Genomic DNA, 360,977 nt, shown 5'->3' with positions numbered 1-360,977 from the left:
TCGCACCCCACTTTGCTAAGGGGGAGTATATCCATTCGCTACGCTTTGATTCGTAAGGTGCTACATAAATCCATTTGTCATGCTGAGGCGGCTGCAAGCCGGGACTCGAAGTATCAGACAAATGAGCATATCTTTTTCACTTTCCAGCTCGCCATGTCATGTTGAGCTTGTCGAAACATAGACATTCTGTGAACCCATTCATAAAAACGTTTGAATTACTAATTGTCGTTTCCCTTCGACAGGCTCAGGGTGACAATTAATAATTTTTGTCATGCTCACTCCTTGTCACCTTGAGTTAATCGAAAGGTGAACAACACCCTGTTCCACACCATATAAAATATCCCCCTCCCACCTCACATTCCTTCGCACCCCACTTTGCTAAGGGGGAGTATATCCATTCGCTACGCTTTGATTCGTAAGGTGCTACATAAATCCATTTGTCATGCTGAGGCGGCTGCAAGCCGGGACTCGAAGCATCAGACAAATGAGCGAGTCATTTTCACATATGGTGTAACCAATAATTGTCGTTACCCTTCGACAGGCTCAGGATGACAATTAGTTTTGATTTATGAGTGAGTTGGTTAAAACATCCCCCTCCAACCTCACATTCCTTCGCACCCCCCTTTGCTAAGGGGGAATATATCCACCAGAATGTTCACCCACCGGTCATTGGCGGTTCGCCGCTGCGGTTCTCATCCGTGTAAAGACATAAAAAAACCCACTCGTTTGAGTGGGTTTGTGGAGCCCCCAGTCGGATTATTCATACCCACAACCATGCGCGCAAGCCCCTCATGAATCTCCCGCTGGTCGATTTATCTCATACGCGCTACCATGCCGCAATTCCCCTCGTGAATTCGACCTCATACTTCGCATTTATCTCATACCCGCAAGCCATGCCGCACTTCCTCTCGTGAACCGCAAAGCGGTTTCGAACCGGAATGTTCTATTGCACAGGTCGTTGGTTCGAACTCACAACTCCTTAAAACAAAAAACCCCGACCTAATGGTCGGGGTTTGTGTTTTAGAGCCCCCAGTCGGATTATTCGTACCCACAACCATACCGCACTTCCCCTCATGAATCTCCCGCTGGTCGATTTCGATCCGGAATATTCACCCAATGGTCGTTGGTTCTCATCCAGATCAAGACATAAAAAAACCCACTCGTTTGAGTGGGTTTGTGGAGCCCCCAGTCGGATTCGAACCAACGACCTACTGATTACAAGTCAGTTGCTCTGGCCAGCTGAGCTATGGAGGCAATTTTTTTCTCCTTTCAGACCTACTGATTCTATGTCAGTTGCTCTGGCCTCCCGATAAATATCGGGAGAGCTATGGAGGCAATATTTTTATTAAAACTACACCTCTCGTTTGAGGTGGTGGATTCCAAGTCAGTTGCTCTGGTCGAAACGTCGAACCGCAGCTGAGCTATGGAGGCAATTTTTTTCTCCTTTCAGACCTACTGATTCTATGTCAGTTGCTCTGGCCTCCCGATAAATATCGGGAGAGCTATGGAGGCAATATCTTCTAAAAATGTACACCTCTCGTTTGAGGTGAGGATTCCAAGTCAGTTGCTCTGGCCTCCCGATAAATATCGGGAGAGCTATGGAGGCAATTTTTCTTTTCTTATTTAACTCCCCACTTTCGGGGCGTTCAAAACGGTTTGCAAAAATAGCAGGGTCCGGCTATTTCACAAATCTATTTTTCAATTTTGTGCAGAAATTGCTGCGAGTTGTGATTTAAGATCTTCTAACTCGCTCTCCGCCTTATCTATCTTCTCCTGCATCTCTGCTTTCAGCTTATCTGCTGTGGCTGAATCGGCAAAGAATTCCATGTTTGTATTCCAGGTAGAAATGTCGTTTTCAATACTGGAAATCTTTCGTTTGATGGAATGCTCCTTCCGGTGAAGCTTACGCTCTCCCCCTGGAGTATTCTTTAACCGTCCCATCTGGATATGATTTCTCAGATCTGTCCGGTCATCCTCATGAATATTTTCATTAGAAAGGATCTTCTCCTTCACCGAATCAAATCGATTTCTAATCTTCTTGATCGCATTTTTTGGCACAAATCCGATAGAAGTATAATTATCGATTAAATCATACAGCGTGTCCAGATCAGGACTTTCCTTCGTTCCCTCCTGCTCCAACTGATCACATACCTGCTGCTTTAGCTTCAGGTTATCCTCAAAGGCTTTGAACTGCTCCTGGTTTTGCTCTCTTCTACGGTTAAAGAAATGATCACAGGCAGCTTTGAATTTCTTATACGTCTCATTTCTTACCTTCTCAGGGACAGGACCAACATCCTTCCACACTGTCTGCAGGTGCTTCAGTTTATCTGCTGTTGAATTCCAATCGTCGCTATCCTTAAGAGCTTCTGCCTTTTCAATCAGCTCCTGCTTCTTCTGAAGATTTTCTTCTCGCTTCGATTCAAGCTCTTTGAAGAATTGATTCTTATTAGCAAAGAATCCCTTGAAGGAACCCCAGAAAGCTTTGTTAATCGCTTTTGCTTTTTCTCTTGGTACGCCACCTATGGCCTCCCACCTTTTCTGAATATCCAGGATTTCCTTGGTTTTGCCATTCCACTCAGTGATACGATCGGAGGTGAATTTGGTAAAAGCTTCTACCTCATTAATCAACTCCTGCTTTTTCACCAGATTATTTTCAAACTCCTCTTTCAGGTGTTCAAAATGCTCCTTTCGTTTTGCATAAATGGAGTCAGAAGCAGCCTTGAACCTTTGCCATAGCGGTTCCTGATTTTCCTTAGGTACGGGCCCAATGTGTTTATACTCTTCATGAAGGTCATTTAGCTGTATGATGGCCGTTTTCAAATCTTCCATCGATGCAAGGGCCTCAGCCTTTTCACAAAGCTCCTCTTTAAGCTTCATGTTCTTCTTTCGATCCAGATCCTTCAGCTCAAAGTAGATACTTCTGTTGTCATAGTATCTATCAAGTAAAGCATTGTAATTTGCCCAAAGCGTTTTATTCATTGCTCCAGGAACAGGACCAACCTTCTTCCACTCGGACTGCAGCTCTCGAACTCCATTGATACTCTCAGCAGATTCTTCACCATCTACTATTTCGCGAAGCTGCTCAAGGATTCTCTCTTTTTTCTTTAGGTTGTCTTCTTTCTGATTCTCAAGGTCTTTATAATGCTTATTTCGCTTGCTCTTTAGTTGACCATATAGGGTAATGAATTCCTTGTCCAATTCATCACCATGGTATTCAAAAGCATCTGCCTCATTTCCATCAGTAACAAACTTCTGAAGTGCCTCATTCTTCGAGACTTCATATAGCTCATCAAATCGCGGTTTGATGGCTTTCAGCACTCGATCAAGCGACCGGATATTCTCTTCATTTTTGATTTCACGGATTTTAGCCACCAGCTCCTCTTTGTCGGCGTGCTCAAAATCCAATTCCTCTTCCTCTTCCTCATCACCCTCCTCATTATGAGGATCATCTTCTTCAGATTCTATGGCTGAGTCTTCTTCCTTTTTTTCTTCCTCCACGGGCTTTTCTTCCACCTGATTTTCCTCAGCACTTGCCTCTTCTTGTGGCTGATCTTCTTTTACTTCTTCCTGAGGTTGCTCAGCTGCTACGTCACCATCCGTTTTCTCATCTTCTACTTCAGGTTGATTCTCATCTCGTAATTCAGCTTGATTCTGAACTTCCTCAGGCGTTTCGTTTTTGGTTTCGTTTGAAACGTCCTGCAATTTCTCGTTATCCATTATTGGAACCAGTTACTATTTCTCTTATGACACAAAGCTAACCAAATACCCTAATTCAGTCGGGGATCTTTTGGATAGTTAGATATGAGACGGAATTTTCCACCCATGGTTTGTAGACACGCTTTCCATAGGTCTTGGTTGTCCCAGTCAAAAATCATTTCAGGCGTGGTGTTTTTGAGCACGATCCATGATTTGGCTCGCATTTCGTCCATAAGCTGACCTGCTGCCCATCCGGAATACCCTATAAAAAAGCGAACATCCTCAGTCTGGATGGCTCGGGTGTTTGTCATTTCTGTTAGTTTATTGAAGTCTCCCCCCCAATAAACGCCTTTTACTACCTCTCTTGAAGACTCAATGAGGTTGGGTTCACGATGAATAAAATGAAGGGTGTCTTTTTCAACAGGGCCTCCAATAAAAACCTTTCCTGGGTAGTTTCCCACTTCATCCACAAGCTCGTTTAAAGCAATATTTGCTGCTTTGTTCAATACAAACCCAAATGTCCCATTTTCATCGTGCTCACAAAGAAATACTACCGTCCGATCAAAATTTGGATCAGGCAAGTAAGGCTCAGAGATCAACAAATCTCCTCTTTCCGGTTCAATTATTTTATCAGATGAAAAAAAATCCATTAATGTAATGCTGGTCTTATTGGGAGTTCATTTAAAATCACTCCTTCTTGTTGTTTCATTTCCTCCAATCTATTGTAAACGGCCTCCTCATCAAAATAATTGAGTGCCATTCTTACAAACACTTCTCCATGTCTTGCTTCAGATGCCCATAATCGATGATAGAATTGTTTGAGATCTCCTTCTTCCAACGCTTCATATACCAGTCGAAAACGTTCTGCTCCTCTTGTCTCTACCAATGAAGCTAATAAAAGCCTGTCCATGAAACGCTCTTCTCTTCCATCCCTGCATATCTTCAACAGCTTCTGAATGTACATGTCCTTCGGTATTTCATGATTAAGCTGAATACCTCGCCTTTGCATGATCTCATATACATCCCGAAAATGTTCCAACTCTTCCACAGATGTATCGATCAATTCAGGAATAATTTCGGTACGGTTAGGGTACTTGGCCACCAGGCTCAATGCCATGCCCGAAGCTTTTCGTTCACAATCTGCATGATCTTGCAGAAAGGTATCAAAATCATTCAATACAGCTTCCACCCATTCTTTTTTTGAGTCTACTGTCAAGTCAATTCTAAACTTCATCGCATTTTGGTTTTAACCTTTTTACCTTCGCTACTGTTGAGTTTCAAAAGTAAAAGGAAACCGGAACATGAGAGAAGATATTGCCTCTATCCGCAAAGAGTATACCCAGGCAAAACTGGATGAAGACACCATTCTTAAAGACCCTTTTAAACAATTTGAAAAATGGTTTAATGAGGCATTGAAAAGTGAAATCGTTGAACCAACTGCCATGGTGCTTTCCACCGTAGACCCAGAAGGGAGACCTTTTCAGCGAACTGTTCTTATGAAAATGTTCGGTGAGGATGGATTTGTATTCTACACCAATTATGAAAGCAGGAAATCCAGGCAAATCAACGAAAACCCTCAGGTTTCTGTCTTATTTCCATGGTATTCACTGGAGCGACAGGTGGCCATAACGGGCAGTATTGAAAAAGTGTCAACCAAACAGTCATTGAAATACTTTCTCTCTCGACCTAAAGGGAGCCAGCTGGGAGCATGGGTGTCTAATCAAAGTGAAGTGATATCTTCTCGAAGTGTGTTGGAGGTCAAATTGGAGCAGATGAAGAAGAAATTTAAAGAAGGAAAAATCCCCTTGCCTGATAATTGGGGTGGATATCGAATCATTCCCAACACCTTCGAATTTTGGCAGGGACGAAAAAGCCGCCTGCATGATCGTTTCTACTTCGAGCAGGATGAAAATGGATCCTGGAAATCAAACCGATTGGCCCCCTGATGTCAACCTACCTGGAGCGATACGCCTGGCCGCATGAATGTTTCCCTGATTATCAGCCACCAAAGGCACTTTCTTTGATTGTGGTCATTCCGTGTTTCAAAGAACCAGACTTAACAGGTGCGCTTGAATCCCTCAGCGGCTGCAACTACCCACCGGGCAAATCACTGGTTATTGTAGTGCTGAATGAGCCAGAAGAAGCATCCAAAGAAATCAGAAAAGCCAATGAGCAGACTATGCGGGATCTTCAGGCATTTCAATGTGATTACCCGGTATTGGTGACGCAAAAGAAACTGCCACAGAAAAAAGCAGGTGTGGGTCTGGCCCGAAAGATTGGTATGGATGAGGCAGTGCGCCTATATAAAAAAGCAGGAAAGGATGGTCCGATTGTTTGCTATGACGCAGACTGCAGATGTGATGCCAATTACCTTGAAGAAATTGAAAAGACTTATCAAAATAAGGAAACTCAATCCGGCATTGTGTTTTACGAGCACAGCCTCCATCGCGATAATCACAAAGCCATCGTTGACTATGAGCTTTACCTTCGATACTACATTGATGCATTACGATTTGCCCGGTTCCCTTATGCACATCAGACATTAGGTTCCTGTATCACCGTCCGATCGTCCATGTATGAAAAAGTGGGTGGCATGAACACACGTAAGGCTGGAGAGGATTTCTATTTTCTTAACAAAACCATTCCTCATGGTGGATTTGTTGAGATCAACACAACCACTATTCGTCCCTCTGATCGGGTATCCGATCGCGTTCCATTTGGAACCGGTAAAGCGATAAATGATATCCTTCAGGAAGATGATAAATACCACGTCTATCATCCCAATACATTCGAAGACCTGAAACTATTTTTTGATAAAGTGGATGACTTTTGGAGCCAGGAAGAATGGAAGCTGCCAATGACGATTCAGACGTTCCTTGGTGGTGATTGGATAGAACAGATAATAGATCTTAAGAATCATGTAAGTTCGCTTGAGCAGTTTCGAAAACGATTTTTTCATTGGTTTGATGCATTTAAAATTCTAAAGTTTGTTCATTTCTGCAGAGATGAGTTTTACCAGAATGTGGAGTTGGAAGAGGCGCTGGAGTGGCTCAGACAAAAACATTTTTTCCTGAAAGGAACAAAGGAATCTCTACTAATCCAGCTGAGGTATTTGGATCGTCAATACGAAAATGAAAGCTGAGCCAGCAAAGCAAATGAAAGCGCGTTATCCAGTTCTGGTCGAGTTGATGGATTAATCACATACTGCACGTCAGGCTGAAGGAGCAACCAGGACGTAAAAGGTAAAGAATAGGTGAATTCGATGACTGTTTCAGTCGTTTCTGAACTGTTTTGCAGTTCCTGAAATGCTGATCCGTTGAACCCCGATGAAAATGCTAACCCAAAATTGTCATCCATCGTTGTGATTGGATTACTCGCTAACAAGCCACCGGACAGTGCAGCTCCAAACCGATTATACTTGTCATTGGCTATCCCATACCTGGCGAACAGGGCAATGTAATTTTCATTACCTCCTATGGGAAAGTACTTTTGCCCCCCTAAATAGAGTCCAAAATTTCCCCGTGATGATCCCTGACTATTGATCTCCTCAAATTCATTGGTATAATACCATCCTCCAATGTTGATCTTGTCCTTTTTATAAACATCATGCTCCCGCCCAACCTTCCTTCGGCGAGTGACATATGATCGCTCGATGTTTCTATTGTTATTCGCAAAATCTGTCCCGATATAAATGGATATTTCTCCCGCTACAAGTGCACCTTCTTCCGACCTTAATTGAATTTGATTGCTTTCCAGTCTGGCAGGATCACCTGGTACGGCATCCAAAATAGCCAATCTGATTCGTGTCCTGCTTCCAACAAAAGTGGCAACACGAACTCCAAAAGAGGAGATCGGGAAAATTGACGGACCATTCAAGCCACTTTGAGCATATTCAGCCCCTATCCCAAAAGAGCTATTGATAAATAAAGTACCGGGTCTCAAAACATCAAATTCGGAGTTTAAATCATATAGCCCAACCAGAACTGAAATTCGATCATCTATGAAGTTTTGCTGGATCCAAAACTCAAACAACCTCCACGTTTTGGGGGCTTCAATATTGCTGGCTATTTGGAAGTCTCCCATGAGCTCTGATGCCATGTCTCCATGATTGCCAAGTCCATACACAAAGAGTGATAGGTTATCATTTAACCCAAATACCTGATCGAAATTGATTTTAGCAGTAACATCCGCATTGTCCATGTAGACAAACCCTGTCTCCAATCCTCCACTGGCATTGTACCAGGGAAGTGCTGAGTAGACTGCTTCCAATTCAAGCCAGGATTTTTCAGTTTGTGCTACACTGATTCCGGATGCTAAAAAAAGCACCAAATAAGAAAGAGATACAAAACGATTCACGTGTGATGGGTTGCATTAAAGAAAGTTAATTTTATCCAACTAACACCGTGAAATTCTAAATGTTTTTTGATTAATAAATACAAGGATTATTGTTCATACAATGGTTGGAGATAATCGAAACAAGCTCTAATTTCAAGCTGTATCTTATTAAACCATCAATTATGATCAAGCGAATATCTTACATCGTTTCTTGTGTACTTTTCTCTTTTGGTGCCTCTTCTCAAGCTCCCAAAATAGATGTCGAATTGCTTAAAGGGGATCAACCTAAATTCTTAAAATCATTTGCTAGTTCACCAGCTGCACGAGAAACGCTAAATGGAACCGACCTAAATATCGGAACTCTCATAGGAGGATGGCATGCACAAGCTGTGGCTCAATACAAAGATTATATCTATGTGGCATTTAGTACCGGTGATCGGACGGGAGGAAAAATCCCTTCATCCAAGGCCGGCACGCACCCTTCCAAGCTTTGGATCTACAACACCAAAACCAAGCAAGGGAAGATTAAGGAATTAGAAAAGGGGTATGCTCACCCTTGCTCTATACAGATCACGGGCAAGTATCTAACCATCGCCATTGAAGCAGAATATGGATTAAGTCAGGCCGCCTTAGGCACCAAAAGGGAATCGAAATCAATGGCGTTGATTTTTGATTTGGAAAAGGACCCAAACTGCTCTTTTGAGGTAGCCCGAATACAGCAAGATAATGTAAACTCCGGGGGTGCAGGGCTTACATACAGCGATCAGATGAAATGCTGGTACCTACTAATGGATCAGGATTCTGAAAATGGAAAAGTAGTCATCTACAAAACCAAAGATCAGAACATTAGCTCTTGGATAAAGGAACCGATAGCAAAATACAATCGATTTGGATCAGGAGCTGGTCTTAACCTGATCACTGCCTCAGATAACTCTATCTGGGGATTATATTATGATGTAACCGAGAGCCTTCCAAACCTCTCAAAATGGGAGATTTCTGGCGATGAGATTTATTTATTCAAACTGATTGAACCGAATGGAACTCCTGTAACTCAACGGATGATTTACAGTCAGGTGGTAGAAATTGGTGCACCTAGAATAAAACAGGCAGGCGAACTCCTAGCAAACAGACCCGGCATGAGATTTGGCGCTAGCCTGAGAAACGAAAACGGAAAACTTGAAATCCTGATGTGTCAAAGAAACATGGACGATAAGTTTTTTATTAGTCGTACTCCACTGCTAATGAAGGAACAGACGAAAGTTGCGTTTGTCAATTTCGCAAGAACTAAAGGAGAAATAAAATGCTCCTCTGTAACAAACAAATCTCAAAACTATAGCTCACAACATCTTCAAATGGAATCCTGGAATAAAATACTGGATGCCCCGGTAAAATGCGATGTAAACTACTTACCTGTAAGTGTCGCTGGCCTAAAAAGTCTAAATGTACCCAAATGGCAGGACGTTGCAGAGTATGAGTCAAAAGCTCCTTTGGCACTTATTTACTTAGAAGGAACAGACAAAATAACAGGTCAAATCCGGGAATTCTACCCAACTAAGAAAACCGATAAAATACTGAAATAGATGCAGCCTACTTGAGATTTAAAGCAGATCAAAAAGGCTTTTAACACCCAAAAAGTGCTTTACTTTAAACCCTTCAGCATACTCTACACCTATGCGTTGGCCCCATTCCCGGGCACGTGATTCCAGCATGGTCATAAATCCTTTAGAGCTTATAAAAGTTTCGGGTTCCTTACTATTGGGATCATGAAACTGAGACTTAAATGCATTAATGGCGGCCCTTCTTTCTTCCATTACATCAGATACATCTACGAGAATATCCGGTTCGTGTGCAGTGCTTTGTATCGAAAAATAGAGTTTCTCCGGACGGTAAAAGTCTTGCTTCACTCCCTCCCATTCCGTTTCCACAGCTTTCAAACCAGCTATGAAGCAAGCAGTCTCTACGAGCTGAGCCCCTCTGGTATGATCAGGATGACGATCATAAATAGAATTTGTGATTACAATTCGTGGTTGAAAACGCCTGATTTGCTCAGCAATTTTGATTTGATTCTCCTTATTATTCTCAAAAAACCCATCAGCCAATCCCAGATTTTGCCGAACGGAGAGATTCAATATATCCGCCGCATCTTTTGCCTCCTGTGCCCTGATTTCAGGGGTCCCTCTGGTTCCCAATTCCCCTTTTGTCAAATCCAGAATTCCAGTTTTAAACCCTTGCTTTTGGTGAGTAAGTAGCGTGCCTCCAAAAGAAAGCTCTACATCGTCAGGGTGGGCAACTATGGCAAGTATATCTAGTTTCATTATCAATCAATTTTCCGTATGCGACAAAGAAACACCATTCGTATAATATTGGTTTTCACTGATCAATAATTTCCTAACTTCAATCCTCATTTCAAACCTAAAGTAATAACCTATGCAAAAATGTGACAGCCTTGTCAGGTCTGCATGTATGCTATTTCTGATTGGGGTAATGCCATTGATTGGATTAGCACAAGACAGTGATCTGAAGCCTGTAACCAATAAGTATGTAATTAAAAACGCAACTATTGTACAGGCACCAGGAAAAACCATACAGAATGGTACGGTGCTAATTGAAAACGGAATCATTAAAGCAGTAGGATCAAGTGTAGCTATCCCGGCAGATGCCTGGGTTGTAGATGCTGATTCGATGTTTGTTTATGCCGGATTTATAAGCGGACTTTCAAATATAGGAGTTGAAAAACCCAAGGAAGAGGAACAGAAAGATGACCGGAAACTAACCGGGAGCCCTACTTATGAGCGAGCCGGCATCACTCCGGGCAATTCTGCGAGAGAGATGCTTAAACCCGATGATAAATCAGTTGAGAATTTTAGAAAGCTTGGATTTACTGCCGCTCACAGTGTACCTCACAATGGAATGCTACCGGGAACAGGAACGATCATTCTTCTTGGGGCAAAAGACGGTGAAAGTATGGTTGTGAAAGATCAGACTTCCATGTTCTCTCAACTAATGGATGCAGACGGTGTTTATCCAAACACGGTAATTGGTGTGATGGCCAAGTACCGTGATCTGTACCGCAAGGCAAGCCAGGCGCGTGATTATGAGAATAGGTACAACAGTAACCCAAATGGCTTGGAGCGTCCGAAAACAGATGCAGTGCTTCAAGCGCTTTATCCAGTTGTATCGAAACAGATGACGGTGGCTTTTAAAGCCGAAGGAGTCAAAGACATCATGCGGGTAATTGCCCTTCAAAAAGATCTTGGGTTCAGGATGATGCTTGCCGAAGTGAAACAAGGTTGGGATGCAATTCCTATGATCAAATCCACTGGCGCTCCGGTGTTTCTCTCCTTAGATCTCCCTGAATGGAAAGAGGAAGAAGAAAAGAAAAAAGAAGACAAAGAAGAAGATGGTGAGGAGAAATCAGACGAAAAAGAACCGACCGAATCAGAGTTAGAGGAAAAGGCATTAAAGGAAAGACAAAATGCCACGATCAAAAACTATTACACACAGGCGGGTAAATTCCGAAGCAATGGAATCAAGTTTGGTTTTTCCACTATAGAGGTAAAGTCAAAGGATTTTAAAACCAATCTTTTGAAGGTGATTGAAAGCGGTCTTTCAGAGGACCATGCTCTTGCTGCTCTTACAACAGAGCCTGCAAGTATTCTTGGCGTTTCCAACCAAATGGGGACCATTGAGGCTGGGAAAATGGCCAACCTGATCGTTTCAGATACTGCCTACTTCACAAAAGACGCCAATGTACGCTTCGTATTCGTAGATGGAGTAAAATACGAATACAAGGGAAAAAAGAAGAAAAAGAAAAAAAGCAATACAGGTGAGGCAGTTGATGCTGCTGGCGTCTGGAACTATACGACAGAAACACCTCAAGGAGACGGGAGTGGTGTTATCACCATTAAAGGTACTCCCGGAAATTACAACGGAACCATTTCAATAAGCTTCAATGAAAGCACCAATGAAATTGAAAATATTGAGGTAGAGGGCAACAAGGTAACTTTCTCATTTAAACTGAATATGGGAGAAGAAATTACGGTTGAAATAACCATGGATATAGATGGCGATAATTTTGAAGGATCGCTAACGGTAGCCCAGTTTGGAAGTTTCCCGATGGAAGGATCACGTGAACCAAATAAATAAAATTGGACATGAAAAAACTGAATTTATATATAGCAATACTTTTGGCAATCACTTGTGTGATAGCCCAGGAAAAAGGAAGTGTGCTGATCAAAAACGGTACTGTTTTGACCGTAACGAATGGCACACTCGAGAATACGGATGTCCTTATTAGAGACGGTAAAATTTCTAAGATAGGAGAAGGACTCAGTGCTCCCAGTGGCTCCAGGACCATAGATGCAGACGGCATGTTTGTAATGCCCGGCATTATTGATGCACACTCACATCTGGCACTGGATGCAGTGAATGAGGCGACTAATCCTGTTACTGCTGAAGTATGGGTTGGTGATGCATTAGACCCCCTTGATGTAGGCATTTACCAGGCACTTGCTGGTGGAGTAACCACCGCCCATGCTATGCACGGTTCTGCCAATGCAATCGGTGGACAGTGTGAAACCGTGAAGTTTCGATATGGGGAGATTGATCCTGATAAAATGCGAATGGCAGGAGCTCCGCGTACCATCAAATTTGCACTCGGTGAAAACCCGACACGTGTGCATGGAGCTGGAAATGGCATCCTACCACGTACCCGAATGGGAGTTGAGCATGTCATTCGAAGCTCCTTCCAGGAAGCAAAAGAATACATGGAGGCCTGGGATGAGTACAACAAGAACAAAAACAACAAGCGCTTCAAAGGAAAGGCCCCTCAGTATGACCTGAGACTGGAAACACTTGCTGATATTCTGAAAGGCAATATCATCATCCACTGCCACTCCTATCGTGCGGATGAGATTTATATGCTCATGCAGGTCTGCAAAGATTTTGGAGTGGATAAGTTAGTCTTCCAGCATGTAAATGAAGGATTCAAAGTAGCGCCTGAACTAGCCAAGTTCGGAGCTGGCGCCTCGGTTTTTGCTGATTGGTGGGCTTATAAGTTTGAAGTGTACTACAGCACGGCTTACAATGCAGCCATTCTAACTAAGAATGGTGTCACTACTTCCATCAATTCAGATTCTGGAGAACTGATTCGTCACCTTTACCACGAGGCAGCCAAGTCACAGAAGTATGGTGGGCTAAATGACGATGAAGCACTTTCATTGATTACGATCAATCCTGCCAAACAACTCGGCATTGATCATAGAGTTGGATCTTTAGAGGAAGGAAAAGAAGGTGATGTAGCGATTTTCAAAAATCATCCCCTATCTATTTATGCGGTTCCTATGATGACTATTGTAGATGGTATCGTAAGATTCGATCGTGAAAATGATCCTGCAGATATGCGGATCTATCCTGATCCGGAAGAAAAGATCGATGTGACGCTTTGGGAAAAAGAGGATCACGATCGATGCATGCAGAACACCGAATTTTTATTCAATAAATAGTTTCGAGAAATAAGTTACGAGGTTCGAGCATGAAGAATTTTAAACAATTAATGATCTGGCAAAAGGGATTGGAGATGATCATGAGTTTCAAAAAGAAAATTGAAACCAACTCGTAACTCACGACTCAAGACTTAAAACTTTGAAAATTATGAAGAAAATTAAATATACATTCACATTGCTTCTGCTCATGACGGCTTGCCTGGCTTTTGCCCAGATTCCAAGTGCTGAGACAGGGACATTCGCATTAACTAACGCGAAAATTGAAACGGTAACTAATGGAACCATCGAGAATGGAACATTAGTAATTGCCGATGGAATGATAACCGATATTGGAACAAGTGTTTCTATTCCGCAAGGTGCGAAAACCATCGATTGTACCGGAATGACTATTTATCCGGGAATGATCGACGGAGGAACACAAATAGGACTAATTGAGATTAGTGCTGTGGATAGAACCAGAGATAATAACGAGATTGGAGATGTCATCCCTCACATCCAGGCATTGACAGCTGTAAACCCAAGCTCAGTTATTCATCCAGTGACAAGGGTGAGTGGAGTCACCACTGCACTTACCCTGCCTTCCGGAGGACTCTTCCCAGGAACAGCTGCGTTAATAAATCTGCATGGCTACACGCCAGACCAGATGTATGCAGGGTTTAAAGGAGTAGTTCTAAACTTCCCGGCAACAGGAAGAAGAGGAAGATGGGACCGAAGATCGGATGAGGATATCAAGAAAGCTGCTGAAAAGGCGCTCAAGCAACTCAATGAAGTCTGGGAGAAAGCTGTTCAGTATCATAAAATTGATTCGGCATCAGGAGGCAAAGACCAACCATACTATCCTGAGATGGAAGCAATGCTTCCCGTAGTACGAGGAGAAATGAAACTTCTCGTCAATGTAAATTCTTCTAAGGACATCATAGCTGCCCTGGAGTGGATAGAGGAAAAAGGAGCAAATGCAATCCTTTGTGGTGTAGCAGAAGGATGGAGAGTGGCTGATAAGATTGCCGAAGCTGGTGTACCAGTTATTACCGGACCTGTTCTAAGCAATCCTACCCGAAGCTATGACCGATATGATCGACCATATGCCAATGCCGGAGCAATGCAGAAAGCAGGTGTGAAGGTAGCCATCCGAACCAATGAGGTGGAGAATGTAAGAAACCTCCCCTACCATGCTGGATTTGCTGCTACCTATGGCATGGGTAAAGAGGAAGCACTAAAAGCAATCACGATCGTTCCGGCCGAGATATTTGGGGTAGCGGATAAATATGGCTCCCTGGAAAAGGGGAAAGTAGCCAATCTCTTTGTAGCTACAGGTGATCCTTTCGAGACCAAAACACAAATCAAGTATGTTTTTATAGACGGCTGGAATATCCCGATGATTAGCAGACACACGCAGCTATATGAGGAATACCTGAATAGAGCTCCGGGAGTCGAAAAATAATTAATTAGTTAAATAAACCTGAAAGGCATCTCAAATATGAGGTGCCTTTTTTGTTAGATCTAACTAATTTAGACATATGTCTAAATCAGAAAAGAAATATGATATCGGTATTGCATTGGGAGGAGGCGGAGCTAGAGGGTTTGCTCATCTGGGCATTTTGCAAGCTTTGGATGAAAAAGGGATCAAACCAGATGTGATTTCAGGCGTTAGTGCTGGAGCCATAGCAGGAGCATTCATTGCTTCAGGTCATTCTCCAAAGGAAGCATTCGATATCATTAAGGAATATCGGTTTACAGCTATTTCTGAGCTCAACATCCCAAAGACAGGATTACTTAGTTCAGCAAAGATGAAATCCCGTATGCTCAAAAAAATTCCGATTGAAAAATTGGAAGATCTGGAAACCCCTTTGATTATTTGTGTGAGCAACATGCTGGAAGGCAAACCAGAATATATCACCGAGGGACCTTTGGCAGATATCATTCAGGCTTCAGCTTCTATCCCCGTTCTTTTTAGCCCGGTTGAATTCAATGGCAAGCTGTATTCTGATGGTGGAATATTTGATAACGTACCTGTTAAACCACTCAAAGACATTTGTAAGAAAACAATCGGTGTTAGCATCAGCCCAATACAGGAAATTGACGAACTAACTAATCTCATTCAGGTAGCTACCCGTATGTTTCAGCTTGCTGTCAACCCAAGCAATGGCGAACTTAAAAAACAATGTGACGTGTTTATAGAACCTCCTGAGTTGTGTAATTATGATATCATGGATACCAAACATGCCCAAGAGATTTTTGATATCGGCTATGATTATGTAAAAAAAATGGATATTGATATTTGATTATGAGTACGGCGCTGCTTATTTCCAATCTGGCCATTGGACCACTTCTTTTGATTTTAAGTTTAATCTTCAAGGCCTTCCCACCCAAAAACAGAAACTGGCTGTACGGATACAGAACTGTTCGTTCTATGAAGTCTCAAGAGGCTTGGGATGCTTCTAATAAATATTCAATGGATTTGATGGTTTGGATTGCTATTATCACCATTATCCTTCAAATCGTATTGTATTTTGTTTTTGATCCGGCCACCGCACTCATTACAGCATGCAGTGTGATGTGCATCCTTTTAGTGGGAACTCTCTTTATTATTGAAAGGTACCTCAAGGAAAATTTTGATTCAGAGGGAAAACCAAAGAAGTAGCTCACTGCTCAATTGATATAGCATCAAACATCAATAGCTCCCCTCCTTCTATTTCGCATTGTATTCGTATAGGATTGCAACAGACTTCACAGTCTTCTACATAATCCTGCTTTGTTACTGATGGATCAATCAGCATGCTTATCTCTGCGCCGCAATACGGGCAATGAAAGAAATGTTCGATCATACTTCCTTGAGCTTTGAGCCAAAAAGTATGGCTATAATCATCAATAACATCAATGATGCAATCATCACTTTTACACCAAAAAAGCCTGCAACCATACTCAGCACTCCGGAAAATAAGGTCATCACTCCCATAAAAGTATTGGCTACAGATACATAAAGTGGTCGCTCATCAGCAGGAGCATAATCCACCAGGTAAGTCTTCCTTGCCATCCTAGCACCACCATAAGCCATGATGATCAAGAAAAAGACCGGACCAAAAAAGTAGATGTTTTGAATATCAGATGGAAGGTTGTCAAACAATAGGACATAAAAACATATGATTGCTGCGAATGCCGAACTTACCATCATCACCTTTTTGCTGCTCTGATCAGAAAACTTCCCCCAAAATGGACTGCTAATGGTATTGGATATTCCTGCAGCAATCACAAAAAGACCCAGTCCCGATAGCTCCACATCCATATTTTCCGTGGCATACAAAACGAAAAATGGCTGCACCAATGGAATGGCTAGCAGCAAAGCCCGAGTGATCAGAAATTGCCTAAAGTTGGTATCCGCTTTTATCAGCGACCAACCGTTTTTTATTTCATCAATAGGTGACCGACCTCCGGAGGTTGCTCCGGGCTTCTCCTTAATAAAGGCAAATAGTATAGCTGAAGTAATCCAAAGGATTCCAGCAAAGACAAAAAGCCAGATAAACGAATCAATAGAACGACTACCATCTACGATGAAATAAAGGGCAAAACCTGCAAGGATGGTCAGAACTCCTCCACCTGTTGCTCTGAAAGACAGCAGTCGGCCTCTTTTACCTTTTGGAATGGTTTTTCCCATCACATCTTTAAAGGAAATTGAACCTACTCCGCTTGCCATACTAAAAAGCAAAAGCAATAAAATCACAAGAATCCCTGCTGTTCCAGCCTCATACCTAAAGCAGACGAGCGCCATCAAAAGCAGCATTAGTCCCTGAAAAAATCCTGCAGCTACCCAGAAATATTTTCGGATTTTAAAGGCCCTGATTTTGGCAGATACGATCAGCTGCGGAAGTAACGAACCCGTATTCTTAATTGGAACCAATAGTCCTGAATAAAAGGCGGGCGCACCCAGAAGCGAGAATATATATGGAATAATCAAGCCTGGACTAGCTATTTGCTCTGCCAGTTTGGTACAAAACCCATTCAGCCCATTGAGTAGAAAATTTCCAGGAGCTTCCTTACATGAATCCTCGGAGATTGCATCGCATGCTCGCTCCTCACCCGATTCTGCAACATATTCATATACCCGTTCGCTGATTGGTTCTTTAGACATACCCTAATAACCTTCACTTGAAGTGAGTGTTTTTGAAATTTAAAATTGCTAAAAAGATCGACAATGCTCGTCTAGTTAAAAAAATATAAATTTCCATTTAAGCCAATGAACTTTCAATGAACTTCTCTGAGCAAGACTTTGAAGCACTCTTCAAAGAGCACTACCCCTTCTTGTGCTCCTTTGCAAGAAAGTACATTCAGGATGTGGATGATTGCAAAGACATAGTTCACAATGCTTTTTTAAAACTGTGGCAAAAACAGGATGAGATTGATTTGACTAAACCACTAAAGCCTTATCTCTTCAAATCGGTGCACAATTTGTGTCTCAATTACATCCGAGATAGAAAGAAAATTGTGCAACATGACTTACAAACAGACACTGAGGCCATTCCGGCCTACGTTGAATCCAGAGATTACCTAGAGGAGTCTGAATTACAAACCAGGATTGTGCAAGCCATTGAAAACCTTCCTGACAAGACCAAACGCATTTTTTCTTTGAGTAGGTTTGAAGGCAAGAAGTACAGAGAAATTGCCGAAATAGAGAACATTTCTGTGAAAACCGTAGAAGATCAAATATCCAAAGCATTGCGTTTATTACGTGAAAAACTGAAGGATTATCTGATTATTTACATTTTTATTCAATTTATAACAGGGTTATGACGCTCTCATGTGTGATAAATAAAAGCTGTGAAAGAAAACGCTGAAAACCATAACGAAATCATAGAACTGGCGTCTCGGAAGTTTGCCGGAGAAGCTACCGCTCAGGAAGAAAGCAGGCTGAGTGCTTTACTTGCTGAAAGTGAAGCAAACAGGCAATACTATGCTGAGCTGGTCAAGGTGTGGGATGGCACAGAAAGAGCAGCAGGAATCACTAGAGAAGAGATCAATGAAGAGTGGATTCGACTGAGAGGAGAAATCCGAAAGTCACAGAAAAAATCGTTCTCTTTCATGAAAATTGCAGCTTCCATCGCACTACTTGCGGCTGTTGGTATCGCCTTTTTCTGGCTTCAGAATGACAAGATGGAGCACCTTGTTGCAGGTCAAATGCAGGAGCAGATACTTCAGGATGGATCCATTGTTACACTTAAAGCAGCGAGTGTATTGAGCTATCCAAAAGCATTTTCGGGTGAAGATAGAGCGGTCGAACTCAAAGGTGAGGCGTTCTTTGAGGTGGAAAAAAATCCTGAAAAGCCTTTCATTATTAAAACACCTACCGTCGAAGTAGAAGTACTGGGGACCTCATTCACTGTTAGGTCCAGAGAAGGCGAGCCAACATCTACGGTAATCGTGGCTTCCGGTTCCGTAGCTGTCAAATATGGAAGCAATCGCCTGGAGTTGAAACCCAATGAAAAAGCTATCCTGGATCGTACATCCGGTCAATTATCCAAGCTTACCAACGATGACCCCAACTATCTTTCATGGAAGACGAAACAATTTGTTTTTGACGATACTTCACTCGAAAAGGTGGTGGCAAATCTTTCCAGTGCCTATCAGGTAAACATTCAATTGAGGTCTGAAAATATCAGTAAGTGCCCTGTTACCGTGTCATTTGATAATCAGCCTTTGGAGTCAATTCTGGAGATATTGAAGGCCACCCTGGATCTTTCCATTGAAAAAACCAGCAAAGGATTTGAAATAAGTGGCCAAGGTTGCTGATCTTCATATCCTCATGTCTGCTTACCGATTTTTGCTAATCTCGATTTGGTTTCTCCTGATAGTACCACAAGCTGTCGGTCAGGATGTGCTGAACAAGCAGCTGACCCTTCAATTAAAAAATGTGACATTGGAAGAGGTATTGGATGCCATCACCTCTGAAACAGATATTTCCTTTTCCTATAGTACTCGCAGTATTCCAATCGATCACAAGGTCAGCATAGATGTGAGAGATCAAAAGCTGAGTGAAGTGCTGGATCAATTATTTCTTGATTTGCGAATAGAATATGTCTGGCTGGAAAATAAGCTGATCCTTCGTAAGTCAAAAAATGAGGCAGTTGAACAGAAATACACCATTAGTGGATATGTGCTGGACCTAAATGATGGTGAGACGCTGATAGGTGCCACTATCCTGGTGGAAGAATTGGGTATTGGCACCATTGCCAATGCGTATGGTTTCTATTCAATTACCCTGCCGACTGGTAATTACACGCTGAAGTTTTCGTACATCGGGTATGAGAACCAATCCAAGACGATAACGCTCCAAAGTAATCTGAATGTCAATGTCAATCTCGAATTCAGTTCGTCTCTCCTACAAGAAGTAGTTGTCACAGTGGATGATTCCGTTCAAACGGTTGATCGTGTGCATTCAAACGTCACTCAACTATCCAATACCACGATACTGCAAAAGCCATCGGTTTTAGGCGAACCGGATGTCATCAAGTCCCTGGACATCCTACCGGGCATCCAGCTCTTTAATGATGGATCTACTTTCTTCAATGTACGCGGAGGCAATCGGGATCAGAATCAAATTTTGGTTGATGAGGCGCCAATCTACAACCCCGCCCACTTGCTTGGGTTGTTCAGCTCGTTTACACCGGAAGCTATCAAAGACATCAAAATATACAAAGGCAATGCCGGGGCAGATTTTGGAGGTCGAATTTCATCTGTGATGGATATTCACACGAAAGATGGCAATATGAAAAACTTTCACATGAATGGCCGAATAGGCCTGGTCACCACACAGCTTTCATTGGAAGGTCCAATCGCAAAAGATAAGAGCTCATTTTTTCTCTCTGGTCGAAGGTCATACATAGATGCCTTTTTAAGTAATGATGATTTTGATCAGTTTTACTTCGCTGATATCACCGGTAAAATAAACCTGAAGCTGAACGACAATAACAGACTTTTTCTATCTGTTTTCTCCAGCAACGATGAGTATATAAACAATGAAGGTCTAGCCTGGAAAAATATTGCCGGAACGATACGCTGGAATCACACCTTCAATGATCGTCTTTTTGCCAATACCACGTTCTACTCCAGTAAATATGAATACAAGCTAATCTCAGCACCCGGTCAGGTTTGGTCCAACCACATAGCAAACGCCAGCTTAAAAACTGATTTTTCATTCTATCGAAATCCTCAAAGCACCCACAAATTTGGGTTCAAGCTCAGCGGACATAACTTTAACCCCGGTAATTTGGAGGGTAATGATGATGCCCCGTTTGTGCCGAAGCGTAATGCAACGGAATTCTCTTTATACTACAGCAATGAACGTCAGCTATCGTCCAGGTGGTTATTAACCTATGGCGTTCGTTTAAGTACATGGACCAATTTTGGTAGGACTATTGAATATACCATTGATGAGGACTTCCTGGTTACAGACACGACGACTTATGAAGATCGCAGCAGCTACAATGATTACGCTAACCTCGAACCAAGGATCAAGCTTACTCACATTTTAAATGACCGGAATTTTCTGACCTTAAATTATTCGCGATCCGCCCAATATATCAATCTGATTAGTAACTCCATTAGCCCATTCAATAATCTGGAAGTTTGGTTGCCAGCGAGCATAAACATAAAGCCTCAAAAAGCAGATCAAATCTCTCTTGGTTGGACACATAAACGAATGAAATGGCAATTGAACCTGGAGGGCTATTATAAGGCCATGCAGAATCAAATTGATTATGCCAACCAGGCCGAGTTGTTACTAAATCCTCACTTTGAAGCGGAGATCAGATCCGGAAATGGAACGGCATACGGGCTTGAAGCGATTTTTACGAAACAGACGGGGAAACTAACAGGAAGCATATCTTATGTACTCTCAAGATCAACTAGAAAGATTCAGGGTATCAATGATGGGAAATCATATGTCGCATTATCAGATCGTCCCATACAATTTTCCATAAACGCTACTTACAAAAAATCACAACGGTCAAGTTTCTCAGGTACCCTTATGATTCTCTCCGGCTCCCCTGTCACCACACCTACCTCCTTTTACCAGTATGCAGGACGAACAGTGCCCATCTATGCAGAAAAGAATAATGATCGATTGCCTACCTATCATCGACTGGATTTTGGGTGGTCATACCGCCTCAACAAGGTGGAGCGAAAATTCAATCACTTCCTGACCATCTCATTTTTCAATTTTTACGGACAGAAAAATTCAGTACTTCGCAGTTTCAATAAGATCATTTTGGAAGACGATACGATTGTTGTCCCGACCGAAATCAATAACCAGGAAGCTCTTCAGGCTACCCATCGATTTGTTTATCAGGTTGTTCCATCCGTTTCTTACTCCTTCAGACTATGAAAAAGGTATTGATCATATTGATGGTTTTGCTGAGTTGGCAATGTGAAGAGATTTCCGACCAGGAATTAGCGATTAACAAAGAAGTTTTTTTGGTAGTCGATGGCGGTATCACCAATGAAATAGGTACCCAGGAAATCAAGCTATCGCTGACATTTGATGAACTTGGTCAGGAACCACCACCTGTAACAGATGCCCTCGTTCTTATCAATGAGGGAGAAAACAATTACCTATTTACTCATGATGAAAGTAGACCCGGAACCTATACAAATAATTCGTTGGTAGCGCTCTTTGGAAAGGTATACATCCTGTATATCCAGTATAATGGTGAAGAGTATTATGCTTTTGCCACATCAGATGTAGGCACCAAATTGCCCCCATTGGTGATTCAAGAAACGGAGACAGGAGAAATGGAATATATGCACAACGAAACCATCCCTTCAATGACTAATGTAGTAGCAGAATGGAATGTGGATGGTTCTACACTAACCAAGGAAGCATTTTATTATACATTGGACGTAGTAGACATCACCAAAACGTTTGCTCCTGACAAGGAGCCATTTACCTTCCCGAAAGGCGCCACCTTGTATCGAAAAAAATATTCGCTCACCCCGGATCATCAAAACTTCCTTCGATCATTTCTTGCGGAAGTAGACTGGCGAGGTGGTGGATTTGATGCAGCTCCAGGCAATGTACTGACTAACCTTTCGGAGGGAGCTGTTGGGTACTTTTATGTATCGATGGTTGATTCTGACTCAACTATTGTTAATTAATTGTCGCTGATTATCAATTAGTTATGATTTTACTATTAAAAATTTTAAAATTTATCCAGGGTACATCCTGAATACTGTGTGATCAATACAAATCACAAATTATTTTCAATCATGAAAACGAAAGAAACTATGAAAAAGATAAATCTATTGACCCTGATATCGCTGGTAGCACTATTACTATTTGCTGCGTCATGCGATGATTCGATTGACTCACCTCCTGCACAAGAAGATATTCTTCCTGAGCGTTTCTCAATCGATGTACCTGATCCACTTGCTAACCCTGCAGCCGCAAACGGAAGAACGAATGGACGTGCTGAAGAAGGTGAGTTGAACGGAAATGAAATATATGAGTTGCTTTCGTTGTTCATTGCCATTGGTGATGGCGCTGGTGAACTTACTGAAGCTATATTAGGTGGAGTATCACAATTTGATGTTAATGGCGAATTTTTCTTCAGCTATGAAAGTGACGATGATCTACGCATTAAGAACCTTTCTGTAACTTCTGACGCTACATACGAAGGGGTTGATTATCAGTATTCGCTTACAATCACAGATGCTGCATCAGAAGGAAATGATGATGGAGGAAAAGCTATGCAAGTATTTTGGAATAAGGATGTCATTAAAGGAGTGGCAATCTTAAAACCATACAATATTGATCGTATTAAGGACGCAGATGCTGGCGATGCGATTTTCAAAATAGAATATTCTGAGGAAAGCGCTAACTATGATGCACATATGATTGTGACGATAGACAATTTGCCACTCGAAGATCCGTCTGTAGACCCTTACTCCATCAGTACACTCAAGATGTTTGTTGGTAAAACTGGAGAAGTGATCGATGTTTACGGAAACTCATATCATCCAAATGCTACTTTCTTCACTGACGATCAAGGATTTAACTGGGCGTTTGTAGCATCAGGTATTCATAAAGGAAGCATCGGTGTAGCTGAAGTCGGCCTTCCTGGAGGTAGTCTGGATTCAGATGATAGAGAAGTATTGCTGGTAGAGAATTCATTGAAAAATGTATTCACTGCACAAATCCAAGCTGCATTCCCCGGTTTGCCTCAGGAACAAATAGATGCCTATCTTCAAAATACGGAAGCACCTGGCTATTTCAACTCTGATGGCTTCATCCAGGGAGGTGAGTCTCCAGATCCACTGTTTGATCAGTTTGCTGATCGACTTCAGAATCTAACTCCGTACAATCCTGCAATAATTGCAGCACTGGAAGTGAATTTTGAATAAGAAAGCTTAAAAACAAAAAATGCCTTGCGAATATCGCAAGGCATTTTTTATACATTATGTTGCTAAACTTAAGCTTCCTGCATCTCCACTTCTTTCTCTGCAATCCACTTCTCAGCATCCAGCGCTCCCATACATCCGGTTCCGGCAGCAGTCACTGCCTGACGATAGATTTTATCTTGCGCATCACCTGTAGCAAATACACCCGGAATGTTAGTTTTTGATGTGCCTGGAATGGTTTTTATATACCCTTGCTCATCCATATCCAACCAACTTTTGAAAATATCTGTATTTGGCTTGTGTCCAATCGCCACAAAGAATCCTTGTGCTTCAATCAATCGCTCTTCTCCGGTTTGATTATTTACAACTTTCACACCACTCACTTCTTCATCTCCCAATACTTCTTTGGTTTCTGTATTCCAAAGGATCTCAATATTAGGCGCATTTTTCACTCGCTGCTGCATAATTTTAGAAGCTCGCATTTCATCTCTTCGAACAAGCATGTACACTTTATTTACAATCTTGGAAAGGTAGCTAGCTTCCTCTGCTGCGGTATCTCCAGCCCCAACGATCACTACATCCTGACCTCTAAAGAAGAAACCATCACACACCGCGCAGGCAGAAACACCTTTTCCGTTGAGTCGCTGTTCACTTTCTAGTCCAAGCCATTTTGCAGATGCTCCGGTTGAAATAATCACCGCTTCAGCTTCGATTTCAGTCTTTTCATCAACAGTAACTTTGTGTGGCCACCCACTAAAATCAACTGCCGTCACCATTCCGCTTCGAACATCTGTTCCAAAACGCTCAGCCTGCTTCTGAAAATCCACCATCATCTGAGGACCCATCACTCCGTCAGGGTAACCCGGGTAATTTTCAACATCATTGGTGATTGTAAGCTGGCCTCCGGGCTGACCGCCCTGATATAGAACTGGCTTCAATCCTGCTCTTGCAGCATAAACTGCAGCAGTAAATCCTGCTGGGCCTGATCCTATGATTAATACTTTTACTCGTTCTGTTGACATCTTTATTTATCTAATCTTATTATAAAAAAATGGTGTTCCGAATCAGAACACCATCTTATTAGCTTTTGTGCCACTTGGGCATATAAAAAATTCAAAAGTGTCCTGAAGCTTACCCTTCAGCTTTCTCTTCCTGCTTCTCTGGTTTTGGAGGACGAGGAAGTAATACTTTTCTGGAAAGCTTAAACTTGCCTGTCTTCTTATCTATATCAATCAACTTCACTTTTATCTCTTCTCCCTCTTCCATCACATCAGACACGTTTTCTACGCGCTCCCACTTGATTTCAGAGATATGAAGCAATCCATCTTTTCCAGGAAGGAATTCAACGAACGCACCAAATGGCATGATTGATTTCACTTTACCATCGTACACCTCGCCTACCTCAGGTTGCTGAACGATGGCTTTAATTCGTGCCAAAGCGTTGTTCAATGAATCGCCATCTACAGCGAAGATGCTCACTTTACCACCTTTTTCATCTTCTTCGATGTTTACTGTAGCACCAGACTCTTTTTGAATCTCCTGAATGATCTTTCCACCAGGCCCAATTACTGCACCAATCAACTCTCGATCAATTCGTAGTTGCTCCATTCGTGGTGCATGAGACTTAAGCTCAGTTCTTGGCTCTGTAATGGTCTTCGCCATTTCACCAAGGATATGTAACCTTCCCTTTTTCGCCTGGTCTAAGGCTTCAGCAAGCACATCGTATGAAAGACCATCTACCTTGATGTCCATCTGACATGCAGTGATACCTTCTGTGGTTCCTGTTACTTTGAAGTCCATGTCACCCAAGTGATCTTCATCTCCAAGGATATCAGAAAGAATGGCGTACTTACCTGTTTCGGAATCAGAGATCATACCCATTGCAATACCAGAAACCGGACGCTTCAATTTTATACCTGCATCCATTAGTGCCATTGTACCTGCACACACAGTTGCCATTGATGATGAGCCATTGGACTCAAGGATATCCGATACCACTCTCAACGTGTAAGGGTTACCTTCTTCTTCGGTTGGGATCATCGGCTTCAATGCTCTCATAGCAAGGTTACCGTGTCCTACTTCCCTACGTCCAGGACCTCTGTTTGGTCTTACTTCTCCGGTTGAGAAACCAGGGAAGTTGTAGTGAAGGATGAATTTGTTGTATCCGGAGATCATTGCTCCATCAATCATCTGCTCATCCAGCTTAGTACCTAGTGTTACTGAGGTTAATGACTGAGTCTCACCCCTGGTGAATACCGCTGATCCGTGTGCTGAAGGCAAGTAATCCACCTCTGACCAGATAGGTCTGATCTCATCCGGCTGACGTCCGTCAATTCTTTCTTTGGAGTCAAGCACAAAGTTCCGAACAGCTTCTTTTTCAATATCATGGAAATATTTTCCAAGTAGGAAATCATCCATTTCTTCAAGCTGCTCTTCAGTAAATTGCGCTATGTATTCTTCGTATACCGCTTTGAAAGCCTCTTTTCTCTCAGCTTTATTAGGGTTCTTCTTAGCAGCTACGTCGTACAGCTTTTGATAAACTGCTTTGTGCATAGATGCTTTAAGCTCCTCGTCTTTTGGTTCGTGATCGTATTCACGCTTTTCAGTCGTTCCAGCTTCTTTGGCCAGTTCTTCCTGTGCAGCACACTGAACCTTGATTTCTTCGTGAGCCTTCTTGATGCCTTCCAGCATTTCAGACTCATCTACTTCTTTAGACTCACCCTCCACCATCATGATGTTATCGGCAGTACCGGCAACAATTAGGTCAAGCGTGGCTTTCTCCATCTCCTCCGGAGTTGGATTTACTTTATACTCTCCATCTACTTTTACCACTCGTACCTCAGAGATTGGGCCTCCAAATGGAATGTCAGACACAGAGATTGCAGCTGATGCAGCCAATGCAGCTAGTGCATCCGGCATTACATCTTTGTCAGCTGAAATCAGCTGAATAAACACTTGTGTGTCAGAATGATAGTCAGATGGAAATAATGGTCGAAGTGCACGGTCTACCAATCGGCAGATCAGTACTTCATAGTCAGATAGTTTTCCTTCTCGTTTCAAAAAGCCGCCTGGAATCTTTCCGGCAGCCGCAAATTTTTCCTGATAATCAACAGAGAGTGGCAAAAAGTCCACTCCTTCTTTGGCTTCTTTCGAAGAAACCACAGTTGCCAAGAGCTTGGCATTTCCCATTGTCACTACGACAGATCCATCCGCTTGTTTCGCAAGTTTTCCTGTTTCGATGGATACTTCCCTGCCGTCTGATAGTTGGAAGGTTTTAGTAATTACATTCATAATAAATTAATAAAAGGGACACGTTTTGCCCCTGGGTGTTTACAATCAAAAAAGGGAATCAGAAATTTGATCCCCCTTAATTTTTTATTTTCTGATGTTAAGCTTAGCAATAATGCTACGATATCGCTCGATATCATTTTTGTGTAAGTAATCAAGAAGTCTTCTTCTCTTACCTACTAGCTTTAAAAGACCTAATCGTGATGCATGGTCTTTTTTCTGAGTTTTTAAATGGTCAGTCAGGTGGTTGATTCGATGAGTGAACAATGCGATTTGACCTTCAGCAGACCCTGTGTCTGTAGCTGACTTACCGTGCTCTTTAAAAATTTCTTCCTTTTTTTCTTTTGCTAGATACATTCTAAAAATCTTCTACCTCTTTTTATTGAAGCGCAAATTTACGCTTTGTTCTTATTCCGAGCAAATCTACGCCTAAGCTTTTCTATACCTACCCGATAAGCATCAACTTCAAATAATCGTGCATCTACCCGTGCCTGCTTCAAAAAGTATAGACCAAAAGGCAAAAGGATCATATCAGACATCCATGAAGCAAGATATGGATCCATCACTCCAGACTTAGCTTGCTTCTCTCCAATGCTGGTAAATGCGTAGTAAATAATGAAAAAGAAAATGGCCAGAATGGTCGGAACCCCCAATCCACCTTTCTTTATGATTGCTCCAAGAGGAGCGCCTATCAAAAACATCAATATACAAGCCAAAGCCTGTGCATACTTCTTCTGCATCTCAATCGTATATAAATTCACATCTCGCTGATATTGATAAAGCCTTGTTTTGGTTGAATTTATATTGACCTTGATATTTCTGGCTTTATTAAGAGCCTCAGAATAGATTGGTTTTCTATTTCTCAATTTATCATCCAGGTAGTTATCTACATGGCTCCACTGAAGTGTATCAATCTTTGACGCTTCCAATTGGAACGGTTTAGGACTATTATTGACTCTTTTTTTCCTTGAATCGGTAAGTTTTCTTTCTGACTTTAGCAACTCTTCACTTATCTCCTTAATAACAGTATCCGGCTCAGCAATTAGCTGTGGTTTCCGTTTGTGTTCTTTAGGTTTAATTTTTTGTTTTTGCTGAGTTAGCAGAGAAATGGGAAAAATAGAAGCACGAACCGGACTGTTCATGATAGAGTCCCTTCTCTTCATGTCTGCACTATCCAATTCAATGGTTCCTTTTTTATCGATTAACTTTTTATTCAGCATGTGATACTCAAAATGCCGTCTGGTGGTTTGTATGAAGTTCGCTTTTTGTCTAACCACCTGGTTTTTAAACGAGTCAACATCGTGAGACAACTCGGAAATATTCTTCATCTGACGGTTGTTCTGAAACAGCTCCTCTTTTCTACGCTTTAGATCAAAAGAAGCCAGACTAAATACCATGTCCATCCGATCATATTCAGTACGATAAAACCGATCGATCTCACTCTGTGATTTTGATTCTTCTGAATAGTAGTGACCGTTGTACATCTCGAGTTTGAGATAACGGTCGTCCATAAACGTATACATCAAACTGGAGTCTGCAAGAATCACCGTCTTATTTCCCCTTCCTGAAGAATGATCGTAGATGATTACATCGAGCAGTGTTTTCCCGTCTGGGAGTTTATCTTTCGCTTTTATGCTGTAGTTGGGAATTCCATTATAAAATGTCCCTGATTTAATATCCAAAGCAGGTTTGGTATGCTTGATGTCGTAAAGAAGACTGTAAGCCTTCAGGTTAGCTGCCGGAATGGTGAAGTTGTTGAAAAAATATGCCCCGACTGATAATACTATCACAAAAAGGAAGATAGGCCTTAGCGTTCGCAGGAGTGATATTCCAGAGCTTTTGATTGCCGTCAACTCAAACTGCTCTCCAAGATTACCAAAGGTCATGAGAGAAGCGAGCAATACACCCAATGGCAATGCCACTTGAAGCATATTAAGTGAAAAGTAAAATATCAATTCAGCAAAAACAGAAAAGCCCAGATTTTTTCCTACGAAATCATCGAAGTACTTGAGCATGTACTGTAAGAGCAGAATGAAGTTGGCTACTGCAGTAGTAAGTAAAAAAGGTCCAATGAAGGACTTCAGCATCAAGACATCCAACTTTCTCATTCTCATAGGTGTGCAAAATTAGAGAATAGGATGCTAGCAAGAAAGGTACCAGATTTCAGCCTGAAAATCAGCCGCCTACAATCTCTTTCAGGTCATGAATCAATGTTTCCCATAATTCACTCGCCTCCTCTTCATCCATATCAGAGTAGTCAGTGATTCGAACGTAAACAGACTGGGTGAGCTCATTCACATCGATTTTGAATTCGAAGTAATTGTTATCATCGTCTTCTTCGTCAACTACATCAAACCGTACATGGTGATTAGTTCTGTTTGACGTCAGCTTGGCTTTTGTTTCATCTCCATCCCAGATAAAAGTATACACTTTATCCTCATTGTTGATGTTCACATCGTCGGCAAACCATTGGGCTAAGCCAGATGCTGTACTGAAATATGGATAAAGCATCTTCTTCGATGCGTTGAATTCAAACTCCCCTACATATTTATACTTTGCCATACCGGTGAAATTTTTGATAAGGTAAAAAAAAAATCTATTTCAACAAGCCCATGGCAGAAAAGAAATCTTTTATAGATTTGCGTTCCTTTTTGAGGGGTGCATCAGATTTCTGATTGAATTAACACCCCAAAATTCATGGCGAGGTAGCTCAGATGGTTAGAGCGTCGGATTCATAACCCGGAGGTCGGCAGTTCGATTCTGCTCCTCGCTACTACACAAAAGCAGCTTTTAGGGCTGCTTTTTTTATTTCCAGCCTTACTTATAAACCGGAGGTCGGCAGGTGGAGCGCCACCCCGGTCGATGCTGACCCTCGCTACTACACAAAAGCAGCTTTTAGGGCTGCTTTTTTTATTTCCAGATTTACTTATAACCCGGAGATCGGCAGGTGGAGCGCCACCCCGGTCGATGCTGACCCTCGCTACTACACAAAAGCAGCTTTTAGGGCTGCTTTTTTTATTTCCAGCCTTACTCATAACCCGGAGATCGGCAGGTGGGGCGCCACCCCGGTCGATGCTGATCCTCGCTACTACACAAAAGCAGCTTTTAGAGCTGCTTTTTTTATTTCCAGCCTTACTCATAACCCGGAGATCGGCAGGTGGAGCGCCACCCCGGTCGATGCTGATCCTCGCTACTTAATCATTCGATCATCCTATCCGAATGTTTTCCCGCTGACAACCTTTTTATTAAAAGAATCCGTTCTTACAAAGTACATGAGAGTTTTGATACCAATCATACTATTTGGGTTACTCCACCATTTATCCGCACAAATTTCTGGAGTTGTTTTAGACGCTTCAGACCGTTCTCCCATTGCTTATGCCTCCATACAATTAGTGAATTCAAATCAGGGTACTATTACTAATGAAGAAGGAAAGTTTAGTTTCGAATCTTCAGGAAATACTCAACCCCTGATATTGATCACACATGTTTCCTACGAGGATAGGTTAGCAGAGGTGAATTCATCCAATACGACGATCTTTTTAAAAGAAAGGGTAACCAGCCTCGAAGATATTTCAGTACAAACCAAACCTGACCGGTTTTGGAAAAAGAGTCACAATAAATTTAAAGATGAACTATTCGGTGTTTCCCGAATTGTTAGACAAATCGAAATTACCAACCCCTGGGTCATAAACTATGAAAGGAAAGCCGGAGCATTAGTAGCAAGTGCCAGTGATCCTTTGAAAATCGTGAATGATTACACCGGTTACGAAATCAATTTTATCCTGGAATCATTTGTCAACAAGGGTCTTCTTTCAACATACCAGGGAAAACCTTTCTTCACAAGTCTTGAGGGGAATTATGTTAGCAACAGAGAAAAAGCATTTTTTGGATCCAAGAGGCATTTTCTATTCTCACTGGTACATAAAATCACCCGTTCTGAAGGCTTTAGGGTCTATATAACAACATATGACCGTCAAACTAATTCATTTATCACGGTCAAAGCGATGAACCCTAATAAGCTGGTTAATCACGTAAATGGAGAATGGTGGCTTGATTTTGAAGGGTATATCAAAGTGGTTTATTTGAAAGAAAAAGATCCCACGAAAATGCATCACACCTCTCCAGTACATGAGTCAGGGCAGGTTTCTTATTTATTATGCAATCAAAAAATTCAAATTGATGAGCAGGGAAATGCGCAGAATCCCGGGCTACAAGACTTTGGGTATTGGGCAAATGTTGAGAGAGTTGGACACTGGCTGCCACACGACTACCTGCCGACTCGTCTCAAAAAACGAAAATCAGGTGAGCCTGAAAACACAATGCCTCCGCCTGACACCTTAAAAGGATTTGTATTATCCAATCTGATCATTCCAAAAGATGAGATCATGGATGGAGGTGTTCCGCGAGATGGAATCCGTTCCTTGAATTTACCTTCAGTCTCAAAAAAGGATGTAAGCCAGCCTGCTAATAAAGAAGTTTTAGGTGTTAAGCAAAATGGTCAGTCGCGGGCCTACCCTATTAAAGTGCTCAACTTTCATGAGGCCATCAATGATACGCTTGGCAAAATGCCAGTTGTGGTTACGTTCTGCCCTTTGTGTGGTAGTGGCGCATCATTCGCCAGCCAGATCGAAGAGGAGTTGCTGACATTTGGCATCTCAGGGTTGCTTTACAATTCGGATGTACTCTTGTATGATCATCAAACCGAATCGCTATGGTCTCAACTGATGGGTAAGGCTGTTTCGGGACCATTTTCCGGAAAAGAGCTGGAGCAAATTTCCACTGATCGAATGACCTGGGGGCAATGGAAAAACCTAAATCCGAATACTACGTTGGGAGCTCAAGAAACAGGCTTTTCTTTTGATTATGAAAAAGATTTATACAGTGACTATTTGAATAGTGAACAACTGATGTTCCCGGTTATAAAGCAAAATGACAAAATCAACAACAAGGAATTGGTAATTGGAATTACTCACCAGGGTTCATATAAGGCTTACCCTTTTTCTGAATTAAAGAAATCCAGTGGTAAAGTCAGCGATACTATTGCCGGGGAACCAATAACGATCTACTTCAGCAAAGAGACAAACAGAGCTTGGTTATCAGCTGACGATTGGAATAAAGGTGTTAAGTCCACGGTATTGTTCTGGTTTGCATGGTATGCATTTCATCCCGAGACAGCTGTATATAAAGATTGAATTAATCTTCTTTTTTAAACGCCTGATCATCTACTTTTTTCAGATGATACGGATCCACATCTGCAATCGCTCTTTCATTCAATTTCTGAAATAAGTGATATTTCTCAATCACCTCAATCAATTCTTTGTTTTTGGAAACCAGAATGATATAATAGAAATGCACCTGCACCTCTTGTTCAGTGAAATGTGACTTTACTATGTTGTAGTAAAAAGATGGATCGTGGCTTTTACTCTTTATAAATAAAAGAAGGGCCTTGTAATTTTCCAGGTAATGCTGAAAGGTATTTTTATAGCCCTCAAAAACAGCAATAAAAGTATTCTCAAACGACTCATCAGACGGGCTCAACCCACCAGCATCAGTCTTTCTTCTTTTCTTAAGTTTATCTGTTTCCCGCTTAAAATCCATATATAATTCATCGAAAGCGTTTTGTGATTTTGCCTTCGCGTTGATCTTGGTGTTGCGGATGTGGTTTGCCGCATTGATGTGAAAATTCAGAAGCTGAAAGAATGTATTTTCAAATTGCTGAATGGCAATAGTTTGCGATTGATCTTCCATAATCTTTCTGCTCTCTTGAAGCTCCATCCGCTGAAGTACAAGTTCCCGCTTTTGATAAATAAGTGCCAAAAAGAAAAGGATCACACCTGCCAATGCCCAAATAGGTCCGACGGTTCCTCCAAGAAATTCTCCAGCCATCCCCAGAAGCGTGCGGTCCTGCCAGATCTCCTCACTAAAGCCATTCATTTTTATGATGAAAATGTAGCATAGCCATAGTCCCAGGCCGATAGCGGCAAATGCGCAAAGCGCAAGAAGATTAGCGAATATATCTCCCCAGTTTAGGTTAGGTTTTTTGAGTTTCATGCTAGCTGATTAGGATTTACGGGTTAAAGCTAAATGTTATCCTTCAAATTCAATCTTTTTGTGCGATCCATCACAGTAGGGTTTGTTGGATGAGGCTCCACACCTGCAAAATGCGGTAACCCGATGTTTGGATGTTTCGGATCCATCATGATGTTTTACTTTAATATTCCCGTAAACCATCAAAGGCCCGCTCTTCACCACTTCTACTATTTGCTCCTCCTCAATCGAATCATCTGATTGAGCATCATGCTTGAGCTTGTAGGACAATGCACCGGATGGACACCTATCAATCTGCTCTTTAATTCGTTGATCGTTCTCTCCTTTAACATTTACCCACGGTCTGGCATTCGGATCAAATACATCCGGAAGTCCTTTAAAGCAAACTTCTGAATGGATGCACTTCTCCGGCTTCCATACTACCGTTAGTTCCTCACTTTCGTATTCTTTTATTTTTTCAGCCATACCTACAATTTAGCACCTTCTGCCAATAAATGCTCATAATCTGAACGGTGATTTTTAATGAAGGACTTCACAAAAGGGCACAAGGGAATAATCTTTAAATCATCCTTTTCAATCATATCCAGTGACTCCCTGACCAGTTTATGGCCCATACCCTGGCCTTCCAGTTCATCGGGCACTTCTGTATGAATGAGATACACCGCTCCCCTTTTCCCAATTTTGTAATCGATAAAGGCTGCTGAGTCTTCAAACTGCAGCATGAAGCGTTGCTCCTCAGTATTGTTTTCGGTTTTAAGACTTGCCAGATCCATCAATTAGTTGCTTTATATATTCTGGTAATTCGCGTTCATTCCCAATCTGATCATCAACCATCGGTGCTCCATACCTGTACTCCATAGGGATTACACCACACCAAGGACTTTCGTTATCCAGCTTCATATTTACATCACCCGTTCGCACTTTAGCTGCCGCATTTTTTAGAGATAGTCTTGCTATTTTCGTAATAGCTACTTGCTCTGGTGATGGCTCTCCTATATCTGCTATTCGACCAGGAATGTATCGGTCAGTGAAATTATTAAAGAACTTTAGCTTTTTATCTGGATCAGTGATCTCTTCCACCCGGGAAAAGCCAATAACGGAACGATAATTAAAAGAGTGATCAAATGCAGTGGGTGACAGGATAAGTGCATCTAGGTGAGTAATTGAAAAGCTCACCACCTGATCAATAATACTTTCCATGAATCCACTCTTTGCAGATGCATGAATATATAAATGATCATCGACTCTGGTAAATCCAGTAGGGATCTGGTGAGGCACTCCCTCTCGATTGAAAGCAATGGTACAAAAAAGACCTTCATCAATGATCTGATATAAGGCATCTTTGTCTTGAATACCTCTACTCGGGTACCGTGATGGTATTGTATTTACCATTATTTAGGTAAGCAAAATCAACAGCAATAAAATGATGATGATGGCACCAATAGAGATAGATACTTTGCTATCTAGCCCATGCTCTTTCAATTCTTTTTTTATTTCTTTCACCTCTTTCCTCAGTGCAGTCTTTTGCTCCTTATCCATGTCTGAGAAATCCATTTCCCATATTTGATGAACCCTGTTTTCCAGCTGCTCTACTTTTTCTTGTGGATCTGTTGTTTTTGGATCAGTTTCAGTGGCTGTTGCCGTTAATGTTGACAACCCAATAAGACCGATAAATGCTAAGTATTTAATCTTTTTCATAAGTTTTACTTTAGTTGATTGAATTGAATTTAAAAGTAAATAATTCCATGATTCTGTATTTCATAATTGATACAGAAATGATGTCGAAAAAAAGAAGATCTATTTTCTTTAAAAAAAATCATCGTGATGCTTAAAAATAAAAATTGAATTTCTACATTTGCGTTCCGTTTTCGGAACGGGCATCCATCTTATGATGGATTTTTAATGTTCGGGGTGTAGCACAGTCCGGTTAGTGTACCTGGTTTGGGACCAGGGGGTCGCAGGTTCGAATCCTGCCACCCCGACAAGATTAAGGGAGCAAATTGCTCCCTTTTTTTATTTTTAAATATTTCTAATAGACTATTTTAGCCTTCTTATGGGCATTGGCTCAGTTGGTTTAATACAATACATTCAGGGAAGTTAGCTCAGTTGGTTTAGAGCACCGCCTTGACAGGGCGGGGGTCGCTGGTTCGAATCCAGTACTTCCCACCATAGCCAGACATATGTCTGGCTTTATACTTTAGAAATTGGATGAGAACCAGTTAGTTCGAAAGCGAAGCTTCATGAAGGAGCGTGCGGCATGCTGTGCGCGTATGAATAATTCAGTTCATGGCCTACACTAATCCTCCTTCTGCGCCAGTTCTTTTACATACATTACCACACTCCAAATTTCTTCGTCTGTCAGCATGGTTTTGAATGGCTGCATCAATCCTCGTCCTTCTGAAAGTTTCCAGAAAATAGCTCCATCTGTTTGTTTCATGAAGTCTTCTTTCGTGAAGTTTTTAGGCTTCTGCTCCATCGTTTTGGATATATCTGTCTCTGCGTTTCCATACTTTCCATGGCAAACGACACATTCAGCTGTATATATTTTCTCACCCAGCTTTAAGGCAGACTCTTTGTCTTTTAAGGGATTTGATAACTCATCAGCTTCCGGTGGTGCTACCCATGGCGTTTGTGCTTCCTGAGCACTAACTGTGAATGAAAATAGCATTAATAAAATCATCAGAATTGATGAAAATGAAGAAATACTGGAATGATTCATGGCATCCAAAGTTTGATTATTCCAAGCAAGTTCTGCCATTAGCAAGAAGGGAGCAATGACAAACGCTAGATCACCTATTGATGTAAATCATTATTGATGTTGAAACCTGAGTGCTCTATTTAATAACTTGACTGGTCTCATCTAGCTACTGACCCTCTGGTCTCCAAGAAGATTGAACTGTGTTTAACGAGTATGTATTTCACCCTAAAAAAATAAATACCAACCACACGCCTCCCAGAAAATGCCAGAATATAAAGACATTGTAGGCGTATTGACGAGATTTAGAATGTACCCTGTACTCCCTGATTTTTCGAAAAACAGAAGCCAGTAATATCATTCCTACCATTACATGAATGAAATGAATAAGTGCAAATGGGAATAGTATATTCCTGAATGACAAATTGGAGCTGAGCAATTCCTGCCACCCAATTACCTGAAGGACTGAAAACAGCAATCCGAAGAACAAACCCAAGCCTGTGAAACGAAAAGCTTTTTCTATTTCATCTTCCCTGATCTTCAGCTGACTCATCACAATCAATGCGCTACTGACTAATATAAACCAGGTGGCTACTTCATAGATAGTTGGAATAATAAGATCCGGAAGCTTTTGTAACACCCATACAATAAGGAGGGTTATGAAAATGAGTGAACTGGTGACAATGAATAGTTTGGTCATGTACTTGCTCGCATTGACCATCCGCTGCTTCTCCTGCAGGCGTTCTTGAACTATTTCTTTTTCGCTCATAGCTTTGATAGCTATAACTGGCTTTTCAAAAACAATGTTTCAAACGAAAGAGCCAACTATTCAACTTTTCTTTTTTCTAAAGCAATCGGCTAATTTGGTGGTATGAGAAAAAAGCTGAAAAAAATCAAGCCTATTGATTTGGTGAGACCTGATAAACTTCTGTTGACAGGTTTAAAGACGCTAACAGAGCTTACACTGACACCTGTGAACATGTACGCCGATCTAAAAGCAAAATCTAAAGGAAAAGCCGAGATCACTTTTATTGGTGAAAAGAAACTGGAAGAAGTCAAGGTACAGCTTTTCACTTTCAATGAAAATGAAATTCAGGAATTACAGGAAAAAGATTTCAGCCCAATGGCCAACATCGGGGATTCACACATCTATTGGCTGAATATTCACGGCTTGCATGAAGTAGACCTGATCCAGGAACTTGCCGACTTAATGAGAATGGATCGTCTCTCTGTAAGGCATTTGCTGGATACCACACAGCGACCAAAGGTTGAGGAGTTTGATGATTATCTTTTTTTTAACATCCGGTCTATTTTGCTGGATGAGGAAGATCAACTGGATGTTGAACAGCTCTCCTTTGTTTTAGGCAAAAACTATGTGATCTCTTTTCAGGAAAAAGAAAGTGATCATTTTGATGATATCAGGTATAAAATCCGTGAAGGTGTTGGTTTTGTGAGAAAACGGTCATCCGATTACCTTCTCATCCAACTATTGGATGCTATTCTGGATAACTATTTTGAGACTATTGAAGACATTAATGAAGATATTGCTCAACTTGAAAAGGATGTCTATCAAAACCCAAAGCAAGAAACTTTATTTGAACTGGAAAGAAGTAAGAAAAGAGCTGACCTGATTAAAAAATCTTTAAATCCATTTTTCGAATCCATCAACTACATACTCAATAATCGCACATCATTTTTCCAAAAAAGCAATGTTAAGTACATCAACGATTTGAAAATGAGTTGCGCAAACGCACTAGAGGAAGTTGACTCAACAACACGGTCACTGGAAAGCTTAACCAATATATACTATGCTTCTCTGAGTCAGAAGATGAATGAAACAATGAAAGTGCTAACGACGGTGGCCACTATTTTCATTCCACTCACATTCATTGCAGGAATCTACGGGATGAATTTCGAGTATATGCCTGAGTTAGAGTACAGAAACGGCTATTTCATCGTGTGGGGTGTGATGGTTTTCATCTTTATAGGCATGATCATTTACTTCAAACGCAAGGATTGGCTATAGGCTAATCTTTGATATTTAGGGTATTGTCTACAAACCATCTTGCTTCAACGAACAAAATTGCAGTTGGTCCTTGAATTAGCTTATTTCATATTCACAAACTAACAATTACCCCCATGGCTTTACTTCAATTAACCAAGGAACAAAAAGGATTCATCAATAAGAGCTTTGTGATATGCACCGTCGGTTTAGCTCTTGCACTAGTAGTAGTAAATATCCTCTTAGGCTAAACCAAAAAGTTTACCACTGTCAAACATTTAATTTCTGCTTTCAAAAAGGCTACTCATTTTGGGTAGTCTTTTTTTATTTTAATCATAAGGTAATTCTGCTTCCTTCAATGCTAACTTTACTTTATGGATCAACTCACAACTCTTATTGACAAGCTAGAAACCAATAATTTAGTACAGCTTGCTATTACTCTTGTCATCTTCATTTTATTTCTGGCATCCAGGTTGATAATCAAAAAAAGCCTGAGGAGACTTGCTACTAAATTCTCCTACGATCCAAATCGTACCGCGGCAACTAAGCGAATAATCATGGGGGCCCTTTACACTTTTGTGATCTTGCTTCTCGTAATTATCTGGGGAGGAGACCTTAATAATCTGTGGGTTTCTATTGGGAGTATCCTTGGTGTGATCGCCATTGGGTTCTTTGCCATCTGGAGTATCCTCAGCAACATAGTTGCGGGAATCATCATTTATACCATAAACCCTTTCAAAATCACAGATACATTGGTACTCGTAGAAAAAGAAGTGACAGGGAAAGTAATTGATATCGGTATGATTTATACCAAGCTTCAGGATAAAGACGGCATTTTCACTGTTCCCAATAATGTATTTTTCCAGCAAATTGTGAAGGTGAAAAAACCGAAATAGTGGTATCCAAACCTCTTCTTGTTAGAACAATAAATCTTCAATGAAGGGCTGGATAAAATCTCACACTTCCGACAAATACCTGATTCCAATTCGGGAGCAAATGATAAATATGCTGGATCCGGAGGATCGTGTGATTGATCTGGGTTGTGGTTCAGGAGACTTCCTTATACGAGCAAATACAAAGATTGAACTTGGCCTGGGTGTGGATGGCTCAAAAACGCTCATCAAGTATGCTCATAATCGAACGAAGGATTTGAACATCGCTAATCTATCATTCGAACACCTGATGATCGATCAGCATTTTAAACCAAAAGCGCATTTCACACATGCTACCGCATGCCTCTTCTTTCATGTACTTCCTCAAGAGCTTGCAGCTCAAATCCTGAAGTCAACAACCACTTATTCCGACCGATTGATCATCTGCGCTTTTGCGCCTCCTCAAAATCGAAAACAGCAATTTTTGATGTGGCTGGACCAGCGATTTACATCCCATTATCGTAACTATCGAGAGTATTGCCAAAATGGCTACATGGAAGGACTGATAAAAAAATGTCAGCTACATATTGATGATATAGCTGACACGTTTGATCCAACCATTAAGATCTACTCGATAAAATTATAATTACTCTGTTCTCAACGATTCTACCGGATTGATTCGTGTAGCTCTCATCGTATGATAACTGATGACCAAAAAGGCAATCAATAATGCAACAATACTGCTAAGAACAAACAGCCATGCTCCTATCGATGTACGATAGGCAAAATTATCTAACCACTTATTCATCATATATATAGTGATCGGAATAGAAAGTACAATTGCAATCAATAGCTGAATAGAAAATCCCTTTGCTAATAACCGAAAGATTGAGGTAGGTGAAGCTCCCATTACTTTTCTTATTCCAATCTCTTTCACCTTGCTATTTACTACAAGCATTGAAAGACCTAATAAACCTAAACTTGCTATGACAATGGATAAAACTGTAGCGATGGTAACAAGCTTATTCATTCTGGTTTCGCTTGCATACTGAGCTGCAATTTGCTCATCTATGAAATTAAAATTCCAGCTTTCATTTGGAAAGAGTGCTTCCCACTCTTTTTTTAGGATATCCGTTCCATCGGATAAATTGGAGCCATTGTAGCTAAACACTAATTTAGGTATTGGTGAATCAAGGAAATCGCCATCTGAGACTCCCATTAATATGGGCATTGGATTCATCACAATAACCAATGGCTCTACTTCGGAATGTAAGGAGGAATAATGAAAATCATCAGTCACTCCAATGATCTGATGATCGCCAAATTCATCGCCAGGCAATTTTGCCCCAAGTGGGTTTTTCAATCCAAAATGCTCAACTGCTGATTTGTTTAGAATAACAGATTGCCTCATGTCCAGTCCGTTCCCCTCCTCAAAGCCACGACCCTCAAGGATATCGATATCAAAGGTTTTAAGATAATTGGCGTCCACACAAAGCAACCTAAACCACCGAAAGACACCCTTATCGTCAGTATAAGCCAGATGAGCCCACCCACTTGTTCCAAATACATGGGTCCCCATTGCTACCTCTGAAATCTCCGGATATTTTTCCAACCTGGCTTGTAGCAACTGCCCATTTTCAAATCCGGAAGTAATCCTTTCTGATAAACGCTGGGCGGAAGGGCTGGCTTGCAGCTGAGTGGAGATGACGGCTTCATAATTTATTCCTAAATCCTTTTCCTGCAGATAATTGATCTGCTTCCTCATAATAAGTGTGGTTGTAATCAGAAACACAGTAATCAGAAATTGAAAAACAACCATTCCTTTTTTAGCTGTCATCTTTCCTCCAGATTGACTGCCACCACGAAGGATGTTTATGGTCTTAAAGCCTGAAAGAATCAATGCTGGGTAAGATCCCGCAATGGCCCCTATGATTAAGGCAAGGAGTGCATAAATTCCAGCATGCCACCATTCGAATTGAAGGTAAATCTCTGTACCCGTAAGTCTGTTGAATGTTGGGATCAATAAATAGGAAATCGTTGCTCCAATAAGCATCGCGATGATCGTTAACAAGATGCTCTCACTGAGGTACTGATAAACCAACGTCTTTTTATATGCGCCCAATACTTTTCTAATTCCCACTTCTTTCGACCTTCTGAGTGACTGACCAGTGGACAAAGTGGTATAGTTGATACATGCGATTATGAGAACCAACAATCCGATTGTACCTAAGATGAAGACGTATTGTGGATTTGCTACCGGAGCATTTCCTAGAGGGATGTCCGGATTAAGGTGGATGTCTGTTAGGGGCTGCATTCCTATGTTGTATTGATCTCGTTGCATTGCCTCATCTCCATAACCCACATCTCCCATTTGGCTGAGCACAACATCCTGCATTTTATTATTCACATTTTCAATACTGGCTCCTTCTTTTAATAACACATAGGTTTCTGCAACCACATTAAACCATGCATTCATTGCTCGTTCACTAAATAGTGTTCGATTGTTTTCCGTTGATATAGCTAAATCGAAATTGATACTAGATTCGTACCGGATGTCTTTAAAAATGCCAGAGACATTAAAGTCTTTGATGTCCTTTCCAATCTGTAATGACAATGTTTTACCCATTGGGTCATTATCGCCGAAGTATTTTCTGGCGTACTCCTGAGAAATAATGATATCGTTGAGCGTAGGTAACGGTCTTTCCTTATCGCCTTCGATTAATTGAAAATCAAATACTTCAAAGAAGTCAGGACTGATGATAGCTACAGATTCGTTGATCCTGTTTTCTCCTCGTCCTACCAGGAAATTTGACAAAATGTATTGAACTGAACTTTCTACTTCCGGAAAGTTATCTTCAAAAAGCGATTCAAACCGCAGTGGAGTATGTGAGTTAAAAAAGATCTGACCTTCACCATAATCTTCCTTTAACCAGCTTCTGTAGATACGATCCTTTTTAGCATGAAACTGATCAAAACTAACCTCCTGTTTTACATAAAAGCCAAGTAGCAGGAAGCAGGTAATCCCAATCATTAGCCCTAAAAGATTCAACGAGGAATTGAATTTATCCCTCCATAGCACACGCAGCGCTATTTTAAAGTTATTCTTAGTCATAGTCATAAATGAGTTATTGAGTTTTTGATTCCTTTTCAATGCAGATAATCGAAATGAGCGGAGAACCCACCATACATATAAGATATTAGCCAGAAGCTTTCCGCTTTGGGCTCGACGTTTTATATAAAGCTCATACAAGTCTCCCTGTAAATCTTCAATCAGCCTATCGTCACAAAACCATGCAAGAAACCGATCAGCCCACTTTGGAGGATTGTATGTCATGGCAAAACAGCAAATGTGAGTTTGGGCATTTTCTGATACAAAGCCAGTCGAAGTTCCATGGTCTCATCCAGCACTCTTCTACCGGCTTTGGTAAGAGTGAAAAAGCGCTTGCGCCTTCCTCCTCTGTCACTTGTAGCACCTCCCATCTCGGAAGTTACAAAGCCCTTCTTCTCCAGCCTTCTCAATACAGAATGAACAGCAGTTACATCCATTTTACGATTCGTGTTATTTACAATCTCGTCCAGTATAGCCACGGCATAAGCCTCGGTTGTCAATGAACCTACAGTAAGTAAAATCAGCTCTTCCAATTCGCCTAAGTGTTCTCCTCTCATAAGTGTTAGTTTGATTTTGGATATATAGGTTTAAGCGAGTCAAATGATCCTTGCGTCGAATCAATCGTAAATCCGGCGATTCTATATGGTCTTTCACCTTCGAAATAGAATCCCATTTCCATCCATTCATTTGATTTAGTACCCTTGACAATCATCTTGTATTCGGTCATATTCTTGCGATCTGCCTGATACATAATTAATATACCATCGTTCATTTTTATATTATCAAAAGCACCCATTAACTGATCAGCTCCCATTTTCTCAATGAGCTTTGGAGAAAAATATTTTTCAATCGATTCATCTGAGATACCTCCGGATTTAACAGCATCAAAAAACCAGATAATCTTCGACCCAGCCGGGCTTTCTTTCAGTTGAGCAAGTGATTGTTTGCCGGTTTGTTGGGCAGAGGCTGATATCGTAGCTCCTAATAGTAGTGAATAAAATAATGCCTTCATTTTGAGTTTGATTTGTTGTACAAACGCACAAGTTAAAAATTTGGTTGTGTATTTGTACAAGAAATATGTTAAAGCATGTTAATGAAACAATAGCTTAACAAATTTTGTAATTTGATTACATGGATGCAGTGATTCACATTAAAAATATGGTTTGTCCCCGATGTATCGAGGCAGTGAAGAGAGCGCTAAATGATGCCAATGTAGGGTTTGAACGTGTATCGTTGGGTGAAGCTATTATTAAAAGACCACTAGATAAAACCCAAAAATCGAACCTTGAACCACTTCTAAAAGAAAAAGGATTTGAATTACTTGAAGACAAAACCTCAGCGATCATAAGCAATATCAAAGGGCTGATCATCGAACAGATCCATTACTCGAATGAACCTCTTAAGGTAAATTTCTCCACCTTCCTATCAGGCAAATTAGGAAAAGATTATTCAACATTGAGCAAGCTTTTTTCCTCCGTTGAAAGTATTACAATCGAGAAGTTCATCACCAAACAAAAGATCGAACGGGTGAAGGAGTTGATCATCTACGATCAGCTTAACCTTTCGCAAATCGCTTACCAGATGAACTACAGCTCAGTCGCACACCTATCCGCTCAATTTAAAAAAGAGACTGGTCTCACTCCTACTCAATTCAAGAGGCAACAAAAGCCACAAAGGCAATCATTAGACAAGTTGTAATTATCACAATGATATAAGGGACTACCAAAATACTGTAACATCCATTATAGTTTAGTTTACATTTTTGTATCCATATTGTTGGACTATGAAGAAAACCTATACGATTTCAGGGATGTCTTGTGAGGGATGTAAGAGTCACGTAGCAACTGCTTTACTCTCAAATAATAAGGTGGAAGTAGCAGAAGTAGACCTGGCTGCTGGTAAAGCTTTGCTTACCCTAAAAGAGCACATATCCATCGATGACCTGAAGCAGACGCTCCAGTCACATGGTGATCGTTATGATATACATCCGGAGGATCATCACCATTCCCATGATCACAAAAAAGCAAACGAGAAGAAGACTGATAATGGTGGCAAATATTATTGCCCAATGCTGTGTGAAGGTGATAAAAAATACGACGAGCCGGGAGACTGTCCTAAGTGTGGGATGGATTTAGAACAAGAACAATCCGCTTCTTCATCAACCAAAACCATTTATACCTGTCCCATGCATCCTGAAGTGGAACAGGACGAACCGGGTAGCTGTCCAAAATGTGGGATGGATCTGGAGCCCAGGAATGTTAGTGCTGAAGAAGATTCCAGTGAAAAGAAAGCGTTTCAAAATATGCTCAGAAAATTTATCTGGTCTGTTGCCTTCACCCTACCCGTATTTTTTATTGCAATGGGTGAAATGGTGGGGATTTCCATTAACTCATTGATCAATAAAACTATGCAGGGATGGGTGCAATTTGTACTTACAACTCCTATCATTTTCTATTCTACCCGTGAGTTTTTTGTGAGAGGATTTAAATCCGTCATTAATCGTTCTCCCAACATGTGGACACTGATTTCGCTCGGTGCTGGTGCCGCATACTTGTTCAGTATTGTTGCACTTATATTCCCTGATATATTTCCCGAGCAGTTCAAAACTGAATCAGGGAATGTTCACTTATATTTTGAATCGGCTGCCGTTATTTTGACTCTCATCTTATTGGGTCAGGTGCTGGAATTAAAAGCCAGAAGTCAAACAAACTCAGCAATCAAAGAATTGCTCAACCTGGTTCCACAGAAAGTAATCGTTATCCGAGATGGCAATGAACAAACCATCCCCCTTGAAGAAGTCCAAATTGATGATATTATTAAGATAAAACCTGGTGAAAAGATACCTGTCGATGGAGAAATCACCGAAGGAAAAACTTCCATTGATGAATCGATGATTACCGGTGAAGCTAATCCGATAGAAAAAAAAGAGGGTAATGAAGTGATTGGAGGGACGATAAACGGAACCAATACCTTCCTGATGAAAGTAACAAAGGTTGGAAGTGATACGCTACTCTCTCAGATCATTGAGATGGTGAATAAGGCCAGCCGTACCAAAGCTCCGATTCAAAATTTGGCAGATAAAATTTCGGCGTATTTCGTACCGACAGTGGTGGCTATTGCGATTCTGTCATTTGCCATCTGGTCCATTTGGGGGCCCGATCCCCGGTTGGTTTATGCATTTACAAGCGCTGTTACTGTACTTATCATTGCATGCCCATGTGCATTAGGTCTGGCCACACCTATGTCTATCATGGTAGGAACCGGCAAGGGGGCCAAGCAAGGTGTGTTAATTAAAGATGCACGTGCACTGGAAGAAATGCATAAAGTGACAACTTTAGTAATTGACAAAACCGGAACGATCACCGAAGGCAAACCTACCCTACAGCATGTCCAGTCTTTTTCAGATACAAATGAAAATGAACTCTTACAATGGGTTGCTTCCCTCGAAAACAGTAGCGAACACCCCTTAGCGGATGCCATCGTAGAAGCTTCCAAAGCCAAAAAACTAGAATTGTTAGAGGTAAAAGACTTTGATTCCATAACGGGTAAAGGAGTGAAAGGAAAAATCAATGATCAGGAAATAGCGATTGGCAACAAAAAACTACTGGAGGATTTTAATATCTCTTTGAATGAGGTCCAAAGTACCGAAATAGCTGAAAGGCAATCAACAGGCGAAACAGTAATGATGATCGTAATTGATGGGAAGCTAAATGGATATATCAGTGTGGCAGACGCGATAAAAGAAACATCTGCTGAAGCTATTAAAACGCTCCAAGAGCATAACATTGAAGTTATCATGCTAACAGGCGACAACAAAAACACAGCTAAAGGAGTAGCAGAAAAACTTGGCCTTGATGGGTTTGAAGCAGAGTTGCTTCCTGAAGAAAAGCATGCATATGTGGAGAAGCTACAGAAAGAAGGTAAGGTTGTAGCTATGGCCGGTGATGGGATCAATGACGCTCCAGCACTGGCTCAGGCCAATGTAGGCATTGCTATGGGAACAGGGACCGATGTTGCCATTGAAAGTGCCGGCATTACACTGGTGAAAGGTGAGCTGGATGGAATTGTGCGAGCGCGAAAACTCAGTGAAGATGTCATGCGGAATATTAAGCAAAATCTGGTCTTTGCGTTCGGGTATAATATGTTGGGAGTTCCTATTGCTGCCGGCCTATTATTTCCCTGGTTTGGCATTTTACTTAGTCCAATGTTGGCTGCCTTAGCCATGAGTCTTAGTTCCGTTTCTGTGATAGGAAATAGTTTGAGATTGAGGTAAAATACACCTCGAGGGTTTTGAAAACCCTCGAGGTTCTATTTAATTTAACACATGGCTCAACCATTAATTCCTCTTGAACCAGAACGTATTTATCACATTTGGACACATGCGAATGGATCTGCTTACACCAAAGCCTACAATAAAATGTACGATCGAAAAGGGTCTCTTTTCATCCCAAAATTCAGAAGGAAGTTGATTGATAACGACTCCTACTTCACTAGACTAATCGCATATATTCACAATAACCCAATACATCATCAATTTGTAAAAGACTTGAATGATTGGCCACATTGTAGCTATCATTCATATCTCATAAACAAACCCACCAAAATTGAGAGGGATTCCGGAATTGCATGGTTTGGGGGAAGAAGTGAATTTCTTAAAGTGCATAAAGAGCTAGAGGCAAAAGATGTCATGTTGGAATTTGAATAATAGAAACCATGGAGGTTTTGAAAACCTCCAAGGTTTAATTACGTATCTTTGCAGCAGTGAGAATCACTAAAAACATATTAAACAGCTTTCTTGCAGTTGTATTATTAATAGCCACTACAGGCATTACCCTTAACAAGCACTATTGTATGGGTAGACTCAAGTCTGTGGCAGTTAATGAGCATGCTCAACATTGTTTCGATGGTGAAGAAGAACAAATGCCTTGCTGTAAAGATGTAAGCGAGGAGCTTAAAATTGAGGAGATTACTACAGTAGCCTTTGATTTTGATGCAAATCCAGACTTATTCGAACTAGCGATCATCAATCACATCCTTCTCAAGGATATATCCTTTACACTGGAGCAGGAAAAGCCAGAACACCTATTCTATGATCCTCCTCTCCCCGATCGAGACATCCCAGTTTTGATCCAGTCATTCCTGATATAATACCGGATTGTGTTTATAGACGATATCGATCGTCATTTCAGTTCATTTTTTGACTAAAAAATACAATCATGGTAAAACATATATTTACACTTATAACATCAATTTTATTAGCCTTATCAATTGAGGCACAGACAGTGAGAGGAATGGTTGGCAATGGTGCCGAACACGAGCCGCTCATTGGAGCAACCGTTCAGGAGCTTGGAACCCAAAATGGTGTCATCACCGATGTGAATGGTCAATTCACCCTGAAGCTAATAAATAGAGAAGCTAAACTTGTTGTTTCCTATTCAGGATTCATTGCCGATACAGTCAATGTAGATCTATCCGGAATGATGCACATCATGCTTGAAGAAAGCGCTTCTGAATTAGAAGAAGTAGTTGTTCAAGCAAGCAGCACTTTCCTCGACGACCGTGAATCCAAGCACATTGAAGTGATTACGGAGGCAGAACTTACCAAGGCAGCCTGTTGTAATCTATCTGAGAGTTTTGAAACAAACGCATCGGTAGATGTCTCATTTACAGATGCTGTCAGTGGAGCAAAAACCATTCGAATGCTAGGCCTTGATGGACGCTATGTTCAGATCAATCGTGAAAACATCCCAAATGTGAGAGGTTTAGCCGGTAGGTATGGTCTCAATTACATACCCGGTACCTGGATTCAATCCATTGATGTTGGTAAGGGTGCGGGTACCATCGTCAATGGCTATGAGTCGATGACTGGTCAAATCAACGTAGAATTAAAGAAGCCGGAAAATAGCGAGAAGCTTTACTTGAATGGTTATGCGAATTCTATGGGGCGTGTTGAATTTAACGCTAATCATGCCAGAGACATCAATGATCAGTGGAGCACGGCCCTACTATTACATACCAATTACTTCAATAATGAGGTAGATCAGAATGATGATGGCTTCATGGATATTCCGAAAGGCAGACAGATCAATGTAATGAACCGGTACAAGTACCAGGGAGAAAAGATGGTTTCCCAGATCGGGCTGACGGTTATGAGAGATGAGAAAGCGGGAGGTCAGCTGGGATATGGTTTTGGTGATGACTTTAGAACATCATCGCAATATGGATTTCAAAACAATACTACACGTGCTGAAGTGTTTGGTAAGACCGGTCTCTTATTTCCACATAAACCATATAAGGGCTGGGGCTTTATTTATTCAGCTTCTTATCTAGATATAGATGGTGGTTTCGGTAGAGATAACTATCTCGGTACAGAAAAAACGCTTTATGGTAACGTCATCTTCCAAAACATCATAGGGAATTCATTTCACCAGTACAAAACAGGCGTAAGCATGCTTTACGATGAGTTTGATGAGGTGTATGCAGACTCTACTTTTAGCAGACAAGAAGTAGTCCCTGGATTATATTATGAATACACATATACGCCTGGAGATAGATTCACCTTGCTGTTGGGTGCTCGAACTGATTTTCATAATCTGTATGGTAACTACTTTACTCCAAGACTCCATTCAAGATATCAAATTTCAGAAAATACGACGATCCGAGCTGCAATTGGTCGCGGATATCGAACACCTAACACCATAGTTGAAAACAGTAATATTTTGGTTTCATCCAGGCAATTAATCATTGAAGAAAACCCTGAACCCGAGGTATCCTGGAACATGGGTGGTAGTTTGGTAACAGCGGTTAACATTGGAGATAAAAAGTTAAACCTCATTGCTGATTATTTCTATACGAACTTTGAGAATCAACTCATCTACGATATGGATGCCAATTCCAGTGAATTGAGGGTATATAACCTCAGAGGTAAATCTTACGCTCATAGTTTTCAATTGGAAGGAAACTATCAGTTTTCGGATCGTTTGAGTGCGAAAGCAGCATATAAATTTTATGATGTTCGAACTACTATCAACGATGAGTTCATAGAAGTGCCTTTCAATGCTCGTAATCGATTCTTTCTGAACACCTCCTATGCGACACGATTTGATAAGTGGGAAGCAGATGCCACACTTCAATGGTTTGGAAGCAAACGACTCCCTGACACGTCTGATAAGCCGGCTGAATTTCAGAGAGGATCATCCTCCCCTGACTTCTTCTTACTCAATGCGCAAGTTAGTCGAGGTTTCAGATGGGGAAATATTTACATAGGCTCTGAAAACCTGCTTGGATTTACGCAAGATGATCCAATTATTGACGCAGAAAATCCATTTGGCAATAATTTTGATGCTTCGCTCGTATGGGCCCCCATTGTGGGAAGAATGGTATATGCTGGATTTAGGTATAAGATTAAAAGATAATTAGACATAAGACACTGTTGACATGAAACAAATAATATCAATAATTACGTTTTTGGTAACTGTTATGGCCTCTGGACAGCAGGAGCCTATTGAAGTAGACGGAGGTTTCAAAATTGAGATCAAAACATCAGGCATCTGCGAGATGTGTCAATACACATTAGAAAAGGATCTGGCATTTGAGAAGGGCGTTAAGGAAGCAACGTTTAATCTTAACAATAAGATCATGACGGTCCTATATAATCCAAAGAAAACGGATGCTCAGACTATCAGAAAGCGGATTACCATGGTAGGCTATCACGCAGATACGTTAGCGAGGGATTCTGCTGCTTACGAAAAACTGCCCATGTGTTGCAAGGACGGATCACATGGCACACCTATTCCACAGGTGCCTTTGGCACCAAAGGATGATAATTAATATAATGTTCCTAATCGAATAAAGAATTTATCCTTATATGAGGAGGGAGGTGCATGGAGCCTCCCTTACCTTGATTTTTCATAGTGTTTAACGGCAATGCAATAATCAAGAAATGACCTGTTTAGTTGCTGATCATTCATTTTACAAACGTAGCTTGCAACAGACTCTCCATTATCCGTAAGTTGTTCATCAAAATCGACTGTAGATTGATATAAATCATCAACAAGCCTTTTAACAGACCTTCTTAATTCCGTCACATGAGACGGAGATTTGGTTTGCAACATATTGGGTTAGGTTAGGTTAATGCACGGTTAAATAAGTAAAATATTTTAACAATTACTACAATATTTGAGCATTAGCATGAACATAATTTACCATAGGCAAAGTCATATTCCTTAATCGCTTATAACTCCTGGCTGAGATATTCGTTAACCTTGCCTTTTAAAGAACGATACATTGAGCATCTACCAGCAAAAAATCGAACAGTTAAGGGTGATTTCCACCAAACTAGCAATTAGTGATAGGAGAATAAGCATTGCTCGCTTACTAGCTATATCTGCGACTTTATTCTTATTCTATGAATATTATAAGACTAACAACTCATACTTGTTGTTAGCAGGAATTATCACCACACTGTCATTCTTTCTTCTAATTAAAAGGCATAAATCCATCAGGTGGGAAAAGGATTTGGCTAAAGCTAAAATCGGCATCAATCGAGATGAAAAGGATTTCTTAGCAAAAGGCAAGCTCAATTTTGACAATGGTGATGAGTTTATCCAACATGATCATCCCTATTCCTACGACCTTGATTTCTTCGGTAAAAACTCATTGTATCAAACATTGAATCGAACGGCTACCTCGTATGGAAAACAAACGCTGGCTGAAAAACTTCTTCACATTGTATCAATAGAAGAAATACTTCAAACGCAACAAGCAATTCAAGAACTAACACCTAACATTGAATGGAGACAGCAGATACTAGCTTTAGGCAGACTAAAACCTGACAGCCCTGAAAGCATCAAAGACTTGCTTAAATGGGGATGTAAAAAGCCCAGGAAATATTATCCGATTTTTCGGTGGCTCACTTATATCCTTCCACTTCTCACGATCATAGCCTTTTGCCTTTACTTGATTTATTCAGAAGGCATATTTGGAAATATTGGAGGCTTCCTTTTCCTGATCAATCTAGGGTTTCTTGGCTCACAAATGCTATGGATAAAAGAGGAATTGATTACCACAACGAAAATTGAGGAGATTCTAAGGCAACAATCGATTCTTTTACATGAAATTGAAAATCATACCTTTCAATCAAATAAACTTAAGGAGCTACAAGAGAAACTTACCTCCCACCATACCAAAGCCAGTGAGGCGATCCATCACCTATCTCTATTATTTGGAAGGCTGGAACATGTCACCAATGTCTTTGCCAGTCCTCTTTTAAACGGAACCCTACAGTATCACCTGCATGTATTACATGGTTTATCAAATTGGCGAGAAAAGCACGCTTCCCATCTTGAGGATTGGTTAAAAGTTATTGGTGAAGTTGAAGCGATCAGTAGTCTCGCAAATTTCGCTTACAATAACCCTGACTTTGTTTTCCCTTCCATCAACCATGAAAAGCACATACTTTTCGCAAACCTGGGTCATCCGCTTATTGCAAAAGACCAAAACGTGACCAACTCAATTGACTTCAATTCGCAAAGTTTTTTTATTCTCACAGGCTCCAATATGTCAGGAAAAAGCACATTCCTGCGAACCATTGGTGTGAATATGGTCCTGGCAGGAATCGGAGCGCCTGTGCATGCCACTCGTGCTAATGTGCATGTGATGCCAGTGTTCGTTTCTATGCGATTATCAGATTCATTGAGTGATAGTGAATCTTATTTCTATGCAGAAGTGAAGCGATTGAAATATATCATGGAGCAGCTTGACAATGGAGATGGTTTTGTACTGCTTGATGAAATTTTGCGAGGCACAAACTCTGATGACAAACGAAACGGTACCATAGAGGTTATTCGGAAAATGGTGGAGAAAACTGCTTTTGGCGGTATTGCTACACACGACCTGGAGGTATGTAATACCACTCAGGAATACCCTGAAACACTAACCAATAAACGGTTCGAGGTGGAGATCGTCAATGGTGAGTTGGTATTTGACTATAAGCTACGTGATGGTGTCTGTGAAAACAAAAGCGCCAGCTTTATCATGAAAAAGATGGGGGTTATTTAGCATATCCTTTCGTATCTTTAACTATGCGCTTCCTTATCACCACCACACTCCTATCGGTTGCCATTTTCACCAATGCACAAACCAGCCAAACAACCACTGAACTGGTTATGTCCATGTCACAACGGTCGCTGGTAATGCCCGGTTATCAGACGGAACTTAAGGCATTAATAGCAAGACAGGCCTATGAGTTCTGGAAAGTGGGAAATGTGGAGCCTTATGTCTCCCACTTAAATGTTTATCAAGCACTGTACGAGGCAAACAAGTACCTGGGCTATGACTCTGTGCGTAACATGGCCTACAATCAGGTGGGTATGCACGCTAATACAGTTACCTCCGTGGTATTTGGCAATGAAGCGAACCATTATTACTCCTCATCTACAGATGGGAAAATCTTAAAATGGAACCTGTCCAACCCACGTACCATCCCGGAAACAGTCTATGAATCGGATAAGATTATTCAATCCATAGAAATGTCTAATGATGGCAAAGTGCTAATGGCGATATTCTACCAGGAGGGTTTGGCATTGATCCCTACTGAGAAGAACCCACATGATGATATTCAGGTATTAGAGGACCCTCAGCCGGTTCAAACAGCCACTTTCATACCTGGTGAACGCAAATACCTTATGGTTGCAAAAACCGGCGAATTGATACTAAAGGGATTTAATGCAAAATCAGAGCAGGTTGGAAAAACTGCTCTAAAAGTGAACCAGCTAAAGGTGGACGAACAAGACGGCACTATCTATGCCGGTACCGAACAGGGTGTTCTAGAGGCATGGGAAAAGCCGTACGAGGTGAAAGAAAGCCCGATTGATGACATAATGAAAAACTGGCGTAAACAATCCTATTTTGGTTACGAGCTCGGTTCATTTGCCATCAACTGCCTGGACATAAGCCCAGAGGGAAATACGTTGGCTATCGGTAGGGATCGCGGAGATGTAATACTTTGGGATATTCCGAATAAAAACCTTATCCGAATTATCTCAGGACATCAAAGCACCGTAACAGATATCCAATTCAATCCAAAAGGAGACTTGCTCCTTACTACCAGTCGTGATGGAACTGCACGAATCTGGGACCTCACAGATTCAAGAAAGCTCCCCATCATTCTGGATGATCATGATGATTGGGTATTTACCGGGAGTTTCAACCCCTCTGGAACACAGGTGATCACCGGCGGAGGAGATGAGTACATCCGAACCTGGCCAGTTGATCCCGCATACTTCGCATTCCGCATTTGCGCCATGATTGATCGTCCACTTACCCCAGACGAATGGTATGAATTCGTGGGAAAAGATATCCCCTACGCTCTTACATGTTCGAAATAAAAAAATCGCACCGGACATTCAACCCGATGCGCTCACAATACAACCTAACCTATGATGTTTTCTTAACTCAAACGTACAAACCTGCTTCGTTTAACAGCGCGTGAAGTAATGCAATTCAAGAGATCAATACAGAACTGGGTGAAAAAGGGTCTTTTTACTTTCATAAGGATAATATTTAGTTCTTAATGATGATTCAAAGTTGAACATTCGAAGTGATTGAGGTGAGCGGAAATTACGGAATTGAAAAAATACGAGGATCACGTAATTAGCATCTGATCCCTTTCTTAGGATATATAAATCCATATTTTTTTAAACGATTCCGGTGTTTTTAGGCTTTTAATTATACGTATAACCTAAAATTAAAAACCATGACAAACATTATCTCCTCATTAGTAAATGGAATAAAGGGAGGCGTCAAAGGTGCTATTGAAGGCACTGCTGACCTTGGAAGCACCATTGTTTCTTCTGTTAAAGATGTGACACTCACAACCATCGAAGGAACCAAAGACATTGTAATCAAAGGTGTTCAGGTACCTGCATCGATTGTACAGGGAACATTCGAAGGCCTGTCCAATGTGGGTAAAGGCATCATCGACCTGGTGAAAGGGATCGTAAACGGCGCAGTACAAGGCGCGATGGAAAGTGGTGTAGATCAGAAAGATGCAGTACAGGGTTCTGTTAAGCAGGCTATCCACTCAGCCAAAAATTTAGGTCTTGATGTGGGTTCTGTGGCAGTAGAAGCAGTAAAAGGATCTGTTAACGGAGTGAAGCAGGTTGGTGGCGATACATTAGCAGCTACAAAAAATTCCATTGTAGCAGCAGTAGAGGCCGCAGGTGAAATAAGTATAGAGTCAACCGAGGCTGTGAAAAACGCCATTAAAGAAGGAGTAGATGGCGGTAGAGATGTTTTAAAACAACTGTAAAGAATATAATACATTAATTAAGCCCTCGATCGAGGGCTTAATTAATGCCTTTTCACTTTTACATCCGAATTTTTCAAACCCTTATCGAAGAGGATTGCAATGTTTGACAATATCATATTTTATTGCTTATTCAAACAAACACCAACGAACCATGCTCAAGCAATTTTCACACTCACTATTGACTTCAGAGGAACTGGTTGTCATTGCAGAAAGACTTATACAAGCTGTAAATGCATCCGCCTTAAAAGAGATTCTGGAAAATAGAATTAAGAAGACCACAGAAGCATCCAGCGTGCTTTCTGAATCATTAAATGAGGGACTTTCCAATGTCCATGCTTCACGTGTGCAGCAAGCTGACCTACTTAGAGACGATGCTTTTCAAGCCTTTAAGTATGGTGTGCTTTCGGCCTCATACCGTACAGAGCCATCTATCAAACAGGCAGGAGAAAAGCTGGTAGAGGTGGTAAGAAAACGAGGATTTAGCCTTTACAACCTTGGCTACATTGCCCAAAGTGAAGCCATGAGAAGTTTGGTAAATGATTTGGAACGGTTTTCTAATGAAATTTCACATGCCGGGGTGGCAGATCTTCTAGAGGAAATGCTAAATGCTCATGAAAGTTTTGACAAAGTATACCACGAAAAAACCACTGAGGATACCAAGAATGAAACTCCGCAGGTAGTGGTATGGAAAACCGAACTATCCAAGCAGATCACACTTTTCCTGAACCATGTAGAATTATTGGAAGAGGATAAAGAAGATGGCATTGTCGATCTGGTGGATAAGCTCAATGCAATCATTACGGATATGATGCAGCAGGCAAAAGAACGACAGCAGATAGTATCATGATTTTTTTTGCAAGATTTGACATTAGATAGCTAAACTTTTATATGCCCTTTTTACGTTGGGGTGTTTGATGAAGAAACTGATTGTACTTTTTTCGATAATAGCTTCATGTGAATCACCAACCCCTACTGCACAACAGGTAGTAGATAGCGCCATATCGGCTGCAGGTGTCAGCAAATTGCAGGAGGCTGAAGCATCTTTTACATTCCGAGGTATTGACTACAGCTACTTAATGGATAATGGCGCATATGTGTTCACACGAATGCAGCAAGATTCAATTGGTAATGAAATAAAAGATGTGTTGAACAATGAAGGTCTGTTTCGTTACATCAATGATAGTCTTGTTACACTGGATGAGGAAAAGCGAGCTGCCTACACCAGTTCGGTAAACTCAGTAATCTACTTCGCGTTTCTCCCATTCCGATTGAATGATGCTGCGGTGAATAAAAGCTATGCTGGGATCGTGCAAATAAACGAAACCGCATACCATAAGATTAAGGTGACTTTTGACCCGGAAGGTGGTGGCGAAGATCATGAAGATGTCTTCTACTATTGGTTTGACTCAGAAGATTACAACATGGACTATCTGGCTTATAGCTACAATGAAGAAGATGAAGGCACAGGCATGCGATTCAGAGTGGCCTACAATACCAGAAAGATCAATGGAATCACCATTCAGGATTACAGAAACCTGAAACCTGAGGTAAAAGATAGTGTTCCGCTCGAAACGATCGATCAGGCATTTCTGGATGGAAAATTGGTTGAATTATCACTCATTGAACTGGAAGATGTGGTAATTTCGACTCCATGAAATGGAGATACCTGACCTTAATTATATTACTCACATTTTGTAGCACCCCCCAACCTGAAGAGTCGGAAAAGAAAACAAGCATTGTTAGCTTTTCAACACCTGCTGGTCTCAATAGCAGTCTCCCCCACCTGGTTAAGGGTGCAGATAACAACCTATACCTAAGCTGGGTTGAAAAAAGAGACGCTAACTGGGTAGATTTCATGTATGCTCAACTAAATGACAGTGGGTGGAGCGAACCAGAATTGATTGCTACAGGAAACGACTGGTTTGTCAACTGGGCAGACTATCCAATGCTGGCGGTTGATTCAAGCGGAAACAAAATTGCCCATTACCTGGCTAAGAGTTCAACAGGCACTTATTCTTACGATGTAAATATTGTTTTAAAACCGAACACGGCTGAAAGGTGGTCTGATTCTGTCATACCACACAAAGATGGCACTCCCACAGAGCATGGATTTGCAACTATACTTCCTAAAAACGATGGTACCTTTCTGCTAACATGGCTGGACGGTAGAAATACCGGAGGAGGAGGTCATGGAGGACATGGTAGCGGAGCAATGACCATCCGGTCAGCGGTTATTGATTTGAAAGGAAACATATCAGAGGAGGTAGAATTAGATGGCAGGGTATGCGATTGCTGCCAGACGGGTGGTGCGATGACCTCTGATAGAGCAATCATTGTATACAGAGACAGGTCGGTAGATGAAGTTAGAGATATGGCTTTTGTCACTCAAACAGATTCCGGATGGAGTCAACCAAAACTCATTGCTCAAGACAACTGGAATATTCAAGGCTGCCCGGTCAATGGTCCACGCATTGCTGGTCATAGACGCACAGTAGCTGCAGCATGGTTTACTTCCGCACTTGGCAGACAAACAGTAAAGGTAGCTTTCAAACGAGGTTCAGATTTTAATGATCCCATCATCATCGATAGCACCTCCCCTGTTGGCCGAGTGGATGTGGTCATGCTTAATGAACAAACCGCAGTGGTGAGTTGGTTAGACGGTGGAGAAACGCCAGCAATCAAGTATCGAAAAGTGAACATCAATGGGTCCATGTCTCCGGTATCTATCGTAGCAAAAATGTCAGAATCAAGAGGAAGTGGATTTCCTCAGATGGAGGTCTTTGGTGGAGAGTTATTCTTTGCCTGGACGGATATTGATGAAGAAAAATTAACCGTCCGAATATTAAAAACATCTTTGGAATAATTATTCAGTTAATGAGTTATTGATTGTTTTGAATAACTGACTCCATGACCTCACTCCATCATTGTCTTTGCCCATCCTCACAATGATCACCTGCGTTTCAGGGAAGATATAGAGGTATTGGCCCAGATGACCCCAACCTGAAATAATATCAACCTGCTCACCATCTTTGCTAAACAACCACCAAAAGTCCTTGTAATAAATCTCCCCACCATAATCGTCGACAACATGTTGTTGACCAATTTCCAATGTTTGGTTCATCCATTCTTTTGAAATTACCTGCTCTTCATTCCAAGCACCTTCGTTTAAAACCAATCTCCCAAACTTGGCAAAATCAATGGCACGAAGGTTAATTCCACTTTCCATTTTAGTCATCCGTGACTCTTCGCTATCCAAGCTCCACGATCCATCGTACTCCATACCCATTTTATCCCAGATTTGCTTTTCAAAATAGGCAGCAGGCATCATCCCAGTCACACGCTCCAAAACCATCCCAATTGCAATTGGATTGTACGAGTTGTATTTGAATTCAAGGCCGGGCTCATCAGTTACGGGGAGTTCCATGATTCGTTCTCGTAATCGGGGATGGTAATAGGCCTTTGGCTTGTCACCCCAGATCAAATCATGATCCTTGAATTGGATCCCACTTTTCATATCCAGCAAGTGGGATAGCCGAACCTCCTTATACTTCGGATCTACATCCAGTAGTTCAGGAAGATACCGGACAATTTCCACCTCTCTGGACTGAATGAATCCCTGATCGATAGCTACCCCCACCAATAATGATGTGATTGATTTTGCCACGGAAAAAGAAGTATTGATTGAATCTCGTGTATATCCGTTCAGATACTTTTCATAAACGAGGGTATCATTCCTAATCACAATAAAGGCAGTCGTTTCTGACGCTGCAAGCACATCTAGCAGCGCACTTTCTTTCCCATTTCCAACAGGAACCAATAACTGGTCTAGACTCTCTTGGTATTCCTTATAGAAATGAAAAGGATTTTCAGAGGCCTGAAAGTTGTATGAAGGGAATTTCTTGAAGTCATCGATACCGGAAGCATTCCATCGAACCCATCTCCCACTATATGTGGCGGTTGAGCAGGAAGTAAAAATTAGGGCACAGGCTACCGCTAAACGAAGTAATGGATTTCTCATGATCTGTTCTTTACTCGTACCTCAAAGCATCCACCGGATTAGAGTAGGTGATGCGTGTCACTGCAGAAATCACACTGAGCATTGCTACTCCTAACAATACGATCAGCGACCATACAAAGGGCATAACACCAAAAGGTGCTCTGTATGAAAACTCCATAATCCAGCTTTGCATCATGAAATAAGAAAGTGGAAGACCGATTAATGCTGCAATCGCAACCAGCTTGGCAAACTGCCCGAGAATCATTCTCATAATCTGACTGGAAGTAGCTCCCAGGATTTTTCGCATACCGACTTCCTTTATACGCTGATTCAAAATAGCGATGGCCATTCCCAAAAGACCCAAGCTAGCTAAAATCAATGCCACAATAGAGAATACAGAAAAAATGGAAAGCGTCCGCTCCTCCTGCTCGTACAATGAAGCTAACTCCTGATCCAGAAAATGATATTCAAAAGGAAGCTCGCTACCTAACTGCTCGTAAATAGGCTCAATTTTATTGATAATCTGACCAAACTGATTGCCTTCCATTTTGATAAGCATCTCCCCTGCCCCCAGTGGCTGAAGGGTCATTACTAAAGGCTGAATATCTTCATGTAGCGAACGATAATGGAAGTCTTTTACCACACCAACGATCGTTCCCTCCAGCTCTTCATCATTACCAACCCAAATCAATTTTTTCCCAACAGGGTTTTCCAGGTTTAAAAGCTGTGCAGTCACTTCATTGATCATGAAGCCAGATACAGAATCTGATGGATGAGATCGGTCAAATGCCCTTCCTTGCACCACATCCAGATTCAATACTTTTTCAAAATCATAGTCAACCATCACCTCGGAAGCATCTACACGATTATCCGGATCTTCCGGGGAATAATAGGCATGCTGATTGAACTGACCACCCGGTGCATTCGAAACCAAAGTGGTCTGCTTTACTCCGCTGATTTCTTCTATCTGCTCCTGAACGCTACGTACCGATTGCAGGTCTATTCCTCCGATCTCAATACTTGCAGGAACGCTTAATGAAATGATGGCTTCCTTATCAAAACCCAGATCTTTTTCTTTCATAAAATCAATCTGACGATAAATGGTGAGACTGCCGCTGATCAGAATCGCAGAAATAGTAAACTGAAATATCACCAGCACACTTCTAAGCCTTACACCTCGGCCAGTGGTAGTCAGTTTACCTTTAAGTACCTCTGTGGGTCGAAAAGATGAGATAGTCATTGCCGGATAAAAGCCCGCAAGCAAGCCGATTGCGAGGCAAAAAAGCAGGGCTTTAAATACGAAATCAAATTCAAACAGCTTTGATACCTCAAAGCTCTTTCCAGACAGGTAATTAAAGCTATCCATCAGCAAAAAGGAGAGACCATACGATAGTATCAAGGCAACTACACAAAATAAAAATGACTCCAGATAAAACTGGATAGTCAAATTGCTTGATACAGCTCCCAGTGTTTTGCGAACACCCACCTCTTTGGCTCGTTCGATGGACTTTGCTGTTGTCAGATTGATGTAATTGATGGTAACAATCAGAATGAGAAATGCCAGTGTGCCTGTCAATATGTATACATACAGGATATTGCCGTTGTTTTCCAGTTCCCAGCGAAGATGTGAGTGAAGGTGAATGGACTGGATTGGTTGCAGGATAAAACCTGTGCCTGTCGCTTCGAAGGCTTCCCTCCTATCATTCCACCAGTCCAGGTAGGTCGGGATCCAATCCGGAATTTTTGACTCCAGCTTTTTAGAATTAGCTCCTGGTTTGAGTTTCAGGTAGTTGAAATGACCAAAATCCGCCCACGTCATCCAGCTGTCATTGGGATTGATTTGTTTTAATGTGATATACGGAATAATCGCATTGAAATGAAAGTGTGCATTTTCAGGCATTGGCTCCACCACGGCAGTCACAGCAATTGGCATATTATTTAGCCGAAGTTCACGTCCCACCGCACTGGAATCTCCAAAATATTTTTTTGCCATAGTTTGGGTAATCACCAAAGAAAATGGCTTACTCAATGCCTCCTCATCCCCTTCCAGGATGTTCAATTGAAATACATCGAAGAACGTAGAGTCTGTAAGAAAGAAATCTGGTTCCTCAAACATGATGTTGGTTTTTGGGTTCTTAACCCGAACCAGTTCCTTGCTTAGTCCCGGTCCATACCAGGGTGATATGCTCACGGCCTCTTCCACTTCCGGAAAGTCCTTGACCATGGCTTGTGCCATTGGGTGAGGCGTCCGGGTTTGAGGGTTCTCACTGTTCCATGCTACCCGGTAAATCCGATCTGAATCTGGAATCGATTGATCATATGAAAGTTCTTCTTCGAGAAAGAGATAGATTAAAATGCTACAGGTAAACCCGACAGTTAAACCCAGTACATTGAGAAATGAAAACAGTCCATTGCGTTTTACATTTCGACTGAAAATCTTAAAGAAATGCTGAATCATGCCACTTTTTATTTTGAGGTTAAAAACATGATTCAAATCAATACCTCTTCCTCCATTCAATGGTGCTTTCCGTTCGGATAGACGTTCTTCCCCATAAGTCTGAACGTCCTTAGCCTCTCGGTACTCCGATGGAGTAAGACCAGTTCTGCGCTTGAAAGCCGTGTTAAAAGCAGATTTTGAATTGTATCCCACCATGGTGGCTATATTTTCAATTTTCACCTTCTCATGCTGCTCGTCCCGAAGCAACTTACATGCTTCTCGTACCCGGAACCTGGCAATGAGATCCTGAAAGCTGATCTTGAGTGATTCGTTCAGCACCTGTGAAAGATGGTGGGTAGTTACACCCAACTCACGCGCCAACCGACTCAAAGAAGCATCATCTCTTTTGTGGAACTTCTGCTCTACCATTATTTCGTCCAATCGATCCAGAATGGCTGCCTTTATTGATGGCGTAAGCGTAGACTTCTTGTACTTGTTACCGATGGGAATTGGAGATAAGAATGACGATTCCTTAAATAGCTGGTGAAGAACAAAGACCAACAATAAGAGAAAAAGTGTACCGTTCACGATTTGATCGACCTCCAAAGCAAACGAGGTAATGAATACTCCATTGAGTATCACAAAATTTCTTAGCCACGAAACACGAGATCCGGGATTAAGGAAGTAAGAAAATCCTCTCGTTTGACTTTCACGATAAAGCAACCTTAGAATTAAGCCAGCATAGGTTAAGATGACAATTGAGCCAATCGGTTTGTTGATCCAGTCAATTTCGTCAAAAATAAAATTGCTGGTAAATGAAACAATAATCACCAAAAAGTGGACTGAGGCCGTTCGTGTCTTTTGATAGAAGAACGCATGAATATAGAGATAGCAGGTAATTACTATCATAGAGACTGTTGCTGGCAACAGGAAATTCAAAGAAGTACCCTGAACTAAAATTCCGAGCAAATAGGTAATCAGTAGTGCTCCAAGCCATCTCCCGGATGGAGATTTACTGATCAGTAGTACCAAACCACATACGGCACCAATCAGTATGACGCAGATAAGAAATGTCTGCTCCCATGGAAAATTCACCCACTGATCCATCTGGTAAAAGTGGGGAATATCTACAAATTGATTAATATGCTTTCCAATTTGATTTTATTATGGCATGACTGCTGATTTTAAAATATCTTGAATGCCATTTATCATTGATAATAGATTATGCGGATAACCTCATTTTTACTCTTATTAACCCTATTTCCTCTTATTTCTCATACGCAATCCAACTGGAAGTTTGAACATATTACTTCCAATGACGGGCTTTCCACTGGTACAGTAAATTGTGTATTTAAAGATTCCAGAGGCTTTGTCTGGATTGGGACGGTCGATGGGTTAAATAGATATGATGGATATGAAATAACAGTTTTCAAGAATGTCAAAGATGATTCTCAGAGTATTTCTGGAAATATCATCACCGCTATTACTGAAGATAAAAGTGGTACACTTTGGATCGGAACGAGAAACAACGGAATTAACCTGTTTGATTGGAAAAACGAAAAATTTAGTCGACTAGAAACTACCAAGCCCTTCCCTCCCGGCTCAATCCGAGCATTAATAGCCAAAGACAGCAAAGTATTGGTAGGAATACTCGGTGGGGGTGTTGCTGTCTATGATCTTGAAGGTCAAGATATCCAGCTTTTAAACACTGGAAGGGGCAGTATCTCTGATGATAACATCTTTTCAATTATCCATCATTCAGGGAGTCGGTATTGGGTAGGGTCCCAATCGGGTTCTATTGACTTGCTTGATATAACGACCGGAAAATCAGAACAGTATACCTACGCTGAGGAGAATGATTTTGGCAATCGTAAGCCCCTTTTACAAGATAAAGATGGTACTCTTTGGATTGGAACAGATGGAAATGGACTAATTCGAATGAACACAAAAAACGGATCTTTCAAGAGATACACAACCGAAGGGTCCGGTTTATCTTCTAACATCATAACTTCCCTTTTCAAGGGGAAAGACGGTTTTTTATACATTGGGACTGATGGCGCAGGCATTAACGTACTCGACCTTACTGACGACCAATTTTCATATATCCGATCAAGTCTATTGGATAACCAATCTCTAAGTAGTGATGCCATATACCATATTTATGAAGACAATTCTGGAGTCATCTGGATTAGTACCTTCCGTGGGGGGATAAACACTTACAGTCCATATCGAACCAAGTTCCGTCATTACAAACAGATACCCTTTGAAGAAAATAGCTTGAGTTTTAATTCTGTCATTGAAGTTATGGAATCTAAGGATGGGTATATCTGGATCGGAACGGATGGCGGAGGCTTAGATCGCCTTGATCCTAAAACCGGTGAATTTATCCACTATAAAAATAACCCGAGGACGAATAGCATCAGCACCAATGTGGCCATTTCAATGCTTGAAGATAACACTGGCTATATCTGGATAGGTACATATGCAGGAGGTGTCAATCGACTAAACCGACAAACGGGACAGTTTAAGGTCTTCATGCCAAACCCAAACAATCCTGGCAGCATTAACAGCAGAAATGTTTGGTCAATCATCCAAGATACGTATGGTGATATTTGGTTTGGATTGCTTGATGGCGGTTTAGACAAATATGATCCTATCACTGAAACTTTCAAGCACCATGTTGCTGACGGGAGGAAAGGTTCGCTTAGTAGCAACCTAATATTCTCTTTATTCGAAGATTCTAAAGGTAATTTCTGGGTCGGAACAGAAGATGCTGGTCTAAATCTAATGAATCGTAAAACAGGAAAATTCACTGTTTTTAAACACAAAGACGGTGACTCCACAACGCTTTTAAATAATACAATCCGTACCTTATTTGAAGATTCAAAAGGTCAATTGTGGATCGGAACATCAGAGGGAATCAACATACTCAATCCGACTACCAAGGAAATCACAATTGCTTCAGTTAATGAACTTCTTCACAGTCTTGTAATAAACGGTATACTTGAAGACAGTCAAAAGAATTTGTGGATTGCTACCAATAAGGGCATCAGCAAATACAATCCTAAGGCACACAGCATTCAGAATTTTACCATAGCCGACGGTCTTCAGGGAAATGAGTTCAATTACAATGCTTCCATTAAAGCAAGCGACGGCACGATGTACTTTGGTGGTATTAAAGGTTTAAATGCATTTCATCCTTCGGAGGTTAGGATCAGTCAATTCAATCCTAAAATAGCTATTACATCAATTAAACTTTTTGACAAACCCGTCTCAGAAATAACTAAGAATAATGGCGAGCCCTTAACAGATGTATCAGTCCAGTTCATAGAGGAACTTAATTTTAAATATGATCAAAATGTATTAGAAATCGCGTTTGCGTCATTGGACTTTACCTCACCCTTATCAAATAAATACAGATATAAACTTGAGGGCTTCAATGAAGATTGGATCTATACCGATGCAAGTAAGCGAACTGCAAGTTATACCAACCTGGACCCAGATACTTACACCTTTAGAGTTCAGGGTACCAATAGCGATGGTGCATGGTCACAATTTGAAGATTCTTTTGTAATTAATATCCTGCCACCATGGTGGAGTACCTGGTGGTTTAGATCACTTTCCATAATCACCATTATGTCTGTTGCTTTCTTCTTTTTCAGATGGAGAATATTAAGTGCAAGAAGACAAAAAGAGGAATTACAAAGACGAATAGAAGAAGCCACTACTCAAGTAAAACTCCAGAATGCATCGCTTCAAAACGAAAAGGAGAACCTTACAGCAGCAGTAGAAGAAACAAATAGCGTCATAAATCAGGCGGTCGATTCCGGTGATTTCTCTGCACGTATAAATCTGGAAAATAAGGCAGGGCAATGGAAAGAACTTGGGGAGTCTATTAATAAGCTCTTCGAGTCAATACTTATCCCTTTTAATGCAATCAATGAAATCATTAACGCCATGGCAACCAGTGACCTGAGCCAAAGATATCAGGAAGAAGCTAAAGGGGATGTTAAATCTGTCACGGATAATCTGAATTATGCCATAGATAATCTATCAGAGCTATTAAAAAGTATTGGTGAATACGCTCGTAAAATTGATATTGCCTCAGAAGAAATGTTGATCACTAGTGTTGAGATGAAAACAGGAACAGAAGAAATTGCTACCTCCACATCTGAAATGAGCACTGGCGCGCAACAACAAGTAGGAAGGATAGATGAAGCATCAAACATTCTGGAGAGCATCATGGAAGCATCCTCTAACGTGAGTAGAGAAGCGAAATCAATCAATGAAGCTGCTGAAAAAGGCGTTGACATCAGTGATGAAGGTAAGTCGCAGATGAACAACATGAATTCGAATATGCAAAAAATGATTGCTACTTCGGAAGAAACAACCCATGCAATCAGCACACTCTCTGAAAAGTCAAATAAAATTTCCAGCATCCTGGGTTCAATAAAGGAAATAGCAAGTGAAACAAATATGCTTGCACTCAATGCCGCCATAGAGGCTGCAAAGGCCGGAGAAGCCGGAGGAGGCTTTGCAGTGGTTGCAGATCAAATCAGAAAATTAGCTGAAAACTCCAATAACTTTGTTGTTGAGATTGAGAGTATTATTGATGATGTGAAGAGCTCAATAAATACTACACAACAATCAATTTTAGAAATGGGTAAGGACATCAATCAAAGTACTGTTGCCTCAAAAGAGGCAACAAACTCATTTGATGCTTTAGCTCACTCATATTCACAGACGTTAGAAATATCGAATCAAATAGTTAATCATGCAAATTCTCAGCACCAAAAGCTAAAAGAGGTGGTGCAGCTAATGGAAAGTGTAGTGGTTATTTCTGAGGAAGCAGCAGCTGGCACTGAACAGATAGCAACTTCCTCCAATGAATTAAGTTCAGGAATGAATCAGTATTCAGAAAAAACCAGGCAAGTATCTCAAATAATTGATAAGCTCAATGAACGTATGAGTCAATTTAAACTAAATGGCGAAGATCATAATGCACATTGATCAAAAGTGACTAAACAGTCGTGTAAACTATATGGTTAATGCCATATGGCGTACAAAAAACTAGCACTCATACTCGGCAATTGTTTATTCCATGACCATAATCGATTAAACCCGGACAAGCATACCCTCTTCTTTATGGCGGAGGATGCCGGATTATGTACACACTTCAAGTATCATAAACACAAGTTGGTATTATTCCTTTCAGCGATGCGCACTCATGCCGAGGAAATTGAGAAGAGCTTCACGTTGAACTATCATAAACTCAATCGAGAAAATCGAGGTAAGAGCTATGAAGACAAACTGAAGGAAACGATGGACTCGTATGCAGATATACAGGAGATCGTGACATACGATATTGAGGATCATTTCTTTGAAAAACGAATCAAAGAGTTCTGCAAAAATGAAAAGCTAAAACTCACCATCGTTGATTCACCGGGATTCATTACCACGAAGGAAAAATTCAGAAAATTCAATCAGGAGTACAAGCCCTTAATGCAAACGTTCTATAAACAGCAGCGGCGTGACTTTAACATACTCATTGACAAGAAAGGCGATCCAATTAATGGCAGCTGGTCATTTGATGAGGAGAACCGTAAGAAACTACCAAAAGAGATTCGCATTCCTGAGCAACCCACTTCGCATCCTACTGATCATACCGAAGACGTTAAAAAAATAGTAGATGAATTATTCCCGGATCACCCCGGAAATACAAACAACTTTCGGTGGGCAACCACACGCAGGCAGGTGCTTTATCTGTTTGACATTTTTTTAAAAGAACGTTTTGAAAATTTTGGACCCTATGAAGATGCCATTCATAGCAAGGAAGTGTTCGCCTTTCATTCGGTCTTGTCCCCGTATATTAACATGGGATTGGTAACTCCTGATGAGGTGGTCGATAAGGCTTTGGAGTACTACGAGGAACACGACACACACTTCCCAAGCGTAGAAGGTTTTGTTAGGCAAATCATCGGCTGGCGGGAGTTTATGCGTGGCATCTATCATGAATATGATAAAAAGCTAAACGTCAATTATTTTAATCACAAGCGAAAAATGAAGTCCTGTTGGTATGATGGAAGTACAGGCATTCCTCCTCTGGACAATGCGATCAAAAAGGCCAATAAATATGGGTATACGCATCACATCGAACGACTCATGGTGCTGGGGAATATCATGCTCCTTTGCGAACTGGATCCAGAAGAGGTCTACAAATGGTTTATGGAGATGTATGTGGACTCAGCGGATTGGGTGATGGCACCCAATGTGTATGGTATGAGCCAGTTTGCAGACGGTGGCATCTTCGCTACCAAGCCCTACATAGGTGGGGCGAACTACATCAAAAAGATGAGTGACTATGGAGCGGGGGATTGGGAGGATGTTGTGAATGGTCTCTACTGGCGCTTCATACAAGAAAACCTGGAGACGTTTGCCAACAATCAGCGCATGTCCATGATGGTAGCTACCCTAAAAAAGATGAATCCGGAGAAGAAGGAGAAGATATTTAAAGCAGCGAACCGGTTTATTGAGCGGGTGACGCACTAAAAACCATTTTCTTTAAAGAAACTCAGCTGTAAAATGAAAAAAGAAGAGTTTCCCATGCCGGAAGAGCTTGAGAACAAGTTTCAGGAAGATCCGGGTTTCAAAGACGCTTTTGAATCGCTAACTCCAGGAAGACGAAGAGGTTACCTGCTCCATTTTTCATAAGCCAAACAATCTGCTACAAGAACATCCAGAATTGAAAAGGCAATGCCTAAAATCTTTGAAGGTAAGGGTTGGAATGAAAGGTGATGTTAGTAGTTTTCCTTCTAAATGGAAAACTCCGCAATCAGAAAACTATTTCTCATCGATACAGTTGGTGGCCTTCTATCGGCAATATTGTTGGGACTTGTGCTCGTTCACTATCATAGCCTAATTGGTATGCCTGTACATATCCTAAGGGTACTTGCAGGTGTGGCCGTTCTTTTTATGCTAAACTCCTTTTCTTGTTATTATATCAATCCTGTAAATGCAAAAGCCAGATTAAGATCAATCGCTATTGCAAATCTGCTCTATTGTGTAACCACACTTATACTGATGGGAATATATTTTGACATGTTGACGCTTCTGGGATTAACCTATTTCATTCTGGAAATCCTTGTTATCACTTTCTTGGCTCGTTTTGAATTCAAATCAACTTTAGCCTAGGCACCTATTTGATTCACAAAAAAAGCCTCCCGGGAGGGAGGCTCGCTACTAGGAATCAGCTGTCGTCACCGAACAACCAATCTTACGGTATGAAAATCCTGATTTTCATGATGAACCTTCACGAAATAAACCCCTGGTGATAACTCACTAACTTTTTTCGGCCCATGTGCTGCTTTATATGTTTTGACTAGTTCCCCATTCAGTGAATAGATCGCAATGCCGGCAATATTGATCCCATTCAACCCTCTAAGCTCAAAGTGATTTGAAGCCGGGTTCGGGTAGATATGTAGAACAACTTTTGAATTGCCAAGCGTGGTGCTTTCGGTTACTTCGAATGAAACTTCAACGTCACCTGCTGCATTGTAATTACTATTTCCTGGTTGTGTCGCAGTTACGCTTACCGTCCCTACTCCTGTTGGCGTTAGTTCATTTCCATCCAGATTTGCAGGGCCATCAATAGCATAGGTAATTTCCAGTCCACTACTGGAAGTTGCTGCAAGCATAATCGGTTCGGTATCTACGCCCATTTCATAATCAGCTATTTCATCAAATGTGATTGTTTGATCAGCTTTATTGACTGTAAGCAACTGCTCCACATCTGCGGCTGAGAGATAGTTTTCATCGCCATCCTGCGAAGCAGTGATAGTAGTTGATCCTGCACCCACAATCGTCACTTCATTTCCATCCACAGTAGCTACATCAGGATTGGAAGACTCAAAGATTACAGGGCTTGAAGAAGCACCCCCAGTCGCTGATAGTGTAAATGAATTATCTCCATAGGTCTTCGTCTCCAAAGTGCCAAAGGTGATTATCTGGCCTGCCTTCTCCACATCGAAAGTTTGTAGCACGGATGGTGCCGGCTCATAATCAATATTTCCGGACTGTTCGGCACGTACCTGCACCGTCCCAATACCTGTTATGGACAATTGGTCACCATCCAGTGAGGCTGGTCCCGATATGAGCTGAAAACTAACCTCGAGTCCCGAAGATGCAGTCGCTTCTAATGTAAACGGTGCGTCCCCAAAGGTTTTATTTTCCAGCGGGTCGAAAGTTATCGTTTGGGGGAGACGGCTAAATATCCAACCTACTACATTCCCATTGTCTACTGAGTTTAGGGCATTAAAAGTAGCTCCGCCTGTGGCAGTTACATTTTCCAACAGGAGGTAATCCCCATTTACCACACCTGAGCTCTGTGATAAGGTGAGGGTTGTACCAGCCACCTGAGGCTCCAGAGTAATAGGCATTTCTTCGGTTCCTGCTATGATCAGTTCGTTTGTTTCAATTGTCAGATCGACGGTCCACTTGATTACATTATCTGGTTCGATCGTTAACCTATTCACCGTGAGGTCATTATAAATGATGACATCATCCTGCAATGTCAGGTTGTTTAAGGTCCATGATGAACCCACATCATTTGAAAATAAAATGGTACCGGATATTGTAACTTCAGAGCTTCCACCATTAATGGTCGTATTGGTTGCCGCATCTGACCTCCAGGAACTTAAGTCCAAAACTGAGGTTCCCAAATTCAGCACCTTACTTTCATCACCAAAAAAATTGAAACCCAAAGCTGTTACTGAAAACCCGTCAGTATTCAGTGTACCACTTTCCATATCGATATCTCTGGTCACTAAATCACTTAATAGGGTAAATTCTCCCGAAGAAAGAATGTTGATTGTTTTTGTTGAACCTGGTCCTCCGGCAAAATCGATCGTTTCCATTTCTGATGAGAGAAAATTTATAGTGCCAACATCAAAAATTGCATCAACAGATCTCGCTAATGATCCATACACATTGAGCTCTTTTGTACTATTTGATAGATAAAAAAGTTGATCCACTCCTGATGCGTCAAAATCGTGACAACTGGCAGAAGCCTGATCGATGATCACCACCTCCAGATCAGTACTGAAGGAGTTAGCATCAAAAATGACATTATCTAAAACTCCGGGAGCAGCATCATGAAAGGTCGATCCACCAGAGGTGGTTGCCCAGTGATTAGCATAGTCTGACCAATCGCCTCCATCTCCAACCCAATAATAATCCGACCCGGTTGGTTCTGTGATATTCCACCCTGAATTATTTCCATTGTCTATGGTCTGATCAGCATTGAAGGTAGCTCCGCCTGTCGCCACCATATCCTCAAGAATCAAATAAACGCCATCGACAATTCCTGATGACTTGGAAAGCGTAGCTTGTGTACCTGAAAGATCTGAACTGATAGCAATCGGATTGGGCTTAGTCCCATTCAAGATAAGGTCGCCATTTATGATGTTAGTAGAGCTTTCTTCAAAAGACACATTTGATCCTGATAGGATAGTAAGATTCTCTATCGTGTGGCTTCCCTCTACATATACTGAACCATCCAGAACCAGGTCATTAAAAGTGAGGCTTTTGTTTACACTACTGGTAATCGTGATTTCTGATTTTACAATCAATGTAGAATTATCTGCATTGAAAGTTGGGGTACTGGAAGAATTTAGAAATGAGAATATCGCCGTTGTTATTGTCCCACTACCGGCATTTAAAACCACGTCGTTTCCATATAACTCCACCTCACTGTTCGATGCAGTGGCATTAACATTAAAGCCATTTAAATTCAATGTGCCGCCATACACAAGCAGGTTTCTTCCAATTTCCAAATCATCCATAGCATCATAACTTCCCGAGCAATCAACGCTCAGGAAAGTCACATTTCCGCCAGATCCGAGTGTAAGTGTATGATTACCTCTCCCTTTTAACTTAATATATCCGGGAACATCTTTATCAACATCATCGGTAAACGTTGCTGACCCAAACACATTTATGTTGTTACCAAATGGCACTGAAAATGTTGGCGCATTGGTCACTCCAGTCCAGTCAATGGAAGCACACTCCGCATTTTCAATATCAACAGTGATGGCCTGAGAACCTTGAGTAAATGAATTGGCATCAAAAAACACGTTATCATAGCGACTTGGATAGTCCGTGTAAAAGGTACTGCCGCCAGAAGAATTAGCCCAATGATTCGCTGCATCAGTCCAGTCCCCGTCATCTCCTACCCAATAGTAGTTCTGAGCAACAGGTGCTGAAATGCTCCAGCCGGTGCTGTTTCCATTATCTATCGAATTATTGGCCGAAAAAGATGCTCCGCCGGTTGCATGAACATCCTGCAACTCTATGTAATCAATAGAGATGCTTGCTGATGTGGAATTAAAAGTAGCTTCACTTCCAGCTGTGCTGGCATAGATATCAATTGGATCAAATTTGGTTCCTTCTGAGAGTAAATTGTTAACAGTAAAGACATCACCGGATTCCAACTCTAGTTCTAATCCTGCAGGGAATGTGATCTCATTGAAAGCTGCATCATTTCGTAATCTGCAAAAGCCTCCAAGGAATTTCAGGTCATAGTAAGTAAATGGCCCATCACTCTCCTGATCACCGTAAAATGAATTAGTCAAAATCTTTGAAGTGCCCGCATTAATCGTGATGTTGGATCCATATATCCACCATCTATCTGTGGTTATTTCCGAATTGCCAAGGTTTATCACTTTAACTGAAGTTCCTGATGTAGTAAACCTTGCTTCTGCCAGGATATCGTTTCCATTTGTATTGAAAGTGCCAGCATTAAGATAAAAATTCTTTACATGAAGATTATCCTGAAGGGTCCATTCACCACCTACTCCATTCAGTCGTATCAGAGAGTTGTCACCCAGATAGGTGCCGTTTGTTGTAATCGTATTTCCGGTGGCGTTACCCTCAAATTCTATATCGTCGAAATCGGCTGTCATGTCAGCAGACATGGTGATCGATCCATAGACATTTATATCATTGTCATTACCATTGATAGTAGGAAAATTGGTTGCATCAGACCAATCCATAGAGAGGCAGTTTGCTTCAATATCCAAGGTTACTACCTGACCAAAACTGTCAAACGAATTGACATCAAAAATGACATTATCTGATGAAGTTGGGGCCTGGGTATGAAAAGTAGACCCTCCACTCGTTGTGGCCCAATGATTCTCATAATCTGACCAGTTACCTGAGCCTCCTACCCAGTAGTAATCCTGAGCAAATAGTGACGTAAAAAAGACAAAAAACAAAAAGGTGATTATTGATTTTTTCATAGTAGCGCTTGAAATATTCACATTCAAGTTGCTACTCAAATAATAACATTAAAAATAATTTTCGTGAACGACCGATTTAGTTCGTGAACGACCTAAAGAAAGGAAATACGATCAATAAAATCATGTTTATAAGCCCTGCCAATTGGTATTTTATGATCGTTGATAAATAGGGCTCCTCCTTTGATGGTAGAGATGGCATTAATGTTCACACAGTAAGATTTATGAACCCGAATGATCTCTTTTGAGTCCAACCTCTCCTGCATCGATTTTAAATTTTGACTTACCATCACCTCTTCATTCTCAAATATCAAACGGGTATAGTTATCTACTGCTTCCAGGTACAGCAGTTTATCCAAATCCACTTTAATTGATCCGTTTTTCTCTCTCACAAAGACCGGGTTTTCAGATTTACTCTCAGAAGCTTTAAAAAGCGCCATCTGCACATTCACCTTCACATCCTTTGCCTGAAATGGTTTTACCAGATATGCCTGGGGTTTGGTTCGCTTGGCCCGTTCAATGACAGAAGTATTGAAATAAGAGGTAATGAAAATAAAAGGAGTTTGTGAGGCTATATTTAGATGTTCTGCAAGGTGTATGCCATCCTTACTTCCCGAAAGATTCACGTCCAAAAGTGCCAGATTAAATGAAGTGTTTTTTAGAGAATCAATCGCTTCATCATAACTCATCGTGATGTGCACCGCTTCAATGCCCATATCATTGAGTAAAAATTTCAAGTCCTGAGCAATCAAAGGCTCATCTTCTACAATAAGAATTCTGGCACTCACGAGACTAATTTATACTTACTGATGGTTAATTGGGTCATGAATCCCTTTTCATTCTGCGTTTGTATAGAGGCCTGGAGTTTTTGAGCTAACGACTGAATGAGTATGGAACCAAACGTATTCTTCCCTTCTACTTCACCTTGACCAACGCCATTATCAGTCACTTTTAATGTGAGCTTTTCAGATTCCTCTTTTAAATAAACACGAAGCTCTCCCTCCCTATCGTCTGGAAAGGCATGCTTGAAGGAATTACTGATCAATTCATTCAGAATTAACCCCATTGGAATAATCGTATCTACGTCAATGTTCAACCGATCTATTTCATAAACAACGTTTATACGGTCATTTATACCATAGGCCTCAGCCAACGTATCAGTTAAATCAGCTATGTAATCCTGTGCATTTACACCCGACAGGTTATTATCCTGATACAGTTTTTGATGGATCAACGCCATGGAGGCCACCCGATGCTGCCCCTCATTAACCGCCCCAAGCGCCTTCTTATCTTCAATAAATCTGGATTGCATACTTAGCAGACTGGAAACCACCTGGAGGTTATTCTTTACCCGATGATGGATTTCCTTTAGAAGTGTTTCTTTCTCGATCAGTGATTTTGAGATTAAAGCATTGCTCTTTGATTTGGTTCGAAGAAGTATGAAAAGGAATATTGCAAGCACTAAAACCAGACCCGAAATCATGAACCAAATGTTTCGTTGGTTCCGAGCACGCTCTTGCTCCACCTCCAGTTCTGCAATCTCCTTTTTCTTCTTTTCATTGTCATACTTCGCTTCCATCTCATACACTAAATCTGAACGCTGCTGTTCGATCAGCTGTTCATGACCTTCTATGTACTTGTCCTGGTAGGTAGATGCCTTTTGAAAGTCTTCCAATAACTGTAGAGCCTCATAGACGCTACGATAAATAATGATTTTCTCTCTTAGGTTAAGTATTGAAGCCTCATGCTGATCAACAAACTGAATAAGTGTGTCGAGCCCATCTTTATCCTTCATGGTGACTTTAGCATCAATTAAAAAGCTGATATCGAAAAAAATACCATCTTTGTTTTTTTTCTTAAGCCCAATTTGCAATGCTCTTTCCAGATATGGGATTGCTTTTTCCGGCTCACCTTTTCGTAAGTAAAGGTTTCCAAAATTGGAATACAGTGAATTAGTCATGTCTGATGAAGGCACATTTATTTCAATTGCATCCAGAAACAGTTTCTCTGCCTCATCAAAATTCCCTAGGCTACTTTGAATACTAGCCATATTCGTCAGAACCTTCTTCTTAAAGTCTGGATCATCGGACGTATTATCAACAGCAAGCTCATAGTAGGTAAGCGCCTTCTCATAATCATCTGAAATATGGAAAAGAATGCCTATACCATGATAGAGATCCTGCTTATAGTCAATTCCATGCTCGTCGCAAATATCAAGCGCCTGCTCATATCGTTGAAAGCTGGTTAAGTAATCGCTTTTATACAGGTCATAATAGAGTGCTTGATATTCCAATGCGTATATCTGATGCATTGGTTGATTTGCCTTCTGGGCTAACTCAAGATATTGTTGAGCATAATAAAGCAATGAATCATTTCTTTCATTGTAAAAATCACTTAGAAGCTCATTGTAAACAGAAAGTTTAACCTCATAAGAGGAAGTTTCTTCAATTCGTGATATCAAAGAGTCTGCCTTTTGCCCATTGACATGATAAAGCGATAAGAGTGCTGCGAGAAAGAAAACGATAGTGCGCTGTTGATGCATATGGATGAATTCTATTTGAAATTAAGAATTACTGATTAAATGATAAGTTGTGGGAGTCCACAACTTCGTCCTACAGAAAAGCTGTAAGAAACATAAATTAGTTTTTTATTATGCATATCGCCTTCTATCCAAATTTTAAACTACAATAATAGCATTGAGCCATATTTTTCATTAAATTATAGTTGAACCAAGCTCATAAATCAATGAAACACGCAGCACACCTCATCCTTTTTGTTTTTATTCTGACTAGTTGCAATCAGAAATCACCCGAAGTTCAACGAACCGGAATGGAAGAACAAACCAGAGATAAACTCACCGGTGCATGGAGAATGACCGATTACATGACTGTTTCAAATGAGGGTGACACCACTACGGACGAACGGGTCCAATTTAAAATGTATGTTGATGGTAGTGTAATGTGGGGCTTTGAATCTCCAGCCGAGTACACCGAATGGTTTGGATTTGGTACCTATAACATCGAAGGAGATACCTTATATGAGACCATGATCTCTGGTTCCTGGGCATTCAGGCAGGTCATAAGCAAGGATGGTAATTTCTTCCGAATCGGTATAGACGTTACCGACAGTACATATACTCAGGTGATCAAAGGACCTGAAGAAACTGCATATGAGTCGTATGTTCGGATAGAGAACTAGATTTAGACACGTCTCCAACACCCTCGTTCTAAACCTTCGATGTATTTCCATGGTTAATTAAACATGGAAAAAAACTATGTGATTGTCGGAGGAAGTTCCGGCATAGGATATGAATTAACAAAACAATTATCAGAACAAGGACACAATGTACTCGTACTTTCAAGAAGTAAGGGCAAACTTGATTCACTTTCTAATGTAACACATATATCATATGACGTGACATCAGAAGAAGGTCCGAACATCGATCTAGACACTATCGATGGGTTTGCATATTGTCCGGGTACTATTAACCTCAAACCCTTTCATGGATTGAAGCCAAAAGACTTTCAGGACGACTTTGATATCAATGTAAAAGGTGCGGTAATAACCTTGCAGTCAGTAGTAAAGACCTTAAAAAAGAGTGGAAATGCGTCGGTAGTACTGTTCAGCACCGTGGCTGTTTCGCAAGGCATGCCTTTTCATGCGTCAGTCGCAGCAAGTAAAGGTGCGTTGGAAGGCATTACCCGATCATTAGCAGCTGAGCTTGCACCAAAAGTTCGAGTAAATTGTATAGCACCATCTGTTACAGATACTCCCTTAGCGAGTCGTATACTCTCCTCTGAAGAAAAAAAGAAAAATTCAGGTGAGCGTCATGCACTCAATCGTGTAGGAACTGCGGAAGAGGTGGCAAGAATGGCTAAATTTCTACTCTCGGACGATTCCAGCTGGATGACAGGACAAATCATTGGTCTGGATGGAGGCATGTCTGCAGTCAGACCAATATAATAGCGTAAGATGAAAATACTATTGACCGGATCCACCGGATATATCGGAAGAAGGCTTCTTCCCTACTTGGTAGATGCCGGTCATTCCGTGGTATGCCCGGTTCGGGATGCTCGTCGCTTTGACTTTGAAGATTTCAATAATGATTTCCTCAAACATGTTGAAGTTATTGAATGCGATTTTCTGAATAAAGACAGCCTTCAGAAGCTCCCAAAAGACATTGATGTCGCCTATTATATGATCCATTCGCTGAACTCAAACAGCAAGAAGTTCAGCAAGATGGAATCAGATTCAGCATCAAACTTTGTCGAGTACGTTGACTCCACAAATGCCGATCAGATCATATATCTCGGCGGAATAGTGAATGATGATGAACTATCTGAACATCTCAAATCCCGGCATAACGTCGAGGAGGTATTAGCAGAGTCAAAAGCACCATTAACCGTATTAAGAGCGGGTATTATCATCGGGTCCGGTGGGGCATCATTTGAAATCATCCGTGATCTGGTAGAGAAGCTGCCTGTCATGATTGCCCCAAAATGGCTCAATAGCAAGTGCCAACCCATTGGTATTGCTAATGTAATGGACTACCTGATGGGAGTTCTGGCAAACGATAAAGCACTTAACAAAACCTTCGATATCGGTGGTAAAGACATCCTGACCTACAAACAAATGCTTTTACAGTTTGCGGAAGTCAGAGGGTTGAAACGGTGGATTATTACCATTCCTGTACTGACCATTCGATTGTCATCACTATGGCTGTATTTGGTCACTTCTACTTCCTATCGATTGGCCAGAAACCTGGTTGATTCAATGAAGAATGAAGTAATAGCTCAGGATGACTCCATAAAAGATGCTGTTGACATAGAGCTTTACAGCTATAAGGAATCACTCGAACGTACCTTTCAGAAAATTGATCAGAAGCAAATTATATCGTCCTGGAAGGATTCCTTTGCCAGCCCATCTTTCAATGAAACGTTTCTTACACAAATAGAAGCACCTAAATTTGGGTGCTTTAAAGACATACGGAGGTACACCTTTGAGCGAAGTGCTGATGAAGTAGTGGAGAATATCTGGCAGATCGGAGGAGAGCGTGGGTGGTACTATGGCAACTGGCTGTGGGAGATAAGAGGGTTCATGGATAAGCTAGTCGGTGGTGTTGGATTAAGGAGAGGAAGAAGAAGTCCGGACGACCTGAAAGGAGGAGATGCATTGGATTTTTGGAGAGTGCTGGAAGCCGACAGGCCAAATAAACGTCTACTCCTATTTGCAGAAATGAAGCTCCCGGGTGACGCCTGGCTGGAATTCAAAATTAAGCCTGAAGATGATAAAAATTGCCTGATTCAGACAGCTACCTTTAGACCCTTGGGGTTATGGGGACGTCTTTACTGGTACCTGGTATTTCCATTCCACGGATTCATTTTTAAAAACATGGCCAGAAATCTGATCAACTTTAAAGAAACCAATTCTTCTCCCGAGAGGAGTTAGAGATGGGTTATAGGATAATGAATAACTTAACCCACCCCCGATCCTTCCAAGGAGGGGAATAAGATTAAATGAAATTCTATGTCTAAACCACAAGTCACCATATTCTGGTTTCGAAGAGACTTTCGATTGGAAGACAACAGAAGTCTGTATCATGCTCATCAGGAAGCATATCCAGTTCAACCAATATTCATATTTGACACCAATATCCTTGATGAACTTCCTAAAAAAGATGCACGAGTTGAATTCATCCATCAGGAAATCTTACGCCTTCAGGGTGAGATAAGACAACAAGGTGGAACCATGGATGTACGCATCGGTAAGCCTCTTGAAATTTGGAAAGAGCTGTTAGAAGAATACGACATCAAGGCTGTCTGGGCAAATAAAGATTATGAGCCTTATGCTCGTGAGCGGGATAAAGAAGTTCATGAATTATTGAATGAGACAGGCATTGAATTTCGTGCTAAAAAAGATCATGTCATTTTTGAAAAAGATGAAATCGTCAAAGACAATGGCGATCCGTATGTAGTCTACACTCCTTACAGCAGACTTTGGAAAAAGACCCTCAAAGGTGGTCATCTCAGCGCGTACAAATCAGAAGAAGAGAAGAATTGGTATCAGGCAAAAGCAAAGGAAATCCCAAGCTTAAAAGAGGTTGGTTTTGAACCTGCAGGTATTGAGTTTCCGGATCGAAAACTGAACGAAAGTATCGTCTCGAATTACGATGAAACCAGAGACATTCCAGCTATCAGGGGCACCAGTAGAATGAGTCTTCATTTACGATTTGGGACAGTGAGTATTCGACACCTGGTTAAACAAGCCAAAACATTGAATGAGAAGTATCTCAATGAACTGATTTGGAGGGATTTTTATCAGGCTATCTTGTGGCATTTTCCTCATGTGGTAGACACGAATTTCAATCGAAAATATGATGATGTAAAGTGGCGAAATAATGAAGATGAATTTGAAAAATGGACGAAGGGAAAGACCGGGTATCCCATTGTAGATGCGGGCATGAGAGAGCTCAATAAAACCGGCTTCATGCACAATCGTGTTCGTATGATTGTCGCCAGTTTTTTGACCAAACACTTGCTCATCGATTGGCGTTGGGGGGAAGCATACTTTGCGGAAAAACTACTGGACTATGAATTGGCCAGCAACAACGGAGGCTGGCAATGGGCAGCCGGAACAGGTGTAGATGCCCAACCCTATTTTCGGATTTTCAACCCATACTCACAAACAGAAAAATTTGACAAAAATTGGAAGTACATCAATAAGTGGGTACCTGAGATTGACACGAAGTATTATCCTGATCCCATCGTCGATCATAAGGAGGCAAGAGAAAGATGCCTCAATGCTTACAAGCGTGCTTTAGAGTAAAATACTAAATATATTAGTATTAATTATATTTTTCACATATCTAATTAAATTTCAGGTATTTAAATACACTTACATTACTTAATAATTCTAGTTTATTTGCTCTTAATCATAACTTGACATGTAATAAATTAGTGCTTTAAATAATGCTGTAAAATGCGTAGCTTCACCTCATACAATTCAATACAGATGAAGCAGAACCTCGTCCCTACCCTGATCCTTTCACTTGCAATTATCATTGCCGGATATTTTGTTGGACAGACCTATGTAGCCGGTAAAAAGCTGGATAGAACAGTCGTCGTAAAAGGACTGGCTGAACGTGAAGTCCGAGCTGACATTGCTACCTGGCCACTAGAGCTCACCGTGTCTGGCAATGAGCTAGGCCAGCTTCAAAATACACTGGAACAGCAGACGAAAATCCTTCAGGATTTTTTTGCCGGATTGGCATTCACAGAAGATGAATTAACTGTAGGAGCACCCACCATTCAGGATAATCGTGCACTCCTTTACGGTGGTCAAAATGCATACAACCAGGATCGCTACATTGCTAAGGTGGATTTTAATTTGCGAACGACGAAAATAGATAAAATGAGTGAGGCTATGTACAAGGTGCCAAGCATCGTTGGGCAGGGCCTTGTAATCGGATCTAAAAATAGCTGGCAACCGGTGACCTACATCTACACAAAACTCAATGATGTCAAGCCGGCGATGATCGAAGAGGCGACTAAAAATGCACGTGAAGCAGCGGAAAAATTTGCCCGTGATTCCGGTTCGAAAGTTGGCAAAATCAAGTCGGCTAATCAGGGCTATTTTTCCATCACAGACCTGGATCAAAATTCAGGTGTGATGAAGAAAGTTCGCATTGTTTCTACCTTAGAATTTTATATCGAAGATTAGTATCCCTAGACTGATTCATCTCAGTCTTCCCTCTGCCATACATCATATCCCGACCAGCAGATTTGATCAAAATTTACAGATCAAATTAAGTTGGTATGGGAAATCAAGTTGTGAGTTCTGCAAAAGATCAGTCCATTCGGACTTCCTTTATTCAGCATCTGCTTAATGATGTAAAATGCCTTGGGCTTATGTTGGAAAAAGGGATGATCGAATCAGGTATCAGTCGCATAGGTGCTGAGCAAGAGTTCTGTCTGATTTCCAAAAACTATCGACCACAGAACAATGCAGATGAAATTCTAAAAGACATTAATGATCCTCACTTTACCAATGAACTGGCACTCTATAATCTGGAAATTAATCTGGACCCATTGGTTTTAAAAGGAGACTGCTTTGATGAAATGGAAAAGAACTTGAGAACCTTTCTTGACAAAGCCTCCACAATCGCCGCTAAAAGAGAGGCCTACATTCTCCTTACAGGAATCCTACCCACTATCAGTAAAACGGAGCTTTCTTTTGAATACATGACACCAAAGCCTCGCTACACTGCGTTAAATGAAATGATGCTTGGAGCACGAGGGACCGACTTTAACCTTCATATTAAAGGAGTAGATGAACTCTCCCTTACGCATGACTCAGTGTTAATGGAAGCCTGCAATACCAGCTTTCAAATGCATCTACAGGTTGACCCGGATGACTTCATTTCAAGCTACAACTGGGCACAAGCAATTTCGGGTCCTGTGCTTGGAATTTGCACGAACTCTCCACTCCTCCTTGGCAGAGAGCTTTGGAATGAGACACGAATTGCTTTATTCCAGCAAAGTATTGATACGCGACAATCAACCTATGCACTCAAAGATCAAATATCACGTGTAAGTTTTGGGGAATCATGGGAGTCTGGAAGTATTGTAGATATTTACAAAAATGAAATCGCCCAGCATAAGATTTTGTTAAGTCGTGAAATCAAGTCAGATTCATTAAAAGAAATCGAAGAAGGAAAAATACCTAAATTGAAAGCCCTGAGCGTCCACAATGGCACCATTTATCGATGGAACAGGCCATGCTATGGAGCCACTTCAGATAGTGCGCATTTACGCATTGAGAATCGTTACATCCCCGCTGGCCCAACTGTGGTTGACCAGATGGCAAACTTTGCTTTTTGGGTTGGTCTGATGAAAGGCCGAACAATTGCGCATAAAGAGATCCACAAACACATGGATTTTGAAGATGTAAAATCCAATTTCATTAAGGCAGCCAGAAACGGTAAGGGTTCAATTATGAACTGGAGAGGGAGGCAGGTTTCTGTTAGAGATCTTATTACCCGTGAACTACTCCCAATGGCCTATGATGGGCTCTCCTATATGAATGTAGAACCTGCATCAATAGAGCGACTATTGCGTATCATAGACGCCAGGGCTGTAGGACAGACAGGCGCTCAGTGGTCTATTAGAAACTACCGTAAACTAAAAAGAACCACTCGCAAGGATGATGCTTTGCTTGCGCTTACCAAATACACCTACAGGTATCAAAATGAGGGGAAGCCTATCCATGAATGGCCTGAGATTCCAGACCGCCCTCCTACCCACGAGCATGCATCACAGGTTGGTCATATCATGTCTACACGGGTTTTTACTGTCCAGGAAGATGATTTAGCCGAGTTGGCCACACAAATTATTCAGTGGAAAAATATCCATCACGTACCTGTTGAAAACCAAAATGGTGAAGTTTCTGGCATACTCACTTGGACCCACATGCAGCGATTTAAAGAAGATATGGGTATAAAGAATGACAAGACAGTACGAGACATTATGGCCAAAGAGGTAATTAGCGCAGACCCGGAAATGCCTATTCCTGAAGCGATTGCTCTCATGAAAAAAAATGAGATTGGGGGACTGCCTATCATCCATCACAATCACCTGGTAGGAATTGTCACGATTAAAGACATTAAGCAATATGACAAACGTAAAAGTGCATAGTAAAGCACTTGACAGAACCATTGAGGTTAGTCGGATTATCGGAGAAGTCCGTGGGGAAAATAAAGGGCCAACGCTTGTATTTATGGCAGGAATACATGGCAATGAACCCGCTGGTGTCTTTGCGTTAAATCATGTATTAAAAAATATAGACCCAGAAATTCTCCATGGTAATATCTATGGTATTGCCGGAAACTTATGGGCATTAAAACACTCAGAGCGTTTTCAACAGGAAGACCTGAACCGAATGTGGACAAAAGATCGTCTAAAAAACCTGAATGGCGACTTATCAATGGCTAAGCATCAGGATGAAGCTGAACAAATGCAGATCAATCAATTACTCATTGACATTCGGGAAAAGGAAGACGGACCGCTATTCTTTTTTGATATGCATACGACCTCTAGTGCCACCCTTCCGTTTCTAACAGTAAATGATAGCTTGCTAAACAGAGCTTTTACGTCTCAGTATCCACTGCCTGTCATTCTTGGAATTGAAGAATACCTGGAAGGCCCTATTCTTAGCTATATCAATGAGTTAGGATATGTTGCCTTTGGTTTTGAAGCAGGGCAGCATGATGATATGGCCTCCATCGAAAATTGTATTGCATTTATTTACCTATCAATGATCTATGCAGGCGTCATTAGTGAAAATGCTGTGGACCACTATAAATACCATCAACTGCTTGCCAAAACTACCGGGGATATCATACATACCTATGAAATCTACTTTCATTACCATCTTAAAGAATATGAGATATTCAAAATGCTGCCTGGGTTTTATAATTTCCAACGTATCAAGCAACACGAGCATCTGGCAAATAGCAATGAAGGCACTGTCTATGCTAAACATAATGGAAGGATATTCATGCCACTTTATCAAGCGAAAGGCTCAGATGGATTCTTTTTAATTCGCGAGATTCACCCATTTTTTTTAAAGCTTTCTGCTTTTGTTCGCAAACATCGTTTAGACAAAATTCTTGTATGGCTACCGGGCGTTAAATGGAAGGACAAATCACAGTCCGCCTTAGTTGTAAACAAACGAATAGCTCGTTTTTTTGCAAAGCAACTATTTCACTTATTCGGATATCGAAGCGTCGAAGTGAGCAAGGATAAGTACCTGATGTATAATCGTGAAGCTGCTGCTCGAAATCATGACTACATTGGTCATGATTGGTTCAAGTTATAGTGGCTCAAGAAAAGTGTCATTTATATGCCTTTATCATCTCCGACTTGGCATAATGCTTTCTTACTGACCATGCCCACCAGATCAGTAAAGGATGAATAATAACCAGTCGAGCCCATCCCAGCCAGTGTGGCACACATAGACTTTCTACGCAGCTTCCCTGTTGTATGAAGTAGACGTGTGAGGTAATGAATATGATCAGCATAGTGATGAGCAGATAAGATGCAGCCTTACGCGTGGCATAAAATAATAATCCGACTCCAAAAAGTATTTCAGCAAAACCGGCCAATCCATTCATCCGTTCCTCAAAAACAAAATATTCCGGAATTAATGGATAATAGAATTCCGGATTAAGGAAATGATTGGCACCTGCCAGGATGTAAAAAACACCCTGCATGTACACGCTTATTTTTTTAAAACCCATTGGATTTTCCTTTGCTTGTTAGCTTCTTTCAAAATCAATAAAAATGGAATCCACCATATGAAATCATTGGTGATAAGCGTGTAGAAAAATCCAAACGGAATATCTCCTTTGACATAGTTTATTACAAAGCCTACCGGTCCAAATATTTTACCCAGAAAACCAACTGCTACGATCGGCCAATGTGTAAGAGGATCTTGTGAAGCCCACCAATAACCTAAGCCATAAACGCCGATCACCATTCCCATGCCCTGCCAAATCATGGTATGTAATGGTGGTTCCATTCCTACCAACTCAAAGAAGTTGTTGGGGAATAAAATGACCCATGCACCCCAAAGCAAGTTGTATACTGCCGCTAGTCTAAGTATGTTGGTCATCCAGTTTTTCTTATACATACAGAAAAAACACTTGAGAACCCTATTTGTTGAGAAAAGGTGCAAGAGATTTTAAACTATCAAACCCATCAGGTCAATCAAAATTCTGAGTGGGTCGTTTTTTTACATGGAGCTGGTGGCAGTATTGCTACTTGGAAGCATCAAATGGATGATTTCAAGAATAGATTTAATGTACTGGCGATCGATTTAAGGGATCATGGAGGATCAAAGAATATCCAGCCTGCTTATGAAAGTTACAATTTCAATATTGTGGTGAAAGACATCAAAAATGTACTCGATCATATCGGGATTGATAGAGCTCATTTTGTCACCCTCTCCTTTGGAAGCGTATTGATGCAAGCGATCTATGAACGACTTCCTGACGTGGCACTGTCCATGACGCTGATCGGTGGGATCTTCAATGCCAACTGGATGATCAAAGTATTCGTGCATTCCGCACGAATAGTCAATTTATTTCTCCCATATCGGCTGATGTATCGAATCTTCTCCTTCTTGCTGATGCCAAAAAAGGATCATCAGGCCGCAAGAAGGGTCTATCAAATGCAAGCGAGAAAATTGAGTCAAAGTGAATACTTGAAATGGTTGGGATTATACGGTGAGTTCTTTAGCCTCCTAAAGTCTTTTCATCAACAAGAGATTGATGTTCCTACCATTATAATTATGGGTGATGAAGATTACCTATTCCTACCAAGCGCCAAAGGGTTCGCGAATTCACATTCTAAAGTAGAATTGGTGACCATTTCTAAGGCCGGTCATATTTGCAACATAGAGAGACCGAAGGAAGTAAACCAGACTATCCTTGATTTTTTAGATAGTCAAAAAGACTTAGCAGAAACACTCCCGACCAAAGAAACGTCCGTATCCAATTGATCTTGACCAGTCCTCTGGCCGATTCAATGATCTCCTGCCCAAAACTGATTTTATTATGCAATGGCACGGCATAGAAAAACGTATTAATCCATGCAAGACCGATGAGAATAAAGGCAATCAATTTGAGAATATCAAAATCTGTGTACAGAAAATAACCGTGTGAGATCACTTGACCCAGCATAAGAGGCATCACAATCATAGAAATGGCAGTGGTGTATTTCTGGTGCCAGGTAAAGAGTTCCTCCTGATCAAAATGCGTGAAACTTGGATACACCACCAGCTGTGTCATCCAAATGAGAATCACCAATCCAAAATCAATGAGGAGTTTTGCAAGCATGGTATAAAAACCATTAATATGAGGAAGTGTTTGACACTAGAACATACCATCAATTTAAGCATATGCGCTTATTTCAAATTATTAGTTGCACTTTAGCCTTCTAAATAACAATGACATGGGTAAAGGCCAAGACGCTAAAAAAGCCGTAAAAAAGGAACCTCTAAAAACAGCCAAAGAGAAAAAAGCTGAAAAAAAAGAGAAAAAGAAAAAGTATTAATTTGGAGGTAGGGCTAACTAACTAGCTCTATCCTCAATCCCACACCAAGCATCTTTTCACCATTCACCCACTTGGCAGTGACATGGATCTCTGTTTGATTGTCAAGAGCAGGCTTGATCGTCTCTGCCATCTCTTTATTCAGGTAGCCAATTTGATTTCCGTGCTTTGATAGCACCTTTACCGCATTCAGGTCGTAAGGATTGTCCGGTTCTGCCTCTACTTTGAGTTTATCATCCTCTTCGACCTCTCGTCTGATGATCTCCTGACGAGATGATCCATCTGCATTATCTTTAGAGACACCAACAACTTTGGTTTCATAGACAAAAACAGAAGGAATCTTAATGATTTTAGCCACAACTCAAATTTAAAACTCATGCGCATCTTTTCTGCACTATTCACCTTGCTCGTTTTCACTTTATCAGCTCAAGACATCAACAAACTGGCTGACCAGCACATTCAAGAAAATGGCGTCCAGATCATCAATAACTTTAAAACACTACTTTCTATGCCAAATGTGGCTTTCGACCTACCAAATATCAATAAGAATGCTCAGCATATCATTTCAGAACTGAACCGGCGAGATGTTGAAACAAAACTTCTACGCATGGTAGGCACTCCTCCCATTGTTTATGGCTATTATACAGTAGAGGGTGCAGATCGAACACTCGCTTTCTATGTACACTATGATGGACAACCGGTAGATAAATCCAAATGGACGAATGACCCTTGGGTGCCCGTCTATTATTCGGATGCCATGTTTAATGGGGGCGAGCCAATGGACTTCCCCTCAAAAACAGAAGATATCAATGAAAGCCATCGAATATACGCCCGATCTGCCGGAGATGACAAAGCACCAATCATAACGATACTTACCGCATTGGATATGATCCAGGCAAATACGATAGAAGTCACTTCTAATTTGGTCTTCTTCTTTGAGGGACAGGAAGAGGCTGGATCAGATCAGCTGCACCAGTACCTCAATGACAATCGAGAGCTCGTAGATGAAATAGATCTTTGGTTGTTTTGTGATGGTCCGGTCCATCAGTCCAGAAGACCGCAACTCGTTTTTGGCGTACGAGGAGTAACCGGGATGGAGATAACCACCTACGGCCCCAACAGACCACTACATAGCGGACATTACGGCAACTGGGCCCCCGTTCCGGGACAATTGCTTTCAGAACTCATCGCCAGCATGAAAGATGAAGAAGGCAATGTGATGATCGATGGATTTTATGACGATGTGGAACCTCTGAGCGAATTGGAGAAAGAGGCACTAGCGAACATCCCGCCGATTGATGAGGAGCTTAAGAAAGAATTAGGAATCAATGATCCAGAAGGAACAGATTCATATAACGAGCGATTATTACTTCCATCATTAACCATCAAAGGGTTGAGCAGTGGCAATACTGGAAAGCTTGCCCGAAATGTAGTTCCGGCTACCGCCACAGCATCCATTGGCATGCGACTGGTAAAAGGGTGCGATCCGGAAAAGCAAAAAGACCTGGTAGAAGCACATATTCGAAAGCAAGGATTTTATATTGTTCGAACAGATCCGGATCAGGAGACGCGAATGAAATATCCGAAGATTGCTAAGGTCACTCGTTCCAGTGGCTACCCTGCGGCGAGGACATCCATGGACCTACCTATCATCCAGGATGTGATAAAACGCTCGAAAGATGTGGCGGGTGAAGACTTATTATTACTTCCTACATTAGGAGGATCATTACCCCTCTATCTTTTCACAGATGAACTACAAAAACCTGCAATCATCTTACCAATTGCAAACCATGACAACAACCAGCATGCGGCGGATGAAAATCTGCGCATCGGCAACCTGTGGTATGGCATTAAGCTAATGAGCGCACTGATGACGATGGAGGAGTAGGTTAAAGCCCACCCCTAACCCCTCCAAGGAGGGGAATTGCTCTAGTAGGATTTTAATGATTATTTGATGTCCAGATACGCTTAACCCGTTTCAGAGGCTTACATGATGTAATGCTAAAATAAATTCAGCATGACTTACTAAGGGAGATTGACTACAGCGACTATATTTGACAAAAATTCAATCACATGTACAATTTCCTCCTTCACGCTCACTCCGGATTAAGATATCTCGTACTACTAGTTGCCGTCGTTGTAGTGATTAAATCGCTCATCGGATGGCTTGGTGGTGGTGCTTATACTAAGCTTGATAAAATACTAGCACCAGCCTATGTTGGACTGATGCACCTTCAACTGCTGATTGGGCTTATTCTCTATTTCATTTACAGCCCATTTGTGACCTACAACATGGGTGACAAAGTGAGTCGGTACTGGTCTGTGGAGCATATTGCACTTATGATCTTTGCAGTTGCAGCTGCCCAGATCGGGCGATCCATCAGCAAGAAATCGAATGATGCTCAGGTGAAATTCCGATTCCAGACGATCTTCTTTGGGATCTCCATCCTGCTTGTATTGGTAGGTCTGGCTACTATGCCGGGGAGAGGAATTCTTTAGTAGACTCACGTTTCAAGCTGCAAGTTTCAAGTCTTTTTCACTTGAAGCTTGCAACTAATGACTTGAAGCTAAATACTCATAAATCTCTCTCCATCCCTTCGGTTTCAACTCTGCTTCCGTTTCATTGTCTGAATAAGCGGAAGTAAGGTAGATCGCTTTGCAGCCCAGATTACGAGCTAATTGAACATCCGTGGCACGGTCACCGATAACATAAGAGTTCTCTATATCATAATCCCCTTTCAAATATTCGGTTAGCATGCCCGTACCCGGCTTACGGTTGGGGTGACTGTCTTTCTCATAATGCTCATCAATGTGTACTGCATCAAAGTGAATGCCTTCTGTTTCGAGTAGCCGTATGATGAAATTGTGTACGGGCCAAAACTCATGATCCGGAAAGGCCTCAGTTCCCAATCCATCCTGGTTGGTCACCATAACGAACTTATAACTGGTTTCCTCCTTGATCTTCTTAAGGTAGTACAGGGCTTCCGGAAGGAAGTCCAGCTTTTCGATGGTCTCAATTTTCTCATCCTCCGTTTCCTGGATGATGGTGCCGTCACGGTCAATGAATAAGATGGATTGCATGGACGCGAAGATAACCCTTAGTCTTACTTACTGAAAAATGGAGTGTTGCAACCTAACATTATACCTGCTTAATCAGACCAGTCGACGAATTTTGATAAAGAAAACTAATATTCTTTTTCGAAAATTTGCTTTTGCTTGGAATAAGTTGATATTAGATTTTCGTATACTCAATGCGTATTTAACTTGATATGGATGCAGCAACAATTAGTTCAAATTTGGAAAAAAATTTCACAGGTTGGTATAAACAAAACCAAGACTGCATCAGATACGCGTAACCTCATTTTTACAAATAGACTTGTTTTTGTGATTTTTATCATATTCTCATTTCTCTTTCTTGTTAATTTTATTAATAACGGATGGTCACCCCTGAGTAAATCCTTGCTTTTTGGCAATATTGCTGCTTTTGTCCTTATTTTCAGCTTAAATAGACTCGGTTTTTTAAATTATAGCAGGGTAGTTCTAAGCTGGATGTGTTCTTTGTATCCGCTCTTTGCCTCTTTGAATGCTAAAATTTCAGATCCCGAATTAATCGAAGAGGTAATGTATTTTATGCCTAGAATTTTTATAATCACAACAGCCATTATACCTATTTTAATAATCAGCTTCAGGGAAAAAATGCTACTTTCACTATCACTCTTGGGAAGCGTGATACCACTTGTTCTCTTTGATCCCATTCATCGAATGTTGGGTGTGGGTTATTATGAAATGGGGTTTAACTCCAAACTATATCCAACTTTTCATGCTATCACAATTTCTTCTTACCTTCTAATTCTAACAGCTTCTGTATTCTTTAAAAGGATGAATGAGCAATTTGAGAAAAAGAACCTCAGTCTAATTGATTCATTAGAAAGAAAGAATGTTGAGTTACTCGTAAAAAATGCCAAAATAGAAAAGCAGTCTTTGGAGTTGGAATCTGCTAATCATGAAATTCGAATCATCAACTCGAATCTTGAAAAGGTAGTAAACAATCGAACCAAAAAACTGTTGGATCAGGCTACTCAATTTCAAATGTTCTCCTTCAAAAATTCTCATGAACTAAGGGCACCGCTTGCTAATGTGATGGGAGTGATTCAGCTATTGAGGGAGGCTGAATCTACTGAGGAACTTGAACAACTTCTTGATATACTTAACACCTCATGCCATGAACTGGATAAGGTAGTTCATGATATCAATGACCTACTGAATAAGTCCATAAATGATCGATCGTAAAATTGAAAGTCATCCACAGGCTACATACTTTGGTTTATGTGGAGGAATATATAATTCCTATTATATTCAAATATGGAAATCAAACTGCTACAAGGGAACATTACAAAACTCAAAGTAGATGCAATCGTCAATGCAGCAAATAGCAGGCTGCTGGGAGGCGGTGGTGTAGATGGAGTCATCCACAGAGCGGGTGGCCCTGCGATTTTGGAAGAATGCAAAGTAATCGGAGGGTGTGAAACAGGTCAGGCTGTGATCACCACAGCTGGTAATCTAGATGCTAAGTTTGTCATTCATACGGTGGGTCCCATCTGGCAGGGTGGCGATTCGCATGAAGAAACGTTGCTTCGCTCCTGCTATATCAAGTCACTAAAGCTGGCTGAAGAATACAATCTCAAAACCATTGCCTTTCCTAATATCTCCACAGGGGTTTATCGTTTTCCCAAAGAGCGAGCAGCAGAAATTGCCGTGGAAAGTGTACATTCATTTCCTGCTAGTGTGATTCGTGAGGTGACCTTTGTCTGCTTTGAGGAGGAGAATTTCCTCTTATATAAAAACCTACTCAATAAGTAATTTGATTGTAATAAATATCGTTTTCCGAGTTATCTTTCATTCAGCAATCACCACTACACCGCCTTATGATCAAATTCGTTGAGCATATTCTCAGGAATTTCCTGGAATCCCCACGCTTCCAGAATTTCATAACTTTCATCATTATCCTTAATTCAATCCTGATTGGATTGGAGACGTATCCTGAATTGGTAAAGGATTATGAAGCCACGATCGATGCTTTTGACATGGTCATACTGGTGTGCTTCACCATTGAGATTGTTCTTAAGATTTTGATCTATCGCAAAAAATTCTTTACTAATGGATGGGATGTATTTGACTTTTTCGTGATCGGGATATCAATTCTTCCGGCTGCCGGATCCTTTTCTATCTTCAGGGCGCTGAGGATCATCAGAACTCTTCGTTTACTTAAGAGCCTCCCCAAGCTCCGGTTAATCATTGAATCATTGCTTCACTCTCTACCAAGTATCGGCTGGATCGTGGTGTTGCTGACCATTGTTTATTACATCTATGCGGTTGTTGGCTATAACCTATTTGCTGAGGAATATCCGAAATATTTCGGCACATTGACAGATGCACTTTACACCTTGTTCCAGATTATGACACTGGAAAGCTGGTCGTCGGCTATTGCACGGCCGATCATGGATGGAGTGCCTTATGCTGCTATTTACTTTGTCACATTTATTCTCATTGCCACCTATACCACACTCAATGTTTTCATTGCCATAGTGGTGAATACCATGAACCAACTGGCCATGGAGGGTATGCGTGAGGAAGAAGAACACATCAAAATGTTTGTCGCGCAGCAAAACAAGCTCTTGCACGAGAAGCTGGATAAGCTGCAAAAGGAAATTACACGACTGAAGCAATAAATTGAGTAACTACCTATTTGCCTCCTAATGGCATATTTAAGTTAAAGTTGCTAATTTGTACATCCATCACACTACCGCCAATAGGATGGTTGGTGGAATAACCTAACCAAATGTAAAATGAAAATAGCCTTTAAAATCATGGGACTGGGATTAGCCGTCCTGATTACCATTGGGGTGGTAGCGCTTGTGATCATCAACACTCAAGACATCCCCTCTTACGAATTAGAAGAAGTTGAATTTCAAAGAAGCAACAAACCTGAAGCCATCGCACGCGGGCAAAAGCTTACCCAAATGCTTTGTGCAAACTGTCACATAGATCGTGCCACCGGCAAGCTTACAGGTCAACAAATGAAAGACGCACCGGCCGAGTTTGGTGAAATATATGCTCCAAATATTACGCAGGACAAAACGTATGGAATTGGTGAATGGACAGACGGTGAGATTGTTCGTTTGCTCAGAACCGGAATCAAACGAGACGGTCAGTATGCCCCGCCTTACATGGCTAAGTTACCATTGATGGCTGATGAAGACATTGATGCAATCATTTCTTTTCTTCGATCTGATCATAGAATGGTAATAGCTGAAAGTAAACCTGATACTCCGCCAAAGCCTTCTCTTTTAACCAAGGTTTTAAGCAGATTGGCTTTTAAGCCTTTCCCCATGCCAGACCAACCGATCCCCATGCCAGATACTACCAACACAGTGGAATTAGGAGAATATCTCGCTCATAATCTGGAGTGTTTTTCCTGTCACTCTGCTGACTTTAAAACCAATGATTATCTGAACCCGCCAATGAGTCCAGGATATTTCGCAGGTGGAAATCAGCCGTTAGATATGGAAGGAAGAGTCAAACTCACATCGAATCTAACTCCAGACAAAGAAACAGGTATTGGTAGCTGGAAGCTAGAGCAATTTATCAAAGCAGTAAAATATGGTCTGAAAGATGGTGAACCAGCTCTTTCTTATCCGATGATGCCATACATTGACCTAACCAATTATGAGATAAGTGCCATTTACGATTATTTACAAACCATTCCTCCTATTGAAAATAAAGTTGAGCGTTTGGTTTATGAGTGATATTAAAACATTGCTGTAATGAAAGCAACCATTATTATCGAACAGTCATCAAAGGTGTGAAGCAATAAAACACCTAATCATGACAGAATTATCACTTAATAACCAGACACCTGTATCAAGGATCAGAACACACCTTATGAGGGGCCTTTTTGCTCTGAACTTCCTTAGCCTTTTTAGTGACAACTGGAGCCAGATTTTGTTTCCAAAGGAACAAATGGATACTTTAACTGGTGTCACTATTAGCTTTTGGGCTGCCTTTTCTTTGCTTAATCTTATCGGGATTCGTTTCCCAATAAAAATGGTTCCGATCTTACTAATCCAATTTCTGTACAAACTCGCCTGGATTATCGGAATATACCGTCCGGCTTATCTCAATCATTCGATAAATGAAAACATCCAATCCTTTTTTTGGGTCTGTATTGTAGGAGTAGGACTCAATCTTTTGATCATCCCCTGGAGATATGTTTATCTGGAATATCTCGCAAACTTCTTTAAATTAAAAAAAGCGGCTTAAGCCGCTTTTTCATTATTCGCTTTCTTCTTTTTTGCAGATGTAGGCTATTGCCTCTTCATTGGTCTTATATCCCCAGGAAGGAGCAATGGGACTTTCAGGTTGCTCAGAAGCAAAAAGCTCTTTGGCCCGAGCCAGTGTCTCACAGGCTCCTCCATCTCCGGCTCCCATAAACTGAGCAGTACCATATTGCATTCTGCCTAGCAGATAGTGTGCTCTAGGATTTTCCGGATCAAGCGCAACCGCCTTCTGAAAGGAAGCGAACGCCATACCGGAATATTTCATTCCTCGAGTAGCAGGATCTACTACAATACGCATCATATGTACGTATCCACGTAATGCTTCAAGTTCTGAATCTTCCGGTTTAATCAAGTCAGCTTTTGCTATGGTTTCAAGTGCCAGATCCATGTACTTGTCTTTGTCTTCTCCTCCCTCATGCATGTCACTCAAGCGGATGTACCCAAATGCAGCGTAGTAGTACGGTTCCCACCGATCTCCTTCTGCCTCACCGATTCGATTGAGTTGGTTGATTACATTCTGTAATGCCTCGGGTGTTTCTGCAGTAAACATGGCTGGAATATTCTTTCCCATCGCCTTTTCAAACTGCCCGTTGGCAAATACTACAGATGCACAAAGCACCCCAATAATTATTAATAGATTCTTTCTCATAATTGATAAGTGTTTAATTGATTTTAAAGATTTGGTAATTGATTGATGCCTTTGTTTTTCGATAGTGTGATAAACACCCCCACGAAAATGAATCGCCTGGCCGGAGGGGTAACCGCTCTGGATGCATATACTCCATTTTCATTCGGTGTGTCAGCAAACTGATACCCATAGATATTGTTAATTCCGAGTACATTGTTGACCATCGCATGAACGATCACCTGATTATTATACAGATAGCTAATGTTAAAGCTCAGGTCATGATAGGCCGGAGTTCTTCCGGTATTAAATCCATCCGCATTCAGATCATTATAAGTTCTGCTGCTGGCAAAAGAATAAGTCAGCCCCACCTGAGTTTTGATTTCATCAATAAACTTCTTTACGACAAAAGAAAAATTGTGTGATGAAGCGAAAGTCGGTGTAAATGAACCAGGGAAGTCACGGTACTCACGCTCCGTATCCAGATAGGAATAGCTTACCCAATAATCTGTATTATCAAAAGTCTTATTGTCTCTCCAAAAAAGATCAACTCCTCTGGCATAGCCATTTCCAGTAGAAGAATAGGTAGAAGGATCAAATAGCTGAACATATTTCACCAACTGATCGTAGCGTTTTTCATATGCTTCAATCCGAAAGCTTTGGCCCTCGCCCAGCCACTGATAGTTAGCGATGTAATGAGATGCTTTTTCCGCCTGTGTAAACGGTTGACTCAGAATAATTTGTGTCTGTGGCGTCTGATAAAATTGCCCAAAGGCTATCGCAACCTGGCTCTTCGCTCCTGTCTTGTAAGCTGCTGAAATCCTAGGCGCAAAAGTTTCACTTGATGTCAGATTGTTATGCTCAGCCCTCAGTCCTACCTTAAATCCCAGCGATGAAGAAGCAAACCACTCCGACTCAAAAAACGACGCACTTACTCGTTCTTTGAAACCTTGAGCAAAAGAACCGGTTTCATCTTCCAAAACCTGATTCACCTCTCGCTGGATCACTTCTGCACCCGCTAGAAATGCGATTCGATCGGAATGCTGATAGTCTGTGACTATTTTGGTATGAAAGCCAGTCAATTTCTGATCCCGACTATCGCTGGCTAGGGATGCAAAATCATCGCTCTTTGTAAAAGAGGCACCTGCTCGTATGCCCCATTTATCGCCAAGTAGTTCACGGTATGAAGCATTAAAATGAGCATAGTCGTTTTGGACTTTAACAGGAAGTGTGATCTCCGGATTAGCGATCTCACGTTCATAGAGTTCCATATCCGATCGACTGGCATTGGTATAGAACTTTAGCATTCCTGTTTTGCTTGTTTTTACTCTGTAAGCCAGGTTTGCATTGTACTCTTCAGGAGCTTTATCCCACCTCAGGTTTTGGTCGACTAGCTTGAAATATGGAGTTAGGTTGGTATACTGAACTTTACCGGCAAAAGAGCTCTTCTCAAACGTCCGTGTAGTAGAAATATCTGCTCCGACTGACATTAAGGAAATATCTGTCCGGTTGTTATCAGGTAAATCTTTTGATTGAAGGATGAGTGCCGAGGAAAGTGCCTGACCATATTCAGCAGAATAGCCTCCTGTAGAAAAACTCATGCCTTTGAACATGAACGGTGAAAAACGACTTCTGCCTGGGGTGTTAGGAGCCGAAGGACTGTACTCATTATGCACCAGCATCCCATCAATAAAGGTCTTTGTTTCGCGTCCATCCCCACCACGTACAAATAGCCGACCAGCCTCTCCTACCGTTTGAGTTCCAGGTAGGGTATTTAGCGCACCGGGCACATCAGCTGTCGCTCCAGCAGTGGTCACTATATCCAGAGGTTTAAGCACCTCTCGTTTTCCTTCTTCTGATGCATGAAAAGCTCCTGCAGTGATTACCACTGCATTCAGCTCACTCACTTTCTCACGCATCCTAATCAACAAGGGCTCGCTATCCTTTGGCAGTGGGAGGTTAATCTCATGAAACCCAATGTACGAGGAAACAAGAATCAGGCTGTCTTCCTCATAAGTAGTAAATGAAAAATTACCATTGATGTCGGTGGTTGCTCCATCATAGGTGCCTTTGACGTAGACATTTACTCCAAGCAGCGGCTCCTCCGACTTGTCGGTTACCCTGCCAGAGATTGTTTGCTGAGCCAAGGCTGCATTTGCCAAGAAAAAAGTGATCAAGTAGATTGCGTATCTCATTCGGTTTTGACTTTTAGATTCGATTCAAAAGTCCCACTGATCATCTTCTCTAACCAATCCAACTAACCGAACTGTAGATTCTCATAGATGAATTGTAACTTATGGAACCAAAATCAGATAACTATGAAGAAAACCTTATTAACCTTAACATTGATCGTTGGCTCTTTTGTATTGTCTGCACAAAAGTTCGACAAGCAAATAGAGAAACTGGTAGCACAAACAGAGAAAGATGTAATCGAATGGCGTCATTGGTTCCATGAAAATGCAGAGCTGAGTAACAGAGAGTTTAAGACAGCTGAACGTATCGCATCTATATTAAAAGACATAGGCTATGAGCCACAAACAGGTGTAGCAAAGACTGGAGTAGTAGCAATTCTTGAAGGAGGAAAGCCGGGACCTGTGGTAGGTCTGCGGGCTGACATTGATGGACTGCCTGTGAAAGAACGAGTGGATCTGCCTTGGGCATCCAAACAAATGGGTGAATATAACGGTGAACAAGTGCCAGTTATGCATGCATGTGGCCATGACACACATATAAGTATCCTGCTTGGAGTTGCGAAAATGCTTTGGGAAATTAAAGATCAGGTACCTGGCACAGTAAAATTCATTTTTCAACCGGCAGAAGAAGGCGCACCCAAAGGTGAAGACGGTGGCGCTAAGTTGATGGTTGAAGAAGGTGTGCTTAAAAATCCGGACGTTGATGCAATATTTGGATTACACATCAATGCGCAAACTCCTGTGGGTACGTTGAAGGTACGGTCAGAAGGAATTATGGCTGCTGTGAATTCGATGCGGATAGATATCAAAGGAAGACAAGCGCATGGTTCGGCCCCATGGGATGGTGTAGACCCGGTTGTAACAGCTGCTCAGATGATCAATAATTTCCAGTCCATCATCAGCAGAAATATGCAGCTTACAGAGGCACCTGCTGTATTGACTATAGGAGCGATCCATGGAGGCGTTCGGTATAATATCATTCCCGAAGACCTTTACATGCTAGGCACCATACGCACATTGGATGCGGATATGCGCACACAAATCCTGCAACGAATCAGAGAAGTAGCTCAAAAAACAGCAGAGGCAAATAATGCTGAGGTTGAAGTATGGATTGATGAAGGATATCCGGTTACTTATAATGAACCCTCACTTTACGAACAGATGCTTCCGACTTTGAAACGAGCAGCTGGAGATGAAAATGTAGAGATCATCAAACCTATCACAGGAGCAGAGGATTTCTCCTTCTACCAAGAGCAGGTACCTGGCTTGTTTTTCTTCGTTGGTGGATGTCCACCGGATAGAGACCCTAAAAAAGTAGCTGGTCATCATACTCCGGATTTCTACGTAGATGACTCTGGGATGAAGCTAGGAATGAAAGCCATGATGGGCCTCACACTCGATTATATGAGTAATTAACTTGATATAATACAATTTTATATTTATATTGTTATAATTATTTAAGCATTTTACTTAGTGCTTTTTATGGTACAATACCAATATAAAATAGTACTATATAGATCCATCTTTGATTCATAATTAATTAAACAATCAAAGGAATTAAGCTATGGGTTACTTATTTAATCTTTTTGCCAAGAAGGACAGTTTGAAATTATCAAAGGCAGATTCAGGAGAATGGATGGTAAAAAAGAATCTCAAGATCTTATACATCGGATCTAAAGAGAAGTGTCAAACCTATATGAACCGGCTAAGGGTAGCTTGAGCAAGCTAGAGTGAGTTTCAATAGGATAATTAGGTGTATGAAGCCTCGCTTAGAAGCGAGGTTTTTTTGTTGCTAATAAAATACCAGCCGATTTAATTAAGGTGTTTATCAAAACTCATCGGAGTTTCATCGAAAAAATAAGCATAATACTTAAACTATATTATTTGTTAATACCGATATCAATAACTCCTTGCAGTTACGATTTTTGTTTAGCAAATTAAAGAATTATAGCTATGGATTTTAGTAATTTATCAAACTCACAAGACTCGTTGCATCTTACAAAATCTGAAAAAGGTATGTGGATGGTTATGAAAAATGTAATGATCTTATTCATGGGATCGAAAGAAAAATGTATCCAATACATTAACAAGTAAATCCTGATTGACAGATAGACGAGCGTTTATCTGTCAATCTTTATCTCCCCAAAATCCAAAAAGCCAATTACCAGGAGCGTTTTCATCGTTTGACCTAAAAAATTCATCCACTGCTCGCACCAATTCCTTTTTTGTAATAAAGTCATCTCCATCTCTGTCTAATTTGACAAAGGCCTTGGCCGAATGCTTGATCGGAATATGATAGCACATAAACATGTCTGAGTATTCGTCCACGGACATCACTCCATCCTCATTCACATCAAATGAATCAAAAATGGAACTGATCATATACTTGACCCACTTTTTATAAACCTCCTCATTACCGGGCTTAAGTAATACTTCGAAAAACCGTAGGAATTGTTCCTCATTTGCCTCCGCACCCTGCTTCTGGAAATACTTTTTGAACATATTCCAGCTTTGAACATTCTTATCGATCACTTCATTGTACTCCTTCGTTCCAGGCTTATAGACCCAAAGCACACATAATGATTCCCCTATTTCCCTGAAGTCATTTTCTTCAAGGATTCCGTTTCTGTCTTGATCTAATACAACCCTGAAATAATGGGAAATCTTTTCTTTCTGAAAGTCAGTTAGCATATTGGAGATTTTTGAATGGGCAAAAGATAAGTAATAATCTTAATACACCGCCTCCATAAAAGGTGACCTCCCATTTTTTAAAGACCAATGGTATAATCGCTCCCATTCAGTATCTTTAATAACAGCATGAAGGGGTTAAACACAGTATTACATAATGAAAAAAAAATTGTAGTCATTGATTATTCGGTGGTACCACACGAAAAAGAGTTTGAGCTAATGAAACACTCACTTGAATATATAACGCAATATGAAAAGTCTTCAGCTCTTGTTCTGGAAATTATATCAGGAGTAAAGCTGAATAAGGAGATTCTGGACTACTTCCCAGGATACTACGAGAAAATTAAAGTCCACGTAAAACGATGGGCCTCTGTAGGTTTTGGAGAAATGATCTTCAAAGAAATGATTGCCTCTAAACAGATTCCCTCTACTGCTGCTAAAAACAAGAACATCGACTGGTTTGAGACAAAAGAACAAGCGCTATCGTTTTTAACACAGGATTATCAATGAAATTGTCATTTGTTCGTTCAAAAGGCTCTCATGACACGTAATCAAATCAAAATCAATAAACAGAGTCACCTGGAACAGTCATGGAGGGTGCATTCCTTGCTGGCAGATTTTGACGTTGAAGATGTCTGGCGTGTGCCGGTAAAACTCAAACAAGAGCACAGCCTGGATCTGTTTCTAAAGCAGTTCATGGAATCGAATGAAAAGGTGACACAAAAAGGACTAACAGGATATTTATTTCGTCTTAGGTTCTTTCTTGGTAAGATTTTTAAATGGGATGAAAAAAAGCAAATAGATCATTTATTACCAGGAAGCATCCGAGAACGCTATGAGAAGGCAGAAAATTTAAAATCTGAAGATCTGCCTGAACCCGGTACCGGAGACTTTATACCTGTTTATCAACTGGAAGATGAATATTTATCTGAAATTGAGAATAAAACCGTACATGCTGCCCTGCATATTGGGCGAGTGATAATAGCAGGTGGTTATGGCATTCATATGGCTGTATATGTAAAACCAAAAGGATATTTTGGAAAAGCCTACATGAAATTGATCCAGCCATTCCGTCATTGGATTGTTTACCCTGCACTGATGAGAACAGCAAAAAGAAGTTGGGAAGATTATTTGAAAATTGAAAATCATAAATGATACTTATTTACATCCCAGAACTAAATCATGCTAACATTCATTACTAGAAAATGGAGTTGTTTGAACGAGTTAAAGATCCTTCTAAAAACTGGTTGCCCCATGATGGTGTGGTCAACTACTACGGTAAAATCTTTGATCTACTGGAAGCCGATAGATTATTTGAAATTCTTCTAACCACCATAGACTGGCAGTCCGATCAGGCTGTCATTTTCGGTAAGAAAATCATAACCAAGCGGAAGGTAGCCTGGTATGCAGAAAAACCTTTCCCCTATCGTTATTCTGGTACAACCAAAGTGGCACTCCCATGGACAAAAGAGCTCCGGTCTATCAAAGAGATCGCTGAAAAGCACTCCGGCGAGACCTACAATTCATGCCTGTTGAATTTGTACCATTCCGGAGAGGAAGGCATGGCTTGGCATAGCGATGGCGAAACTGAACTGAAGAAAAATGGAGCCATTGCATCCTTAAGCTTTGGTGCTGAACGTAAGTTTTCATTTAAGCATAAGCAAACCAAAGAACGCATCGACCTGCTCTTGGAGAATGGTAGCCTATTGGTGATGAAAGGTACCACTCAGACCCACTGGCTCCATCGACTCCCTCCTACTAAAAAGGTTAATCAACACCGAATAAATCTGACCTTTCGTCAGATGGGGGAAAGATCGATAATCAATTTTTAATGTTTGTAAATCTCATCCTCGTAATAGTATCTAAGGAACGATAGCTTTCATCATGTAACTTTAAGTGCACGACATCACCCATTCAATAAGGTATAAGCCTGTAATCGTGATTCGCCCAGGACTCGATCGCAGCGGCGAACCGCCCTGGAACCTACTGCTTAGGAGCCGTAATGGAATGACCGTAGTGGAACGAGCAGTTGCTCTATCCTACCGATTGCTATCTAGAGCTAGCGAACCCTCCTATTGCTTTCGTAGCATTTTTGTTAACGGAAAGAGGGGGATTATTTCATGATCACTTTAGTGAAAAATAAAAAAGGCCCATACAATAAAGTATGAGCCTGTAATCGTGATTCGCCCAGGACTCGAACCTGGAACCTACTGCTTAGAAGGCAGTTGCTCTATCCAGTTGAGCTAGCGAACCTTCCTATCGCTGCTTTCGCAGCATTTTGTTTGCGGAGAGAGGGGGATTATTTCATGATCCCATTTTGAGGGAGATGAAACAAAATGCTGATACTTCGTATCAGACCAACCTCCTCAAATCCTCTTTCAAGTAAACTTGAATCGGATTTGATCCGTTTTGCTGCTATCGCAGCATTTTGTTTGCGGAGAGAGGGGGATTCGAACCCCCGGTACGATTTCTCGCACGCATGTTTAGCAAACATGTGGTTTCAGCCACTCACCCACCTCTCCGTGGCATTTAGCTTAAAAATTTGACTCTACTTTCAAGCCAAAACCTTCTTAAAAAAAGACCCGTTTATCGGGTACATCCTAAAAAGGAGTGCAAATATAAAAGTTACAGTCAAAAATCCATTTCGTTGACTCAATTCTTTATCTAATTCATCAATAAATTGTGGCATGAATAAAAATCAAATACTTCTGGCTCTGGTAATTCTCAGTTTTGTCGGTATGAGTGCAGTTTACCTTGATGTATCTGAAATTATTTCCAGTGAAATATTGGAAGCTAAACCCGAATCCAAAGAAAAGCACGGAGAGGTTCGTCAATACACCAAAAGCAATAAGCTAAAAACAATTGTGAATTACAATCATGGACAGAAACATGGTACTTCCTACCTCTTCCACGATGATGGTGAAACCATCTTACTAGCTATGCCCTATGAGAATGGCGAAAGAGAAGGTGTTTCAAAAAAATATTATGAAAATGGGCAGTTGTATGCTGCCACTTCCTATCATGAGGACAAACTGCATGGACCCAGAAAATTATATTATTCAAGCGGACAATTAAAAGCTGAAATACCCTATGGATATGGTTTCCCGGGGATAGGAACCAGGGAATTTTTCATTGACGGAAAAGAAAAAGAGGCATTATCCATCACATCCAGAAGTGATGGAAGCATCATTTGGCTTGACACTTCCGAACCGTGTGATGATCAACGATTCTACATTGGTCAATTGATCGATGATAACTTCCTTGATCCAGTTAGTGAAAATGTTCGTTTGCTAATGGAAAGTGATAATCAATTCTTTATTGATACAAAGGTTTACACTCCGAGCTATCTCAGATACCAGGACATCATCTGTCATTGTGAGAGTTCACAGGGAAACCCCATTGTTTTGAAGACTCGATTGTTCTAACAATTACTTCTCATCCTTAAAAATTGTTAATCCATAAAAATCAGGTTCATCTGAATGAATTGATCTGTTAGATTTGCCAGCCATGAAGTGGGTGAACTCAATCAGCACATTTGAAATCGTATTAATTGGAGCCTTTGTTCTTCTGTACATTAGCTTTATCTGGCGTGTTATCAGCACTACACGCAGGCTGGGTCTTCCTGCAAAGAGGGTTCTTATAAAGTCCATACTACGTACTATCTATTTCATCTTAATTGTCACTGCATTGCTAGGACCAAGCTTTGGAGATACCTCCAGAGAGGTTAAAACTGTTGGGAAAGATATTTTCATATGCATTGACCTGAGTCAATCTATGAACGCTACAGATGTTCAGCCTTCAAGATTGGAAAAAGTGAAGTTTGAACTAAAGAACATTGTAGAGGCATTTAATTCAGATCGCATTGGACTTATAATGTTTAGTAGTGAAGCATACCTACAATGTCCGCTTACATATGACAATAACGCACTAAATCTGTTTATTCAAACACTAAACACAGACATGGTTCCGAATTTCGGAACCGATTTTGGCCCTCCCCTGCAGATGGCTACAGAGAAATTGATTGCTGATGATACGGTCATAACCCGATCTAAATCCAAAATCACCATCTTGATCAGTGACGGAGAAGATTTCGGTGATAATACCGATGAGATCGCAGAAGATCTGGATGCTGAAGGAATTACATTATTTACATTGGGGGTAGGTACCGAGCAGGGAAGCAAAATTCCCACACGAAATGGTTTTAAAACTGATAAAAGTGGAAATGAAGTGGTCTCACAGTTAAATTCCTCCTCCCTTGAGGATTTGGCAGATATTACCGACGGTGAATATTTTGAAATAAATGAATCAAGAAACGATGTATCGCGTTTGATAAATGCAATCAATGGTGTGGAAGGCGAAATGCGGGATGCGAAACAGGTAGACACCACTCAAAATCGTTATTTCTACTTCCTCGGATGTGCATTGCTTTTGATGATATTAGATGTGCTATTTAGTGTTAAATTGATCAAGCTATGAAAACATTCTTTGCGATCATTTTGGCTATTCTTATTACCGATCCTAAAGAAATTTCGAAGGTTAATACCCTGAAAAAAGAAGCGGAAGCCGCCTACCTGGCTGAAGACTATGAGCTGGCCCTGGCTAAATACACCATGCTTCGGGATTCTATGGGTGTGGATGATCCCGCTATCAAATTAAATCTGGCGCATGCACACTACCATCTGAATGATACCACTGGAGCAAAAAGTAATTACAATCAACTGGCAACTTCCTCTAATAACAAACTGAAATCCATAGCACTACAGCAACTTGGAGTTATGAGCAAGGATGCAGGAAAACTTGAAGAGGCACTTCAACAACTCAAATCAGCTATAAAAGCAGATCCTACTAATCAGGATGCCCGATACAACTATGAGGTAGTAAAGAAATTGCTCGAGGAACAAAAGCAACAGCAGCAACAAAATCAAGATCAGGAAAACCAGGATCAGGAAAACAAAGACGGAGAGGACGAAAACCAGGAACAAAAGCAGGACCAGAACAAGGAAGGAGAGCAAGAGAATAAGGAAAATCAGGAAGGAGAAAACCAGGAGCAGTCTGAGCAAGAAAAACAAGATCAGGAACAGCAAAATCAGGAACAGAAAGAGGGCGAAGAGGAAGAGCAGGAAAAGTCTCAGGAGCAAATGACCAAAGAAAAGCTGGAGGAGATGGGAATCAGTGAAGAGAAGGCCCGACAATTATTAGAGGCCATGAGACAGAGTGAAATCAAGTACCTGCAGCATCAAAAAAGGAAGCCAACCAAACGACCGCCAAGCGGAAAGCCCGATTGGTGATCCTACTGCTTCATCACTAAAACGCAACTTCTTATTGCGGTCAACTTTTACGATCTTTGCGGTCCCTAGTCCAGATAGCTATCGGGATCGGGACTTTTTATTGATTTTAATCACAAACGATAACAACATTTAATATGAAGGAAGTTTACATAGCATCTGCTGTACGTACCCCAATTGGAAGTTTCGGTGGGAAATTAGTAGGTTTTTCTGCTACTCAACTTGGCACTTTCGCCATCAAAGGAGCGTTAGAAAAATCAGGTGTGGCTGCAGATCAGGTCAATGAAGTTTTTATGGGAAATGTCCTTTCTGCAAACCTGGGACAGGCTCCTGCGAGACAAGCAGCCATTGGTGCTGGAATCGGTCACAATGTACCATGTACAACTGTAAATAAAGTTTGTTCATCCGGAATGAAATCAGTGATGCTGGGAGCGCAATCCATCATGTTAGGCATCAATGATGTGGTAGTTGCCGGAGGTATGGAAAGCATGTCCAATGTGCCATACTATATTCCTAAGGCACGATTTGGTTATAAATATGGCCATGGACAAATGATAGACGGCTTAATGCATGACGGCCTTTGGGAGGTTTACAACAAATTTCCAATGGGTAACTGTGCTGAAAACACAGCCAAAGAAATGAATATTTCTCGTGAAGCACAGGACGAATATGCAATCAACTCATACAAAAAAGTGGCTGCTTCCACTGAAGCAGGCGAATTTAAAGATGAGATCGTACCCGTTGAAATCCCTCAACGAAAAGGAGACCCGATCGTCATGGATGAAGATGAAGAATTCAGAAATGTAAACTTCGACAAGATTCCTTCATTAAGGCCTGTGTTTGATAAGGAAGGGACCGTGACTGCAGCTAATGCTTCTACCATCAATGACGGGGCATCCGCGCTCGTACTGGTAAGTAAGGAAAAAGCAGAAGAATTAGGACTTACCTTGATCGCAAAAATCAAAGGATTCGGAGATGCAGCTCAGGAGCCACTCTGGTTTACAACAGCACCTTCACTTGCTATTCCTAAGGCATTGGCTCATGCGGGGGTAGATCAGGGAGACGTTGACTTCTGGGAAGTGAACGAAGCGTTCTCTGCTGTAGCTATTGCTAATCAGCAAAAACTTGGACTTGATGCGGACAAGCTAAATGTCTTTGGTGGCGCTGTTGCGATGGGTCACCCGCTAGGTACTTCCGGGGCTCGTATCATTACCACACTGATCAATGTACTAAATAAGAAAGGCGGTAAGATTGGTTGTGCAGGTATTTGTAATGGTGGCGGTGGAGCATCCGCGATTGTTGTGGAAAAGGTATAATTGAAATCAAATGTATCAAAAGCTCTGACTTCATCGTCAGAGCTTTTTTTATTCCAGAATCCGACGTATTTCCCTTCCTTTTTCCAAATACTTTTCCAACTCCTCCTCCTTATTCATTTCTATGAGCCCCTTTAGCTTCTCAAGCTCCTCTTTGTAGGCCTCTATTCCTTTCAGAACCATTGCTTTATTTTCCATAAAAATGGAGCTCCACATGCTCGGTGAGCTCTTGGCTAAACGAACAGTGGACGCAAAACCGGAACCAGCCAAATCTAAAATCACCTCTCCATCTTTTTCCTTTTGAAGCACTGCACTGCTTAATGCAAATGAAGTAATGTGACTCAAATGGGAGATATAAGCCAAATGTTTGTCATGTTCTCCCGAGTCCATATGAATAATGCTAAATCCTGCATCCTTTGCTAATACTTCAAAACCCTTTAGCTTGTTAGGCTCTGTTAAATCCGTATCACATAGAATCAAATTCATTCCATGATACAGTTCCTCAAATGCAGCAGAAGGACCTGAATGTTCCGTTCCTGCAATTGGGTGAGCTGCAATAAACTGTCCCCGATTTGGGTGATGTGAAACCGAGGCGCAAATTGCCTCTTTGGTCGATCCGAAATCAACAACGACCTGATGGGGCTGAATTTGATCGAGTATCTTAGGAAGTAATTCTCTTATCGCTCTTACAGGCACAGAAACAATAATCACATCCGCCCATCGTATGCCCTCACTTAAAGTAGGAAACCCTTGAGAAACAATCCCTAACTCCAGGGCCCTCTCCTGGGCATCTTTACTTTTATCATATCCACCAAAGGTCAAATCTTCTCGATGCTTTAATGCCAGTGAAAACGAACCACCAATCAACCCGACACCCACCAATAGAATATTCATAAGCCATATATGTTTAGACGTGAAATTAAAGTTAAAGACGACTAAACTTGCGGCTGACATCTAAATTTGTACTATCCTAAAAAGATATTCGTTGCGAATACATCTTATGCATAAACTATTATTCACGCTCTCACTTTCACTAGGACTATACGTATCATTTTCTCAGGAAATAAAAACCTACTATGATGAGGGACAACTGAAAGAACAGTATCACATACTCAATGGTGATAGTTCACTGGTTGATGGTAAGTACAAAATGTACGATAAGCATGGAAACGTTATCATTTCCGGTCAATTCGAAAAAGGAAGCAAAGAAGGTGTTTTCTATAATTACTACCCGGACGGTAGCATCCAGCGGGAAACAGTTTACAGACAAAACCTGCGTGAAGGTTTGACTCAGGTATTTACTCCTTCAGGTAAATTGATCCAGGAAGCTACCTTCAAAAATGACACACTTGTTGGTGAGATAAAACTGTATGATGAATATGGTAAATTAAAAGGAACTACCTCATTTGAAAACGGTAAGCCTGACGGACCGGTTTATTCGTACTTCCCAAATGGCCATATTAAGGAAGAAGTCCACTATAAAAATGGTATGCCCAATGGTGTTACGAAGAAATACTATGAGAGTGGAAATATCCAGCTAGAGTCTCATTATCAGAATGGACTTTTGGATGGCGACTACAAAACCTATTACCCAACGGGCAAACTGGAGATGGAAGTTGTGAACAAACGGGGAGATCGAAGCGGGTCAGTAAAAATCTATTATGAAAATGGTCAGTTAAAGGCAATAGGAAACTATGATAACGGAGCGTTGCAGGGTGATTATCTGGTTTACTTCGACGATGGAAGCACCAGGAGCGAGTACAAATATCGGGACGGTTATCGTGTAGGTAAAAGCCTGGACTACTATAGAAATGGAGAAATTAGACTGGAATCCAGCTTTACGAACAATGGCCTTAATGCAACCATTAAGGAGTACACAGAAAAGGGGCAGTTAATCGCAGTGAAAGAACTATCTAATGAACTCCCTCATGGTACCTGGAAATCGTGGAATAATAAGGGTCAGCTCCTCTCGGTCGAGCAATATGAAAAAGGAAAGCTCCACGGTGTACAAGAAGTCTACCATGGTGGGAAAAAGATTTCGGAAACTACCTATCGGTTTGGCAACAAGCATGGTACTTATAAGGAGTTTTATCCGAATGGGAAACTGAAGGTTGATGGGAATTACGAACTAAACAAACTTCATGGAGATTTTACAGCCTACCATAAGAACGGGCAAACCGAATATACCGGCAAATACGTAAGAAACCGAAGACATGGGGAATGGAAGTACTTTAACAAGAATGGGAATGAGGAAGAAACCATTACTTACAGGCATGGGGAGATAATAGAAAACCAGTGATTGATTTTTTTGACCGGCCTTAGCTCTTATGCACACAAAATGGTCATGAGAACTAAGTTGGTCACTACCGCCCCTACTAGCTTGGTGTTATTGTGTTAGTAAAAAGCCCCAGAGAGATTCGGGCCAACTCTGGACTTTTGGGTTTGTAGAAAAGAATGAATTAGCGAATTTTGAATGAATCGCTAAATTGAACCATGATATTCTTTCGAACCATTAAAGCCTTCCTGGCAGACAAAGAGTACCGGGACCTGTTGTTGACCGGGGTTACGATTCTCATCATTGGGACAATTGTTTATCATGAACTGGAAGGGTGGAGTTATCTAGATGCCTTTTACTTTTCATTCATTACGCTCACCACCATTGGTTTTGGAGATTTTGCACCTCAAACCGATTGGGGTAAGCTTTTTACAATCATTTATATCACAATTGGTGTCGGTATCATTCTTTCTTTTATAAACACCCTATACCTCCATTACAGCCAAACAATAAAGGGACGTAAGAAAAAAAAGTAAGTAAATTACTCATGTTTAGCTCTTAGTAATAAATACATCTATGAAAGAAATTAAAGTCATTCTGTTACTTACCCTTCCCATACTTTTAATCAACTGCGGAGACGATGATGGTGATACAAACTATGTATCCCAGTTTGTAGGAACCTGGCAATCATCCATCATAACAACCTCTGGATGCAGCAATGAAGAGGAAAACGGAACACTTACTTGCGACCCTTATTGCTACGAGATCACCATAAGTGATAATGGAACTTACACGCTTGAAGATTTGCTTGATCAGCGAACTGAATCAGGCGAACTAACTGCTACAGCCACAACGGTAACACTTTGTTCTACGGGAAGCAGCAATTGTGATGAGGATAACATTTATTCCTTTTCAAACGACAACACCTTTTCTATCGTATTTACAGATTTTCCTTCAGAAGGATGCCAAATCATCAGCCACCTTTAATAAGCAATAATAAACCTGAAAAAATGAGAAAATTATTACCCCTATTTACCGCCGTTTTTCTTTCTATGTTCATTTCATCATGCGGTGATGATGATAGCAGCACAACTACAGATGATGTAATAGCAATAGACCCAGCATTATTTGCGCCACTATTAGGAGATTGGATGGCTGACTCTAAGGTCCTGACTGGATGCAGCAGTTCAGAACTAAATGGTGAACATACCTGTCAAGAAGGAACTATTACTTGCATCTCATTAAACTTTCAAGTGGATGATATTTACGGTGGTGGATACTTCTTTTTTGATCTTGATGCCACAGGAGAGTTTACAAATATTACCACATCAGGAGCAGTTCAAAACCTTACGTCGAGCTCTTTCTCCCTATGTCAGCCAAATCTCTTTGGAGAGAGTGCTTTTGATTGTACTCATTCCTTTACCTATGAGCTATCTAGTAGTAATACAACATTGGAAGTAACATGGACAGACGATGATTTACCCGGTTGTACCTCTTCTGCCACTTTTACAAAGAGGTAATACACCAAATATGTATTTCTAATTAATCGCCATAACTAATTCGAAATACAGTTCCAGCCAGATCATCGGAAACCAACATAGATCCATCAGGAGCAAATACCAAATCAACCGGCCTTGCCCAGGCTGTGTTGGTTTCTTTATCTAAAAATCCAGTAGCAAAATCCTCGTAAGCAACTCCCTCTCCATTTTCCTCTGTGACCATCGTGATCTTATGGCCGGTATGGCCTACATCTGCATCCCTGTTCCATGAGCCATGTTCTGCAATAAATACCTTGTTTTTATATTCCGGAGGAAAGGTATCACTGGTGCAGAACTTCACTCCCAAAGGAGCTACGTGTGGTCCTAAATTCTGAGCTGGTTTAACAAAATCTTCACAAGGATATTTGTGTCCAAACTCAGGATCTTGGATATATCCTCCATGACAGTATGGATAGCCGAAATGCTGTCCGGGCCTTGTCACTCTGTTTAACTCACAAGGTGGTTCATCATTACCCATCCAGTCACGACCATTATCCGTAAACCACATCTCCCCTGTTTCCGGATGCCAGGTGAAGCCCACAGTATTTCTGACACCATGTGCATATACCTCTCGTTCCGATCCATCAGGATTCATACGGGTAATACTTGCGTACATTTCGTTTTTGCTTTCGCAAATATTACATGGCGCACCCACTGGCACATACAGCTTTCCATCTGGACCAAAGGCAATAAACTTCCATCCATGGTGACCATCGGTAGGATAATCATCATAAATCTTCACTGGCTCAGGAGGGCTTGCCAGATTTTCTTCAATGTTGTCAAAACGCCAAAGCTTCGAAACCTCCGCTACATATAGCGAACCATCCTTAAAAGCAATCCCATTGGGCATCCGCATGTTACTGGAAATGACATACTTTTCATCTGCTTTCCAATCACCATCCGTATCTTTTAATGCATAGACTTTATCCCCACCCCTGTTGCTCACAAACAAGGTTCCGTTTTCAGTCAGCACTATCGAACGGGCATTATTTACCCTGGCAAATACATCAATTTTGAACCCGTCAGGAAGCTTGATATCAGCTAACCTTAATCCTTCATTGGAGGTTAGATCGACAGCCGAATCGACTGGATCATTGTTCTTTGAATTATCAGCATTATGCGATGAACATGAAATTCCGATGATTAGAAAAGCAAAAATCTGAATTCTTCTCATGGTGTTTTTTTATTCAAGTTAAAAAAATAATATCCAAGATGGCCAAATAAATCGATCGAAGAAATGACCAGATAAATAGAATAATCCTTAAATCATTGATTTGTTTTTATACATTTCAACTCCAATCTCAAAGCTTAATTCAATAATCAGACTACTCACCTACATAATCCTACTATTTCTGTGTGCGTTTAATTATGCACAAGGTGAACCGATAACTTTCAATGCAAGCCCACTTGAATTAAAAGGTGAATGGAGTCTTGTAATGAATGATTTTCTTTCATTCAATGAGCTCAACGATCAGCATGAAAGTGTGTCCATCTCTGTACCCAGCACTTGGAACGATACGAAATGGGATGGAAAAAAAGTGGGGGCTTATGGGTATGGCACTTACTATCGAAGGTTCATTTATCCTCAAAATCTCCCTGATACCTCTCTGGCCATCGAAGTATCTGAAGTAAGCCTCGCTTACAAATTCTATGCAGACAACAAACTCATCGGTCAAGTCGGTCAACCGGGAACTAATGCATCAAGTAAATCAAAAATAGACTACCAGATTTTTGATTTCCGGGTCAGCGCCGGTGATACGGTCACACTGATTTTTCACATCAGCAATTTTGAACACAAGACCGGGGGATTGTGGTATGCTCCTACAATTGATTATGAGTCAAGAATGGTCAACAAGTTTGAACTCAATCGCACGATTAAGCTAATCATACTGGGTTGCATTCTCATTGGCGGACTGTTTCAGTTGACAATATTCGTGCTCAATCCCAAGGAAAAGTTTTGCATCTACTTTGCGATTGTTTGCATGACCCTGATCATGATAATCATCACCCGAGGTGACCTGACCATCATGGATTTGTTTCCGAATACAAGTTGGGTAACGTTAAAGAAAATCCTTTATCTGGCTGTTGCACTAACCGGACCTGCCAATGCCTTATTCCTGCGAGAAATATATCCGAAGTTTTATCCGAAAAGGCTCATAGATATAATGGCTGTAGTTGCCATCTTGATAGGGATTTTAGTCTTGTTCGTTCACCCCAGAATTACCTATTCTATCATACCCTATCTTCATGCATATAACATCATTATAGGTATCTATCTATTGGTTTGTCTCATTCAGGCTGCTATCGTAAAAAAGTATGGAGCCCGATTTTTACTCTTTGGGTACACCGCAGTATTTCTTACATTGGTTTATGACATGCTGAGCAGCCAGTACGTCATTCCGGCCTACTCATTTGAAATGATGTACATAGGTATAACCATCTACATCATACAACTGATGATTCTCCTCTCCAGTCGGTATTTGTTTGCTCTGAGAGGAAAAGAAGATCTTTCCAACCATCTGAAAAAAGTAAATAAAGAGCTTGAAGAGATGGTTGATCGTCGAACCAAGGCACTAAGAGATAAAAATGAGATCATTGAAACCAAGAATGCAGAACTGCAAAAGGCAATCAAAGAAAAAGATCACCTCATGGCAGTTGTTGCCCATGATTTAAAAGCGCCACTATCAAGCATTCAGGGTATAAGTGAAATGATGGGGATAGATTTAAAGGGGCAATCTGCAGAATTCAATGAGATGATTAAAAAGGTGACAATGGATGGCAGAGCCATGATAGAAAACCTGACTGAATTAAAAGTATTTGAACAGGAAGATTACGAACTTCATGTACAACCACTCGACGTGAGGGAGTTTTTCAATCAAAAATTGATTGCATTTAAAACGACTGCAGAACGAAAAAATATCTCATTGAACGGTCATTTGAATGCACCATTATTTCGCTCTCAGACAGATTTGAATATTCTTAACAGAATTGTAAATAATCTGCTGTCAAATGCTATCAAGTTTACACCTAAGGGAGGAAAGGTGGATTTTCAAATGATCACTGTAGCAGACTGCCTCACGCTTTATGTAGAAGACAATGGTCCGGGTTTTAAAGACAGAGATAAGAACAAAGTATTTAAAAAATTCCAGCGTTTATCTGCCAGACCAACAGCCGGAGAAAGCTCAACAGGCCTGGGTCTTTCAATTGTCAAAACGCTCGTTAACTTATTGAATAGTAGTATTGAATTGGAAAGTGAAGAAGGCAAAGGCGCCAAGTTTATTGTGAAAATCCCTCTTAAATTCACATAGTTTTTCTACAAACTTCTTCCTGACATGCATTGCAATTACTTTTGCGGCCATGATCGATATTACTAATCTTTCTTACTATCTGGGAGATCGCGCTCTTTATGATGAAGCTTCTCTTTTCATAGGTCCCAAAGACAAAATCGGACTAATTGGATTGAACGGGACAGGTAAATCCACACTACTGAAAATGATGGTTGGGGATGTTCAGCCATCTGGTGGGAAGATATCGATGAGTAAAGACACTACCATTGGCTTTCTGAATCAGGATCTCCTCTCCTTCCAGACACAGGACTCTATTTTATCAGTTGCTATGACAGCTTTTGCAGAGTCCATGAAAATTCAAAAAGAGATCGATAAGGTAATTAAGGAAATGGAGGAGAATTACCGTGACGAGCTCGTGGATAAACTCACGAAACTTCAGGAACGTTTTGAAGCGAATGAGGGCTACTCACTGCAATCCAAAGCAGAGGAGATCCTGGAAGGAATCGGCTTTAAAACGGCTGATCTTTCTAGACCTTTGAGCGAGTTTTCCGGAGGCTGGCGCATGCGAGTGATGCTGGCAAAGCTTCTTTTAGAAAAGCCCAGCCTGCTCATGCTGGATGAGCCTACCAACCACCTGGATTTGCCTTCTATTCAGTGGATTGAAAACTATCTGCAATCCTATGAAGGGGCTTACATCATCGTCTCTCACGATAGGGAATTTCTAAACCGCACAGTAAACAAGATTGTAGAAGTAACTCAGGCCGACCTCCATGTTTATTCTGGAAATTATGACTTCTATGAAGAAGAGAAAGCCCTGAGAAACGAACTGCAGCAAAACGCTTACGAAAATCAGCAGAAAAAGATAAAAGAAGCCGAGCGATTCATTGAGCGATTTAAAGCAAAGGCTACTAAAGCGAGCCAGGCGCAATCCAAGATGAAGATGCTGGAAAAGATGGATCGTGTAGAAGAAGTGGTGGATGAAAATATGAAGGTGAACTTCCGCTTCAATTTTAAAACTAAGTCTGGCAGACATGTGAAGCGGCTGGAGAACATCTCCAAATCGTATGGCGATCTTGAGATATTGGCTAATTCCACGATTGGAATTGAACGAGGAGATAAGATTGCATTAATTGGGGCAAATGGAAAGGGGAAATCGACGCTTTTGAGAATTGTTGCCGGAACCGAGCCTCATGAAGGTAAAGTGCAGACCGGTCATAATGTAATCAATTCATTCTATGCACAGCATCAGCTGGAAGACTTGAACATTCAAAATGATCTGCTGGAGGAACTGAAGCAAGCCGGAACAGGCAAAACCGAGCAAGAGCTCAGGAGTGTCTTGGGATGCTTTCTTTTCTCTGATGATGAGGTTTTCAAGAAAATCAAGGTGCTTTCCGGAGGTGAAAAATCCAGGGTTGCATTAGCCAAAACATTGATCTCAGAGGCAAACTTTTTGCTACTGGATGAGCCTACCAACCACCTGGACATGATGAGTGTTAGCATTTTGGTTCAGGCACTGCAGCAGTATGAAGGCACATTGCTGTTGGTTTCCCACGACAGGCATTTCATTTCGCAGGTTGCAAACAAGATCTGGTGGATTGAGGATAAGGAAGTAAAAGAATATCCAGGCACCTACCAGGAGTTTGAATGGTGGTGGAATAAAAACAAAAAAGATCAACCGAAAGAGGAAGGTCAAAAAGAGACCCACGCACCTAAAAAGAAACAGAATACCAAGCAACGAAACAACACAGAAGAGCAGCAGGCTGCCAGGGATCTAAAGAAAATTGAAAGCGAGATTGAGGCGCTGGAGAGCAACATCAAGTTCCTGGAGACCCAAATGGGTGACCCTCAGATCTATGAAAATCCACAGGAATACGAAAAAGTAAATATCGAATACAACCAGAAGAAAGAAGAGCTGGAAAAGCTCATGGAAAAATGGGAGCAAATGGCTTGATTAAGATATGAAAACGCTATACCTGAGGAAACCCAAAAATCAGCAAACATTGCACATCTTGTTAATGGTTATTTTCCTTATTCAAGGTGTACTTAACTTAAGAGAACCGGATGATACATTCAAGTTGGTTTTGGCCATTCTGCAAATTGGCCTGGCTGTATTTTATGGGCTTTACTACTTCTCTGTTTTAAAACCTAAACGCTCTAAGTATTCTCCTCAAATCAACTTGAATGAAAACGAAATCTCCTTTTTCAAAGGCGTCTTCTATAAGCCAAAAACCATTCAGCATAAGGAAATCAAGTTGGTTCAAATCAAACCGGAGCGTCTGAGCGTAATCACAAATGAATTCGATTTCACTTACAGCTTTGATTACGAATCACTTAATAAATCCGAAATTCAACATGCGATAGAGCGCTATTGCCTGGAGAAGGGGTTGCCCTATGAAAATATAAGCTACAGGAATGTTTGAATAATCAGGTGATCATCAAGCCATCATCTTCTTCATTGACCATTTCCTTTATCTCATATTCATCCTTAATTAAACTAAACCAGCTCACTACTTTTCTCAGCTGACTTTCAGGAATCGTAGAATCAAGCTCTGGGATAATCGAATGAAAATAGGACTTTAAGTCCAGTACATTTTGCGGAGGATTTTTGTCCATTTTTATGAAGATATCCATCAGATTGATTGTTCCTTCTGTCAGCTTAAAGTCAACATTTCCAAGTGCCAGCACCTTATCTCTTTCATTGGCAATGAAAATCACCGGTCCTCCTCCGAGTGGTTGTAGATGATATCCTCTGGGATTGTAGGCATTCAGGTGAAACAATCCCTGCTTCCCCTTTACATTCACGATTTTTTGAAGGTTGATTTTTGCCATCTTATCCTTGTTTTTCTATACGATTGATGATCCACTGAAAGCGATTATTGATCATATCAATCGCCGTTTGAGGCAAGTTCACTTTCGTAGGGCTGTACTTGACCTCCCCCTCTCTGATACTATGTGAGAACTTATAATTATATGCTGCATCGTTTTCAAAAGTCGTCTGCTTCAACTGAGTAAAATCGTACTTCATACTTTTCTCCCCTACGAATTCATGGATTCGATCGAGTGTATTTTGTGGTTGTGAACAGAGCGCGTCGTATCGTACGATTAATATTCGATTCCCATGTCCTTGATTCAATGCATCTTCCAGCAAAGAGACCGGTGCAGACATAAGCGTAAACTTTTGACTAATGAATGTCTCTACTCTATTGAGTAGCGTAGCAAATCCCAGGTCGTTTTGAGACTCATCATTATTTTCCATCAAGATGGTCTTCTGATACTGAGATTCAATTGATTGGAAAACCTCTACCGGATTACGATAACAAAAAATCACTTTACAATCCTGATGCCCCATGATCCGATCCATGATGGGCAGTTTATTCACCCATCCTCGGTTCTTGTCAAATACCACCTTTTTATCATGCCAATAGGCATGTAAATAAGATTTTACACCATTTCTGAACCGCTCAGACTCAGCCAGCCGATCCATGTTTTTATATGAAATATTGTGGCTAAACACCTTCCGCATTTGCAAGATCATATCCAGCGTAGGTGAGGTAGGTGTTGCATGAAAATCCGGATTCATATTTAGCATGTTGCACATGAGTGTGCTGCCGCTTCTGGGAAATCCAGCTACAAAGTGAAGTTTATTCATTCTTTTATTTACTAGTTTATAAAACACAAAAAACACCCCGACACTGGCCGGGGTGCTTGATGAGGCTACCTTAGCTTCATCTTCCTTAGTTAATCATTGTTCGCCACATCTACAGGCGCAACCAGCATCATTAGCTTATTAATCTTGCTTTCCAATTCTGCAAAGCGTGCTTCGTCGTTTGACTGACGAGCTTCCAGATCATTATTCGCTTGTTCCAGCTGATCATTTTCCGCCATCAACGACTGGTTTTGAGCATTGAGCTCTTTTACAGCTTCCAAAAGAAGTGGGATCATTCCCAAATAGTCAACAGACAAGTATCCATCCTTTTGTTCAATAACAAGGTCAGGATATAGCTCTTGCAACTCCTGTGCAATCACTCCGTAGTGTACTGACTCTGTATCTTTGGTCTTGATATCATTGAACCGATACTTGTATCCTTCTAGTTTCACTAGTGTTTGAAGAACATTTGATAAATCAGCAATATTTGTCTTCAGTCTTCTATCTGATGATCCTGTTATTGTTCCTGTAGCATTGATATTACCGTTCACTTGCATGTTCCCATCCTTAGTAATGACCATTGCGTCACTCTTATTCAGTTCATCGGCTCCATTACCTACAACAAACACAGCGTCTGTTGAAACAGCTGAACTAAAGTTCCCTCCGGTCGTGGCATTAAACATACCTACTACTGTAGTTGCGTAAGAGGATGTTGAAAGACCAATGCCTCCAATGGTCGCTGCAAAGTTTGCCGAAACAGTGTTATCCTTTCCAGCACCAACAAATCCATGAGTAACAGGACCACTAAAACCAATCTCATTTGAGCTCCCCCCCACTATTGCAGAATAGGTCGCATATTTTGGGCCACCCGAAGAACTACCTAAGGTATTCATGTGTCCTCCTCCAATAAATGAGTTTTTTGAACCGAAGATATTATTGCTATCACCTCCCGAAATCACTCCGTAATTAGAATCCTTTACCGAGTTGGTGTAACCTCCTCCAATTACTGCTCCAATTGAATTCGTTACTCCATTCGAATACCCACCTACAATTGCGCTATTGTTTGAGTTGGTCTGAACTCCATTATTATACCCACCAGCTACTACTCCGTATGGAGCCCCATTAACAGAATTGTCTCGACCTCCTCCAATAAATCCGTAAGGAGAAGTGAATCGAACGCCATTATTATATCCTCCGGAAATGGATCCACCTTTCGAATCCTCTATTCTATTATTATATCCGCCTGCTACTGCACCATAGGTAGAATTATTAGTAACACTATTTGAATTGCCTCCACCTACAAAGGCCCATTGTGATCGAACATAGTTACTATATCCCCCGGCTATAGTGGAAGACTGGGACGTAAAAGAAATCGTATTATTATATCCACCCCCAATGGAAGAGTAATCAGAGCCAGAGTTTATGCTGTTGCTTCGACCACCCGGTACAGATCCATAATTAGATTCAACGGAGTTTTCAGAACCCCCGCCAATGGCAGCATAATACGCACCATTTAATTGGTTTGAATAACCACCGGAAATGGTACCATTGTATGATTCCGAAATATAATTATTGTTTCCTCCAGAGATGGCTGCATTTTTAGCGAAAGATCCAATGTAGTTTCCATCGCCACCAGCAATCACTGAACTCTGCGCATCATAATTAATACGGTTATTATTTCCACCACCGATTACAGCATCGTAGGAGTCTGAATAGTTAACGCCTCCATCTCCGGCTTCAATGGTATTGCCTCTTCCGCCTCCTACTGTGCTATATGCTGATTTAGCAGCATTCAAATATGTCGATGGACCAGATACCTGGAAAGAGTAGCTTCCAGTTCCCGCATAGCTTGCACCGCCAGCAGCATCCGCCCAGCTGGTATTACCTGCACCATCGGTAGTTAATACCTGACCATCTGTTCCATCAGCCGTTGGCAAATTAAATGCACCAGCCACGGCAAGTTCATTTGCAGTGAATACGCCATTAAGTGCGGCATTTCCTGAACCATCCGCTAAATCGTCAATTGCTATTGGGATCGTTGGTTGGTTAGTTAAATCATTATAATCTCCACTAAAATCATCCGTAGCATCTGTATCCAGATTTGCAGGAACATCTGTTAAGCTATTAAATGATCCATCAAAAGAAGCTTGATTTAAAAGACCATCTTGATCGGTCAATTCGTTAATATCAGTAGGAATGGAAGCGATCATGTCTCGTTCTGCTTGGGAGATCCCATTAGCTGCATGTGCAGCATAAGGCACACTGTTTAGTGCAGACGTACCCAGATTCACAAATCCATTACCTGTGTTTACCTCCACTTTAATGGAAGCATCGGACGCTCCCCAGTCGATCGCATCGAAAGTGGAAGCTGATCCACTGGTTTTGGTTCCTTTACCAATAACAGCGGTAACGGCACCAAAGGCATCCGTGATTTTGGAATGTGTTTCTACCCACAATGTTCCAACTGTGTTAGTAATAGTAAACCTGAGGGTAACACTTTTTGAAGCCATTACCGTACCGTCACTGTTTCTTAAGACAGCCTGGTAATTAAATCCAGGAGGACTGTTCAGGTTTCTTTCAATGGCCTCCATTTTTTTCTCCATCACCTCTGCATTTACCCCGGTAGAGGCAGAAAGCATGATGAACAGAGTAGCCGAAAAAATGTAAAAAAATCGTTTTATCATGGCAGTATTTGTTTTCTGTTGTAAAGTTTAGTTTTTGATAAGTTTGAATGAGGCTGCTTTCTTGTCTTTTGAAAGCTGGATGTTAAGCCAATAAATGTTCGAAGGAAGTTGGCTGATGTCCAGCCTAAGACGAACGCCCTGCTCCACACCTATGGGCACTTTTTTACCCTCTATGGTGAACAATGAGATTTCCGCATTAGAAAAATCAATTCCTTCACCGGCGATGTTCACAAAATCCCGGGATGGGTTTGGATACACAGAAAGACTTTCTGAAATATCTGAAACACCCAGTGCGGGTTCACTGGTCAGAAATGGTTGTTGAAAGCCGGCAATTAGAAATGCATCTCCTGTAGCTACAGCGTTTGACACTACAGCCTCACCTATTGAGTAGCTGGCCGTGGTACCCGTCTTTGCGGTACTCACTATGCCTTGTCTTTCAACAGACTGAGCAGATGCATATGTTGCTACTAGCGCCAGCAAGCAAAAACACACGCATTTAATGTTTGTCATATAATAAGGATTTAAACGTTAGTAAGCGGTTAATAAGAACTGGGCATCAAATTCATTGATGAAAAATGCATTTCAAAAAAAATGTTGTGAATGGAAGATTTTTGTATGAGTTTGACATGAGTCAGAACAAAAGGAGATTTATCAAACTAATAAAAATCAAACCATAGCTCGGATGAAATGTGCGGGACTATTTAAGTAAAAGATAGATCCTCTAATTAATTTAAATATTCATCGAAGAATGAATCCCATTAAGAAAACCATATGATATATTTACTGACAGAGTGATTAAAATTGCTCATTCGTGTATAAACCTATTCTGTTTTTTTTATTTGTAACCACCTTACTCACTGATAGTAAGAGTCAGTCTGTTATCATCAAAGGAAAATCTTTGATTGAGGAAGCGAAGTATCAATCAGCAAGTCAGTACTTTAACGAAAAACTAGATTCTTGCAGAAGCTCCTGTCCTGATTCCCTTGTTGGTTACTTCCATGTATACATGGGCAAAAGCCTGCACTTGCAGGATAATTATGACACTGCTCTGGCCCACTATAGAATTGGAATTAATATTTTTAATGAGTTAGAGGACATAAACGGACAGGTTTTTAGCTACACCTCTCTGGCTGAATTTTATCGAAGCATTATACACTCACAGAGAGGCATTCCCTATCTTGAAATAGTGGATAGTCTTATAAGACAAAAACGTCCCTCCTTACGAAATCTAGCTTATTTCTATAACAGGTATGCTGCTTTGCTGAATGAATCTGTTGGCGAGAGTGCCGAAGAGGTAATTGGTTATTCTAATAAAGTTTTGTCCATTGCACGAGAAATCAAGGACAAAGATCTGGAGGCTAATTCGTTAAATGAAATAGGATTTGTGTATGAAAAAAACGAGGATATACGCGCACTTGAACACTACGAGCAAGCTTTGGAAATCTATAGGGATCTTGGATATACCCGCTATGTAGTCAATACATTAAGCAGCTATTCCCGTGCGGCTGAACGATTTGGTGAATATAATATAAGCCTGCAATATGCCATCGAAGGAGCCGAGCTATGTGAAGAAAATAATTGGGAAAAAGAAAAGCCCGAGTTCTACTGGATGCAGTATCAGAATTATAAAAGGCTAGGGAAATTTGAGAAATCGCTAAGCGCCCTGGAGATATACTATGACATCTACTCTGCTCAACGAGAAAAGGAATGGAACGAAACCATTTATGAAGTAGAAGCTAAATTCAACCTTTCAGAAAAAGAAAAGCAATTGGCTGAAGTTCGAAATGCGGAGATGATTACCCGCCTGGAAAATGAGAGGAAAAACAAGCAATTATTAACGCTTATAGGAGTCGGTGCTCTTTTGCTTACCATAGTGGGGATCCTTTACTGGGTCTACAATAAAACAAAAAGAAACAATGAACTGCTAAATCAAAGCGTGGAAGAGAAGGAAATACTAATGCAGGAAGTACACCACCGGGTTAAAAACAATCTTACGTTTCTAAAAAGCTTATTGTACCTCAGGGCTAAAGCATCTGATGATGAACGCGTTAAAATTATCCTTGACGAATGCCAGTCAAGGGTGCAATCCATGGCCCTCGTACATCAAAGCCTTTACGATGTAGAAGAGGCAACCATGATCGATTTTCAGGAATTCATTTTAGAGCTGTTCAGGGACATTTCATCAATGTTCGAAAAAAATGATATTGGGTTAAAAATTGACACGGAATGCAAACTAAGTATGCAGCTCTCGATATTTCTGGGATTGATTATTAATGAATTGATCACAAACTCATTTAAATACGCTTTTGATGAATCAAAAGATGGTGAGTTATCTATTTCCTTTATTGAAAAGCAAGATTGCTATGTGCTGAATTATACAGATAATGGGAAAGGGCTTCCCCCTGACTTTGATATCATCTCGTCAACGGGATTCGGATTCAAACTCATCAGAATCTTGCTCGAACAGATTGATGCCAGCATGTCATTGAGTGGTGACTCAGCAACGAACTTTAAAATTGAAATACCTAAATGAACAAATTCAATATCGCTATTGTCGACGATGAATTAATGATCGCAGAGATGACAAAAGAGATGCTGATCGAGTTGGACTACAACGTGATAGGCATTGCGAAGAATCATGAAGAAGCAGAATTATTACTTTCATCTAATCAGCAAATAGATCTGGTAATTTTAGATATCAATTTAAGTGAAAAAAAAGATGGTATTGACCTGGCAAGCGAAATAGAAAATAAATACAAATTCCCTTTTATATACCTCACTTCCTATTCCGATCCCAAGACCATAAAGAAAGCATCTTCAACTACTCCAGCCGCATATTTACTAAAGCCATTTACCAGGGATGATCTCTTTTCAACGATTGAATTATTAAGAGCCAAAGGAGAGAGAAACTCTGAATTTGTTTTTCTCAAAGTGGGAGCAAAAAAGGTAAAGGTCCCGATTCGGGATATTCAATACATAAAATCCGACAGCAATTACCTGGATGTAGTGACTTCTGAAAAAAAGTATATTGTTAGAAATTCATTGGACAATTTTTTAACAGAGCTAAATACAAAAGATTTTATAAGAGTCCACCGATCATATGCTGTAAATATCAATAACGTAAGTGCCATCAATGGGAAACACCTTATTGTAAATGAGGAGAAGTGTCCCATATCCCGCTCATACAAAAAAGAGATAACCAGTCGTTTGTCAGGAAAGCAATAACCTGTGAAGCAAGGTGTTCAAAAGTTGAGGTTACTTTTTATCCAAATACCTCATCAAATCCTGCTTCACACTATCTGTTCTACTCAGTACTTCTCGGTAAAATTCATCTTTTCTTCCAAAAAGATATTGATACGCAAAGATTATGTTTCGAAATTCATTCCGTTGAAGAAAGGATGGATCCAGCGCACCCGGACCTCTGAATTCCATTTCACGCATATAAAAAGGCTTTACAAAATCGCGAACGTGGTTATTAAGTACTTCATCAAATTGGCCAGCTCCCAAATAATACTGTTCGTATAACTCTACGATGTTATTTCGGAGATCAAAATCATTTATCAAATCCAATTTTCCTGATGCTTTTAATGACTCATAAGTGGTTCTTTGAGGCGTGAATGGTGGATTATACTGAATACTCATGGTGTGCCACACCAATGCGGAATCACTTCCATATGGCCTGCCAATACTTGCCATAGTTAAGTTGTTCAAGGCTTCTTTTATACTCTCATTGTAGAAGAGTAGGGTGTCAAGAGCATCAACATCCGTTTGCAAATCGGTCAATAAAGATTCCAAATACTTCTGCTCTTGTGCTCGGTTACTGGCCTCTTCCCTCCAGCCTTCCATATAAAAAGCAATGGTGATGCCCAGAATAACCACCAACAGGTTGGCAATGTGATCGAGCCAATTAATCTTCTTCATAAATTAAAATTAAGAAATGTGGTTTAGGTACCAAGCATATGCAATCTGATACAATCAAATTTTGTATCTTAAATGAATGCTAATCAAGCAAGCTGATCTTAAAAAAATCAAAAGCGGAGATACCACACTTCTCTTCAGGCAATGGCAGAAACCCAGAGTTAAAAATGGTAGTATCATCCATACGTCTATTGGGCAGGTTTTGATAGAAGAAATAAAAAAAGTCCCTATTAATTCTATAACTGAAACCGAAGCGGGTCTTGCTGGCTATCCAAAACTGGCCTCACTAATAAAGGCATTTTCAGATACTAAAGATCAAATTTTCAAAATCAGGGTTGTGTATCATGGTGCTGATCCAAGAATCAAGCTGAGAGAAGAAACAATAGATTCTGTCGAGGAGTTGAGAGCTTTAAAAAAGAAACTTTCCAAGATGGATAGGCAAGGTGCATGGACACTGCGAACCCTTCTGGCAATAAAGCAAAATCCTGAGCTTGAATCATCTGAGCTTGCGAAGCTTTTGGTAGTAGATCAGGTCTGGTTGAAACCAAATATCCGAAAACTAAAAAATCTAGGGCTCACTATTAGTCATAAAGTAGGCTATTCTATTTCTCCGAGAGGCCTTTCTTTGCTTAATCAAATCACGGAATTATAATTATCTGACCTAATAAGCAATTTTGACTTAAGGTTGATTTTTGATATTAAAAATTTTAAAAAATCAGACAGCCTATCATAGAGAATTGTGTGGATGATTTATCTTCATCGAAAATTCTGATATCATGCGAAAGTTAACTTCAATTTCAATAATCCTTGTTGCACTTTGCCTTGCTCAATGCTCCAGCGTACCCATGAGCGATAGATCACAATTGGCGCTCATCAGTAATGAGAAGATCTTTCCTATGAGCTATGAGCAATATGAGCAGGTTAAAAAGGAAAGCAAGATCATCACAGGAACTGATGATGCCCGAACAGTGAAGCGGGTAGGCACCCGTATTCAGCGTGCGGTTGAGCAATACTTCGCAGACCAGGGACAGTCAAGCTACCTCAACGACTACCAATGGGAGTTTAACCTAATAGATAATGACAGCACCGTCAATGCCTGGTGTATGCCTGGTGGCAAGGTAGCTTTCTACACCGGCATTATGCCTATTTGCCAGGACGAGCTTGGCGTAGCTGTGGTAATGGGACATGAGATTGCTCACGCCATTGCTAACCATGGTCGGGAAAGGATCAGCCAGCAGTATGCTGCTCAGTTCGGACTTTCGGCAGTAAGTATCATCCTTACCGGAGGCAGTGGCGGACCTTCCATACCAACAGAAATTATTATGCAGGGAGCAGGAGCAGCTACATCACTAGGTATCCTGGCATTTTCAAGAAAACATGAATCCGAAGCAGATAAATTAGGACTTTATTTTATGGCTATGGCCGGCTACAATCCAGAGGAAGCCCCAAAATTTTGGGAACGCATGGCTGCTAACAGTGGCGGTGAAGCTCCTCCGGAGTTTGTCTCCACTCACCCCTCGCATGACACGAGAATCGCTGACTTAAAAGCGAATATGCCAAAAGCCCTAGAATACTATAGAAAATCACAATAGTGAAGTCTACAGGAATTTATCGTTTCTTTAAATCCTTGCAATCGTTGATTGGAGGAAGGGCTAAGCGTATAAGCGACTATACAATTGCTCGATATTCCATAGCAGTAAAGGATAATGCAAGCAGGTGGTTCAAAGAACTCATTTTTCTGTCACTTGGCATCTTATCTGCTGGCTTTGGATTGCATGGCTTTCTCTTACCTAATGATTTTATCGATGGTGGAGTAACAGGAATCTCATTACTTACTCGCGTAATCACTGGTTATCCACTACCGATTCTGATAGTTATTATCAACATCCCTTTCATCGTGCTGGGATATTTTCAAATTGGGAGATCGTTCGTTTTCAAAAGTATCATTGCCATCATAGGACTGGCGTTAGCACTAAACTTCATCCACTATCCAATCATCACTACTGACAAACTGCTTGTTTCAGTATTTGGTGGATTCTTTCTTGGAGCTGGTATCGGACTTTCGGTAAGAGGTGGAGGAGTATTGGATGGGACAGAAGTTCTTGCTATTTACCTTAGCCGTAAGACTGGGCTTACTATTGGTGACCTTATCCTTATTTTCAATATTTTCATCTTTTCAACTGCAGCATATCTCCTCACAATTGAAATCGCTCTTTATTCCATTCTGACTTATTTATCAGCATCCAAAACAATCGACTTTGTGATTGAAGGTGTGGAAGAATACATCGGCGTAATCATTATTTCGAAGCGTAGTGAATCTTTAAGACTAATGATCACTGAAAAAATGGGGCGTGGAGTCACCATCTATCAAGGCAAAAGCGGATTTGGAAAAAGAGAGGATCTGGCTGAAACCGAGATCCTTTATTCGGTCATTACCCGATTAGAAATTGGTCGGATGCAAAATGAAATCAAATCCATTGACCCACAGGCTTTTATTGTAATGAATTCTGTAAAAGACCTCAAGGGAGGGATGATCAAGAAAAGGCAGTTTAAGGAGCATTAACCGGTTGCAGTCTTTTCACTTAAGATTAAATAGTTAAAATAAATTATTCATTACTTCAATGCTCATTTCTTAACCTAAAACACTCTTCCAGTTCCATATCATTGCTCTAAAAAAAGAGACATGATAAAACTAATGAGAACCTTTTCTTTCTTATCTATTCCATTACTTGTATTCGCATGTGAGAGCAATCAGGATGCCATCGAAGAACCTTGGCTAGAAGCAATTGAATTGGATCTAACTACTCTGACGCTGGAAGTATCTGACACTGATACACTAACCGTGATTACAGATATTGGTGACTCAACAGTCGTTTGGGAAAGTTCCAATCCTGATGTGGTCAAGATGGGAGAAGAAGGAGGTCTACTGGCATTAGAAAGTGGTACGGCTACAATTACTGCTTCTGTAGGTGGACTGACGGCTACCTGTGATGTAATCGTAGACTTAACCATTTTTGTTGGTGGTTCCGCAAGAGAGTTTGAGGCTGCCTATTGGAAAAATGGAAAAATCAATTACCTGACGATAACCGGAAATAATGAAGGTCTTTATTCATGGGTAAACGATATAAAAGTTCTTAATGGCCACATATATGCAGGTGGAATAAAACTTGAACAGCATTCAATTATTTGGAAAGATTTTGAAGAAATCATTTTGGGTGACGGCTATCAGGAAGTGAAGGAAATGGCCACCATGCAAAATGAAATATACGCGGTGATAAACAATGGCAACCTATTTAAACTAAGTGAGACTGATGGGTTATCGTTAATTAGGAATGAAGCATACAAAGCCAATTCAATTTATCTTGATAAAGACGATATCTATGTGGGGGGTATAACCCAGTATGGAAATGAGTCCAGACCTGCCATTTGGAAGAATGGGAATGAGCTTGTTCTTGACTATGATAAATACACATGGATTACAGATGTCTTTGTGAGTCAAGATATTTTTTATGCGTGTGGGTATGAAAACCTGGGGGCTGGAGTTGTGCAAGCACGTTATTGGGAAAATTCTGTAAAAACGAATGTAACAGATGGAAGCACTAGAGCTCTGGCAAAAAGTATAGTGGTTGAAAATGATGATATCTATATCGCAGGTAGCCTTAACCATAGACCAGTGGTGTGGAAAAATGGAGAAGTAATTTTTTATGCTGAATCAGGAATAGAGGGTTCCATTGAAGAAATAATCATGCATAATGGAAATATATATGCAGCTGGTGGGCTGGATCTGGAAACTAATTCCGTTGGAGTAGTTTGGAAAAACGGTGAGGAAATTTTCCGCACAGATGTCTTCGATCAAGGATATATTAATTGTATTGAAATCAAATAACATTTTTGGTGGTAGTAAATGCAGGACTCTGAATATTCAGGGTTCTTGGCATTCCATCTCAACTTTATAAACTAACAAACACACCTTTGAAAAACCTATTAAAACTCGCACTCTGCTTATCCTTCTTGTTCGGGTGTTCACCAAATAGCGAAGAGGTCAAATCATTTGAGAAAGAAGTGATGCTTCTGGGAGTATATCATTTTGACAACCCTGGTTTAGACACGCATAACATGAACATAGACGATTATTATTCAGAAAAACGTCAGAAAGAAATTGAGGAAGTTGTGTCCAAGCTAAAAGCATTCAGCCCAACCAAGATCCTTGTCGAATTTCGGCCGAATACGCAACCAAAACTAGACAGTCTATATGGTCTGTATACCAATGACGATATTGCTCTTAATGAAATTTCAGGAGGTAGAAATGAAGTGTACCAATTGGGCTTTCGACTGGCTAAACAATTGAATTTAAAAACTCCTATTGCCATTGATCATGACGGGTTCTGGCTTGGTGACTATGTGGACTTTATTGCTGACACACTCGGGTTTGATTCTTATACTTCCAGTCAGGAGAAGCGAGCTGATTTTATAGCTGAGCGTTCTGACCGCTTTCAGGATAATACTGTTTTGGAAAATCTTTCAAATGTGAACGAGTGGGGAGAAATCATGGGGAATCATGATTACTACAACAATGTAGCCATTCAGGTGAAAGATGGAGAAGGAATCATGTTTAAATATCAGGAGCAACCCACTGAAATAGATGGTCTCCCCTATTTTATGAGGTCGTTTGATTTCAACAACATTGGTGTTGAAATGGTTGCTGAGTGGTATAAACGTAATTTATTTATCTATCGAAATATTCTGGATCAGACGGAAAAAGAGGATCGAGTGATTGTCATTTTTGGATCAGGTCATGTTAGGTATTTGCATCAAATGCTAAGTGACAATCCAAATATCCATGTCACAAATCCAACTGATTATCTCAAAAACTGATTATACGATCAGACCGAAATCTAAGTCAACCCGAATCATTTCTTGCAATGAAGTACCTGATTCCCATTTTGATGATTATTGTTATTCAACAAGATAAAATCACTGACTACCGGGATCAGCAGGAATACTCGCTAAAAACTATTGGTGACAAAACCTGGATCAAAGAAAACTTAAGATTTCTAGAGGTAAACCCTGAAAAGTTCATTCTGAGTCACGAAAAGTATGGAGTGTATTATAAAAATGGTGAGCTTGACAATGTTTGCCCAGATGGCTATCATATTCCATCTCTTTCAGAGTGGAAATCACTTATCGAGCAACTACCTGGTAAAAGGAATAGTCGACAAGGTAAGCTTATTCCTATGACCTCTTTAAACGATAATAAACTTCTACTAGGAGGAATGGGGAGACAGGATACCGTCTTGCACAGCCAGGTAATGGGCTACTACTGGACCAGTACTGATACCCTCAAACCGTTTTATAAGGAACCAGATAATGGGTTGCAAAAACATTTAATAGGCATTCATATATGGAGTAGTGGCGAGCAAGACTCAATCAATGTGGAGCCTACCTACATGTTGGCAGAAACGTATGCACCAATGATAAAAATGAATTGCAAATGCATTAAAGATTAACGCAAGTTCACGATATGAAAAAAAGTAGTCTCATTTTACTCACCCTATTAATTACCTCAAAGGTTTTTTCTCAACCTAATGAATGGAAAAGTCTTGAAACAATATCTGATAAGTACAAAATAGATGGAAGTATCGCTGTTCGCGAAATTGTAGATACAACCCTTATGAAAAATGTGGTAAAAGACCGTCGGTTCATTATTAAAAAATCTGAAGGCTTTACATATATCGGTATCAAATCAAATACTAGCTCTATCCTCAATGCATACCTAATAGATGCCAACAAGATTTCGGTTTTTCATTCCTCTGCTGCATTAGGCCAAATAGACTTTATTAGTGAGCATACTGCTTATAGAGCAACAAAAACTGAATTTGACTGGATCTTTCGTGACCCTGAGTCCTGGGATGAAATGCATCCGGATGGAGTGGATACCATTGAAAAGTTTTACAATAGGTATGGCTGGATGGCCAACACCTGGAACTCAGGGTCCTATCGGGAGGTAGAAATGATCATTGACAATGCCCATTTCACAAACAATACGCGTCTCATCATTAGCTACACTTCCAGGGAGGATGGAGAATATGGAATAAGATTTATGGAAGGGAAAAATGATGTAAGCATAAGTGGCGACCCGGAGGTAGATAAGCAATTACACAACGGATACATTCCTGAAATGCTCGAGCTTGCAGAAAGTATGAAGTGATGATAATGCACAAGAACTTATTCAGTTTGCAAGTACATCAAAAACCATAACCACTGAGAATACTGAGACACTTTCTCTGCGAACTCTGTGCCTACTTTGATTCCTCCGTGGTTAATCACTAATTTTCAAACTGACTCACTTCCAACCCCGGAATAATCTTACACGCATTTTTATAGTAGACCTTTTTCAACACTTCATCCGAAAGACCCAACCCGTACATGCGCCAGAAAGCGTGATACTTTTTGTAGTAGGGAAAGTACTCGTCTTCGGTTTCAAGCACCCTGAAATAGGTCCAGAACTCTTCCGGATTATAGGCATCCTTCCCAAATAGCAACCTATCCTGGTATTTCTCAAAAAACTCCTTTGCTCTTCGTGGCTGACGACCAAACTCAGCGATAACAGCTCCTATTCCAAAGTAAACGTTAGGGTACATTTCCAAGTGTTCCCCAGCTTTATCCAGGTTATTCGCCATCCAGCCCATGTGTGCATTAACAAAAGTGGTATTCGGGTGCTTTTTAAACACATTGTGCTGCTCAGCAATGATCTGCTCAAACGGTGCGGGATCATCATCACCTCTTTTTCTTCCTGGTCTTAATTTCAACTCCAACCATCGCTCATTATCTGCATCCATAGGATCCCAAAAAGGAGCAGGGTCAGCAGCATGAATCAATACTGGGATTCCCAATTCTCCACATTTAGCCCATATGGGGTCAATTCGAGGATCGTCAATGGCTATCCGGTTTCCATTCGTATCAGTATATCTCAAGCCTAAACTTTTGTAAATTTTCAAGCCTCTTGCCCCTGCTTGCACATCTTCTTCAAGTTCTTTTACTGCATTTTCTGTCCATCCCTCCTCATCAATATCATTAAATGAAACATTGGTAAAAACAATAATCCGATTGGGGGCCTCTCCTTCCACTCTTCTCACCATACCAGCCAGGTATTCCTGCGAACCAATATCTCCGGCCTCTCTGTTAAACCCTCTTCCACTCAAATTAACCATCGCTCCCATATTCAATTCTTCCATCTCCGCCGCAAGAGAAGCGATGCGCTCTTTCGTCAGATTCCATTGGTGACTATGAATATCAACAAATGGGAATTTTGCACGCTTTACAGGATTTTCAGGCACCACCAACGTAGACGTTGGGTTATACTCTTCAAAGCTCATCGTTTGTTGACCATCCTGAGCAATAGTGATAGAAGAAACAAATAAAAGTACTGCTGCGATTTTTCTCATGCGTTTTGGTTTCAATGGCAATAATACAAAATGTCCACCCGCATCGAAACGAGTGATCCAACCAATTGGTTTTATTACGTGCATGAAGGTTAACTTAGCGTCATGGAGCGACCGGAATTTGACGATATTTTCATGGAGCTGGCAGTGAACCTGGCCAAGCGATCTCATTGCATCAAAAGACATGTTGGTGCAGTACTTACCAAAGACACCCGAATCATTTCTATCGGATATAATGGACCGCCATCCGGTACGCACAACTGTGATGAAGAGTGGCCTGAGAAAGGATGTGATCGAGACTCAAAAGGTGGTTGCTCACTAGCCATTCATGCTGAGCAAAATGCACTGCTCTATGCAGTAAAAAATAAAACCGAAGTGAAAGGAGCTACTCTCTATGTGACACTCTCTCCTTGCCTGGCTTGCGCCCGAATCATTTTCACTATGGGGGTAGAGAAAGTGATCTATCTAAAATCTTATGCTGAACATAAAGGAATACCCAATGATGAAGGGGTGGATTTCCTTAAGAAATTTGGAGTAGCAGTTGAGAAATATGAGGGCCATCTGGATAATGTGAGTGAGCTGGTGTAACATAGGTTTCACTAATTCTTAAAGTGTATTTCGTTTTGGTTTCGTAGCTTTCTCTTATGAAAAGTCTTCTTATCCTTTGCTTATTACCCATCAATCTGTGGGCTCAGCAAGCAGACATCACTTTTGATAAAAAACTAAACCGAATTGCATTTGGATCCTGCAGTAAACAAGACCAACCAGATAAACAATTGTGGCATGAGATAAACCAAGTAAATCCTGATCTGTGGATTTGGTTGGGGGACAATATCTATGCGGATACCGAAGACATGACTCTCATGAGACAAATGTATGATCAGCAAAAGACACACCCGGGTTATCAGGAATTACTAAAAAACACTGACGTGATTGGTATATGGGATGATCACGACTATGGAGTAAATGACGGGGGTAGTGAGTACCTGATGAAAGATCAAAGCAAAGCAGAGCTGTTTCGATTTTTGGATGTGAACGAAGACCACCCGGCATGGAAAAGAAAAGGTGCCCACCAATCGTATAGCTACAAAAGCGCTGATAAGATCATTAAAATCATTCTGCTTGATGCTCGTTACTTCAGAGATACATTGAAATGGAATAATCCAGGCACTCCGGAAAAAGAAGCACTGATCAACAAAGAAGGAAATGTTTTAGGCGAAGTACAATGGAACTGGCTGGCTGGTCAGCTATCAGAAGAAGGTGTCGACTTATTTATAGTGTGCTCCGGCATTCAGGTCATCGCTGAGCAGCATCGATGGGAAAAATGGAGCAACTTTCCAAAAGCAAGAAAACGATTACTTGACGTAGTAAAGCAGAATACAAAGGCGCCACTTGTATTTCTTACAGGAGACCGCCACCTGTCAGAAGTTTCTAGAACAGAGATCGATGGTTATCCCTATCCTATTTGGGATTTGACTTCTAGCAGTCTGACGAGTCCTTCAGGCATTGGTGAGGAGCTAAACAAGTATAGGATAGGCAAGAAAATTCATGATCCGAATTTTGCTTTTATGGATATCGCTTGGAGCGATGGACTACCGCAACTGAACCTCGTATTCCAAGGGAAAGACAATAAGGAATTCCAACGGCAGCAGATAAAATTCAAATAAAAAACCCTCCCAGCTTCTCAGCTTAGGAGGGCAACCAACTTACTCAAAGTAAAGCATCCTTAAAATTCACCACCATCTCCATCGTAATCACGGCCTCCGCCTCTTTCTCTTTGTTTTTTCTGATTCAGACGATAGGTGAATGAAAGCGTTGTAGTGGTTGACCTCCACTGAAACTCGCTGTATTGCTCTGAAAACTCATTTGAAATTTCACTTCGATACCTTCGCGAATTGAAAAGGTCATTTATATTAAAAGCCAATGTGCCATTTCCTTTCAAAATATCTCTGGAAGCTCCAATATCAACAGAGGTGATTGAAAGCGTACGTCCCTGTACCGTGTTTCGTGGAGCACGATAGTTTACATTTAGCTGCGCATCAAAAAGTTTGGTAAACTTGAAATTGTTACTAAGTCGGGTGGTTAGCGTGGTGGCCTCTGCTCCATTAAAGGAAAGGACTTCTTCGCCGAAGTTCACACTCCCACTTGGCACGATACTTCTGTAAAAGTTTACATTCCCACTTACTCGATACCACTCAGTAAAATCACGTGAAATATTAACCTCCACACCAAAAGCCTCCTCAGTTGATACGTTATACGGTCTCGTGAAAGTGATTCCATCTTCTGTTGTATTCCTAAGTCGCTGCACACCACCCTCTGTATGGCGATAATAAACCCCCGAATACAGTGAACCTTTTTCTGTATTCAATAAATATCCCAGCTCATACGAGTCGGTAAATTCCGGCTGTAGATTTGGGTTCCCCAACCAAAAATTTCGACTATCGGAAATAGAAGTAAAAGGATTCAAACTTCGTCCTCTGGGTCTGCTTATCCTTCGACTATAACTAGCCTGCAGCGCCTGCGATTTTGTCATTTGATAGGTTACAAAAGCGCTTGGAAAGAAGTTGCCGTAATTCTGTTCATTCAGATTATTATCTGTTTTCTGGAAAGTCACTAACCTTGTCTGCTCAAACCTTACACCTAGCTGCCATGAGATTTTATTGATCTTATTACTCACAATTCCGTAGACAGCTAAAACGTCTTCCTCATATTCAAATTCATTCGAGAATGCTGAATCCACTTCGTAAACACCCGATTCGTTTTGTTCCGTAACCACATAATCATTCCCAACCAATCGATCCGTATATCTGGTACCTAGTTCTAACCTTCCATCCTTTCCAAATGGATGCACGTAATCTGATTGAATCATAAATCGCTCTTCTATCTCATCGTTATTCGCACGCTGTATCAGCCTTGGCGTTTGATTGGTTGGATTCGGTCCAATGGTTTCAATCAGATCACTACTCTCCTGCTCATTGTTGTTTTGGTATTGAAAATCAAATGTCAGTTTTTGATCTTTTCGATTGAAGTTTTTTGTATAATTCACTGAATATTCGATGTTTTCATCTCCTTCACCCTCATCATCATTTCTGAAGGAAATGGAATCAGCTCCGGATTGAGGATAAAAATCATCGTAGATCAATCGTGTCCTATTGTTTTCATCCGAATACCTGTACAAAAATGCCAGCGTTAGCGTGTTGGTCTCATTGAGGTATATATCTGATCCAAAGCGAGTCGAATAACTAATCCCACCTCTATCATGAGAGCGGTCTCTATCGGTAATTAAGACAGGTGTCGTTTTAGCTTGCGAATCATAAAAGGTTTGTTCAGACAATCCACTTCCATTGTAACGTCTGTAATTCACCCCAACATTGGTGAAAAAATTGATCCAGTCTTTACGGAAGTTTAGATTAACGGAACCTCCATGATTAGCAGGTGTCCCCACATTAGCCTGGAAACTTCCATTTACTCCTTTTTTCTTGTCTTTCTTCAGAACAATATTGATGATACCGGCCAAACCTTCTGCATCATATCTTGCAGATGGGTTTGTGATCACCTCTACACTTTCTACCAGGTTGCCATTTAACTGACGTAAAGCATCGTTACTACTCAAACCCACCAGCCCGGAAGGTTTTCCATCGATCAAGATCCGAACATTCTCACTTCCTCGAAGACTCACATTTCCTTCCACGTCTACCTGTACAGAAGGTAGATTATCTAAAATATCAGTGGCACTACCTCCCAGGTTACTCAGGTCCTTTCCAATGTTGAAAACCTTTTTGTCCAAAGTCATTTCCATCTGCGTTCGTTCAGCTTGCACCACCACTTCTTCGAGCAGTGTCTCATTCTCTTTGAATCGCAGGTCTCCAGTATTGTACACTGGATCTTGTTTGTTAATGACAACCGCTGAAACGTTCAAATCTCGGAAGCCCATAAACTGAATTCTTAGGTAGTATGCTCCCGGTTTGATTGGAATATTAAAAATTCCTTCAACATCTGTCAGTCCGCCGGTAACCAAAGATGAGTCTGCCTCATTGAATACACTTACAGTGGCAAACTCTACTGGTTCATTTGTACTGGCATTTACCAGTTTACCCTTGATGGCAAATTTGGGAGCTGCAGACTCCTTAGTAGCCTGGCTATATGCACCAATCAACAGTGCTAATAAGTAAATAATAAAAAGCAGTCCTTTTCTTTTCATAATACAAATCAAACAAGACTCTTTGAAGCATGTTTGAGTGAAATTTGAAGCAATTCTGAAGTTTTAAAATTCTTTCTACGTACGGTCAAAACCGAATATGAATGGTATGCAGATCCCCTTCATTTTTGTAACTGATTGAGTAGCCGTAGAAATCACAGATCTTTTTGACGATCGCAAGACCCAATCCCATAGACTTTGCACTTTGATTCGATTTTTTAAATCTCTCGAAAAGCTGATCCCCTGGAATATCAAGTTTAGGACCTGTATTGGAAATCTTCAAAGTATCTTCATTCAAGATGACTTCTATATATCCTCCCTCCCAATTGTGCCTGATCGCATTGTTTATCAAATTGGTCAAAAGAAGTTCTATTAAGACTAAATCTGCCTTTACAATTCGCCCTTCTTCTATGTGAGATTTAAGATCAATGGATTTTAGCTCAACAAGCTCCTTAAACTCCTCTAGGATGTTCCTCAGCGTTTCAGAAAGTTTGATTTCCGAAACATTGGCAAATTCCTGATTCTCGATCTTGGTCAAAAGTGCCAATGCATTACTAAGGTTGCTCAATCTTTTGATTGTGTGCTGAGCATAGGTGATTTGTTCTATTTGTTCTTCTGTTAAATTAGCTCCATCCATTAGCACCTCCAGTTTACTCTGAACAATGGCAATGGGTGTCTGAAACTCATGAGAGGCATTTTCTGAGAACTCTTTTAGTGACTGGTAGTCGGATTTAACCTTACTTGTCATTTCAGCTAAAAATCTATTGAGACGCTTGAATTCACTGACATTGGATTTGGGAAAATTCAGTTTTTGATCAGGTTGTGTGAGTGAAAAACTCTTGATCACGTCCAGGGTGAGATTGAAGGGACGAAGGATGAAATATGAAGCCAGAAAGCCGATAACTATCACTGCTCCAAGTAGGATCAGATACATGGTCACCAGAGACTCTACCAGCCCGTCACGGATGTCATCCGCTTCAATGATAATATCATACAAACTGATGTGATAGCTAACATCATTTATGTTTCGCACAGCATCTAATCTTAAGTGTGGCTCTATTCGCTCCAGCTGGCTGTGCATCACCAATGTGTCTGAAAACATCGTGGACTCCTCTTTAAGGTCATTTAGTCTTACAACTGTGAGTTTAGTCCAGCTCAGGGTATCTTCAACTGGTCTGATTTCCAACCTGTTCTCCATGCGCTCTAGTCGTTCAGTTAGAAATCTGCGTTGCTCATAATTGACCTCCCGCATCATCACATTGAAGCTGATCACCCCTCCTACCAGGAATACGATGAGTGATACGAATACGAATAATATGGTAATTCTTACAATCAGATTCATTCCTCATCCTTCATTTTATAGCCTGCACCATAGACGGTCTTCAGGTAGTCCTTTCCTTCGGCATTCATGATTTTCTTCCGAAGGTTTTTGATATGCTGATACACAAAATCGAATGAATCCATCGTGTCCATATAGTCACCCCAAAGATGCTCAGCAATGGCTTGTTTGGTAAGCAGCCGGTTTTGATTCACAACAAAGTAATGCAGTAACTCATATTCTTTTCTGGTGAGATCCAATGTGGTGCCGTTCACGGTTACTTCGTGATTATCCAGGTTCAGTACAATCTCATTGAAACTCAGGGATCGCTTACCTTCCTGCTTTCTTCTTCTGAAAATTGCATTTGCCCTTGCATTCAGCTCTGCCAGGTGAAAGGGCTTGGGTAGGTAGTCATCTGCACCTAGCTCTAGCCCATGTAATTTATCATTGAGAGCGTTCTTTGCAGAAATGATTAATACGCCCATGTCCGGCCAATTTTCTTTTACAACCTTCAATAGAGATAGGCCGTCCCCATCGGGTAGCATTAAATCCAGAAGCAATACATCATAAGAAAAGGCATAGAGTTTTTCTGTAGCTTTTGAAAAATTAGGAGCGACCTCACATACGTCACCCTCCTTCGAAAAATAATTTCGAACACTGGAGGCTAGCTCTTCCTGATCTTCAACAAGCAACAATTTCATCTTACAAACATAACGGGGCTTTTTGAAGCAATTCTGAAATATCGTTTCACACTATCACAATGCATCATAGCAATAAGATTATGATCACGCATTACATAAGCGGTCACTCTGCTCACGCGAACTTTTTCTAACTTAAAGGTTCAATCATTGTAAACAGCTAGGACTATGAAGAAAATCATGAATAATCTCCTCATGATCCTATTCTCTTTTGGGCTTTTAGCCCAGGGTGGATTGGAATATCAGGAGCCGCCACAGGAAATCAAAGAACTCATCGATGCGCCTCTGGCACCATGGGTGCGTATCGACAATAAGGGAGAGAATGTGGTTCTCCTTTATCGTAATGCATATAAATCCATTGCAGAGCTATCCGAAGAAGAACTCAGACTGGGTGGTTTAAGAATCAATCCTGTGACTAACATTGGCAGTCGGACTACTTTCTATAATAATGTCAAAGTAAAAAAAGCTTTTGATGAGGATGAAAAGCAAGTAACAGGTCTGCCTGATAACCCCCGAATGGCCTATTTCAGTTGGTCACCTGATGAGAGCAAGATGGCGTTCACTCACACAACATCTTCAGGTGTAGAGATATGGGTATTGGATGTAATAAAAGGAGCGGCTAAGAAATTAACCGATGCTGGTGCAAATGCAAATCTGGGCTGGCCAATGGTTTGGGCTACTGATAGTAAAAATCTATTGGTAAAAATGCTTCCTGAAGACAGAGAGCCATTAATTGACACGGAAACTGCCGTTCCAACAGGACCAACCGTAAGTGTGAGTTCTGGCGAAAAAGCGCAAAACAGGACCTATCAGGATTTGCTTAAGAATCCAGTTGATGAAAAAAACTTTGAACAGTTGGCAAGATCTGAAATTTACAAAGTAACTCTGGATGGTAGCACGTCCAAATGGATGGATGTGGGCATGTATCGTGGGATGGACTTCTCCCCTGATGGCAATTATGTGTTGATCACTAAAGTAAAAAGACCATTTTCGTACCTCGTTCCATACTATCGTTTCGCATCCGAAACAGCGATCTACAACAAAGATGGTAAACAGGTTAAGCTATTGCTAGATATGTCCGTGGATGAGGTAAGACCGAAAGGCTTTATGGCTACCACCGATCAGCCACGGAGCTTCCGATGGAGAGCTGATAAGCCTGCCACGATGGTTTGGGCACAGGCTCTTGATGACGGTGACCCGGCCAAAGAAATGGAATATCGTGACGAAGTGTACGAATTACCCGCCCCTTTTGATGGCAAAGAGCGTTCACTGATAAAAACCAAAAATCGTTTTTCAGGAATTACCTGGGGAACGGATGAGATTGCAATCGCATACGATTACTGGTTTGATAATCGAAATACGAAAACGTATACCTTCAATCCATCTGACAACTCTAAGGAAGTTAAAGTGATTTTTGATCGTAACTATCAGGACGCTTACAGCGATCCCGGGAATTTTGTGACCACTAAAAACAAGCTTAATCAATATGTGCTATCGATGGATGGCAGCAATGCATACCTTATGGGAGATGGGTTTAGTGAAGAAGGACAATTCCCATTTGTCGACCAAATGAATCTTGAGACAGGGAAAACAACCAGGTTATATCAATCAGAATATACCGATAAGGTGGAGGATTTGGTTGATGCGATTGACATGACGAAAGGAGAAATTCTTGTTCGCATTGAGTCTCCAACGGAGTATCCTAACTATTATGTTCGAAACATCAAGAAAAAGATGGACCTCAAACCAATCACTCAGTTTGAAAATCCATTTAAGGCAATGATGGAGGTAGAAAAAGAGGTGATTACTTATGAACGCGAAGATGGTGTGGAGCTAACTGGAACACTTTATCTACCGGTAGGATATGATAAAGAGCAAAAAGAAAAAATGCCGATGATCATGTGGGCCTATCCAGTAGAGTATAAGGATAAAGCGAGTGCGGGGCAGAATACCACGAATCCAAATGAATTCATTTACCCCTGGTACGGATCCCCTGTTTTCTGGGTGACACGCGGCTATGTGGTGCTGGATGATGCTGCATTCCCTATTATCGGAGAGGGCGATGAACAACCGAATGATACCTTCAGAAAACAATTGGTAGCAAATGCCAAAGCAGGTATTGATGCAGTGGATGCTATGGGCTACATTGATAGGGATCGCGTAGCAGTAGGTGGTCACTCTTATGGGGCTTTTATGGTTGCCAATTTGTTGAGTCACTCAGACTTGTTTGCAGCAGGAATTGCCAGAAGTGGTGCATACAATCGTACGCTTACACCTTTCGGATTCCAACGAGAGGAGCGCTCCTACTGGGAAGCACCGGAGGTGTACTACACCATGTCGCCATTTATGCATGCCGATAAGATGAAGACCCCTCTCCTCCTAATTCATGGTGAAGCAGACAATAATTCAGGTACATACCCAATGCAGAGTGAACGCTATTTCAATGCTTTAAAAGGACTTGGTGGACCAGCCCGGTTGGTGATGCTACCAAAAGAAAGTCACGGCTACCGAGCGAAAGAGAGCATCATGCATGTACTTTGGGAGCAGGATTCCTGGTTGGAGGAACATGTAAAAAACAAAGATCCTATGGAAACTACTGTAGAGATGGAAGTGGATAAAGAGTAACAGATAATAATTAACCTGATTTAAGCCGGACCCAGAGGTTCGGCTTTATTTTTTGCAATCATTTACCCTGATCAATCTCATTACTCATTGCTTTAACAGCATTATCAAGATCTTTAGAGGAATTCACCATAACTTTTATTAATCTCTCCTTCTGATTTTCATCCAATTCCATCGCAGTGGAGGCTCCAATAATCTTAGATAACGAGGAGCGAACTTCATGAGAGTTCATATAGGCTATTCGTTCCAATCGAGCATTCTTTTCATTTAGATCTTGTGTGCGAGCCATTACTCTTTCTTCTAGCGAATTGTTGAGTTTGCTCAATTCATTGTTCAGCCTTTCAATTTCACTATTCTTATCCTTCATATTTGAATAAGCATTACCAAGCAAATAATACAAAAGATAAAAGCCGGCATAAATGCAAAACAAAAACAAGATACCAGCGCTCGTAAACTTGATATAGTCTGGGGTAATTGGGTAGGACATGCCTATGATCGTGGAGCCATAATATCCATTAATAAGTATGGTAATAGCTGTAATACCCATCCACCACTGAGAGTGTTTCATTCCTCGTGTAATCAACGCATGCATAGGTATGAATGGCATCCAATAAACCAGAATATGAAACATATCCGGATTGGCAAAAAAATGGACCTCAACGATTAAGTATAATACGATAGCATGAGCAATTTCAAGATTGTAAAGAGGTCGCTTCCAAAAAGACAAAAGCAACAAAAATGCATTGATTAATAAGCTCGGAATAAGAAGTTCTACAGTGGTAGCATCTAGATCAAATAACACTTCAATAACCAACACCACCATCATCATCAAATTTGTAGCAATCAGCACCCTGTGAGTAATCAGGCGTGACTGTGGTATTTGGTAATCCTTATTTAAAACCCGGCGAAGATTTTTAGACGAATGATTAGGCATGAAGGTGATTGTTGCGGTTACACCAAATCACAATTTAATCAAAACCCTGAAATCAAATTGAAAAGGCTCTGAGTGCTATTATAAAGCGTTCATCTTTTTAAAATTTTACCCTCGTATACTTCATCACTTTTCAGTTTCACCCTGATGAGGTATTCACCTTGGATGAGATCCTCTATGTTCAGGTGGTCTATAGCCCCAAAGATCTTCTTGAGCCGCCCGGTCATATCATATATCAATATGCTTTCAATTTTGATCTCATCAATGCCTCCAATTTGAATCTGATCAAACACTGGATTTGGATACACTAAAAACGGATTAATCCCTGAAGTAATTCTTACTATGGACGAGTACTCAATAGAACCATCAACATCTACACTCATCAATCGATAGTAATGAACACCCTCACTTACATTCATATCTACAAATCCATACTCATGCTTCTCGCTACTATTTCCATGAGCGTCTACACTTCCTAATGACCTAAAGTTCGCCCCGTCATCACTTCTCTCAACCTGAAAATAATCCGCATTGACCTCTGATAGTGTTGTCCAGTTCAATTTTACATCCAAACCATCTCTTCTACCATGAAAATCAACTAATTCAACTGGTAATGGATTTGCATCTGAATCTGTTGAGTAGATTGTGAATTCACTGAAGCTATTTGTTTGAGCAGTAATTGTGTAGGGGTCGGATCCTGATGCTACCACCAATGTCAACTCTACCCAATCTGTCCCGTCGAAACGAAGCATACCTAGTGTAACTGGATCAGAAGCTTCGTCGCTACTTTCAATTTGCAATGTAACATCTGTACTGCCCGGAGTTCCGCTTATTAAATCAATATCCCAGTATCTAGTCGTAAGCGTACTTTCAATATTTCCAGTCAACTCACCACTCACAGTACCATGCAATGCTCTCATATCTCCGAAAGTACCCCCACCAACTGGAGCAGACTGACCAACATGTGAAACTTCAAAAGTGGCTGTATTGGTAGGAGTAAGTTGAGCGGGTCGGTAAGCACCTGCATCTCCAACTGGAAAATCAAATAAAGTAGAAGCACCCACTAATACCTGTACTCTGCCTTCTATGTGACTGTTTGCGTTAAAAGTACCAGCTACAGAATTATTTAATGTGAGTGAAGGATCATCATTTTTATCGCCATCATCTAAATCAATATCTAAGATTCCATTTGTTAAAGTAAGCGTGTTGTTTACCTCCAAATCATTTAAAACCGTCAATCGACCTCCATTTAAAGTGATGTCATCAATGGTCGTATTAGCTTCAGGATCAACAGAAATGCTTTTTGTTACAGTCAATGTTTCGATATAGTCATCCTGAAGAAGCAAGATAGTCCCATTTGTATTCAATAAATCGTGCGCTTCCTGAATGCGGTCTCCTGATGCCTGAGGACTAAGTGGACCGACATATAGACCATCAAAATCTCCCTGGAAACCGGTAGTAACCAAATCAGTATCCGTTCCATCAGAAAGCCAGGGGGTAAAGTCATTACCAGCCCCAACGAGTGACTGGATTGTAGATTCATCGATTGAATTAAAATAGTTTCCAGAAAGGTTTATCGTTGAGGTCTCAGCAATAAATCCATTACCATTTTGGTTTAAATTGCAATTACTGACCGTCAAGCTGCCTCCAGTAAAAACTCCCATACCTCCGACATAATAAAAACCTGGAATATCCTCTGGTCCGGATAAGGTGGCCGGATTAGTTACAAACGAATTTGTGACAGATGCACTCGCCCCCTCTCTCACTATTATATTAAAGCCGGCATTGCCTCCCGTTGCTGTTGGATTAAACCCATTTCCAGTAATAGATGATTGGGTAATTGACGCTACCGCATCACCTCCCCTGACGTATATTCCCCTTTGCTCATTATCATGAATGTTGCAGTTGATAATTGTAGCATCAATGCCAGCACCGTCAGAAGCTGAGGGAAAATCACCAATGACAATGCCCGAATAATTAGAAAGATCATTATTAACGCCCGATACATCTAAATTATTGATGGTAATGGCAATATCATCAGTAGCAGATCCACCCGCATTAAAGACATAAACTGCTGTTTCAGTATCAATATTCGTTACATCCGAATCAGTAGCAAACCCTGACATGATAACATTTTGGATAGTTAAAACGGACGGATAAAAGCCTCCAACTCCATCCGTATTAGATGGAAGAATGCCTGTCATGCATCCAGTAAATGTTCCACCATTAATGACTGCCTCAATGCTGGATTGCAACCCATATGTAGAAATACCTAAAGAAGCATTTGAGATATCATTATTATATAGATTCAGATCTACATCTCCAGATGTCAGGAATGCAGCAATGCCAATGCTCCCATCGGTGGGGCTGGTTGCATCCTCAATGGCAAGCATTGAAATTACATTATCTGAAACCATGATGCTTCCGGTGCTTTCATTACCTACAGCCACGCCCAGACTGTTTGTGTAAATCACATTATTTTGTATTGATATTCCAGTATTTCCAGTAGCAACTATTCCATTGGTGATGCTGGAAGTAGACGCATCTGTTCCCAGTTGAATACCATCAATAGAGACTGTATCTGCTGTGATAGTGATGCCTACACCAGATACATCATTAATTGTTTCTGCACCTCTTGTCCCATTCCCGGCAATTCCTGCGTTCGCGCCTTCTAGTGATACCGGATTTGATATGATAATATTCTCACTGTAAGTGCCTGCAGCAACGATCACTCTACCATTATCAACGGCGATATCTACCCCCGATTGAATCAGCTGTTTTGGATCTGATGGCCTGCCAAAGCCTGTATCATCAAGAGCAGAGGCATCTACATAAATAATTCCGTTTTCAGTACCTAAAGAAGCAAGTCCTCTTCTAAAATCAGCAACATCATCATCTGTATCTTCAGCCAACGGCACTCTAAAAATGGCCTCATCCGAGATGTCTGATGATGAACCTCCGGAGGCAGTACCGTCCGGTGCACCATCCCCAGTACCATCTCCCTCTAGATCATCCCCAATCTCAACATCATCAACTACTACTCCATAGGGGTCAGTCAATGTGATATAAACATCATCATTGATTTGCTCGCTGCTGACAGGATTACCCAGAATTAAATAATCACCAGCTACTGTATTATTGAAACTACCCGATCCTACATAGGACGAAACTGAAAATGCACCGGAACCGGTGAGGTCTCCATTAAAATCCGTCCCATCGATAACAGCAATATTCCACTTTATTAAATTAAGTCCTGAAGTACCGATGTACAGCTCGATCCATTCATCGTTGGTTCCTCCTGATCCTCCGGGAGCAGGATTGGTAAATCCACCAGCACTCCAGTCCTGTTGGGGTGAGGTTACAATTTCATTAATTAGCACTGTCCCTTGAGGAGAGTTGTTGGCACCCAGTGTGGCTCTAGTCTGTACGAAATCATCTGCTTCAACATCTGTATCCAAGCCATTTGGTATTCTACAGATTGATTCATCATCCGCATTATTGGAGTTGCCTGTAAAACCTGTACCTGAACCCGAAGCTATTTCTACTACATCAATGATCGATCCGTAGGGGTCTGTCAAAGTCACGGTGACAATATTACTTATAACCTCTGATCCCTGAGGGTTACCCAAGACCAAATAATCACCCGCAACAGTACTTGTAAATGAACCCGAACCGAAATAGGTAATTTCCTGGAAAGCTCCGGATCCTGTAAGATCTCTGCTAGATAGGTCACCTGAAAATGGAGTTCCATCCACTACATCTATTGTCCACTTTGTCAGGTTAAGACCTGTTGAACCAATGTACAGTTCGATCCATTCATCCGTTTCAGATACTGTCCCGCCACCGTCTGTTCCGTCAAAGCCATTTGTACTCCAATCAATTTGAGGTTCAGTTATTACCTCATTTATTAACATTATTCCAGTGGGTGAATTGTTAGTACCTAATGTCGCCTGTGTCAATACAAAATCATCAGTATCAACATCAGTATCCTGTCCATTCGGAATTCGTGCTACAGACTCATCAAAAATACCTGTGGAAGCACCTGTAAAGAAAGTACCTGAACCAGCAGCAATCTCTACCTGATCGATTATCGCCATAGTATTGTCCCTAAGAGTGACTGTAATATTGGCATCCATGGAGCCAGTATTTGGTTGTCCTAAAACAATGTAGTCTCCAGCGTCAGTGTCAGTGAACATTCCTCCAGTTCCTGAGATATAGTTCATTATAACAAAAGCCCCTCCTGCTGCAATTACGCCAGATTCATTGGTGCCATCATTAAGATCGATGATCCAACCAGTAAGGTCCAACCCATTCGAAGTGATATATAGCTCTATCCATTCATCATTGGTGTCAATAATTCCAAGTCCATTGGTTCCGTCAAAAGAGTTAGTGTTCCAATCCACCTGCGGGTCAGTGACCACCTCATTAATCAGTACTTGAGCAGATAATAATGATGATTGAATTACAATGAGGAATGCGCATAGACTCATTCTCTTTACTGTAGAGAGAATACAAGCCAATACGTCAACATAAAGACGTCCGAGTGAGATCATAGCTGAGGGTGATTTATATGGTTAGTTAAGATACTGTAAATCAGGAAGAAAATAACATCTGAACATATTCTATATCTAAAAACTAACACACAGAAACATTATATAATCGCAAAGACAAATATTAATTTTTCTTATTTGCAATAAGTTATCTATTCGGAAATAATACAATTGAATTCTACATGAAAATCAAACAATAATATATCGTCACCATGCTCTTAATCATAATTATATATCATTTTTATGAATTAAAATAGTATTTATTATTGTTTTTGTAACCTTTATAAAATTATATACGTTTTATTATTTATGTATTTGTAAATGCAACTATACAATTTTTTAAATCAATGTTTCACCTTAAAATTTGAAAACCTATGATCTTACTTGGTATTCTTATCATCCTTTTTGGATTATTCATGTTGTATTTCCGTCCCCAGCTCAGTGAGCAAGACATCATTGAGGACGGAGTGCTAATTAGACGAAAGGCACCTCCATTCCTTTTAATGTTCACTAAGAAAATCTCACTCTTTATCGCAGGGGTAGGATTTATGGTGACTATGTTGCCCTATCTCTTCTTTTGGGCTGAACCTGGCTATCAATACTTTTTGGTTTACCCTACCGGACACAGTGATGTTGTTATGAATCAGGGAATTAAATGGCGAGGATTTGCCAAAGTGGTTCCATGGCAGAAATACATAGATGTGAAGGTGGTTGAAGATGGTGACGAAATTAAGGACATAGAAGGCTTAATGGATCCCATCCCTATTCGCTTCATTGATCAGGTAACTGCTGAAGTAAAAATTTCTGGAAGATTCCAGCTACCAACAAATGAAGAAGATTTCATCACCTTGGCTATTAAGTATCGTACGATGGATAATCTTGTGCAAAACACACTTATCCCTACGATTCGCGAACAAACAAACAACACAGGTTATATGTATGCAGCTCAAGATTATATATCCGGAGAAGCGCAAAGCTTCCGTCAAACATTGGATGAGCAACTAAAAGATGGTGCGTATGCCGTTATTAAAATTGAGCATAAGGATACAGTGTACGCTGACATTCAAAGAACCGAATCATCAAGAGAAATAAAGGAGATTCGTACACGATATACCGTAGAGCTTGTTCTTGAAAATGGATTGCCTAAGCGAATTCCTCACGAATTGACCGAGAATAACATCATTGTCTCTCAGGTCATTGTGGACGATGTGATTTTGGAGCCAATATTTAAGCAGCGTCTGGAAGCACAGCGTGACGAGTCAGCCAAACGGCAGATAGAGCAGCAAAAAGTAGAAACCGCAAAAGCAGCACAAGCGCGAATTATCGCGGAAGGTGAGCGAGACAAAGCAGCCGAACGTGTGAACCAGGAAAAAGAGCAGGTAAAGCAACTGATAGCCATAGAGACAAAGTTGAAGCAAGAGCGAACCAATAAGGAATTGGCTGCCATTGCTCTGGAAACCGAACGACTCAAAGCACAGCAGAAGAAGGTATCTGCAGATGCTAAAGCTTATGAAAACGCGAAGCTTGTTACAGCCGGCCTAACACCGCAAGAAAGAGCAGAGTGGGAATATAAAACAGCAGTGGGCGTTGCAGCAGAGTTGAGTAAGCTTACATTCCCTCAGACCATGATTATTGGAGGGGAAGAGAAAGGAAGCACTCCATTAGAGTCTTTGATTGGTGCCGCCATGGCAAAGCAGTTAACATCTACTAATAATAATTTCTCGAATTAAGCTAAAGGAGTCTTTCAGGCTCCTTTTTTTATCCAACCTGATCCTTATACCCTTTGCCATCCCAAACCTGACACCTGATGGCACTTCTAAGTACTCTTGGTTTAAATAGTGGTTTGCCCATTAGAATTCTACCACATTCCTGAATCCCTTCTATAATCGAAGGGTGGGGATGTATCAATTCAGCTAGTTCTTTTATGCTTTTATCCTGAGAAATTAATAATGCTACAGCCTGTATGGCACTGGATGCGTGTTCTCCTACCACACGCATACCCAGAATATTCATTGCATCGTCATTAGTGACCAATACTTTAATGAATCCCTCTGTGTTTCTCATCGCAGTTGCCCGTGGGATGGTTTCATAATTTAAGCTAACTATCTTGTATTCTAATCCAGTCGCCTTGGCTTGTATCTCATTCATCCCCACTCCAGCTATTTCAGGATCCAGAAACATAATTGATGAAATGTTTTTGTAAATCAAAGGCTGCTCAGGCTTTCCAAATATTCGCTCAACCGCATATCGGCCTTCTAATTCTCCTACATTCACTAACGAAATGTCCGCTGTAATATCTCCAACTGCATAAATATTTGAAACGGAGGTTTGTGTCAAATCATCTTTTATTCCCCTGTCATCTACTTCAACGCCAAGATTTTCATCCAGTAACTGATCGTATTGAGGAATACGCCCTATCGAAACAAGCGCTTTTTCGACACGGAAACTTTCTTTACTCCCGTCATTATACTCAAGAATGTATACTACCTCCCCTTCATCCACCCTCATTTCAATGAGTCTTGAATTGCGATGAATGAGCACTCCTTTCGCTTCCAGGTTCTTTTCGATCACCTTAACCACATCCTCATCCTCAAAAGGTAGAATACGATCTCCTTTATCAATCAGATGAACTTTGGTATGGCCGAAGTTTGAAAAAATGGTTGCGAACTCACAACCAATCACTCCTGCACCAACGATTACTATTGATTTAGGGAATGTAGTAAGGTTGTTTAAACCGTCTGAAGTAAAAACGATTTCTTCATCTATCGGTAAATGTGGCAGTTTTCGGGGCACGCTACCTGTAGCGAGTATAATGTAATCCGCTTCGATCGTTTGATCCTGCCCATTACCCGTAATATCTACTGTATTCTTCCCTGTGACCTTCCCTGTTCCATGGATGTACTCAAAAAGTTCATCTCCTAATCCCAGGTTGATGTTCTCCATATGGTGTGTGAGCAGATTTACTCTTTGCTCTACAGCTTGAGAAACTTCATTTTTCACCCTTTCAAAGCTAAATTCGGTGTTGTTAACATTTAGAGCGTTTCCATGGAGATTGATCATTCGCGCTTCTCTGGATATTTCCCACCAGGTTTTACTCCAAAGCGCTCCCTGATGAATACCAGCTCCGCCCAATTTATCTTTTTCTATCAGTGCGACACGTTTACCGAAATCAATAGCTCTCATGGCAGCTGCATATCCAGCAGGTCCACCACCTATGACACAGACGTCAAATTTCTTCATTTGGCTAGGCGATTGTTTCCCTAAAGATAAGGATTTGAATGATTTAATGAATCCGAAGAAATACGTAGTATGAATTAAAACAAAAAGGGTGAAGAATCGTGACCGATTTTCACCCTTCCAATACTGCAACTGCCGTAGCAACTGCAATATTTCAAACTACTGTTCAGATTCCTCTCGGATGCGCTATATAGGGTTGCCCCTACAGCCGCTTTTCTTTGACAGTCATTCAAACTTCGTTGATCCAAGCCAAACTTAAAATCAACTTCCCTTTGTCTGACTGGAAACCGTTGGTTTCAGTTTCTTATCCCTTGTTTGATGATACTAATGTAGACCATAACTTTACATCTCCAAAAAATATAACCCTCTAGTTTTCAACAAGTTTTGCCACTGTTTTCCACCTAGTTATCCACATCCATCAGGCTACTGCCTCCAGCTTATCAGCAAGCAGTTTTTTAATCTCTGGAATGGAATTATATAGCTGTTCATAAGATTCTGTTATGAAATACTCCGTTTGAAATACGTCTTTTCGATAAGGCGTATTTAGCATGTGATCGATGCTAAACTCATGCTTTGGTGGTTCATCACTCAATGAAAATTGGGTCTCACCCGCAGATGACAGAATACCCGCGCCATATATTCTAAGTCCATCTTGTTCCTGTATTAAACCAAATTCTACAGTAAACCAATATACCCGAGACAGCAGCTGTATGGCGTGATCATTGCCAACATACTGTAATCCAATCTTACTGAGCTCTTCCAGAAAGTTTACAAAGTGCTGATTGGTGAGCAGTGGAACGTGCGCAAATACATCGTGAAACATATCTGGTTCCTCCAGGTAATCCAGCTCTTTCATCTTCCTTAACCAAGTGGTGGCAGGAAAACGCCGATTAGCCATCAACTCAAAAAAAGTGTAATCGGGTACAATACCAGGAACTACGGCCAACTGCCAGCCGGTCGTTTCTTGCAGAATCTGATTGGTCTCCTTAAAATCAGGAATAAGCCCTGTTTCAAAATTGGCAATTCGCAAGCCTTCGCGATAAGCTTCGCAAGCGTGAGTTGGAAACTGCTTCATTTGACGATCAAACAGAATCTTCCAGACCTCAAAGTCCTCCTGAGTATAGTTATCATAAATCTGTCTCATACTAGCTAGCTATCGTATTACTCAATAATCTCAATTTCTCAATCAACTTGGTTGCTTCATCATAGTCCAGCGTTTGCTGTCCATCCGAAAAGGCCTCCTCAGGGCGACAATGCGTTTCAAAGATTACGCCATCCGCACCAGCAACAGTTGAAGCCATCGCTACAGATCCAACATGATCCCTAATCCCAATGCCATGAGATGGGTCGGCAATCACAGGAAGATGAGACTTCTCTTTTAGGATAGGAATAGCATTAATATCAAAAGTATTCCGAGATGCTTTTTCATAGGTTCGAATTCCTCTTTCGCACAACAGCAACCGTTCATTACCGCCAGAGAAAATATACTCAGCACTTTGTAGCAGTTCATCAATTGTTCCTGAAATACCTCGCTTCAAAAGCACAGGTTTATCCACTTTGCCAAGCTCATCCAGCAGGTTAAAGTTTTGCGTGTTTCTGGCTCCTACCTGGAATATATCTACATAATCATGCATCGCTTCAATCTGCGATACCTGCATCACCTCTGAAATGATCTTAATCCCGTTTTCTTTCGCCAACTTATACCACAGCTTCAGTCCATCAATACCTAAACCTCGGAAGGAATAAGGAGAACTCCGTGGTTTGTAAACACCTCCACGCATGATTTTGATATTGTTGGCTTTCAGGAAAGCGATTGTATCCATGATATTCTCCTCACCCTCAATGCTGCATGGACCAGCCATTAATGAAAAATGTCCTCCACCGATTTTCACATCGTCCCCTAAATCAATGACCGTGGGATTAACTTTCCATTTGGCTGAGACCAGCTTATAGTCATCGGAAACAACGTGAATGTCCTTGATTCCTTGTAGATGACCTATTTTTCGTATATCGAAAGGTTTCTTTCCTGTCCCAACTAAATAGCTTCCGTATTGAGTCTGGACATGAGTTGTTTTGTATTTCAGCGATTTAAGCTCTTTTTCTACAGCTTCTAATACCTCTCCGTTGACGCCTTTTTCTAATTGTATGATCATCCTTTGATTCCTTTTACAAATTTCTTTATTGCTTCTTCAGACGAATCTTCATTAAGCTGCCTTATGAAGGCACTTCCAATAATTGCTCCATTTGAATAATTACATGCTGTATAAAATGTTTCTTTATCTGATATCCCAAAACCAATCAATTGTGGGTTTTTCAGACTCATTGATTGAATGCATTGATAATATGCTAACTGGCCTTCCTGAATCCCTTTTTTAGCTCCGGTGATGCTGGAAGATGAAACCACATAAATGAATCCGCCGGACTCTTCATCAATGAGTCGAATGCGTTCTTCTGAGGTATTTGGACTTATGAGAAAAATATTGTGAATACCCTTTTCTTTGAAGTTTCCCTGATAAAACTCAAGATATTCCTTCATAGGCAAATCCGGAATAATTACGCCATCTACTCCTACTTCAGCACACTTATCACAGAATCGACCAATGCCAAATTGAATGATCGGATTTACATACCCCATTAAAAGTACTGGGATAGAAACATGATCACGAAGTGTTTCAAGCTGCTCGAAAAGCTTCACTATGGTCATGCCATTCTCCAACGCTTTTTGTGAGCTGTCCTGAATCGTGGGGCCATCTGCGACAGGATCAGAAAAAGGCATCCCAATTTCTAGCATATCTGCACCTGCTTTTTCCAATACATTGGCTATCCTAATTGTATCATCCAGATTTGGATAACCTGCCGTGAAGTAGACATTCAGAACGTCTTTCTTTTCCTTAAATGTTTGATCAATTCGATTCATAGTTCCTAAATGGCTCATTTAGTACTTCCCCCATTTTATATACGTCTCGAGATCCTTATCTCCTCTTCCAGATAAATTCACTACAACCACCTCATCTTTCTCAAACTGTCTGTTCCCAAAAACAGCCAAAGCATGCGCAGATTCAATTGCAGGGATAATGCCCTCCAGCTTGCTTAGTTCAACTCCTGCCAGCATGGCTTCCTCATCGGTTATGCCGAAGAATTCTGCCCGACCCGCATCAAAGAGGTGAGCATGTATGGGGCCTATCCCAGGATAATCAAGTCCTGCAGAAATACTGTATGGCTCCACCACCTGGCCATCATCTGTTTGCATCAATAGCGTTTTACTTCCATGAAGCACCCCCGGCTTCCCTAGAGTCGTTGTAGCGGCTGATTTTCCTGACATTATCCCATGTCCAGCGGCCTCAGCCGCAATGAGACTAACAGATTCATCTTCTAAAAAGTGATAGAATGCTCCGGCTGCATTACTACCTCCTCCCACACAGGCAATTACATAGTCCGGGGAGTTACGCCCTTCAACTTCCTGAAGTTGATGACTCATTTCCTCACTAATCACCGATTGTAACCGGGCAACCATATCGGGGTATGGATGCGGTCCTACGACTGAGCCTATAATGTAATGGGTGTCAGTAGGATTGTTAATCCAGTGGCGCATGGCTTCATTGGTAGCATCTTTTAGTGTCTTACTTCCAGAGCTTGCAGGTTTCACCTCAGCACCCAGTATTTTCATCCGCTCCACATTGGGCTTTTGCCTTGCCATGTCTATTTCACCCATATACACCACACACTCCATGCCCATCAAGGCACAAACAGTTGCTGTAGCTACTCCATGCTGTCCCGCCCCAGTCTCTGCTATGATCCTGGATTTACCCAATCGTTTGGCTAGTAATATCTGCCCGATTGTATTATTCACCTTGTGCGCCCCGGTGTGGCAGAGATCTTCACGCTTTAGATAAATTTTAGTATTGTACTTCTCTGATATCCTGGAAGCAAAATACAAAGGAGTTGGTCTGCCTACATACGTTTGCAGCAGGTGATCAAATTCGTTTTTGAAACCCTCTGATTGAATGATCTTCAGGTAGTTTTCTCGAAGTTCCTCCACATTTGGAAAGAGCATCTCCGGAATGTAAGCTCCTCCAAACTTTCCATAGTATCCCTTATCATTCACACTGTACTTACTCATAACTCTGCCTTTAGCTCACGTAATTTTTCCAGATCTTTCATCGCAGGTTCAATCTCGAATCGGCTGTTCACATCAATACCAACCAGCTGATCAATCTCCATAGCCTTGATTTTTTCAACGTCTTCCAATTGCACTCCACCACTTAGTAAAAAAGGAATATCCAGATTATAGTTTCTCAAAATATTCCAGTCGAAATGACGTCCAGAACCACCATAGTTTATAGTTGCTGAATCGAACAGTAAGTAATCAGCTACCCCTTGGTACTGTTTTGCGACAAAGGGAATGGTGTCCATCACTCTGAATACTTTAATGATCTTCAAACCATTTTCCTTAAGATGTTTGGCGAAATTCAAGTCTTCATCTCCATGAAGTTGAATGTACTCCAACCCATATTTATCTGATTGTGAAAGGATTCGTTCACTGGTTTCATTAACAAATACACCTACTTTATGAATACTGAGAGGTATCCGCATGACAAAATCCTCGTCCATTTCACCCACATACCTTGGTGATTTTGGATAAAAAATAAATCCAATAAAGTCTGGCTTGATTTCAATCAAGCCCTGAATGTTATCAGGGTCTCGCATGCCACAGACCTTTAGTTTCAATTCACTCATGACAATTGCCTTATAAATTCTTTTGCCGCTTTTTCGGGCCGACCGGTTTGCATGAAGGTCTCCCCTATCAAAAATCCTTCAAATCCATATTCTTTGAGTTCTAAAACCGTTTCTGGTTTTGAAAGCCCACTTTCAGAAACCTTGATGAAATCTCCGGGGATTTTTTCAGCCAGATCTTTTGAATTCTGGACATTTGTTTCGAATGTTTTCAGGTCTCTATTATTCACACCGATCAAATCCACTTTATCCGTGATGCTATTAGTCAGTTCATCTTCATTGTGTACCTCCAGCAATACTTCCATACCTAAACTTTGAGCCAGGGATCCCAGCTTTTCAATTTCTTCCTTATCCAACACGGCTGCTATTAATAAGATCACATCCGCACCCAAGGATTTTGCTTCAACCACTTGATACTCATCAATCATAAAATCCTTGCGAAGGATCGGGCAGAAATTGAAGGATCGGGCCACTTTCAGATCTTCGGATGACCCACCAAAATATTTCTTATCAGTAAGGACAGACAATCCGGAAGCACCTGCCTGCATATATCCAATAGATGTTCGTTCTACTGAGACATGTCCATTTATAATCCCTTTGGATGGTGATTTTCGCTTAATCTCTGCAATGATTCCTGATTTATCCGGGCGTTGCAGGTATCTCCTTAGAGAAACCGGTTGACCTTCAAAATAAATACTTTGTTCGAGAAGTTTGACTGGGTAGAGTTCTTTGCTAGATGCTACTTCTTTGCGCTTATTTGCTACTATTTCTGCAAGAATATCCATTAGCTATTGATACTTAAAAAGTTTTTGAAAGACTGAAGGGCTTTGCCACTTTCAAGCGACGCTTTTGCCTCTTCTATACCATTTGTAATAGGTGTTTGTTTTACTGTAGCTATAGCTAATCCGGCATTGGCCAGCACAGCATTATTTTGCGCTTCAGATCCATCTAACACTAAAATTTTATTGAAAATACCTGCAGCTTCTTCAATTGTTTCACCTCCATGAAGCTGTTCCTGTTGCAATTCTTCAAATCCTAAATCATTCGCTGATACAAGTTCCTCTGTTTGGTTTGATATCAACTTGAAATCGCTGGTCAGAGAAACTTCATCGTATCCATCCAGGGAATGCACGATAGAAAAGTATTTGTCTGTATTTTGATACAGATACCCATACAAACGAGCCAACTCGAGACTGAAAACTCCAACAAGTTGATTAGGTGGGAATGCCGGGTTGACCATCGGCCCCAACATATTGAAAAAGGTTTTTACTCCCAGTTCCTTACGAATGGGGCCTACATTTTTCATGGCTGGGTGAAAAAGCGGCGCATGCATGAAACAGATACCTGAGGCATCCATGGACTTTTTCATCTGATCCGCATCCCCGGAAAATTTTACACCTAAATATTCCAACACATTGGATGAACCGCTTACCGAGGAAACACCATAGTTTCCGTGTTTAGCCACATTCACTCCTGCTCCTGCAACTATAAAGGAAGAAATCGTTGAGATGTTGAATGTATTCTTTCCATCTCCACCTGTTCCACACACATCTATCGCATTGTACCCGTCCAAGTCAACAGGATTGCATAGCTCCAACATCGCGTCTCTGAAACCTTCCAACTCCTGAACACGGATTGCACGCATCAAGTACACGGTTAGAAAAGCCGCGACCTGGCTTTTATTATATTGTCCCGTCGCTAATCCTGTCAGCACTTCTTTCGCCTCTTCGCGTGAAAGTGTCTGATTATTTATAAGTCTATTTAGTATTTCTTTCATAATTCCAACCAGTTTTTCATCAGCTGTTTACCATATTCTGTCATGATTGATTCCGGATGGAATTGCACTCCACGAACATCATATTGCTCATGCTTGATTGACATGATGTTTCCATTTTCAGCTACGCTTGTGACTTTCAACGATTTCGGCAATGTCCCTTTTTCTATCACCCAGGAGTGATACCTACATACGTTGAATTTGTTGGGAAGTCCTTCAAACAGTTCATCATTTTCTGTTATTTCCACAGGTGTTACCATACCATGAAATACCTGAGGAAGATTGAATAGCTGTGCTCCGAAAGCCTCCCCTATAGCCTGATGCCCCAGGCATACGCCCAAAATATTCTTAGATGGGGCATACCTTTCAATCACTTTCGGCATCAATCCCGCATTTTTCGGTACACCGGGTCCGGGAGAAAGAAGGATGTGATCAAATGATTCAACTTCATTCAGTTCAAATTCATCATTTCGAACGACTCTCATGGATTCTTCAATGCCTAATTCCCTTAGGATATGCACCAGGTTGTAGGTAAACGAATCGTAGTTATCTATTACCAGTACTTTCATAACTGTTCTGCCTCTTTAATTGCATGCTCAAGGGCACTCACTTTATTGTATACTTCCTGCAATTCATTTTCAGGTTTCGATTGAGCCACTATACCTGCTCCCGCTTGAAATTTCAGCACGTTGTTCTTACTCATAAAACTCCTGATCATGATGGCATGATTGAAATTTCCATCAAAATCCATAAAGCCAACTGCACCACCATAAAAACCTCTGGGCGTTTGTTCATTTTCCTCAATGATTTCCATTGCTCTGATTTTTGGAGCTCCTGAGAGTGTTCCTGCAGGAAAAGTGTCTGCCACTATATCCATGAAAGATGAGTTCTTTTTTATCTCTCCTGTTACTTTGGAAACCAGATGGATAACATGCGAATAGTATTGAACCTCTTTATAAGTTTCAACCTTTACATTATCGCAGCTTCTGCTCAAATCATTTCTTGCCAGGTCTACCAACATCACATGTTCTGAATCCTCCTTAGGATCTTCTATCAGTTTCTCCGCTAATTCTGAATCAGCCTTATAATTGCCAGTGCGTCTGAAGGTGCCTGCAATCGGATGAATTTCTGCCTTTCCATCTTTTAACACAATCTGGGCCTCCGGCGAAGAGCCAAATAATCTAAAACTACCATAGTCGAAGTAGAATAAATACGGTGAGGGATTGACCGATCTGAGCGTTCGGTAGACCTGGAAATCATCTCCCTGAAAGGGCACCTGGAAATTGCGTGATAACACAACCTGAAATACATCTCCAACGTGGCAGTGATGGATCCCCTTCTCAACCATTTTCAGGTATTCCTGATCTGTTTTATTTGAGGTCTTTTGCCCAATGGTTTTGAATGGGTATCCCGGCAAATTACGCTGCTGGATCAGGGATATGACTTCTTCAAATTGCCCGTCATTAGGCTCATCTACGTACGACTCTATGATGTGGCACTCATTTTTGAAGTGATCCAGTGCGATAATAAATTGAAATAAATGATACTGTGCCAGAGGAATGCTATCATCCTTTTGCCTTATCTGTAAATCTCCAAACTCAGCTTTAGTGTCATAGTTGAAATATCCAAAAAGCCCTGATTTTATGAATCCTTCGGACTGATCTACGTCGAATGAAGTAGTAAAACCCTCTATTTCCTTTTTAAGGTCCCTACCGGGAAGTTTTTCTACTTTCCCGCCTGGGAGTTTTCGTTCAATTGTATCTCCCATTAAGCGTATAAATGCCATTGGTGAACAGCAGATGTATGAAAAGCTATTCTCGGCTCCATGGTAGTCAGAACTTTCCAGAAGAAAAGAGTTAGCGTAACGATCCCTAAGCTTCAAATACATGCTTACCGGTGTGATCGTATCAGCTAAAATCGTACGTTCTCGTGTCTTAATGCGTATTTTATTCATGGCTATAAACAAAAAAACCCTGACGATAACTGTCAGGGTTTAGATATTTTTAAACACAGCAGTAGCTCGTCAACAATCAGGATTGTCGATATGCCACCACCAATATTTATTTGTCGTAATCATTTGAATCGCTAAGCTAAATGCATTTACCAGTAAAAAACAAACAGTCCTCGAAAATTGTTATTTTTTTTATGACCGGTTGAAGAAGTTTTATCACGATTAAGGTTTTTAAACTAAATTTCCGTCATGTTATCGCACGAAGAACAAATTAGTATTCTAGCTCATCTTTCTAAAGCCGACAATATAGTGGCGGAAGAAGAGTACCGCCTGATTTTATTTATCGCAGATGGGTTAGGTGTTTCTGAGGAAAAAACAGCGGAAATTATCAACAATCCCCGACCTATTCCAAAATTAAAGGACCTTCCGCCTGATGAAAAGTTCAATTACCTATTCAACATCATTCGCATGATGAAAGCAGATGGAAAGGTGCATTCTAATGAAATTAAATTCTGCGAAAAAGTGGCTTTGAATTTGGGATACAAGCCAGGTGTAATTGCAGATCTATCAGCCTATATCTACAAAGATCCAAGTATCAACTCTAACAAAAACTTCCTAAGGTCAATAGCGGACCAACATCTAATCCCAATGGATGAACAAGATTAGAGTAGCAGGATACATATTATGCTTTTTAACATCCTTATCTTCCCTGGCACAAAACCTGCCTGACCAGGTAGAGTATGTCATTAATGCAGCGGATGGAATCATTCAGTTGGATGGACGTCTCGATGAACCGATATGGCAAGAGCTACCGAGAGCTGGAGGGTTTTATCAGACGTTCCCTACAGATGATCAGCCAGCAAAGGACAGCACACAATTCATGGTTACTTATACGGACAAGGCCATTATCATTGGTGTAATTTGCTATGACTACCTTGATGGAGAATACATCGCTACTACAAGAAGAAGAGATTTCGGATGGGGAAATAACGACAATGTAGGCATCTATATAGATCCATATAACGATAAGACCAATGGATTTTCATTTCAGGTAACACCAAATAACGTCCAGCGAGAAGGACTAGTGTTACTAGGCGGAGATGTAAGAGATGACTGGGACAACAAATGGTTTAGTGCGGTTTATAAAGGCAAAGACTTTTGGTCTGTAGAGATTTCCATCCCATTTAAAACCATTAGATATAACAATGTATCTCAATGGAATATGCAGGTGCTTAGGAATAATCTAAAACGTAATGAACGGACGGCATGGATTCAGGTGCCTCAGGGTTATCGTATGAGTAACATGACTTTTTCCGGACGTTTACTATGGGACCAAGCTCCAAAGCCTGCTGGTACCAATATATCAGTTATTCCATATGTAGCCTCTAGTGTCGGTAAAAATCACGAGGAAGGTGAGCCCACCGAATCCAATATTGAAGCAGGGTTTGACGCTAAGGTCGCTGTTTCAAGCGCATTGAACCTTGATTTGACTTTCAATCCGGACTTTTCACAGGTAGAAGTTGATCGACAGGTAACCAACCTGCAGCGATTTGAATTATTTTTTCCGGAGAGAAGGCAGTTCTTTCTGGAGAATCAGGATCTTTTTGCTGATGGTGGTTTTTTCAGAAGTAGACCCTTTTTCTCACGCCGGATCGGAATTCAGGGGGCTGGCGATACTCAAAGAAACGTCCCAATTATAGCCGGTGCGAGATTGAGTGGCAAGTTGGGCAGTAAATGGAGAGTAGGTGCACTCAATATGATTACAGACCGTGATGAAACAGCCAAAGAGATCTCACCTGCTCAAAATTATTCAGTGGCCGTGATTGAACGACAAATTTTTAGTCGGTCAAGACTCAGCGCGATTTTCGTAGGAAGAAACAACCTTGGAGAGTCGGCCGTAACTTATGATTCCGCAGCATTAGCTCAAAGTGGATCACTTCAAGATGAATTTGGAAATGAGCTATCGCCTGAAGATACCCTTATTACTCTCAGTGAGTACAACTACGTATTCGGGTTAGACTATAACCTCGCAAATATTGACAATAGCTGGGAAGGTGACTTCTTTTATCATCGCTCTCTGGATCCCAACCAAAGTACTGACGAGAAATATGCTACAGGAGCCTTTTTGAGGTATCGAAAACCCACTTTTGGAGCACGGATTAACTTCCAGCGAATAGGTGAAAATCATAATGCTGAAGTAGGGTTTGTGCCCAGACCCGGCGTAACTAACTATGGGTTCGGGGCTGAATACAATATCTTTCCGGCTGAAGGGAGTGCCATTCAAAGACATGGTCCCGAAATAGATTTTGGAGGAGTGCTTACTAACGAATGGGATCGACTGGACAATGATGCAGGAATCCAGTATAAGTTTTCTTTCTTAAATACCTCCTATTTGGAATTTGGAGCAGGATGGAATTTTGTTTCGCTAACGTCTTCATTTGATCCGTCAGGATCAGACGGCCTGGAACTTCAAGAAAACACTACCCATGAGTGGTATCGGTACAGGGTTTTTTATCGATCAGACAGAAGAAAAAATTTCATTGTAAGAAGTTCAATAAGTAACGGTGGATTTTTCAACGGCAAGAGGTTTAATGCTGAATTAGGCCTAACCTTTCGGTTGCCTCCTTTAATCCAGATAGAGCTTAATGGAGAATATAATCGCGTAAGCCTTCCCGACCCATATAATGATTCAGATCTTTATCTGATTGGCCCCCGTGTGGATTTGACGCTCTCCAATAATCTATTTTTCACCACTTTTATTCAGTACAATTCTCAGGCAGAAAATCTAGGTCACAATTCACGTTTCCAATGGAGGTTTAAGCCTGTTTCCGACATATTCCTGGTTTATACAGACAATTATGTAATTGATGGTTTTCAGACCAGGAACAGAGCGTTGGTTTTTAAAATCAATTATTGGCTCAATCTCTAGGCCGCCTGTGCTAATTCCCCTTCTTTTATTCGCCGGATTCTTGGATTCATAATAGCGAACCACAGTGGTGGAATTGTAGCTAGTATCATCATCCCCGGATAACCAGTTGGCATTTGTGGGCTTTCATCAATATGCCTGAGAATCTGATACTTACGACTAGCAATGTAATGATGGTCAGAATGCCGAGATAGTTCAAATAGGATTATTCGACCTACCATATGATCAGAATTCCAAGAGTGATAAGGCATGACACGCTCATACACATCGCCTTTCTTATCTCGCTCAAGTCCGTAATGCTCGATGTAATTGACGGTTTCAAGGAGTAGAAAGCCAATCACTGCAGCGAATAAGAAATAACCCATTACCGTCCATCCAAATAACAAACCTATACCTATTGTAAATGCTATTTGTATCAACTGGAATCGAAGCATTTCACTGTGTATTGAAAATGCAGGTATCCCTTTTTTCCTCAAGCGCTTCGCTTCTAGCTTCCAGGCTGAGATGTATGCAAACACCACCGAACGGATCCAAAAAGCATATAGCATCTCACCATAACGAGCGGAGGATGGATCTTCCTTTGTGCTCACATTTTTGTGATGACCCCTGTTGTGCTCGATAAAAAAGTGCATATACAAAGATGTAAGCAAAAGCCCTTTAGCCATCAATTGTTCATACCAAGTTTTTCTGTGGCCTAGTTCATGCGCTACATTGATCCCTATGACACCACACAGTAAACCCATCGAGGAGATTCTTCCAACCCTGTCCACCAAAGTAAGTCCTACCTCCTGCATTGAAAACAGAAATACAAATAGTAGCGCGAACTGGATAGGAACCATGATGTATAATTGCCAATCATAAATCGGATCGTCTTTTCGCTGTGCCTCTATTTCTGGTGTAAGATTTCCCGGGTTTGGCTTATAAGCTAGCTCCAGGAGCGGTACAAAAACGAATGATTCAATCAATGGAAGGTAGGTAAGCCAGCCATATGTATTAAAACTGATCCACGCCAGCAATGGCAGCACCAGCACATTCATGTACTTCAGTGCACTTAGTTTTTTTCTATTCCATTTCATTTTCTTGATCTCTTCCAAAGGCTACCATATAGCCAACTGTAAATCCTACTACCCAATGATTGGATATATCTGGTGTTTCTGTGGTAAGATCTCCAGCGTCTATAAAGTTACTGAAACTGTAGCTAAAAAATCCTTCCACTTGCACTGTACCTATGGACATCTCTCTAAATAATCCTCCTGCAAGTCGTGCACCATAGCCAACCTCCCGATCTCTGGATGATTCATAGGTATAAAAATCAGAAATACGATTATCATCAGCTGGTTCAGGATCCAGATCATGGCTTATCAGGAACTCCAAATGCAAACCTGCAGAAATGAAGTATTTGTTCTTACCTCCAAAATATCCAATTCCTTCCAGGGGGATTTCCAGATAATTCATCCGGGCAGTGTAAGCAGGTAAATTTTCTATATCGAGGAAAATTTGCTTCCACCCTTTTTGAACATAGTTGACGCCCAGTTGTATGCCTGAGTTCAGAAATGAATCACCAGTCTTAGGTAAATAACGAACAAAAACACCACCATTCACTCCCGGTAAAAAGGTGGTGTTCATAGTTGTATTAAAAATGGTATGTTCAATGAACGCTGAAGATGCATGACCACCTGCTTTCGCTCCCACATATGTCTTTTGCGCCACCCCCACATGCATCAAGCATGCGGTGCAGATCAGCCATAATATCCTCATTAACTATTTCTTTTTAGATGTTTTTTTATCTGGCTGTTCAACCATTTTCTTATTCGCACTTCTGGGTCTCGATACGCCATAAGTGCCTTTCCAAATTTTACCTCTTCTGGTTTTTATGTCACCTTTTCCCATAATTGTTTTTTCTTTCAAAAATAAAATAATCATAGATATGCTCAAGGAAATCATTATCCTTGAGGCAAATTTTCAACATTATGGACCAACCTTTCATCACAAATGATGCCGTAATTTTCGGTATTCTCATGTTAATGCTGGGAGCAGTGTTTTACACCTCCTCACTTGATCATCCATTTTGGAAAAAATTTTACTCTTATGTTCCAGCCCTTTTAGTGTGTTATTTTTTACCATCATTACTAAAGGCTGTAGGGCTCATTGACCCATCCCAATCTAATCTTTATTTTGTTGCTTCAAGATACCTTTTGCCAGCTAGTTTGGTTTTACTCACCATCAGCGTGGACTTAAAAGAAATTGCCAAGCTGGGCTCCAAAGCGGTGATCATGTTTGTGACCGGAACAGTTGGAATTATGATCGGAGGACCACTTACTATCATCATTTTTTCTCAAATAGCACCCGATTTGGTTGGAGGAGTAGCACCCAATGAAGTGTGGAGAGGCATGACCACCATCGCCGGATCATGGATTGGCGGAGGTGCCAACCAGGCAACCATGAAAGAAGTGTTTGAAGTGAGTGACGAGCTTTTTTCTACCATGGTCACTGTTGACATCATTGTTGGAAATGCGTGGTTGGGTGTCTTGATTGCAGGTGTAGCGGTGACCAAGTTGATAGACAGAAAACTGAAAGCAGATTCTTCAGCCATTGAATCGCTCAAAGTGAAAATGGAGAACTATCAACTAAGTGTGGCTAAGATTCCAAACCTTACTGATCTGATGAAAGTACTTATGGTGGGTTTTACCTGCACGGGTATCGGGCATTTTTGTTCTGACCTCATTGTACCGTACCTGGAACAATTCCCTGCCTTGGAACAATATAGCCTTACCTCCGGATTCTTCTGGCTTGTGGTGATTGCCACAACACTGGGAGTAATCCTTTCTTTTACCAAAGCACGCGAGCTGGAAGGTGTAGGAGCTTCACGAATAGGCAGGGCGTTCATTTACATACTGGTTGCTACCATTGGCATGAACATGGATATTCTTGCGATATTCTACAACCCGGGCTACTTCTTTTTAGGTATCACCTGGATCCTGTTTCATGTGCTACTTTTAGCGTTGGTAGCTAAATTGATAAAAGCTCCATACTTCTTCATCGCTGTGGGAAGTACAGCGAATGTGGGAGGTGCTGCTTCTGCTCCGGTAATAGCTTCAGAATTCCATCCGTCTCTGGCACCAGTAGGTGTTCTTATGGCTGTGCTTGGTTACGTTCTGGGCACGTACGGAGCTTATGTGTGTGGATTGATGATGCAGATGGTGGCTGGGTAATCAATTAAATGGTACTGCAAGATAAATCTGGATGGTATTGAGCGTAAGATTACCTTCATCCTCCTGACTCAAATCACTTAAACCCAATACATATCTACCTCCAAGACTAGCTGAACCAAGATCAAATTCTGCTCCGAAAGCAGCACTAATATTGATTCTATTCACATCATCCGTGTATTCTATGGTTTCACCATCTACTTCTCCTACAGCCTTTAAAAGTACGCCTAGCTGAAGCCCTCCATGGATATTAAATTTATCCGACGGAAAAAACTTCATTAATAAAGGAGCTGATAAATAGCTCAATTTATCTGTTGCATTGGTCCCGAAAAATTCAAACTTTCCTCCATCAATGCTAAATATCAGCTCCGGAGCAAAAAAGAGGTTTTCATTGGCAGTAGCCACTTCACCATATATTCCAGCCATAAAAGAAACCAGGGATTGACTGGTAATGGAAATACCACTTGCTGTGGCTTTTTCTTTACCTAAGTTTAATCCACCTTTTAATCCCATAGTCTGAGAAAAGGAATAAAAGGAAGTTATTGTAAAGAGGATTAGAGAGAGTTTTTTCATTGATTTGCGATAAATTCTGCAATTATATACCAAAATCAGTTATGCAACAGCATCACGTTCCAGTTTCAATAAAGGCATCTTATTACACGCTGAATAAGCTTACTGAAGAGACTGATCGCATATGGCTTGTTTTCCATGGATACGGTCAGCTGGCCGAATATTTTATAAAAAAATTTGAAGGGCTTGATCCTGAAAAAAACTTCATCATTGCTCCACAGGGTTTGTCCAAATACTATCTGGATGGTGTTTATGGAAGAGTGGGTGCATCCTGGATGACCAAAGAAGATCGACTGACAGAGATTGATAATCAATACTCGTATATCGATTCAGTGCTTTCACAATATGATCTATCTGAAAAAGATCTCATATATTTTGGTTTTTCTCAGGGCACAGCCACCATGGGACGCTACGCTTCACATGCTAAAATTCCATTTAGCAAAATGATCATCTGGGCAGGAACCTTTCCGCCGGATACTGATCCAAAGGATTGGGAATACCTGACCGGAGAGGAAGAAATCCACTATTATACCAGCAGAGAGGACAAATACTTCAAAGAGGAGATGATTGATAATCAAAACAAGGTTTTGAAAGCTGCCATGAACAGGGAGCCAGAGTTGCATTGGTATGAGGGAGGTCACCGTGTCATTCCTGAGATCGTTAACCGTTTATAAAATTCATGTTCTGGCTGGATAGGGTTAAAATCTTCTTTTCTTATTTTCATGCCATGAAAAAGATTTTAACTGCCCTCCTCCTATCTCCCACTTTGCTCTTCGCCCAACACGAAGCGACCATCAAAAAGATTTATGATGAGGCTTTGACAAATGGTCATGTTTATGAAAACCTCAGAGTACTATGCAAGGATATTGGTAGTCGCCTTTCCGGTTCTCCTGAAGCTGCCGCTGCGGTAGAGTACACCAAACAACTTATGGAATCTTATGGGTTTGATACGGTGTATTTGCAACCCGTGATGGTGCCTCATTGGGTTCGGGGTAAAAAAGAAGTGGTTCGCGCGCTTGATTCCGAAAAGCATGGAACATTTGAAATGAACGCTCTGGCACTGGGTAACTCTGTAGGAACCGGCCCAGATGGAGTGCTGGCTGAAGTAGTGGAAGTGAGTGGGATTGACGAAGTGAATGAATTAGGAAAGAAAGTAGAGGGCAAGATCGTGTTTTATAATGGAGAAATGGATCCAACCATTATCAACACGTTTGGTGCGTATGGCGGTGCGGTGATCCAGCGATCTTCGGGTGCGTCTGAGGCTGCTAAGTATGGGGCCAAAGCGATCATCATCCGATCAGTAACCAACCGAAAAGATGACATTCCGCACACCGGATCACTCAATTATAAAGCGCTCATCAATCAGATACCAGCGGTAGCCATCAGCACCAATGATGCGGACAAGCTGAGTGGGATTTTACAGGAGCAGACGCTAAAGGTGTACATCGAAACGCATTGCCAGCAGTTGCCGGATGTCTTGTCTTACAATGTCATTGGTGAATTGCGTGGAACGGAATTTCCCGATGAGATCATTGCTGTGGGCGGCCACCTGGACTCCTGGGATGTGGGTGAAGGGGCCCATGATGACGGAGCTGGCTGTATGCAGGCCATTGAGGCTGTGCGTGTGTTCAAAGCGCTTGACATCACCCCGAAGCGGACCATCCGTGCGGTGATGTGGATGAATGAAGAAAATGGTCTTAGAGGCGGGCAAGAATATGCGCGAGTAGCCAAAGAGAAAGGCGAGAAGCACATTGCCGCCCTGGAATCTGATTCCGGAGGGTTTCAGCCACTGGGATTTTCCACTTCAGGTACAAACAAACAAAAAGCCCAGATCAAGGCATGGAGGGACTACTTCCTCCCCTACCGTGTGTGGGACTTTGATCAAAACGGTGGTGGTGCGGATATCGGGCCGCTCCGATCTCAAGGGACTTTATTAATAGGCCTTAGGCCCAGCACGCAACGCTACTTTATCTACCATCACACCCCTGCTGATGTGTTTGAGGCTGTAGACCAGCGGGAGCTTGAACTAGGTGCGGCCAGTATGGGTGCCATGATGTATTTGCTGGATCGTGAGGGGGTTAAGTAAGAAGATATTTAAAATTATCGCTTGAATAGTGTAGTGCATCTCAACACAGTTATAGAAGTGTTACAGATCAAATCTAGAAATTTGATAAATCTTCGAAAATTATATCGCCCCATTCAACCGACCATAAAGCCAACCAATGCAGACATCAGTTACCAGGAAGTTCCCCCTGATCCTTCTATCGAACATTTCGTTTATTGCTTTTGGGAATTGAAAACTCATCAATCACTGGACACACCCTTCACTTATCGGGTAGTATCTGACGGATGCATTGATATATTTTTCAACGCTAAAAATCCCTCTGAAAATTTTGTAATGGGATTCTGCAGAAAGTATACGGAGTTTTCCATCGGTGAAGAATTTAACTATATCGGGATCCGTTTTCTTCCCAGTACCTTTCCTTCTTTATTCGGCATTGATGCAAAATCTCTTAGCAATCAATCACAGGAATTAATAAAGATACTACCGGACCTGTCTCAGTGGATTTCCACATCATTCAAAAATACCTCTTCCTTTAAGGATATCACTGACATTTTGAATGTACGGCTTGCTGTAATTATTGAACAAAGACCCTACAATCCAGATTTGAGATTTCTAAATGCTCTTAGTCTGATCTTTGAGAAAAATGGTTTTTTGGATTTGGAGAGCGACATAGATACGGGGTTAAGTACGCGACAACTCAGACGGGTATTTAACTTTTATTTAGGAACTAGTCCCAAGGCTTTTAGTAACGTAGTTCGTTTTCAGCATTTACTTAATGCAAAGCCATCAAAGGAAAGCCTTAAGGGAAACAGACTTTACCTGGATGTCGGATTCTTTGATCAGGCACACTTCATCAAGGATTTCAAGAGGTTTTATGGGGTAACACCGTCACGAGCCTTTGAGTAATTATGTCCGTTTTTTACAATAAAAGCGGCTCATCCCTGCAATAAATTTGTCTCATAAATTATTCAACAATGAGATCCATTTTTACCATTACGCTTCTGTCAATCTCAGTATTTGCAGGTGCACAAAACAGTATCAAGATGAAAATGAACGCGGGTATTATTACAGAAAAACTACAGGAAACCAAGGAATTCTACACAAATACACTTGGTTTCGGAGTTACGTTTGAAAATGATTTTTATGTCCTTCTGCACACTCCGGACAAATCATTTGAGCTGAGCTTCTTGCTTCCTGAGCATCCATCCCAGCAACCAGTTTTTCAAAAGAAGTTTGCCGGACACGGAGTATACCTCACCATTGAGGTAGAGGATGTGAACAAGGTTTATGAGCAGCTCAAAGCCAAGGGTGTGAAGTTCGAATTTGAAATCAGAGATGAACCTTGGGGAGACAGGCATTTTGCGATTGTAGATCCGAATGGCGTTGGGATTGATATGGTCACTTATTCAGCTCCCGAATAACTTTCAAAGAAAAAAAATAGGAGAAGAGGAAGCTTATGAAACCTCTGAAAAAAACAGACAGGGGTTTCCGATCCTTCTTCATAACATCTTATGCCTATTAAATCATCGGCTCCTATCCCTCTCCTTTCCTACCTTGCATCAGTGGCACATCGCAAGATTATACACATCGACATGGATGCATTTTATGCATCAGTAGAGCAGCTGGACCATCCAGAACTGAAGGGTAAACCGGTAGCTGTAGGTGGAAACTCTCAGCGCGGAGTTGTAGCTGCTGCCAGCTATGAAGCCAGAAAGTTCGGTGTGAAGTCTGCCATGCCCTCTGCCAAAGCTGCCAAGCTTTGCCCCAACCTAATCTTTGTTCCCCATCGTTTTCCCCGCTACCGCGAATTGTCCCAGCAAATCAGAGAAGTGTTTTTCGAATACACAGATTTGGTGGAGCCGCTCTCATTGGATGAAGCCTACCTGGATGTGACCGAAAACAAGATCGGCCTAAACTCTGCCACGCTTATTGCAAAAGAGATCAAATCAAAAATCAAGCAACGAACCGGGCTTATTGCCTCAGCAGGAATCTCTTATAATAAGTTCCTTGCCAAAACTGCCTCAGATATGGACAAGCCTGATGGGCTGTTTGTCATCCTTCCGGAGGAAGCAGAGGATTTTGTCTCCAAACTTCCCGTTCATCGCTTTCATGGCATTGGGAGAGTAACTGCCGAGAAAATGGTGAAGGCGGGGATATTTACCGGAAAGGACCTAAGAAAAAAAAGCCTGGATGATCTGAAGCTTCGGTTCGGCAAGTCGGGGCAGTATTACTACAACATCTGCAGAGGGATAGATAATCGAGAAGTACAGCCAGTTCGTGAAACCAAATCGGTCAGCGCAGAGCGAACATTCGAAAAAAACCTGTACGAAATAGAGGAGATCATGGAAGAGGTGGAACGCATCTCCAACATCTCATTTGATCGCTATCAACGCAGCAAGGCAAGTGACGGTCATACGATTACACTCAAACTGAAGTACGGAGACTTTCGGCAGGTTACCCGCAGTAAAACACAGGAAGAGGCCATCAACAATAAAGCAACCTACCTTTCCATAGCCAGGGGTCTAATGACTGAAGACCTGCTGGATGAAAACGGTATTCGACTGATTGGAGTGGGGATTTCTAATTTCAGAAAAGATGAAGAGCCAGAGACTCCATCTCAGCTAACCATTGACTTTTAACTAATTCATTTACTACCCCTTTTGATCATCCCACACCCTCCATTTGACCACTCACACCATTTGGGTCTGAAAGAGATAGAGATAAGGGTAGTTTTAACCCACAATTCAATCTAACCATGAAAAAACTGTTTGCTACTTCCTTCTTATTATCACTGTTCTTTTCAGCTTGCTCTCCTTCCTCAGGAACCAGCACCAAGTCCGACGAGGAAATAAACAAGGAAATCGTTTTGACCTTCTTCAATGCAATGTGGAACATGCAAAATCTGGACACCCTCGATCACCTGATTGTGCCTGAATACATAGACTATGCCCCTTCTACAAATTTTCAGGGAAAGAATTACACTCCGGAAACCATGCGAGTAGGGCGCCAGCGATTTGCACAAATGATGCCTGACCTCAGATATGAGATTGATGCAGTGATTGCCGAAGGAAATGATGTCGTTCTGTTCACCACAGGAAAATTCACACATAGTAATCCAACATTTACCCGCCTGGGGTTAGCACAGCCAACATATAAAGAAGTGACTTACAAAACCGTGTTTAGGTATACGGTTGAAAATGGCAAAATTGTCAGGGGGTTCGACTTACATGACATGTACAATCGATGTATACAAATGGGTGTAATTGATACTGCAGGAGGCAAGCTCTAGGTTAAACATTTTGAATTGTCTTCTCATATTAAATCCCTCTTCGGAGGGATTTTATTTTGCTAGTAGTGAAAGGTAAATACTAGATAAATGAGCATCCTTCAACCTCAAGTATCAAGCCTTCCCCGTATGCAGTGGATGGAGTCTGAAATCCGGGTTTAAAATCTCCTTCCAATATTTTTTTTGCAATTAAAACGGAGGTCAGTGCCGTTAATGTATATCCATTTGGTGTTTTCAGCCGAGCTTCGATGGACTTGCTTCCATTACTCACCTGACCCCATAAGTACATTTCAGATTCATTCCGCCTTTTTTCTTTCGGACCATCTGACCGTTTATCCATTTGGCGCATCAGAAAGTTTTTGATGGTACGAGACCTAAGCATGAAAGACAACCTCGCAGCACGTCTCACCTTGGCCAGTTGCTGCTCGTTTGTACCGGAGAAGACCTCAATGTTGGGAATGCCCGTGCTGAAATAGGCAGTTGAGATGTCTCCCCAGGAAATTCCCATAGAGATCTGACTAAAATCACCGTAATCAATCTCCCTGGCAGATTTACCCATCGGTACCCCTTCATAATCTCCATCTCTACGTACCGTTTGAGGCTCACCCAGATTTTCAATCATCGTCTTGGCAGTTCCGCGTGATAATTTTCCTCCTTTGCTTACGAAGGCCAGTTTCAAATCATTCGCAGAAGGTAATTTATTGTGCAGGTGTATAGCCAAACAATCCGATGGAACTACATCAAATCCGGCTCCAGGCAACAGCATGATGCCTTTTTCTTTTGCTTTTACCCCGTACTCTTTGATCAGATCAAAAACCTGAAATTCTCCTGTAATATCAAGGTAGTGGGTATTTGTAGCGAGACAGGCCTGAACCATACTTTTAGCTGTATGAATAAATGGACCTCCACAATGAATAACCACATCACCTCGCTTCAGCCAGTTCTCCAGCTTTCCACGATCATCAACCTCAAAAACATCGTATTCTAATCCATGCTTATTGGCAAAGGTCATTGCCTTTTCTGGATTTCTGCCAGCAATAATAGGTTTGATTCCCTGTTTAAGACACTCTTTTACTATCAATCGGCCCGTGTACCCGTAGGCACCATAGATCAGAAGATTATTCATGGGGTGAAGGTAATCATTAAGGAACTAAGCGCTAGTACCAGCCACTTAATTCGAACTTTTCTTTTGATGAATCAAGAATCCTGCCTTTTTCACATTTGAGGACTCGATGTGGGAATTTTTCAATGAATTTATGATTGTGAGTAGCCATAAGTACGGCCGTTCCGCTGTTATTGATTTCTTCAAATAACTTGAGAATTCCGTCACTTACATCCGGATCAAGATTTCCGGTAGGCTCATCCGCAAATAAGATTTGCGGTTCATTGATCATAGCACGTGCGATCACTACGCGCTGCTGCTCACCGCCGGAAAGCTGATGGGGCATCTTTGCTGAGATGGCTCCAAGCCCTACTCGCATCAGTACTTCAGCGATTCTGTTTTTCATTTTTGCCGGATCTTTCCACCCGGTAGCCTTCATTACAAAGGTTAAATTTTCCGCAACAGAACGATCATAGAACAGCTCAAAATCCTGAAAGATGATTCCTATTTTTCTCCTCAGATAAGGTACTTCCCTGGATTTGATATTATTGATTGGGAAACCAACAACCTCTGCATGACCAAGTCTTAGCGGTAGATCAGCATACAAGGTTTTTAAAAGTGATGACTTTCCGCTCCCTGTTCGCCCAATGAGATAGGTGAATTCACCTTTATCTATGGTGAAGTCTAGCTCACTTAAGACCGTGTGGTCTTCCTGAAATATAGATGCATTTGATACTCGAACAACAGGTTCTTCGGAGAATGACATTTAGCTTACTTATAACTCTAGTTTTTGAAGCTTCCCGTAAGGAAGCTCCTGTATCAGGTGTCTGAGTTCCTCATCCTTACCTTCAAGGCCGAATTTATCCATTCGCTTAAGTGGACGATCAGTCCTAAAATAAGCTACCAGGACAAAATCCTGATCCCTGATCTGTATGTAATCAGGAATTTTTGCTTTTCCTTTCACCTTGATGATGTACATTTCATCTAAATTAAGTAAATCTAACGCTTCCATCATCAACTACGTCTTAACTTATTTGTTTGATTTTTGATAATCAGCAAGAAATTTTTCCAATCCACTATCGGTCAACGGATGTTTCAGTAGTCCGGTTATAACGCTAAGCGGACAAGTGGCCACATCAGCACCTATCTCTGCACACTGAATCAGGTGCATATTATGTCTGATTGACGCAGCTAACACCTCTGTTTCAAATCCATAATTGTCGTAAATCCCTACTATTTGCTCGATCAACGCAAGACCATCCGTACACACATCATCTAAACGACCGATGAATGGAGAAACGTAGCTAGCTCCAGCTTTGGCAGCCAGAATCGCCTGACCAGCATTAAAAATCAAAGTGCAGTTTGTTCGGATACCCTCAGCAGTCAAGGCAGAAATCGCTTTCACCCCATCTTTGATCATCGGGATTTTCACCACGATTTTATCATCAATTTTTGCCAGTTCCCTTCCTTCAGCCACCATTTTTTCAAATTCAGTAGCAATCACCTCTGCACTCACATTATCATTCACAATGTCGCAAATGTCTTTGTAGTGCTTCAATATGTTCGCCTCGCCCGTGATGCCTTCTTTGGCCATCAATGAAGGATTGGTGGTTACACCGTCGAGCACGCCTAAATCCTGCGCCTCTCTGATCTCGTCACGGTTTGCTGTGTCAATGAAAAATTTCATTTAGTTGGGGTTATTGTGAAGGAAAGAAAAAATGGCAAACGAAGCATCGCACCGCTACGACCGCCTACCCTTGCTACCGTCAGGTCCTGGGGGATTCAGCAGGAGCTGGTCGTACCCGTTTGCCGCTGCAAAATTAGTAAATAGATTAGAAGGAAGTAAGGATTATTCCGATTAGTATTCTTCCAGGTGACGATAAAAATCTTCCTCCTCCCCAAGAGGCTCCCTATCTTCTGATTCCACGTCAAAAACTTCACACTCCTCCTCTATCCGATCGTCGAAATCAGAAGTATCGTCCGGATTGTATAAATCTAGCGCTTCCATGGATTAAAGGTACGAGAAGAAGCTCCTAAGGGATGCGTTTGATCGTTAACGTTCAATGATGTTTATGTTATCGAACCGGGTACTCATTCAATATATCTACCAGCTCGCTTAGCATCATCGCAGTAGCTCCCCATACCGTACGGCCTTCCAGATCGAAATATGGACAGATCAACCGATAACCACTACGCACGCTCATTTCCTTTTCCTTTAGTCTGGTAGGGTCAACTAAATGAGTGATGGGAGGAGTGACAATATTATCCACCTCTCTGGGCTCTGGAATGAAAGATGGTTTGTGATTGATTTTACCAATTACCGGTAGTACCTGATAATTGCTGGCAGCAACGAAAAATTCAGATAAACTTCCAATGATCTCAACCTTTTCCCGGTGAATCCCTATTTCCTCCTCACTTTCCCTTAGAGCCGTTTGAAACAGGTCCATATCCTCCTTTTCATGCCTCCCTCCAGGTAAGGCCATTTGTCCACTATGAATGCCTTCATAGCTGGGGCGTTGAATGAGAGGAAAGCGCACACTTCCCTCCTCCTCGTACAACAAAATAAGCACGCCTCCCTTTCGCGGTGGCGTGGAATGCTTCAACCTCAGTGGAGCACCATTAGCCATTTTTGGCTTCATTCTTTGGTGCGCAACGTCTCCCGGCATAGGTTGCTGCACACGCTTCTCCAAGAAACTGGTCAGTTCATCGAAATTCATTTCGTTGCAAATTAAGCATGTCTATTTCATTTCAATTTTCTGCGTAAATTGGTGATCACACCCTAATCACAAAGATGGAAGACATCCCTGGATATGTAGCAGGCACTTTTATTGCAATCGTCATCGCTGTTCTTGGCTTCATTTTTTTTGGAGTCAACTCAGCAACCAATGGCAAAAGAAACTTAACACCATCTTTTGTGATCACGTTTCTTGTTGCCTGGATTTTTGTTGTGAGCGTGCTCGTCTTCGATGGATATTTCACCAATCTTTCAGGTACACCCCGAATTCCCCTAATGGCAGGATTTACCTTCGTGATGATCATACTGGCATTTGCTATCCCACGATCTAAGGCAATGCTTAACAACATTCCAATCACCACTCTGCATTATATCCATATCGTGAGAATTCCTCTGCAGATGGTAATCTGGTGGTTGGCAGTATCTAAGGCAATGCCTATGGATGTGACTTTTGAAGGATCTAACCTGGATATCCTCTCAGGAATATCGGCTCCATTTGCCGCTGTTTTTATGGTTGGGGCGCGAAGTAAAAGTAAATTGGGAGCCATAATATGGAATGTGATCGCACTTGGATTGCTCATTAATTTCATCCAGATGGCCATTTCTTACACCCCGTATTTCTACACACCTAGTCTTTCTAAGGTGTCTAACCTGGCAGTATTCTATTTTCCATATATCCTCATGCCAACCTTTATCATGCCAGTGTTGATATGCAGCCATCTGGTCGCCCTGAATCAACTGATATTCAAAAAGGATCAATCACAATTTTGATCCAGTTTTTGCTGGCTCAATGATTCATTTTGTGCAACACCTTCCCTCCAGCTGTTGCATGCTTTGCTCCTATCACCAAGTTTCATATAGGCATCTCCCAGGTAAGAATATAATTCATCAATGAATTCTCCGGTTTTTATGGCACGCTCAAAAAGGTTTATTGCCTCCTGATATTCGCCTTGTCTCATCTTGTAAATCCCCTTGTTTCTATATGCCCACCCATTTTTTGGATTCAACACAATGCTCCTGTTGATATCTTCGATTGCAGCATCCAAAGAGTCCATTTGTAAAAAGATGTAGCCCCGATTGTTTAGAAAGTAAGGTTCACCCGGCACAATATCCATGGCTCGGTTCACCTCAACCAAGGCGCTTTGGAAATTCCCCTTTTCCAGTTCAATAAGACTCAGTAGACTGAACCCATTGGCATTGTCGGCACTCAACTCCAGCGCATCATTCACAATATTTATTGCTGTATCATATTTTTCTTTGAAATAATAAATGGTAGCAATATTAATGAGCGTTTCGGGATTCAAAGGGTTTAGCTTATCTGCTGTCTGAAAACTTGCCAGTGCCTCATCATACATCTTCATTTTGGTTTGAACCAACCCCTCGTAGAAATAAACAAAAGCAGAATCATTAGTCAGTGTATGAATTGTTTCAACATCCTTTAGTGCATTCTTATATTGACCAATCTCTTCATACGCATAGGCACGATTAAACAAAGCATCGAGGTAATCAGGATCTATCTGAATGGCCTGATTGTAATCCAAAATTGCTTCGTACGGATGATCAGATTCGATGCGGGCTACTCCGCGGTTATTTAAAGCCGGAGCGTAATCGGGTGTTTCTTTTAATGATTGATTGTAAAATTCTATTGCCTGCTCATAAAAGCCATCGCTAAGGGCTTTATTACCCATGTTAAAAAAACGTTGTGTTCGCTCTTCTGAAGATTCACAAGCGAAAAGTAAAACGGAAAGAAGTATTAAGAATTTTCTCATGTATGCATAACAAAAAAGCCTGCACAAATGTATGCAGGCTTGAAAGTGTTTTTTAATGAGTATCAAGATTTCTTGATGGAGCCTCCACTGCTTGAGCTGGCATCCAGGTATTTAGGTGACCCTTTATATCGGACAGAGCCACCACTGCTGGCACGGGCGTCCAGTTTTTTGCTAACATTTAGCTTAATTCCTCCTCCACTGCTGGCGCTAACGTCTGCTTCTTCACTTTCCAGATCATATCCATCATAATCACCTGAGCTGCTTACTTCAACGTCCTGCATCTTCGCCACACCAGAAACTTGTACATCTCCAGCGCTGGATACATCTGCTTCAATTTCATTGCATGATACCTTCAACCTGGCATCTCCGGCACTCGATGCATCCACCGTCAACTCATCTGCATTCTCAATGGTTGCATCGATATCACCGGCACTGCTTACATCCACATCAAAATCATCTCCTCCTGCATCAATGGTGCCTTCGGATGAAAGTGAAGAAGCAGAAGATGATGAGATGGCTCGGATAGATTTGTAAGTAACGTAAACTTCCACATCAATATTTCTATGGTTGTTGCCCTCCAGATGAATTTTTAATCTGCCTCCGCTTACGTCTGTAAGTACTTCATCCAGATCATGACTTTCAGAAACGATTCGTGCTTCCTCCTTATTTCCCTGCCTGATGTAAACGTCAATTCCTTCGTGTGCTGAAATTTCAGAAAAAGATGATAAGCTTCTGGTCTCTTCCGATTGAGCAAAAGTGACACCTGCTATCAGAATGCCGAGAATCGTGATTAAGAATGATTTTTTCATGGTCTTTTTATTTAAGAGTTAGGATGAGCTTTGGGCTCGGTATTTACTCTATAGATTCTGAAAAAATCGAAAGGTTGCAGATCAGAGTGAAGATTTGTGATTTTTCTTAAAATCTTCAAAGGCTGTGGTCTTAAAATGGTCGCCTCCTATAAATAGTAAGATCGGCTCCATCTGTTCGGGCTTTAGATATCCGGCGATCGGCTGAATGATTCGCAGCTCCTCATCCATAAATACAGTGGTCGGGTAGCTTAACTTATTCCTGGTCAGTGCTGCAGCCAGTTCATGTACTCCTCTCCTGCCTTGAGCTACAAACTTGAAAGTGTGTCCTCTAAATTCCACCGGCTCTTTTTGCTCCGCATTAAATTTTACCGGATAAAAGTTTTCGTTTATGTAGGATGCAATATCCGCCTGACTATAGGTATTGCGATCCATCACTTTGCACCAGCCACACCAATCGGTGTAAAGGTCAATGAGAAGTTTTTTGGGCTCCTTTTCGTGGAGAGCTATGGCCTCCTCGAAAGTGAGCCAGTTCACCTCAGCTACCTCAGGTTGCTTCCAGCTACCCAGTGAAAGAATCAGTATTGTACTAAAAAGAATTCGTAAAACCTTCATTATCACTTTTAACAAGGCTAAAGCCTCTCTTGGTTCATTTTACGAATTTAATGGATTCCAAAATCATTCAGATGTCGGCTCGAAGATGTTTTTGCCTTTAAAGATTTTGGCAACAACTGTGCTATCATTGACTACCTCATATACATTTTCAGTTGTTTTTACCAGTTTATTCCCATCCTGAAGGTATCCACTTACGGTGATTTCAGGTGCATTATTGAATGCGTAGGTGATGGTATGTGATGGCTCTGATGGCAACACATCATCATAGAATTTTTTACTATTGACATAGCTCAAACCCCTGAGATATTTAACTACTGCTGCACTATCTGCCGGTTGGTCATCTAAATACCATTTTTCTCCTTTAGTCAAAGTAAACGCGCTATCCGGATAGTCAAATGTGATTTGTGTTAACGAGTCACTTTTTAATCTCATGAGCAATCCGTCTCTATAATCAGCTGATTTTTTGCCGACAGATATGCCCATAAAGTCTTTTGCTACATATACATTTTCTTCTTCAAAAGGACGTACAAACGTGTATAAATTCCTTTGTCCTTCCGTTCCAAAACGTCCAATAACCAGATCTGTAGTCAGCTCGTCATTCTCAAAGACCTGCACTCTGGTTCCTGTAGAATCAACAGCATAGTCCTTCCATTTCTCTTCCTTTCTTGCCGCCAATCTTCCTGGTGTAATACCATTCAAATCATTAAGCAGGGATTTAACCGAACTCTTTTTAGCAGTCTTGTAATCACCATTTTCAAGCGAAACTTCCCAACCATTCTCAGATTCACGCAGTTCCACTTCCCCATCAGGAGAGGTAATCTGAATCCGGGTAACTTTCGCTGTGTCAATTGCTACTAGATCACCTGAGAGCACCTCACTTTTTCCGGACTTTTTTGTGAGTTGAACAACTGCCAAAGTAAGAACCAAAAGAGCTAGTATGATTAACAGATTCCTGGTTTTCATCTGACTTAATTGATTATTTTATTCAAAATTTCCTTGCATCCACTTCTGTTTTTTACGCTGGTTATGCATTTTTCTGATAAATGCGTAAATCAGCAACAGTACAATTGGGGCAAACACATTCCCATATTTAAGCACGTTCTTTTTGCCGTCATCAATACTTTCCAGCGGGCGAGAAGTAATTCCTTTGGTTCTTAGCACTATTAGCCCCGTATCATCAGCTAGCCAGTCTACGGCATTGGAAGCAAAATTGACATGATCAGGCTGTACCTGCCGAACCTGCTGTCCTTCCCCATTTACATAAAAATCACCGTTTCCAACAACCACCATCTTACCAAATCCATTGATCCCTTCTGCAGCTACCGCCAGCGATTGTACTCCCATATCAAAATCGCCTTGACTCCATTTTCTTTGAATGTCCACAAATGATGGGGCAGGTTCAATACCTGAATTCGGCGAGGTTGAAGCAATCGTTGTGATACTTATAGTAGAATCCTCTGCAATTGGAACAACACTGGAAGTGAAGGTGAAAGTAAGCTCATCCAGGCCCCTGGTCATCGGGTGGTCAGCAAAATTAGAGACCCGTGGAAAGTATGGGAATTCCTTTTGACTGTTAATCGTAAAGTACCCCTGGCGCTGAGTAACTGTGATAGAAGCACATTCCGCATCAAGCACAAAGTTGCTACCAATCTTAATTCCTTTATCTTCTAACCAACCTACCAATCCAATATCTGGAGAAGTAGTAAGCCTTCCCTGCTGAAGATCTCCTTGCACATTGGAATACGATACGAAAATGTTTCCTCCATTACTTAAATAGTTATCCAGTTTGTCAAAATGTGTTTGAGGAATCGTATCCGAAGGGGCGGCAATGATCAATGCCCGATAATAGGATGGAATATCCTCAGTTTCAGAAATTGTATAGGTTTCCACATCATACAGTACATTTAACTGCTGCCGCAACTGTGGAATAGCCGAAAGAGATACTTCGTCATGTCCCTGCAGCAATGCAACCTTAGGTTTATCTGCTATCGATAGTTTTTTAATAGAAGTAGTCAATTCATATTCCATTGCTGCCCCGGGCTGTATTAGCGGAATGATTTCCTTTTGATCATCCAATTGCAATACAGCACCCATATACGCTCGCATCTGCTCTACCCGATCATTTTCACGCACATTGATCATAATAGGTCCAATACCTTTTTGCTGCACTTCCTGCTCTTTAGTCTGGTCTTCATTCGGATTCACAAATTCATAAACCACATTACCGCCGGACCGCTGCTCATACTCAATCAGCATATCTTCGAAATCCTTGCGGTTATTTAAGAGCTGAGGCGGAAGATTTTCAGAAAAGTAAGCGGTGACCGTAATCACGTCATCCAACTCCTCCAGCACATCTTTGGAAGCGTCACTAAGCGTGTAACGCTTATCTTCAGTAAAGTCCAATCGAAAATACAACTGATTGGAAAGGATATTGCCGATGATTATAATGGCTATTATTACTAGTAATTGAATGATGATGGTTTGCTTCTTCATCTTACTTCCAATTTCTTTTTGACAACATGATTTGCGTAGCTAACAAACCAACAAGGATCAGCGAAACAAAATAGATAATATCACGACTATCAATGACTCCCCTACTCAGAGAATCCACATGTGTACGTATACTTAGGTAGCTGAATAGCTCGCCCACAAAGCCAGTGCCGCCTGAGCCGATGACATCAAATAGCATGTGAAAAAAGATGCCGATAAACAGTGCAATCAAAAATGCAACGATCTGATTTTGGGTCAGGCTACTCGCAAATAGTCCTATACCAATGTAGCTGGCAGAAAGTAGCAGCATTGCTAAATATCCTCCCAAAACAGCACCATCATCTACATTTCCAAGTTGGCTGATGGTTATATAATATGGAACAGTGCAAAGCAACGCTATTCCCACAAGGATGAGGCAAGCGAAAAACTTTCCTAAGACAATTTGATTGTCCGAAATGGCTTTTGTAATCAACAGCTCGATGGTACCAGACTTATTTTCTTCAGCGATCATCCGCATGGTGATAGCTGGTATGAAGAAAAACAACGACCAGTATGCTACATCGTAAAACACATCCAGATTGGCCTGACCCAGCATGAAAATATTGGTTCCAAAAAGCCATGTGAATGATCCGCTAAGCCCCAGAAAAAGGATGATCATCACATAGGCTATCAGCGAATCGAAAAAAGCAGCAAGCTCTCGTTTTGTTATTATCCAAACTTTGCTCATCTCCTAATTGGTTAAGTTTCTAAATACATCCTCAAGTCTTGTCTCTATTCCTGTCATCTCCAGCAAATACCACTTTTTATCCACACATAGATCAAACACTTCTTTTCGGGAAGAAGCATCAGGCTTGCTTTGTACAGTAAACCAATTTTCTTTTCCTTCAATGGCTGATACCGTCTCAACTGTTTTTAATCCTAACAGTGCTTTCTGAATGTCTCCTTTGGATGCTTCGATTTGTACGGTTAGCAATTCCTGACCCTGAGCTTGATGACGCAGCGTTTCTGCTGTGCCATCTGCAACAATTCTACCTTTGTTGATAATGAGAATGCGATCGCAGGTGGCTTCTACTTCTGATAGAATATGCGAACTCAGAATTACAGTCTTTTCCTTTCCAAGTTCTTTGATCAATTTTCGAATCTCAACAATCTGGTTAGGATCAAGTCCGGTTGTTGGCTCATCCAGAATGAGTACTTCCGGGTCATGGATCATTGCCTGAGCCAGGCCCACTCTTTGCCGGTATCCTTTTGAAAGCTCCTGAATGTTTTTGTGCTTTTCCGCATCGAGTCCACACTTCTCTATCATTTCACCTATCCGCGTAGGTATCTCCGATTTGCTCACACCCTGGATTTCAGCACTAAATCGCAAATAATCCACAATTGGCATATCCAGATACAATGGATTATTCTCCGGCAGGTAACCGATTTTCCGTTTGACCAATTCTGGATCAGAAAGAATAGACGCTCCCTCGACAGTGACATCTCCAACAGTTGGAGCCATAAAGCAGGTGATCATTTTCATGGTCGTGCTTTTTCCAGCACCATTTGGTCCAAGAAAGCCTACCACCTCACCTGTATTGATCTCAAATGAGATATCATTTACTGCTTTCTGAACGCCGTATTTTTTTGTGAGATTCTCTACTACAATCGCCATATTTGCTAGCTTTCAAAAATCGTTGGCAAGTATAAAAATCGTCGAAAAAAAGTTCAATATCGTACTCACTGAACGCTGTTAAAATTTGTTAATGACTACATGAAAATTGGGTTGATTTCTGATACGCACGGTTACCTTGATCCCAAAGTCTTTAAATACTTTGAACAAGTAGACGAAATCTGGCATGCAGGTGATATTGGAACAATCGAAGTGCTGGAAGAGCTTCAGACTTTTAAACCAACCATCGCAGTTTGGGGGAATATTGATGGTGGCAAATTACGACAGGAATGTAAGGAGGGTGAGATTTTTGAACGGGAGGGTGTTAGAGTTCTTATCACGCATATAGCTGGCAAACCGCCAAAATATAACTCCAAAGTGCTGGGGTATGTGAAGCAGTATAAACCCAAACTGCTGGTGTGTGGACACTCACATATTTTAAAAGTGATGCCAGATAAAACCAACAACCTACTCTTTATGAATCCGGGAGCGGCGGGAAAGCATGGGTTTCATAAGGTAAAAACATTGCTGCGTTTCGACCTTGAAGATGGGGAAATCAAAAATCTGGAGGTGGTAGAGATGGGGCCAAGAGCGAGAGCTTAAAATTTAGTTGAGCGAAAAATGCAACCTTTCTCTTTTTCAACTGTATTTCATTTACAATCATGAAAGAAACAATTTTAGTCTATTTTCGTATTTAATTGACAATTATGAAATAAATCTATGAAAACTGATTCTTATCAACTTGGAGAACTGGAAGAGCTGGTCCTCATGATCGTGGCTATTCTTAGCGAAGAAGCGTATGGAGTGAAAGTAATGGATGAAATCTTGCGTCAAACCGGAAGGAAAGTCAATATCAGTGCAGTCCATACCGTACTGGATCGATTGGAGAAAAAAGAGTTTGTTTCCTCCTACATGGGTGGGGCCAGTGCTGAAAGAGGTGGAAGAAGGAAACGACTATTTCGAGTGACCGCAGAAGGCAGTAAAGCTATTGAGTTTGTCCACCGAACAAGAAATGCACTGTATCAACAAATTCCGAAAACCAGTCTTGGATTTACCCAATGAAAGAAAAAACTCCACCAAAATGGGCGTTACGATTCCTTCGTTTATTCTGCAAGGATCACTACCTCGAGCAAATCGAGGGAGATCTGTTGGAGCTCTTTGAACGGAACCATTCACGCAGAAGGTTTGCATGGAATACCATCCGATTTTTTCGGTGGAGGTATTTAAAAGGACTGGATGATTATGAACAATTAACCGCACTTGCTATGATAAAAAACCATCTCAAAGTAGCACTAAGAACCCTATCAAGGCAAAAATCTTATTCAGCCATTAATATTATAGGGCTGGCAGTTGGGCTTGCTTCCTGCATGCTAATCACCATTTATGTTCAGCATGAAAAAAGTTACGATCGATTCTATCCTGATGTGGAACACATGTACCGGGTAGCCAATGGTGAAAATGGGCCCTGGACTCCCCCACTACTGGCTGAAACAATGATGCTGGAAATCGCTGAAGTTGAAGTTTCTACACGTGTAGCGGGGTTATGGGAGTCTCTTTTTCAAATCGATGATCGAAGCTTCATCCAAAAAGGATCGGCGTATGCAGATCCCAATATGTTTAAAGTCTTTGAGACCACTTTCCTAAAAGGTGATCCGGAAAATGCGCTTGCTGAACCCAATTCCATTGTATTGACAGAATCTCTGGCAAAGAAGTGCTTTCCTGATTCAGAGGCTTATGGTAAAACAATCGTTGTTGATGAGACTAACATGAAGGTTACTGGAGTGGTGGTTGACCCGCCAAAGAACACCCATTTTCCCTATCAATACGTGATTTCAGAAGTTGAGCCTTACCATTCCAATTGGACCGGAAACAGTGTCTGGACCTATGCCAAAATCAATGAAAACACGAATGTGGTTTACGTGAATGATCGCTTAAGACAACTCTATAAAAAGTATGCCGGACCAGAAACCCTAAAATGGAGTGGCCATTCTTCTTTTGAGGAATTGGAAGCGGAGTACCCTGATCGACTATTCGGGTACACATTACATCCAATCACGGATATTCATCTGCACAATCCAAGATTCTCGATGAACAATGGCGGTGATTACAAAAACGTTATCGTATTCTCTATGATTGCCATTTTTATATTGCTTATTGCATGTGTCAACTACATAAACATGGCAACTGCCCGATCAGCTTTACGATCGAAGGAAGTTGGTGTAAGAAAGGCACTTGGTTCTTATAGAAAAAATATCGCTTCTCAATTCCTGATAGAATCCATGCTTATTACCTCTATCTCTGTGGTTTTGGCATTGATTATTTCTGTTGCTTCGATCGATTTATTCAATCAGCTTACCGGCCGTGAGTTTACTCCCGAAGATCTATTTGCTCCGTTGAATTTATTAAATATGCTGGCGCTTCTGCTGATTGCAGGATTGCTTGCCGGATCTTATCCTGCCTATATCATGTCAGGTTTTTCTCCATTAAAAGCCTTAAGGGGACAAAAACAACAGGCGGGCAAGCGAGGACTTAGAAGTGGACTGGTAGCTTTTCAGTTTGCCATATCTGCTTTCCTTGTTGCAGCTACAGTTGTTATTTATAAACAGGTTCAGCATATGCAGACGCATGATTTAGGGCTTAATATCGATCAGACCCTTGTAATTAATGGTGGAAGAGTTTTAGGAGATAAATATGAAGTCTTTAAAACCGAATTGGAATCGCTACCAGGAATAGAGGTAGTCGGTAAATCATCCAATGTGCCTTTCCATGGATTTGGAGACTGGTCCTATAATATACCAACAGAAGACAACCGATCTGTAGGACCTTATAACATCTTTACTTCTCACGAAATACTGGATGTACTGGATTTAGAAATAGTGAAAGGTCGGTTTTTTACTGATAATATGTCTGATACCTCTTCAGTGATTATTAATGAATCACTGGCAAAAGAACTTGGGTGGGATGACCCTATCGGAAAAAAGGTCTCGCGTCAGAGTGTATTGGATTTTACGATCGTGGGAGTTGTAAAGAATTTCAATTTCACGTCGTTAAAACATGAAATCGGCTCCATGATTTTTCGTTACGGAGGTGGGCCTTCACAAGAAATTGGTGAACACCATCAAGCCTATGTTTTAGCAAAAGTTTCCTCCAAGGATATTTTGAGTACCATCAATGAGATTGAAAAAATCTGGAACGATCATGCCCGTGATTATCCACTCGACGCTTTCTTCCTGGATGATTCCTTCCAAAAACATTATGAAGCAGAAAGAAAGTTTGGCGGGGTATTTACTACTTTCTCCCTATTGGCCATACTCATTGCATTTTTAGGCTTGTTTGCATTGACAACTTTTGTCCTTCAAAAGCGATTCAAAGAAATTGCCGTCAGAAAAGTGCTGGGCGCCAGTGTGCAATCACTCCTCGGGATGATGATCAAAGACTTTACCCGTTTGGTGATCATTGGAGGAGTGGTAGGAATTGGTGTAGCTTTTTATTGGCTGAATGAGTGGCTTGAAGGTTATAGCTATCGAATAGAACTAAGTTGGTATCTGTTACTACTGCCCATCATTCTAATACTTGCACTAACATGGGTGGTAGTTAGTGCCAAATCGTATCGTGCAGCTGTGTCTAATCCGGCTAATGCGCTAAAAGAAGAGTAGGTTACAATTTTTTATATCCATATGCTCTTCATTCCGTAAAAGGGAAGATGAAATATTCATTTATTGTTTTGATAATACTACTGAGCTGTAGCTCTACAGCTCAGGTAGGTGGACCTTGCGAAGGATGTGAAGCAGCCTTAGAATATGATCCGAAAACCATCAATAATACAGACACAGTTCCCGGATACGAGGAAAATGACCCAAAACTCAGGATCAGTGGTACCGTCTATCAACAAGATGGAAAAACACCTGCAGGTGATGTGATTCTATATATTTATCAAACAAATAGAAAAGGATTATATGCTTCTACCAAAAACGCTTCGGGCTGGGCCAGAAGGCATGGAATACATCGGGGTTGGGTCCAAACCAATGCTGATGGTCAATATACATTCTATACATTTAGGCCTGCATCATATCCCAACAGATCAGAACCTGAGCATATTCATTTGACTGTAAAAGAACCGAATAAGAATCCCTACTACCTGGATAGCTATCTCTTTGATGATGATCCCTTACTAACAGAAACAGAACGAAATCAATTGGAGCATCGAGGAGGCTCAGGTATCCTAAAATTGCCTAAGCAAATTAATGGATTAATCACGGTCAAGAGAGACATCTACCTGGGCCTAAATATTCCTAATTATTAAAGGAATTACCAACAATTGACATTTATCATGAAATAGTCTGACCATCCTCCTACTGCACTAAAACCCGCCAATCTACCTTGAGCTCGAATCAAGAAGAATAAGGATGGAAGGAGGAAACAACAATAAGCAACTTAATCTCACCAAAGAAGATCTGGCATTGATCAACTCAAAGGAGGGGATTCAAAAAATTCTCAGGGAGAAAAATCATGATATCGAAAAGTTGATGTTTGGTTTGAACTACCAAAATGAACTTCGATTATTACAAATCGAGCTCGTAAAACTTCAACGGGATATTAATCTGAATAAACGACGTGTAGCTATCATTTTTGAGGGGAGAGATGCGGCTGGTAAAGGGGGAAATATTCGCCGATTTACCGAGCATTTAAACCCAAGAGCCACACGGGTGGTAGCGTTAAATAAGCCCACAGAGAGAGAGAAGGGTCAATGGTATTTTCAGCGATATGTAAACACACTTCCCAACCCTGGAGAGATCATATTTTACGATAGAAGTTGGTACAACCGAGCGGTAATAGAACCGGTTCTGGGATTCTGTACTGAAAAAGAATACAAGCAATTTCTCCTTCAGGTGCCTGAATTTGAGCACATGCTGTATGAAGATGGCATTGAGATCATAAAATTCTGGCTGACCATCTCCAGAAAAGAGCAAAAAAAGAGGTTGAAATCGAGAAAGAAGGATCCACTAAAACAGTGGAAGCTAAGTCCTATTGACCAACTAGCTCAAGAGAAGTATGACCTGTTCACACAATACAAACACGAGATGTTTTCCCGTACACATATGTCGTTTAGCCCATGGATCATCATTGAGGCAAATAATAAAAAGAAGGCTCGGTTAGAGACCATCAGATATGTATTGAACCATTTGGATTATGAGGGGAAAGACGAAGCGAACATTTCATTAAATCCTGATCCTGAAGTAGCGATGCGCTACCATCGGGCATCAATTACAAGTGACTAATTATAAATAACAGAATCATGAAAAAGAGAGAAAAAGTATCCAACGTAATGACGAAGGAAGTACTAACAATAAATGTCAACAATTCATTGAAAGAAGCTAATGCGCTATTTAGAAAAAATAATATCAGGCATATCCCTGTAGTTTCCGGTGAAAACCTGATTGGCATACTTAGTAAGACAGATATCCTTCGCATCAGTTTTGGCAATACTTTCGGCGATGAGCAATCCGGCTCAGATGAAGCCATCTTCGATATGCTATCCATCAACCAGGTAATGAAACATAGTCCCGAGACAGTGAAATCAGAAGACACATTAAAGCACGCAGCGGAAATACTAGCTGAAAGGGAATTTCATGCCCTACCCGTAGTTGATGGTGAAAAGCTGGTTGGTATCATTACTACCACCGATATAATCAGGTATTTTTTAGAACAATATTAACAATCTGGATACCACCTGTAATGAAATATTTCAGCTGATCACTTTACCGAAGGCAAAGTGATCAGCTCTTTGTATCTTCATAATCCTAACCTATTTAAATATGAAGAACATCTTTATCCTCACCTTAATGGTGTTTTCAGTAATTTCTCTGGACGCCCAAAAGAAAAAAAATAAATCAAACGATTCAGAAAAAATAGATGCATCGCTTTATGAAGGACTCAAATGGCGAAACATTGGCCCTACCCGAGGTGGCAGAAGTGTTGCTTCATGCGGAGTAGTAAATGACCCAATGACCTATTATATGGGAACGACCGGAGGTGGCATATGGAAAACCAACGATGGAGGCATTAACTGGAAGAACATCTCAGATGGCCAATTGAAAACCGGAACTGTTGGGGCAATCTCCGTTGCTGAATCTGATCCCAATGTCATCTATGTGGGAATGGGCGAGCATGCCGTAAGAGGGGTAATGACCTCTAGTGGTGATGGTGTATACAAAAGCACAGATGCAGGAAAAACGTGGAAACACATTGGATTAGATAAGTCCATGCACATTTCAGATGTGGTCATCCACCCTACCAATCCGGATATCGTTTATGTCTCCGTTCAGGGTGCATTGTACGGTCCTTCGAGTGAACGAGGGGTTTATAAATCCATCGATGGAGGCGCCAATTGGCACAAAGTATTGTTTGTAGACAATAGCACGGGTGCTTCTTCCCTTTCCATGGACATGACCAATCCGCGTATACTCTATGCAGCCATGTGGGACCATCAACGATACCCATGGACGGTAAGATCGGGTGGACAGGGATCAGGACTTTATAAGTCAGTGGATAGTGGTGAAACCTGGGAAAAGATGGAAGAGGGTTTACCAGAAGAATTTGGCAAAGCTGGAATTTCTGTTTCCCGAGCAAATCCAGATCGTGTGTTTGCCATCATCGAAGCAGAAGGATCTAAGTCAGGACTCTATCGCTCGGATGATGCAGGTAAGAAATGGACGCAGATAAATAAGGATCGAGTGCTTATCACCCGCTCCTGGTACTACATGGAGGTATTTGCTGATCCGCAGGATGATAACAAGGTGTTTGTACTTAATGCACCTGTTCTGAAATCCATTGATGGAGGTCGAACGTTCTCCAACGTATCCGTTCCTCATGGTGACAATCACCACCTGTGGATCAACCCAACGAACAATCAGCTCATGATCAACTCTAATGATGGTGGAGCAAATGTTTCTTTCAATGGAGGGGATAGCTGGTCTACACAGCAAAATCAACCTACGGCTCAATTCTACCGAGTGATCACCGATGATCTGGTACCTTACAATGTTTATGGTGGTCAGCAAGACAATTCGGCCATTGCCATTCCGAGCCGTACAAATGGTTGGGGCATTGGATGGAAAGACTGGTATTCGGTAGCAGGATGTGAAAGTGCTTATCTGGCATTTGATCCGAAAAATCCAGAGGTTGTTTATGGTGGCTGCTACCAGGGCATCATTGAACGGTGGGAGAAATCGACTGGTGAGGGAAAACCGGTGATGCAATACCTGGAACAACGTTTAAGCGGTATTCCAAAAGACTTTAGCCATCGATTCAACTGGAATGCACCGATTGTGGCCTCTCCTCACGATCCGAAAATTATTTACCACGCTGGAAATGTGGTTTTCAAAACTACCGATGGTGGCCTCACGTGGGATACCATATCACCAGACCTGACCAGAAATGACACAACCAAGCAAGGGCCTGGTGGCCGACCCTACACCAACGAAGCTGCCGGAGGTGAGAATTACAACACGATCATGTATTTAGCAGCATCTCCACATGAAAAAGGAGTGATCTGGGTTGGATCAGATGATGGATTGGTGCATATCACAAAGGATGAAGGTGCCAATTGGACCAACGTCACACCTAAAGGGCTGCAGGAAGGAATTATCAACTCAATAGAGCTATCTCCTCATGATCCGGCTACTGCTTACATCACCGTGATGCGATACAAGTTCAATGACCTTACCCCGTTTGTTTTCAAAACCAATGATTATGGTCAATCATGGACAAAGATTACAAACGGATTTGATGATCCGAATGGTTTTCCACGTGTGGTGAGAGAAGATCCTAAAGTGAGAGGTTTACTTTATGCAGGTACGGAAACCGGACTTTACGTGTCACCTGACGATGGTGCTACCTGGTCCAAACTTCAACTAAACCTGCCCGTGGTTCCTATCAATGATTTAACTATTCGTCAGAATGATTTGGTAGCTGCAACGGCCGGAAGATCATTCTGGATATTGGACGATCTGAGCTCCCTTCAACAGACTTTGGTCAAAGGCACAATTTATGATGGTTTATTTGCCAAGGAAAATCATTACCGAATCCTGGGAGGCAGTGCTCCAGTCGAAGCTGGAAAGAATCCGCCTTCCGGTGTAACATTTGATTACTTCTTGAGTGAAGAATTACCGGATAGCGTAGCATTGAATGTAGAAATACTAGACGGAGAAAAGGTCATCCGAAGCTACTCAAACCAAAAAGACGAGTCTTTCAAAACCTGGCAAGGTGGCCCACCAGCCCCTCAAGTACTTCCGGCAAAAAAAGGCATCAACCGATTTACCTGGGATTTCAAGCGAGAGACACTCCCAGCGGTAGATGGGGTTTTCTCTTTTGGTGATTATACCGGGTCGAGAGTTGCTCCAGGCACTTACACTATCAGGCTTTTATCCGAGGAAGACACCATAACTACCCAGATTAATATCCTGGAAGTGCCAGGGCAGGAATATGCTAAAACGGAATGGGATGCACAGCAAAAAATGCTCGAAGCGATTGAAGGAATGATCCGTGACATGCATGAAAGTGTAAATACCATGCGTTCAGGAAAGGCACAACTTCAGGCCTATCAGAAAAGGCTGAAAGGCAATGAAGAAGCCCAGGACTTATTGGACACTGCAAAAGCGTTGATTCAGAAAATAGAAGATTGGGAAAATGAACTCATTCAACCGAAACAGGAAACATTTCAGGATGTGATCAACTTCCAAAATAAGCTTAACAGTCAATTGATGAGCTTGAAATCCTTCATCGATGTAGCTGATCCACGATTGACACAAGGCGCTAAAGAACGTTTTGACGACCTTAAAGAAACATGGGGATCGTATGCTGATCGCAGAGATGAGCTGATTGACATTGAGTTAAAAGCATTCAATGATTTGTACAAGCAACTCGATTTGCCGGCGGTAATACTGGAAGACGAATTTTAATTGGATTTGGAGATTCCCAAGTCTCATTCCTTCGTCATTCGCAAGGGAATAGGGGTATTATTTAACCACGCCTCGGTTCGTGTTTTCACGAATCGAAATGAATGTTGCTCTAAGGTTTGTGGTGACACAAACCAGGGCAGAATTCTACAGATCCGTACTCCCTTGAGAGAATAGTATCGGCTATTCGAGTCATGGGAGTCTCTATTAACCATCCTTCAAAGATTCCCAAGTCTCATTCCTTCGTCATTCGCAAGGGAATAGGGGTATACAACCACCCAGCAAACACCAAACTTTAGTCATCCAACATACTGGATCGACCATTTATCATTTCGTATCACCTCGGATCAATAAAATAAAATATATTGATACTTCTGTATCACTAACTGCATCATAATACTAAAAAAGCAATCACAATGAATCTAACTATCAGCAATCTTTCAAAAACATATTCCAATGGCGTGAAGGCGCTAAACGATGTTTCGATGGAAATACCAACAGGTATGTTTGGCCTATTGGGACCCAATGGAGCAGGGAAATCGAGTCTTATGCGTACAATCGCTACTCTTCAGGAACCAGACACTGGTAGCATCATGCTAGGAGATCTGGATGTATTGAAGGAAAAAGATGAAGTCAGAAAGATCCTGGGATACCTGCCTCAAGAATTTGGTGTGTACCCAAAAGTATCCGCCGAAGTGCTGCTCGATCATCTTGCAGTTTTAAAAGGGGTTTCCAATAAGAAAGAAAGAAAAGAGCTTGTAGGGTCTCTCTTACACAAAACAAATCTGTGGCAATCAAGAAAGAAAAACCTGGGTGGTTATTCAGGTGGTATGAAGCAACGATTTGGTATTGCGCAAGCTTTACTTTCAAACCCTAAGCTGATAATTGTAGATGAGCCTACCGCTGGCCTTGATCCCGCAGAGAGAAATCGATTCCTGAATCTCTTGAGTGAGCTTGGTGAAAATACAGTAGTAATCCTGAGTACGCATATTGTGGATGATGTAAAGGAACTATGCACCAGCATGGCAATCATCAATTTGGGAACCGTACTCTATCAAGGCAGTCCATCGAATGCATTGAATGAAATTCAAGGCAAAGTGTGGAAGAAAAAGATTGAAAAAGCCGAATTGGAACAGTATCAGAGTGAATTCACTGTTATTTCTGATCGCCTCATTGCCGGGAAACCGGAGATCCACGTGTTGGCAGATACCAAACCTGACACCTCGTTCGAGAGTGTAGAAGCTGATCTGGAAGATGTGTACTTCTCACACATTCTATCCTCCACACAGCAGGAAGCAGTTCCAGCTTAATTCCCAACCCTAAAATTTAAAAATCATGTGGTTTAAAATATTAAAATTCGAACTTCAGTATCGAAAAAAGCGACCAGCTACTTACATCTACTTTGCGATATTATTTCTAATGGCGGTACTTACTATGAGTACCGATATCATTCAGGTTGGTGGTGGATCAGGGCTGGTAAAAGAAAACTCCCCTACCACCATTGCTAATATGATGGCTATACTTTCTGGTATCATGATGATGATAACATCAGCCATCATGGGTGTAGCTGTTTTAAGAGACTTTGAGCACAACACAGAGTCTATGTTATTTACTACACCAATTTCCAAGTTCGATTATATGCTTGGGCGGTTTCTTGGATCCTTCCTTGTGGTTCTTTTCGTCTTCTTTGGAATGATGCTTGGCTTTATGCTCGGTGAGTTATTCAATCCAGACAAGGATAAAATGTTGCCTTTCAATCTTTATCATTACATCCAACCTTTTATCACGATTGTATTAACCAATCTATTCTTTTCAAGTGCACTGTTTTTTGTAACGGGAGCACTATCCAGAAAAATGGTGACGGTTTATGCTCAATGGATCTTACTATTCGCAGTGTATCAAGTAGCACTCATATTAACGAGTGAGGTAGACAACAGAAACCTTGCAGCCCTCATTGATCCTTTTGCCATTCGAACCATTCAAAATAAAATTCAGTACTGGACTGTCGCAGAGCAAAACAGCATGGTAGTACCCTTTGATGGAGTCGTCATGTGGAATCGTCTGATGTGGACAGGGATTGGATTAGTAGCACTCATTATCGGATATTTTTCATTCAGCTTCAATGTTGTTAGAAAGTCATGGTTCAAGAAAAAAGCTGCAAAACCAGAATCTGCTTCCAAAACAAGTATATCAATCCCAACAGTTAGCTTCAACTTTAGTTTTGGAACGTATATGCTTCAACTAAGAAAACAGACCTGGTTTTACTTCAAAACAGTGATCAAAAGCATTCCTTTTCAGGCCATTATTGCATTTGGTCTATTTATAATGATCGTTAATTCGTTTTTCGTTGGAAGGGTTTTTGGAACGTACACCTACCCTACCACCTACTTAATGTTAGAATTGATAACCGGTTCTTTTGGTCTGTTCTTTTTGATCATTCTGGTGTTCTATTCCGGAGAGTTGGTGTGGCGAGAAAGAGATGTGAAAATCAATTTAATTCAAGATGCACTCCCCATGCCTGACTTTATTAGTCTGGTGAGCAAATTCTTAGGTTTAATGCTCGTATTTGTCATACTCAATCTTTTCCTGATTGGGTCTGGAGTAGTCATTCAAGCATTCAAAGGATATTATAAATTTGATATCCCTGTTTACTTCTATACTCTGTTTTCAGAAACCATGTCTTTTGTGATTTTATTCTCACTGCTTGCATTTTTTGTGCAGGTGATGGTCAATAATAAGTTTCTTGGACATGCAGTGGTGATCGTTTTCTTTATTGCCACCGGTATTCTTGATTTATTAGGTGTAGAACATAGTTTATTCCAGTTTGGAAGTGCCAGTCTAGGCACCTATTCAGAAATGAATGGTTATGGTCACTTTGTGACAAGCTTTTCATGGTTTGACCTATACTGGCTTGCATTCAGCATCTTCCTTTTTGGAGTCGCAGTGGTTTTTGCAGTAAGAGGTTCAGAAGCTGCCATGAAATGGAGATGGCACATTGGAAAAATGAGGTTATCCAGACCAATTATGACACTCATTATAACCACATTCATAACTTTCATCTTATCGGGTTGCTATATTTTCTACAACACCAATGTTCAAAATACTTACAGGAATTCTGATGAGCAGGAGGCAATACAAGCTGATTACGAACGAGCGCTTAAGAAGTATGAATTCATTAAACAGCCTAAAATTACTTCGATGAATGTACAATCTGAATTGTATCCATACGACAGAGATTACAGCATGGAGGGGACTTATATTCTTAAGAATTTTGAAGATCAGCCCATTGACAGCATCCATTTACAACTTGGACTGGACGAGGATCTCACCTATGAAACCGTAACCTTTAGCAGACCTACCACCATAGTAGAAAGTTATGATGAATATCGCTACTACATTCATAAGTTAGATGATCCACTGATGCCAGGGGATTCAATCACTATGGATTTCAAATATTTTTTTGATACCAAAGGTTTTAAAGAGTCCGGTTCCAACACCAGCATTGTATTCAATGGCACCTTTTTAAACAATGGCAGCTTCCCAAGCCTGGGTTATAGTGCCGGTAATGAGCTTGGAAGCGATGATGACAGGAAAGACAATGATTTGGAGCCTAAAGAGCGAATGATGGAGCGAGATAATCCAATTGGATTAGGTCAGAACTTTATTAGCGATGATTCACATGGAATTGATTTTGAGATCATAGTTGGAACCGTTCCTGATCAAATTGCGATTGCACCTGGCTACCTACAGCGTGAATGGGAAGAAAATGGCAGACGCTATTTCCATTACAAAATGGATCAAAAAATGATGCCATTTTTTAATATCGTCTCCGCTGAGTATGAGGTGGTCAAAGACAAAACAACCATTGCATTAAATGACTCAACAAATAGAGAAATTGATTTAGGCATTTATTACCACAAAGGACATGAATACAACTTGGAGAGTATGATGAAGGGCATGAAACATTCCTTCAAATATTTCTCAGAAAACTTCAGTCCATATCAGTATCGTCAAATGAGAATCCTGGAATTCCCTCGATATGCCTCATTTGCTCAATCTTTTGCTAACACGGTACCTTTCTCAGAAGCTATAGGCTTCATGGTGAAGGTTGAGGAAGAAGATGATGTGGATGTCACCTATTTTGTCACAGCTCATGAGCTGGCTCACCAGTGGTGGGGACATCAACTATTTCCAGCCAATGTACAGGGTAGTGCCGTTCTTTCAGAGACTCTTTCACAATACTCTGCCTTAATGGTAATGAAGCAGGAGTATCCGCAGGAGCACCTTAAAGAGTTTCTCAAGGAGGAACTAAACAGATACTTGAGAGGAAGAACTACGGAGCAGAAAAAGGAAATGCCTTTAGCATTGGCAGAGAACCAAGCTTATATCCACTATGGAAAAGGCGCCAACATCATGTATGCATTACAGGATTACATTGGTGAGGACAGTGTCAATGTTGCACTCAATCGTCTCATTACAGATTGGGGAAACAATACGCTTGAACGAAACGGACGTTACGCAACAACCATTGATTTGATTGGTTATTTGCGAGAAGTTACTCCTGACAGTTTACAAGGGGTAATTACTGACTTTTTTGATAAAATCATCCTGTATGAAAACAAGGTTGATGAAGCTACTTATCAGGAACTTGGTGATGATAAATTTTTGGTGAAACTTGAATTAAACACCAAGAAAATGGAATCCGACAGTCTTGGATTGTCAACCCAGGTAGCTATCAATGATTGGATTGATGTGGGCGTTTACACCGAAGATGAGAATGGAGATGAAAAGTTTATCTACTTGAAAAAACATAAGTTCTCAAGTGATGATAATGTGATTGAAATCGAGGTGGATCAAAAACCTTCATCTGCTGGAGTAGATCCTTTGAATAAACTCATTGATAGAAATCCTGAGGATAACACCAAAAAATTATCCCTGGCAGAATCTTCATGACCCAATAAATGCATTAGAAAGACAGCTGACATAGTTAGCTGTCTTTTTTATTTAAAATGGAAACGCTGCAATTATACTTAAGACCTATAACATCTGATGATGCCAACTTTCTATTGAAGTTGATGAACACGGATAAATGGCATCAAAACATTGGAGATCGATCAGTCTATACGGAGGAAGATGCCCTTCAGTATATGGCGGATCGGATGGATCCTGATTTAGCTAAAAAAGGATTCGTAAATCACGTGATGGTTGAAAAAGAAACAGGTCTTTCAGTAGGGACTTGTAGCCTTCATGATAGAGAAGGTGTTGAAGGAATGGATATAGGATATGCGCTTCTGCCTGACTTTGAAGGTAAAGGATACGCCTACGAAGGTGCACAAGCTATGGTCAAACTGGCATTTGAAAAATACAATCAAAAACAAGTGAGTGGAATAACCTCGGATGACAATCAGGGTTCGTGTCGCATATTGGAAAAATTAGGTTTTAAACACCAGGGTTACATTCAATTACCTGATAATCCCGAAAATATCAAATGGTATATTCTACCAATAAGTGACTGGCAATCAGATTGAAGCATTCAAAATCATTAAATTGTAATAAAAACAACCATCCAAACACTATGAAATTACTTACCAGACTAATCGCTATCAGTATGATAGCTGCTTGCTCAGCGCCCAAAGAAGAGGCTGTTGAAGTTAAAAGCTATACGATCGCTCAATTCTATGAGAATGTAGGTATAGGAGGTGGGAGCTTCTCACCTGACGAATCCAAGCTATTGATAAACAGCAATGAGACCGGAATCTACAATGTCTACGAAATCGACATTGCCACTGGTGAAAAAACGCAGCTTACCAGCTCTACGGAAGAATCCTATTTTGGTCAATCATACTTTCCGAATGACAATCGTGTGATCTTCTCCTTTGATGAGGGAGGAAATGAAAATTTCAAAGTTTTCATGATGAACCCGGAAGGTCAATCAAAAGACTTAACTCCTGGCGATAGCATCAGAAATGGCTTTTGGGGCTGGAGCAGGGACGAGGAAAGTATGTACCTGACCTCCAACAAACGTGATCCTCGCTATATGGATATCTATGAAATGCAGATCACCTCGATCGATGATGAAATGCCCGTTAGCGAGATCATATATCAGAATAATGATGGACTAGATGTTGGAGCCATCTCTCCGAATGAAAGATTTTATGCACTGACACAGGCAATCACCAGTGCTGATGGAAAAATGTATCTCTATGATCGTGAAACCGGTGAAAAAACGGATATATCCATACATGAAGGAGATGCAACGTACAACCCTCAGTTTTTTAGTCTGGATAATAAGAGTCTCTATTACACCACTGATGAAGGGTCTGATTTTGTATACCTGGCAAAGCGAGATTTGGAATCCGGTGAGGTCGAAACTGTATTTGAAACCAACTGGGATATTTGGTATGCTTATGATTCCTGGAATGAAAAGTATCGTGTAATCGGTATCAATGAAGATGCGAAAACCGTGGTAAAAATCTTCAATCAGGAAACAGGTGAAGAAATGCAGCTACCGGAGATTGAAGGCGGTAGTATTTCATCTGTCAACATCTCCAAAAGTGAGAATCTCGCACGGTTAACCGTAAGCACTTCAGCCTCTCCAAGCAACATTTATGTCTACAACTTTGAAAGCGGAGAGCTGAAAAAGCTTACAGACACCTTGAACCCAGCAATCAATGCAGATGACTTGGTGGAAGGCAAAGTGGTACGCTATGAATCGTTTGATGGGTTGGAAATTCCGGCCATCTATTATCAACCTAAAGGGGCATCTGAAAACAACAAAGTTCCGGGACTGGTTTGGGTTCATGGTGGTCCCGGAGGACAGTCACGATTAAGCTATTTTGCGTTGGTTCAATTCCTCGTCAATCAGGGGTATGCAGTTCTGGCGGTAAATAACCGAGGAAGTTCTGGATATGGTAAAGAATTCAATCATCTGGATGATAAAAACCATGGTGACAAAGACTTGAAAGACTGTGTAGCCGGGAAGGATTTTCTAGCCTCCACGGGGGTAATAGACATGGAAAAGGTCGGAATCATTGGCGGTTCATATGGTGGTTATATGGTGATGGCAGCCCTTGCTTTTGAGCCAGAAGCTTTTGATGTAGGTGTGAATATTTTTGGCGTGACCAACTGGCTAAGGACATTAAAATCCATTCCTCCATATTGGGAAAGTTTTAGAAAGGCGCTTTATGATGAATTGGGTGATCCTACTACCGAGGATTCGGTTCGATTGTATGAGATCTCTCCATTGTTCCATACAGAAAATGTAACTAAGCCGCTCATGGTGCTTCAAGGTGCAAATGACGTACGGGTACTTCAAGTAGAATCCGATGAAATTGTGGAAGGTGTGCGAGCGAATGGCGTACCAGTAGAATATGTAGTATTCGATGATGAAGGTCATGGCTTCCGAAAAAATGAAAATGCCATTGAAGGATACGGGCAGATCAAAGTTTTCCTTGACAAGTACCTAAAAGGGGAAGCAGAGGAAGATGAAACATCAGAGTCTGAATCCATGTAGACAATATATTATCACATTAAAGGCTGCCATTAGGCTGCCTTTATTTATGTCTGTGGAATTGCTGCAGGTTAACTTAACAGTGAACCTGAATTGATGCAGCTGCAGGACTATACACTCAATTATACTTAAGATAAAATATACCCTTCAATCGGGCCTCTTCCCATGGCTGCTGAGCTCCATTACTTATTTCTTCTACACTGTTTCTTGTTCGCATAAAAACATCCTCAATACGCTGGGGATTTTTCATTTGCTTAATTAGTTCTCCGGTATAAAGTCCGTTTTCTCCGGCTCCATCTGAAGCTACATTTCCTGGCCCAGTGGAATAGGCAATCAGCGTTCCGGATGGAGGTGTTTCTTTGGCAAGCCCTGCCCCTCCTCTTTTACCAGTTGGGAAAGGGTTATTTCTACATGCATCCAGTATGATCATATTGAGGCCATCGTCGTTCGCATATTCAATGGTTCTTAAAACACCTGTCAGTGGTAGTGTCTTCAACTTCACGTCGAGAGGACTTGAAATATCTGCATCAACTGGCACCAGATAGTTGACTCCTTCTATTTCCAGACCATGACCTGCGTAAAAAAACACGGAAACATCCACATCCCTGATGGCTGTGCCATATCTGTATACAGCTCGCTTCATCTCTTCATATGAGCCATCAATAACTGTCGCTACTTCGAAACCCATACCTTCAAGTGTTTCAGCCATTGCATTAGCATCATTGACAGTATTGTTAAGGGCGCCAGCACCAGCATAGTCAGCATTACCTATCACTAAAGCCACACGTTTTTGATTTGAATAGTCAACATTCCCACTTGCAGATAATTCTACCTGCGGTACATGCGTGATATAAAAGTCCTTAAAAGCAGTGTTGGATTGATAATCTTGGGCAAGTACTCTGATTCTGTTTTTGCCAGGGAGAAGATCAAGCTGGGCGGTAAACTTTCCATTAGCAAGAATCTCGGCTTCTTTCCCATTTACCATTACCTGTTTAATTTTTGAGCCGTCGGATAATACCCCTTGCATTTCTATCGTTGACTCTTGAACCACAGATTCTGCAAGATTTCTGTTCAATGGGGGTTTTGTGATTCTAATTTGAGGTGCTGCATTGCGCTGTAATTCAAATAAATGGATGGTTCCGTTTTTATCTCCAGCCGCGAGGTATGAGTCTTCCGGAGATATTTCAATTACTTCCGGAAATTCATCCAATGTTACTTCACTGGAAGTTGCTCCCTGTTCCAGATCAACAAGCGTGACTCTATAACGCTTGTCAGTATAATAAGCGATATGTGCAGGGCCTGGTCCAAGCACTATTTCATCCACCCGATCGTTTACACGAATTCTTTTGACTTCATTCGAAGAATCCCAATCATAAGCGATGATACTATTTCTGCGCTCTGGTTGTCCTCCTCTAACTCCTCCTTTGGGAATAAACACTTCCTGAACCCCAGTCACAAACAAATCACTTCCTTTGTTGGAAGCGCCCGCATGCATGACTGAAGAAGAACCGGCAAACTCATTGCTCCGAAGCTTCACCTCTCTTAGAACATTTTGATTGATAGGATTACACATTAGAGTTGTCCCATCCTGCCCCATTACTGCTAACTGCTGCCCGAATCGATCGTAACCGAGATATATTGGTTTGCTTACGCGATCACCTAACCGAATCTGTGCCTGTTGCATTTGAGCACGCAAACTGAATACCTTCAACTCATCATTTTTGTTAACATAGCTGAGATATTGTTTTTCCGGATCTACACTTACTAGCTCAGGTATCTCACCTAAACTTACAAACCTTGTTTTCTGAAAATTGGAAGTACTAAAAAAATGAAGTCCCCCATCCTCATCTACAATTAATATCTCATCATTATCTGACAGAAAATCAACGAAAATTATTTCATCACCTACCTTATGGTTGGTAACTGGCCGTAGCTCATTCAGGACCCAAACCTGGAAGTTCCCCTTTCGATCACCGGCTATCATCATTTCAGCATCTGAGGAAAATGATACAGCAGTGACACGATCCAGTGATGAAGTCAATTTAGCTACCGGCGCAATAAAAATTTGCTGAGCGGACAATTGTAAACCGCACAGAATGCAGATGAAGGAAAATAATCTATTCATGTATCAGGTGCCTTTTCGTCCGATGATATATCCAAACCCTACCGTAAACTGGAGCAGGTTTCCATCCGCAGGTCCATCTATAGATGCAGCAAAACCAAATACATCAAACTCAATTGTTTCATTTAATACTGTCCCGTACGTGAATTTATTATCGATGTTTATTCTTTCAGTAACAAAAAATTTAATTCCTAGAATTAAAGAAGCTACTGTACGTTTATAGGTTGTTTCTAAATCCACGCTTGATCCGCCTCCAAATCCAGGGATCGGAATGCCCAGACCATCTCCCAGGTCTTCGCCCGCACCTAATACATCTCCAGATGTTACCTTCGTATTGTATAATGTATAGGCCACACCAACATATGGCATTGTTTTTCCATTAGCAGAGAGAAAGGAATAGTTGGCGAATAAATTCCATGCATTATTGTTGACTTTAAATGCATCATTTAACACCTTAGCTGAACTAAGACTTGGTCCGAAACCCAAAGAGACATTATCACTCACATAATATTCGAAATTGAGAATAAGGTTAGAGTAACTATAATTCAGAATGTCTGCGTCTGCGTCTTGTTTCATCAATCCAAAATTGGCACCCAATACAACATCTCCCTTCTGCACCTGGCCATTCACAATGGACGAGGAAACTGATAATAATAATATGATTAATATCTTTTTCATCTTCTTAGTTTTTTCGTCCAATTATATATCCAAGGCCAACATTGATTTGCATGATCGTTCCATCCATATCTAATTGAATTGGAACCCCGTTCGAACTGATCGTTTCACTTTTAGCTATTACACGAGTGATGCTAAAGTTATTATCTACATTTAATCGCTCTGTTATAAAAAACTTGATACCTATGTTACCTCCATAGCTATCAGTGACTATATCATCTGTTCCTGGTTGCTTTTGGATCAGTCTTGTAAACTGACCTCCAAAATAAGGCAAGACAAATCCGCCATCTGTTAGGAATGAATAGTTGATAAACCCATTATATCCAATAGTGCTTGTTTTGGAAGTAGTTGTTGTTACTTCCATAGTTGTTGGATCCTCTGTGGATTGTGTGGATTTGTTCCACCCAAACCTAGGTCCCACACCAAGTGAAATGCGATTACTTAAAAAATAAGTGTACGAGAGATACAAGTTGGTTCTTCGTTCGGCTCCATCTCCACTTAACGAATTGATATCAAAACCGAATCCTAGATTCTGATCTGATTTTTGAACCTGGGCATTAGCGTCTAAGCACGCCAATATCAGTAAGCTCAGGCTGATTAGTAGTAGTTTTTTCATGTCAGGTTATTGGTGACGTTACAATTTACTGAAAAAATTGACAATGAGAATTTATCGATTGCTATCCATATAACAATGCGCTCATTCATACCTCTAGACCTGATTTACCTCGATTAATTCCTTACTCATTAGCTTTATAATAAAAATGGGACTAAATGCCTTTCCCATAGAGCAACAATCGGATAAATTTGAGCTGAAAAAGGAGTAATATTATACGAAAACCACCATCCAATGTCAGAAAGTGAAGATATAATACCAAATATTCGTTTTAATCCAAGCACTGGATTGATACGAATCGAAGGACGGTCAGCGATGCGAGATGTACAGGACTTTTACCTCCCCTTCATCGAGCAGATAAAAAATACAACCGTACCCACCTTCATCGTTGAAATTAAGCTTGAGCATTTTGATACCGGCACAATGAAATGCTTATACCAAATGATGCTTGAGTTAAAAGAAAAACAATCAATGGGTGCTATGGTTATGGTTCGTTGGTTCAGTGAAGCAGGTGATGAAGACCATAAAGAATTGGGTGAAGACCTGGAAAGTAGATCAGGACTAAAATTTAACTACGTAAATAAATAAAAAAAGCCTCATCGTTGAATGAGGCTTTTAAATTGACCAGTAAAGCTCTTATTCTTTGTCGCCTTGCACAGTTAAACCAAATTGTTTCAGCTCCATTGTCATTGAAGTTTTGTCTCCGCTATCATCAAAGGAGATTACAATCTTACCATCAAGTGACTCCCATTTGTCCTCATTAGGGAGCACAACAACATTCATCCCGGCTGCCGGAATTTTCACCTTCACCAGACCATCTTCTTGTTCCATCATTGCCTGGATATTGAAGTTAGCAATGTTATACGTCCCCATAATGGATTCAGGCACATCAACATTGGCCATTCGTTCCTGAAGTGATGGATAGAAATTATTTGTATCATCCAGGTCCGGCACGCTTGCATTTACAGATATAGTCTCGATTTTTTTATACTCAGGGATAGTTACTACTACCTCCCCTTTACCATAAATGGATTTTCCAGACATGGTCGTTTCAAAATCTGCCCCATCATTGTATTTCACTTCCACTTTCAAGGGTACTGGCCGACTGCCCGCATTTATAATCGTCAGCTTGTCTTTCTTAATTCCTCCGATCTTAACGTCTGGTGCTCCAAACTCAAAAAACCATGGCTTCCATATCCAGCTTAAGTCCTGACCACTAACATTTTCCATGGTATAGTAAAAATCAAATGGAATTGGTGATTTCTTTGCCCAACGGTTGATGTACTCTTTGTATGCCTTAAAAAACATCTCATCACCCAAATGTTGATGTAGCATTGAATAAATAAATGCCGGCAGTGGGTAGGCTGAATATCCATAGTTGGTTCCATCCATAAATTGAGATGACGCAAACAACGGCAAATCTTCATATTGCCCCTGCATACCTCCAACACTTCCTTTGAAGTTGGTAAAAAGCGGAGAATCATCATCCTCAAAGTAGCGGTTGATAACCAATGAAGTGATGTAGTCGGCCCATCCTTCATCCATCCATGCAAAACGTCTTTCGTTTACACGAACGTACATCGGGAAGTACATATGAAACATTTCATGCACAGTAACTCCCAGTCCAGGTCCTCCATTATAGGCCATCATTGGAAACTCCATGCCTCCCCCTCCAAGTCCAATAAAAGTCGTAAATCTGGGATATGGATAGGGCACACCAGGTATATCTTCAGAAAAGTGCTTCATCGTCTTTTGCTGATTTGGCGTCATTGCAGCATAAGCCTGTGGGTTACCCATTGGGTATACCGAGCTAATCAAAACATCCTCACCGTCTACTTTTTGGGATGCCGCATTCCATTCGTAATGATCGCTCATAGCAAAAGCAAAATCAGGAACTTCATCCGCTTTAAATTTCCAGGTACCAGACTTATGGGTGAATCCATTTTTAAGGTCTTCACCGCTAATAACATCTAATGGTTCAGTAGCTGTTAAGGCTTTGTTATATCGCTCCAGGATATCTGAGTTAAATACCTCTGATGGATTTTGAAGCACGCCTGTGGCCCAAATGGTAAATGATTCTGGAGCCGTGAACTCCACATCGAAATTGGCTAGATTGTTATAAAATTCCGTTTGGAATGTGTAGTTCTGGGTATCCCAACCAAACACATCATCATAAACAGCAACTTGCGGATACCAATATGCTACGAAAAATGAAGAGCTATCTGCAACACCTGTTCTCCTGTTGGTAAAAGGAATTACAGTCTCCCAATCAATTGCTAAGTCTATACTCTCTCCACTTTTTACAGGTTCATCCAATCGGATTATCAAATTGGTACCCCTACGCGTGACTGAACGACTATTGACATCTACAGAATCACCTCGAACTTGTACCATGTTAAGTGTGACTCCATCATTAACATCTCTATCATCGATGGCTGAGCTACGTATATTTCCTTTTTTGTATACGTCATTGTACAAACGAACCACAATAGCCGAAAGATCATCCGGGCTATTGTTTTGGTAGGTAATTGTAGATTGCCCGATGATCTCTCTGCTCTCAGGATCGATGGATGCTTTGATATCGTAATCTACAGTATTGTGCCAATAATTGGGACCAGGCTTTCCGTCATAGGATCGGGTCCCATTATCATAAGCCTTCTGCATTTCTTTTGGCATGAATATTCTTTTTTCCTGCGCCATTAGAGTTATGCACAGCGTTAGTGTGATAAGTGAAAATACTTTTCTCATAGTGATTTGATTATTTGAATAAGTTGATCCGTAAAGAAAACAAAATGTTACAGAAGTAAAGAGCCGTTGGTGGAATTGACCACTTTAACTACTCTAAAGCCACCTGCCCACTTTTTCACAGTAGCTCAGATACTCTTTGCCAAAAATCTTAACGAGTGATTCCTCCTCTGGCCTGATCTGAAACCTGGTCAAATACCAAATGAAGAAAATAACTCCACTCATTGATAGCGGGTTGCCTATACGTATGAGGCCTCCTATCAACACTAAAACCATCCCGAGATACATGGGATTTCTGGTATATTGATAGATGCCTGATATAACCAAAAAACTTGCTTTTTCCGGATGCAATGGATCCACAGTCGTTTTCTTCATCCGAAATGCAATGATCCCTGAAAATGCCACGATCACACCCATGGCCAGAAAAATCCTGGAAATCAATGTTTGATACGAAAAGGAATATGCCCAGTTTGGCGTCAGGTAGTAAGCGCCGAACATCAGCCCAAGGCTAAGGAAAAAGATCACTACCGGTGGAATTTTTAATCTCATAAAGTCAAGATAGTAAAAAGAAAAAACCCCATCCCGAATGAACGGGACAGGGCTATTTACGATTAGGTTAAACCTTAAACTTATTTTTTCACGAACTTCTTCATGATTGATTTACCTCCTTCGTCTTTCAGATGAATCATATACATTCCTGCATTCAGATCACCTACATAGACCTTTCCATTATCCAGTTGACCTGTGTTTACAGTCTGGCCATTCAAATTGGTAATGGTATAAGATACCTCTTTTCTGGTCGAAGCAATCGTCAATCGATCCTCTACCTGGTAGTTTGGATACATGCTTACACTTACAGCAGTTCCTACAGAAGCAGAAGATTGAGTTGCATAAGATGAAGTAGCTCCACCCACACAGAATGCAGTGGTTTCACTAGATCCAAAAGCACCTCCGGAAGCTAATGTCGTGCTGCCATCTACCAGGCTATAAGATCCATTTCCGTATGAGCAGCAGATTCCATCACCATACGTATCATTGATCACAAAATCATAGCATCCGTCAGTCAAGGTGATCACTTCCGTAACAGTAGAACCATCAGGCTGAGAACCATACGTTCCGCCGGAAGCTACTACTGTACCTCCATCTCTGATCTGCCAGCTGGTTTCTTCAGGATAGTTATCCAATACGATTGTTAAAGTAACATCCGTAGTTCCGCCAGTACTACCACCGCTAACAGATAGATCATCGATAGCGATATCGCTAGACCATCCGTTTCCGGTAGTACCAACCATTCTAAGCTTTACGTTACCTCCAAGATAAGAAGCAAGGTCGACATTGGCAGTCTGCCAGGAGTTACCTTGATTTCCGGAACGTGTCCACAGGTTGGTCCAGGTTGTACCATCCGTTGATGCTTGTGCTGTGAGTGATCCGATATTATTTCCATACATGTGATACTGGAAGGAGAAAGTTGCAGTGCTTTCGCCAGAAAGATCAAAACAATCACTTTCTAAGATCGCCGTAGCATTACTACCGATTTGTCCTGTGCTTCCGTTAGTAGAAGCCTCGAGGAACATATAGTAAGATCCTTCCGCAGCTGAGCTTGGTCCTGTTCCTGATGAAGGGGTTCCGTTGGCATCTCTTACCCAGTTACCATCATCACCAGTTATCTGAGTCCATCCATCATTCACTTCAAATCCTTCAGAGTAAGGAAGCGTTTCTGTGACCGGACAACTCATTCCAGAACTTTGAGTCGTAACATTTACGGTATTGCTCGCTCCCGATACATTTCCAGCAGCATCTTTAGCTCTTACATAGAAAGAGTAAGAAGTACCTGCAGTAAGGCCGGTTACATTTGCACTTGTGCCTGTTACAGAACCAATATTAGAACCATCCTGATAAACATCGTACCCAGTTACACCTACGTTATCAGTAGAAGCGTTCCAGTTTAATGTCAATGAAGTTTGTGCAACATTGGATGCTGCAAGTCCTGTTGGTGCTGTTGGTGCCTGAGTATCTGCTCCAGATCCACCAGTAATCTCCAGATTATCAATTGCAATATCTCCCTGCCATGATGAACCGGAAACACCATTGAATCTTAGTAGAACTGTACCTCCAGCATATGCAGCTAGATTAACATCAGCAGCATTCCATGCTGCTCCCTGATCTCCAGATCTTGACCAGATTGAGCTCCAGCTTGCACCATTATCTGCACTCGCCTCCAGATCAATAGTTCCTACCGCATTACCAGTCATGTGGTAATCGAAAGTGACATTCGCTCCTGACTCACCAGTTAAATCGAAACAAGGGGAATTCAAAATTGCTCGCTTGTTCGGATAACCTGTTCCGTTTCCTGAAACTTCCATGTAGATATAGTAAGAACCATCAGTTGCACTAGAAGGTCCCGTTCCACTGGAAGGTGTACCATTTGCGTCAATCGTCCAATTGATATCGTCAGCAGTTGATTGGCTCCAAGCTCCTAATGTGTTTTCAAAGCTTTCACTGTAAGGGTAAGAAGAAATTCCTCCCGTACAGTTGCTTGAGCTTGTAGTAAAGTTTACAGAACTTGAATACGCTGAGGTGGATGTGTCCGGACATTTACTTCGTACTTGCGCCTCATACTGAGTGTCGCTGGTTAAACCAGTTAAGTTTGTGGATGTACCGCTTACGCTGGTTGTTGTCCAACTTCCGCCCACTGGTCTATATCGAAGATCGTATGTTGCACCTGCTACCGAGTTCCAACTGAGAGTAGCCGAAGTTTGGCCTACGTTAGAAGGGGTAAGTCCAGTTGGTGTGGTTGCATTACACACTGGAGGTGTACCAGTGACACCAGTAACTACAAGTGAGAAATTTTGGCTACCACCAGAAAGTGACCCTTTGTGTGTCACAGTAATTGTATAAGATCCGGAAGCACCAGATACATCTACTCGCTCATATGGATCTACATTGTTATCTCCTGTGTTGTTAGAGTTGATTCCTGTAAGCCTGTAAGGACTATATGTAGAACCACCTTGAGTTACTCGAATGTCCAGGTCGTTGACCAGTACAGGAGTGGTTTGGTTTGCAGTACCTGTATTTGCAGTTCCAGCAGGATCAGTCCAGGAGATGGATGCCATAAGAGGATTGGTCCCATCAGCATCCACATTTACAGTGTAGCTTCCGCCGTTTGAAAGAGTTAGTTCATCAATTATAGAACCATTTCCATTGTCAGAGATGGCCTCTGCGGCAGCTTTTGCATTTAAAAGTCCCCATCCGTAAACTACATCTGGTCCAGAAACCCCAGCATCATCAGCAGTGTGAAGTGCTAACCCTTTTAACGTAGCAGCTCTCATGAAGGAGCCATTCACATTGTTATAGTGCTGTTGTAAAAGAAGTAGTGTACCAGTCACATTGGGAGATGCCATGGAAGTTCCTGATATGGAATTGTAAGCTACATCACTATTATCGTAGGTAGAGTACACGCCTGTTCCATTTCCCGTAATGTCAGGCTTGATTCTGTAATCATCTGTAGGACCTTCACTACTACTGCTGTTGATCACAACTGAGTTGAAAGTACCATCATTGTTTACGTTAGCATCTTGTCCGTTAGCTACTACCATGTTGTTTTTGGAAGTAGAATGACCAGTCAGTTTGTCATATGCAGACTGTCCAGCAAGTGGCTGTCCGTTTGACGAATTGTCGTTACCATCGTTTCCTGCTGCAACCACCATTAAGTAGTAAGGTGAGTTGTACATCAGGTTATCCCAATCTCTGGATTCATCAATATAAGCTCCAAAGTACCAGTCTGGCACTAATGACGCTCTATATCCATAAGAGTGGTTGGAAAGTAACATTCCGTTTGCTGCCTCAGTAGTTGCCTCAGACAGGTCATTATTCCAGTCATGAGTCAATGCACGTGCCTGAGGAGCCATGCCTTTCGCAGCAGCCTGTACTCCGGAAGCCACAATTGTTCCGGTTACGTGTTGCGCATGAAAGCTGTTTCCATTAAGACCAGTCACACCATCATTTGTGGATACTCGATTGTTACCACCGGGACCATCAAATTCTTGGTGTGTATTACGTGTGGGTCCTCCATCCCAAACATGGGCGGTCATGTTCTGACCGTCAAGACTTAGTCCCAGAGATCCACCTATATTCAAATGGTCTGCACGCGTAGATCGCGCAGCATCTGCATTAAAGATGGTATAGTATATGGGTTTTCCGTCTCTGGAAACCGCTACTAACTCATCTACTGAGCCATCTGAATTTGGTTTTAAAATTTCCCAACCCCTCATGGACGCCATGTTGATGGCTTGAGCCCTCCGATTTTCTTCTTTCTGTTTAAATTCTTGTCGAAGTTGGGTAAGCTTTGACTTGTCATACTTGTTGCTGATCTCTTGCCGCTGTTGCAATGTCTGGGCAAAAGTGGTAGTAGTGGACACAATAAAGGCTAGCAACAATGCCTTTACGAGTCGCTCTGTTCTTCTCATAATAAACAATACGATTAGTTAAAAAAATATTAGGGGGCTGGTTGAAGGGGCGCTGACATTCATAGGTCAGGGTGGAGTGGTAAAGGGGCTCATTAAAGCCCTTACCAATCGCTTTAATCTTCTCATAATAAATCGATTAGGTTAACAATTAATCAAACGAATATAAGGTATTATTTCGGCGACTTCCAACAAACTTTGATTAACAAAATCAAAATAAGAATTATATTTGGATATTATATGTTTTTCAGTATTTAATTCTTTTTATGCTAATTATTTAGAATGCATTAAAGAAGATTTGTACTTAAAAAAGACTGTTATGCATTATCAAATGATAATGAATGTTTCATTCTATCGATAAACGGTAAAATATTGTAGATGAATATTGATATATTGAGCAATTATCAATCGTAAAAGAGATGATTTATGCAGCTTAGTTTCACAAGAATCATCCTTATTCTAACCTTCACTTCACTTTCCTGTACCGCGCAGAAAAGCATCAATAATTATGGAGAACTTAAAGGTGTAATTGGAATCTATGAGGGGAATTGCATGCCGGGCCCTGGCGTCCCCCCTTGTGAACCACGTCCCATATCCACTACTGTTTATATAACTCAGCTCAATCAAGACTTCCAGTTGGATTTGCTTGTTGATAGTGTTCGTTCCAACGATGTTGGCATCTACTCAATCAAACTGCCTGAAGGATCTTACAGCTTGTTCCTGAGAGACGAAAACAGTTTTGTATGTGATCGGATTGAATGCCCGGATGAATGCTACTGTCATCCGTTCCAAATTGTTGCAGATTCAACAACCGTCATCAATGCCAATTTAGATCATGCTACGTGGTAGTTAAAGTGACTTATGACTACCATCGCAAAACCCTGGATTAGTGGTTCGTTTGCACATGCATAAATAAGCAGCTTTTGTTTCCTCAGCCTTAAAGACAACCGGAGAAAAATTTGTTCCTCCATGGGAGCCGTCACAAAAAGGCTGATTATTAGATTGACCACACGCACACCAGGCATATGTTTTACCTTCTTCAAGGTCGACTTTCTTTGGATTTTTATCAGCAATTTGTGGTTTATCCATAATTCAAATTTAGGTTCGATTATAATTATACAACCTAAATCCATTTTGTACAAAAATTATTAATCATTGAGGGTAAGTAAATAAAAAAGGCAGCCCCTTTTGGAGCTGCCCTCGCATGGTGCCTTAATTCCATGCTTCCTTAGTTGTCTTTGAGATCAATGCCTCATTTATCTTTTAATGAAACGTTCCGTGGTAGTGTTCCCTTTCTGGTCAGAGATCACCATAAAATACACGCCATTGGAAAGTGATTGGATGTCAATCTGTTTGTTTGACTGAGATCGAATCAAGGTATGACCTTCCAGATCAATTACTTCGATCATGAGTCGCTCCGAACTTCTAACCTGAATGAAATCGCTACTTGGATTGGGATAGACAGTCACTTCCACTTCCAGTACACCTAATACTGGTGTCTCTCCAGCCCCTATCTCTCCGTCTCCATCAGCATCACCTTCGGTCTCTCCGTCACCAATCTCGCCATCACCGTTTGTGTCACCAACAACTTCTCCATCGCCAACTTCTCCGTCTCCATCAGTATCTCCAGCTACTTCGCCTGCTCCAATTGTTCCGTCTCCATCAGTGTCTCCAGCTACTTCACCGGCACCAATTGTTCCGTCTCCATCAATATCTCCGGCTATTTCACCAGCTCCGATTGCTCCGTCTCCATCAGTATCTCCAGCTACTTCACCAGCACCAATTGTTCCGTCTCCATCAGCATCTCCGGCTATTTCACCAGCTCCGATTGTTCCGTCTCCATCAGTATCTCCAGCTACTTCGCCTGCTCCGATTGTTCCGTCTCCATCAATATCTCCAGCTACTTCACCAGCACCAATCGTTCCGTTTCCATCAGCATCTCCGGCTATTTCACCAGCTCCGATTGTTCCGTCTCCATCAGTATCTCCGGCTACTTCGCCAGCACCAATCGTTCCGTCTCCATCAGTATCTCCGGCTACTTCACCATCACCAATCGTTCCGTCTCCATCAGTATCTCCGGCTACTTCACCAGCACCAATCGTTCCGTCTCCATCAATATCTCCGGCTATTTCACCAGCACCAATTACTCCGTCTCCATCAGCATCTCCGGCTACTTCACCAGCACCAATCGTTCCGTCTCCATCAATATCTCCGGCTATTTCACCAGCACCAATTACTCCGTCTCCATTAACATCACCAGCTATTTCACCAGCTCCGATTGTTCCGTCTCCATCAGTATCTCCAGCTACTTCGCCAGCGCCAATCGTTCCATCTCCATTAACATCACCAGCTAATTCACCTGCACCGATACTACCGTCTCCATCTACATCACCGGCTACTTCGCCAGCGCCAATCGTTCCGTCTCCACCAGTATCTCCGGCTATCTCACCAGCACCGATACTACCGTCTCCGTCCATATCTCCGGCTATTTCACCAGCGCCAATGTTACCGTCTCCATCCATATCTCCAGCTACTTCACCAGCACCGATTGTGCCATCTTCGTTTGTGTCACCTGCATGGGTAAAGACATCCAATACCGTCACTATTATATTTTGATCGCTCGTATTTTCTCCGTCACTTACGGTAATTGTTACCTCGTAGATGTTATCTCCATTAGCATCCGATGGGTTTTCGTAATCCGGTGCTGCCAACCATACCAGATCATTTCCAGAAACACCGAACATTGTCGCATCAGATCCAGCGCTGTTTATGAAGCTAAAGCTGGTAGTACCATCTGCATCTGTTGCGGTGAGCGCAAAAATCACCAACTCGTTTTCATCAATATTGACGGCATTCGCTGAAGTGATGACCGGGTCATTATCATTTGCATTTGTCACCGTAATTGTGACTTCCAGGGTTGTCGCATTGCTTGCAGCGTCTGTAGCAATGACATCAATGACGTAAGTATTGTTTGCATCTCCATCCCCGGGGGACTCATAATCCGGAGAAGAAACAAAGCTTATTTCATTGTCATTTGCCAATGTGAACTGTGCCTCATCTTTCGTGCTTCCGAGCGTGAAGGTCACGGCCTCATCTGCTGTTGCCGTGTAAGCTACTCCAGACCCATTTTCTTCGAAGTTCGCTATTGAAGATGAAGTAAAGGTTGGATCAATTTCATCTACATCCGTTACAGTGATAGTTACCTCAAGGGTAGTTTCATTACTTCCTGCATCTGTGGCTATTACATCAATTACATAAGCATTATCTAAATCACCGTCTGCCGGAGACTCATAATCCGGAGAAGTTGCGAAGCTAATTTCATTGTCATTTGTAAGTGTAAACAAAGCCTCATCTTTAGAACTACCCAGGGTAAAAGTCACTGCTTCATCGGCAGCAGCCGTGTAGGCAACTCCCGTACCATTTTCTTCATACGAAGCGGACGTGGAAGATGTGAAGCTAGCAGGGAAATCATACTCCCACTGCCCGGTTGACAAGGCATAGATTAAAGCACTGCCACCATATTTACCCCATGTATCGCCCGTTAGCGTATGATAGTATGAGCCATCTTCTGAAGTATAACCACCTGATGTACTGTATGTTAAAGGGGAGTTAGCATAATTCCACCGTGCGCTTGTTCCATACTCCGTAGCAGCCATCGCTATAATATAGGAAGTGGAAGCATTGAGGGAAACGTTCCCAACAAACTCTACAATATTGTCCACAGGAACTATCGATTGAACTGGGGTAAGTGTCCCAATCAGCACATCGGGACTGTCTCCTGACTTGGTATAAACCCTGCATTCGATAGTTGAAATATCATCTCCTGGATTTGGCATGTACGTTTTAAAGGAAATGGAGGCTGTGGCTTCAGGTCCTGTAGTAAATCCAATTCCCAATGAAGAGTTTACTTCCTGAGTATAGTAACTATCGAAATCATATTTTACCTGATAATTAGGTGTTCCACTTGCATTATCCAGGTTACTTATCCGTAGCATTGACTCTACAGGATCTGGATGATCCGTTACCGTAATTGTCACCTCAAGAGTCGTGGCATTGCTTGCAGCGTCTGTCGCTATTACATCAATTACATAAGCATTATCTAAATCACCATCTGCCGGAGACTCATAATCCGGAGCGGAGGTGAAGCTAATTTCATTGCCATTCGTCAGGGTAAACAACGACTCATCTTTTGTGTTTCCTAGCGTAAATGTGACCGTCTCATCCGCAGTTGCCGTATAAGCTACTCCTGTGCCATTTTCTTCATAATTCGCTGTTGCACTTGATGTAAAAGAAGGTGCAGTCCCGTCAACGTTGACCGTCTCGGTCCCTTGAGTCATTTCAGCCACACAACTACCAGATGTGTGCTCCTGATAGACATTAAAAGTTATTGTTTCGCTCAGTGTGCCTGTATTGATAATAATAGCGCTACCCGTACCTGCTACAGGACCAGCAAAGATGGTATCATTCACATCATTTCTTAAATAATAATTAACATCCACCTGGGAAGCATCAATGGTGAAATCAACATCTGCACCAGGAGCAACAGTAGTTGATGCAGCAGTAAACGTTTGATCCACCAATGGATCTATCGTTACTGTAGGCTTATTTGTCATCTCAATGGAACATACCGAAGTAGCACAAACAACCTGGCCATCTACCCAGTCGGTAGTTTCGTCCATGTTAGTCAAATTGCCATTAAAGCTTCCAACCTGATCATACAAAACAGAACCACTTCCTTCATCGAAGGTGTAAGCATTAATCAGATTAATGTCTCCCAAATCTGTACAAGAACCAGCATCAGCCGCAACTTCAGTTGCTGATCTCACGTCATTCCAAACATAGAAATCATCGATTACTGACTTAGAGGGGCCTGTTGAGGGAGAAGACCCAATTCTCCAGCCTCCTGTTCCAATCATGGCATTCTTTGCGTCTGAATATTGTTCCACTCCATTAACGTAAAAATTTATCACAGATCCACTAAATGTCCAAGTATGATGCTCCCAAGTGTTGTTAGCCACAGTATAACCCGTGTTTTGCCAGCCTCCAGTATGATGTGCATAAAACTGCAATACACCAGAGGTATTGATCATCGGAGATAGCTGCCATCCTCCACCTGCGCTAAAAATGGATATATTTTGAGATCCTATAGCATCAGTTTTAAACCAATACGAAATCGTATACTGATTTAATGTGGTCGCATTGATTGTCCCCAAATCCACATAATCATCCACTCCGTCAAAATCAAGTGCTTTGGAGCTTCCTTTTTTCTCACCAACCACATTAAAGGTTGTAGTGCTATTCAGCGTGCCTGTATTGAATGTTAACCCACTACCGTCCCCTACAACAGGTCCGTCAATGATGCTGTTGTCTGAATCGTCTCTTAAGAAGTAAGAAGCGCCATTTTGAGAAGAACCTGTAGTAATTGTAGTTGATCCTTCGCAAAGAAAGTTTGATGCTGACGCACTTACAGAAAGATCACTTAATGGTTCTATCGTTATTGTAGCCGTTTGAGTCATTTCAAGTGAGCAGACGTCATAAACAGCTTCAATTCTGTCGCTCGCTTGATAGTTAGGGAAAGTAATATCATAGCCATTACCCGTTAGATCTGAAGCTACATTACCGGAGACTTCTTCAAAATCATAGTAAGCAACAAGGTTAGCAGAATTTGGATCTACAGACGCCATACTATTGACAATCTCACTGGAATTTCGAGCGGATGTCCACATTCTAAATTCATCCATCATTCCATCCATTGCTCCCGCATAACCAGCTCCTCCGTGTCTTCCTAATTCCCAAACATCACCAGACTGAAAACCTCCAAATGTTCCTCCTCCATCTAGTCCAACGAGTTCACCATCTATATAAATAGCTGCAGTGGTTCCGTCCCATACAAATGCATAATGATGCCAATTATTATCAGTTGGTTGAGTCCCGTTAGCAGATTTAAATTGTCCAGATGATCCTCTTACAAATACATAACCATTTGTTAGATCGTGCTCAATCATACCAGCCCCGGAAGCTGACCCGAGGGTATTTATCCAGCTTGGCCCGGTGCCTGTATTAAATTGTGCCCAGTATTCGATTGTCCAAGGACTTGACGAAGAAACTGCCGAAAATGGATTGCCATTAAAATCACCGTAATCCGAGAGCGCTTGATTGCTAGTGTTTTCTTCAAAAAATAATACCTGGGAACTATTTGATACTTCCCCATAGACATTGTAAGTAGTTGTGCTCACAATATTCCCGGTATTAAAAACAAGCCCACTACCATCTCCAATCATGGGCCCATCAATAATACTATTGTCAGAATCGTTCCTCAAATAGTAATCTATTCCATTATCCGAAGATGATGTTGTAATTGTAGTAGATCCTTCGCAAAGAAAGTTTGATGCTGACGCACTTACAGAAAGATCACTTATGCTACATTGTGATCTCGCTTGAAGCGACACCATCAATATTAAAATTGACACCAGTGAGGTTCGAAATGAACCACTGGTTTTAAGAAAAAAAGTAAAAGACTTATTCATTATTAAATGTTTAATATTTCCTTGCGGAGTTTGTATCAAGTCACAATAATATCTACCTGCCTTTTACTAGAACACAGGCTGGGACGGAATACAGAATAGAGGGACGAATGACAGAAGAATTCTATGAACAACCTGTTGTCATCGATGAGAAATTTAGTCCAGAAGTTGATTGAGCTGCTCTCGGTGAGTTCGGCTAACTCGCAGTTGAGTGCCGTCCTTTAGGGTGCATTTTTCACCGTTTAAACCTATGATATGGGTCGTATTTACAATAAACGACCGATGGATTCGTGTGAAAGTGTCAGGAAGCCTATTAGTAAGCTCTGATAGTGGGAGCCTTAGCTCCACTTGTTCATCGGTAATCGTGAAAACCTTGACATAGTTTTTAAAAGCTTCTATGTATTTGATATCATGTAGGTGCAACTTGACATAGTTACTTCCTTGTTTTATTTCCAGCGTTTTATCCGGCCTACTGGAGATAAACAGTTCCAGCTGTGCCATCAGTTGTTGCTTTGTAAATGGCTTCACGATGTACCCTTCTGGCCGGGTGGAGACTATATCCCTTATTGTTTCATCATCAGAGTAGGCCGTCACATAAATAAATGGAATGCCTTGCTCATTAAGTTTGCGTCCTAAAGTTGCTCCACTCGGTGAGAGATCCCCAAGGTTATAGTCAAGTAATGCAATATCAATGTCATTGTTTTCAAGAGCTTCCAAAAATTTATGCACTCCTGTAGCTCTAAAAACAACGTGGTGTCCGAGCTCATCCAGGTAGTCTGCTAACAGATTAGCGACCATCGAGTCATCCTCACACAGAGCTACCTTCAAACTTTTCATTTTTTAGAGAGATTAGGAAAAACAAGAATGAATTCTTTTGACTTATCAACATATGTGATTTTACCTCCAAGCTGCTCCACCAATAAGTTTATCAACCGAAACCCTACCGATTCCCCCTGATACAGGATTTCTTCATTTGGGAGTCCCTTGCCATTATCTGACAAATAAAATACGTAGTGATCGGTTTCCACTTGAAACTTTAGTCTGATTTCTATAACCTGAGAATGAGAACCATGTTTGATACTATTAGTAAAAAGTTCGTTTAGTATAACTCCTAATACCAATGCGTGATCTGACGAAATAGACACAGCATCCATAACATCCAAAGTAATTTGGTGATCCGTCCCCAACACTCCTGAGATGTGAAATTTAATTTGTTCGAGTACTTCTGATAGCAAGACTTCTTCTTCTGAATAATGTTCCAAAAGATTTGCATGCAACACGGCCATAGCCTCCAGTCTTTCTTTCACTGCATCCAACTCAACAGACACCATTTCATTTTTAGCCCTTTTCTTTTGGAGTTGAATGAGGCTGATAAGAAATGTTAGGTTGTTCTTCACCCGGTGATGAAGATCTTTCAGTAGAACTTCCTTTAATTTAAGCGCTTTAAAAAGTTCTCTGTTTACATTCTGAATTTCCATACTTTTCCTTCTCAACGAGAGTGAAAAAGTGATGAACCCTAAAAAACCCAACCCAAGGGAAAGGGTGGCAATGAAATACATATTTCTTTCATCAGCAATTTTCTCTGCTTCAATTTTTGCCAGCTTTGTTTGAAGCTGTTGTCTTTCCAGCTCAAAGGAGGCAGCTTTCACAGCAACTTCTTTGTTTACTGATTGACGTAGATCACGGATATTGGACTGATGAGAAGAATCTAAATAAGAAATTGCTTTACGTAAATCACCACGCTTCTCATATAAAGTTGCCTTATGTAGATACAATGTATAGAGAATAGCATGCCACCCATGATTTTTAGTAACCAATAAGGCTTCTTCAATTAAGGGTTCTATCTCATCCCATTGTTGGTTTTCCATTTTATATGAAACAAGGTTTCCCACAGCTGAAACCCAAAAACGAGCATGACCTCCTCTTTTCCATAACTCAATTGCGCGGTTTAAATAGTACTCAACACTGTCGGTTTTTTCCAGCTGATTTGAAATAGATGCCAATTCATTGTATGCGTTGGCCAACAAAAACACATTGTCTGTTTCATTCAAAAGGTCGATGGTTTTGAGAGCTGTTTCGTAAGCTTTTTCCAGTTGACCTGATTCATTGTAAACAGCTGAAACTCGGTTCAGATAGTAGAGATACACTTCACCTGAAATTTGATTTGTCTTAATCAGCTGACCACATGTATGTATCCAATTTAAAGCTGTTTCAAAGTTTCCTATGGATCGATAGTATTCAATTAAATTAATTTGAGTGATTGCGGTCCCTTTGAAATCATTTAGCTCTTTAAAAAAAACAAGGGCTTGCTCATAATACTTCATTGCCAGCGCATAATCACCGTTGAGTTTAGTCAGCCGTCCCTTAAGTAAGAAACAATCACCTGCAAAAGAATTAACAGGGACGGTTGAAATCGGAAGTGCCTCGAACTTCATCAAGGCAGAATCAAACTGCCCCAACGCTGAAAGGGCTTTGATTTCCAAATAGCGAAAGACATGATTAGCTATTGAGAGCTTATTATCAACCAGCCCCGCTCTGGCGATCTGAAGAGCCTGGATTCCATCGCTTTCTATCAAGGAGTCATACTGATCAAAATATCGAGCAAATTGTTTCTGTTCTCCCTCACTCCATTCCACCCCATACAATTTAAATACCTCATCAAGCGTCCGATACTGATAAGAACCTGCTACAGAGAACGTAATAAATAAACAAGCTATGAAAAGTAATCGTTTTTCTTTCACCAGAGTGTATGATTTGAATGCACTGACAGAATCATCACATTTGATTTTTTAAAGATAGACTTATTCACGATTCCATTTCACGCTCAACCAACAACACGAAACCATCATCCAGTCCAAGATAGCCATGTTCGTAGCAGAAGTAGTAAACATCCCCTGCCTTGGTTATGTAAGTGTTGGTAAAAAAGTCAAAATCAAATCCTTTCTTTAGCAACTTATCCCTGTGAATCTTTCTCTTCCCATCAGGATTGAGTTCAGCCAGTATCCTTCTGTTCTTGGCAAGTGTATTGTTTACATTTCTCATGTAATTGGTCGTTGCTGAATTGGCCTTGTTGTTAAAGGCATTTCTGCATGCATCAGAACAAAATTTTTTGTCTATCCTTCCGTGAACGGGTCGTCCGCATTCAGGACATTCTCTATTTTCCATGGGGTATAAACTATTGATTTACAGCAATAAATCCAATTACAAACGACTACAAACGGATAATAAATGACTACAAGTATTTAAAAACCGAATCAAGCTACCTTCCTATTCAACCTTTGCTATCGTCAAACGACACATTCATCTACCAACGGATGAATCATTAAACAACTTAAATATTTTTTATCATGACAAGTTTAAAAAACAACGTACAACTAATTGGTAGATTAGGTAACGAACCAGAAGTGAGAACATTCGACAGTGGCAAGAAGATGGCCACCTTCTCGCTCGCTACGAACGAGACGTATTACAACAACAAAGGAGAAAAAGTTACCGACACGCAATGGCACAATATCGTGGTGTGGGGTAAGAAAGCAGACGTGGTTGAGAACTACCTTAACAAAGGAAGTGAAATCGCTCTGGGAGGAAAGCTCATTAACCGATCATATGAGAAAGATGGAGTGAAGAAGTACATCACTGAAATCAATCTTACCGATCTATTAATGATGGGCAAGAAAGACTAGCATTTAAAATTTATCCCAAAAAACACAGCCACGGACACCTTCGTGGCTGTGTTTTTTTATCGAACAAGTAGTCGCCCTGTGTAAACATCCCCGTCAGCAAATAGCCTGTAGTAATAGATGCCTGATTTAAACATGTCTGTTTGAATGTTGTCCAAAGAACCCAAAATCTCTTGCCGATGTATTAATGATCCTTCTTGATCAATAATTTCTATGATAGGAGTACGATCTTCGAATGTTTTTGTGATGATATTGAAGGGCTCACCTGCCTGAACCGGATTGGGGAAGATTTTTAAAGGTATTTCAGTGAGGTAATAAACAGAACCAGAGAAGAGTGTCAACTCTTCACCGTTAATAAAACGTACAATAGCTCTATGCTCATTGTAACCCTGAATAGGTGCTGTATCAAGGTGGGTTATCTCATCACTTGCTACATCATTGATCTCAGCTATGGTGGTATATCCATTGAAGTTATTCCGTTCAAATACAATTGACTCAACTCCATAAAAGGTCCCTAAAGAAAGGTTAAGATAGATACCCGTATCGAGGGCAACTGTTTGAAAAAAAGTGGACACATAACATTCGACTCCTTGTCTGGTGAAGTCAAAAGTAGGTGTTGGAAGGAGCTTCTTGCCATCACTCAATAATGGCTGAACGGATATCTGAGTATCACCAATCAATGAAGTTTGCTGAATGATAAGAAATGTATCCGAGGTATTTATTAACTCTTCGAGATTTTTATTTCCAAGGTATGAGACATTATAATTCGTAGCATTATACCTAGGATCCCACTTTATCATTAATGAATCAGCGCAATTAAATCCTACAGTTGCTTTCAATGGGACTGAGACTGTAAATGTGTCTGTTTCATATACTTCTTCTCCAATTGTCATTTTTGCTTTAACTGCTGCATTCAATTCCGTTGGATTATTCCACCTCCAGTATCCTTGTTCCAGATCAATCTGATCCCCTAAAGTTGTCCAATTGGTTCCATCCTCTGTATAACTTAGCTCACCGGTCCCCTCTTTAGTAGTAGACCACCTAAAGTAAGATCCTGTTTCTCCATTATAAGGCATATTGTCACTACCTGTCGGATAATCCCATTCGAACGAGTCATCTAAATCATATTGCCAGGTCACATAATATTCCTGATCAGATATGGATGATGAAGACTCCACTCTTATTGTGTATGTATTTTCAGGATTTTCGATAGTTACCTGCTCTACGTTATTCAATGTATCGATACCACGAACTGCTGCACTAGATAAAGCAGATGTATTCGGACTGGGATCTAATATCCATGGTAAAGTCTCCGTCGTTCCGTCATCTAATCTTAAATCAAGGTCGTTTACCAAAGCTTTATAATCACCAATATTTGCAGCGGGATCAGTCCATGCAAGTGTCACCTTCAGGTTTTTTGCTTCAATTGGTAGAGTAATTACATGTTCATTCGTCAGACCATTGGATACCGTTCCAGATAAGAACTGTAAGCTTCTTAAAGATTGAAGACTTTTCCATGCATTTACATTGCCATAACCAGTCAAAAAATCCAATCCATCCGGGCCAACATCCTCAGCACCATTTATCAATAAAGCTTTGACCAATGCTGATGGCATATCTTGACCTCCATGATCCACTCTGTACTGTTGTTGTAGTAATGCCGATATTCCTGAGACAAGAGCTGCTGAATTGGAACTTCCAACTACGCTATATGTAACAACCTCTGGTTTTACTCTTCCATCATATGCGGGACCTCTAGAGACAAAAGCCGGAATATTTCCCACGGTATCAACGGATCCAACAACCAATACATTCTTAGCCATCTTAATATTTCCTGACAGATTTGCATAGCCTTCTACACCCTCATAGATACCATCTTGAGATACCTCTAGCCCGGCATTTCCACTAGAAAAAACATGCAGAAGATTTGTGTTATTGAACGCACTTACATCAAATGCCCGTGCCTGAACACCATATTCATTGGTACGATCGATTCCGTAGCTATGATTTTGGGTGTTGATGCCCAGATCTAAATAAGATTGGTCAGCGTCCGGCATGGCATCAGCAAAACCTGAAGATGTAATGGATGCATCAATCGCTACTCCTTTACCTGTAATAAATGAATTACCCGCACCAGCAATTATTGTTGCCATTTCCGTTGCATGATTATCCACCAATTCACTTTCAAGTCCCGACATTATTGATCTATTGAGAAGATCAATATCGTCTTCCCTAAACTTGTTTTCCTGGATCGAGATCAATTCAGAAGACCCATCCAGTTCAGGATAGAAATGATGAATTTTGTTTACCCTGTTGGGATTAAGGTTTAAATCAATAACTCTGCTCTCAACTTGTGGGGTAAGAACTTTATCTGTCACATGCAATACTTCATTTAGAGGAATTAGCTTTTCTTCTATTTCTGTTAATGTCCCTTCTATGAGGTAAGTTCTGCTTGAAGGGTATGAAGCAATTAGATGAAAGGACTCGAATATATCATCTACCTCATGATCTACAACTATTAGATATCGGGTGGACAGAGGATTGGAAACATCTAATTTCCAGGAATCACTTAAAGACCATGCCTTACTTGAAATATCTGCATTATCTGAAAATCGAACTATATGATGTTTTAAATCATAAGATTTAAACACACTGGCATTCGGATACTTAGTTTCAATTGTTTCTCTATCCCCTTCAACCAAATAAAAACCTTTGTCTAATATTGATGACTCAATCTGATTCTGCACTACCCCGTTCCACCCCTTAATATTTTGCGCAATAATCTTACTACACCAAATAATTATCAATACAGCTAAAACTATTCCTCTCATAGGTTCGCCAAATTAGATAAAACACCAGATATTATCGATTAACAAATATTATTTGTCGATTAATATTTTTAATCACATATCTTATAACCTTTTTTATTTTTTAGAATTCTTTCATTTGTTAAAAATATTTATAAACAATATTTTATTTGTTTTATCAAGTGATAATGTTGATAAAAAAATAGAATATTATTTTTTTTTATAAATGCATCGTTTTTATATTGGCAGTAAAATGTTTAACCTAATATTATTATGAGAAGATTAAATTTATCGCTATGGAGCGTGTTTGTGATGTTCCTAGCAGTTGGTTTCACAGCTTGTTCATCTGAAGAAGAAGCACCAATGCCAGAAGTAATTTCCGATGAGGTCAAGGCACAATTCGCTGATCTTGGATTTGATCCAAGTGACATGCAATATGTTGAAAGAAAGAATGACCTGACCGGAGAAGAAGAAGTTGGATACTTACTTGAGCAGGACATGTTCGTGCCTAAAGGACAACTTCAGGAAATGCTTGGCAGTGATTTCTTTGGACAGCTAGAGCAGTACAGAACAAGCGCTTTGGTTTCATCTGGCAACTACAACATAGACATCATCGGTTATACTGGTGGGTCTTATGCGCTAGATAACACCATGAGAACTGCGCTTCAGTGGGCTGTAAACAACTACAACAGATTGAACATCGGCCTCAACTTCAACCTTTCTTTCGGAACTAACTATGGCAACAAAGACATGGTTGTTTATAAAGTAAGCGGTGGAGGAGGAGGATCTGCTGGATTCCCATCAGGCGGAAAACCTTACAAGTGGGTTCAAATCCAATCTGGTACCAGCAGTTATGGAACAAACGTAGTTGAGCACGTGATCACTCACGAAATCGGTCACTCCGTTGGTTTCCGTCACACAGACTACTTCAACAGATCTATTTCTTGTGGTTCTGGAGGAAACGAAGGAAGTGCTGGTGTTGGAGCTATCCACATTCCTGGAACTCCTACTGATGCTGACATGAACTCGATCATGCTTGCATGCTTCAGCTCAAATGAAGATGGTGAGTTTGGAAGCTATGACATCACAGCTCTAGAGTATCTTTATTAAAAAGAGACCCTCACCAAAGAAAAAGCCGGCTGATAGCCGGCTTTTTTTTATGAAATTTCCTTAATGGTGTGAGAAATACCATTGAAGGTGAATGTATCCCCCATTTTTTTTCCTTCCATTGCTTTACTGATTGGTGCATTTCCTGAAATGACAAAAACCGAACTTCCACCAACATTTAGCTGACCAATAGCCGAGCTCAGAAAAAATGCAGATTTGTCTGTCACAACGAAACACCCATATTTGACCTGGTCATAGCTCTTATCGACATCAATGGCTTGTAGTGCTGTCCGCTGGTCAGTCAATAAGTCTAACTGTTTACCCAATCGATTTCTTTCCTGCATCATCATTTCACGGCCAGTCTCGTATTTATCGCCCATACTACTCTTAGTTTCAGCAATGGCTGACTCTCTAACCGCATCTAATTCTGCCTGCAGACCCTCGATTTTTTTCTCAAGGTAATCTTTGCATGCTTTATGTACTTCTGATTTTGAAACTTCCATATCAACAAACATAACCGCTAACAAAGGATTATGATTCCGAAAATAGTTCTTCTAGGTCTTTCTTCACCTTCTGATATCCATCCTCAATTTCAGACATTGCTTCGTTTACGTCCGATTTTACATTTTGCCAATTCTCTTTGGTTGCATTCTTTGTACGTTCAATGGAATCTTCAATATCGTCCTTCTTTCGTTCAAGGTCTGCTTTAGCTTCCTCTAACGTACGCTCTACAGGACCTTCATTAATGTTAAGCTGATCTTCAATATCCTCAATCGCATCATTGATACTGGATTTCATTTTTTCAAGGTCTTCTACCATCTCTTCCTTTTGTTCTTCCAAACTGCTTTCATTTCTATCCCCAGAATTGCAAGCAAACAAAAAGATTAGGGCCAAAATCGATAAGGTCTTAAGTGTTATTTTTGAAAATTGATTTTTTGTTTTCATGGTTTTATTTGTTTTATCATTTTTCTAATTGACTTGAGAAAAATTTATACCATTCATAAAAACTCTTACAACAGTCTTAAAAAGCAGAGCTTCTCTTTCACGGCTTCTCATATTGAGAATTGATCAATCAGATTGAGACAGTTTGCTAGAGAATTAGGTCTTTATGTACCTCGAAGTTCATCGGCATAATATTCTCTTTCTAAATAGTCATTTCAACAAAACATTCAATAGACATGCTTACATGGACATTAATATTTCTTGTAGTTGCCCTGGTTAGCGGACTATTCGGATTCACAAAACTTGCTAGAGGGGCAGCCGGCATTGCACGATTCCTATTCTTCATTTTTGTGATTTTATTAATACTTTCAATGGTCACGGATCTATTTGCTTAGCATGAATGCAACAAAATTTAAGCTCAGCAAGGGTTGCTGAGCTTATTTTTCATTTCAATTTCGACAAAAACGAAACATATTTCTAAACAACCCGTTGAACTCTTCAATTTCTACAAATACGAAAGATTTAGTAACCTTACATAGTAATTTGGAGTAGATCTGTCAATGAGAACAAACGATAAACGGGCCCCACAATGGATTCAACGGTTAATCGAACGGTATTGTGAGCCCGATCTTTTTGAAGGCATCTCCGGTGACTTAGAGGAACTCTTTTTCGAGAATGTAGAGAAACATGGTTCTGTAAAAGCCAAGCTTATTTACCTGATGCAGGCTGCTGGATTTTTCAGGATGCGATTAAGAAAACGATCAAAAAGAGTTACAAACATGAAGGCAATCTGGACCAATTACCTACTTACAGCGTATCGATCACTCAAGAAGCACAAAGCATTTTTTGCAATCAATCTAATCGGATTAATTACCGCAATTACATGTGCGCTATTCGCACTAGTGTATGTGTTTGATGAATTACAATTTGATAAACAGCATGCTGACACAGACAAGACCTATCGTCTTTACAAAAGGCACGTAAATCCTGCCGAAAATACCAATCATCTGACCTATGAGACTTCAGGCATGATGGGCCCCACCATGCATCAAGAATATGCTGAAATTCAAGAATATGTTCGGATTTGTCCTTGGTTCTCAAAGGCCATCATTTCATATGAAGAAAATAACTTTGCTACAGACCAGCTCTATTTCGCTGATTCCAGCTTTTTCCAATTTTTTGATTTCTCATTGAAAGCCGGAGATCCTACGCAAGTACTTACAGCACCGTCATCCATTGTGATCAGTGAATCCTTGGCTCAATCAATTTTTAAAGATCAAAATCCGATAGGAAAAGTTGTCGTTGGACTTCATGGACTTAACTATACAGTCACAGGTGTCTTCAAGGATTTACAGAGAAGGTCGTCACTACAATTTGACGCACTTGTTTCCTGGAGCACCACCGTTCCCAATGTGGGGCCCCTGTCGTATACCTGGATGAATAATTGGCTCGCGCAAGGAATATTCACGTTCGTAAAGCTTTCAGAAGGAACAAATCCCAAGCAAGTGGAGGCGATGCTTCCCGATATGATGAATCGGCACTTTCAGGAACGTGCGGAGAATTACTTCCTGAAACTTATGCCTCTTGCGGATATGTATTTGTACGGGGATAATATTCGAGCCAATAGGGGAATGAAATCAGGGAGTATCACATTCGTTCTTACCTTGAGTTTCTCAGCCCTACTTGTATTCTTAATAGCCAGTGTCAATTATGTCAATATAATGCTTTCCAGGGCATCTGAGACTTACACTGAAGTAGGTATTCGCAAAGTGATGGGATCCAGCAGAAGCCAATTGATGAGTCGATTTGTTGCAGAAACATTCATCAACACCTCCATAGCAACAATAATTAGCTTCCTATTACTGGTACTACTTCTCCCCGAAATCAACCCATTAATAGGTAAAGATCTGGCAATATCTGCTTTGTTTCAGCCTGTGATTATTACTGCTGCTGTCGCTTTTATTCTTATCATCAGTTTACTGGTAGGTCTATATCCAGCCATAGTTTTATCTGCCCCACCTATTTCTTCTATCCTTCAAAAGTCATTGTCTGTTGGCGCCAATGGGTGGTTCAAAAGAGTATTGATGACCCTTCAATATGGCATCTCCATCTTTTTAATTATCTGTACAGTGGTGGTTATCCAGCAAACCAACTATTTAAAAAATAAACCCCTGGGATTTGATAAAGAGCAAGTGATGGTGATAGATGTCAGTAATGAAGTGGATCAAAAAATAGACATTTTCGAGTCAGAATTGCTAAAGAATCCAAACATTAGCTCCGTTTCCATCTCTCGTTCGGCCATTGGATCCGGGACATATTCTACTACGGTCTTCCCGGAAGGCTTTTCAAATGAAGTGACGACTAGAATATTTGGAGTAGATCAAGACTTTTTTGACACCTATGGAATGGAACTGAATTACGGAAGAACGTTTTTCAAAAATACGTTAGCTGATTCCAACAATCTGGTCATTAACCAGGCGATGGTGGATTTTCTGGGATGGGATGATCCAATTGGCAAGCATATCCGGTTTGGCCAAGATGGAGAGCCTGCTAAGATCATTGGGGTGGTTGATGACTTCCACTACAACTCCTTAGCCACTGCAGTTATTCAACCGACCATCCTTTACCTTAACACGACTACCATTTGGAATGCTTCCGTACGTTTGTCGGGAAAAAATCAGCGAGAAACGATTGCATACATACTGGATGTGTGGGACCAATTAGCTACCAGAACACCCATAGATTTTTACTTTGTAGATGAGTGGTTTGATACACAATATGAAAAGGAGACACAACTGCTAGGAATGTCTACACTCTACTCTTTTATCAGTATCATCCTATGTGCCTTAGGTCTCTACGGACTGACCGCACTCATCTTGCAACAAAGACAAAAGGAAATAAGCATAAGAAAAGTACTGGGCGCATCTGTGAAATCCATTGTTTCGTTGATTAATAAGCAATTTATCTCAATCATTGTGGTTAGCTTCTTTATCGCCACACCTTTGGCATACTATCTGATTTCACAATGGCTGGATGAGTTTGTCTACAGGATCACAATAGATGCATTTGCTTTTGTAGTTGCTGGTTGCCTCACACTTATCATTAGTGTAGCGATTATCAGCAGCCTATCAATAAAAACAGCAAACACTAACCCATCAGAAACCTTAAGTAATGAATAAGCGATGAAAGGAACAAACCTCGGAGAATTAGAAGAATTGATCATGCTAACCGTCGCAGTTTTGTATGACGAAGCATATGGAGTAGCCATACAAAAAGAGATCAAAAAGCGTAGCAACAGATCCATTACAATCAGCACGGTGCATGCAGCGTTAGCACGATTACAATCGAAAGGCTATGTGGATTCGAGATACGGCGGAGCAACTCCGGAACGAGGAGGACGCAGAAAGCACTTGTTTAGGGTAACAAAATCCGGACAAAAGGTGTTGGAGCAAGTAAAAGAACAACGAAATGCTATTTGGAACGAAATCCCGACCGTAGCATTTAACAACTAGATGATTTTTGACACTTCATACCCAGATAAAGAAACCACTCGAAAAATAAATAATGCCGTTGGATTGCCTTTCAACTGGAAGGAGCGTTGGAAAATGGGCGGTATTGGTTCCCGCAGGATGACCATCCATGAGATTAGTGAGGACTATAAGCAATACATGAATGCCGATCATTATGTATCTACCGCAAGTATTGAACTCAGACCTAAAGGCATCATCATTCACTTCCGTCACAAGTTGCAGGAGTATTCATGGATTATGCCTTATGAAACACTAAGAGTTAATTATGAAGGCTCACTGAGGCTGGAGAGTGATGAACACTTCATCCAGTTCAATGATCCAAATAACGACGCGTTCATACAAAGGATGGTTGATCTCTCTAAAAATTTCTGAGATATTCTTAAACAAAAAAGAACTTTCATTCATTTATATATGTATATACATTAAATGTAAATACCTTTAATATTATGAACACTAATTCAACCCTTTTTGATCGTTATAAACTAGGACAAATAACCCTGCAAAACAAGACGGTAATGGCTCCAATGACCAGAAGCCGAGCAGATCAGGATCATGTGCCCACATCTATTATGGCAGAGTATTATGAGCAGCGAGCTAATGCCGGACTTATCATCTCCGAGGGAACAGCTCCTTCCCCAAATGGTGTAGGGTATCCTCGAATTCCTGGAATTTACAATCCAAATCAAATTGAAGCCTGGAAGTCAGTTACAAATGCCGTACATCAAAAAGGTGGAAAAATATTTATGCAGCTAATGCATACCGGAAGAATTTCCCACCCTCTAAATATGCCAAAAGGTGCTAATATTCTTGCCCCATCCGCTATTGCTCCTGCTACCACAGAAATGTATACAGATCAGGAGGGTACTCAGAAAATTCCAGTACCAAAAGAAATGACTGCCGAAGAGATAGAAAGCACAATAGAAGAATTTGTAAAGGCTGCTGAAAATGCCATTGAAGCTGGGTTTGATGGTGTTGAAATACACGGAGCAAACGGTTACTTGATTGAGCAATTCATTAACCCTGAAAGCAACAGAAGAACCGATGATTATGGAGGAGCAGTTGAGGGGAGAGTAAAATTTGCCCTGGAAGTGGCTGCCAGAACGATTAAAGCCATCGGAGCAGATAAAGTTGGCATGCGCTTATCCCCAGGAGGAGCCTTTAATGATATCAATCCCTTTGATGGGCAAGAGGAAACATTTCTTTTCCTGGCAGAAAAACTGAAGGAGTTAAACTTGTTGTATATTCATCTGGTAGATCATTCTGCTATGGGATCGCCGGAAGTACCACGACCGCTGAAAGAAGGAATTAGAGATGCTTTCGGAGGTACCATCATTATTTCCGGTGGTTATGACAGAGCTTTAGCGGAGAAAGATATAGAAAACGGGTTAGGTCATTTGGTTGCTTTTGGAAGACCTTTCCTGGCAAATCCTGATTTAGTAGATCGGATGAAACACAATGCTGATTTAAATCAACCAGACTTTGACACATTTTATACTCCCGGAGAGAAAGGATACACGGACTATCCTTCTTTGAAATTTAGTAGTGTTGGTTAGTGAAGCAAGACCCACCGAAAGGTGGGTTTTTTATTCAAAAAGCTTAGCCTTCATTATAATCTCTCTTCTAACCTTATAAAACTCCTGATGTATATCAAATGGGGCTTGTCCATTAGGTTCTAAATGAACATACTCTCCACCTTCTTTCATTTCATAAGAATTGACGTTATCTCTGAGGTTATAAGTCAGAATATTGATTGCCTGCTGTTTCAATAGCGGATCTTTAATGATGAAAAGCGACTCCAATCGACGGTCGAATGAACGCACCATCATATCTGCGCTTCCACAATACACCTGTGGATCACCTCCATTGTGAAAGTAAAAAATCCGTGAATGTTCCAAATACTCACCAACAATTGAACGTACAGTAATATTTTCACTAAGGCCTTCTCTTCCCGGTCGTAAACAACAAATTCCTCTAACGATCAGCTTTATAGGCACCCCAGCTTTTGAAGCCTCATATAAAGCCATGATGGCATCTTTATCCTGAAGCGAATTGAGCTTAATCACGATACCACTTGGAATGCCGGCTATCGCATTTTCTCGTTCCTTATTGATCAGCTTTATAAGATCCTTCCGCATTTGGGTTGGGGCTGTGATCAGGTTATCGTACTCCTCCGGCATTGAGTGTCCGGTGATTACATTGAAGAATTCCTGCACATCATTCGCATATGATTCATCCGAAGAAAGCAGACTCATGTCTGTATATAGCTTGGATGTCGCCTCATTATAGTTACCACTACTCATATGAACGAAGCGATTTACTTTTTCTTTTTCTTTTCTTACTATCAGCAAAAGCTTGGTATGCGTCTTTAGAGAGCCAACTCCATATATAACAAAACAACCCGCCTTTTGAAGGCGCTGCGCCTGTTTCATGTTGTTTTCTTCATCAAAGCGGGCCTTAACTTCAAAAAGTACCGATACGTGCTTGCCATTTTCTGCAGCTTGCAGCAAAGCCTCAACCACCCTGCTATCCTTAGCTAAACGATAGATCGTTAGTTTAATAGATAATACATGAGGATCATCAGCAGCCTGCTCCAACAAATCGAGAAGTGGTTCAATCGTATTGTATGGATGATGAAGAAGGATATCCCGGTCTTTCAGGATCTTAAACATATCCTGGTGCTCCACATCCGACATACTAACAGGAGGTACCGGTTTTGGACGAATCGGCAGAAATGATTTAAACTCTTCGTGATTCACTATTTGCCATAGACAAGTGAAATCAATCAGTGATCCCTCAGGAGTAATTTTTATGTTTTCGCTTCCAATCTCGTAACGCTTCTTAAGTTGCTTGATCAACCACGGGTCTCCACCCTCTTCTACTTCCATCCTTACTACCCGTCCGGTCTTTCTGGTCTTGAGCTTTTTCTTCATCTCTTCCAGGAAGTTTGCTTCAATATCTTCGGACTCCTCCAGAGTGAAGTCTCCATTCCTGGTCACGCGAAATAATGAACTGGAAATGATGTCAACATTTTTAAACAAGCGGTCAAAGTGTTGTTGAACAATCCTTTCGATTGGGACAAATGTGACTTTATCCTTTTCATTGATCTCAAAAAACCGTGGGAGATTTTGTGGCAACTGAATAAAGGACATCTTTTTCTTCTCCCTAGACCTTAATGCTTTGGTCACAACTCCGAATATGAGGATGTTATTCATCAAAATCGGAAATGAATGGTAGGGGTCAAAAACCATCGGCGTAAGCATAGGAAAGATGGTCTTTTCAAAATACTTGCTAGCCGACTTCTTTTGTTTATCGGTCAGCTCATCATATCCTTTGATCTCAAAGTTGTGTTTCTTGAAAGAGGGCTTTAGATCCAGAAAAAGCTGGTTTTGTTGCTTTCCGAACTCTTTCAGACCAGCAAGCAACTCGTTCTTGAATGGAATGGCTCTTAAACCGGAATAATCGATACGGTCGTTCCCGTAATCCAGGTAGTTGTACAAACTACCCACACGGATCATGTTAAATTCATCCGCATTGCTTGAAGTAATCGCCAGAAACTTCAGCTTTTCGAAAAGATTTCTTTTCTCTTTTCTAGCCTGGTCGAGCACGCGATGATTGAACTGAAGCCAGCTCAAGTCACGGCTGATTAGGTCGCTTTTGCTTATAAGGTTCTGGGTATTTTGCATTTGTATGGTGTTAAACAAAAATAAGCCTGTCCCACCAGATGTGAAACAGGCTTATATTAAACGTTTAGTATTTTCTTAGATGATGTTCATCTCAGAAAGCACACCGTTTGTTTTGCTTACCGCGGCAGCACTTTCTTCCAGTTTAGCTTTTTCAGCCTCATCCAATTCGATTTCTACAATTTGCTCCACGCCATTTCTTCCGATGATCGCAGGCACTCCAATAGAAATATCTTTGAGACCGTATTCACCATCCAGCATGCAAGAGCAAGGGAACATTTTCTTGGTATCGCAAGCAATCGCCTGAACCATGGCAGATACAGCCGCTCCGGGAGCGTACCATGCAGAAGTTCCCAACAATTTTGTAAGGGTTGCACCCCCTACTTTCGTTTCTTCCAACACATAGTTCAATTTATCCTCACTCAAAAACTTAGAAACAGGTACACTGTTTCTGGTCGCCAATCTTGTAAGAGGAATCATGCCTGTATCACTATGACCACCGATCACCATTCCATCCACATCTGATGCTGGACAATCCAATGCTTCAGACAGTCGGTATTTGAATCTTGCAGAGTCTAGCGCTCCACCCATTCCGATGATACGGTGTTTTGGTAGTCCCAATGCTTTATGAGCCAGATACGTCATCGTATCCATTGGGTTAGAAACCACAATGATGATCACTTCAGGAGAGTGTTTGATAAGGTTCTCTGCCACTGACTTCACAATACCTGCGTTCGTAGAAATCAGCTCTTCACGTGTCATTCCAGGCTTTCGTGGAATACCAGAAGTAATAACTGCAACATCGCTTCCGGCTGTCTTAGAGTAATCGTTAGTCGTACCAGTGATTTTGGTATCAAAGCTGTTCAAAGATGCTGTCTGCATCAGGTCCATGGCTTTACCTTCAGCAAAGCCCTCTTTGATATCGATAAGTACAACTTCCGATGCAAAATCTTTAATTGCGATGTATTCTGCGCAACTCGCGCCAACGGCTCCAGCGCCTACTACAGTTACCTTCATGATCTATTTTCTTTTATTGTTGGGATTAAAAATTTCACCGCAAAATTAGTTGAAAGTAAGGAGAATTATAAGCCAGTAATTGTTCCAGTACGAACAGACATTTACAGAAGCACTTATATCAGGGGCAGATTTGGGTAGTTAAACTTTTGGCTTATGCACCTAACAAACCGGCCACCAAAAACCCTAAATAAGTTCCAAGCCCGGCTCCCAAAGATCCTGCAAGAATAGCCGGAAGAATCAAGTCATTCCTTTTCACACTTTTTGCAAGAGCCAAAGCTGTACTTGGGCCACCGATATTTGCTTGTGAGGCAATTGCGATGATTGACCAATCGGATTTAAACAACATTCCACTTAACAGAATAAACAGCCCATGAATAAGGACAATGAGTGTAGTAAAGAGAAAGATATCGAATGCATAAGTTCCTACTTCAATCACTGCTCCTATTTCACAAAACGCACCAACAACAGCTAAGAATAGATAAATAGCAAACATCCCTAAAAGCTTAGCACCAGGAATTGATTGTATAACTCTGATTTGTGCAAGAATCAAAGCGATTGTGGTTAAAATCAAAATAGAAGGGACACTTACTCCTGATCCTCTCAGCCAATCAGATAGAAAATCAGATAGAAACAAAACTCCTGTCCCCATAAATAAAATGATTGCCAGACTCTTGGGATCGACGGATTCGGTCTCTCGTTCTAATTCATTATCATAATTATCTTCACTTAAAATGCTTGCGTGTGGTCTGATTTTTTGCATAACGATTGGTATGGTCAGAGTAACAACCATCCAAATAGCGGTCACGATATTATCAGCCACAACTACTCCAGTGTAGACAGCTCCCTCCCTAAACACCTCGTAATGCAGGGCTACTGCATTGAAATTAGCACTTCCTCCGGTGTAGGTACCCGTCATCATACCAGCAATAGCGGCCGCATTTGCACCAAAAATCATTTCATAATTTATCATATTTAGCGCAACAATAACACCTATCATGGTACCCAGACTACCAAGCAAAAAGGCAACAAGCATGGGTATCCCGGCTCTCTTTAGTTCCTTTAAATTCACTCCTAACAGCAGAAAGAAAATACTTGCTGGAGCTATAAATTTAAACACACTCTCATAAATCGGACTGGAATCGGAGGCTGATGGAATAAGCTCAAGATTTGCGACAATAGCTCCAAGTATAATCACAAGAAGCGAACTACTGATATGCTTTAAAAAGGTGTGCTTGCAGAGCCACTCACTAACAAAAACCAGCATAAAAAGTACAGCAACAATAAATAGCGGTTGATTGATCATTCATCTAAAATAGTAACATAAATATTGATTCATATCCTACTCTATTTTGATAACTTAATTGAAACATTGTATCATGAATCTTCTAGCAGTAAACAGACTTGACGAATCATCTCTTCCTCAAGCATATGCTTTTTTGGAGACAGTCTTTACGCATGAGCAACAGATACCTAAAGAATTGATCCCTTTAAAATTTGAAAAGCAATTTTGGTGGTGTATTCAATCTGATGGACGTATCGTTGGAACAGCTGCTGCATGGAAAGATGTGCAGGAGTGGCACTGGGGTCGGTTGGCTGTAAGCGTCCATCAAAGAGGAAAGGGTCTTGGAAAAAAACTTGCAGTTCAATCCTTTAATGATTTATTCCAAATGGATATTCAAGAAATACATATTGATGCAAGAGACGTTACTGTAAAGCTGTTACAGTCCATTGGAGCAGAAATAACGGGACATACTACCGAATTTTATGGTATTCCCATTACACCAATGATCCTCAAAAAGGAAGACTTTGATGAGTTTCAATCAAATTGATCAAACCACATTCACCTCTCGTTCCAGTTCTATTCCAAATTTTTGTTGAATGGATTTTTGGATATGCTGTGAAAGTTTGAAAAGGTCTTTGCCCCTACCCTGACCAAAATTGACCAAAACAAGTGCCTGTCTATCATGAACTCCTATCTCACCATCCTTGTACCCCTTCCATCCTGCCTTTTCGATTAACCAGCCTGCCGGCACTTTAATATGGTCATCATCAAGCGGATAGGATTTGATATCAGGAAATTCGGCTTCCAATGCTTCGTAATGGAGTTTTTCAATGATGGGATTTTTGAAAAAGCTACCAGCATTCCCAATGTCCATTGGATCAGGTAGCTTAGATTGACGAATATTTATGACTGCCTGACTTACATTTTTTAGTGTAAGCTCACCTACTCCCATTTCCTCCAGCGTGTCTTTGATTGCCCCGTATGAAATATTGAAGTTCGGTTTCTTAGATAGCTTAAAAAACACTTTTGTTATTACAAATTCATCTTTCAGTTCTCCCTTGAACACTGAGAATCGATAATCAAACTTGCAGTCCTCTTTATAAAACGGAATGGTCTTACCACTCTTTATCTCATAAGCCTCCAATGAATGAAACACCTCCTTTAACTCCACACCGTATGCTCCAATATTTTGCATGGGTGCAGCACCCACTGTGCCTGGAATCAAGGAAAGGTTTTCAACACCTCCATAGCCCCGCTCTACGCACCATAACACGAACTGATGCCAGTTTTCACCGGCACCAACGGAAACAAGTACATCTTCCTCGGTTTCATTTTGAATCTGGATACCTCGAATTTCATTCTTGGCAACAACCCCTGTGAACCCACGGGTAAACAGCACGTTTGATCCTCCTCCTAGAATCATCTTTTTCTGGGATCGAAATCGTCCTGTCTGATATATCTCGTCCAGGTCGTCTATAGAATCAATAATAGCCAGAAAGCCTGCATTCTCATCCAGACCAAAGGTATTGTATGGCTTTAATGAAATATTCTGCTGTACTATCAAGTCCGCTACTTTTTATTCAGCCTCGTATACAATTTGTCCACCAATAATGGTCATAGCAACATTTGTATTAAGAATGTCATCCTCCGGAATAGTCATTATATCCTTATCAAGGATAGTAAGGTCTGCCCACTTCCCTACTTCAATACTGCCTTTTCTGTCTTCTCTGAAAGCTGCATATGCCGCATCTAATGTGTAGGAGCGAAGTGCTTGTTCTCTTGTCATCTTTTCAGATGGTTCATACCCTCCTTCCGGATTACCTTCAAGCGTTCTACGACTAACAGAGGCATAGAAACTAGCGAGCGGTGTGATAGGCTCCACAGGTGCGTCTGTTCCATTCACAATTCGTGCACCGGATTGTAAGAGTGTTTGCCACATATATGCTCCCCACTCTATCCGTTGCTGCCCCAGTCGGTCAATTGCCCACGGCCTGTCTGATGCCATATGAATGGCTTGCATGGAAGGAATTACGCCCATCTCTGCAAACCGAGGAATATCATCAGGGTGAAAGTGTTGTGCGTGCTCTATTCTGAATCGAGGCTCTTTCGGAGCACTTTCAGGGTAAAGCTTAAATGTTCTTTCATAGATATCTAATACCTCCCTATTTGCGCGATCCCCAATTGCATGGACACATACCTGAAACCCTGCCTTGTACGCACGTTGAGTAACTTCTTCGATATCTGCCATTGGCATAACATTATGACCATGTACACCAGGAGCATCTGTGTATTCTTCCAGTAACCAAGCTCCTCTTGAACCTAAAGCCCCATCAGCATAAAGCTTCACCGATCTCACCGTCAATTGATTATCGTATAAATCTTCTTCAATTCCATTTTTAAAGTACTCATCAAGCAAATCCTGATCTCTGCCGTTTAACATCACATAGAGTCTAAGCTTTAAATCCCCTCTTTCAGCAAACTCTTTGTAAAGATTGATATGCTCCGGACCCGATCCCGCCTGGTGAAAGCCTGTAATTCCATATTTAAAGCATTGCTCAAGAGCTAATTTTAATGCTTGCTCATCGCTCTCCTTAGTAGCGTCGGGGATTTCTTTACTGATCAGTCTTTGTGCAGTTTCATTAAATATACCTGTAGGTTCCCCAGTCACACTCATAAATATTTCTCCACCATCAGGCTGAGGAGTGTCACCCTTGATTCCGGCAACTTCCATTGCTTTCGCGTTTGCTAAAGCTGCATGTCCACTTGCATGCTTTAGATAGACCGGATGATTGGGTACTTCCTCACTCAATAAATCATGTGTCGGAAATCCGTTCGCCATTTCAGGTTTCTCAGTCCATTTATCCTGGTGCCATCCTCTCCCCGTGATCCATGTTCCCTCAGGTGTATTTGCTGCTCTTTCTGCTACCATATTCACAACCTCCGTGTAGCTCTTTGCTTCACGGAGATCCACATTCAACAGGTTATACCCCACTCCCATGATATGCGCATGCCCTTCGGTTAATCCCGGAACCATCGTTTGTCCATTGAGATCAATTACTTTTGTTTCCTTTCCAAGAAATACATCTGCACCTTCTTTTGTCCCTACGTATAAAATTGTGTCCGCTTTTACTGCCACGGCTTCTACCTGAGGATTAGTCTCATCCATGGTATAAATCGAGCCATTGAAGATTATAGTGTCTGCAGCTAATTCTGGCTCTGACTTTTGACATGAGAGAGCTACCAATGATAGAAGAAGTATTTTAATGTATTTCATAAAAAAGATGTAATTATAGATTGTGCTTAAAGTTAACCCCATGAATGGTTTTATGAATCAAATTCCTTAAATTTGCGCTCCGTTCTAAAATGGAATGGCTCTAGGCGAGAATCGTCGGAGAATGTTAAATAAAAATGCTGGTCAGTGCTGACTCCAACTGACACAGTGTACCTAACGGGAGTCATTTTTTATTATGGCGAAAAAAGAAGAAACTGCTAAAGCGGAGGAGAAAGAAACCAAAGCAAAAGCAACTGCTGCTAAAAAAACCACAACAAAAAAGGCAGCAACAAAAAAAGCAGAGGACAAAAAAGAGGAAGTGAAAGACGAAAAAGCTTCCAAAACATCTGCTACGAAAGAAACCAAAGTAAAGGCTGAGAAAAAAGAAGAAGCGAAAGCTGAAACTAAAAAAGCAGAGAAGGAAGAGGTGAAAGAAGAAAAAGCGGCCAAAGCTGAACCTAAGGCGGAGAAGAAAGAAGAAGAGAAAAAAGAAGAGCCTAAGGCTAAAAAAGCACCAAAAAAAGAAGTTCCGGAAATCGAACCACAAGACGATGATTTCGATTTTGATTCTGATGGTGGGTTTGAAGATGAGTATTCTGAAGAGGATCGCAAGGCAATGGAAAAGCTTTACGAAGACACTCTTACGGAAATTACTGAAAAAGAGCTTATCACTGGTACCGTGGTAGGCATCACTGACAGAGAAGTAATTGTTAATATCGGCTTTAAATCTGATGGTCTTGTGTCTCTTTCAGAATTCAGAGACATGCAAGACCTGAAAGCTGGTGATGAAGTACAGGTATATATTGAAGAGCAGGAAAACGCCAATGGCCAACTTGTTCTTTCAAGAAGAAAAGCAAAGATTGTTAAGGCTTGGGAATCTATCCAAAGTGCACTTGACAATGATTCTGTGATCGAAGGTTTTGTGAAGCGAAGAACCAAAGGTGGATTGATCGTAGACGTTTATGGCGTTGAGGCATTCCTTCCTGGATCACAAATTGATGTGAAGCCTATTAGAGACTTTGATGTATTCGTAGGAAAGTCTATGGAGGTGAAGGTTGTAAAAATCAACTACACCAACGATAACGTAGTAGTTTCACACAAAGTACTGATTGAAAAAGATCTTGAAGAGCAAAAAGCTGAGATCCTGAACAACCTTGAGAAAGGTCAGGTCCTAGAAGGAGTAATCAAGAATATGACCAACTTCGGTGTATTCATCGATTTGGGTGGTGTAGATGGCCTTCTTCATATTACAGATATCAGCTGGGGTCGAATCAATCACCCGGAAGAAGTGCTTTCACTTGACGAGAAAGTGAATGTTGTAGTATTAGATTTCGACGACAACAAGCAGCGAATCTCTCTAGGTATGAAGCAGCTTACTGATCATCCTTGGGATTCACTTGATAAGGATATCGACGTTGGATCTAAGGTGAAAGGTAAGATTGTAAATGTGGCAGATTATGGCGCATTCCTTGAAATCATCCCTGGTGTAGAAGGATTGATCCACGTTTCAGAAATGTCATGGTCTCAGCACCTGAGAAACCCATCTGACTTCTTGAGTGTTGGAGACGAGATCGAAGCTGTAGTTCTAACGATTGACAGAGAAGAGCGTAAGATGTCTTGCGGCATCAAGCAACTTACTGAAGATCCATGGACAAAGCAGGATGTACTTACTAAGTACGCGATTGGAACAGAGCACAAAGGAACAGTTCGAAACCTTACAAACTTTGGCTTGTTCATCGAGCTTGAAGAAGGGATCGATGGTCTGGTACACGTTTCTGACCTTTCATGGACGAAGAAAATTAAGCACCCATCTGAATTTGTGAAAGTTGGGGACGAGCTTGAGGTGAAAGTAATGGAACTTGACGTTGAGAATAGAAGACTAGCCTTAAGCCACAAGCACCTTGAAGAAAATCCATGGGATACATTCGAAACTGTGTTTACTAAAGGATCTACTCACAAGTGTACAATTACTAGTGTTGGAGACAAAAACGCAACTGTAGAGCTTCCTTACGGACTTGAGGGTCAGGTATTACCTAAAAACCTTAAGAAAGAGGATGGCACTAACGCCGCTGAAGGTGAAACACTAGAATTTAAAGTGCTTGATTTCTCTAAAGATGACAAGCGAATTGTTCTTTCTCACACTTCTGTTTGGAACAAAGATGCTGAGCAGCCGAAAGCAGCTTCTGCGAAGAAGTCTGGCGGCAAGAAAGGAAACACGCTAGATAAGATCAACAAAGAAGTTGAGAAGTCTACTCTGGGTGACCTTGATGCACTATCAGCATTGAAAGACAAAATGGAAGATGCAGGTAAGGCAGCTCCTAAAAAAGCGACAAAGGCCAAGACCAAGAAAGAGGAAGAAGAAAAAGAAGATAAGTAATTCATAAAACGAGTCATCGACCGCTGGTTGATGACTCGTTTTTTCCTACTTTTGCGATCATATTTTATGGCGCTGTGGCCGAGTGGCTAGGCAGAGGTCTGCAAAACCTTTTACAGCGGTTCGAATCCGCTCAGCGCCTCATGATCAAGCAACCTGAAAAGGTTGCTTTTTTTGTATCATTATGCGGATGAGACAGAGTCAAAATTCACGAAGAATATCTATAAAATCTTAGACTCAGTATACAGATCATAGGCTGCTACAAAAACATCGCTGATATTGCTTCGGTCGTCCTGATACTTTGCAAGTTCTGATCTATCTGCCAGGTAGATCGGGCGGTAATCTTTCTCCATCTCATCCCACAGAACAACCAGATAATCATACCTGATCTTACTCTCTCTGCCTTTAGTCAGCCACCTATCAAACCGATCCTCATCAAGGGAAGCATGGAAATTCAAATTTTCAAACATGTATTATATTAAGTTCAACACAAAGAAAACCCGTTCAGCTTTCGCCAAACGGGTTTTAATATTTTTTATTTAAGAGAATGATTACATCACTCCCACTTCATTTCCATACTTATCCACTAATACCGGATCGCCAGGACCATCTACTCTTAACTGATCGTACTGAGTAGCTTTGTCCCCCACAATCACAAAAATGTAATTGCTCAAATCAAAGTACTCATTAGCAGTGGTTTGAATGCTTTCAATAGTCGCATTGGTAACAGTCTTCTGCTCCTGATCAATGTAATCCTGCGGAAGTCCATATGTACTAATATTGTGAAGAATACCTAAGAGGTTAAATAATGTCTCAAAGTTTCTTGCATTCTCCTTTATCATGGAAGTTTTTGTCTTTGTCAGATCCTCTTCTGTATATGTCTCCGCATACGTTCCTATTACTTCTTTGAAAGTATCCAGGGCGTCCTTCGTAGTAGAAGACTTCACACTGGAAAAAGCTGTGAATGTGCCGGGAGCCATGACATTTCTACCTGGGAACGAGTATGCTCCATAAGTAAACTGTTTTTCTTCACGTAAAATCTGAAACAATCTACCTGAAGACCCATCACCCAGACGATCATTGGCTACCATGATCTCATTATATGCAGGATCATCAGAAGGCACGGTCAATCGAGCCATTCTAATAACTGACTGCTTAGCGTTTGGAACGTCTACAAAGTACACCTGAGGGTCAGAAGGTACAGAAGGCACAATATAAGTTGGCATGCTCACCTCTTGCTTTTCCCACTCAGTTTTCAATCTACCCAATGCATCAATCGCACGTTCTTGTGTGACATTACCTGCTACATGATAGTTGGTCACATTTGGCGCAAAATTGTTGTTGTAAAAGGCCTTCAAATCATCAATAGTGATATACTTAATATGATCTTCATAACCAATTGATGGATGACCAAGAATATGATCTTCACCAAATAGCATTTTGTCTGTAACAACAGCTGCGATTGCATTAGGGTTGGTCTCTCGCTGCTTGATTGACTGTAGCGTTTGATTAATGATTCGGTCAAACTCTTTCTCATCCCACCGCGGCTCCAATAGTATTTCCTGAACCAACTCCATGGTTGCCTCAAAATTTCTGGAAAGACAATTGCCAGACACCTGTATGTATTCGTCAGAAGTGAACATGTTCAAGTTAGCCCCTAGCTGACCAATTGCATCCTCTAATTCTTCCGGAGTTTTATTGGCTGTACCCTCCATCATGATATCAGTCATGAGGTTAGCAACACCTATTTTATCCAGATTATCCAGGTAGTGGCCACCCATGATTCTCATGGAAAAATTAACAAGTGGAAGCTCATTGGCTTCTACTCCATACACGTCAATGCCGTTCTCTGTTTGAGCAGTCCAAATTGAAGGAGGGGTAACCAGTGGTGCTTCACCAAACTCAGGTTCTACTGATCGATCAAATGAAGATTCTGTTTTAACAATGGTAAAATCACCCTCTTCTTCAATTACTTCACTCTGACCAAACTCGTTGATTCCTTCCTCTTTGATGTCGGCCATAGCAGCACCCTCCATCGCTAAATCAGCAGAGCCTTTAGGTACAAAATTTGTCACAATGTGATCCTTGTTAAGGATATACTTTCTAAACACTCTCATCACATCATCTTGAGTAACCGCCTTGATGTTTGCAATGTCCTTTTCAATGAAACCCGGATCACCGGCATACTCATTGTAGCTGGCTAGTTGGAATGCTTTACCCAACACGCTGCTAATACCATTGTAAAAATCCGTTTCCAGACCCGCCTTGATTCTTTCAAGATCTTTGATATCAAAGCCTTCCTTATCAAAATCTACTAATGTTTGATTGATCACTGCGCGAACAGTGTCCAAATCAGTACCTGCATTGGCTCTTACACGGATGGTAAATGTACCTGCCAGCTCATTAGAACTATTGTACGTGGAAACACTTGGGGCAACTTTTGCCTCTTCTACAATCGATTTATATAGTGGCGCACGCTTTCCATCATCAAGTATTTGTCCTAAAACGTCCAATGCCCATTGATCCGGGTGGAATTGCTCCACGGTTGGAAAAGTCATTCTTATCTCAGGGAGTTGAGCAAAGTTGTCCTCGTAATAGAAAGTTTTGGTCTCTTCCAGTGTAACAGGCTGAGGATCCATCGGGGTATCTATTCCTCGGGATGGTATTTCGCCGAAGTACTTGTCGACCAATTGTTTTACCTCCTCTTTATTAATGTCACCTGCGATAACTAAAGTGGCATTGTTTGGTCCATACCACTGCTCATAAAACTCTTTTACATCATCTAGTGTAGCGCTCTGAAGATCTTCCAGTTCTCCAATTACCGTCCAGTTATATGGATGGCCTTCCGGATAAAGGGCTTTTAGAATCACACTTTGCGTGTGTCCATAGGGTTGGTTGTCCACTCGTTGACGTTTCTCATTTTGCACAACCGGCTTTTCACCCTCAAGGCTCGCCAAGGAAACCGCATTGATGAAGAAGCCCATTCGGTCAGACTCCATCCATAATACTTTTTCCAGAGCGTCTTTAGGCACCACCTCATAATAAATGGTTCCGTCTGTCCAGGTGCCTCCATTAAATGTACCACCCCATTCGTTAATATTCTTAAAGAATCCTCCTTCAGGCACATTTTCAGATCGCTGGAACAGCATGTGCTCAAAGAAGTGTGCAAAGCCGGTTCGGCCTGGTTTTTCTCTGTTTGACCCAACGTGCACCAGAATAGATACGGCTACAATAGGATCTGAGTCATCCTGATGAAGGACTACATCGAGTCCGTTATCAAGAGTGAATTTTTCATAGTCAAGGGATAGCTCATCGCTACTCCCTCCATCGCTGAGTGATGTACATGATGACATGAACACTATCATGGCAATGAACATGATAGATAGGTTCTTAAAATTTTTCATTTCTAGTGTTAAAAGGTTTTTAATCAAACGCATGATAATCATTGAAAGTACAGCATGAAAAGAATTTGATATGAAAGGTTTCTATTGATACCTAAAAGGGCATAGTGAATAAAATTGATTACCTCAAAAAGTAGGTTTACTTTTGCACCTTCAAAAAATTCAAATCAAAACAAATTATGGCTACAAAAATCGGTATTAATGGATTCGGACGAATCGGGCGTCTGGTATTTCGAGTAGCAGTGGAGAACCCAGGCTTGCAAGTTGTCGGAATCAATGACCTACTTGATGTGGATTACATCGCCTATATGTTAAAATATGATTCCACTCATGGAAGATTTAAGGGTACTGTAGAAGTTAAAGACGGAAACCTAATCGTTAATGGACAAACTATCAGAGTGACTGCAGAGAAGAATCCAGCAGACCTTAAATGGGGAGATGTAAATGCAGAATATGTGGTAGAGTCAACCGGTTTATTCCTAACAAAAGAAAAAGCACAAGGACATATTGATGCAGGAGCGAAAAAAGTAGTGATGTCTGCACCGTCTAAAGACGATACTCCAATGTTCGTAATGGGTGTTAATCAAGACAAGTATTCACCTGACATGCAGTTTGTATCAAATGCGTCTTGTACGACTAACTGTCTTGCACCAATCGCAAAAGTTTTACATGACAACTTCGGAATCAAAGATGGCTTGATGACTACTGTTCATGCTGCAACAGCAACTCAGAAGACTGTAGACGGTCCATCCATGAAGGATTGGAGAGGCGGTAGAGGCGCTTATCAAAACATCATCCCATCTTCTACAGGAGCTGCCAAAGCAGTAGGAAAAGTCATTCCAGAATTGAATGGAAAGCTTACAGGAATGTCATTCAGAGTGCCTACAGCCGATGTTTCTGTTGTTGACCTGACCGTAAATCTTGAAAAACCAGCTTCTTACGATCAAATCAAAGCTGCTATGAAAGCTGCTTCTGAGGGTGATATGAAAGGAATTCTTGGTTACACGGAAGATGCCGTTGTATCTACTGATTTCCTCGGGGATCCTAGAACATCGATTTTTGATGCTGATGCTGGCATTGCACTGACTGATTCTTTTGTGAAAGTAGTAAGCTGGTATGATAATGAGTGGGGCTACTCTACCAAAGTAGTTGAGCTTATAGAATACATGGCAAGCAAAGGGTAATAAATAGAAAATTCATAATAAAAAAAGGGACTCAGATGAGTCCCTTTTTTATTTCATTTCTTATTACCACTATGCAATATTCGTGTACACAGCCTGCACGTCATCGTCATCTTCGATCTTATCAAGCATCTTCTCAATCTCGTCTAATTGATCTTCTGTAAAGTCTACCGGATTATTTGAAATTCGTTTAAGCGTTGCTTTCTTCACATCGATTTCAAGGTCTTCAAGTACCTTATTCATCTCTCCGAACTGTGTATAGTCTGCATACGCATAGAACGTGCCTTCGTTCTCTTCCAGTTCTTCCAGGCCACCATCTATGAGCGATAGCTCCAACTCCTCACGATCCATTCCCTCCTTTTTCTCAAACTCAAACACTGCCTTTCTGTCAAACATAAACTCAAGCGAACCAGACGGTACGAATCCTCCTCCAGCTTTATTGAAATACGACTTCACATTTGCTACTGTACGTGTGGTGTTATCCGTAGCTGCTTCTACAAACACAAGCACTCCATGAGGTCCTTTGCCTTCGTAGGTAACCTCATGAATTTCATCGATATCTTTACCTGAAGCACGCTTGATAGCATTCTCGATGTTATCCTTTGGCATGTTCTCTGCCTTAGCATTTTGAATCGCCGTTCGCAGCTTGGCGTTCATTTCTGGATCAGCTCCCCCCTCTTTCACAGCAACAGTGATTGCCTTTGCCAGCTTAGGGAACACTTTGCTCATCTTGTCCCATCGCTTTTCTTTCGCTGCTCTTCGGTATTCAAACGCTCTTCCCATGATGTATTCTTTTGGTTTTTAGAAGATGCAAATTAAGCAGAAGGTCGAAATAAAATCAAGGATGTTTTTTCTTCCATACGACATTCAAAATGACACCTGTAAGTACCAAAGCCATTCCTCCGTAAGTGACCAAATTGTAAGTCTCATCGAAAATGATAAAACCAAATGCCAATGAATAGATGATTCCAATGTAGGTAAGGATGGATACCTTGTTTAGCTCTTCTTTCTGGTAGGCTTTCGTCATCAGGAATTGAGCGATCTGCGTAGTGATACCCACAAGAATCAATACCAACCAATCATAGCCAATTGGCCGAACCCAAACAAACGAAGACCAGACGGCCGAAATCGGCAACATGATTAATGGAAAGTAGAAAATAATCACCAATGGATGTTCACTGGTTTTTAGCTTTCGTATGAAATTGTATGCCAGTCCCATGAATAAAGAAGCACTGATCCCCATCACCAGGTGGATAAACGATATCCTGGGATCAAAACCCTGAATAATCAGAATACCGGCAAAACTTAAGGCAAAAAATAACCATTGAATATTCCTTACTTTTTCCCCCACAATAAAGATTCCTAGTACAGCTGTGAAAATGGGCGCCAGGTATTGAAGTGTGGAAGCTGTGGCTAATGGAATTTGTTGAAGCAGGCTGAAGTAGATGACTAGCGCAATGGCGCCTGATACACCCCTGCCAATCAGGTAAGTTTTGTTGTTACCCCAGATATTTACCCGTTGCTTGCTAAGAAATAAAACACTGATTGCCAGGGAAATAACCGACCTGAATAAGATAATTTCGATGGCCGGAATATGAGGCACCAGCTTTACACACACTTTCATTATGGTGAAAGTGAATGATGCAAAAAGCATGTATCTTACTCCCTGACTCAATACTTATCAAGAAGTTATAATTCCGTCCTTAATTTCAAGCTTACGATCTGCCATTCCAGCGAGCTCCATGTTGTGAGTCACTATGACAAAAGTTTGTCCCATTTTGTTTCTCAAATCAAAAAAAAGTTTGTGCAGATCATCCGCACTTTGGGAATCCAGGTTTCCACTAGGCTCATCAGCAAATACAATAGAGGGATCATTGATAAGTGCTCGGGCTACAGAAACCCGTTGCTGTTCGCCACCGGAAAGCTCAGATGGTTTGTGGTCCTTCCTCTTTATTAGATTCAATACTTTAAGCAGCTCTTCCGCCCGCTTTTCCGCTTGCCTTTCTCCTTTGATATAGGCGGGAATACAGATATTTTCCAGTGCGGTAAATTCCGGAAACAAATTATGAAACTGAAAAATGAATCCGATTTCTTCGTTGCGAAATTTGGACATCTCTTTTTGCGAAAGAGACGAGATTTCAATTCCATTCAAACTCACATTCCCCTTATCCGGTGTGTCAAGGGTTCCCAGGATATGCAGGAGCGTACTTTTACCAGCACCAGAGGCTCCAACAATGCTCACCACCTCCTCATTGTCAATTGACAGGTTAACTCCCTTAAGGACATCCAATCCATTATATGATTTGTGGATATTATCGGCTTTGAGCATGGCGGCAAAGATATGCTTATCATCCAGAAATCCGCTATCAGCACGATTTCAACTTGGTTATACGTTCGTGATGATTTAGCTTCGCAGAAAATTTAGTTCCCATGAATGAGCATGATGCTCAACCCAAACATTGAGCATTTTTAGGTGCGCAAGTTTGAAGTTGTAGCAAACCGCTGATTGAAGAAACATTGAACAAATGAATATTCACGAATACCAAGCCAAAGAAATCTTAAAGTCATACGGCGTAACCATCCAGGAAGGTGTGGTTGCTGACACACCTGATAAAGCGGTAGAAGCCGCTAAAGAACTGAACAGAGAAACAGGTACCGAATGGTATGTGATCAAAGCACAAATCCATGCAGGTGGACGAGGGAAAGGGAAAGTCAACGAGACTGGATCCAATGGTGTGGTATTGGCAAAAAGCCTGGATGAAGTGGCACCAAAAGCCAAGGATATCTTAGGAGGAACATTGGTAACTCACCAGACCGGTGCTGAAGGAAAAAAAGTAAACAAGGTGTTGATCGCTCAGGATGTATACTATCCTGGGGAGTCTGATCCTAAAGAATATTACCTGTCCATTCTATTGGACAGAGCTACTGGTAAAAACGTGATCATGGCCTCTACTGAAGGAGGTATGGACATTGAGACAGTAGCAGAAGAAACACCTGACAAAATTGTAAAAGAATGGATCGACCCTGCTGTTGGACTTCAGGGATTCCAGGCTAGAAAAGTTGCATTTGCGCTTGGTCTGGAAGGTGAAGCATTCAAAGGCATGGTTAAATTCATCTTTGCGCTTTACAAGGCATATGAAGGAACGGATGCTTCTCAATTTGAAATCAACCCGGTACTAAAGACTTCAGATAATAAAATCCTTGCTGTAGATGCGAAGGTGAACATTGACGATAATGCGTTATACCGTCACAAAGACATTGCAGAACTTAGAGACCTGACTGAGGAAGATCCTTTAGAGGTTGAAGCGGGGAAATCAGGCCTGAACTATGTGAAGCTAGACGGAAACGTAGGATGTATGGTAAATGGAGCTGGGCTTGCGATGGCTACCATGGACATCATTAAACTATCGGGTGGTGAGCCTGCCAACTTTTTGGACGTAGGCGGAGGAGCAAATGCCCAAACAGTTGAGGCTGGTTTCAGAATCATCCTTAAAGATCCAAATGTAAAAGCGATTCTAATTAATATCTTCGGAGGAATTGTTCGATGCGATAGAGTAGCGAATGGTGTGGTGGAAGCTTACAAAAACATTGGAGACATCAATGTGCCAATTATTGTGAGACTGCAAGGAACCAATGCTGAAGAAGGTGCTAAAATCATTGAAGAATCAGGATTGAAAGTGACTTCAGCTATTGTGTTGAAAGACGCTGCTGATAAAGTGAAAGAGGTACTTTCTTAAACAGTATTAAGAATTGAGAATAGAAAGCCTTGATGTAATTACATCAAGGCTTTTTTTGTTTTAAGCCTTTCTCATCGAAATAATTGTTCTATTCAAAGAAACGATTGGGGGTTTCTAAGTCGTTGGTGGACATACCTATGACATCAAAATAAATTCTATTATGAGTTACGTTAGATTCTTTTTATCTGTTTTAACGGTGATTGTTTTGCTTGTCATGCTAAGCTAATTAGACTATAAAAAACCTGAAAATACAATCACCACTGAATAAAAAGCCCCCCTGTCGATTTTGTCAGGGGGGCTTTTTTTTTTGGTTTTCATTTTTTTAAGGAGACTCTCATGACTCGACCTCTATTCGTCGGTCTCCCTAGGGAATACGGAATGTAGAAAAAGATGAAAACACATCACAATCTTATCCCCTTGCGAACGAGGAACGAGTGAGACTTGGGAATCTTAATTGCAGTCAATCACGAATAGCTTTTGACTTACTTATTAAATTTAAATGGTTCCTTCTATATTTGCGACCCTGAAAGCAAGTAGGTTTTATGCACTCGTAGTTCAACTGGATAGAATACCAGATTTCGGCTCTGGGGGTTGAGGGTTCGAATCCTTCCGAGTGCACTTTTAAGCATCTATCAACTGGTAGATGCTTTTTTTTATTTGTGACTAATTTCAATAAACGCACAGGAAGGATGAGAGCCTCGGTTCGAAACCCATAGGTTTCACGAGGGACCGAGCGTATGTTTTTGCGAATGAGTAATCCTTGCGAGTGCACTTAAAACAAAGAGCCCTCAGACATAGAGTCTGGGGGCTCTCCTTTTATAAAAGGATTAGATTGTCAAAAATCCATCTTTTCTTTACTCCTATTAAAACGAAATCTTATCCACAGATCCCAGGCTCATAGATTCACTTTTCCCATCGGCGGTCATCCCCTCCACTTTGACCATATCTATCTCTACTTCCAATTTGGTGTTGTTGCTTCGTACCAATATCACACGATAGGTAGGAACACCTTTTTTCTTTCTTACCGTTTCCTTAAAGCTTATGCGTTTAATATCGCCAATCTTAATGGTTCCTGGCTTTCCGCGATACGAATAGTTAATTATGTCTTTCGTTCCAGTATTTTGTTTTTGGTAAAATATGGCCTGACTCAAAACGATCTGGTCACCATTATTTTTTACGACAGTGACAGGCGACTGGATAAATGAAAATAGTATAGCTATTAAAAGTAGTTTCATAGATTAATACAATTTTTCATACGTAAGTTACCAAAAGTATTCGGTCAGTTGATTATATCAATGCTATATTTATGCCAAAAAAAATAATGGAAGAAAAAGAGACGAATTTTTCGGATTGGGCTAGCTCATTGACTGTTTCGGACGTATCCAACGTGATGTTGATTGTGATTTTTTCCATTGTGATCATTTGGTTAGTTATTCGAACGTTTAGAAACAAGCCATCTGCCTAAAGTTTCGCTGAGCAGTTCTTACAAAAGATTGCATCGTTATCATGTCCTTTCTTACCACATGCGATACATGATCGTTTACCTGATTCTTCTGACTTCTTATTCTTTTCTGCTTGTGCAATTTCGGTTGTAACAATTCCTGTAGGAACAGCTATGATCGCATACCCCATTAGCATTAAAATAGAAGCGAACGCCTGTCCTGTTACTGTTTGAGGAGCAATATCTCCGTAACCAACTGTAGTTATGGTAACAATGGCCCAATAAATACTCCTTGGAATGCTTGTGAATCCACTTTCGCCCCCCTCTATCATGTACATAAGCGTTCCCATGATCATTGCCAATGTGAAAACAGCTCCCAGAAAAACAAAAATTTTGTAGCGACTCGCAGCAAGTGCATTGGACAAAACAGAAGCTTCCCTTAGATACCTTCCCAGCTTTAGAATTCTGAAAATACGTAACAGACGAAGCGACCTGATAACAACAAGGTAACTACCTCCTGCCATAAATAGGGTGATATAAGTAGGTAGAGTTGCCAGTAAGTCAACAATCCCAAAAAAGCTAAATGCATACTTCTTGGGTTTGGCGGTAATAAACAAGCGCAGTAAGTATTCTATGGAGAAAAGTACGGTGAAAAACCACTCCAGGATTACAAATACAGTATCATAAGATTCTCGTATTTCCTTCACGCTTTCAAGCATCACACTGATTACACTCAATACAATGGCCCATAAGAGTACAATATCGAATAGTTTACCTGATCGGGTTTCTGTGCCGAATACCACCACAAAGAGTTTTTGCCTTATATGTGGAAAATGTTTGAATTGAGGTTGTGACATAATTTTAAAATTAAGTCAACGTTTCGAGGTTAAAAAGTGTCTTATATGCAAACAATGCTCTGCATGCAGAGTTTATTTTATTATTTTTATATTCGTACGTTAACTTAAACCAAATACAATGAAAAAATCTATTTTGAAGTATTTAAAAGCCTTTACCCTTGTGGGTATTATGGCGTCCTTTATAGCAATCACAAGCTGTGGAAGTGATGATGGAGGAGAACCAGCAGCAACAGAAACTGTTTGGGAGTTAGTGGAAAACACCGAGAACCTATCCCTTCTTAAAGCTGAGCTCTCTGTTTTTTCCAGCTTAGTTGCTACACTCGATAATCCAGATGCTGACCTAACTGTATTTGCTCCAACTGATGCAGCTCTTACAATTCTTTTAGGAACCTTAGGCCTAGAAGACTTTACAACAGTTAACCCTGACATTGCCGAGGCTGTACTTGCGTATCATGTTGTTGCAACCTCAAGAATTGCTGCCGGAGATGTAGTAGAAGGTGAAACATTTACTACAGCCCAAGGTGAAGTGATTACTGTAGGAGCTGGTGGCGTTTTGGAATCTGGAGCCACAACTGCTGCAAGTATTTCAACTGCTGACATTCAGGCAACAAATGGAGTTGTACACTTAATCGACGTTGTTCTTGTGCCTCCAACTATTGGTGCTCAGATCGTTGCTACACTTGGTACTGTAGCTCAGCCGGTTCTATTAGGGGCAGATTTTACGACACTAGCTGCTGCTATTGCTAAAGCAGATTCTGACAATGTCACTGGCGGTGCTGATGAGGGTGAAGAGACACTACTTAGCTTGCTTTCAGATCGTACACTAGTTGGAGAAACTCTAATCACTGTTTTTGCACCTACAAACGCAACATTTGAGGCTGCAGATCCTGTAATTACTGTAGATACCTATGACGCAGCAACTTGGGAAGCAATCATTAAGCATCACATCGTACAAGGACAAGGTGATGATACAGATGACAACACGTTGACATTGGATCCAGGAGATCTAGTGACTTGTGCATCGTTCACAACCTTATTAGGCCTTCAATTGGAATTCTTCAATAATACAGATGTAGCTCCAGCTGATAATGGCGTAGGAATCTTCATTGATTCTAATGGTGATGTTGATTGTACGCTTTCTGATCAAGGCGCATCACTTACTAATCTAGATGCTGAGGTTGTACTTGCTGATGCCGATGGTGGATCAGCGAACGGACGAGTACACGTAATTGCAGGTGTACTAGCACCGCCTCAATAAATAATTACAATATCAATTAATAAAAAAGGCCTGCACATGCAGGCCTTTTTTATTGAACTCATTGCTTTTAATTGTTACCTATAATTATCGAGTTTATAAACTCTGCAGACAAATCAATTATTTCCTGATCGCCATCTGTTCCTAAATAACTGACATGCCCATCACTTCCTGATATAAGAACCAGTTCACCTGCAATATTTGCTGCAGCAAGCGCATCCTGAATAGCACAAGCCCCATAAGCTAATATTGGAAAAGGGACAACATTCGTATCCTCATATCTGCAAGGCACAACAGGATCATTTTCATCATGTACCATGAAAATGGGAGGATCATTACTGTCAATCCATTTATCCCTAAATAAAGATCCTGAAAAACTTATTATTCCCTGGACTTCAGATGAAACATTTATGTCATTCGAATCCCCTTCAAACCCACCATGGTTATCAAGGTGCTCCTGAAGGTATTCTGGGGTTGCAGGATCACTCTCATCATAAAAGCCCACATTCATTGCCATTACTGCACCGGCTGATACTCCTCCAATAATGATCATGTTGGGATCTATGTTAAAAGTATTCGCGTTTAAAGCATCATTTCGCATATATCGAATAGCGGCTCTCATATCTGCCAATGTCAGTACCACTCCTTCACTATAGGCTACTGAGTCACTAATAGTCTGATCATTGATCAACCGGTAACTCATACTTGCCACAACGTATCCTTTTTTCGCGTAAGCTGTACATAGATCTCGGATTTGCGTCTTAGTTCCAGTTACAAATGCTCCTCCGTGTGCAAGTAATAATAATGGTCTATTTGATTTAGTGTCACCAGATGGTTCGTAAACATCTAAATACAAATCTTGAGATGTGCCAACTAATGCAGCGTTGGCGCCATATTTAATATCCAGTGTAGTGTTTACCTCGGAATATAAATCATCAACGTACCTTGTTCCAGAAGGCCCATCATCATCACTACAACCAAAAAATCCCAAGATTGGGATTAACCATATTAACTTTTTCATATAATAAATATTAAGGCTATAAATAAAAAAAGCCGCCATTTGGGGCAAATGGCGGCCCTATAAAAGATATTTTTTTTAGTTCATCAATTCATCAAAGGTTACTGATACATAATAGATAGATCCGATATTTGGACCGCCTAAACTTTGATTATATGGATTTCCAGCTATGTTGGTTCCTCCAAGACGAACGACCGATTTAAGATCAGGAAGCTTGTAAGAAACCTGCGCGTCGAGCGTTCCATAAGAAGGAACATCTCCAATAGCAAAAGAAGATTCCCATCGGAAAGCATCTTGCCATCTATAAGTCACATTAAACCCAAGTCTATCAGTTACTTTTCTATTACCAAACTTCACATTGTATTTGTGCTCAGGTGTATTAAACTCTGTCAGATTATTTTCAGTAAAACCACCTTCTAATCGATTCCAGTTATAATTCACACCAACAGTATACCCTCGAGGTAAATTGTAAGTTAATCCCAAAGCTGCTCCTTGTGAAGTCACTTCATCGTCCAGATTCGAATAAATCTGTGCTGTATTTCCTGTAAACGAGCCATCACTTTCTCTAGTTAATGCGCTACCGTTCAGAATAGTCAGATAGTTTGGAGTCCCCTCGAGAGACGGGTCAGGAGCAGTCGCACTGGTGTACTCTTCAGCAAGAACAATGCGTACCTGCGTGATGAAGTTGGTATAAATATTTCGGTAATAAACAGCATCAACCAATAATTTGTTATTAATCAAGCTTTTGTAGCCAATCTCCATTGACTTTACCTCCTCCGGTACAACTGGACGAATATCTGCGGTTGTAAAAGTTTCCAACTCAGCTGCTGCTGCTGCGATATCGCCAGTAGCAAAAATCACATTTCGGAAATCATTAACAGATCCGCCAGTAAAGGCTAACGGAACCCCTGTAGAGCTTACACGATCAAGGTCGTATCGATCATAGTTTTCTTGCAGTCCTCCTAATAGACGCGTTGAAATCGTATTCAAATCTATGTATTGTCCCTGTGTGGTGGGGTTTCTAAATCCGGTCTGAAATGAAGCCCTGATATTGTGATCATTTGCAACAGTATATACGGCAGAGATTCGAGGGTTAACTTGACCATCGAAGTTCTGATTCTTATCGAATCGAACCGATCCACTCAGTTTAAGATTATCCGTAACTCTTCTTGCAACCTGTGCAAAAGCACCATATTCGTTGATTTGTATCCCTCCATCCTGATCAGGGAAAATTGTTCCATCCGATCTCAAATCGAATATTCGGTAGCTTGCACCTACTTGAAGTTCTACTGCATCAATTTGATTTTTAAAATCATACTGAGCATCTGCCTGGTACATTTTTGTTGCATCACTGAATTTCGGTCCAAAAGGGATGGTCCCGTCCAATTCTTCATTTTTTATTCGCTCAAATGCAGCAGCTTGTTCTACGGGATCTAAAGGGAAGTAATTATTATCATTTTGACCTCTTGCATATTGGTGTGCCGCCTGATCTACAAGTAATGCAGCTGAAGGATCTGACTGCCTAAGAGCCGCGATATCTCCCGGGTCATAACCTTGCTGATTTAGATATTCTAAGTAGTTAACGCCGTATGTAGCTAACCAGGTTGAGACTCCTCCACCACTACGATTGTCGTTCATTTTAAGTGCTAAAAACTCAGTGATGTAAGAATCTCCTGAATTTTCAAACGTACCATATGCCCTTACGAAAAAGTTATCTGCTCTTAATTGTACTCGATGCTGTTGAATATTGAAATTAGACAGTGAATAACGTTGAGCTCCTGTATAGATACTTGTACCAAAACCTCCATTATACATATAACTTGCCTCCAGATCGTCATTCAAGCGATAAAACAAGCCTGCATTTAACTTCATATTTTCAGCACCATAATCTGCTAAATATTTCTCTTCCCAAGGAGTCACTGAAACAACATGATTTGGTAAGTCTCCAGCTTGTGCATACGAGTTTGCACTCAAGCCGGGTCCAAAATTTCTTGAACTTGCTAGTGCACTGAATGTCGAGCTAAAAGGAAAAATGGCTAAGTTGATAGCAGCCTCATCTCCATGTGAGTGAAGTAAATCAGCCCCAGGATTTTCGCCTCCTATACTTGCAAATGGATTATTCTCAGCATTACGATCAAATGTGGAGGTACCGTGCCAATCATCTGCATACGAATAGGTGGCATTCACTTTAAATGCAAACTTGTTGTTATATGCTTTAGCATACCTTAAAGAAAATGTATTCATTAATGCCGGGTCCTGATCCGCATCAGGCCCCACATGGTTAACGCCTGTTTTTACAAAAGCACTTAATCCCTGATACTCAAATGGGTTCTTACTATTGATTAATAAAACTCCATTAAAGGCGTTAGGTCCATAAAGCGCTGAACTAGCACCTGGTATTAACTCAACACTTTCAACATCTAATTCAGAAGGTCCATTTAAGTTTCCAATTGGAAAGTTCAAGGCAGGTGCCTGGGTATCCATCCCATCTATGTATTGAACAAACCGTGTATTTCCCGTAGAACCAAACCCACGAGCATTGATGATCTGAAAATTGATGCTACTTGAAGCAACATCAACACCCTTCAGGTTTGCAATTCCATCGTAATAACTAGCTGCTGTGGAATTTTGCACAGCCAGAATATCCATTTTTTCAATACTTACCGGTGACTGTAGAATATTTTCCTCCACTCTAGACGCAGATACCACCACTTCCTGACCAAGTAGAGTTGATTCTGCCATCTGCACACTAATATTTTGACCTGAGGAGGTAACTTCAATTTCCTGGCGCTCATATCCTACATAGGTAATTACCAGCGTAATTGGTGGTGAGGATTGTATAGATAAGGAAAACTCTCCATTTACATCTGAAATGGTTCCAAGTACAGTTCCTTTTACAAGAATTTGCGTTCCAATGAGTGGCTCGCCTGTTTCTGCATCAGTGATCGTTCCTGACACAGTTGTCTGCGCATATGAATAACTAAATAAAAGAGTTAGGAATGCGCTTAAAATCCACTTAGTAATGTTTCGGTTCATATGGGTTGATGTTTAGCAAAATAACATTTGGCATTTAAGGAAATAATTTACCATAAATATCTACTTATAGCCAAATAGATTCATCTCTAATTTACATTTTATTATGCATGCATAATATTAATGATTTTTAGGGAATTAAGAGGGTCTCAAGGTTTTATCCTTCATTTTTTACGTGTTCCACCAGCCTGTCACATAATGCAGAGATCTCCTGATTCATGTATTCATCACCGGTGGCATTCAAAACGCTCTGTGCCAACCCTCCTAAACAATCAATATAGAAATGCTTCATTTCATCCATAGGCATATCTTTCGACCATAGATCGATACGCATGGTATTCTTGTTTTCATGATCCCAAAGAGACAGGCTGATCGATTTGGTCTCCGAAGGACCTGGTTGATCTTTTTCGTCTGCGTCCCACATGATCTTTTCAGGGATATTTTCCTTATCTAACTCTACTACAAACTTGATTTCTGATTTTCTCATTGAAATATTGGTATTTATATATTCGGTATTTTTTTTGAAACTGTATAATCCTCATCTCCTCTGGAAAAGGGGAAAAATTTATGGGAGTGAATTTCTAAAAGAAATGAATCGATTGTCAGACTCATCGTCTATTGTAGTATCACATCCCAATGAGCCTGCAACTTCATCAATCGGTTCCAATCTGGTAGTATCCAGTCTGTGGGCGCCATTGAATACAGAAATTAGCTCAGGTTGAACATTTAATGCCCGATCCATACATACGCCCCATGAGTTACATGCCTGACCGGAACCTGCCAATAATGATACGGATAAGGTATCAGCAGCTAATTCATTCGCTCGTGAAAATTGTATATATGTCCCTCTTAAATCTAAATCAGCAATGATCTGATTGAGCTTTTCTGCATCGCCAGATGTGGCAATGGATTTCAATCCATTTACACCGTACTTGAAAAAAAGTCTTTCGGAAACATGCGATTGATCTATATGTGCCACCAGATGTGCAAGCAAACCTGAAAACTGATCCTCATTAGCCAGATAAAATATCATTCCGGTACTCACATAAATATATCCTCCGGGCAAAGCAAAGGCCTGCCTGGTTTCATCATCGAAGAGGGTAATCGTCCAATTGAATTCTTCACTTTTAGAGATGGCTGATGAACTGGTGATCTCATTCAATCGAGAATTCACATATCCATAGGCAATACTGTTACCTTCTGAAGGGATCACTCCAAAAGTCCCGTCTTCCAAAATAATCTCAGAAAGCTTCTCCCCTAGCAACACTTCATCCTCTTCAGTAAAGTCGATGAGGTCTTCTGTTTTTTTGCAACCCAAGAGAGCCACAAAAACAAATAGTGCCAATATGGTATAGTAGCCAACTTTCATGATAAAATATCCATTGCCGCTTCCCGATCTTTCTGAAGTTGTGTTTTCAATTCCTCTATACTGTCAAATTTCATTTCTTTTCTCAAAGCTCGCACAAACTCAACGACAATTTCCTTTCTATAGATATCTGAATCAAAATTAAACAGATGAACTTCTATGGTACGGTTGCTCCCATCCACTGTGGGTTTAAAGCCAATATTTAGCATTCCATTATACATAAATGAGTCAACCCAAACCTTCACAGCATATGCTCCATCTGCGGGAAGAAGCTTATATGTTTCCGGAATTTCAATATTGGCCGTTGGAAACCCAATGGATCGTCCCTTTTTATTCCCATCAATCACCTTTCCTTTAATGGAATAATTTCTTCCTAAAAGAGAGTTGGCTAAATGAATTTCACCACTTTCAAGGGTATTCCTGATCTTAGTTGAGCTGATGCCGATGTGATCAATCTCTTGTTTGGAAATTTCATTTACCTCAAATCCGTACTTTTCAGAATGCTCGTGAAGAAAATGGATGTTGCCTTCTCTATTATTCCCGAAGTGATGATCATGGCCAATAAACAGCTTTTTGGTGCCTACTTTTTCTACCAGTATCTGCCTGACAAACTGATCAGCACTGAGATTTGAAAACTCAGGCGTAAACGCAATTTTTAGAATATAATCAACGCCCAGGTCAGCTACCATTTTCACCTTTTCATCAAATGTTGAGAGTAGCTTTAACTTGTCTGCATCTTTATTGAGTATAAACCGTGGGTGTGGCCAAAGGGTAATTAAAACACTCTTACCTTTGTTTTTCTTAGCTTCAGAAACAAGCCGTTTGAGGATTGCCTGATGCCCAACATGCACGCCATCGAACGTCCCAATCGTTACCACCGCAAAGTCCGGTTTTTCGAATTCCTCTATGTGATCAACTACCCGCATTGTGCTGTCGAACAAATTCATCCAAATCTACTGCATCTGACAACTGATATTCTCCCACACTGGTTCGAACCAGTTTTTTTAAATATGCTCCTACACCTAAGTGTTGACCAAAATCGTGGGCTAAACTTCTGATGTAAGTACCTTTAGAGCATGATACTTTAAACTTCACTTCAGGAAGATTTGTATAGTCAATTTGAAAATCGTGAATCCTTAAAGATCTTGGTTCAAGTTTTACTTCCTTGTTTTTTCTAGCCTTTTTATACGCCCGCTCTCCTCCCACTTTGATGGCCGAATGAGCAGGTGGTATTTGCTGAATATCACCTGTTAATTTTTCTCTGGCTGCTTCAAGCTGCTCTTTTGAAACGCCAGACCAGTCAGCCTCAGAATCAAACTCAGTCTCCAAATCATAGGATGGAGTAGTCTTCCCTATTTCTATGATGCCTTCATAGGTTTTATCTAACCCTTGTAGTTCATTAAGCTTTTTTGTGAATTTACCTGTGCCGATGATAAGCAGTCCTGTAGCCAATGGATCAAGTGTGCCTGCATGACCAATCTTTTTCACTTTAAGGGTATAGCGCAGTTTTTTCACTACATCGAATGATGTCCAGTCTACTGGTTTATTGATAAGTAAAAGCTTTCCCTCGGCGTAGGTGTTTTCCATTTCAGGCGGCTATAATCGCTATGATTCCAACAATGAAGCAATAAATGGCAAAGTAAGTCAACTTGCCCCTTTTCACGATTCTAATCATCCATTTGCACGCAATAAAGCCGGAAATGAATGCAGCTAAAAAGCCAATAATCAGACTAGATGAGCTGATAGCATGAGCTGCTGTATTTTCTGTGTAATCCAATATTTCAAGCAAACTTGCGCCGAGAATCGGTATCAAAACCATCAGAAAAGAAAAACGAGCTGCTTTGGATCGTTCAACTCCTAAAATCAATGCAGTAGCTATCGTCGATCCGGATCTTGAGATTCCCGGAAGCACGGCGAATGCCTGAGCTAAACCTATGATGATTGCACCAACAAATCCAACTGATTTTGTCCCGTCGTTTTTATAATGAGCGAAAAGCAGCAATCCTCCGGTAATCAAAAGCATGGAACCAACCAGCATCAGATTTCCAATAAACAGTGCTTCAATTTGGTCTTTGAAGAAGACAGCTACTACAAACACCGGGATCATTGATAGGATGATCTTAGCAGCAAACTGTGTGGATTCATTCCACTCAAACCTGAAGATATCCCTGAGCAACTGCACAATATCGTTCTTAAAAACAGCTATTGTTGCCAGTGCTGTAGCTAAATGAACCGTTACTGCAAACAGTAAATTATCCGAGCTCTGAGCGCCCAGAAGCACGGATCCTATTTCTAAATGCCCACTACTACTAACCGGTAAGAATTCTGTAAGTCCTTGTATGATTCCAAGAATCAGGGCTTCAATCCAACTCATTCAGAATCCGAATTTGTTTTGGGCTTATAAAAAATGGCTACAAATTGGATAATGAAACCAAGCATGACCACTATGGGGCCAAGCGTTAGTCCAAGGAATCCAAATCCATAAGGTTCTGTATCCATCGTCATGAAAATGAATCCCATGGCAAGAACAATTACCCCGGTGATCATGATTATGTAGTTGACTTTTGAGAAAGCAAGTTTTCTTTTTTCTGACATGTCTTTAATAAAGTTCGTCTAGTGACATTTTTAAATATTTTCTAATCGCTCGTAAAGAGCTGAAGTATCCTACGATGATTCCCATCAGAAGGATTAGTCCGAACAGTAAAATAAATCCATTCGTATCTTGTAGCTCCTCCAACCCCTCGATCATTCCATTCATATAAACAGTAAATCCGTAGATGATCCCGCAGGCCAAAACGCCGGCAAAAAAGCCATAAAGCATGGACCTGTAAAGGAAAGGGCGCTGAATAAAAGAACTTGTAGCCCCCACTAGCTGCATACTTCTTATTAAGAATCGTTGGGAAAACAGCGCTAGTTTAATGGTGTTATTGATCAGGATAATAACTACGAGCAAAGCAAAAATGGCTATTCCGAGCAGTATGAAACCAATCTTAGTTAAGTTCTCATTGATGCTTTCAATGAGGCTCTCCTCATACTCTACCTCGAACACTCCACGCATGCCCTCGATTTCTCCTTTGATTTGATTTAAGCTATCAAGAGCCTGATAGCTCCCTTTGATTTTAACTGCAAACAGATCGCGTAAGGGATTATCACCTAAAAAATCTTTGAAATCCTCGCCTGTAGCCTCAATAAATTGCTTAGCAGCTTCTTCTTTTGTAATCAGCGTAATCTGCGGTGTTTCCTTTACCAATGTGTATGGCTTAGACGCAATCGCTGTTCGGATTTTAGTAATGTCAGACTGAGAGATATTTTTGTTGAGATAAACCTGAACTTCAATATTCTCCTGAATCTGAGTACCAAGTCTTGAGCTATGTATTAATAGCCAACCAAAAAGTCCTAAAACCAACAATGCCACTGTGATACTAAATACCACACTGGCAAAGGGGTAGCTTCCGAGCTTACGTTTTTTTCTGGTCTTTTTCTCTTCCATTAAGCCACGAATTTAGGCAAAATGGAAATGCTTTTGAACATTACTTATTTTCTCTGAGTAACTCCAGTTCCTTGATCACATCCTGATCTCTTACCACGGGTAGCTCAGTCAGACGATCTGTCGTTCCTACTTTGTAATATGTATCAATGTAGTAGACATAGATGCGTCTACCTGAAGCACTATTGATCTCCAAAATCTCATAAGTGGATTTATCGAAATCACCGCTTAAGAAAAGCTTACCATCATAGTACTTGTATTTGATTGTCTTACTTCGGTTGTTCTCAGTCTCGACATCTATCGGATCTTCTGATGCAGTTGCCTTTGTGGTCTCAGGTAATTCATCTAAGCCTGCAGATTGGAATTTGCTGTCTTCCTCGACATCCGTCACATCAGGTGCTTCAAAAGATGGCTTGAATACCTCTTTATCTTCATTTATTACAACCTGCTCTTCTCTTGCAGATTGATCCGCCACCTGAACTTCAGGGTTGGTTTTCATAGCTGGTTCATTAGCTATTTCTGGTTTCTCTAATGTTGTGTTTGCTGAATTATCAGACTCTTCCTGTCCTAACTCCCAAACGTACTCCACCGATTCAGCTACAGGAGCATTTATTGTTACTGGAGTATCTGTTTCAATCTTCTCATCTTGTTCACCATATAAGTAGATACCTGTACCAATTAATGAGGCTACAATCACACCTCCCATTGATTTCATAAGAGCGGACTGTCCCATGAACTCCATCCAGGTAGGGCCCACATTGATGGCGTCAAGGCGTGCCTTAAGTTCTAATTTGCGGTACTCTTTTAGGCCGCCTACAATATCGGATTGCAGGTCACTCTCGGCTTTTAAGGCGGGATCTGACTCCAGTTGCTTTTCAAAGTTTGCCATTTCTGACTCGTTCATCCTGCCGGAGTGGTACTTATCAATTTGCTCTAGTTGTTGTTTTGTCATGTCTAATCAAAAAAGTCTTCGGTGGTGTATTTACTCTTTATTAAACTATCTAATTTCTTCTTACACTTATATTTCTTCGTCTTTGCCGTATCTGTATTGGCAAAGTTCATTTGCTCAGCTATTTCCTGCATACCCATTCCATCAAAGTAGTAGTGGGTAAGCACTTTCTTACATACATCGCCCAATTGAGCAATGCAATCCATCACAATTTTCAGCCGCTCCTTGGCGTCATGCGTTTGAAATTCTTCACGATCAACCTCCTCATTACTCAAACGACTTTTCCTATCTAATTCCTTTCTCCACTGATTAAGACATATGCTGTATAAGTAGGTGCTGATCTTGGATGTCAAAACCAACTTCCCACTGGCAGCTTTCTGCCAAAAAGCGAGTAAGGCCTCCTGGTATACGTCTTTCGCTTCGTCCTCAGTCCCGTTGTTACTGAGCACAATCTTTGTCATCATCCTGTAATATTTTGTATACAGATGATCAAGCATGCGTTCATCTCCGCGACTAATTCGCTCCAGTATCTCACTGTCCTTCATACACCAAGCCAGTTTTTAATACGATTTATATTCATTAAGTAACCCCTCTTAGGTGAGTAAAGAGGTTTAAAGTTGTAAAATACGACAAAACTCACGTTATCTAACAAGGATTATTATGTCAAAAGCTTTCATTAGCAAAACAGACGAATGCCAATACTTTGACCGGATAACCCAGTAAAAATTCCTTGAAAAGAAATTTTTGATCGCTTTTCAGTAGAATGTTTCTTAAAATGAAAAGATAACGCTAACTAATAACACGGGTTAAATCAATAACACTACCATCAGCAATACCATATACTTTATCACCTTTTGCGGGTCTGATTTTCTTTACTCCTGTAAACTGTCCAAAGGCAGGTATAACCCCATGATTTTTTGAAAAATAGAAACATGGCATGGTAATACTCTGCCTCCCTTTTCCTCGTACCATCACCCCTGGATGGATGTGCCCAGAAATATTATAAAATGAAGATGGCTCCTTATAATGAGAGAAAGAAAAGGGATCCATCTCTAAATGGGGAGTTACTGCAAGTGCAGGTGGGTACTCCGAAAGGATGTCGTGATTTCCTTCAACTAAGGTGAAATTGATTGTATCAAACACCTGGAGGAAGTTTAAAAAGTCCTGCCATTCATTATTTTCAAAACTATGGAAAAGATCACCGAGTAGCAGTACTTTCTTCGGGAGCAGGAGCTTGATTAGTGTTTCAAGAATCTGGATGTCTGTAAGGTGGATTCTTCTGGAAACCGGGATTCCATGTTTCCTGAAATGCCCTGCCTTACCCAAATGAAGATCTGACAAAATCAGTGTTTGTTGTTTTTCCCAAAAAATGGCTCGCTCAGGAAGTAAAGTGAGAACTTCTCCTGAAATCTCTACCTCTATCATCCTTCCGTGTATGGAAGCCAGGTTTGGGTTCGGTAGAAAAAGAGTAAATAGCCTCTTACTTTCAGCTTTCCATCTTCAACCCATATTTTGCAATCATAAATATTCCCATTTTCAGGATCCAGGATTTCGCCTTTACGATATTCATCATCCCCTTTATCGTATTTCATATCAGAAATGATCTCCATCCCAATCACTCTCTGCCCGTTTCGATGATCTTCACATTCCTCGCAAATAGGGTCAGGATCTTCTCCCGGTTCTCTAAATAGTTTAATGATCTTTCCATAGTATCGACCATCTTTTTCGTAAATATCTACAACAGACTTGGGTTTACCAGATTCGTCATCAATGGTCTTCCATGTTCCGACTACAGACTGACTGTATAGCAACGTAGCTACAAACAGTGAAATAAGAGATAAAGCAATTTTCATAAGCCAAATTTAATCTTCACTAACAGATCGTTCAAGCTGCATCTGCATTTTTAAAATACGATCGGTCACATCTTCTGAACTCAATCGCTCCCTTCGTATCATATCTACCAAAATTGGAAATGCAAAGGGAGTGGGTTTTATCGTTTCTTTTAAGATGATTTTCTGTGAGTTAATCCTGCGTATTGCCTCCATAAACCTGGATTGATCCAACTGGAGCGTCATGACCTCTTCCATGGATTGTTTCAACAGTAAGTTGCTTTCATCGTATTCTTTAAAAGCTTTGTAAATGATTCCTGAAGAGGCCTGAAGATGTCTGGCCCGAATATTTTTTCCTGGATAGCCTTGAAAGATCAGACCAGCAATGGTTGCTACATCTCGAAACTTGCGCTGGGCCATCTCGGTCATATTGATTGATTCATTAATATCCTGATAGAGATTTTCTTCTGAAAAAAGATCCAATTCAAGTGCTTCTTCAATAGCAATTTCCTGATCGGATAGCAGCTCAAATCCATAGTCATTCATGGAGATGGAAAAGGTTATCTTTTGGAGCTTGCTCATTCTGTAAGCTATGAGGCCAGCTAAGACCTCATGTACAAACATCCCTTCAAAAGTGAAAAAGAAGAGGTGATGACCATGCTCTGTTTCTACTTTTTCTATCAGGAGCGAGTCTTTATCCGGAATCATTGACATCCTGCTTTGAAGGTCTAAAATTGGTTTGATCTTCTGAAGCTCAGGATCAGAGAAATTTCCCAGAATTGCTAATTGCAGCTTTGCCCTTATTTGATCTGAAAGTAAAGATGATAGTGGAAGTCTTCCCCCACCCCAGGCCGGAGTAAGTCCGCTCTTTCGCTTGGATTTTTTGACCAGCACTGTAAGGTCCTTTATTCGAACAAATTCCAGGTTTTGTCCAGCAAACCAAAACGTATCCCCGGGATTAAGTTTGGATACGAAGCTTTCCTCCACCGTACCCAGGTGACCTCCTGAAATGAATTTTACACTCATGGCCGGATCACCCACAATCGTTCCGATGGAAAGCTTATGCCGCAGTGCCGCTCGTTTGTTGATGATTTTGTAAACACCATTATCATTATAAACACGAGAAAATTCATCGTATTCTCCCAGTGTGCTTCCGCCAGTAGTAATGAACTCCAATACCCAATTCCATTCCTCACCTGTTAGTAATCGAAAGCAATACGTTTGCTTTATCTCTTCTAGAATCTCCAACGGACGAAAACCCCCACTCACTGAGAGTGTCACCAGGTATTGTATTAAAACATCAAGACATTTCTCTAACGGTTTTCGCTGCTCAAAGCTTCCCTGCTTAATAGCCGTTCTAAGTGCAGCTCCTTCAATCAATTCCAGCGAGTGAGTAGGAACAAAATATATCCTACTAACTTCTCCGGGACCGTGTCCACTCCTACCCGCACGTTGTTGAAAACGGGAAACTCCTTTGGGTCCGCCAATTTGAATGACTGTATCAACCGGACGAAAATCAACACCCAGATCCAGGCTGGAAGTACAAACCACTAACTTAAGCTTCCCCTCATGCAAGGCATCCTCTACCCAATTTCGAATATGCTGATCCATGGAACCATGATGCATTGCCATCACTCCAGCAAGACCTGGCGCTGCTTTAAGAATTGCCTGATACCATAATTCCGTTTGCGATCGCGTATTGGTAAATAGAAGAGTAGTGTTGCTCTGCTCAATAATCGGTAAAACCTTATCAATAAGCTTCACACCTAAATAACCAGACCATGGAAACTTCTCCACCTCGTCCGGCATAATGGATTCCACTACAATTTGCTTTTCAATATTCGATTTGATTGAGGTCGCATCTTTATTCCAATCTTCACCGAGCAACACCCGTTTGGCTTGAGGTAAGTTTCCTATAGTAGCAGAAATACCCCATATCTTAAGGTCATTATCCGTCAACTTCTTAAGCCTTGAAATTGCTAGCTCAGTAGCTACGCCCCTTTTTGTCCCAATCAGCTCATGCCATTCATCTACAATGATACTTTTGACATTTTTCAGGTAGTTTGGATAGTCGCTCTGACTTAACAAAACGTGTAAGCTTTCAGGAGTAATTACCAAAGCCTGCGGTGCTGTTTTCTTTTGCTTTTGCCTTTCCGAAGTGGTTGTATCACCTGTTCGTAATCCAATATTCCAGCGAATGTCCAGATCATCACAAAAGCTTTGCATGGCGTTTTGGATATCCTTAGCTAATGCCCTAAGCGGAGTGATCCATAGCACCTGAACTTCAGGCTTTATATCATGCGGTTCATGCTCTTTTAAAAACTCTAGCACGCAAGGAATCCAGAGGGCATAAGTTTTTCCTGAACCTGTGGGTGCATTCAAAAGTCCACTTTTCCCCTTTAGGTAGGCTTCCCAGGTCTTTCGCTGAAATTCGAAAGACTTCCACTCCTTTGACTTAAACCAGTCTTCAGCGATTTGAAAAAGCTCCTTATCTGACACAAATTGGAAGTTAAATAAAGGCACAAAAAAACCTCGACTAATTAAAGCCGAGGTTTAAAATATTGTTTTAGATGAGATTATTTCATTGCATCAATCTGGGCTTTAACCGCAGATTTCTCACCCACCAAAGTATCTACTTTTACAATGCTTTCTCCATTTTCAACCGTCGTTGTAGTTACGATCGCCTGAACCTGACCATCTTCCAATGATTCCATGGTCACTTTGAATTCCTTCGAAACTTCTTTGATTGGATCAGCTTCTTCTACAACTACAATAGCAGCTTCTTCCGTTGAACCATGTCCTGATCCGTAAACTTCACCCAGGATTGGAGCGATAACAAGACCTACCAGACAAGTCAATTTGATCAAAATGTTCATAGATGGGCCAGAAGTATCTTTGAATGGATCACCAACCGTATCACCAGTTACAGCTGCCTTGTGAGCTTCAGAACCTTTGTAAGTCATCTCACCATCGATCATTACCCCGGCTTCAAACGATTTTTTCGCGTTATCCCATGCACCACCAGCGTTGTTCTGGAAGATTGCCCAAAGCACACCTGATACTGCAACTCCAGCCATGTAGCTTCCTAAAGCCTCAGGACCCATAAAGAATCCAATCAAGATTGGTGCAATGATAGTTATAGCTCCTGGAAGCATCATTTCTCTTAATGCAGCTTTTGTGGAAATGTCAACGCACTTTCCGTACTCTGGCTTTCCAGTACCTTCCATGATACCAGGAATCTCTTTGAACTGTCGTCTCACCTCTTTCACCATTTCCATGGCTGCTTTACCTACTGACCTCATAGCCAATGCGGAGAATACTACAGGAACCATCCCTCCGATGAACAACGCAGCAAGTACATCTGCCTTAAAGATGTTGATTCCGTCAATACCTGTGAAGGTTACATACGCAGCGAAAAGTGCCAATGCAGTTAATGCTGCAGAAGCAATCGCGAATCCTTTACCAATTGCAGCAGTCGTATTACCTACTGAATCAAGGATGTCAGTTTTCTCTCTTACGTCTTCCGGGAGCTCGCTCATCTCTGCGATACCACCCGCATTATCCGCAATTGGTCCAAATGCATCGATTGCTAACTGCATGGCAGTAGTAGCCATCATTGCAGATGCTGCAATGCCTACTCCGTAGAATCCGGCCAGCTCGTATGCTCCCCAAATTGCTCCTGCAAAAAGAAGAATTGGTGCAAACGTTGAAATCATACCTGTAGAGAGTCCGGCAATAATATTTGTTGCTGCACCAGTGGCCGAGTTTTGAACAATATCTAAAACTGGCTTTTTACCAAGACCTGTGTAGTATTCAGTGAAGTAAGAGATAGCTCCACCTACAAACAGACCGACTAATACGGCACCAAAAACATTTCCTGAAGTAACAGTAATGTTCCCTTCACCAAAGAATGCCATGGTCATCTCTGCAGGCAATAATAGGTCAATGACGAACCAGCATGCAACAGCAGTCAAAATGATTGATCCCCAGTTTCCTTTGTTTAAAGCTGCTTGTACCTGTGGTTCTTTCGCATCATTGCTGGATATTTTTATAAGCATAGTTCCTAGAATTGAGAATACAATTCCCAAACCAGCAATCACCAACGGAAGCAAAATCGGACCGATTCCGTTGAATTCATCGGTGATAGAGCCACCCATGTCACGGATTACATAGTTTCCAAGTACCATTGATGCGAGTACCGTAGCTACATAAGAACCGAAAAGGTCAGCTCCCATTCCTGCAACATCTCCAACGTTATCACCTACGTTATCAGCAATTGTTGCCGGGTTTCGTGGATCATCCTCTGGAATTCCTGCTTCTACTTTTCCTACAAGGTCTGCACCAACGTCAGCAGCTTTAGTATAAATACCACCGCCAACACGTGCGAAAAGTGCAATCGACTCAGCCCCTAAAGAGAAACCTGCAAGCGCTTCAAGCACGATTGTCATGTCCTCAACTCCATTGGTAGTCCACTGACCTCCCATGAAGAATTGAAATAATAAGATGAAAAGGATACTTAAACCAAAAACGGCCAGACCAGCAACGCCAAGTCCCATTACAGTACCGCCTGTAAAAGATACTTTCAATGCCTGCGGCAGGCTGGTTCTTGCAGCCTGGGTGGTTCTTACATTAGCTGCTGTAGCGATTCGCATCCCAATATTTCCAGCCCATGCAGAGAAGAAGGCTCCAATGACAAAAGCTACAATAATGAACCAGTGGGTGGTTTCAACCAGTGAGGAGATCACTCCTAGTAAAATTCCTGCCAAAACAACGAAAATGGCCAGGATTCGATATTCGGCACTAAGAAATGCCAATGCCCCCTCTCTAATGTGATTCGCAAGATCTTGCATCTTATTGTCACCTGCATCCTGCTTGTATACCCAGCGGGATTTGATGATCATCACAAAAAGCCCCAGAAGCCCAAGGGCAGGCACTAAATAGATTAATTTATCCATGATTTTTTAAATGGTTTTCAAAAACAGTCGGCAAAGATAGGTCAACTAGTTTTTAATAGAAACCAATCATGAATTTTTAGGGAAATCCGTTTCTTTTAAGATTTAGTATTTGAATTAACGTAGTTCAAAAATTCGGTTTTTATGTCCTGATCTTTGAATTTACCATCAAAAAAGGCAGTCCCAGTTTGACTGTTAGTATCATTAACTCCTCTGGAAGACACGCACATGTGTGAAGCATCCATTACAACAGCCACGTGATCGGTATGAAGAATAGACTTCAACTCTTTACCAATCTGCACCGTTAATCTTTCTTGGACCTGTGGTCGTTTGGCATAATACTGAACAATACGATTGATCTTGGAGAGACCAATCACTTTACCATTTGGGAAATACGCTACATGTGCCTTCCCATAGATAGGCACAAAGTGATGTTCGCAGTGAGAATAGAAGGTAATGTCCTTCTCTACCAACATTTGATCATACTTATACTTATTTTCAAATAATCGAACCTGTGGTTTGTTTTTAGGATTTAACCCTGAGAAAACCTCTTTCACGTACATTTTGGCTACTCTTTTGGGAGTACCTGAAAGGGAATCATCCTGAAGATCGAGACCAAGTATTTGCATGATTTCTTTAAAATGTTTGGAAATCAATTCAATCTTCAGTTCATCATCTTGTTCAAAGGCATCAGGACGAAGAGGAGTATCGTAAGATGATCCTACGTGTTGATCAGCGTACTCATCATGCTCCTCAGCCTGGATATTCGACGTAGTTTCTTTCTGTTTCATATAAAGTTATTTTCATCTCGTACTCATCTTCTATCTCAGGCCTCAGCAAATCATAGATGACTTTGACGATGTTTTCTGCTGTTGGATTCAAATTTTCGAATTCGGTTACATCCAAATTCAGATTTTTGTGATCGAATCTGTTGAGTATTTTGTCCTTAATAAGATTACTCAACTTTTTCATGTCATAGACATAACCGGTATCTACATCCGGTTCTCCTGTCAAACTCACAATCACTTCATAATTATGACCATGCCAGTTCGGGTTATTACATTTTCCAAAAACGGCTTCATTTTTCTCATCAGACCATGACTCATTATAAAGTCTGTGAGCTGCATTGAAATGTTCTTTTCTGTTTATCGTAACTCGTGGCATCTTGCAAAATTACTGGAACTCATAACAACGGGTTTTACAAAGATGTTTCTTTGAGCTATGAATTTATTTTTCTGTGCGTTTGTTTTGCCTCAAATTCATCCAATGGAAATTCGCCAAATCAAGGAAAAAATAGCGGAATACAAAAGCGAAGAGAAGCGCCTTTTTACTACCTCTTCTTTTCAGACACATAGTATTCCAATGCTCCATATTTTGAGTGAGATAGACAATTCAATTCCTGTCTATTTCATCAATACCGGCTATTTATTTCCTGAAACGATCTCTTTCAGAGATGAGGTAGCTGATCGATTGGGATTGGAAATCGTGGATCTAAAGCCTAATACACCAAAAAACATGCAGCGTGAAACGAATGGAAAACTACTGTTTACCACTGATCCTGATCATTGCTGTTATCTAAACAAAACGCAACCCATGGAGTCCGTACTTGCCAGCCATGATGTGTGGATAAACGGTGTGCGTGGTGATCAAAGTGCAGTAAGAAAAGCTATGAAAGTAGAACAACCGGCCCCTTTTGATAGCATTCGTTTTCATCCGATGCTGGATTGGGATAACCGAAAAATATTTGCTTACATCAAAGAATATGATCTACCCCGGCACCCACTCGATGCGCAGGGATATATCAGTATTGGTTGTGAGCCTTGTACCAGAAAAATGGATCTAGACATGCAGGAAAGAGAAGCCCGATGGTTTGGCTTAAATAAAGTAGAGTGTGGATTGCATACGGATTTAGTCAAGTAGTAAAATAGTATTCAGTGAAATAGTTAATTAGTGAAACATAGAGTCTCCTAATTAATTAACTAACCAATCAACCAAACATGAAAGTACTCATCACCGGTGGAGCCGGATATGTTGGAACCAAGCTGGTCAAGCACCTGGTTTCAAAAGCAGAAATCGAACAAATTGTCGTTTATGACAACCTGAGTAAAGGTCATCACAATTTCTTTTTGGGAAAGGAGTATGAGAACAAGGAGAAAATCCATTCAGTAAGGGGAGACATTCTTGATACTCGTCAGCTAAAAAAACTAATGACGGATTCAGACGTGGTTGTACACCTGGCAGCAATCGTGACTACTCCATTTGCCAACACGGATCCACATTTCTACGAACAGGTCAACCACTGGGGAACTGCGGAAGTGGTGTATTGTGCAGAGGAGTCGGATATTTCAAAATTCATCTATCTGAGTAGTACATCTGTATATGGAGCTAGTGATCAGGTTTCTGATGAATCAACCACTCCGGCACCATCCACCTTTTATGGCATTTCGAAGCTGCGAGGTGAAGAACACGTCAATCGACTAGCTGAAAAGAAGAACGCCATAAATATCCGAGGTGGAAATGTCTATGGTTATAGCAAATCCATGCGGTTTGATGCGGTAATCAATCGGTTCATGTTTGATGCAAACTTCACTAATCGTATTCAGATCAATGGAAATGGAAAACAGTCACGCGCTTTTATCCATGTCGATTACTTATGTAATGCACTTGCTCAGGCTATCATCAAAGAAGTGCCAAGCGGAACCTATAATCTGGTGGATAAGAATCTTCAGGTTTTGGATTTAGTAGATGTGCTTAAAGAAATCTATCCCACATTGGAGTTTCTGTTTACAAATCAGCACATGAATCTGAGGGAATTGAAAATCAATGCTAATAGCAAGCTCTTTGATTACATTGATCGATTTGAGACCCAAGTCTTGAAGAAGGAGCTATTGGAATTTAAAGAGCGGTTCGCTTTTTAAAGACCTTGTTGGATAGCTTCTATTGATAGTCTCCCTTTGGCCATAGCCTTGTAATATTTCTTAGCGGATTTTGGAGGGGTAAGGTGATTCCATTTATCCAGCATATAATGCAATAGATTCTTAGCTCCTTCAAGCTGAACTTCTTGTACATCTGACTGACCTAAGTAATGATCTTGTATTTGAATGCAACTCAAGTCTTTTCCGTTCTTGCGATTAAGTAAAATATAATTGACCATCGCTACTTCATAGTAAGTCTTCTGCTCTTCAGTATGCAATTCTCGAAAAAACTGACATTGAGTGGGTATGTTTAGATCAGGGTTAAGTGAATAGAGTTTATCAAAAATTTCCAGCGCATCTATTAGCTCCGAAGATAAAATAGTAGAATGAGTGAGTATGTAATTGGTAGCATCAAGCATTACGCCTTCATAATCCCGGAAGCCATTAGGGTTACTCTGGCTAATATCATTAAATCTTTCTTTGATATTAGAAACTGTTAAACTCGCAATGGAAAATTTGATATCTATTGATGTCCTAAATCGAATTTTATATCCACGCATAATTGCTGGTGAAAATCGCTCAGGAATATTTTGAATGACTCGAATTGCTTCCTCATCACACCCGCCACCAATCCCTTTTAGTACTTCTACATTGCTCACAGCACCAGTAGTATCTACAACAAAGGCAACTCTCACGTTACCTTCAATACCATAATCACTCGCTAATTTGGGATAGATAAGTTCTTGTCTAATGTATTGATGCAAAGCATTAACCCCTCCAGGATACTCTGCCATTTGTTGTTGACCCAATGAGCTAAACCAGGTGAGTATTAACAGGGTAGATAAAATTGTCTTCATAATAATTATTGAGCATTTATAATCCATTCGCCCCCACTCGCATAAAAAGTGGGAATCGCACATTTCGAGTTCCTGAACCCCAAACTTGACTTAACTGATCTTTGAATGCAGGAATAGGTGAATGACCATTGGCCTTGGTGTAATGCTGTACGGCAGACCAAGTACTTATATACCCGACCAATTGATCCAGTGATAGCACTTTCTCCATTTTGAACTTGGGTGCATCCTTCACTTCCTGATATGGGAAAGGAATGGTTTTGTAGGCCGCCTCAATATGATCACGCTCCGGATCCCAATAAGGCTTGGTTACTTTCCAATAAAAATGATCAATCACATCCTGAACATCAGCATCCACCTGTACCAAGCCATAACCGAACAAAACAAGAAACCCACCAGGCTTCAACACGCGTTTCACCTCAGCATTAAATAGCTCGTGATCAAACCAATGCGCTGCTTGCGCTACAGTTACCAAGTCAAAGTGATCATTGGGAAAGTTCGTTACTTCGGCAGACTGCTTGGAATAGTAGACATTTGCTGCTTGTTCGGCATTTTTTAGTTGGCGCTCACTTATATCGGTCGCTTGAACTTCTTCGAAGTACTGAGCTAACTTCAACGCGAGCTGTCCATTTCCTGTACCGCAATCCCAGCAACTTATTTTTTCTTTCGGTAGAGATGCAAGGTATTCCACCAATGCATCTGGATAGACCGGACGGAATTTGGCATAATCAGCCGATTGTGTCGAAAAATTATCTTTCATTTTATAAGCTTCAAGTTTCAAGAAATGAGCCTCAAGCTAACTTATCACTTGCTTCTTGAAGCTTGTGGCTTATCTACCCCATCATCAACACTTTCCAGGCCGTATCCACTTCATCTTCGTTTAGCAGGTCGGCTGCCAGCTTGTGAAGCTCCAGTTGCATATTCTCATCATCATCAAATGAATCGAGAATCGAACGAACTTCGGGTTCATTAGCGAAATTCTTAACTTCCTCCTCAGTCGGTAGTGATTCTACATTACCCAGCATCCCCAGATGGTTGCCGGTCAATACGGTGCTGGTTCGGATTTGGTCAGGTATTTGATCTACTCCTATTCCCATGGTTGTCAGAGGTTTGGCTACTTCAAATATAGCATCTCCGCTCGCTCTGGCATACCAATTTCCTCCCATTCTTGCTACTGCATCCAGTTTGTTCGGATGGATTTTACCATTCTCATCCAAAACCCGATCAGCAATATGCATCAGCTGCACTTCGCAGATTACCAGCTGCCCGGCTCCTCCCTGCTCTCCCAGCGATTTCACCTCAATCACTTTGCACTCAAAGGAGACAGGAGCTTCTTTCACCCGTGGGGGCTTCACTCGCTCTGACTTGACCTCCGTAAAACCCGCTTTCTTAAACTCATTAACCCCTTTTCCATATTCCGTACTGCTCAACGACATCTGCTGCACCATGTCATAAGACACAATATTCACCGTGCACTCCGGATGCTCCAGTACATTTTCCAGTGTATGTTTAGTTGTATTATCTCTGCCTCTCCGTGCGGGAGAAAAGATCATGATTGGAGGGTTTGCGCTAAACACATTGAAAAAGCTGAAAGGGCTCAGGTTTACATTTCCATCTTTGTCCACGGTGCTTGCAAAAGCTATTGGACGAGGTGCTACTGCTCCCAGTAAGTGCCCATGTAATTCGGGTACTGGTATTTCTTTTGGATCGATTGTCATAGTTTATTATTTAACTACTTCCCCACCCCCCGAGTCGTCGGACCGCTCCACAGGGGGATAGTTGAGAACTTTTATTTAGCTGGCAAAACCTTTGTACTTACTTCACCAAATCCGATTCGCACACCATCTTTCTCGGCGTGTCCACGCATGATTACCGTATCACCATCCTGAATGAACTTTCGCTCCGAACCATCCGGCATCTTTACCGGCTTGGTGCCCTTCCATGAGATTTCCAACATAGAGCCAAACTGACTTGGTTCCGGTCCGGAAATCGTACCACTTCCATACATATCTCCGGTTTTGATGTTACAACCGTTTACGGTCTGATGAGCTAATTGCTGTGCCATATTCCAGTACATATATTTGAAGTTGGAATTTCCGACCACTTTTTCTTCACTTCCTTCCGGCTGAATAGCTACTTCTAAATCGATATCAAAGTGCTTATTTCCATCATATTTTAGATATGGTAAGACTTCAGGATCTTGCTTTGGTCCCGGGATACGGAATGGTTCCAGTGCATCCAAGGTCACAATCCATGGTGAGATAGAAGATGCGAAGTTTTTAGCCAGGAATGGTCCTAAAGGCACATATTCCCATTTTTGAATATCTCTGGCCGACCAGTCATTAAACAACACCATGCCAAAAATATGGTCTTCAGCCTCCTCAGTAGTGATCGAATCTCCTAATTGATTTTGGCCACAAGTAATGAACGCCATCTCCAACTCGAAATCCAATAATTTGCATGGACCAAATACGGGAGGTTCGTCCTCATTGGGTTTCTGCTGACCCTTAGGTCGATGTATCGGAACGCCCGATTCGATAATAGAAGATGCCCGTCCATGATAACCTACGGGAATGTGCTTCCAATTTGGCATCAGTGCATTGTCCGGATCGCGGAACATAGACCCGACATTGAAAGCATGCTGCTCACTTGAATAGAAATCGGTATAATCTCCAACCCGAACAGGCAAGCACATTTTTATTTTATCCATATCATTCAACACAGACTGAAGTGCATAGTGATTTTTCAATTCTTCATTGCCTTCCTGCAGAAGTTCGGAAACACGTTCTCTAACCTTTCGTGCAGTTGGTTTTCCAAGGTTCATGAAATCATTCAGGAATTCTTTATCGAAGATGCCTTCAGGCAATCCCATTCCATCAAATAATCCATGATTATGTAATCCGGCAAGGTCCAAAACCTTATTTCCTATGGCTACTCCGACACGTTTAATCCCCTCCTTTTTAAAAATTCCGAACGGTAAATTCTGGATCGGGAAGTCTGAATTAGCGGGCACATCTACCCAGGATTTTAGTTTTGGATTGTTTGCAGCTATTTCCATTTTTCAATTTTTGATTCAATTCTACAAATATGCATGGCATAATTCCTTTGACAAAGGGAAAAGAAGCTTGAGAGCTACTAACTTTGCGGCTTCAAAAAATTTTAAAGACACAGTAGCGCGCTCATGAGCATTTCCACACAATATGACCCGACGCAGGTAGAAGACAAATGGTACCAGTACTGGATGGATCAAAACTTCTTTCATGCCACTCCTAAAACCGGCAAGGAAGCATACACCATCGTCATTCCGCCTCCTAATGTCACAGGTGTCCTCCACATGGGTCACATGCTCAACAACACGATTCAGGATGTTTTGATTCGGAAAGCCCGAATGGAAGGTAAAGAAGCCTGCTGGGTGCCTGGGACGGATCATGCTTCTATTGCTACCGAGGCGAAGGTGGTGAAGATGCTTCGTGAAAAAGGCATAAAGAAATCTGATCTTTCCAGAGAAGACTTTCTAAAACACGCCTATGAATGGAAAGACAAATATGGCGGGATTATCCTTGAGCAGTTAAAGAAACTAGGAGCTTCGTGCGACTGGGATCGGACAGCATTTACCATGGATTCAAACTACCATGATGCTGTCATTAAGCAATTCGTTGATCTTTTCAATAAAGGATACATCTACCGTGGTTTGCGTATGGTCAACTGGGACTGTGAGGCGCAGACGACTATTTCAAACGAAGAGGTGATCTACAACGAGGATGGTGAGAAAGCAGTCCTTTACCACGTTAAGTACCAAATCAAAGACTCAGATGAGTTCGTTACCATCGCTACTCAGCGACCGGAAACTATCATGGGTGATACTGGAATTGCCGTTAATCCAAAAGATGATCGCTTCAAGCATTTGATCGGAAAGAAAGCATTGGTTCCTTTCATCAATCGTGAAATCCCGATTGTTGGGGATGATTATGTGGAACTGGACTTTGGTACTGGTTGTCTGAAAGTAACCCCGGCACACGATCCGAATGACTATGAGATCGGTCAACGACACAACCTGGAGATCGTAGACACCATCAACCTTGATGGAATGCTCAATGAGAAGTGTGAGATTGACAAGTATATTGGCCAGGATCGATTCAAGGTTCGTAAGATGATTGTGAAGGATCTGAAGGAAGCAGGCATCCTGGTAAAAGAAGAAGAGTTTGTAACCAAAATTGGTCGCTCAGAACGAACTAATTCTGTAGTGGAGCCAAAGCTTTCTCTACAGTGGTTCATTAAAATGAAAGAGATTTCCAAGCGGGCACATAAAGCCGTGATGGATGATGAAATCCAACTCTTTCCATCCAAATTCAAGAACACTTACAACCACTGGATGGAGAATGTACGAGATTGGTGTATCTCTCGTCAACTATGGTGGGGTCAGCGAATTCCTGCATACTACTACGGTGATGGAGAGAATGATTTTGTGGTTGCTGAAACGATTGATCAGGCTGTAGAGGAAGCACGTAAAACTACAGGGAACAACGACCTAACTGCCAGTGATCTAAAACAAGATGAAGATGTACTGGACACCTGGGCATCATCTAACCTATGGCCAATTGCAGTGTTTGATGGGTTTAATGAAAAGTGTTACGACCCTGCAACCGGAAAGATTGACAAGAGCAAGAATGAAGAACTCAACTTCTTCTACCCTACCAACACGCTGGTAACTGCACCTGAAATTTTATTCTTCTGGGTGGCACGAATGGTGATTGCCGGATATGAATATCTGGATGAAAAACCATTTGAAAACGTGTACCTGACCGGGATCGTACGTGACAAGCAGCGACGTAAGATGTCCAAATCATTGGGTAATTCACCTGACCCACTAGATCTGATCAAACAGTATGGAGCAGACGGTGTGCGAACCGGAATGCTTTTTAGCTCTCCTGCAGGAAACGACCTGCTGTTTGACGAGAAGCTATGTGAACAGGGACGAAACTTCTCCAACAAAATCTGGAACGCCTTCCGACTGGTAAGTGGATGGGAAACGACCGATAAAGCACAACCTGAAGTGAATACTCAGGCTATCACATGGTTTGAGAACAAACTAAACAAAGCATTGAAGGAGTTGGAAGATCACTTTTCCAAGTTCCGTATGTCGGATGCCTTGATGACCGCTTACAAACTGGTATGGAACGACTTCTGTAGTTGGTACCTGGAATGGATCAAACCGGAGTACGGCAAACCAATTGATGCGGAAACTAAAGCCAAAACAATCGAACTATTTGAGCAGGTCTTGAAACTATTGCATCCGTTTATGCCATTCATTACCGAGGAACTGTGGCATGAACTGAAAGATCGAAAAGATGGTGACGCAATCATCGTTGCAGAGTGGCCAAAGGCTCAAAGCTTTGACGAAAAGATTTTAAAAGAAGCTGACTTACTTTTTGAGATCACGTCAGGCGTTCGAAACATCCGAAGTTCTAAAGGAATCTCTCCGAAAGAAGCATTTGAACTGACAACTAATGCGAAAACCATTAGTGGTATTAGTGAATCTTTGAAAAAGCTTGCGAATCTTTCTGAGATCAAATCAGGAGGCAAGCCTGAAAATGCTTTCAGCTTTGTAGTAGGGTCAGATGAGTTTTTCATTCCTGCTTCAGACAATGTGGACATGGAAGCAGAGAAGAAAAAGATTGAGGAAGAACTTAACTACACGCGCGGCTTCATGAAGTCCGTAGAAAAGAAGCTTTCTAATGAGCGCTTTGTGAACAATGCTCCTGAGCAGGTAGTGGCTATGGAGCGAAAGAAGCTGGAAGATGCTGAGGCGAAGATTAAGACACTAGAGGAGAGTTTGGCATCTTTGTAGGTGTGTTCCCTTGAAGCGGTTCGACGTTTCGAGATTACAGGAGTGATCACATCCCCCTCGTTCCCGCTTTCCATCGCACCCCCCCCCTTCAAAAGGGGTAATGATCTTAAGATTTATGAGGCACTAAATCCTGGCCGCCATAAACAAGCTGATATCCTTAAACGCCAGATTGAAGCGCTTGGCGAGGTTGAGGTTGGTGAGGGTGCCCTTGTAAGAGTATACTCCTTTCTGCAACCATGGGTGTGTATAGATCATTTCGTCAAACCCGCCACAATCTCCTGCTTCCAGTAAAATCGGGGTAAAGATGTTGGAGATCGCCAATGAAGCCGTTCTAGCTACACGAGAAGCGATATTTGGCACACAGTAGTGCGTCACATCATGCTTCACAAAGACTGGTTTTTTGTGATTGGTGAGCTCGGATGTCTCTATACATCCTCCCTGATCGATGCTTACGTCAATGATTACTGATCCGGCCTTCATGCTCATCACCATTTCCTCTGTAACCAGCATCTTAATTTGCCCTTTCTCAAATCGCACGGCACCTATCAAAACATCTGCTTCCTTTACTTCTTTTGCAAGCAGTGCCTCATCATAAGTAGATGTATAAATCTCCTGACCTAGCGAGTGCTTCAGCCTTCTCATCTTATAAATCTGATTATCGAAGACACGTACTTCAGCTCCATGTCCCAATGCTGCCCGGGCAGCAAATTCTGCCACCGTTCCGGCTCCAATGATCACTACTCGGGTTGGTGGCACTCCGGTAATTCCTCCCAGGATCACTCCCCTACCGTCATTCGCACTACTTAGGTATTCAGCGGCAATCACCATGACTGTACTGCCGGCCACTTCGCTCATTGCACGTACCAATGGCAACCCTCCCACTTTATCCTGGATAAATTCATAACCAATTGCAATAAGTTTTTTCTTATTGATAGCCTCCAGATACTTCACGTTCTGTTTCCCTGCTTGAAATGCTGAAATCAGCGTGCTTCCAGGCTTCATCATGTCGATCTCCTTCAAAGTGGGCGGCTCCACTTTCAAAATTGTATTGCACTCAAAAACCTCCTTGGCACTATATGCGATTTTTGCTCCAGCCTCGCTGTATTCATTGTCAGAAAAATTCGCAGACTCTCCGGCTTTGGTCTCAACCACTACTTCATGTCCATTGGCTACCAGCACCCCTACAGAAGATGGCTTAATAGGCATTCGCTTTTCCTGATCCGCGACCTCTTGCGGCACACCAATCTGCATGGATTGATGCTTTTTGGAAATTTTCGCAGGTGATTCCTTAGGGTATAGCGTCTGTTCTTTGGCTAACTCCGCAAATCCGGATTTTGACGTTTCGTTCATTTAGGTTGTGCAGTTAGTGATCGGGTGTTATCACCTACTAATTTAATGCTTATTTGCAGGTATTCATCAGGCAAAAGTGGCTCAATGATTTCCGGCCATTCCAGCAGGCAAAGATTTCCCGAAAAGAGGTATTCTTCTAGCCCAATATCAATGGCTTCCTCAACATCCTCCAGTCGGTAAAAATCAAAGTGATAAATTTCTTCACCTTTATCAGTCAGGTACTCATTCACAATCGAAAACGTAGGTGAGCTCATCTCATCCTGAACACCTTTCTCCTCGCAGATTTTTTTTATCAGAGTGGTCTTACCTGCTCCCATCTCTGCATCAAAACACCAGACGTTGATGTTTCCAAAATTACTCAGGAGCTTTCTGGCCACTTCCTGAAGCTCGTCTTCATTGTAATTAGGTATGGTCATTTATTTGCCAGTGTAATAAATGGAATAATAATTTCCTCCATAGAAATGCCTCCATGCTGAAAAGTGTCTTTGTAATGCCGCACGTAGTGATTAAAGTTATTCGGATAGGCAAAGAAGTGATCATCCATCGCAAATACATAAGCAGAGCTTACATGCGGTTTAGGTAGTCCGAATTGCTCCGGATCACGTGTGAAAAAGACAGACTTTTCATCAAAGGCGAGGTTTCTTCCAACCTTGTATCTCAGGTTTGTGTTGGTCTTGCGATCACCTACGATCTTCTGCGCCTTATTGACTCTGATAGTACCATGATCTGTAGTGATCATCACTTTCACTTTCTGCTCGGCTAAAATCTTAAGGGTATCGTATAGTGAAGAATGTGTAAACCATGATTTGGTAATGGAGCGATATGCAGACTCATCAGGAGCTAATTCCCTGATCATTTGCATATCTGTACGTGCATGAGATAGCATATCCACAAAATTGAATACGATGGCATTCAATCCATTATTCATTAGGTTGGGAATGTTTTCACTTAGCTGCTTTCCCTCTTCTGCTCGCAGGATTTTGTGATAACTAAACTTTTCTTTAACCGCATTTCGAGCCATATTAGCTTCCAGCAGTTCCGCTTCTTTCAAATTCTTTCCATCGTCATCTTCCTCATCCACCCATAAATCCGGGTATCTTCTCGACATTTCCAGTGGGGTGAGTCCACCAAATAAAGCATTTCGTGCATAGGATGTGGTGGTTGGTAAAATGGAAAAATACATCTCTTCTGAATCCACACTAAAAAGCTCGGCTACATCCGGCTCGATAACCTTCCATTGATCATATCTCAAATTATCTATGACTATCAAAAAGACCGGTTCTTTTCCTACTTTCGGGAAAACCTTTTGCTTTAAGAGGTTATGTGACAGTAGCGGACGATCTTCCATATCCGGGTCTGTGATCCAGTCCTGATAATTGGAAGTAATAAACGATGAGAAGTTTCCATCCGCTTCTACTTTTTGTGCACTGAGGACTTCCACCATACTTTTATCTTGCGTCTCATCCAGCTCCAGTTCCCAATACACCAGTTTTTTGTAGATATCCATCCAATCCTGATGATCCTGAGCGTCCATCACATTCATCGCCAACTTTTGAAATTCCTTCTGATAATTTAGGTTGGTCTTCTCAGAAATGATTCGTTTGTTATCCAGGATCTTCTTGACAGAAAGTAGAATCTGGTTGGGGTTCAAAGGCTTAATCAGATAGTCGGCAATTTTTGCACCGATGGCTTCTTCCATGATTTCTTCTGCCTCATTCTTGGTTATCATAACCACAGGTAGGTTTGGATGGGTAGACTTAATGTAATTCAGTGTTTCCAAGCCCGACATTCCAGGCATGTTTTCATCCAGAAATACGATATCGAAGTGATTGTGATCAATCTCTTCCAACGCATCCGAGCCACTATTCACTGGAGTCAGCTGGTATCCCTTCTGTTCAAGAAATAAAATATGCGGCTTCAGCAGCTCAATTTCATCGTCCGCCCATAAGATTTTAAATTGCTGCATTAATTCAGTTTTGGCTTTCTTTTGCTAAGTAAATCACAAACGCTGTTGAACAAAAAGAAAATTCTTAATGATCCGGTTTACGGTTTCATCAATATACCCAACGATCTCATCTTCGACATCATCGAGCATCGTTATTTTCAGCGATTGAGGAGAATAAAGCAGCTAGGCCTTACGGACCTTGTTTATCCTGGAGCACTTCATACCAGATTCCATCATGCACTTGGCGCAATGGACCTCATGAGACGAGCCCTGAACGCACTGCAAGAAAAAGGAGTGGAAATTTCCGATAAGGAAAGACAATCCAGCATGCTGGCTATCCTGCTACATGATGTGGGGCATGGACCTTTTTCACATACGTTAGAGTTTTCCTTGTTTAAAGGAGTACATCATGAGCAAGTAGGGCTTTGGATGATGGATCGCTTAAACAAAGAATTTGATGGTGCGCTGGACATGACCATCGAGATATTCCTAAATAAATACAAACGACCTTTCTTTCACCAATTGGTATCCAGTCAGCTGGATATTGACCGGCTGGATTACCTTAAAAGAGATTCATTTTTTACAGGTGTATATGAAGGGGCCATCGGATCTGAGCGGATCATAAAAATGCTGAATGTAGCCAGTGAACATCTGGTGGTGGAAGAAAAGGGCATTTACAGTATTGAAAATTTTCTAAGTGCCAGACGATTGATGTACTGGCAGGTGTATTTACATAAAACAGCGGTAAGTGCAGAAGTGATGCTGATTGAGCTGATTAAGCGAGCCAAAGTTCTGACCCAGCGGGGCGAAAAGCTGGAAGCCACACCAGCATTAAAGATTTTCCTTGAAAGAAACATCACTGATAAAGATTTTGCGGAAGACCCGGATATACTTGAGGTTTATGCCCTCCTTGACGACTCGGACATCTGGGGATCAATTAAATTCTGGCACGAGCATGATGATAAGGTCCTACGAACACTTAGCAAAATGATATTAGATCGGAAGCTTTTAGGCATCTCCTTTTCCAATGAGCCCACAGGAAGAATCGTGACTGATGATCTTATTCAAAAGGTCAAAAACCTCTATGATGTAAATGATGAAGAAGCAGGCTATTTCATAAAAATAGGCTCTGTGAGTAATTCGGCCTACATTGCCTCAGGCCAGTCAATTAAGATTCTCAGAAAAAATGGTAATGTAGTCGATGTGGCAGATGCTTCGGATCTCCCTAATATTAAGGCAATGAGTAAAATTGTGACCAAGCATTATCTATGTGCTCCTAAAGAACTATTAAATCGATAGCCTGTCTATGATCCTCGTAGGAGAAAATATTGGAAAGAAATTTGGCAAGAATTGGATCTTTCGTGAACAAAATTTCACGCTGAAAACAGGGTCATCTGTTGCGATCACGGGAAAAAACGGTTCAGGTAAATCAACATTGCTACAAATCATGGCCGGCTTTCTGACTCCCAGTGAAGGAGAAATTGAAGTGGACGGAAAAAAAATAGATGAAAGTGAGCATTCAGCAGTTTTTGTTGGTCCTTACACCGAGATTATTGAAGAATTTACATTGAAAGAGTTTCTGGAATTCCATTCCACCTTTAAAAAAAACACATGCTCCATTGAAGAAATGGCCGAATCAGCCTCTCTACCACTTTCTAAGCCCATCAGTGATTTTTCTACAGGGATGAAGCAACGGGCTAAGCTCATCACCTCATTTTTCTTCGAAAATGACATTATTTACATGGATGAACCCACCTCTAATCTGGACACAGAAGGCTTTGAATGGTGGAAAAAAGAGGTTTTGGAGCTAAAACAGCAGTTGATCATCGTTGCATCCAATGACATGCAAGAAATCGAAATATGCGAAGAACAGCTTCATCTTTAAAAAAAGATCGGTCGGCGAATAATTTCGACGGGATTTCCCTGTTTAATAGGTATAAAAGATAAAAAGTCCTACTTTTGGTATGTTCTAATATCTAATCAGACAATTATTTAGATTCTAATTATGAAATGTTCAGTAAGCTAAGTTTTCAATGAGGTTTACTTAAATAAAATTATTCGCCTTGTTGCAGCAACAACCTACCGAACATTCCATGTGACAACAAAAATCAATTATTACACATGAAACAATTATCAAACTTACTTGCTGCCTTAGTTTTTGCTTCCTTAGTTATTTTTATGTCCTGCGGTGGCGGTGGTGGTGATGATGGACCGTCAGATTTAGAGATCGCTGTTGATAACCTGACCGTTTCTGGTGGTTTCTCGAATCCGTCAACTGTTCAAACTGATGGAGGGACTGCTGATGGAGACTGGTCTACATTCGGAATTACCTTTTCTGGATCAGTCGATGGTGGATCATATACTGTTAGTAATGTTCCTGCTGGATTCGAAGATGTATGGTCAAACGGAACCTGGACCATCAATGATGCTGCAACAGTGATAACCAAAACTCATCAAGGTGGTACTGCTACTAATATGGTTGCTACGATAGGTGAAGGGTCATTGACGCTTGAATTTGATGTTGCTGATCCAACTGCTCGTGATAACGGTATTGCTGGAGAATGGACATTTGTGTTTAATTAATCCATTAAGAATTTTAACATCTGAAGGGTAACTTTGCGTTACCTTTTTTTATGCTCATAGAAGAAAAATACTTTTCACAGGACAAAAACTATCTTCTCAAGTCCGTTCAGGCTTTCTCAAAGGAAGCACTTCTTGATCAGTGGCTTCAGGAAATACTAAATGCATACCATCTTCTCCATAATCCTATGGGGCTAGTTGATGATTTTATCATTGAGCTTAGAGAGAAAATCCATTTAGGAAAAGAGCTACTAGAGGATAATTATGATGTACTCGCAGCAATCTACCGTCATGATCATGCAGATAATCAATTAGAGATCATGTGGGATGGCAGATCACATATGGAAGCGTATGACAGTGACTGGAAGGAAATGTATGAGCAATGGATTGCAAAGCTTTCTCAGATTAAAGAAATTCAGCGACCCATTATTAAGTATGTTGTTTCTGAATCTGGAGTGAATCATCAGTTTTTAAAACAGAGCATCAGAAGGGCCATGCTCTCACATTTTGGGTTAAGGATGAGATCGCAGACATTGTATAGAGTTAGTGCTTGATTATCCAGCACTCAATTTCTCTACAACTATCAGATTTATTCCTCCCCCAACCCCCTCCAGAGGGGGATATAGTTAGTGCTTGATCCGGCAGACTTTACAAAACTTTTGTTTACCAGGTGGGCGCTTTTTCGGAGGGCGCTTATGACCGTGAAATTTCACTCCTTTCTTAGCCTCTTTACGCTTAATTTTCTCAGACTTACGTTCAATCTTTGCATTCTCGGCGTATGCTTTACTCACTCTTTTTCTGAAGGCCAATCGCTCCTCCTCTGAAAATTTGAGCTGTGGTTTGTCCTTCCTCTTTAAAAAAGAGAAGAAACTTTTTTTCTCTTTTTTAACAGCCTGATACCTGGGAGCAGGTTGCTTTGGAATCTCTGCTGTTCGCGTATTCTGAGCGAACAGCAACCCCATACCCAGGCAATAGACAAGTGTAGCAGATAAAATTTTATTCATAGCACCTCTTCACAAAACGAATGAAGAATAATTTATTGCCAAAAGTGACAAAAGATTCCCTCCTATCACAAAAATGGTTAATCTTTTGCTTCGTTTACATGCAAGACCATCAAACCATTTTATTTTTCCGGTCGTTATTGAATCTTCATGAAAAATTTCTTTTTTCTCATACTCTTCGTAAGCTCGTCGATTGGTTACTCTCAGATTGTTCGTGAGAATGAGCTACAGAAAAAAATAGAGGATGGTGCTAACCTGATGGCACTGGGGAAATATGATAGTGCCCAGATGATATTCCAATATGTGCTTCAAAACATGGAGAAGCTTCCGTCGGAAATGGCCTACTTCTTTGGACGGAATAGCTTTCACCTGGGTAAATACAAACAAAGCATCAACTGGTTAAATAAGTACATTCAGTTGAAAGGTACGAAAGGCATGTACTATGAACCTGCCATTCAATACTTACAATATGCTGAGGATGAATACCTAAGAATTCAGCGCTCCCTGGCAGAACAATTTGAAGAAGACCTTGAGTCGGCAGAATATGACTGTGGAGGACTTGAAAAAATGCTTTGTCCTGTTTGTCATGGTTCCGGGGTTGTCGTACAGGCTGGAATCTTTGACGAGGTATACAAAACTTGCCCCTATTCACTTGGAGAGGGGTATCTCTCGTGTGAGGAGTACAACTTGTTTATGCGAGGAGATTTGGAGCCTAAGCTGAAAAACTAGGACAGTCGATTTTTAAAATCTTCATATCCAAACTCGCGGATTAACTCAAATTCGCCATCTGCTCTTAATATTCCAATGGATGGATGTTTTACACCATTGAACGTGCTGGTCTTCACCATTGTATAATGGATCATGTCTTTGAAGACAATCGAATCTCCGATTGCTAGAGGTTTTTCAAACCAATACTCATCCAGAAAATCGCCTGCCAGGCAACTAACTCCCCCTAAGCGATATGGGTGCCATCCTTCTACTTTCACATCAGATCCGTTCTCCAATTTCGGACGATATGGCATCTCCAGGCAATCAGGCATATGACAAGTGAATGATCCGTCAAATATGGCTGTCTTTTTACCCCCATTTTCTACAACATCAAGCACTTTGGTATGTAGATCTCCGGTCTGCCAAGCAAAGGCACTGCCTGGCTCGAGAATCACTTGAACGTCGTGTTTTTTTCTAAAATCTGACAATATTTTGATCAAGTGATTGGTATTATATCCTTTACGAGTCATCAAGTGTCCACCGCCCATATTTACCCATTTTACTTTAGCCAGGTAATGGCCAAATCTGCTTTCAAAGGATTTTAGCACATGCTCAAGTGCATAAGCGTCAGATTCGCATAGCACATGAAAGTGTAGTCCTTCTACTCTTGCAGGAAGGTCATTCAAATTTTCACTGGTGATACCCAGTCTCGAAACCGGGCTAGAAGGATTATATAAATCTGTTTCAACATCCGACCATTCAGGATTCACCCTCAATCCAACGCTCACCTTCTCAGGAACCCGATCTATAAATCGCTGATACTGAGCCAATGAATTAAAGGTGATGTGCGAGGATTTAGCAACAATCTCGTCGAATTCATCATCACTATAGGCAACACAGTATGTGTGGGATTTTACTCCCATTTCTTCGTTACATAGTCTCACTTCATTGAGTGAGCTGGCTGTAGCTCCTTTAACGTATTTTCTAACAGTGGAGAAAGTACTCCACATCGCAAACCCCTTAAATGCCAAGATAATCTCAATCTCAGCTGATTTTTGAACATGATCAATCAATTGAAGATTTTGGATCAGTTTCTCTTCATCAAGGACAAAACAAGGAGATGGAATTTTCACCTGGAATATCGTTCGTGGATTACGTTTAGATGATGCTTCAAATGTCCGGCGATAATATAGCCAATTGCCTCCACGGACATTTCTACCTTATTCGAAACACCGCTTCGCTTTCTCATTTCATCTGTAAAAGATGTGAATAAATCTACCGTTGAAGCACGAACATTAGTAAACTCAGTCATCAAACTATGAATGGGACGTTTTTCTGCATTGGATTGCGGAACATAATCGTTTTGTTCGAACCCAGGAATTTCAGTCTTGTCATTCCTGGCAAATCTAAGAGCCCGATAGGCAAAAATGCGTTCTGAGTCAATCACATGTTGAATTACCTCTTTGATACTCCATTTACCTTCTGCATACCTGTAAGCACCCTGAGCTTCACTTAGGCCTCTTCCAAATTCGATAAACTCATCCCCGGTTTTCAAAAGCAGGGGTACCAAATCACCTTGACCAAGTGATTTCACATAGCCTTGATAAAACTCAGGGACGCTATTCATATCTATCATATCAGTCCATTCCCAGGTCTATATCCTCTTTTTCATGCCATGGCAAGCCAGACGTGCCAAGTTTCTCAAGGAATGGATCAGAACTAAATTCTTCCACATTAAAAACTCCTGCACCTGACCACTCACCGGTCAGCATCATAGCAGCACCAACCATGGCAGGCACACCTGTGGTATAAGAAACGCCTTGAGCTCCAGTCTCATCATAGGCTGCCTTGTGGCTGCAATTATTCCAAATGTAATACGTTTTCACTTTGCCGTCTTTCACTCCTTTTATACGACAACCGATGGAGGTCTCACCTTCATAGTTTTCTCCGAGATCACCAGGATTTGGCAAGACGGCCTTTAAAAACTGAAGTGGGACAATCTGTTTTCCCTCATAATTCACAGGCTCAATAGAAGCCATTCCGATATTTTGAATTACTCTTAAATGAGTGAGGTACTCATCGCCAAATGTCATCCAGAATCTAGCTCGCTTAATTGTAGGATAATTTTTTACCAAGGATTCTAACTCCTCATGATAGAGGAGGTAAGAAGGTCTCTTTCCAATATTCGGATAGTCAAGCTCTTTTCGATACTCAAATGGATTGGTTTCTACCCATTTACCATCCTCCCAATATTTTCCTTTTTGCGTGATCTCACGAATATTAATTTCAGGATTGAAATTCGTTGCAAAGGCTTTGCCATGATCACCAGCATTACAATCCACAATATCCAAATAGTGAATCTCGTCGAAGAAGTGATTAGCGGCACGGTTGGTGAAAACTCCAGTAACTCCAGGGTCAAATCCACAACCAAGAACAGCGGTCAAACCAGCCTCTTTAAATTTGTCCTGATAGGCCCATTGCCATTTATATTCAAATTTTGCCTCCTCTGGTGGTTCGTAATTGGCCGTATCCAGATAATGAACACCTGCTTCCAGACACGCATCCATGATAGTGAGATCCTGGTATGGAAGCGCCACATTGATGACCATTTCTGGGTTGTGTTTTTTAAACAAAGCAACAACCTGATCCACATGATCCGCATCCACCTGATCTGTTTCTATGGAAACACCGTGTGCTTTTTTGACATCAGCGGCTATATCATCACATTTTGATTTCGTTCTGGATGCTAAAACAATTTCAGTGAATATATCTGGGTTTTGTGCGCACTTAAAGGCTGTAACACGACCAACTCCCCCTGCACCAATTATTACTACTTTGGACATAATGATTTTTTAAGATTTAGCCCAAAGTTAGCAGGAAGAATCCTTACAAAATAAATCGATAGGTGTATTTAATTAAGAAGGTATTGTTGCCTGTGAGACCAGAAAGGTGTGAGGTCAGATCATTAAAGCTGTTGTTTCGCGATTGATCAAAGTAGGAGCCATTATTGGCCCAAACCAGAAACAAAGTAGATCCCGGAATGTATTCCCATCGCATTACGAAATTTGAACGAAACTGTACAACGTTAAAGTTGGGATCACTGAATGTATAATCCGGATCTTGGTTTCCATTTTCATATATCTCATATGTGCTGTTTGCCTCATCAAACACAATCTGACTTTCCTCATAAATATGAAATCTGCTGTTATAATTTTCTGCATTTGGTAAATGCACGCGTTTAAATTGACTGTACTCACCTGCTGCAATGAATGGCTGTCCCCAAAATTCCAATGTCAGATTAGGAGTAATATTGTAATTAGCTCTGACTGACATGCTATAAGTTTCCTGCTCCACCCTACCCAATATGTACCTTGTATCGCCTTCAAAATCTTGCTGCGTAATATATTGAAGGTCATTTCTATTCCAGTTTACATTTGGTGAAATGGAGATTTGTAAAGCATCCATTGGTCTCATATTGATATTTAGTGAGATCCCAGAGCTTTTCCTAAAATCATTTTGTCCCCAATTGAACCAGTTGTTAAATGAAACACGTACCTTCTTTCGGCTATTAGTACCAATCCAGTACCAATAGTTGATGTTGCCGGGATATTTAATGGATGGACCCCCTCTCAAATCTGCATTGGAAACGCTGGAACCACCGATCCACATGCCCTGTCCGAATCCCCAATAATTATTGAATTCCAAATTCATATTGAGATTCATGCCTCGATTTGTAACTGCGCCACCAAAATCATTATTGTACTCAGCATAAACATTATAATTCTGTGACCGGAAAAGATTTGTTACTTTATTCACACGATATTGCGTCCAAAACCAATTATTAAAGTCATCTGTCTGACGAAGAAATCCGGCATCATTCAATACAAGCTCGGGTGATCTATAGTTAGAGCCAATCGTCCACCGCCAATTACCACTGCGTTTGCCAAACGAAAAGGTAGCTGCTGAGCCGGTAAGGCTTGTGCGGGTAGAGTCTACCTCTTTGTGATTATTATCCGGCCTTTGGAAAAAACGCTCAGATGCCGTCTGAGTGCGGTAGATAGCTCCCATTGTTCCATCTACACGACTAAACATTGCGCGAAATTCCATTCCGTATTTTCGATCCTTGAAATTATGATCTAAGTCTATTCCTGCACTGGTTGCCTGATCATGGAGGTACTCCAATCCATTGCCACTATTATCAAATCTTTTAACATTCGTTGCGATAGCTCCCACTACCGTCTTTCCTCCATCGATATCTTGCTGTGCTCTGGCTACCAAAAAATTGGTGTAGGGCTCAACTACTTCCTGACCTCTGCTGCCATCCTCGTATTGAACGTCGGCTCGTTCTTTGTTTGTAATCGATTCCAGGACTCCCCATGAGAAGCCTTTGGCATTTTTACCAGTTATTTTAGCTGCTCCCAGAATTCTGGTGTTGTTAGGATAATCTATGTATTCCACATTGTCAGGGTATCCATGTGGCCTTCCACCCACACGTCGTGAATAAAACAAGTTATTAGGTCCACCACTCGTTCGAAATGAAAGTAGATTGCTTCCTTCAAGAAAGAAAGGCCTTCTTTCCCTAAAAAAGAGCTGAAAAGCGGATAGGTTTACTGCCGATGGATCCGCATCTACCTGTCCAAAATCCGGGTTAAATGTTAGATCTAGAGTAATATCAGAGGTAATTCCAATTTTGGCATCCAATCCCACATTCCCCTTGTATTCCTTTCCAGTATCTCTGAAGGGGTTTCCCTCTTCCTTTGGATACTTATCTAATGATGCGAGAACGTATGGTTGAATCTCTAGTTGTTTTTGTGGTTTAATTCCTGTTATTCCATTCAATTCTCCGAATAAATGGACCCAACCAGGTGCATTAGGATCCACAGGCTGCCAGGTAGATCGTTCCTCTGATCTGAAGATTCTTCTGGTGAACTGAATACCCCAGGTATGATGCTCTTGATTAGCAAATCTTAGTTGTGAAAGTGGTATTTTAAACTCAGCAACCCATCCCTCATCATCTACACTTGTCCTTAAATACCATATAGGATCCCACGTGGAGTCCCAGTCATTCCCATTGTTAGATACGTATTCATCCCCTTTAACGCCAGAAACCGACGCAGTGAAAGAAAAGGCTGTTCGCTTGTCATTGTAGCTATCGATGTTAATTTCAACAAAATCACCATCGAAACCATCACGACGAGACATTCTCTTTACAATCTTTTCCGGTTCTGTATCCAATGCTCTGATTCCAACATAAAGAAATTTAGCGTCGTAAAGGATTTTAAATTTGGTCTGCTGAAGGGGTTCTACGTTGAAGTCAGGTCTATGTCCAACAAAATCACCACCCCATTCCACCTGATTCCAGGCTTCATCATCAAGTTTTCCATCAAGAACAATTTCTCCCTGACGCCATGCGGTTGTATAAGATTTTCGATTTTCAATCTCCTGGGCGTGTGCGGAAGAAAATAGAATAAGAAATAACAAGACATAGAATAGTCCTATTCTAAGCATGAGTTTTTGAGTTAGTTGACGAGTTTCAGGTGAAATACCTAACGTTTTACACCTTCAAAAGTGTACTTCTTCTGTGATGAATGGTTACATCTTTTATGCGAAATAGGATTAATCGTTGATAGAAGGCTACTGTAATGTGTATCTCAAGCCTGTCTGAATCAGGAAACGAGACGGGGATGTAGCAGAATTGCTGATCGGAGTAATAGCGTGTCTATAATTGGGTTCAATGGTTAAATTAAATTTATTGAAAATTGAATAGCCTAGCTCTAAACCTCCAATTCCATCAAATGACCATTCATTATAAAGGTTTAATTCATCGCTATTTAATATTTGTTTTGAGGGATCAGAAATATTACCTTCTAAGAGGTAATTTGCTGAAAGACCTGCATTCAGACGCAGACTGAATTTATCATTGACTAAAAAATATCCCGCCTTGACAGGGATGGATGCAAACTGCACGCTGTTATTTATTGAAACTTCATGGTCATAATTTTCTCTCACTTCAAAACTAGCCTCCCTTGCTGAAGAACCTGGAGCACTCAATGACCCGTCAGAACCGTTTGAGTTGTCGATGAAATTGGAGTTGTCAATTGTATAAACATCTAAAACATTAATAGATGCGGTACCGCTATTCTCTACTGATGTATAAGCTACTCCACTTTCTAAGGTCCATCTCTTTCCCATTTGCACTCCAAAATCTATCCCGATGGTGGTGGCAATAGCCTCACTCATATTTTGGGAGACATTGGTGGTGGGATTTACAAACTGTCCAGAACCAATAGCAGATGCTAGACCTGCAGGATTCAGTGAATTAGCAAGTGTGCCTTCTCCTCCAAAATCCGCATTGAAATTTCCCGCTCCAGCCTCTACTCCTGCCCACACTTTCTTATCGGTTATGTCTTTACTCGGTCTTTTTGGGATACTGCCCGATGACCTGTATCTGTAAATGTCATTGGAGACATTGGCAAATAAAAGTCCAGGTCGTTTACCCTCAACCTCCCTGTGCTCCATAAGTAATAATTGCCCATTGGAATGTGTGGTATTTTGCGACCGGGGCTTCTCCGATGACTGAGATGCTGAGCTAAAAGCTAGACTTCTTTGGGTGAGTCCGGTAAAATCGTGATTGTAGCTATAGTAGCTATCAAAATCAACATCATTTGATAGAAGTGCATTGTAGCTGGCAATCTCATTTTTGTCCTTTTCTAGCAGAGTGGAAGGGAAATATAAAACACCCAGGAGCACTACAGCTACCAAAACGGCTGCAACTGACACCCATTTATACATTAAGTGTTGAGAAGCATAAATCGAAACCAATTCAGCGTTAAGAGAATTTTCGATCTCACTCCAAATTCCCTGAGGTGCTTTTACTGTTTGTCCTTCAAACTTCTTCTGGATACTATCTTCAAACTTCCCCCGATCCATATCTTACCTGATCTCTCTGCATAATCTTTTCCGCCAACAATGACTTAGCCCTTGAATACTGTGATTTTGATGTTCCTTCACTTATCTTAAGCTTCTTTGCTATCTCATGATGCTTATATCCTTCAATAGCAAATAGGTTGAATATAATCTGACAACCAGTCGGCAACTCCCTAATAAGATTTAAAAGCTCCTCATAGCTTAGTTCAGATACTGCACTTTCCTTTTCGCTCCAATCATCCAAATCATTAACATCTACCATCGGATAGAGATAAAGTTTGCTCCGCTGATGGTTGAGTGCAGTATTTACCACTATACGCTTTATCCAATATGCCAGCGATGAGTCTTTTCTGAAATTTTTAATATTCTTAAACACTTTGATAAAGGCTTCCTGAATGATATCCTCAGCTTCTTGCTGCATTTTGGAATATCGAAGTGCTACTAAATACATTCCATCACAATACTTATCGTAAAGTGCCTGTTGGAATTCTTTTTTGCCTTTCTGGCAGCCTTTAATCAATTTTTCTTCAGAAACCGACATTCATGTTGGCATTTAAATAGACCCAGTACCGAATATTATGGTTGCAATATCTAATTTGGGCTTTTCGTCCCATTAAAGTTATGAAGAACCTAGCGATAATTACAATTTCTTTTTTGTTAGTCCAGTGTGAACCTGTAGTCCCTCAACAATCAAGCATAAATAAGAAAATCATTTTTGACAATTACGACTATGAGGATTTTGTAGGCATCACCACAGTGGTTCCTGTTGAAAATGGGCAGATTAAGGCAATAGAAAATCAGGTTGTAAGCCTGAATGACAATGATCAGCTACTTCTCAGTTTTGATCTATTGACTGATCAATTTGAAAACCTAAGTGCTAAAATCTACCACTGCAACAAAGACTGGACAAAATCCAGGCTTAGAGATATGGAGTTTCTATCTCAAATCAACAATTACCGCATCACAGACTTTGATTACTCCGTAAATACCGTTCAACCTTACATCAACTATCGTTTTACTATTCCTAAACCAATTTTATCTGGTAATTACATAGTAGCAGTTTTTAGAAGAGCCAACCCGGATGATGTAATATTGACACGTCGGTTTTTAGTGGTAGATAGTAAAACCACGATCGATCACACGGTAAGGGTAAGTACCACCATCGATAAACGAGAGGAGAATCACCAGATAGAATTTAGCCTGAACTATGGAAATCTTCAAGTCAATGCTCCAGCACAGGATATCTCGCCGGTTATCCTTCAAAATCATAATTGGAACACCGCTATTACCTCCATTCCTCCTACACTCATGCGTGTCAATGAAGGCTATCTCGAGTATCGACACCTGGACCTAAAAACCAATTTTTATGGGTGGAATGAGTTTCGATTTGCAGACTTAAGAACATTAAACGTATCAGGAAGAAACGTTGGAAAAATTGTGAATACAGGGACTAAGATCATTGCCCCTTTAAAGCTGGATGGCTCCAGGCAAAACACAACCTACACCCAAAATTTTCAAGATATTAATGGAAACTTCATTGTTCAAAACAATGATCCCGGAGAGTCCACATTAAATGCAGACTATGCAGATGTAACCTTTGCTCTTAAGTCAGACCCTATCGATGGTGATGTATATGTTTTGGGTAGATATAACAATTGGCAATTGACCGACCTGAACAGAATGAGCTACACCAATCAAAATGGATTAGGAAGGTATCAAGCCACCATTCCTCTTAAACAGGGGTACTATGAATATCTATATTACGTAGAAAGCAGTGAACTACTTCCTTACTATTTTGAGGGGAGTCACTTTCAGGCTGAAAACGTCTATGAGATTCTGGTATACTACCGAAAACCCGGCAACATCAACGATGAACTGGTTGGATACAAGCGATTTAGATCTATCGAAAACTAGACATTGAACCTGAAGTGCATTACATCACCATCTCGCACTACATATTCTTTTCCTTCGATAGATAGCTTTCCAGCTTCTCTACATCCCGCTTCGGTCTTATATTGCTGGTAGTCAGGGATTTTGATAACCTCAGCTTTGATAAACCCTTTTTCAAAATCCGTGTGAATAACTCCTGCAGCTTGTGGTGCCTTCCATCCTTTTTTGATGGTCCATGCTCTCACTTCGGTCTCTCCTGCTGTGAAGTAAGTGATCAGATCTAGCAATGAATAAGATGCTTTAATCAATCGATTCAGACCTGATTCTTTCAGGCCATACTCCTCCAAAAACATTTCCTTTTCCTCGGGATCATCAAACTCAGCAATCTGAGCCTCCAACCCTGCAGAGACCAATATCAACTGTGCATCCTCATTCTTTATATTTTCTTCTAGCTTTTTACTCCACTCATTTCCTGAGTTTATAGACTCTTCATCCACATTGGCTACATAAATGATGGGCTTATCTGTCAAAAGTTGTAGTGGCTTGATCCATGCCCGATGCTCTTTATCCATCTCCAGGGAGCGTGCATTCTGTCCACTTTCCAGGTGAGACTTAAATTTTTGAAGCACGTCAAACTCAGCTTTTGCATCCTTATCCCCCGATTTTGCAATCTTTTGTACTCGCTCAATGCGTTTATCAATTGACTCCAAATCTTTTAACTGAAGCTCCGTATCGATCACCTCTTTATCTTCTATAGGATCTACTTTACCGGAAACGTGAACGATGTTATCATTATCAAAACACCTGATTACGTGAATGATGGCATCTACTTCTCGGATATTGGCCAAAAACTGGTTCCCTAAACCCTCCCCCTTGCTTGCTCCTTTTACCAATCCGGCAATGTCCACAAATTCGATTACCGTTGGCAACACTTTCTGTGGATTTACCAGGTCTGCCAGAATCTGCAGCCTTTCGTCAGGAACGGTGATAACACCTACATTTGGCTCGATCGTGCAAAATGGAAAGTTGGCCGCTTCTGCTTTGGCGTTTGATAAAGCATTAAAAAGAGTGGATTTCCCAACGTTTGGTAGTCCGACGATTCCGCACTGTAATCCCATAGAAATGTATTATAAAAGGTTTGATCTTCAATTTTGTGGCGCAAAAGTAAAATAAAAAAGCCCCCCAGCATATCGCTGAGGAGCCTCTCTCTTCATACTTAATAAAAAAAGTTATCTTATCAATCCCACTTAAGATCAGAATCAGACTCTGAAACCTCCGCATTTGCTACTTCAGGCTCAGATTCATTTTCTCTTTCAAACTGTGAAAAATCCACTTCAGGCATCAATTCATCCTTTACATGGTTCACTGTGGAATTCAATGCATTTACAAACTTGTGAAAATCCTCTTTATATAAGAAAATCTTATGTTTCTCGTAATAAAAACCATCATCTTTAGGTTTTCTCTTGCTCTCCGTAATCGTCAGGTAATAATCGTTCGACCGTGTCGCTTTCACATCAAAAAAGTACGTACGTTTTCCCGCCTTTACTCTCTCAGAATAGATCTCGTCTCTTCCTTTTTCATTATTATCTTCCACTTGCTTAAAATTTGTGTTAGGTGTTAGTTTGTACTAAATCGGGGCTAAATATAGTGCTTTATATTTTTTATCTGCAAACAAATCATGGATTCCACGTTGAATAGCGGCATATGACCACAAACATTTCAGAAATTAATCAATACGACAACCTGGGGCTAATAGCCAAACAATTGGTAGATGGCTTTATTACCGGTTTGCATAAATCACCCTATCACGGGTTTTCTGTGGAATTTGCAGAGCATAAGTTGTACAATTATGGAGAAAGCACTCGCCACATAGATTGGAAGGTATTTTCAAGGACTGATCGCCTGTATACAAAACAATACGAAGAAGAAACCAATCTGAGATGCCGAATTTTAATTGATAATTCTGCTTCCATGCATTATCCAATGCCAGGCAAAGACAAATTAAAATTTTCCGTATTTGCTGCCTCCGCACTCTCTTACCTGCTTACCAAGCAGCGGGATGTTGTTGGCTTGTCCGTTTTCTCAGATAGAATTGAAGAGGAAACCGAACTCAGAAGCACCAAAGCTCACTTAAACTCGATTTTAACCAAACTTTCAGAACTCCAGGAAACGACTCCTGCCAAAAAAACAGATATATCTTCTGTCTTGCACGAAATGGCAGATAAAATTCATAAGCGATCACTAGTGGTGATCTTCTCCGACATGTTTCAAAATACTGATGAAGATGATTTGCTGAGTGCGTTGCAACATTTAAAGCACAATAAACATGAGGTGATTCTCTTCCATGTTTCGGATTACTCGAGTGAACTAAATTTCGAATTTGAGGACAGGCCATACAAATTCATTGACATAGAAACCAATGAATCAGTCAAAGTAAACCCACACGATGTAAAGGATGTGTACCGAAAGGAAATGGCAAAATTTTATCAGGACTTAAAAATCAAATGCGGAATGATGAAGGTTGATTTCGTACCTGTCAATACCAACGATTCATTTGACAAAATCCTTGGAGCGTATTTGATAAAGCGCAAAAGAATGAGATAACTACAGATGTAACCACTCTTTTTTGGCTGTCAACTCTTCTTCTGTCTCTACATAATCCGGATCGGGAACACAACAATCTACAGGACATACCGCCGCACACTGTGGCTCCTCATGAAAGCCGGTACATTCGGTACACTTGCCCGGAACGATGTAGTAAAACTCATCTGAAACAGGCTCTTGTATTTCTTTAGCGTCTACCTTAGAACCATCTTCCATTTCTATTTCCTGAAGATCTGTACCATCTGCCCACTTCCATTCTACTCCCCCTTCATAAATGGCAGTATTTGGACATTCGGGTTCACATGCACCACAGTTGATGCATTCGTCGGTAATCATTATAGCCATAAAAAGCTTTTTTGTCGTGTTCTAAATGAGGGAACAAAATTAATGGCAATAAGTTTGCAGCCCAACAAGAACGAACAGACAATTTTTAAAAATGCAGATCCAAGACCGCATAAATGCCTTCTCCAAACTGGGTGAACGTATCTCAAACCTAACAACCGACGAACTGGAACAGCTTGGCGCTACAGCTCAGAATTTAAATGGATGGTTTACAAGAAAGAGTGTAAATCAGGCGCTATGCAGCATCCAACACATGCTGAATGAGGAAAAATTATCTAAGTGGATAGCAAAATATGATGTAGATAATGTAACTCCTCAGGTAGTCGGAATTGTAATGGCTGGCAATATCCCATTGGTTGGCTTTCATGATTTACTATCTGTATTGATCTCAGGGCATTTTGCAGCAGTCAAGCCCAGCAGTGATGATCGATTTCTGACACAAACGATCATCGATTGGATCATCGAGATAGAGCCAAGGTTTAGAAAGAATATCGAGATACGAGAAAAACTCACAAATATTGATGCGGTGATAGCAACGGGCAGTGATAATACCGCTCGCTATTTCGAGTATTACTTCAAAAACATTCCCAATATCATCAGAAAGAATCGTACCTCAGTAGCAATTCTTACGGGTAAAGAATCAGCAGAGGAATTCAAAGATCTGGGATCTGATATATTCACCTACTATGGACTTGGATGCAGAAATGTATCGAAGGTTTTTACACCCAAAGGATTTGATATCAGAGAAGCTTTTCCGCACTTTGAACCTTATCAAGAGGCAATCAACCATCACAAGTACAGGAACAATTACGACTACTACAAATCGATCTACCTGGTGAATAAAACACCACATTTAGATACTGGCTTTCTGCTGATCAACTCTACAGATCAACTGGTATCGCCCATTAGCGTCTTATTTCATCAGGAATATGATAGCATTGAAAGTCTGCAAAACATCCTGGACAGTCAAAAGAATAAAATCCAGTGTATAGTAGGAAAAGACTTTGTCCCCTTCGGTAGGGCTCAGCAACCCGAATTGTGGGATTATGCAGACAATGTTGACACATTAAAATTTCTTACTCACCTAGCCAGCAGCTAGAACATTCTAATTCTAATGTTAGCGCACAGCAACCAACCAAAGATGAAATGAATTATTTTTGCCTGCCGAAACAACAGGAAGCCCGTCCTTATTGTAAGGACTAGCCGAAAAAGCCCCAATAATTAAGACATAGGTTGAATAAATCGACTAAAGTCCGTTCTTAACTTATTAATGACTTGATATGAGCAAATACAACGAGTATGTAAAGGAAATTGAAGAAAGAAAAAGTCAGGGCCTCCATCCAAAGCCTATTGATGATGGAGAGCTACTTAGCGAGATTATTGAATTAATCAAAGACACTGAAAATGCTCATCGAGCAGACGCACTTCAATTCTTCATTTATAACACCTTGCCCGGCACCACTCCTGCGGCGGTTGTTAAAGCCAAGTTTTTGAAAGCGATCATTCTTGGGGAATCGGTTGTTGAAGAAATTACTCCTTACTTCGCCTTTGAATTGCTTTCTCACATGAAAGGTGGTCCTTCTATCGAAGTACTTCTTGATATTGCTTTGGGAACCAATGATTCAATCGCCAAACAAGCTGCTGATGTATTGAAGACACAAGTATTCTTATATGACGCAGATTATGATCGTCTGAAAGTAGCCTTTGAAGACGGGAATGTAATTGCGAAGGACTTATTAGAAAGCTATGCAAAAGCAGAGTTCTTCACGCAGCTTCCTGAGGTTGAAGAGGAAATTGAAATCGTTACGTTTATTGCCGGAGAAGGAGATATCTCTACCGATTTGCTTTCTCCTGGCGCTGATGCGCACTCCAGATCTGACAGAGAGCTGCACGGCCACTCCATTTTTGAGCACAACAAGGAAAAGCAACAAGAACTAAAAGCTTTAAAAGAGCAACACCCTGATAAGCGTGTGATGTTGGTTGCTGAAAAAGGAACCATGGGTGTAGGTTCATCCAGAATGTCCGGAGTAAATAATGTAGCGCTATGGACAGGTATTCAATCCAGCCCTTATGTCCCATTTGTAAACATTGCTCCAATTATTGCAGGGACGAATGGAATTTCACCGATTTTCTTAACAACTGTCGGTGTAACGGGCGGTATTGGCATTGATCTGAAAAACTGGAGAAAAAAGACCGATGATGATGGTAATATCGTCGTTGATGAGAACAGTGAACCAGTCTTGGAAGAAGTATATTCTGTAGCTACAGGTACAGTTCTCACAATTAATACGAAAAAGAAAAAGCTATATAAAGGAGATCAGGAGTTGATTGACATCTCCGCTTCATTGACGCCTCAGAAACTTGAATTTATAAGGGCGGGTGGTTCATACGCAGTTGTTTTCGGAAAGAAACTACAAACATTTGCAGCTAAGACATTAGGCTTAGAAGCGCCAACCGTTTTTGCTCCATCTAAGGAGGTTTCAAACGAAGGCCAAGGGCTTACAGCCGTTGAGAAGATCTTCAATAAAAATGCTGTTGGAACTACACCAGGTAAAACACTACATGCCGGATCGGATGTACGTGTTGAAATAAACATTGTAGGTTCTCAAGACACAACAGGTCTGATGACCGCTCAGGAATTGGAATCTATGGCAGCCACTGTCATCTCTCCAATTGTAGATGCAGGCTACCAGTCAGGATGCCATACAGCCTCTGTTTGGGACAAAAAAGCACAGGCCAACATTCCAAAGTTGATGAAGTTCATGAACGACTTTGGGATGATCACCGGACGTGACCCTAAGGGAGTTTACCCAGCCATGACGGATGTAATTCACAAAGTATTGAATGACATTACCGTGGATGATTGGGACATCATTATCGGTGGAGATTCTCATACGCGAATGTCAAAAGGTGTTGCTTTTGGAGCTGATTCGGGTACGGTAGCTTTGGCACTTGCGACCGGGGAGGCTTCCATGCCAATCCCTGAATCCGTTAAGGTGACTTTCAAAGGAGAAATGAAACCTTACATGGACTTCCGTGATGTGGTGCATGCCACACAGCAACAAATGCTAAAGCAATTCGGCGGTGAAAACGTATTCCAGGGTAGAATTATTGAAGTACACTTAGGCACATTGACGGCAGATCAGGCATTTACCTTCACTGATTGGACGGCAGAGATGAAAGCCAAGGCTTCCATCTGTATTTCAGAAGATGAGACGCTGATCGCATCACTGGAGATTGCCAAAAGCAGAATTCAGATTATGATTGAAAAGGGCATGGACAATGATCTGAAAGTCCTGCAAGGTTTGGTTGACAAGGCTAATAAGCGAATCGCAGAAATCAGATCAGGGGAAAAACCAGCACTTACCCCAGACGCAAGTGCAAAGTATTATGCTGAGGTAGTTGTAGACCTTGATGTTGTAGGTGAACCAATGATCGCTGACCCTGATGTAAACAACGAAGATGTCTCAAAAAGATATACGCACGATACCATCAGGCCACTTTCATTCTATGGTGGGACTAAAAAAGTAGATCTTGGATTCGTTGGTTCTTGCATGGTTCACAAGGGAGACATGAAAATTCTTGCGCAAATGCTGAAGAACATCGAGCAACAACATGGAAAAGTGGAGTTCAAGGCTCCACTTGTTGTAGCTCCTCCGACTTACAATATAGTAGATGAGCTAAAAGCAGAAGGCGACTGGGAAGTGTTACAGAAGTACTCAGGATTTGAGTTTGATGATAATAATCCTAAAGCTGCTGCCCGTACAAAATACGAAAACATGCTGTATTTGGAGCGTCCGGGTTGTAACCTGTGCATGGGTAACCAAGAAAAAGCTGAGCCGGGCGACACAGTGATGGCTACTTCAACCCGCCTATTTCAGGGTAGAGTTGTGAAGGATTCCGATGAGAAAAAAGGAGAATCTTTACTGTCTTCTACACCAGTAGTGGTGCTTTCGACTATTCTAGGTCGTACGCCAACGATGGAAGAATACGAAGCAGCAGTACATGGCATTGACTTGACTAAGTTTAAGCCATCGAGCAAGAAGCTTGTAGCTGCGTAATTACGCTAATATAGAAAACCGAAAGCCCGGGTCACTGACTTGGGCTTTTTTGTTTATAGCACCCGTATTCCCTCGAGAGACCGAAATGAAATAAGGTCGAGACATGGGAATCTCCCAAAAGCTTAGAAGCTGTTATTACATGAGATTCCCAAGTCTCACTCCTCGTCATTCGCAAGGGAATAAGGGCTATTTAAACACTTTCCCGTATTCCCTTGTCAAGCAAGTCATGGGTATCCCTAACCACCACAAGCACAAGGAAAATTGTCCCAGAAACTAAACAAAGCCATTTCCTGTTTATCTTTAGAATCGAAAACCTTTAACCTTTAAACACAGATTTATGCCTCAGGATTTTCTAGGAATCGAAAAACAACTACCCAGTCAATTAGGAGAACACAAATACTTCAGCCTCTTTGAATTAGCTAAAAAGAAGCCTGTCGTTAAAAAACTCCCCTACTCCATCCGAATTCTTTTAGAAAATGTCATTCGAAACTATGACGGATTTGCAGTCACCAAGGATCATATTGAAACCGTGCTCAACTGGAAAGAAACTGCAGGAAAAAAAGACATTCCGTATAGCCCGGCAAGGGTATTAATGCAGGATTTCACTGGTGTACCTGCTGTTGTTGACATTGCGTCAATACGGGCAGAAGTGGCTCGAAAAGGAAAAGACACCAGCAAAACCAACCCGGTAGTTCCAGCAGATATGGTCATTGACCACTCAGTCGTTGTTGATTTTTTCGGTGCAGCTGATTCTTATCAGAAAAATGTGGACCTGGAATATCAAAGAAACGATGAACGATATAAGCTTTTAAAGTGGGGACAGCAGGCTTTTACAAACTTCTCAGTAGTACCTCCAGGCATGGGTATTTGCCACCAGGTGAATCTTGAGTATCTGGCAAAAGGAGTGATTGAAAGAGATGGTTATTTATTCCCTGATACACTTGTAGGTACTGATTCTCACACACCAATGGTGAATGGTATTGGTGTACTAGGTTGGGGTGTAGGAGGAATTGAAGCAGAAGCGGCCATGCTTGGTCAGCCGATTTATATGATCTTACCTCAAGTCATTGGCCTGAAGATCTCCGGAAAAATGAAAGAAGGAACGACTTCCACTGACTTAGTATTAACGATTACCAAGTTGCTAAGAGACTATGGAGTAGTAGGAAAAATCGTCGAGGTATTCGGACCGGGACTTGAGAATCTTGCCGTTACAGACCGAGCTACTATCTCAAACATGTCACCTGAGTTTGGTTGTACAGATACGCACTGGCCAATTGATCAGCGTACGCTGGACTATATGAGAAACACGAGTCGTACAGAAGATCATATTGACATGGTGGAAGCGTATGCGAAAACAAATATGCTCTGGAGAGATGACGATGCAGAAATTGAATATACGGATGTCATTGAACTGGATTTAGGTACAGTAGAACCCACAATCTCCGGACCTAAGCGACCACAGGACAAAATCCTTTTGAGAGACGCTAAGAGCAAAATGGTTGAGCTTCTTAAGCAACAGGGAAGAGAATACATAGCCATAAATGAACGAGTGGCTGACTGGGCCAATGAAGGTGGTCAGCCTGCACCTACGGTCAGCAATAAAAATGGAATAAGAAGCGTAGATGTTGAAATTGATGGTCAAACGCACTGCATATCAGATGCTTCTGTAGTAGTAGCTGCAATAACCTCTTGCACAAATACCTCTAACCCGAGCGTGATGATAGGCGCAGGATTGGTTGCTAAAAAAGCCTCCGAGTTGGGACTGAAAGTAAAACCATGGGTAAAGACATCTCTGGCACCCGGATCGCGAGTAGTTACGGAATATCTGGAGAAATCTAAACTGCTTCCTTACCTGGAAGACCTTAAATTTTATACAGTTGGGTACGGTTGCACAACATGCATTGGTAATTCAGGTGATATGATTCCAACGGTTCAAAAGGCGGTTATAGAAAATGACTTGATTGTAAGTTCTGTGCTATCCGGTAACAGAAACTTCGAAGCACGAATTCACCCGAATATTAAGATGAACTTCCTGGCATCACCGATGCTGGTGGTTGCTTATGCACTGGCTGGGCATACTGATTTTGATATGAACAATGAGCCATTAGGGCAAAATAAAGATGGGAAGGATGTGTATCTGAAAGATATTTGGCCAACTTCGAAGGAAATCGATGCAGTAATGACCAGCGTTCTGAGCCCTGATGATTACAAATCGAACTATGAGACCATTTTCGATGGAGACGAAACCTGGCAAAACCTGGCTGCTCCGAAAGGACAAACGTACGACTGGGATAGTAAATCAACATATATTCAGGAAGCGCCATTCTTCAAGAACATCTCCGAAGATGTACCAGAACCACAGGATATTAAAGGAGCCAAAGTACTTCTTCAACTTGGAGACATGGTTACGACGGATCACATCTCACCTGCCGGTAAATTCTTACCAGAACATCCTGCCGGTCAGTATCTGGTACAAAATAGCGTGGAAAAGAAAGATTTCAACTCTTACGGTTCTAGGAGAGGGAACCATGAGGTAATGATGCGAGGAACTTTTGCCAACGTACGAATCAAAAACAAACTTGCCAGCCGAGAAGGTGGTTGGACCACCTATCAACCTACAGGTGAGGAAATGACTGTCTTTGATGCATCTATGAAGTATCAAGAAGAAGGAACTCCTTTAGTTGTGATTGGTGGAAAAGAGTACGGTTCCGGATCATCCAGAGATTGGGCGGCTAAGGGAACTCAGCTATTGGGAGTAAAAGCTGTGATTACCGAAAGTTATGAGCGTATCCACCGATCTAATCTGGTAGGTATGGGTGTGCTTCCATTGCAGTTCCAGGAAGGCGAAACACAGGACACTTTAGGATTGACAGGAGAAGAAACCTATGATATTTCAGGAATCTCTGAAGATTTGACTCCTGGCAAATTAGTGGATGTAACTGCCACGAAGAAAGACGGATCAAAAGTGGAGTTTAAGGCCATTGTAAGACTGGATTCCGGAGTAGATGTAGAGTACTACAAGCACGGTGGAATTCTCAATTATGTCTTAAGAAATTTCCTGAAGGACAATTAGTCTAAAAACAACAAATTGAAAAAAACCGGATCAAACCTCCGGTTTTTTTGTTGTTATTAACAGATAGTAACTTTAATCAAAACAGAAACAACCTAAATATGAAAACGAATAAGCTTGGATTATTATCATTTTTAATGATTGCCCTCATTGGGTTTTCATGCACAAATACCAAAAAATCAGAAGAAGGATCTGAGGAGAATGCGGCTTCAGAACCACAGATAAACCTAACTAAAGCTCCTCCGTCACCAGAGTTTCCGATTGCAAATCTGATTAAAAGAGGTGACGCTGCAATTACCCCGACAGATAGTGGTTATGCTGTCAACTACACCTTCGACGTGCAAGAGTTTGAATTAGGAAGACCAACAGACGATTATGAAAGTAGAGGAATTGCAAATTCTGCGAAAGGTCAACACATCCACTTTATAGTAAACAATGGACCTTACTCGGCTCATTATATGAACAGCCTGAATAAAGAGCTGGATGCAGGTAATTATGTAGTGCTAGCATTTCTTTCCCGTTCTTATCATGAGAGTGTGAAAAGTCCTGATGCATTTCACATTGAAAATTTAGTAGTAGGCGATGTGGAACCGGATTCTGCTGATCTTACAGCACCGCACTTATTCTATAGTAGACCAAAAGGCACATACGTAGGAGCAGATACGAAAAAGGTGATGCTGGACTTCTATCTTCTGAACACTACCCTTTCAGCAGATGGAAATAAAGTGCGTGCAACGATCAATGGCAATGAATTTATGATTGATGAATGGGCACCTTATTACATCGAAGGACTGCCGATGGGCAGAACAGAGATTAAGCTTGAGCTGATTGATGCCGAAGGTAACCTTGTTCCCGGACCGTTCAATTCTGTGGAAAGAGCAATAACATTGGAAGAAGGCTCAGAAGAAATGTAAGCTTAGGTTTACGTCAATAATTTAAAGTCGTCCTGCCTATGTGTGGGACGATTTTTTTCTCATTAAGCCCCAATCCCCTTGCGAAGAGACGAAGGAACGAGACTTGGGGATCTTAAAGCCAACATCTTCCAATATAAGATTCCCATGACTCGAATTCCCTTCAGTCATTCTCCCAAGGGAATATGGTAATCTGATTTTTTAAATCAATCCACCCACTCGGCCACAAACAGATTCGTATCTCTATTTCCCCCATTGTATCTGTTTGAAGCCCATACCAAGTACTTACCATCCGGACTAAACATTGGGAATGAATCGAAGGTGTCGTCGAAAGTGACTTGCTCCAGTCCGGTTCCATCCAGATTAATCATGAAAAGGTTGAATGGAAATCCTCGCTGAGAAGCATGGTTGGATGAGAACAATATCTTTTGTCCATCAGGCGTAAAGAATGGCGCCCAGTTGGCATTACCTAAGCTGGTAATCTTTTGTGCATCAGATCCGTCAGCATTTGCAACATACAATTCCATTTTGGTCGGCTGAACTAACCCTTGAGCCAATAGCTCTTTGTACTCATTAATTTCTTCCTCCGTTTGTGGTCGGGAAGCCCTCCACACGATCTTGCTCCCATCCGGTGAGAAAAATGCTCCCCCATCATAGCCCAACTCATCGGTTAGCTGGACTACATCAGCGCCATCCAGGTTCATGGTATAAAGTTCCAAATCGCCCGATCGAGTTGAAGTGAAAATGATTCGATCTCCATTCGGTGAGACAGTGGCCTCTGCATCATACCCTTCTTCTGTAGTCAATTGTTCAACGATATTTCCATCAAGATCTGCAACAAAAATGTCATACCCATCATAGATAGGCCAGACGTATTTACCGCTCGTTCGCTCAGGAGTTGCCGGACAAAGGCTGTCTGCTAAATGGGTAGATCCATATACAATCAATGAATCACCCGGTAGGAAATAGGCGCAGGTAGTCCTACCAAGTCCTGTGCTTACCAGATTTGGACGTTCTCCTTTTTTAGGATCATTTACATCTAAAGTGAAAATCTGATCACACTCAACACCCCACTCCGTATAATCGGATTGGAACACCAGGCTTTTACCATCAAAACTCCAATACGCTTCCGCATTGTTTCCGCCCCAGGTTAACTGTCGCACATTTTTCAAATGTACTTCCTTCTCGTATTTGAGCGTATCGGATGAGATTGGGTTCTCTGATTCAGCAGTTGAATTTGAATTTTGCTTACAAGAAATTACAGCAAGCACTAGAAATAAAATCGTAAAGTTCTTCATCATTGGTATATTCGAATTGCGAATCTAACTCACAAAATGATCTGTATGAAAAAGCATTTATCACCCCTCCTACTGACTTTAATCTTTTGCTTCTGTGAACAAGCCGATCCATACAATCCCATCGAAGCTATTTCTAAAGATATCAGTGTCTTAGCAAGCGATTCCCTTTCAGGACGTGAAGTGGGGACAGATGGTGAGAGAATGGCAGCCGATTACATCGTGAAAGAACTTAAAGAGGCTGGCATTCAGCCGAAAGGAACGGATAGTTATTATCAATCCTTTTTTGTGAAAGATGCGGATAATCCGCATGCTCAACCATCTGAGGAGTCAGGTGAGGATGGCATAACAGGCTACAATGTTGTTGGAATGATTGACAATCCGGGTGAAGAGTTAGTGATAGTGGGTGCACACTATGATCACCTCGGAATGGGGGACTTTTCCTCTTTGCACAGAGGAGAGGCAGCTGTTCATAATGGAGCTGATGATAACGCCAGTGGCATTGCTGCGATGTTGCATTTAGCTCGAGTACTTGCAAATAGAGAGCTTGAAAGAGATGTATTATTTATTGGGTTTTCCGGTGAAGAAAAAGGATTGTGGGGATCAAATTATTACACTAAGAATCCTACAATTGAACTCAGTAAAGTCAATTTCATGATCAACATGGATATGGTGGGGCGACTGGAAGAAACCAAAGGACTGGCTGTAAATGGAACCGGTACCTCACCTATCTGGAATTGGCTACTTGATGAGGTGAATGCAGATAGTTTGAAGTTGATTAAAAGTGAATCAGGTGTTGGTCCATCTGATCATACTTCCTTTTACCTTCAGGATATTCCTGTGTTGCATTTCTTCACCGGTCAGCATGAGGACTACCACAAACCCGGCGATGATCCGGAAAAGATCAATGAAGAAGGCATTCTAAAAGTCGCTTCAATCATAGAACGGATGATCGTGCTCATGGATGATGATGAGAAAATCGCTTTCACGAAAACCAAAGACGAATCAGATAACCCGCGATTCACTGTGACATTAGGTGTCGTCCCTGACTACATGTTTGATGGCGAAGGCATGCGTATTGATGGTGTAAGTGAAGACAAACCAGCAATCAAAGCAGGAATCCTTAAAGGTGATGTGGTTGTTCAACTAGGTGACAGCACGGTCACTGATATGATGAGTTACATGCGAGCCTTATCGACATTTGAAAAGGGGGATCAAACAACCGTAATTGTAGATCGTGGTGGTGAGAAGTTGGAGTTTGAGATTGAGTTTTAAAGGTGTAATTACATCCCCTGCCAGCTTCAGCACACGCCCCGAAACGTCGGATCTCCTTCAAAAGGGGGATTTATTTCTAGCATAGGATTCTGGTAAGAAATACAAAAACCTTAACTGTTCCGTATTCCCTTTGGAGATCGAATAAATTGAGGACGAGTCATGGGAATCTCATAATCCGGAAGTAAAAGTGGAAAAGATTCCCATGACTCAAATGGCTTGTCGCCATTTACCAAGGGAATACGGTCTATCAAACTGGAATATTATGCGCTTTTGATTGTAATGATGCAATAATTATTGCTTAGAAACTTCTGACCCCACAGCCTCAAACAGCGGCAGCCACAATGTAAAAGTCGTGCCCTTCCCTTCTTCACTGGCTACTTCGATCTTGCCATTGTTCATTTCCATGAACTCATGCACGAGTTGAAGTCCGAGACCCAGACCTTTCTCACCGGAGGTGCCATAGGTGCTCTTTTTATCTTGTAGCTGAAAAAGTTTTTTCAACTTGTCCTTTGGCATTCCTACTCCGGTATCATAAACCTCAATCTTTGCCATTTCTCCATCTTCATCAGCACGGATTCCTACTTTCCCTCCTTCCGGAGTAAACTTCAGGGCATTGTTGACCAGATTCCGAAGAATAGTCATCGTTGTATTCTTATCGCACCATAGTTCCAGATTATCTGGAACATCTGCATCCAGCTCAATGGACTTCCCTTGTGCCATGGTGGATAAGGTTTTCACCAGATCATCAGCCATTTCCTTCAGATTTAGTTTTTCAGGCACATTAGGAACATGACCCTGTTGCTGCATGGCCCAATTCAGCAGGTTGTCCAGCAGCTTGGAAAGCTGATCCACAGATTCATCAATGTGTTCAGTCATCTCTAACAACTGATCCGTTTGCTTGGTTTTCACCATCATTTTAATCATTTGGCTGATGCCATTGAAACCCGCGACCGGACTCCTGAGATCATGAGAGATAATGGAAAAGAATTTGTCTTTTGTACTGTTCAGCCGCTCCAACTCAGCTTTTTGCTCACCCAGGATACGATTGATTTTCGCCTTGGATCTGTAGTATTTGTATATGATTGATGCAAGAACAATCAGAATAAAAGCGAAAGCCCCAACTGCAATGGTAATGATACGTTGCGTTCGTTTTTCGGCGGTGAGGAGGTCAACTTCTGCTTGTTTCTGACCTACTTCAAATTCCGTTCGTAGATCCGCCATTTGTTGGACCGTCTCAATATCGGTAAGGCTGTCTTTATATGCCAAATATTTTTCATGAAAATCCAGTGCTGAGTCTGAATTTCCAATCATCTTATATAGTTCGTAAAGCTTATAATTTGCATCTCTTATTTGTTCCTTAAGACGATGCTCTTTCGCCATTTCTAAACTTTCCTGAGCATACTCGATAGCTCTTCTGAAATCATTTTTCACCGCATAGATATCTGCCATGTAAGTGTAAAAAATGGAGATGGAGTAATAATCCTGATATCGGCTGAGTATTTCAACAGACTCTTTAATGGCTTGTTCGGCAATGGCATGATCACCTTTCTCAGCATAAACTAATCCAGTGTTGCCTATACTATAAGCCTTGCCCATTTCATGATTAATTGCGTCAAAAATTGCGCTTGCATTCGCAAAGTATAGCATCGCACTGTCAAGCTTCTTTACTTCAAAATATCCATCGCCAGCATTTAAGTATGCAATTGCTAACGTGGTTGAATCTTTTATTGTAATTTCTTCTAATGAAATTAATTGATTTATCGCATCATTATAGTATCTAAAAGAATTATCAAAGTCTCCATTTTGGGCATATACATCCGCTATAGCTGTGTAGACTTCACTCCTATCTCGGATACTCTTGGTGAATTCAATAGCATCAAAGAAAGATGAAAGAGCTGCACTTAGATTACCCAGCTTTTTTTCTCCACTTGCTAAGTAATAGTGAGCATTGTAATAAAACTGAGTTTGATTATTTCTTTGAGCAAAATTTAATAAATCCCTAGCATATTGGATGGATTTTGAAGGATCACTCTCAAAGTAGGCTAATCGACTTAATACTATACATTTTAAAGAATCTGTCAATTCTTGATTCTCCAAAAGGAATTTCAAACTATCCACCTTTTCATTGGATTGTGAAAAGGTGGATGTCCAATAACATGACAATAATAATATTATCAGTATTCTATTCATGCATTAAGGGTTTCCTCCACCAGTTAATTTTGGATCAACTGTAATTGGTTGTCCTCCTCCATCAGGCTTCACTTTGATACTATAAGAATCAACTTCAGTTGTGCTAGTGGTATCTTTTATTGTAACAACTACTGAATTTGTATCCTCTCCTTTTTTTGATTTAATCAAGTTTGGTTGAGGAGCTTTATCATCAATTTTTTGTATTTTCTGAATGCCATCTCCTCCATGAAAAGTAACTGTGTCAGTCCCATTGACTGTTGTGGATGGACTTGTAGGAGTAACTGCAGTGTAGGTGCCACCGTCTGTTGACGACCATTCAAGGGTTGTACCATTGAGTCTCAGATAAATATCATGATTCATTGTTAGTTTGGTTTAGTGATTAAATAATTGAATGCCCAATATATCAAATGATAATGTGAAAATGATTCATCATTTAAAATTGATTCATTTTTACAGGCGGTTAATGGTTACTCGGTACAAGTCTGTTGTGCTTGATGTAATGAAACAATAATGAAAAGGACATTATACTCACTAGTTATACTTAGCGCATTTGCTAGTTCGTCTCAAAGCCTGCGTGAACACTACCAGGAAGGACTGAAGGCATACGAAGAAAAAAACTATGAAGGCTTCAGAAAAAAGATGGCTACCATCGACAGCATGCGACCCAACTACCCTGCCGTGGTTTATAATCTGGCAGGTGGATACGCCCTCACCGGAAATACGAAGAAGTCCATAGAGGTATTGAATAAATACATTCTCATGGATGCTACGCAGGATTTTTCACAAGATCAGGACTTTATGTCAATCTTTGGTCTGCCTGATTTTCAGCAAATTCAGGAGAAGCAAAAAAAGCTTTCCTCAACCATAGAACCCGCTAACACACGTACCTATCCCCTACTTGCGATGCACCCTGAATCCATCGCTTATTCCAAAAAACAAAAAGCATTTTTTATTGGTGGTGTGAGAGATGGGAATATTTGGAAAATAGAGGATGCTAAAACACCTGAGATATGGGCTGAATCACCTAAGAATTCATGGTGCGTAATGGGTCTGGAGGTTTCATCTGATAATAAAGCGCTATGGGCTTGCACCTCATCTTTGAGTAATTATGCCGAATACATTCAAAGTGAGGAGGGATTTGCGAGTGTTTTAAAATATGATTTAAAAAAGGGAAAACTACTCGAAACTTTCGCCTTACCCGGGGGACACAACTTTGGCGACCTGATCATCGATGATAAAGGGAATGTTTTCATTTCAGACGGAATCACTAATAAACTTTATTGGATCAGTGAAGATGATCAGCAGCTGGAAGAATTTGCTGATTTATCCAATCAGGTTTTCAACCTGCAAGGTCTCACCTTTGATGCAGATCAGAAAAATATTTATCTGAGCGATTACATTGATGGGATTTACAAACTGAATCTTGAATCTAAGCATGTCATTAAACTAGGTGTTGGAAAAGACGATATCTTGATTAAAGGAATTGACGGCTTGTATTTTGATGATGATTCACTAATTGGTATGCATAACGGCACCAAACCCAATCGGGTCGTCCGTTATTTTCTATCCGATGATGGCAATACGCTGACAGGCAAGGAAACGTTGGCTCAAGCCGGATCATTGGGTGAGCCCACACAGGGCGTCTGGGTTGATGAGGCTCTGCATTTTATCATGAACAGTCCATGGGGTGCATACGATCAGGATGGGAATTTCAATCCTGAGGATGAATCCGTTGCTATTGGTATTATTGATTAATCGGATAGCACACTGAAAAAAGCAAAAGCTCCCTCCAAATCATAAAGATTCCTATTATTCGAACAACTATCGTTATTCTCCCAAGGGAATACGGAAGAAGAAGTAGTCCCTATCCCTCTGCCTACCGCAGGCAGGTTTGCGAACGACGCAGGAGTGAGACTTGGGGATCTCAAGGACCTACAACAGAATTAAGGAGATTCCCAAGTCTCGACCTCATTGCATTCGGTCTCCCAAGGGAATACGGATTATTTTACTAATACAACATTCTTTCCGATCATCCGTATGTACTATGCATTAACAAGTACTAATTAATGCAATAAAAGAAACCATTGGTGCAACCTTTTGTCATTAAAAGGCATCAAACCCTAAAGAAAACCTAAACTCAAACGACTATGACTGGACTAAAAAACTACTTAAAACCACTTCTAGCTTCATTTACATTTATTGCATTTATCTCAGCTTCTGCTCAGGATGAAGGTTTCATCTATGGAAAAGTTACCACTGAAGACGGAGATGTATACGAAGGCCCATTAAGATGGGGCAAGGAAGAAGTGTATTGGACGGATATGTTCAACGCCTCTAAACGGGAAAACAAAAACCTGGATTATCTCTCCAGCAGAGAGCGTGACCTGTTAGAAGACCAATATGACGATAATGATAACTTGATTTCTCGGTTCATCAACATTAGCTGGGATGATGAGTTTGATGGTCGCTTCGTACACGAATTTTCCACTGAATTTGGCAATATTAAAGCATTGCGCATGCGTTCTAATAGCCGCGTAGAAGTAAAACTGAAGAATGGTGATATCATCGAAGTTGGTGGATCAGGCTATAATGACATAGGTGCTAAAATCACAGTACTGGATCGTGAGCTTGGTAGAATAAGGCTATCATGGAACAACCTGGATGAAATTGAATTCCTTCCTACCCCATCCAACCTGGATGAAAAGTTTGGGGAGCCACTTTACGGCACGGTAATCTGTGATCTGGGAGAATTTACCGGATTCATTCAATGGGATCACGACGAGCGTGTAGGGACAGACATCCTTGATGGTGAAGAGGATGGAGACGATTATGAAATTGCATTTGGTAAAATTGAATCAATTGAAAGAGATGGTTATAGTAGTAGCATCGTAAGACTTAAGTCAGGTCGTACGCTTGATTTACGAGGCACCAACGATGTAGATGATGACAACAAAGGGATCATCGTGACAGTGAATGGGCTTGGTCGAGTAGATATCGATTGGGACGAATTTGATCGTGTTGAATTTAGAGAGGCCCCTAACAGTGGACCGGCTTACAGCTCTTTTTCTTCTCCCAAGAAAATCAAAGGAACTGTTTGGGTAGATAATGGTGATCGACATACCGGAGAAATCATTTATGACCTGGATGAAGAGTACACCTTCGAATTATTGAATGGTGAAAAAGATGATGTGAAATTCATCATACCATTCTACAATATAAGGGCTGTCGAGCCGCGTGGCTATGATGAGGCCGAGGTTACACTAAAAAGTGGAGATACGATCATTCTTGAAGACGGACAGGATGTAAGTGAGAAAAATCTGGGAGTTCTTATTAAAACAGGCTCAGACCGGGTGTATGTGCCATGGGACAGGATTAATAAAATCACACTAGAATAGAAAAGGATCGGAGTTCAACTAACTCAAGGGACAAAAACTTAAAACCATGTTAAAGAACTATTTCAATGTTGCCCTGCGTAACTTGTTTAAGCACAAGTTCTATTCGCTCATTAACATTTTGGGCCTATCAGTAGGACTCACCTGCTTTCTGATGATCTCCCTCTATGTCATAGATGAATTAAACTACGATACTTTTCATTCAGATTTGGACCGAACGTATCGAATGGACTTTGCCGGCATAATCAATGGATCTGAATTTATAACCGCGCTTTCAAGCGCACCCGCTTCTGAAACGATGCTGTCAGAATATCCGGAGGTAGAGGAATCTGTACGTGTACGTGAAAGTGGCAACTGGTTAATTAAGAAAAAAGGTACAGAAAACAATTATTACCAGGATGATGTGGCATTCATAGATCCTAATTTCTTTACATTTTTTGACTTTAAATTGATAAAAGGTGACAGGGGGGAATGCCTGAAGCGTCCCAAAACATTGGTATTGAATGCGACTGAGGCCATCAAACTATTCGGTGACGAAGATCCCATCGGACAGATTGTAGTGATCGATAACGATGAAACCTGGGAGGTTACTGGCGTATATGAAGATATGCCACCCAACTCTCATATGAATTTCTCAATGATGTTCACCATGGAAAGTCGTGAAGAGGCCAAATCCAAATTTTGGATGAGTTTCAATTTTGTTACTTATCTCAAACTACAGGAAGGATTCAATCCTGAAGTCCTTGAAGCTAAGTTTCCAGCACTGATTGAAAAGTACATTGGGCCAGAGGTGCAACAATACATGGGCGCTACGATGGAAGAATTTTTTGCAGCAGGTAATACAGCCGGATTCACCTTATTTCCTATGAAAGACATTCATCTCCATTCTGATAAGAACGGTGAACTCATGGCGAATAGTGACATCAAATACATTTACATCTTTTCTGCAATAGCACTATTTATTCTCATACTCGCCTGCATCAACTTCATGAATTTAGCTACTGCTCGCTCTGCTGGACGAGCCAAAGAGGTAGGTGTTCGTAAGGTTATGGGCGCTTATAAATTTCAGTTGATACGGCAGTTTCTTACGGAAGCATTTTTGATCACCTTTATCTCTATCCTCATTGCATATCTGCTTTCATTTCTGCTGTTAGATCAGTTCAATACCTTGGCAGCCAAGCAGTTGACCATCAACCACCTGTTTTCTCCTGCATATTTAACAATCATGGCAGGTGTGTTAATAGCTGTGGGCATTTTGGCAGGCAGCTATCCGGCATTTTTCCTTTCCAAATTTCGCCCGGTTGAGGTTTTAAAAGGAAGACTTAATCTGGGACTGAAAAGTGGTGGGATCAGGAGTACACTCGTGGTTCTGCAATTCGCAGTGAGTATCATGATGATCATTGGCACTGCAATTGTATTTCAGCAACTTACGTTTATCCAAAACAAAAAACTTGGGTTTTCAAAAGAGCAGGTGGTTATGATCCACGACCCATGGATCATGGGTGACAAGGCGGAAGCATATAAGGAAGAAGTACTGTCCAGCTCGTTAATCAAAAACGGCACTATGTCTAGTTTTTTGCCTGTCAATACTCAAAGCAATAATAACTTATGGTTTCCCGGTGCTACTCCTACTAAAGATGAAAGTTATGTATTCTTCAATGCGAGGGTAGATCATGATTATTTAGCCACCCTGGATATGGAGCTTACTGAAGGCCGCAGTTTCTCCAAGGAGTTCTTGAGTGACAGTTCCACTATCATGGTCAATGAATCACTCCTTCGTCATATGGGATGGGATAATGGAGTCGGCCGTAAACTCTCCACCTATGGTGGATCACAAGATGAACCCCAGGTAGAGGTATATAGCATTATCGGGGTGGTAAAGGACTTTCATTACACATCCCTAAGAAATAATATTGAGCCATTGGTATTTCAATTAGGAAGAAGTAGAGGATATGTGTCTTTCAAGATTGATGGAGAAAACGTGAAAGCTTCACTGGACTATATCCAGACAAAATGGGACGAATTTGCACCGGGTCAACCGTTTCAATACAGCTTTCTGGACAATCGATTCAATGATATGTACAAAACGGAACAAAAACTTGGACAAATTTTCAGTGTCTTTGCTTTCCTGGCCATTTTCATTGCGTGCCTTGGGCTCTATGGATTAGCGGCTTTTACTGCAGAGCAGCGAACCAAAGAAATAGGTGTTAGAAAGGTACTTGGTGCATCCATCATGAGTATCATCACCCTCCTATCCAAAGAGTTTTTAAAGCTTGTTGCCATTGCATTCATCATTGCATCGCCTATTGCCTACTATTTCATGAATGAGTGGCTACAGGATTTTGAAAATAGAACAAACATCAACCTCATGGTTTTCTTATTGGCTGGAATAGTGGCTCTGGTGATTGCATGGGTCACCATGAGCTTCCAGTCATGGAATGCTGCACGGGTCAACCCGGCGAGATCATTAAAGGATGAGTAACACTCGTTTAATCATTTGATAATATCATTAAACAGTTATCCCCATATCCACAAGTTATCCACAGCCCCGATTCTTCGGGGCTTTTTTTATTACTCATCGATCGTCTTTGTGTTATTTTGAATGATAATATAACCCGCCCTTTATGTACCTCATTTTTGATACGGAAACCACCGGTTTGCCTCACAACAAAACGGCTCCTGTAGAGCAGCTGGACAACTGGCCCAGACTGGTACAGATCGCCTGGCAGCTACACGATCATAGCGGGAAATTACTATCTACGGGTAATCACATAGTAAAACCGGAAGGCTTCACCATTCCTTTTAATGCAGAGAAAGTGCATGGTATCTCTACACAGAGAGCATTGGAAGTCGGAGAAGATTTATCAGAGGTGCTTGATAAATTCTCAGAAGACGTAAAGCGAGCGGAAGTACTCGTAGGTCACAACATCGAGTTTGACAATAAGATCATCGGTGCGGAATACCTCCGTACCGAAAAAGAGAATCTTTTAGCTGATGCCAAGAACATTGATACAGCGGAGGACACCAAAGAATTCTCTCAGCTTCAGGGAGGCATTGGTGGTCGCCTCAAATCGCCAAAGCTCATCGAGCTTTATGAAAAGCTTTTTGGGGAACCGTTTGCTGACGCACACGATGCTGCCTACGACGTAGACGCCACAGCCAAAGCATTTTTTGAGTGTTTGAAACGTTCGATTATCCCAACGATTGACGACACACCCCCTGAAAATATCACCTATGAAGCACCAGACCTGGATGCTGCAAACTTCGCCACCAAGCGAAAGAAGGCCTCAGGTAAAATCGGCACGGAGGAAGTTAAGGCTGAAGATATCAAAGGAGCCTTCTGCCATCTGCATGGTCACTCTCAATTCTCCGTCTTGCAAGCCACACCTGATGTGGGGTCAATCATCGCCAAGGCAAAAAATTATGAGATGCCTGCTGTGGCGCTCACCGATCTCGGCAACATGTTTGGAGCCTTCAAGTTTGTTCGAGCAGCCAAAGGAGCAGGCATCAAACCCATTCTCGGTTGTGAGTTCTATGTCGCAGAAGAACGTCTCAAGCTTCAGTTTACCAAAGACAACCCGGATAAGCGATTCAAGCAGGTCCTTCTCGCTAAGTCCAAAAAAGGATACGAAAACCTCATCAAGCTGAGCTCCATCGCCTACAAGGAAGGTAACTATGGGCTCTACCCTCGTATTGATAAGGCGCTAATCGAAGAATACAAAGAGGACATCATCGCCTTGAGTGGCAGTTTGGGAGGAGAAATTCCCCATTTGGTTTTGAACGTTGGTGAAACACAGGCGGAAGAAGCAGTGCTATACTGGAAAAACCTGTTTGGTGATGATTTCTATCTTGAGCTCAACAGACACGGACTGGAAGAAGAGGATCGATTGAATGAAATTCTGGCCGGATTTGCAAAAAAGCATGACATCAAGCTCATCGCAGCAAATGAATTTTTCTATCTGGATAAAGCAGATGCGAAAGCCCACGATGTGTTGATCTGCATCAAAGAAAACGAAAGACAAAGTACACCGATCGGACGAGGAAGAGGATTCCGTCCCGGCTTACCCAACGACAATTACTACTTTAAGTCTCAGCAAGAGATGAAAGAGGCGTTTGGGGATGTGCCCGAGGCAATTGAAAACATCACGGAGCTGATCGATAAGATTGAAGAATATTCTCTCGAACGTGACGTTCTTCTTCCTGCTTTTGATATCCCGGATGAATTCAAGGATTCTGAAGATGAAAAAGATGGAGGCAAGCGTGGTGAGAATGCTTACCTCAGACACCTTACTTATGAAGGTGCAAAGCATCGCTATGATGAGATTACTGATGAGATCAAAGAGCGACTGGATTTCGAATTGGATACCATTGCCAACACCGGATATCCCGGTTACTTCCTCATCGTACAAGACTTTACAGCCAAAGCACGAGAGATGGGTGTGGCTGTTGGACCCGGCCGGGGATCGGCCGCAGGGTCAGCAGTCGCTTACTGTATCGGAATCACCAATGTCGATCCGATAGCATACGATCTCCTTTTTGAGCGTTTCCTGAATCCGGACAGGGTATCCCTCCCCGATATTGATATTGACTTTGACAATGAAGGTCGGGAGAAAGTGATCAAATATGTCATCGATAAATACGGATTTGATCAAGTGGCCCAGATCATCACCTATGGTACCATGGCGCCAAAATCGGCCATCCGTGATGCCGGTCGTGTAATGGAACTTCCTCTACCAGAGACAGATGCCATTGCCAAGCTGGTTCCGGAGAAACCAGGTGCTAAGTTTTCCAAGGTGTTCGAGGAAGTCAAGGAGCTGGAAGACCTCAAAAAAGGAAAAGACCTCCCCTCTCAAGTGTTGAATCAAGCAGTCGTGCTTGAGGGATCACTGAGAAATACTGGCATTCATGCGTGTGGGGTGATCATCACTCCGGACGACATGAGTAAGTTCGTGCCACTTGCCAAGTCCAAGGATTCGGAACTTCTCGTTACACAATTTGACAACAGTGTGGTTGAAGATGCAGGGATGCTCAAGATGGACTTCCTGGGTTTGAAGACCCTATCCATAATAAAGACCGCCGTAGAAAACGTAGAGAAGCGACATGGGATCAAAATCGATATCGACAAAATTCCTTTAGACGATCAAAAGACCTACGAACTCTATCAACGAGGGGAGACTAACGGTACATTCCAGTTTGAGTCGCCGGGTATGCAAAAACACCTCAGGGCACTTAAGCCCGATAAATTTGAGGATCTCATAGCTATGAATGCCCTCTACCGGCCCGGCCCGATGGAGTACATTCCTAACTTCATTGCCAGGAAACATGGTAAGGAAAAGATCACCTATGACATTCCTGAAATGGAAGAGTACCTGGCTGAGACTTATGGAATTACGGTTTACCAGGAGCAGGTGATGCTTCTTTCACAATCACTGGCGGGTTTTACTAAAGGTGAAGCGGATGTCTTGCGAAAGGCCATGGGAAAGAAGAAACGAGATGTGCTGGATAAAATGAAACCTAAATTTATCGAGCAGGCAAAAGCGAAAGGACACCCTGAAGATAAGCTGGAGAAAGTATGGACTGACTGGGAGGCCTTTGCTGCCTACGCATTCAACAAATCGCACAGTACGTGTTACTCCGTGGTTGCATACCATACTGGTTACCTCAAAGCGAATTACCCTGCGGAATACATGGCCTCAGTGCTCACCCACAATCAAAACAGCATTGACAAAGTCAGCTTCTTCATGGAGGAGTGTAAAAACCGTGGCATTAAGGTACTGGGACCACACGTGAATGAATCGCAGAAAGACTTTGCTGTAAATGCAGAAGGTGAGATTCGCTTCGGAATGGGCGCTATCAAAGGAACAGGTGAGTCTGCGGTAATGGCCATCATCGAAGAGCGAGATGAAAATGGACCATTCTCCGACATTTTCGATTTTGCGAAGCGGGTTAATCTTAGAACCGTAAATAAGAAATCATTCGAGAGCCTTGCAAAGGCAGGTGGATTCGATTGCTTCGAAGAGTTCCACAGAAGACAGTACGTAGAACCGGATGAAGAAGGCAATTCACTGATTGAAAAATCCATCCGGTACGCCAACCGTATGCAGGAAGAAGAAGCGAGCAATCAATCTTCACTGTTTGGTGGCGCATCCGGAACAGACATTGCTAAACCGAAAGTGGGTCGCATAGAACCTTACGGTGATATAGAAAAGCTAAATATTGAGAAGGAAATGGTTGGTCTCTACATCTCAGGCCATCCCCTCAATCAATTCAAGTTCGAAATGGATCACCTCACCAATGCTGGCATTCATCAGCTATCAGAACCAGAAAAACTGCAAGGCAGAGACGTACGAATTGGTGGAGTGGTGAGTGATGTACAGCATCGAACGTCCAAAAAAGGAAATCCATTTGGACAGTTTACGCTCGAGGATTTCAATGATAATTATACGTTCTACCTATTCGGTCAGGATTACTTGAAATTCAAACCCATGTTGGAGAAAGGATGGTTTCTGTATCTCACGGGGAATATTCAGAACCGATGGAACAGCGAAGAATTGGAATTTAAAATCCAAAACATTGAACACCTGAGTGAAATTCGTGAGAAGATGACCAAAGGGCTTGAGATCAAAATGAGACTGGAGGATGTCAATGCCATCATTGTGGATGAAGTGGAACGCATTGCCGAGCAACATCCGGGTAAATCTTTGCTGAAAATGTCGCTCGTGGGAGTTTACGAAAACAGAGCAATTAATCTGGAAATGTTGAGTAGGAAATTCACTATCGACCCTACAGATGAGCTAATTAAGGAGCTGGAGAACATCGAAGAGCTGAGGTATCGAGTGCTTCTGCAAAAAAACTAAACTTCTTTTAACCACAGAGGACACGGAGAATTCCACAAAGAGTACAGAGGTAGTCCACAAAAAAATATTATACATACTCCTTAGATTTCTCTGTGATTAATCTCAGTTATCTCAGCGGTTAAGAGCAAACCTAAATGTCAAGTTGGCAACAAACCTTCCTTTTATCAAAAGAGAATAAACTATTCAAATTACTTTTGTGTTCGAAACACAAGGAGATAAAATATCAACAGATAATACAATGGCAAAAGCAGTAGAAATTACGGATAGCAACTTTGAAGAAATTATTAATTCAGACCAGCCTGTTTTGGTTGACTTCTGGGCAGAGTGGTGCGGTCCATGTAAAATGATTGGCCCTGTAGTGGAAGAGCTTGCAGGCGATTTTGAGGGAAAAGCAGTAATCGGTAAAGTAGATGTAGATGCAAACCCTGAAGTATCTGCAAAATTTGGCATCCGATCGATTCCTACTCTACTCGTTTTCAAAAACGGTGAGGTTGTAGATAAACAAATTGGAGCAGTTCCAAAAAATGTCTTGAGTGATAAGATCACCGCTCAGATGAATTAAAAAGATTATAAGCTTTAATTTAAAGCCTCAATACCATACGTATTGAGGCTTTTTTATTGATATTCGATCATGATCATTAATCTAATATCGGGCCCACGAAACATCTCCACTGCGCTGATGTATTCCTTCGCTCAGCACAGTCTAATTAAAGTAGTGGATGAACCCTTCTACGCACACTATCTGCTAAAAACCGGACTTGATCATCCTGGTAGAAATGAGACCATCGCGAGCATGTCAGGTAATACACAGGAGATTTTAGCAGAAATAAAGGAGCTTGAATCAACTCACTCCATTGTTTTCCTGAAAAACATGGCACATCATCATGAGGACCTGGAATGGGACTACCTACTTCCCATGAAAAACATCCTCCTGATCCGTGACCCAAAGCAGTTGATTGCCTCCTTCGCTCAGGTGATCCCTGAGCCAACACTCCAGGATATTGGATTAAAACATGAGGCTGATATCCTGGATTATCTGGTTGAAAATGAGATTTCACCCATCGTTATCGACTCAAATGATATACTAGCAGATCCTCATAAGGGATTAAACCAGCTTTGTGAACAGCTCGAAATTCCGTTCGAAGAAGGAATGCTTTCATGGCAACAAGGACCTATCCCTGAAGATGGTGCTTGGGCAAAGTATTGGTATAAAAACGTTCACAATTCCACTGGTTTTGCCAGGCAGCAAACCAGTGAACGGCCACTTCCTGATCATTGCAAAATTTTGTACGAAGAAGCACTTCCCTATTATCAGAAACTTAAAAATTATAAATTGAAGCATGCTACAAAAATTCAATCCAAAAAATAAGAACATTCAAATCTGGGTAGGTAATAAATTGTATCCCAGAGAAGAAGCCAAGGTCTCTGTATTCGATTCTTCCGTACAGGGAGGAGATACCGTATGGGAAGGTTTAAGAGTATACAAAGAAGGGATTTTACATCTAGAGCAACACCTTGACCGGATGTATGACTCGGCTAAGGCTTTGGCTTTTGAGCATGTACCTAGCAGACAGTTTGTCAAGGATGCCATTAAGAAAACATTGGAGGCGAACAAAATGGATGAAGATGTTCATATTCGCCTCACGCTGAGCAGAGGAGAAAAAGTGACATCAGGAATGGATCCACGCCTTAATCAGAAAGGAAGCTGCCTAATAGTACTGGCTGAATGGAAACCATTGGTTTATGACAATGAATCAGGGATACGGGTTATCACTTCAACTCAGAGAAGAAATGGTCCACAATTTCTGGATTCTAAAATCCACCATAGCAACCTTTTGAATAATATCCTGGCTAAAATTCAGGCAAATTTCGCTGGTGTGGATGCGGCAATTATGTTAGATGATCGTGGATTTGTAGCTGAGCTTAATGACACCAATTTATTTATGGTTAAAGATGGAGTACTTTACACCCCTCATGCAAATGCCTGCCTCCATGGAATCACACGTGGTTTTGTAATTGAGTTAGCAAATAATAATGGCATTCCATGTCATGAAAAGGACTTAAGCCTGGTTGAATTTTACAACGCAGATGAAGTGTTCGCTACTGGGACGATGGGAGAGCTAACACCTGTAGTAGAAATAGATGGTCGTAAGATTGAAAGTGCCATCGGGTCAGATGTTAGAAATCAATTGTCGATCTTCATGTTCGATAATTTAAAGGGACGATGTGAGAAACTCTAAGTTATTTTCAAGTCCTACGTAAATCACGCAAATACCCAATTTACCAAAATCACGCTACCATAGGGTTGCTCCCCATCGCATCTTTGAGTTATAATTAAAAAGCAAAAAGTTATGGAAGCGATCTATTTTAATCAACTAATGGACTTATCTGTGGAATACGAAGTAAACGGCGTGATGCTGAGAAGAAACGTAGTAGCGGGTAAAAAAGATGAATATGGTACCATGTGGGTGCTGGTAGAAACCTCAGGAGACAGCCACTCTGCAAACAAACAATGGGTTGAGCTTAGCTTCTTCCAAATGTGGTTGAACCAAATGGGAGCTGCAGCTTAAGAAATAACTACTGTGGGTACCAATCTCTAAGTCTCACCTCAGTAGATGTGCCCGCAGCTTCAACCTTCTGTTTAAATGATTCAATATCACTTAGCTCACCTTTGCCTCGATAGTGATATGGATAGACAATAGAAGGTTGAAATTCTATTACTGCACTTGCCGCCTGATCCACGTTCATTGTGTAAGGCAAATTCATACAAACAAACGCGACATCAATATTTTCTAAGTTCCTCATTTCAGGAATATCTTCTGTATCTCCAGAGACATAAATACGTTTATCTCCCATCCTAAGCACATAACCATTCCCTCTTCCTTTTGGGTGACGGGAGTCTTCAGTTTCAGGTAGGTTGTACATCGGTACAGCCAGAATCTCCAGTTCCTCAATCACTATGGTCTGGCCGTTTTCAATAGCAGCTGCTCGGCGCTTCATTTCTTCCGAGAGTTTCTCCTTCACAGCCTTAGGCACAATAAATTGCGCCCGTTGTGTGTTTAACTTATCCAGCGTTTTCTGATTTAAGTGATCTCCATGAATATCCGTTATCAAAATCAATGTGGGATCTTTTAGTCCTTCGAATTTCTCTTCCCCACCATACGGATCCACATAAATGGTCATATCATTCCAAGACAACACCAGTGTCCCATGGATTATAGGCTGTATAATTAATTCGCCCTTGTCAGTTGATATAGTGTCCGGGGTTGATCGGTTTTGCGAAAACACATTCGAAGAGAATGCCAGAATTATTAGAATGGTGAGGATTTTTTTCATAGCGCTAATTAATGATAAGAACACCATGAAGTTACAGTCGTTTGGAAACAAACAAAAAAGGCTCCCAAATTTGAGAGCCTCTTAATAGTTTTTTTTACTTAGTTGTTTACCACCACCTTCTCCATGACATCATCTTCCCTGATCTGATCGATCACATCCAGCCCCTCTACTACTTTTCCAAAAACCGTGTGGTTTCGATCTAGATGTGCGGTGTTGTCCCTGTTGTGGCAAATGAAGAATTGTGACCCTCCCGTGTTTCTTCCAGCGTGAGCCATCGAAAGCACACCTCTGTCGTGGTATTGATTATCGCCATCCAGTTCACAATCAATTTGATAGCCCGGACCGCCGGTACCATCGCCTTTTGGGCATCCGCCCTGGATAACGAAATTTGGAATGACCCTATGAAAAGTTAATCCATCGTAATAGCCGTCATTCGCCAGATCAATAAAATTTTTAACCGTATTTGGGGCATCTTCCTCGAAGAATTCAATTTTCATTACCCCTTTCTTAGTGTGTATCTCTGCTGTCTTCATATCTGAATACAAAGGTACATTTTCTGTTAAAAAGTCTTAATTGCGACAGATGGATGTAACCTAATAACATAACGTCTAGTACATCTAAAGGTCACAAACTCAAAACCTATGTTTAAAAACTATTTCTTGGTGGCTTTACGTCACCTCAAACGCCAGCCCGGCTATGCCCTACTCAATATTTTAGGACTAACAATTGGGATTGCTTCGGCACTACTAATCATTTTGTACCTAAATCAGGAAACCAGCTTCGATAAACACCATCCTAATGCAGAAAATATTTACCGTATTTCTGCTGACATCACAGAGCCTGACAATGCTTTCAGATGGGCTGTCACTCAACCTCCTTTAGGTAAAACAGTGAAAGAAGAATTTCAGGAAATTAAGCAATTCACCCGCTTTGCCGTAGGTGGCCGAGCTCGTTTTCGATATGATGATCGAAATTATGAGGCAGAAAACTGGTATTTGGTAGACTCCACGGTATTCAATGTTTTTAAAGTCGATTTCATTCAGGGTGATCCTGTGACTGCTCTTGCAGGACCCAACAGTGTAGTAATAAATAAAACACTTTCGCAAAAGGTCTTTAAAGGTGAAAATCCGATTGGGAAATTCCTTGAAACCGAAAACTTTACCTATAAAGTTACAGGCGTATATGACGATATTCCGGTTACTTCCCATATCCGTCCCGATGCAATGGCATCTTTCAGCACCAATGAACAGTATGCTAATTCTCAAAGTTGGGGTGGATTTGGTTTATATACCTATGTAGTACTGAATGATGGAGTAGATCCTGCTTATGTGGAGCAACGCCTCAATGAAGAAATCATACCAAAGTATGTTGCTACCATCTTCGATCAGTTTGATATTAAGGTCAAATATGAGATGATCAATATTCAGGATATTCACTTGTACTCTGACTTTCATAATGAACCCTCGGCGCTTGGCAACATCGATTACATCTACATCTTTCTGGCGGTCGCCATATTCCTGGTGCTTATCGCTTGTATCAACTATATGAACCTGGCTACCGCACGATCCATGCGCCGTTCGTTGGAAGTGGGAATAAGAAAGGTAATGGGGGCTGTAAGGGCTGCACTTATCCGCCAGTTTATTGTGGAGTCGGTGCTGATTGCCCTGGTTTCGATGTTTATCAGCATACTGCTTTTACTTCTCGTAGTACCAATGATCAATAATCAACTGGGTACTTCTCTGCTATTAGGCGACCTATTATCAACGGAGATCCTCCTTACACTTGTCGGAATACTTATCTTCACCGGACTCGTCAGTGGCTCCTATCCTGCTTTTTATCTATCAGGTTTTAGTCCGATTAAAGCCATCAAAGGAGGATCAGGAAGTAAACGTACCGGCAATGTTTGGCTAAGAAGAATATTGGTAGGTATTCAATTTTCCATTTCGATTTTCATGCTTATTGGCACACTCGTGATCTACCAGCAGATGCAATTTGTACGTAATGCCGACCTTGGATTTGACAAAGACCAGGTGGTCAATTTTACACTAAACAGAAGCACCAGCGAACGATGGGAGACCTTAAGAACCGAACTTCTCAAAAACCCAAACATTGAAAATGCCGCAACATCGATGGTGGTTCCCGGAAATGGATTTGGGAAGAATGTAATGTCTGTAGAAACCACTGAAGGTGTAATGGAAATTTATGGAGTGGATTGGTTTGGTGTGGACTATGATTATGTAGATGTTCTGGGCATTGAAGTAGTGAAGGGCAGAAATTTTTCCCGTGAGTTTCCGAGTGACACTGCATCAGGCGTATTAGTAAATGAGGCCATGGTCGAACGGTTCGGTTGGGACGATCCAATAGGCAAAAGATTCCAATTTGATCAGGATAGTACCGTCTTTCATAAAGTGATCGGCGTTATCAAAGATTTTCATCACCGTTCACTCTATAACCCGATCGAGTCTTTCATGATATTTCCAAACATGAACAATAGGCAGGCTATGGTTAAAATCTCTGGAGATCTGGAAGATGGTCTTGATCATATCAAAGCAACGTGGAACGAGTTGTTTCCTAATATGTCTTTTGAATATCAATTTCTTGATCAAAACTTCATGCGAGACTATGAAAGCGATCAATTGAGAGGAAGACTATTTCTTGGCTTTGCTATAATGATGATCATTATTTCAGGTCTTGGTTTGCTGGGTCTGGCATCTTTTACAGCTGAGCAGCGTACCAAAGAAATCAGTGTAAGAAAAGTGCTGGGTGCTGATGTGAAAGGTCTGGTTCTTTTATTGGTGAAAGATTTTATCTGGCTTGTTCTGGTGGGTGCTCTCCCTGCTTTCATTATCGGTTACAAAATCATGAACAATTGGTTAGGTGATTTTAAATATCACACCGATATCAACTTCATGCTATTTGTTATGGTATTGCTTATTGTGACATTCTTTGTCATACTAACAACCGGATTTCAAGCTTACAAAGCAGCTACTGTAAATCCCTCCGAAAACTTAAAATATGAGTAACAAAAAAAGTCCCGGCTAATCACCGGGACTTTACTTACTAACCCTATCTATTACCGTAAAAACAACAATTCTCTGTATTTCGGCAATGGCCAATCTTCGTCATCAACAAGTAATTCAAGCTTGTCAACTGCATACCTAAGTGGTTCGAAATACTTGCCTTTCACATTATCACAGTACTCTACTGCCATTTCACGAATGTCTTCGATTTTGTTGATTCGCTTGCGCTCCTCAGTCATCTCAAAAGACAGCCTCCTCACATTATTGATATGCGTAGAAACCTGCTCAATGGTCTTTTTGATTTCTGTGGCATCCAGACCCAGATCAGTTAACCCTTTGGCATTCTCAATCAACTTGGATTGATATTTTGTGGCTGTAGGAATGATCATATTGGAAGCTATATCTGCCATCATTCTTGATTCGATCTGAACTTTCATGATGTAATTTTCCAATCGAATTTCGTGACGGGCCTCAATTTCCACTTTGTTCATCACTTTATGTTTTTCATAAAGCTTTACTACTTTATCAACCACAGAAAAATCCAATGCACGCGGTGTTTCACGTTCGTTGGATAGTTTTCGTTTTTTAGCTTCTTTCACCCATTCTTCGGAATATCCATCACCTTCAAAAAGAATTGGTTTAGACTCTTTGATGTAGTCTCTGAGCACATCGATAATCGCAAGCCTTTTCTCCCTTCCGCCATCAATGAGTTTATTCACCTTCTTGTAAAAATCGCTAAGCTGTTCGGCCATGATTGTATTAAGCACCATCATTGGATCAGAAACGTTTGCATCAGATCCTACCGCCCGGAATTCAAACTTATTCCCTGTAAATGCAAAAGGAGATGTTCTGTTCCTATCCGTGTTATCCAGAATGATCGATGGTATCTGGTCAATCCCAAGCTTCATGTAAAGGTTTTCGCCTTTCTCCACCATGATATCTCCTGACTTTTCCAGCTTATCCAACACCTTAGTAAGGGTTGAACCAATAAAGACCGAAATGATAGCCGGAGGAGCCTCATTTGCACCAAGTCGGAAGTCATTACCTGCGGAAGCAATACTTGACCTAAGTAAGTCAGCATATTCATGAACAGCCTTAATGGTTGTCACAAAGAAGGTTAGGAATAGTAGGTTATCCTTAGCACTGGAGCTTGGCTGGAAAAGATTAACCCCGGTATCAGTCACAAGAGACCAGTTGTTATGCTTTCCGCTACCATTCAGTCCTGCAAACGGTTTTTCGTGAAATAATACACGAAGATCATGCTTATTAGCCACTTTTTCCATAACATCCTTCAGTAGCTGATTCTGATCTGTTGCCTCATTCACAGGCCCGTACATAGGAGCAGCTTCATATTGTGCTGGTGCCACTTCATTGTGACGAGTCATCAATGGAATGCCCAGCTTATGCGCTTCGATTTCATAGTCTTTCATGAAATCATAAATTCTTGAAGGAATGGATCCAAAGTAATGATCATCCAGCTGCTGTCCCCTGGCCGGATTATTACCATAAAGGGTTCTTCCTCCCATTACCAAATCAGGTCGCGCATCATGCAGGGCTTTGTCTATTACGAAGTACTCCTGTTCCCATCCCAGCGATGCATTTACCTTCGATACACTTCGATCGAACATACGACAAACTTTTACAGCAGCCTTATCTACTGCCTCCAATGCTTTCAAGAGAGGAGCTTTGTGATCCAGCGCTTCTCCTGTGTATGCCACAAAGATGGTAGGGATACAAAGTGTCTTTCCATAAATAAATATCGGAGAAGAGGGATCCCATGCTGTATATCCGCGTGCTTCAAACGTACTTCGAATTCCTCCATTCGGAAAAGAGGAAGCATCCGGTTCTTGCTGCACCAGTGCCTCAGCTTTAAAATTTTCAATTCCTTTGCTCGGATCAAAGAAAGAGTCATGTTTTTCGGCGGTAGCACCTGTAAGTGGTTGAAACCAGTGTGTATAGTGTGTAACACCACGCTCCAGTGCCCAGTTTTTCACAGCAGCTGCTACAGCATCTGCTGTTTCAATATCAATTTTCTTACGGTTTCTTATGCAATCTGTAACCTTATTATATACTTCAGGGGATAAGGTGGTCTGCATTTGAGCCTTTGTGAAGGCCATTTCTCCAAAATAATTGGAGATACGTTTAGAAGGAGCTTTTACATCCACCTTCTTCCTTGTTTGCACTAAATTAAGCGCTTGGTGTCTTAAAATTGCCATGGTTTACGTTTTCAAGTTCAATTTTGATGCTCAAAAGTAAGTGATTTTTGCAAATTGTTGATTATCAAGATCGTTTTAAAACCATTTTATCAATATTTTCTGCAAAATCAGGCAATAAGGACTAAAATTTTATTCAAAATGACTATTTTTTACAAAAAAGAATTGATTCAAGGTATCAATGCCCTTTCAGAAGACGAGTCAAAGCATTGTGCACAAGTACTACGGCACCAAAAAGGGGATGAAATTTTAATTTTTGATGGAAATGGTGGGAAATATCGTGCGATTTTAACCCAAGTATCTAAAAAATTGTGTGAATTTGAAATTCAATCGTCTGAAACTGTCCGTGAGAAAGGATTCAGCATTCACCTGGGTATTGCACCAACAAAAAACACAGACAGAATGGAATGGCTGACTGAGAAACTCACCGAAATAGGTGTAGATGAAATCACCTTTATCCAAACTCAACACAGCGAGAGAAAGAAGCTCCGTCTCGATCGGCTGGAGAAGAAAGCTATCAGCGCAATGAAACAATCGGGGAACCCCTATTTACCTGAAATAAAAGAACTCACCAACTTCAAGAATTTTGTTTCAGCATGCAACTCTGATTTAAAGCTGATTGCTCATGTAGACGAGTCTCACCTTTATTTAAAACATGTATTAAAACCTGAAAGCACATTGACCATATTGATTGGGCCCGAAGGTGATTTTTCAATTGAGGAAGTAGCCCTCGCCAAGGAATCGGGATTTCAACCTGTCTCTTTGGGAAATAACACCCTAAGAACAGAAACAGCAGGCTTTGTCGCCTGCTGCATGGTGAATTTTGAAAATAATTTTTGACCTACTTAATCACAATTTTATGTTTGCCAACATTCTCTCCTTGTTGTACAATCAGAAAATAGATACCTGGCGTCATTCTTTTGTTTGGAATGACCCGCTCATCAATAATCAATGATCCCTCAAATTCAGCTTCAACATATGACCTTCCTAATAAGTCTGAAATTTTCGCATAAATGGATGTATGGTCATCTCCTGTTATAATTCTGATATTGAGGTTTTCAGGGTTGGTCGGATTTGGATAGGTAGCAACTTCAATCCCTTGTTGTTTGAAGTCATTGCTAACCTGAATGACCTCAAAACTCTCACTCTTACCATCAAAATCAACTTGCCTCAATCGGTAATAGGACAAACCTAAATAGGGCCTTTGGTCTACAAACGAATATTCAACAGGAGTGCTGCTGTTGCCAGACCCCTTTACAGTTCCCAAAACCTCAAAATCAACTCCATTGGCTGATCGGTGTATTTCAAAATAGTCATTATTGAGCTCTGAAGCAGTCTCCCATGATAAATACACTATATTGTCCTCAGCATTTCCTTTGAAGTAAAGGAGGTCAACTGGCAGTGCAGTTGCTGAATTTTCAGATCCATAGGTAAAATAGTTTTCACTAAATGCAGTTCCTATGGTAGAAACAATCGATGCATTAGCTGGGGTACCAGAGGCTATACCACCTAAGTCATCCCATTCAGACCCGGCATCATCCCATACAAGGACTTTCAATTCCTGATCATCAATTTCATTCTGTGTGATGGTATTTATACTGGCATCCAGGCGGAAAGTGCCTCCGTTTGCCGGGCTTGCTGTGTTTACCCTCCAGTACTCATCTGGAACAATAGCCTTAACGTTACTTGACGCCTCTACATTAAAATTATCTACAGCAGCTTCATTAGTAACCGGAGAGGTTTTATAGAATTCTACTTCCCAGATCTGTACTCCAGATTGACCACTGGTATTGTTAACCCTAAATGATTTATAAAGTGTACTTTTTCCTACAGGGAATGTGAAAGATTGTCCATTGCCCAATTCTACCAGCAAAGGTCCATTAATGTATCCATTCGTTCGAGTATAATTCCCAGCCCCTGTGCCCACATCACAAAGTAGAATGGCTGCACTTGTAGAGTCCGTAGTATTAAACCTGCCTGCCGTTAGTGTGAGCGTATTTGCAATGGCCAAGGTATCTGCATTACCAATGAAAACCTGGCCGGATGATTTGTTGATTTCTACGTCATACATTTTATCCGGTTTGAAGTCTCCGTTAACGATTTGATTACTAGTCCCTTCGAAGATCACCTTACCACTGCCATTGTTAAAAGTTCCTGATGTAAAGTCAACATCACCACTAAGTCTTAAGTCACCGATTCCAGCATTGAAAGTCCCTCCACTAATAGACAGATCACCAGAGACGGTGGCTTCAACCCCATTACCATTATATGTACCTGCCGTCAACGAAAAGTCATTAGCAGAAACCAATGTAGACGCATCACCAGCATTTAATGTTCCGTTATTAATTAATATAGGTCCAGATGTTGAAAAGCCCATTTTACCAGTATTTGATAAAGTAGCACCATCTTGAATGATTATACCTCCGGTTCCAACGGTGTGGACAATAGCCGGAATTTTTTTAACTCCACCGTCACTAATAATTATACTTCTGATATCTGTAAAATCAGCAGAAAAAGTATAGTCACCACTTCCGCCGAAATTGACTGTCCCAGTAGATGTCGTAAAGAAGTTGTCCAAATTACCTCCTGGTAATACCCCTGACTCCAACTTCATTGTACCAAACCCATCTATGTCTCCAAAATTATGACCATCAGAATCACCGATATTCAGAAATCCTTCAAGTTCGATGCTAAATATATTTTGGTTGTTATCGGTAGCGGCAGACATAGTAACAGATGCATCACTTCTAATTTCCACTACTGATCCGGAACGTGGTACTTCACTTGCAGGACCATAGGTCATTCCTCCATCACTGGATACTTCCCAAATTGCAGTATTTGACCAGTTACCATTAGCACCAGCCGCTGTACGATAAAGTAGCAGATCATCGGGGATTTCATTTGGATCACCAATGGTGAATTCACCTGTGAAATTATTATTACCTAAATCAGCATCTGTCCAAGTTATGGTATTGTTAGCTGCATTGATTCCGTTACCAGATATTGGCGGCTGAAGCTTGGTCCATGTAGGGGTTTCAAGCCTTGAATTTGCATAATTATTGATATTACCATTTACATCACTGCCGATATAATTAAACACAATAGAGCTACCACTAAACCCGGAAATATCACTATCTGAGGTAGTCACTACCCAGTAATAATCCAATACGTCCGTTCCAGTAGCGGACGGGTGAGCTGAATTAATCACTTTAAACAATAATGTTGCTGTTTCCGTGCTATTGACCACTACATCAACAGGTGTATACTTACCTGGGACACCCAGAGGAATAGTAAATGAAGTGTTGCTGTTAAATTCTTTCTCTACGCCATCGCTCTTTTTAACTCCATTTACGGAGATCATTGTGTTTGCATTAAATGTACCGGTTGTAGTGATCGGCGCATCACCATCGATGAATAAACGATTATCTGAAATACTAAACACACCATCATCGAGTGCTAGCTCGTCATCTATATTCATGGTAACTACTTGACCTCCCATTGTTTTAGTAAGCGTCACCCCATCCGGATTATCTATTACGAGCTTACTAATATTCCCTTCTCTATCCGATGAGGTTATTTCTTGTGAAGTGGTAGCACTGTTCATAGTAAGCCCACCAACTCCAGCATAAGTAGTTAAGACATCAACATCTCCTTCTACGTTGGTAGGAATGCCCTGATCATCAAAGGTTCCTGAATTGATCAGGAAGTCATTCGTTATAGTGATGCCGGTAGATGGGACTGTTACATTGTCTGTAGAAACCGTTCCTGAAGAGTTTACAGTAACATCATAAAAAGTAGTTGCCGTTGTTCCACTTATGTTTTGACTTGTTCCTTCAAAGACCACCAGGTTATTGTTCGCGGTATAGGTTCCATCGTTAATGAAGTCTCCAGAAATATTGATCTGCAATCCATTAGCATCAAAGGTCCCGTTATTATTGATTTCAAGATCATTCTTTAGCGTAAGGTTATTAATAACCATTTGAACGGTTGGGCTATTAGCATTACTACTATCGACCCGAATGTTAGATAGTGGTTGGTAAGAGTTCAATTCAAAAGTGGTCGATGCTGGTGTGGTGTAAGTGCCGTCATCATAACCAAAATCGATATATACATCAGAGGCCATATTCACCGTCGGTGTAGTGCTAGATGTTCCAACCACAAAGGTTCCAATGGTTGGGTTCGCCTGAGCTCCAACAATGGCGAGCGTAGAAGCTCCATCATCATTATTAAAAGTGAATGTGCCATCAGCGATTTCAAATACACCCCTGGTATTTTCAAAACTTACAGTTGGGTTAGCACCGAATAAAGAGGTACCTCCAGATTGATTGTAATTTATCGTTCCATTTGAGGAGAGTACAGATCTTCGTAATTGTGAACCAACAATTAATGTACCTGAAGATAGGTTGATTTCTGCTGAGCCGCCAGATCCATACTCGATGTAATTATCTCCACTTACACCATCAGCCAGAATAGCGGATCCACCATTTATGGTTAAAAATCCATCTAACTGAATACCATTACCAGATCCCGATCCAGTTGCGCTGACACGAATTGTTCCGTCTGTAACAACCAACCCGGCAGTCGAAGGGATATCAAAATCTCCGCCCCCAGTATTCAACTCTATGTCAATGCTGTTGTTGTTTAATTGCAAAACACCATTTTGCAATTCCAGTGCTTTGGTAATACCATTCGTGGTGCCATTCAGCGTAAAATTTGTTTGTATCTCGATGGTGTCGGAAGCATCCGTTCCCTTATTTACTACCAAACGATAAAGCTCAGGGGTTATCCCGGCTGAATTAGTGAATGTGTTGTTTTGGGCTCCTGAAAATTCAAGGTTGACATTTGTTGTCCCGGCATTATAAAGATCCATGGAGCTCATTGATTGTAAGACCAGATCCCCATTAACGACCAAATTATGTTCGTCAGTACCTGCATTCTCTACTGAAACGGCACTTGAGGCATGATTAAATATGAGTGAATCACAACTAAAGGATACATTAGAACCAACGTTCTCAAAGTTTAAGGTGCCCGCTCCATTTTGACCAAACTTTGCGACTCCAGATATTGTCATATCGTTGGCCACATAAAGGTCAGAATTATTGTCACTGATAAAAATTTTCGCAGTTATCGGGTTGCTGAAGTCTACATCTCCATTTCCAAATAATCGTAACCCGGGGAATTCATCTCTAGCTATAGAAATACGATTTGTATTTGCATCTACTATCCAGTAAAAAAATCCACTACTATCCTGCTCAATGAAATCTCCCAAATCCCCGGTAATAGTTCCTTCAGATTGCGTCCCGGTGTTACTAATTCGAGGAACAAGCTCTCCTTTTCCTGAAACCTGATTAAGGGTAGCAGTATACGTTCTATCAACTCTTAAACGAGAAAGGCTTGTTACATCTAATGGATATGCTCCTGCTTGAGAGTCAAAAATCAGCTGAGCTACATCAATGTCAGCATCTGTAAAAATCTGATGCCTACCTGTTCCTCCCCCTTCATAAACACTACCAATGATAGCTATGTCACCAGCCTGCGGGTAGGTTCCGGTATTGGTTGTGCTTGTATGGCCGACTGTAGACCAAGTGCTGGCCAGGTTCCAGTTAGTCCAGTTCCCATTTGGCACACTACTGTAGTAGACTTCCGGTAATCCATTCCAGGCATTACTTCCTGCGGCACTGAAATTAGCATTTTCGATCGTAAAGCGATTGCCAGGGAAAGCCCCATTATTCGAAGTACCATTAAAAACGAGCTCATTTGAATTTCGATCATCATCGTTAGCATCCTCCTCTGTTCGCGTGAATGGAGCCTCATCCAATACTCGGCCTCCATTATATTGGTTTTCATTTCCTGTGATGTCTTCATCATCGTAATACATTCTCAAGGAAAACGACGGAAGGGTAGAAAAACCACTGTGATTAACTCTCCAGAAATAGCTCAGTTTAGCTGTTTCGGTGGGATCAATGGTTGGTAAAAACTGATCAGCAACACTTATTTTCACATATCCACTATCTATTCCATTAGCACCTAAAATAGACATGGTTACAGGTGTGTATTTATCAGTCCCTGATTCCTGATCTGTACCTATTGGAAACAAGTAATCGTCTCGATCATTGGCGATATACATGCTAATACCTTCATCTGAAGCATTCCCTGCAGTACGTATGTATTTGGTTGTGCTATAGCCTGTTCCTGAAATGCCTGATGAGTCTGTAGCCAGGATTATCCCATGCTTATCAATATCAAAGATACCGGTAGTCATGGTAAGGGTATCATAGACATAAATATCATTGAGTAGATTCACCCCATTAGCATCATCCACCTCAAGGTTTGCAAAAATACCTGTGCCATCTCCATCAATAGTATGCACTACCCCACCTCCTGTCATTTCAATTTTACCCATGCCTGTGTGCGTTCCGGCATTGTAGATATCGCCATTTACAGCTATGTTAAATCCATTATCATCGAATATCACACCTGAACCGATGACCAGGCTATCTCCAATTTCAAACGGATTAAGATTACCTTCTATTCGTTTAGTTCCACCACCAGATAGCACCATTTGATACATTCCATTCATGTTGGACGCCACGCCATATACTAATTCCCCCTCTACTGATATTCTTTGAACTGCAGAGGTACCATTGAAAGTGATCGTGTTGACTTCAGTTTCGATATAGGTATTAGGTTCTATATAAAATCCGTTACCAATGGTCATATCTCCTCCGTTTGCGTCAAATCTCACACGATTAAAACCGGCTCCCCCATTGTCAAGCATCCTAAAATCATTTAGAATAATTAAGTCTTGTAATGTTGCTGCAGGCGTAAATGCGGATGCATTTACAGCTCCCATATAATACTGTCGGGTATTTCCGTCTTCCTTGTCTAGAGTTAAGTTCCAAAAGGGTGCTGTTGAGTTGATTATCCCATCATCCTCATCAAATGCGCCAGTGAAGTTTCTCATTTCCACATAAACGGTTCCCCCCGTAACGTTATAGTTACCTTCATCCACGCCTATTTGTATCAACACATCATCACCTCCAGTCTCTTTTGGCTGATCATCATCATCATCGTCCTCCATAATGATATTTAAAATGGTAGGGTTAGATGGATCTTCTTCAGTCATGGTGAAATTCATCTCTGAATAAGGTAGACTAAATAGCGCATGTGCCCCATTGGCCCCATCACCCGGATCATCAACCGGGTAAGTTGCTGAATTATTATACGGATTTACTGTTACAGTTCCACCTGTATGGATCCAGGCCCCCCTAGGGTCAATCGGGCCACCAACGGTACGAATTTGATTGACTGTTGTAGTGCCTCCTTCTACCAGCATAATGGCCGAATCATCAAACAGGATTTGACAGGTACCTGAACCTTTCGATAGTGTTGCATTATCACTGATCTGCAACTTACCCATCACCTGTATACCTCTTTGTTGTTCGGATGTTAAAGATGAAGTACCAGCAAGCCATAAACGTGCATCAGGAAAAATCACAAAATCGAAATTGCACGTTCCCGAACAAACCCTGGCTAAATTCCCATTTTGATCATCAGTAGTGACTTCTGGAATCACGATATTATCTGAAAGCTTCAAAGTGCCCTTTTCCAGCCCAAGCGCTTTCGGATTCACATATTCAGATGCATTTGAGCCCACATGTTGTGCAAATGCCACTCGACCAAAAAGGTTGAAGTTTGAAGCGTTATTTGCTGTTATTTCACATATATACGTATCATCCGTTCCTTTATCGACCTCTATTCTATAAAACGTGGTGGGTCCATTACATGTGACCATTTGATCTTGAGATGAGGAGGTAAAAAGTACCTCGACTACTCCATATTGACTGGCTCCTCCAGCAAATCCATCAGGATCGGCTGCCATCGGATACTGATCTAAGTTTGCGGCTGGAAGATTGGTGAATGAAACGGTTCCTTCATTGGTAAAATCGCCTTTGATTTCAAACTGATGAAACTGATAAGTTTCAACCACATTACCCCCAGGCCAGATAGTTTGCGCATCCCCTGTCCCGGTAGAAATAGTGCCTGCAGCATCGACGGTTACATTTCCATTAACCGTCAAAGACAAAGTCGTAGTTGAACTGTTGTCATTGATCCTAAACGTACCATCTGACACTAATAAATCACCAAGTACGGTCAAATCCGACAAAAGGGTTAATGTGCCATCTAATGTCTCAGCATCATTTGTCATATTAATCGTCAAATCATTGAACGTTGAAGCTACATTGATGCTGTAATCGGTAGATCCATCATAATAGAATTCATAGGTCCCACCTGATGTTGTGATAAAGCTATTGGTCGTGTTTACCGTTGGTAGATTAAAGCTATTCAGCCGGATGGTACCATTTCCGCTAAGATTTTCAAATGTATGGCCAGAGGTACCCTCCAGATCTAAAAATCCCCCAGCCCGTACCGTTACATCACCTATTGTGTATGAGCCACCATTAGAAGTCACAGCATCTGCATCCAGATCAATTTCATCTCCATTTAATATCGTTACGTTATCAGTCGCCTGATTCGGATATCTATTGTCTGAGTTTACTCTTATGGAGCCTGAGGGATCTGTTGTCCAGTTTAATGGATCGTCCCAATCTCCGGATTTGTAAGAGTAGAAATTGACAATCTCAGTGACTCCCAGCGTGTAATATCCATCCGCAAGATCTGCGTCAGCTACTGTAAAAGTAACTTTGGTGTTGCCATCAGTAAACGAAGCAGCTGGTGTACCTGATGCTTCAGTAAAATCCACGGAAGAAGGATCCGTTGAATAAAGTAGCTTGAAATCACTCGTAGTTCCAATATCATCTGCATTTCCAAATCCTGCTTCCTCAGTATCAAATGAGATCGTAATATCGACTGTGCCTGTTTTTTCTACATACCACAGCCGAGACCATCTACTGAAACCAACAAGTGAAACATCTACATCACTCTTGGTAGTCCCGTGTCCAACACCATTATGTCCTGCAAATATCCATTCATCATCTGAATTTAGAGATGAACCACTTTCATCAAAATATAGCGCTCCTCCTGATCCGGTTACCGTTGTAGAGACATTTCCTGCCGTTTGTCGTCCAATTCCAATCAATTCATTTTCATAACCAGCCTGAGCGTATCTATCAGTGATGGTTAATGCAATTCCGTATTTCTCAGATAAGTAATTATTGATAATTGTTACTTCACCGTCATTGAGTGTGACATCATAATATATTGCCTCTACAAGAGTTCCTGTGAAACCAGCTGTTCCACTTGTAATTGTAGATCCGCCACTAATTTGGTTGGCATCACCACTTTCCCCAAAAGTGATGTCTCCTGCGTTTCCCTGAACAGAAGCCAGTACTGAGGAATTCGATCCAATAGAACTGTTATTCACATGGGCTTCTATTGATGTGGACCCGCCATCAAAAGTGAATGATACAATATAGCTTGTGCTGACTGAAAGCGCGGATGAATTTACAAAGTAGTCATTAGTAGAATTATAAACGCCCGCAAATAACTGACCACTTGCATCTAGGTAAATAATGAGTCCATCTGTTGCATTTCCCTGCTCATATAATACCTGTGTACCACTAAAAGAACTTGGAGTTTCAAAAACAAGAAAAATTGTACGATTGGTAAATGTGGCTGTATTGATACTTCCAGAGTTGGGAATTGTTAATTCTTTACCAGACGAGAACGTTACACCTGCAATCCCATTTATTGCCGGATCAGAGAAGGCCGGCTCCTGGCTCGTGGGCGGACTTGCATCATTAGAGGCTGCCTGATCTTCCCAGATAGAAACGAGACCACCGGATTCAAATAGACCTACGTCTCCCCGCAACCAAAATTGATTGGTAGTATTATCTCTTACTCCAGCGGGCCCACTTTGCCCGTAAATCATGGTAAAGAGACAAACTCCAACTATAGAAAGAATATATTTAAGGCGTTTCATAAGAATCATAGCGTTATCCAATGGCAGTTGAAGGCGATAAAATACTGAAAAGGGATCATCAATTGCTAATTTTTTCGTTCAAGAAAGTATTTCATCTGATGAATCAAAAATTATAAGACGAAATGCATGAATTAATCGATCAAATGCGTGACCTGTAATGAATCGTATTTTGTCCATTCTCGATTGTGAGAAAATCTGATGTAATGGTTTTTATTATCCAGAAATCCCCATTTTGGAAGCGAAGGGAATCAGTAAATAAATCTCTATCATCTGCCTTCGATGCATTTGCCCTTCCCAGGTAAGTGGTATCAAAGGCAACACAATCATTTTGATAAGTCAACCTGGAAAAATCAAGTGAATCACTAACGGATACGACATGTAGCTGAACAGAATCTGAGCAATTAGTAGAATTCACGACCTGATCCCAACTCTTGGAACCTGAAACTCCACCAAGCAACCGTTCAACCTGATAGTGATAAATGCCAGCTGGAAGTTCCTCTTCAGAACAAGAAAAAATCGTAAGAAAGAGAAAAATTATTAAGACTCTATCTCGCATTTCCTGTTCTATCGATCACTACATACCCCAGCTCATCAGAATCTAAAGGGAGCTGCTCTTCAGGATAAAGCAGTATGGTCAGTTCCTGAGTAAGGTCATCAAATTTAAAGTCTACCGGCTCTTTAGAAATAGTCACTACTGTTCCCCAGTTGAGCTGTCCTGAAGAAGTATAGCTGACTACTACGAAATTATTTTCTTCTGCAGATTTGTTGTAGATATAGAAGCTTTCTGATCCTGCAATTGTTGGTATAGAATCACTCTCGTACCGAACTGCCTCTGATCCCGGGAGTTCAAACTCCAGCTTCCATTTCGAAACCCTGTCAGGCCCAAAAGAAACCACATAGCCTTTTTTGTTATTGAGGTCTGCGCCGTAGGCAACCATTTCTTCCGGCGTTTTTACAGGTACTCCCATAGTCATGAATCCGCCTTCCGGTGCATCCTGTACATAGAGTGGATACCTTACTTCTTCATTTTCTGAATCAATACCCCATCTGTTTTTCTCACTCCAAAACTCCACCGCATCACCTAGCCAATTGACCTGCCTGCCAGCCCAAATTTGCATATCCGTAACATATTTAGAGGCGGTTACATACTTCTGAAAGAAACTCTCAATATAATCCGTGTATTTCTTCTTAGCCAGTTCCAGATCATCTGATGTAATAGATTCAACCAACAATTTCATCTCTTTGGCATCTGCAAAAGCATCCTCGAAAATTGCGAGTTGTGAGCCTATCAATGAGGAATCCATCAAAGCAGGGTTAAGTTGCAAATCAATTTTTTTTGTAACTCGTGCCTCATACATTTCAATCTTCAATAGCTTTTCTGCTGTGGATCCCGGATCGTACTTTTCAAATTGGCCAGACAGATTATCAGGAAAGTCGCCTATTTCCGCATTCTGGCTATTCTTGACCTTCGCTTTTTTCTCTCGAATCTCGTCTGCATAATTTTTTACCATGGTCTTGAAAAGGGCTACACCCCCCATAATTTCTGACTGAGTTTCCCTTGCCCATTCTTCAAAATTCCAGATCTCTATCACACCCGATCGAAGGTTAGCTGCATTCATACCATCAATACCATATTGTTCGATGCTCTTGAGTGTTGGCTCTGCACTGTACTTGTCAGACCCCAATGTTTCTGCCAGCTCCTGTACGCTCTTAGCATTCTCAACACCAACCCTACCATTCTCTTCTATTTCTGCGAGTTTAGCTTTTACATCTTCGTCTGCGCCAATCAATAGGCTGGTGTAAAGATTGAACTGCTCTGTCAGTGCTCGATAATCATCCATAGCTGCCTTTTGGTTATTTTCAACCTTTACCACCCTGCGGTGCATCTCCTTCACATCGGATATACGAGTATTTATGCCTTCTACCTTTTTCTCAATATCCAGGTGTACATCTGAAACCTTTATTCCGAATTCTCCAGTTCTTAAATCTCTTCTAAAAAATGATTGATAATAGTTATCGTTCCTCTTCAATTCTTTTTCATCAATCAGCGTTTTGGCTTTTCCCAAATAAAAAACTGCAGAATCACCCGAAGCATAAAGTGCGGCTGAATCATCAACCACATCGTATTCAAGAAACCTTTTTTCCAACCAGAGGCCCATTTGAAGGTGAGCATTTGCTTCATCATCATTTTTTTCGTCTGAAAGGAAAAGCTTTAACTGAGGTATGGCCTCCTCATAGTTTTTGGCTTCAAGCAGTGGATATAGATTCTTGTATTTTATTTTTTGACCCTGAGCTCCAAAAACAAGTAAAAAGAATAGGATAATAGCTGTTGACTTGGTTTTCATATGCATGGTGAGGTTTTTTCGCTTTGGCTAATTTATAAAAATACTAAGTGCTTTTATAAAAAAAGAAAGATCACTTACTGACCGAAAAAGGGAATCTTTTACCAGTTTTGGGTGTCATTGTTGCTTTAACCCCTAATAATGAAACAAAAAATCAAAAAAGAGCTACTGGAATGGATTGTTTTGCTTTCTGTTTTCGGAATTATTTATCTGGCTGGATGGCATACAGAAGTCATTGGACGAATACAGCAAGTGGTTCTTTCCACTGGGGTTTTTCAACCATCAATAGTTGATGAAGATAAAACTGCCTCTTATGATTTTACGATTGAGGATTTAGATGGGAAGAAGGTCCAATTTGAAGAATTTAAGGGAGAAGTAGTCTTCATAAACTTTTGGGCCACCTGGTGTCCTCCGTGTGTAGCCGAAATGCCTGATATCCATCGACTATATGAGTCAAAAAAAGAACAGGTTAAGTTCGTGATGATCTCACTGGATCAGGATGAGCAAAAGGCTCGCAGATTTATCGAAAAAAAAAGGTTTGAATTTCCAGTCTATTTCCTGAAATCCAAGCTACCCAACGGCTACAACACCCATTCCATCCCTACCACTTATGTATTGGATAGAAAAGGAACGATCAAAGTTGAAAATCACGGCATGGCCAAATACAACACTGATAGCTTTCGTCAACTTTTGACTGAATTATTTGAAGGAGAGTAGGTCATTCGAAACCCCGGTTAAGGCAGCTAGACGGTATATGATCCGGGCAGCTACATTAGCATCCCATGAATCATATCCTGTTTCACATACATCAAAACCAATGATTTTTCTTCCAGATTTAACTACCTCTTCTAATAAATAAACAGCTTGATTGAACTGCAATCCTCCTGGAACTGGTGTGCCCGTTTTGGGACATAATGAGGGATTCAACCCATCCACATCAAAGCTGACGTAAACATTTTGTGGGAGCGAATCCACGATTTTACTTACTTGCTCTTTCAGCGAAACACCATCTAAATATTGATTATATATATGCTCATCAAAAAAAACGTGGATTGGCTTAGCTGAGTCTGACACCATAGCCTCTTCCTCTTCACAATAATCTCTGATTCCAACTTGAGTTAAGGACTTAACACCTGATTCCTTTAGCGCATTGTACATGATACTGGCGTGAGAATATGTAAACCCCTCATAAGATGCTCTTAAATCCATATGGGCATCTATTTGTAGAATCCCAAAATCTTTCTTTTTCGCCAAAGCGCGAATCAGCCCCAAAGGTGACGAATGATCGCCCCCTATTACTCCCACTAGTTTTCCTAAATCAAAAAAAGAGGCGGCTGTTTCCTCAATTTTCAAATGGGTAGTTTCACAATACTCATTTACAAAAGCAAGCTGATCAGCCTCCGGCTCTTTACCAGCTTCCAATGCCTTTATGATATTTATCGCCCTTCCTCTTTGAATTTCATTTTGACTCGCCACAACGACTCTGTCATACATCGCCATTTTCAGCTCCCAGGGATTTTTAATTGAAAGCAGTGAAAGATCTAGCTGGGAAGATTCATCCAAAATAAGATCAGGAGCTTTGGATGTCCCCTGACCGTAAGACACTGTAACATCTAAATGAACTGGCAAAAAGACCAAATCCGATTCCTCCAGATTGTAAGGCAAACCAAAAATGCTCCCTTTCTTACCTACGGCGCTTGGATTATACATTTAATGATTAGGATGATAATAGCTTTCAAAAATACCAGTTCCCTGAGAGACCTCAGACCAATTTAACTTGTCAATCTTAATGGTGACGATACCTGCAGGCTCCATGTTTCCAATGATAGAATTGGATAGATACTCCCCAAAAAACGTGATTGTAGGATTATGACCAATAATTGCCACTTCATTATGGCTCTCAGAAAGCTCATTTAGAACTTGCAATAGTTCTCTTACCGAGGCATTGTAGATGATATCTTTGTATTCCACCACCTGCTCACTGATCTCAAGTTCCTCCACCAAATTCACTGCGGTTTCTCTTGTTCTTACAGAAGAGCTGCAAAGGATGATGTCCGGGTTAAAGTTTTGGTTAATCAGGTGACGACCCAAAGCTCGAACAGTACTTTGGCCTTCCAGCGTTAAATGTCGTTGTTCATCATTATTGCCACTTGGTTTTTCCGCGTATGAGTGTCTTATTAGATAGAGAGTTTTACTCATTGATTAGGTTCCTTTGTCCTAAATATAGCGGATTGAAATGGCTCTCCATAAACCAATTAAATTAAGTTTTTTCAATTTTCGTTTGAACAGGATTTAAATAGTCGTGTTATGTTTACGCGCAAATTGAGTTTTGCTCAACACTTTTTTGATCCAAAAACATCATTCATGGGAAAAAATCTTGTAATCGTAGAGTCACCGGCAAAAGCCAAAACAATCGAAGGGTATTTGGGAAAAGATTTTGAAGTGAAATCATCTTATGGGCATGTGAGAGATTTACCGAAGGATGATTCTGCTATTGATATCGAGAATGATTTTAAGCCCACCTATGAAATCTCCAAGGACAAAAAAGAGGTGGTAAAGGAGCTGAAAAAACTGGCCAAACAAGCAGAGACTATTTATCTCGCATCGGATGATGACCGTGAAGGAGAAGCAATTTCCTGGCATCTGGCCGAAGCTCTGGATTTGGATGATAAAAAAACAAGGCGCATTGTATTCAGGGAGATTACTAAGAACGCCATCCAAAATGCCATCAAGAATCCCAGGGGTATTGATATCGATTTAGTGAATGCCCAGCAAGCTAGAAGAATTCTGGATCGACTCGTAGGGTTTGAGCTTTCTCCGGTACTTTGGAAAAAGATAAAAGGCGGCCTGTCCGCAGGAAGGGTACAGTCTGTGGCAGTTCGTTTGGTAGTTGAGAGAGAGCGCGAAATAGCCAATTTCAAGCCTGAATCATCCTATCGAATTACAGCTGAATTCAATTTGGAAGGCGGCAAGATTTTAAAAGCTGAGCTTCCGAAGAAATTCAAGTCTGAAGAAGAGGCAATGGACTTCCTTCAGAAATGTAATGGTGCTGATTTTAGCATTGAAAACCTGGAAACCAAACCGGCAAAGAAATCCCCTGCTCCACCATTTACCACATCCACCCTTCAGCAGGAAGCAAGTAGAAAGCTGGGGTATTCTGTTGCCAGAACTATGTCAGTAGCACAGAAGCTGTATGAAGCAGGAAAGATCTCATATATGAGAACAGACTCACTGAACTTATCAGACGAAGCACTGGCTGGAGCGGCTTCTGCGATCAAATCCAATTACGGGGACGATTATGCTCACAGACGAACGTTTAAAACTAAAAAGGCTGGTGCTCAGGAAGCTCACGAAGCAATCAGGCCAACAAACTTTGATGTGCAGGTAACCGGAAAGGATGATGCAGAAAAGCGACTTTACGAACTTATCTGGAAGCGAGCGATAGCCTCCCAAATGGCTGAGGCCAAATTAGAAAAAACTACAGCAACGATTGGCATCTCCACAACAGAAGAAAAACTGGTTGCCAAAGGAGAAGTTGTTAAATTCGATGGCTTCTTAAAGGTCTACATCGAGTCCACAGACGATGAAAACGGAGAAGAAGAAAACACCAAAATACTTCCCCCTCTTTCTGTCGGTCAGGCATTAGACCTGAAGGAAATTTTGGCTAAACAAGGTTTCACCAGACACCCACCACGATATACTGAAGCCAGTCTTGTGAAGAAACTGGAGGAAATGGGGATAGGAAGACCGTCTACCTATGCTCCTACCATTTCCACGATCCAAAAAAGAAATTATGTCGAGAAAGATTCCAGAGAAGGTCACGAACGGATTTCCATTGAGTGTAAACTGAAGAATGGAGAAATCAAGCGTGCGGAAGCAAAAGAAATCACCGGTGCTGAGAAGAATAAACTCTTCCCAACGAACACTGCCATGGTGGTCAATGATTTCTTGGTTGATCACTTTCCAAATGTGATCGATTATAGCTTCACCGCTGATGTAGAGCAACAGTTTGATGACATTGCCCAGGGTAAAACCATCTGGAACAAGATGATAGATAACTTCTATGGTGGTTTTCATTCCACCGTAGAAAAATCAAAAGACCTGGACCGATCAGAAGTGAACCAGGTTCGTGAGCTTGGTGAGCACCCCGAAACCGGTGAAAAAATCTATGCACGTCACGGAAAATATGGTGCCTACGTACAAAAAGGTGAGCTAGTGGAAGGAGAAGAAAAGCCTCAATATGCCAGCCTGAAACACGGGCAGTTTATGGACACCATCACAATTGAGGAAGCGTTAGAGCTCTTCAAGCTCCCTCGTGAGGTAGGTACTTTTGAGGATAAGCCGATGGTAGCAGCCGTTGGTAGATATGGGCCCTACATTCGTCATGATGGCAAGTTTGTATCCCTTAAAAAAGAACAAGATCCATTAACAATTACGGCCGAAGAGGCCATCGAACTTATCCATGAAAAGCGTGAGGCAGATGCCAATAAATACATCAAAACCTTCGACGAAGATGAAGAAGTATTTGTACTGAATGGTCGTTACGGTCCTTACATCAAGTTTGGAAAGAAGAATGTAAAGATTCCAAAGGACAAGAAACCAGAGGAACTTACCTACGAAGAATGTAAAGATCTGGCAGAAAAAGCCCCTGAGAAAAAAGGGCGAGGTAGAAAGACGGCCAAGAAAAAATAAACTCACCCCTATGAAATAAATTAGGGCTTTCATCAACTAACACCCCAAACGTGTCGGAAGACTTCTTCAAATCGTACGTAGAAGAGCACATGTCTATCATTATGCACTTGTGCAGGGCCTACGCTCGAAATGAGGAATCTCTTAAAGACCTTGTTCAGGAAGTGACATTGCAACTGTGGCGATCTCATAAATCGTTTCAGGGCAACTCTCAGCTTTCTACCTGGATTTATCGTGTCACGCTTAATGTTTGTCTTTCACATTCAAAAAAACTGAAAAGAAAGGTTGAAACTGTTCCTTTAGAGTGGCGGGAAGATTCTCCTGAAGAATCAGATCCTGAAAAAGAGCAAATAGAAAAACTCTACCAGGGAATCAGGAAACTAAAGGAGTCTGAACGAGCGATAATTCTACTTTATTTGGAGGATAAGAGCTACAAAGAAATGAGTGAGATTCTTGGTATTACGGTTAGTAACGTGGGAGTAAAAGTGAGCAGACTTAAGGAGAAATTAAAAGGAATTATCAATGGCTGAAGAGTTTGACATACAATCAGTCTGGAAGAAAAGCAAAAAGAATACAGACGTTTCTACTTTTCGGATCGAAACACTGGAAAAGAAAGGCACCAAAACCACGATGTATTGGATCAAAGTGGTGCTGTGGATAGAGTTTTGGATGAATCTGATATTACTTCCAATTATTATTCCTTACCTAATCAGAAAGGAAGAACCTACTTGGTACATTGGTATTTATGTTGGAGTAACAATCATATATTTCATCTATTATCAATTTCTAATTCGGCAAATAAATCGATTTAATTACGACGGTAACGTAATCCATAGTCTCAAGAAAGTATACGGCTACCTCAGATTCTTTTTGCTTCATTATAAAGTTGTTATATGGTTCTCTATGATTTTTGGTCTCATTTATGGTTTTGTTGCACCTGAAAATCAGGAAGCACTTTCAGGATTACAGACAACTAAACAATGGGTCATAGCCATTGGATTCTCAACATTAATCGTAGCAGTGGTAGGCGGCCTAATGCATTTATTGGTACACTTGATATATGGAAGAAAAATCAAGCGCTTAAAGCGAATGGTCAGAGATCTGGAAAGTGAAGAATAAAAAAAGCGACAAACTTATTTGTCGCTTTTCAATTTCATTTTAATGAATTGGCTTAAACCTGATTATTCAGCATTACTGGCATTACCAGCATCAGGATATCCTCCTCTTCATCTTTTTCATTCGGCGTGATGATACCTGCTTTGTTTGGTGCACTTAATCTCAATGTGATATCATCTGAATCAATGTTGCCCAACATTTCAACAAGGAATTTTGCGTTGAAGCCTATTTCTAAATCCTCTCCATCATGCTCACAAGAAAGTCTTTCATTTGCTTCATTTGAGAAATCCAGGTCTTCAGCTGAAATCATTAGCTCACTTCCGGTAATTTTTAATCTCACCTGATGAGTGGTCTTGTTGGCATAGATCGCAATACGCTTCAACGAGCTCAGAAGCTCGTCTTTCTTCACCACAACCGTATTGTTATTATCCAGCGGAATCACATTCTCATAATCCGGGAAGCGCTCATCAATCAAGCGACAAATCATCTTCACCTGATTGAAATTGAAGAATGCATTCGAAGCATTGAACTCTACATTCACATTCGTAAGCTCCTGAGGTAGAGTCGCTTTCAATAGTGTGAGCGCTTTTCTAGGAATAATCATGCTGTGACTCATGTCAGCAGCAACGTCCACTCTTCGATACCTTATCAGTCGATGACTGTCAGTAGCTACAAATGTGGTATTTGTCTCATCCAGCTTCACAAACACACCCGTCATTGCAGGTCTCAACTCGTCGTTTGAGGTCGCGAAAATGGTATTGTTAATTGCTCTTCCTAAAACCTCTGAAGACATATTCACAGAGTAGCCATCAGAAACCGTAGGTATTTTAGGGAAATCTGTAGCATTCTCCCCGGCTAACTTGTATCGACCATTGTCCGAGTTAATTTCAATACTGTAGGTATTGCTATCAATAGAAAATGTCACAGGCTGTTCAGGTAGGTTCCTCAAAGTCTCTAATAAAATTTTTGCTGGAATGGCGATGCTACCGTCTTCCTTAGCCTCAACTTGCAGCTCAGTGATCATGCTGGTTTGTAAGTCAGATGCTGTTACTGTCAGGTTGCCGTCATTGATTTCAAAGAGAAAATTTTCAAGGATTGGTACTACCGGATTAGTAGTAATGACGCCATTGATGGCTGACAATTGCTTTAAAAGATAGGATGATGATACTATGAATTTCATATGTGAGTAAAGCTTATTGATAAAAGGCTACCTGCCTCTTTTTTCGGGACGCTAATTTAAGCACAAAATATGAGATAAACAGTTGTAATATGATCAGTTAAGTGGATCAGGATGCGATAAAATGCGTTGCACTCTTCCAGCATCCAATACCATGCGCTGACCCTCTCCATCTACTGCTAAATGATAGCCCTGATTATCCAGACTTGGGTAGATCTGAAGCACGTATGGTGCCTCTCGTTTAATGTCCTGAATAGATATTGTTGCGATAGGTTCCGTTTCAAACAGACTATCCAAGTGTGGAAATCTTCCTTGTGACACCATCTCATTTGCCTGAAACTGCTGAAATTGATTGAGGTAGCCAACCACTTTTGAACTGTCAGAAGGCGTCCGTCCATCAATCACGAAAAAGGTGTCATCAAAAGTGATTTCAAAATCATTACTTGGTTTGTCAACTGTCAGCTTTTGTATGGTTCGCCAGCTTCCGTCTATAATTAGCCGGTCTCTCCACTGGTCAGGATGTAAGACAAAAATATCAGCCACATTATCCCTGTAGCCAGGAACTGCCACCTCCTTTGCAACTCCCTCTGAAATGAAGTATGTCTTGGTCTTGTTGGCGTTTGTCGCAAACTGAAAACGATATCGGGAATTAAAGTCAAACTCCACTTCAGCGCTTCCCATTATTTCCCGATCCCAATCTTCAATAGTTCTTCCAACCTCTACCCTTTCAAGCACTGAAATCAATGTATTTATAAAACCTTCATCTGCCTGGTATTCACTGTTGAGTCTCCAGCCTTCACCAGTTCGTTCAATCTTGGTTGTGTCTTCATCCACCACAAACAGGAACCGACTGACATTCTCCAGATCTTCCGACGAAAAGTACTTGGCAGCTTTTATGGAATCGTCACTACCTCCCGAGAAAAACAACCAAAGATTGGCACCTAGGAGTAGCACAATGGTGATCAGGTATTTGACAGACTTACTCATGACTTAGCGAATTTCTTCTTTCTTAAATACCATTTCAACCCACCAATGATCAATATCAATATCACGGGTGCTACCAGGTTGATTATCTGCCATTTGGTTCTTTCCTGCTTGACTTTCACACGATCCAATGGGCGTATTTTCACCTCTCTTGATCTGGTCTCTATTAGCCCGGAATCATCCACCATGTAATCCAAAATATTCAGAATAAACTCTTCATTCGCATAGGTGGTTTTTGTAAAGGGTTCTACCCCCAATCCAAGCGGCTCACCTGTTTCGGGATCCAGGTCATTGCGAATGATATCACCGTCACCAATCACGATGACTTTACCCGGCTCACCTTTCTCTATAAACGACTTTTTATCACCCCCCCTTGGTATCAATCGATTAGCGTACAAGGATGTAAACTTTCCTTCCAGTAAATATCCAACCGTTTTAGGACCGTCGGTGAATTTTTCTGGTCTTAGCTCATCTCGCAAATCATTAAATGCTACCCGAACCGGAGGCCCCAGTAGCTTAGTATATTGACTGGTGTTGATCAATGGTGTCTTAGTTATCCCTTTTGCTTTTACCGTATCAATTTCAGACACAAACCGTCCCAGAATAGCATCCAGATTTCTCACCGATGGATGCTTACTGAAATTTGTCAGCACCGGGAAAAATGGCCATGGGATCATCTGAATTTGAGGCTGATTACCCATATTTCCTGCTACGACCGGAAACTGGCCACTGTTTACATCCAACACATAGTTTTGATTGACTCTTACACCGTATCGGAAAAGCTGATCAGAGAGATTTGTTTCATATGGAATTGCCACCGTTCCTTCACCTGAGGCACTATCCATATTCACACTTAAAGCATCAATAAAATAGACCAGGTTTCCTCCTCTCATCAGGTACTGATCCACAAGATATTTTTCACGTTCAGTGAATGGTCGGGTCGGTTTACCAATGACCACCGCATCATATCCACTCAATTCTTCCCGACCATTTAGCGAAACATTGAAAAGATCAAACTTGGATAGAACCGTACTTCTGAAACCCGCCAGATCCAATGAATCAGGAGAGCCATGTCCTGTGATGTATGCTACTTTCTTTGTCCCTCCATCGACAAGCTGTGCGATGGTTGAAGCCAACTCATATTCCAGTCCCTCGATGCTTTGATTGAGAATGCCTTCCGGACCTGCAGCACTGCTACCCTTCAGCAAGTTTGCCGGCACTTCATTCATTCCTTTGGATACCAACGCCCCCGGAAAAATGAGTTTCTCCATCTTATCACCATCGGCATTCTTATAGTTCAGGTTAGTGGCCTGAACTCCTTTATCTATCAAGGATTGGTAAAACTGATTTCTAGCCTGAAGATTAGTTGCCTGGGCCGGGTCTGTGAATTTATATTGGATTCGATTGTTGCTCTCCAGGGCAAACTGATCCAGCATCTCCCCGATGGATTTTTGGAACCGCTCAAAATTAGACGGCAAATCTCCCGCTAAATACACCTCGAAGAACACATCCTCATCTAGTGATTGAAGAAGGCTTATTGTTGCGTCAGAAATCGTATATCGCTTTTCCTCGGTCAGGTCAAATTGTATGCGAAATCGATCAGCCAGCTGATTGACCAACCAAACAGAAAGTAAGACAACCAATGTTTGAAGTATGACGATTTTTCTTCCCTCACTCATCCTTTTTGCACGTTTAATACAATTCGTGTGACATACAAGAAAAGTACGATCATCGATAAAAAGTAGACAACATCGCTCATGTCAATAAGCCCCTTGCTAAGGGTCTCGTAATGTGACAAAATACCAATCTGAGCAATGATATAAGAGGTCTCTGACCAAATATTAATCGAGGCGACTGAGTCAAAGCCGGCATAAAAAGCAAAACACAGAAAGGCAGCAAGAATAAAGGAAACAATCTGATTACCCGTTAATGCGGATGAAAGAATACCAATTGAAGTGAAGATTCCTCCAAGCAAAATCAACCCGATGTAAGAGCCTGTAATTCCGGCTGTATCCAAATTTCCAACCGGGTTTCCCAGGTAGGAAAGTGAGAAGTAATAAACGAGTGTAGGAAGGATAGAAAAAATTACCAACAGAAAACCTGCAAAGAACTTTCCCACGACAATTTCAATATCCCGAAATGGAAGAGTATATAACAATTCAATCGTGCCGCTGCGCTTCTCCTCAGCAAACGCTTTCATCGTGATTGCAGGTATGAGAAACATGAAAACATAGGGAGCCAATGAAAATAGTGTTTCCATGCTGGCATACCCATAGTCGAGTACATTCGTGTCTGGAAAGACCCACATCAGCAGCCCAATACCGATCAAGAAAATCCCGATTACCACATAGGCGATAAGTGAGTCAAGGAATTCGTTTATTTCTTTTTTTAGGATTGTGATCATTTCCCTTTCGTCAGTTGCTGAAAAACTCCTTCTAATGACTGTTCTTCTTTTGAGATATTGATCAATGGTAGCCCATTTTCGCCTACCAACTTCATTATCAATTTTCTTGGGTCATCCTTGGCTGAAATGTGATAAAAACTCACAGCCGACTTTGAGACAGACAACCCTTCCCTTTCAAATAGTGAAACATCAATTTCCTCTTCAAATTCCACTTTGTAGCTGATCGTATCTTCCTTCATAGCTTTGAGGTTTTTCACCTCGTCATCTGCTACAATCTGTCCTTTATTGATGATCACCACCTTATCACAAAGTGCTTCTACCTCCTGCATTATATGTGTAGATAGGATTACTGTTTTATCCTTACTGGCCTCCTTTATGACCTTGCGGATCTCCACCAATTGATTGGGATCCAACCCACTTGTAGGTTCATCTAATATCAGCACCTGGGGGTCGTGTATAAGGGCCTGAGCTAAACCGACACGCTGACGATACCCCTTTGATAATGCACCAATCTGCTTATGTTGCTCCCGCTCAAGTCCGCACATTTCTATCATCTCTTTCACCCTGATATTCTTGGCTTTCAAACCGTAGGATGATGCAATAAACCCAAGATATTCCTTCACATACATCTCCAGGTAGAGCGGATTGTTTTCCGGCAAATAACCTGTAAGCTTTTTTACTTTCAAGGGCTCCTTAGAGACATCTACTCCATCCACCAGCACTGATCCAGAAGTAAGACCAATATATCCTGTAGCAATCTTCATGGTGGTGGATTTACCGGCACCATTGGGCCCCAGAAAACCTGTGATTTTTCCCTTCTCAGCCTCAAACGATATACCGTCCAGTGCCTTCTGCGTGCCGTAAACTTTGGTTAGATGATTAACAGTGATAGACATTTGAACTAAAAGTCGTTCTTCTGGTTTACAGGTTTGTGTTTCTTTGCAATCTCGTGAGAAACGCAATTATCGGGCAAATATTTCTTTATGCGTCCACATCTACAATATTGATTTAAAAATCCTGTATGATAACCATCATAAGCGGCACCAACAGAAAAAATTCCATATCAAAACAAGTAGCACTTCAATATCAGGAGATTCTGACCAATAATGGAGTGGATTCCACTATCATCGATCTGGAAAAACTTCCTGCTGATTTTATTAGCTCTGCTCTTTATGAAAATCAAGGTACTAATGTCGATTTTAATCCCATTAGAGAGCACATGAAGCACGCTCAGAAATTTGTATTCATTGTGCCTGAGTACAATGGGTCTTTTCCAGGGATTTTGAAAACCTTCCTTGACGCATTGGAATTTCCCGGAACCCTCAAAGGAAAAAAATGCGCACTGGTCGGCCTTTCATCGGGTGTTCAGGGTGGTGTAATGGCCATGAGTCATCTTACTGATATTTTCAACTATCTCGGCATGCATGTGCTTGCCCTAAAGCCTAAATTGATTCGCATCAATGGAAAAATGGAGAAAGGGAAAATCTCAGATGAGTCTTACCTAAAGCGATTGCAAGACCAGGCGCAAGCTATTATTGACTTTTAGACCCTTTTCATCGTAAATGTGTCGTTATTGATAGGAAAAGAGTCATATAGAAGGTGAGATTTCCATATCCTTGCTAAATTCATTTTCTAAATCTGAGGATACATATGTTCCGAATTGCTGCAGTAGGTCTAATTCTTATTTTGAGCTTCCACTCCAGTGGTCAAACATGTCTTCAGAAACTGGATAGTGCTAACCATTTCAAATACGATTATCCACTCAAAGCAAAATTCTACGCTAACTCATTACTAACAGACCTTGATTCCGGCAACTGTGTAACAGAAATCGGGATTGCAGGATTGTACAACAACGTAGGCCTTGTACTATGGGAGGTAAATGACCGCCAAAGAAGTCTTACTGCATTTCACAATGCGATCAGCAACAAGGTGAGCAACCAAGATTCCATTCAAAAAGATCTTCTGGGCATCTATTACAACTTGTCTGCCCTATATCAGGAACTTGGAAAGTTCAACGAAGCAGGTAAATACCTTGATCTTGCAGGTAGAGTAACAGAACGTACATATGCTGATGATCCTAAAGCACAAGTTCGATACTACTTCGCACAGGGGGTGTACCATCGTGAGGTAGGAAATTTTGAGGAAAGCCTTGATGCTTTAAATCAGGCCATTGAGCTGGGCTCATACAATGATTCAATACGAATATCACTACAAATAGAATTGGGAACGACCTTTCGGGACTTTGGAGACCTTAGCAGAAGCGAGACAGAGCTCCTGAAAGCAGTGGAGATGGCCAAAGGAAAAAATGAGGTCCAATATTTACGTGCGATCGACCGTCTTTCTGCACTTAAAATCGAACAGGGTGAATATTCCGATTCGGAAAACTACCTCCTCTACAACCTTGAACAAAAGGAAGAAAAGTACAATAATGATCCCATTGTAATGCTTGAGACACTTAATGGCCTTAGTGGTTTGTATTACCGTCTCAACGATCTCAAGTCTGCGAATGACTATATGACCCGAGCGCTGGATGTAGCTGGTGATATTCGCACAATCCGTCCTTACATGATCAACAACCTTGGCACTATCTACAAGCGACAAGGTGATATTGAAAAAGCTGAAGAGTGCTTCAAGGAGAGCTCTCAAGGCTTCCTGGACTTGTTCGGATCTATGAATCCGGACTATGCAAACAGCCTGAGTAATCTGGCTAGTATCTACAAAGAAAAAGGCGATCTAGGGAAAGCACTGGATCTTTATATGAAAGTGCTGGATATGGACAAAGTAATCTATGGAACTGAGCACGCCAACTATGCTACTTCACTCAATAATGTAGCGCTACTTTATCTCCAGTTTGGAAACTTCTCATTAGCCGGAAAGCTATTGCAAGATGCCAAGCGAATAAGGGCTCACGCGCTTGGTAATTATCATCCGCAGTACATAAAGACAGTTAATGACCTGGGGCTTTACTACATGATCGTCAAAGATTATCAATCTGCTATGGAATCCTTTGATCATGCCCTTGATGCAGAGATTAAGCACATGCAGGATATCTTCCCTGTCTTGACTGATAAGCAGCGAAAACTATATTTTGATGAAACCAGATACAACATTGAGCGCTTTTGTTCACTAGCATTTAAAGGTGATAATATCTACACTGAGTATGCCGAAAATGCATTGAACCACTTCCTGAATACCCGTGGTATTTTATTCTATGCATCAGAAAAAATGCGTCGATTGATCCAGACCAGTGATGACAATAAAATCAAGCAAGACTACAATACCTGGAGAGAGAAAAAGTACAGCCTGGCTCAGGCTTACCTGCTTACCGAAGAAGATCGTATAAAGCAAGGCATTTCCATTACGCACCTAGAAGAAGAATGCGCTCAGCTGGAAAAAGATTTGGCAAGAAAGTTTAAGGTATTTGCTGATCAGGAACGTACTACCTATCATCACTGGGGTGAAATCAGTAACTCATTAGGAGATAGCACGGCCATGATTGACATCATTCAATACAGAAATTATACTGTAGATGTTATTGATGAAGAAATTGAGCAAGGTTTTGAAGATCAGCCTAGATATGTTGCGTTCATCATCAAAGATGATAGCACGTTTATTCCGGTGAGGTTGGATGTTGAACAATTTGATAAAGCTTTTGCAAGCTACCGAAACTCACTGAAATTTGGGATCAAGGATAAGCTGAGCTACGGCGTTTTCTGGAATCCGGTAGATGAGCAACTAGGAGATATAAACAAAATATACCTCTCTCCCGATGGTATTTTTCATAAGTTAAATCCCGTTGTGTTCTTTGATGCCAGCACCAATAAATACATGGCAGATAAATACAATATTATCAATATAACCAGTGGTAAGGACTTGTTATATCGTGAAGATCAATCGCTTGCGACAGATGCAAAAATCTTTGGTAACCCGGATTTTTCTAAAATAGAGGGGTATTCATTGAAGCAATTGCCAGGTGCTGAACGGGAAGCAAGCGATATTTCGGAAATACTGGATGTAAGGCGCTGGAAAACCGAGACGTATTATTTCTCAGAGGCAACCGAAGATAAAATTAAAAGCTTTTCGAATCCAGGAATCATCCATATTGCTACCCATGGTTACTTCATTGAGGATCCAAATCACACCGATCCACTTCACAGCTCGGGACTATTCCTAAGCAAGTCTGAAACCAGCGAAAATGACGGATTATTGTCTGCATATGAAGCAATGAACCTGGTATTAGATGAAACAAACCTGGTGGTGCTTGCAGCCTGCGAAACGGGGCTTGGTAAGGTGCAAAACGGTGAAGGAGTTTTTGGACTTCAGCGTTCGTTTTTAGTAGCGGGTTCGCAAAACGTTTTACTTTCTCTTGTGAAGATCAATGACCAGGCAGCCAGAAACTTCATGAATCTGTTTTACAAACAGCTATTGGTAGAGAAAAATCCGCAGCAAGCATTTTTCAATGCACGTACTGAGTTCAGAAAAATAGACTCCAATCCATACAACTGGGGTGCCTACATCCTGGTATCAAAGGGATAATCAGCTTCCACCGGACGCGAATAGTGTAAAATCTTCCTCACCTACGACAAAAGAAACAGGTGTGTCTTTCACTTCATCCGGCATAATTCGTATCGTTTCTCCCGCAGTAAGCATGGTTTTTAGTTCGCCGTTCCATTGCTTTAGTTTACCCTCTGAAATCCCTAATGCTGTAGCCAATCGCTTAATTGTGATCGTTTTTCTTACGATGTAGGGTAAGGCTACTTTAAAATTGAGTGGTTCCCTGGCTTTTACAATCACTTCCACTCGCCGCTTAAGAATTCGTTTAAACCAATGATCATTTACACCTTCTGAAGGCAATTCACCTCTTGGCAACACATTGATAATAGCCGAATCTACTCCTAAGGAAACCAGATAATCTTTTGCAGAAGTTCCTCTGTTTTTACTTAGAATGATATTGGCCTGTGTGGGTCCGATGCTATCTGTAAAAGCTAATATTTCAATGGATTCCACAGCCTTACCTTCAATCTGTCTGACCAGACTAGCTAACGCAGACTGTGCTTCAGGCCTCAAGTCCGAAAGACCATAACTGAAAAACAATCGTTCAAATGAATACTCGCTGATCTCTCCGATAGTCGTATTACTCTGCAAAATCTTAGGCTTTGGTTTGCTTGGTCTAATGGGTTCGTAAAGGTCATAGCCAGCATAATCCTCCACCCTGAATGTAACCAAATCCAATGATTTTACATCCTTGAATTTGGAGGCTAACCTGGCGTCTATCAGTGACTCACCAGATATGAGTAGTGATAAGAATAGGCGTTCATTACTCACACTGAAGTAACTGATATTTAGTATTTCATGATCTTCTCTATTAGTAGCTAAAAATCCAACCGTATCGGAGATGTTGAAATAGGTATCATCCCAGGTGGAATTGAATGGATCTCCCAGATTATAAATCTGTGGCTCAAAAAAGGATTCTCCTTTAGCCGCAAACAGATCGTATCCTCCATATCCTACGTGTCCATCGCTTGCAAAAAGTAAGCACTCAAAAGCAGATGAATAGTAAGGTGTAATTTCATTTTCCGGAGTATTGATCACTGCTCCCATATTGATTGCAGGAGTCCACGATTCCTTTTCCAAACCCTTCAAACTCATCCAAATATCGCTACCTCCATTTCCTCCTGATCGATTGGAAACAAAAAACAACGTATCGCCAGTTGCAGATATGGAAGGTTGTTTGTTCTCGGAACCTGGTTCATTGATATAATCATTCAAAAATTGCGGTTCTGACCACTGACCATCCTCCAGGTAGCTTACCATAATTCCACAGTCTGCTCCCCCCTGCCCCCGGCAAGAAGAGAAATAAAACGTTTGGCCGTCTTTAGTGAAAGAACCAGACCCTTCCGCCCACTGCGTATTCAAATCAGCGAACTTTTGATCAGAAGAAGACGAGCGCCACCTATTGTTACTGCGTCTTTCAAAAGAAACCAGATCAGGTAGCAATCCTTCGTATTGACTACCTTCATATTGACTTCCAGCCAGTTTTCTCGTTGATGCAAATACCAGTTGATTATTCGAAGGATTGATAACCGCTCCAAAATCGTGAAAGCGGGAATTAATGTCGTCTAATGATTGAATACTGAATCCCCTGTCTGCTTTTTCCTGTCTCAAAGCCAGCTGACACCCCTCACGCTGTTTTCTGGACAGCTCCACCAGGTAAGGCTCAGCATCAGGAACGGATATCAAAAAGAAATAGAGGGAATCTGCTTCCTTAAATCGGCTCTCTTGCTTCAGTAGATTAGCATAATTATACAATGAACGTGCACGGTACTCATGATTCTGAATGTTACTAAGCGTTACAAATTCGCTTTTCGCCTCTTCATATTGCAAGGTTCGATGGTAGCATGATGCTAACCTGAAACGTGCGAAATGATTTTTTTTATCTATACCAACAATCCGCTCATAAAACTCTATTGCCTCGAGGTAGCGATCGTTTTGATACAGGTCATCAGCTATTCTCAACAGGCGTGGAACGGATTGTGCGAATAATGCTGACACCAGCAGTGCCAAAATAATCGACAGTAAGATTTTTCTCATATCAGAATATCGGACTGGATATGTTTCTTAAAGGATTGGACAAGTCCAGGTTGTAAGTTAATGAAACCTCGTATGTAGGCAATTGAGCTCCTTCAGCTTCTGTGATATCGAATGACTGAGTATTTAAATCCAGACTAAAGCCAATACGCAAATTTTCGATTTCAAATCCAGCTAAGACTATAATGGAATCTTCGAGGCGGTACCACGTGCCTGCTTGTAGTTGAACAGACCTTTTGGCCCGAGGTGAAGTGACAAGCGTGCTAAAGTAAAGCCCGGCATTAATCTGTTCTTTACCCTGAGAATACAGAACATATGCAGAAGGATGGATATACCATCTTGGAGCCATCAAAAATTTCGAAGAGGCAAACCCCTTGAAAAGGAAGCTTTTTCGAGCCCCCTCTAAACCATCAATGGCCACTAATGGTCGATTTAAGTTATCGACGCTTAATCCAACCAGAAGACTTTTATCTCTAATGTATCTGTTTTCATTGTCAAAAGCAGAGTAAATCACTCCGAAATTGAATGTAGGATAATAAATGGGATTGGCTCCCACGGATTCACCCACCAAGGTATTATCAAATCCTATGTATTTATTGAATTGTGAGCCCCAGGTGAGCTTGCTTCCATCTATCCGATGCTCCACCACTCCTCCTTGCAGTCCGAATATGACGTTTCGATTTTTAAACCTACTCAGGCGAAACGTGTATGCACCGGTTAAAAGTATCTTTCTGGAGCTATAGATTCCTTCAAATCCTCTTTTCTCCTGAAAAAAAGAAAGCCCTACCCCTCCAATTTGAAAATCTTTACTGGTTGTTTTTTTAATCGGATATGTGAAGGTAACCTGCATGAGCTCCAGGAATGAGTCTGAACTCTTTGATCCACCACGCTTATAGTTTGAATTGAATGAGAGGTTGGGGACGGTACCTGTAAACGCCGGGTTCAAAATCGTTCCACTCGCAAAGTATTGTGAAAACTGTCCCTCCTGTGCGCTAAGCAGAAAGAAAGAAAGACCACAAATCAGGTATATAAGGACCTTTTTCATTTTAGCAATAAAACTGAACCGGTTTTCGTGTACTCTTCAGATTCAGCTAATATACGCACGGTGTAATAGTATACACCATCAGGTGCCTCTTGCCCGGATGGTAAAATTCCATTCCATCCGTATTGTGTGATATCTACATCGGCAGCTGATTGATTAACGCTGTATACTTCCTGGTTGAAAGAGTCGTATACGGAGAAGGTGAAAGAACTAATAACTGCACCCGCAAAGTACGGACGGAAAATTTGGTTGTCTGCAATTGACCCATAAGGGGCAAAGGCATTAGGTACATAAAAAGTGGGCTCTACAATAATTGGAATCAATGCAATAGCCATTCTTCTTCCCTCCTGTGTGATCCAGATTGACTCCTCTGATGTAATTACTCCGGATGAGAAAGTAGCATCAGCATTGCTTACCGTTCCACTCAAGGCATGAAAGAGGGTGTCAGTTTTGGAAAACACCACAATGGCTGGCTCATAAGCCCTGGATCTAATGTTTTGTCCATTTGAAAAATTTTCTAAGTCCACACCTGAAAAGTTGACGGAGACCTGGGCTTCAACCGAATCGCCATTTACTTTTAATATCCACTCTACTTCATCGCTAATCCCAACCATATCTTCTCCCGGATAAAGGGTACTTTGATCAGGAATTTTACACTCTACACTTAAAACCGTATTTACGGGCAAATTAGCAATGGTCACGTAGTTGGGCGCATTGTTCACTCCCATGGGAAAAGTAACCGGACCTCCCTGTGAAAGCCCTACTAGTTTCCCTTCTACATACCCCTGGCCGCTACCCTGAGAACTACCTGTGACGAGAATATCATCCTCATCCTCCGCATCAATGACTCCATTAATAGTTTCTAAAGCTCCTGAAACAAGGACTCGATCAGTAAGCAAAACCAGTTTTCCTTGCTTATCTACGATAAAATCTCCCACATCCAACGTATCCCCATTCAGCTCCTGATCTGCTCTGCCCGTGAATTTGATATTACCAATATCAGTATTTAGCACAAAATCCATGTCGCTGTAGCTCACGATAGTTCCGATATTGGTAAGCGAGCCATTAAAGGTGGTGTTTCCGCCAAAGAAGAAGGTGGTACCATCTCCCACATACAAAGAAGTAGAGTCCCCCAAAGTAATGGATTGGGAAAAGCTAAAATGACTAATTAATAATATAATAAGTGAATACTTTTTCATCTTATTATGGTTGAGGACTTCTGCCTATTTCTACCCAAAAAGTACCGATATAAACAAGGTGTAAGGTTGCATTGACATTCATTGTGTAAGTAGGATTATTATTCGCCAACTGAATATTTGTACCCGCATTATCAACATCTACTATATCTACTCCAGCGGCCTGTGATATAAGAATTATTTCCTGTCCTTGCTGTCCAGCAACAATTTCACTAATCGAACCACCATCAAGCGTGACTATTCGAGTGTCACTTGCCACCGGATCTATATTGAATGGGCCAGTGACAGCACTTATCAGGTTACCACCCAAATTTACGTCTGATGCTACAGCCATACCACCATTCACATCAAGCTTTGCTGCAGGTGCAGCAGTACCAATGCCTACATCTCCCGTTGGGGTGATGGCAAAGTCAGCAGCACCATCCGTCAGGATAGATCCTGTATTTATTTTGAAGCTGTTACCCTGAGATTGGTCAATCCCCATTACTACTTGGTTGCCTCCCCTAACAAATCTGAGAGATGCATCCCCATCCGTTGCATCATTATTTCTAATTTGTAATAGCCCCGTTTTCACATTACTCGTTGCTTCAACAATTGCTGTTCCTAAACCAACTTCTACATGTAAAGCACCGGAAGGTGTAGCAACTCCAATACCCACATCTCCATCTGTAACAATGGAAGGACCACCACTATTGATTACTTCTATCCCTGTGGCTACACCACCGTTCATATTAACCAATACCCCGCGTGCTGCAGTATTTTGATTGACCTGAACCGCATCAATAACGCCAGATGGAGTGATGATTTCATTAGTCGCTCGTATCTCTCCATTGACATCAAGCGTAGATGCAGGTGTAGTGGTACCAATACCTACATTTCCGTTTTGTAGCCGCATGACCTCAGCTGTTGCCCCCGTTCCTTGCGGTGTTGAAGCAAAAATCAGGTCGGTTCCATAAATAGTTGAAGAATAAGGATCTGTGGCCTCAGCCCGAACTGCAGCACCCACCGGATACCCCGCAACATCATCACGTCCGGCAAATACTATTTCTCCTATTGGATCATTAAACGCTACTGGTGCTTCTCCACCTCCTTTGGTTCCGTTTGTCCGGGTGATGCGTAATTCTGAGGAGGCACCATAAGAATTGACAGCCATTATTGCTTGCCCACCCTCAGCATCTACCGCTAGTTGTTTCTGAGGTGATCCTGCTGAAAATGCTGGAGGGGTTGTTGTGCCAAATACAACGTTATCCGTGTCTTCGAACAAACCCATGGTAAATGAAGGACTACCCGGAGGAGTCCAGCTCAGTATGCCCGATCCATTTGTCGTCAATACCTCACCAATCGCTCCGTCACCATCCGGAAGGGTATACACTACAGAATTAGTCACTCCCATAACGTCCGGAGCTTTGAATCCTATGCTTTCAGAGCCATCTGCATCGGCAAAAATGATGGTTCCGGTAGTTGCACCATTTCCATCCATGTACAGTGAGCCAGCGTCGAAGATACCAACGCTATTTCCTTCAATGGATAATCCATCAACCAAACTACCACCTCCCGTAGGATTCGTGCTAAATATCATTCTTGACCCTAGATTTGATGGTGCGGCCCAGTTCTCAGAAGCTTCGGTTCGGATTTGTCCACCAAAAGCATAAGTTCCACCAGCTTCGTATCCTTCAAAAACGATTTCCCCCATTGCTTCATTAATCAGAATACCACTTTCACCTCCACCCTGAGTACCGTTAGCTCGTGTCAGGCGGAATTCTGAAATTCCTCCATTATAAGAGGATGCAGATACCACTGCTTTGCCAGAAGGAGCAGCACTTCCTATCTGAAAGTTTCCGACCCCAAAAGAATTAGAGGCACCTGCTGTAGATCCAAAAATGATTTCCTCGTTAACAGATTCGCTCAGATCTGAAGCGAAACCACCTCCTCCACCAAGACCTATCCAGGATCCTCCATCCCAACCTTCGAATGCGCCGGCTTCAAACCTCAACATGCCCGGCTGCTCATTTCCCACACCCGGGGATCCGAGGACAATCCCTTCATTTACGTATACATTTCCATCATTACGCATCTCCATCCAGTTGTTCACATCACCACCGGATAAATTGACAGGTGAATCAGGGGCTCCATTTACCACATTTAAGAAAAGTATTTCCCCATCGTCAAAAAAGATAAATGCTGCAGAATCGGAATTTGTGCGTAAAAGTTGATTTTGAGTGACATTGGTATAATCCGGGTAAAGATTGGATAGAATGGCATCTCCTAAAATAGCTTGTAAATCATTTCGAAAATGTCCCATCCCGAGTTCTCCTCCGATTTGAAGTGGTGCTCTTGGATCAGTTGTTCCTATGCCCACATTTCCATTCTTAATACGCATCATTTCATTCAAAGTGCTCGTGCCAGTAGGCGTGGCACTGAAAATCAGGTCAGTACCAGTTGTGCCGGCATAGGTATCTGTTGCTTGAGCCCCAATAGTTGCCCCAACTTGATATACCGAAACATTGTCACGACCGACGAAAGCTATTTCTCCCAACATATCCCCGATAGAAATTTCTGACTCCCCTCCCCCCTTGGTGCCATTTCCTCTGGCTAATCTTAATTCTGAATGGAATCCAAAGGAAGTAGCATTAAAGATCGCCTGAGCGGTTTCAGCTTCAATTCCCAAATGCTTATTAGCACCAGCAGCCTGAAAAACAGGAGGAGTAGATGTCCCAAAAACGACATCTTCTAAATCTTCAACCAAGCCCATCTGAAAATTAGGTGCCCCTCCTATCGGCTTCCATGCACCATCATAGCCCTCAAACCCGGCAATATCCGTATTAAATCGGATCATGCCAACAACCCCTGCAGGCTGATTAGCATTTGTTCCTACCGGAACTTTAATTGCGTCTGTTCCACCAACATCCAATGTAGCAGCCGGTGCGTTTGTTCCTATTCCAACGAACGGGTTGTAATTTGTACCATCACCGATAACCACCGTGTTGATTGTATTTGCAACAGTATTCGGTCCAATTGCAACTGCATCTGTTACACTTGCATTTACGGTCGCTCCGGCTCCTATTGCAATACTATTATTTGCGCCAGTTCCTACTAATGAACTTCCACCAATGGCAATACTTGAATTGGCGTTTGAACTTGCGAAAACACCCATTGATGCAGCGTTTATGCCATCCGCACCTGCGTTGGTCCCAATGGCGATGGCGTCTCCTCCGTTTGCATCAGCCGTCGTTCCAATCGCTATATTTCCACCCGTAGTGGCAATGGAATTATCTGCATTTGTTCCTATTGCCACATTATCGGAACCAGTTGTAATGCTTCCCCCGGCGTTGAAGCCCAAAATAACATTGTTCGCACCTGTTGAAAGTGACACTGGATTACTATTACCACCAATATTATTTCCATTACCATCAATGAAATAATCTCCGGCTGGAGGTGCGAAAGCGTCCCACCTTGAATTTGTATTATCCCATGCTAGTACATCACCGTCTGTAGGTGCATTAAAAGAAAGTGAGGTTGCTGTATTTAAATTAGTCAATGTGCTACCATCACCTACGAATGATGCTGCAGTTATAATACCATCATCAGTAACAGTCGCTACAGTTCCTCCTTGATCTCTAAAATCAAGAAGAACGGTAGTCGTTGGATCTACTTGGTTAAGTGTTAAGGCCGCTCCCGATCCGCTGAAGTTTTCGATTGAAACAACCGAATTTGTGGCTGCATTTGCAGTGAAATAAGCTGCATGGCCAGTACCGAGGTAGTCAACATCAATGGCATTTGCTGTTGATCCGGTATTATTGAAATTGATATCTAGTCCAATATCATCTGATGTATTGGCCATTTGGAGATAAATTCCACGTCCTACGCCTGTGCTGTTTTGATTTAACTGAAGCACATCACCATTGCCACTATTGGTTAACACGTTAGTTGAACCTCCACCGGTATTGGTAAGATCTAATAATGGTCCTACCTCACTAAGTGATTGTGTCTCAGGAAGAATGAGTCCGGCAGGAGCCAATGCATCCCATCTACTATTGGTGTTATCCCATGTTAATACATCACCGTCTGTAGGTGCTGTGAATGATGTATGAATGCTTAAATCGAATGATCCTTCAACAGCCGTCTCTACTTCCTGTAAGGCCGTTTTTACGGTTACATTATCGGTGATCGTTGTGCCTGTAAATGTTCCAAGATCCGTCGTTCCTGCAGCAACACCCGATAAAGTTTGAAGTGCATCCTGATTCGTGCCATCTACTCCCACATCACGACCATCGACGGTTCCAGTCGTTAATACATTGTTTGCTCCCATGTCCAGGTTGCCGGTCATTGTACCGCCGGCCAGGGCCAGCTTCTCCGCCTCCAACTCTGCAATCGCGGCATCTACATTCGTCGCGGCGATGTTGCCCGTCGCTGTGGATGTAACACTGGAGGCCGGTGGTGTACCTGCCGCCTCAACAGCCGTCTCTACTTCCTGTAAGGCCGTTTTTACGGTTACATTATCGGTGATCGTTGTGCCTGTAAATGTTCCAAGATCCGTCGTTCCTGCAGCAACACCCGATAAA

At 41.2% G+C, this 360,977-nt stretch carries 300 protein-coding genes and 8 tRNA genes; 148 read left to right on the top strand and 160 right to left on the bottom strand.

Annotated features, from left to right (window positions below):
- Nucleotides 1–1,177 precede the first annotated feature (1,177 nt).
- The 4 genes from ACXAH9_RS14560 to ACXAH9_RS14545 all read right to left on the bottom strand — a co-directional run bounded on the left by ACXAH9_RS14560 (nt 1,178) and on the right by ACXAH9_RS14545 (nt 4,930).
- Nucleotides 1,178–1,254, bottom strand: a tRNA-Thr gene (locus ACXAH9_RS14560).
- A 444-nt stretch (nt 1,255–1,698) separates the two neighbouring features.
- Nucleotides 1,699–3,717 carry a DUF349 domain-containing protein gene (locus ACXAH9_RS14555; RefSeq protein ID WP_474895581.1) on the bottom strand — a complete coding sequence of 673 codons (2,019 nt, stop codon included), beginning with the start codon at nt 3,715–3,717 and terminating at the stop codon, nt 1,699–1,701.
- Between the two features lie 50 nt (nt 3,718–3,767).
- Nucleotides 3,768–4,346, bottom strand: a complete 579-nt coding sequence (locus ACXAH9_RS14550; RefSeq protein WP_474895580.1) for a YqgE/AlgH family protein — start codon at nt 4,344–4,346, stop codon at nt 3,768–3,770.
- Nucleotides 4,346–4,930, bottom strand: coding sequence for a MiaE family protein (locus tag ACXAH9_RS14545; RefSeq protein WP_474895579.1), 585 nt, complete (start codon nt 4,928–4,930; stop codon nt 4,346–4,348). Before ACXAH9_RS14545 ends, ACXAH9_RS14550 begins: the two co-directional genes overlap by 1 nt.
- Nucleotides 4,931–4,997: 67 nt before the next feature.
- Between ACXAH9_RS14545 and pdxH the strand changes: the two genes are divergently transcribed.
- Both pdxH and ACXAH9_RS14535 read left to right on the top strand, forming a co-directional pair.
- On the top strand, nt 4,998–5,642 hold the full coding sequence (pdxH, locus tag ACXAH9_RS14540) for a pyridoxamine 5'-phosphate oxidase (RefSeq protein WP_474895578.1): 645 nt from the start codon (nt 4,998–5,000) through the stop codon (nt 5,640–5,642).
- A complete protein-coding gene (locus tag ACXAH9_RS14535) occupies nt 5,642–6,838 on the top strand; it encodes a glycosyltransferase family 2 protein (RefSeq protein ID WP_474895577.1) in 1,197 nt (398 codons plus the stop codon). Before pdxH ends, ACXAH9_RS14535 begins: the two co-directional genes overlap by 1 nt.
- On the opposite strand, the gene ACXAH9_RS14530 is transcribed toward ACXAH9_RS14535, so the two are convergent.
- Nucleotides 6,817–8,052, bottom strand: coding sequence for a carbohydrate porin (locus ACXAH9_RS14530; RefSeq protein WP_474895576.1), 1,236 nt, complete (start codon nt 8,050–8,052; stop codon nt 6,817–6,819). The two genes, ACXAH9_RS14535 and ACXAH9_RS14530, sit on opposite strands and share 22 nt — an antisense overlap.
- 161 nt (nt 8,053–8,213) lie before the next feature.
- Between ACXAH9_RS14530 and ACXAH9_RS14525 the strand changes: the two genes are divergently transcribed.
- A complete protein-coding gene (locus tag ACXAH9_RS14525) occupies nt 8,214–9,611 on the top strand; it encodes a hypothetical protein (protein WP_474895575.1) in 1,398 nt (465 codons plus the stop codon).
- A gap of 18 nt (nt 9,612–9,629) precedes the next feature.
- Here ACXAH9_RS14525 and bshB1 read toward each other — a convergent pair whose 3' ends face one another.
- Nucleotides 9,630–10,346 carry a bacillithiol biosynthesis deacetylase BshB1 gene (bshB1, locus tag ACXAH9_RS14520; protein ID WP_474895574.1) on the bottom strand — a complete coding sequence of 239 codons (717 nt, stop codon included), beginning with the start codon at nt 10,344–10,346 and terminating at the stop codon, nt 9,630–9,632.
- Between the two features lie 112 nt (nt 10,347–10,458).
- Here bshB1 and ACXAH9_RS14515 point away from each other — a divergent pair, with 112 nt between their 5' ends.
- The 5 genes from ACXAH9_RS14515 to ACXAH9_RS14495 all read left to right on the top strand — a co-directional run bounded on the left by ACXAH9_RS14515 (nt 10,459) and on the right by ACXAH9_RS14495 (nt 16,176).
- Nucleotides 10,459–12,177 (top strand): amidohydrolase family protein, encoded by a 1,719-nt coding sequence (locus ACXAH9_RS14515; RefSeq protein WP_474895573.1) that lies wholly within the window; start codon nt 10,459–10,461, stop codon nt 12,175–12,177.
- A gap of 8 nt (nt 12,178–12,185) precedes the next feature.
- Nucleotides 12,186–13,535, top strand: a complete 1,350-nt coding sequence (locus ACXAH9_RS14510) for an amidohydrolase family protein (protein ID WP_474895572.1) — start codon at nt 12,186–12,188, stop codon at nt 13,533–13,535.
- 148 nt (nt 13,536–13,683) lie between these two features.
- The gene (locus ACXAH9_RS14505; protein WP_474895571.1) at nt 13,684–14,976 is read left to right on the top strand and encodes an amidohydrolase family protein; all 1,293 of its coding nucleotides are present in this window, start codon (nt 13,684–13,686) and stop codon (nt 14,974–14,976) included.
- Between the two features lie 76 nt (nt 14,977–15,052).
- Nucleotides 15,053–15,817: a patatin-like phospholipase family protein gene (locus tag ACXAH9_RS14500; RefSeq protein WP_474895570.1), complete on the top strand. Its 765-nt coding sequence runs from the start codon at nt 15,053–15,055 to the stop codon at nt 15,815–15,817.
- 2 nt (nt 15,818–15,819) lie between these two features.
- Nucleotides 15,820–16,176 (top strand): SdpI family protein, encoded by a 357-nt coding sequence (locus ACXAH9_RS14495; RefSeq protein ID WP_474895569.1) that lies wholly within the window; start codon nt 15,820–15,822, stop codon nt 16,174–16,176.
- Between the two features lies 1 nt (nt 16,177).
- On the opposite strand, the gene ACXAH9_RS14490 is transcribed toward ACXAH9_RS14495, so the two are convergent.
- Nucleotides 16,178–16,360 carry a CPXCG motif-containing cysteine-rich protein gene (locus ACXAH9_RS14490; protein ID WP_474895568.1) on the bottom strand — a complete coding sequence of 61 codons (183 nt, stop codon included), beginning with the start codon at nt 16,358–16,360 and terminating at the stop codon, nt 16,178–16,180.
- Entirely contained in the window at nt 16,357–17,661 is a 1,305-nt protein-coding gene (locus ACXAH9_RS14485; protein WP_474895567.1) for an MFS transporter, read from the bottom strand. The genes ACXAH9_RS14490 and ACXAH9_RS14485 overlap by 4 nt, the downstream gene beginning before the upstream one ends.
- A gap of 116 nt (nt 17,662–17,777) precedes the next feature.
- Between ACXAH9_RS14485 and ACXAH9_RS14480 the strand changes: the two genes are divergently transcribed.
- From ACXAH9_RS14480 to ACXAH9_RS14460, 5 genes are all read left to right on the top strand, one after another.
- Nucleotides 17,778–18,320, top strand: coding sequence for an RNA polymerase sigma-70 factor (locus ACXAH9_RS14480; protein WP_474895566.1), 543 nt, complete (start codon nt 17,778–17,780; stop codon nt 18,318–18,320).
- 27 nt (nt 18,321–18,347) lie between these two features.
- Nucleotides 18,348–19,316: a FecR family protein gene (locus ACXAH9_RS14475; protein ID WP_474895565.1), complete on the top strand. Its 969-nt coding sequence runs from the start codon at nt 18,348–18,350 to the stop codon at nt 19,314–19,316.
- Nucleotides 19,300–21,909, top strand: a complete 2,610-nt coding sequence (locus tag ACXAH9_RS14470; protein WP_474895564.1) for a TonB-dependent receptor — start codon at nt 19,300–19,302, stop codon at nt 21,907–21,909. The genes ACXAH9_RS14475 and ACXAH9_RS14470 overlap by 17 nt, the downstream gene beginning before the upstream one ends.
- Entirely contained in the window at nt 21,906–22,679 is a 774-nt protein-coding gene (locus ACXAH9_RS14465; protein ID WP_474895563.1) for a DUF4249 family protein, read from the top strand. The genes ACXAH9_RS14470 and ACXAH9_RS14465 overlap by 4 nt, the downstream gene beginning before the upstream one ends.
- Before the next feature lie 129 nt (nt 22,680–22,808).
- Complete coding sequence (locus ACXAH9_RS14460; RefSeq protein ID WP_474895562.1) at nt 22,809–23,924, top strand: hypothetical protein; 1,116 nt, start codon at nt 22,809–22,811, stop codon at nt 23,922–23,924.
- Nucleotides 23,925–23,992: 68 nt separating this feature from the next.
- Here ACXAH9_RS14460 and trxB read toward each other — a convergent pair whose 3' ends face one another.
- From trxB to ACXAH9_RS14435, 5 genes are all read right to left on the bottom strand, one after another.
- Nucleotides 23,993–24,943, bottom strand: coding sequence for a thioredoxin-disulfide reductase (trxB, locus tag ACXAH9_RS14455; protein ID WP_474895561.1), 951 nt, complete (start codon nt 24,941–24,943; stop codon nt 23,993–23,995).
- Nucleotides 24,944–25,052: 109 nt separating this feature from the next.
- A complete protein-coding gene (gene pnp / locus ACXAH9_RS14450; RefSeq protein ID WP_474895560.1) occupies nt 25,053–27,212 on the bottom strand; it encodes a polyribonucleotide nucleotidyltransferase in 2,160 nt (719 codons plus the stop codon).
- A gap of 84 nt (nt 27,213–27,296) precedes the next feature.
- Nucleotides 27,297–27,566, bottom strand: coding sequence for a 30S ribosomal protein S15 (gene rpsO / locus ACXAH9_RS14445; RefSeq protein ID WP_350221777.1), 270 nt, complete (start codon nt 27,564–27,566; stop codon nt 27,297–27,299).
- A gap of 38 nt (nt 27,567–27,604) precedes the next feature.
- Entirely contained in the window at nt 27,605–29,323 is a 1,719-nt protein-coding gene (locus tag ACXAH9_RS14440; protein WP_474895559.1) for an LptF/LptG family permease, read from the bottom strand.
- A gap of 61 nt (nt 29,324–29,384) precedes the next feature.
- A complete protein-coding gene (locus ACXAH9_RS14435; protein WP_474895558.1) occupies nt 29,385–29,771 on the bottom strand; it encodes an START-like domain-containing protein in 387 nt (128 codons plus the stop codon).
- Nucleotides 29,772–29,908: 137 nt separating this feature from the next.
- Here ACXAH9_RS14435 and ACXAH9_RS14430 point away from each other — a divergent pair.
- Both ACXAH9_RS14430 and ACXAH9_RS14425 read left to right on the top strand, forming a co-directional pair.
- Nucleotides 29,909–29,982, top strand: a tRNA-Met gene (locus tag ACXAH9_RS14430).
- A gap of 499 nt (nt 29,983–30,481) precedes the next feature.
- Entirely contained in the window at nt 30,482–32,401 is a 1,920-nt protein-coding gene (locus ACXAH9_RS14425; protein WP_474895557.1) for a DUF3179 domain-containing (seleno)protein, read from the top strand.
- Between the two features lies 1 nt (nt 32,402).
- On the opposite strand, the gene ACXAH9_RS14420 is transcribed toward ACXAH9_RS14425, so the two are convergent.
- The 5 genes from ACXAH9_RS14420 to ACXAH9_RS14400 are packed head-to-tail and all read right to left on the bottom strand — an operon-like array spanning nt 32,403 to nt 34,955.
- On the bottom strand, nt 32,403–33,260 hold the full coding sequence (locus tag ACXAH9_RS14420; protein WP_474895556.1) for a putative phage abortive infection protein: 858 nt from the start codon (nt 33,258–33,260) through the stop codon (nt 32,403–32,405).
- Between the two features lie 36 nt (nt 33,261–33,296).
- Nucleotides 33,297–33,722 carry a (4Fe-4S)-binding protein gene (locus ACXAH9_RS14415; protein WP_474895555.1) on the bottom strand — a complete coding sequence of 142 codons (426 nt, stop codon included), beginning with the start codon at nt 33,720–33,722 and terminating at the stop codon, nt 33,297–33,299.
- Between the two features lie 2 nt (nt 33,723–33,724).
- Complete coding sequence (locus tag ACXAH9_RS14410) at nt 33,725–34,030, bottom strand: GNAT family N-acetyltransferase (protein WP_474895554.1); 306 nt, start codon at nt 34,028–34,030, stop codon at nt 33,725–33,727.
- A complete protein-coding gene (locus ACXAH9_RS14405) occupies nt 34,011–34,649 on the bottom strand; it encodes a pyridoxamine 5'-phosphate oxidase family protein (RefSeq protein ID WP_474895553.1) in 639 nt (212 codons plus the stop codon). Before ACXAH9_RS14405 ends, ACXAH9_RS14410 begins: the two co-directional genes overlap by 20 nt.
- Nucleotides 34,650–34,652: 3 nt before the next feature.
- Complete coding sequence (locus ACXAH9_RS14400) at nt 34,653–34,955, bottom strand: hypothetical protein (protein ID WP_474895552.1); 303 nt, start codon at nt 34,953–34,955, stop codon at nt 34,653–34,655.
- Nucleotides 34,956–35,164: 209 nt separating this feature from the next.
- On the opposite strand from ACXAH9_RS14400, the gene ACXAH9_RS14395 reads away from it, so the two are divergent.
- Nucleotides 35,165–35,239, top strand: a tRNA-Pro gene (locus ACXAH9_RS14395).
- Nucleotides 35,240–35,348: 109 nt separating this feature from the next.
- A tRNA-Val gene (locus ACXAH9_RS14390) sits at nt 35,349–35,426 on the top strand.
- 127 nt (nt 35,427–35,553) lie between these two features.
- Here ACXAH9_RS14390 and ACXAH9_RS14385 read toward each other — a convergent pair.
- Nucleotides 35,554–35,976: a c-type cytochrome gene (locus ACXAH9_RS14385; protein WP_474895551.1), complete on the bottom strand. Its 423-nt coding sequence runs from the start codon at nt 35,974–35,976 to the stop codon at nt 35,554–35,556.
- Nucleotides 35,977–36,175: 199 nt separating this feature from the next.
- Nucleotides 36,176–36,721, bottom strand: coding sequence for a hypothetical protein (locus ACXAH9_RS14380; RefSeq protein WP_474895550.1), 546 nt, complete (start codon nt 36,719–36,721; stop codon nt 36,176–36,178).
- Between the two features lie 102 nt (nt 36,722–36,823).
- On the opposite strand from ACXAH9_RS14380, the gene corA reads away from it, so the two are divergent.
- From corA to ACXAH9_RS14365, 3 genes are all read left to right on the top strand, one after another.
- The gene (gene corA, locus ACXAH9_RS14375) at nt 36,824–37,978 is read left to right on the top strand and encodes a magnesium/cobalt transporter CorA (protein ID WP_474895549.1); all 1,155 of its coding nucleotides are present in this window, start codon (nt 36,824–36,826) and stop codon (nt 37,976–37,978) included.
- Nucleotides 37,979–38,328: 350 nt separating this feature from the next.
- The gene (locus tag ACXAH9_RS14370; protein WP_474895548.1) at nt 38,329–38,850 is read left to right on the top strand and encodes a mechanosensitive ion channel domain-containing protein; all 522 of its coding nucleotides are present in this window, start codon (nt 38,329–38,331) and stop codon (nt 38,848–38,850) included.
- A 40-nt stretch (nt 38,851–38,890) separates the two neighbouring features.
- Nucleotides 38,891–39,472, top strand: coding sequence for a methyltransferase domain-containing protein (locus tag ACXAH9_RS14365; RefSeq protein ID WP_474895547.1), 582 nt, complete (start codon nt 38,891–38,893; stop codon nt 39,470–39,472).
- Here ACXAH9_RS14365 and ACXAH9_RS14360 read toward each other — a convergent pair whose 3' ends face one another.
- The 3 genes from ACXAH9_RS14360 to ACXAH9_RS14350 are packed head-to-tail and all read right to left on the bottom strand — an operon-like array spanning nt 39,473 to nt 42,947.
- Nucleotides 39,473–42,160: an ABC transporter permease gene (locus ACXAH9_RS14360; RefSeq protein WP_474895546.1), complete on the bottom strand. Its 2,688-nt coding sequence runs from the start codon at nt 42,158–42,160 to the stop codon at nt 39,473–39,475.
- The gene (locus ACXAH9_RS14355) at nt 42,157–42,492 is read right to left on the bottom strand and encodes a PadR family transcriptional regulator (protein ID WP_474895545.1); all 336 of its coding nucleotides are present in this window, start codon (nt 42,490–42,492) and stop codon (nt 42,157–42,159) included. The genes ACXAH9_RS14360 and ACXAH9_RS14355 overlap by 4 nt, the downstream gene beginning before the upstream one ends.
- A gap of 5 nt (nt 42,493–42,497) precedes the next feature.
- The gene (locus ACXAH9_RS14350; protein ID WP_474895544.1) at nt 42,498–42,947 is read right to left on the bottom strand and encodes a hypothetical protein; all 450 of its coding nucleotides are present in this window, start codon (nt 42,945–42,947) and stop codon (nt 42,498–42,500) included.
- Nucleotides 42,948–43,066: 119 nt separating this feature from the next.
- Here ACXAH9_RS14350 and ACXAH9_RS14345 point away from each other — a divergent pair, with 119 nt between their 5' ends.
- From ACXAH9_RS14345 to ACXAH9_RS14320, 6 genes are all read left to right on the top strand, one after another.
- A complete protein-coding gene (locus ACXAH9_RS14345) occupies nt 43,067–43,633 on the top strand; it encodes a helix-turn-helix domain-containing protein (protein ID WP_474895543.1) in 567 nt (188 codons plus the stop codon).
- Between the two features lie 85 nt (nt 43,634–43,718).
- The gene (locus ACXAH9_RS14340; protein ID WP_474895542.1) at nt 43,719–46,208 is read left to right on the top strand and encodes a heavy metal translocating P-type ATPase; all 2,490 of its coding nucleotides are present in this window, start codon (nt 43,719–43,721) and stop codon (nt 46,206–46,208) included.
- Between the two features lie 51 nt (nt 46,209–46,259).
- On the top strand, nt 46,260–46,640 hold the full coding sequence (locus ACXAH9_RS14335) for a transposase (protein WP_474895541.1): 381 nt from the start codon (nt 46,260–46,262) through the stop codon (nt 46,638–46,640).
- A 56-nt stretch (nt 46,641–46,696) separates the two neighbouring features.
- Entirely contained in the window at nt 46,697–47,083 is a 387-nt protein-coding gene (locus ACXAH9_RS14330) for an HYC_CC_PP family protein (protein WP_474895540.1), read from the top strand.
- 68 nt (nt 47,084–47,151) lie between these two features.
- Nucleotides 47,152–49,350, top strand: coding sequence for a TonB-dependent receptor (locus ACXAH9_RS14325; protein ID WP_474895539.1), 2,199 nt, complete (start codon nt 47,152–47,154; stop codon nt 49,348–49,350).
- 22 nt (nt 49,351–49,372) lie between these two features.
- Nucleotides 49,373–49,765 carry a heavy-metal-associated domain-containing protein gene (locus tag ACXAH9_RS14320; protein WP_474895538.1) on the top strand — a complete coding sequence of 131 codons (393 nt, stop codon included), beginning with the start codon at nt 49,373–49,375 and terminating at the stop codon, nt 49,763–49,765.
- Between the two features lie 65 nt (nt 49,766–49,830).
- On the opposite strand, the gene ACXAH9_RS14315 is transcribed toward ACXAH9_RS14320, so the two are convergent.
- Complete coding sequence (locus ACXAH9_RS14315; RefSeq protein ID WP_474895537.1) at nt 49,831–50,049, bottom strand: hypothetical protein; 219 nt, start codon at nt 50,047–50,049, stop codon at nt 49,831–49,833.
- A gap of 172 nt (nt 50,050–50,221) precedes the next feature.
- Between ACXAH9_RS14315 and ACXAH9_RS14310 the strand changes: the two genes are divergently transcribed.
- The 6 genes from ACXAH9_RS14310 (at nt 50,222) to ACXAH9_RS14285 (ending at nt 57,108) form a co-directional block, all read left to right on the top strand.
- Nucleotides 50,222–51,994 carry a MutS-related protein gene (locus tag ACXAH9_RS14310; protein WP_474895536.1) on the top strand — a complete coding sequence of 591 codons (1,773 nt, stop codon included), beginning with the start codon at nt 50,222–50,224 and terminating at the stop codon, nt 51,992–51,994.
- A gap of 23 nt (nt 51,995–52,017) precedes the next feature.
- Nucleotides 52,018–53,322 carry a WD40 repeat domain-containing protein gene (locus ACXAH9_RS14305; RefSeq protein WP_474895535.1) on the top strand — a complete coding sequence of 435 codons (1,305 nt, stop codon included), beginning with the start codon at nt 52,018–52,020 and terminating at the stop codon, nt 53,320–53,322.
- A gap of 368 nt (nt 53,323–53,690) precedes the next feature.
- Nucleotides 53,691–54,245 carry a hypothetical protein gene (locus tag ACXAH9_RS14300; RefSeq protein WP_474895534.1) on the top strand — a complete coding sequence of 185 codons (555 nt, stop codon included), beginning with the start codon at nt 53,691–53,693 and terminating at the stop codon, nt 54,243–54,245.
- Nucleotides 54,246–54,396: 151 nt separating this feature from the next.
- Complete coding sequence (locus ACXAH9_RS14295; protein ID WP_474895533.1) at nt 54,397–55,092, top strand: DUF6261 family protein; 696 nt, start codon at nt 54,397–54,399, stop codon at nt 55,090–55,092.
- Nucleotides 55,093–55,159: 67 nt separating this feature from the next.
- A complete protein-coding gene (locus ACXAH9_RS14290; RefSeq protein WP_474895532.1) occupies nt 55,160–55,900 on the top strand; it encodes a DUF6503 family protein in 741 nt (246 codons plus the stop codon).
- A complete protein-coding gene (locus tag ACXAH9_RS14285) occupies nt 55,897–57,108 on the top strand; it encodes an exo-alpha-sialidase (protein WP_474895531.1) in 1,212 nt (403 codons plus the stop codon). Before ACXAH9_RS14290 ends, ACXAH9_RS14285 begins: the two co-directional genes overlap by 4 nt.
- Here the strand turns inward: ACXAH9_RS14285 and ACXAH9_RS14280 are convergent, their stop codons facing one another.
- Complete coding sequence (locus ACXAH9_RS14280; protein ID WP_474895530.1) at nt 57,109–58,263, bottom strand: serine hydrolase domain-containing protein; 1,155 nt, start codon at nt 58,261–58,263, stop codon at nt 57,109–57,111. It lies immediately after the preceding gene.
- 10 nt (nt 58,264–58,273) lie between these two features.
- Nucleotides 58,274–61,786 (bottom strand): ABC transporter permease, encoded by a 3,513-nt coding sequence (locus tag ACXAH9_RS14275; protein ID WP_474895529.1) that lies wholly within the window; start codon nt 61,784–61,786, stop codon nt 58,274–58,276.
- Nucleotides 61,787–61,903: 117 nt separating this feature from the next.
- On the opposite strand from ACXAH9_RS14275, the gene ACXAH9_RS14270 reads away from it, so the two are divergent.
- The 4 genes from ACXAH9_RS14270 (at nt 61,904) to ACXAH9_RS14255 (ending at nt 67,870) form a co-directional block, all read left to right on the top strand.
- On the top strand, nt 61,904–65,689 hold the full coding sequence (locus tag ACXAH9_RS14270) for a two-component regulator propeller domain-containing protein (RefSeq protein ID WP_474895528.1): 3,786 nt from the start codon (nt 61,904–61,906) through the stop codon (nt 65,687–65,689).
- A 45-nt stretch (nt 65,690–65,734) separates the two neighbouring features.
- Entirely contained in the window at nt 65,735–67,228 is a 1,494-nt protein-coding gene (locus ACXAH9_RS14265; protein ID WP_474895527.1) for a cryptochrome/photolyase family protein, read from the top strand.
- A gap of 33 nt (nt 67,229–67,261) precedes the next feature.
- Nucleotides 67,262–67,390 carry a YdeI/OmpD-associated family protein gene (locus tag ACXAH9_RS14260; protein ID WP_474895526.1) on the top strand — a complete coding sequence of 43 codons (129 nt, stop codon included), beginning with the start codon at nt 67,262–67,264 and terminating at the stop codon, nt 67,388–67,390.
- A 105-nt stretch (nt 67,391–67,495) separates the two neighbouring features.
- On the top strand, nt 67,496–67,870 hold the full coding sequence (locus ACXAH9_RS14255; protein WP_474895525.1) for a hypothetical protein: 375 nt from the start codon (nt 67,496–67,498) through the stop codon (nt 67,868–67,870).
- A 65-nt stretch (nt 67,871–67,935) separates the two neighbouring features.
- On the opposite strand, the gene ACXAH9_RS14250 is transcribed toward ACXAH9_RS14255, so the two are convergent.
- The 3 genes from ACXAH9_RS14250 to ACXAH9_RS14240 form a co-directional block, all read right to left on the bottom strand.
- Nucleotides 67,936–71,973, bottom strand: coding sequence for a T9SS type A sorting domain-containing protein (locus ACXAH9_RS14250; RefSeq protein ID WP_474895524.1), 4,038 nt, complete (start codon nt 71,971–71,973; stop codon nt 67,936–67,938).
- A gap of 92 nt (nt 71,974–72,065) precedes the next feature.
- Complete coding sequence (locus tag ACXAH9_RS14245) at nt 72,066–72,758, bottom strand: LytR/AlgR family response regulator transcription factor (protein ID WP_474895523.1); 693 nt, start codon at nt 72,756–72,758, stop codon at nt 72,066–72,068.
- Nucleotides 72,755–74,512 (bottom strand): sensor histidine kinase, encoded by a 1,758-nt coding sequence (locus tag ACXAH9_RS14240; RefSeq protein ID WP_474895522.1) that lies wholly within the window; start codon nt 74,510–74,512, stop codon nt 72,755–72,757. The genes ACXAH9_RS14245 and ACXAH9_RS14240 overlap by 4 nt, the downstream gene beginning before the upstream one ends.
- 203 nt (nt 74,513–74,715) lie before the next feature.
- On the opposite strand from ACXAH9_RS14240, the gene ACXAH9_RS14235 reads away from it, so the two are divergent.
- The 7 genes from ACXAH9_RS14235 to ACXAH9_RS14205 all read left to right on the top strand — a co-directional run bounded on the left by ACXAH9_RS14235 (nt 74,716) and on the right by ACXAH9_RS14205 (nt 82,845).
- Nucleotides 74,716–75,168, top strand: coding sequence for a hypothetical protein (locus ACXAH9_RS14235; RefSeq protein ID WP_474895521.1), 453 nt, complete (start codon nt 74,716–74,718; stop codon nt 75,166–75,168).
- A gap of 63 nt (nt 75,169–75,231) precedes the next feature.
- On the top strand, nt 75,232–75,933 hold the full coding sequence (locus tag ACXAH9_RS14230; RefSeq protein WP_474895520.1) for an SDR family NAD(P)-dependent oxidoreductase: 702 nt from the start codon (nt 75,232–75,234) through the stop codon (nt 75,931–75,933).
- Between the two features lie 9 nt (nt 75,934–75,942).
- Entirely contained in the window at nt 75,943–77,418 is a 1,476-nt protein-coding gene (locus ACXAH9_RS14225) for an SDR family oxidoreductase (RefSeq protein ID WP_474895519.1), read from the top strand.
- Nucleotides 77,419–77,496: 78 nt separating this feature from the next.
- Complete coding sequence (locus ACXAH9_RS14220) at nt 77,497–78,795, top strand: cryptochrome/photolyase family protein (RefSeq protein WP_474895518.1); 1,299 nt, start codon at nt 77,497–77,499, stop codon at nt 78,793–78,795.
- 186 nt (nt 78,796–78,981) lie between these two features.
- Nucleotides 78,982–79,689 carry an SIMPL domain-containing protein gene (locus ACXAH9_RS14215; RefSeq protein ID WP_474895517.1) on the top strand — a complete coding sequence of 236 codons (708 nt, stop codon included), beginning with the start codon at nt 78,982–78,984 and terminating at the stop codon, nt 79,687–79,689.
- A gap of 95 nt (nt 79,690–79,784) precedes the next feature.
- The gene (locus ACXAH9_RS14210) at nt 79,785–81,662 is read left to right on the top strand and encodes a glutamate-cysteine ligase family protein (protein WP_474895516.1); all 1,878 of its coding nucleotides are present in this window, start codon (nt 79,785–79,787) and stop codon (nt 81,660–81,662) included.
- Entirely contained in the window at nt 81,640–82,845 is a 1,206-nt protein-coding gene (locus ACXAH9_RS14205) for a succinylglutamate desuccinylase/aspartoacylase family protein (RefSeq protein ID WP_474895515.1), read from the top strand. Before ACXAH9_RS14210 ends, ACXAH9_RS14205 begins: the two co-directional genes overlap by 23 nt.
- Nucleotides 82,846–82,861: 16 nt before the next feature.
- Here the strand turns inward: ACXAH9_RS14205 and ACXAH9_RS14200 are convergent, their stop codons facing one another.
- Nucleotides 82,862–83,239 (bottom strand): DoxX family protein, encoded by a 378-nt coding sequence (locus ACXAH9_RS14200; protein ID WP_474895514.1) that lies wholly within the window; start codon nt 83,237–83,239, stop codon nt 82,862–82,864.
- A gap of 8 nt (nt 83,240–83,247) precedes the next feature.
- Nucleotides 83,248–83,640 (bottom strand): alkyl hydroperoxide reductase, encoded by a 393-nt coding sequence (locus ACXAH9_RS14195; protein WP_474895513.1) that lies wholly within the window; start codon nt 83,638–83,640, stop codon nt 83,248–83,250.
- Nucleotides 83,641–83,697: 57 nt separating this feature from the next.
- Between ACXAH9_RS14195 and ACXAH9_RS14190 the strand changes: the two genes are divergently transcribed.
- Complete coding sequence (locus tag ACXAH9_RS14190; protein WP_474895512.1) at nt 83,698–84,528, top strand: alpha/beta fold hydrolase; 831 nt, start codon at nt 83,698–83,700, stop codon at nt 84,526–84,528.
- Here the strand turns inward: ACXAH9_RS14190 and ACXAH9_RS14185 are convergent.
- Both ACXAH9_RS14185 and ACXAH9_RS14180 read right to left on the bottom strand, forming a co-directional pair.
- A complete protein-coding gene (locus ACXAH9_RS14185; RefSeq protein WP_474895511.1) occupies nt 84,452–84,865 on the bottom strand; it encodes a hypothetical protein in 414 nt (137 codons plus the stop codon). The two genes, ACXAH9_RS14190 and ACXAH9_RS14185, sit on opposite strands and share 77 nt — an antisense overlap.
- A 230-nt stretch (nt 84,866–85,095) precedes the next feature.
- A complete protein-coding gene (locus ACXAH9_RS14180; RefSeq protein ID WP_474895510.1) occupies nt 85,096–85,437 on the bottom strand; it encodes an HIRAN domain-containing protein in 342 nt (113 codons plus the stop codon).
- 18 nt (nt 85,438–85,455) lie between these two features.
- Between ACXAH9_RS14180 and ACXAH9_RS14175 the strand changes: the two genes are divergently transcribed.
- Nucleotides 85,456–86,967, top strand: coding sequence for a M20/M25/M40 family metallo-hydrolase (locus ACXAH9_RS14175; RefSeq protein ID WP_474895509.1), 1,512 nt, complete (start codon nt 85,456–85,458; stop codon nt 86,965–86,967).
- A 185-nt stretch (nt 86,968–87,152) separates the two neighbouring features.
- The gene (locus ACXAH9_RS14170; protein WP_474895508.1) at nt 87,153–87,578 is read left to right on the top strand and encodes a hypothetical protein; all 426 of its coding nucleotides are present in this window, start codon (nt 87,153–87,155) and stop codon (nt 87,576–87,578) included.
- 54 nt (nt 87,579–87,632) lie between these two features.
- On the opposite strand, the gene hisB is transcribed toward ACXAH9_RS14170, so the two are convergent.
- Nucleotides 87,633–88,160, bottom strand: a complete 528-nt coding sequence (gene hisB / locus ACXAH9_RS14165) for a histidinol-phosphatase (protein ID WP_474895507.1) — start codon at nt 88,158–88,160, stop codon at nt 87,633–87,635.
- A gap of 443 nt (nt 88,161–88,603) precedes the next feature.
- The gene (locus ACXAH9_RS14160) at nt 88,604–88,741 is read right to left on the bottom strand and encodes a hypothetical protein (protein WP_474895506.1); all 138 of its coding nucleotides are present in this window, start codon (nt 88,739–88,741) and stop codon (nt 88,604–88,606) included.
- Nucleotides 88,742–88,775: 34 nt separating this feature from the next.
- Here ACXAH9_RS14160 and ACXAH9_RS14155 point away from each other — a divergent pair, with 34 nt between their 5' ends.
- From ACXAH9_RS14155 to ACXAH9_RS14135, 5 genes are all read left to right on the top strand, one after another.
- Nucleotides 88,776–89,369, top strand: a complete 594-nt coding sequence (locus ACXAH9_RS14155) for a histidine kinase dimerization/phospho-acceptor domain-containing protein (protein ID WP_474895505.1) — start codon at nt 88,776–88,778, stop codon at nt 89,367–89,369.
- Between the two features lie 72 nt (nt 89,370–89,441).
- The gene (locus ACXAH9_RS14150; RefSeq protein WP_474895504.1) at nt 89,442–89,939 is read left to right on the top strand and encodes an O-acetyl-ADP-ribose deacetylase; all 498 of its coding nucleotides are present in this window, start codon (nt 89,442–89,444) and stop codon (nt 89,937–89,939) included.
- 65 nt (nt 89,940–90,004) lie between these two features.
- Nucleotides 90,005–90,808 (top strand): ion transporter, encoded by an 804-nt coding sequence (locus tag ACXAH9_RS14145; protein ID WP_474895503.1) that lies wholly within the window; start codon nt 90,005–90,007, stop codon nt 90,806–90,808.
- A gap of 117 nt (nt 90,809–90,925) precedes the next feature.
- Nucleotides 90,926–91,885 (top strand): c-type cytochrome, encoded by a 960-nt coding sequence (locus tag ACXAH9_RS14140; RefSeq protein ID WP_474895502.1) that lies wholly within the window; start codon nt 90,926–90,928, stop codon nt 91,883–91,885.
- Between the two features lie 79 nt (nt 91,886–91,964).
- Complete coding sequence (locus ACXAH9_RS14135) at nt 91,965–92,399, top strand: hypothetical protein (protein WP_474895501.1); 435 nt, start codon at nt 91,965–91,967, stop codon at nt 92,397–92,399.
- Nucleotides 92,400–92,411: 12 nt separating this feature from the next.
- Here ACXAH9_RS14135 and ACXAH9_RS14130 read toward each other — a convergent pair whose 3' ends face one another.
- A complete protein-coding gene (locus ACXAH9_RS14130; RefSeq protein ID WP_474895500.1) occupies nt 92,412–93,065 on the bottom strand; it encodes a tetratricopeptide repeat protein in 654 nt (217 codons plus the stop codon).
- Nucleotides 93,066–93,088: 23 nt separating this feature from the next.
- Nucleotides 93,089–95,236, bottom strand: a complete 2,148-nt coding sequence (locus ACXAH9_RS14125; RefSeq protein WP_474895499.1) for a TonB-dependent receptor — start codon at nt 95,234–95,236, stop codon at nt 93,089–93,091.
- Between the two features lie 123 nt (nt 95,237–95,359).
- On the opposite strand from ACXAH9_RS14125, the gene ACXAH9_RS14120 reads away from it, so the two are divergent.
- Entirely contained in the window at nt 95,360–96,649 is a 1,290-nt protein-coding gene (locus tag ACXAH9_RS14120) for an amidohydrolase (RefSeq protein WP_474895498.1), read from the top strand.
- A 711-nt stretch (nt 96,650–97,360) separates the two neighbouring features.
- Here ACXAH9_RS14120 and ACXAH9_RS14115 read toward each other — a convergent pair.
- Nucleotides 97,361–97,924 carry an EF-hand domain-containing protein gene (locus tag ACXAH9_RS14115; RefSeq protein WP_474895497.1) on the bottom strand — a complete coding sequence of 188 codons (564 nt, stop codon included), beginning with the start codon at nt 97,922–97,924 and terminating at the stop codon, nt 97,361–97,363.
- A 126-nt stretch (nt 97,925–98,050) separates the two neighbouring features.
- On the opposite strand from ACXAH9_RS14115, the gene ACXAH9_RS14110 reads away from it, so the two are divergent.
- From ACXAH9_RS14110 to ACXAH9_RS14100, 3 genes are read left to right on the top strand one after another with little or no spacing between them, the layout of a single operon-like run.
- Nucleotides 98,051–98,431: a hypothetical protein gene (locus ACXAH9_RS14110; RefSeq protein WP_474895496.1), complete on the top strand. Its 381-nt coding sequence runs from the start codon at nt 98,051–98,053 to the stop codon at nt 98,429–98,431.
- 30 nt (nt 98,432–98,461) lie between these two features.
- Nucleotides 98,462–99,076 (top strand): DUF2867 domain-containing protein, encoded by a 615-nt coding sequence (locus ACXAH9_RS14105; RefSeq protein WP_474895495.1) that lies wholly within the window; start codon nt 98,462–98,464, stop codon nt 99,074–99,076.
- Nucleotides 99,077–99,126: 50 nt separating this feature from the next.
- Nucleotides 99,127–99,753 (top strand): alpha-ketoglutarate-dependent dioxygenase AlkB family protein, encoded by a 627-nt coding sequence (locus tag ACXAH9_RS14100; protein ID WP_474895494.1) that lies wholly within the window; start codon nt 99,127–99,129, stop codon nt 99,751–99,753.
- A 347-nt stretch (nt 99,754–100,100) separates the two neighbouring features.
- Here the strand turns inward: ACXAH9_RS14100 and ACXAH9_RS14095 are convergent.
- A tRNA-Arg gene (locus ACXAH9_RS14095) sits at nt 100,101–100,174 on the bottom strand.
- Between the two features lie 182 nt (nt 100,175–100,356).
- Nucleotides 100,357–100,443, bottom strand: a tRNA-Ser gene (locus tag ACXAH9_RS14090).
- Nucleotides 100,444–100,608: 165 nt separating this feature from the next.
- On the opposite strand from ACXAH9_RS14090, the gene ACXAH9_RS14085 reads away from it, so the two are divergent.
- From ACXAH9_RS14085 to ACXAH9_RS14070, 4 genes are all read left to right on the top strand, one after another.
- Nucleotides 100,609–101,346, top strand: coding sequence for a toxin-antitoxin system YwqK family antitoxin (locus tag ACXAH9_RS14085; protein WP_474895493.1), 738 nt, complete (start codon nt 100,609–100,611; stop codon nt 101,344–101,346).
- Between the two features lie 82 nt (nt 101,347–101,428).
- Nucleotides 101,429–102,397 (top strand): vWA domain-containing protein, encoded by a 969-nt coding sequence (locus ACXAH9_RS14080; protein ID WP_474895492.1) that lies wholly within the window; start codon nt 101,429–101,431, stop codon nt 102,395–102,397.
- On the top strand, nt 102,394–103,209 hold the full coding sequence (locus tag ACXAH9_RS14075) for a hypothetical protein (protein WP_474895491.1): 816 nt from the start codon (nt 102,394–102,396) through the stop codon (nt 103,207–103,209). The genes ACXAH9_RS14080 and ACXAH9_RS14075 overlap by 4 nt, the downstream gene beginning before the upstream one ends.
- Nucleotides 103,210–103,343: 134 nt before the next feature.
- Nucleotides 103,344–104,522 carry an acetyl-CoA C-acyltransferase gene (locus ACXAH9_RS14070; RefSeq protein WP_474895490.1) on the top strand — a complete coding sequence of 393 codons (1,179 nt, stop codon included), beginning with the start codon at nt 103,344–103,346 and terminating at the stop codon, nt 104,520–104,522.
- Nucleotides 104,523–104,570: 48 nt separating this feature from the next.
- Here ACXAH9_RS14070 and ACXAH9_RS14065 read toward each other — a convergent pair whose 3' ends face one another.
- Nucleotides 104,571–105,413, bottom strand: a complete 843-nt coding sequence (locus ACXAH9_RS14065; RefSeq protein ID WP_474895489.1) for a prephenate dehydrogenase — start codon at nt 105,411–105,413, stop codon at nt 104,571–104,573.
- Between the two features lie 106 nt (nt 105,414–105,519).
- Here ACXAH9_RS14065 and ACXAH9_RS14060 point away from each other — a divergent pair, with 106 nt between their 5' ends.
- The 4 genes from ACXAH9_RS14060 to ACXAH9_RS14045 all read left to right on the top strand — a co-directional run bounded on the left by ACXAH9_RS14060 (nt 105,520) and on the right by ACXAH9_RS14045 (nt 108,314).
- Complete coding sequence (locus tag ACXAH9_RS14060; protein WP_474895488.1) at nt 105,520–106,818, top strand: toxin-antitoxin system YwqK family antitoxin; 1,299 nt, start codon at nt 105,520–105,522, stop codon at nt 106,816–106,818.
- A gap of 194 nt (nt 106,819–107,012) precedes the next feature.
- The gene (locus tag ACXAH9_RS14055; protein WP_474895487.1) at nt 107,013–107,330 is read left to right on the top strand and encodes a potassium channel family protein; all 318 of its coding nucleotides are present in this window, start codon (nt 107,013–107,015) and stop codon (nt 107,328–107,330) included.
- A 40-nt stretch (nt 107,331–107,370) separates the two neighbouring features.
- Nucleotides 107,371–107,781 (top strand): hypothetical protein, encoded by a 411-nt coding sequence (locus ACXAH9_RS14050; RefSeq protein ID WP_474895486.1) that lies wholly within the window; start codon nt 107,371–107,373, stop codon nt 107,779–107,781.
- Nucleotides 107,782–107,804: 23 nt separating this feature from the next.
- The gene (locus tag ACXAH9_RS14045; protein ID WP_474895485.1) at nt 107,805–108,314 is read left to right on the top strand and encodes a hypothetical protein; all 510 of its coding nucleotides are present in this window, start codon (nt 107,805–107,807) and stop codon (nt 108,312–108,314) included.
- 22 nt (nt 108,315–108,336) lie between these two features.
- On the opposite strand, the gene ACXAH9_RS14040 is transcribed toward ACXAH9_RS14045, so the two are convergent.
- Nucleotides 108,337–109,506: a PQQ-dependent sugar dehydrogenase gene (locus ACXAH9_RS14040; protein WP_474895484.1), complete on the bottom strand. Its 1,170-nt coding sequence runs from the start codon at nt 109,504–109,506 to the stop codon at nt 108,337–108,339.
- A 262-nt stretch (nt 109,507–109,768) separates the two neighbouring features.
- Between ACXAH9_RS14040 and ACXAH9_RS14035 the strand changes: the two genes are divergently transcribed.
- Genes ACXAH9_RS14035 through ACXAH9_RS14025 form a run of 3 tightly spaced genes read left to right on the top strand, consistent with a single transcriptional unit; the run spans nt 109,769 to nt 114,039 of the window.
- The gene (locus ACXAH9_RS14035; protein WP_474895483.1) at nt 109,769–111,640 is read left to right on the top strand and encodes a sensor histidine kinase; all 1,872 of its coding nucleotides are present in this window, start codon (nt 109,769–109,771) and stop codon (nt 111,638–111,640) included.
- A 49-nt stretch (nt 111,641–111,689) separates the two neighbouring features.
- Nucleotides 111,690–113,570 carry an ABC-F family ATP-binding cassette domain-containing protein gene (locus ACXAH9_RS14030; protein ID WP_474895482.1) on the top strand — a complete coding sequence of 627 codons (1,881 nt, stop codon included), beginning with the start codon at nt 111,690–111,692 and terminating at the stop codon, nt 113,568–113,570.
- A gap of 7 nt (nt 113,571–113,577) precedes the next feature.
- The gene (locus ACXAH9_RS14025) at nt 113,578–114,039 is read left to right on the top strand and encodes a hypothetical protein (RefSeq protein WP_474895481.1); all 462 of its coding nucleotides are present in this window, start codon (nt 113,578–113,580) and stop codon (nt 114,037–114,039) included.
- A 4-nt stretch (nt 114,040–114,043) separates the two neighbouring features.
- On the opposite strand, the gene ACXAH9_RS14020 is transcribed toward ACXAH9_RS14025, so the two are convergent.
- From ACXAH9_RS14020 to ACXAH9_RS14005, 4 genes are all read right to left on the bottom strand, one after another.
- Nucleotides 114,044–114,448 (bottom strand): hypothetical protein, encoded by a 405-nt coding sequence (locus ACXAH9_RS14020; RefSeq protein ID WP_474895480.1) that lies wholly within the window; start codon nt 114,446–114,448, stop codon nt 114,044–114,046.
- A gap of 1 nt (nt 114,449) precedes the next feature.
- Entirely contained in the window at nt 114,450–115,268 is an 819-nt protein-coding gene (locus ACXAH9_RS14015) for a sulfotransferase family protein (RefSeq protein ID WP_474895479.1), read from the bottom strand.
- Nucleotides 115,269–115,357: 89 nt separating this feature from the next.
- Complete coding sequence (locus ACXAH9_RS14010) at nt 115,358–117,949, bottom strand: tail fiber domain-containing protein (protein WP_474895478.1); 2,592 nt, start codon at nt 117,947–117,949, stop codon at nt 115,358–115,360.
- A gap of 27 nt (nt 117,950–117,976) precedes the next feature.
- On the bottom strand, nt 117,977–118,459 hold the full coding sequence (locus ACXAH9_RS14005; protein WP_474895477.1) for a T9SS type A sorting domain-containing protein: 483 nt from the start codon (nt 118,457–118,459) through the stop codon (nt 117,977–117,979).
- Nucleotides 118,460–118,760: 301 nt separating this feature from the next.
- Here ACXAH9_RS14005 and ACXAH9_RS14000 point away from each other — a divergent pair, with 301 nt between their 5' ends.
- Together ACXAH9_RS14000 and ACXAH9_RS13995 are read left to right on the top strand one after the other, a co-directional pair.
- Nucleotides 118,761–120,482: a histidine kinase dimerization/phosphoacceptor domain -containing protein gene (locus tag ACXAH9_RS14000; protein WP_474895476.1), complete on the top strand. Its 1,722-nt coding sequence runs from the start codon at nt 118,761–118,763 to the stop codon at nt 120,480–120,482.
- The gene (locus tag ACXAH9_RS13995) at nt 120,479–121,174 is read left to right on the top strand and encodes a LytR/AlgR family response regulator transcription factor (RefSeq protein WP_474895475.1); all 696 of its coding nucleotides are present in this window, start codon (nt 120,479–120,481) and stop codon (nt 121,172–121,174) included. Before ACXAH9_RS14000 ends, ACXAH9_RS13995 begins: the two co-directional genes overlap by 4 nt.
- Nucleotides 121,175–121,204: 30 nt before the next feature.
- On the opposite strand, the gene ACXAH9_RS13990 is transcribed toward ACXAH9_RS13995, so the two are convergent.
- On the bottom strand, nt 121,205–121,870 hold the full coding sequence (locus tag ACXAH9_RS13990; protein WP_474895474.1) for a DUF6090 family protein: 666 nt from the start codon (nt 121,868–121,870) through the stop codon (nt 121,205–121,207).
- Nucleotides 121,871–121,946: 76 nt separating this feature from the next.
- Here ACXAH9_RS13990 and ACXAH9_RS13985 point away from each other — a divergent pair, with 76 nt between their 5' ends.
- The 7 genes from ACXAH9_RS13985 to ACXAH9_RS13955 all read left to right on the top strand — a co-directional run bounded on the left by ACXAH9_RS13985 (nt 121,947) and on the right by ACXAH9_RS13955 (nt 128,075).
- A complete protein-coding gene (locus ACXAH9_RS13985) occupies nt 121,947–122,519 on the top strand; it encodes a hypothetical protein (RefSeq protein ID WP_474895473.1) in 573 nt (190 codons plus the stop codon).
- Nucleotides 122,520–122,712: 193 nt separating this feature from the next.
- The gene (locus ACXAH9_RS13980; RefSeq protein WP_474895472.1) at nt 122,713–123,459 is read left to right on the top strand and encodes a M48 family metallopeptidase; all 747 of its coding nucleotides are present in this window, start codon (nt 122,713–122,715) and stop codon (nt 123,457–123,459) included.
- A complete protein-coding gene (locus tag ACXAH9_RS13975) occupies nt 123,459–124,430 on the top strand; it encodes a YitT family protein (protein WP_474895471.1) in 972 nt (323 codons plus the stop codon). Before ACXAH9_RS13980 ends, ACXAH9_RS13975 begins: the two co-directional genes overlap by 1 nt.
- Nucleotides 124,431–124,550: 120 nt before the next feature.
- On the top strand, nt 124,551–125,753 hold the full coding sequence (locus tag ACXAH9_RS13970; RefSeq protein ID WP_474895470.1) for an Ig-like domain-containing protein: 1,203 nt from the start codon (nt 124,551–124,553) through the stop codon (nt 125,751–125,753).
- A gap of 86 nt (nt 125,754–125,839) precedes the next feature.
- Nucleotides 125,840–126,742 carry a DUF5694 domain-containing protein gene (locus ACXAH9_RS13965; RefSeq protein WP_474895469.1) on the top strand — a complete coding sequence of 301 codons (903 nt, stop codon included), beginning with the start codon at nt 125,840–125,842 and terminating at the stop codon, nt 126,740–126,742.
- A gap of 47 nt (nt 126,743–126,789) precedes the next feature.
- Entirely contained in the window at nt 126,790–127,374 is a 585-nt protein-coding gene (locus ACXAH9_RS13960; RefSeq protein ID WP_474895468.1) for an FISUMP domain-containing protein, read from the top strand.
- A 14-nt stretch (nt 127,375–127,388) separates the two neighbouring features.
- Entirely contained in the window at nt 127,389–128,075 is a 687-nt protein-coding gene (locus ACXAH9_RS13955; RefSeq protein ID WP_474895467.1) for a hypothetical protein, read from the top strand.
- A gap of 118 nt (nt 128,076–128,193) precedes the next feature.
- Here the strand turns inward: ACXAH9_RS13955 and ACXAH9_RS13950 are convergent, their stop codons facing one another.
- Nucleotides 128,194–129,312, bottom strand: a complete 1,119-nt coding sequence (locus ACXAH9_RS13950) for an amidohydrolase family protein (protein ID WP_474895585.1) — start codon at nt 129,310–129,312, stop codon at nt 128,194–128,196.
- Nucleotides 129,313–129,414: 102 nt separating this feature from the next.
- Between ACXAH9_RS13950 and ACXAH9_RS13945 the strand changes: the two genes are divergently transcribed.
- Nucleotides 129,415–129,897 carry a deoxycytidylate deaminase gene (locus ACXAH9_RS13945; RefSeq protein ID WP_424961482.1) on the top strand — a complete coding sequence of 161 codons (483 nt, stop codon included), beginning with the start codon at nt 129,415–129,417 and terminating at the stop codon, nt 129,895–129,897.
- 56 nt (nt 129,898–129,953) lie between these two features.
- The gene (locus tag ACXAH9_RS13940) at nt 129,954–130,976 is read left to right on the top strand and encodes an alkaline phosphatase D family protein (protein ID WP_474895466.1); all 1,023 of its coding nucleotides are present in this window, start codon (nt 129,954–129,956) and stop codon (nt 130,974–130,976) included.
- A gap of 59 nt (nt 130,977–131,035) precedes the next feature.
- Here ACXAH9_RS13940 and ACXAH9_RS13935 read toward each other — a convergent pair whose 3' ends face one another.
- The 3 genes from ACXAH9_RS13935 to ACXAH9_RS13925 form a co-directional block, all read right to left on the bottom strand.
- Complete coding sequence (locus tag ACXAH9_RS13935; protein WP_474895465.1) at nt 131,036–133,510, bottom strand: TonB-dependent receptor; 2,475 nt, start codon at nt 133,508–133,510, stop codon at nt 131,036–131,038.
- A gap of 85 nt (nt 133,511–133,595) precedes the next feature.
- A complete protein-coding gene (locus ACXAH9_RS13930) occupies nt 133,596–134,849 on the bottom strand; it encodes a sensor histidine kinase (protein ID WP_474895464.1) in 1,254 nt (417 codons plus the stop codon).
- Entirely contained in the window at nt 134,846–135,526 is a 681-nt protein-coding gene (locus tag ACXAH9_RS13925; protein WP_474895463.1) for a response regulator transcription factor, read from the bottom strand. The genes ACXAH9_RS13930 and ACXAH9_RS13925 overlap by 4 nt, the downstream gene beginning before the upstream one ends.
- Before the next feature lie 165 nt (nt 135,527–135,691).
- Here ACXAH9_RS13925 and ACXAH9_RS13920 point away from each other — a divergent pair, with 165 nt between their 5' ends.
- Entirely contained in the window at nt 135,692–138,148 is a 2,457-nt protein-coding gene (locus ACXAH9_RS13920) for a S9 family peptidase (RefSeq protein WP_474895462.1), read from the top strand.
- 58 nt (nt 138,149–138,206) lie between these two features.
- Here the strand turns inward: ACXAH9_RS13920 and ACXAH9_RS13915 are convergent, their stop codons facing one another.
- Together ACXAH9_RS13915 and ACXAH9_RS13910 are read right to left on the bottom strand one after the other, a co-directional pair.
- Nucleotides 138,207–139,079 (bottom strand): hypothetical protein, encoded by an 873-nt coding sequence (locus ACXAH9_RS13915; protein ID WP_474895461.1) that lies wholly within the window; start codon nt 139,077–139,079, stop codon nt 138,207–138,209.
- 89 nt (nt 139,080–139,168) lie between these two features.
- Entirely contained in the window at nt 139,169–143,629 is a 4,461-nt protein-coding gene (locus ACXAH9_RS13910) for a T9SS type A sorting domain-containing protein (protein ID WP_474895460.1), read from the bottom strand.
- Between the two features lie 371 nt (nt 143,630–144,000).
- Here ACXAH9_RS13910 and ACXAH9_RS13905 point away from each other — a divergent pair, with 371 nt between their 5' ends.
- Nucleotides 144,001–145,356, top strand: coding sequence for a cell envelope integrity TolA family protein (locus ACXAH9_RS13905; RefSeq protein ID WP_474895459.1), 1,356 nt, complete (start codon nt 144,001–144,003; stop codon nt 145,354–145,356).
- 28 nt (nt 145,357–145,384) lie between these two features.
- Here ACXAH9_RS13905 and ACXAH9_RS13900 read toward each other — a convergent pair whose 3' ends face one another.
- From ACXAH9_RS13900 to ACXAH9_RS13855, 10 genes are all read right to left on the bottom strand, one after another.
- Nucleotides 145,385–146,866, bottom strand: coding sequence for a dihydrolipoyl dehydrogenase family protein (locus ACXAH9_RS13900; RefSeq protein WP_474895458.1), 1,482 nt, complete (start codon nt 146,864–146,866; stop codon nt 145,385–145,387).
- Nucleotides 146,867–147,281: 415 nt separating this feature from the next.
- Complete coding sequence (locus ACXAH9_RS13895; protein ID WP_474895457.1) at nt 147,282–148,007, bottom strand: phenylalanine 4-monooxygenase; 726 nt, start codon at nt 148,005–148,007, stop codon at nt 147,282–147,284.
- A 1-nt stretch (nt 148,008) separates the two neighbouring features.
- Nucleotides 148,009–149,016, bottom strand: coding sequence for a 3-deoxy-7-phosphoheptulonate synthase (gene aroF, locus ACXAH9_RS13890; protein ID WP_474895456.1), 1,008 nt, complete (start codon nt 149,014–149,016; stop codon nt 148,009–148,011).
- Nucleotides 149,013–149,798 (bottom strand): tryptophan synthase subunit alpha, encoded by a 786-nt coding sequence (gene trpA / locus ACXAH9_RS13885; RefSeq protein WP_474895455.1) that lies wholly within the window; start codon nt 149,796–149,798, stop codon nt 149,013–149,015. Before trpA ends, aroF begins: the two co-directional genes overlap by 4 nt.
- Entirely contained in the window at nt 149,799–150,983 is a 1,185-nt protein-coding gene (gene trpB / locus ACXAH9_RS13880) for a tryptophan synthase subunit beta (protein WP_474895454.1), read from the bottom strand.
- A complete protein-coding gene (locus ACXAH9_RS13875; protein WP_474895453.1) occupies nt 150,980–151,600 on the bottom strand; it encodes a phosphoribosylanthranilate isomerase in 621 nt (206 codons plus the stop codon). The genes trpB and ACXAH9_RS13875 overlap by 4 nt, the downstream gene beginning before the upstream one ends.
- Complete coding sequence (trpC, locus tag ACXAH9_RS13870; protein ID WP_474895452.1) at nt 151,597–152,382, bottom strand: indole-3-glycerol phosphate synthase TrpC; 786 nt, start codon at nt 152,380–152,382, stop codon at nt 151,597–151,599. The genes ACXAH9_RS13875 and trpC overlap by 4 nt, the downstream gene beginning before the upstream one ends.
- Nucleotides 152,382–153,374, bottom strand: coding sequence for an anthranilate phosphoribosyltransferase (trpD, locus tag ACXAH9_RS13865; RefSeq protein ID WP_474895451.1), 993 nt, complete (start codon nt 153,372–153,374; stop codon nt 152,382–152,384). Before trpD ends, trpC begins: the two co-directional genes overlap by 1 nt.
- Nucleotides 153,371–153,940 (bottom strand): anthranilate synthase component II, encoded by a 570-nt coding sequence (locus ACXAH9_RS13860; protein WP_474895450.1) that lies wholly within the window; start codon nt 153,938–153,940, stop codon nt 153,371–153,373. Before ACXAH9_RS13860 ends, trpD begins: the two co-directional genes overlap by 4 nt.
- Entirely contained in the window at nt 153,937–155,325 is a 1,389-nt protein-coding gene (locus ACXAH9_RS13855) for an anthranilate synthase component I family protein (protein WP_474895449.1), read from the bottom strand. The genes ACXAH9_RS13860 and ACXAH9_RS13855 overlap by 4 nt, the downstream gene beginning before the upstream one ends.
- Before the next feature lie 246 nt (nt 155,326–155,571).
- Here ACXAH9_RS13855 and ACXAH9_RS13850 point away from each other — a divergent pair, with 246 nt between their 5' ends.
- Both ACXAH9_RS13850 and ACXAH9_RS13845 read left to right on the top strand, forming a co-directional pair.
- Entirely contained in the window at nt 155,572–155,988 is a 417-nt protein-coding gene (locus tag ACXAH9_RS13850) for a tellurite resistance TerB family protein (protein ID WP_474895448.1), read from the top strand.
- On the top strand, nt 155,975–158,251 hold the full coding sequence (locus tag ACXAH9_RS13845; RefSeq protein ID WP_474895447.1) for a DUF5916 domain-containing protein: 2,277 nt from the start codon (nt 155,975–155,977) through the stop codon (nt 158,249–158,251). Before ACXAH9_RS13850 ends, ACXAH9_RS13845 begins: the two co-directional genes overlap by 14 nt.
- Here the strand turns inward: ACXAH9_RS13845 and ACXAH9_RS13840 are convergent.
- The 3 genes from ACXAH9_RS13840 to ACXAH9_RS13830 are packed head-to-tail and all read right to left on the bottom strand — an operon-like array spanning nt 158,248 to nt 160,138.
- Complete coding sequence (locus ACXAH9_RS13840; RefSeq protein WP_474895446.1) at nt 158,248–159,342, bottom strand: alkane 1-monooxygenase; 1,095 nt, start codon at nt 159,340–159,342, stop codon at nt 158,248–158,250. The genes ACXAH9_RS13845 and ACXAH9_RS13840 overlap by 4 nt on opposite strands.
- The gene (locus tag ACXAH9_RS13835; protein ID WP_474895445.1) at nt 159,311–160,006 is read right to left on the bottom strand and encodes a porin family protein; all 696 of its coding nucleotides are present in this window, start codon (nt 160,004–160,006) and stop codon (nt 159,311–159,313) included. The genes ACXAH9_RS13840 and ACXAH9_RS13835 overlap by 32 nt, the downstream gene beginning before the upstream one ends.
- A 3-nt stretch (nt 160,007–160,009) precedes the next feature.
- Nucleotides 160,010–160,138 (bottom strand): 30S ribosomal protein THX, encoded by a 129-nt coding sequence (locus ACXAH9_RS13830; protein WP_474895584.1) that lies wholly within the window; start codon nt 160,136–160,138, stop codon nt 160,010–160,012.
- 80 nt (nt 160,139–160,218) lie between these two features.
- Between ACXAH9_RS13830 and ACXAH9_RS13825 the strand changes: the two genes are divergently transcribed.
- Nucleotides 160,219–161,460 (top strand): DUF819 family protein, encoded by a 1,242-nt coding sequence (locus ACXAH9_RS13825; protein WP_474895444.1) that lies wholly within the window; start codon nt 160,219–160,221, stop codon nt 161,458–161,460.
- On the opposite strand, the gene ACXAH9_RS13820 is transcribed toward ACXAH9_RS13825, so the two are convergent.
- On the bottom strand, nt 161,461–162,030 hold the full coding sequence (locus ACXAH9_RS13820; protein WP_474895443.1) for an outer membrane beta-barrel protein: 570 nt from the start codon (nt 162,028–162,030) through the stop codon (nt 161,461–161,463). It lies immediately after the preceding gene.
- 41 nt (nt 162,031–162,071) lie between these two features.
- Here ACXAH9_RS13820 and ACXAH9_RS13815 point away from each other — a divergent pair, with 41 nt between their 5' ends.
- From ACXAH9_RS13815 to ACXAH9_RS13790, 6 genes are all read left to right on the top strand, one after another.
- Nucleotides 162,072–162,701, top strand: a complete 630-nt coding sequence (locus ACXAH9_RS13815; RefSeq protein WP_474895442.1) for an alpha/beta hydrolase — start codon at nt 162,072–162,074, stop codon at nt 162,699–162,701.
- Nucleotides 162,702–162,754: 53 nt separating this feature from the next.
- Nucleotides 162,755–164,113 (top strand): M20/M25/M40 family metallo-hydrolase, encoded by a 1,359-nt coding sequence (locus ACXAH9_RS13810; protein WP_474895441.1) that lies wholly within the window; start codon nt 162,755–162,757, stop codon nt 164,111–164,113.
- An 81-nt stretch (nt 164,114–164,194) separates the two neighbouring features.
- The gene (locus ACXAH9_RS13805; protein ID WP_474895440.1) at nt 164,195–164,998 is read left to right on the top strand and encodes an AraC family transcriptional regulator; all 804 of its coding nucleotides are present in this window, start codon (nt 164,195–164,197) and stop codon (nt 164,996–164,998) included.
- Between the two features lie 68 nt (nt 164,999–165,066).
- Nucleotides 165,067–165,513: a VOC family protein gene (locus ACXAH9_RS13800; protein WP_474895439.1), complete on the top strand. Its 447-nt coding sequence runs from the start codon at nt 165,067–165,069 to the stop codon at nt 165,511–165,513.
- A gap of 90 nt (nt 165,514–165,603) precedes the next feature.
- Nucleotides 165,604–166,731, top strand: a complete 1,128-nt coding sequence (gene dinB, locus ACXAH9_RS13795) for a DNA polymerase IV (protein WP_474895438.1) — start codon at nt 165,604–165,606, stop codon at nt 166,729–166,731.
- A gap of 116 nt (nt 166,732–166,847) precedes the next feature.
- Nucleotides 166,848–167,381 (top strand): ester cyclase, encoded by a 534-nt coding sequence (locus ACXAH9_RS13790; RefSeq protein ID WP_474895437.1) that lies wholly within the window; start codon nt 166,848–166,850, stop codon nt 167,379–167,381.
- 79 nt (nt 167,382–167,460) lie between these two features.
- On the opposite strand, the gene ACXAH9_RS13785 is transcribed toward ACXAH9_RS13790, so the two are convergent.
- The 6 genes from ACXAH9_RS13785 to ACXAH9_RS13760 form a co-directional block, all read right to left on the bottom strand.
- Nucleotides 167,461–168,504: a saccharopine dehydrogenase family protein gene (locus ACXAH9_RS13785; protein WP_474895436.1), complete on the bottom strand. Its 1,044-nt coding sequence runs from the start codon at nt 168,502–168,504 to the stop codon at nt 167,461–167,463.
- A 31-nt stretch (nt 168,505–168,535) separates the two neighbouring features.
- Nucleotides 168,536–169,246, bottom strand: coding sequence for a cell division ATP-binding protein FtsE (locus ACXAH9_RS13780; RefSeq protein WP_474895435.1), 711 nt, complete (start codon nt 169,244–169,246; stop codon nt 168,536–168,538).
- A 9-nt stretch (nt 169,247–169,255) separates the two neighbouring features.
- Nucleotides 169,256–169,459, bottom strand: coding sequence for a fructose-6-phosphate aldolase (locus ACXAH9_RS13775; protein WP_474895434.1), 204 nt, complete (start codon nt 169,457–169,459; stop codon nt 169,256–169,258).
- A 51-nt stretch (nt 169,460–169,510) separates the two neighbouring features.
- The gene (gene fsa / locus ACXAH9_RS13770) at nt 169,511–170,167 is read right to left on the bottom strand and encodes a fructose-6-phosphate aldolase (RefSeq protein WP_474895433.1); all 657 of its coding nucleotides are present in this window, start codon (nt 170,165–170,167) and stop codon (nt 169,511–169,513) included.
- Between the two features lie 171 nt (nt 170,168–170,338).
- Nucleotides 170,339–170,488 (bottom strand): hypothetical protein, encoded by a 150-nt coding sequence (locus ACXAH9_RS13765; protein WP_474895432.1) that lies wholly within the window; start codon nt 170,486–170,488, stop codon nt 170,339–170,341.
- A gap of 67 nt (nt 170,489–170,555) precedes the next feature.
- Nucleotides 170,556–171,197 (bottom strand): NUDIX hydrolase, encoded by a 642-nt coding sequence (locus ACXAH9_RS13760; RefSeq protein ID WP_474895431.1) that lies wholly within the window; start codon nt 171,195–171,197, stop codon nt 170,556–170,558.
- 74 nt (nt 171,198–171,271) lie between these two features.
- Between ACXAH9_RS13760 and ACXAH9_RS13755 the strand changes: the two genes are divergently transcribed.
- A complete protein-coding gene (locus tag ACXAH9_RS13755) occupies nt 171,272–171,985 on the top strand; it encodes a hypothetical protein (protein ID WP_349563030.1) in 714 nt (237 codons plus the stop codon).
- Here the strand turns inward: ACXAH9_RS13755 and ACXAH9_RS13750 are convergent.
- The 7 genes from ACXAH9_RS13750 to ACXAH9_RS13720 form a co-directional block, all read right to left on the bottom strand.
- The gene (locus tag ACXAH9_RS13750; protein ID WP_474895430.1) at nt 171,970–172,983 is read right to left on the bottom strand and encodes a tetratricopeptide repeat protein; all 1,014 of its coding nucleotides are present in this window, start codon (nt 172,981–172,983) and stop codon (nt 171,970–171,972) included. The two genes, ACXAH9_RS13755 and ACXAH9_RS13750, sit on opposite strands and share 16 nt — an antisense overlap.
- Nucleotides 172,984–173,045: 62 nt before the next feature.
- The gene (locus ACXAH9_RS13745; RefSeq protein ID WP_474895429.1) at nt 173,046–173,792 is read right to left on the bottom strand and encodes a head GIN domain-containing protein; all 747 of its coding nucleotides are present in this window, start codon (nt 173,790–173,792) and stop codon (nt 173,046–173,048) included.
- 81 nt (nt 173,793–173,873) lie between these two features.
- Entirely contained in the window at nt 173,874–174,404 is a 531-nt protein-coding gene (locus ACXAH9_RS13740; protein ID WP_474895428.1) for a thioredoxin family protein, read from the bottom strand.
- A gap of 63 nt (nt 174,405–174,467) precedes the next feature.
- Complete coding sequence (locus ACXAH9_RS13735) at nt 174,468–175,367, bottom strand: DUF4340 domain-containing protein (protein WP_474895427.1); 900 nt, start codon at nt 175,365–175,367, stop codon at nt 174,468–174,470.
- 18 nt (nt 175,368–175,385) lie between these two features.
- Entirely contained in the window at nt 175,386–176,897 is a 1,512-nt protein-coding gene (locus tag ACXAH9_RS13730; protein ID WP_474895426.1) for a GldG family protein, read from the bottom strand.
- A gap of 1 nt (nt 176,898) precedes the next feature.
- Nucleotides 176,899–177,621: an ABC transporter permease subunit gene (locus tag ACXAH9_RS13725; RefSeq protein ID WP_474895425.1), complete on the bottom strand. Its 723-nt coding sequence runs from the start codon at nt 177,619–177,621 to the stop codon at nt 176,899–176,901.
- Nucleotides 177,622–177,624: 3 nt separating this feature from the next.
- Complete coding sequence (locus ACXAH9_RS13720) at nt 177,625–178,548, bottom strand: ATP-binding cassette domain-containing protein (RefSeq protein ID WP_474895424.1); 924 nt, start codon at nt 178,546–178,548, stop codon at nt 177,625–177,627.
- Nucleotides 178,549–178,647: 99 nt separating this feature from the next.
- On the opposite strand from ACXAH9_RS13720, the gene ACXAH9_RS13715 reads away from it, so the two are divergent.
- From ACXAH9_RS13715 to ACXAH9_RS13665, 11 genes are all read left to right on the top strand, one after another.
- Entirely contained in the window at nt 178,648–179,148 is a 501-nt protein-coding gene (locus tag ACXAH9_RS13715) for a metallophosphoesterase family protein (RefSeq protein WP_474895423.1), read from the top strand.
- Nucleotides 179,149–179,265: 117 nt separating this feature from the next.
- Nucleotides 179,266–179,607: a PadR family transcriptional regulator gene (locus ACXAH9_RS13710; RefSeq protein ID WP_474895422.1), complete on the top strand. Its 342-nt coding sequence runs from the start codon at nt 179,266–179,268 to the stop codon at nt 179,605–179,607.
- Nucleotides 179,604–182,201, top strand: coding sequence for an ABC transporter permease (locus ACXAH9_RS13705; RefSeq protein ID WP_474895421.1), 2,598 nt, complete (start codon nt 179,604–179,606; stop codon nt 182,199–182,201). Before ACXAH9_RS13710 ends, ACXAH9_RS13705 begins: the two co-directional genes overlap by 4 nt.
- Nucleotides 182,202–182,248: 47 nt before the next feature.
- A complete protein-coding gene (locus tag ACXAH9_RS13700) occupies nt 182,249–182,848 on the top strand; it encodes a dioxygenase family protein (protein WP_474895420.1) in 600 nt (199 codons plus the stop codon).
- A 103-nt stretch (nt 182,849–182,951) separates the two neighbouring features.
- On the top strand, nt 182,952–183,824 hold the full coding sequence (gene ppk2, locus ACXAH9_RS13695; protein WP_474895419.1) for a polyphosphate kinase 2: 873 nt from the start codon (nt 182,952–182,954) through the stop codon (nt 183,822–183,824).
- A gap of 17 nt (nt 183,825–183,841) precedes the next feature.
- Nucleotides 183,842–184,261, top strand: coding sequence for a CBS domain-containing protein (locus ACXAH9_RS13690; RefSeq protein WP_474895418.1), 420 nt, complete (start codon nt 183,842–183,844; stop codon nt 184,259–184,261).
- Between the two features lie 100 nt (nt 184,262–184,361).
- Nucleotides 184,362–187,505 (top strand): VPS10 domain-containing protein, encoded by a 3,144-nt coding sequence (locus ACXAH9_RS13685; RefSeq protein ID WP_474895417.1) that lies wholly within the window; start codon nt 184,362–184,364, stop codon nt 187,503–187,505.
- Between the two features lie 413 nt (nt 187,506–187,918).
- On the top strand, nt 187,919–188,812 hold the full coding sequence (locus tag ACXAH9_RS13680) for an ABC transporter ATP-binding protein (protein ID WP_474895416.1): 894 nt from the start codon (nt 187,919–187,921) through the stop codon (nt 188,810–188,812).
- Between the two features lie 25 nt (nt 188,813–188,837).
- Nucleotides 188,838–192,455, top strand: a complete 3,618-nt coding sequence (locus ACXAH9_RS13675; protein WP_474895415.1) for a M1 family aminopeptidase — start codon at nt 188,838–188,840, stop codon at nt 192,453–192,455.
- Between the two features lie 56 nt (nt 192,456–192,511).
- Nucleotides 192,512–193,030: a GNAT family N-acetyltransferase gene (locus ACXAH9_RS13670; protein WP_474895414.1), complete on the top strand. Its 519-nt coding sequence runs from the start codon at nt 192,512–192,514 to the stop codon at nt 193,028–193,030.
- A gap of 47 nt (nt 193,031–193,077) precedes the next feature.
- Entirely contained in the window at nt 193,078–195,015 is a 1,938-nt protein-coding gene (locus ACXAH9_RS13665) for a S9 family peptidase (protein WP_474895413.1), read from the top strand.
- A gap of 115 nt (nt 195,016–195,130) precedes the next feature.
- Here the strand turns inward: ACXAH9_RS13665 and ACXAH9_RS13660 are convergent, their stop codons facing one another.
- Genes ACXAH9_RS13660 through ACXAH9_RS13650 form a run of 3 tightly spaced genes read right to left on the bottom strand, consistent with a single transcriptional unit; the run spans nt 195,131 to nt 198,425 of the window.
- Nucleotides 195,131–197,137: a caspase family protein gene (locus ACXAH9_RS13660; protein ID WP_474895412.1), complete on the bottom strand. Its 2,007-nt coding sequence runs from the start codon at nt 197,135–197,137 to the stop codon at nt 195,131–195,133.
- Between the two features lie 3 nt (nt 197,138–197,140).
- On the bottom strand, nt 197,141–197,812 hold the full coding sequence (locus ACXAH9_RS13655) for an outer membrane beta-barrel protein (RefSeq protein WP_474895411.1): 672 nt from the start codon (nt 197,810–197,812) through the stop codon (nt 197,141–197,143).
- Between the two features lie 4 nt (nt 197,813–197,816).
- Nucleotides 197,817–198,425 (bottom strand): outer membrane beta-barrel protein, encoded by a 609-nt coding sequence (locus ACXAH9_RS13650; RefSeq protein WP_474895410.1) that lies wholly within the window; start codon nt 198,423–198,425, stop codon nt 197,817–197,819.
- 231 nt (nt 198,426–198,656) lie between these two features.
- Between ACXAH9_RS13650 and ACXAH9_RS13645 the strand changes: the two genes are divergently transcribed.
- Nucleotides 198,657–199,010, top strand: a complete 354-nt coding sequence (locus tag ACXAH9_RS13645; protein WP_474895409.1) for a SiaC family regulatory phosphoprotein — start codon at nt 198,657–198,659, stop codon at nt 199,008–199,010.
- A 48-nt stretch (nt 199,011–199,058) separates the two neighbouring features.
- Here the strand turns inward: ACXAH9_RS13645 and ACXAH9_RS13640 are convergent, their stop codons facing one another.
- The 3 genes from ACXAH9_RS13640 to ACXAH9_RS13630 form a co-directional block, all read right to left on the bottom strand.
- The gene (locus tag ACXAH9_RS13640) at nt 199,059–201,170 is read right to left on the bottom strand and encodes a M1 family metallopeptidase (RefSeq protein WP_474895408.1); all 2,112 of its coding nucleotides are present in this window, start codon (nt 201,168–201,170) and stop codon (nt 199,059–199,061) included.
- 93 nt (nt 201,171–201,263) lie between these two features.
- Complete coding sequence (locus ACXAH9_RS13635; protein WP_474895407.1) at nt 201,264–201,716, bottom strand: methyltransferase family protein; 453 nt, start codon at nt 201,714–201,716, stop codon at nt 201,264–201,266.
- 80 nt (nt 201,717–201,796) lie between these two features.
- Complete coding sequence (locus ACXAH9_RS13630; RefSeq protein ID WP_474895406.1) at nt 201,797–205,633, bottom strand: S8 family serine peptidase; 3,837 nt, start codon at nt 205,631–205,633, stop codon at nt 201,797–201,799.
- A 423-nt stretch (nt 205,634–206,056) separates the two neighbouring features.
- Between ACXAH9_RS13630 and ACXAH9_RS13625 the strand changes: the two genes are divergently transcribed.
- Nucleotides 206,057–206,479, top strand: coding sequence for a hypothetical protein (locus tag ACXAH9_RS13625; protein WP_474895405.1), 423 nt, complete (start codon nt 206,057–206,059; stop codon nt 206,477–206,479).
- Here the strand turns inward: ACXAH9_RS13625 and ACXAH9_RS13620 are convergent, their stop codons facing one another.
- The 5 genes from ACXAH9_RS13620 to ACXAH9_RS13600 form a co-directional block, all read right to left on the bottom strand.
- The gene (locus ACXAH9_RS13620; RefSeq protein WP_474895404.1) at nt 206,480–206,719 is read right to left on the bottom strand and encodes a CDGSH iron-sulfur domain-containing protein; all 240 of its coding nucleotides are present in this window, start codon (nt 206,717–206,719) and stop codon (nt 206,480–206,482) included. It abuts the gene before it with no gap.
- A 167-nt stretch (nt 206,720–206,886) separates the two neighbouring features.
- Nucleotides 206,887–212,157, bottom strand: coding sequence for a LamG-like jellyroll fold domain-containing protein (locus tag ACXAH9_RS13615; RefSeq protein WP_474895403.1), 5,271 nt, complete (start codon nt 212,155–212,157; stop codon nt 206,887–206,889).
- A 153-nt stretch (nt 212,158–212,310) separates the two neighbouring features.
- Nucleotides 212,311–212,991 carry a LytR/AlgR family response regulator transcription factor gene (locus tag ACXAH9_RS13610; RefSeq protein WP_474895402.1) on the bottom strand — a complete coding sequence of 227 codons (681 nt, stop codon included), beginning with the start codon at nt 212,989–212,991 and terminating at the stop codon, nt 212,311–212,313.
- Nucleotides 212,988–214,895 (bottom strand): tetratricopeptide repeat-containing sensor histidine kinase, encoded by a 1,908-nt coding sequence (locus ACXAH9_RS13605; RefSeq protein WP_474895401.1) that lies wholly within the window; start codon nt 214,893–214,895, stop codon nt 212,988–212,990. Before ACXAH9_RS13605 ends, ACXAH9_RS13610 begins: the two co-directional genes overlap by 4 nt.
- Nucleotides 214,896–214,959: 64 nt before the next feature.
- Nucleotides 214,960–215,319, bottom strand: a complete 360-nt coding sequence (locus tag ACXAH9_RS13600) for a DNA gyrase inhibitor YacG (RefSeq protein WP_474895400.1) — start codon at nt 215,317–215,319, stop codon at nt 214,960–214,962.
- 182 nt (nt 215,320–215,501) lie between these two features.
- Between ACXAH9_RS13600 and ACXAH9_RS13595 the strand changes: the two genes are divergently transcribed.
- Nucleotides 215,502–215,837, top strand: a complete 336-nt coding sequence (locus ACXAH9_RS13595) for a single-stranded DNA-binding protein (RefSeq protein WP_474895399.1) — start codon at nt 215,502–215,504, stop codon at nt 215,835–215,837.
- 56 nt (nt 215,838–215,893) lie between these two features.
- On the opposite strand, the gene ACXAH9_RS13590 is transcribed toward ACXAH9_RS13595, so the two are convergent.
- Nucleotides 215,894–218,665 carry a S8 family peptidase gene (locus ACXAH9_RS13590; protein ID WP_474895398.1) on the bottom strand — a complete coding sequence of 924 codons (2,772 nt, stop codon included), beginning with the start codon at nt 218,663–218,665 and terminating at the stop codon, nt 215,894–215,896.
- Nucleotides 218,666–218,914: 249 nt separating this feature from the next.
- Between ACXAH9_RS13590 and ACXAH9_RS13585 the strand changes: the two genes are divergently transcribed.
- The gene (locus tag ACXAH9_RS13585; protein WP_474895397.1) at nt 218,915–219,751 is read left to right on the top strand and encodes a M57 family metalloprotease; all 837 of its coding nucleotides are present in this window, start codon (nt 218,915–218,917) and stop codon (nt 219,749–219,751) included.
- A gap of 47 nt (nt 219,752–219,798) precedes the next feature.
- On the opposite strand, the gene ACXAH9_RS13580 is transcribed toward ACXAH9_RS13585, so the two are convergent.
- On the bottom strand, nt 219,799–220,251 hold the full coding sequence (locus ACXAH9_RS13580; RefSeq protein WP_474895396.1) for a hypothetical protein: 453 nt from the start codon (nt 220,249–220,251) through the stop codon (nt 219,799–219,801).
- 28 nt (nt 220,252–220,279) lie between these two features.
- A complete protein-coding gene (locus ACXAH9_RS13575; protein WP_474895395.1) occupies nt 220,280–220,693 on the bottom strand; it encodes a hypothetical protein in 414 nt (137 codons plus the stop codon).
- Between the two features lie 233 nt (nt 220,694–220,926).
- Here ACXAH9_RS13575 and ACXAH9_RS13570 point away from each other — a divergent pair, with 233 nt between their 5' ends.
- From ACXAH9_RS13570 to ACXAH9_RS13550, 5 genes are all read left to right on the top strand, one after another.
- Complete coding sequence (locus ACXAH9_RS13570) at nt 220,927–221,085, top strand: DUF1328 domain-containing protein (protein ID WP_474895394.1); 159 nt, start codon at nt 220,927–220,929, stop codon at nt 221,083–221,085.
- A 165-nt stretch (nt 221,086–221,250) separates the two neighbouring features.
- A complete protein-coding gene (locus ACXAH9_RS13565; RefSeq protein WP_474895393.1) occupies nt 221,251–223,869 on the top strand; it encodes an ABC transporter permease in 2,619 nt (872 codons plus the stop codon).
- A gap of 3 nt (nt 223,870–223,872) precedes the next feature.
- Nucleotides 223,873–224,202 (top strand): PadR family transcriptional regulator, encoded by a 330-nt coding sequence (locus ACXAH9_RS13560; protein WP_474895392.1) that lies wholly within the window; start codon nt 223,873–223,875, stop codon nt 224,200–224,202.
- Nucleotides 224,203–224,592, top strand: a complete 390-nt coding sequence (locus ACXAH9_RS13555; RefSeq protein ID WP_474895391.1) for a hypothetical protein — start codon at nt 224,203–224,205, stop codon at nt 224,590–224,592.
- Nucleotides 224,593–224,666: 74 nt separating this feature from the next.
- Entirely contained in the window at nt 224,667–225,773 is a 1,107-nt protein-coding gene (locus ACXAH9_RS13550) for an alkene reductase (protein ID WP_474895390.1), read from the top strand.
- 30 nt (nt 225,774–225,803) lie between these two features.
- Here the strand turns inward: ACXAH9_RS13550 and ppk1 are convergent, their stop codons facing one another.
- From ppk1 to ACXAH9_RS13535, 3 genes are all read right to left on the bottom strand, one after another.
- Nucleotides 225,804–227,903, bottom strand: a complete 2,100-nt coding sequence (gene ppk1 / locus ACXAH9_RS13545) for a polyphosphate kinase 1 (protein ID WP_474895389.1) — start codon at nt 227,901–227,903, stop codon at nt 225,804–225,806.
- Nucleotides 227,904–227,978: 75 nt separating this feature from the next.
- Nucleotides 227,979–228,917: a malate dehydrogenase gene (gene mdh / locus ACXAH9_RS13540; RefSeq protein WP_474895388.1), complete on the bottom strand. Its 939-nt coding sequence runs from the start codon at nt 228,915–228,917 to the stop codon at nt 227,979–227,981.
- A gap of 151 nt (nt 228,918–229,068) precedes the next feature.
- Entirely contained in the window at nt 229,069–230,220 is a 1,152-nt protein-coding gene (locus ACXAH9_RS13535; protein ID WP_474895387.1) for a DUF819 family protein, read from the bottom strand.
- A gap of 73 nt (nt 230,221–230,293) precedes the next feature.
- Here ACXAH9_RS13535 and ACXAH9_RS13530 point away from each other — a divergent pair, with 73 nt between their 5' ends.
- A complete protein-coding gene (locus ACXAH9_RS13530; protein ID WP_474895386.1) occupies nt 230,294–230,746 on the top strand; it encodes a GNAT family N-acetyltransferase in 453 nt (150 codons plus the stop codon).
- Here the strand turns inward: ACXAH9_RS13530 and murB are convergent, their stop codons facing one another.
- The gene (gene murB, locus ACXAH9_RS13525; RefSeq protein WP_474895385.1) at nt 230,747–231,763 is read right to left on the bottom strand and encodes a UDP-N-acetylmuramate dehydrogenase; all 1,017 of its coding nucleotides are present in this window, start codon (nt 231,761–231,763) and stop codon (nt 230,747–230,749) included.
- Nucleotides 231,764–231,775: 12 nt separating this feature from the next.
- Nucleotides 231,776–233,473, bottom strand: a complete 1,698-nt coding sequence (locus tag ACXAH9_RS13520; RefSeq protein WP_474895384.1) for an amidohydrolase — start codon at nt 233,471–233,473, stop codon at nt 231,776–231,778.
- Between the two features lie 193 nt (nt 233,474–233,666).
- On the opposite strand from ACXAH9_RS13520, the gene rpsA reads away from it, so the two are divergent.
- Nucleotides 233,667–235,847 (top strand): 30S ribosomal protein S1, encoded by a 2,181-nt coding sequence (gene rpsA, locus ACXAH9_RS13515; RefSeq protein WP_474895383.1) that lies wholly within the window; start codon nt 233,667–233,669, stop codon nt 235,845–235,847.
- 68 nt (nt 235,848–235,915) lie between these two features.
- Nucleotides 235,916–235,986: transfer RNA gene (locus ACXAH9_RS13510), tRNA-Cys, on the top strand.
- Nucleotides 235,987–236,065: 79 nt separating this feature from the next.
- Here the strand turns inward: ACXAH9_RS13510 and ACXAH9_RS13505 are convergent.
- Nucleotides 236,066–236,314: a hypothetical protein gene (locus tag ACXAH9_RS13505; RefSeq protein ID WP_474895382.1), complete on the bottom strand. Its 249-nt coding sequence runs from the start codon at nt 236,312–236,314 to the stop codon at nt 236,066–236,068.
- An 81-nt stretch (nt 236,315–236,395) separates the two neighbouring features.
- The gene (locus tag ACXAH9_RS13500) at nt 236,396–239,248 is read right to left on the bottom strand and encodes a M16 family metallopeptidase (RefSeq protein ID WP_474895381.1); all 2,853 of its coding nucleotides are present in this window, start codon (nt 239,246–239,248) and stop codon (nt 236,396–236,398) included.
- Nucleotides 239,249–239,424: 176 nt separating this feature from the next.
- Between ACXAH9_RS13500 and gap the strand changes: the two genes are divergently transcribed.
- Nucleotides 239,425–240,429: a type I glyceraldehyde-3-phosphate dehydrogenase gene (gap, locus tag ACXAH9_RS13495; protein ID WP_474895380.1), complete on the top strand. Its 1,005-nt coding sequence runs from the start codon at nt 239,425–239,427 to the stop codon at nt 240,427–240,429.
- 69 nt (nt 240,430–240,498) lie between these two features.
- Here the strand turns inward: gap and ACXAH9_RS13490 are convergent, their stop codons facing one another.
- From ACXAH9_RS13490 to ACXAH9_RS13480, 3 genes are read right to left on the bottom strand one after another with little or no spacing between them, the layout of a single operon-like run.
- A complete protein-coding gene (locus ACXAH9_RS13490) occupies nt 240,499–241,209 on the bottom strand; it encodes a YebC/PmpR family DNA-binding transcriptional regulator (protein ID WP_474895379.1) in 711 nt (236 codons plus the stop codon).
- A 55-nt stretch (nt 241,210–241,264) separates the two neighbouring features.
- Nucleotides 241,265–242,080: a DMT family transporter gene (locus ACXAH9_RS13485; protein ID WP_474895583.1), complete on the bottom strand. Its 816-nt coding sequence runs from the start codon at nt 242,078–242,080 to the stop codon at nt 241,265–241,267.
- 27 nt (nt 242,081–242,107) lie between these two features.
- Entirely contained in the window at nt 242,108–242,755 is a 648-nt protein-coding gene (locus ACXAH9_RS13480; RefSeq protein WP_474895378.1) for an ABC transporter ATP-binding protein, read from the bottom strand.
- Between the two features lie 196 nt (nt 242,756–242,951).
- On the opposite strand from ACXAH9_RS13480, the gene sucC reads away from it, so the two are divergent.
- Both sucC and ACXAH9_RS13470 read left to right on the top strand, forming a co-directional pair.
- A complete protein-coding gene (gene sucC / locus ACXAH9_RS13475; protein ID WP_474895377.1) occupies nt 242,952–244,163 on the top strand; it encodes an ADP-forming succinate--CoA ligase subunit beta in 1,212 nt (403 codons plus the stop codon).
- A gap of 544 nt (nt 244,164–244,707) precedes the next feature.
- Nucleotides 244,708–244,781: transfer RNA gene (locus ACXAH9_RS13470), tRNA-Arg, on the top strand.
- A gap of 245 nt (nt 244,782–245,026) precedes the next feature.
- Here the strand turns inward: ACXAH9_RS13470 and ACXAH9_RS13465 are convergent.
- Nucleotides 245,027–245,398 (bottom strand): hypothetical protein, encoded by a 372-nt coding sequence (locus tag ACXAH9_RS13465; protein WP_474895376.1) that lies wholly within the window; start codon nt 245,396–245,398, stop codon nt 245,027–245,029.
- A 71-nt stretch (nt 245,399–245,469) separates the two neighbouring features.
- Here ACXAH9_RS13465 and ACXAH9_RS13460 point away from each other — a divergent pair, with 71 nt between their 5' ends.
- On the top strand, nt 245,470–245,628 hold the full coding sequence (locus ACXAH9_RS13460; RefSeq protein WP_474895375.1) for a hypothetical protein: 159 nt from the start codon (nt 245,470–245,472) through the stop codon (nt 245,626–245,628).
- Here ACXAH9_RS13460 and ACXAH9_RS13455 read toward each other — a convergent pair.
- Nucleotides 245,625–246,461, bottom strand: coding sequence for an ion transporter (locus ACXAH9_RS13455; RefSeq protein ID WP_474895374.1), 837 nt, complete (start codon nt 246,459–246,461; stop codon nt 245,625–245,627). The genes ACXAH9_RS13460 and ACXAH9_RS13455 overlap by 4 nt on opposite strands.
- A gap of 118 nt (nt 246,462–246,579) precedes the next feature.
- Between ACXAH9_RS13455 and ACXAH9_RS13450 the strand changes: the two genes are divergently transcribed.
- Nucleotides 246,580–247,719, top strand: coding sequence for a fasciclin domain-containing protein (locus ACXAH9_RS13450; protein WP_474895373.1), 1,140 nt, complete (start codon nt 246,580–246,582; stop codon nt 247,717–247,719).
- Nucleotides 247,720–247,786: 67 nt separating this feature from the next.
- Here the strand turns inward: ACXAH9_RS13450 and ACXAH9_RS13445 are convergent, their stop codons facing one another.
- From ACXAH9_RS13445 to ACXAH9_RS13365, 17 genes are all read right to left on the bottom strand, one after another.
- Nucleotides 247,787–248,737 carry an alpha/beta hydrolase gene (locus tag ACXAH9_RS13445; protein ID WP_474895372.1) on the bottom strand — a complete coding sequence of 317 codons (951 nt, stop codon included), beginning with the start codon at nt 248,735–248,737 and terminating at the stop codon, nt 247,787–247,789.
- 75 nt (nt 248,738–248,812) lie between these two features.
- The gene (locus ACXAH9_RS13440) at nt 248,813–251,770 is read right to left on the bottom strand and encodes a TonB-dependent receptor (protein ID WP_474895371.1); all 2,958 of its coding nucleotides are present in this window, start codon (nt 251,768–251,770) and stop codon (nt 248,813–248,815) included.
- Nucleotides 251,771–251,924: 154 nt separating this feature from the next.
- A complete protein-coding gene (gene gldC, locus ACXAH9_RS13435; protein ID WP_349563091.1) occupies nt 251,925–252,254 on the bottom strand; it encodes a gliding motility protein GldC in 330 nt (109 codons plus the stop codon).
- A gap of 78 nt (nt 252,255–252,332) precedes the next feature.
- Nucleotides 252,333–253,136, bottom strand: coding sequence for a M48 family metalloprotease (locus ACXAH9_RS13430; RefSeq protein ID WP_474895370.1), 804 nt, complete (start codon nt 253,134–253,136; stop codon nt 252,333–252,335).
- Nucleotides 253,133–254,059 carry a bifunctional riboflavin kinase/FAD synthetase gene (locus ACXAH9_RS13425; RefSeq protein ID WP_474895369.1) on the bottom strand — a complete coding sequence of 309 codons (927 nt, stop codon included), beginning with the start codon at nt 254,057–254,059 and terminating at the stop codon, nt 253,133–253,135. Before ACXAH9_RS13425 ends, ACXAH9_RS13430 begins: the two co-directional genes overlap by 4 nt.
- Nucleotides 254,046–254,720, bottom strand: coding sequence for a tRNA pseudouridine(55) synthase TruB (truB, locus tag ACXAH9_RS13420; protein WP_474895368.1), 675 nt, complete (start codon nt 254,718–254,720; stop codon nt 254,046–254,048). The genes ACXAH9_RS13425 and truB overlap by 14 nt, the downstream gene beginning before the upstream one ends.
- Nucleotide 254,721: 1 nt before the next feature.
- A complete protein-coding gene (locus ACXAH9_RS13415) occupies nt 254,722–255,507 on the bottom strand; it encodes an undecaprenyl-diphosphate phosphatase (RefSeq protein WP_474895367.1) in 786 nt (261 codons plus the stop codon).
- Complete coding sequence (locus ACXAH9_RS13410) at nt 255,504–255,728, bottom strand: DUF3098 domain-containing protein (protein ID WP_474895366.1); 225 nt, start codon at nt 255,726–255,728, stop codon at nt 255,504–255,506. Before ACXAH9_RS13410 ends, ACXAH9_RS13415 begins: the two co-directional genes overlap by 4 nt.
- A 4-nt stretch (nt 255,729–255,732) precedes the next feature.
- A complete protein-coding gene (locus tag ACXAH9_RS13405; RefSeq protein ID WP_474895365.1) occupies nt 255,733–256,623 on the bottom strand; it encodes a cell division protein FtsX in 891 nt (296 codons plus the stop codon).
- Nucleotides 256,624–256,663: 40 nt separating this feature from the next.
- Nucleotides 256,664–257,572 (bottom strand): hypothetical protein, encoded by a 909-nt coding sequence (locus ACXAH9_RS13400; protein WP_474895364.1) that lies wholly within the window; start codon nt 257,570–257,572, stop codon nt 256,664–256,666.
- Nucleotides 257,573–257,574: 2 nt separating this feature from the next.
- Nucleotides 257,575–258,114 carry an RNA polymerase sigma factor gene (locus tag ACXAH9_RS13395; RefSeq protein ID WP_474895363.1) on the bottom strand — a complete coding sequence of 180 codons (540 nt, stop codon included), beginning with the start codon at nt 258,112–258,114 and terminating at the stop codon, nt 257,575–257,577.
- A 244-nt stretch (nt 258,115–258,358) separates the two neighbouring features.
- A complete protein-coding gene (gene pdeM / locus ACXAH9_RS13390) occupies nt 258,359–258,994 on the bottom strand; it encodes a ligase-associated DNA damage response endonuclease PdeM (RefSeq protein WP_474895362.1) in 636 nt (211 codons plus the stop codon).
- Nucleotides 258,991–259,422 (bottom strand): DUF2147 domain-containing protein, encoded by a 432-nt coding sequence (locus tag ACXAH9_RS13385; protein ID WP_474895361.1) that lies wholly within the window; start codon nt 259,420–259,422, stop codon nt 258,991–258,993. The genes pdeM and ACXAH9_RS13385 overlap by 4 nt, the downstream gene beginning before the upstream one ends.
- A gap of 9 nt (nt 259,423–259,431) precedes the next feature.
- A complete protein-coding gene (locus ACXAH9_RS13380; RefSeq protein WP_474895360.1) occupies nt 259,432–261,897 on the bottom strand; it encodes a ligase-associated DNA damage response DEXH box helicase in 2,466 nt (821 codons plus the stop codon).
- Nucleotides 261,898–261,974: 77 nt separating this feature from the next.
- A complete protein-coding gene (locus ACXAH9_RS13375) occupies nt 261,975–264,353 on the bottom strand; it encodes a sodium-translocating pyrophosphatase (RefSeq protein ID WP_474895359.1) in 2,379 nt (792 codons plus the stop codon).
- Between the two features lie 95 nt (nt 264,354–264,448).
- A complete protein-coding gene (gene folE, locus ACXAH9_RS13370; RefSeq protein WP_474895358.1) occupies nt 264,449–265,141 on the bottom strand; it encodes a GTP cyclohydrolase I FolE in 693 nt (230 codons plus the stop codon).
- A complete protein-coding gene (locus tag ACXAH9_RS13365; RefSeq protein ID WP_474895357.1) occupies nt 265,104–265,514 on the bottom strand; it encodes a 6-pyruvoyl trahydropterin synthase family protein in 411 nt (136 codons plus the stop codon). Before ACXAH9_RS13365 ends, folE begins: the two co-directional genes overlap by 38 nt.
- Before the next feature lie 102 nt (nt 265,515–265,616).
- Between ACXAH9_RS13365 and ACXAH9_RS13360 the strand changes: the two genes are divergently transcribed.
- Together ACXAH9_RS13360 and ACXAH9_RS13355 are read left to right on the top strand one after the other, a co-directional pair.
- Complete coding sequence (locus ACXAH9_RS13360; RefSeq protein ID WP_474895356.1) at nt 265,617–266,270, top strand: phosphoadenylyl-sulfate reductase; 654 nt, start codon at nt 265,617–265,619, stop codon at nt 266,268–266,270.
- Nucleotides 266,271–266,347: 77 nt separating this feature from the next.
- Nucleotides 266,348–267,268 carry an NAD-dependent epimerase/dehydratase family protein gene (locus ACXAH9_RS13355; protein ID WP_474895355.1) on the top strand — a complete coding sequence of 307 codons (921 nt, stop codon included), beginning with the start codon at nt 266,348–266,350 and terminating at the stop codon, nt 267,266–267,268.
- Here ACXAH9_RS13355 and ACXAH9_RS13350 read toward each other — a convergent pair.
- The 4 genes from ACXAH9_RS13350 to fahA all read right to left on the bottom strand — a co-directional run bounded on the left by ACXAH9_RS13350 (nt 267,265) and on the right by fahA (nt 271,177).
- Nucleotides 267,265–268,122 carry an energy transducer TonB gene (locus tag ACXAH9_RS13350; RefSeq protein ID WP_474895354.1) on the bottom strand — a complete coding sequence of 286 codons (858 nt, stop codon included), beginning with the start codon at nt 268,120–268,122 and terminating at the stop codon, nt 267,265–267,267. The genes ACXAH9_RS13355 and ACXAH9_RS13350 overlap by 4 nt on opposite strands.
- Nucleotides 268,123–268,138: 16 nt before the next feature.
- Nucleotides 268,139–268,879 carry a class I SAM-dependent methyltransferase gene (locus ACXAH9_RS13345; protein ID WP_474895353.1) on the bottom strand — a complete coding sequence of 247 codons (741 nt, stop codon included), beginning with the start codon at nt 268,877–268,879 and terminating at the stop codon, nt 268,139–268,141.
- A 73-nt stretch (nt 268,880–268,952) separates the two neighbouring features.
- Nucleotides 268,953–269,837, bottom strand: coding sequence for a flavin reductase family protein (locus tag ACXAH9_RS13340; protein ID WP_474895352.1), 885 nt, complete (start codon nt 269,835–269,837; stop codon nt 268,953–268,955).
- A 71-nt stretch (nt 269,838–269,908) separates the two neighbouring features.
- Nucleotides 269,909–271,177: a fumarylacetoacetase gene (fahA, locus tag ACXAH9_RS13335; protein WP_474895351.1), complete on the bottom strand. Its 1,269-nt coding sequence runs from the start codon at nt 271,175–271,177 to the stop codon at nt 269,909–269,911.
- A 123-nt stretch (nt 271,178–271,300) separates the two neighbouring features.
- Between fahA and ACXAH9_RS13330 the strand changes: the two genes are divergently transcribed.
- Complete coding sequence (locus ACXAH9_RS13330) at nt 271,301–273,967, top strand: valine--tRNA ligase (protein WP_474895350.1); 2,667 nt, start codon at nt 271,301–271,303, stop codon at nt 273,965–273,967.
- Between the two features lie 123 nt (nt 273,968–274,090).
- Here the strand turns inward: ACXAH9_RS13330 and ACXAH9_RS13325 are convergent, their stop codons facing one another.
- The 3 genes from ACXAH9_RS13325 to porX are packed head-to-tail and all read right to left on the bottom strand — an operon-like array spanning nt 274,091 to nt 277,283.
- The gene (locus ACXAH9_RS13325) at nt 274,091–275,317 is read right to left on the bottom strand and encodes an alanine dehydrogenase (protein WP_474895349.1); all 1,227 of its coding nucleotides are present in this window, start codon (nt 275,315–275,317) and stop codon (nt 274,091–274,093) included.
- Nucleotides 275,314–275,733, bottom strand: coding sequence for a tRNA (adenosine(37)-N6)-threonylcarbamoyltransferase complex ATPase subunit type 1 TsaE (gene tsaE / locus ACXAH9_RS13320; protein WP_349563118.1), 420 nt, complete (start codon nt 275,731–275,733; stop codon nt 275,314–275,316). The genes ACXAH9_RS13325 and tsaE overlap by 4 nt, the downstream gene beginning before the upstream one ends.
- The gene (gene porX / locus ACXAH9_RS13315) at nt 275,730–277,283 is read right to left on the bottom strand and encodes a T9SS response regulator signal transducer PorX (RefSeq protein ID WP_474895348.1); all 1,554 of its coding nucleotides are present in this window, start codon (nt 277,281–277,283) and stop codon (nt 275,730–275,732) included. The genes tsaE and porX overlap by 4 nt, the downstream gene beginning before the upstream one ends.
- Nucleotides 277,284–277,328: 45 nt before the next feature.
- On the opposite strand from porX, the gene ACXAH9_RS13310 reads away from it, so the two are divergent.
- From ACXAH9_RS13310 to ACXAH9_RS13295, 4 genes are all read left to right on the top strand, one after another.
- On the top strand, nt 277,329–278,561 hold the full coding sequence (locus ACXAH9_RS13310) for an HD domain-containing protein (RefSeq protein WP_474895347.1): 1,233 nt from the start codon (nt 277,329–277,331) through the stop codon (nt 278,559–278,561).
- Nucleotides 278,562–278,568: 7 nt separating this feature from the next.
- The gene (locus tag ACXAH9_RS13305; protein ID WP_474895346.1) at nt 278,569–279,147 is read left to right on the top strand and encodes an ABC transporter ATP-binding protein; all 579 of its coding nucleotides are present in this window, start codon (nt 278,569–278,571) and stop codon (nt 279,145–279,147) included.
- A gap of 236 nt (nt 279,148–279,383) precedes the next feature.
- Nucleotides 279,384–279,845, top strand: a complete 462-nt coding sequence (locus tag ACXAH9_RS13300; protein ID WP_474895345.1) for a hypothetical protein — start codon at nt 279,384–279,386, stop codon at nt 279,843–279,845.
- 50 nt (nt 279,846–279,895) lie between these two features.
- Nucleotides 279,896–280,396: a hypothetical protein gene (locus tag ACXAH9_RS13295; RefSeq protein ID WP_474895344.1), complete on the top strand. Its 501-nt coding sequence runs from the start codon at nt 279,896–279,898 to the stop codon at nt 280,394–280,396.
- A 72-nt stretch (nt 280,397–280,468) separates the two neighbouring features.
- Here ACXAH9_RS13295 and ACXAH9_RS13290 read toward each other — a convergent pair whose 3' ends face one another.
- Entirely contained in the window at nt 280,469–280,846 is a 378-nt protein-coding gene (locus ACXAH9_RS13290) for a hypothetical protein (RefSeq protein ID WP_474895343.1), read from the bottom strand.
- 147 nt (nt 280,847–280,993) lie between these two features.
- Between ACXAH9_RS13290 and ACXAH9_RS13285 the strand changes: the two genes are divergently transcribed.
- Complete coding sequence (locus tag ACXAH9_RS13285) at nt 280,994–281,572, top strand: hypothetical protein (RefSeq protein WP_474895342.1); 579 nt, start codon at nt 280,994–280,996, stop codon at nt 281,570–281,572.
- On the opposite strand, the gene nspC is transcribed toward ACXAH9_RS13285, so the two are convergent.
- The 6 genes from nspC to ACXAH9_RS13255 all read right to left on the bottom strand — a co-directional run bounded on the left by nspC (nt 281,569) and on the right by ACXAH9_RS13255 (nt 289,019).
- Nucleotides 281,569–282,684, bottom strand: a complete 1,116-nt coding sequence (gene nspC / locus ACXAH9_RS13280) for a carboxynorspermidine decarboxylase (RefSeq protein WP_474895341.1) — start codon at nt 282,682–282,684, stop codon at nt 281,569–281,571. The two genes, ACXAH9_RS13285 and nspC, sit on opposite strands and share 4 nt — an antisense overlap.
- Nucleotides 282,681–283,178 (bottom strand): DinB family protein, encoded by a 498-nt coding sequence (locus ACXAH9_RS13275; RefSeq protein ID WP_474895340.1) that lies wholly within the window; start codon nt 283,176–283,178, stop codon nt 282,681–282,683. The genes nspC and ACXAH9_RS13275 overlap by 4 nt, the downstream gene beginning before the upstream one ends.
- Nucleotides 283,179–283,188: 10 nt before the next feature.
- The gene (locus ACXAH9_RS13270; RefSeq protein ID WP_474895339.1) at nt 283,189–284,394 is read right to left on the bottom strand and encodes a saccharopine dehydrogenase family protein; all 1,206 of its coding nucleotides are present in this window, start codon (nt 284,392–284,394) and stop codon (nt 283,189–283,191) included.
- A gap of 43 nt (nt 284,395–284,437) precedes the next feature.
- Nucleotides 284,438–287,059, bottom strand: a complete 2,622-nt coding sequence (locus tag ACXAH9_RS13265; protein ID WP_474895338.1) for a DUF5916 domain-containing protein — start codon at nt 287,057–287,059, stop codon at nt 284,438–284,440.
- A 126-nt stretch (nt 287,060–287,185) separates the two neighbouring features.
- Entirely contained in the window at nt 287,186–288,481 is a 1,296-nt protein-coding gene (locus ACXAH9_RS13260; protein WP_474895337.1) for a porin family protein, read from the bottom strand.
- Entirely contained in the window at nt 288,462–289,019 is a 558-nt protein-coding gene (locus tag ACXAH9_RS13255) for an RNA polymerase sigma factor (protein ID WP_474895336.1), read from the bottom strand. The genes ACXAH9_RS13260 and ACXAH9_RS13255 overlap by 20 nt, the downstream gene beginning before the upstream one ends.
- Before the next feature lie 80 nt (nt 289,020–289,099).
- Here ACXAH9_RS13255 and ACXAH9_RS13250 point away from each other — a divergent pair, with 80 nt between their 5' ends.
- Nucleotides 289,100–290,392: a type IX secretion system plug protein gene (locus ACXAH9_RS13250; protein WP_474895335.1), complete on the top strand. Its 1,293-nt coding sequence runs from the start codon at nt 289,100–289,102 to the stop codon at nt 290,390–290,392.
- On the opposite strand, the gene ychF is transcribed toward ACXAH9_RS13250, so the two are convergent.
- Nucleotides 290,389–291,486 (bottom strand): redox-regulated ATPase YchF, encoded by a 1,098-nt coding sequence (ychF, locus tag ACXAH9_RS13245; protein WP_474895334.1) that lies wholly within the window; start codon nt 291,484–291,486, stop codon nt 290,389–290,391. The genes ACXAH9_RS13250 and ychF overlap by 4 nt on opposite strands.
- A gap of 119 nt (nt 291,487–291,605) precedes the next feature.
- Nucleotides 291,606–291,962: a DUF3276 family protein gene (locus ACXAH9_RS13240; protein ID WP_349563134.1), complete on the bottom strand. Its 357-nt coding sequence runs from the start codon at nt 291,960–291,962 to the stop codon at nt 291,606–291,608.
- 110 nt (nt 291,963–292,072) lie between these two features.
- Between ACXAH9_RS13240 and ACXAH9_RS13235 the strand changes: the two genes are divergently transcribed.
- Nucleotides 292,073–292,972, top strand: coding sequence for a DUF58 domain-containing protein (locus ACXAH9_RS13235; protein ID WP_474895333.1), 900 nt, complete (start codon nt 292,073–292,075; stop codon nt 292,970–292,972).
- Here the strand turns inward: ACXAH9_RS13235 and ACXAH9_RS13230 are convergent, their stop codons facing one another.
- A complete protein-coding gene (locus ACXAH9_RS13230; RefSeq protein ID WP_349563136.1) occupies nt 292,973–293,317 on the bottom strand; it encodes a 4Fe-4S dicluster domain-containing protein in 345 nt (114 codons plus the stop codon).
- 91 nt (nt 293,318–293,408) lie between these two features.
- Between ACXAH9_RS13230 and ACXAH9_RS13225 the strand changes: the two genes are divergently transcribed.
- From ACXAH9_RS13225 to ACXAH9_RS13210, 4 genes are all read left to right on the top strand, one after another.
- Complete coding sequence (locus tag ACXAH9_RS13225) at nt 293,409–294,413, top strand: acyl-CoA reductase (protein ID WP_474895332.1); 1,005 nt, start codon at nt 293,409–293,411, stop codon at nt 294,411–294,413.
- A gap of 181 nt (nt 294,414–294,594) precedes the next feature.
- The gene (locus ACXAH9_RS13220; RefSeq protein ID WP_474895331.1) at nt 294,595–297,375 is read left to right on the top strand and encodes a bifunctional aconitate hydratase 2/2-methylisocitrate dehydratase; all 2,781 of its coding nucleotides are present in this window, start codon (nt 294,595–294,597) and stop codon (nt 297,373–297,375) included.
- A 337-nt stretch (nt 297,376–297,712) separates the two neighbouring features.
- Complete coding sequence (gene acnA / locus ACXAH9_RS13215) at nt 297,713–300,448, top strand: aconitate hydratase AcnA (RefSeq protein ID WP_474895330.1); 2,736 nt, start codon at nt 297,713–297,715, stop codon at nt 300,446–300,448.
- Nucleotides 300,449–300,546: 98 nt separating this feature from the next.
- On the top strand, nt 300,547–301,359 hold the full coding sequence (locus ACXAH9_RS13210; RefSeq protein ID WP_474895329.1) for a phosphopeptide-binding protein: 813 nt from the start codon (nt 300,547–300,549) through the stop codon (nt 301,357–301,359).
- A 203-nt stretch (nt 301,360–301,562) separates the two neighbouring features.
- Here ACXAH9_RS13210 and ACXAH9_RS13205 read toward each other — a convergent pair whose 3' ends face one another.
- The gene (locus ACXAH9_RS13205; RefSeq protein WP_474895328.1) at nt 301,563–302,657 is read right to left on the bottom strand and encodes a TolB family protein; all 1,095 of its coding nucleotides are present in this window, start codon (nt 302,655–302,657) and stop codon (nt 301,563–301,565) included.
- Between the two features lie 42 nt (nt 302,658–302,699).
- Between ACXAH9_RS13205 and ACXAH9_RS13200 the strand changes: the two genes are divergently transcribed.
- On the top strand, nt 302,700–303,926 hold the full coding sequence (locus tag ACXAH9_RS13200; RefSeq protein WP_474895327.1) for a M20/M25/M40 family metallo-hydrolase: 1,227 nt from the start codon (nt 302,700–302,702) through the stop codon (nt 303,924–303,926).
- A 291-nt stretch (nt 303,927–304,217) separates the two neighbouring features.
- Here ACXAH9_RS13200 and ACXAH9_RS13195 read toward each other — a convergent pair whose 3' ends face one another.
- Nucleotides 304,218–306,116 carry a tetratricopeptide repeat-containing sensor histidine kinase gene (locus ACXAH9_RS13195; RefSeq protein WP_474895326.1) on the bottom strand — a complete coding sequence of 633 codons (1,899 nt, stop codon included), beginning with the start codon at nt 306,114–306,116 and terminating at the stop codon, nt 304,218–304,220.
- Between the two features lie 3 nt (nt 306,117–306,119).
- Nucleotides 306,120–306,476, bottom strand: a complete 357-nt coding sequence (locus tag ACXAH9_RS13190) for a hypothetical protein (protein ID WP_474895325.1) — start codon at nt 306,474–306,476, stop codon at nt 306,120–306,122.
- A gap of 150 nt (nt 306,477–306,626) precedes the next feature.
- Here ACXAH9_RS13190 and ACXAH9_RS13185 point away from each other — a divergent pair, with 150 nt between their 5' ends.
- From ACXAH9_RS13185 to ACXAH9_RS13150, 8 genes are all read left to right on the top strand, one after another.
- Nucleotides 306,627–307,871 carry an NHL repeat-containing protein gene (locus tag ACXAH9_RS13185; RefSeq protein WP_474895324.1) on the top strand — a complete coding sequence of 415 codons (1,245 nt, stop codon included), beginning with the start codon at nt 306,627–306,629 and terminating at the stop codon, nt 307,869–307,871.
- Between the two features lie 392 nt (nt 307,872–308,263).
- On the top strand, nt 308,264–309,511 hold the full coding sequence (locus ACXAH9_RS13180) for a hypothetical protein (protein ID WP_474895323.1): 1,248 nt from the start codon (nt 308,264–308,266) through the stop codon (nt 309,509–309,511).
- 46 nt (nt 309,512–309,557) lie between these two features.
- On the top strand, nt 309,558–311,990 hold the full coding sequence (locus ACXAH9_RS13175) for an ABC transporter permease (protein ID WP_474895322.1): 2,433 nt from the start codon (nt 309,558–309,560) through the stop codon (nt 311,988–311,990).
- A 142-nt stretch (nt 311,991–312,132) separates the two neighbouring features.
- Nucleotides 312,133–316,365, top strand: a complete 4,233-nt coding sequence (dnaE, locus tag ACXAH9_RS13170; RefSeq protein WP_474895321.1) for a DNA polymerase III subunit alpha — start codon at nt 312,133–312,135, stop codon at nt 316,363–316,365.
- Nucleotides 316,366–316,603: 238 nt separating this feature from the next.
- Entirely contained in the window at nt 316,604–316,927 is a 324-nt protein-coding gene (trxA, locus tag ACXAH9_RS13165; protein ID WP_474895582.1) for a thioredoxin, read from the top strand.
- A 69-nt stretch (nt 316,928–316,996) separates the two neighbouring features.
- Nucleotides 316,997–317,734: a sulfotransferase-like domain-containing protein gene (locus tag ACXAH9_RS13160; protein ID WP_474895320.1), complete on the top strand. Its 738-nt coding sequence runs from the start codon at nt 316,997–316,999 to the stop codon at nt 317,732–317,734.
- Nucleotides 317,706–318,605: an aminotransferase class IV gene (locus ACXAH9_RS13155; RefSeq protein WP_474895319.1), complete on the top strand. Its 900-nt coding sequence runs from the start codon at nt 317,706–317,708 to the stop codon at nt 318,603–318,605. The genes ACXAH9_RS13160 and ACXAH9_RS13155 overlap by 29 nt, the downstream gene beginning before the upstream one ends.
- Nucleotides 318,606–318,716: 111 nt before the next feature.
- Nucleotides 318,717–318,935, top strand: coding sequence for a hypothetical protein (locus ACXAH9_RS13150; RefSeq protein WP_474895318.1), 219 nt, complete (start codon nt 318,717–318,719; stop codon nt 318,933–318,935).
- Nucleotides 318,936–318,942: 7 nt separating this feature from the next.
- Here ACXAH9_RS13150 and ACXAH9_RS13145 read toward each other — a convergent pair whose 3' ends face one another.
- Nucleotides 318,943–319,701, bottom strand: coding sequence for an MBL fold metallo-hydrolase (locus tag ACXAH9_RS13145; RefSeq protein ID WP_474895317.1), 759 nt, complete (start codon nt 319,699–319,701; stop codon nt 318,943–318,945).
- A gap of 98 nt (nt 319,702–319,799) precedes the next feature.
- Nucleotides 319,800–320,234 carry a peptidylprolyl isomerase gene (locus ACXAH9_RS13140; RefSeq protein WP_474895316.1) on the bottom strand — a complete coding sequence of 145 codons (435 nt, stop codon included), beginning with the start codon at nt 320,232–320,234 and terminating at the stop codon, nt 319,800–319,802.
- A gap of 108 nt (nt 320,235–320,342) precedes the next feature.
- On the opposite strand from ACXAH9_RS13140, the gene ACXAH9_RS13135 reads away from it, so the two are divergent.
- On the top strand, nt 320,343–322,724 hold the full coding sequence (locus ACXAH9_RS13135) for an ABC transporter permease (RefSeq protein WP_474895315.1): 2,382 nt from the start codon (nt 320,343–320,345) through the stop codon (nt 322,722–322,724).
- Between the two features lie 50 nt (nt 322,725–322,774).
- Here ACXAH9_RS13135 and ACXAH9_RS13130 read toward each other — a convergent pair whose 3' ends face one another.
- On the bottom strand, nt 322,775–324,937 hold the full coding sequence (locus ACXAH9_RS13130) for a glutamine synthetase III family protein (RefSeq protein WP_474895314.1): 2,163 nt from the start codon (nt 324,935–324,937) through the stop codon (nt 322,775–322,777).
- Nucleotides 324,938–325,075: 138 nt separating this feature from the next.
- Between ACXAH9_RS13130 and ACXAH9_RS13125 the strand changes: the two genes are divergently transcribed.
- Nucleotides 325,076–325,774: a 16S rRNA (uracil(1498)-N(3))-methyltransferase gene (locus ACXAH9_RS13125; protein ID WP_474895313.1), complete on the top strand. Its 699-nt coding sequence runs from the start codon at nt 325,076–325,078 to the stop codon at nt 325,772–325,774.
- A gap of 1 nt (nt 325,775) precedes the next feature.
- Here the strand turns inward: ACXAH9_RS13125 and ACXAH9_RS13120 are convergent, their stop codons facing one another.
- The 3 genes from ACXAH9_RS13120 to ACXAH9_RS13110 all read right to left on the bottom strand — a co-directional run bounded on the left by ACXAH9_RS13120 (nt 325,776) and on the right by ACXAH9_RS13110 (nt 337,222).
- On the bottom strand, nt 325,776–334,877 hold the full coding sequence (locus ACXAH9_RS13120) for a T9SS type A sorting domain-containing protein (protein ID WP_474895312.1): 9,102 nt from the start codon (nt 334,875–334,877) through the stop codon (nt 325,776–325,778).
- A gap of 139 nt (nt 334,878–335,016) precedes the next feature.
- Nucleotides 335,017–335,433, bottom strand: a complete 417-nt coding sequence (locus ACXAH9_RS13115) for a hypothetical protein (protein WP_474895311.1) — start codon at nt 335,431–335,433, stop codon at nt 335,017–335,019.
- Entirely contained in the window at nt 335,423–337,222 is a 1,800-nt protein-coding gene (locus ACXAH9_RS13110; protein ID WP_474895310.1) for a hypothetical protein, read from the bottom strand. Before ACXAH9_RS13110 ends, ACXAH9_RS13115 begins: the two co-directional genes overlap by 11 nt.
- 138 nt (nt 337,223–337,360) lie before the next feature.
- On the opposite strand from ACXAH9_RS13110, the gene ACXAH9_RS13105 reads away from it, so the two are divergent.
- On the top strand, nt 337,361–337,936 hold the full coding sequence (locus ACXAH9_RS13105) for a TlpA family protein disulfide reductase (protein ID WP_474895309.1): 576 nt from the start codon (nt 337,361–337,363) through the stop codon (nt 337,934–337,936).
- On the opposite strand, the gene ACXAH9_RS13100 is transcribed toward ACXAH9_RS13105, so the two are convergent.
- Nucleotides 337,919–338,929 (bottom strand): arginase family protein, encoded by a 1,011-nt coding sequence (locus ACXAH9_RS13100; RefSeq protein WP_474895308.1) that lies wholly within the window; start codon nt 338,927–338,929, stop codon nt 337,919–337,921. The genes ACXAH9_RS13105 and ACXAH9_RS13100 overlap by 18 nt on opposite strands.
- Nucleotides 338,930–339,418 (bottom strand): SixA phosphatase family protein, encoded by a 489-nt coding sequence (locus ACXAH9_RS13095; protein WP_349563169.1) that lies wholly within the window; start codon nt 339,416–339,418, stop codon nt 338,930–338,932. It lies immediately after the preceding gene.
- Nucleotides 339,419–339,583: 165 nt separating this feature from the next.
- Between ACXAH9_RS13095 and topA the strand changes: the two genes are divergently transcribed.
- From topA to ACXAH9_RS13080, 3 genes are read left to right on the top strand one after another with little or no spacing between them, the layout of a single operon-like run.
- The gene (gene topA, locus ACXAH9_RS13090; RefSeq protein ID WP_474895307.1) at nt 339,584–341,911 is read left to right on the top strand and encodes a type I DNA topoisomerase; all 2,328 of its coding nucleotides are present in this window, start codon (nt 339,584–339,586) and stop codon (nt 341,909–341,911) included.
- 50 nt (nt 341,912–341,961) lie between these two features.
- Entirely contained in the window at nt 341,962–342,438 is a 477-nt protein-coding gene (locus ACXAH9_RS13085; RefSeq protein ID WP_474895306.1) for an RNA polymerase sigma factor, read from the top strand.
- Nucleotides 342,431–343,027 carry a hypothetical protein gene (locus tag ACXAH9_RS13080; protein ID WP_474895305.1) on the top strand — a complete coding sequence of 199 codons (597 nt, stop codon included), beginning with the start codon at nt 342,431–342,433 and terminating at the stop codon, nt 343,025–343,027. Before ACXAH9_RS13085 ends, ACXAH9_RS13080 begins: the two co-directional genes overlap by 8 nt.
- Nucleotides 343,028–343,079: 52 nt before the next feature.
- Here the strand turns inward: ACXAH9_RS13080 and dnaN are convergent, their stop codons facing one another.
- From dnaN to gldA, 5 genes are all read right to left on the bottom strand, one after another.
- Complete coding sequence (gene dnaN / locus ACXAH9_RS13075; RefSeq protein ID WP_349563177.1) at nt 343,080–344,204, bottom strand: DNA polymerase III subunit beta; 1,125 nt, start codon at nt 344,202–344,204, stop codon at nt 343,080–343,082.
- A gap of 93 nt (nt 344,205–344,297) precedes the next feature.
- The gene (locus tag ACXAH9_RS13070) at nt 344,298–345,188 is read right to left on the bottom strand and encodes a hypothetical protein (protein WP_474895304.1); all 891 of its coding nucleotides are present in this window, start codon (nt 345,186–345,188) and stop codon (nt 344,298–344,300) included.
- Complete coding sequence (gldG, locus tag ACXAH9_RS13065; RefSeq protein WP_474895303.1) at nt 345,185–346,864, bottom strand: gliding motility-associated ABC transporter substrate-binding protein GldG; 1,680 nt, start codon at nt 346,862–346,864, stop codon at nt 345,185–345,187. The genes ACXAH9_RS13070 and gldG overlap by 4 nt, the downstream gene beginning before the upstream one ends.
- Nucleotides 346,861–347,589, bottom strand: a complete 729-nt coding sequence (gene gldF, locus ACXAH9_RS13060; protein ID WP_474895302.1) for a gliding motility-associated ABC transporter permease subunit GldF — start codon at nt 347,587–347,589, stop codon at nt 346,861–346,863. The genes gldG and gldF overlap by 4 nt, the downstream gene beginning before the upstream one ends.
- Nucleotides 347,586–348,485 carry a gliding motility-associated ABC transporter ATP-binding subunit GldA gene (gldA, locus tag ACXAH9_RS13055; RefSeq protein WP_474895301.1) on the bottom strand — a complete coding sequence of 300 codons (900 nt, stop codon included), beginning with the start codon at nt 348,483–348,485 and terminating at the stop codon, nt 347,586–347,588. Before gldA ends, gldF begins: the two co-directional genes overlap by 4 nt.
- A gap of 125 nt (nt 348,486–348,610) precedes the next feature.
- On the opposite strand from gldA, the gene ACXAH9_RS13050 reads away from it, so the two are divergent.
- Complete coding sequence (locus ACXAH9_RS13050; protein ID WP_474895300.1) at nt 348,611–349,135, top strand: NADPH-dependent FMN reductase; 525 nt, start codon at nt 348,611–348,613, stop codon at nt 349,133–349,135.
- A gap of 104 nt (nt 349,136–349,239) precedes the next feature.
- Nucleotides 349,240–352,125, top strand: coding sequence for a CHAT domain-containing protein (locus ACXAH9_RS13045; RefSeq protein WP_474895299.1), 2,886 nt, complete (start codon nt 349,240–349,242; stop codon nt 352,123–352,125).
- On the opposite strand, the gene ACXAH9_RS13040 is transcribed toward ACXAH9_RS13045, so the two are convergent.
- From ACXAH9_RS13040 to ACXAH9_RS13025, 4 genes are all read right to left on the bottom strand, one after another.
- On the bottom strand, nt 352,126–354,180 hold the full coding sequence (locus ACXAH9_RS13040) for an OmpA family protein (protein ID WP_474895298.1): 2,055 nt from the start codon (nt 354,178–354,180) through the stop codon (nt 352,126–352,128).
- 1 nt (nt 354,181) lies between these two features.
- Nucleotides 354,182–355,222, bottom strand: coding sequence for a PorP/SprF family type IX secretion system membrane protein (locus ACXAH9_RS13035; protein ID WP_474895297.1), 1,041 nt, complete (start codon nt 355,220–355,222; stop codon nt 354,182–354,184).
- On the bottom strand, nt 355,219–356,418 hold the full coding sequence (locus tag ACXAH9_RS13030; RefSeq protein WP_474895296.1) for a FlgD immunoglobulin-like domain containing protein: 1,200 nt from the start codon (nt 356,416–356,418) through the stop codon (nt 355,219–355,221). Before ACXAH9_RS13030 ends, ACXAH9_RS13035 begins: the two co-directional genes overlap by 4 nt.
- Nucleotides 356,419–356,422: 4 nt before the next feature.
- Nucleotides 356,423–360,977: beta strand repeat-containing protein (locus tag ACXAH9_RS13025; RefSeq protein ID WP_474895295.1), on the bottom strand; the 4,555-nt coding region annotated here is incomplete at its 5' end.

The sequence above is a fragment of the Ekhidna sp. ABH4_415 genome, assembly GCF_056161305.1.
The sequence above is the reverse complement of the archived record's forward strand: the minus strand, read 5'-3'. Positions and strand labels throughout refer to the sequence as shown.

Bases quoted from the DNA above. Each gene is read 5' to 3' on its own strand.
- ACXAH9_RS14555 (WP_474895581.1), bottom strand. From the start codon at position 3,717: ATGGATAACGAGAAATTGCAGGACGTTTCAAACGAAACCAAAAACGAA.
- ACXAH9_RS14550 (WP_474895580.1), bottom strand. From the start codon at position 4,346: ATGGATTTTTTTTCATCTGATAAAATAATTGAACCGGAAAGAGGAGAT.
- ACXAH9_RS14545 (WP_474895579.1), bottom strand. From the start codon at position 4,930: ATGAAGTTTAGAATTGACTTGACAGTAGACTCAAAAAAAGAATGGGTG.
- pdxH (WP_474895578.1), top strand. From the start codon at position 4,998: ATGAGAGAAGATATTGCCTCTATCCGCAAAGAGTATACCCAGGCAAAA.
- ACXAH9_RS14535 (WP_474895577.1), top strand. From the start codon at position 5,642: ATGTCAACCTACCTGGAGCGATACGCCTGGCCGCATGAATGTTTCCCT.
- ACXAH9_RS14525 (WP_474895575.1), top strand. From the start codon at position 8,214: ATGATCAAGCGAATATCTTACATCGTTTCTTGTGTACTTTTCTCTTTT.
- bshB1 (WP_474895574.1), bottom strand. From the start codon at position 10,346: ATGAAACTAGATATACTTGCCATAGTTGCCCACCCTGACGATGTAGAG.
- ACXAH9_RS14515 (WP_474895573.1), top strand. From the start codon at position 10,459: ATGCAAAAATGTGACAGCCTTGTCAGGTCTGCATGTATGCTATTTCTG.
- ACXAH9_RS14510 (WP_474895572.1), top strand. From the start codon at position 12,186: ATGAAAAAACTGAATTTATATATAGCAATACTTTTGGCAATCACTTGT.
- ACXAH9_RS14505 (WP_474895571.1), top strand. From the start codon at position 13,684: ATGAAGAAAATTAAATATACATTCACATTGCTTCTGCTCATGACGGCT.
- ACXAH9_RS14500 (WP_474895570.1), top strand. From the start codon at position 15,053: ATGTCTAAATCAGAAAAGAAATATGATATCGGTATTGCATTGGGAGGA.
- ACXAH9_RS14495 (WP_474895569.1), top strand. From the start codon at position 15,820: ATGAGTACGGCGCTGCTTATTTCCAATCTGGCCATTGGACCACTTCTT.
- ACXAH9_RS14490 (WP_474895568.1), bottom strand. From the start codon at position 16,360: ATGATCGAACATTTCTTTCATTGCCCGTATTGCGGCGCAGAGATAAGC.
- ACXAH9_RS14485 (WP_474895567.1), bottom strand. From the start codon at position 17,661: ATGTCTAAAGAACCAATCAGCGAACGGGTATATGAATATGTTGCAGAA.
- ACXAH9_RS14480 (WP_474895566.1), top strand. From the start codon at position 17,778: ATGAACTTCTCTGAGCAAGACTTTGAAGCACTCTTCAAAGAGCACTAC.
- ACXAH9_RS14465 (WP_474895563.1), top strand. From the start codon at position 21,906: ATGAAAAAGGTATTGATCATATTGATGGTTTTGCTGAGTTGGCAATGT.
- ACXAH9_RS14460 (WP_474895562.1), top strand. From the start codon at position 22,809: ATGAAAAAGATAAATCTATTGACCCTGATATCGCTGGTAGCACTATTA.
- trxB (WP_474895561.1), bottom strand. From the start codon at position 24,943: ATGTCAACAGAACGAGTAAAAGTATTAATCATAGGATCAGGCCCAGCA.
- pnp (WP_474895560.1), bottom strand. From the start codon at position 27,212: ATGAATGTAATTACTAAAACCTTCCAACTATCAGACGGCAGGGAAGTA.
- rpsO (WP_350221777.1), bottom strand. From the start codon at position 27,566: ATGTATCTAGCAAAAGAAAAAAAGGAAGAAATTTTTAAAGAGCACGGT.
- ACXAH9_RS14440 (WP_474895559.1), bottom strand. From the start codon at position 29,323: ATGAGAATGAGAAAGTTGGATGTCTTGATGCTGAAGTCCTTCATTGGA.
- ACXAH9_RS14435 (WP_474895558.1), bottom strand. From the start codon at position 29,771: ATGGCAAAGTATAAATATGTAGGGGAGTTTGAATTCAACGCATCGAAG.
- ACXAH9_RS14425 (WP_474895557.1), top strand. From the start codon at position 30,482: ATGAGAGTTTTGATACCAATCATACTATTTGGGTTACTCCACCATTTA.
- ACXAH9_RS14420 (WP_474895556.1), bottom strand. From the start codon at position 33,260: ATGAAACTCAAAAAACCTAACCTAAACTGGGGAGATATATTCGCTAAT.
- ACXAH9_RS14415 (WP_474895555.1), bottom strand. From the start codon at position 33,722: ATGGCTGAAAAAATAAAAGAATACGAAAGTGAGGAACTAACGGTAGTA.
- ACXAH9_RS14410 (WP_474895554.1), bottom strand. From the start codon at position 34,030: ATGGATCTGGCAAGTCTTAAAACCGAAAACAATACTGAGGAGCAACGC.
- ACXAH9_RS14405 (WP_474895553.1), bottom strand. From the start codon at position 34,649: ATGGTAAATACAATACCATCACGGTACCCGAGTAGAGGTATTCAAGAC.
- ACXAH9_RS14400 (WP_474895552.1), bottom strand. From the start codon at position 34,955: ATGAAAAAGATTAAATACTTAGCATTTATCGGTCTTATTGGGTTGTCA.
- ACXAH9_RS14385 (WP_474895551.1), bottom strand. From the start codon at position 35,976: ATGAATCATTCCAGTATTTCTTCATTTTCATCAATTCTGATGATTTTA.
- ACXAH9_RS14380 (WP_474895550.1), bottom strand. From the start codon at position 36,721: ATGAGCGAAAAAGAAATAGTTCAAGAACGCCTGCAGGAGAAGCAGCGG.
- corA (WP_474895549.1), top strand. From the start codon at position 36,824: ATGAGAAAAAAGCTGAAAAAAATCAAGCCTATTGATTTGGTGAGACCT.
- ACXAH9_RS14370 (WP_474895548.1), top strand. From the start codon at position 38,329: ATGGATCAACTCACAACTCTTATTGACAAGCTAGAAACCAATAATTTA.
- ACXAH9_RS14365 (WP_474895547.1), top strand. From the start codon at position 38,891: ATGAAGGGCTGGATAAAATCTCACACTTCCGACAAATACCTGATTCCA.
- ACXAH9_RS14360 (WP_474895546.1), bottom strand. From the start codon at position 42,160: ATGACATACAATCCTCCAAAGTGGGCTGATCGGTTTCTTGCATGGTTT.
- ACXAH9_RS14355 (WP_474895545.1), bottom strand. From the start codon at position 42,492: ATGAGAGGAGAACACTTAGGCGAATTGGAAGAGCTGATTTTACTTACT.
- ACXAH9_RS14350 (WP_474895544.1), bottom strand. From the start codon at position 42,947: ATGAAGGCATTATTTTATTCACTACTATTAGGAGCTACGATATCAGCC.
- ACXAH9_RS14345 (WP_474895543.1), top strand. From the start codon at position 43,067: ATGGATGCAGTGATTCACATTAAAAATATGGTTTGTCCCCGATGTATC.
- ACXAH9_RS14340 (WP_474895542.1), top strand. From the start codon at position 43,719: ATGAAGAAAACCTATACGATTTCAGGGATGTCTTGTGAGGGATGTAAG.
- ACXAH9_RS14335 (WP_474895541.1), top strand. From the start codon at position 46,260: ATGGCTCAACCATTAATTCCTCTTGAACCAGAACGTATTTATCACATT.
- ACXAH9_RS14325 (WP_474895539.1), top strand. From the start codon at position 47,152: ATGGTAAAACATATATTTACACTTATAACATCAATTTTATTAGCCTTA.
- ACXAH9_RS14320 (WP_474895538.1), top strand. From the start codon at position 49,373: ATGAAACAAATAATATCAATAATTACGTTTTTGGTAACTGTTATGGCC.
- ACXAH9_RS14315 (WP_474895537.1), bottom strand. From the start codon at position 50,049: ATGTTGCAAACCAAATCTCCGTCTCATGTGACGGAATTAAGAAGGTCT.
- ACXAH9_RS14305 (WP_474895535.1), top strand. From the start codon at position 52,018: ATGCGCTTCCTTATCACCACCACACTCCTATCGGTTGCCATTTTCACC.
- ACXAH9_RS14300 (WP_474895534.1), top strand. From the start codon at position 53,691: ATGACAAACATTATCTCCTCATTAGTAAATGGAATAAAGGGAGGCGTC.
- ACXAH9_RS14295 (WP_474895533.1), top strand. From the start codon at position 54,397: ATGCTCAAGCAATTTTCACACTCACTATTGACTTCAGAGGAACTGGTT.
- ACXAH9_RS14290 (WP_474895532.1), top strand. From the start codon at position 55,160: ATGAAGAAACTGATTGTACTTTTTTCGATAATAGCTTCATGTGAATCA.
- ACXAH9_RS14285 (WP_474895531.1), top strand. From the start codon at position 55,897: ATGAAATGGAGATACCTGACCTTAATTATATTACTCACATTTTGTAGC.
- ACXAH9_RS14280 (WP_474895530.1), bottom strand. From the start codon at position 58,263: ATGAGAAATCCATTACTTCGTTTAGCGGTAGCCTGTGCCCTAATTTTT.
- ACXAH9_RS14275 (WP_474895529.1), bottom strand. From the start codon at position 61,786: ATGGATCAGTGGGTGAATTTTCCATGGGAGCAGACATTTCTTATCTGC.
- ACXAH9_RS14270 (WP_474895528.1), top strand. From the start codon at position 61,904: ATGCGGATAACCTCATTTTTACTCTTATTAACCCTATTTCCTCTTATT.
- ACXAH9_RS14265 (WP_474895527.1), top strand. From the start codon at position 65,735: ATGGCGTACAAAAAACTAGCACTCATACTCGGCAATTGTTTATTCCAT.
- ACXAH9_RS14260 (WP_474895526.1), top strand. From the start codon at position 67,262: ATGAAAAAAGAAGAGTTTCCCATGCCGGAAGAGCTTGAGAACAAGTTT.
- ACXAH9_RS14255 (WP_474895525.1), top strand. From the start codon at position 67,496: ATGGAAAACTCCGCAATCAGAAAACTATTTCTCATCGATACAGTTGGT.
- ACXAH9_RS14250 (WP_474895524.1), bottom strand. From the start codon at position 71,973: ATGAAAAAATCAATAATCACCTTTTTGTTTTTTGTCTTTTTTACGTCA.
- ACXAH9_RS14240 (WP_474895522.1), bottom strand. From the start codon at position 74,512: ATGCATCAACAGCGCACTATCGTTTTCTTTCTCGCAGCACTCTTATCG.
- ACXAH9_RS14235 (WP_474895521.1), top strand. From the start codon at position 74,716: ATGAAACACGCAGCACACCTCATCCTTTTTGTTTTTATTCTGACTAGT.
- ACXAH9_RS14230 (WP_474895520.1), top strand. From the start codon at position 75,232: ATGGAAAAAAACTATGTGATTGTCGGAGGAAGTTCCGGCATAGGATAT.
- ACXAH9_RS14225 (WP_474895519.1), top strand. From the start codon at position 75,943: ATGAAAATACTATTGACCGGATCCACCGGATATATCGGAAGAAGGCTT.
- ACXAH9_RS14220 (WP_474895518.1), top strand. From the start codon at position 77,497: ATGTCTAAACCACAAGTCACCATATTCTGGTTTCGAAGAGACTTTCGA.
- ACXAH9_RS14215 (WP_474895517.1), top strand. From the start codon at position 78,982: ATGAAGCAGAACCTCGTCCCTACCCTGATCCTTTCACTTGCAATTATC.
- ACXAH9_RS14210 (WP_474895516.1), top strand. From the start codon at position 79,785: ATGGGAAATCAAGTTGTGAGTTCTGCAAAAGATCAGTCCATTCGGACT.
- ACXAH9_RS14205 (WP_474895515.1), top strand. From the start codon at position 81,640: ATGACAAACGTAAAAGTGCATAGTAAAGCACTTGACAGAACCATTGAG.
- ACXAH9_RS14200 (WP_474895514.1), bottom strand. From the start codon at position 83,239: ATGCAGGGTGTTTTTTACATCCTGGCAGGTGCCAATCATTTCCTTAAT.
- ACXAH9_RS14195 (WP_474895513.1), bottom strand. From the start codon at position 83,640: ATGACCAACATACTTAGACTAGCGGCAGTATACAACTTGCTTTGGGGT.
- ACXAH9_RS14185 (WP_474895511.1), bottom strand. From the start codon at position 84,865: ATGCTTGCAAAACTCCTCATTGATTTTGGATTGGTGATTCTCATTTGG.
- ACXAH9_RS14175 (WP_474895509.1), top strand. From the start codon at position 85,456: ATGCGCATCTTTTCTGCACTATTCACCTTGCTCGTTTTCACTTTATCA.
- ACXAH9_RS14170 (WP_474895508.1), top strand. From the start codon at position 87,153: ATGTACAATTTCCTCCTTCACGCTCACTCCGGATTAAGATATCTCGTA.
- hisB (WP_474895507.1), bottom strand. From the start codon at position 88,160: ATGCAATCCATCTTATTCATTGACCGTGACGGCACCATCATCCAGGAA.
- ACXAH9_RS14160 (WP_474895506.1), bottom strand. From the start codon at position 88,741: ATGGCTGTTGTGATTATAAAAATTCTAGGCATAAAATACATTACCTCT.
- ACXAH9_RS14155 (WP_474895505.1), top strand. From the start codon at position 88,776: ATGCTACTTTCACTATCACTCTTGGGAAGCGTGATACCACTTGTTCTC.
- ACXAH9_RS14150 (WP_474895504.1), top strand. From the start codon at position 89,442: ATGGAAATCAAACTGCTACAAGGGAACATTACAAAACTCAAAGTAGAT.
- ACXAH9_RS14145 (WP_474895503.1), top strand. From the start codon at position 90,005: ATGATCAAATTCGTTGAGCATATTCTCAGGAATTTCCTGGAATCCCCA.
- ACXAH9_RS14140 (WP_474895502.1), top strand. From the start codon at position 90,926: ATGAAAATAGCCTTTAAAATCATGGGACTGGGATTAGCCGTCCTGATT.
- ACXAH9_RS14135 (WP_474895501.1), top strand. From the start codon at position 91,965: ATGACAGAATTATCACTTAATAACCAGACACCTGTATCAAGGATCAGA.
- ACXAH9_RS14130 (WP_474895500.1), bottom strand. From the start codon at position 93,065: ATGAGAAAGAATCTATTAATAATTATTGGGGTGCTTTGTGCATCTGTA.
- ACXAH9_RS14125 (WP_474895499.1), bottom strand. From the start codon at position 95,236: ATGAGATACGCAATCTACTTGATCACTTTTTTCTTGGCAAATGCAGCC.
- ACXAH9_RS14120 (WP_474895498.1), top strand. From the start codon at position 95,360: ATGAAGAAAACCTTATTAACCTTAACATTGATCGTTGGCTCTTTTGTA.
- ACXAH9_RS14115 (WP_474895497.1), bottom strand. From the start codon at position 97,924: ATGCTAACTGACTTTCAGAAAGAAAAGATTTCCCATTATTTCAGGGTT.
- ACXAH9_RS14110 (WP_474895496.1), top strand. From the start codon at position 98,051: ATGAAGGGGTTAAACACAGTATTACATAATGAAAAAAAAATTGTAGTC.
- ACXAH9_RS14105 (WP_474895495.1), top strand. From the start codon at position 98,462: ATGACACGTAATCAAATCAAAATCAATAAACAGAGTCACCTGGAACAG.
- ACXAH9_RS14100 (WP_474895494.1), top strand. From the start codon at position 99,127: ATGGAGTTGTTTGAACGAGTTAAAGATCCTTCTAAAAACTGGTTGCCC.
- ACXAH9_RS14085 (WP_474895493.1), top strand. From the start codon at position 100,609: ATGAATAAAAATCAAATACTTCTGGCTCTGGTAATTCTCAGTTTTGTC.
- ACXAH9_RS14080 (WP_474895492.1), top strand. From the start codon at position 101,429: ATGAAGTGGGTGAACTCAATCAGCACATTTGAAATCGTATTAATTGGA.
- ACXAH9_RS14075 (WP_474895491.1), top strand. From the start codon at position 102,394: ATGAAAACATTCTTTGCGATCATTTTGGCTATTCTTATTACCGATCCT.
- ACXAH9_RS14070 (WP_474895490.1), top strand. From the start codon at position 103,344: ATGAAGGAAGTTTACATAGCATCTGCTGTACGTACCCCAATTGGAAGT.
- ACXAH9_RS14065 (WP_474895489.1), bottom strand. From the start codon at position 105,413: ATGAATATTCTATTGGTGGGTGTCGGGTTGATTGGTGGTTCGTTTTCA.
- ACXAH9_RS14060 (WP_474895488.1), top strand. From the start codon at position 105,520: ATGCATAAACTATTATTCACGCTCTCACTTTCACTAGGACTATACGTA.
- ACXAH9_RS14055 (WP_474895487.1), top strand. From the start codon at position 107,013: ATGATATTCTTTCGAACCATTAAAGCCTTCCTGGCAGACAAAGAGTAC.
- ACXAH9_RS14050 (WP_474895486.1), top strand. From the start codon at position 107,371: ATGAAAGAAATTAAAGTCATTCTGTTACTTACCCTTCCCATACTTTTA.
- ACXAH9_RS14045 (WP_474895485.1), top strand. From the start codon at position 107,805: ATGAGAAAATTATTACCCCTATTTACCGCCGTTTTTCTTTCTATGTTC.
- ACXAH9_RS14040 (WP_474895484.1), bottom strand. From the start codon at position 109,506: ATGAGAAGAATTCAGATTTTTGCTTTTCTAATCATCGGAATTTCATGT.
- ACXAH9_RS14035 (WP_474895483.1), top strand. From the start codon at position 109,769: ATGAATGATTTTCTTTCATTCAATGAGCTCAACGATCAGCATGAAAGT.
- ACXAH9_RS14030 (WP_474895482.1), top strand. From the start codon at position 111,690: ATGATCGATATTACTAATCTTTCTTACTATCTGGGAGATCGCGCTCTT.
- ACXAH9_RS14025 (WP_474895481.1), top strand. From the start codon at position 113,578: ATGAAAACGCTATACCTGAGGAAACCCAAAAATCAGCAAACATTGCAC.
- ACXAH9_RS14020 (WP_474895480.1), bottom strand. From the start codon at position 114,448: ATGGCAAAAATCAACCTTCAAAAAATCGTGAATGTAAAGGGGAAGCAG.
- ACXAH9_RS14015 (WP_474895479.1), bottom strand. From the start codon at position 115,268: ATGAATAAACTTCACTTTGTAGCTGGATTTCCCAGAAGCGGCAGCACA.
- ACXAH9_RS14010 (WP_474895478.1), bottom strand. From the start codon at position 117,949: ATGATAAAACGATTTTTTTACATTTTTTCGGCTACTCTGTTCATCATG.
- ACXAH9_RS14005 (WP_474895477.1), bottom strand. From the start codon at position 118,459: ATGACAAACATTAAATGCGTGTGTTTTTGCTTGCTGGCGCTAGTAGCA.
- ACXAH9_RS13995 (WP_474895475.1), top strand. From the start codon at position 120,479: ATGAACAAATTCAATATCGCTATTGTCGACGATGAATTAATGATCGCA.
- ACXAH9_RS13990 (WP_474895474.1), bottom strand. From the start codon at position 121,870: ATGAAGAAGATTAATTGGCTCGATCACATTGCCAACCTGTTGGTGGTT.
- ACXAH9_RS13985 (WP_474895473.1), top strand. From the start codon at position 121,947: ATGCTAATCAAGCAAGCTGATCTTAAAAAAATCAAAAGCGGAGATACC.
- ACXAH9_RS13980 (WP_474895472.1), top strand. From the start codon at position 122,713: ATGAGCGATAGATCACAATTGGCGCTCATCAGTAATGAGAAGATCTTT.
- ACXAH9_RS13970 (WP_474895470.1), top strand. From the start codon at position 124,551: ATGATAAAACTAATGAGAACCTTTTCTTTCTTATCTATTCCATTACTT.
- ACXAH9_RS13960 (WP_474895468.1), top strand. From the start codon at position 126,790: ATGAAGTACCTGATTCCCATTTTGATGATTATTGTTATTCAACAAGAT.
- ACXAH9_RS13955 (WP_474895467.1), top strand. From the start codon at position 127,389: ATGAAAAAAAGTAGTCTCATTTTACTCACCCTATTAATTACCTCAAAG.
- ACXAH9_RS13950 (WP_474895585.1), bottom strand. From the start codon at position 129,312: ATGAGAAAAATCGCAGCAGTACTTTTATTTGTTTCTTCTATCACTATT.
- ACXAH9_RS13945 (WP_424961482.1), top strand. From the start codon at position 129,415: ATGGAGCGACCGGAATTTGACGATATTTTCATGGAGCTGGCAGTGAAC.
- ACXAH9_RS13940 (WP_474895466.1), top strand. From the start codon at position 129,954: ATGAAAAGTCTTCTTATCCTTTGCTTATTACCCATCAATCTGTGGGCT.
- ACXAH9_RS13935 (WP_474895465.1), bottom strand. From the start codon at position 133,510: ATGAAAAGAAAAGGACTGCTTTTTATTATTTACTTATTAGCACTGTTG.
- ACXAH9_RS13930 (WP_474895464.1), bottom strand. From the start codon at position 134,849: ATGAATCTGATTGTAAGAATTACCATATTATTCGTATTCGTATCACTC.
- ACXAH9_RS13925 (WP_474895463.1), bottom strand. From the start codon at position 135,526: ATGAAATTGTTGCTTGTTGAAGATCAGGAAGAGCTAGCCTCCAGTGTT.
- ACXAH9_RS13920 (WP_474895462.1), top strand. From the start codon at position 135,692: ATGAAGAAAATCATGAATAATCTCCTCATGATCCTATTCTCTTTTGGG.
- ACXAH9_RS13915 (WP_474895461.1), bottom strand. From the start codon at position 139,079: ATGCCTAATCATTCGTCTAAAAATCTTCGCCGGGTTTTAAATAAGGAT.
- ACXAH9_RS13910 (WP_474895460.1), bottom strand. From the start codon at position 143,629: ATGATCTCACTCGGACGTCTTTATGTTGACGTATTGGCTTGTATTCTC.
- ACXAH9_RS13905 (WP_474895459.1), top strand. From the start codon at position 144,001: ATGATCTTACTTGGTATTCTTATCATCCTTTTTGGATTATTCATGTTG.
- ACXAH9_RS13900 (WP_474895458.1), bottom strand. From the start codon at position 146,866: ATGAAGAAATTTGACGTCTGTGTCATAGGTGGTGGACCTGCTGGATAT.
- ACXAH9_RS13895 (WP_474895457.1), bottom strand. From the start codon at position 148,007: ATGAGACAGATTTATGATAACTATACTCAGGAGGACTTTGAGGTCTGG.
- aroF (WP_474895456.1), bottom strand. From the start codon at position 149,016: ATGATCATACAATTAGAAAAAGGCGTCAACGGAGAGGTATTAGAAGCT.
- trpA (WP_474895455.1), bottom strand. From the start codon at position 149,798: ATGAGCCATTTAGGAACTATGAATCGAATTGATCAAACATTTAAGGAA.
- trpB (WP_474895454.1), bottom strand. From the start codon at position 150,983: ATGAGTAAGTACAGTGTGAATGATAAGGGATACTATGGAAAGTTTGGA.
- ACXAH9_RS13875 (WP_474895453.1), bottom strand. From the start codon at position 151,600: ATGAGTGAATTGAAACTAAAGGTCTGTGGCATGCGAGACCCTGATAAC.
- trpC (WP_474895452.1), bottom strand. From the start codon at position 152,382: ATGGATATTCTTGCAGAAATAGTAGCAAATAAGCGCAAAGAAGTAGCA.
- trpD (WP_474895451.1), bottom strand. From the start codon at position 153,374: ATGAAAGAAATACTAAATAGACTTATAAATAATCAGACACTTTCACGC.
- ACXAH9_RS13860 (WP_474895450.1), bottom strand. From the start codon at position 153,940: ATGAAAGTACTGGTAATAGATAACTACGATTCGTTTACCTACAACCTG.
- ACXAH9_RS13855 (WP_474895449.1), bottom strand. From the start codon at position 155,325: ATGAATAAAATACGCATTAAGACACGAGAACGTACGATTTTAGCTGAT.
- ACXAH9_RS13850 (WP_474895448.1), top strand. From the start codon at position 155,572: ATGTTATCGCACGAAGAACAAATTAGTATTCTAGCTCATCTTTCTAAA.
- ACXAH9_RS13845 (WP_474895447.1), top strand. From the start codon at position 155,975: ATGAACAAGATTAGAGTAGCAGGATACATATTATGCTTTTTAACATCC.
- ACXAH9_RS13835 (WP_474895445.1), bottom strand. From the start codon at position 160,006: ATGAGGATATTATGGCTGATCTGCACCGCATGCTTGATGCATGTGGGG.
- ACXAH9_RS13830 (WP_474895584.1), bottom strand. From the start codon at position 160,138: ATGGGAAAAGGTGACATAAAAACCAGAAGAGGTAAAATTTGGAAAGGC.
- ACXAH9_RS13825 (WP_474895444.1), top strand. From the start codon at position 160,219: ATGGACCAACCTTTCATCACAAATGATGCCGTAATTTTCGGTATTCTC.
- ACXAH9_RS13820 (WP_474895443.1), bottom strand. From the start codon at position 162,030: ATGAAAAAACTCTCTCTAATCCTCTTTACAATAACTTCCTTTTATTCC.
- ACXAH9_RS13815 (WP_474895442.1), top strand. From the start codon at position 162,072: ATGCAACAGCATCACGTTCCAGTTTCAATAAAGGCATCTTATTACACG.
- ACXAH9_RS13810 (WP_474895441.1), top strand. From the start codon at position 162,755: ATGAAAAAGATTTTAACTGCCCTCCTCCTATCTCCCACTTTGCTCTTC.
- ACXAH9_RS13800 (WP_474895439.1), top strand. From the start codon at position 165,067: ATGAGATCCATTTTTACCATTACGCTTCTGTCAATCTCAGTATTTGCA.
- dinB (WP_474895438.1), top strand. From the start codon at position 165,604: ATGCCTATTAAATCATCGGCTCCTATCCCTCTCCTTTCCTACCTTGCA.
- ACXAH9_RS13790 (WP_474895437.1), top strand. From the start codon at position 166,848: ATGAAAAAACTGTTTGCTACTTCCTTCTTATTATCACTGTTCTTTTCA.
- ACXAH9_RS13785 (WP_474895436.1), bottom strand. From the start codon at position 168,504: ATGAATAATCTTCTGATCTATGGTGCCTACGGGTACACGGGCCGATTG.
- ACXAH9_RS13780 (WP_474895435.1), bottom strand. From the start codon at position 169,246: ATGTCATTCTCCGAAGAACCTGTTGTTCGAGTATCAAATGCATCTATA.
- ACXAH9_RS13775 (WP_474895434.1), bottom strand. From the start codon at position 169,459: ATGTACATCATCAAGGTGAAAGGAAAAGCAAAAATTCCTGATTACATA.
- fsa (WP_474895433.1), bottom strand. From the start codon at position 170,167: ATGAAATTTTTCATTGACACAGCAAACCGTGACGAGATCAGAGAGGCG.
- ACXAH9_RS13765 (WP_474895432.1), bottom strand. From the start codon at position 170,488: ATGGAAGCGCTAGATTTATACAATCCGGACGATACTTCTGATTTCGAC.
- ACXAH9_RS13760 (WP_474895431.1), bottom strand. From the start codon at position 171,197: ATGAATTTCGATGAACTGACCAGTTTCTTGGAGAAGCGTGTGCAGCAA.
- ACXAH9_RS13755 (WP_349563030.1), top strand. From the start codon at position 171,272: ATGGAAGACATCCCTGGATATGTAGCAGGCACTTTTATTGCAATCGTC.
- ACXAH9_RS13750 (WP_474895430.1), bottom strand. From the start codon at position 172,983: ATGAGAAAATTCTTAATACTTCTTTCCGTTTTACTTTTCGCTTGTGAA.
- ACXAH9_RS13745 (WP_474895429.1), bottom strand. From the start codon at position 173,792: ATGAAAAAATCATTCTTAATCACGATTCTCGGCATTCTGATAGCAGGT.
- ACXAH9_RS13740 (WP_474895428.1), bottom strand. From the start codon at position 174,404: ATGAAGGTTTTACGAATTCTTTTTAGTACAATACTGATTCTTTCACTG.
- ACXAH9_RS13735 (WP_474895427.1), bottom strand. From the start codon at position 175,367: ATGAAAACCAGGAATCTGTTAATCATACTAGCTCTTTTGGTTCTTACT.
- ACXAH9_RS13730 (WP_474895426.1), bottom strand. From the start codon at position 176,897: ATGAAGAAGCAAACCATCATCATTCAATTACTAGTAATAATAGCCATT.
- ACXAH9_RS13725 (WP_474895425.1), bottom strand. From the start codon at position 177,621: ATGAGCAAAGTTTGGATAATAACAAAACGAGAGCTTGCTGCTTTTTTC.
- ACXAH9_RS13720 (WP_474895424.1), bottom strand. From the start codon at position 178,548: ATGGCGATTGTAGTAGAGAATCTCACAAAAAAATACGGCGTTCAGAAA.
- ACXAH9_RS13715 (WP_474895423.1), top strand. From the start codon at position 178,648: ATGAAAATTGGGTTGATTTCTGATACGCACGGTTACCTTGATCCCAAA.
- ACXAH9_RS13710 (WP_474895422.1), top strand. From the start codon at position 179,266: ATGAAAACTGATTCTTATCAACTTGGAGAACTGGAAGAGCTGGTCCTC.
- ACXAH9_RS13705 (WP_474895421.1), top strand. From the start codon at position 179,604: ATGAAAGAAAAAACTCCACCAAAATGGGCGTTACGATTCCTTCGTTTA.
- ACXAH9_RS13700 (WP_474895420.1), top strand. From the start codon at position 182,249: ATGAAATATTCATTTATTGTTTTGATAATACTACTGAGCTGTAGCTCT.
- ppk2 (WP_474895419.1), top strand. From the start codon at position 182,952: ATGGAAGGAGGAAACAACAATAAGCAACTTAATCTCACCAAAGAAGAT.
- ACXAH9_RS13690 (WP_474895418.1), top strand. From the start codon at position 183,842: ATGAAAAAGAGAGAAAAAGTATCCAACGTAATGACGAAGGAAGTACTA.
- ACXAH9_RS13685 (WP_474895417.1), top strand. From the start codon at position 184,362: ATGAAGAACATCTTTATCCTCACCTTAATGGTGTTTTCAGTAATTTCT.
- ACXAH9_RS13680 (WP_474895416.1), top strand. From the start codon at position 187,919: ATGAATCTAACTATCAGCAATCTTTCAAAAACATATTCCAATGGCGTG.
- ACXAH9_RS13675 (WP_474895415.1), top strand. From the start codon at position 188,838: ATGTGGTTTAAAATATTAAAATTCGAACTTCAGTATCGAAAAAAGCGA.
- ACXAH9_RS13670 (WP_474895414.1), top strand. From the start codon at position 192,512: ATGGAAACGCTGCAATTATACTTAAGACCTATAACATCTGATGATGCC.
- ACXAH9_RS13665 (WP_474895413.1), top strand. From the start codon at position 193,078: ATGAAATTACTTACCAGACTAATCGCTATCAGTATGATAGCTGCTTGC.
- ACXAH9_RS13660 (WP_474895412.1), bottom strand. From the start codon at position 197,137: ATGAATAGATTATTTTCCTTCATCTGCATTCTGTGCGGTTTACAATTG.
- ACXAH9_RS13655 (WP_474895411.1), bottom strand. From the start codon at position 197,812: ATGAAAAAGATATTAATCATATTATTATTATCAGTTTCCTCGTCCATT.
- ACXAH9_RS13650 (WP_474895410.1), bottom strand. From the start codon at position 198,425: ATGAAAAAACTACTACTAATCAGCCTGAGCTTACTGATATTGGCGTGC.
- ACXAH9_RS13645 (WP_474895409.1), top strand. From the start codon at position 198,657: ATGTCAGAAAGTGAAGATATAATACCAAATATTCGTTTTAATCCAAGC.
- ACXAH9_RS13640 (WP_474895408.1), bottom strand. From the start codon at position 201,170: ATGAGAAAAGTATTTTCACTTATCACACTAACGCTGTGCATAACTCTA.
- ACXAH9_RS13635 (WP_474895407.1), bottom strand. From the start codon at position 201,716: ATGAGATTAAAAATTCCACCGGTAGTGATCTTTTTCCTTAGCCTTGGG.
- ACXAH9_RS13630 (WP_474895406.1), bottom strand. From the start codon at position 205,633: ATGAGAAGAACAGAGCGACTCGTAAAGGCATTGTTGCTAGCCTTTATT.
- ACXAH9_RS13625 (WP_474895405.1), top strand. From the start codon at position 206,057: ATGCAGCTTAGTTTCACAAGAATCATCCTTATTCTAACCTTCACTTCA.
- ACXAH9_RS13620 (WP_474895404.1), bottom strand. From the start codon at position 206,719: ATGGATAAACCACAAATTGCTGATAAAAATCCAAAGAAAGTCGACCTT.
- ACXAH9_RS13615 (WP_474895403.1), bottom strand. From the start codon at position 212,157: ATGAATAAGTCTTTTACTTTTTTTCTTAAAACCAGTGGTTCATTTCGA.
- ACXAH9_RS13610 (WP_474895402.1), bottom strand. From the start codon at position 212,991: ATGAAAAGTTTGAAGGTAGCTCTGTGTGAGGATGACTCGATGGTCGCT.
- ACXAH9_RS13600 (WP_474895400.1), bottom strand. From the start codon at position 215,319: ATGGAAAATAGAGAATGTCCTGAATGCGGACGACCCGTTCACGGAAGG.
- ACXAH9_RS13595 (WP_474895399.1), top strand. From the start codon at position 215,502: ATGACAAGTTTAAAAAACAACGTACAACTAATTGGTAGATTAGGTAAC.
- ACXAH9_RS13590 (WP_474895398.1), bottom strand. From the start codon at position 218,665: ATGAGAGGAATAGTTTTAGCTGTATTGATAATTATTTGGTGTAGTAAG.
- ACXAH9_RS13585 (WP_474895397.1), top strand. From the start codon at position 218,915: ATGAGAAGATTAAATTTATCGCTATGGAGCGTGTTTGTGATGTTCCTA.
- ACXAH9_RS13580 (WP_474895396.1), bottom strand. From the start codon at position 220,251: ATGGAAGTTTCAAAATCAGAAGTACATAAAGCATGCAAAGATTACCTT.
- ACXAH9_RS13575 (WP_474895395.1), bottom strand. From the start codon at position 220,693: ATGAAAACAAAAAATCAATTTTCAAAAATAACACTTAAGACCTTATCG.
- ACXAH9_RS13570 (WP_474895394.1), top strand. From the start codon at position 220,927: ATGCTTACATGGACATTAATATTTCTTGTAGTTGCCCTGGTTAGCGGA.
- ACXAH9_RS13565 (WP_474895393.1), top strand. From the start codon at position 221,251: ATGAGAACAAACGATAAACGGGCCCCACAATGGATTCAACGGTTAATC.
- ACXAH9_RS13560 (WP_474895392.1), top strand. From the start codon at position 223,873: ATGAAAGGAACAAACCTCGGAGAATTAGAAGAATTGATCATGCTAACC.
- ACXAH9_RS13555 (WP_474895391.1), top strand. From the start codon at position 224,203: ATGATTTTTGACACTTCATACCCAGATAAAGAAACCACTCGAAAAATA.
- ACXAH9_RS13550 (WP_474895390.1), top strand. From the start codon at position 224,667: ATGAACACTAATTCAACCCTTTTTGATCGTTATAAACTAGGACAAATA.
- ppk1 (WP_474895389.1), bottom strand. From the start codon at position 227,903: ATGCAAAATACCCAGAACCTTATAAGCAAAAGCGACCTAATCAGCCGT.
- mdh (WP_474895388.1), bottom strand. From the start codon at position 228,917: ATGAAGGTAACTGTAGTAGGCGCTGGAGCCGTTGGCGCGAGTTGCGCA.
- ACXAH9_RS13535 (WP_474895387.1), bottom strand. From the start codon at position 230,220: ATGATCAATCAACCGCTATTTATTGTTGCTGTACTTTTTATGCTGGTT.
- ACXAH9_RS13530 (WP_474895386.1), top strand. From the start codon at position 230,294: ATGAATCTTCTAGCAGTAAACAGACTTGACGAATCATCTCTTCCTCAA.
- ACXAH9_RS13520 (WP_474895384.1), bottom strand. From the start codon at position 233,473: ATGAAATACATTAAAATACTTCTTCTATCATTGGTAGCTCTCTCATGT.
- rpsA (WP_474895383.1), top strand. From the start codon at position 233,667: ATGGCGAAAAAAGAAGAAACTGCTAAAGCGGAGGAGAAAGAAACCAAA.
- ACXAH9_RS13505 (WP_474895382.1), bottom strand. From the start codon at position 236,314: ATGTTTGAAAATTTGAATTTCCATGCTTCCCTTGATGAGGATCGGTTT.
- ACXAH9_RS13500 (WP_474895381.1), bottom strand. From the start codon at position 239,248: ATGAAAAATTTTAAGAACCTATCTATCATGTTCATTGCCATGATAGTG.
- gap (WP_474895380.1), top strand. From the start codon at position 239,425: ATGGCTACAAAAATCGGTATTAATGGATTCGGACGAATCGGGCGTCTG.
- ACXAH9_RS13490 (WP_474895379.1), bottom strand. From the start codon at position 241,209: ATGGGAAGAGCGTTTGAATACCGAAGAGCAGCGAAAGAAAAGCGATGG.
- ACXAH9_RS13485 (WP_474895583.1), bottom strand. From the start codon at position 242,080: ATGCTTTTTGCATCATTCACTTTCACCATAATGAAAGTGTGTGTAAAG.
- ACXAH9_RS13480 (WP_474895378.1), bottom strand. From the start codon at position 242,755: ATGCTCAAAGCCGATAATATCCACAAATCATATAATGGATTGGATGTC.
- sucC (WP_474895377.1), top strand. From the start codon at position 242,952: ATGAATATTCACGAATACCAAGCCAAAGAAATCTTAAAGTCATACGGC.
- ACXAH9_RS13465 (WP_474895376.1), bottom strand. From the start codon at position 245,398: ATGAAACTACTTTTAATAGCTATACTATTTTCATTTATCCAGTCGCCT.
- ACXAH9_RS13460 (WP_474895375.1), top strand. From the start codon at position 245,470: ATGCCAAAAAAAATAATGGAAGAAAAAGAGACGAATTTTTCGGATTGG.
- ACXAH9_RS13455 (WP_474895374.1), bottom strand. From the start codon at position 246,461: ATGTCACAACCTCAATTCAAACATTTTCCACATATAAGGCAAAAACTC.
- ACXAH9_RS13450 (WP_474895373.1), top strand. From the start codon at position 246,580: ATGAAAAAATCTATTTTGAAGTATTTAAAAGCCTTTACCCTTGTGGGT.
- ACXAH9_RS13445 (WP_474895372.1), bottom strand. From the start codon at position 248,737: ATGAAAAAGTTAATATGGTTAATCCCAATCTTGGGATTTTTTGGTTGT.
- ACXAH9_RS13440 (WP_474895371.1), bottom strand. From the start codon at position 251,770: ATGAACCGAAACATTACTAAGTGGATTTTAAGCGCATTCCTAACTCTT.
- gldC (WP_349563091.1), bottom strand. From the start codon at position 252,254: ATGAGAAAATCAGAAATCAAGTTTGTAGTAGAGTTAGATAAGGAAAAT.
- ACXAH9_RS13430 (WP_474895370.1), bottom strand. From the start codon at position 253,136: ATGAAAGTTGGCTACTATACCATATTGGCACTATTTGTTTTTGTGGCT.
- ACXAH9_RS13425 (WP_474895369.1), bottom strand. From the start codon at position 254,059: ATGCGGGTAGTTGATCACATAGAGGAATTCGAAAAACCGGACTTTGCG.
- truB (WP_474895368.1), bottom strand. From the start codon at position 254,720: ATGGAAAACACCTACGCCGAGGGAAAGCTTTTACTTATCAATAAACCA.
- ACXAH9_RS13415 (WP_474895367.1), bottom strand. From the start codon at position 255,507: ATGAGTTGGATTGAAGCCCTGATTCTTGGAATCATACAAGGACTTACA.
- ACXAH9_RS13410 (WP_474895366.1), bottom strand. From the start codon at position 255,728: ATGTCAGAAAAAAGAAAACTTGCTTTCTCAAAAGTCAACTACATAATC.
- ACXAH9_RS13405 (WP_474895365.1), bottom strand. From the start codon at position 256,623: ATGGAAGAGAAAAAGACCAGAAAAAAACGTAAGCTCGGAAGCTACCCC.
- ACXAH9_RS13400 (WP_474895364.1), bottom strand. From the start codon at position 257,572: ATGACAAAACAACAACTAGAGCAAATTGATAAGTACCACTCCGGCAGG.
- ACXAH9_RS13395 (WP_474895363.1), bottom strand. From the start codon at position 258,114: ATGAAGGACAGTGAGATACTGGAGCGAATTAGTCGCGGAGATGAACGC.
- pdeM (WP_474895362.1), bottom strand. From the start codon at position 258,994: ATGATAGAGGTAGAGATTTCAGGAGAAGTTCTCACTTTACTTCCTGAG.
- ACXAH9_RS13385 (WP_474895361.1), bottom strand. From the start codon at position 259,422: ATGAAAATTGCTTTATCTCTTATTTCACTGTTTGTAGCTACGTTGCTA.
- ACXAH9_RS13375 (WP_474895359.1), bottom strand. From the start codon at position 264,353: ATGGATAAATTAATCTATTTAGTGCCTGCCCTTGGGCTTCTGGGGCTT.
- folE (WP_474895358.1), bottom strand. From the start codon at position 265,141: ATGAAACAGAAAGAAACTACGTCGAATATCCAGGCTGAGGAGCATGAT.
- ACXAH9_RS13365 (WP_474895357.1), bottom strand. From the start codon at position 265,514: ATGCCACGAGTTACGATAAACAGAAAAGAACATTTCAATGCAGCTCAC.
- ACXAH9_RS13360 (WP_474895356.1), top strand. From the start codon at position 265,617: ATGGAAATTCGCCAAATCAAGGAAAAAATAGCGGAATACAAAAGCGAA.
- ACXAH9_RS13355 (WP_474895355.1), top strand. From the start codon at position 266,348: ATGAAAGTACTCATCACCGGTGGAGCCGGATATGTTGGAACCAAGCTG.
- ACXAH9_RS13350 (WP_474895354.1), bottom strand. From the start codon at position 268,122: ATGAAGACAATTTTATCTACCCTGTTAATACTCACCTGGTTTAGCTCA.
- ACXAH9_RS13345 (WP_474895353.1), bottom strand. From the start codon at position 268,879: ATGAAAGATAATTTTTCGACACAATCGGCTGATTATGCCAAATTCCGT.
- ACXAH9_RS13340 (WP_474895352.1), bottom strand. From the start codon at position 269,837: ATGACAATCGATCCAAAAGAAATACCAGTACCCGAATTACATGGGCAC.
- fahA (WP_474895351.1), bottom strand. From the start codon at position 271,177: ATGGAAATAGCTGCAAACAATCCAAAACTAAAATCCTGGGTAGATGTG.
- ACXAH9_RS13330 (WP_474895350.1), top strand. From the start codon at position 271,301: ATGAGCATTTCCACACAATATGACCCGACGCAGGTAGAAGACAAATGG.
- ACXAH9_RS13325 (WP_474895349.1), bottom strand. From the start codon at position 275,317: ATGAACGAAACGTCAAAATCCGGATTTGCGGAGTTAGCCAAAGAACAG.
- tsaE (WP_349563118.1), bottom strand. From the start codon at position 275,733: ATGACCATACCTAATTACAATGAAGACGAGCTTCAGGAAGTGGCCAGA.
- porX (WP_474895348.1), bottom strand. From the start codon at position 277,283: ATGCAGCAATTTAAAATCTTATGGGCGGACGATGAAATTGAGCTGCTG.
- ACXAH9_RS13305 (WP_474895346.1), top strand. From the start codon at position 278,569: ATGATCCTCGTAGGAGAAAATATTGGAAAGAAATTTGGCAAGAATTGG.
- ACXAH9_RS13300 (WP_474895345.1), top strand. From the start codon at position 279,384: ATGAAACAATTATCAAACTTACTTGCTGCCTTAGTTTTTGCTTCCTTA.
- ACXAH9_RS13295 (WP_474895344.1), top strand. From the start codon at position 279,896: ATGCTCATAGAAGAAAAATACTTTTCACAGGACAAAAACTATCTTCTC.
- ACXAH9_RS13290 (WP_474895343.1), bottom strand. From the start codon at position 280,846: ATGAATAAAATTTTATCTGCTACACTTGTCTATTGCCTGGGTATGGGG.
- ACXAH9_RS13285 (WP_474895342.1), top strand. From the start codon at position 280,994: ATGAAAAATTTCTTTTTTCTCATACTCTTCGTAAGCTCGTCGATTGGT.
- ACXAH9_RS13275 (WP_474895340.1), bottom strand. From the start codon at position 283,178: ATGAATAGCGTCCCTGAGTTTTATCAAGGCTATGTGAAATCACTTGGT.
- ACXAH9_RS13270 (WP_474895339.1), bottom strand. From the start codon at position 284,394: ATGTCCAAAGTAGTAATAATTGGTGCAGGGGGAGTTGGTCGTGTTACA.
- ACXAH9_RS13265 (WP_474895338.1), bottom strand. From the start codon at position 287,059: ATGCTTAGAATAGGACTATTCTATGTCTTGTTATTTCTTATTCTATTT.
- ACXAH9_RS13260 (WP_474895337.1), bottom strand. From the start codon at position 288,481: ATGGATCGGGGGAAGTTTGAAGATAGTATCCAGAAGAAGTTTGAAGGA.
- ACXAH9_RS13255 (WP_474895336.1), bottom strand. From the start codon at position 289,019: ATGTCGGTTTCTGAAGAAAAATTGATTAAAGGCTGCCAGAAAGGCAAA.
- ACXAH9_RS13250 (WP_474895335.1), top strand. From the start codon at position 289,100: ATGAAGAACCTAGCGATAATTACAATTTCTTTTTTGTTAGTCCAGTGT.
- ychF (WP_474895334.1), bottom strand. From the start codon at position 291,486: ATGGGATTACAGTGCGGAATCGTCGGACTACCAAACGTTGGGAAATCC.
- ACXAH9_RS13235 (WP_474895333.1), top strand. From the start codon at position 292,073: ATGACCACAAACATTTCAGAAATTAATCAATACGACAACCTGGGGCTA.
- ACXAH9_RS13230 (WP_349563136.1), bottom strand. From the start codon at position 293,317: ATGGCTATAATGATTACCGACGAATGCATCAACTGTGGTGCATGTGAA.
- ACXAH9_RS13225 (WP_474895332.1), top strand. From the start codon at position 293,409: ATGCAGATCCAAGACCGCATAAATGCCTTCTCCAAACTGGGTGAACGT.
- ACXAH9_RS13220 (WP_474895331.1), top strand. From the start codon at position 294,595: ATGAGCAAATACAACGAGTATGTAAAGGAAATTGAAGAAAGAAAAAGT.
- acnA (WP_474895330.1), top strand. From the start codon at position 297,713: ATGCCTCAGGATTTTCTAGGAATCGAAAAACAACTACCCAGTCAATTA.
- ACXAH9_RS13210 (WP_474895329.1), top strand. From the start codon at position 300,547: ATGAAAACGAATAAGCTTGGATTATTATCATTTTTAATGATTGCCCTC.
- ACXAH9_RS13205 (WP_474895328.1), bottom strand. From the start codon at position 302,657: ATGATGAAGAACTTTACGATTTTATTTCTAGTGCTTGCTGTAATTTCT.
- ACXAH9_RS13200 (WP_474895327.1), top strand. From the start codon at position 302,700: ATGAAAAAGCATTTATCACCCCTCCTACTGACTTTAATCTTTTGCTTC.
- ACXAH9_RS13195 (WP_474895326.1), bottom strand. From the start codon at position 306,116: ATGAATAGAATACTGATAATATTATTATTGTCATGTTATTGGACATCC.
- ACXAH9_RS13190 (WP_474895325.1), bottom strand. From the start codon at position 306,476: ATGAATCATGATATTTATCTGAGACTCAATGGTACAACCCTTGAATGG.
- ACXAH9_RS13185 (WP_474895324.1), top strand. From the start codon at position 306,627: ATGAAAAGGACATTATACTCACTAGTTATACTTAGCGCATTTGCTAGT.
- ACXAH9_RS13180 (WP_474895323.1), top strand. From the start codon at position 308,264: ATGACTGGACTAAAAAACTACTTAAAACCACTTCTAGCTTCATTTACA.
- ACXAH9_RS13175 (WP_474895322.1), top strand. From the start codon at position 309,558: ATGTTAAAGAACTATTTCAATGTTGCCCTGCGTAACTTGTTTAAGCAC.
- dnaE (WP_474895321.1), top strand. From the start codon at position 312,133: ATGTACCTCATTTTTGATACGGAAACCACCGGTTTGCCTCACAACAAA.
- trxA (WP_474895582.1), top strand. From the start codon at position 316,604: ATGGCAAAAGCAGTAGAAATTACGGATAGCAACTTTGAAGAAATTATT.
- ACXAH9_RS13160 (WP_474895320.1), top strand. From the start codon at position 316,997: ATGATCATTAATCTAATATCGGGCCCACGAAACATCTCCACTGCGCTG.
- ACXAH9_RS13155 (WP_474895319.1), top strand. From the start codon at position 317,706: ATGCTACAAAAATTCAATCCAAAAAATAAGAACATTCAAATCTGGGTA.
- ACXAH9_RS13150 (WP_474895318.1), top strand. From the start codon at position 318,717: ATGGAAGCGATCTATTTTAATCAACTAATGGACTTATCTGTGGAATAC.
- ACXAH9_RS13145 (WP_474895317.1), bottom strand. From the start codon at position 319,701: ATGAAAAAAATCCTCACCATTCTAATAATTCTGGCATTCTCTTCGAAT.
- ACXAH9_RS13140 (WP_474895316.1), bottom strand. From the start codon at position 320,234: ATGAAGACAGCAGAGATACACACTAAGAAAGGGGTAATGAAAATTGAA.
- ACXAH9_RS13135 (WP_474895315.1), top strand. From the start codon at position 320,343: ATGTTTAAAAACTATTTCTTGGTGGCTTTACGTCACCTCAAACGCCAG.
- ACXAH9_RS13130 (WP_474895314.1), bottom strand. From the start codon at position 324,937: ATGGCAATTTTAAGACACCAAGCGCTTAATTTAGTGCAAACAAGGAAG.
- ACXAH9_RS13125 (WP_474895313.1), top strand. From the start codon at position 325,076: ATGACTATTTTTTACAAAAAAGAATTGATTCAAGGTATCAATGCCCTT.
- ACXAH9_RS13120 (WP_474895312.1), bottom strand. From the start codon at position 334,877: ATGAAACGCCTTAAATATATTCTTTCTATAGTTGGAGTTTGTCTCTTT.
- ACXAH9_RS13115 (WP_474895311.1), bottom strand. From the start codon at position 335,433: ATGCGAGATAGAGTCTTAATAATTTTTCTCTTTCTTACGATTTTTTCT.
- ACXAH9_RS13110 (WP_474895310.1), bottom strand. From the start codon at position 337,222: ATGAAAACCAAGTCAACAGCTATTATCCTATTCTTTTTACTTGTTTTT.
- ACXAH9_RS13105 (WP_474895309.1), top strand. From the start codon at position 337,361: ATGAAACAAAAAATCAAAAAAGAGCTACTGGAATGGATTGTTTTGCTT.
- ACXAH9_RS13100 (WP_474895308.1), bottom strand. From the start codon at position 338,929: ATGTATAATCCAAGCGCCGTAGGTAAGAAAGGGAGCATTTTTGGTTTG.
- ACXAH9_RS13095 (WP_349563169.1), bottom strand. From the start codon at position 339,418: ATGAGTAAAACTCTCTATCTAATAAGACACTCATACGCGGAAAAACCA.
- topA (WP_474895307.1), top strand. From the start codon at position 339,584: ATGGGAAAAAATCTTGTAATCGTAGAGTCACCGGCAAAAGCCAAAACA.
- ACXAH9_RS13080 (WP_474895305.1), top strand. From the start codon at position 342,431: ATGGCTGAAGAGTTTGACATACAATCAGTCTGGAAGAAAAGCAAAAAG.
- dnaN (WP_349563177.1), bottom strand. From the start codon at position 344,204: ATGAAATTCATAGTATCATCATCCTATCTTTTAAAGCAATTGTCAGCC.
- ACXAH9_RS13070 (WP_474895304.1), bottom strand. From the start codon at position 345,188: ATGAGTAAGTCTGTCAAATACCTGATCACCATTGTGCTACTCCTAGGT.
- gldG (WP_474895303.1), bottom strand. From the start codon at position 346,864: ATGAGTGAGGGAAGAAAAATCGTCATACTTCAAACATTGGTTGTCTTA.
- gldF (WP_474895302.1), bottom strand. From the start codon at position 347,589: ATGATCACAATCCTAAAAAAAGAAATAAACGAATTCCTTGACTCACTT.
- gldA (WP_474895301.1), bottom strand. From the start codon at position 348,485: ATGTCTATCACTGTTAATCATCTAACCAAAGTTTACGGCACGCAGAAG.
- ACXAH9_RS13050 (WP_474895300.1), top strand. From the start codon at position 348,611: ATGATAACCATCATAAGCGGCACCAACAGAAAAAATTCCATATCAAAA.
- ACXAH9_RS13045 (WP_474895299.1), top strand. From the start codon at position 349,240: ATGTTCCGAATTGCTGCAGTAGGTCTAATTCTTATTTTGAGCTTCCAC.
- ACXAH9_RS13040 (WP_474895298.1), bottom strand. From the start codon at position 354,180: ATGAGAAAAATCTTACTGTCGATTATTTTGGCACTGCTGGTGTCAGCA.
- ACXAH9_RS13035 (WP_474895297.1), bottom strand. From the start codon at position 355,222: ATGAAAAAGGTCCTTATATACCTGATTTGTGGTCTTTCTTTCTTTCTG.
- ACXAH9_RS13030 (WP_474895296.1), bottom strand. From the start codon at position 356,418: ATGAAAAAGTATTCACTTATTATATTATTAATTAGTCATTTTAGCTTT.